The sequence below is a fragment of the Pseudomonas sp. 8Z genome (assembly GCF_902506535.1).
In the GTDB taxonomy this organism is placed as follows: domain Bacteria; phylum Pseudomonadota; class Gammaproteobacteria; order Pseudomonadales; family Pseudomonadaceae; genus Aquipseudomonas.
Genome location: NZ_LR733825.1, coordinates 114323 through 575695, shown reverse-complemented (window position 1 = coordinate 575695; position 461373 = coordinate 114323). Strand labels below are relative to the sequence as shown.

The 461373-nt window shown below is 60.6% G+C and carries 398 protein-coding genes, 7 tRNA genes, 3 rRNA genes and 16 pseudogenes (1 of these 424 running past the window's edge); 216 read left to right on the top strand and 208 right to left on the bottom strand.

Annotation, left to right across the window (positions count from 1 at the left end; translation table 11 throughout):
- Both AERO9A_RS06880 and AERO9A_RS06875 read right to left on the bottom strand, forming a co-directional pair.
- Window positions 1–682: the 5' end (the start) of an FAD-binding oxidoreductase gene (locus tag AERO9A_RS06880; protein ID WP_159971167.1), read on the bottom strand. The gene continues 725 nt to the left of window position 1, outside the view; the window shows 682 of its 1407 coding nt (coding positions 1–682); its start codon is at window positions 680–682; its stop codon lies off the left edge, out of view.
- Between the two features lie 175 nt (window positions 683–857).
- Window positions 858–1919: an ABC transporter substrate-binding protein gene (locus tag AERO9A_RS06875; RefSeq protein WP_306109800.1), complete on the bottom strand. Its 1062-nt coding sequence runs from the start codon at window positions 1917–1919 to the stop codon at window positions 858–860.
- A gap of 417 nt (window positions 1920–2336) precedes the next feature.
- Here AERO9A_RS06875 and AERO9A_RS06870 point away from each other — a divergent pair, with 417 nt between their 5' ends.
- On the top strand, window positions 2337–3995 hold the full coding sequence (locus AERO9A_RS06870) for a nitrite/sulfite reductase (protein WP_159971166.1): 1659 nt from the start codon (window positions 2337–2339) through the stop codon (window positions 3993–3995).
- Complete coding sequence (locus tag AERO9A_RS06865; protein WP_159971165.1) at window positions 3979–4476, top strand: DUF934 domain-containing protein; 498 nt, start codon at window positions 3979–3981, stop codon at window positions 4474–4476. The genes AERO9A_RS06870 and AERO9A_RS06865 overlap by 17 nt, the downstream gene beginning before the upstream one ends.
- Before the next feature lie 44 nt (window positions 4477–4520).
- On the opposite strand, the gene AERO9A_RS06860 is transcribed toward AERO9A_RS06865, so the two are convergent.
- Window positions 4521–5099, bottom strand: a complete 579-nt coding sequence (locus AERO9A_RS06860) for a TetR/AcrR family transcriptional regulator (RefSeq protein WP_159971164.1) — start codon at window positions 5097–5099, stop codon at window positions 4521–4523.
- Window positions 5100–5195: 96 nt separating this feature from the next.
- Here AERO9A_RS06860 and AERO9A_RS06855 point away from each other — a divergent pair, with 96 nt between their 5' ends.
- Window positions 5196–5633 carry a hotdog fold domain-containing protein gene (locus AERO9A_RS06855; protein ID WP_159971163.1) on the top strand — a complete coding sequence of 146 codons (438 nt, stop codon included), beginning with the start codon at window positions 5196–5198 and terminating at the stop codon, window positions 5631–5633.
- A gap of 38 nt (window positions 5634–5671) precedes the next feature.
- Here AERO9A_RS06855 and AERO9A_RS06850 read toward each other — a convergent pair whose 3' ends face one another.
- Both AERO9A_RS06850 and sohB read right to left on the bottom strand, forming a co-directional pair.
- A complete protein-coding gene (locus AERO9A_RS06850) occupies window positions 5672–6661 on the bottom strand; it encodes a YhdH/YhfP family quinone oxidoreductase (RefSeq protein WP_159971162.1) in 990 nt (329 codons plus the stop codon).
- A gap of 30 nt (window positions 6662–6691) precedes the next feature.
- Window positions 6692–7711, bottom strand: coding sequence for a protease SohB (sohB, locus tag AERO9A_RS06845; RefSeq protein ID WP_159971161.1), 1020 nt, complete (start codon window positions 7709–7711; stop codon window positions 6692–6694).
- Between the two features lie 228 nt (window positions 7712–7939).
- On the opposite strand from sohB, the gene AERO9A_RS06840 reads away from it, so the two are divergent.
- From AERO9A_RS06840 to AERO9A_RS06825, 4 genes are all read left to right on the top strand, one after another.
- Complete coding sequence (locus AERO9A_RS06840) at window positions 7940–8638, top strand: histidine phosphatase family protein (RefSeq protein WP_159971160.1); 699 nt, start codon at window positions 7940–7942, stop codon at window positions 8636–8638.
- A 55-nt stretch (window positions 8639–8693) separates the two neighbouring features.
- Window positions 8694–9005, top strand: coding sequence for an SCP2 sterol-binding domain-containing protein (locus tag AERO9A_RS06835; RefSeq protein WP_159971159.1), 312 nt, complete (start codon window positions 8694–8696; stop codon window positions 9003–9005).
- A gap of 220 nt (window positions 9006–9225) precedes the next feature.
- On the top strand, window positions 9226–10293 hold the full coding sequence (locus AERO9A_RS06830) for a phosphotransferase family protein (RefSeq protein ID WP_159971158.1): 1068 nt from the start codon (window positions 9226–9228) through the stop codon (window positions 10291–10293).
- Window positions 10294–10308: 15 nt separating this feature from the next.
- Window positions 10309–11076 carry an SDR family oxidoreductase gene (locus AERO9A_RS06825; RefSeq protein WP_159971157.1) on the top strand — a complete coding sequence of 256 codons (768 nt, stop codon included), beginning with the start codon at window positions 10309–10311 and terminating at the stop codon, window positions 11074–11076.
- Between the two features lie 129 nt (window positions 11077–11205).
- On the opposite strand, the gene AERO9A_RS06820 is transcribed toward AERO9A_RS06825, so the two are convergent.
- Window positions 11206–11853, bottom strand: coding sequence for a hypothetical protein (locus tag AERO9A_RS06820; protein WP_159971156.1), 648 nt, complete (start codon window positions 11851–11853; stop codon window positions 11206–11208).
- Window positions 11854–11953: 100 nt separating this feature from the next.
- Here AERO9A_RS06820 and AERO9A_RS06815 point away from each other — a divergent pair, with 100 nt between their 5' ends.
- Window positions 11954–12733: a TSUP family transporter gene (locus AERO9A_RS06815; protein ID WP_159971155.1), complete on the top strand. Its 780-nt coding sequence runs from the start codon at window positions 11954–11956 to the stop codon at window positions 12731–12733.
- A gap of 31 nt (window positions 12734–12764) precedes the next feature.
- Here the strand turns inward: AERO9A_RS06815 and nudC are convergent, their stop codons facing one another.
- The 7 genes from nudC to AERO9A_RS06780 form a co-directional block, all read right to left on the bottom strand.
- Complete coding sequence (gene nudC, locus AERO9A_RS06810) at window positions 12765–13589, bottom strand: NAD(+) diphosphatase (protein WP_159971154.1); 825 nt, start codon at window positions 13587–13589, stop codon at window positions 12765–12767.
- A 1-nt stretch (window position 13590) separates the two neighbouring features.
- The gene (locus tag AERO9A_RS06805; protein WP_159971645.1) at window positions 13591–15270 is read right to left on the bottom strand and encodes a ferrous iron transporter B; all 1680 of its coding nucleotides are present in this window, start codon (window positions 15268–15270) and stop codon (window positions 13591–13593) included.
- A gap of 46 nt (window positions 15271–15316) precedes the next feature.
- Entirely contained in the window at window positions 15317–16129 is an 813-nt protein-coding gene (locus AERO9A_RS06800) for a crotonase/enoyl-CoA hydratase family protein (protein ID WP_159971153.1), read from the bottom strand.
- Between the two features lie 200 nt (window positions 16130–16329).
- The gene (locus AERO9A_RS06795; RefSeq protein ID WP_159971644.1) at window positions 16330–18573 is read right to left on the bottom strand and encodes an Orn/Lys/Arg decarboxylase N-terminal domain-containing protein; all 2244 of its coding nucleotides are present in this window, start codon (window positions 18571–18573) and stop codon (window positions 16330–16332) included.
- Between the two features lie 200 nt (window positions 18574–18773).
- The gene (dnaQ, locus tag AERO9A_RS06790; protein ID WP_159971643.1) at window positions 18774–19505 is read right to left on the bottom strand and encodes a DNA polymerase III subunit epsilon; all 732 of its coding nucleotides are present in this window, start codon (window positions 19503–19505) and stop codon (window positions 18774–18776) included.
- 97 nt (window positions 19506–19602) lie between these two features.
- Window positions 19603–20052 carry a ribonuclease HI gene (gene rnhA / locus AERO9A_RS06785; RefSeq protein ID WP_159971152.1) on the bottom strand — a complete coding sequence of 150 codons (450 nt, stop codon included), beginning with the start codon at window positions 20050–20052 and terminating at the stop codon, window positions 19603–19605.
- A gap of 43 nt (window positions 20053–20095) precedes the next feature.
- Entirely contained in the window at window positions 20096–20854 is a 759-nt protein-coding gene (locus AERO9A_RS06780) for a class I SAM-dependent methyltransferase (RefSeq protein WP_159971151.1), read from the bottom strand.
- A 136-nt stretch (window positions 20855–20990) separates the two neighbouring features.
- Between AERO9A_RS06780 and gloB the strand changes: the two genes are divergently transcribed.
- Both gloB and AERO9A_RS06770 read left to right on the top strand, forming a co-directional pair.
- Window positions 20991–21764: a hydroxyacylglutathione hydrolase gene (gloB, locus tag AERO9A_RS06775; RefSeq protein WP_159971642.1), complete on the top strand. Its 774-nt coding sequence runs from the start codon at window positions 20991–20993 to the stop codon at window positions 21762–21764.
- 172 nt (window positions 21765–21936) lie between these two features.
- Window positions 21937–23520: a lytic transglycosylase domain-containing protein gene (locus AERO9A_RS06770; protein WP_159971150.1), complete on the top strand. Its 1584-nt coding sequence runs from the start codon at window positions 21937–21939 to the stop codon at window positions 23518–23520.
- 3 nt (window positions 23521–23523) lie between these two features.
- Here AERO9A_RS06770 and AERO9A_RS06765 read toward each other — a convergent pair whose 3' ends face one another.
- Entirely contained in the window at window positions 23524–24945 is a 1422-nt protein-coding gene (locus AERO9A_RS06765) for an HDOD domain-containing protein (protein ID WP_159971641.1), read from the bottom strand.
- A gap of 204 nt (window positions 24946–25149) precedes the next feature.
- Here AERO9A_RS06765 and AERO9A_RS06760 point away from each other — a divergent pair, with 204 nt between their 5' ends.
- Genes AERO9A_RS06760 through fabI form a run of 6 tightly spaced genes read left to right on the top strand, consistent with a single transcriptional unit; the run spans window position 25150 to window position 33668 of the window.
- Entirely contained in the window at window positions 25150–26979 is a 1830-nt protein-coding gene (locus AERO9A_RS06760; protein WP_159971149.1) for an extracellular solute-binding protein, read from the top strand.
- Window positions 26976–29132: an extracellular solute-binding protein gene (locus AERO9A_RS22440; protein WP_256665875.1), complete on the top strand. Its 2157-nt coding sequence runs from the start codon at window positions 26976–26978 to the stop codon at window positions 29130–29132. The genes AERO9A_RS06760 and AERO9A_RS22440 overlap by 4 nt, the downstream gene beginning before the upstream one ends.
- Before the next feature lies 1 nt (window position 29133).
- Entirely contained in the window at window positions 29134–30207 is a 1074-nt protein-coding gene (locus AERO9A_RS06745) for a microcin C ABC transporter permease YejB (protein ID WP_159971148.1), read from the top strand.
- A 3-nt stretch (window positions 30208–30210) separates the two neighbouring features.
- Window positions 30211–31230: an ABC transporter permease gene (locus AERO9A_RS06740; protein WP_159971147.1), complete on the top strand. Its 1020-nt coding sequence runs from the start codon at window positions 30211–30213 to the stop codon at window positions 31228–31230.
- A 1-nt stretch (window position 31231) separates the two neighbouring features.
- Window positions 31232–32845: an ABC transporter ATP-binding protein gene (locus AERO9A_RS06735; protein WP_159971146.1), complete on the top strand. Its 1614-nt coding sequence runs from the start codon at window positions 31232–31234 to the stop codon at window positions 32843–32845.
- A 28-nt stretch (window positions 32846–32873) separates the two neighbouring features.
- On the top strand, window positions 32874–33668 hold the full coding sequence (gene fabI, locus AERO9A_RS06730; RefSeq protein ID WP_159971145.1) for an enoyl-ACP reductase FabI: 795 nt from the start codon (window positions 32874–32876) through the stop codon (window positions 33666–33668).
- An 85-nt stretch (window positions 33669–33753) separates the two neighbouring features.
- Here fabI and AERO9A_RS06725 read toward each other — a convergent pair whose 3' ends face one another.
- The 9 genes from AERO9A_RS06725 to AERO9A_RS06685 form a co-directional block, all read right to left on the bottom strand.
- Complete coding sequence (locus AERO9A_RS06725; protein ID WP_159971144.1) at window positions 33754–35601, bottom strand: SurA N-terminal domain-containing protein; 1848 nt, start codon at window positions 35599–35601, stop codon at window positions 33754–33756.
- Window positions 35602–35794: 193 nt separating this feature from the next.
- Window positions 35795–36067, bottom strand: a complete 273-nt coding sequence (hupB, locus tag AERO9A_RS06720) for a nucleoid-associated protein HU-beta (RefSeq protein ID WP_010490206.1) — start codon at window positions 36065–36067, stop codon at window positions 35795–35797.
- A 134-nt stretch (window positions 36068–36201) separates the two neighbouring features.
- The gene (lon, locus tag AERO9A_RS06715) at window positions 36202–38598 is read right to left on the bottom strand and encodes an endopeptidase La (RefSeq protein WP_159971143.1); all 2397 of its coding nucleotides are present in this window, start codon (window positions 38596–38598) and stop codon (window positions 36202–36204) included.
- A 155-nt stretch (window positions 38599–38753) separates the two neighbouring features.
- Complete coding sequence (gene clpX / locus AERO9A_RS06710) at window positions 38754–40034, bottom strand: ATP-dependent Clp protease ATP-binding subunit ClpX (protein WP_159971142.1); 1281 nt, start codon at window positions 40032–40034, stop codon at window positions 38754–38756.
- A 107-nt stretch (window positions 40035–40141) separates the two neighbouring features.
- Window positions 40142–40783, bottom strand: a complete 642-nt coding sequence (gene clpP / locus AERO9A_RS06705) for an ATP-dependent Clp endopeptidase proteolytic subunit ClpP (RefSeq protein ID WP_159971141.1) — start codon at window positions 40781–40783, stop codon at window positions 40142–40144.
- 94 nt (window positions 40784–40877) lie between these two features.
- A complete protein-coding gene (gene tig / locus AERO9A_RS06700) occupies window positions 40878–42188 on the bottom strand; it encodes a trigger factor (protein ID WP_159971140.1) in 1311 nt (436 codons plus the stop codon).
- A gap of 125 nt (window positions 42189–42313) precedes the next feature.
- Window positions 42314–42398: transfer RNA gene (locus AERO9A_RS06695), tRNA-Leu, on the bottom strand.
- 55 nt (window positions 42399–42453) lie between these two features.
- Window positions 42454–42529 (bottom strand) — tRNA-His (locus AERO9A_RS06690).
- A 37-nt stretch (window positions 42530–42566) separates the two neighbouring features.
- Window positions 42567–42643 (bottom strand) — tRNA-Arg (locus AERO9A_RS06685).
- 268 nt (window positions 42644–42911) lie between these two features.
- Here AERO9A_RS06685 and folD point away from each other — a divergent pair.
- Complete coding sequence (gene folD / locus AERO9A_RS06680) at window positions 42912–43766, top strand: bifunctional methylenetetrahydrofolate dehydrogenase/methenyltetrahydrofolate cyclohydrolase FolD (RefSeq protein WP_159971139.1); 855 nt, start codon at window positions 42912–42914, stop codon at window positions 43764–43766.
- 83 nt (window positions 43767–43849) lie between these two features.
- On the opposite strand, the gene AERO9A_RS06675 is transcribed toward folD, so the two are convergent.
- The 6 genes from AERO9A_RS06675 to AERO9A_RS06650 are packed head-to-tail and all read right to left on the bottom strand — an operon-like array spanning window position 43850 to window position 49789.
- The gene (locus tag AERO9A_RS06675) at window positions 43850–45592 is read right to left on the bottom strand and encodes an ABC transporter substrate-binding protein (RefSeq protein ID WP_159971138.1); all 1743 of its coding nucleotides are present in this window, start codon (window positions 45590–45592) and stop codon (window positions 43850–43852) included.
- Between the two features lie 51 nt (window positions 45593–45643).
- Window positions 45644–45916, bottom strand: coding sequence for a DUF2160 domain-containing protein (locus AERO9A_RS06670; protein WP_159971137.1), 273 nt, complete (start codon window positions 45914–45916; stop codon window positions 45644–45646).
- Window positions 45917–45928: 12 nt separating this feature from the next.
- Window positions 45929–46729, bottom strand: a complete 801-nt coding sequence (locus tag AERO9A_RS06665; RefSeq protein ID WP_159971136.1) for a carbohydrate ABC transporter permease — start codon at window positions 46727–46729, stop codon at window positions 45929–45931.
- Window positions 46730–46737: 8 nt separating this feature from the next.
- Window positions 46738–47601: a carbohydrate ABC transporter permease gene (locus tag AERO9A_RS06660; RefSeq protein WP_159971135.1), complete on the bottom strand. Its 864-nt coding sequence runs from the start codon at window positions 47599–47601 to the stop codon at window positions 46738–46740.
- Window positions 47598–48695, bottom strand: a complete 1098-nt coding sequence (locus AERO9A_RS06655) for an ABC transporter ATP-binding protein (protein WP_159971134.1) — start codon at window positions 48693–48695, stop codon at window positions 47598–47600. The genes AERO9A_RS06660 and AERO9A_RS06655 overlap by 4 nt, the downstream gene beginning before the upstream one ends.
- Complete coding sequence (locus AERO9A_RS06650; RefSeq protein WP_159971133.1) at window positions 48695–49789, bottom strand: ABC transporter ATP-binding protein; 1095 nt, start codon at window positions 49787–49789, stop codon at window positions 48695–48697. The genes AERO9A_RS06655 and AERO9A_RS06650 overlap by 1 nt, the downstream gene beginning before the upstream one ends.
- 258 nt (window positions 49790–50047) lie before the next feature.
- On the opposite strand from AERO9A_RS06650, the gene AERO9A_RS06645 reads away from it, so the two are divergent.
- The 3 genes from AERO9A_RS06645 to AERO9A_RS06635 all read left to right on the top strand — a co-directional run bounded on the left by AERO9A_RS06645 (window position 50048) and on the right by AERO9A_RS06635 (window position 54802).
- A complete protein-coding gene (locus tag AERO9A_RS06645) occupies window positions 50048–51883 on the top strand; it encodes a sigma-54-dependent Fis family transcriptional regulator (RefSeq protein ID WP_159971132.1) in 1836 nt (611 codons plus the stop codon).
- A gap of 93 nt (window positions 51884–51976) precedes the next feature.
- Window positions 51977–53116 carry a class C beta-lactamase gene (ampC, locus tag AERO9A_RS06640; RefSeq protein WP_159971131.1) on the top strand — a complete coding sequence of 380 codons (1140 nt, stop codon included), beginning with the start codon at window positions 51977–51979 and terminating at the stop codon, window positions 53114–53116.
- 537 nt (window positions 53117–53653) lie between these two features.
- A complete protein-coding gene (locus tag AERO9A_RS06635) occupies window positions 53654–54802 on the top strand; it encodes a hypothetical protein (protein WP_159971130.1) in 1149 nt (382 codons plus the stop codon).
- Window positions 54803–55049: 247 nt separating this feature from the next.
- On the opposite strand, the gene cysS is transcribed toward AERO9A_RS06635, so the two are convergent.
- Together cysS and AERO9A_RS06625 are read right to left on the bottom strand one after the other, a co-directional pair.
- Window positions 55050–56435 carry a cysteine--tRNA ligase gene (cysS, locus tag AERO9A_RS06630; protein ID WP_159971129.1) on the bottom strand — a complete coding sequence of 462 codons (1386 nt, stop codon included), beginning with the start codon at window positions 56433–56435 and terminating at the stop codon, window positions 55050–55052.
- A complete protein-coding gene (locus AERO9A_RS06625) occupies window positions 56435–58099 on the bottom strand; it encodes a glutamine--tRNA ligase/YqeY domain fusion protein (RefSeq protein ID WP_159971128.1) in 1665 nt (554 codons plus the stop codon). Before AERO9A_RS06625 ends, cysS begins: the two co-directional genes overlap by 1 nt.
- 160 nt (window positions 58100–58259) lie before the next feature.
- Here AERO9A_RS06625 and AERO9A_RS06620 point away from each other — a divergent pair, with 160 nt between their 5' ends.
- Entirely contained in the window at window positions 58260–58757 is a 498-nt protein-coding gene (locus AERO9A_RS06620; protein WP_159971127.1) for a peptidylprolyl isomerase, read from the top strand.
- A 4-nt stretch (window positions 58758–58761) separates the two neighbouring features.
- On the top strand, window positions 58762–59490 hold the full coding sequence (gene lpxH, locus AERO9A_RS06615; RefSeq protein WP_159971126.1) for a UDP-2,3-diacylglucosamine diphosphatase: 729 nt from the start codon (window positions 58762–58764) through the stop codon (window positions 59488–59490).
- 153 nt (window positions 59491–59643) lie between these two features.
- Here the strand turns inward: lpxH and AERO9A_RS06610 are convergent, their stop codons facing one another.
- Window positions 59644–60297, bottom strand: a complete 654-nt coding sequence (locus tag AERO9A_RS06610) for a tRNA-(ms[2]io[6]A)-hydroxylase (protein WP_159971125.1) — start codon at window positions 60295–60297, stop codon at window positions 59644–59646.
- Between the two features lie 147 nt (window positions 60298–60444).
- On the opposite strand from AERO9A_RS06610, the gene AERO9A_RS06605 reads away from it, so the two are divergent.
- Window positions 60445–61308 carry a universal stress protein gene (locus tag AERO9A_RS06605; protein ID WP_159971124.1) on the top strand — a complete coding sequence of 288 codons (864 nt, stop codon included), beginning with the start codon at window positions 60445–60447 and terminating at the stop codon, window positions 61306–61308.
- Between the two features lie 30 nt (window positions 61309–61338).
- Here AERO9A_RS06605 and AERO9A_RS06600 read toward each other — a convergent pair whose 3' ends face one another.
- Window positions 61339–61815 (bottom strand): DUF1289 domain-containing protein, encoded by a 477-nt coding sequence (locus tag AERO9A_RS06600; protein ID WP_159971123.1) that lies wholly within the window; start codon window positions 61813–61815, stop codon window positions 61339–61341.
- 402 nt (window positions 61816–62217) lie between these two features.
- On the opposite strand from AERO9A_RS06600, the gene acnB reads away from it, so the two are divergent.
- From acnB to alaC, 4 genes are all read left to right on the top strand, one after another.
- Window positions 62218–64827, top strand: a complete 2610-nt coding sequence (gene acnB / locus AERO9A_RS06595) for a bifunctional aconitate hydratase 2/2-methylisocitrate dehydratase (protein ID WP_159971122.1) — start codon at window positions 62218–62220, stop codon at window positions 64825–64827.
- 247 nt (window positions 64828–65074) lie between these two features.
- Window positions 65075–66286 carry a CmpA/NrtA family ABC transporter substrate-binding protein gene (locus tag AERO9A_RS06590; protein ID WP_159971121.1) on the top strand — a complete coding sequence of 404 codons (1212 nt, stop codon included), beginning with the start codon at window positions 65075–65077 and terminating at the stop codon, window positions 66284–66286.
- Window positions 66287–66304: 18 nt separating this feature from the next.
- Window positions 66305–66883, top strand: a complete 579-nt coding sequence (locus tag AERO9A_RS06585) for an ANTAR domain-containing response regulator (protein ID WP_159971120.1) — start codon at window positions 66305–66307, stop codon at window positions 66881–66883.
- Window positions 66884–67012: 129 nt separating this feature from the next.
- The gene (gene alaC, locus AERO9A_RS06580) at window positions 67013–68242 is read left to right on the top strand and encodes an alanine transaminase (RefSeq protein ID WP_159971119.1); all 1230 of its coding nucleotides are present in this window, start codon (window positions 67013–67015) and stop codon (window positions 68240–68242) included.
- Between the two features lie 32 nt (window positions 68243–68274).
- Here the strand turns inward: alaC and AERO9A_RS06575 are convergent, their stop codons facing one another.
- Window positions 68275–68667 carry a hypothetical protein gene (locus AERO9A_RS06575; RefSeq protein WP_159971118.1) on the bottom strand — a complete coding sequence of 131 codons (393 nt, stop codon included), beginning with the start codon at window positions 68665–68667 and terminating at the stop codon, window positions 68275–68277.
- A 156-nt stretch (window positions 68668–68823) separates the two neighbouring features.
- Here AERO9A_RS06575 and AERO9A_RS06570 point away from each other — a divergent pair, with 156 nt between their 5' ends.
- The 12 genes from AERO9A_RS06570 (at window position 68824) to cobA (ending at window position 84141) form a co-directional block, all read left to right on the top strand.
- Window positions 68824–69138 (top strand): transcriptional regulator, encoded by a 315-nt coding sequence (locus tag AERO9A_RS06570; protein ID WP_159971117.1) that lies wholly within the window; start codon window positions 68824–68826, stop codon window positions 69136–69138.
- A gap of 305 nt (window positions 69139–69443) precedes the next feature.
- Window positions 69444–70808 (top strand): CmpA/NrtA family ABC transporter substrate-binding protein, encoded by a 1365-nt coding sequence (locus tag AERO9A_RS06565; RefSeq protein WP_159971116.1) that lies wholly within the window; start codon window positions 69444–69446, stop codon window positions 70806–70808.
- Between the two features lie 79 nt (window positions 70809–70887).
- On the top strand, window positions 70888–71880 hold the full coding sequence (locus tag AERO9A_RS06560) for an ABC transporter permease (RefSeq protein ID WP_159971115.1): 993 nt from the start codon (window positions 70888–70890) through the stop codon (window positions 71878–71880).
- Between the two features lie 14 nt (window positions 71881–71894).
- The gene (locus tag AERO9A_RS06555) at window positions 71895–72689 is read left to right on the top strand and encodes an ABC transporter ATP-binding protein (RefSeq protein ID WP_159971114.1); all 795 of its coding nucleotides are present in this window, start codon (window positions 71895–71897) and stop codon (window positions 72687–72689) included.
- Window positions 72690–72787: 98 nt separating this feature from the next.
- Window positions 72788–73480: a polysaccharide lyase family 7 protein gene (locus AERO9A_RS06550; RefSeq protein ID WP_159971113.1), complete on the top strand. Its 693-nt coding sequence runs from the start codon at window positions 72788–72790 to the stop codon at window positions 73478–73480.
- Window positions 73481–73529: 49 nt separating this feature from the next.
- Window positions 73530–73976 carry a thioesterase family protein gene (locus AERO9A_RS06545; RefSeq protein ID WP_159971112.1) on the top strand — a complete coding sequence of 149 codons (447 nt, stop codon included), beginning with the start codon at window positions 73530–73532 and terminating at the stop codon, window positions 73974–73976.
- A gap of 643 nt (window positions 73977–74619) precedes the next feature.
- Window positions 74620–75831, top strand: a complete 1212-nt coding sequence (locus AERO9A_RS06540; protein ID WP_159971111.1) for a NarK/NasA family nitrate transporter — start codon at window positions 74620–74622, stop codon at window positions 75829–75831.
- Complete coding sequence (locus AERO9A_RS06535; RefSeq protein WP_159971110.1) at window positions 75831–77501, top strand: bifunctional protein-serine/threonine kinase/phosphatase; 1671 nt, start codon at window positions 75831–75833, stop codon at window positions 77499–77501. Before AERO9A_RS06540 ends, AERO9A_RS06535 begins: the two co-directional genes overlap by 1 nt.
- 348 nt (window positions 77502–77849) lie before the next feature.
- Window positions 77850–80306, top strand: a complete 2457-nt coding sequence (gene nirB, locus AERO9A_RS06530) for a nitrite reductase large subunit NirB (protein WP_159971109.1) — start codon at window positions 77850–77852, stop codon at window positions 80304–80306.
- Window positions 80303–80611 carry a nitrite reductase small subunit NirD gene (gene nirD / locus AERO9A_RS06525; RefSeq protein WP_159971108.1) on the top strand — a complete coding sequence of 103 codons (309 nt, stop codon included), beginning with the start codon at window positions 80303–80305 and terminating at the stop codon, window positions 80609–80611. Before nirB ends, nirD begins: the two co-directional genes overlap by 4 nt.
- 69 nt (window positions 80612–80680) lie before the next feature.
- On the top strand, window positions 80681–83401 hold the full coding sequence (locus tag AERO9A_RS06520) for a nitrate reductase (RefSeq protein WP_159971107.1): 2721 nt from the start codon (window positions 80681–80683) through the stop codon (window positions 83399–83401).
- Window positions 83398–84141: a uroporphyrinogen-III C-methyltransferase gene (gene cobA, locus AERO9A_RS06515; protein WP_159971106.1), complete on the top strand. Its 744-nt coding sequence runs from the start codon at window positions 83398–83400 to the stop codon at window positions 84139–84141. The genes AERO9A_RS06520 and cobA overlap by 4 nt, the downstream gene beginning before the upstream one ends.
- Window positions 84142–84209: 68 nt before the next feature.
- On the opposite strand, the gene AERO9A_RS06510 is transcribed toward cobA, so the two are convergent.
- From AERO9A_RS06510 to ppsA, 8 genes are all read right to left on the bottom strand, one after another.
- A complete protein-coding gene (locus tag AERO9A_RS06510) occupies window positions 84210–85193 on the bottom strand; it encodes an OmpA family protein (RefSeq protein ID WP_159971105.1) in 984 nt (327 codons plus the stop codon).
- A 108-nt stretch (window positions 85194–85301) separates the two neighbouring features.
- Window positions 85302–85892 (bottom strand): RNA polymerase sigma factor SigX, encoded by a 591-nt coding sequence (gene sigX / locus AERO9A_RS06505; protein ID WP_159971104.1) that lies wholly within the window; start codon window positions 85890–85892, stop codon window positions 85302–85304.
- A gap of 82 nt (window positions 85893–85974) precedes the next feature.
- Window positions 85975–86799, bottom strand: a complete 825-nt coding sequence (locus AERO9A_RS06500; protein WP_159971103.1) for a mechanosensitive ion channel domain-containing protein — start codon at window positions 86797–86799, stop codon at window positions 85975–85977.
- Window position 86800: 1 nt separating this feature from the next.
- On the bottom strand, window positions 86801–87049 hold the full coding sequence (locus AERO9A_RS06495) for a CrfX protein (protein WP_178111107.1): 249 nt from the start codon (window positions 87047–87049) through the stop codon (window positions 86801–86803).
- 49 nt (window positions 87050–87098) lie between these two features.
- The gene (locus AERO9A_RS06490; RefSeq protein ID WP_159971101.1) at window positions 87099–88085 is read right to left on the bottom strand and encodes a zinc transporter ZntB; all 987 of its coding nucleotides are present in this window, start codon (window positions 88083–88085) and stop codon (window positions 87099–87101) included.
- Window positions 88086–88088: 3 nt separating this feature from the next.
- Window positions 88089–88577: a ribonuclease E activity regulator RraA gene (gene rraA, locus AERO9A_RS06485; RefSeq protein WP_159971100.1), complete on the bottom strand. Its 489-nt coding sequence runs from the start codon at window positions 88575–88577 to the stop codon at window positions 88089–88091.
- A gap of 159 nt (window positions 88578–88736) precedes the next feature.
- The gene (locus AERO9A_RS06480; RefSeq protein ID WP_159971099.1) at window positions 88737–89723 is read right to left on the bottom strand and encodes an alpha/beta fold hydrolase; all 987 of its coding nucleotides are present in this window, start codon (window positions 89721–89723) and stop codon (window positions 88737–88739) included.
- 124 nt (window positions 89724–89847) lie between these two features.
- A complete protein-coding gene (ppsA, locus tag AERO9A_RS06475) occupies window positions 89848–92220 on the bottom strand; it encodes a phosphoenolpyruvate synthase (RefSeq protein ID WP_159971098.1) in 2373 nt (790 codons plus the stop codon).
- Window positions 92221–92400: 180 nt separating this feature from the next.
- Here ppsA and AERO9A_RS06470 point away from each other — a divergent pair, with 180 nt between their 5' ends.
- Together AERO9A_RS06470 and AERO9A_RS06465 are read left to right on the top strand one after the other, a co-directional pair.
- Window positions 92401–93219, top strand: a complete 819-nt coding sequence (locus AERO9A_RS06470) for a pyruvate, water dikinase regulatory protein (RefSeq protein WP_159971097.1) — start codon at window positions 92401–92403, stop codon at window positions 93217–93219.
- A 17-nt stretch (window positions 93220–93236) separates the two neighbouring features.
- On the top strand, window positions 93237–93866 hold the full coding sequence (locus tag AERO9A_RS06465) for a LysE family translocator (protein WP_159971096.1): 630 nt from the start codon (window positions 93237–93239) through the stop codon (window positions 93864–93866).
- Window positions 93867–93871: 5 nt separating this feature from the next.
- On the opposite strand, the gene prpF is transcribed toward AERO9A_RS06465, so the two are convergent.
- From prpF to AERO9A_RS06420, 9 genes and pseudogenes are all read right to left on the bottom strand, one after another.
- Window positions 93872–95059: a 2-methylaconitate cis-trans isomerase PrpF gene (prpF, locus tag AERO9A_RS06460; RefSeq protein ID WP_159971095.1), complete on the bottom strand. Its 1188-nt coding sequence runs from the start codon at window positions 95057–95059 to the stop codon at window positions 93872–93874.
- A 201-nt stretch (window positions 95060–95260) separates the two neighbouring features.
- Entirely contained in the window at window positions 95261–97870 is a 2610-nt protein-coding gene (acnD, locus tag AERO9A_RS06455; RefSeq protein ID WP_178111116.1) for a Fe/S-dependent 2-methylisocitrate dehydratase AcnD, read from the bottom strand.
- A gap of 13 nt (window positions 97871–97883) precedes the next feature.
- Window positions 97884–99041, bottom strand: coding sequence for a 2-methylcitrate synthase (prpC, locus tag AERO9A_RS06450; protein WP_159971093.1), 1158 nt, complete (start codon window positions 99039–99041; stop codon window positions 97884–97886).
- Between the two features lie 166 nt (window positions 99042–99207).
- A 5S ribosomal RNA gene (gene rrf, locus AERO9A_RS06445) occupies window positions 99208–99323 on the bottom strand.
- Between the two features lie 148 nt (window positions 99324–99471).
- Window positions 99472–102365, bottom strand: a 23S ribosomal RNA gene (locus tag AERO9A_RS06440).
- A gap of 248 nt (window positions 102366–102613) precedes the next feature.
- Window positions 102614–102689: transfer RNA gene (locus tag AERO9A_RS06435), tRNA-Ala, on the bottom strand.
- 20 nt (window positions 102690–102709) lie between these two features.
- Window positions 102710–102786 (bottom strand) — tRNA-Ile (locus AERO9A_RS06430).
- An 88-nt stretch (window positions 102787–102874) separates the two neighbouring features.
- Window positions 102875–104411 (bottom strand): 16S ribosomal RNA (locus AERO9A_RS06425).
- The 16S, 23S and 5S rRNA genes sit together here with 2 tRNA genes alongside, the layout of an rRNA operon.
- A gap of 134 nt (window positions 104412–104545) precedes the next feature.
- Window positions 104546–105349: pseudogene (locus AERO9A_RS06420) on the bottom strand (IS110 family transposase); the annotation flags it as partial.
- Between the two features lie 179 nt (window positions 105350–105528).
- Between AERO9A_RS06420 and AERO9A_RS06415 the strand changes: the two are divergent.
- The 5 genes from AERO9A_RS06415 (at window position 105529) to leuA (ending at window position 111702) form a co-directional block, all read left to right on the top strand.
- Entirely contained in the window at window positions 105529–106332 is an 804-nt protein-coding gene (locus AERO9A_RS06415; protein ID WP_159971092.1) for a DUF4145 domain-containing protein, read from the top strand.
- 76 nt (window positions 106333–106408) lie between these two features.
- Entirely contained in the window at window positions 106409–106825 is a 417-nt protein-coding gene (locus AERO9A_RS06410) for a hypothetical protein (protein ID WP_159971091.1), read from the top strand.
- Between the two features lie 547 nt (window positions 106826–107372).
- Entirely contained in the window at window positions 107373–107678 is a 306-nt protein-coding gene (locus tag AERO9A_RS06405) for a HigA family addiction module antitoxin (protein WP_159971090.1), read from the top strand.
- Between the two features lie 378 nt (window positions 107679–108056).
- Window positions 108057–109742 carry a flagellinolysin gene (locus AERO9A_RS06400; protein ID WP_256665874.1) on the top strand — a complete coding sequence of 562 codons (1686 nt, stop codon included), beginning with the start codon at window positions 108057–108059 and terminating at the stop codon, window positions 109740–109742.
- 289 nt (window positions 109743–110031) lie between these two features.
- On the top strand, window positions 110032–111702 hold the full coding sequence (gene leuA / locus AERO9A_RS06395; RefSeq protein ID WP_159971088.1) for a 2-isopropylmalate synthase: 1671 nt from the start codon (window positions 110032–110034) through the stop codon (window positions 111700–111702).
- Between the two features lie 67 nt (window positions 111703–111769).
- Here leuA and AERO9A_RS06390 read toward each other — a convergent pair whose 3' ends face one another.
- Complete coding sequence (locus AERO9A_RS06390) at window positions 111770–113482, bottom strand: GEVED domain-containing protein (protein WP_159971087.1); 1713 nt, start codon at window positions 113480–113482, stop codon at window positions 111770–111772.
- Between the two features lie 435 nt (window positions 113483–113917).
- On the opposite strand from AERO9A_RS06390, the gene AERO9A_RS06385 reads away from it, so the two are divergent.
- Window positions 113918–114970, top strand: a complete 1053-nt coding sequence (locus AERO9A_RS06385) for an NAD(P)-dependent alcohol dehydrogenase (protein ID WP_159971086.1) — start codon at window positions 113918–113920, stop codon at window positions 114968–114970.
- Window positions 114971–115021: 51 nt separating this feature from the next.
- On the opposite strand, the gene AERO9A_RS06380 is transcribed toward AERO9A_RS06385, so the two are convergent.
- The 22 genes from AERO9A_RS06380 to trmJ form a co-directional block, all read right to left on the bottom strand.
- Window positions 115022–115483, bottom strand: a complete 462-nt coding sequence (locus tag AERO9A_RS06380) for a hypothetical protein (protein WP_159971085.1) — start codon at window positions 115481–115483, stop codon at window positions 115022–115024.
- A 20-nt stretch (window positions 115484–115503) separates the two neighbouring features.
- Entirely contained in the window at window positions 115504–116286 is a 783-nt protein-coding gene (locus AERO9A_RS06375; RefSeq protein ID WP_159971084.1) for an amidohydrolase, read from the bottom strand.
- Between the two features lie 73 nt (window positions 116287–116359).
- Window positions 116360–117508, bottom strand: coding sequence for a pyridoxal phosphate-dependent aminotransferase (locus tag AERO9A_RS06370; RefSeq protein WP_159971083.1), 1149 nt, complete (start codon window positions 117506–117508; stop codon window positions 116360–116362).
- 118 nt (window positions 117509–117626) lie between these two features.
- Complete coding sequence (gene der, locus AERO9A_RS06365; protein ID WP_159971082.1) at window positions 117627–119102, bottom strand: ribosome biogenesis GTPase Der; 1476 nt, start codon at window positions 119100–119102, stop codon at window positions 117627–117629.
- Window positions 119103–119202: 100 nt separating this feature from the next.
- Window positions 119203–120354, bottom strand: coding sequence for an outer membrane protein assembly factor BamB (bamB, locus tag AERO9A_RS06360; RefSeq protein WP_159971081.1), 1152 nt, complete (start codon window positions 120352–120354; stop codon window positions 119203–119205).
- Window positions 120347–120985 (bottom strand): tetratricopeptide repeat protein, encoded by a 639-nt coding sequence (locus AERO9A_RS06355; protein ID WP_159971080.1) that lies wholly within the window; start codon window positions 120983–120985, stop codon window positions 120347–120349. The genes bamB and AERO9A_RS06355 overlap by 8 nt, the downstream gene beginning before the upstream one ends.
- A gap of 32 nt (window positions 120986–121017) precedes the next feature.
- On the bottom strand, window positions 121018–122307 hold the full coding sequence (hisS, locus tag AERO9A_RS06350; protein ID WP_159971079.1) for a histidine--tRNA ligase: 1290 nt from the start codon (window positions 122305–122307) through the stop codon (window positions 121018–121020).
- A gap of 23 nt (window positions 122308–122330) precedes the next feature.
- Window positions 122331–123443, bottom strand: coding sequence for a flavodoxin-dependent (E)-4-hydroxy-3-methylbut-2-enyl-diphosphate synthase (gene ispG, locus AERO9A_RS06345; RefSeq protein ID WP_159971078.1), 1113 nt, complete (start codon window positions 123441–123443; stop codon window positions 122331–122333).
- Between the two features lie 3 nt (window positions 123444–123446).
- On the bottom strand, window positions 123447–124457 hold the full coding sequence (locus tag AERO9A_RS06340; RefSeq protein ID WP_159971077.1) for a RodZ family helix-turn-helix domain-containing protein: 1011 nt from the start codon (window positions 124455–124457) through the stop codon (window positions 123447–123449).
- Window positions 124454–125215 carry a type IV pilus biogenesis/stability protein PilW gene (gene pilW, locus AERO9A_RS06335; RefSeq protein WP_159971076.1) on the bottom strand — a complete coding sequence of 254 codons (762 nt, stop codon included), beginning with the start codon at window positions 125213–125215 and terminating at the stop codon, window positions 124454–124456. The genes AERO9A_RS06340 and pilW overlap by 4 nt, the downstream gene beginning before the upstream one ends.
- A gap of 14 nt (window positions 125216–125229) precedes the next feature.
- Window positions 125230–126372 (bottom strand): 23S rRNA (adenine(2503)-C(2))-methyltransferase RlmN, encoded by a 1143-nt coding sequence (gene rlmN / locus AERO9A_RS06330; protein WP_159971075.1) that lies wholly within the window; start codon window positions 126370–126372, stop codon window positions 125230–125232.
- 26 nt (window positions 126373–126398) lie between these two features.
- Window positions 126399–126830, bottom strand: a complete 432-nt coding sequence (gene ndk / locus AERO9A_RS06325) for a nucleoside-diphosphate kinase (RefSeq protein ID WP_072426064.1) — start codon at window positions 126828–126830, stop codon at window positions 126399–126401.
- A gap of 208 nt (window positions 126831–127038) precedes the next feature.
- Window positions 127039–127236 carry a Fe-S cluster assembly protein IscX gene (gene iscX, locus AERO9A_RS06320; protein WP_159971074.1) on the bottom strand — a complete coding sequence of 66 codons (198 nt, stop codon included), beginning with the start codon at window positions 127234–127236 and terminating at the stop codon, window positions 127039–127041.
- Window positions 127237–127253: 17 nt separating this feature from the next.
- Entirely contained in the window at window positions 127254–127595 is a 342-nt protein-coding gene (gene fdx / locus AERO9A_RS06315; RefSeq protein WP_159971073.1) for an ISC system 2Fe-2S type ferredoxin, read from the bottom strand.
- 5 nt (window positions 127596–127600) lie between these two features.
- Complete coding sequence (hscA, locus tag AERO9A_RS06310) at window positions 127601–129466, bottom strand: Fe-S protein assembly chaperone HscA (RefSeq protein ID WP_159971072.1); 1866 nt, start codon at window positions 129464–129466, stop codon at window positions 127601–127603.
- A 44-nt stretch (window positions 129467–129510) separates the two neighbouring features.
- Window positions 129511–130032: a co-chaperone HscB gene (gene hscB / locus AERO9A_RS06305; RefSeq protein ID WP_159971071.1), complete on the bottom strand. Its 522-nt coding sequence runs from the start codon at window positions 130030–130032 to the stop codon at window positions 129511–129513.
- Window positions 130033–130039: 7 nt separating this feature from the next.
- Window positions 130040–130363: an iron-sulfur cluster assembly protein IscA gene (iscA, locus tag AERO9A_RS06300; protein ID WP_159971070.1), complete on the bottom strand. Its 324-nt coding sequence runs from the start codon at window positions 130361–130363 to the stop codon at window positions 130040–130042.
- A 13-nt stretch (window positions 130364–130376) separates the two neighbouring features.
- The gene (iscU, locus tag AERO9A_RS06295) at window positions 130377–130763 is read right to left on the bottom strand and encodes a Fe-S cluster assembly scaffold IscU (RefSeq protein WP_159971069.1); all 387 of its coding nucleotides are present in this window, start codon (window positions 130761–130763) and stop codon (window positions 130377–130379) included.
- Window positions 130764–130836: 73 nt separating this feature from the next.
- Entirely contained in the window at window positions 130837–132051 is a 1215-nt protein-coding gene (locus tag AERO9A_RS06290; protein WP_159971068.1) for an IscS subfamily cysteine desulfurase, read from the bottom strand.
- A 29-nt stretch (window positions 132052–132080) separates the two neighbouring features.
- Window positions 132081–132572, bottom strand: coding sequence for a Fe-S cluster assembly transcriptional regulator IscR (iscR, locus tag AERO9A_RS06285; protein ID WP_159971067.1), 492 nt, complete (start codon window positions 132570–132572; stop codon window positions 132081–132083).
- 136 nt (window positions 132573–132708) lie between these two features.
- On the bottom strand, window positions 132709–133494 hold the full coding sequence (gene cysE / locus AERO9A_RS06280; RefSeq protein WP_159971066.1) for a serine O-acetyltransferase: 786 nt from the start codon (window positions 133492–133494) through the stop codon (window positions 132709–132711).
- Window positions 133487–134266, bottom strand: a complete 780-nt coding sequence (gene trmJ, locus AERO9A_RS06275; protein WP_178111106.1) for a tRNA (cytosine(32)/uridine(32)-2'-O)-methyltransferase TrmJ — start codon at window positions 134264–134266, stop codon at window positions 133487–133489. Before trmJ ends, cysE begins: the two co-directional genes overlap by 8 nt.
- Before the next feature lie 202 nt (window positions 134267–134468).
- Between trmJ and suhB the strand changes: the two genes are divergently transcribed.
- Window positions 134469–135284 carry an inositol-phosphate phosphatase gene (gene suhB / locus AERO9A_RS06270; RefSeq protein ID WP_159971065.1) on the top strand — a complete coding sequence of 272 codons (816 nt, stop codon included), beginning with the start codon at window positions 134469–134471 and terminating at the stop codon, window positions 135282–135284.
- A gap of 55 nt (window positions 135285–135339) precedes the next feature.
- On the opposite strand, the gene AERO9A_RS06265 is transcribed toward suhB, so the two are convergent.
- The 7 genes from AERO9A_RS06265 to AERO9A_RS06235 form a co-directional block, all read right to left on the bottom strand.
- Window positions 135340–135882 carry a glycine zipper 2TM domain-containing protein gene (locus AERO9A_RS06265; RefSeq protein WP_159971064.1) on the bottom strand — a complete coding sequence of 181 codons (543 nt, stop codon included), beginning with the start codon at window positions 135880–135882 and terminating at the stop codon, window positions 135340–135342.
- 146 nt (window positions 135883–136028) lie between these two features.
- Window positions 136029–136946 carry a protein translocase subunit SecF gene (gene secF / locus AERO9A_RS06260; RefSeq protein WP_159971063.1) on the bottom strand — a complete coding sequence of 306 codons (918 nt, stop codon included), beginning with the start codon at window positions 136944–136946 and terminating at the stop codon, window positions 136029–136031.
- A 9-nt stretch (window positions 136947–136955) separates the two neighbouring features.
- The gene (gene secD, locus AERO9A_RS06255; RefSeq protein WP_159971062.1) at window positions 136956–138824 is read right to left on the bottom strand and encodes a protein translocase subunit SecD; all 1869 of its coding nucleotides are present in this window, start codon (window positions 138822–138824) and stop codon (window positions 136956–136958) included.
- 68 nt (window positions 138825–138892) lie between these two features.
- The gene (gene yajC / locus AERO9A_RS06250) at window positions 138893–139225 is read right to left on the bottom strand and encodes a preprotein translocase subunit YajC (protein ID WP_159971061.1); all 333 of its coding nucleotides are present in this window, start codon (window positions 139223–139225) and stop codon (window positions 138893–138895) included.
- Between the two features lie 44 nt (window positions 139226–139269).
- Entirely contained in the window at window positions 139270–140385 is a 1116-nt protein-coding gene (gene tgt / locus AERO9A_RS06245) for a tRNA guanosine(34) transglycosylase Tgt (protein ID WP_159971639.1), read from the bottom strand.
- Window positions 140386–140405: 20 nt separating this feature from the next.
- The gene (queA, locus tag AERO9A_RS06240; RefSeq protein ID WP_159971060.1) at window positions 140406–141449 is read right to left on the bottom strand and encodes a tRNA preQ1(34) S-adenosylmethionine ribosyltransferase-isomerase QueA; all 1044 of its coding nucleotides are present in this window, start codon (window positions 141447–141449) and stop codon (window positions 140406–140408) included.
- A 37-nt stretch (window positions 141450–141486) separates the two neighbouring features.
- Window positions 141487–142278, bottom strand: a complete 792-nt coding sequence (locus AERO9A_RS06235) for an ABC transporter substrate-binding protein (RefSeq protein ID WP_256665873.1) — start codon at window positions 142276–142278, stop codon at window positions 141487–141489.
- A gap of 209 nt (window positions 142279–142487) precedes the next feature.
- Here AERO9A_RS06235 and AERO9A_RS06230 point away from each other — a divergent pair.
- A tRNA-Leu gene (locus AERO9A_RS06230) sits at window positions 142488–142572 on the top strand.
- Between the two features lie 106 nt (window positions 142573–142678).
- Here the strand turns inward: AERO9A_RS06230 and AERO9A_RS06225 are convergent.
- Window positions 142679–142831 (bottom strand): annotated as a pseudogene (locus AERO9A_RS06225) (aspartate aminotransferase family protein); the annotation flags it as partial.
- 71 nt (window positions 142832–142902) lie between these two features.
- Between AERO9A_RS06225 and AERO9A_RS06220 the strand changes: the two are divergent.
- From AERO9A_RS06220 to AERO9A_RS06210, 3 genes are all read left to right on the top strand, one after another.
- Complete coding sequence (locus AERO9A_RS06220; RefSeq protein ID WP_218580129.1) at window positions 142903–143172, top strand: FCD domain-containing protein; 270 nt, start codon at window positions 142903–142905, stop codon at window positions 143170–143172.
- Between the two features lie 273 nt (window positions 143173–143445).
- Window positions 143446–143658 (top strand): cold-shock protein, encoded by a 213-nt coding sequence (locus AERO9A_RS06215; RefSeq protein ID WP_159971059.1) that lies wholly within the window; start codon window positions 143446–143448, stop codon window positions 143656–143658.
- A gap of 99 nt (window positions 143659–143757) precedes the next feature.
- A complete protein-coding gene (locus tag AERO9A_RS06210; protein ID WP_159971058.1) occupies window positions 143758–144255 on the top strand; it encodes an RDD family protein in 498 nt (165 codons plus the stop codon).
- Between the two features lie 59 nt (window positions 144256–144314).
- Here AERO9A_RS06210 and lptG read toward each other — a convergent pair whose 3' ends face one another.
- Complete coding sequence (gene lptG, locus AERO9A_RS06205) at window positions 144315–145379, bottom strand: LPS export ABC transporter permease LptG (RefSeq protein ID WP_159971057.1); 1065 nt, start codon at window positions 145377–145379, stop codon at window positions 144315–144317.
- Window positions 145372–146490, bottom strand: coding sequence for an LPS export ABC transporter permease LptF (gene lptF / locus AERO9A_RS06200; RefSeq protein ID WP_159971056.1), 1119 nt, complete (start codon window positions 146488–146490; stop codon window positions 145372–145374). Before lptF ends, lptG begins: the two co-directional genes overlap by 8 nt.
- Before the next feature lie 143 nt (window positions 146491–146633).
- Here lptF and AERO9A_RS06195 point away from each other — a divergent pair, with 143 nt between their 5' ends.
- The 9 genes from AERO9A_RS06195 (at window position 146634) to rlmF (ending at window position 157638) form a co-directional block, all read left to right on the top strand.
- The gene (locus AERO9A_RS06195) at window positions 146634–148121 is read left to right on the top strand and encodes a leucyl aminopeptidase (protein WP_159971055.1); all 1488 of its coding nucleotides are present in this window, start codon (window positions 146634–146636) and stop codon (window positions 148119–148121) included.
- A 131-nt stretch (window positions 148122–148252) separates the two neighbouring features.
- Window positions 148253–148672 (top strand): DNA polymerase III subunit chi, encoded by a 420-nt coding sequence (locus AERO9A_RS06190; RefSeq protein ID WP_159971054.1) that lies wholly within the window; start codon window positions 148253–148255, stop codon window positions 148670–148672.
- Between the two features lie 60 nt (window positions 148673–148732).
- Window positions 148733–149194, top strand: coding sequence for a DNA polymerase III subunit chi (locus AERO9A_RS06185; RefSeq protein ID WP_159971053.1), 462 nt, complete (start codon window positions 148733–148735; stop codon window positions 149192–149194).
- A 177-nt stretch (window positions 149195–149371) separates the two neighbouring features.
- Window positions 149372–152203, top strand: coding sequence for a valine--tRNA ligase (locus tag AERO9A_RS06180; protein ID WP_159971052.1), 2832 nt, complete (start codon window positions 149372–149374; stop codon window positions 152201–152203).
- Window positions 152204–152383: 180 nt separating this feature from the next.
- Window positions 152384–153763 (top strand): sodium:proton antiporter NhaD, encoded by a 1380-nt coding sequence (gene nhaD, locus AERO9A_RS06175; protein ID WP_159971051.1) that lies wholly within the window; start codon window positions 152384–152386, stop codon window positions 153761–153763.
- Window positions 153764–153777: 14 nt separating this feature from the next.
- The gene (locus AERO9A_RS06170) at window positions 153778–154242 is read left to right on the top strand and encodes a hypothetical protein (protein WP_159971050.1); all 465 of its coding nucleotides are present in this window, start codon (window positions 153778–153780) and stop codon (window positions 154240–154242) included.
- Between the two features lie 52 nt (window positions 154243–154294).
- Complete coding sequence (locus AERO9A_RS06165) at window positions 154295–154591, top strand: helix-turn-helix domain-containing protein (protein ID WP_159971049.1); 297 nt, start codon at window positions 154295–154297, stop codon at window positions 154589–154591.
- 31 nt (window positions 154592–154622) lie between these two features.
- Window positions 154623–156449, top strand: a complete 1827-nt coding sequence (locus tag AERO9A_RS06160; protein ID WP_159971048.1) for an SLC13 family permease — start codon at window positions 154623–154625, stop codon at window positions 156447–156449.
- Between the two features lie 187 nt (window positions 156450–156636).
- Window positions 156637–157638: a 23S rRNA (adenine(1618)-N(6))-methyltransferase RlmF gene (gene rlmF / locus AERO9A_RS06155; protein WP_159971637.1), complete on the top strand. Its 1002-nt coding sequence runs from the start codon at window positions 156637–156639 to the stop codon at window positions 157636–157638.
- 31 nt (window positions 157639–157669) lie between these two features.
- On the opposite strand, the gene AERO9A_RS06150 is transcribed toward rlmF, so the two are convergent.
- The 3 genes from AERO9A_RS06150 to AERO9A_RS06140 all read right to left on the bottom strand — a co-directional run bounded on the left by AERO9A_RS06150 (window position 157670) and on the right by AERO9A_RS06140 (window position 162764).
- Window positions 157670–158212 (bottom strand): hydrolase, encoded by a 543-nt coding sequence (locus AERO9A_RS06150; protein WP_159971047.1) that lies wholly within the window; start codon window positions 158210–158212, stop codon window positions 157670–157672.
- A 2-nt stretch (window positions 158213–158214) separates the two neighbouring features.
- On the bottom strand, window positions 158215–161649 hold the full coding sequence (locus AERO9A_RS06145; protein ID WP_159971046.1) for an AAA family ATPase: 3435 nt from the start codon (window positions 161647–161649) through the stop codon (window positions 158215–158217).
- A 65-nt stretch (window positions 161650–161714) separates the two neighbouring features.
- Window positions 161715–162764: a diguanylate cyclase gene (locus AERO9A_RS06140; protein ID WP_159971045.1), complete on the bottom strand. Its 1050-nt coding sequence runs from the start codon at window positions 162762–162764 to the stop codon at window positions 161715–161717.
- A gap of 165 nt (window positions 162765–162929) precedes the next feature.
- Here AERO9A_RS06140 and AERO9A_RS06135 point away from each other — a divergent pair.
- The 3 genes and pseudogenes from AERO9A_RS06135 to AERO9A_RS06125 all read left to right on the top strand — a co-directional run.
- Window positions 162930–163203: pseudogene (locus tag AERO9A_RS06135) on the top strand (tyrosine-type recombinase/integrase); the annotation flags it as partial.
- 52 nt (window positions 163204–163255) lie between these two features.
- Window positions 163256–163498, top strand: a complete 243-nt coding sequence (locus tag AERO9A_RS06130; protein WP_017361254.1) for an Arc family DNA-binding protein — start codon at window positions 163256–163258, stop codon at window positions 163496–163498.
- Entirely contained in the window at window positions 163498–163917 is a 420-nt protein-coding gene (locus AERO9A_RS06125; RefSeq protein ID WP_159971044.1) for a type II toxin-antitoxin system VapC family toxin, read from the top strand. Before AERO9A_RS06130 ends, AERO9A_RS06125 begins: the two co-directional genes overlap by 1 nt.
- 83 nt (window positions 163918–164000) lie before the next feature.
- On the opposite strand, the gene AERO9A_RS06120 is transcribed toward AERO9A_RS06125, so the two are convergent.
- A tRNA-Met gene (locus AERO9A_RS06120) sits at window positions 164001–164077 on the bottom strand.
- Window positions 164078–164492: 415 nt separating this feature from the next.
- Here AERO9A_RS06120 and AERO9A_RS06115 point away from each other — a divergent pair.
- Window positions 164493–164939, top strand: coding sequence for a hypothetical protein (locus AERO9A_RS06115; protein WP_159971043.1), 447 nt, complete (start codon window positions 164493–164495; stop codon window positions 164937–164939).
- A gap of 71 nt (window positions 164940–165010) precedes the next feature.
- Here the strand turns inward: AERO9A_RS06115 and AERO9A_RS06110 are convergent, their stop codons facing one another.
- From AERO9A_RS06110 to AERO9A_RS06100, 3 genes are all read right to left on the bottom strand, one after another.
- Complete coding sequence (locus AERO9A_RS06110; RefSeq protein WP_159971042.1) at window positions 165011–165925, bottom strand: DMT family transporter; 915 nt, start codon at window positions 165923–165925, stop codon at window positions 165011–165013.
- A 132-nt stretch (window positions 165926–166057) separates the two neighbouring features.
- Complete coding sequence (gene sfsA / locus AERO9A_RS06105) at window positions 166058–166765, bottom strand: DNA/RNA nuclease SfsA (protein WP_159971041.1); 708 nt, start codon at window positions 166763–166765, stop codon at window positions 166058–166060.
- Complete coding sequence (locus tag AERO9A_RS06100) at window positions 166755–167933, bottom strand: pyridoxal phosphate-dependent aminotransferase (RefSeq protein ID WP_159971040.1); 1179 nt, start codon at window positions 167931–167933, stop codon at window positions 166755–166757. The genes sfsA and AERO9A_RS06100 overlap by 11 nt, the downstream gene beginning before the upstream one ends.
- A gap of 289 nt (window positions 167934–168222) precedes the next feature.
- On the opposite strand from AERO9A_RS06100, the gene dksA reads away from it, so the two are divergent.
- From dksA to AERO9A_RS06020, 16 genes are all read left to right on the top strand, one after another.
- Window positions 168223–168669, top strand: a complete 447-nt coding sequence (dksA, locus tag AERO9A_RS06095; protein ID WP_159971039.1) for an RNA polymerase-binding protein DksA — start codon at window positions 168223–168225, stop codon at window positions 168667–168669.
- Window positions 168670–168758: 89 nt separating this feature from the next.
- Window positions 168759–169643: a tRNA glutamyl-Q(34) synthetase GluQRS gene (gene gluQRS / locus AERO9A_RS06090; RefSeq protein ID WP_159971038.1), complete on the top strand. Its 885-nt coding sequence runs from the start codon at window positions 168759–168761 to the stop codon at window positions 169641–169643.
- Window positions 169644–169854: 211 nt separating this feature from the next.
- A complete protein-coding gene (locus AERO9A_RS06085) occupies window positions 169855–170031 on the top strand; it encodes a hypothetical protein (protein WP_159971037.1) in 177 nt (58 codons plus the stop codon).
- Window positions 170015–172969 carry a sensor histidine kinase gene (locus AERO9A_RS06080; protein WP_178111104.1) on the top strand — a complete coding sequence of 985 codons (2955 nt, stop codon included), beginning with the start codon at window positions 170015–170017 and terminating at the stop codon, window positions 172967–172969. Before AERO9A_RS06085 ends, AERO9A_RS06080 begins: the two co-directional genes overlap by 17 nt.
- A 58-nt stretch (window positions 172970–173027) precedes the next feature.
- On the top strand, window positions 173028–174461 hold the full coding sequence (locus tag AERO9A_RS06075) for a sigma-54 dependent transcriptional regulator (RefSeq protein ID WP_159971035.1): 1434 nt from the start codon (window positions 173028–173030) through the stop codon (window positions 174459–174461).
- 805 nt (window positions 174462–175266) lie between these two features.
- Window positions 175267–176673, top strand: a complete 1407-nt coding sequence (locus AERO9A_RS06070) for a polynucleotide adenylyltransferase PcnB (RefSeq protein WP_159971034.1) — start codon at window positions 175267–175269, stop codon at window positions 176671–176673.
- Window positions 176673–177158, top strand: a complete 486-nt coding sequence (gene folK, locus AERO9A_RS06065; RefSeq protein WP_159971033.1) for a 2-amino-4-hydroxy-6-hydroxymethyldihydropteridine diphosphokinase — start codon at window positions 176673–176675, stop codon at window positions 177156–177158. The genes AERO9A_RS06070 and folK overlap by 1 nt, the downstream gene beginning before the upstream one ends.
- Window positions 177159–177380: 222 nt before the next feature.
- A complete protein-coding gene (panB, locus tag AERO9A_RS06060; RefSeq protein ID WP_159971032.1) occupies window positions 177381–178181 on the top strand; it encodes a 3-methyl-2-oxobutanoate hydroxymethyltransferase in 801 nt (266 codons plus the stop codon).
- The gene (gene panC, locus AERO9A_RS06055) at window positions 178178–179035 is read left to right on the top strand and encodes a pantoate--beta-alanine ligase (RefSeq protein WP_159971031.1); all 858 of its coding nucleotides are present in this window, start codon (window positions 178178–178180) and stop codon (window positions 179033–179035) included. The genes panB and panC overlap by 4 nt, the downstream gene beginning before the upstream one ends.
- An 80-nt stretch (window positions 179036–179115) precedes the next feature.
- Window positions 179116–180780, top strand: a complete 1665-nt coding sequence (gene pgi / locus AERO9A_RS06050; protein ID WP_159971030.1) for a glucose-6-phosphate isomerase — start codon at window positions 179116–179118, stop codon at window positions 180778–180780.
- A gap of 114 nt (window positions 180781–180894) precedes the next feature.
- The gene (gene acs, locus AERO9A_RS06045) at window positions 180895–182832 is read left to right on the top strand and encodes an acetate--CoA ligase (protein WP_159971029.1); all 1938 of its coding nucleotides are present in this window, start codon (window positions 180895–180897) and stop codon (window positions 182830–182832) included.
- 70 nt (window positions 182833–182902) lie between these two features.
- Window positions 182903–183775 (top strand): oxygenase MpaB family protein, encoded by an 873-nt coding sequence (locus AERO9A_RS06040; protein ID WP_159971636.1) that lies wholly within the window; start codon window positions 182903–182905, stop codon window positions 183773–183775.
- Between the two features lie 83 nt (window positions 183776–183858).
- The gene (locus AERO9A_RS06035; protein ID WP_159971028.1) at window positions 183859–184875 is read left to right on the top strand and encodes a class I SAM-dependent rRNA methyltransferase; all 1017 of its coding nucleotides are present in this window, start codon (window positions 183859–183861) and stop codon (window positions 184873–184875) included.
- 84 nt (window positions 184876–184959) lie between these two features.
- Window positions 184960–187827, top strand: coding sequence for a DUF748 domain-containing protein (locus AERO9A_RS06030; protein WP_159971027.1), 2868 nt, complete (start codon window positions 184960–184962; stop codon window positions 187825–187827).
- Entirely contained in the window at window positions 187824–188132 is a 309-nt protein-coding gene (locus AERO9A_RS06025; protein ID WP_159971026.1) for a DUF2845 domain-containing protein, read from the top strand. Before AERO9A_RS06030 ends, AERO9A_RS06025 begins: the two co-directional genes overlap by 4 nt.
- A 12-nt stretch (window positions 188133–188144) precedes the next feature.
- The gene (locus AERO9A_RS06020; RefSeq protein ID WP_159971025.1) at window positions 188145–188447 is read left to right on the top strand and encodes a DUF2845 domain-containing protein; all 303 of its coding nucleotides are present in this window, start codon (window positions 188145–188147) and stop codon (window positions 188445–188447) included.
- 52 nt (window positions 188448–188499) lie between these two features.
- Here the strand turns inward: AERO9A_RS06020 and AERO9A_RS06015 are convergent, their stop codons facing one another.
- The 5 genes and pseudogenes from AERO9A_RS06015 to AERO9A_RS05995 form a co-directional block, all read right to left on the bottom strand.
- A complete protein-coding gene (locus AERO9A_RS06015) occupies window positions 188500–188697 on the bottom strand; it encodes a CsbD family protein (protein WP_159971024.1) in 198 nt (65 codons plus the stop codon).
- 45 nt (window positions 188698–188742) lie between these two features.
- Window positions 188743–189093 carry a BON domain-containing protein gene (locus AERO9A_RS06010; protein ID WP_159971023.1) on the bottom strand — a complete coding sequence of 117 codons (351 nt, stop codon included), beginning with the start codon at window positions 189091–189093 and terminating at the stop codon, window positions 188743–188745.
- A 672-nt stretch (window positions 189094–189765) separates the two neighbouring features.
- Window positions 189766–190170: pseudogene (locus tag AERO9A_RS06005) on the bottom strand (transposase); the annotation flags it as partial.
- A 45-nt stretch (window positions 190171–190215) separates the two neighbouring features.
- Complete coding sequence (locus AERO9A_RS06000) at window positions 190216–191472, bottom strand: MFS transporter (protein WP_159971022.1); 1257 nt, start codon at window positions 191470–191472, stop codon at window positions 190216–190218.
- A gap of 135 nt (window positions 191473–191607) precedes the next feature.
- Window positions 191608–192612, bottom strand: a complete 1005-nt coding sequence (locus AERO9A_RS05995; RefSeq protein ID WP_159971021.1) for an aldo/keto reductase — start codon at window positions 192610–192612, stop codon at window positions 191608–191610.
- Window positions 192613–193669: 1057 nt separating this feature from the next.
- Between AERO9A_RS05995 and AERO9A_RS05990 the strand changes: the two genes are divergently transcribed.
- From AERO9A_RS05990 to AERO9A_RS05980, 3 genes are all read left to right on the top strand, one after another.
- The gene (locus AERO9A_RS05990) at window positions 193670–194119 is read left to right on the top strand and encodes a MarR family winged helix-turn-helix transcriptional regulator (RefSeq protein ID WP_159971020.1); all 450 of its coding nucleotides are present in this window, start codon (window positions 193670–193672) and stop codon (window positions 194117–194119) included.
- 359 nt (window positions 194120–194478) lie between these two features.
- Window positions 194479–195459 (top strand): IS5 family transposase, encoded by a 981-nt coding sequence (locus AERO9A_RS05985; RefSeq protein ID WP_159971019.1) that lies wholly within the window; start codon window positions 194479–194481, stop codon window positions 195457–195459.
- Between the two features lie 751 nt (window positions 195460–196210).
- A complete protein-coding gene (locus AERO9A_RS05980) occupies window positions 196211–196744 on the top strand; it encodes a transposase (protein ID WP_159971018.1) in 534 nt (177 codons plus the stop codon).
- 185 nt (window positions 196745–196929) lie between these two features.
- On the opposite strand, the gene AERO9A_RS05975 is transcribed toward AERO9A_RS05980, so the two are convergent.
- Window positions 196930–198426 carry a CoA-acylating methylmalonate-semialdehyde dehydrogenase gene (locus AERO9A_RS05975; RefSeq protein ID WP_159971017.1) on the bottom strand — a complete coding sequence of 499 codons (1497 nt, stop codon included), beginning with the start codon at window positions 198424–198426 and terminating at the stop codon, window positions 196930–196932.
- 82 nt (window positions 198427–198508) lie between these two features.
- Entirely contained in the window at window positions 198509–199855 is a 1347-nt protein-coding gene (locus AERO9A_RS05970; protein WP_159971016.1) for an aspartate aminotransferase family protein, read from the bottom strand.
- Between the two features lie 188 nt (window positions 199856–200043).
- On the opposite strand from AERO9A_RS05970, the gene AERO9A_RS05965 reads away from it, so the two are divergent.
- The 12 genes and pseudogenes from AERO9A_RS05965 (at window position 200044) to AERO9A_RS05915 (ending at window position 211801) form a co-directional block, all read left to right on the top strand.
- Window positions 200044–200961 (top strand): LysR family transcriptional regulator, encoded by a 918-nt coding sequence (locus AERO9A_RS05965; RefSeq protein ID WP_159971015.1) that lies wholly within the window; start codon window positions 200044–200046, stop codon window positions 200959–200961.
- A 235-nt stretch (window positions 200962–201196) separates the two neighbouring features.
- Window positions 201197–202552 carry a uracil-xanthine permease family protein gene (locus tag AERO9A_RS05960; RefSeq protein ID WP_159971014.1) on the top strand — a complete coding sequence of 452 codons (1356 nt, stop codon included), beginning with the start codon at window positions 201197–201199 and terminating at the stop codon, window positions 202550–202552.
- A 156-nt stretch (window positions 202553–202708) separates the two neighbouring features.
- Window positions 202709–203854, top strand: a pseudogene (locus AERO9A_RS22730) (HAMP domain-containing protein); the annotation flags it as partial.
- Window positions 203846–204709 carry a methyl-accepting chemotaxis protein gene (locus tag AERO9A_RS22725; RefSeq protein ID WP_372239651.1) on the top strand — a complete coding sequence of 288 codons (864 nt, stop codon included), beginning with the start codon at window positions 203846–203848 and terminating at the stop codon, window positions 204707–204709. The pseudogene AERO9A_RS22730 and the gene AERO9A_RS22725, both read left to right, overlap by 9 nt.
- Before the next feature lie 151 nt (window positions 204710–204860).
- A complete protein-coding gene (locus tag AERO9A_RS05950) occupies window positions 204861–205526 on the top strand; it encodes a TetR/AcrR family transcriptional regulator (protein WP_159971013.1) in 666 nt (221 codons plus the stop codon).
- 55 nt (window positions 205527–205581) lie between these two features.
- A complete protein-coding gene (locus AERO9A_RS05945; protein WP_159971012.1) occupies window positions 205582–207465 on the top strand; it encodes a PhoX family phosphatase in 1884 nt (627 codons plus the stop codon).
- Between the two features lie 71 nt (window positions 207466–207536).
- Window positions 207537–208121, top strand: a complete 585-nt coding sequence (locus tag AERO9A_RS05940) for a YigZ family protein (RefSeq protein ID WP_159971011.1) — start codon at window positions 207537–207539, stop codon at window positions 208119–208121.
- Window positions 208118–208678: a DUF922 domain-containing protein gene (locus AERO9A_RS05935; RefSeq protein WP_159971010.1), complete on the top strand. Its 561-nt coding sequence runs from the start codon at window positions 208118–208120 to the stop codon at window positions 208676–208678. The genes AERO9A_RS05940 and AERO9A_RS05935 overlap by 4 nt, the downstream gene beginning before the upstream one ends.
- 44 nt (window positions 208679–208722) lie before the next feature.
- Window positions 208723–209406, top strand: a complete 684-nt coding sequence (locus tag AERO9A_RS05930) for an SDR family oxidoreductase (RefSeq protein WP_159971009.1) — start codon at window positions 208723–208725, stop codon at window positions 209404–209406.
- Between the two features lie 421 nt (window positions 209407–209827).
- Window positions 209828–210388, top strand: a complete 561-nt coding sequence (locus AERO9A_RS05925) for an MFS transporter permease (RefSeq protein WP_159971008.1) — start codon at window positions 209828–209830, stop codon at window positions 210386–210388.
- 274 nt (window positions 210389–210662) lie between these two features.
- On the top strand, window positions 210663–211451 hold the full coding sequence (locus tag AERO9A_RS05920; RefSeq protein ID WP_256665871.1) for an EcsC family protein: 789 nt from the start codon (window positions 210663–210665) through the stop codon (window positions 211449–211451).
- A 38-nt stretch (window positions 211452–211489) separates the two neighbouring features.
- On the top strand, window positions 211490–211801 hold the full coding sequence (locus AERO9A_RS05915; protein ID WP_159971007.1) for a hypothetical protein: 312 nt from the start codon (window positions 211490–211492) through the stop codon (window positions 211799–211801).
- A gap of 221 nt (window positions 211802–212022) precedes the next feature.
- Here AERO9A_RS05915 and AERO9A_RS05910 read toward each other — a convergent pair whose 3' ends face one another.
- The 7 genes from AERO9A_RS05910 to AERO9A_RS05880 all read right to left on the bottom strand — a co-directional run bounded on the left by AERO9A_RS05910 (window position 212023) and on the right by AERO9A_RS05880 (window position 217684).
- Window positions 212023–212760: an HNH endonuclease signature motif containing protein gene (locus tag AERO9A_RS05910; RefSeq protein ID WP_159971006.1), complete on the bottom strand. Its 738-nt coding sequence runs from the start codon at window positions 212758–212760 to the stop codon at window positions 212023–212025.
- 136 nt (window positions 212761–212896) lie between these two features.
- Window positions 212897–213166, bottom strand: a complete 270-nt coding sequence (locus tag AERO9A_RS05905) for a barstar family protein (RefSeq protein ID WP_159971005.1) — start codon at window positions 213164–213166, stop codon at window positions 212897–212899.
- A gap of 124 nt (window positions 213167–213290) precedes the next feature.
- Window positions 213291–213923, bottom strand: coding sequence for a LysE family translocator (locus AERO9A_RS05900; RefSeq protein ID WP_159971004.1), 633 nt, complete (start codon window positions 213921–213923; stop codon window positions 213291–213293).
- 102 nt (window positions 213924–214025) lie between these two features.
- On the bottom strand, window positions 214026–214388 hold the full coding sequence (locus tag AERO9A_RS05895; protein ID WP_159971003.1) for a hypothetical protein: 363 nt from the start codon (window positions 214386–214388) through the stop codon (window positions 214026–214028).
- 426 nt (window positions 214389–214814) lie between these two features.
- The gene (locus tag AERO9A_RS05890) at window positions 214815–216110 is read right to left on the bottom strand and encodes a TRAP transporter large permease (RefSeq protein ID WP_159971002.1); all 1296 of its coding nucleotides are present in this window, start codon (window positions 216108–216110) and stop codon (window positions 214815–214817) included.
- Entirely contained in the window at window positions 216100–216576 is a 477-nt protein-coding gene (locus tag AERO9A_RS05885; protein WP_159971001.1) for a TRAP transporter small permease, read from the bottom strand. Before AERO9A_RS05885 ends, AERO9A_RS05890 begins: the two co-directional genes overlap by 11 nt.
- A 106-nt stretch (window positions 216577–216682) precedes the next feature.
- Complete coding sequence (locus AERO9A_RS05880) at window positions 216683–217684, bottom strand: DctP family TRAP transporter solute-binding subunit (protein WP_159971000.1); 1002 nt, start codon at window positions 217682–217684, stop codon at window positions 216683–216685.
- A gap of 306 nt (window positions 217685–217990) precedes the next feature.
- Here AERO9A_RS05880 and AERO9A_RS05875 point away from each other — a divergent pair, with 306 nt between their 5' ends.
- Window positions 217991–218548: an NADPH-dependent FMN reductase gene (locus AERO9A_RS05875; RefSeq protein ID WP_159970999.1), complete on the top strand. Its 558-nt coding sequence runs from the start codon at window positions 217991–217993 to the stop codon at window positions 218546–218548.
- A 416-nt stretch (window positions 218549–218964) separates the two neighbouring features.
- Here the strand turns inward: AERO9A_RS05875 and hutC are convergent, their stop codons facing one another.
- The 15 genes from hutC to bioB form a co-directional block, all read right to left on the bottom strand.
- Window positions 218965–219672 (bottom strand): histidine utilization repressor, encoded by a 708-nt coding sequence (gene hutC / locus AERO9A_RS05870; RefSeq protein ID WP_159970998.1) that lies wholly within the window; start codon window positions 219670–219672, stop codon window positions 218965–218967.
- Between the two features lie 130 nt (window positions 219673–219802).
- On the bottom strand, window positions 219803–221338 hold the full coding sequence (gene hutH, locus AERO9A_RS05865) for a histidine ammonia-lyase (RefSeq protein WP_159970997.1): 1536 nt from the start codon (window positions 221336–221338) through the stop codon (window positions 219803–219805).
- 117 nt (window positions 221339–221455) lie between these two features.
- On the bottom strand, window positions 221456–223117 hold the full coding sequence (gene hutU, locus AERO9A_RS05860) for a urocanate hydratase (protein WP_159970996.1): 1662 nt from the start codon (window positions 223115–223117) through the stop codon (window positions 221456–221458).
- An 89-nt stretch (window positions 223118–223206) separates the two neighbouring features.
- Window positions 223207–224424 carry an imidazolonepropionase gene (gene hutI / locus AERO9A_RS05855; protein ID WP_159970995.1) on the bottom strand — a complete coding sequence of 406 codons (1218 nt, stop codon included), beginning with the start codon at window positions 224422–224424 and terminating at the stop codon, window positions 223207–223209.
- A gap of 321 nt (window positions 224425–224745) precedes the next feature.
- The gene (locus tag AERO9A_RS05850; protein WP_159970994.1) at window positions 224746–226524 is read right to left on the bottom strand and encodes an acyl-CoA dehydrogenase C-terminal domain-containing protein; all 1779 of its coding nucleotides are present in this window, start codon (window positions 226522–226524) and stop codon (window positions 224746–224748) included.
- Window positions 226525–226687: 163 nt separating this feature from the next.
- On the bottom strand, window positions 226688–228478 hold the full coding sequence (locus AERO9A_RS05845; RefSeq protein WP_159970993.1) for an acyl-CoA dehydrogenase C-terminal domain-containing protein: 1791 nt from the start codon (window positions 228476–228478) through the stop codon (window positions 226688–226690).
- Window positions 228479–228581: 103 nt separating this feature from the next.
- On the bottom strand, window positions 228582–229895 hold the full coding sequence (locus AERO9A_RS05840; protein WP_372239637.1) for a GGDEF domain-containing protein: 1314 nt from the start codon (window positions 229893–229895) through the stop codon (window positions 228582–228584).
- Window positions 229896–230008: 113 nt separating this feature from the next.
- Window positions 230009–231814: a phenylacyl-CoA dehydrogenase gene (locus tag AERO9A_RS05835; RefSeq protein ID WP_159970991.1), complete on the bottom strand. Its 1806-nt coding sequence runs from the start codon at window positions 231812–231814 to the stop codon at window positions 230009–230011.
- A 168-nt stretch (window positions 231815–231982) separates the two neighbouring features.
- Window positions 231983–232687, bottom strand: a complete 705-nt coding sequence (locus AERO9A_RS05830; protein WP_159970990.1) for a putative metalloprotease CJM1_0395 family protein — start codon at window positions 232685–232687, stop codon at window positions 231983–231985.
- 57 nt (window positions 232688–232744) lie between these two features.
- Entirely contained in the window at window positions 232745–233053 is a 309-nt protein-coding gene (locus AERO9A_RS05825) for a hypothetical protein (RefSeq protein WP_159970989.1), read from the bottom strand.
- 98 nt (window positions 233054–233151) lie between these two features.
- Entirely contained in the window at window positions 233152–233838 is a 687-nt protein-coding gene (gene bioD / locus AERO9A_RS05820; RefSeq protein WP_159970988.1) for a dethiobiotin synthase, read from the bottom strand.
- A gap of 24 nt (window positions 233839–233862) precedes the next feature.
- Window positions 233863–234669, bottom strand: coding sequence for a malonyl-ACP O-methyltransferase BioC (gene bioC, locus AERO9A_RS05815; RefSeq protein WP_159970987.1), 807 nt, complete (start codon window positions 234667–234669; stop codon window positions 233863–233865).
- Window positions 234662–235384 carry an alpha/beta fold hydrolase gene (locus AERO9A_RS05810; protein ID WP_159970986.1) on the bottom strand — a complete coding sequence of 241 codons (723 nt, stop codon included), beginning with the start codon at window positions 235382–235384 and terminating at the stop codon, window positions 234662–234664. Before AERO9A_RS05810 ends, bioC begins: the two co-directional genes overlap by 8 nt.
- Entirely contained in the window at window positions 235377–236546 is a 1170-nt protein-coding gene (gene bioF / locus AERO9A_RS05805; RefSeq protein WP_159970985.1) for an 8-amino-7-oxononanoate synthase, read from the bottom strand. Before bioF ends, AERO9A_RS05810 begins: the two co-directional genes overlap by 8 nt.
- Window positions 236547–236651: 105 nt before the next feature.
- Window positions 236652–237710: a biotin synthase BioB gene (bioB, locus tag AERO9A_RS05800; protein WP_159970984.1), complete on the bottom strand. Its 1059-nt coding sequence runs from the start codon at window positions 237708–237710 to the stop codon at window positions 236652–236654.
- Window positions 237711–237904: 194 nt separating this feature from the next.
- On the opposite strand from bioB, the gene AERO9A_RS05795 reads away from it, so the two are divergent.
- The 6 genes from AERO9A_RS05795 (at window position 237905) to rarD (ending at window position 243027) form a co-directional block, all read left to right on the top strand.
- A complete protein-coding gene (locus tag AERO9A_RS05795; protein WP_159970983.1) occupies window positions 237905–238198 on the top strand; it encodes a hypothetical protein in 294 nt (97 codons plus the stop codon).
- 201 nt (window positions 238199–238399) lie between these two features.
- On the top strand, window positions 238400–239137 hold the full coding sequence (locus AERO9A_RS05790) for a ComF family protein (RefSeq protein WP_159970982.1): 738 nt from the start codon (window positions 238400–238402) through the stop codon (window positions 239135–239137).
- Between the two features lie 63 nt (window positions 239138–239200).
- A complete protein-coding gene (locus AERO9A_RS05785) occupies window positions 239201–239965 on the top strand; it encodes a TOBE domain-containing protein (RefSeq protein WP_159970981.1) in 765 nt (254 codons plus the stop codon).
- A 111-nt stretch (window positions 239966–240076) separates the two neighbouring features.
- Window positions 240077–241051 carry a serine/threonine protein kinase gene (locus AERO9A_RS05780; RefSeq protein WP_159970980.1) on the top strand — a complete coding sequence of 325 codons (975 nt, stop codon included), beginning with the start codon at window positions 240077–240079 and terminating at the stop codon, window positions 241049–241051.
- 50 nt (window positions 241052–241101) lie between these two features.
- Window positions 241102–242064 (top strand): lysozyme inhibitor LprI family protein, encoded by a 963-nt coding sequence (locus tag AERO9A_RS05775; RefSeq protein WP_159970979.1) that lies wholly within the window; start codon window positions 241102–241104, stop codon window positions 242062–242064.
- Between the two features lie 69 nt (window positions 242065–242133).
- The gene (gene rarD / locus AERO9A_RS05770) at window positions 242134–243027 is read left to right on the top strand and encodes an EamA family transporter RarD (RefSeq protein WP_159970978.1); all 894 of its coding nucleotides are present in this window, start codon (window positions 242134–242136) and stop codon (window positions 243025–243027) included.
- A 231-nt stretch (window positions 243028–243258) separates the two neighbouring features.
- On the opposite strand, the gene AERO9A_RS05765 is transcribed toward rarD, so the two are convergent.
- Window positions 243259–243777 carry a glycine cleavage system protein R gene (locus AERO9A_RS05765; RefSeq protein WP_159970977.1) on the bottom strand — a complete coding sequence of 173 codons (519 nt, stop codon included), beginning with the start codon at window positions 243775–243777 and terminating at the stop codon, window positions 243259–243261.
- Window positions 243778–243803: 26 nt separating this feature from the next.
- Window positions 243804–244253, bottom strand: coding sequence for an N-acetyltransferase (locus AERO9A_RS05760; RefSeq protein WP_159970976.1), 450 nt, complete (start codon window positions 244251–244253; stop codon window positions 243804–243806).
- Between the two features lie 273 nt (window positions 244254–244526).
- On the opposite strand from AERO9A_RS05760, the gene AERO9A_RS05755 reads away from it, so the two are divergent.
- Entirely contained in the window at window positions 244527–246704 is a 2178-nt protein-coding gene (locus AERO9A_RS05755; protein ID WP_159970975.1) for a malate synthase G, read from the top strand.
- Window positions 246705–247568: 864 nt separating this feature from the next.
- On the opposite strand, the gene AERO9A_RS05750 is transcribed toward AERO9A_RS05755, so the two are convergent.
- Entirely contained in the window at window positions 247569–248684 is a 1116-nt protein-coding gene (locus AERO9A_RS05750; protein WP_159970974.1) for an acyltransferase, read from the bottom strand.
- Between the two features lie 801 nt (window positions 248685–249485).
- Window positions 249486–251549, bottom strand: a complete 2064-nt coding sequence (locus AERO9A_RS05745) for an LTA synthase family protein (RefSeq protein WP_159970972.1) — start codon at window positions 251547–251549, stop codon at window positions 249486–249488.
- A 212-nt stretch (window positions 251550–251761) separates the two neighbouring features.
- Here AERO9A_RS05745 and AERO9A_RS05740 point away from each other — a divergent pair, with 212 nt between their 5' ends.
- Window positions 251762–253693, top strand: a complete 1932-nt coding sequence (locus AERO9A_RS05740) for a DUF294 nucleotidyltransferase-like domain-containing protein (RefSeq protein ID WP_159970971.1) — start codon at window positions 251762–251764, stop codon at window positions 253691–253693.
- Window positions 253690–254397 (top strand): PolC-type DNA polymerase III, encoded by a 708-nt coding sequence (locus tag AERO9A_RS05735; protein ID WP_159970970.1) that lies wholly within the window; start codon window positions 253690–253692, stop codon window positions 254395–254397. The genes AERO9A_RS05740 and AERO9A_RS05735 overlap by 4 nt, the downstream gene beginning before the upstream one ends.
- A gap of 9 nt (window positions 254398–254406) precedes the next feature.
- Here AERO9A_RS05735 and yegQ read toward each other — a convergent pair whose 3' ends face one another.
- The 4 genes from yegQ to AERO9A_RS05715 form a co-directional block, all read right to left on the bottom strand.
- Window positions 254407–255732: a tRNA 5-hydroxyuridine modification protein YegQ gene (yegQ, locus tag AERO9A_RS05730; RefSeq protein ID WP_159970969.1), complete on the bottom strand. Its 1326-nt coding sequence runs from the start codon at window positions 255730–255732 to the stop codon at window positions 254407–254409.
- Window positions 255733–255872: 140 nt separating this feature from the next.
- On the bottom strand, window positions 255873–256379 hold the full coding sequence (locus AERO9A_RS05725) for a hypothetical protein (RefSeq protein WP_159970968.1): 507 nt from the start codon (window positions 256377–256379) through the stop codon (window positions 255873–255875).
- A gap of 91 nt (window positions 256380–256470) precedes the next feature.
- Complete coding sequence (locus AERO9A_RS05720) at window positions 256471–258240, bottom strand: sodium:solute symporter family protein (protein ID WP_159970967.1); 1770 nt, start codon at window positions 258238–258240, stop codon at window positions 256471–256473.
- A gap of 6 nt (window positions 258241–258246) precedes the next feature.
- The gene (locus AERO9A_RS05715; protein WP_159970966.1) at window positions 258247–258507 is read right to left on the bottom strand and encodes a DUF4212 domain-containing protein; all 261 of its coding nucleotides are present in this window, start codon (window positions 258505–258507) and stop codon (window positions 258247–258249) included.
- Window positions 258508–258751: 244 nt separating this feature from the next.
- Between AERO9A_RS05715 and AERO9A_RS05710 the strand changes: the two genes are divergently transcribed.
- Window positions 258752–260899 (top strand): TonB-dependent siderophore receptor, encoded by a 2148-nt coding sequence (locus AERO9A_RS05710; RefSeq protein WP_159970965.1) that lies wholly within the window; start codon window positions 258752–258754, stop codon window positions 260897–260899.
- 110 nt (window positions 260900–261009) lie between these two features.
- Here the strand turns inward: AERO9A_RS05710 and AERO9A_RS05705 are convergent, their stop codons facing one another.
- The 4 genes from AERO9A_RS05705 to AERO9A_RS05690 form a co-directional block, all read right to left on the bottom strand.
- Complete coding sequence (locus tag AERO9A_RS05705; protein ID WP_159970964.1) at window positions 261010–261786, bottom strand: hypothetical protein; 777 nt, start codon at window positions 261784–261786, stop codon at window positions 261010–261012.
- A 144-nt stretch (window positions 261787–261930) separates the two neighbouring features.
- Window positions 261931–262233: a hypothetical protein gene (locus AERO9A_RS05700; protein ID WP_159970963.1), complete on the bottom strand. Its 303-nt coding sequence runs from the start codon at window positions 262231–262233 to the stop codon at window positions 261931–261933.
- Window positions 262234–262281: 48 nt separating this feature from the next.
- Window positions 262282–263625: a cell envelope integrity protein CreD gene (creD, locus tag AERO9A_RS05695; protein WP_159970962.1), complete on the bottom strand. Its 1344-nt coding sequence runs from the start codon at window positions 263623–263625 to the stop codon at window positions 262282–262284.
- Window positions 263626–263803: 178 nt separating this feature from the next.
- Window positions 263804–264301, bottom strand: a complete 498-nt coding sequence (locus tag AERO9A_RS05690) for a phage infection protein (protein ID WP_159970961.1) — start codon at window positions 264299–264301, stop codon at window positions 263804–263806.
- A gap of 247 nt (window positions 264302–264548) precedes the next feature.
- Between AERO9A_RS05690 and AERO9A_RS05685 the strand changes: the two genes are divergently transcribed.
- The 3 genes from AERO9A_RS05685 (at window position 264549) to AERO9A_RS05675 (ending at window position 269492) form a co-directional block, all read left to right on the top strand.
- The gene (locus AERO9A_RS05685) at window positions 264549–266180 is read left to right on the top strand and encodes a VRR-NUC domain-containing protein (RefSeq protein ID WP_159970960.1); all 1632 of its coding nucleotides are present in this window, start codon (window positions 264549–264551) and stop codon (window positions 266178–266180) included.
- Entirely contained in the window at window positions 266177–268477 is a 2301-nt protein-coding gene (locus AERO9A_RS05680) for an ATP-dependent DNA helicase (protein WP_159970959.1), read from the top strand. Before AERO9A_RS05685 ends, AERO9A_RS05680 begins: the two co-directional genes overlap by 4 nt.
- A 316-nt stretch (window positions 268478–268793) precedes the next feature.
- Window positions 268794–269492: a hypothetical protein gene (locus AERO9A_RS05675; RefSeq protein ID WP_159970958.1), complete on the top strand. Its 699-nt coding sequence runs from the start codon at window positions 268794–268796 to the stop codon at window positions 269490–269492.
- Between the two features lie 217 nt (window positions 269493–269709).
- Here the strand turns inward: AERO9A_RS05675 and AERO9A_RS05670 are convergent, their stop codons facing one another.
- The 8 genes from AERO9A_RS05670 to AERO9A_RS05635 all read right to left on the bottom strand — a co-directional run bounded on the left by AERO9A_RS05670 (window position 269710) and on the right by AERO9A_RS05635 (window position 278725).
- Window positions 269710–270660: a DMT family transporter gene (locus AERO9A_RS05670; RefSeq protein WP_159970957.1), complete on the bottom strand. Its 951-nt coding sequence runs from the start codon at window positions 270658–270660 to the stop codon at window positions 269710–269712.
- Window positions 270661–270952: 292 nt separating this feature from the next.
- Window positions 270953–271411: a phage infection protein gene (locus AERO9A_RS05665; RefSeq protein ID WP_159970956.1), complete on the bottom strand. Its 459-nt coding sequence runs from the start codon at window positions 271409–271411 to the stop codon at window positions 270953–270955.
- Window positions 271412–271850: 439 nt separating this feature from the next.
- Window positions 271851–273272, bottom strand: a complete 1422-nt coding sequence (gene creC / locus AERO9A_RS05660) for a two-component system sensor histidine kinase CreC (protein WP_159970955.1) — start codon at window positions 273270–273272, stop codon at window positions 271851–271853.
- Window positions 273273–273275: 3 nt separating this feature from the next.
- Window positions 273276–273956: a two-component system response regulator CreB gene (gene creB, locus AERO9A_RS05655; protein WP_159970954.1), complete on the bottom strand. Its 681-nt coding sequence runs from the start codon at window positions 273954–273956 to the stop codon at window positions 273276–273278.
- 245 nt (window positions 273957–274201) lie between these two features.
- Complete coding sequence (locus tag AERO9A_RS05650; protein WP_159970953.1) at window positions 274202–274639, bottom strand: CBS domain-containing protein; 438 nt, start codon at window positions 274637–274639, stop codon at window positions 274202–274204.
- A gap of 55 nt (window positions 274640–274694) precedes the next feature.
- Window positions 274695–276725, bottom strand: a complete 2031-nt coding sequence (locus tag AERO9A_RS05645; protein ID WP_159970952.1) for a methyl-accepting chemotaxis protein — start codon at window positions 276723–276725, stop codon at window positions 274695–274697.
- A 165-nt stretch (window positions 276726–276890) separates the two neighbouring features.
- On the bottom strand, window positions 276891–277403 hold the full coding sequence (locus AERO9A_RS05640; protein WP_159970951.1) for an ATP-dependent zinc protease: 513 nt from the start codon (window positions 277401–277403) through the stop codon (window positions 276891–276893).
- 83 nt (window positions 277404–277486) lie between these two features.
- A complete protein-coding gene (locus AERO9A_RS05635; protein ID WP_159970950.1) occupies window positions 277487–278725 on the bottom strand; it encodes an HD-GYP domain-containing protein in 1239 nt (412 codons plus the stop codon).
- A 157-nt stretch (window positions 278726–278882) separates the two neighbouring features.
- Between AERO9A_RS05635 and AERO9A_RS05630 the strand changes: the two genes are divergently transcribed.
- From AERO9A_RS05630 to AERO9A_RS05600, 7 genes are all read left to right on the top strand, one after another.
- A complete protein-coding gene (locus AERO9A_RS05630) occupies window positions 278883–279776 on the top strand; it encodes an acyltransferase (protein WP_159970949.1) in 894 nt (297 codons plus the stop codon).
- Window positions 279777–279997: 221 nt separating this feature from the next.
- Entirely contained in the window at window positions 279998–280906 is a 909-nt protein-coding gene (locus tag AERO9A_RS05625) for a glutamate/aspartate ABC transporter substrate-binding protein (protein WP_159970948.1), read from the top strand.
- A gap of 217 nt (window positions 280907–281123) precedes the next feature.
- On the top strand, window positions 281124–281870 hold the full coding sequence (locus tag AERO9A_RS05620; protein WP_159970947.1) for an amino acid ABC transporter permease: 747 nt from the start codon (window positions 281124–281126) through the stop codon (window positions 281868–281870).
- The gene (locus AERO9A_RS05615) at window positions 281867–282535 is read left to right on the top strand and encodes an amino acid ABC transporter permease (protein ID WP_178111103.1); all 669 of its coding nucleotides are present in this window, start codon (window positions 281867–281869) and stop codon (window positions 282533–282535) included. Before AERO9A_RS05620 ends, AERO9A_RS05615 begins: the two co-directional genes overlap by 4 nt.
- The gene (locus AERO9A_RS05610) at window positions 282532–283266 is read left to right on the top strand and encodes an amino acid ABC transporter ATP-binding protein (RefSeq protein ID WP_159970946.1); all 735 of its coding nucleotides are present in this window, start codon (window positions 282532–282534) and stop codon (window positions 283264–283266) included. The genes AERO9A_RS05615 and AERO9A_RS05610 overlap by 4 nt, the downstream gene beginning before the upstream one ends.
- Window positions 283267–283376: 110 nt before the next feature.
- Window positions 283377–285242: an ATP-binding protein gene (locus AERO9A_RS05605; RefSeq protein ID WP_178111102.1), complete on the top strand. Its 1866-nt coding sequence runs from the start codon at window positions 283377–283379 to the stop codon at window positions 285240–285242.
- Window positions 285239–286558, top strand: coding sequence for a sigma-54 dependent transcriptional regulator (locus tag AERO9A_RS05600; protein ID WP_159970944.1), 1320 nt, complete (start codon window positions 285239–285241; stop codon window positions 286556–286558). Before AERO9A_RS05605 ends, AERO9A_RS05600 begins: the two co-directional genes overlap by 4 nt.
- Before the next feature lie 152 nt (window positions 286559–286710).
- On the opposite strand, the gene fdhA is transcribed toward AERO9A_RS05600, so the two are convergent.
- The 8 genes from fdhA to AERO9A_RS05560 all read right to left on the bottom strand — a co-directional run bounded on the left by fdhA (window position 286711) and on the right by AERO9A_RS05560 (window position 296984).
- On the bottom strand, window positions 286711–287910 hold the full coding sequence (fdhA, locus tag AERO9A_RS05595; protein WP_159970943.1) for a formaldehyde dehydrogenase, glutathione-independent: 1200 nt from the start codon (window positions 287908–287910) through the stop codon (window positions 286711–286713).
- Window positions 287911–288232: 322 nt separating this feature from the next.
- Window positions 288233–289096, bottom strand: a complete 864-nt coding sequence (purU, locus tag AERO9A_RS05590; RefSeq protein ID WP_159970942.1) for a formyltetrahydrofolate deformylase — start codon at window positions 289094–289096, stop codon at window positions 288233–288235.
- A gap of 123 nt (window positions 289097–289219) precedes the next feature.
- Window positions 289220–289849, bottom strand: a complete 630-nt coding sequence (locus AERO9A_RS05585) for a sarcosine oxidase subunit gamma (protein WP_159970941.1) — start codon at window positions 289847–289849, stop codon at window positions 289220–289222.
- A complete protein-coding gene (locus AERO9A_RS05580; protein ID WP_159970940.1) occupies window positions 289842–292865 on the bottom strand; it encodes a sarcosine oxidase subunit alpha in 3024 nt (1007 codons plus the stop codon). The genes AERO9A_RS05585 and AERO9A_RS05580 overlap by 8 nt, the downstream gene beginning before the upstream one ends.
- On the bottom strand, window positions 292862–293170 hold the full coding sequence (locus tag AERO9A_RS05575) for a sarcosine oxidase subunit delta (protein ID WP_159970939.1): 309 nt from the start codon (window positions 293168–293170) through the stop codon (window positions 292862–292864). The genes AERO9A_RS05580 and AERO9A_RS05575 overlap by 4 nt, the downstream gene beginning before the upstream one ends.
- Before the next feature lie 187 nt (window positions 293171–293357).
- Window positions 293358–294608 (bottom strand): sarcosine oxidase subunit beta family protein, encoded by a 1251-nt coding sequence (locus AERO9A_RS05570; RefSeq protein ID WP_159970938.1) that lies wholly within the window; start codon window positions 294606–294608, stop codon window positions 293358–293360.
- Window positions 294609–294740: 132 nt separating this feature from the next.
- The gene (gene glyA, locus AERO9A_RS05565) at window positions 294741–295994 is read right to left on the bottom strand and encodes a serine hydroxymethyltransferase (protein WP_159970937.1); all 1254 of its coding nucleotides are present in this window, start codon (window positions 295992–295994) and stop codon (window positions 294741–294743) included.
- Between the two features lie 690 nt (window positions 295995–296684).
- Window positions 296685–296984: a hypothetical protein gene (locus tag AERO9A_RS05560; RefSeq protein ID WP_159970936.1), complete on the bottom strand. Its 300-nt coding sequence runs from the start codon at window positions 296982–296984 to the stop codon at window positions 296685–296687.
- A 237-nt stretch (window positions 296985–297221) separates the two neighbouring features.
- On the opposite strand from AERO9A_RS05560, the gene AERO9A_RS05555 reads away from it, so the two are divergent.
- A complete protein-coding gene (locus AERO9A_RS05555; protein WP_159970935.1) occupies window positions 297222–298262 on the top strand; it encodes a low specificity L-threonine aldolase in 1041 nt (346 codons plus the stop codon).
- 66 nt (window positions 298263–298328) lie between these two features.
- Here the strand turns inward: AERO9A_RS05555 and AERO9A_RS05550 are convergent.
- Window positions 298329–298520 (bottom strand): annotated as a pseudogene (locus AERO9A_RS05550) (2Fe-2S iron-sulfur cluster-binding protein); the annotation flags it as partial.
- On the opposite strand from AERO9A_RS05550, the pseudogene AERO9A_RS22435 reads away from it, so the two are divergent.
- The 6 genes and pseudogenes from AERO9A_RS22435 to AERO9A_RS05520 form a co-directional block, all read left to right on the top strand.
- Window positions 298512–298727, top strand: a pseudogene (locus AERO9A_RS22435) (threonine aldolase); the annotation flags it as partial. The pseudogenes AERO9A_RS05550 and AERO9A_RS22435 overlap by 9 nt on opposite strands.
- A 298-nt stretch (window positions 298728–299025) precedes the next feature.
- Window positions 299026–300174 (top strand): PAAR domain-containing protein, encoded by a 1149-nt coding sequence (locus AERO9A_RS05540; protein WP_159970933.1) that lies wholly within the window; start codon window positions 299026–299028, stop codon window positions 300172–300174.
- 49 nt (window positions 300175–300223) lie between these two features.
- Window positions 300224–300685: a hypothetical protein gene (locus tag AERO9A_RS05535; protein ID WP_159970932.1), complete on the top strand. Its 462-nt coding sequence runs from the start codon at window positions 300224–300226 to the stop codon at window positions 300683–300685.
- A 389-nt stretch (window positions 300686–301074) separates the two neighbouring features.
- On the top strand, window positions 301075–301380 hold the full coding sequence (locus AERO9A_RS05530) for a hypothetical protein (protein ID WP_159970931.1): 306 nt from the start codon (window positions 301075–301077) through the stop codon (window positions 301378–301380).
- Between the two features lie 83 nt (window positions 301381–301463).
- Window positions 301464–302270 carry a hypothetical protein gene (locus tag AERO9A_RS05525; RefSeq protein WP_159970930.1) on the top strand — a complete coding sequence of 269 codons (807 nt, stop codon included), beginning with the start codon at window positions 301464–301466 and terminating at the stop codon, window positions 302268–302270.
- 85 nt (window positions 302271–302355) lie between these two features.
- Window positions 302356–303351: a DUF4917 family protein gene (locus AERO9A_RS05520; RefSeq protein ID WP_159970929.1), complete on the top strand. Its 996-nt coding sequence runs from the start codon at window positions 302356–302358 to the stop codon at window positions 303349–303351.
- A 255-nt stretch (window positions 303352–303606) separates the two neighbouring features.
- Here AERO9A_RS05520 and gbcB read toward each other — a convergent pair whose 3' ends face one another.
- The gene (gbcB, locus tag AERO9A_RS05515; protein WP_159970928.1) at window positions 303607–304713 is read right to left on the bottom strand and encodes a glycine-betaine demethylase subunit GbcB; all 1107 of its coding nucleotides are present in this window, start codon (window positions 304711–304713) and stop codon (window positions 303607–303609) included.
- A gap of 315 nt (window positions 304714–305028) precedes the next feature.
- On the opposite strand from gbcB, the gene gbcA reads away from it, so the two are divergent.
- The 11 genes and pseudogenes from gbcA to AERO9A_RS05465 all read left to right on the top strand — a co-directional run bounded on the left by gbcA (window position 305029) and on the right by AERO9A_RS05465 (window position 316782).
- Window positions 305029–306321, top strand: coding sequence for a glycine-betaine demethylase subunit GbcA (gene gbcA / locus AERO9A_RS05510; RefSeq protein ID WP_159970927.1), 1293 nt, complete (start codon window positions 305029–305031; stop codon window positions 306319–306321).
- Window positions 306322–306563: 242 nt separating this feature from the next.
- A pseudogene (locus AERO9A_RS22720) lies at window positions 306564–307352 on the top strand (HAMP domain-containing protein); the annotation flags it as partial.
- 336 nt (window positions 307353–307688) lie between these two features.
- Window positions 307689–308207: pseudogene (locus AERO9A_RS22715) on the top strand (methyl-accepting chemotaxis protein); the annotation flags it as partial.
- A gap of 310 nt (window positions 308208–308517) precedes the next feature.
- Window positions 308518–309531, top strand: coding sequence for a YafY family protein (locus AERO9A_RS05500; RefSeq protein ID WP_159970925.1), 1014 nt, complete (start codon window positions 308518–308520; stop codon window positions 309529–309531).
- A gap of 59 nt (window positions 309532–309590) precedes the next feature.
- Window positions 309591–309860, top strand: coding sequence for a hypothetical protein (locus tag AERO9A_RS05495; RefSeq protein WP_159970924.1), 270 nt, complete (start codon window positions 309591–309593; stop codon window positions 309858–309860).
- 126 nt (window positions 309861–309986) lie between these two features.
- A complete protein-coding gene (locus AERO9A_RS05490; RefSeq protein WP_159970923.1) occupies window positions 309987–311441 on the top strand; it encodes a DUF726 domain-containing protein in 1455 nt (484 codons plus the stop codon).
- A 175-nt stretch (window positions 311442–311616) separates the two neighbouring features.
- Window positions 311617–312486, top strand: coding sequence for a GTPase (locus tag AERO9A_RS05485; RefSeq protein ID WP_159970922.1), 870 nt, complete (start codon window positions 311617–311619; stop codon window positions 312484–312486).
- An 11-nt stretch (window positions 312487–312497) separates the two neighbouring features.
- Window positions 312498–313091 (top strand): hypothetical protein, encoded by a 594-nt coding sequence (locus AERO9A_RS05480; protein ID WP_159970921.1) that lies wholly within the window; start codon window positions 312498–312500, stop codon window positions 313089–313091.
- Window positions 313092–313098: 7 nt separating this feature from the next.
- The gene (locus tag AERO9A_RS05475; RefSeq protein WP_159970920.1) at window positions 313099–314862 is read left to right on the top strand and encodes a dynamin family protein; all 1764 of its coding nucleotides are present in this window, start codon (window positions 313099–313101) and stop codon (window positions 314860–314862) included.
- Entirely contained in the window at window positions 314859–316493 is a 1635-nt protein-coding gene (locus AERO9A_RS05470; RefSeq protein WP_159970919.1) for a GTPase, read from the top strand. The genes AERO9A_RS05475 and AERO9A_RS05470 overlap by 4 nt, the downstream gene beginning before the upstream one ends.
- Window positions 316486–316782: a YkgJ family cysteine cluster protein gene (locus AERO9A_RS05465; protein WP_159970918.1), complete on the top strand. Its 297-nt coding sequence runs from the start codon at window positions 316486–316488 to the stop codon at window positions 316780–316782. Before AERO9A_RS05470 ends, AERO9A_RS05465 begins: the two co-directional genes overlap by 8 nt.
- Before the next feature lie 13 nt (window positions 316783–316795).
- Here the strand turns inward: AERO9A_RS05465 and AERO9A_RS05460 are convergent, their stop codons facing one another.
- Complete coding sequence (locus AERO9A_RS05460) at window positions 316796–317449, bottom strand: HEPN domain-containing protein (RefSeq protein WP_159970917.1); 654 nt, start codon at window positions 317447–317449, stop codon at window positions 316796–316798.
- 380 nt (window positions 317450–317829) lie between these two features.
- Here AERO9A_RS05460 and AERO9A_RS22430 point away from each other — a divergent pair, with 380 nt between their 5' ends.
- Window positions 317830–317952: a hypothetical protein gene (locus tag AERO9A_RS22430; protein ID WP_256665869.1), complete on the top strand. Its 123-nt coding sequence runs from the start codon at window positions 317830–317832 to the stop codon at window positions 317950–317952.
- A gap of 164 nt (window positions 317953–318116) precedes the next feature.
- Here AERO9A_RS22430 and typA read toward each other — a convergent pair whose 3' ends face one another.
- Window positions 318117–319937 carry a translational GTPase TypA gene (gene typA, locus AERO9A_RS05455; RefSeq protein WP_159970916.1) on the bottom strand — a complete coding sequence of 607 codons (1821 nt, stop codon included), beginning with the start codon at window positions 319935–319937 and terminating at the stop codon, window positions 318117–318119.
- Window positions 319938–320099: 162 nt separating this feature from the next.
- Window positions 320100–321554, bottom strand: a complete 1455-nt coding sequence (gene thiI / locus AERO9A_RS05450; protein ID WP_159970915.1) for a tRNA uracil 4-sulfurtransferase ThiI — start codon at window positions 321552–321554, stop codon at window positions 320100–320102.
- 327 nt (window positions 321555–321881) lie between these two features.
- Here thiI and glnA point away from each other — a divergent pair, with 327 nt between their 5' ends.
- From glnA to ntrC, 5 genes are all read left to right on the top strand, one after another.
- On the top strand, window positions 321882–323288 hold the full coding sequence (gene glnA, locus AERO9A_RS05445) for a glutamate--ammonia ligase (RefSeq protein ID WP_159970914.1): 1407 nt from the start codon (window positions 321882–321884) through the stop codon (window positions 323286–323288).
- Between the two features lie 1020 nt (window positions 323289–324308).
- Window positions 324309–324860 (top strand): DUF4124 domain-containing protein, encoded by a 552-nt coding sequence (locus AERO9A_RS05440; protein ID WP_159970913.1) that lies wholly within the window; start codon window positions 324309–324311, stop codon window positions 324858–324860.
- An 8-nt stretch (window positions 324861–324868) separates the two neighbouring features.
- Entirely contained in the window at window positions 324869–325489 is a 621-nt protein-coding gene (locus tag AERO9A_RS05435; protein ID WP_372239636.1) for a DUF4124 domain-containing protein, read from the top strand.
- Window positions 325490–325673: 184 nt separating this feature from the next.
- A complete protein-coding gene (glnL, locus tag AERO9A_RS05430; protein WP_159970912.1) occupies window positions 325674–326762 on the top strand; it encodes a nitrogen regulation protein NR(II) in 1089 nt (362 codons plus the stop codon).
- Complete coding sequence (ntrC, locus tag AERO9A_RS05425; protein ID WP_159970911.1) at window positions 326759–328192, top strand: nitrogen regulation protein NR(I); 1434 nt, start codon at window positions 326759–326761, stop codon at window positions 328190–328192. The genes glnL and ntrC overlap by 4 nt, the downstream gene beginning before the upstream one ends.
- Window positions 328193–328306: 114 nt before the next feature.
- Here ntrC and AERO9A_RS05420 read toward each other — a convergent pair whose 3' ends face one another.
- A complete protein-coding gene (locus tag AERO9A_RS05420) occupies window positions 328307–328966 on the bottom strand; it encodes a DUF2076 domain-containing protein (protein WP_159970910.1) in 660 nt (219 codons plus the stop codon).
- Window positions 328967–329076: 110 nt separating this feature from the next.
- Complete coding sequence (locus tag AERO9A_RS05415; RefSeq protein ID WP_159970909.1) at window positions 329077–329475, bottom strand: TM2 domain-containing protein; 399 nt, start codon at window positions 329473–329475, stop codon at window positions 329077–329079.
- 140 nt (window positions 329476–329615) lie between these two features.
- Between AERO9A_RS05415 and AERO9A_RS05410 the strand changes: the two genes are divergently transcribed.
- Together AERO9A_RS05410 and AERO9A_RS05405 are read left to right on the top strand one after the other, a co-directional pair.
- Window positions 329616–330827, top strand: coding sequence for a putative DNA modification/repair radical SAM protein (locus tag AERO9A_RS05410; protein ID WP_159970908.1), 1212 nt, complete (start codon window positions 329616–329618; stop codon window positions 330825–330827).
- Complete coding sequence (locus tag AERO9A_RS05405) at window positions 330827–331714, top strand: TIGR03915 family putative DNA repair protein (protein ID WP_159970907.1); 888 nt, start codon at window positions 330827–330829, stop codon at window positions 331712–331714. Before AERO9A_RS05410 ends, AERO9A_RS05405 begins: the two co-directional genes overlap by 1 nt.
- Here the strand turns inward: AERO9A_RS05405 and AERO9A_RS05400 are convergent.
- On the bottom strand, window positions 331680–332825 hold the full coding sequence (locus AERO9A_RS05400) for a PilT/PilU family type 4a pilus ATPase (protein ID WP_159970906.1): 1146 nt from the start codon (window positions 332823–332825) through the stop codon (window positions 331680–331682). The two genes, AERO9A_RS05405 and AERO9A_RS05400, sit on opposite strands and share 35 nt — an antisense overlap.
- 76 nt (window positions 332826–332901) lie before the next feature.
- Window positions 332902–333936 (bottom strand): type IV pilus twitching motility protein PilT, encoded by a 1035-nt coding sequence (locus AERO9A_RS05395; protein ID WP_159970905.1) that lies wholly within the window; start codon window positions 333934–333936, stop codon window positions 332902–332904.
- Window positions 333937–334001: 65 nt separating this feature from the next.
- Here AERO9A_RS05395 and AERO9A_RS05390 point away from each other — a divergent pair, with 65 nt between their 5' ends.
- The 5 genes from AERO9A_RS05390 (at window position 334002) to AERO9A_RS05370 (ending at window position 338614) form a co-directional block, all read left to right on the top strand.
- A complete protein-coding gene (locus tag AERO9A_RS05390; protein ID WP_159970904.1) occupies window positions 334002–334697 on the top strand; it encodes a YggS family pyridoxal phosphate-dependent enzyme in 696 nt (231 codons plus the stop codon).
- 9 nt (window positions 334698–334706) lie between these two features.
- Window positions 334707–335525: a pyrroline-5-carboxylate reductase gene (gene proC, locus AERO9A_RS05385; RefSeq protein ID WP_159970903.1), complete on the top strand. Its 819-nt coding sequence runs from the start codon at window positions 334707–334709 to the stop codon at window positions 335523–335525.
- A 10-nt stretch (window positions 335526–335535) separates the two neighbouring features.
- Entirely contained in the window at window positions 335536–336129 is a 594-nt protein-coding gene (locus AERO9A_RS05380; RefSeq protein WP_159970902.1) for a YggT family protein, read from the top strand.
- A complete protein-coding gene (locus tag AERO9A_RS05375) occupies window positions 336130–336426 on the top strand; it encodes a DUF167 domain-containing protein (RefSeq protein WP_159970901.1) in 297 nt (98 codons plus the stop codon).
- Between the two features lie 220 nt (window positions 336427–336646).
- Window positions 336647–338614 carry a dynamin-like GTPase family protein gene (locus AERO9A_RS05370; RefSeq protein ID WP_159970900.1) on the top strand — a complete coding sequence of 656 codons (1968 nt, stop codon included), beginning with the start codon at window positions 336647–336649 and terminating at the stop codon, window positions 338612–338614.
- A gap of 66 nt (window positions 338615–338680) precedes the next feature.
- Here the strand turns inward: AERO9A_RS05370 and AERO9A_RS05365 are convergent, their stop codons facing one another.
- The 7 genes from AERO9A_RS05365 to AERO9A_RS05335 form a co-directional block, all read right to left on the bottom strand.
- Window positions 338681–339328 carry a tetratricopeptide repeat protein gene (locus AERO9A_RS05365; RefSeq protein WP_159970899.1) on the bottom strand — a complete coding sequence of 216 codons (648 nt, stop codon included), beginning with the start codon at window positions 339326–339328 and terminating at the stop codon, window positions 338681–338683.
- Between the two features lie 15 nt (window positions 339329–339343).
- Complete coding sequence (locus AERO9A_RS05360) at window positions 339344–340297, bottom strand: tetratricopeptide repeat protein (protein WP_159970898.1); 954 nt, start codon at window positions 340295–340297, stop codon at window positions 339344–339346.
- A gap of 473 nt (window positions 340298–340770) precedes the next feature.
- The gene (locus tag AERO9A_RS05355) at window positions 340771–341718 is read right to left on the bottom strand and encodes a tetratricopeptide repeat protein (RefSeq protein WP_159970897.1); all 948 of its coding nucleotides are present in this window, start codon (window positions 341716–341718) and stop codon (window positions 340771–340773) included.
- 13 nt (window positions 341719–341731) lie between these two features.
- Window positions 341732–342697 (bottom strand): tetratricopeptide repeat protein, encoded by a 966-nt coding sequence (locus AERO9A_RS05350; protein ID WP_218580128.1) that lies wholly within the window; start codon window positions 342695–342697, stop codon window positions 341732–341734.
- A 54-nt stretch (window positions 342698–342751) separates the two neighbouring features.
- Window positions 342752–345847 carry a hypothetical protein gene (locus AERO9A_RS05345; RefSeq protein ID WP_159970895.1) on the bottom strand — a complete coding sequence of 1032 codons (3096 nt, stop codon included), beginning with the start codon at window positions 345845–345847 and terminating at the stop codon, window positions 342752–342754.
- Window positions 345844–346692, bottom strand: coding sequence for a DUF4123 domain-containing protein (locus AERO9A_RS05340; RefSeq protein WP_159970894.1), 849 nt, complete (start codon window positions 346690–346692; stop codon window positions 345844–345846). Before AERO9A_RS05340 ends, AERO9A_RS05345 begins: the two co-directional genes overlap by 4 nt.
- Window positions 346677–348752, bottom strand: coding sequence for a type VI secretion system tip protein VgrG (locus AERO9A_RS05335; RefSeq protein WP_159970893.1), 2076 nt, complete (start codon window positions 348750–348752; stop codon window positions 346677–346679). Before AERO9A_RS05335 ends, AERO9A_RS05340 begins: the two co-directional genes overlap by 16 nt.
- Window positions 348753–349016: 264 nt before the next feature.
- Here AERO9A_RS05335 and AERO9A_RS05330 point away from each other — a divergent pair, with 264 nt between their 5' ends.
- The 7 genes from AERO9A_RS05330 (at window position 349017) to AERO9A_RS05300 (ending at window position 354489) form a co-directional block, all read left to right on the top strand.
- On the top strand, window positions 349017–350030 hold the full coding sequence (locus AERO9A_RS05330; RefSeq protein WP_159970892.1) for an NAD(P)-dependent alcohol dehydrogenase: 1014 nt from the start codon (window positions 349017–349019) through the stop codon (window positions 350028–350030).
- Window positions 350031–350132: 102 nt separating this feature from the next.
- Complete coding sequence (locus AERO9A_RS05325; protein WP_159970891.1) at window positions 350133–351272, top strand: homoserine O-acetyltransferase; 1140 nt, start codon at window positions 350133–350135, stop codon at window positions 351270–351272.
- Between the two features lie 2 nt (window positions 351273–351274).
- A complete protein-coding gene (metW, locus tag AERO9A_RS05320; protein WP_159970890.1) occupies window positions 351275–351895 on the top strand; it encodes a methionine biosynthesis protein MetW in 621 nt (206 codons plus the stop codon).
- A 14-nt stretch (window positions 351896–351909) separates the two neighbouring features.
- Window positions 351910–352326: a DUF4426 domain-containing protein gene (locus AERO9A_RS05315; protein WP_159970889.1), complete on the top strand. Its 417-nt coding sequence runs from the start codon at window positions 351910–351912 to the stop codon at window positions 352324–352326.
- A complete protein-coding gene (gene rdgB / locus AERO9A_RS05310; RefSeq protein ID WP_159970888.1) occupies window positions 352323–352919 on the top strand; it encodes an RdgB/HAM1 family non-canonical purine NTP pyrophosphatase in 597 nt (198 codons plus the stop codon). Before AERO9A_RS05315 ends, rdgB begins: the two co-directional genes overlap by 4 nt.
- Window positions 352916–354076 (top strand): radical SAM family heme chaperone HemW, encoded by a 1161-nt coding sequence (gene hemW, locus AERO9A_RS05305; protein ID WP_159970887.1) that lies wholly within the window; start codon window positions 352916–352918, stop codon window positions 354074–354076. The genes rdgB and hemW overlap by 4 nt, the downstream gene beginning before the upstream one ends.
- 89 nt (window positions 354077–354165) lie before the next feature.
- Complete coding sequence (locus AERO9A_RS05300; RefSeq protein WP_159970886.1) at window positions 354166–354489, top strand: DUF3392 domain-containing protein; 324 nt, start codon at window positions 354166–354168, stop codon at window positions 354487–354489.
- 55 nt (window positions 354490–354544) lie between these two features.
- Here AERO9A_RS05300 and AERO9A_RS05295 read toward each other — a convergent pair whose 3' ends face one another.
- The 5 genes from AERO9A_RS05295 to AERO9A_RS05275 form a co-directional block, all read right to left on the bottom strand.
- Window positions 354545–355888: a DUF1329 domain-containing protein gene (locus AERO9A_RS05295; protein ID WP_159970885.1), complete on the bottom strand. Its 1344-nt coding sequence runs from the start codon at window positions 355886–355888 to the stop codon at window positions 354545–354547.
- 167 nt (window positions 355889–356055) lie between these two features.
- On the bottom strand, window positions 356056–356772 hold the full coding sequence (gene trmB / locus AERO9A_RS05290; RefSeq protein ID WP_159970884.1) for a tRNA (guanosine(46)-N7)-methyltransferase TrmB: 717 nt from the start codon (window positions 356770–356772) through the stop codon (window positions 356056–356058).
- A gap of 67 nt (window positions 356773–356839) precedes the next feature.
- Window positions 356840–357634 carry a thiazole synthase gene (locus AERO9A_RS05285; protein ID WP_159970883.1) on the bottom strand — a complete coding sequence of 265 codons (795 nt, stop codon included), beginning with the start codon at window positions 357632–357634 and terminating at the stop codon, window positions 356840–356842.
- Window positions 357635–357710: 76 nt separating this feature from the next.
- The gene (thiS, locus tag AERO9A_RS05280; RefSeq protein ID WP_159970882.1) at window positions 357711–357911 is read right to left on the bottom strand and encodes a sulfur carrier protein ThiS; all 201 of its coding nucleotides are present in this window, start codon (window positions 357909–357911) and stop codon (window positions 357711–357713) included.
- Between the two features lie 103 nt (window positions 357912–358014).
- Window positions 358015–358386 carry a DUF423 domain-containing protein gene (locus tag AERO9A_RS05275; protein ID WP_159970881.1) on the bottom strand — a complete coding sequence of 124 codons (372 nt, stop codon included), beginning with the start codon at window positions 358384–358386 and terminating at the stop codon, window positions 358015–358017.
- Between the two features lie 148 nt (window positions 358387–358534).
- On the opposite strand from AERO9A_RS05275, the gene mtgA reads away from it, so the two are divergent.
- The gene (gene mtgA / locus AERO9A_RS05270) at window positions 358535–359263 is read left to right on the top strand and encodes a monofunctional biosynthetic peptidoglycan transglycosylase (protein WP_159970880.1); all 729 of its coding nucleotides are present in this window, start codon (window positions 358535–358537) and stop codon (window positions 359261–359263) included.
- A 58-nt stretch (window positions 359264–359321) separates the two neighbouring features.
- On the opposite strand, the gene rpoH is transcribed toward mtgA, so the two are convergent.
- From rpoH to ftsY, 4 genes are all read right to left on the bottom strand, one after another.
- Window positions 359322–360176 carry an RNA polymerase sigma factor RpoH gene (gene rpoH, locus AERO9A_RS05265; protein ID WP_159970879.1) on the bottom strand — a complete coding sequence of 285 codons (855 nt, stop codon included), beginning with the start codon at window positions 360174–360176 and terminating at the stop codon, window positions 359322–359324.
- A 143-nt stretch (window positions 360177–360319) separates the two neighbouring features.
- A complete protein-coding gene (ftsX, locus tag AERO9A_RS05260; RefSeq protein ID WP_159970878.1) occupies window positions 360320–361336 on the bottom strand; it encodes a permease-like cell division protein FtsX in 1017 nt (338 codons plus the stop codon).
- Window positions 361336–362004: a cell division ATP-binding protein FtsE gene (ftsE, locus tag AERO9A_RS05255; RefSeq protein WP_159970877.1), complete on the bottom strand. Its 669-nt coding sequence runs from the start codon at window positions 362002–362004 to the stop codon at window positions 361336–361338. The genes ftsX and ftsE overlap by 1 nt, the downstream gene beginning before the upstream one ends.
- Complete coding sequence (ftsY, locus tag AERO9A_RS05250) at window positions 362001–363347, bottom strand: signal recognition particle-docking protein FtsY (RefSeq protein WP_159970876.1); 1347 nt, start codon at window positions 363345–363347, stop codon at window positions 362001–362003. The genes ftsE and ftsY overlap by 4 nt, the downstream gene beginning before the upstream one ends.
- 142 nt (window positions 363348–363489) lie before the next feature.
- On the opposite strand from ftsY, the gene AERO9A_RS05245 reads away from it, so the two are divergent.
- From AERO9A_RS05245 to AERO9A_RS05230, 4 genes are all read left to right on the top strand, one after another.
- Window positions 363490–364863, top strand: a complete 1374-nt coding sequence (locus AERO9A_RS05245; RefSeq protein ID WP_159970875.1) for a pitrilysin family protein — start codon at window positions 363490–363492, stop codon at window positions 364861–364863.
- Window positions 364853–366313 (top strand): pitrilysin family protein, encoded by a 1461-nt coding sequence (locus tag AERO9A_RS05240; RefSeq protein WP_159970874.1) that lies wholly within the window; start codon window positions 364853–364855, stop codon window positions 366311–366313. The genes AERO9A_RS05245 and AERO9A_RS05240 overlap by 11 nt, the downstream gene beginning before the upstream one ends.
- Window positions 366313–366933, top strand: a complete 621-nt coding sequence (rsmD, locus tag AERO9A_RS05235) for a 16S rRNA (guanine(966)-N(2))-methyltransferase RsmD (RefSeq protein WP_159970873.1) — start codon at window positions 366313–366315, stop codon at window positions 366931–366933. Before AERO9A_RS05240 ends, rsmD begins: the two co-directional genes overlap by 1 nt.
- A gap of 138 nt (window positions 366934–367071) precedes the next feature.
- Complete coding sequence (locus AERO9A_RS05230; RefSeq protein WP_159970872.1) at window positions 367072–368055, top strand: hydrolase; 984 nt, start codon at window positions 367072–367074, stop codon at window positions 368053–368055.
- 1 nt (window position 368056) lies between these two features.
- On the opposite strand, the gene AERO9A_RS05225 is transcribed toward AERO9A_RS05230, so the two are convergent.
- A complete protein-coding gene (locus AERO9A_RS05225; protein ID WP_159970871.1) occupies window positions 368057–368563 on the bottom strand; it encodes an SgcJ/EcaC family oxidoreductase in 507 nt (168 codons plus the stop codon).
- A gap of 185 nt (window positions 368564–368748) precedes the next feature.
- Between AERO9A_RS05225 and AERO9A_RS05220 the strand changes: the two genes are divergently transcribed.
- Genes AERO9A_RS05220 through AERO9A_RS05205 form a run of 4 tightly spaced genes read left to right on the top strand, consistent with a single transcriptional unit; the run spans window position 368749 to window position 373398 of the window.
- A complete protein-coding gene (locus tag AERO9A_RS05220; RefSeq protein ID WP_159970870.1) occupies window positions 368749–369903 on the top strand; it encodes a sensor histidine kinase in 1155 nt (384 codons plus the stop codon).
- The gene (locus AERO9A_RS05215) at window positions 369900–370562 is read left to right on the top strand and encodes a response regulator transcription factor (RefSeq protein WP_159970869.1); all 663 of its coding nucleotides are present in this window, start codon (window positions 369900–369902) and stop codon (window positions 370560–370562) included. Before AERO9A_RS05220 ends, AERO9A_RS05215 begins: the two co-directional genes overlap by 4 nt.
- Window positions 370559–372916, top strand: a complete 2358-nt coding sequence (locus AERO9A_RS05210) for an ATP-binding protein (protein ID WP_159970868.1) — start codon at window positions 370559–370561, stop codon at window positions 372914–372916. The genes AERO9A_RS05215 and AERO9A_RS05210 overlap by 4 nt, the downstream gene beginning before the upstream one ends.
- 2 nt (window positions 372917–372918) lie before the next feature.
- On the top strand, window positions 372919–373398 hold the full coding sequence (locus AERO9A_RS05205) for a response regulator (protein ID WP_159970867.1): 480 nt from the start codon (window positions 372919–372921) through the stop codon (window positions 373396–373398).
- A 10-nt stretch (window positions 373399–373408) separates the two neighbouring features.
- Here AERO9A_RS05205 and AERO9A_RS05200 read toward each other — a convergent pair whose 3' ends face one another.
- A complete protein-coding gene (locus AERO9A_RS05200; RefSeq protein WP_159970866.1) occupies window positions 373409–374065 on the bottom strand; it encodes a TetR/AcrR family transcriptional regulator in 657 nt (218 codons plus the stop codon).
- A gap of 186 nt (window positions 374066–374251) precedes the next feature.
- Between AERO9A_RS05200 and AERO9A_RS05195 the strand changes: the two genes are divergently transcribed.
- From AERO9A_RS05195 to ggt, 6 genes are all read left to right on the top strand, one after another.
- Complete coding sequence (locus tag AERO9A_RS05195; RefSeq protein ID WP_159970865.1) at window positions 374252–375682, top strand: coniferyl aldehyde dehydrogenase; 1431 nt, start codon at window positions 374252–374254, stop codon at window positions 375680–375682.
- Window positions 375683–375724: 42 nt separating this feature from the next.
- Window positions 375725–376270, top strand: coding sequence for a twin-arginine translocation pathway signal protein (locus AERO9A_RS05190; RefSeq protein ID WP_159970864.1), 546 nt, complete (start codon window positions 375725–375727; stop codon window positions 376268–376270).
- A 181-nt stretch (window positions 376271–376451) separates the two neighbouring features.
- A complete protein-coding gene (locus tag AERO9A_RS05185; RefSeq protein ID WP_159970863.1) occupies window positions 376452–378050 on the top strand; it encodes a GMC family oxidoreductase in 1599 nt (532 codons plus the stop codon).
- 104 nt (window positions 378051–378154) lie between these two features.
- Window positions 378155–378637: a pantetheine-phosphate adenylyltransferase gene (gene coaD / locus AERO9A_RS05180; RefSeq protein ID WP_159970862.1), complete on the top strand. Its 483-nt coding sequence runs from the start codon at window positions 378155–378157 to the stop codon at window positions 378635–378637.
- Between the two features lie 199 nt (window positions 378638–378836).
- Window positions 378837–379088, top strand: a complete 252-nt coding sequence (locus AERO9A_RS05175) for a YfhL family 4Fe-4S dicluster ferredoxin (protein WP_159970861.1) — start codon at window positions 378837–378839, stop codon at window positions 379086–379088.
- Window positions 379089–379179: 91 nt separating this feature from the next.
- Window positions 379180–380838: a gamma-glutamyltransferase gene (gene ggt, locus AERO9A_RS05170; protein ID WP_159970860.1), complete on the top strand. Its 1659-nt coding sequence runs from the start codon at window positions 379180–379182 to the stop codon at window positions 380836–380838.
- A 54-nt stretch (window positions 380839–380892) separates the two neighbouring features.
- Here the strand turns inward: ggt and AERO9A_RS05165 are convergent, their stop codons facing one another.
- The 5 genes from AERO9A_RS05165 to AERO9A_RS05145 form a co-directional block, all read right to left on the bottom strand.
- Window positions 380893–382728 carry a Na/Pi cotransporter family protein gene (locus AERO9A_RS05165; RefSeq protein ID WP_159970859.1) on the bottom strand — a complete coding sequence of 612 codons (1836 nt, stop codon included), beginning with the start codon at window positions 382726–382728 and terminating at the stop codon, window positions 380893–380895.
- A 122-nt stretch (window positions 382729–382850) separates the two neighbouring features.
- Complete coding sequence (locus tag AERO9A_RS05160; RefSeq protein WP_159970858.1) at window positions 382851–383189, bottom strand: multidrug transporter; 339 nt, start codon at window positions 383187–383189, stop codon at window positions 382851–382853.
- Between the two features lie 75 nt (window positions 383190–383264).
- Window positions 383265–383843, bottom strand: a complete 579-nt coding sequence (locus tag AERO9A_RS05155; protein ID WP_159970857.1) for a lysophospholipid acyltransferase family protein — start codon at window positions 383841–383843, stop codon at window positions 383265–383267.
- Between the two features lie 102 nt (window positions 383844–383945).
- On the bottom strand, window positions 383946–384758 hold the full coding sequence (gene mutM / locus AERO9A_RS05150) for a bifunctional DNA-formamidopyrimidine glycosylase/DNA-(apurinic or apyrimidinic site) lyase (protein ID WP_159970856.1): 813 nt from the start codon (window positions 384756–384758) through the stop codon (window positions 383946–383948).
- A gap of 74 nt (window positions 384759–384832) precedes the next feature.
- Window positions 384833–385699, bottom strand: a complete 867-nt coding sequence (locus AERO9A_RS05145; RefSeq protein ID WP_159970855.1) for an HDOD domain-containing protein — start codon at window positions 385697–385699, stop codon at window positions 384833–384835.
- 144 nt (window positions 385700–385843) lie between these two features.
- On the opposite strand from AERO9A_RS05145, the gene AERO9A_RS05140 reads away from it, so the two are divergent.
- The 31 genes and pseudogenes from AERO9A_RS05140 (at window position 385844) to AERO9A_RS05005 (ending at window position 416677) form a co-directional block, all read left to right on the top strand.
- On the top strand, window positions 385844–387043 hold the full coding sequence (locus tag AERO9A_RS05140; protein WP_159970854.1) for a class I SAM-dependent rRNA methyltransferase: 1200 nt from the start codon (window positions 385844–385846) through the stop codon (window positions 387041–387043).
- A gap of 557 nt (window positions 387044–387600) precedes the next feature.
- Window positions 387601–388335, top strand: coding sequence for a sensor histidine kinase (locus AERO9A_RS05135; RefSeq protein ID WP_159970853.1), 735 nt, complete (start codon window positions 387601–387603; stop codon window positions 388333–388335).
- Window positions 388332–388970, top strand: a complete 639-nt coding sequence (locus AERO9A_RS05130) for a response regulator transcription factor (protein ID WP_159970852.1) — start codon at window positions 388332–388334, stop codon at window positions 388968–388970. Before AERO9A_RS05135 ends, AERO9A_RS05130 begins: the two co-directional genes overlap by 4 nt.
- A 316-nt stretch (window positions 388971–389286) precedes the next feature.
- Window positions 389287–390297 carry a methyl-accepting chemotaxis protein gene (locus AERO9A_RS05125; RefSeq protein WP_159971631.1) on the top strand — a complete coding sequence of 337 codons (1011 nt, stop codon included), beginning with the start codon at window positions 389287–389289 and terminating at the stop codon, window positions 390295–390297.
- 8 nt (window positions 390298–390305) lie between these two features.
- Window positions 390306–390674, top strand: a complete 369-nt coding sequence (locus tag AERO9A_RS05120) for a response regulator (protein ID WP_159970851.1) — start codon at window positions 390306–390308, stop codon at window positions 390672–390674.
- Window positions 390671–390991, top strand: coding sequence for a lipid asymmetry maintenance protein MlaB (locus tag AERO9A_RS05115; RefSeq protein WP_159970850.1), 321 nt, complete (start codon window positions 390671–390673; stop codon window positions 390989–390991). The genes AERO9A_RS05120 and AERO9A_RS05115 overlap by 4 nt, the downstream gene beginning before the upstream one ends.
- 6 nt (window positions 390992–390997) lie before the next feature.
- On the top strand, window positions 390998–393169 hold the full coding sequence (locus tag AERO9A_RS05110) for a chemotaxis protein CheA (protein ID WP_159970849.1): 2172 nt from the start codon (window positions 390998–391000) through the stop codon (window positions 393167–393169).
- A gap of 22 nt (window positions 393170–393191) precedes the next feature.
- Window positions 393192–393746, top strand: a complete 555-nt coding sequence (locus AERO9A_RS05105) for a chemotaxis protein CheW (RefSeq protein ID WP_159970848.1) — start codon at window positions 393192–393194, stop codon at window positions 393744–393746.
- 32 nt (window positions 393747–393778) lie between these two features.
- Complete coding sequence (locus AERO9A_RS05100; protein WP_159970847.1) at window positions 393779–395422, top strand: methyl-accepting chemotaxis protein; 1644 nt, start codon at window positions 393779–393781, stop codon at window positions 395420–395422.
- Window positions 395423–395425: 3 nt separating this feature from the next.
- On the top strand, window positions 395426–395923 hold the full coding sequence (locus AERO9A_RS05095; protein WP_159970846.1) for a chemotaxis protein CheW: 498 nt from the start codon (window positions 395426–395428) through the stop codon (window positions 395921–395923).
- The gene (locus AERO9A_RS05090) at window positions 395920–396738 is read left to right on the top strand and encodes a protein-glutamate O-methyltransferase CheR (RefSeq protein ID WP_159970845.1); all 819 of its coding nucleotides are present in this window, start codon (window positions 395920–395922) and stop codon (window positions 396736–396738) included. The genes AERO9A_RS05095 and AERO9A_RS05090 overlap by 4 nt, the downstream gene beginning before the upstream one ends.
- A complete protein-coding gene (locus tag AERO9A_RS05085; protein WP_159970844.1) occupies window positions 396731–397249 on the top strand; it encodes a chemotaxis protein CheD in 519 nt (172 codons plus the stop codon). The genes AERO9A_RS05090 and AERO9A_RS05085 overlap by 8 nt, the downstream gene beginning before the upstream one ends.
- A complete protein-coding gene (locus tag AERO9A_RS05080; protein WP_159970843.1) occupies window positions 397246–398310 on the top strand; it encodes a chemotaxis response regulator protein-glutamate methylesterase in 1065 nt (354 codons plus the stop codon). The genes AERO9A_RS05085 and AERO9A_RS05080 overlap by 4 nt, the downstream gene beginning before the upstream one ends.
- A 218-nt stretch (window positions 398311–398528) precedes the next feature.
- Window positions 398529–399698 (top strand): annotated as a pseudogene (locus AERO9A_RS22710) (HAMP domain-containing protein); the annotation flags it as partial.
- A 132-nt stretch (window positions 399699–399830) separates the two neighbouring features.
- Window positions 399831–400556, top strand: coding sequence for a methyl-accepting chemotaxis protein (locus AERO9A_RS22705; RefSeq protein ID WP_372239650.1), 726 nt, complete (start codon window positions 399831–399833; stop codon window positions 400554–400556).
- Window positions 400557–400645: 89 nt separating this feature from the next.
- Window positions 400646–402442: a PAS domain-containing protein gene (locus AERO9A_RS05070; protein ID WP_159970841.1), complete on the top strand. Its 1797-nt coding sequence runs from the start codon at window positions 400646–400648 to the stop codon at window positions 402440–402442.
- The gene (locus tag AERO9A_RS05065; RefSeq protein WP_159970840.1) at window positions 402439–403068 is read left to right on the top strand and encodes a response regulator transcription factor; all 630 of its coding nucleotides are present in this window, start codon (window positions 402439–402441) and stop codon (window positions 403066–403068) included. The genes AERO9A_RS05070 and AERO9A_RS05065 overlap by 4 nt, the downstream gene beginning before the upstream one ends.
- A 714-nt stretch (window positions 403069–403782) precedes the next feature.
- Window positions 403783–404361, top strand: a pseudogene (locus AERO9A_RS22700) (methyl-accepting chemotaxis protein); the annotation flags it as partial.
- Between the two features lie 10 nt (window positions 404362–404371).
- Window positions 404372–404740, top strand: coding sequence for a response regulator (locus tag AERO9A_RS05055; protein WP_159970838.1), 369 nt, complete (start codon window positions 404372–404374; stop codon window positions 404738–404740).
- Between the two features lie 15 nt (window positions 404741–404755).
- Entirely contained in the window at window positions 404756–405061 is a 306-nt protein-coding gene (locus AERO9A_RS05050; RefSeq protein WP_159970837.1) for a lipid asymmetry maintenance protein MlaB, read from the top strand.
- On the top strand, window positions 405061–407220 hold the full coding sequence (locus AERO9A_RS05045; RefSeq protein WP_159970836.1) for a chemotaxis protein CheA: 2160 nt from the start codon (window positions 405061–405063) through the stop codon (window positions 407218–407220). The genes AERO9A_RS05050 and AERO9A_RS05045 overlap by 1 nt, the downstream gene beginning before the upstream one ends.
- A pseudogene (locus AERO9A_RS22625) lies at window positions 407217–408515 on the top strand (methyl-accepting chemotaxis protein); the annotation flags it as partial. The gene AERO9A_RS05045 and the pseudogene AERO9A_RS22625, both read left to right, overlap by 4 nt.
- 63 nt (window positions 408516–408578) lie before the next feature.
- Window positions 408579–409301: pseudogene (locus AERO9A_RS22420) on the top strand (methyl-accepting chemotaxis protein); the annotation flags it as partial.
- 126 nt (window positions 409302–409427) lie between these two features.
- Window positions 409428–409970 (top strand): chemotaxis protein CheW, encoded by a 543-nt coding sequence (locus tag AERO9A_RS05035; RefSeq protein ID WP_159970834.1) that lies wholly within the window; start codon window positions 409428–409430, stop codon window positions 409968–409970.
- A complete protein-coding gene (locus AERO9A_RS05030; protein ID WP_159970833.1) occupies window positions 409967–411586 on the top strand; it encodes a methyl-accepting chemotaxis protein in 1620 nt (539 codons plus the stop codon). Before AERO9A_RS05035 ends, AERO9A_RS05030 begins: the two co-directional genes overlap by 4 nt.
- 58 nt (window positions 411587–411644) lie before the next feature.
- Window positions 411645–412217 carry a chemotaxis protein CheW gene (locus tag AERO9A_RS05025; RefSeq protein WP_159970832.1) on the top strand — a complete coding sequence of 191 codons (573 nt, stop codon included), beginning with the start codon at window positions 411645–411647 and terminating at the stop codon, window positions 412215–412217.
- Window positions 412218–412309: 92 nt separating this feature from the next.
- Window positions 412310–413398, top strand: a pseudogene (locus tag AERO9A_RS22695) (methyl-accepting chemotaxis protein); the annotation flags it as partial.
- A gap of 15 nt (window positions 413399–413413) precedes the next feature.
- A pseudogene (locus AERO9A_RS22690) lies at window positions 413414–414256 on the top strand (methyl-accepting chemotaxis protein); the annotation flags it as partial.
- Window positions 414257–414304: 48 nt separating this feature from the next.
- Window positions 414305–415114, top strand: coding sequence for a protein-glutamate O-methyltransferase CheR (locus tag AERO9A_RS05015; protein ID WP_159970830.1), 810 nt, complete (start codon window positions 414305–414307; stop codon window positions 415112–415114).
- The gene (locus AERO9A_RS05010) at window positions 415107–415616 is read left to right on the top strand and encodes a chemotaxis protein CheD (RefSeq protein WP_159970829.1); all 510 of its coding nucleotides are present in this window, start codon (window positions 415107–415109) and stop codon (window positions 415614–415616) included. The genes AERO9A_RS05015 and AERO9A_RS05010 overlap by 8 nt, the downstream gene beginning before the upstream one ends.
- Window positions 415613–416677, top strand: a complete 1065-nt coding sequence (locus tag AERO9A_RS05005) for a chemotaxis response regulator protein-glutamate methylesterase (RefSeq protein WP_159970828.1) — start codon at window positions 415613–415615, stop codon at window positions 416675–416677. Before AERO9A_RS05010 ends, AERO9A_RS05005 begins: the two co-directional genes overlap by 4 nt.
- 26 nt (window positions 416678–416703) lie before the next feature.
- On the opposite strand, the gene AERO9A_RS05000 is transcribed toward AERO9A_RS05005, so the two are convergent.
- Window positions 416704–416955, bottom strand: a complete 252-nt coding sequence (locus AERO9A_RS05000) for an ATP-binding protein (RefSeq protein WP_159970827.1) — start codon at window positions 416953–416955, stop codon at window positions 416704–416706.
- 156 nt (window positions 416956–417111) lie between these two features.
- Window positions 417112–418773 (bottom strand): DUF4153 domain-containing protein, encoded by a 1662-nt coding sequence (locus AERO9A_RS04995; RefSeq protein ID WP_159970826.1) that lies wholly within the window; start codon window positions 418771–418773, stop codon window positions 417112–417114.
- Window positions 418774–419066: 293 nt separating this feature from the next.
- Between AERO9A_RS04995 and ilvD the strand changes: the two genes are divergently transcribed.
- From ilvD to gloA, 3 genes are all read left to right on the top strand, one after another.
- Window positions 419067–420905 (top strand): dihydroxy-acid dehydratase, encoded by a 1839-nt coding sequence (ilvD, locus tag AERO9A_RS04990; RefSeq protein ID WP_159970825.1) that lies wholly within the window; start codon window positions 419067–419069, stop codon window positions 420903–420905.
- A gap of 109 nt (window positions 420906–421014) precedes the next feature.
- Entirely contained in the window at window positions 421015–421473 is a 459-nt protein-coding gene (locus tag AERO9A_RS04985; protein WP_159970824.1) for a metallophosphoesterase family protein, read from the top strand.
- Window positions 421474–421789: 316 nt separating this feature from the next.
- Window positions 421790–422317, top strand: a complete 528-nt coding sequence (gene gloA / locus AERO9A_RS04980; RefSeq protein ID WP_159970823.1) for a lactoylglutathione lyase — start codon at window positions 421790–421792, stop codon at window positions 422315–422317.
- Window positions 422318–422358: 41 nt separating this feature from the next.
- Here gloA and AERO9A_RS04975 read toward each other — a convergent pair whose 3' ends face one another.
- From AERO9A_RS04975 to AERO9A_RS04955, 5 genes are all read right to left on the bottom strand, one after another.
- Complete coding sequence (locus tag AERO9A_RS04975) at window positions 422359–423195, bottom strand: hypothetical protein (protein ID WP_256665865.1); 837 nt, start codon at window positions 423193–423195, stop codon at window positions 422359–422361.
- Window positions 423195–424862, bottom strand: a complete 1668-nt coding sequence (locus tag AERO9A_RS04970) for a hypothetical protein (RefSeq protein ID WP_159970822.1) — start codon at window positions 424860–424862, stop codon at window positions 423195–423197. Before AERO9A_RS04970 ends, AERO9A_RS04975 begins: the two co-directional genes overlap by 1 nt.
- A gap of 17 nt (window positions 424863–424879) precedes the next feature.
- Entirely contained in the window at window positions 424880–426205 is a 1326-nt protein-coding gene (locus tag AERO9A_RS04965) for an OmpA family protein (protein WP_159970821.1), read from the bottom strand.
- Between the two features lie 315 nt (window positions 426206–426520).
- Window positions 426521–427168, bottom strand: a complete 648-nt coding sequence (locus AERO9A_RS04960) for a YitT family protein (RefSeq protein WP_159970820.1) — start codon at window positions 427166–427168, stop codon at window positions 426521–426523.
- A 55-nt stretch (window positions 427169–427223) separates the two neighbouring features.
- Window positions 427224–427742, bottom strand: coding sequence for a dihydrofolate reductase (locus AERO9A_RS04955; protein WP_256665864.1), 519 nt, complete (start codon window positions 427740–427742; stop codon window positions 427224–427226).
- Between the two features lie 131 nt (window positions 427743–427873).
- Between AERO9A_RS04955 and AERO9A_RS04950 the strand changes: the two genes are divergently transcribed.
- The 3 genes from AERO9A_RS04950 to AERO9A_RS04940 all read left to right on the top strand — a co-directional run bounded on the left by AERO9A_RS04950 (window position 427874) and on the right by AERO9A_RS04940 (window position 431956).
- A complete protein-coding gene (locus tag AERO9A_RS04950; RefSeq protein WP_159970818.1) occupies window positions 427874–429013 on the top strand; it encodes a glycerophosphodiester phosphodiesterase in 1140 nt (379 codons plus the stop codon).
- Between the two features lie 60 nt (window positions 429014–429073).
- A complete protein-coding gene (locus AERO9A_RS04945) occupies window positions 429074–430465 on the top strand; it encodes a DUF2868 domain-containing protein (protein WP_159970817.1) in 1392 nt (463 codons plus the stop codon).
- Window positions 430466–430573: 108 nt separating this feature from the next.
- A complete protein-coding gene (locus tag AERO9A_RS04940) occupies window positions 430574–431956 on the top strand; it encodes a DUF3482 domain-containing protein (protein WP_159971629.1) in 1383 nt (460 codons plus the stop codon).
- Window positions 431957–432011: 55 nt separating this feature from the next.
- On the opposite strand, the pseudogene AERO9A_RS04935 reads toward AERO9A_RS04940, so the two are convergent.
- The 4 genes and pseudogenes from AERO9A_RS04935 to AERO9A_RS04920 all read right to left on the bottom strand — a co-directional run bounded on the left by AERO9A_RS04935 (window position 432012) and on the right by AERO9A_RS04920 (window position 435055).
- Window positions 432012–432539: pseudogene (locus AERO9A_RS04935) on the bottom strand (transposase).
- 128 nt (window positions 432540–432667) lie between these two features.
- Entirely contained in the window at window positions 432668–433462 is a 795-nt protein-coding gene (locus AERO9A_RS04930; protein ID WP_159970816.1) for a thymidylate synthase, read from the bottom strand.
- Window positions 433462–434262, bottom strand: a complete 801-nt coding sequence (gene lgt / locus AERO9A_RS04925; RefSeq protein ID WP_159970815.1) for a prolipoprotein diacylglyceryl transferase — start codon at window positions 434260–434262, stop codon at window positions 433462–433464. Before lgt ends, AERO9A_RS04930 begins: the two co-directional genes overlap by 1 nt.
- A gap of 10 nt (window positions 434263–434272) precedes the next feature.
- A complete protein-coding gene (locus tag AERO9A_RS04920) occupies window positions 434273–435055 on the bottom strand; it encodes a sulfite exporter TauE/SafE family protein (RefSeq protein WP_159970814.1) in 783 nt (260 codons plus the stop codon).
- 133 nt (window positions 435056–435188) lie between these two features.
- Between AERO9A_RS04920 and AERO9A_RS04915 the strand changes: the two genes are divergently transcribed.
- Window positions 435189–435932 carry an NRDE family protein gene (locus AERO9A_RS04915; RefSeq protein WP_159970813.1) on the top strand — a complete coding sequence of 248 codons (744 nt, stop codon included), beginning with the start codon at window positions 435189–435191 and terminating at the stop codon, window positions 435930–435932.
- Window positions 435933–436100: 168 nt separating this feature from the next.
- Here AERO9A_RS04915 and ptsP read toward each other — a convergent pair whose 3' ends face one another.
- Window positions 436101–438380 (bottom strand): phosphoenolpyruvate--protein phosphotransferase, encoded by a 2280-nt coding sequence (gene ptsP, locus AERO9A_RS04910; protein ID WP_159970812.1) that lies wholly within the window; start codon window positions 438378–438380, stop codon window positions 436101–436103.
- 20 nt (window positions 438381–438400) lie between these two features.
- Complete coding sequence (locus tag AERO9A_RS04905) at window positions 438401–438880, bottom strand: RNA pyrophosphohydrolase (protein WP_159970811.1); 480 nt, start codon at window positions 438878–438880, stop codon at window positions 438401–438403.
- 145 nt (window positions 438881–439025) lie between these two features.
- Here AERO9A_RS04905 and AERO9A_RS04900 point away from each other — a divergent pair, with 145 nt between their 5' ends.
- Complete coding sequence (locus AERO9A_RS04900) at window positions 439026–439679, top strand: HAD family phosphatase (protein WP_159970810.1); 654 nt, start codon at window positions 439026–439028, stop codon at window positions 439677–439679.
- 106 nt (window positions 439680–439785) lie between these two features.
- On the opposite strand, the gene AERO9A_RS04895 is transcribed toward AERO9A_RS04900, so the two are convergent.
- Window positions 439786–440226 carry a DUF2269 family protein gene (locus tag AERO9A_RS04895; protein ID WP_159970809.1) on the bottom strand — a complete coding sequence of 147 codons (441 nt, stop codon included), beginning with the start codon at window positions 440224–440226 and terminating at the stop codon, window positions 439786–439788.
- An 81-nt stretch (window positions 440227–440307) separates the two neighbouring features.
- Window positions 440308–441822, bottom strand: a complete 1515-nt coding sequence (ilvA, locus tag AERO9A_RS04890) for a threonine ammonia-lyase, biosynthetic (RefSeq protein ID WP_159970808.1) — start codon at window positions 441820–441822, stop codon at window positions 440308–440310.
- Window positions 441823–441980: 158 nt separating this feature from the next.
- On the opposite strand from ilvA, the gene rpiA reads away from it, so the two are divergent.
- On the top strand, window positions 441981–442652 hold the full coding sequence (rpiA, locus tag AERO9A_RS04885) for a ribose-5-phosphate isomerase RpiA (protein WP_159970807.1): 672 nt from the start codon (window positions 441981–441983) through the stop codon (window positions 442650–442652).
- 145 nt (window positions 442653–442797) lie between these two features.
- On the opposite strand, the gene AERO9A_RS04880 is transcribed toward rpiA, so the two are convergent.
- Entirely contained in the window at window positions 442798–443133 is a 336-nt protein-coding gene (locus AERO9A_RS04880; RefSeq protein ID WP_159970806.1) for a DUF3703 domain-containing protein, read from the bottom strand.
- A gap of 11 nt (window positions 443134–443144) precedes the next feature.
- Window positions 443145–445364, bottom strand: a complete 2220-nt coding sequence (locus AERO9A_RS04875) for a heavy metal translocating P-type ATPase (RefSeq protein WP_159970805.1) — start codon at window positions 445362–445364, stop codon at window positions 443145–443147.
- Window positions 445365–445442: 78 nt separating this feature from the next.
- Here AERO9A_RS04875 and cadR point away from each other — a divergent pair, with 78 nt between their 5' ends.
- A complete protein-coding gene (gene cadR, locus AERO9A_RS04870; protein ID WP_159970804.1) occupies window positions 445443–445895 on the top strand; it encodes a Cd(II)/Pb(II)-responsive transcriptional regulator in 453 nt (150 codons plus the stop codon).
- Between the two features lie 9 nt (window positions 445896–445904).
- Here the strand turns inward: cadR and AERO9A_RS04865 are convergent, their stop codons facing one another.
- The 5 genes from AERO9A_RS04865 to AERO9A_RS04845 all read right to left on the bottom strand — a co-directional run bounded on the left by AERO9A_RS04865 (window position 445905) and on the right by AERO9A_RS04845 (window position 450504).
- Window positions 445905–446819, bottom strand: coding sequence for an SdiA-regulated domain-containing protein (locus AERO9A_RS04865; RefSeq protein ID WP_159970803.1), 915 nt, complete (start codon window positions 446817–446819; stop codon window positions 445905–445907).
- Between the two features lie 67 nt (window positions 446820–446886).
- Window positions 446887–447234, bottom strand: a complete 348-nt coding sequence (locus AERO9A_RS04860) for a NirD/YgiW/YdeI family stress tolerance protein (RefSeq protein ID WP_159970802.1) — start codon at window positions 447232–447234, stop codon at window positions 446887–446889.
- 102 nt (window positions 447235–447336) lie between these two features.
- The gene (locus tag AERO9A_RS04855) at window positions 447337–448254 is read right to left on the bottom strand and encodes an SdiA-regulated domain-containing protein (protein WP_256665863.1); all 918 of its coding nucleotides are present in this window, start codon (window positions 448252–448254) and stop codon (window positions 447337–447339) included.
- Window positions 448255–448335: 81 nt separating this feature from the next.
- Window positions 448336–449001 carry a fumarylacetoacetate hydrolase family protein gene (locus AERO9A_RS04850; RefSeq protein WP_159970800.1) on the bottom strand — a complete coding sequence of 222 codons (666 nt, stop codon included), beginning with the start codon at window positions 448999–449001 and terminating at the stop codon, window positions 448336–448338.
- Window positions 449002–449112: 111 nt separating this feature from the next.
- Complete coding sequence (locus tag AERO9A_RS04845) at window positions 449113–450504, bottom strand: FAD-binding oxidoreductase (RefSeq protein WP_159970799.1); 1392 nt, start codon at window positions 450502–450504, stop codon at window positions 449113–449115.
- A 183-nt stretch (window positions 450505–450687) separates the two neighbouring features.
- On the opposite strand from AERO9A_RS04845, the gene serA reads away from it, so the two are divergent.
- Window positions 450688–451917: a phosphoglycerate dehydrogenase gene (gene serA, locus AERO9A_RS04840; protein ID WP_159970798.1), complete on the top strand. Its 1230-nt coding sequence runs from the start codon at window positions 450688–450690 to the stop codon at window positions 451915–451917.
- 77 nt (window positions 451918–451994) lie between these two features.
- On the opposite strand, the gene AERO9A_RS04835 is transcribed toward serA, so the two are convergent.
- Genes AERO9A_RS04835 through AERO9A_RS04825 form a run of 3 tightly spaced genes read right to left on the bottom strand, consistent with a single transcriptional unit; the run spans window position 451995 to window position 453602 of the window.
- Complete coding sequence (locus tag AERO9A_RS04835) at window positions 451995–452423, bottom strand: DUF4399 domain-containing protein (RefSeq protein WP_256665893.1); 429 nt, start codon at window positions 452421–452423, stop codon at window positions 451995–451997.
- A 45-nt stretch (window positions 452424–452468) separates the two neighbouring features.
- A complete protein-coding gene (locus AERO9A_RS04830; RefSeq protein WP_159970796.1) occupies window positions 452469–452981 on the bottom strand; it encodes a DUF523 domain-containing protein in 513 nt (170 codons plus the stop codon).
- Window positions 452982–452984: 3 nt separating this feature from the next.
- Window positions 452985–453602, bottom strand: coding sequence for a 2OG-Fe(II) oxygenase (locus tag AERO9A_RS04825; RefSeq protein WP_159970795.1), 618 nt, complete (start codon window positions 453600–453602; stop codon window positions 452985–452987).
- A 119-nt stretch (window positions 453603–453721) separates the two neighbouring features.
- Between AERO9A_RS04825 and AERO9A_RS04820 the strand changes: the two genes are divergently transcribed.
- Window positions 453722–454486, top strand: coding sequence for a hypothetical protein (locus tag AERO9A_RS04820; RefSeq protein ID WP_159970794.1), 765 nt, complete (start codon window positions 453722–453724; stop codon window positions 454484–454486).
- 121 nt (window positions 454487–454607) lie between these two features.
- Here AERO9A_RS04820 and AERO9A_RS04815 read toward each other — a convergent pair whose 3' ends face one another.
- The gene (locus AERO9A_RS04815) at window positions 454608–455549 is read right to left on the bottom strand and encodes an alpha/beta hydrolase (RefSeq protein ID WP_159970793.1); all 942 of its coding nucleotides are present in this window, start codon (window positions 455547–455549) and stop codon (window positions 454608–454610) included.
- 109 nt (window positions 455550–455658) lie between these two features.
- Between AERO9A_RS04815 and AERO9A_RS04810 the strand changes: the two genes are divergently transcribed.
- Window positions 455659–456234 carry a DUF6436 domain-containing protein gene (locus tag AERO9A_RS04810; RefSeq protein WP_159970792.1) on the top strand — a complete coding sequence of 192 codons (576 nt, stop codon included), beginning with the start codon at window positions 455659–455661 and terminating at the stop codon, window positions 456232–456234.
- Here AERO9A_RS04810 and AERO9A_RS04805 read toward each other — a convergent pair.
- Entirely contained in the window at window positions 456231–457247 is a 1017-nt protein-coding gene (locus tag AERO9A_RS04805) for an AraC family transcriptional regulator (RefSeq protein ID WP_159970791.1), read from the bottom strand. The two genes, AERO9A_RS04810 and AERO9A_RS04805, sit on opposite strands and share 4 nt — an antisense overlap.
- A gap of 125 nt (window positions 457248–457372) precedes the next feature.
- On the opposite strand from AERO9A_RS04805, the gene AERO9A_RS04800 reads away from it, so the two are divergent.
- Window positions 457373–459754: a penicillin acylase family protein gene (locus AERO9A_RS04800; protein WP_159970790.1), complete on the top strand. Its 2382-nt coding sequence runs from the start codon at window positions 457373–457375 to the stop codon at window positions 459752–459754.
- 593 nt (window positions 459755–460347) lie between these two features.
- Here AERO9A_RS04800 and AERO9A_RS04795 read toward each other — a convergent pair.
- Entirely contained in the window at window positions 460348–460791 is a 444-nt protein-coding gene (locus AERO9A_RS04795; RefSeq protein ID WP_159970789.1) for a hypothetical protein, read from the bottom strand.
- Here AERO9A_RS04795 and trmL point away from each other — a divergent pair.
- A complete protein-coding gene (trmL, locus tag AERO9A_RS04790) occupies window positions 460790–461254 on the top strand; it encodes a tRNA (uridine(34)/cytosine(34)/5-carboxymethylaminomethyluridine(34)-2'-O)-methyltransferase TrmL (protein ID WP_159970788.1) in 465 nt (154 codons plus the stop codon). The genes AERO9A_RS04795 and trmL overlap by 2 nt on opposite strands.
- Window positions 461255–461373: the final 119 nt, after the last annotated feature.

The following is a 461373-nucleotide window of genomic DNA, read 5'->3' as shown; positions in this document are numbered from 1 at the left end:
GAGCCTTCTCGGTACGCACCAAGCCTGGCTGCCAGTCAATCACCGGGCTGCGCTCATACAGTTCGACGCCCATACCTGCGACGCAGCGCGCCAAGCCACGCACCAATTTGGCTGGCTGAATGGTCGCGCAATGCGGGCTGTATAGCGCGCCGTTGGCATTGGCCACGTGCAGTTGCTCCGCCAGCTCGTTCGGCATCAGCCAGCGATAGTCTTCGTCACCCAGCCCCAGCGCTCTCAAGTGCGCAAGATATTCGCGCAGGCGCACTTCCTGCTCAGGGTAACGTGCAGCGCAATACAGCACGCCGCCTTTACGCAGGTCGCAGTCGATGCCTTCACGGGCGATGACCTCAGCCACCTCATCAGGAATGCCGTGCAGCAGCTCGAAGGATGCCTTGCGCTGAGCAGGCGAAAGGCCTGTCAGCAGACGATCCTCGCCGAGCAAGTTACCCATCAACCAACCACCGTTACGCCCGGAGGCGCCGAAACCGGCCGTCTCGCCCTCCAGAATCACGATACGCAATTGTGGCGCGTGGCGTTTGAGGTAATAGGCTGTCCACAGCCCGGTATAGCCGGCCCCAATAATCGCTACATCGGCCTGAATATCAGCCTGCAAGCTTGGCCTGGCTTGCAACGAATCATCGAGCAGATCCATCCACAAGCTGATGTTGCACCCAGTGTTCATCTACGCCTCCGCCATCGAACGATGACGCAAGGCTAGCAGTGACGATTGCTTGATGTCTTGCGACGCGCCCAACAGCAGAGCAACAAGCCCAAGGTCGGCAATCTAGTCGTGACAAGCTAAAGGGGATGATTTTCATGCCTTGGTTCGTGCTAACGCTGCTCTTGCCAGTAGCTGATCATTGCAGCAACGAATCGATGGAGCAGGCACCGGCCCCTGCGGGGTTGAGGGCGGCACTGAAACGAGTGAAATCGACATCGATTCGCCTACGTTGCAGATGCTGCGCAAGCGTGCGCGCCTGCTCCGCATCGATCAGCCGCAACAAACGAGCAATCTGATCCTTGCCGCCTCGCTCAGCAAAGTCCACATCATTGGCATGATCGTAGATCATCACCAAGGCACAACCACCGAGCAGAAAGTGCCCACTGGCCAACACATCGATACGCCCATCGATACGCGCCTGCAGCACGCGCGCAGAGTTATTCATGCTTGCGTAGCGAAGGCTGCGACCAAGCTCTTGTGCCGCTTGCATGACACCAAAAGTCATTTCGTCATTGGCAGACCAGATCCATTGCAAATCAGGGTAACGCGGTAACAATGCCCGAGATTGCTCATAGGCGCGCCGCTGTTGCCACTCACCATACAAGGCCTGTTCGAGGTGTACGTTAGGCGCATCAGCCAAGGCGCGGCGCAATCCATCAAGACGTAAGGTGGCTGATGGCGTCTGCTTGACGCCTGTGAACGCCAGCATCTGTACAGGCTTGCCATCGGCCTGCGCAACCAAGGCACGCGCCAACAGGTAACCGGCTTCCTCATCATTGGGAACCAGACTGCCAATCCAATTCGTATAACGCTCGCGACTACCACCTGTGCGCTTCTGCTGCTCAGGGCTGAGGGTGCTGTGCAAGGCAAACAAGCGTGTCCGCCCCCCTTCGAACGCACGCAAAATCTGCGGACCTACGAACTGTTCGTTAGTGAAAAGCAGGTAATCCGGGGGCGAGGTTGAACGGCTTATCTGGCGAGCCATTTGCTGCATACGCGTGATGTCGCGCTCGCCATATAACACTTCAAACTGCATGCCGAGCTGCTCAGCCGCTTCGCGCATGAAACGGCTGTAGTCGACCCAGAATGGCTCACTGCTATAGCCAGGGTTGATGAATACCACAGTGACAGGGTTACCTGCCGCTGTAGCCAAGGCAGCCCATAGCATGACGCTGAGGCCCAGCAACCACCTGATCACCGCAAGACACCCTCCCTGAGTGGACGCAGTATAAGCATAGCGACAGAAAAACACAGAACCGCAGACTCCAGATCAACCAAAACGACTAACGAGCACTGCCGAAAACGCGCCGTTAGGGACGAGAAAAATAGCCAGACATCCACCGCTCCATCGCCAAGCTCGACATCACCATGCTTGCTCATGCCTTTCCCTGCCTGTTTGCGTAAGCGGTTGATAGGAGTTAAGACCAGCCCTATTCATCGCTCAAGGCTCTACCGAGGAGGCATCAATCCTACTTATTACTAAATGATCAGCTTATATATTCAAACTTCACTTTTACGCATAAAGCTGAGCTGGTATCGTGCCCCGGCTCCGTGTTCATACGGGGTGCGCGGCCGTGCGCGCTGATTGGCAGTAGCCTGAAATACAGGACCCTTCATGTACGTATATGACCAGTACGATCAGAAGATCGTCGAGGATCGCGTCAAGCAGTTCCGCGATCAAACCCGTCGCTATCTCGCCGGTGAGCTGAGTGGCGAGGAGTTCCGCCCGCTGCGCCTGCAAAATGGCCTTTATATCCAGCGCTTCGCGCCGATGCTGCGCGTCGCTGTGCCCTACGGCCTGATGTCTTCGGCGCAGGTACGGATGATGGCCAAGATCGCCCGCGACTATGACAAGGGCTACGCCCATATCAGTACCCGGCAGAACGTGCAGTTCAACTGGCCGGAGCTGGAGGACGTGCCGGAAATTCTCGCCGAGCTGGCCACCGTGCAGATGCACGCCATCCAGACCAGCGGTAACTGCATCCGCAACACCACGACCGACCAATTCGCCGGCGTGGCCAAGGACGAGATCGTCGATCCGCGCCCCTGGTGCGAGATCATTCGTCAGTGGTCGACCTTCCACCCCGAGTTCAGCCACCTGCCGCGCAAGTTCAAGATCGCCGTCAACGGCTCTGTGAGCGACCGCGCCGCCATTGAAGTGCATGACATCGGCCTGGAAGCGGTGAAGAACGAAGCCGGTGAGCTGGGCTTCCGCGTTTCCGTCGGTGGCGGCCTGGGCCGTACCCCGATCGTCGGCAGCTTCATCAATGAGTTCCTGCCGTGGCAGCACCTGATCAGCTATCTCGACGCCATCCTGCGTGTGTACAACCGCTATGGCCGTCGCGACAACAAATACAAGGCGCGCATCAAGATTCTGGTCAAGGCGCTGACCCCTGAGGTGTTTGCCGAACGCGTCAACGCCGAGTGGGCACACCTCAAAGATGGCCCAATGACCCTGACCGAAGCCGAAGTGGCGCGCGTCGCCGCGCACTTCGTTGATCCGGCCTATCTGTCGCTGCAGGACGAAGACGCCCTGCTCGCTCAACATGACGCCGAACACCCTGGCTTCGCTCGCTGGCGCCAACGCAATACCTTCGCCCACAAGAAGCCTGGCTATGTCGCCGTGACCCTGTCGCTCAAGCCCACCGGTGTGGCGCCAGGCGACGTCACCGATAAGCAACTCGATACCATCGCTGAGTTGGCCGACCGCTACTCCTTCGGTGAAGTGCGCAACAGCCACAACCAGAACATCATCCTCGCCGACGTCGAGCAGCGTCAGTTGTTCACCCTCTGGGGCGAACTGCGTGAGCACGGTTTCGCCACGCCAAACGTGGGCCTGCTGACCGATATCATCTGCTGCCCAGGCGGCGACTTCTGCTCGCTGGCCAACGCCAAGTCGATCCCGGTAGCCGAAGCCATCCAGCGCCGCTTCGACGATCTCGACTACCTGTTCGATATCGGCAACCTCGACCTGAACATCTCCGGCTGCATGAACGCCTGCGGTCACCACCACGTCGGCCACATCGGCATTCTCGGCGTGGACAAGAAAGGCCAGGAGTTCTACCAGGTATCGCTCGGCGGCAGCGCCGGTCGTGATGCCAGCCTGGCACAGATCCTCGGCCCGTCCTTCGCCCAGGACGACATGCCGGACGTGGTCGACAAGATCATCAAGGTCTACGTCGAGCAACGCACCGAAGAAGAAAGCTTCCTCGATACCTATCGCCGCATCGGTATCGACCCGTTCAAGGAGCGCGTCTATGCAGCGAATCATTAAGAACGGCCAGGTGATCGACGAAACCTGGCACCTGCTGGCCAAGGACGTGACCCTGGACGCCATCCCCAACTGCGACGACGTCATCGTTCCGTTGGCACTGTGGATCGAGCACGGCCACGCCCTCAAGGCTCGCGATGGCGGCTTGGGCGTATGGCTGGAAGCAGGCGATGAAATCGAGGAAATCGCCGATGACCTGGCGCATTTCCAGGTGATCGCCCTGGAGTTCCCGGCCTTCACCGATGGCCGTCACTCCTCCACGGCTTACCTGCTGCGTACCCGCTACGGCTACAAAGGCGAAGTGCGCGCTATTGGCGATGTCTTGCGTGACCAATTATTCGCCCTCAAGCGTGTTGGCTTTGACGCCTTCGCCCTGCGTGCGGACAAGGATCCCATCGACGCCCTCAAGGCATTCGAGGATTACAGCGAGGTCTACCAGGCCTCTGCCGACCAGCCACTGCCGCTGTTCCGCCGCAGAGCCTGATCTGCCGCAGCATGAAGTAGCCCCGCATTGCGGGGCTATTTTTTTCAAGCGCTAACTGACTCCCAAGCGATTTGCGCCAGCAGGTCGCGGCATTCAGTCAATGCCGCCTGAGTACGCCCAGCCAGCCAATTACGGGCGAAATCATGGCTCGGGCCAATAACCACCGAGAAGAAACACTCGACCGGCATGGCCTTGAACGCACCCTGCCGCTGGTATTCGGCCAGCATCTGCAACATACGCTGCACGTGCAGACGATTAGCCTCGCGCAATGCATCACCCATTTCACCGGCCTCGACCCGGCCACGACTGTGCAAGATGAAACGCGCCCAATCCGGGTTAGCCACGACCCAATCGATATAGCCAGTCACTACCAGTTCAATACACGCCTTGGCACTGGCGGCATTGGTGAAACCAGCTTCTAGTTGCGCCGCATACTGAGCCGTACCTTCCAGATAAAGCGCAGCGATAATGCGCTCCTTGTTACCGAAATGGTGATAGAGGCTACCAATGCTGGCGCCCGAGCGATCACGGATCATCTCGATGGTGGTGGCATCCACCCCAAACTCGGTAAAACAGGCTAACGCAGCCTGGAGAATCTCGTCTTTACGAGAGCGACGAGCCATAAAGCCCCCAGCAAAATGGAAAACATTTCTAGAATAACTTTCTAGTTTACTTATACTGCCTAGGCGCCACTCCTCACTTATCACACAGGAGCACCTATGAGCCAGATGATGCAGATGTATGAACAGGTCGGCCCCGCCCAATTCAGCGCGATGATCGGCCAGCTAGCGCCCTACTTCGCCAGCATATCCCCACAATTCATCGAACTGCGCCCAGGTTACGCCGAAGTGACATTCCCCAAGCGTCGTGAAGTGCTCAACCACCTCGGCACCGTGCATGCCATTGCCCTGTGCAACGCCGCTGAACTGGCTGCCGGCACCATGACTGACGTATCAATTCCCACCGACTACCGCTGGATTCCTCGCGGCATGACAGTGGAGTACCTGGCCAAGGCCAAAGGCGATGTACGCGCCATAGCTGACGGCAGCGCTATTGATTGGACGCAAGAAGGAGACATCAAGGTGCCCGTGATGGCCTATGTGGGGGACACGGCTGTATTCAGAGCCGAAATCACCATGTATGTCAGCAAGAGCTGAAATGATGAGCCCCGCCTTATGGGCGGGGCCTCGCAGGATCAGTCCAGACGCACCACTACCCGCCCGACCATACCACCAGCCAGAATTTGCTCGATGGCGGTCGGCAGCGCCTCCAACGCGACTTCTTGAGCCAACGGCTCCAGATCCAGCTTCCATTGCAAAGACAGCTTGTCCCACATCGAGGCCTTGACCACCAACGGCAGCTCGACTGAGTCCACGCCCAGCAGATTGACGCCACGCAGAATGAAGGGCAGCACCGAAGCCTGGAAAGCGACCCCGGCCGTCAGACCACAGCAGGCCACGCTACCGCTGTGACGCAGTGACTTGACCACGTTGAAAAGGATATCGCCGCCCACCGTATCCACCGCAGCCGCCCAGCGCTCCTTGAGCAGTGGCCGCTCGACGCCCTGCTGCAACTCCTCGCGCGTAACGATCTCGTCGGCCCCCAAGGAGCGTAGGAAATCGGCCTGATCGGCCTTGCCAGTAGCTGCCGCGACGCGATAACCGAGCTTCTTCAGCAGCATCACGGCCACGCTACCAACACCACCGGTGGCGCCGGTGACCAGCACTAAGCCGTCCTGCGGTGCGACGCCAGCACGCTCCAGCTTGTCCACGCACAACGCCGCCGTCAGGCCTGCTGTACCCAGGAGCATGGCCTCACGCAGCGACAGCCCTTGCGGGCGCTTGATCGCCCAGGCCGCCGGCACACGGATGTACTGACCGAAACCACCGGCGGTATTCATGCCCAGGTCGTAGCCCGTGACGATCACCTCATCACCGACGGCGAACTCGCCAACACTCGACGCCTCGACCACGCCGCCGGCATCAATCCCAGGCGTGTGCGGATATTGCTTGGTGACACCACGATTGCCACTGGCCGACAACGCATCCTTGTAATTGAGCGAGGAGTAACGCACCCGAATCAGCAGCTCGCCATCGGCCAGATCGCTCAGCCGACGTTGCGTCACCTGACGCTGGAAGCTGCCATCAGCCGTTTCGCTGACCAGCAATGCCTTGAATTCACTCATTACCGCCTCCTCTCACAATGATTGCTCAACTTACCAGAAGCGCTGCTGATTCAGACGACTCAGCCAGGTCAGAACGAAGCGATCGAGTGCCACACTGGCAGCCAAGCCGACTCGCTCCTGCAAACTCTTCTTCTGGGCGAAATGCAAATGGAACAAATCGGCCTGCGCCGCGCGCTCAGCAAGGTATTGATCGCTGGTCTTGAGCTCGTCGACCAGCAGGCGCTCCTGCGCCGCCATCCCCAACCACACTTCGCCGGTGGCCACCGCGTCTATGTCCAACTGAGGGCGATAGCGGGCAACGAAACCTTTGAACAGTTCATGAGTGCTTTCCAGGTCTTCCTGGAATTTCTCCCGGCCCTTGTCGGTGTTCTCACCAAATACCGTCAGGGTGCGCTTGAATTCGCCGGCCGTCAGCACTTCGAAATCGATATCGTGCTTTTTCAGCAAGCGATGCACGTTGGGTAACTGCGCGACCACGCCGATAGAACCGAGAATGGCAAACGGTGCGGCGAGAATCTTTTGCCCGATGCAAGCCATCATATAACCACCACTGGCCGCCACCTTGTCTACACACACCGTCAAAGGCACACCGGCCTCACGGATACGCGCCAATTGCGAGGATGCCAGGCCATAGCTATGCACCATGCCGCCACCGCTTTCCAGGCGCAGCACCACTTCATCCTCAGCCTTGGCCATCGACAGCAGTGCTGTGACCTCATGGCGCAGGTTGTCGGTGGCCGAAGCTTTGATATCACCATCAAAATCCAGCACGAATACGCGCGGCTTACTAGCCGGCGTCTTCTTTTCCTGCTTGGCGGCCTTGGCCTCACTTTTACGCAAAGCCTTCAGTTCGTCTTTGCGCAACACCGAGTGCTCAAGATGCTCGCGCAGATCCTTGTAGAAATCATTGAGTTTCGCCACCTGCAAACGCCCACCTGTGGCGCGCCCCTTACCCCGCAAAGCAGCGATAAAGACCAATACCACAACGATGGCGACCACGACGGTCAAGGTTTTGGCCAGAAAGCTGGCATATTCGCTAAAAAACTCCACAGATCCCCCTTGGAAAACGGTTCAGCCAGGCGCACAGGTCAAAGACTGGCGACTTCTTGGCACCTGGACAAGCACTCAAGCATACCGAGGCAATCACTTATCGGCCATGATTTACAGGCGTGTGTAAGGCTCCCGGCCAATTCAAACAAACGTATGATTTTCCGTTGACAGTACCCTGCCTTCCTCATACCCTCGCGAAACTTTCAACGCGCCGAGAAGAAAACGGACGTGGGCAGCATCTACCTGATTCGACATGGCCAGGCTTCTTTCGGCGCAGACGATTACGACGTGCTGTCCCCCACCGGTATACGCCAGGCGCAAGTGCTCGGTGGGCACCTTGCCCAATTGGGCGTGCACATGGATCGCTGCATCAGCGGCAGCTTGCAGCGCCAACAGCACACTGCTCGCGCGGCACTGGAGCAACTGGATACCGCGCCCACCCTGGAAATCGACGATGCCTTCAATGAGTTCGACGCCGACGCGGTAATCCGCGCATTGGTGCCCGGCATCCTCGACCAAGAACCCGAAGCCCTGACAATCCTACGCAATGGCGCAAACAATCGCGCCGAGTTCCAGCGCCTGTTCGCCATGCTGATCGAGCGCTGGGTATCCGGCGAGCACGATGTTCCCGGCTTACAGAGCTGGCAGGCCTTCGTCAGTCAGGTCGAAGGCGGCCTGCTGCGTATCCTGGAGCGCGCGAGCAACAAGCAGAATATCGCCGTGTTCACGTCCGGCGGCACCATTACAGCCCTGCTGCGCCTGATCACCGACGTACCAGCCCACAAGGCATTCGAACTTAACTGGCAAATCGTCAACACCTCGCTCAGCCTGCTGAAGTTTCGCGGCCGCGAGGTGAGCCTGGCTTCCTTCAACAGTTATGTGCATTTGCAACTGCTGAAGGCGCCGGAGCTCATCACTTACCGATGAGCCCGGCCCAACACGGCCTCCGCGCCGCGCGAAAATACTGAAAAAGGATACGACCATGAGCGTTGCTGACATCGTCCAAACCATGCAATCGAAGTTCAACGCCAGCGCCGCTGCCGGCCTGGATCTGGTATTCCAGTTCAATATCGAAGATGGCGACAACTATGCGCTGATCGTCAAGGATGGCACCTGTGCCCTTGAGCAAGGCGATAACCCGGATGCCAACGTAACTCTGATCATGGACAGCGAAACGCTTAAAGGTATCGTCAGCGGCGAGACCGATGGCATGCAAGCGTTCATGGCCGGCAAACTGCGCGCCGAAGGTGACATGATGCTGGCTATGAAGCTGAGCGAGCTGTTCCCTGTCTGATTGCCAGGCAGATCGTAATACCTGAAAACCGGAGCCTTGAAACTCCGGTTTTTTTATACCTGCCCAACATAAGCAAAGCGGCTTCAAAATGACTGATCAGGCAGCTTGATCGAAGGGCAACACGCCCACCTATAACAGCCTGTATTGCTTGTGACGACTTGGGAGCAACATTAGATTAGAAAATTATCTGGGGCCCCCATCATAAATAGAAGGGATAGATATGGCGCTCACTGATCAATCAACCGCCATCCGCGAGGGCGAAGATCTCGACGCGGGTACTGTCGACGCTTACCTCAAGCTGCATATTCCCAGCCTCAATGGCAGCCCGCGCATCAGCCAGTTCCCAGGCGGCGCCTCAAACCTCACTTACCTGATCGAGTACCCGCAGCAAGAGTTCGTGCTGCGCCGTCCGCCTTTCGGTCACAAAGCCAAATCTGCCCATGACATGGGCCGCGAATACCGCATCCTCAACCAACTCAACGCAGGCTTCCCCTACTGCCCCAAAGCCTATGTGCATTGCACAGACGAATCGGTAATCGGCGCCGAGTTCTACGTCATGGAGCGAGTCAAGGGCATCATCCTGCGCGCCGATATGCCCAGCGAACTTGATTTCACGCCGCAGCAAACCACGGCGCTATGCAAAAGCTTCATCGACAAATTGGTCGATTTGCACAATGTCGACTACCAGGCCTGCGGCCTGAGCGATCTCGGCAAGCCAGAAGGCTATGTTGCACGCCAGATCAAGGGCTGGTGCGAGCGCTACGAAAAAGCCCTGACCCCGGACGCGCCAACCTGGGAACAAGTCAAAGCCTGGCTGCATGACAAGATGCCAGCCGACCACCCTAAACCTGGGATCGTGCACAACGACTACCGTTTCGACAACGTCATCCTCGATCCGAACGATCCCATGCAGATCATTGGCGTGCTCGATTGGGAAATGACCACCATCGGTGACCCATTGATGGATCTGGGTAACACCCTCGCCTACTGGATCGAGGCCGGTGATCCGCCCCCCGTGCAACTGATGCGACGCCAGCCAAGCAATGCCTCCGGCATGCTCACGCGCCAGCAGTTCGTCGACTACTACGCCGAACGGGCCGGTATCGAAATCAACAATTTCGACTTCTACTACACCTACGGCCTGTTTCGCCTGGCTGGCATCGTGCAGCAGATTTACTACCGCTTTTATCACCGCCAGACTCAGGACAAGCGCTTCGCCCAGTTCATTCACATGAACAAGCTGCTGGAGCACATGTGCCTGCAGGTCATTGGTAAATCCACTCTCTAACCTGGGGTAATCACAATGTCCAAGACCCAATTGTTCGACCTCGACGGCAAGATCGCCTTCGTCTCTGGCGCCAGCCGCGGCATCGGCGAGGCCATCGCCAAGCTACTGGCCCAGCAAGGCGCCCACGTGATTGTCTCCAGCCGCAAGATCGATGGCTGCCAGACCGTGGCCGACGCCATCATTGCTGACGGTGGTAAGGCCACTGCCATCGCCTGCCACATCGGTGAAATAGAGCAGATCCAGAGCGTCTTCGCGCAAATCCGCGAGCAGTTCGGCCGTCTCGACATTCTGGTCAACAACGCCGCTACCAACCCGCAGTTCTGCAACGTGCTGGACACCGACCTGAGCGCCTTCCAGAAGACCGTGGATGTGAACATTCGCGGCTACTACTTCATGTCCATCGAAGGCGGCAAGTTGATGAAGGAAAACGGCGGCGGCTCGATCATCAACGTCGCCTCAATCAATGGCGTCTCTCCGGGCGAGTTCCAGGGCATCTACTCGGTGACCAAGGCCGCCGTGATCAGCATGACCAAGGTATTCGCCAAGGAGTGCGCGCAGTTCGGCATTCGCTGCAACGCCCTGTTGCCGGGCCTGACCGACACCAAGTTCGCCTCGGCACTGACCAAAAATGACGCCATTCTCAACATGGCTCTGCAGCGCATTCCGCTCAAGCGCGTGGCTGATCCGAGCGAGATGGCTGGCACCGTGCTCTACCTGGCCAGCGACGCCTCCAGCTACACCACTGGCGTCGCTCTGAACGTGGACGGCGGCTTCCTCTCCTGAGGGCCGATGTCATGAACGACAAAGGCACCTAGTAGGTGCCTTTTTTGTAAGTGGGCGGAGCTCGTCTCTAGCCCATCCTGGTCAATGTGGGCTGAAGCCCACCCTACTCCCTCGCCATACGCCCTGCCGCTACCAATCCTTCAACGCTGCCTTGGCTGCCGAGTTCATCGGCTCGGCCAGAAGGCCAGTCGGAGTGAGGCTGACGCTGTATACCGCATCATCGGCAATCGGCAGATAGGTCACACGCAAGGCCTGCGGATCGAAGAGGAACAGGTCGCGCTGGTTCAGCCGCAGCCAGCGCCACAGGTCAATGCCATAAGCGCTTTCAGCCAATTGCACGCGCCCGCGCTGGGCCAGGGCCTGCTGTTCGATGGCGAGAAAGCGCCCCGACAAACGCTCCAGGCGATAGCCCGGCTCCAGACCGATCAAATTAGCCAGCCCCTTCCAGCGAATCAAACGCCCATCAAGCTGCCACAAGTCCCCCTCCAGAGTGACGATGCGCTCTCGACCACCCTCCAACAAGCTCACGCTGTAACGCTGCGGCCCATCAGCCTTGAAACTCAGGGTAACCAACGGCTTGCCCTCGGGCAGCCGCTCATAGCTATACAGGTCGTACGCCACCAGCCCGACCATAACCGCCACCCCCAGGAACGCCAGGCCAACGGTGCCACGCAACCACCCCAGAAACCAGCCGGTATTGAGCAGGATACGCAGAGCCACCAGCAGTACCAGCAGCGCCAGTAAAGCGATTGCCCAGGCCAAGCCGTTGTATTGCATCGTTCGCGTTCCTTCTCTGGTGAAATGCGGGCATTATGCGCAGCTCTTCTGCCAACGAACAGCCGAGAGTCTGCACACTCGCCAACAAGTCGACACTTTCATGCCCTTCGCGCTCGAACTCGCTATCGACCCCAGTACCCTGGCCATCCTCGCCCTCGTCGCGTTCATTGCCGGCTTCATTGACGCCATCGCTGGCGGCGGCGGCCTGCTGACCATCCCGGCACTACTTACCGCTGGCCTGCCACCACATCTGGTGCTGGGCACCAACAAGCTCTCTGCCACCTTTGGCTCTGGCACTGCGGCCTTCACCTTCTACCGACGTAAGCTCTTCGATCCCGGCCAATGGCGTAACGCCCTCCTGGCGACGCTGATCGGCGCTCTGCTGGGTGCGGTGATCGCTCACTGGGTCCCGGCAGCCTGGCTCAATCAGATGCTGCCCGCCGTGGTTTTCGCCTGCGGCCTGTACCTGCTGTTCGGCCCTACGCCGCAAGCCCCCAAAGAGCAGAACCTGCCCATCGCGCGCGGCCGACAGTGGCCACAAGGTTTGGCTCTGGGGCTCTACGATGGCATAGCAGGCCCAGGCACCGGAGCCTTCTGGACGGTCAGCAGCCTGCTGATGTACCCGCTTGACCTGGTACGCGCCAGCGGTGTGGCGCGCACCATGAATTTTGTCAGTAACGCAGCGGCACTGGCGGTGTTCATCGCCTTCGGCCAGGTAGCCTGGGTGCTCGGTCTGAGCATGGGCGCGGCATTGATGATCGGCGCCTTCCTCGGGGCACGCACTGCTATCAAGGGCGGCTCGAAATTCATTCGCCCGGTGTTCATTCTGGTGGTACTGGCATTGACTGCGCGCCTGGTCTGGCAACACTGGATCGGCTGATACAAGCCCCGGCGCAGCATCCGGGGCCCGCTTATTGCGGCAGACTCGGCTCAGGCAAGCCCAAACGGCGAGCCACGTAAAGATCGATCAGATGCCGGGCAATGGAGCGCGAAGCCGGCAACGGCGGCAACTCATCGACGCGGAACCAGCGGGCATCCTCGATCTCGTCCACCTGCATGACGATCTCGCCGCCTGCATATTCGGCATGGAAGCCCAGCATCAGCGAGTGCGGGAACGGCCAGCCCTGGCTGCCGATGTACTGCAGGTTGTGCACCTGCAGGCCCACCTCTTCGTGCACCTCACGCGCCACGCAGTGCTCGACCGACTCACCCGGCTCGACGAAGCCGGCCAGCGTGCTGTAGACGCCCGTGACGAAACGCGGGGAACGCGCCAGCAGGATTTCATCGCCACGGGTCACCAGCACGATCATGCTGGGGGACAAGCGCGGGTAGTGCTGCGACTCACAAGCATCACAACGCATCGCCCACTCCCCCGGCACTTGCCGCGTAGCTGCGCCGCAACTGCCGCAGAAACGGTGCTCGCGCTGCCAGGTGCCGATCTGCGCCGCATAGGCCAGCATGCGGAAAGTCTCGCTATCACCGTGCAACATGAATTGACGCAGACTCTGCCAACTGCAGCCTTCCAGCATGGTCGAGGACTCTACCTGCAGCAGGAAGACCGCATCCTTGCCGAAATAGCCGATGCCCTGCTCGCTAACGATGGGCAGATCCTGGCGTTTGATCCAGTCACGCGGGAACAGCACGCCATTACTGTCGGCAAGAAACTGCTGGCGGTCATACAGCAAAGCCCAGCCACCTGACTGAGTCGGATCGAGATAAGCGTGGCGCCAAGCCATCTCAGGCTGCCACCGGCATGCCAAGTGCCTTGATACTTTCCTCGGCCAGATCAAGCACACTCGGCTGTGTTTCGGGTCGCAGCACAGCACCGGCTTCGAGGTAATACTCCAGACTGCTGAGCGCATCGGCCAGAGTTTCCAACATCTGCTCGGAGGGCATCTGTCCGGCGTCAAGCATGCGTGTCTGAATGTAGTCAGCACAGGCGCCAACCAGCGCCGCAGCACGGCGCTGCTCAAGGAACCACAACCCGCCGCGCACTGCCTGCAGGCTAAATGGCACGTTGGCCAGGTGCATTTTGTCACCAGCGGATTCGAGGTAAGCGGTGATCGCCCGCTTCGCCAATGCCAATCCAGCCTGCGCCTCATCGACCACAACGATACGCGCCTCAACGAGCTGATGATGGGCAAAGGACTGCGCTTCATTACCAGGCTCGGCAGGGAGCGGCCTGCTATCGCGGCGCTCGCCACTTTCCAGGCTGGCAACCATGCCTTCCACGTAAAGAACGGCATCGGCCAGCGCGTGTAGCTGCTGGGGCTGCATCGGCGTACTTTCACTCCAGGCAGCGATCTGAGGTAGCTGGGAACTCAGTGCATTACCGGCAGAACTCAGGCCGACCATGCTCAAGGTCTTGCCCAGCTTACCCAGCAGCGCATGCAGGGTGCTAAAGGTTTCCTCGTGTTGGGAGCCACGCTCAAGCAGATCGAGCATATCCTTGACGCTGGCCAGCTCCTCACGAATTGCAGCCGAGAGCGAACGCATCACAGCCTGACCCGGCCCGGACAGGCGCTTGTATTCCTCTTCCAGCATGTGGTCGGTGAACGGCAATGGAGTAAGCCCGAACACCTCCCGCACAGCACTGGCATTGGCGCCTCGGCTATCGGCCAGGGCCACCAGATAAAGCAACTCTTTGAGCAGGCTACGCGGCGCCTCATAGTGAGGGTTGGCCACAATCAGCTTCAGCTCTCGATCAAGACGAGAAAGCAATTGCTTGCGCGACTTACGCGGCAGCAATTGGCCGTCAGCCTGAGATTCGATGGCCGCACTGCCAATCCAGCACATACGCCCGCTGGGCTCCTCGACAAACAGCTTGCTCAGCCGCTCCATCGCACGCGCCATAAGCTTCAGACTGCCCTGCGGGTTCTGCTCGCGGATAAAGCCGAGCAGGCCAACCTGATACATATGCCGCAAACGCTTCGCTTCGGCTTGCTTGGCAGCACCATCGAGCGGCATTGAAGGCGTATGTGGGCGGGCCTGATCGAGACGCACACTGAAGAAGAAGCTCTCGGGCAAAGGTTGCTGCGAACCCGCCTGACGCAAATCATTGATCGCGGGCAGCAGTAGTTCAGGCATCTCCTGGCGATGCGCGTCGACACTTTCAAGGTAACGGCGCAACACGTGCAGGGCATTGCTCAGTGCCGCCAACTGCACATCCCGCTCTTCGCTGGCGCCGGCCGGAATATCGGTGGCCTGGTCGAGCACTTCTTGAGCCAGCAGTTCAGCGCCAGCCAATTCAACCAGATTGAGCGTGCCACGCACCTGGTGCAGACTCTCCACAGCCTGCTGCAGAAGGCTGCCGTTATGCCGCTCGGCAATGAACTGTTCGAGGCTCTGCTCAGCCTCTTCCATGGTGACGAACAGCTCGTCGCGCACCAGATTCAAGGATGTAGCGCCACTTACCATACGCATGGCACCTCACGATTGACGATGGACAACGCTGGGTGAGCCATCAGTCAGCGAACTCCGGCTTTTGCTTGGTCATATGCGCAGCCATGGCCAGGCGCAGGTCTTCGGACTGCAGCATCGCGGCATTCCAGGTAGCGATGTATTCGAGACCATCGTCGACACGGTGATCACGCATGTAGCGAATCATCTCTTTGGTGCCACGAATGGCGATTGGCGACTTGGCGGCAATCTCACCAGCCAGTTGCATGACGCCCGCCAACAAGGCTTCGTGATCCGTATAAACACGGTTGACCAAGCCAATACGAGCAGCCTCCTCGCCGTCGATGGTGCGCCCAGTAAAAGCCAGCTCACGCATCATGCCGTCGCCGATGATGCGTGGCAGGCGCTGCAGCGTACCGACATCAGCCGCCATGCCCATGTCGACTTCTTTGATGGAAAACTGAGCATCAACGCTGGCGTAGCGCATGTCACATGCACTGATCAGATCAATAGCACCGCCCAGGCAGTAGCCCTGAATCGCTGCCAGAACTGGCTTGCGGCAATTGTCCACGGCGTTGATCGAGGCCTGCAATTCGAGGATTTTGCGCCGTAGCGCATCAGCATTACGCCCAACATCCTTGCCCAACTGCGCTCCGACCGACGCCAGCAGCATCAAATCGATACCCGAAGAAAAATGCTTACCCGCGCCGGAGAGCACCACGACACGTACGGCATCTGTCGCGTCGACCCACTGAAAAACCTCGATGATTTCACGCCAAAAATCGGCGTTCATCGCATTGACCTTTTCTGGGCGATTGATCTGCACATGGGCGATTTTGTCCGCCAGATCGACGCGGAAAGCTTGGTAGTCGGACATGGCAGTCATCCTCGGTCACAGGCTAGGCAAGGGGCTAATTATTCGGGTTCGATAACCGCGCAACTATAGCAAGCACGCAATAAATGTCGATGCTTGCCACTGTGACGCAGGGCACGCCTGAGAAGTTAAGAACTGCTTTGAGTATCGTGAATAAGGAGTTGATCTGTCAGGAATCTTTTCCATACAGGTCAAACGCAAACTTACTCGATCAGGCAGTCAACGCAGTATTGACCATCCTCCACCTGCAAGCCATGAACGTCCATGTCGAAGCCCGGAAAAGCCTGATCGAATGTGCGCGCAAAACGCAGGTAGTCAAGAATCGCGCGAGTCTGTTGCGTAAACCGCTCCCCCGGCATGATCAATGGGATACCTGGCGGATAAGGCACCAGCATCACCGCCGCAATCCGCCCTTCCAAAGCTTCGACCGGCACCGACTCCACTTCGCCGCGCACCAGACGGTCATAGGCATCCGCCGGTTTGATCGCCACTTCTGGCAAGGCCGTGTACATGCTCTTGAGGGCTCTGGCGGTGGCATTGTCGCGATAGCAACCATGCAAGGCCGCACACAAATCGCGCAGCCCCATTGCCTGATAACGCACGCCATCGGCCTGAACGATCGAAGGCAGCACCTGACTCAGCGGCAGGTTGGCATCGTAACTGCGTTTGAACTCCAAAAGCTCGGCCAACAGTGTGCTCCACTTGCCCTTGGTAATGCCCATGGAAAACAGTACGAGGAATGAATACAGGCCCGTCTTCTCCACTACCAGCCCGCGCTCCCAGAGAAACTTGCTGACTACCGCAGCAGGAATGCCCTCCTGCGCCAGACGCCCAGCCGCAGTGAGCCCAGGCATCACCAGAGTCACCTTGACCGGATCGAGCAGCACGTAATCCTCGGCCACCTCGCCGAAACCGTGCCAGTCGGCGTTGGGCTCGAGCAGCCAGTCTGCGGTTGCGACGCCTTCGCCACCCTCACTCAGACCCGGCTGCCAAATGCTGAACCACCAATCATTCTCCGCTAGGTTACGCCTGACGTTAGCCAGTGCCCGCCGGAAGCTCAGCGCTTCGTCGAAGGTTTCTTGAATCAGCGAACGCCCGGCAGGGCCCTCCATCATCGCCGACGCAACATCCAGCGAGGCGATGATGCCGTACTGTGGCGAAGTGGAAATGTGCATCATGAATGCTTCGTTGAAGCGGTCACGGTCAAGCTGACGACGCCCGCCATCCTGCACATGGATCATCGAGGCTTGACTGAAGGCCGCCAGCAGCTTGTGCGTCGAATGGGTGCTGAATACCAGCGGCGTCTGCTCGCCACCTTCGGTGCCCATGCCATAGCGCCCGGCATAGAATTCATGAAACGCCGCATAGGCGTACCAGGCCTCATCGAAGTGCAGCACCTCGACGCTGTCGCCCAGCGTATGCTTGATCAGCTCGGCGTTGTAGCACAGGCCGTCGTAGGTGGAGTTGGTCACCACCGCCAGTTTGACCTTGGGCGCGCGGCCACGCGCCAACGGGCTGGCGTCGATCTTGGCCTGGATCGACTCCTTGCTGAACTCGGTAAGCGGAATCGGCCCGATGATGCCCAACTCATTGCGCTCTGGCGTCAGGTACAGCGGGATGGCGCCAGTCATGATGATCGAATGCAGGATCGATTTATGGCAGTTGCGATCCACCAGCACCAGATCGTCACGGCCAACCATCGAATGCCAGACGATCTTGTTCGCCGTCGAGGTGCCGTTGATCACGAAAAAGGTGTGATCGGCGCCGAAATTGCGCGCCGCGCGGGCTTCGGCCTCGGCCAGCGGGCCGGTGTGATCGAGCAGCGAGCCCAGTTCCGGCACCGAGACGGACAAGTCCGAACGCAGCGTGTTCTCGCCGAAGAACTGGTGAAAGGCCTGGCCCACCGGGCTCTTACGATAGGCCACGCCGCCGCCGTGACCTGGCGTATGCCAGGAGTAGTTGGACTGCGCGGTGTGCTGCACCAGCGCCTTGAAAAACGGCGGCAGCAAGCCGTCGAGGTAATTGTGCGCAGCACGCGCGACCTGCCGCGCCAGGAAGGAAACCGTGTCCTCGTAGAGATAGAGGATGCCACGCAGGTTGTTCAAATCGGCCATGGCTTCGGCCGGTGCGTTCTCGATGGTGACCTGTTCACCAAGTGCGAAGATCGGCAGTTGTGGCGCTCTAACCCGCGCAACGCGAATCAGCTCGACCATATCCTGCAACAGGCGACTGTTCTCACCGGCGCCTTCGGCGGCGACCAGAATGCAGGCCAGACCATGATGGGTCGAGGCGACGATACGCCCCTCGGTAGAGCTGGCGGTAGGCAGAATGTTGAAGCCGTCCTGCTCCAGCTCACGGGCAATGGCCCGCACGCGATCACCGGCGACCGTATCGGCCTTGATGTCACGATGGACGATAAGGACGGGAAATTTAAGGTCTTTGTACATGGCGACATCCTGAGCGGTGACAGACATGGCCTGTCTATCGAGTCAGGTTAGAGGCTCCCCTCGACAGACGGACCCCCTGATACATCAGGCTGTACGAAAAGATCGCAAATAAGCAGCTACAGGCGGCAGGCGGGCTCATCTACCCCGAGGTACGGGCTAACGAGGCTCTGGCTTTTACCTGAAGCCTGCAGCTTGCAGCCTTACTGCTCTTCCAATTGCGCCCACAATGCCGGGCCACCTGAGGATTTTTCGATGACTGCCAGGCGTGCGGCATGCGCTGCAAGTTCATCGGGACTGGCACGAATTACACGGCTACGCGCGCGGTTTGGATCGAGCCTGCGAATCGGCGTCGCCTGCTGACGACCGCTGCCATCGCCCTCACCTTCTTCACCGGCCAACGACAGATTGGTCTGCCCACCCGTCATCGCCAAGTAGACGTCGGCCAGAATTTCCGAGTCGAGCAAAGCGCCGTGCAGTTCGCGGTTGGAGTTGTCGACGCCGTAACGCTTGCATAGGGCATCCAGGCTATTGCGCTGCCCCGGATGACGCTCACGCGCCATCATCAGGGTGTCGAGCACGTTGCAATAATCGTTAACGTCGGCACGGTCACTCTGCCCCAGCAAAGCAAACTCGTTATTGATAAAGCCAACGTCGAACGCCGCGTTATGGATGATCAATTGGGCGTCTTTGATGAATTCGTAGAATTCATCAGCAACATCGCGGAAACGCGGCTTGTCAGCGACGTATTCATTGGTGATGCCGTGAACGGCGATGGCCCCTTCATCGATCTCGCGATCCGGGTTCAGGTAGACATGGAAATGTCGCCCGGTCAGACGCCGACCGAGCAGCTCGACACAGCCAATCTCGATGATGCGGTGGCCGTCGGTGACTGGCATACCGGTGGTTTCGGTATCCAGCACGACCCGTCTGATGACGCCGTTTTCTGTACTCACGCTCACACTCTCTCTTGAAACTCGGGGGCCGCTGCAGGCGGCATGTTACCGCAGCCCGACACGCGCCCCCAATGACTCACTGCCCGCGCACTTCGTCGACACCGCGGTTGGCCAGTTGATCGGCACGTTCGTTACCAGGGTGGCCGGTATGACCGCGCACCCACTGCCAAGTCACCTGATGACGATTCACCTCTTCGTCCAACTTGCGCCACAGGTCGGCATTCTTCACGGGTTCCTTCGATGCGGTTTTCCAACCACGCTTCTTCCAGTTAGGCATCCATTCCTGGATACCTTTCATCACGTATTGCGAATCGGTGACCAGCTTCACCGTGCATGGTCGAGTCAAAGCGACCAGCCCGGCGATCGCCGCCATCAGCTCCATACGATTGTTGGTAGTACTGGGGTCACCCCCCCACAATTCCTTCTCCGCGCCCTTGTAAACCAGCAGCGCGCCCCAGCCTCCAGGGCCAGGGTTGCCCTTGCAGGCACCATCGGTATAGATCACGACTTGATCGGCTTCAGACATTCACAGGCTCTGTACGGTATTGACCAGCGAGGGCACGGCACGATCAGTTATCGACATCCCGACGACTGATCTTGGCTACCGGCAATGGCAGCAGCTTGCCCATGGGCTCGCGTCGCGTTTGTCGCAGAGGGCGCAAACCGACCACCAGCTTGCGCGCTACCAATAGGTAGACCCCGGCGCCTGGCAGTTGCCAGGCATCGCCCCAGCGCTCCAAGCGCCTCAGCCGCATCTGCCAGGCGAGCGACGCGAGCGGCGGACGATAGCACCCGAAGCGGCGTTTCTCCAACGCGAAGCCCAGCAAGGCCAACCAGTCCACCACCCGATTCGGCGCGATGCAACGCGCCTGCTTGAGGCCGTCCTTAGCAAACAAATGCCGTGCCCCCCAAGCGCTCCACGGATGAATGCCCACCACCAGCAAATGCCCACCAGGTCTGACGCTGCGCGCAGCTTCACGCAGCAGCCCATGAGGCGAAAGACTGAAATCCAGGCCGTGCTGCAGCACCACCACATCGGCAGCATGCTCACCCAGCGGCCAGGACTGCTCTTCACACACGATCTGCACACCCGGCATAGGCGGGCCAAGCCTTACGTTATGCTGGATCTGCCCGGCTTTTGGCGGCCCCTCCGCAGCGGGCCCATAACTGACCAGATAACCGCCGAAGAAACGCGCCAGCTCCTGTTCAAGCAGGCACCGTTCCTCTTCCAGAAGGAGCTGCCCCAGCGGCCCGGCTAACCAACCGCGAGCATCATCCATAAGCGTTAACCACTGTGGGTCGGCCTGGACCGATGGCTGATCGCTCATCGCGATTCCTCCCTTACGGGTAATTGCACGGATTGCCTGAACGCAGGCATTAGCGTCGGCATTGTCTTGCAGCCAGGGTTGCCCTCAGGAGCTGCTCTTATAAGATGAACCTTTATTGACGGCTTAGCGACCCATGATGATCCAGATTGATGCCCTGCCCGCCTTCAGCGACAACTACCTCTGGCTGTTACAGGATGCCAGCACTTGCCGCTGCACGGTGGTCGACCCCGGTGATGCGGCCCCGGTTCTAGCTTGGCTTCAGGCGCACCCTGGCTGGCAACTGAGCGATATTCTCGTCACCCACCACCACTTCGACCACGTAGGCGGCGTTGCTGAACTCAAGCAGGCCACCGGCGCGCGGGTGCACGGCCCGGCCATGGAAAAAATCCCCGAGCGGGACGTCGACCTGATAGGCGGCGAAACCATCAAGGTGCTCGATCAGGATTTTCAAGTGATTGCGGTTCCCGGCCACACCCTCGGCCATATCGCCTACTACCAGGCCGACCTGAGCTTGCTGTTCTGTGGCGATACATTGTTCGCCGCTGGCTGCGGCAGACTCTTTGAAGGCACACCACAGCAAATGCATGCATCCTTGCAGCGCCTGGCTGCCTTGCCAGACACGACGCGGGTGTACTGCACTCATGAGTACACCCTGAACAACCTGCGCTTCGCTTGCGCAGCCGAACCTGGCAATGAGCAGATCAAGGCACGCCTGCAACAGGTCAGCGAGTGGAGGGAAGCGGGTCAAATCAGCCTGCCATCGACCGTCGCACTGGAAAAGTCCAGCAACCCCTTCCTGCGCACGGACGTGCCTGAAGTGATAGCAACGCTTGAGCAAAATGACAGCAAGCGTTATGACGATGCGTTAAGCGTGTTTGCCGGGCTGCGCGCCTGGAAGGATCGTTTCTAAGCGCCCTGCCCGCGCGCAACAACCTCCGTACAGGCTTTTTGATGTCATTTGCCACAATTCGAAATAGAGTCTGACGGCGATGTAAGTCACAAAAGCCTGGCGAAAACTTGACCACCCCCGGCCCGATTCCTAGAATCGCCCGACCTTTTGTTCGGGAAAAGCCTCTCACCCAATGCCTTTTACTAAGCGCAAGCCATTGAATATTAAGGCATTGGCGCAGAGTGCGCGGCTATCTGCGCTACTCTGCTGTGCAGCCCTTGCAGGTTGCCAGAGCCTTCCGCCACCAACCAGCGGTGACCGCAGCGCTGCCCAGCGCGCAATCGGACTTGAGCGCGAGCCGCAATGGCTGAACACCGATGCCCGCACGCACGAATACCGCGATATATGGGAGCGGCTGCGTGATGGTTATAAGTTGCAGGATGAAATCGGCACCAACCCACGCATCGAGCGCCAACGTCTTTGGTTCGCCAGTAACCCGCAGCATGTCGACACCGTCAGTGAACGCGCAGCACCTTACATTCACTACATCGTCGAACGCCTGGCTGAGCGTGATATGCCAATGGAACTGGCTTTGCTCCCAGTCATCGAGAGTGCCTACGACCCGCAAGCCTACTCTCCCGCTCAAGCGGTGGGTCTGTGGCAGTTCATCCCATCTACTGGCCGCAACTACAACCTGCGCCAAACCAACTGGTATGACGGCAGACGTGATGTAACCGCCTCCACGCGGGCCGCGCTGGATTATCTAAGCCGTCTGCATGAGATGTTCAACGGCGACTGGCTGCTGGCACTGGCGGCTTACAACGCTGGCGAAGGTCGGGTCAGCCGCGCCATCGAACGTAACGAGAAGCTGGGCCTACCCAGCGATTACTGGAACCTCTCGCTGCCCAAGGAAACCGAAGAATACGTGCCCAAGCTGCTGGCGCTGTCTCAGGTCATCATGACACCTGAAGCCTATGGCGTAACCTTGGCCCCCATTGCCAACGAGCCCTACTTCGAACAAATCGCAATCAAGCAACACATGGATCTGTCGCGCCTGGCGCAACTGGCCAATCTCGACGAAAGCGAACTGCTGCAGCTAAATCCTGCCTACAAGCGCGGCATCACCCTAGACGGCCCACAGCATCTGCTGATTCCCACCGAAAAGGCCGAGATGTTCAACGCCAATCTGGCCATGATGAAGCCCCAGGATCTGGTCGACTGGCAAACTTATCAGGTGCGCGCCGGCGATAGCCTGCACAGCATTGCCAACCGCTACCATCTGAGCGTGGACATGCTGCGCGAAGTCAATCAGTTAGCCGGCAATCGACTCAGCATTGGTCAGGAACTGACCATTCCAGCCAAGCCAGGCGCTCAGCCGAGCGAGCCGCTTTATCAGCGTGCGCTCGCCCAGAGCACCGACAACCGCAGCAGCGCACGCACCTACAAGGTCAAACAAGGTGACAACCTTTGGCAGATTGCCCGTGACAACCAGGTTTCGGTGCAAGAGCTGCAGCGCTGGAACAAACTGCAGGGTCACGCGCTCACGGTTGGCCAAACCCTACGCATGGGGTCAGCTCCGGCACTGGCTAGCAGTAACGAAAAACGCACGAGCAACCCCAGTCGCGACAAAGCCACCTACTACCGCGTCAAAAAGGGCGACTCGCTCTACGTCATCGCCAAGCGTTTCAATATCGATACCAAAACTCTGCAGAGCTGGAATCGCCTGGAAAGCCATGCCCTGCAACCTGGCCAGATGCTGACGCTTTACCTTCCCTGAGATTCAGCGTCGGCTCAGCGCCCCCAGGCAACGCCCGGCCAGCAAGGTGAAGCGTTGAAACGCCACGAACTGCTCATGCCGCAGCGCTCGCCCTGAGACGCGGCAGTCACCATACAGCACGCCAACTTCCCGATTACCGGCCATCAGTGGGGCGATGAAGAACATGCCCGTACCGAGGCTCTGCCGAATGGGCAAGGTCACCAGCTCGTTGAGGCTGTAGGTAGCGGGCACCCCCATCCAGATAGCCTCGCGATGACGCAGTGCGTAACTGAAGATGTGTGGCTGCTCCGCCTGCACGGCCGGCAAGATGAACTCGCTCAGCCATTGCTCGGCCTGCTCACCAACAACGCGCTTGGCCTTGAAAAAACGCTGTTCATCGGCCAATACGGCAAGCATCACGCGCTCCAGACCAGCGCCACGGTGCAAACCTTTGAGCAAAGTTTCAAGGATGAGGCCAACATCACCACGCTGATTGGCCATTAACCCCAGATCCTGCAACGCCTGCTGCATCACCAGCAAATCTGGCTGCAACAGGCTCGCCTTGCGCATCTGCTGCTGCCCAAGAACCTGCTCGGGATCGGTACTGGGAATGAGCCGACACAACTTTCCGGCGCCGAATGTCGAAGCCACCTTGACCGCCTCATCGGCACTGGCCAGCACCTGCTGTAAGGCCTCTTCGGCCGTCAGCCCAACAAAAGGCGCAACCTTGGCCAGCACGTCTTCCATAGCGGGCGCCCCCCAACCCTGCAAAGCCGCTTCGCTGATTTTGACGCCCAACTGAACAGCCTTCAGCGCCGGATCGGCATGGCTGCTGCCGCCATGCGCAAGACTGACCAATTCACCAAGCCCCCAGTTTTTCGCCAACCCCTGAGTCAATTGCCTGAAACTGGTGCCCAGCACCTCGCGCACGACTTCGTCTTGCTCCACTCCCGGCGCCTCAAGTGCAAGCGTTAGCTCGTCGACCTGCCCCCCGCCGCAACTCCAGAAAGCCAGCTCACCAAGATGGTGAAGCAGCGCCGCGATAAACACCTCTTCGGCATGGCTACCGAGCACATAACTGCCCAAATTGCGCGCCTGCACGGCGGCATGGAACGAACGCGCCAGTAACTCCAGCAATTGCTGACGCGGCGCATAAGTCAGTAAGCCGTCAATCAGGCTTACCGACAGGCTGATCAGGCGCACGTTGTCAAAGCCAATCAGCACGATAGCCCGCGAGATGGTTCGAATGCTTTCTTGAGATGGGTTGTAATAAACACTGTTAGCAACGCGTAGCACCTTGGACGTGAGCGTCGCATCACGCAATAAGATGTCGGCAAGTTGCTGAACGGAGGCATCACTCTGCTGAGACAGGTGCTGCAAATCACGGACAACGGAAGTTAGCGCAGGTAGTTCGGCTTGGCTCAGACGGTCGATCCATGACTGCATACCATGAGTGCGTTCGACCAAGTTGGCATCCTCATCGTTTTTCTCAAGTGTATGCCAAAGTGCCGCTATCGCGAGTCTGCTTCAGGCATACACCGCTCATTGCTCTGTCAGCGGTCGCAAACGCCACTCTTTTTCCTGTCAGGACAAGCTGTTACTGTACCGAGCTAGAAGCCCAAAAGCCGCGAAGGATCGGATTTCCCCCCGATGCGTTTTCTCTCCCTACTGTTTCTCAGCGTGGTCTTGAGCCTTCCCGCCTATGCGGCCATCAGCGAAAGCCACGGCTATGCGCAGTTCGGTGCACTCAAATACCCGGCCAGTTTCACCCATTTCGACTGGGTCAACCCAGAAGCGCCGAAAGGCGGCACTCTGCGGGTCATGGCGTCCGGCACCTTCGACACGCTTAACCCCTACACGCTCAAAGGCAGCAGCCCTGTCTCCACTGCACACTTCCTGCAGTACGGGGTCAACGAGTTGAATGAGCCGTTAATGGTGGGTACCGGCTCTTATGATCCATCCGGCGACGAACCGGCATCGAGTTATGGATTGATCGCCAAGAGCGTCGAATACAGCGAGGATCGTAGCTGGGTCGTATTCAACTTGCGGCCCGAGGCCCGCTTTCATGATGGCAAGCCAATCACCGCTTATGACGTGGCGTTCTCCTACCGGCTGCTGCGCAGCGAGGGCCACCCGCAGTACCGCACCAACCTTCAGGAAGTCAAACGCGTCGACATCCTCAATCGCCACCGCATTCGTTTTGTCTTCAAACGCGTGGGCAATCCACTGCTAATCCTGCGTCTGGGCGAAATGCCAGTGCTGCCTCAGCACTATTGGAAAGGTCGCGATTTCAAAGCCACTACCTTCGAACCACCACTGGGCAGTGGCCCTTACCGTATCACTCAGGTGGTTCCAGGGCGCAGCCTGGTCTTCGAGCGAGTCAAAAACTGGTGGGGTAAAGATCTACCCGTCAATCGCGGCAAGTACAACTTTGACCGCGTCGAGGTGGAGTTCTACCGCGACAACAATGTGGCTTTCGAAGCATTCAAGGCCGGTGAATTTGATTTTTACATCGAAAACCAGGCCAAGAACTGGGCCAATGGTTACCGCTTCCCTGCCATCGCGCGTGGCGATGTGATTCGCGCCGAAATCCCACACCAAATACCGACACAAACCCAGGCATTGTTCATGAACACACGCCGCGCGCTGTTTAGCGACCGACGTGTACGTGAAGCGCTGGGTTTGATGTTCGACTTCCAATGGACCAACCGCGCACTGTTCAATAATTCCTACGTGCGGGCAGCCAGCTATTACCCCAATAGCGAATTTTCCGCGACCGGTAAGCCCGAAGGCGCCGAGTGGTTGCTGCTCTCACCGCATAGAGACGAGTTGCCAGCACAGCTATTTACCCAGGCGCCCACTCAACCGATGACCGATGGCCGCGGCATCCCGCGTGAAACCCTGCGCCGCGCACTCAGCTTGCTGGCAGAGGCCGGCTGGAAGCCTGTTGGCCAGGAACTACGCAACGCCCGCGGCGAACGCCTCGAATTCGAGATCATGCTGGTCAACCCCAGCCTCGAACGCATCCTCCAACCCTACACCGCCAACCTGGCCAGCATCGGCATCAACGCCAACCTGCGCACCGTCGACCGCGCCCAATACAAACAGCGCCTCGATCAGTACGACTACGACATGATCCTGCTGACCCTGCCACAAACCCTGAGCCCAGGCCTGGAGCAACGACTGTATTTCCACTCCAGCCAGGTTGATGTGCGCGGTGGCAAGAATTACGCAGGCGTCAACAACCCGGTGGTGGACGAAATGATCGACCGCCTGCTGTCTGCACAAACCCGCGACGAGCAGATCGCCGCCACCCGCACACTGGATCGCGTGCTGCTCTGGCAGTACTACAGCATCCCTAACTGGTACATCAATTATCACCGCCTGGCGTACCGCAACCGGTTCGCCTTCGTCACCACGCCGCCCTATACCCTGGGCCTGCGTACCTGGTGGCTGAAGCCCTCGGAGAACGCCCGATGACAAACCCGCTGCGCAGCTTCCTGCTTCACGGCAGCAGCCTTATTCTGCTCGGCCTGTCCAGCCTTGCCTTCGCCGCGCCTCAGCACGCCGTCACGCTGTACGACGAGGCCCCGAAGTATCCAGCCAACTTCAAGCACTTCGAATACGCCAACCCCGACGCCCCCAAAGGCGGCACCTTCCGCCAGGCCGGGTTCGGTGGTTTTGACAGCCTCAACCCCTTCATCAACAAAGGCGTGCCTGCCGACGACATCGGCCTGATCTATGACACATTGACCGTGCAGAGTCTGGATGAACCCTTCACCGCATATGGACTGATCGCCGACACGATCGAAAAAGCTCCCGACAACGCCTGGGTGCGCTTTCACCTGCGTAGCACAGCTCGTTTTCACGATGGCACGCCCATCACCGCCAAGGACGTGAAATTCAGCTTCGACACGTTGATGAAGAAAGGCACACCCATGTACCGCGGTTACTACGCCGACGTCGAACGGGTCGAAATCGAGTCTGCACGCAGCGTGCGCTTCATCTTCAAGCATGCAGGCAATCGAGAGTTACCTCTGATTCTTGGCCAATTGCCCGTTCTGCCAGAGCACTGGTGGAATGCCCTCGACGACAGCCAGGCCGAGCAGCAGCCACTGCTCGGTGATGAGCGCATCAGTGCCGCGATCCAACCTGAGGAAGAAGGTCATGCGATCATCGTGCGCCTGCAGGATGAGCCGCACCTGGAAGATGGCAAGCGGCTCGATCTGGACACACTACGTCGCAATCTGCAGGTCGCCATCGAGAGCGCTAGCCAGAGCAAATCCCCTCTGACGGCAATTACCGATATCGACGATGCAGACACGCACAGCCTGCGCTTGAAGCTGCGCCACCCTGCCAATGACTTGCTGATTGAAGCGCTGCGCCAGCTCCGCGTGCTGCCGCTCAAGCGCGACTTCAGCAAAGGCAACCTGGAAGTCCCTCTGGGCAGCGGCCCCTATAAGGTCAGTGACGTTCAGGCCGGGCGCAGCATCCGCTACGAGCGCGTTCCAGACTGGTGGGGCAAGGACCTACCAGTCAGCCGCGGTTTCTACAACTTCAACAGTATCCATATCGACTACTACCGCGATAACACGGTCGCGCTTGAGGCACTCAAAGCCGGACAGTTCGATTACTGGCTGGAAATGAGCGCAAAAAACTGGGCCAGTGCCTACAGCACCCCCGCTGTGGCCAACGGTCAGTTGATCAAGGAAGAAATACAGAACCACAACCCCACCGGCATGCAGGGCTTCATCTTCAACACACGCAAACCGATCTTTCAGGATCGCCGAGTACGTGAAGCGCTGGGTCTGCTATTTGACTTCGAATGGGCCAACAAGCGCTTGTTCAATGGTGCCTACACACGCACACGCAGCTACTTCGACAACTCCGAGCTGGCCTCCAGCGGCCTGCCGAGTGAGGCCGAACAGGCAATACTCGAACCGCTGCGTGGCAAAATCCCCGCCGAGGTGTTCAACGAGGAGTTTCGCGTGCCGCAAACCGACGGCAGCGGCATCATCCGCGAGCAACAGCGCCGCGCCTATCAACTCCTGCAGCAGGCCGGCTGGCGCATCGATGGCGACCGCATGCTTGATGCCAATGGTCAACCGGTAAGTTTCGAGTTTCTTCTGGCGCAGGCTGAGTTCGAGCGCGTACTGCTGCCCTTCAAACGCAACCTGGCTGATCTGGGGATCGATATGGTCATCCGCCGCGTTGACGTTTCGCAGTACATCAACCGCCTGCGCTCACGCGACTACGACATGATCGTTGGCGGCTTTGGCCAGTCCAACTCTCCGGGTAACGAGCAGCGCGAATATTGGCACTCCTCCAGCGCGGACAACCCTGGCAGCCGCAATTTCATTGGTCTGAAGGACGCAGCCGTGGATCAGTTAGTCGAGGGATTGATCAACGCTGATTCGCGGCAAAGCCTGATCGAGCATACCCGTGCCCTGGATCGCGTGCTGCTGTGGGGCTACTACGTGATTCCCAACTGGCATATCAAAACCTGGCGCGTGGCCTACTGGAACCGCTTCGAGCACCCGAAAGTGACGCCGCTCTACGATATCGGCCAAAACACCTGGTGGGTACGCCAAGACATACCCGCACAACCGGCCGACACGGAGGCGACGCAATAACATGTTGGCCTATATCCTGCGCCGTTTACTGCTGATCATCCCAACCCTATTCGGCATTCTGGTGATCAACTTCATCATCATCCAGGCGGCCCCTGGCGGCCCAGTGGAGCAGATGATCGCCAAACTTGAGGGTTTTGATGGCGCCACTAGCCGCATCGCCGGTGGCGGCGCCGAAGTCTCGGTGGCTGGCTCCGACTACCGTGGCGCGCAAGGCCTGGACCCGAAACTGATCGAGGAAATCAAGAAGATGTACGGCTTCGACAAATCGGCGCCGGAACGCTTCTGGATCATGCTCAACAACTACTTGCACCTGGATTTCGGCTCCAGTTTCTTCCGCGACGCCAAGGTCATCGACCTGATCATCGAGAAGATGCCGGTGTCCATCTCCCTGGGCCTGTGGAGCACCCTGATCATGTACCTGGTGTCGATCCCGTTGGGCATCGCCAAGGCCACCCGGCATGGCAGCGCTTTCGACGTCTGGACCAGTTCAGCCATCATCATCGGCTACGCCATCCCAGCCTTCCTCTTCGCCATCCTGCTGATCGTACTGTTCGCCGGCGGCAGCTATTGGGACTGGTTTCCGCTACGTGGGCTGACCTCCAACAACTTCGACGAGCTTAGCCTGGGCGGCAAGATTCTCGATTACCTCTGGCATCTGGTGTTGCCAGTGACAGCACTGGTGATTGGCAACTTCGCCACGCTGACCCTGCTGACCAAGAACAGCTTCCTCGACGAGATCGGTAAACAATACGTGACCACCGCACGCGCCAAGGGCCTGAACAACCGGCGCGTGCTCTACGGGCATGTGTTCCGTAACGCCATGCTGCTGATCATCGCCGGCTTCCCGGCAGCTTTTATCGGCATCTTCTTCACCGGTTCCCTGCTGATCGAAGTCATCTTTTCCCTCGACGGCCTGGGCCTGATGAGCTTTGAGGCGGCGATCAACCGCGACTACCCAGTGGTGTTCGGCACCCTGTTCATCTTCACCTTGCTAGGGCTGGTCGTGAAACTGATCGGTGATATCACTTACACCCTGGTCGATCCACGCATCGACTTCGAAAGCCGGGAGGGTTGAGATATGAAATTATCGCCGCTCAACCAGCGCCGCTTCGAGCGCTTTAAAGCCCACAAACGTGGCTGGTGGTCACTTTGGTTATTTCTGATCTTGTTCGTCTTCAGCCTCGGCGCTGAACTGATCGCCAATGACAAACCACTGGCGGTACGTTATGACGGGCAGTGGTACTTCCCGGTGCTCAAGCGCTACCCGGAGACAGTCTTCGGTGGCGAATTTCCCCTGCAGGCCAACTACAAAAGCCCCTACATCCAGGAGCTGATCGCGGCCAAAGAAGGCTGGATGATCTGGCCGCCGATTCCCTTCAGCTACTCAAGCATTAACTACGACCTGCAGGTTCCGGCACCCGCACCACCTTCGCCACAGAATTGGCTAGGCACCGATGATCAGGGGCGCGACGTCTTGGCACGCGTGATCTACGGGTTCCGCATCTCGGTGCTATTTGCTCTGACGCTAACGCTGGCCAGCTCGGTGATCGGCGTAATTGCCGGTGCCCTGCAGGGTTTCTACGGCGGCTGGGTAGACCTGATCGGCCAGCGCTTTCTGGAGATCTGGTCGGGCCTGCCAGTGCTTTATCTGCTGATCATCCTCGCCAGCTTCGTGCAGCCGAACTTCTGGTGGCTGCTGGGCATCATGCTGCTGTTTTCCTGGATGAGCCTGGTCGACGTAGTACGCGCCGAGTTCCTCCGTGGCCGCAATCTGGAGTACGTGCGCGCAGCCCGCGCGCTGGGCATGAGCAACGGCGCCATCATGTTCCGCCATATTCTGCCCAATGCCATGGTTTCGACCATGACCTTCATGCCCTTCATCCTCACCGGCGCCATCGGCACCCTCACTGCCCTGGATTTCCTCGGCTTTGGCCTACCGCCTGGCGCGCCGTCACTCGGCGAGTTAGTCGCTCAGGGCAAGAGCAATCTGCAGGCACCCTGGCTGGGCATCAGCGCCTTCGCTGTGCTGGCGATCATGCTGAGCCTGCTGGTGTTCATCGGCGAAGCTGCCCGCGATGCTTTCGATCCAAGGAAATGACATGAGCCAACCTGAAACCCTGCTGCAGGTTCGCGACCTGGCCGTCGAATTCGTAACCGGCGAGCACGCCCAACGGGTCGTGGAAAACGTCAGCTTTGAGATCCGCAAAGGCGAAACCCTGGCCCTGGTCGGCGAGAGCGGCTCGGGCAAATCGGTCACCGCGCACTCCATCCTGCGCCTGCTGCCCTACCCGCTCGCCCGTCACCCAGTCGGCAGCATCGACTATGCTGGCGAGGATCTGCTCAAACTGAGCGAGGGTCGCTTGCGTGGCATCCGTGGTAACCGCATTGCCATGGTATTCCAGGAGCCGATGACCTCGCTCAATCCGCTGCACAGCATCGAGAAGCAGATCAACGAGGTGCTGGCCCTGCACAAAGGGCTGCGCGGCAAGGCCGCCAGCGCACGCACGCTGGAGCTACTGGAACTGGTCGGCATCCCTGAACCGAAGAAACGCCTCAAGGCCTACCCGCATGAGCTTTCCGGCGGCCAACGCCAACGTGTAATGATCGCCATGGCGCTGGCCAACGAGCCGGAATTATTAATCGCTGACGAGCCGACCACTGCGCTGGACGTCACCGTGCAACTGAAAATCCTCGAGCTACTCAAGGATCTACAGGCCCGTCTGGGCATGTCGTTGCTGCTGATCAGCCACGATCTGAACCTGGTGCGAAGAATTGCGCATCGAGTATGTGTCATGCAGCGCGGTCGCATCGTCGAACAAGCGTCGTGTGAACAATTGTTCCAAGCTCCGCAGCATCCCTATACCCAGGAGCTGCTGGGTGCCGAGCCTAGCGGCGAGCCTGCAGCCAACCCAGCAGGTGAAACTATGCTGGCGGTCGATGATCTGCGTGTCTGGTTCCCGATCAAAAAGGGCCTGCTACGCAGAACCGTCGATCATGTGAAGGCTGTGGACGGCATCAACTTCACCCTACCCCAGGGTCAGACCCTGGGTATAGTCGGTGAGAGTGGTTCCGGTAAATCCACGCTGGGCATGGCAATCCTCAGGCTACTGAGTAGCCGCGGAGATATTCGTTTTCAGGGCCAGCAGTTGCAGGGGCTGTCGCAAAAAGAGGTGCGCCCTCTACGACGGCAGATGCAGGTAGTGTTTCAGGATCCGTTCGGTAGTCTTAGCCCACGCATGTCGGTGGCTCAGATCATCGGCGAAGGCCTGCGCATCCATGGCATCGGTACTGACGCGCAACAGGAACAAGCGATCATCGACGCACTTCTGGAGGTAGGGCTGGATCCGCAAACGCGGCACCGCTACCCCCATGAGTTTTCAGGCGGGCAACGGCAGCGGATTGCCATTGCTCGGGCACTGGTGTTGAAACCGGCGCTGATCCTACTGGACGAGCCCACTTCGGCGCTCGACCGCACGGTTCAACGCCAAGTGGTGGAACTGTTGCGCGGCTTACAAGCCAAGTACAACCTGACCTATCTGTTTATCAGCCATGACCTGGCGGTAGTCAGAGCGCTGAGTCACCAGTTGATGGTGGTCAAGCAGGGCCAGGTAGTCGAACACGGCTCGGCAGACGCGATTTTCAAATCACCACAGCACCCTTATACGCAGCAACTGCTGGAAGCTGCCTTTTTGGCTCCAGCAGTTGCTCACTGATCCTTGAAACAGGAAGAGGAATAGCACAATGGGTTTTCTAACCGGTAAGCGCGTACTCATCGTTGGCGTAGCCAGCAAACTGTCCATCGCCTCGGGCATCGCCGCAGCGATGCACCGCGAAGGTGCCGAGCTGGCCTTCACCTATCAGAACGAAAAGCTCAAGGGCCGCGTCGAAGAATTCGCTGCAGGCTGGGGCTCCAGCGCCGACCTGTGCTTCCCTTGCGATGTGGCCAACGACGAAGAAATCGCCGCTGTGTTCGAAGCGCTGAGCAAGAAGTGGGACGGCCTGGACTGCATCGTTCACTCGGTGGGTTTTGCTCCAGGTGATCAACTCAACGGCGATTTCACCGACGTCACCACCCGTGAAGGCTTCAAGATCGCTCACGACATCAGCGCCTACAGCTTCGTCGCCCTGGCCAAGGCAGGTCGCGAGATGATGAAAGGCCGCAACGGCAGCCTGCTCACCCTCTCCTACCTGGGTGCCGAGCGCACCATGCCCAACTACAACGTCATGGGTATGGCCAAGGCCAGCCTGGAAGCAGGCGTACGTTATCTGGCAGGCAGCCTTGGCCCGGAAGGCACTCGCGTCAACGCCATCTCCGCCGGTCCGATCCGCACCCTGGCCGCCAGCGGCATCGCCAGCTTCCGCAAGATGCTCGCCGCCAACGAGCGTCAGACCCCGCTGCGCCGCAACGTCACCATCGAAGAAGTCGGCAACGCCGGGGCCTTCCTCTGCTCCGACCTTGCCTCCGGCGTCAGCGGTGAAATCATGTACGTCGACGGCGGTTTCAACACCACCGCGATGGGCCCGATGGAAGAGTAATTTCTCCGAGCCAATAAAAAACCCGCACAAAGTGCGGGTTTTTTATTGTTTGCATCGACGCCTCGGGGAGACACCGCGCCTTCGATCAGAAGCGCTCGATGTCAGCCTTGGCCTGCAGCTCTTTGCGGTAAGCCGCGAAATCTTGCTGACCTTCACGCGACGCCAAGAAGTTGCGATACGTTGCCAAATCCTCAGCGCTCAGTGCCGCCTCAGGGACGCTGACGCCATCGAGACGCAGCACCACGTAATCACCATTGTTGAGCACGACACCGGCATAGGAAGGCGCATTCTTGGACTCCGGCTTAGGCATGCGGAACAGCGCCTGCAACACCTTGGGCTCAATGCCGTCCTGGCTGCGAGTGACAGCCTCTTGCACCGACCAGTCCTTGCTATCGCCCTTACCTGCTTTGGCCTCGGCAAGAAGACGCTCACCCTCGGCCTTGGCTTCAGCAGTCGCACGCTCCTGCTGCAAATGACCGCGAATACTTTCGGCAACCTGCTCCAGAGGCAATTGCTCAGGCTGGAGATGCTGCTTGGCGCGGACCACTACGACAGTGTTCGGATCAAGCTCAATGGTAGAGCTGTTATTACCGTCTTCCAGCACTTCCGGGCTGAAAGCAGCTTGCAGTACCTGGCGATTTGCCGTGATCCCACTGGCCCCACCCTCTCGACCAAACGGCTCGGTGACTTTGACCTGCAACCCCAAATCCTGGGCTGGCTGAGCCAGGTCCGAAGCTTCGAACGCTGCATCCTCAAGTTGCTTGCTCACCTCCACGAAGCGCTGCTCGACCTGCTGAGCCTTGTAATCACGAGCCAGTTTATCTTTGAGGCTATCAAAGCTAGGTACTTCGGGCGCTTGAACCCCTAAAAGCTTGATCAAGTGCCAGCCGAACTCACTGCGCACAGGCTCAGAGACCTGATCAGGCTTGAGCGCATACAGGGCCTGTTCGAAAGCTGGATCGTAGACACCAGGGCCTGCATAGCCAAGGTCACCACCATTAGCAGCAGAACCCGGATCCTGAGAAAACTCCTTGGCTAATGCCGCAAAGTCTTCACCAGCATCGACACGCGCCTTGATTTCTTCGATTTTCTTCTTCGCCGCGTCGTCATCGCCTTCTATCAGGATATGCGCTGCTTGGCGCTGCTCAGCGAGATTGGCAATTTCACTCTGATAGAGCGGCTGCAGTTCTTCATCGGTCACATTGACCGAATCAAAGAGGCTGTCCTTATCTAGCTGAACGTACTCCAGCACAACCTGCTCAGGACTCATGAAGTCAGCGGCATGCTCGTCATAGTAGGACTTCACATCCTCATCGCTAACCTTCATCGCAGCGCTATCAGCCTTGATCACGAGGCTAGCGAAATCGCGCGTCTGACGCTCCAGGTTGGCGAATGCACGCGCCTGATCTTCGGTTACGAAACTACTCGCGCCCAGCCCTGCACGCAGTTGCCCGATCAGCATTTCCTCTTCAAGCATCTCGCGGAATTGCAGGCGCGTATAGCCCATCTGGCGGATGACCTGATCGAAACGCGCAGGATCGAAACGCCCCTCGGTCTGGAACTCTGGTGTTTGCAAGATGACCTGATCCAGCGCCGGTTGCGAGAAGGCAAACCCAGCATCATGAGCCCCCTGCAGCAGCAGCTTACGATCGATCAGCCCCTTGAGCGAAGCCTCACGCAGCAGCCTCTCATCGAGTTGCGATGCATCGAAATCACGCCCCAATTGCTGCAAGAGTTGACGGCGCTGCATCTCAACCGCCTGCCCCAGCTCATTGAGCGTAATGGTGTCGCCGTTGACTTCCGCGGCGTTGTTACGGTTGCTGGCACCCGTAACAATGGCTTCAAAGCCAGTAAAGGCCATCAGCATCACGATGAGGCCGATAATGATTTTGGCAATCCAACCGCGTGAATTGTCCCTGATATTTTGCAGCATGCTTCCCCCAGAGCGACCGTACAAAATCACCAGCCGCGCAGTGTGGGTAATGTCCAGATATAAGAAAGGCGCATCCATGGATGCGCCTTCTCGTAACGTGCCGAAGTGATTGCTGGGGCGTCGACGACGCCCGGCTCCGCCTTCAGGCGATTACCTGACAAGTAGCCAGATAACGAGGCAAACCAGAAGACGCTTAGTTGACGGCGTCCTTCAGAGCTTTACCAGCTTTGAAACCCGGGATCTTGGCAGCAGCGATGCTGATTGGATTGCCGGTCTGCGGGTTACGGCCGGTGCGAGCAGCGCGCTCTTTTACAGCGAAGGTACCGAAACCAACCAGTACGACGGAGTCACCAGCCTTCAGAGCGCCAGTGACGGATTCAATCACTGCATCCAGCGCGCGGCCAGCAACAGCTTTCGGGATATCAGCAGATGCAGCGATAGCATCGATCAGTTCCGACTTGTTCACTCTAAGTCCCCTTATTTCTGTTGAGTTTGTTTCTGATTTTTAGTGTAAGCAAAGCGGGCGCTGGATGGCCTGCTGACACAATAAGAGCCGCTTTATAACAAGGGCTCAAAAATTGTGTCAAGGAAGCCACCCGACTAATGCGTGCTGATTCGCTCCTTGGAATCAGACTCGCGCTTGTCATCCGTTGCAACTATCTCGGGAGCCGCATCGGGCAAGGGCTCCGGCGCGTATTGCAGCGCAATTTGCAGGACCTCGTCAATCCATTTAACCGGTTTAATCTGCAGGTCTTGCTTAATATTTTCTGGGATTTCTTTCAGATCTCGCACATTTTCTTCGGGGATGATCACAGTTTTGATTCCCCCTCTGTGAGCGGCCAGAAGTTTCTCCTTGAGCCCCCCAATGGCCAGCACTTGACCACGCAGAGTGATCTCGCCCGTCATAGCAACATCAGCACGAACAGGAATCTGCGTTAGCGCAGATACCAAAGCCGTGCACAACCCGATACCTGCACTCGGACCATCCTTGGGTGTAGCACCTTCAGGCATATGGATGTGAACGTCGCGCTTCTCGTTGAAGTCTGCAGGGATACCTAAGCTCTTTGCACGACTACGCACGACCGTCATCGCCGCCGTCATCGACTCGGCCATGACATCACCCAGTGAGCCGGTCTTGATCAAATTGCCCTTACCAGGCACCACGGCTGTCTCGATCGTAAGCAGCTCACCACCAACCTGCGTCCAGGCCAGGCCTGTTACCTGACCGATCTGATCCTGCTGCTCAGCCAGCCCATAGCGATGCTTACGCACCCCCAGGAAGTGCTCAAGCGAGTCCGCTGTCACGATGACCTGGAAGCGCTTATCGCTGATGTGCTCTTTGACTGCTTTGCGGCACACCTTGGCGATTTGCCGCTCCAGACTACGCACGCCCGCCTCACGGGTGTAGTAACGAATGATGTCGCGAATCGCAGCCTCTTCAAACTCCAGCTCACCTTTCTTCAGCCCATTGGCCTTGATCTGCTTGGGAGCCAAATATTTGGTGGCGATGTTGACCTTTTCGTCCTCGGTGTAACCCGGCAGGCGGATAATTTCCATGCGATCTAGCAGCGGCCCAGGAATGTTCATCGAGTTGGCCGTGCAAAGGAACATCACATCCGAGAGGTCGTAATCGACCTCAAGGTAGTGGTCATTGAAGTTGTGATTCTGCTCTGGATCGAGCACTTCAAGCAGCGCAGAAGCAGGATCGCCGCGCATGTCTTGGCCCATCTTGTCGATCTCATCGAGCAAAAACAGCGGATTGCGCACGCCTACCTTGGTCATTTTCTGGATCAAACGACCAGGCATCGAACCAATGTAGGTACGGCGGTGGCCACGAATCTCCGCTTCGTCACGCACGCCGCCCAGCGCCATACGCACAAACTTGCGATTGGTTGCTGTAGCGATGGACTCGGCCAGCGAGGTTTTGCCCACACCAGGCGGGCCAACCAGACACAGCACCGGCCCCTTGAGCTTCTTCACGCGCTTCTGCACGGCGAGGTACTCAAGGATGCGCTCCTTAACCTCCTCCAAACCGTAATGGTCGGCATCAAGGATGCTCTCGGCGCGCCCCAGATCAAGGCGCACCTTGCTCTCTGCCTTCCACGGCACGTTCACCAACCAATCGATGTAGGAGCGCACCACAGTAGCCTCAGCCGACATCGGTGACATCTGCTTGAGCTTATTCAGCTCCGCATTGGCCTTGATCAGCGCCTCCTTGGACAAACCAGCGTTATCGATGCGCTTGCGCAATTCATCCAGCTCGTTGTGCCCCTCGTCGATGTCACCCAGCTCTTTCTGAATGGCCTTCATCTGCTCATTCAGGTAGTACTCACGCTGGCTGCGCTCCATCTGTTTCTTCACGCGACCACGGATACGCTTCTCGACCTGCAGCAAGTCGATCTCGGCGTCCAGAAGCGCCAGGACGTGCTCAACCCGTGCAGATAGGCCGGTAATTTCGAGAATTTCCTGCTTCTGTTCGATCTTCAAGGCCATGTGAGCAGCCATGGTATCGACCAAACGGCTGGGTTCGTCGATGCTGTTGAGCGAGGACAACACCTCCGCCGGCACCTTCTTGCCCAACTGCACGTATTGCTCGAACTGGCTCAGCAGGCTACGAGTAAAGACTTCTGACTCTCGTTCGGCAGTTTCACCCTCTTCGATTAGTTGCACCTCTGTACGACAGTGCTCCTCGACCTCGAAAATTCGTTCAATGGCACCACGCTGCTCACCCTCGACCAGCACCTTGACAGTGCCATCGGGCAACTTGAGTAACTGCAATACAGTGGCAACTGTGCCCACGCGATACAGATCCTGCTCGCTTGGATCGTCCACCGCCGGATTCTTCTGGGCCACCAGCAGAATCTGCTTGTCGCCCGTCATCGCTGCCTCAAGGGCCTCGATGGATTTCTCGCGCCCGACGAAAAGCGGGATGACCATGTGTGGATAAACCACTACATCGCGCAATGGCAGGAGAGGCAATTCGATGGTTGTCTTCATGATTTCGGCTCAGCGGCGGCCCTAAGGCCGTGAACAGGCGGGATTACCCTTGGCTTTAAAGATGGGGGTAGCTCCCACAAAAAACAAGCGCAATATCCAGAAAAGCGAAGGGGCCGTGAGGCCCCTTCTTTGCATCATATGACAGCAAACACCCTTTAAGCGTCTGGTGCCGCTTTGGCTTGCGGCTCGCTGTTTTCATAGATCAAAAGCGGCTTGGACGAGCCCTCAATAACACTCTCGTCGATTACCACTTTGCTCACATCCTGCTGGGATGGGATTTCATACATGGTATCGAGCAAAATGCCTTCGAGTATCGAACGCAAGCCCCGAGCGCCCGTTTTACGCTCCAACGCCTTCTGCGCAACGGACTTCAGCGCATCAGAGCGAAATTCCAGATCCACGCCTTCCATTTCGAACAGCTTGGCGTACTGCTTGGTGAGCGCATTCTTCGGTTCGGTAAGAATCTGCACCAGCGCAGCCTCATCCAGCTCTTCCAGCGTTGCGATTACCGGAAGACGCCCGACAAACTCGGGAATCAGGCCGAACTTGACCAGATCGTCAGGCTCAACTTCACGCAAGGATTCGCCGATCTTCTTGCCTTCCTGCTTGCTGCGTACTTCCGCACCAAAACCGATGCCGCCCTTGGTAGAGCGCGCCTGGATAACTTTCTCCAGGCCAGCAAACGCGCCACCACAGATAAACAGAATATTGCGCGTGTCTACCTGCAGAAACTCCTGCTGCGGATGCTTGCGCCCGCCCTGCGGCGGAACCGAGGCCACAGTGCCTTCGATCAGCTTGAGCAGCGCCTGCTGCACACCCTCGCCCGACACGTCACGAGTGATAGAAGGGTTATCAGATTTACGCGAGATCTTGTCGATTTCATCGATGTAGACAATGCCCATCTGGGCCTTCTCAACATCGTAATCGCACTTCTGCAACAGCTTCTGAATGATGTTCTCGACGTCCTCACCCACATAACCAGCTTCGGTCAGGGTGGTGGCGTCAGCGATAGTGAATGGGACGTTGAGCAGACGCGCAAGCGTTTCTGCCAGCAGCGTTTTACCCGAACCTGTCGGACCAATCAGCAGGATGTTGCTCTTGCCCAGCTCGACATCATCTTTCTTGTCGCGCTGATTCAGGCGCTTGTAGTGGTTATATACCGCCACCGATAGCACCTTCTTGGCACGCTCCTGACCGATCACATACTGATCCAGGATGCCACTGATCTCCTTGGGAGCAGGCAATTTGTGCGCACTACTCTCAGCCTGTGCCTCCTGCACCTCCTCACGGATGATGTCATTGCACAGGTCGACGCATTCGTCGCAGATGAAGACGGAAGGACCGGCGATCAACTTGCGCACTTCGTGCTGGCTCTTGCCGCAGAAGGAGCAATAAAGCAGTTTGCCGTTGTCCTCACCGTTACGGGTATCAGTCATTCGATCAATCCAATACGGTAGGCTTGAAACACAAGATGAAGGCAAATGCGGGCATTTTCAAGGGCGCAGGTTATGCCACTGAATAATGCCCGCATTCAGCGCCGCATCTAAACCGGCATTTGACGCTTCTCATGCACCGCATCGACCAAACCGTATTCCAGAGCACGCGACGCGCTCATGAAATTATCGCGATTGGTGTCGCGTTCGATGGTCTCCAGACTCTGCCCCGTGTGCTGGGCCAGCAGCTCGTTCAGGCGCTCACGGATGAAAAGGATTTCCTTGGCATGGATCTCGATATCAGAAGCCTGCCCCTGGAATCCGCCAAGCGGCTGGTGAATCATCACGCGCGAGTTCGGCAGGCAGAAACGCTTACCCTTAGCCCCCCCCGCCAGCAGGAAAGCCCCCATGCTGCACGCCTGACCGATACAGGTGGTGGACACATCAGCCTTGATGAACTGCATGGTGTCATAGATGGCCATGCCTGCAGTCACGGAGCCGCCCGGAGAGTTGATATAAAGGTGGATATCCTTGTCTGGGTTTTCTGCTTCCAGAAACAGCAACTGGGCACAGATCAGGTTGGCCATATAGTCTTCAACTTGGCCCACAAGGAAAATCACACGCTCCTTGAGCAGGCGCGAGTAGATGTCATAGGCACGCTCGCCACGAGCGGATTGCTCGACAACCATCGGCACCAAGCCGCCAGCAGCCTGGATTTCAGGCATGTTTTGCATAAAAGGATTACGGGACATGTCTTGCGCTCACTCCCAAATAGTCATGTCTCAAATACGCATAAGCCAGCACGAAGGCTGGCTTATGGTGGTGTACTCGAACGAGGTTACTAGATCACTCGGCTTGAGGAGCTTCCGCCGGCTTGACTGCATCTTCGTAGGAAACCGCTTTATCGGTCACGTTGGCCTTCTGCAGAACAGTATCTACAACTTGCTCTTCCAGTACAACCGAACGTACTTCGTTCATCTGCTGGTCGTTCTTGTAGTACCAGGCAACAACCTGCTCAGGCTCTTGATAAGCCGAGGCCATCTCTTCGATCAGCTCGCGCACGCGGGCTTCGTCAGGCTTCAGGTCGAACTGCTTGACCACCTCAGCGACGATCAGCCCCAGCACAACACGGCGCTTGGCTTGCTCTTCGAACAGTTCGGCTGGCAGTTGATCAGGCTTGATGTTGCCACCGAACTGCTGAACGGCCTGCACGCGCAGGCGGTTCACTTCATTGCCGATCAGCGCCTTCGGCACTTCGACCGGATTGGCAGCCAGCAGGCCGTCCATTACCTGATTCTTGACCTTGGACTTAATGGCTTGGCGCAGTTCGCGCTCCATGTTCTTGCGAACTTCGGCGCGGAAACCCTCCAGGCCGCCGTCTTTGATGCCGAACAGAGCGAAGAACTCGTCGTTCAACTCAGGCAGTTGCGGCGCGGAAACGCTGTTCACGGTAACGGTGAACTCCGCGGTTTTGCCAGCCAGGTCGAGGTTTTGGTAGTCCTCAGGGAAGACCGGATTGATCACGCGCTCTTCACCGGCGCTGGCGCCAACCAGAGCGTCTTCAAAGCCCGGAATCATGCGACCGGAGCCCAGCACCAACTGAGTACCAGTTGCGCTGCCACCTGCGAAAGCTTCACCGTCGATCTTACCAACGAAGTCGATGTTCAGTTGATCGCCATTCTCGGCAGCACGCTCAACACCTTCGAAGCGCGTGTTCTGCTTGCGCAGGATGTCCAGCATGTTGTCGACATCGCTATCGACCACTTCGGCCTGCAGGCGCTCGATGGCGATGCTGTCGAGACCAGTCACCTGAAACTCAGGAAATACCTCGAAAGTTGCGACATACTCCAGATCCTTGCCCTTCTCAAAGGACTTCGGCTCAACGGAGGGGGAGCCAGCCGGATTCAGCTTCTGCTCGACAACAGCCTCATAGAAGGTGGCCTGAATCAGGTCGCCCAGGGCTTCCTGACGAGCAGCATCTTCATAACGCTGACGAATTACGCTCATCGGCACTTTGCCGGGACGGAAGCCAGGAACCTTGGCACGACGGGCAGTCTGCTGCAGACGCTTGTTGACTTCGGTCTCGATACGTTCGACGGGTACGCCGACGGTCATACGACGCTCAAGAGCAGAAGTGCTTTCAACAGAAACTTGCATGGATATTCCTCGTTGCACAGACAAAAGCCGACTAGAACCGGCCCCGATTCAAGGCCAAGCATTCTAGAGGGTCAATTTGCAGAAGTCACCCTAGAAGCAGGCGGCAATCGGGGGGATTTGTAAGATGGTGCGGACGGAGAGACTCGAACTCTCACACCTTGCGGCGCCAGAACCTAAATCTGGTGTGTCTACCAATTTCACCACGTCCGCGTGGTTTGCAGCTTAAAACAAAAGCGCCAGGCTTTTGGCCTGGCGCTCTGGAATATGGGGTGGACGATGGGAATCGAACCCACGACACCAGGAGCCACAATCCTGTGCTCTACCAACTGAGCTACGCCCACCATATTGCATTGCTACTCAAATTGCCTGACCGCCAAATGGCGCACCCGGCAGGACTCGAACCTGCGACCATCCGCTTAGAAGGCGGATGCTCTATCCAGCTGAGCTACGGGCGCTTATCCATCCGCCAGAGCAGACTTAAAGCTTTCGACTCCAGCCTTGCCACAAGGGCTTGGCCTTTGCCGTCTCACCCAGCGAGTGGCTGTTCCTGAGAAGCGGGGCGAATGTTATAGACGCCCCCTCACCTCGTCAACATAAATTTTAAAAAAAGTTCAGCGATATAAAGGAGTTACGCGAAAACGACGGTAGGCGCCTTTGCCCCGTTGAGCACCCATGCGAGAATGCGCGTCCTTTTTTCATCCTTATTAATGGTTAACCAGCGTAATGACCGCACAACTGATCGACGGCAAGGCGATCGCCGCCAGCCTCCGCCAGCAGATTGCCCAACGTGTCGCCGAACGCCGCGAGCAAGGCCTTCGTGCGCCAGGCCTGGCCGTGATCCTGGTCGGTACCGATCCGGCCTCTCAGGTCTATGTGTCACACAAACGCAAGGACTGCGAAGAGGTCGGCTTTGTTTCCCGCGCCTACGATCTGCCGGCCGAGACCAGCCAGGCCGATCTGCTCGCACTGATCGACGAACTCAACGAAGACCCGACCATCGACGGCATCCTGGTGCAACTGCCGCTTCCTGAGCATCTCGACTCCTCCTTGTTGCTCGAACGCATTCGCCCAGACAAGGATGTGGATGGCTTCCACCCTTACAATATTGGCCGTCTGGCCCAGCGCATGCCACTGCTGCGCCCGTGCACCCCGAAAGGCATCATGACCCTACTGCAAAGCACTGGCGCCGATTTGTACGGCATGCATGCCGTTGTAGTAGGCGCCTCAAATATCGTCGGCCGCCCGATGGCCATGGAGTTGCTGCTGGCAGGCTGTACCGTGACGGTCACCCACCGTTTCACCAAGGACCTGGCAGGCCATGTCGGTCAAGCCGATATCGTCGTGGTCGCAGCAGGCAAGCCGGGCCTAGTCAAGGGCGAGTGGATCAAGGAAGGCGCCATCGTCATCGATGTCGGCATCAACCGCCAGGACGACGGCAAGCTTGTGGGTGATGTGGTTTATGACACAGCCTTGCCCCGCGCAGGGTGGATCACTCCGGTTCCGGGTGGCGTGGGCCCGATGACTCGCGCCGGGCTGCTGGAAAATACCCTGCACGCGGCCGAGCACCTGCATAAATAAGCGGTACGGTTGAATGAAAAACGGCACCCAAGGGTGCCGTTTTTTTCGCGGCTGAAGCCGCTCCTATAACACAGGCATCGGCCTCACTTGCGCGCCTGCTCCCAGGATTTGAGCAACTTATCGTAGGCGATGGTTTCACCCTTGGGTTTCTCGTTGGCCAGCTTGGGTTTCGGTGCGCCCGGCTGGTCGAACCAGTATTGCGGATCACGCGGCTCGTTCAACTTTGGCCCGCACTCACCCAGCACACCGGAACGCTCAAGACGTCCGAGCATGGTGTCCTGCGCGGCAGCCAGGCCATCAAGCGCCTGTTGCGGCGTCTTGTCGCCACTCGCGGCTTCGGCGATGAACTGCCACCAGAGCTGCGCCAGACGCGGATAGTCCGGCACGTTGGTGCCGGTCGGCGTCCACTGCACGCGCGCTGGGCTGCGGTAGAACTCCACCAGCCCGCCAAGCTTGGGCGCCACGTCGGTCATAGCCTGCGAGTTGATGTCCGACTCGCGAATGGGCGTCAAGCCGACCAGGGTTTTCTTCAGCGAGACGGTCTTGGAGGTGACGAACTGGGCGTAGAGCCAAGCGGCCAGGCGCTGCTTCTCCGGGGTGGACTTGAGGAAAGTCCAGGAGCCGGTGTCCTGGTAACCGAGCTTCATGCCCTCCTCCCAATACGGACCCTTGGGCGACGGCGCCATGCGCCACTTGGGCGTGCCGTCCTCATTGACCACCGGCAAGCCTGGCTTGGTCATGTCAGCGGTGAAGGCGGTGTACCAGAAGATCTGCTGGGCGATGGCGCCCTGCGCCGGCACCGGGCCGGCTTCGGAGAAGGTCATGCCCTGAGCTTCCGGCGGCGCGTACTGACGCATCCAGTCGACGTATTTCTGCGTGGCGAACACCGCCGCCGGGGCGTTGGTGGCACCGCCACGCGCGACAGTGGAACCCACCGGTCGGCAGCCGTCGACGCGAATGCCCCACTCGTCCACCGGCAGGCCATTGGGCAGGCCCTTGTCACCGCCGCCCGCCATGGAGAACCAGGCATCGGTGAAGCGCCAGCCCAGCGACGGATCCTTCTTGCCGTAGTCCATGTGGCCGTAGACGCGCTGACCGTCGATCTCCTTGACGTGCTTGGAGAAGAATTCGGCGATGTCCTCGTAGGCTGACCAGTTGACCGGCACGCCTAGCTCGTAACCGTAGATTTCCTTGAACTTGGCCTTGAGTTCCGGGCGCTCGAACCAGTCGGCGCGGAACCAGTAAAGGTTGGCGAACTGCTGGTCGGGCAGTTGATAGAGCTTGCCGTCCGGCCCAGTGGTGAAGGACGTACCGATGAAGTCAGGAAGATCCAGAGTCGGCGACGTGAAGTCCTTGGCCTCACCCTTGATCATGTCGCTGATGGCCACGGCCTTGCCATAGCGCGCATGAGTGCCGATCAGGTCGGAGTCGTTGACCCAGCCGTCATAGATGTTCTTGTCCGACTGCATCTGCGTCTGCAGTTTCTCGACCACATCGCCTTCCTGCAGCAAATCATGACGCAGCTTGATCCCGGTGATCTCGCTAAAGGCCTTGGCCAGCACCTTGGACTCGTACTCATGGGTTGTGATGGTTTCCGACACCACGCTGATGTCCATGCCGCGGAACGGCTCAGCAGCCTTGATGAACCATTTCAGCTCTTCGAGCTGCTGCTCGGGCGTCAGGGTCGAGGGGTTGAATTCATTAGCGATCCATTTCTTGGCGGCCTCTTCATAGGCATCCGCCCAGGCCGCACCGCTCAAACCGGACAACGCCAGCAGGGCAGCCAACGCCATGCTATGTCGGGTCTTGTTGTTATTGTCGAACATAGAGACCTCCATCTCAGGATTTGGGGAGAGGCAAACCGGTGGCAGCCCGGCTCAGCCCCAGCGCATGACTGCGCACAACCACACCAGCGATAGCACCGATGCGATCCACACGCTCCAGTCGGTCACGCCTATCAGCAGCAGGTGCAGATAAGCGCTACCGAGCAGACCGATAAACAGCCGATCACCCCGCGTGGTGGTAATCGGCAGAAAACCTTTGCGCTCGACGCACGGCCAGCGCAGCTCCACCAGCGTCATGCCGGCCAGCAGCACGGCAATACCGGCGAAGAACAGCGCGGTTGGTAGAGTCCAGGCCATCCAACTCATGACGAACCTCCTTTACACACGACCGAGGGCAAAGCCCTTGGCCACATGGTTGCGAACGAACCAGATCACCAGCATGCCGGGGATGATGGTCAGCACCCCAGCCGCAGCGAGCACGCCCCAGTCGATCCCCGAAGCGGACACAGTACGGGTCATCACCGCCGCGATGGGCTTGGCGTCCACGGATGTCAGGGTGCGCGCCAACAGCAGCTCAACCCAGGAGAACATGAAGCAGAAGAAGGCCGTGACGCCGATGCCGGAGCGGATCAGCGGCAGGAAGATCTTCACGAAGAATTTCGGGAAGCTGTAGCCATCGATATAGGCCGTCTCGTCGATTTCCTTCGGCACACTGGACATGAAGCCTTCGAGAATCCACACCGCCAGCGGCACGTTGAACAGGCAGTGCGCCAGCGCCACGGCGATATGGGTGTCGAACAGGCCGATGGATGAATAGAGCTGAAAGAACGGCAGCAGAAAAACCGCCGGCGGCGCCATGCGGTTGGTCAGCAACCAGAAGAACAGGTGCTTGTCACCGAGGAAGCGGTAGCGCGAGAAGGCATAGGCCGCCGGCAACGCCACGCTGAGCGAGATCAAGGTGTTGAGGCTGACGTAATACAGCGAATTGAGGTAGCCCTCGTACCAGCTACGGTCAGTGAAGATCACTCGGTAGTTGTCCAGAGTGAAGCTCTGTGGCCACAGACTAAGCCCACCAAGAATCTCTGTATTGGTCTTGAACGACATGTTCAGCAGCCAGTAGATCGGCAGCAGCATGAACAGGAAATAGATCAGCAGTGCCAGACGTTTGCGCAGCATCATGGTCGGCCTCAGCGGTTTTTATCGTCGTGGGTCATCGCGGTGTAGAACAGCCAGGACACCAGCAGGATGATCAGGAAGTACACCAGCGAAAACGCAGCCGCCGGGCCCAAATCGAACTGGCCGATAGCCATTTGCGTCAGGGTCTGGCTGAGGAAGGTGGTGGCGTTACCCGGCCCGCCGCCGGTGAGCACGAACGGCTCGGTGTAGATCATGAAGCTGTCCATGAAGCGCAGCATCACCGCGATCAACAGCACGCTTTTCAGCTTAGGTAGCTGGATATGGCGGAACACCGCCCAGTTCGACGCACGGTCGATGCGCGCCGCCTGGTAATAGACGTCGGGAATGGCGCGCAGCCCCGAGTAGCAGAGCAGCGCCACCAGCGACGTCCAGTGCCAGACGTCCATGACCAGCACCGTCACCCAAGCGTCCATGGTATTGGCCGCGTAGTTGTAGCTGATGCCCAGGCTGTTCAGCGCCCAGCCCATCAGGCCGATGTCGGCGCGCCCGAATATCTGCCAGATGGTGCCCACCACATTCCATGGGATCAGCAGCGGAATGGCCATCAGGATCAGGCACAACGAGGCCCAGCGTCCGCGCGTTGGCATGCACAGAGCGATGGCAATGCCCAAGGGAATCTCGATCAGCAGCACGCAGGCGGAGAAGATGAACTGGCGCAGCAACGAGTCATGCAGACGCGGATCCTGCAGCACCTGACGAAACCAGTCGACGCCAACGAAGTAGCGCGTGGCCGGGTCGAAAATGTCCTGCACTGAGTAGTTAACCACCGTCATCATCGGCACGATGGCGCTGAACGCCACCAGCAGGAACACCGGCAGCACCAGCCACCAGGCCTTGTTGTTCTGCACCTTCATGGCGCCACCTCCACCAGGTAGTCATCGGCGTAGAGCATCAGCCACTGCGCCGGAAAGCTCAGATACACCTGCTCGCGCGGCACTGGCTGGTCTTCCTGCAGGCGCGCCTTGAGCACTTGGCCATCGAGGTCGAAGGTAAGGATCTTGTAGGTGCCCAGATCCTCGACATGCAGCACCTGGCCACACAGCGCGTCTTCGTAGGCGCCATCCCAGATGTGCACGAACTCGGGGCGAATCCCCATCTTCAGGCGCTTGCCGCCCAGTTCGGCCAAGCGCTGGTTGAGTGCGTCCGGCAGCGGCAGCACGGTATCGGCGAAACGTACCCCACCCTCACAGCGCTGCACCTCGATCAGGTTCATCCCAGGGCTGCCGATGAAATAGCCGACGAAGGTGTGTCCGGGGCGCTCGAACAGCTCGCGCGGCGTACCGAACTGGACGATCTGCCCGCCGTACATCACCGCGATCTTGTCGGCGAAGGTGGAGGCCTCCAGTTGGTCGTGGGTGACGTAAACCATGGTGATGTTGAACTGCTCGTGGATCTGCTTGAGCTTGCGCCGCAGCTTCCACTTCAGGTGCGGGTCGATCACTGTCAGCGGTTCGTCGAAGAGGATCGCCGATACATCGTCACGCACCAGGCCACGGCCCATGGACACCTTCTGCTTCTCGTCGGCGGTGAGGTTACGCGCCTTCTTATGTAGCAACGGATGAAGTTCGAGCACCTCGGCGATCTCGTGCACCTTGCTCATCACCCGGGCCTCGTTCATGCCCTGGTTACGCAGCGGGAAGGCCAGGTTGTCGAACACCGTCATGGTGTCGTAGACCACCGGAAACTGGAAAACCTGGGCGATATTGCGCGCTTGCGGCGACAGCGTGTTGACCGCCTTGCCATCGAACTGCACCTCCCCCTGGGAGGGGCTGAGCAGGCCGGAGATGATATTGAGCAGGGTCGACTTGCCGCAGCCCGACGGCCCCAGCAGTGCATAGGCACCGCCCTGCTGCCAGACGTGGTTCATCTCGCGAATCGCATAATCCTGCGGCGCGTTCGGCGCAGCGCTGTAGCTGTGCGCTAGGTTGTGCAAACGAATCTCGGCCATCAGGCGGCCCTCCCCTGGCGGCGACTGGGCGCCTGCACTAACTGCCCATCGGCGGCGAAGACGAACAGCTTGTGGGTCGGGATATAAATGAGGATCGGCGTGTCCACCGCGTACTCATGTACCCCCGGCAGATGCAGCACCAGCACGAACTGCTCGTTGCGCACATGCAGGAAGGTTTCCGAACCGCTGATCTCGGCCAGCTCAACGGTCACCGCCAGCTCCAGATCATCGTCATTGGACGGCACCAAACCGATATGGCTGGGGCGCACGCCGAAACGGTACTCGCCCTCGGCGATGCCACGCAGATCGGGGTTGAGCGGAAAGTGCACGCAGTCAGCGAAGCTCACCTCGGAGCCGCTGATACGCCCCGGCATCAGGTTGATCGCAGGTTCCGAGAACAGCTCGGCAGCCAGCACCTGCTGCGGGCGATGGTAGACCTCGGCGGTCTTGCCGCTCTGCACCACCCGGCCCTCGTGCAAGATAGTGGTGGTGCCGCCCAGGGCCAGCGCCTCGTTGGGCTCGGTGGTGGCGTAGACGGCGATGGTGTGGCGCGCTTGGAACAGCTCGCGCATCTCCTGGCGCAGTTCCTCGCGCAGCTTGTAGTCGAGGTTGACCAGAGGCTCATCGAAGAGAATCAGCGAGGCATCCTTGACCAGCGCCCGCGCCATAGCCGTGCGCTGCTGCTGGCCACCGGAGAGTTCCAGCGGATAACGCGACAGCAACTTGTCGATGCGCAGCATGCGCGCCGTGGCCTCAACCTTCTCGACAATCTGCTCCTTAGCCACGCCAGCCTGGCGCAGCGGCGAGGCGATGTTCTCGAACACCGTCAGAGTCGGGTAGTTGATGAACTGCTGATAGACCATCGACACGTTGCGCTGGCGCACCGGGACGCCAGTGACATCCGCGCCATTCATCAGCACGCGGCCGCTGCTGGGCCGATCCAATCCGGCCATCAGGCGCATCAGGCTGGTCTTGCCGGCAAGGGTGCGACCGAGCAGAACATTGAAGGAGCCCGGTTCGAAACTCAGGCAGGCGTCGTCAATATGCACCTGGCCGTCGATAATACGGGTGACGTGTTCGAGCGTGAGCGACATGGCCTGTCCTTTTTCTTGTCGTGCCATTCGGTTACGAACACCTATAGCGACAAGCGTGCCAGGGCTTTATTTGCTTATCTATCTATCTGAAAAACAGAGAGAAAGACGCCTAAACACGAAAAAGCACGACTCTGCCACCGAACAATTTTGAACAGTCAGACATGAACAACTGAACACTTTGACTGTTGACTTTGAGCAGTTTTGAACAAAACTGGGCGAACGCGACGCAGATCGCGAAATTACAAGAAGAGATCGCACATGACAGAAGCGGCCCGCGCGCAAGCGCACGACAGCATCATCGAACAGTCCTGGTCGCGCTGCCGTGACTACGGCTTGACTCACCAGAGCCCACCCTGCTTCGACCCGCCCCCTGCCAGTGAACTCTCGGCGCTACTGGAAAGCCGCCAGACGCTGGTACAGACCACTCACCAGGAAGTGCTGCCCTATTACGGCACCATCCTGGCCAACTCCAACTGCCTGATCATGCTCACTGACGAACAGGGCCGGGTGTTACAGTCCTGGGGCGACCAACGCTTCATCGAACCGCGCCAGGCCGCTGGCTTCGTCGCGGGCGCCAGTTGGCTGGAGCGCTACACCGGCACCAATGCCATCGGCACCGCGCTCAGTTGCGGCCAGGCCGTGCATATCCAGCACGACGAGCACTTTCTCAAGGCCAATCGTTTCATGACCGGTTCGGCCTCGCCAATCTTCGACGAACAGCGGCGCATGATCGCCGTGCTCGACGTGTCCAGCGACAGCTACCTGCCGCCCGCGCACACCCTTGGCATGGTCAAGATGATGAGCCAGTCGGTGGAGAACCGGCTGATCCTCAAGCTGTTCGCTGAGCAGTACCACCTGCTCAGCTTCAATACCAGCTTGAACAACCTCGACAGCCCCTGGGCCGGGCTGGTGGTGTTCGACGAGCAAGGCCACGTGGTATCGGCCAACCGCCGCGCCGACAACCTGCTCGGACAACCGCTTACCTACTGCGCCATCGAGCAACTATTCGACGTACCGCTGCAACAACTGCTCAACCAGCCAGACGACCAGCCTTTCAGCCTACGCAGCAGCGGCCAATTTCGCTTCCACGCGCGGGTACGCCGCCCTACCCGGCCAGCACCCGTTCGACCTCGCGACTTCCGCCCGCCCGTCACAACCAATAGTGAGCAAGAGCCGCACCTGCACGCACTCAACCTGGGCGATGCGCGAGTGGACAAAGCCATTCGCCAGGCCGAGCGCCTGCTGGAGAAAGACATTCCGATTCTGGTACAGGGTGAAACCGGCGCCGGCAAGGAGGTCTTCGTCAAGGCTTTACACCGCTCCAGCTCACGCGCCAGCCAGGCCTTTATCGCGGTCAACTGCGCCGCCATTCCGGCAGAGTTGGTGGAATCGGAGCTGTTCGGCTACGAGAAAGGCGCCTTCACCGGCGCCAGCCACAAGGGCCATGTCGGCCTGATTCGCAAGGCGCACAAGGGCACGCTGTTTCTCGACGAAATCGGCGACATGCCGCTGCGCGTCCAGGCCCGATTGTTGCGCGTCCTGCAGGAACGCTGCGTGCAGCCGCTGGGCAGCAGCGAGTTGCACCCGGTGGACGTACGCCTGATCTCCGCCACCAACCGCCCGTTGCGCCAGGACATCGACAACGGCCAGTTTCGCGCCGACCTCTACTACCGCATCAGCGGCCTGAACCTGGAGCTGCCGCCGCTGCGCGAACGCACCGACAAGGCGGCCCTGTTCCAGAAACTCTGGGAACAGCACCGTGAACCCAGACAGTGGGCGGGGCTCAGTCGCGAGGTACTCGAACTGTTCCAGCGTCACCCCTGGCCGGGCAACCTGCGCCAGCTCAGCAGCGTGCTGCGCGTCGCGCTGGCCATGGCCGACGACCAGCCGATTCGCGCCGAACACCTGCCGGACGACTTCTTCACCGACCTGCCCAGCGCAGCGCCGCAGCCGTCACTGCCCGCGGCGGACAGCGACGATCTGGCCAGCCAATACCTGGCCTGTGGCGGCAACATTTCCTACCTGGCGCGCCACCTTGGCCTGAGCCGCAACACCCTGTACAAGCGCCTGCGTGAACAGGGCGTCAGAACCTGAACCTTTGTTCGAAGATCCGGCCCAAGCCATACATTTGCCACTGCAATGTCGCACTGAGCAGCTCGCACAATCCCGCCATGAAAGGAGGCCGCCATGCGCCGCCTGCACCGTCCACTGCTCACCTCTCTAGTATTGCTGGCCTGTAATCAGGCACTGGCATCGATGTCAGTGCACAAGCAGGTGGACGCCGTCGTACAGCCACTGATGCAGTCCTACGCCATCCCCGGCATGGCCATCGCCATCAGCCACAAGGGGCAGCAGCACTTTTTCGACTATGGCGTCGCCTCCCGCGAAAGCCGCCAGGCCGTGGATCGTCACACGCTGTTCGAATTGGGCTCAATCAGCAAACTGTTCACCGCCACCCTCGGCGCCTACGCGGAGGCGCGCGGCACGCTGAATCTCAGCGACAACGCCAGCCAGTACCTGCCAGCCTTGCAAGGCAGTGCGTTCGACCACATCACCTTGCTCGATCTCGCCACCTACACCGCTGGCGGGCTGCCGCTGCAGTTCCCAGATGAGGTGACGGGCCAACGCCAATTGCTCGATTACTACCGCAACTGGCAGGCCGTCTATCCGCCCGGCATGCAGCGCCTTTACTCCAACCCGAGTATCGGCTTGTTCGGCCATTTGGCGGCGGCCAGCCTGGCCGAACCGTTTCAGAAACTGCTGGAACAAGATTTACTGCCGCAACTCGGCATGCAGGAGAGCTACGTGCAGGTTCCAGAGCCCAGCATGAAGCGCTACGCCTGGGGCTATCGTGGCAACAAGCCGGTACGCGTCGGTGCTGGAGCCTTGGACGCCGAAGCTTATGGGGTTAAATCAAGCAGCGCTGACATGCTGCATTTCATCGAAGCCAACCTGCACCCGAACACGCTGAACGCAGCACTGCGCCAAGCCGTCAACTCGGCCCATCGCGGCTACTACCAGATCGGCGAGATGACTCAGGGCCTCGGTTGGGAACGCTACAGCTACCCCATCAGCCTGGAGAAACTACAAGCAGGCAACTCCTTCGAGATGGCACTACAGCCACACCGAGTGGAGCGTTTTACCGCCCCCAAACCCGCTGAAGGTGATCTGCTGCTGAACAAGACCGGCTCGACCAATGGCTTTGGCGCCTACATTATGCTGCTGCCTGCACGCGATACCGGCTTGGTGATCCTCGCCAACCGCAATTACCCCAATGCCGAACGCGTGCGCCTGGCTTTGCAGTTGCTGGACGCCATCGAACCATAAGACCCGGCCTGCCCCCCCCGTAGCCCGGATAAAATCCGGGGGCCATGGCGAGCGCCAACCATCCCCGGCTTGCATCCGAGCTACGCTCGCTGATAACCAAACCATTCGCACCGAGCATCTACCGGACGATTTCTTCCCCGACCTGCCAACCGATGCAACCACGCAACCGCTAGCCGAAGCTGACCCAACGACCTGACCAGCCAGTACCAGGCCTGCGGCGGCAATATCTCCTGCCTGGCCCGCCATCTTGGCCTGAGCCACAACCCCCTGCACAAACGCCTGCGCGAGCAGAGGCTGAAAATCGAATATAGCCATCATCCCGCGCGGGCTAAGCAGTGGCTTCAGCACTTGCGCCAGCTCGACAGGTGAGTCACGGAAAACCTGGAATCCCCTTCACGCAAGTAAGCATGACTGATTTTCAGGGTATCCCTGGAAAACAGACCAGCCGAATACAACTCACGCTCATGGCGCCTTGCAATCAGCCAGATCTCATCTAGCTTTCTCCCTGGAATAACCACGTACAGGGATGCCCAAGCGATGAAACGAAGACTCTCTAGGTACTGGATCTGCTCTGCGACTCTGTTAGCACTAGCTGGTTGCGTACAAGGCCTTCATCACAACGAAGGCGCGACACAGATAGCACACTCCCCCGATGGCAAACAAATTCGCAGCATATTCATTCCAGATTCGGGCAGAAACCCTCAAGCCAACGACCATCCCATCGAAAAGGGAGAAGCGTTCTCCATCAAGTTGATTTCGGCATACGTTTGCGATTTCCGCGAGAGTAGCGGTCCCAGAGACTGGTTTTCCAGAAGCAATACAGACGCCTCGCCTTGTGAAGGCGGCGATGGCAACACAAGCCTGCTAGGCGTCACCAATTACACAAGAGGAGAAATCGCCATCATCGTCAATGCGGGAGAGCGCAACGATGCAGTGGCAGGGCTGACATTCAACCCCGCAGACATACAACGCAATGGCCGAATTGTTTATTACAACGAAGACATTCGAGAGAGTGGCCAACTCATCAACGCATTGAATATTCCCGTCTATGGTCCGAAGACCTACGAAGGCGGGTCGTTTTTCATGGACTGGGCAATCCTCGAACTGGACAACGACGAAAGCGCCCAGAGCCGTCAACTGCTTCAGGAACTGGCCAAGATCGGCAGTGCAGCCTATGCTCCGGGCACTCCTGTACTCAATCTCTTGAATACTCTCGGAGGGGCGCTACTAGGCGCGAACGGCGATGACATTGAACTTCGCTACCAAGTTGAATTCGACCCGCCATACTCTGGAAAAACGAAGAAAGACAGCAAGACCATCCAAAAGCGCGTCACTGCCCATGCCCCCCTGCGAGAGGGGTACTACGTTATCGTTCGAGAAGAAAATCGTGACCAGCTTCCACCCTTTGAAAAACTTCGTGTCAGCCAGGGTAAATACAATCCTCTACTGGCAATAAAAGATGCGCCCAATCAGCCTTACCGGGTTTACAAGGATCGCTCTTGGCTACTCGTACGCGTTGCCCGTGAAGATCACGTTCAAGCATTAACTCAAGACGCCTCGGCCAAAGCAGCGCAGTTCCTGGAACAATTGAGTAAGGATAAAGAAGCCTCTGTTGAATATCTGAAAACCCTGCCACAGGCGATCGAAGAGGACAGAAACACGCAAGCCAAAGGCAACAAGCAATGAACTGCTTGCACATTCATCGACTGCGACCACACGCGTCGACGAGTTCACCGGAGAGCTGATTACCCTGCCGGAAGGCTGCCAATAAATTAGGGTGCGCTATACACACCACCGCCCCTCTATAGCCCAGATGAAATCCGGGAACCATGGGTTGCATCCAGGATACGCGTGAGCACAGCACACCCTACGCCGGGGGATACAGAAACGACAAAGGCCGCTGAAGAGCGGCCTTTGTCGTTGAGCTCCAGCCTTATTCGGCCAGGCGCCAGGTGGTGCCGCCCTTGCCGTCTTCCAACACCACGCCCATGGCGGTGATCTGGTCGCGGATGCGGTCGCTTTCTGCCCAGTTCTTGTCGGCGCGAGCCTGCAGACGCGCAGCGATCAGCGCCTCCACTTCGGCGGCATTGACCTTACCGGCAGCGCCAGCCTGGAGGAATGCCTCCGGCTCCAACTGCAGCACACCGAGCACGCCAGCCAGTTGCTTGAGCTGCGCCGCCAGACCGGCAGCGGCCTGTACGTCGGATTCGCGCAGACGGTTGACCTCACGAATCATCTCGAACAACACGGCGCAGGCTTCCGGCGAGTTGAAATCGTCGTCCATGGCCGCGCCGAAGCGCTCAGCGAAGGCCTCGCCACCGGCTGGCGCGGCTTCCGGCAAGCCTTTGAGGCCATTGTAGAAGCGCTCCAGAGCGCCCTTGGCTTCCTTGAGACTGTCTTCCGAGTAGTTGATCGGGCTGCGGTAATGGCTGGACACCAGCAGGTAGCGCACCACCTCCGGGTGATACTTCTCCAGTACCTCGCGGATGGTGAAGAAGTTGCCCAGGCTCTTGGACATTTTCTCGCCATCGACGCGCACCGCGCCGGCGTGCATCCAGGCATTGGCGTACTGCTTGCCAGTGGCTGCCTCGCTCTGCGCGATCTCGTTCTCGTGGTGCGGGAAAACCAGATCCGGGCCGCCGCCGTGAATGTCGAAAGTCTCGCCCAGGCAGCAGGTGGACATCACCGAGCACTCGATGTGCCAGCCCGGACGGCCCTTGCCCCACGGCGAGTCCCAGCTCGGCTCGCCCGGCTTGGCGCCTTTCCACAGCACGAAGTCCAGCGGGTCTTCCTTGACTTCGTCCACCTCGATGCGTGCGCCGATCTTCAGCTCATCGATCTTGCGCCGCGACAGCTTGCCGTAGGTTTCGAACTTAGTGACGCGGTAGTACACGTCACCGTTGCCCGGTGCGTAGGCGAAGCCCTTGTCGATCAGGGTCTGGATCATCTGGTGCATGCCGGCGATATGGCCGGTGGCGCGCGGCTCGATGTCCGGGCGCAGCACGGACAGACGCGCCTCGTCCTCATGCATCGCCGCGATCATGCGCTCGACCAGCGCTTCGAACGGCTCGCCGTTGTCATTGGCACGCTTGATGATCTTGTCGTCGATGTCGGTGATATTACGCACGTAGGTCACATCGTAGCCGCGCTGACGCAGCCAGCGGGTGACCACGTCGAACGCCACCATCACTCGGGCGTGACCGATATGGCAGAAGTCATAAACGGTCATGCCGCACACGTACATGCGTACGCTGTTGCCTTCTAGCGGCTTGAAAGGTTCTTTGACCTTGCTGAGCGTGTTGTAAATCGACAGTGCCATTACTGCCCCCAAGAATCGCGCAGGGTCACGGTACGGTTGAATACCGGCTTGCCAGGCTGGGAATCCCTGTCCAGGCAGAAGTAGCCTTCGCGCTCGAACTGAAAGCGATCCTCGGCAGCAGCCTGGGCCAGCGACGGCTCGGCGCGGCAGCCGGTGAGCACCACCAGCGATTCCGGGTTGATGTTGTCGAGGAAGCTGCCGCCCTCTTCGGCCTTCTCCGGGTTAGCGGACTTGAACAGGCGATCGTACAGACGCACTTCGCACTCGACGCTCTCGGCCGCAGGCACCCAATGGATCACGCCCTTGACCTTGCGCCCTTCCGGGTTCTTGCCCAGGGTGTTCTCGTCATAGCTGCAGCGCAGTTCAACGATATTGCCGTCAGCATCCTTGATCGCCTCGTCGGCGCGGATCACGTAGCTGCCTCGCAGGCGCACTTCGCCACCGGGGATCAGGCGCTTATAGCCGGCCGGCGGGACTTCCTCGAAATCACTGGCGTCGATGTAGATTTCGCGGGAGAACGGCAGCACGCGCACGCCCATGTCCTGTTTGGGATGGCGCGGCAGTTCGAGGTTCTCGACCTGACCTTCTGGATAGTTGGTGATGACCACTTTCAGCGGCTTGAGCACGCACATGGCGCGCGCAGCGTTGGCATCCAGATCGTCACGAATGGCGAACTCCAGCATGCCGATATCCACCAGACCACCGGCGCGGTTGACGCCGATCATGTCGCAGAAGGTGCGGATTGAGGCCGGGGTGTAACCACGGCGGCGGTAGCCGGACAGCGTCGACATGCGCGGGTCGTCCCAGCCATTGACATGCTTCTCGTCGACGAGCTGCTTGAGCTTGCGCTTGCTGGTGATGGTGTAGTTCAGGTTCAGGCGGGCGAACTCATACTGACGCGGCTGCGCTGGCACCGGCAGGTTGGCCAGGAACCATTCGTATAGCGGACGGTGATCCTCGAACTCCAGGGTGCAGATGGAGTGGGTCACGCCTTCGATGGCATCGGACTGACCATGGGTGAAGTCATAGCTCGGGTAGATGCACCATTTGTCGCCGGTCTGGTGGTGGTGAGCGTGGCGGATGCGGTAGAGGATCGGGTCGCGCAGGTTGATGTTCGGCGAGGCCATGTCGATCTTGGCGCGCAGCGAACGCGCGCCATCGGGGAACTCACCGGCCTTCATGCGGGCGAACAGGTCGAGGTTTTCCTCGACACTACGCTCGCGGAACGGGCTGTGCTTGCCCGGCTCGGTCAGGCTACCGCGGTATTCGCGCATTTCTTCGGCATTGAGGTCGCAGACGAAGGCCTTGCCTGCTTTGATCAGCTCGACAGCCCAGGCATGCAATTGGTCGAAATAGCTGGAGGCGTAACGCTCTTCGCCCGCCCACTTGAAGCCCAGCCATTCGACGTCAGCCTTGATCGCGTCGATGTATTCCTGGTCTTCCTTGGCCGGGTTGGTGTCGTCGAAACGCAGGTTGCACTGGCCGCCGAATTCTTCGGCCAGGCCGAAGTTCAGGCAGATGCTCTTGGCATGGCCGATGTGCAGGTAGCCGTTGGGCTCTGGCGGGAAGCGGGTCACGATCGTGGCGTGCTTGCCGCTGTCCAGGTCTGCCTGAACGATGGGACGCAGGAAGTTGGCAGCTTTTTCGACGGTAGGCTTGCTCATGGTGTCCTTAACAATACTGGCGCGGCGCAGGGTAGGCCGCTTCGGGCAAAGTCCGTATCATAACCAACCTGTCAAGCCCCTGACAGGGTGCATACCACCCTGACACGGGCTGTTTACCCACGAGCCACCCGCTCGAACCTGCCTCATCACGGATACGATCATGATCAAACTGCACACCAACCACGGCGTCATCACCCTGAACCTGTTCGCCGACAAGGCCCCGGAAACCGTGGCCAACTTCGAGCAATACGTGAAGGAAGGCCATTACGACGGCACCATCTTTCACCGCGTGATCGGCAACTTCATGATCCAGGGCGGCGGTTTCGAGCCGGGCATGAAGCAGAAGCCGACCCGCGCCCCGATCAAGAACGAAGCCAACAACGGCGTCGCCAACAAGGTCGGCACCATCGCCATGGCTCGTACCATGGAGCCGCATTCGGCCAGTGCGCAGTTCTTCATCAACGTCGCCGACAACAGCTTCCTCAACCACAGCGCACCGACCGTTCAGGGTTGGGGCTACGCGGTATTCGGTGAAGTGGTCGAAGGCATGGATGTGGTCGAGAAGATCAAAGGCGTTTCCACCACCATGAAAGCCGGCCACCAGGACGTTCCAGTGGAAGACGTGATCATCGAGAAGGCCGAAGTCGTAGCCGAGTAAGTCGATGATTCTGCTGATCTCTGATCTGCACCTCGAAGAGAAACGCCCGGATATCACCCGGGCGTTTCTGCTTTTTATCGCCACGCGCGCGCGCCAGGCCGAGGCGCTGTACATCCTCGGCGACTTCTTCGAAGTCTGGATCGGCGACGACGGCATGACGCCGTTCCAGCACGAGATCGCCCGCGCCCTGCGCGAGCTGAGCGATGCCGGTACGCACATTTACCTGATGCACGGCAATCGCGACTTTCTCATCGGCAAGCGCTTCTGCCGCGAGGCAGGTTGTACGCTGCTCAGCGATCCGCACAAAGTGCAGTTCAATGGCGAGCCGGTACTGCTGATGCACGGCGATAGCCTGTGCACCCTCGATGTCAGCTACATGAAGCTGCGCCGCTGGCTGCGCAATCCGCTGGTTTTGCTGATCCTGCGCAATCTGCCACTCACCACCCGACAGAAGCTAGCGCGCAAGCTGCGCAACGAAAGCCGTGCACAGACGCAAATGAAGGCCAGCGAAATCATCGATGTCACGCCCGAGGAAGTGATCCAAGTGATGGCTGCCCATGGCGTGCACACGCTGATCCATGGCCACACCCACCGCCCGGCAGTGCATGAGCTGGAGGTCGAAGGCCAATCGGCCAGGCGCATCGTGCTGGGCGACTGGGATCGCCAGGGCTGGGCACTGCAGATCGACGAAACGGGCTTCAACCAGGCGCCGTTCGAGCTGACGCCCGCCTGACCTAGACGCGGCGGGCTTCACCCGCCCTACTCAACTGCGCCTGTTTGTAGGGCGGGTGCAACCCGCCATTTCCCTCGCAGCGGTTTTCATCCGCCCTACCCGTCTATTGCAGCGCTTGGCGAATCTCGCCAATCTGGAGACCACACCGCAGCCTTATGCAGGTACTCCACTATGGAAACGGAACTGCTCATCCGGCGAGGTGATCAGCTCCCGCTCCACTGCACGCACCACCTCAATACGCGCATCCACGTCAGCGGCGTCACCATACAGATAGGCAAGCTTGAGATAGCCGCGATAGTGGCGTCCTTCGCTCTCCAACAATCCGGCGTAGAACTTGGCCAGTTCGGCGTCCAGGCGCGGCACCAGCGCAGCGAAGCGCTCGCACGAACGCGCCTCGATAAAGGCGCCGACCACCAGCACGTCCACCAGCCGCTCCACCTCGCCACCGCGCAACAAGGCCCGCAGACCGGCAGCGTAGCGCGAGGCCGAAACATGACGAATTTCGATACCTCGGCCACGAATGATCTTGCTCACCTGCTCGAAGTGCACCAATTCCTCACGAGCCAGGCGCGACATTCTCGCGGTCAATTCGGGCTTGGTCAGGTAACGCCCCATCAGGCTCAACGCTGTCTGCGCGGCCTTGTATTCCAGGTTGCGGTGGTCGAGCAGAAGGATCTCCTGCTGACGCAAAGCCTCCTCCAGCCAGGCGTCAGGCGTGGCGATACCGCCGAGAAACGCTAGGATTTCCTGCAGGATCGACACAGGCTCCTCAACTTTTGCTGGAACATGCTCGGCAATTGACATCATCAATAAAACGCTCTCGTGCTGGCGAGGTTAGATGGGGCGGGCCATTATACGAATGGTCAGCAAGACAGCCAGCACAGGTTGATACAGGTCAAAACGCCGCAGACCGCGACGCACCTATAGTGCGTCGTGCATTCTTAGGAGCCGACCATGCAAACGATTCGCCGCATCCTAGTAGTAGTGGAGCCACAACTCCCCGAAGGCCTCGCACTCACACGCGCCAAGCTGATCGCCGGCGTAACCCAGTCACATCTGCACCTACTGGTCTGCGATAAGAAAGGCGACCACAGCGCCTTGCTAGACGATCTGCGCAGCAGCCTGACCCTGGAGGGCTTCAGCGCAACCACGCAACAGGCCTGGGATGAGAATGTGCACCAGACCATCATCACCATCCAGCAGGCCGAAGGCTGTGGATTGGTGATCAAGCAGCACCTGCCGGACAACCCGCTGAAAAAAGCCATCCTCACCCCAGAAGACTGGAAGCTCCTGCGCTACTGCCCAGCACCGGTGCTGATGGTCAAGACCGATACTCCCTGGACTGGCGGCATCATTCTCGCCGCCGTCGACGTGGGCAATTCCGACCACGAGCACCGTACGCTGCACGCCAGCATCATCAGCCATGGCTACGACATCGCAGGCCTGGCCAAAGGCGATCTGCACGTGATTGCAGCACACCCCTCGCCGATGCTCTCCGCAGCCGACCCGACGTTCCAGCTACAGGAAACCATCGAGGCGCGTTACCGCGAGCAATGCAAGAACTTCCAGGCTCAGTACCACATCAGCGATGAACACCTGCATGTGGCGCAAGGCCCCGCCGATGTCCTGATTCCGCAGACGACCCATCAACTCAAGGCCGTAGTCACGGTAATCGGCACAGTGGCACGCACCGGGCTTTCCGGTGCACTGATCGGCAACACCGCCGAAGTGGTGCTCGATACGCTGGAAAGCGATGTGCTGGTGCTCAAGCCCGATGAGATCATCGCGCTGCTGGAGGAACGAGTAGCGCAACGCTGAAACCAGTAGGCGTCGCCTCTGCGCAGATGGCTAGACCCGCAGTTGCAATCCTTCGCGAAGAAATTTCGGCGCGATATAGCGCTCGTAATGCGCCTCTGACAGCAGGAAGAACTCGCGGTCGATGGCGTCGCGCAGCTCCGGCAGCGCCCAATCGCGAAACTCCGGCAACAACGCCATGCCGTAAGCCTCCAACTGATTGATCATCCGCGCGCCACGCGCGATCAATTGATACGCCCAGCAGTAAGGCGACTGCTGCGGCACGAAGCGAATCTGCCGCTGTTCGAGCTGGGCGCGCAGGCGAGCTTCATCGAACACCTCCAGCTTTGCCGTCATCACCTGCACCAGAAGCGCTTCGAGGCGTGACCAAACGGCACGTTTTTCCTCTTCGCCATAGCTGTTCCAGTTGATCACCTCGTGATGAAAGCGCTTGCAGCCGCGACACACGACATCGCCATACACGGTCGAACACAGACCTACACAGGGTGTCTTGATACGCTGATTAGACATGGCAAGGCAGCACGAAAAGCAAAACGGCCCAGCATCTTAGCCCTTTGTCTAATCCATATCACCCCTGACAGGGGCTGGACTTCAGCTTAACTTTATCTGCGCTTTCCAGTAGAATCGGCCCGCCTTTTATGGCGCCAATGTCCGTTGGAAGCTGTTTTCAAAGCGTCACGAGCACAGTCGATCCTGCAGGTACGATGGCGATGCGGCAGCCTGGAGTCCCCCCAGGCGCCTGCATCGACCAACATCGCAACCGTCCTGCCGGCGTAAAACTTTGAAAGCAGCTTCTGGAAGAAATTCGTGAAACCTCGGCTGCTCGGCCCATAAAGCCGAAAAGCGCCTGGTTAACGACTTTCTGGATCGCGTCCCGGACAACCCTTTGGGACCACTGATGAGGGTAATACTGTGCTTGAAGCCTATCGCAAACACGTAGAAGAGCGTGCCGCCCTGGGAATCGTTCCCCAGCCGCTGAACGCCGAACAAACCGCAGGCCTGGTCGAGCTGCTGAAGAACCCGCCGGCCGGCGAAGAAGAAATCCTCGTAGACCTGATCACCAACCGTGTTCCGCCGGGCGTCGACGAAGCCGCCTACGTCAAGGCCGGTTTCCTCTCCGCTGTCGCCAAGGGCGAAGCCTCCTCCCCACTGATCAGCAAGGCGCGCGCCGTCGAACTGCTGGGCACCATGCAGGGCGGCTACAACATCGCCACCATGGTCGAGCTGCTCGATGACACCGAACTGTCTGACGTAGCCGCCGAGCAACTCAAGCACACCCTGCTGATGTTCGACGCCTTCCACGACGTCGCCGAGAAAGCCAAGGCTGGCAATGCCAACGCCAAGGCCGTGATGCAGTCCTGGGCTGACGGTGAGTGGTTCAAAGCCCGTCCGGCCATCGCCGAGAAGTACACCCTGACCGTATTCAAGGTGCCTGGCGAAACCAACACCGACGACCTGTCCCCTGCCCCGGACGCCTGGTCGCGTCCCGACATCCCGCTGCATGCTCTGGCCATGCTGAAAATGGCCCGTGACGGCATCGAGCCCGAGCAGCCCGGTTCGGTCGGCCCGCTGAAGCAGATCGAAGAAGTCCGCGCCAAGGGCTTCCCGGTTGCCTACGTCGGTGACGTGGTCGGTACCGGTTCTTCCCGTAAGTCCGCCACCAACTCGGTGCTGTGGTTCTTCGGTGACGACATCCCCTACGTGCCGAACAAGCGCGCTGGCGGCTTCTGCTTCGGCACCAAGATCGCTCCGATCTTCTACAACACCATGGAAGATGCCGGCGCTCTGCCGATTGAGTTCGACTGCACCAACCTGGCCATGGGCGATGTCATCGACGTCTATCCGTACAAGGGCGAAGTCCGCCGTCATGGCAGCGATGAGTTGGTCACCAGCTTCGAACTGAAAACCGAAGTACTGCTTGACGAAGTCCGCGCTGGCGGCCGTATTCCGCTGATCATTGGTCGCGGTCTGACCGAGAAGGCGCGTGCCGAACTGGGTCTGGGTGCTAGCGATCTGTTCAAGAAGCCGGAAGCTCCGGCTGACAGCGGCAAGGGCTTCACCCTGGCGCAGAAGATGGTCGGTCGTGCTTGCGGCCTGGCCGAAGGCCAAGGCGTACGCCCGGGCACCTACTGCGAGCCGAAGATGACCACCGTGGGTTCGCAAGACACCACCGGCCCGATGACCCGCGACGAGCTGAAAGACCTGGCGTGCCTGGGCTTCTCCGCTGATCTGGTGATGCAGTCCTTCTGCCACACCGCTGCCTATCCGAAGCCGATCGACGTCACCACCCACCACACCCTGCCGGATTTCATCCGCACCCGTGGCGGCGTCTCCCTGCGTCCGGGCGACGGCATCATCCATAGCTGGCTGAACCGCATGCTGCTGCCGGACACCGTCGGCACCGGCGGCGACTCGCACACCCGCTTCCCGATCGGCATTTCCTTCCCAGCCGGTTCCGGCCTGGTCGCCTTCGCCGCTGCCACCGGCGTCATGCCGCTGGACATGCCGGAGTCGGTACTGGTGCGCTTCAAGGGCAAGCTGCAACCGGGCATCACCCTGCGTGACCTGGTGCATGCCATTCCTTACTACGCCATTCAGCAAGGTCTGCTGACTGTCGAGAAGAAAGGCAAGAAGAACATCTTCTCCGGCCGCATCCTGGAGATCGAAGGTCTCAACGAGCTGACCGTCGAGCAGGCTTTCGAGCTGTCCGACGCCTCCGCCGAGCGTTCCGCTGCCGGTTGCACCATCAAGCTGCCGGAAGAGTCGATCGCCGAGTACCTGAAGTCCAACATCACCCTGCTGCGCTGGATGATCAGCGAAGGCTACGGTGATCCGCGCACCCTGGAACGCCGCGCTCAGGCCATGGAAGCCTGGCTGGCCAAGCCGGACCTGCTGGCTGCTGACGCCGATGCCGAATACGCCGCCGTCATCGAGATTGATCTGGCCGACGTCAAGGAGCCGGTACTCTGCGCGCCGAACGACCCGGACGACGCCCGCCTGCTGTCCACCGTCGCTGGCGACAAGATCGACGAAGTGTTCATCGGTTCGTGCATGACCAACATCGGTCACTTCCGCGCTGCCGGTAAGCTGCTGGACAAGGTCAAAGGTGGCATTCCGACCCGTCTGTGGCTGGCTCCGCCAACCAAGATGGACGCTCACCAACTGACCGAAGAAGGCTACTACGGCATCTACGGCAAGGCCGGTGCGCGTATGGAAATGCCAGGCTGCTCGCTGTGCATGGGTAACCAGGCGCGCGTACAGACCGGTTCCACCGTGGTCTCCACCTCGACCCGTAACTTCCCGAACCGCCTGGGCGACGCCACCAACGTCTACCTGGCCTCGGCTGAGCTGGCCGCAGTGGCCTCGATTCTCGGCAAACTGCCGACCGTCGAGGAGTACCTGCAGTACGCCAAGGACATCGACAGCATGGCTGCCGACGTCTACCGCTACCTGAGCTTCGATCAGATCGCCGAGTTCCGCGAAGCCGCCGAAAACGCCAAGATCCCGGTCGTTCAGGCCTGATCTTCTAGCGTCACAAGAGCCCCGCCCCGTGCGGGGCTCTTCATTTCTGCCTGCCCCGTCCGTCCTCGACGCACTGGCATAGGCATTGCTTCGCTACAAGGTATACGCCCTTCCAACGGTGGAAGGTGCTTTCGACAATGGCGTCGTTCTGGAGCATACCTGTTCAACAGGTATGCTCCGGTGCGACGTTTTTTTATGGCTGCCGCTTGGCGAATAACCGGCGGTGACGAGCTTGTAAGGACACCCCATGAGCGAACTCGACACTCCACGCAGCGATGCTCGAACCTGGGCCCATGGCAGCGCCGCCCCGGAAAAGCGCGTGCTGAACATCGGTTTCATGGCCTTGAGCGATTCGGCATCTGTGGTGGTCGCCGCGACTCAAGGCTTTGCCGAAAAGCACGGTCTTAGCCTGCGCTTGCAGCGCCAGGCCTCCTGGGCTGCGTTGCGCGATCGCCTGATCAGTGGCGAACTGGATGCCGCTCACTGCCTCTACGGCTTGATCTATGGCGTACAGCTAGGCCTCGACGGCGCAATGCCGAGCAACATGGCGGTACTCATGGGGCTCAATCAAAATGGTCAGAGCATCAACCTGTCGCGCGCCCTACAGCAGGCAGGAGTGACCAACGGCGAAGCACTGGCGCAACGCGCGCACCAAAGCAGCGCACGCCTGAAATTTGCCCAGACCTTCCCCACCGGCACCCATGCCATGTGGCTCTACTATTGGCTGGCCAGCCAAGGCATTCACCCATTGCGCGACGTGGATAGCGTCGTGGTGCCGCCATCACAGATGATCGAGCACCTGAAAGCGCAGCGCATCGATGGTTTCTGTGTCGGCGAACCCTGGACCGCCAAAGCCGTAGAGGACGATCTCGGTTGCATGCTCACCACCACCCAGGCGATCTGGCCCGATCATCCAGAAAAGGTGCTTGGCAGCACCCGCGCCTTCGTCGAGCAGCACCCCAATACTGTGCGCGCACTGATCATGGCCGTACTGGAAGCTAGCCAATTCATCGATGCCAACGAAGAGAACCGACGCAGCACGGCGCAACTGCTCAGCGGCAGCGACTATGTCGATGCGCCGCTGTCCGCGATCCTGCCGCGATTTCTCGGCCACTATCAGGACGGCCTCGGTAACGCCTGGCAAGACGCCCACCGCCTGCGTTTTCACGGCGACGGCGCAGTCAACCTGCCCTACCTGTCCGACGCCATGTGGTTCATGACCCAGTTCCGCCGCTGGGGGCTGCTGCGTGATGACCCGGACTACCTCGGCATCGCCCAGCAAGTACAGCAACTGACACTCTACCGACAGGCCGCAGATGCACTGGGCATCGCCTGCCCCGAACCGATGCGCAGCAGCACGCTCAAGGACGGCCCACGCTGGGATGGCAGCGATCCGGCTGGCTACGCCCGCAGCTTCGCCCTGCATGCCATGGCCGATCAGCCGGCGCTCAGCGCCTGACTCGCAGGAGAGCCCACCATGCTGCGCATCCTGCTGATCAATGACACCCCGAAAAAAGTCGGCCGCCTCAAGCACGCCCTGATCGAGGCTGGCTTCGAGGTCATCGACGAGTCCGGGCTGACCATCGACTTACCCGCCCGCGTCGAAGCCGTGCGCCCCGACGTGGTCCTCATCGACACCGAATCCCCCGGCCGCGACGTCATGGAGCAGGTGGTGCTGGTCACGCGCGACCAACCCCGCCCCATCGTCATGTTCACCGACGAGCATGACCCCGGTGTGATGCGCCAGGCGATCAAGAGCGGCGTCAGCGCCTACATCGTCGAAGGTATCCATGCGCAACGCCTGCAGCCGATCCTCGACGTTGCAATGGCCCGCTTCGAAAGCGACCAGGCGCTGCGTGCCGAGCTGCAGGCGCGTGATGCACAGTTGGCCGAGCGCAAGCGCATCGAGCTGGCCAAGGGCCTGTTGATGAAGATGAAAAGTTGCGACGAAGAAGAGGCCTACACCCTCATGCGCCGCCAGGCCATGAGCCGCCAGCAGAAGCTGATTCAGGTGGCCGAGCAGGTCATCGCCATGCACGACATGCTTGGGGGCTGACTGTTACACCTGCGCAGCGCCTGACTGTACTGGACAGCCCTATTCATCGCGACGTATTGTCAGCGGCGGCCACAGCAGTGGCCAACGTCGCTCGGACGGTTCCGGGCGCTTACGTCTTTCGAGGAAATCATGGCTGACAATGCCAAGCGCCGCTTTGCGCGCATCGATCGTCTCCCCTCCTACGTTTTCAACATCACCGCTGAACTGAAGATGGCCGCGCGCCGTCGCGGTGAAGACATCATCGATTTCTCCATGGGCAACCCTGACGGTGCGACTCCGCCGCACATCGTCGAAAAGCTCGTACAGGTCGCTCAGCGTGAAGACACCCACGGCTACTCCACTTCTCGCGGTATTCCACGCCTGCGCCGCGCCATCTCGCGCTGGTACAAGGATCGCTACGAGGTGGAGATCGACCCGGAAAGCGAAGCCATCGTCACCATCGGCTCCAAGGAAGGCCTGGCGCACCTGATGCTGGCCACTCTGGATCACGGTGACACCGTACTGGTGCCCAATCCCAGTTATCCCATCCATATCTACGGCGCCGTGATCGCCGGTGCGCAGGTGCGTTCAGTGCCGCTGGTGCCGGGCGTGGATTTCTTCGCCGAGCTGGAACGCGCCATCCGCGAATCGATCCCCAAGCCGAAGATGATGATTCTCGGCTTCCCTTCCAACCCCACCGCACAGTGCGTGGAGCTGGACTTCTTCGAACGCGTGGTCGCCCTGGCTAAACAGTACGACGTGCTGGTGGTGCACGACCTCGCCTACGCCGACATCGTCTATGACGGCTGGAAAGCACCGTCGATCATGCAGGTGCCAGGCGCCAAGGACATCGCGGTGGAGTTCTTCACCCTGTCCAAGAGTTACAACATGGCTGGCTGGCGTATCGGCTTCATGGTCGGCAACCCGGAGCTGGTCAGCGCCCTGGCGCGAATCAAGAGCTACCACGATTACGGCACGTTCACTCCGCTACAGGTGGCGGCCATTGCCGCACTGGAAGGCGACCAGCAATGCGTGCGCGATATCGCCGAGCAATACCGCCAGCGCCGCAATTTACTGGTCAAGGGCCTGCACGAAATTGGCTGGATGGTCGAGAACCCCAAAGCCTCGATGTACATTTGGGCCAAGATTCCCGAGGCCTATGCTCACCTTGGCTCGCTGGAGTTCGCCAAGAAGCTGCTGGCCGAGGCCAAGGTCTGCGTATCGCCCGGCCTAGGCTTTGGCGACTACGGCGACGACCACGTGCGTTTTGCCTTGATCGAGAATCAGGATCGTACCCGTCAGGCGCTACGGGGCATCAAGGCCATGTTCCGCGCCGATGGCTTGCTGCCGACGAAAAAAACCAAAGCAGACAACGAATGAAACAAGGGCGCCGCACAGGCGCCCTCTTCATTTCAGCCGGAATAATCCAAAGCCGTCCAGTTGCGACTCAGGGCCTGCGACAACACGCAATGCGGGCTTTGCAATGCTTCATTGAACGCGACAGGCAGTAACGTCGTCTGCCCCTCAGCCTCACCATGGCGCTCGGTCAGCCATTGCAACTTGCCGCAGTTGGGCGTCTCGATCACATAGCTGGCGGCCACCGCCGAGTGATACCCCGGCAGATGAATCACATCCAGCACCCTGCCCGCTTCCTCGACTCGCCGCCCGTCGGAAACCAGCACAGCCCACGCCTGCTCACCTTCTATCACCAGGTACGCACCATTGGCCTGCGGCCTCTCCACCTGGGGTTGCGCACAACCACCGAGCAGGGCCAATAGCACAATCGTCATCAGCATCTGTTGCATTACCTCTCACTCCTTCATCAGGGCGCCGATTCATGAGTCGGCGGGTCGATGTCGCTGCAGTGACTCAACTATCACTCGATACTGTTTATTTGTACAGTATTTTTGCTGTAGGCTTGAAAGCACAGATCAATGGGCATGAGTTACAGGAGCATCAGCATGCTGGACGTATTGCAGATCAAACATCAGGTCAATCGCATGCCGTTGGAGAGGGTGCATCACATCATCGAGGAGCTGCAGCGTGAAGGCCTGGTCATGGAGGGGCGTACCCCTTTCAATCGCCTGCACTTCAATACCTGCTTCGCCGAGATCGAGGCTCTTCTGCAACGCGCGGGCTATCACCGGCAACTGGATGTGGTCGGCTATCAGGGCCTGGCCTATGCCCTCTTCGATCCGGCCCGCTGGGAGGCTGTCGAAGTGCTGCGCTGGCTGCGCGATTTCGTCGAAATGAAGCAGCAGCAACCGTGCCACTGACCCTATGCGCAGCGCTCCGAAATTGGCCACCGATCAGCCTGCTGCACGGTCTTTGGGCAATGCTACGCAGCAGCGGCCCTTTCTCCGAGTGCAACTTGATCGAGCTATATCCTTGAAAGATATAGAGATATCCATACGGCGTAGAGACCTGGCAAACGCCTTGCTAAGCAAACCTCAACCACGCTCCTGATCGCCAACGGCGGTGATTCGGACACACCGACAAAGACGTCAAAGGCTGCTCGTTGCCCACCGGCAACAGGCTGTCTGCGACGTCTTTTTTCGTTTCTGTCAGTCGAGGAATTGCCATGCTCCATCGTCTATCGCTGCATCACCGCCTGTCATTGCTGGGTCTTGCCCTCGGTCTACTGGCTACTTCGCCGCTGCACGCCGCCGAGCCGGAGAAAGTGGAGCTGAAACTGGGCTTCATCAAACTGACCGACATGGCGCCATTGGCCATCGCCTATGAGAAAGGCTACTTCGAGGATGAAGGGCTGTACGTCACCCTAGAGGCACAAGCCAACTGGAAGGTGCTGCTGGATCGAGTGATCGACGGCGAACTGGACGGTGCCCATATGCTCTCTGGCCAGCCGCTAGGCGCGACCATTGGTTTCGGCACCAAGGCCGATGTGGTGACTGCCTTCACCATGGATCTCAACGGCAATGCCATCACTGTCTCCAACGATGTCTGGAAAGCAATGAAACCGCATGTGCCCATGGCTGATGGCAAGCCCGTGCACCCGATCAAGGCCGATACCCTCAAACCGGTGATCGAGCAATACGCCGCGGCTGGCAAGCCCTTCAATATGGGCATGGTGTTCCCGGTCTCGACTCATAACTACGAGCTGCGTTACTGGCTGGCCGCTGGCGGCATCAACCCTGGCTACTATGCGCCGAGCAAAGGCGATATCACGGGGCAAATCGATGCTCAGGTACTGCTCTCGGTCACCCCGCCGCCACAGATGCCGGCAACTCTGGAGGCCGGCACCATCAGCGGCTACAGTGTCGGTGAACCGTGGAACCAGGCCGCCGTGTTCAAGGGCATCGGCGTCCCCGTGGTGGCCGATTACGCCATTCGCAAGAATATGTCCGAGAAGGTCTTCGGCGTTTCGCGCAGTTGGGCCGAAGCCAACCCGGAAACGCACAAGCGTCTGGTCAAGGCGCTGATCCGCGCCGGCAAGTGGCTCGATGCCGATGGCAACGCCAACCGCGCCGAAGCGGTGGAGATTCTCGCACGCCCGGAATACGTCGGCGCTGATGCCAAGGTCATTGCCAATTCGATGACCGGCACCTTCGAGTTCGAGAAAGGCGACAAGCGTGAAGTCCCCGACTTCAACGTGTTCTTCCGCTACCACGCCACCTACCCCTACTACTCCGATGCCATCTGGTATCTGACGCAGATGCGCCGCTGGGGGCAGATCGCCGAAGCCAAGCCGGACGACTGGTACGTGCAAACCGCCAAGCGCGTGTTCCTCCCGGACATCTACCGCCAGGCCGCCGCCGAGCTGATCGCCGAAGGCAAGGCCGAACCGAGCGACTTCCCACCTGCCGATGAGGACGGCTTCCGTAAGCCGCTGGCAGACACCATCGACGGTGTGGTCTACGACGGCCACAAGCCCAACGCCTACCTGCAGCAATTCAGCATTGGTCTGAAGGGCGACAGCACCCTCTGACAAAGGCTGGCACCACCGTCTGCCACACCACAATGGGCCGCGCCTGTCGCGGCCTCGCTAACGACCTGAGGACAGGACGATGAGCAACCCGAACATCGCCACGCCGATCCAGCAGACCCTCAAGACGGCGCGCCACAGCGTCTTGCTCAAGCGCCTGGTAAATGGCCTGATCCTGCCAGGGCTGGGCATTGCCCTGTTCCTGCTGTGCTGGCAGGGGCTGGCCAACCATGTACAGACCAGCCTCGGCCAGTTTCCCGGCCCCGTACAAGTTGCTGAGCAATTTGGTGGACTGATTGCGGCCCACCAGCGCGAACGAGACAAGGCTGCTGCCTTCTATCAGCGCCAGGAGGAACGCAACGCCAAGCTGTTGGCCGCCGACCCTGGCGCTACGGTGACTGTCCGCCCCTATACGGGCAAGCCGACCTTCATCCAGCAAATCTTCACCAGCCTCTACACCGTCGCGGCCGGCTTTCTCATCGCTTCGCTGCTGGCCATCCCACTGGGGATCGTCTGCGGTCTGAGCAAAACGCTGTACAGCGCATTGAATCCACTGATTCAGGTATTCAAGCCGGTGTCGCCACTGGCCTGGCTGCCACTGGTGACCATGCTGGTCAGCGCCCTGTACGTCAGTGACGATCCACTGTTCGCCAAGTCCTTCCTCACCTCGGCTTTCACCGTGGCGCTGTGCTGCCTGTGGCCCACCGTGATCAATACCACGGTGGGCGTGGCCAGCATCGACAAGGATCTCAACAACGTCAGCAAAGTGCTGCGTCTGTCACCACTGAGCCACGTGCGGCGCATTGTCGTGCCGGCGGCGCTGCCGATGATTTTCACCGGCCTGCGCCTGTCGCTGGCCACGGGCTGGATGGTGCTGATCGCCGCCGAAATGCTGGCGCAGAACCCAGGTCTGGGCAAATTCATCTGGGACGAGTTCCAGAACGGCAGCTCCAACTCCCTTGGCCGGATCATGGTGGCGGTGATCGTCATTGGCCTGATCGGCTTCATCCTCGACCGTCTGATGCTTGTGCTCCAGCGCCTGTTTAGCTGGGACAAGAACGCCGTACTGCGCTGATCAGGAGAATCATCATGAGCAATGCCTACCTCGAACTGACCAATGTTGGTATCGATTTCCCCACCGACAAGGGGCTGTTCTGCGCCTTGCAGAACGTCAATCTGAAATTGGCCAAGGGCGAGTTCGTCTCGCTGATCGGCCACTCCGGCTGCGGCAAATCCACGGTGCTGAACATCGTCGCCGGGCTCTATCAGGCCACGGCTGGGGGCATCATTCTCGACGGTCGCGAGGTCAACGAACCCGGCCCGGAGCGCGCCGTGGTGTTCCAGAACCACAGCCTGCTGCCCTGGCTGAGCTGTTACGAGAACGTCGAATTGGCGGTACGGCAGGTGTTTCGCAAACAGAAAACGCGCGCAGAAATGCGTGACTGGATCGAGCACAACCTGGCCCTGGTGCACATGACGCACGCGCGCGACAAACGCCCCGGAGAAATCTCCGGCGGCATGAAGCAGCGCATCGGCATTGCCCGCGCCCTGGCCATGCAGCCCAAGGTGCTGCTGATGGACGAGCCATTCGGCGCGCTCGACGCCCTCACCCGCGCTCACCTGCAGGACTCGTTGATGGAGATTCATGCCGAGCTGGGCAACACGGTCATCATGATCACCCATGATGTCGACGAAGCCGTGCTGCTCTCCGACCGTATCGTGATGATGAGCAACGGCCCGGCGGCAACCGTCGGAGAAATTCTCAAGGTCGAACTGGCACGCCCGCGCCAGCGCATGGAGCTGGCTCACGACAGCCGCTATCACGCTTACCGGGCTGCCGTACTGGAGTTTCTCTACCAACGCCAGCAGCGCCCGGCAGCCTGATCCATTGCCACCGTTTCGGCTTGTACAGCGTAGCGGTGGAACCAATCGCTTCGTTTGAACACGAACAGGAACCCCCAACGACCAGGCAGGCAACCCCCGTGCTAGACCTCTCCACCTGGAATTTGTCGATTCCAACCGACCCCGCGCCGACGGAAATCACCACTGCGCGTTTGAACAACGGCTATCAAAGCCAATATTTTCGCCGCAACGACGACGGCAGCGTCACCTTCTGGGTACCCGTGACGGGCTCCACCACAGAGGATGCACGCTACCCCCGTAGCGAATTGCGTGAGACGCAGAGCGATGGCGCGCTGGATAACTGGCTTTATGCGTCCGCCGACAACTATCTCAATGCCGTGCTCACGGTCAATCAATTGCCCAGCCGCAACAAGGTCGTAATAGGGCAAATCCATAGCACTGACGCCGCAGGTAGTCAGAACGACCCACTCGTCAAACTGCAGTATTACCGCAACAGCGCTGGTGTTGGTCGGCTGGAGGCCCTGCTGCGCCTGCACCCCGGAGACAGCAAGGTAAAGAACATCCTGATTGCCGAAGGTATCGACCTGAACGAGCGCTTCAGCTACGAACTGCGCCTGACATCGAGCGGTCGCCTGGGCATTCAGGTCGAGAGCGCCGACGGCGACAAAGGCTCGTACTACCGCCAACTGAGCAGCAGTTGGAGCAATGATCTGCTGTATTTCAAGGCCGGTGCTTACATTCAGGACAACAGCGGTTCGAGCAGCGAGGGAGGCCGCGTCACGTTTTATCACCTGAACACCTTGCACCGCTGAGCGTAGCGGCGACTTACAATCGCCGCTTTGCCACCGGATAAACCTAAACATGGCCCGTCTGACGCTGGATTTCCCCGAAGATCAATATTGCTACAGCACCCACCTCACCGTGCGCGTCACCGATATCAACGGCGCCAATCATCTGGGCAATGACTCGATGATCTCGATGATTTCCGAAGCACGTGCCCGCTTTCTCTTCGAGTTCGGCATCCACGAAACCGATGGCAACGGCACTGGCATCATCGTCACCGACCTGGCCACCACCTACCGCGCCGAGGCCCATGCCCGTGATCAGTTGCTGTTCGAAGTCGGGGTGATGGATTTCAACAAATACGGCGGCGACATCACCTTCCGCATTACCCGACCGGCCGACGGCACGCTGGTGGCCATGGCCAAGTCGGGATTCGTCTTCTTCGATTACCAGGCGTCGAAGGTGGTAGCGATGCCGCAGACCTTCAGCGCCAAGTTTCCCAAGGTCAACCGCATAACGGGCTGAGCGACTGTTTGGCGCGACAGTTGCTGCACACGCCTGACAGACCGTTGCAAAACGCAGGTAATTTTTCAACGGTTTGCAGAGCACATCCGCACAATGCCCCCGCCTGATAGGGCTGGGCTCTCTGGGAGTGACAACAATGCCAGCCATGCGCAAACGAGCTCAACGTGCCGCCCTGATCGCCAGCCTCTCAGCCTGGCCACTGCTTATCCTGCCCTTGCCTACGCATGCCACTGTCGCCTCTGCTGGCAGCGCAACGGTGCAAGCGCAGCGCTGAGCGCCCCAATGCGGGGCAGAAAATAACCCACCGATAACCTGAAACGCTACGAAACCAGCGCCAGCAGCAACCTCAGCTTCTGGCGCGGCTCTTGCTAAGTTCGCCTCAAGGTAGCCAACGGCGGCCACCTTTTGCATGACAACGACGTCGCCTCACCCAGCCTCAAAGCTTGTGGTGAAGCGGCGTTTTTTGTGCCTGCCCCAATGCTCGGGGCTGGCGTTAGCTTCGTGATACGAGCCATCGCCATTCGTTCGAACCTGCCGTGGCCTAGGCCACGAACTACGCTAAACACGTAGCTCCGCAGACACGGCCGCCGTTTCCACTCGCGCGTCCCTGTCCGCCGGGCTCATCAAGCTGACGAGGTGATCGATGAACACGAGTTTCTGGAAGGCCGGCCACGCCCCGACCCTGTTTGCTGCCTTTCTCTATTTCGACCTGAGTTTTATGGTCTGGTACCTGCTCGGCCCGCTTGCCGTACAGATTGCCACCGACCTGGCGCTGAACGCCCAGCAACGCGGCCTGATGGTAGCCACCCCGATTCTCGCTGGCGCGGTGCTGCGCCTGCTCATGGGTTTTCTCGCGGATCGACTTTCGCCAAAGACCGCTGGCCTGATCGGTCAGGTGGTGGTCATCACAGCCTTGTTCGGCGCCTGGCAAATCGGTATCGGCAGCTACGAACAGGCGTTGCTGCTGGGGCTGTTCCTCGGTTTCGCGGGGGCTTCCTTTGCCGTCGCCTTGCCGCTGGCGTCGCAGTGGTACCCCGCGCAGCATCAGGGTAAAGCCATGGGTATCGCCGGTGCCGGTAATTCCGGCACCGTGCTTGCCGCGCTGTTTGCGCCGGGCCTGGCGGCACTGTTCGGTTGGCAGAACGTCTTCGGTTGGGCCCTGGCACCGCTGCTGGTGACGCTGGTGCTCTTTGCCATGCTGGCACGCAACGCACCCAGCCGCCCCAAACCCAAAGCCTTCGCTGACTACCTCAAAGCCCTGGGTGATCGTGATAGCTGGTGGTTCATGTTCTTCTACAGCATCACCTTTGGCGGCTTCATCGGCCTGGCCAGCGCCCTGCCCGGCTACTTCAGCGACCAGTACCAGCTCAACCCGGTGACTGCCGGCTACTACACCGCGGCCTGCGTCTTCGCCGGCAGCCTGCTGCGCCCACTGGGCGGCGCGCTGGCCGACCGTATCGGTGGTATCCGCAGCTTGCTGGTGATGTACGCCATCGCCTCGTCGTGCATTGCCATCGTCGGCTTCAACCTGCCCAGTTCCAATGCGGCACTGGCCTTGTTCGTCGTCGCCATGCTTGGCTTGGGAGCCGGTAACGGCGCGGTGTTCCAACTGGTGCCGCAGCGTTTCAGCAAGGAAATTGGCGTCATGACCGGCCTGATTGGCATGGCCGGCGGCATTGGCGGTTTCTTGCTGGCAGCCGGCCTGGGCGCCATCAAGCAGCATACCGGCGGTTATCAGCTTGGCCTGTGGCTGTTCGCCAGCCTTGGCGTTTTGGCCTGGATCGGTCTGTATGGCGTCAAACAGCGCTGGCGCACCACCTGGGGCAGCGCCGCCATCACCGCCGCGCGGGTTTGATGAGTAGCCTGCAACTGGTCACCGGCGAAGCCAGCGCCAGTGGCCCACACTGTGACAACCAAGACGCTCTGCGTGTGGTCACGCCTGCTCCCGCACTGGCGGCCAGCAAAGGCTACCTCTGCGCACTGGCTGACGGCGTCAGTCAGTGCGCAGACGGTGCGCTCGCCTCGCGCGCAACGCTGCAGGCGCTGGCGCTGGACTACTACGCCACGCCGGAAACCTGGCCGGTGCAGCACAGCCTGGATCGTCTGCTACTGGCTCAAAACCGCTGGCTGCAAGCCAACGGCGGCGGCCAGCCGCTGCTGACCACGCTGACGGCGCTGGTACTGCGTGGGCGGCATTACTTTCTCGCCCATGTCGGCGACTGCCGCGCCTATCTGTGGCGCGACGGCCAGTTGTTGCGCCTAACCGAGGAGCATGTGTGGGAACAACCCGGCATGCAGCATGTGCTGACCCGCGCGCTCGGTTTGGATCAGCACGTGGTGGTGGACTACCGGGACGGCGAGCTGCAGCCGGGTGATGCCTTTCTGCTGCTTAGCGATGGCATCTGGGCCACACTCAGCGAGCAGATCCTGACACTCGCCCTGCAGAGTGAGGACGCGCCAGAGGCAATCTGCGCCAGCCTGGTCGAGGACGCCCACCGTGCAGGCAGCCAGGACAACGCCAGCGCGCTGCTGGTCAAAGTCGAACGACTGCCGGACGCCTCACTCGCCGATACCCTGGCGCAACTGGAGCACTGGCCGCTGCCGCCACCGCTGCGCGCCGGTCAGCACTTCGAAGGCTGGTATGTCGAAAGTCTGCTGCATGGCTCACGCCAATCACTCATGTACCGGGTGCGCGATGATGAGGGACGACCCTGGCTACTGAAGACCCTGCCGCCGCAACGCCACGAAGAAGCCGAAGCCGGCCCCGCCCTGCTGCAGGAAGAATGGTTTCTGCGTCGCGTCGCGGGGCCGCATTTCCCGCAACTGCATGCGCTGCCGCAGCGTCAGCACCTGTACTACGTGCAACGCGAGTATTCAGGGCAAACCCTGGCGGCGCACCTGCACAGCCAAGGGCCTATGCCACTGGCGGATTGGCGCCTGCTGGCAGCGGATCTGATCAAGGCCATTGGGTTGCTGCACCGGCGCAACATCCTGCACCGCGATATCAAGCTGGAAAACCTGCTGCTCGGCGATGACGGCGTGTTGCGCGTGCTGGACTTCGGCCTGGCCTATTGCCCCGGTTTGTCGAGCGAAGATGCTCACGGCGTACCTGGCACGCCCAGCTATATCGCCCCGGAGGCCTACGCTGGGGCGCCGCCGAGCATGGCCCAGGATCTCTACGCCACGGGCGTGACGCTATATCGGTTGCTGACCGGGCACTATCCACATGGAGAGGTGGAAGCCTTTCAGCGCCCGCGCTTCGGCCTTGCCGTCGCCGCCAGCCGCTATCGCCCGGATCTGCCCGCCTGGCTCGACGAAATCCTTGCGCGCGCCCTGGCCAACGACCCGGCGCAGCGCTTCGAAACCGCCGAGCAATGGCTGCTGGCCCTGGAGCAAGGCGAGCGCCTGTCGCTGTCCGTGCGCCCACGCCCGTTGCTCGAACGCGAGCCGCTACTGGTCTGGCGCAGCCTGGCACTCGTCTCACTGCTGCTGAACCTAGGCCTAGTGATTGCGCTATTGCTCTAGCCACCCAGGCCTGCCACGCACGCAGGAAACGCACCAGCGCGGCGCAAAAAGACTCAAAACAGTGCACGAAAAACCCAATAGCGCCTGCAGTCAGCCAGCGATCTCCTGAAGAAGCGGCGGCTCAGCAACTTGGCACAAGCGCTGCATCATGTTCAGCACAACCGATTAAAGCGCGCTGTCAACGAAGAGAGCGCACTGCCCGATAGTTCGGGATCTGGACAAAGGCGTCCTCGCTAGGCAACTGGCGGGACGCCTTTTTTGTTCCCGGTAGTTCCTGGCGGTAACCCTTTCTGGCTCGTCATTGCGACGGCCAGGTTTCCGTGATTTTTCCTCCAGGAGACAGCCGGCATGCAAAAACTCAAGCTGGTGATGATTGGCAACGGCATGGCGGGTGTACGCACCCTCGAAGAGCTGCTCAAGCTCGCTCCCGATCTTTACGACATCACCGTGTTCGGCGCCGAGCCGCACCCGAACTACAACCGCATCCTGCTCTCGCCCGTTCTGGCCGGCGAGCAAGCCTTCGAAGACATCATCCTCAACGACCTCAACTGGTACACGGACAACGGCATCAAGCTGCTGCTCGGCCGTACGGTGGTGAAGATCGACCGCAAGGCGCGCCGGGTGATCGCCGACGATGGCAGCGAAGCCGAATACGATCGTTTGCTTATCGCCACTGGCTCCACGCCGTTCATCCTGCCGGTGCCGGGCAAGGATCTGCACGGCGTCATCGGTTACCGCGACATCGCCGACACCCGCGTGATGATGGACACCGCCAAGACGCATAAGCACGCCGTGGTCATCGGCGGCGGCCTGCTCGGCCTGGAGGCGGCCAACGGTCTCAAGCTGCGCGGCATGGACGTCACCGTGGTACATATCGGTGACTGGCTGCTGGAGCGTCAGCTCGACCGCACCGCCGGTGAGCTGCTGCAGAAATCCCTGGAAGATCGCGGCCTGAAGTTCCTCCTGCCCAAGCACACCGCCGAACTGCTGGATAACGGCGATGGCCGCGTGTGTGCGGTGAAGTTCAAGGACGGCGAGGTGATCCCAGCCGATCTGGTGGTGATGGCCGCCGGTATCCGCCCCAATACCACCCTCGCGGAAAGCGCAGGCATCGCCTGCAATCGCGGCATTCTGGTCAACGACACCCTGCAAACCTTCGACCCACGCATCTACGCCATCGGCGAATGCGCCAGCCATCGCGGCATCGCCTACGGTCTGGTGGCGCCGTTGTTCGAGCAGGCCAAGGTTTGCGCCAATCACCTGGCTCAGCTTGGTTATTCGCGCTATCAGGGCTCGGTGACTTCGACCAAGCTCAAGGTCACCGGCATCGATCTATTCTCCGCCGGCGACTTCATGGGCTCGGACGATACCGAGTGCATCACCCTCTCCGACCCCATCGGCGGCGTGTACAAGAAGCTGGTGATCAAAGACGACGTGCTGGTCGGCGCCTGCCTGTACGGCGACACCGCCGACGGTGGTTGGTACTTCCGGCAGATCCGCGAGAAGCACCCCATCGGCGAAATCCGCGACCACCTGATGTTCGGCGAGGGCGTCATTGGCGATGTCGGCCATCAAGGGGCGGACAAGACCGCCAACATGCCCGACAGCATGGAAGTGTGCGGCTGCAACGGCGTGTGCAAGGGCACCATCGTCAAGGCCATTCAGGAGAACGGCCTGTTCTCCGTCGACGAGGTGAAAAAGCACACCAAGGCCGCCAGCTCCTGCGGTTCCTGCACCGGCCTGGTCGAGCAAATTTTGATCAGCACCGTCGGCGGCGCGGCAGACGTCAAACCCAAGAGCGAGAAAGCCATCTGCGGCTGCTCCGAGCTCAACCACGGGCAGATCCGTCAGGCCATCCGCGAGCAGCACCTGACCTCTATGGCGCAAACCATGGCCGCGCTCAACTGGAGCACACCCAACGGCTGCGCCACCTGCCGCCCGGCCTTGAACTACTACCTGATTTCCACCTGGCCGGGCGAAGCGCAGGACGACCCGCAATCACGCCTGATCAACGAGCGCGCCCACGCCAATATCCAGAAAGACGGCACCTATTCGGTGGTGCCGCGCATGTGGGGCGGCGTGACCAACGCCGCCGAACTGCGGCGCATCGCCGATGTCGCCGACAAATACCAGGTGCCGATGGTCAAGGTCACCGGCGGCCAACGCATCGACCTCTTGGGCATCAAGAAAGAAGACCTGCCAGCGGTGTGGAAGGAGCTGGACATGCCTTCGGGCCACGCCTACGGCAAATCCATCCGCACCGTGAAGACCTGCGTGGGCAGCGAGTTCTGCCGCTTCGGCACGCAAAACTCGACCCAGCTCGGTATCGATCTGGAGCACGACCTGTTCAACATGTGGTCGCCGCACAAGGTCAAGCTGGCGGTCTCCGGTTGCCCGCGCAACTGCGCCGAAGCCGGCATCAAGGACGTTGGCATCATCGGCGTGGATTCGGGCTTCGAGATGTACATAGGCGGCAATGGCGGGATCAAAACCGAAGTCGCCGAGTTCTTCGTCAAGGTCAAGACCGCCGAAGAAGTACGCGAATACAACGCTGCCTTCCTCCAGCTCTACCGCGAAGAAGCCTTCTACCTCGAACGCACCGTGCACTACCTGCACCGCGTTGGCATGGAGCGCATCAAAAAGGCGGTGATCGACGACGAGGCCAACCGCAAGGCCCTGGCTGCACGCCTGCACTATGCCCTGTCGCTCGAACAGGATCCGTGGAAGCAGCGCATCGAAACGCCGAGCCTTAAAAAGGAATTCGACACCATCAAGGTCGTGCAACTTGAGGAGGCCACCGTATGAACTGGCTGGACATCTGCGCTCTGGACGAAATCAACCCGCTGGGTTCGCGCATCGTCGCCGGCCCCAAAGGTGACATCGCCATCTTCCGCACCGGCGACGACGACGTGTTCGCTCTCGACGACCGCTGCCCGCACAAGGGCGGCCCGTTATCCCAAGGGCTGATCTACGGCAAGCGCGTCGCCTGCCCGCTGCACAACTGGCAGATCGAGCTCGATAGCGGCGCGGCCGTTGCCCCGGACGTGGGCTGCGCGCACCGCCATCAGGCGCGAGTGGAGAATGGCCGCGTGCTGCTGGCCTTAGCCTAACGCCATGTGGGAGGGCCTTTAGCCGCGACACCTCCCACTCTTTTCTCGTTTTCCGCAGGAACCACGAACATGGCCAGCCCCACGCAAATCACCGCTTCGACCTGCTGCTACTGCGGCGTCGGCTGTGGCGTGCTGATCGAACACGACGACGAGAAGATCCTCGGCGTCGCTGGCGATCCCAGCCACCCGGCCAACTTCGGCAAGCTCTGCAGTAAAGGCGCCACCCTGCACCTGACTGGCGACCTCGACGCCCGTGGCCTGCACCCCCAGTTGCGCCTAGGCAAAGGGCTGGCCCGATCACGCACAGACTGGGACAACGCCCTGGAGCACGCCGCTAACGTCTTCGCCGAGACCATCGGCGAGCATGGCCCGGACAGCGTCGCCTTCTACATCTCCGGCCAGTTGCTGAGCGAGGACTACTACGCCTTCAATAAACTGGCCCGCGCACTGGTCGGCACCAACAACATCGACTCCAACTCACGCTTGTGCATGTCCAGCGCGGTGGTCGGCTACAAACGCAGCCTCGGCGCCGACGCGCCGCCCTGCTCCTATGAAGACATCGAACTGAGCGATTGCCTGCTGATCGCCGGCTCCAACATGGCCTACGCCCACCCGGTGCTGTTTCGCCGCCTGGAGGAAGCCAAAGCGCGCCGCCCAGAGATGAAAGTGATCGTCGTCGATCCACGGCGCACCGACACTTGCGAATTGGCCGATCTGCACCTGGCGATCCTGCCTGGCACCGACGTCGCCCTGTTTCACGGCATCCTGCACCTGCTGCTGTGGGAAGGCTGGATCGACCGCGCCTATATCGACGCCCATACCGAAGGCTTCGATGCCCTGAAGAATCTGGTGCGCGACTACACCCCGGCTGCCGTCGCGGAAATCTGCGGTATCAGTCGCGACGCGCTGCAAACCTGCGCGCAGTGGATAGGCCAGGCACCGAGTTTTCTCTCGCTCTGGTGCATGGGCCTTAACCAGTCCAGCGCCGGTACGGCGAAAAACAGCGCCCTGATCAACCTGCACCTGGCCACCGGGCAGATCGGCAAGCCTGGCGCCGGCCCGTTCTCCCTCACCGGCCAACCCAACGCCATGGGCGGGCGTGAAACCGGTAGCCTGAGCAACCTGCTGCCCGGCCACCGCGAAGTCGGCAATGCCGCGCACCGCGCCGAAGTCGCCGCGTACTGGGGCATCGATGCCCTGCCAGCAACGCCGGGGCTGTCTGCCATCGAACTGTTCGACGCCATGCATGACGGGCGTATCAAAGCCGTCTGGATCGCCTGCACCAATCCGGCCCAATCGCTGCCGGATCAGAGCAAGGTGCACGAAGCCCTGGCCGCCTGCCCCTTCGTCGTGGTGCAGGAAGCCTTCTTCACCACCGAGACCTGCCACTACGCCGACCTACTGCTGCCTGCCGCCAGTTGGGGCGAAAAGGAAGGCACGGTGACCAACTCCGAGCGCCGCGTCAGCCATGTGCGCCGCGCCGTGCCAGCGCCCGCCGAGGCGCGCCCCGATTGGTCGATCACCTGCGACTTCGCCCAGCGCCTGGAAAAACGGCTACGCCCTGGCCTGCCCAGCCTGTTCGATTTTGCCGACAGCCAAGCGCTGTTCGAGCAATACAAACACCTGACCGCCCAGCGCGACCTCGACCTATCAGGGCTGAGCTACAGCCTGCTGGACGATCAGGGGCCGCAACAATGGCCCTTCCCGGCTGGCGCCCGCAGTGGCACTGCACGCCTTTACGCGGACGGGTGCTTTCCTACTGTCAGTGGTCGCGCGCAGTTTCTCGCTGAGCCCTATCGCGCAGCGAAGGAGCGCCGCGAAGCACGCTATTCGCTGACCCTAAACACCGGTCGCCTGCGCGACCAATGGCACGGCATGAGCCGCACCGGCACTGCCGCGCAGTTGTTCGGCCACGTCGAAGGGCCCGTGCTGGGCTTACATCCCGATGAACTGCGCCGTCGCCGCCTGGCCGACGGCGACCTGATCAAGCTACGCAGCCGCCGTGGCAGCCTGATCGTACCGGTACAGGCCGACGACAGCGTGCGCCCCGGCCAAGCCTGGCTGCCCATGCACTGGGGCAATCGTTTCCTGCGCGGCCTGGGCACCAATGTGCTGACCCAACCGGCCTTCGATACCCTGTCCAAACAACCGGAACTCAAGCACGCCGGCGTTGAAGTGGAGCGCGTCGAGCTGCCCTGGCAGTTCTTCGCCCTGGTCGAAGGCCAGGTGCAGATACGCTTCGAGGCGCTGCGCCCGCTATTCAACGACTTCGCCTACGCCAGCCTCACGCCTACAGGCCGCGAGCGCCCTGCACTGCTGATCCGCGCCGCCTGCGCCGTCGCACCAGAAGCACAACTGCTGGCCCGTATCGATCACTTGCTGGGCCTGGATTGCGGGCCGGTATTGGCCTACGACGACGCCCGCCGCGCCGTGGGCAAGCGTGTACGCATCGAGTCGGGGCGCATCGTCAGCATCCGTCTGGCCGGTGAAACCGCTGCCAGCCAATGGCTAAAAGGGTTATGGCAGAGCGGGCAGGCCGATGCCGAGCTGCGCCGCTGGCTGCTGGCCCCGCTGTCGGCAGCACCGGGCAAAGCGGCAAACACAACCAGCCGCACACTATGCAACTGCCTGAATGTCAGCGAAAACGCGATTCGTAACGGCATCAAGCAAGGCCTGAATCTTGACGGCCTCAAACAACATCTCAAATGCGGCACCAGTTGCGGCTCCTGCGTACCTGAGATCAAGCGGCTGCTGGTGCAAGAGCAGGCTGTGGAGGAAATATCGATATGAATGCAAAAGTCTGGCTGGTCGGCGCAGGCCCTGGCGACCCCGAACTGCTCACGCTCAAAGCCGTCAAGGCGCTCAAGCAGGCCGATGTGGTGATGATCGACGATCTGGTCAATCCTGCCGTGCTTGAGCACTGTCGCACCGCGCGCATCGTCTCGGTAGGTAAGCGCGGCGGCTGTCGCTCTACACCACAAGCGTTCATCCATCGCCTGATGCTGCGCTACGCACGCCAAGGCAAATGCGTGGTGCGCCTGAAAGGCGGAGACCCCTGCATCTTCGGGCGTGGCAGCGAAGAAGCCGACTGGCTCGGTGCACACGGCATAGAGGTGGAGCTGGTCAACGGCATCACCGCTGGTTTAGCAGGCGCCACAAGCTGCGGTATTCCATTGACCTTGCGTGGAGTCGCACGAGGGGTAACCCTGATCACTGCGCACACTCAGGACGACAGTTCACTGAACTGGCAGGCGTTGGCCCAGAGCGGCACGACGCTGGTGATCTATATGGGCGTAGCCAAACTGGCAGAAATCCAGGCTGGCCTGTTTGCTGGCGGCATGAGTGGCGAGATGCCGGTAGCGATGATCGAGAACGCCTCACTACCCACGCAGCGCGAATGTCGTAGCCGACTGGCCACGATGCAGGAGGATGCTGCCTGCTTCGCTCTGCAAAGCCCAGCCATCTTGGTGATAGGCGAAGTTGCCCGCCACGCCGTACAGGCTAGCCTGCTCCAGCTCTCTCACGGCTGACTCTTTGCGGGCGATAGAAAAAGAAAAACCCGGCCGAAGCCGGGTTTCTCTTTACTGCACCAGAGGCATTACTGCTGGATCTGGGCTTCTACTTCAGCTTCAACACGACGGTTGACAGCACGGCCAGCGTCGGTGGCGTTGTCGGCAACCGGGCGGCTCTCGCCGTAACCAGCAGCGTTCACGCGGCTGCCATCTACGCCATACTGGTTGACCAGTACATTACGCACGGCATTGGCACGACGCTCGGACAGCTTCTGGTTATAGGCGTCAGTACCGACGGAGTCAGTGTGGCCTTCAACGGTGGTAGTTGTCTGCGGATACTGGTTCATGAAGTCAGCCAGGTTTTTGATATCACCGTAGCTTTCTTCTTTGACGCTATCCTTGTTGAAGTCGAATTTGACGTCCAGTTCGACACGAACGGTTTCCATGGCCGGTTCAGCGGCAGGCTCAGGCATCGGCTCCGGAGCAGCAGCGACAGGAGCAGGAGCCGGGGCCGGCTTGCTGCCACCACCGAAGTTCAGACCAACACCCACGCCAGCTTGCCACTCGGTGTCACCCTGGTCGATGTTGTACAGAGCCTCAACGCCGGTACGGGCGTAGAAGTTCTCGGTGAAGTAGTACTTGGCGCCAGCGCCAGCGATGGCCAGAGTCGAGCTGTTGCGACCACCATCGTTGGCATCACCGATGCTCTGATGGCCGAAACCGGCAGACACATAAGGACGCAGACCCACACCCGGCTGACCGAAGTGGTAGATGGCCTTCAGGTCGGTCAGGTTACCCTTGATGTTCTTGCTGCCTGCAGAGCCTTCGCCGCGCAGATCGTGGTACTCGCCATAGGACAGCGCCAGCTCGACGTCGTCGGTCAGGTAGTAGCCAATGCTGCCGCCGAACAGGTTGCCTTCATCGTGAGCGAAGTCACGCTGAGAGTCGGCGAAATAGCGATTGACGAAACCCTCCACCTCGACTGCACCTTGGCCTTGTGCCAGCGCACCGAAGGAAGTTGCGGCAACGAGAGAGCCAATGACTACGCCCAAGGTGTTTTTTACTTTCATCCGTTAAATCCCCATCTTGATGGTTAATAAGTTGCCTAGTACGGCAGGTGGCAACTTGGCGGCGATATTATCAGGATTCGCCCTTCCCTTAGTGGTCGGAAAGCTGAACTAAGTTTCAGATGTTTCCGAAAAATTATCGCGCAATCGATCCAATGCTCGCTTGTAGCGCATTTTCGTGGCGCTCAAGCCCATGTGCATGATGTCGGCAATCTCTTGAAACTCGAGTTCTGCGACAAAACGTAGCACCAGAATCTCGCGATCAATCGGGTTGACGTGCACCAACCAACGATCCAGACCGCCACGCTCCTCTACTTTTGGAGCCTTTTCGTCGGACGCTTCTTCAAGCGGATCCAAACTTAATGCATCGATCAAGCGACGTTTTCTACGCTCTTTTCGATACTGCGTAATGCACTCGTTATAGGTGATGCTGTACAGCCAAGTTTTGAACTTGGACTTTCCCTCAAAGTTCTTCAGGCCATACAACACCTTGAGCATGACCTCCTGACAGACATCGTCGGCATCTCTTTCGTTCCCTAAATAACGGGCGCACACATTAAATAGCGTGCGCTGATAACGCCGCATCAGCTCTTCATAAGCACGGGTTATATGGAACAGCTCGTCGTGAGCGCGCGCCACCAGCTCTTCATCGGTGAGCTCGCGGGGGTCATAACGCGTAGGCAGGGTTTGAGCTTTGTTCAAAACAGGTCGGGCCGACGGACAGGACGAAAAGTGCCCAGCAGGTCATCCCGGCCGGGCAGCTACATAAAATACCAGATTGGCGTCAGCGGCTGTTCACGCGTTGCTCAAGCATCACTCGATTGGCCACTGAAACCAGCTCTCCAGAGTCGGTCAGTAGAATGGTTTTCACTGTACCGATCTCCTCGATCTGGCCTTCGACCTCACCGACGCTCACTTGTTGCCCGACCTGATACAACTCGCGCACATAGATGCCCGCCAGAATCTGGCTGGCGATTTCCCGACTGCCCAGACCAAGTGCCAGCGCAACCGCCAACCCCACGGAAATCAACACGATGGCAATGACATTGTTGAGTAGGTCGGTCTTGACCTCCAACTGGCCAATAGCCACGGAGATGCTGATGATGATGACCAGGCCCTGAGCCACTCGACCAAGCCCTTGCGCATACTCCAACCCGACACCATCCGCCGCGCCACGCACCAAGCTGCTGACTAGTTGCGCCAGAAGCACGCCCGCGAGCAATACCAACGCCGCACCAAATACCTTGGGCAGATACAAGGCCAGCACATCGAGGGTCGAGGAAATGCGCTGCAGGCCGAGCGACTCAGCCGCCGAGACCAGGAAAATCAGCAGCACGAACCAGTAAACGATCTTGCCGATCAGAGTCGAAACCGAAACCTGGATGCCCGCACGAGACAGCATCTTGGTCAGACCGGTACCGGTCATCAATCGATCAAGGCCGACCTTGTTCAGCAGCTTGGACAGTAAGGTGTCGAGCAGCTTGGCCACGACGAAACCCAGCAGCACCAGTACCAGAGCGACGAACAGATTGGGAATGAACCCCGCCACCTTGGTCCACAGGGCGGTCATGGCGGAAATCAGGCTTTGAGTCCAGGGGTCGAGTTCCATTTCAATCGGCCTTATCAGCAGAAGCGGAGGATGAGTTACGGCGCACCGGCGCCACGTGCGCCGAGCCATTATTCAAGGCGATCATGAGCGCCTGCAGCCAGTGGCCCAGCAGGCTGAACAGATCACCGGCGCCAACCTGACGATTGGCGGTTTTCAGCACCCGATGCAGGCAGGCGTCGTCATCGCGAGCGGATGGCGTCGCCTTGAGCAAATCGCGCAGGGATTCTTCGAATGGATCGTGCATGGGCACCTCACAGACTGTTTGTCCTAGACGCCAGAGCGCCAGAGCGGGTCACAGTTCACAACCAGCGCCAGCGGCGGTAGAGCAGCAATTGGACGACAGCCAGTAGCACCATCAGGCCACAGGCAACGAGAAATCCGGTGGGGTTATCCGCCCCTGGTATGCCGCCGACATTGATACCAAGCAGCCCCGTGATAAAGGTCAGGGGCAGGAACATCCCGGTAATGACGGTAAAGCGGTACATGATGCGGTTCATCCGCTCACTCATACGCTGGCTCTCGGCTTCCAGCACCAAGCTGACCCGCTCGCGCACCAGTTCCAGTTCTTCCAGATAACGTGTAAGACGGTTGTTCAGCTCATTCCAGTAGTCGTCATCATCCTCGACGAACCAGGGCTGACGATTGCGTGCAAGCTGTGCGTACAAATCTCGCTGTGGCGCCAGGAAGCGGCGCAGACTCGCCGCCCGTCGGCGCACCTGCAACATAAGGCTGTGGTCTGGACGATAACGCTCGTCGGCATCCAACCGGTCCTCTTCCTGGTCAAGCTGTTCGCTAAGCTCGGCGATCAGCTCGTCAACGCGGTTAGTCAGGTGTCTAGCCAGCTCCAGAAGCAGCTCGGACGCCGTACGCGGCCCCTTGCCGACCTGCAGGTCAGCAATCAGGGCATCAGTGGCCAGCAATGGACGCAAACGCAAGGAGATGACCCGCCGTGCGTCAGCGAAGATACGCACCGAGACCATGTCTTCAGGCTCGGCACCCGGATTACGGTTGATGCCTCGCAAGAACACCAGCAACTCGTTGTCTGGTAACGGCAACAAACGAGGCCGGGTGTTTTCCTCCAGCAACAGGTCGCAACTGAACTCATCTAACCCGCTGTTTTCACGCAACCAACGCTGCGCCTGTGGCTGGCTACGATCCCAATGCAGCCAAAGGCTTTCCTGTTCGCCGAGCTGGAGATCATCGAGACGTTGCCGATCAATACTCCGCGCACCACCAAGACCATCGAGGACAAAGGCATGCAGCAAAGCCGTGTTCTGCTCCACCATGGTTTATTCCGGCATGCTCAAGGCTTGCGGGGCAACGATGATGCCGTTGTTATCGGCATACACATAGTCGCCCGGCCTGAACGTCACACCACCAAAGGTCACTGCGACATTGAGATCGCCGATGCCACGTTTATCGGTTTTCATTGGATGACTGCCTATGGCCTGCACACCCAGATGGGTCTGAGCGATGACATCGACATCACGGATGCAGCCGTATACCACGATCCCTTCCCAACCATTTTTCGCCGCTTTCTCGGCCAGCATGTCGCCCAATAACGCACGACGCAGCGAACCACCGCCATCGACTACCAGCACTCTGCCCTGCCCAGGTTGATCGACCTGCTCCTTGACCAGGGAGTTGTCTTCATGACATTTGATGGTGACGATCTGTCCACCGAAGGAGTCTCGACCACCGTAGTTGGCGAACATCGGCTCGACCACTTGCACCAGTTCCGGGTAGGCATCGCATAGATCTGGGGTGATGTAGTGCATGACAAGACTCCTTTGAGCAGGGATGGCAGGCATCAGCGCGCACCAAGATGTAGCTGAGACAACGCTTGACGAACATTGTCTCGACAGATCGCCCGGAGAATGACCGTAGCGACTGCAGGCGTCACATCTTACCGAGAAGCCATGCCCGAAGAAACGCCGTCATACCCCGACTTCGCGCGAACTATCCAACTCCGGCGGCAACTGCAGATGCCTTAACCAATGCTCGACACAAGGCCAAACCTCTCGTTGCGCGTCCTTACTAACCAGCATCTCGACATGGCCAAAGTCACTGGAAAATCCACGCGCCTTGGCCAAAAGGAGAAAGGCTGTAGGCGCGGCACTGCATTGCTGCAACAGCTTGCGGCAGGCCCAGGCCGGATCCTGCTGATCACCTGCCGCGCTTACGGCCAGAATCGGCAAGCGCACCTGTGCCAGACCACCCCACCAGTCCTGCTCATGGTCACCAAAACGTCCAAACAGGCCCAGTCTGCGCAACGTCTCTCGGGCAATGCCAATGGGCTCGTCTTCCGGCCCACGTTTGAGCCGCCTGCCGGATAAGTAAGGAAACGCGCGTAACAATAGCCGCGCGCCCCACTCCACCGGCGGCAACTTGAGCGGCCAGTACAGTCGGCTGACTTGGCTGCCAAAAAGAGCGGCCGAGCAAACCCGCCGCCCATCCAAATATCCCGCACCGAGCGCTGCAGCCAGAGTTACCCCACCAAGGGAATGCCCCAACCAATGCGCCGCCTGCCCGGTCTGCTCATAGACAAATTCGGCAATGGCTGGCAGGTCATAACGCACGTACTGCGCCACAGTATTGTCCCGGTAGCGCTCATTGCGCGGTGACAGACCATGGCCACGCATCTCGGCGATCCAGACATCGAAACCGGCACGCGCCAGGTAGGCGCCTAAACCAATACCTCGGGGCGAGTACCAGAAACGCCGGTTGGAAAAGCTGCCATGCAGTAACACCACTGGCGTACCGCGTGTCGCCAGCTCGCTGGCCAGCCCCAATCGGGTCAGCGCCAGTTCAACGCTGGAGTCTGGACTGTTGTTGGGTTTGAGACGGTAAATATCTTCACTCAGATCTGCGCGCAACTCGGCGCTGATCAGTGCGACGGGGAAAAGCTCACTGCTGCTTTGCATGAATCGAACGACCGCACAGGCGACTTGCCATGAAAAAACCAAACTCGCAACGAGCTCTAAAGCCGTTACGCCAAGCACGAAAAAGGGCGGGTTAAACCCGCCCTTTTGTCACCAGCAGCAACGCTTAGGCAGATGTGCCTTCGGCCAGGAAGAACCAGGTATCGAGCACCGAATCAGGGTTCAGCGAGACGCTTTCGATCCCCTGCTCCATCAGCCACTTGGCCAGATCCGGGTGATCCGATGGGCCCTGGCCGCAAATGCCGATGTACTTGCCGGCCTTGTTACAAGCAGCGATGGCGTTGGCCAGCAGCTTCTTCACCGCTGGGTTACGCTCATCGAACAAGTGAGCGACGATGCCGGAGTCGCGATCCAGGCCCAAGGTTAACTGGGTCAGGTCGTTGGAACCGATGGAGAAGCCGTCGAAGAACTCAAGGAACTCATCAGCCAGCAGGGCGTTGGACGGCAACTCGCACATCATGATGACCTTTACGCCATCCTGACCACGGGCCAGGCCATTGCTGGCCAGCAGCTCGACCACTTGCGAGGCCTCACCCAGGGTACGCACGAAGGGCACCATGATTTCTACGTTGGTCAGGCCCATTTCGTTACGCACCTTCTTCAGCGCGCGGCATTCGAGCTCGAAGCAGTCGCGGAAGGAGTCGCTGATGTAGCGCGAAGCGCCACGGAAGCCGAGCATTGGGTTCTCTTCTTCCGGCTCGTACAGTTTGCCGCCGATCAAGTTGGCGTATTCGTTGGACTTGAAGTCCGACAGGCGCACGATGACCTTCTTCGGCCAGAAGGCAGCAGCCAGGGTACTGATGCCCTCAACCAGCTTCTCGACATAGAAATCGACTGGATCGCCGTAACCGGCGATACGCTTTTCGACGCTGTCCTTGATCTCCGTAGGCAGGCTGGCGAAGTTCAGCAACGCCTTCGGATGCACACCAATCATGCGGTTGATGATGAATTCCAGGCGAGCCAGACCCACACCTTCGTTCGGCAGTTGGGCGAAGTCAAAAGCACGATCCGGGTTACCGACGTTCATCATGATCTTGAACGGCAGCTCGGGCATGGCATCGACCGAGTTCTTGCGGATGTCGAAGCCCAGCTCGCCTTCGAAGATGAAGCCGGTATCGCCTTCGGCGCAGGACACGGTAACGCCCTGGCCATCCTTCAGCACGCTGGTGGCATTGCCGCAACCGACCACGGCCGGAATACCCAGCTCACGGGCGATGATCGCCGCGTGGCAGGTACGCCCGCCGCGGTTGGTGACGATGGCGCTGGCACGCTTCATCACCGGCTCCCAGTCCGGGTCGGTCATGTCGGAGACCAGCACATCGCCGGGCTGCACCTTATCCATCTCGGACACATCATGGATCACCCGCACCTTGCCGGCGCCAATGCGCTGGCCGATGGCGCGGCCTTCGACCAGAACGGTGCCTTTCTCTTTCAGCAGGTAGCGTTCCATCACGGTAGCGCTGGAGCGGCTCTTCACGGTTTCCGGGCGAGCCTGCACGATGTACAGCTTGCCGTCGTCACCGTCCTTGGCCCACTCGATATCCATTGGACGGCCATAGTGTTTCTCGATGATCAGCGCCTGCTTGGCCAGCTCACTGACCTCGGCATCGCTGATGCAGAAACGTGCACGCTCGGCGCGATCAACGTCGACGGTTTTGACCGAACGACCGGCTTTCGCCTCGTCGCCATAGATCATCTTGATCGCCTTGCTGCCTAGATTGCGCCGCAGGATCGCCGGACGACCAGCTTCCAGCGTGGTTTTATGCACGTAGAATTCGTCAGGGTTGACCGCGCCCTGCACCACGGTCTCGCCGAGGCCGTAGGCGCCGGTGATAAACACCACGTCACGGAAGCCAGACTCGGTGTCCAGGGTGAACATCACACCAGCGGTGCCGGTTTCCGAGCGCACCATGCGCTGCACGCCTGCGGACAGGGCAACCAGCTTGTGGTCAAAACCCTGGTGCACGCGGTAGGCAATGGCGCGGTCATTAAAAAGCGAGGCAAACACTTCCTTGGTCGCGCGAATCACGTTGTCTACGCCACGGATATTGAGGAAGGTTTCCTGTTGGCCGGCGAAGGATGCATCCGGCAGGTCTTCGGCGGTAGCGGAGGAACGCACCGCCACGGCCATATTGTCGTTGCCCGCACTCATGATGGCGAAGGCTTCGCGAATCTGCTTGTCCAGCTCGGCGGGAAACTCGGCGTCCATCACCCACTGGCGAATCTGCGCACCGGTCTTGGCCAGGGCGTTGACGTCATCGACATCCAGGCTATCCAGCGCTGCGTGAATTTGCGCGTTCAGGCCGCTCTGTTCGAGAAAATCGCGATAAGCCTGAGCCGTAGTGGCGAAACCGCCGGGCACCGAAACACCAGCACCGGCCAGGTTGCTGATCATCTCGCCGAGGGATGCGTTTTTGCCCCCCACATGCTCTACATCGTGGACGCCGAGCTTATCGAGGGAAACTACGTACTCTACCAAGGTGATCTCTCCACTAACGGTGTTGGAAAAGCTCAGTGGGCTGCGCAATGTCGGACGAGCAAATTCGTGCGATTGTGGCCTTGCCCTTGAATAAGTAACAATGCCGAAACCCAGTGGGCTCGGCGCAAAACGCGGCCTATCATAGCCAAGAATCGAACTCAGCTTAAGGCCTTTGGCACAATGAAACGAACCGCTTTCTTCATCTCCGATGGCACCGGCATCACGGCCGAAACCCTGGGTCAGAGCTTGCTCGCGCAGTTCGAGAATATTCAATTCACCAAACTCACGCGTCCTTATATCGACAGCGTCGATAAAGCGCGCGCCATGGTACAACAAATCGATGCCGCCGCTGAAAGGGACGGCGTGCGCCCGATCATCTTCGACACCATCGTCAACCGCGATATTCGTGCGATCCTCGATACTGCCAATGGTTTCATGATCGACATTTTCTCCACCTTTCTCTCACCACTGGAACAGGAGTTAAGCTCGCACTCCTCCTACTCCGTGGGCAAATCGCACTCCATCGGCCAGAACTCCAATTACATGGAGCGTATCGAGGCGGTCAACTTCGCTCTGGACAACGATGACGGCGCGCGCACCCACTATTACGACAAGGCCGATCTGATTCTGGTCGGCGTGTCGCGCTGCGGCAAAACGCCCACCTGCCTTTATATGGCTATGCAATATGGCATTCGCGCGGCCAACTACCCATTGACCGAAGACGACATGGAGCGCCTGCTGCTTCCTGAGTCACTGAAAAAATACCGCGACAAACTGTTCGGTCTGACCATCGACCCGGATCGCCTCACTGCCATCCGCCACGAACGCAAGCCCAACAGCCGCTACGCCAGCTACGCCCAGTGCGAGTTCGAAGTGCGTGAGGTGGAAGGCTTGTTCCGCCGCGAAAATATCGCCTTCATCAATTCCACGCATTTCTCGGTCGAGGAAATTTCGGCCAAGATCCTCGTCGAAAAAGGCGTCGAGCGTCGTCTCAAATAATCTTTCGCGAGCCCGCCATGACGCTCAACGATGCCTTGCTGTTCGCCCCGATCGCCCTCCTGATCGCCATTACCCCAGGGCCCAACAACTTCTGCGCGATGAACAACGGTATCCGCCATGGTGTGGCGACCGCCGTATTGGCGACCACGGGTCGAGTCATTGCGTTCGCCTTCTTCCTGCTCATTTCGGCGGTCGGCCTCGGCGCGATGCTGATGGCCTCCGAACAATTGTTCACCGCGATCAAATGGGTCGGTGCCGCCTACCTGCTCTATCTGGGTGTCAGTGCCTGGCGTAGCCGCGCCTTCGCCCTGGACGAACAGCAGGGCTTCGCACAACCCAGGCGCACTCTATGGCTGGCGACGCGCCAGGAGTTTCTCATTGGCATCAGCAACCCCAAGGCCATCCTGCTGTTCGCGGCGATTTTCCCGCAGTTCATCCGCCCGGATCAGCCGGCTGCCGAACAGTTTCTCTATCTGGGTACGACCTATCTGCTGGCGGAATACGCCGCTTCGCTGCTGTATGCACTGTTCGGCGTGCAGATTCGTCGCCTGATCCGTACCGCCCGCGGTGTGCGCAACCTCAATCGCACCACCGGCGCCTTCTTCGTCGGAGCCGGCGGCCTGTTGCTGGGCACCAGCCAGCACTGAGCAACTCAGAAGCTGTCGCCCGGCACCCGCACCCAGCCTTCCATCAGAATGCGCGCACTACGGCTCATCACGGCCTTGGTCACTGTCCACTGGCCATCGACCAGACGAGCCTGCGCACCGACCCGCAAGGTGCCGGACGGATGGCCGAAGCGCACCGCTTCACGCTCGCCGCCACCAGCGGCCAGATTGACCAACGTGCCCGGTATCGCCGCCGCAGTGCCGATGGCCACCGCGCAGGTGCCCATCATCGCGTGGTGCAGCTTGCCCATGGACAGCGCCCGCACCAGCAGGTCGACATCGCCAGCTTTTACATCCTTGCCGCTGGAGGTGCGGTAATCCTTGGACGGGCTGACGAAGGCGATCTTAGGCGTGTGCTGACGGGTCGCCGCCTCCTCGGCCGTCTTGATCAGGCCCATGCGCAACGCACCGGCAATACGGATCTGCTCGAAACGCGCCAGTTGCGCCGGATCACCATTGATGGCCTCGCGCAGCTCGGTGCCCTGGTAGCCGATGTCCTCGGCATTGACGAAGATCGTCGGGATACCGGCGGTGATCATGGTCGCCTTGAAGGTGCCGATACCCGGCACTTCGAGGTCATCGATCAGGTTGCCGGTCGGGAACATTGAGCCGCCCTCTTCGCCGTCGTCGGACGGGTCGAGGAACTCCAGCACGATCTCTGCCGCCGGAAAGGTCACGCCGTCCAGCTCGAAGTCGCCGGTTTCCTGCACCTGACCATTGCTGACCGGCACATGGGCGATGATGGTTTTCTGGATATTGGCCTGCCAGATGCGCACCACGCAGGTACCGTTCTGCGGGATCCGCGCAGGGTCCACGAGACCGGCATGGACGGCGAACGCCCCCGCTGCCGTGGACAGATTCCCGCAGTTGCCACTCCAGTCGACGAAGGCCTTGTCGATGGAGACCTGGCCATAGAGGTAATCGACATCATGCTCCGGCTGACTGCTGGCCGACAGGATCACGCATTTCGACGTGGACGAGGTCGCACCGCCCATACCATCGATATGCGCCGAATAGGGATCAGGACTGCCGATGACGCGCATGAATAACCGGTCACGCGCCTCGCCTGGCACCTGGCAGCGCTCGGGCAGATCCTGCAGGCGAAAGAACACGCCCTTGCTGGTACCGCCACGGATGTAGGTAGCGGGGATTTTCACTTGCGGCAGATGAACCATGAGTGCAGTCCTGAAAAATTGACCCGGATGCAATCCGGGGAGAATTGAATACCCTCATTCCCGGATTTCATCCGGGCTACGCGATTGCCTCCCCTCTCCCGCTTGCGGGAGAGGGGCCGGGGGATAGGGTCTATCAGACAACACCGAGCCGCCTGCACCACCCTCTCCCCAACCCTCTCCCATAAATAGGAGAGGGAGCTATCACGCCACCGTGCCTTCGAGGAAGTCCTTGGCGAAGCGCTGCAGCACACCACCGGCCTTGTACACGCTGACATCGGCAGCGGTATCCAGGCGGCAGGTCACCGGCACCTTGAGCACTTCACCGTTACGGCGATTGATCACCAGGGTCAGGTCGCAGCGCGGGGAAATGTCGCCCTCGATGTCATAGGTCTCGGTGCCATCCAGCCCCAGGGTCAGACGCGTGGTGCCCGGCTTGAACTCCACCGGCAGCACACCCATGCCCACCAGGTTGGTGCGGTGAATACGCTCGAAGCCTTCGGCGACGATCACCTCGACGCCCGCCAGTCGCACGCCCTTGGCCGCCCAGTCGCGGGAGCTGCCCTGGCCGTAGTCGGCACCGGCAATGATGATCAGGTTCTGCTTGCGGTTCATGTAGGTCTCGATCGCCTCCCACATGCGCAGCACCTTGCCCTCGGGCTCGACGCGAGCCAGCGAGCCCTTCCTCACCTGTCCGTCAACCACGACCATCTCGTTGACCAGTTGCGGGTTGGCAAAGGTGGCGCGCTGCGCAGTGAGGTGGTCGCCACGGTGGGTGGCGTAGGAGTTGAAGTCCTCCTCCGGCAGGCCCATTTTCGCCAGGTACTCGCCGGCCGCCGAGTCCGCTAGGATGGCATTGGACGGCGACAGGTGATCGGTGGTGATGTTGTCCGGCAGGATCGCCAGGGGCCGCATGCCCTTGAGCGTGCGCGCGCCAGCCAGCGCGCCTTCCCAGTACGGCGGACGACGGATATAGGTGCTCATCGGGCGCCAGTCGTACAGCGGACTTTCCGCCTCCTGCACGCTGCCCAGGTCGAACATCGGAATGTAAATCTGCTTGAACTGCTCGGGCTTCACCGAGGCAGCGACTATGGCGTCGATCTCCTCATCGCTGGGCCACAAGTCCTTCAGCGTGATCGGTTTGCCCTGGGCATCGGTGCCCAGCACATCCTGCTCAATATCGAAGCGCACGGTACCGGCGATGGCATAGGCCACCACCAGCGGCGGCGAAGCCAGGAAGGCCTGCTTGGCGTAGGGGTGAATACGACCGTCGAAGTTGCGGTTGCCCGAAAGCACAGCGGTGGCGTACAGGTCGCGGTCGATGATCTCCTTCTGGATTTTCGGATCGAGCGCACCAGACATGCCGTTACAGGTGGTGCAGGCGTAGGCGACGATGCCGAAGCCGAGCTTTTCCAGCTCCGGCAGCAGACCCGCCTCTTGCAGATACAACTTGGCGACCTTGGAGCCCGGCGCGAAGGAGGTCTTCACCCAGGGCTTGCGCACCAGGCCCAGGGTATTGGCCTTCTTCGCCACCAGGCCGGCAGCGATCACGTTGCGCGGGTTGGAGGTGTTGGTGCAACTGGTGATGGCGGCGATGATCACCGCGCCGTCCGGCATCAGACCTTCGGCTTCCTCGCCCTTGCCGCTCTGCAGCTTGGCTTCATCGGCAATGCCGCGCTCAGCCAAAGCCGAAGTCGGCAGGCGCCGATGCGGGTTGCTGGGACCTGCCATATTGCGCACCACGCTGCCTAGGTCGAAGCGCAGCACGCGCTCGTACTCGGCGGTTTTCAGCGCATCGCTCCACAGGCCAAGGGTCTTGGCGTAATTTTCCACCAGTGCCACCTGCTCCGGCTCGCGCCCGGTGAGCTTGAGGTAGTCGATGGTCTGGCCGTCGATATAGAACATCGAGGCGGTGGCGCCATATTCCGGGCACATGTTGGAAATCGTGGCGCGGTCGCCGATGGACAGGCTGTCTGCGCCTTCGCCGAAGAACTCGACGTAGGCCCCGACCACGCGCTCCCTGCGCAGAAACTCAGTCAACGCCAGGACGATATCGGTGGCGGTGATGCCGGGCTGACGCTTGCCGGTCAGTTCGACGCCGACGATATCCGGCAAACGCATCATCGACGGGTGGCCAAGCATCACCGTCTCGGCTTCCAGGCCGCCGACGCCAATGGCGATCACGCCCAGCGCATCGACGTGCGGGGTGTGCGAGTCGGTGCCCACGCAGGTATCGGGGAAGGCGATGCCGCCACGCGCCTGGATCACCGGGCTCATTTTCTCCAGGTTGATCTGGTGCATGATGCCGTTGCCGGCCGGGATCACGTCGACGTTCTTGAACGCGGTTTTCGTCCAGTCGATGAAGTGAAAGCGATCCTCGTTGCGGCGATCCTCGATGGCGCGATTCTTCTCGAAGGCGTCCGGGTCGAAGCCCGGCGCTTCCACGGCCAGCGAGTGGTCGACGATCAACTGGGTCGGCACCACCGGGTTGACCTTGGCCGGGTCCCCCCCCTTTTCGGCGATGGCGTCACGCAGGCCAGCCAGGTCGACCAGCGCAGTCTGCCCAAGGATGTCATGACAGACCACCCGCGCCGGGTACCAGGGAAAGTCCAGGTCGCGCTTGCGGTAGACCAGTTGTTCCAGCGAGGCGGTCAGATCCTGCGGGGCGCAGCGACGCACCAGTTGTTCGGCGAGCACGCGCGAGGTGTAGGGCAGCTTGTCCCAGGCACCGGCGTGAATCGCCTCGACCGCTTCACGGGTGTCGAAGTAATCCAGCACGGTACCGGGCAGGCGCTTGCGGTATTGGCTATTCACGGTGTCATTCATCTTATTTACGATCCTTGAGCGGCACGAACTTCAGGTCTTCGGGGCCTGTGTAGTTGGCGCTCGGGCGGATGATCTTGCCGTCGATGCGCTGCTCGATGACGTGAGCGGACCAACCTGCGGTGCGGGCGATGACGAACAGCGGGGTGAACATGGCGGTGGGCACGCCCATCATGTGGTAGCTCACGGCGCTGAACCAGTCGAGGTTGGGGAACATCTTCTTGATGTCCCACATGATGGTTTCCAGGCGCTCGGCGATGTCGAACATCTTGGTGTTGCCCTGCTCCACGGACAGCTCGCGGGCCACCTCCTTGATCACCTTGTTGCGCGGGTCGCTCACGGTGTAGACCGGGTGACCGAAACCGATCACCACTTCCTTGCGCCCTACTCGCTCGCGGATATCGGCCTCGGCCTCGTTCGGGCTGTCATAGCGCTTCTGCACCTCGAAGGCCACCTCGTTGGCGCCACCGTGTTTCGGCCCGCGCAGCGCGCCGATGGCGCCGGCGATGCAGGAGAACAAATCGGAGCCGGTGCCGGCGATCACTCGCGAGGTGAAGGTCGAAGCGTTGAATTCATGCTCGGCATACAGATTCAGCGAGGTGTGCATGGCGCGCACCCAGGACTCGCGCGGTTTCTCGCCATGCAGCAGATGCAGGAAGTGGCCGCCGATGGAGTCGTCGTCGGTGTCCACCTCGATGCGCTTGCCGTTGTGGCTGTAGTGATACCAGTACAGCAGCGCCGAGCCGAGGCAGGCCATCAGCTTGTCGGCAATGTCGCGGGCGCCGGGGTGGTTGTGGTCGTCCTTCTCCGGCGCCAGGCAGCCGAGTACGGACACGGCAGTACGCATCACGTCCATCGGGTGGGCGGACGGCGGCAGTTGCTCCAGCGCCGCTTTGACCCCAGCCGGCAGGCCGCGCAGGGCCTTGAGTTTGGCCTTGTAACCGGCCAGCTCGGCGACGTTGGGCAGCTTGCCGTGTACCAGCAGATGGGCGATTTCCTCGAACTCGCAGCGGTTGGCGAAGTCGAGCACGTCATAGCCACGGTAATGCAGATCGTTGCCGGTGCGGCCAACGGTGCACAACGCGGTGTTGCCGGCGGCGGTACCGCTCAGGGCGACGGATTTTTTCGGTTTGAAGCCAGGGGTGGTTTCGGTGGCACTCATGGTTATCTCCTCGACTCTTTTTGTTCTGCTGAGCTGTGCATAGTGCGTGTAGGGTGGGCCGGGCGACGATTCGCTTCAGCCCACCCTACACGCACTATGCACAGCTCAGCAGAACAAAAAGAGTCGAGGAGATAACCATGAGTGCGATCTGGGGTTTCGTATAGGAGCTTGACGATGACCTACTCTCACATGGTGAAGCACCACACTACCATCGGCGATGCGTCGTTTCACTACTGAGTTCGGGATGGGATCAGGTGGTTCCAACGCTCTATGGTCGTCAAGCAATTCGGTTGGGATCTCGCGGTTAGGCGCTATCCCTTGGATACGTGATAGAGGCTTGTAGCTCTCGCAAATTTTCGGCTTTCTGTCGACTTCACCATCGACACCCTCTGTCTCTGGCTTATGCCTTCGCAGATTGTTTGGGTGTTATATGGTCAAGCCTCACGGGCAATTAGTATGGGTTAGCTCAACGCCTCACAGCGCTTACACACCCCACCTATCAACGTCGTAGTCTTCGACGGCCCTTTAGGGGAATCAAGTTCCCAGTGAGATCTCATCTTGAGGCAAGTTTCCCGCTTAGATGCTTTCAGCGGTTATCTCTTCCGAACATAGCTACCCGGCAATGCCACTGGCGTGACAACCGGAACACCAGAGGTTCGTCCAACCCGGTCCTCTCGTACTAAGGTCAGCCCCTCTCAAATCTCAAACGTCCACGGCAGATAGGGACCGAACTGTCTCACGACGTTCTAAACCCAGCTCGCGTACCACTTTAAATGGCGAACAGCCATACCCTTGGGACCGGCTTCAGCCCCAGGATGTGATGAGCCGACATCGAGGTGCCAAACACCGCCGTCGATATGAACTCTTGGGCGGTATCAGCCTGTTATCCCCGGAGTACCTTTTATCCGTTGAGCGATGGCCCTTCCATACAGAACCACCGGATCACTAAGACCTACTTTCGTACCTGCTCGACGTGTCTGTCTCGCAGTCAAGCGCGCTTTTGCCTTTATACTCTACGACCGATTTCCGACCGGTCTGAGCGCACCTTCGTACTCCTCCGTTACTCTTTGGGAGGAGACCGCCCCAGTCAAACTACCCACCATACACTGTCCTCGATCCGGATAACGGACCAGAGTTAGAACCTCAAGGTTGCCAGGGTGGTATTTCAAGGATGGCTCCATGAGAACTGGCGTCCCCACTTCAAAGCCTCCCACCTATCCTACACAAGCAAGCTCAAAGTCCAGTGCAAAGCTATAGTAAAGGTTCACGGGGTCTTTCCGTCTAGCCGCGGATACACTGCATCTTCACAGCGATTTCAATTTCACTGAGTCTCGGGTGGAGACAGCGCCGCCATCGTTACGCCATTCGTGCAGGTCGGAACTTACCCGACAAGGAATTTCGCTACCTTAGGACCGTTATAGTTACGGCCGCCGTTTACCGGGGCTTCGATCAAGAGCTTCGCTTGCGCTAACCCCATCAATTAACCTTCCGGCACCGGGCAGGCGTCACACCCTATACGTCCACTTTCGTGTTTGCAGAGTGCTGTGTTTTTAATAAACAGTCGCAGCGGCCTGGTATCTTCGACCGGCATGAGCTTACGCAGTAAATGCTTCACCCTCACCGGCGCACCTTCTCCCGAAGTTACGGTGCCATTTTGCCTAGTTCCTTCACCCGAGTTCTCTCAAGCGCCTTGGTATTCTCTACCTAACCACCTGTGTCGGTTTGGGGTACGGTTCCTAGTTACCTGAAGCTTAGAAGCTTTTCCTGGAAGCATGGCATCAACCACTTCGCGTTCTAAAAGAACACTCGTCATCAGCTCTCGGCCTTGATCTCCCGGATTTACCTAAGAAATCAGCCTACCACCTTAAACACGGACAACCAACGCCGTGCTGGCCTAGCCTTCTCCGTCCCTCCATCGCAGTAACTAGAAGTACGGGAATATTAACCCGTTTCCCATCGACTACGCATTTCTGCCTCGCCTTAGGGGCCGACTAACCCTGCGTCGATTAACGTTGCGCAGGAAACCTTGGTCTTTCGGCGTGCGAGTTTTTCACTCGCATTGTCGTTACTCATGTCAGCATTCGCACTTCTGATACCTCCAGCAAGCTTCTCAACTCACCTTCACAGGCTTACAGAACGCTCCTCTACCGCTCACACCTAAGTGTGAACCCGTAGCTTCGGTGTATGGTTTGAGCCCCGTTACATCTTCCGCGCAGGCCGACTCGACTAGTGAGCTATTACGCTTTCTTTAAAGGGTGGCTGCTTCTAAGCCAACCTCCTAGCTGTCTAAGCCTTCCCACATCGTTTCCCACTTAACCATAACTTTGGGACCTTAGCTGACGGTCTGGGTTGTTTCCCTTTTCACGACGGACGTTAGCACCCGCCGTGTGTCTCCCGTGCTGACACTTGCTGGTATTCGGAGTTTGCATCGGTTTGGTAAGTCGGGATGACCCCCTAGCCGAAACAGTGCTCTACCCCCAGCAGTGATACACGAGGCGCTACCTAAATAGCTTTCGAGGAGAACCAGCTATCTCCGAGCTTGATTAGCCTTTCACTCCGATCCACAGGTCATCCGCTAACTTTTCAACGGTAGTCGGTTCGGTCCTCCAGTCAGTGTTACCTAACCTTCAACCTGCCCATGGATAGATCGCCCGGTTTCGGGTCTATACCCAGCGACTAAAGCGCCCTATTAAGACTCGCTTTCGCTACGCCTCCCCTATTCGGTTAAGCTCGCCACTGAATATAAGTCGCTGACCCATTATACAAAAGGTACGCAGTCACCCAACAAAGTAGGCTCCCACTGCTTGTACGCATACGGTTTCAGGTTCTATTTCACTCCCCTCTCCGGGGTTCTTTTCGCCTTTCCCTCACGGTACTGGTTCACTATCGGTCAGTCAGTAGTATTTAGCCTTGGAGGATGGTCCCCCCATGTTCAGACAAGGTTTCTCGTGCCCCGTCCTACTCGATTTCATTGATAAGAGCGTTTCGTGTACGGGGCTATCACCCACTACGGCGGCACTTTCCAGAGCCTTCCACTACACTCAAATCAACTTAAGGGCTAGTCCCCGTTCGCTCGCCACTACTTAGGGAATCTCGGTTGATTTCTTTTCCTCAGGGTACTTAGATGTTTCAGTTCCCCTGGTTCGCCTCTTGCACCTATGTATTCAGTGCAAGATACCCAGCTTATGCTGGGTGGGTTCCCCCATTCAGAGATCTCTGGATCACAGTCTGTTTGCCGACTCCCCAAAGCTTTTCGCAGGCTACCACGTCTTTCATCGCCTCTGACTGCCAAGGCATCCACCGTATGCGCTTCTTCACTTGACCATATAACCCCAAGCAATCTGGTTACTGTCTCAATCGTGAAGACGACATTCGCCGAAAATTTGCGTCTTGAGAACTACAAATTTTGCCTTGATTAACAATGTGCAGTGAAACACATCGTTAGTCACTTCTATCACATATCCAAATTTTTAAAGAACGATTAGTACCGGTCAAAAGACCAGAAATCAGCACTCGACAGGTCATTACCTGAAGCGCTCATTTCTGAACTCTCAATTACGATCAAGCTGTAATGGTGGAGCCAAGCGGGATCGAACCGCTGACCTCCTGCGTGCAAAGCAGGCGCTCTCCCAGCTGAGCTATGGCCCCGTAAGCATCTGCACCAAAATTGGTAGGTCTGGGCAGATTTGAACTGCCGACCTCACCCTTATCAGGGGTGCGCTCTAACCAACTGAGCTACAGACCTATAACAGGGTCGCCGCGTTACAGCATCGTCTTCTACAGTGAATCAAGCAATTCGTGTGGGAGCTTATGAGAAAGCTGAAGTCTTCGATTAAGGAGGTGATCCAGCCGCAGGTTCCCCTACGGCTACCTTGTTACGACTTCACCCCAGTCATGAATCACTCCGTGGTAACCGTCCCCCCGAAGGTTAGACTAGCTACTTCTGGAGCAACCCACTCCCATGGTGTGACGGGCGGTGTGTACAAGGCCCGGGAACGTATTCACCGTGACATTCTGATTCACGATTACTAGCGATTCCGACTTCACGCAGTCGAGTTGCAGACTGCGATCCGGACTACGATCGGTTTTATGGGATTAGCTCCACCTCGCGGCTTGGCAACCCTTTGTACCGACCATTGTAGCACGTGTGTAGCCCTGGCCGTAAGGGCCATGATGACTTGACGTCATCCCCACCTTCCTCCGGTTTGTCACCGGCAGTCTCCTTAGAGTGCCCACCATAACGTGCTGGTAACTAAGGACAAGGGTTGCGCTCGTTACGGGACTTAACCCAACATCTCACGACACGAGCTGACGACAGCCATGCAGCACCTGTGTCTGAGTTCCCGAAGGCACCAATCCATCTCTGGAAAGTTCTCAGCATGTCAAGGCCAGGTAAGGTTCTTCGCGTTGCTTCGAATTAAACCACATGCTCCACCGCTTGTGCGGGCCCCCGTCAATTCATTTGAGTTTTAACCTTGCGGCCGTACTCCCCAGGCGGTCAACTTAATGCGTTAGCTGCGCCACTAAGATCTCAAGGATCCCAACGGCTAGTTGACATCGTTTACGGCGTGGACTACCAGGGTATCTAATCCTGTTTGCTCCCCACGCTTTCGCACCTCAGTGTCAGTATCAGTCCAGGTAGTCGCCTTCGCCACTGGTGTTCCTTCCTATATCTACGCATTTCACCGCTACACAGGAAATTCCACTACCCTCTACCGTACTCTAGCTCGCCAGTTTTGGATGCAGTTCCCAGGTTGAGCCCGGGGCTTTCACATCCAACTTAACGAACCACCTACGCGCGCTTTACGCCCAGTAATTCCGATTAACGCTTGCACCCTTCGTATTACCGCGGCTGCTGGCACGAAGTTAGCCGGTGCTTATTCTGTTGGTAACGTCAAAATTGCAGAGTATTAATCTACAACCCTTCCTCCCAACTTAAAGTGCTTTACAATCCGAAGACCTTCTTCACACACGCGGCATGGCTGGATCAGGCTTTCGCCCATTGTCCAATATTCCCCACTGCTGCCTCCCGTAGGAGTCTGGACCGTGTCTCAGTTCCAGTGTGACTGATCATCCTCTCAGACCAGTTACGGATCGTCGCCTTGGTGAGCCATTACCTCACCAACTAGCTAATCCGACCTAGGCTCATCTGATAGCGCAAGGCCCGAAGGTCCCCTGCTTTCTCCCGTAGGACGTACGCGGTATTAGCGTTCCTTTCGGAACGTTATCCCCCACTACCAGGCAGATTCCTAGGCATTACTCACCCGTCCGCCGCTAAATCAGAGAGCAAGCTCTCTTCATCCGCTCGACTTGCATGTGTTAGGCCTGCCGCCAGCGTTCAATCTGAGCCATGATCAAACTCTTCAGTTCAATACTGCTTGGGTTTTGAGAAAACCCTAAACTTGGCTCAGCAATCGCAAATCTCTTTATTACTAAAGAGTTAACTCTCGAATTAACGAGTGTTGCTTTGTGATGCTGATAATCTTTCGACTCTCAGTCTTACAGACATTACCCTGTCGGCTGATATGGCCGAGTTTGCGGCTATTGCCACTGCTGAACTCACGCGGCGTCATACCCAGCCAGGCGCTGAGCTGGCGACCATTGGCAAAGCGTTCGGGCTTGCCGACGGCAGCAGTCAGGGCGCTGGCAGTCAGCAGACCAATGCCACTGACCTCATCCAGTTTGCGCACGATGTCATCGTCAGCATGCCAGCGCTTGAGCTGCTGCTCGCATTCGGCCATGCACTGCTCATACAGGTCGATCTCGGCCAGAACGATATGCAGCAGTCGGCTCAAGGTTGCGAGTTCAGGCTGATCAACCAGCTCACTGGCTGCCCGAATAAAGGCCGTGGTTGACGCTGGCGCTTCGATACCTGCTTCTCGGAGCATGCCGCGCAGCAGGTTGATGCGCTGGGTGCGGCTCTTCTTCCAGGTTTCCCGCAGCCCGTGCAATTGCTGGAGCTGTTGCTGATCACGGCTCTTTACTGGCACGGGATGAATGTCGGTGCAGCGCGCCGCTTCCAACATAGCGTCACAATCGTTGCGGTCGGTCTTGTTGCGCCGACGATAGGGCCGCACGTAGCGAGGATGCAGCAGCTTGACCTGATGACCCAGCGATTGCGCCAACCGCCCCCAGTAATGCGCCGTGCCACAGGCCTCCATCACCCACTCGACCGGCTCGGCTTGCTCCTGTATATATCGCCGGAACGCCTCTCGGTTCAGCCGCGTGCGCTGCACCACCTGGCCGAAGCGGACACTCTCGGCAACTTGGTAAACGGACTTGGCCAGATCAACGGCAATGCGCTTCATAACGACTCTCCCGCTCAGAAAACCTCGACACCTTGGTATAGAACTGTGGTGTGGGGAGAGTCCATTACAGCATTCAAGTCGTTCGCTTCGCTCACTCGGGACCGGCTAAAGCCGGCCCCTTAACCAAACGTTCGGCATCATTATCTCGACCTATTAGGTCGCACAGGAGCTTTGATTAAATGAACGGAAAATCGAGCCCGCCATCCATATCTGAAACGGCCTTTGAATGCCCCCATTGCGGGGCATATACCACTCAGCACTGGTATCAACTTGCGGCTGTACAGATGGACGAGGACCACCGTACTCCTATTATTCCCGCGACTGATCTGAGAGAACGGATTGAAAAGGACAAAGACTTAGAGCCGGACGTACGCGCCTCCGTTATTGAATGGGCGGAAAAGATGAACAGCGGGCTTGTCTTTTTCGAAAAGAACGATAAGGGCCGGTACGTCTATCGAGATGTCCACAATCTAAATATCAGCGAGTGCTTTAATTGCAACAAAGCTGCCGTGTGGGTTCATCAGTCCCTTGTGTTCCCACTGCAGCGCGAAGGCGCATCGCCAAACGCGGACCTGCCAATTGACATAGCAAGAGACTTCGAAGAGGCGCGAAGTATCTTTAACAGTTCTCCGCGTGGTGCTGCCGCACTGCTCAGGCTCTGTGTGCAAAAGCTATGTGCGTTCCTTGGGGAGAAGGGAAAGAACATTGATGACGATATTGCTAGTTTGGTCGCCAAGGGCCTGAATCCACTCGTACAGCAGTCGCTTGATGTTGTACGAGTCGTTGGCAACGAGGCGGTACACCCCGGATCACTTGATCTCCGTGATGATCGTGACACTGCATTGCAACTCTTCAATTTGGTGAACCTGATTGCCGAACAAATGATCACGCTCCCCAAGGCAATTCAGTCCATATACGAAAAATTGCCCGAAGGAAAGCGAACGGCAATTGAGCAGCGAAACGAGCGCGCGTTAAAACAATGATGCCGAACCCATCATTCCACCGGACCTTGCGCACAAAGCCGCGCAAGGCCGGTGAATTCAGACGTTAGGCAAGTGTATGGCAACTCACAAAAGATTAAATAGTGTTTCTCACAGCATTGCCCATCATGCGGTAAGTGGATTATCTTATCTTCATCCACATTTGCGGCGAACATGTAAACTCGATAAATTGAATTCAGTAACGGTAGAACTGCTAGAAGAAAATCCTTACCCAGAATGTCTTCAATCATGCAAGCCGCTTGAGTTGGCACTATTAGCTTTAAAAGAAAAATTGTCACAAATATTAATTTCAGAAGGTTACTCTTTAAGTGAGCTAACTTCTGCGAAACTCAGGTTTGAGTTTGAACCAAGTTTCAATGATGATTATTGCAGTAATTGTTGTGCTCAACTCACAGCAACATCAGGTAAATCCTATGAAGCTTTTGTTGGTTGGCTTGGCGGTAAAATAATTCCTGAAACCTCAGTGAAACTGTAAATGCCTAACAAATCGTATATGGACTCTCCCCACAAGTAGTGAGTAATAGCTTTTCGATCCTGTCGTCAGCGCGGTTGCATTCGTATATCCGGCCTGTTGTGGGCGCTCACGCCCTGGCCATTCTGTAGTTCGCGCAGCGGGGCTTCGCTGCCCGCCTCACGACGACCAACGCATGACTCGGGGCCAAGATGATTCGCCACTTCGTTCTCGTATCGGACTTGCACCGACTACCTCTTGCCAGTTTGTACTGGCGCACACAGATTTATTTATCGCTCTGTCAACCATGCTCAGATATGACGCTCTGGCGCAGATAATTGGATGATAGCGCTCGGCCGGTTCCAAAACCAACACACTCAGCGCTCAAGGCATCAGCCTGCTGGAATGGCAAGGCGACCTGTGGATCGCCCTGCGCGACATGCCGCGCTTCGCCCCACCGCCCACACCCGGCGAGCGCTCGTTGCGCACCCTGCTCAATCGCTGGTGGCGCTGATGGCTAGCCAACACGGGATAGATTGTCGTCGTCGATTACCACTGAGGAAGTGGCAACATGGCTATCAACGGCATGCACCCCGTTCACCCTGGCGAAGTGCTGCGCGAAGAGTTCCTTGAACCGCTGGGCATGACCCCAGCCGCACTGGCTCGCGCGCTGCATGTATCGGCGCCGATCATCAATGACATCATGCGGGAGCGGCGTGGCATCACCGCCGATACGGCGATTCAGCTAGGCCGCTACTTCGACACCTCAGCTCAATTCTGGATGAACTTGCAGACTGAGTATGCCTTGGCGACCACTTGCGCCGAGTCTGGCAAAGCCATCGAGCAGGCAATCGAGCAACTGCAGATAGCAAGCTGACCAATCCGCCGCAGAAAATAAATTCGTCCAATTCGTCCCCTTTCTCGCACGCCCCCTTTTACGAAGGGAATGCGTGGGCGCGCCGAAAAAGGGCAAATTTATCGATCCCTCTGCTGCCTATCCAAGCGCGCCATTGCAGCCATCCAGAAAATTGCCACCTGCGCCGCAGGCTCACTCATGAGGGGTCAGCCCGCTCTGCGCGTTGCCTGCGCACATCGCTCGCACTCACCGAGGCCTAATGCGGGGCCACGCAGGCGATATTCCCTGGCATGCGAACTGACCGTTCGTCGCCCTACGCGCTCAAGCTCTTCAGCCAGCCGTTCCACAGCCGACTATTAATGCGAGCAGGGTAATCGCCCGGCGGTTATTCATGGGCCGATGATGCTAACAGTCAACACCAACATCGCCTCGTCATTCACGCGTCGCCAACTGGAGAGCAACGGCAGCGGTCTCGATCTTGCGCTACAGCGTTTGTCTACAGGGCAGCGCATCAACAGCGCCAAGGACGATGCGGCAGGCCTGCAAATCTCCAACAGGCTCAACTCGCAAGTGCGTGGGCTGGGTGTGGCGATGCGTAATGCCAACGACGGTATTTCGCTGCTGCAGGTCGCAGAGGGCTCGCTACAAAGCGTGACCGATGCCTTGCAGCGCGTCCGCTCGCTTGGCCTACAGGCCATGAACGGCTCTAACGGTGTAGAAGAACGTCGCGCCCTCGATCAGGAAGCGCAGCAACTGCTGCAGGAAATAAACCGAGTCAACGAAACCACGACCTTTGCCGGGCGCAAAGTCTTCGATCAAGGGCAAAACTCGGCGCTGGGCGATCTAGACCAGCGCGCCGTGCTCAACTCCTTGAAGGGATTCTGGATCAGCGAGGGCGAGCAGCGTGTATTCGATGCCTTCGGCTTGCGTGCAGATGGCGCAGAGTTGGAAATCACCTTCAGCAACGACAGCAGTAGCCAGACGCTGGCCTCGGTGTCCTACACGGGCTCCGACAGCAATGGCCGGGTACTCAATCAGGTGCTCAACGTCAATATGGCCTATTTCGATGCCAGTTCTCTGCCTAATGGCGGGAGTTTCCCACAGTACACCGACCGGGTGATCGCACATGAGATGGCGCATGCAGTCATGGGGCGCACCATGAACTTCGCCTCCGGCCTGCCCTCGTGGTTTATCGAAGGCAGCGCGGAGGCGGTACAGGGCGCCGACGAACGCCTGGCCGCCGATACCGCCAACGGCACCAATACCACGGCCATCCTTGCCGCGTTCAATGCTGACGATGTTAGTGGTTCTGCGGGTTATTCCGGCGGCTATGCAGCCGTGCGTTATATGCACGCCAGCATCAAGGCCGAGGGCGGCAAGGGCATCAAGGACATCATGGGCTATATGCAAAGCAACCCCGGCAGCACTCTTGATCAGGCGTTGAGCAACGCCAGCAATGGTGCATTCACCGGGCTTGCGGACTTCCAGAGCAAATTCAATGCTGATGCGGCCAGTTTCGTCGCCGGTCTGGATCTGAGCAATGATGACACCGGCGCCATCGGCGGCCTGGATGCCGATGGCGGCCCGACCCTGAGCGCAGAAAACGTCTTGCCGAACCAGGGCACAGGGTTGCCAGGCTCGCAGGGCTTTCGTCTGGTAGAACCGGAGTTGTTCGATAACACCGCTGTTGGCGGCAGCACCCTGACTCAGCTCCAGATCGGCAGTGAAGCCTATGAAACCATTCAGATCGGCATGGGCTCGTTCAATACCGCCAGCATGGCTCTCAACCGCCTGAGCCTGCAGGATACGCCCGGCCTGGCCGTGATGGATGTCGACGACGCCCTGGCCTACATCGACCGCCAACGAGGGTACATGGGGGCGATACAAAATCGCCTGGAATCCACCATCAGTAACCTGCAAAACATTAGCGAAAATACCGCCGCCAGCCGCTCACGCATTCTCGACACCGATTTTGCCGCCGAAACGGCAAGCCTCACCTCACACCAGATCATCCAGCAGGCCGCCCAGAGCATCCTGGCTCAAGCCAACCAGCGCCCGCAGGCCGTACTCGATCTGCTGAACTAACCCCTGCGCAATCCAACCCACGCCTCGCACCAAGAGGCGCAATTAATCCCCTGCATTAAAGAAAACGCGAAATTTTCAGGCGTTTTTTTTACAGGCATTGCCATCATTCCCTACCGAACGTAGGGTTAGCAGCATGAACACTGCACATACCCTCATCTTGATGCGACAACATCGCTGCCTACGCCTGGTCAGCCCGCGACTGCGGGGCTGAATTTCTGCGGCCAGTCGGCCACCGTCAATCGCCCTATTTCGTTTCCCAGACCAGGCGTCTGGACCAAGGATTTACACCATGACCATGCTCAAAGACCCGTCGAAGAAATACCGCCCCTTTACTCAGATCCAGATTCCAGACCGCAGCTGGCCGGACAAAATCATCGATAAGGCGCCGATCTGGCTGTCCACCGACCTGCGCGACGGCAATCAGTCGCTGATCGAGCCGATGGACGCCGAGAAGAAGATGCGCTTCTTCAAGTGCCTGGTCGCCGTGGGCCTGAAGGAAATCGAAGTGGGCTTCCCGTCGGCCTCGCAGACTGACTTCGACTTCGTCCGTGAGCTGATCGAAGGTGGCCACATCCCTGACGACGTTACCATCCAGGTACTGACCCAGGCCCGTGATGATCTTATCGAGCGCACGTTCGAGTCGCTCAAAGGCGCCAAGAAGGCCATCGTTCACTACTACAACGCCTGCGCGCCGAGCTTCCGCAAGATCGTCTTCAACCAGGACAAGGCGGGCGTCAAAGCCATCGCCGTGGCCGCCGGCAGCACCATCAAGCGTCTGGCCGATGCAGCACCAGAGACCCAGTGGGGCTTCGAGTACTCGCCGGAAGTGTTCAGCAGCACTGAAATCGACTTCGCCGTCGAGGTGTGCAACGCGGTGATTGACGTGTTCCAGCCGACCCCGGCCAACCCGCTGATTCTCAACCTGCCGGCTACCATCGAGTGCGCCACGCCGAACAACTACGCCGACCAGATCGAGTGGTTCGGCCGCCACGTCGACCGTCGCGACAGCGTGCTGATCAGCGTGCACACCCACAACGACCGTGGCACCGGCGTCGCGGCCTCGGAGCTGGCGGTGATGGCCGGCGCTGATCGCGTCGAAGGCTGCCTGTTCGGTAACGGCGAGCGTACCGGCAACGTCTGCCTGGTGACCCTGGCGCTGAACCTCTACACCCAGGGTGTTGACCCGCAGCTCGACTTCTCCGACATCGACGCCGTGCGCAAGGTGGTCGAGGACTGCAACCAGCTTCCGGTACACCCACGCCACCCCTACGTTGGCGACCTGGTACACACTGCCTTCTCTGGCTCGCACCAGGATGCCATTCGCAAGGGCTTCGCTCAGCAGCAGGCCGATGCGCTGTGGGAGGTGCCGTACCTGCCAATCGACCCGGCCGATATTGGCCGTGACTACGAGGCGGTGATCCGCGTGAACAGCCAGTCAGGCAAGGGCGGCATCACCTTCCTGCTCGAACAGGAATACGGCATCAGCCTGCCGCGCCGCATGCAGATCGAGTTCAGCCAGGTGGTGCAGCGCGAAACCGACCGCCTCGGCCTGGAAATGACTGCCGCGCAGATCTACAAGCTGCTGGAAACCGAGTACCTGCAAACCACCACTCCCTATGCACTGAAAGGCCATCGCCTGCAGGAAGAGAATGGCACCAGCGCAGTGGATATCGAAGTCATCGAAGGGGCTGAAAAACACCACTGGCGCGGCATCGGCAAAGGCCCGCTGGAAGCCTTGGCCGCTAGCCTGCCGGTTGCGGTCGAGGTGATGGACTACAGCGAACACGCCATCGGCGCCGGGGCCAATGCCAAGGCGGCAGCCTACATCGAGCTGCGCGTCAACGGTGGTCGTGCCCTGCACGGTATCGGCATCGACGAGAACCTGACCACGGCGAGCTTCCGTGCCCTCTTCAGCGCCCTCAACCGTGCGCTGAGCCAAGCTGAGTCGCAGGCAGCCTGATAGCCGTAATAGATAAAAAGAACCCCGCCAATTGGCGGGGTTCTTTGTTTTTAAGGGATGTATCGGTTCAATAGCTCACGATCGGTGAAACCCGCTGGTAACGCCCGTCGATAAATGCCTTGAGCCATGAGCGATAACGCTTGCTGGCTGTGTAGCCATAGTAGCGATAGCTCAACTCATTGCTGGCATTGCGCTCCAGAACGATGCTGCCGTCCTGTTCGATCACCCAGGTCAGTGCGTTATGCGTGCCCTGAGTACGGGTTAGCGTCTGGTTGCTATTCACCGATAGCTGATAGAGCGGCAGGTAGTCCTCAGCACCACGGCCATAGCGCACCACGTTGGAAACACGCTGGTAGTAACCGTTCTCGAAGCGAATCAACCAGGCCCGGTAGCGCTTGGTTGAGTCGAAGCGTGTGTAGGTATACGCCTGCTCGTTCGCGGCATTGCGCTCCAACACTATGTTGCCATCTTCCTCGAACACCCAGGTCAAAGGCTCACTGAGATTGCCACTGCGGGTGACCTGGCGATTATCGTCGATGCTCAACTGGTAGAGATCGGTCAGGCCGGGCGAAAAATATTCGGAATCGGAAACCTGCACCGCTTCACCGCCAACAAGCTGCTCAAGCCAAACCTTGTACTGGTGACCTTGACGGAAGGGGTAGCGCAGTTCAGCAGCCCCGCCAGTGGGTTGGTGCAACACGTCCACGCCATCCTCGCGTATCACCCAACTCAAAGGCTTGTCGCTCGGGCCATCGTGCCTAAGCTGAAAGTCCGGCTCGACTTCTACATCGATATAACGAGAGGGAAAGCCTTCACGAAAGCTCAAGGCAACGGAAATCGCCTCGTTCTTGCCATTGATCTGGGTTTGCGCCCAAACCTGATAGCGCTCAGCGTAAATGAAGGCAAACTGCAGCGGCACACCTGCCTGGGCAGGTTGGCGTATCTCCTCGGCGCCCTCGCGGGCGATCACCCAATTGCCCTGGAAATCGGTCGACGAACGGATACTGCTCTGCACAGGATCACGGCTCAGCAGAACGCGATCCGTCACACCTGGCTGGTAGGCCACAGTGTTGGAGACGATCTTGTTGCCACCATCGATGTTGCTTTCCAACCAAACTCGGTAGTGGCTACCTGGCGTATTGTTCCAATATCGGTCACGCAGTTTGCTGGCAGCGTTGCTCGCAAGCACGCGAGTACCGTCTCGTTCGACTACCAAGGTCAGCTTGTCGCCCAGATCACCCGTGCGAGAAACCCAGAAATCAGGCTCCAGGGTCAGGCTATAAGGGAAGGCTGATGGTAGCGAGCCGTCCGGCAGTTTGACCTGATAATCCTCGGTTTCACCGTAACTGAAATTGCCGCAAGGCTGTGCAGCAGAGCCCCAGCGCATCTGTACCCGCATGCGCGTTGTGCCCGTAGCAGAAGCAGGCACGGAAATAGGTGAAGAAACAGTGCTACTGCCCTGCCCGCTCAGCACCTGCTCACTCGCTTCGAAACTACCGTTCTGATTGAAGTCGATCCAGGCGCCCCAGTTCTCGATGTACTGAGAGCCACTAAAACCTGGACGTAGCTCAAGACGATCCCCCTGCCCCGCTAGTTGAAAGAGTGGCTTAGCGGTGCCATCCAGGTAACCGCCATCGCTACCAGACGCCTGGATTACGCCATTGATGCTGACCCCAGCGATCCATTCGCTGCTACTGCTGCCCCGACTGTCGCAATAAGTGGCGGCCATCGCTTTCCCCATCATCAGGCAAGCGAGCAGCGCCATAAGTGTTTTATACATTGAGTTCGCTCCATGCGTTGGTTAGGCAGAGAGCGGCGGACACAACCTGTGTGCCTACTGCCTCGACGCGTCCCTGCGCCCTTCATGCTAGAGACAAAATCGGCGACCGTCAGAAATTATTCAACGCCTGCAAAAAACCTACACAGAGCTCCTATATCAGTCGTTACAGCGCTGATCGGCAGATGAGATGGCACAGAAAAAACGCTCAGAACCGCCAAGCCTTCGACATAGCAACGCCTGCAAAATCGCCAGCGATGAAGGAGCAACGCACGTAATTTTGCGCGGTATTCACGGTTATTTAACATCACAACGCCACCAATGACGCCATTGAATCAAACACTTATGGGCAGTGATGCGACAGGATCAAGCAATCAACTCGTCACGCTTATGCACTAGTCTGCTCCCTTGTTTGTTCGCCCCGTAAAGGAGAGCCTCATGAGTAGCACCCTCGCCTACGCCGCCCAGAATGCACAATCGCCATTGGCGCCACACGTCATCGAGCGACGCGCCGTTGGCCCGAACGATGTGGCTATCGACATTCTCTACTGCGGCGTGTGTCACTCGGATCTGCACACCGCACGCAACGAGTGGAAGAACACCCTGTACCCGTCGGTGCCCGGCCATGAGATCGTCGGACGAGTCAGCGCCGTCGGCAGCAACGTAAAGCAATTCAAGGTCGGCGATATTGCAGGCGTCGGCTGTATGGTCGACAGTTGCCAGCACTGCGCCTCGTGCGGCGAAAGCCTGGAGCAGTATTGCGAGAACGGTTTCACCGGCACCTATAACGGCCCGGTGTTTGGTGGCGAAAACACCTTCGGCGGCTACTCGCAGCATATTGTGGTCGATCAGCGTTTCGTTCTGCAGATCCGTCATAGCGCAGACCAACTGGCCGCTGTCGCCCCCTTGCTGTGCGCCGGCATTACCACCTACTCGCCGCTGCGCCAGTGGAAGGTCGGCCCAGGGCAGAAGGTCGGCATCGTCGGACTCGGCGGCCTTGGCCATATGGGCGTGAAGATCGCCGCCGCTATGGGTGCTCACGTGGTGCTGTTCACCACCTCGCCGAACAAGCGCGAAGACGCTCTGCGCCTCGGTGCCAGCGAAGTGGTGGTGTCGAAGAACGCCGAGGAGATGGCCGCGCATGCCATAAGCTTCGACTTCATTCTCAACACCGTGGCAGCGCCGCACGACCTCAACCCCTTCCTCAATCTGCTCAAGCGTGACGCCACCCTGTGCCTGGTCGGCGCACCAGACTCACCACACCCGGCAACGGATGTGTTCGGTTTGATCTTCAAGCGCCGCCGCATTGCCGGTTCGCTGATCGGCGGTATCGCCGAGACTCAGGAGATGCTCGATTTCTGCGCCCAGCACAACATCGTTTCGGATATCGAGATGATCGCCATGCAGGACATCAACCAAGCCTACGAGCGCATGCTGAAAAGCGACGTCAAATATCGCTTCGTCATCGATATGGCCAGCCTGCAGGCCTGACCGCTGCTTTAAAAATGCCAGCGCCGGACATCATGTCCGGCGCTGTGCGTTTCAAAAACCGAGAATCATCAGCATGGCGAACAGCAGCGCAACCGCCCCGATTAAAAAGAGAATGGCGACACCTGCCGCGCGCCAATTGGAAAGAAAGGCGCCCCCTGCCAGGTCATGGCGCAGGATTTCAGCCCCGCTCAGGTGCTTGGCCAGCATGACCATAGCGACCAGTTGGGCGATGGCAAATGGCATCGCGGGCACCTCTTCGGGCAACACGAAGCCCGACGCGATGGTCAGGACAAAAAGTGCCACGGCGACACCCCAGACCATCGCCACCTGATGCGCTTTGCCCAATAGCTGCAGGTTATGCGCAAGCATCCAGGCGCCCGCCAGCGGTGTCCCCAGGAAGGTGCCAACTCCAATGGCGGCAATGCGATAGAGCGGTTGCTGGCTGACACCTGCGTCAGCCTGTTGCAGTTCTGCCTGCGGGGTCTGGAAAGGGTTGTCTTGCTGTACGTCCATGTGGTGAAACTCCTGATCGTTCAGTTCATGGTGAAGGTATCCGCATCCAGGTGAGCCGGGAAGCGCTCGCGGTAAGCGCGCAGTGGTTCGCACGCTAGACGCTGGCGGAACACGCCATCGCCCGACTCCGCCAGCAGCAACGGCTCACCCTGGAAGTCCAGAACCTGAGAGTCGCCAGTGTAAACATGCCCCTTGCCATCTTCGCCGACACGGTTCACAGCGACGACATAGCACAGGTTCTCGATCGCTCGCGCGGGCAACAGACGATTCCAGTGCTGACGGCGCGCACCGGGCCAGTTGGCGGTATACAGCAGCAGATCGGTGCTCTCGGCATCGCGGCTCCAGACTGGGAAGCGCAGGTCGTAACAGATCAGCGGGCGCACGCGCCAGCCCTTTAGCTCCAGCACCACCTGCTCGTCACCGGCGCTGTAGTGCTTGTGCTCACCGGCCATGCGAAACAGATGGCGCTTGTCGTAATGCGCCAACGAACCGTCCGGGCGCGCCCAGAGCAGACGATTACGGTAACTGCCGTCTGCTGCCTGGATGATCAGGCTGCCGCAGATCACCGCGTCGATACGCTGCGCCTGCTCGCACAGCCAACCTGTGGTCGGGCCATCCTCGGGCTCGGCCAGTGCCGCCGACTCCATGGAAAAGCCGGTGCTGAACATCTCCGGCAGAATCACCAAATCGGCACCACGCGCCTGCTCCAGCAAGCCGTCGAAATGCTCACGGTTGGCCGCGGGGTCATGCCAGGCCAGGGTGGTCTGGATCAGCGCCAGTTGCAGATCGGGTTTGTTGCTCATTTGTGGGCCTCGCTCACCGTAGGGCGGGTGAAACCCGCCAACACCTCACAGACGGGTTACACCCGCCCTACTCTCACACCGCGCACAGCTTCTCGGCCGCCTGGCGTAGGGTGTCCTCACGCTTGGCAAAACAGAAACGCACCAGGCGCATACCCGCAGGTGCCGACTGGTAGAACACCGACACCGGGATCACCGCCACGCCGTGCTCACGGGTCAGCCACTCGGCCATGGCCACGTCGTCCAGATCCGGGCGAATCGCCGAGTAGTCAGCCAACTGGAAGTAGGTGCCCGGCGCGCGGGTGAAGGAAAAACGCGAGTCGGCCAGCAGGTCACAGAACAGGTCACGCTTGGCCTGATAGAAGGCAGGCAACTCCTCGACATGCTCCGGGTGCGCCGCCATGAAATCAGCCAGGGCGAATTGCAGCGGCGTCACGCCACAGAAGTTGACGTACTGGTGGATCTTGCGCAGCTCGGCGGTCAATGTCGGCGGCGCCACCACGTAGCCGGTCTTCCAGCCGGTGACGTGGTAGGTCTTGCCGAAGGAGCTGACCACAAAGGCGCGCTGATACAGCTCCTCGTGAGCCAGCACGCTGGCATGTTGTACGCCGTCGTAGATCAGGTGTTCGTAGACCTCGTCACTGATCACATGGATATCGTGCCCGCGAATCAGCTCGGCCAGCTTGTCCAGATCGGCGCGGCTCAGCAGTGCGCCGCTGGGATTGTGCGGCGAGTTGAGGAAGATCAGCCGGGTACGCGGGCCGATGGCATCGGCCAGGCGCTGCCAGTCCACGGCGAAATCTGGCAGTGCCAGCGGTACGTGCACGCAACGCCCGCCCGCCAGCTCCACCGATGGCTCGTAGCTGTCGTAGCAAGGATCCAGGACGATGGCCTCGTCGCCTGGATGAATCAGCGCCTGCACCGCACAGAAGATCGCCTCGGTGGCGCCGGGGGTGATGGTGATTTCACGGTCGGCATCGCGCTGCACGCCATAGCTGCGGGCGATCTTCGCCGCCACCTGCTGGCGCAGACCGGGCAAGCCGGTCATCGGCGAATACTGGTTGCGCCCTTCCATCACGTGGCGCGCAACCGCCTCGCGTAGCGCCTGCGGCCCATCGAAATCAGGGAAGCCCTGAGACAGATTGATCGCCCCAACCTCGGCAGCGAGCTGGGACATGCGGGTGAAGATGGTGGTGCCGACGTTGGGCAGCTTACTGGTGAGCATGGCGCGCTCCTGATCGCGGGTATGCAGAGAGCTGCAAGCTACAAGCTTCAAGCCGCAAGAAAAAGCCGGCCTGCACGCCTGGCACCTCTGCTTGCAGCTTGTGGCTTGCCGCTTAAAGCTACTTTTTCTTGTCCCTGCGCTTCTTCTCGGCCTTCTTGTGATGGCTCATCAGACGGCGCTTCTTGTTCACCTGGCGGTCGGTAAGGGTGTTCTTCTTGCCCTCGAAGGGGTTCTCACCGCCCTTGTACTCAATGCGGATCGGCGTACCGACCAGCTTGAGCACGCGGCGATAAGTGTTCTCCAGGTAACGGGTGTAAGCGCGCGGTACGGCGTCGACCTGGTTACCGTGAATCACGATCAACGGTGGGTTGGCGCCACCGAGGTGAGCGTAGCGCAGCTTGATGCGGCGACCGTTGACCAGAGGCGGTGCGTGGTCGCTGATGGCATCTTCGAGAATCTGCGTCAGGCGGCTGGTCGGCCAGCGGGTGATGGCCGATTTGAACGAGGCCTGCACCGACTTGTACAGGTGCCCGACACCGGTGCCATGCAAAGCGGAAATGAAGTGGATATCAGCGAAATCGACGAAGAACAGCCTACGCTCCAGCTCGGTCTTCACGTAGTCCTTCTGGCCCTGATCCATGCCGTCCCACTTGTTCAGGGCGATGACCAACGCGCGGCCACTTTCCAGCACGAAGCCGAGCAGGTTGAGGTCGTGATCGACCACCCCTTCACGCGCGTCCATGACGAATACCACGACGTTGGAGTCCTGAATGGCCTGCAGCGTCTTGACCACGGAAAACTTCTCAACGGCCTCGAAGATCTTGCCGCGGCGACGCACGCCGGCGGTGTCGATCAGGGTGTACTTCTCGTCGTCACGCTCGAAGGGGATGTAGATACTGTCGCGGGTGGTGCCGGCCTGGTCATAGACGATGACCCGCTCTTCACCGAGCATGCGGTTTACCAGCGTGGACTTGCCCACGTTCGGCCGGCCGATGATGGCCAGCTTGATGCCGTCCTTCTCGCTCGGGCCGGGGATGCGCGCGGCTTCCTGGCCTTCGAGCACTTCTTCCTCTTCGGCGCCCTCTTCCGGCTCGCCGGCATCCTTGGGGAAGCTACCGAGCACCACTTCGAGCATCTGGGTGATGCCACGGCCATGGGCACCGGCAATCGCCAGCGGCTCGCCAAGGCCCATTGGGCTAAATTCGGCGCGAGCCAGGTCGACGTCGAGGTTGTCGACCTTGTTCACCACCAAAAAGCTCTGCTTGTTACGGCGGCGCAGATGCTCACCGATCATCTGGTCGGAAGCGGTCATGCCGGCACGCGCGTCCACCAGAAACAGCACAGCATCGGCTTCTTCGATGGCCTGCAGCGACTGCTCGGCCATCTTCGCATCGATGCCTTCCTCGTCACCGGAGATACCGCCGGTGTCGATCACGATATAGGTGCGCCCCTGCCACTTGGCCTCGCCGTACTGGCGGTCGCGGGTCAGGCCGGAGAGATCGCCGACAATAGCGTCGCGACTGCGGGTCAGGCGGTTGAAGAGTGTGGATTTGCCGACGTTCGGCCGGCCCACAAGGGCAATTACGGGAACCATCAGGCTCTCCACTCGGTTGATTCAGAAAATGCAAAGGCCGCTGCAGGGGCAGCGGCCAGGATGGTGCGTGCTACCGAAGGGTATCCGGCAGCATAGCGTGTCATTTGATCTTGAGGGCCACCAGCTTGCCGCTGTTGCCGTAGACGTACAGCCAGTCACCAACCACCAGCGGTTGGGCGCGCAGGCCGTCACTGTCGATACGGGTACGACCGACAAAACGGCCATCGACCTGGCTCAGCAGATGCAAGTAACCTTCGAAGTCACCCACCGCAACGTAACTGGAGAACACCGCCGGAGCCGACAATTGACGACGCGCCAGCGATTCATTACTCCACAGCGCCGAAGAGCTGCGTTCGTCGATGGCCTCGACAGTACCGCTGGCCATGCTGACATAGACGTTACCGAAGCCCTGGGCAACGCCCACGGAGCTGGAAGCTTCACGCTGCCAAAGGATGCGACCGGATTCCAGATCCATCGCCGCCACACGACCCTGATAGCTCACCGCATAAACGGTGCCGCCAGACAGCAGCAGACCGCCATCGATATCGACCACCCGCTCCAACTCCGAACGCCCCTGTGGCACAGCTACACGCTGCTCCCACACAGGCAGGCCGCGCTGAGCATCGACCGCGATCACCTTTCCGCTGGACAGACCCGCGACCACCAGACGGTTGGTCACCAGCGGCCCGCCGGTGCCACGCAGGGTCAGTACAGCGGGCGTATTTTCAACGATCCAGCGCTGGTTACCGGTGCTGGCATCGAACGCAATCAGGCGGTCGTCCTGAGTTTGCACCACGACGATGTCACCGTTGCTAGCCGGCGCAGCCAGCACTTCACTGGTCACGTGCGAGCGCCACTGCTCTTCACCGTTGCTGGAATCAAGAGCAATCACCTCACCCTTGAGCGTACCCAGCAAGACCTGGCCGTAAGCAGCACCTACGGCGCCGGATACCGGAATGTCGAGTTTCTTGCGCCACAGCACGTCGCCACTAGTGCGATCCATGGCCATCACCAAACCTTCAACGTCGGCAGCGTAAATCACCTCGCCGTCGATGGCGGGCACCAGCATGTTGAAGGTTTCGCCCTGGCCATCGCCAACCGAACGGCTCCATTCGCTACGCAGCTCGACTTCTTCATCGAACTTGGTCAACTCGGCTGGTGGCAGTTCCTTCTTGCTATTGCTGCTGCAACCTACGACCAAAACGGCCAGGGCCAGCAGTGCGGCATTCTTCCAACGCATCACGTCAGGCATCCCCTTTGGCCAGGTCGTCCAGTTTCATCTGCAAACCGCCAACGGCGGCATCTTCGGCCAGAGCGTCCTTGGCCTTCTGGTAAGCAGCATGAGCGTCATCGCTACGCCCCAGTTGCACCAGCAGATCACCTTTGAGCTCTTCGCGGCTGGCCACGAACGCGTCATCGACCTTGGCATCGAGCAGCTTCAAGGCGGCATCGGCCTTGTCTTGCGCAGCCAGTACACGGGCCAGGCGCTGACGGGCCAGCTCACCCAGAGTGGCATCGGCTGGCTTATCGACCACGGCCTGCAGCTCGACTGCGGCGTCGTCCAGCTTGCCCGCCTCGACCGCGACCTTGGCCACGAACAGACGACCATATTGGGCGTAATGCGTGCCACCAAACTGGCTCTGCAGTTTCTCGCTCAGCTCGGCGACTTTGGCCGCATCGGGCTTGCCAGACGGATCCAGCGCAGTCTCCAGCAACTGTTGGTACAGCGTGGATGCACCTTGAGCCTGATTGCTCTGGTACTTGTGCCAGCCCTGCCAGCCGAGCACAGCAACCAGCGCCAACACGCCACCGGCGAGCAGAGGCTTGCCGTTGCGATCCCACCAGTCCTTTATTTGCGCGATCTGTTCGTCTTCGGTCTGCATGTCTAACCCCGTACTCCTAATCGAGAGCCTGCTCAGGCGTGCTGAAGGCAGGCAGCCAGATGCTCAGCCAGAGCATCCCAGGCAACGCTTTGTTGTTCACTGTCGTCGCGCAGCGGTTTGCAACCTACCACGCGGCTTGCCAATTCGTCGTCCCCCAGAATCAGCGCATAGCGTGCACCGCTCTTGTCGGCTTTCTTGAACTGGCTCTTGAAACTGCCACCGCCGGAGTTGAGCAACAGACGCAGCCCCGGCACCTCGTCACGCAGGCGCTCGGCCAGCGTCAATGCGGCCAGTTCTGCAGCCTCACCAAAGGCGCAGATGTACACATCGGCCGCTTGGTTGAGATCCGACGGCAGCAACTCGAGAGTTTCCAGCAGCAGCACCAGGCGCTCGACACCCATGGCGAAACCAACCCCCGGTGTCGCCTTACCGCCCAGCATGGAAACCAGGCCATCGTAACGACCACCGGCGCACACCGTACCCTGGGCACCGAGTTTGTCGGTGACCCACTCGAACACGGTGCGGTTGTAATAATCCAGGCCGCGCACCAGCTTGTGGTTGATCTGGTAAGCGATACCAGCAGCATCCAGACGCGCCTTGACGCCCTCGAAGTGCTGACGCGACTCCTCGTCGAGGTAATCGCCCAGGGTCGGTGCACCAACCAGCACGGCCTGAGTCGCCTCGTTCTTGCTGTCGAGGATACGCAGGGGGTTGGTGGTCATGCGGCGCTGGCTGTCTTCGTCGAGCTGATCGAAACGCTCCTGCAGATAAGCCACCAAGGCGTCGCGATAGGCTGCGCGCGCCTCGCTGGAACCCAAGCTGTTGAGTTGCAGGGTCACGGCGTCGGCCAGGCCGATTTTTTTCCACAGCCGCCAGGTGAGCACGATCAGCTCGGCATCGACGTCCGGGCCGGGCAAGTTGAAGGCTTCCACGCCAACCTGGTGGAACTGGCGGTAGCGACCCTTCTGCGGTTTCTCGTAGCGGAACATCGGGCCTGCGTACCACAGCTTCTGCACCTGACCACCACCGGCCAGACCATGCTCAAGCACAGCACGCACACAACCAGCGGTGCCTTCCGGGCGCAGAGTCAGAGACTCCTCGTTGCGGTCGCGGAAGGTGTACATCTCCTTGTCGACCACATCGGTGCCTTCGCCGATACCACGGGCGAACAGTTCGGTGTACTCGACGATGGGCAGGCGGATTTCCTTGTAGCCGTAGCCGTCGAGCAGGTTGACCAGGGTACTTTCCAGATAGCGCCAGGCAGGCGTCTGCTCCGGCAGAATGTCATTCATGCCACGAATGGCTTGTAGGGACTTGCTCACTAAGAATCCTTAAAGCGCAGCGATCAGCCGCGCACGATCACGGCAGCATCGGCGGCGGCCTTTTCGGCCGCCTTATCGCGGATGAGCTTCTCCAGCTCATCCACCAGGTTTTCGTTGGTCAGCTTCGAGGCGGGTTTGCCGTCGATGTAGACCAGATTGTTCGGGCTACCGCCGGTGAGGCCAATATGCGCCTCCTTGGCTTCGCCTGGGCCGTTGACCACACAACCGATCACGGCCACGTCCAGCGGCACCAGCAGGTCCTCGACGCGGGTTTCCAGCTCGTTCATGGTCTTGACCACATCGAAGTTCTGCCGCGAGCAGCTCGGGCAAGCGATGAAGTTGATACCGCGCGAACGCAGACGCAGAGACTTGAGGATATCGAAACCGACCTTGATCTCTTCCACCGGATCGGCGGCCAGGGAAATGCGGATGGTATCGCCAATGCCATCAGCCAGCAGCATGCCCAGGCCGACAGCGGATTTCACGGTGCCGGAACGCAGGCCTCCGGCCTCGGTGATACCCAGGTGCAGCGGCTGCTCGATCTGCTTGGCCAGCAGACGATAGGCTTCGACGGCCATGAACACGTCGGAGGCTTTCACACTGACCTTGAAGTCGGGGAAGTTCAGACGATCCAGGTGCTCGACATGGCGCAGCGCGGACTCGACCAGTGCTTCGGGAGTCGGCTCGCCGTATTTCTTCTGCAGATCTTTTTCCAGAGACCCCGCGTTGACCCCAATACGGATCGGGATGCCCTTGTCACGCGCCGCCTCGACCACCGCCTTGACGCGATCTTCGCGGCCAATATTGCCGGGATTGATGCGCAGGCAATCGACGCCCAACTCAGCCACACGCAGGGCAATCTGATAATCGAAGTGGATGTCGGCCACCAGCGGCACACGAACCTGCTGCTTGATCCGGCCAAAGGCCTCGGCAGCATCCATGTCCGGTACAGATACGCGCACGATATCAGCGCCGGCATCTTCCAGACGGCGGATCTGCGCCACAGTAGCGGCCACATCGTTGGTGTCGGTGTTGGTCATGCTCTGTACGGCAATCGGCGCATCACCGCCCACCGCTACCGAGCCAACCCAGATCTTGCGCGACACTCGGCGCTTGATCGGCGATTCGCAATGCATTCTTTACAACCCCAGTTTCAGGCGAGCGGTCTCGCCCGTCATGTGCGGCGCGACGTTGACGCTTTCGCCGTTGTAGGTCACCTGGGCACCTCGGGCAAAGCCCAGGCGCAGTTCCAGTGGTGGTTTGCCGCTCACTTCGAGCTGATCACCGCCTCGCTTGAGCCCGCTGAGCAGCACCTTGCCATCGGCATCGGTCACTTGAGTCCAACAATCGGCCGTGAACTGCACTTTCAACAGCCCCTGACCAGGCGCAGCGGCAACAGGCGCGGCGCTTTCGGCCTGAGCCGTGGCAACAGGTGCCTGTGGCTGAGCAGGAGCAGGAGCAGGAGCAGGAGCAGGAGCAGGAGCAGATTCTGCGCCCACACGCTCGGGCTCAGTGGCCGCAGGCGTTTGTACTGTCGGCTCGCTATCCGCTTCGCTGGCCTGCGCCTCTTTACCCTGCTCGTTTGGCAGCAGCAGTGGCGTAGCCGACTCATCGACTTGCGCATCGGCAACGGCCTGATCTTCGGGCTCAGCCAGCGAGTGAATCTCTGTCGTGCCATCAGCGGCCTCGACCTCGACATGCTCGATTCCCTGATCGAGCAGACGTAGAGCGGTATCGCTGCCCTTGTCCTGCCACCAGAAGAAACCACCACCGACCAGAGCCAGCAGCAGCAGGAAGCTGACCAGTCGCAGGATGCTCTGTGAGTAGCGAACGGGCTCTTCGATGCGCCCCAGTGCATGCACATTGCTGCCAGTTGCATCAGTGCCGGTGAACTGGTCGAACTCAAGTACCAGGCGATTCTGATCCAGTTCCAGCAGTTTGGCATAGGCGCGGATATAACCACGGGCAAAAGTAGTGCCCGGTAGTTTGTCGAATGCGCCGTCTTCGAGTTGCGACAGTCGTTGGGGTGTCAGATTTAGCTGGCTGGCCACCTCAGCAACGCTCCAGCCTTTCGCTTCCCGCGCCTGACGTAGAGTGTCGCCTGGATTGCCAGTCATTGGCTGGCTGATTTCGCTTTGCGCCGCTTTCATTGTTTCCCCGACAGGTATTGCTGGTATTCCTCGGACGCCGGATACAGACGTTTCAACTGCAGGCCCAGACTGGCAGCCTTGTCTCGATCCTCGAACACTCCGGCCAGACGTACACCAAGCAGCAGGCTGCGCGCGTTCTGCGGCGCTATTTCGCTGTAGGCATCGTAATAACTACGAGCGGGGACGTATTCGCGATCCTCATAGGAGAGCTGCGCCATCTCCAGCAACGCACGAGGTTGACGATTACTCAGGCGCAACGAGCGCTGAAAATACTCTTTGGCCTGCTCGCGCTGACCGAGTTGCAAAGCCGTAAGCCCGAGGTTCTCGAACACCCGCGAGCGCTCAGGATAAAGATTGTCTTCGGAAGCTTTGAGGTAATTCTCGTTGGCTTCCTTGTAACGCTTCTGCTCGAACAGGAAGCCACCATAGTTGTTGAGCAAGCGCGCATCTCCCGGTCGCTGCGACAGCGCCTTGCGATAATGCTCGTCGGCCAGTTTCGGCTCCATTTCCACCTGAAACGCCAAAGCCAGCGCAGCATGTGCATCGGCATTGGAAGAGTCGATATCTAGCGCACTTTTCAGCGGCACCTTGGCGCTTTGAGTATCACCCTGCTGAATGTAGGCAATACCCAGTTGCACGTATGCATCAACGGCTTCCTTGCGCCCCTTTTCGGTTTTCAGCGGACTCACATCGCCAGTGGTCACACAAGCGGAAAGCAGGCTGACCAGTAACAACACCAGGCTGGAGCGCAGGAGCATTGGCATCCTCTCTTCTAGCTTCGATTGACTGCAGCAGGCGCCGCATCACCGGCCAACTGGCGTACGGCGATGTAACGCTCACTGCGGCGGGTACGATCCATGACCTGGCCAACCAGTTGGCCACAGGCGGCATCGATGTCGTCACCACGGGTGGTGCGTACGGTGACATTGTGCCCAGCCTTGTGCAGCAGATCCTGGAAGCGACGAATAGCGTTATTGCTTGGCCGCTCGTAGCCCGAATGAGGGAAGGGATTAAACGGGATCAGGTTGATTTTGCAAGGCATGTCGGCCAGAAGTGCGACCATCTGCTCAGCATGCTCAGGTTGATCATTGACCCCCTTGAGCAGGGTGTACTCGACGGTCAGCACGCGTTTTTCGCCGAGCTTGGAGATGTAGCGCTTGCAAGCAGCGAGCAGCATCTCCAGCGGATACTTCTTGTTGATCGGCACCAACTGGTTGCGCAACTCGTCGTTAGGCGCGTGCAGCGACAGCGCCAGAGACACGTCGATCACTTCAGCCAGCTTGTCGATCATTGGCACCACGCCGGAGGTGGACAAGGTCACCTTGCGCTTGGAGATGCCGTAACCGAGGTCGTCCATCATGATCTGCATGGCGGAAACGACGTTGTCGAAGTTCAGCAGCGGCTCGCCCATGCCCATCATCACCACATTGGTAATGGCGCGATCGATCTTGGCCGGCACGGTGCCGAAGGATTTGTTGGCGATCCACACCTGGCCGATGATTTCGGCGCTGGTCAGGTCGCTGTTGAAGCCTTGCTTGCCGGTGGAGCAGAAACTGCAATCCAGGGCGCAACCGGCCTGCGACGACACACACAGGGTGCCGCGGCCGTTCTGCGGGATATACACGGTTTCCACGCAGCTACCCGACGCCACGCGCACTACCCACTTGCGCGTGCCATCGGCGGAAATATTTTCGCTGACCACTTCCGGGCCGCGAATCTCGGCAGAGGCCTCGAGCTTCTCGCGCAAGGCCTTGCCGACATTGGTCATGGCGGCGAAATCATCGACGCCAAAGTGGTGAATCCACTTCATTACCTGGCCGGCACGAAAGCGCTTCTCGCCTATGGACTCGAAGAACTGCTCCATTTCCGGCTGGGTCAGGCCCAGCAGGTTGATTTTGCCGGCGGTATTGGTCATGGCTTCACCCTCGCTTCATTCGCCGATCAGCGAATGCGCGCGCACAGCTCGGTAGCGGAGAAGAAGTAAGCAATCTCGCGAGCAGCGGACGCTTCGGAATCCGAACCGTGAACGGCGTTTTCGTCGATGGAAACAGCGAAGTCAGCACGGATGGTGCCGGCAGCAGCTTCTTTCGGGTTGGTGGCGCCCATCAGCTCACGGTTTTTCAGAACGGCGTCTTCGCCTTCCAGAACCTGAACGATAACCGGGCCGGAGGTCATGAAAGCGACTAGATCCTTGAAGAAGCCACGCTCGCTGTGCTCGGCGTAGAAACCAGCAGCCTCACGCTCGGACAGTTGCACCATTTTCGAAGCGACGACGCGCAGGCCGGCTTTTTCGAAACGAGTGGTGATTTCACCGATGACGTTCTTGGCGACGGCGTCAGGCTTGATGATGGAGAAAGTACGTTGAACAGCCATTGTGTAGCTCCAGAAAAACTTAGGGTTAAAGCGAAAAATTAAACCCGCGAATTATACGCGGGTTCTGAGACAGCAGCCACAGGCGCTAAGCCACAAGCTGCAAGTAAAACTACGGAGCAGCGATGCACTGCAGGTTTCAAGCAGCAAGAAGACGCGTAAACGCAGCGCGACGAGAACGCCCTTACGGCTTGAAAATTACCGTCAGCCGTTAGACCTCTTCGATCCAGGCAGCCTGAATGGCTTCGAGCACCTTCTCGCCGCCACGCTGCGGATCGTCGGAGAACTGCGGCAACTCCACGACCCAGCGGTGCAGATCGACGAAGTTTACATAGCGCGGATCAACCTCCGGCTTCTGCTCACTTAGCTCGATAGCGATATCCAACACATCGACCCATTTCAAACTCATGACGATGCTCTCCGGCGTCAATGCGGCGCTTCGGCCGCATGATTGAGCGAATACTTGGGAATTTCGACGGTCAGGTCTTGCTCGCCGACGATCGCCTGACACGCCAGGCGCGATTGCGCCTCCAGCCCCCAGGCCTTATCCAAGTAGTCCTCTTCCAACTCGTCGGCCTCGTTCAGCGAATCGAAACCTTCACGCACGATGCAGTGACAGGTGGTACAGGCACATACACCACCGCAGGCGCTTTCCATTTCGATATGGTGCTCATGCGCCAACTCGAGAATGGAGACACCGGGCTCAGCCTCGACCACCAAGCCTTCCGGGCAGAAGCGCTCGTGCGGCAGAAAAATCACCTGTGGCATGAACTTTATTCCTCGATCTCGTTAAGGCTGCGGCCTGCCAGGGCCGCCTTGACGCTAGCGTCCATCCGGCGCGCCGCAAAGGCATCGGTAATTTGACTCAGGCGCTTGACCTGCTGCTCGATGAGCTGCACGTCATCACCCGCCACCTGCTCACGCAACAAGTCCATCTGCGCTTCGATGGCCAGGCGCTCGTCGGCAGTCAGCAAGCTATCACCGTCGGCCTCCAGAGCAGCCTGCACAGCCTCGAGCAGACGTTCGGCATCGACTTGCTGCTCACGCAGAGCACGCGCCGCCTTGTCGCCACCAGCATTCTGGAAAGAGTCCTGCAACATGCGAGTGATCTCGCCATCGGTCAGGCCATATGACGGTTTGACCTGGATGCTGGCCTCGACGCCCGAAGCCAACTCACGCGCCGCCACACTGAGCAAGCCATCCGCATCAACCTGGAAGGTCACGCGAATCTTCGCCGCCCCAGCCACCATCGGCGGAATGCCTCGCAGCTCGAAACGCGCCAGCGAACGACAAGCACTGATCAACTCGCGCTCCCCTTGCAGGACATGGATCATCATGGCCGTCTGGCCGTCCTTGTAGGTGGTGAAATCCTGGGCACGCGCAACGGGTATGGTGGTATTGCGCGCAATCACCTTCTCCATCAGCCCACCCATGGTTTCCAGGCCGAGCGACAACGGAATCACATCCAACAGCAGCAGCGCCTCACCATCATCGCGCTTATTGCCTGCCAAGGTATCGGCCTGAATTGCAGCACCGATGGCAACCACCTGATCAGGGTCGATATTGGTCAACGGCTGGCGTCCGAACAGCTCCGCCACAGCCTGACGAACACGCGGCACACGCGTAGAACCACCGACCATGACAACCGCACCAACCTCTTCGAGCTCGACACCCGAATCACGCACAGCGCGACGACACACCTTGAGGCTGCGCGCCACCATAGGCTCGATCAAGGCATCGAAATCTTCGCGTGACAACGTGCCACGCCAGTCGCCGTAAGCAATTTCGACATGCTCTGCAGCCGTCAGCGCCTCTTTGGCCTGACATGCAGCCTGCAGCAAAGTGCGCTGCGCTGCCGGCGCTAGATCACTGGAGAGCCCAGCCTGAGCAATGATCCAATCCGCCACGACATGATCGAAGTCATCGCCACCCAGAGCACTGTCGCCGCCGGTTGCCAGCACCTCGAACACACCACCTGTCAGGCGCAGAATGGAAATATCGAACGTGCCGCCACCCAGATCGTAGATCGCCACCACGCCCTCGGCCTTCTGATCCAGACCGTAAGCGACAGCAGCAGCGGTCGGCTCATTGAGCAAACGCAGGACATTAAGCCCCGCGAGACGCGCAGCATCCTTAGTGGCTTGACGCTGAGCATCATCAAAGTAAGCCGGGACCGTAATTACCGCGCCGACCAGCTCACCACCCAGACTCTGCTCGGCACGCATGCGCAACACTTTGAGAATCTCAGCCGAAACCTCGACCGGGCTCTTGGCGCCCTGCACGGTTTCAATGAAAGGCATGTGCGACTCACCCACCGCAAAGCGGTAGGGCAACTGCTCGCCCAACTGCTGGACATCAGCCAGGCCACGCCCCATAAGGCGCTTGACCGACAGCACGGTATTGAAAGGGTCCTGCGCAGCGGCACGCTTGGCCGCCTCGCCAACCTCAACAGAGCCGTCCAAATAACGCACGGCAGACGGGAGAATCACCGCGCCCGCAGCATCAGCCAGCGGCTCGGCCAGGCCGCTGCGCACAGCAGCAACCAGAGAATTAGTGGTACCTAGGTCAATACCCACCGCCAGACGACGCTGATGGGGCTGCGGGCTCTGTCCTGGCTCGGCAATCTGCAATAAGGCCATGGTCGTTTTGAAATCATCTGACAGGCTGCCTACGCAACCCACGGTTAGTCGTCGAGGCGCTCTTCCAACTGGCGCACTTCATGAGACAGCTTGTCGAGGAACTGCATGCGCCGCATTAGGCGCTCAGCCTCATGCCGACGACCCTCGTCATCCCAACATTCGGCAAAACGCTCGCCCAGTTCATCCTGGGCGCTCTTGAGCCGACGCTTAAAGGGGATCACGCCATCGATATCCGCCTCATCCTGCAGCTCCTCAAGCTCCTCACGCCACTGCATCTGCTGCATGAGAAAATCTGGATCCTGCACCGTAACCTCCAGCGGCACATCACCGCCACGCAAGGTCAGCAGATAACGCGCCCTCTGAGAGGGACTCCTGAGCACCTGATAGGCTTCATTGAGGCTCGCCGAGCGCTCCAACGCCAGGCGCTGCTCGCGCTCTTCGGCGTCAGCGAATCGATCAGGATGCACCTGACGCGCCAGCTCACGATAGCGAACACCCAACTGATCAAGGTCTACACGAAAAGCCGGCTGCAGGTCGAACAACGCGAAATGACAGGGTTTACCCACGCAAACCTCAGACGTTGAAGCTTTCGCCGCAGCCGCATTCGCCACGCACGTTGGGGTTATTGAACTTGAAGCCTTCGTTCAAGCCTTCTTTGACGAAATCCAGCTCGGTTCCGTCGAGATAAGCCAAACTTTTCGGATCAATGATCACCTTAACGCCGTGATTCTCGAACACCTGATCCTCAGCCGCCAGCTCATCGACGAACTCAAGAACATAGGCCAGGCCAGAGCACCCCGTGGTACGCACACCAAGGCGAATGCCCTCACCCTTACCACGCCCTTCGATAGAGCGCTGAACGTGGCGGGCCGCTGCTTCAGTCATGGTGATAGCCATTCCGCACCTCGTGTTAAAGCAAGCCTTTCTTCTGCTTGTAGTCGCGCACAGCCGCCTTGATAGCGTCTTCGGCGAGCACCGAGCAGTGGATTTTCACTGGCGGCAGGGCCAGCTCTTCGGCGAGCTGGGTGTTCTTGATGCTCTCAGCCTCATCCAGAGTCTTACCCTTCATCCACTCGGTGGCCAGGGAGCTAGAGGCGATGGCCGAACCACAGCCATAGGTCTTGAATTTGGCGTCTTCGATAACACCACTTTCGTTGACCTTGATCTGCAGACGCATCACGTCACCACAAGCCGGCGCACCGACCATGCCAGTGCCGACATCCGGATCTTCCGCATTCATTTTGCCGACATTACGCGGATTTTCGTAATGATCGATGACCTTATCACTGTATGCCATGCTGAACTTCCTCTCTCATCAGGTGCCGCTCTTCAGGCAGACCGCCTAGCGAGCGATCCGCCCTGGCAGCTTTTTAGTGTGCTGCCCATTCCACGGTGGAAAGGTCGACACCTTCTTTGAACATATCCCACAGAGGCGACAACTCGCGCAGCTTGTCCACGGCCTCACGAACCTTGGCAGCGGCGTAGTCGACATCTTCCTCAGTGGTAAAACGGCCGAACGTGAAACGAATCGAACTGTGCGCCAACTCGTCGTTACGACCCAGCGCACGCAACACGTAGGACGGCTCCAGCGAGGCCGAGGTACAGGCGGAACCGGACGATACAGCCAGATCCTTGAGCGCCATGATCAGCGACTCGCCCTCGACGTAGTTGAAGCTCAGATTCAGGTTATGCGGTACACGTGCAGTCAGGCTGCCGTTAACGTACAACTCTTCCATGCTCTCGAGCTGGCGGTAGAAACGGTCGCGCAGCGCGACGATACGCTGATTCTCGGCAGCCATTTCCTCTTTAGCGATACGGAAGGCCTCACCCATACCAACGCACTGATGGGTGGCCAAAGTGCCGGAACGCATACCACGCTCGTGACCACCGCCATGAGTCTGCGCTTCCAGGCGTACGCGCGGCTTGCGGCGCACGTACAGCGCACCGACACCCTTCGGGCCATAGGTTTTGTGCGCGGAGAAGGACATAAGATCGACCTTCATCTTCTCCAGATCGATCTCAACCTTGCCGGTAGACTGCGCAGCATCGACATGCAGCAGCACACCACGAGAGCGAGTCAGCTCACCAATGGCAGCGATGTCGTTGATGGTGCCGATTTCGTTGTTGACGTGCATGAGCGACACCAGAACGGTGTCTTCACGCAGCGCAGCTTCGACCATGGCCGACGTGATCAGGCCGTCTTCGCCGGGTTCCAGATAAGTGACCTCGAAACCTTCACGCTCAAGCTGGCGAGTCGTATCCAGCACGGCTTTGTGCTCGATCTTCGAGGTGATGATGTGCTTGCCCTTACTGCTGTAGAAGTGCGCAACGCCCTTGATGGCCAAGTTGTCGGACTCGGTAGCACCGCTAGTCCAGACAATCTCACGCGGGTCAGCGTTGACCAGCTCGGCAACCTGGCGACGGGCATTCTCCACGGCTTCCTCAGCCTTCCAGCCAAAGACGTGAGAGCGCGAAGCCGGGTTACCGAAGTTGCCATCGACCAACAGGCAGTCGCTCATCTTCTGCGCCACGCGCGGATCAACCGGCGTGGTAGCGGAATAATCAAGATAGATCGGCAATTTCATTGGGTTTCTCCTATCAGGCAACGCCCTGCTCACTCGATGGCGGACGCTTCAATCTTATCCAGGCGCGCTGACGCACCCGTGCAGCGGCGCTGATCTTGGCGCGACGCGACTTCCTGCACCTCATGACGCGCGACCAGGTCGGCCAGGCTGATGCCACTGAGGAACTCATGAATCTGCTGACTGAGATCGCACCACAAATGATGCGTCAGACAGGTATCGCCGGAGTGACAATCACCCTGCCCCTGGCAGCGCGTGGCATCGACCGATTCATTGACAGCGTCAATCACCTGCGCGACCTGAATCCCACCCATATCGCGTGACAACTGATAGCCACCTCCCGGTCCACGCACACTAGAAACCAGATTGCCACGGCGCAATTTGGCGAATAGCTGCTCCAGATAAGACAGGGATATGCCTTGTCGCTCGGATATATCGGCGAGAGATACAGGACCGCGCTGCGCATGCAACGCCAGATCGAGCATGGCCGTAACTGCATAACGGCCTTTGGTAGTCAGTCGCATGGCTCTACCACGAGTTACTTGAATGCGGCGAAGTATGCGATTTCCGAGTATTTAAGTCAACTATAAGACCTATTGATTCACTCGGAATTGATCACGAACGGAGGCAGCATGATAGCAGAGGCCACCCCACCACGCATCACGCCGCAGGCTTGTCATCGACCGGCTGATCCTTGCAGACACCGGCAAAATCCTCGTCCCTCAACACTGGAAGATCCTTGGCGCAATAATCACTTCCCAGCCCCGTCAGCGCCTTGCACATACCCTCCAAACGCCCATCGACCGCATGCAGGTGATCAAGCAACTGGCCAATAGCACGCGCCACAGGATCAGGCATGTCCTGGCTAACACCGTACGCATCAAAGCCAATTTTCTCAGCCATAGCCTGACGCTTGGCCTCTTGCTCGTTATCGGACTTGACGATGATCTTGCCCGGAATCCCTACCGCAGTAGCACCAGCAGGAACCGCCTTAGTCACCACGGCATTCGAGCCAATCTTAGCCCCCGCACCCACCGTGAAAGGCCCCAGCACCTTGGCACCAGCGCCGACGACGACACCGTCCTCCAGAGTCGGATGGCGCTTACCTTTGTTCCAGCTAGTGCCCCCCAGAGTAACCCCCTGATAAAGCGTGACATCGTTGCCAATCTCAGCGGTCTCACCAATCACGATACCCATGCCATGATCGATGAAAAAACGCCGCCCGATCTTGGCGCCAGGGTGAATCTCGATCCCGGTCATCCAGCGCCCAAAGTTGGAGACAACCCGCGCCAGCCACTTCCAACCCGAACTCCACAGCACATGCGCAACCCGATGCAGCCAAACCGCATGCAATCCTGGATAGCAGGTCACCACCTCAAAGGCATTACGCGCCGCCGGATCTCGATGAAACACGCTCTGGATATCTTCTCGCATGCGCTCAAACATCTGTTTTTCCCCGCTTGTGGTGCTCGCCGCGCGCCGCCTTCTCGGTTTCGGTTAGGATGCCGCGCAGAATATTCATTTCCAACTTGCTCACATCACTGCGCCCATACAAGCGACGCAGACGACTCATCAGGTGCCGCGGCTTCTCCGGGTCGAGAAAGCCAATCGCAACCAGCGCGCGCTCCAGATGCACATAGTAGGACTCCAACTCGTCCGCCGTCGCCAACTGTGTATTGAGCATCGCCGTGGTTTCCAGCTTCGCCACTTTGGTCGGCAATTGCTGCACCGCCAACCAGGCCATACGCACTTCGTAACTCAGCACCTGCACCGCAGCCGCAAGATTGAGCGAACTGAAGTCAGGATTGGATGGAATGTGCACGTGATACTGACATCGCTGCAGCTCTTCGTTGGTCAGGCCGGCGTACTCACGACCGAACACCAGCGCCACTTCACCACCGGCCGCTGCCTGCTCGCAACTCACCACTCCGCATTCACGCGGATCAAGCATCGGCCAGGGAATACGACGATCCCGCGCACTGGTGCCAACCACCAATGTGCAGCCCACCAGAGCATCCTCGAGCGTCTCAACCACCTGCGCAGCATCGAGTATGTCGGTAGCTCCCGAGGCGCGGGCCACAGCATCACCACTGGGAAAATCTTCCGGCGCAACCAGCACCAGCCGCGATAGCCCCATATTCTTCATTGCCCGTGCAGCGCCGCCGATATTTCCCGGATGACTGGTGCCGACCAGCACAACACGAATTCTTTCCAGCACGGCCAAAACCATCCACACAAGCAAAAGGGGCAACGATCTTACCGAAGCCAAAGCTTCATTGTCATGCTGAACGGCCACCGCCCTTCACGCACACAACAACCCTGAACCAACTTCGGCATAGCAGGCTACAGGCGGCGCTTCATCGACCAAGGTTTTCTGCTAACATGATCGGCTTTCTTTAAAGCCCCAGGTGAACCGCCCCATGCAGCCCATGCTGAATATCGCCCTGCGCGCCGCCCGCAGCGCCGGTGAAATGATCTTTCGCTCGATCGAGCGCCTGGATGTCATCTCGGTCGACGAGAAGGATGCCAAGGATTACGTCACAGAAGTCGACAAGGCCGCCGAACTGATGATCGTCCAGGCCATCCGCAAGGCCTATCCAACCCACAGTTTCCTGGGCGAGGAAGGCGGCGCACTGGAAGGTAGCGGCGACGGCGCCGACTACCAATGGATCATCGACCCGCTGGATGGCACCACCAACTTCATCCGCGGCGTCCCCCACTTCGCCATCAGCATCGCCTGCAAATATCGCGGCCGCCTCGAACACGCCATCGTTCTCGACCCTGTGCGCCAGGAAGAATTTACCGCCAGCCGTGGCCGCGGCGCCGCCCTCAATGGCCGCCGCCTGCGCGTTAGCAACCGCAAGAGCCTGGAAGGCGCCCTGCTGGGCACCGGTTTTCCCTTCCGTGACGGCCAACTCGACCACCTGGAAAACTATCTGGGCATGTTCCGCAGCCTGACCGGGCAAACCGCCGGCATTCGCCGCGCAGGCGCCGCCAGCCTGGATCTGGCCTATGTTGCCGCCGGGCGTTTCGATGCCTTCTGGGAATTTGGCCTGTCCGAGTGGGACATGGCAGCAGGCGCCCTGCTGATTCAGGAAGCGGGCGGCCTGGTGAGCGATTTCACCGGCGGACACGAGTTCCTCGAAAAAGGCCAGATCGTCGCCGGCAACACCAAATGCTTCAAGGCCGTGCTCACGGCAATCCAGCCGCACCTGCCGCCATCAATGAAACGCTAAGCGCGACTCGCCCCAATAAAAAACGCCCCGAAGGGCGTTTTTTATTGCATCGAATTTACTGCGCCTGCTGCGCCATCACCAACTGGCCATTTTTGTCCACCGGAATCTGACCGCCCGGATCGCGGTCCATACGCACATTGCCGACGCTCTCACCCAACTGATACTTCACGTCATAACCAACCACTTTCTCGGTGGTATCGGTCACCGTATTGCAGCGAGTTTCGGTCGTGGTGTAGGTGTCACGTTGCTGCATACCTTCCTGAATCTTGTTGCCGGCATAGCCACCACCCACAACGCCAGCCACGGTAGCGATCTTCTTGCCGTTGCCGCCACCAATCTGATTACCCAGCAGGCCGCCAGCAATAGCGCCAATAGCCGTACCCGCAATCTGATGCTGGTCTTGCACCGGACGCTGACGCGTTACGGCTACATCCTTGCAAACCTCACGCGGCGTATTGATGGTTTCCTTGACCGGCGTAACCGCCAGCACCTGCGCATAAGATGGGCCGCGATCCACAAGGCTGTAAGTGGCAACCGCCCCACCCGCCGTTACACCAACAGCACCCAGTACGGCACCCGCCAACATCGACTTGTTCATGATCATTGTCTCCTAGCATGGCGTCTTGCGCCTTTCTCCCTGCCTAAGACAGCAAAAGGCCACGACAAGTTCGACTAGTCGTGGCCTTCATCATGTTTCACGAACTCGATCACAAAGTGCCACTTACGGGCACAGGATCAGGGCGATCAAGGCCGCCCGTCGTCGGCCTCAGCCTCGACTGCAGGCGGAATCAGATCCTCGACACTCAGCTTCGTCCACACCAGCACCACCGCACCAATGTAGACCGAAGAGTAAGTACCGACCACGACACCAATCAGCAGTGTTAGGGCAAAGCCCGCCAGCACATCACCACCGAAGAACAGTAGTGCCAGTAGCGCCAGGGCAGTAGAAAGCGAGGTCGCGATGGTACGCAGCAACGTCTGGGTAACCGAAATATCGATGTTCTCGATCAGCGATGCCTTGCGCAACATACGGAAGTTCTCGCGGATACGGTCATAGATGATGATGGTGTCGTTGAGCGAGTAACCGATCATCGCCAGCACCGCCGCCAGCACCGTCAGGTCGAACGGCACCTGAAAGAACGCCAGCACACCGAGAGTGATAATGACGTCATGCACCAGCGAGGCGATAGCGCCCAGACCGAACTTCCACTGGAAACGGAAAGCCAGGTACAGCAGCACACCACCGAGCGCCAGCAGCATGGCGATACCGCCTTTATCACGCAGCTCTTCACCAACCTGCGGGCCGACGAACTCTACGCGCTTGACCTCGAACTGGGCGACACCGTCAGCCTTGCGCAATGCAGCCGCAACCTGATTACCCAGATCCGGGGAGTCACCTGCCAAACGCACCAGCACGTCAGTACTGGCGCCGAAGTTCTGCACCACAGCATCGGTATAACCGGCCTGCACCAGTTCGGTCTTGATCTGATCGAGGTTGGCCGCCTGCTCATACTGCAGCTCGATGAGCGTGCCGCCAGTGAAATCCAGACCAAAGTTGAGGCCCTTGGCGAACAATGCGCCAAGACCGATCAGCGTGAGCACAACGGTCATGCCGAAGGCGATGTTGCGCACCGCCATGAAACGAATGGTTGACTTGATCATGGCTGCACCTCAGATCCACAGCTTCTTGATGTTACGGCCACCGAAGATCAGGTTGACCATGCCACGGGTGAACATGATGGCCGTGAACATCGAAGTGATGATGCCGATGGACATGGTGACAGCGAAGCCCTTAACCGGCCCGGTACCCATGGCGAACAGAATGCCGCCGACCAGCAGTGTGGTCAGGTTACTGTCGAGAATCGCCGAGAAAGCTCGGTCGAAACCTTCATGCAAAGCTCGCTGCACAGGCAGACCGTTGGCCAACTCTTCGCGTATGCGCGAGAAGATCAGCACGTTGGCGTCCACCGCCATACCCAGAGTCAGCACGATGCCGGCGATACCCGGCAAGGTCAGGGTCGCACCAATGGCCGACATCAGACCAACCAGCAACACCAGGTTGAACGCCAGAGCAACCGCCGCTAGTACACCGAAGAAACGGTAGATAGCCACGATGAACACCGCTACGAAGACCATTGCCCACTCGGTGGACGCAATACCCTTGGCAATGTTCTCAGCACCCAGGCTCGGGCCGATGGTGCGTTCTTCGGCGAAGTACATCGGCGCCGCCAGACCACCGGCGCGCAGCAGCAACGCCAGCTCGGAGGACTCGCCCTGACCATTGAGACCAGTAATGCGGAACTGACTGCCCAGCGCCGACTGAATGGTCGCCAGACTGATGATCTTCTTCTCTTCGACGAACGACGGTACGGCCACTTCCTGCTCGACACCGTCCACGGTCTGACGCACGTAACGCGTCACCGGTTTCTGCTCGATGAACACCACCGCCATGCTGCGCCCGACATTATTGCGAGTGGCACGGTTCATCAGGTCACCGCCATGGCCATCGAGGCGGATATTGACCTGCGGACGACCATTTTCATCGAAACTTGCCTGCGCATCGGTCACCTGATCACCCGTGATGATCAGTTCACGCTCAAGCTGAACGGGAGGTCGACCCGCCTCGCGGAACTCGAATGTCTCGGTCGATGCCCGAGAAGCATCGGCCGCGGCCTGCAAGCGAAACTCCAGGTTGGCCGTTTTGCCGAGAATACGCTTGGCCTCGGCAGTGTCCTGCACGCCCGGCAGCTCGACCACGATGCGGTTGGCGCCCTGACGCTGTACCAGAGGCTCGGCAACACCCAGCTCGTTGACGCGATTGCGTACGGTGGTCAGGTTCTGCTTGATCGAATATTCACGAATCTCGGCGACCTTCGCCTGAGTCAGAGCCAGTTGCAGCACCTGCTGACCACCGCGCTCGACGGTGCTCAGCTCGAAATCTTGGTAATCCTTGCGAATCAAGCTCTCAGCCTTGTCCAGCGCCTCGCTGTCGGCAAAGCCGAGCTGAATGCGGCCATTGCTTTCCGGCATACTGCGATAACGCACGCGCTCCTTGCGCAACAGGCTCTTGATCTCGCCTTCATAGACCTTGCGCCGAACATCCAGCGCCTTCTCCATGTCGACTTCCAGCAGGAAGTGCACACCACCGGAAAGGTCCAGCCCCAGCTTCATCGGGCTAGCGCCCAGATTGCGCAACCACTGCGGCGTGGTCTGCGCCAAGTTCAGGGCCACCACGTAGTCATCACCAAGTACACGGCGCACCACATCCTTGGCTGGCAGTTGATCATCCTGCTTGGTCAGACGAAGCAAGCCACCACGGCCGTTTTCACTGAGGCTCGCGGCCTTGACCTGAATGCCCGCATCCTGCAGCGCCTTACTGGCACGGTCGAGATCGGTCTGCTCGATAGTCAGCGCCGAGCTGGCACCACTGATCTGCACAGCCGGATCGTCCGGGTAAAGATTAGGAATGGAGTACACCAACCCCACCGCCAGGACGGCAGTGATCAGCAGGTACTTCCACAGAGGGTATTTATTGAGCATGAACGAGACGCCCGCCTAAGACGCGGGGCGCTAAAAGCGCCCCGTCGAGTGGAAAACTAAGAACCGGATCAGATGGCTTTCAGCGTGCCCTTGGGCAGCGTCGCGGCGATGGCTTGCTTCTGGAACTTCAGCTCGACGTTATCGGAGACCTCAACGACGACGAAGTCATCAGCAACCTTGGTGACCTTGCCGGCGATACCACCGTTGGTCACGACCTCGTCGCCTTTTTGCAGACCACCGAGCAGGTTTTTGTGCTCTTTGGCGCGCTTGGCCTGAGGACGCCAGATCATCAAATAGAAGATGACCAGGAAACCAACCAGGAACACCCACTCGAAACCAGTGCTGGCAGGGCCAACAGCCGCAGCGGTGTCAGCGTAGGCAGCGGGGATGAAAAAGCTCATGTAACACTCCTAATGGAAAAGGACTTCTTGGAATCGTAAAGGGATCAGTCCAGCGGCGGCACAGGCAGGCCACGCTTGGCATAGAAGGTTTCGACAAAGGCGGCCAATGTACCCTGTCCGATAGCCTCACGCAAACCAGCCATAACCCGCTGATAATGCCGCAAGTTATGGATGGTATTGAGCATGCTACCGAGCATTTCGCCGCATTTGTCCAGATGATGCAGATAAGCGCGAGAGAAGTTTGTGCAGGTGTAACAGTCGCAGGTCGGATCCAGCGGCGAGTCGTCGTGCTTGTGCACAGCGTTACGGATCTTCACCACGCCGGTATCGATAAACAGGTGGCCATTGCGCGCATTACGCGTCGGCATCACACAGTCGAACATATCCACGCCACGGCGTACGCCCTCGACCAAATCCTCCGGCTTGCCAACACCCATCAGGTAGCGCGGCTTGTCGGCTGGCATCTGTGGCGGCAGGAAGTCGAGCACGCGGATCATCTCTTCCTTCGGCTCGCCGACCGACAGCCCGCCAATGGCCAGGCCGTCGAAACCGATTTCGCACAGCCCTTCGAGCGAGCGCATACGCAACTCTTCATGCATGCCGCCCTGGACGATACCGAACAGCGCAGCCGTACTTTCGCCATGAGCAACCTTGGAGCGCTTGGCCCAACGTAGCGACAGCTCCATGGAGCGCTTGGCCACATCGAACTCAGCCGGATACGGCGTGCATTCATCGAAGATCATCACGATGTCCGAGCCCAGGTCACGCTGCACCTGCATTGACTCTTCCGGCCCCATGAATACCTTGGCGCCATCGACCGGCGAGGCGAAGTACACGCCCTCTTCCTTGATCTTGCGCATCGCCCCCAGGCTGAAGACCTGGAAACCACCGGAGTCGGTGAGGATCGGCCCCTTCCATTGCATGAAGTCATGCAGGTCGCCATGTTTCTTGATCACCTCCATGCCTGGGCGCAGCCACAGGTGGAAGGTATTGCCGAGAATGATCTGCGCGCCGATACCCTCGATGTCGCGCGGCAACATGCCCTTGACCGTGCCATAAGTACCCACTGGCATGAACGCCGGGGTTTCCACTACGCCTCGCGGGAAAGTCAGACGACCACGACGAGCCTTGCCGTCGGTAGCCAGCAATTCGAAGGACATGCGACAGGTGCGCGACATACTCAAGCCTCGGGCCCGCGTGCAGCGGGATTGCGGGTGATAAACATGGCATCACCGTAACTGAAAAAGCGGTAGCCCTGCGCCACAGCCTCGCGATAGGCCGCCATGGTTTCGGCATAACCGGCGAAAGCCGACACCAGCATCAGCAAGGTCGACTCCGGTAGATGGAAGTTGGTGACCAAGGCATCGACCACGTGGAAGGGCCTGCCGGGGTAGATAAAGATATCGGTATCACCACTAAAGGGCTTGAGCTCGCCATCGCGTGCCGCCGTCTCCAGCGAACGCACGCTGGTGGTGCCAACGGCGATCACACGCCCGCCCCGAGCACGACAGGCGCTAACGGCATCGACCACGTCCTGGTCGACCTCTAGCCACTCACTGTGCATGTGATGGTCTTCGATACGCTCGACGCGCACCGGCTGGAACGTCCCAGCCCCGACATGCAGGGTGACAAAGGCAGTTTCCACGCCCTTGGCGCGAATCGCTGCCAGCATCTCGTCATCGAAGTGCAAGCCCGCAGTAGGCGCCGCGACGGCCCCCGCTTTCTGCGCATACACCGTCTGGTAGCGCTCGCGATCAGCCTCGTCATCCGGGCGATCGATATACGGTGGCAGCGGCATATGGCCGACGCGCTCCAGCAGCGGCAGTACCGGCTCAGCGAAACGCAGCTCGAACAAGGCGTCATGGCGAGCCACCATTTCGGCCTCACCTCCGCCCTCGATCAGGATGCTCGAACCTGGTTTGGGCGACTTGCTGGCTCGTACATGCGCCAGCACTCGGTACTGATCGAGTACGCGCTCGACCAAAACTTCCAGGCGGCCACCAGATGCTTTCTGGCCAAACAGACGCGCCGGAATTACCCGCGTGTTGTTGAACACCATCAAATCGTCGGCGCGCAATTGCGCCAGCAGATCGGTGAACTGGCCATGACGCAACTCACCACTGGGGCCATCGAGCTGCAATAGGCGACTGGCACGGCGCTCAGCGAGCGGATGGCGGGCGATCAACGCCTCTGGAAGGTCGAAATGAAAGTCGGTAACACGCATGGATGGACGAGGGAGTGATTCTGCAGGGCGGCGAAGCTTACCGGATTTCGCCCTTGGCAGCCATGTGCGCCTGCTCCTCGAGATCCTGCGGCGACAGGTAGCGCGCAAGAATACGCGCCATGCTGCCATCTTTATGCAGGCTCGCGATTGCCCTGTTCAAGGCGCCCAACCATTGCGCTTGATCACGATGCAGGCGTATGCGCAATTCGGATTGGTTAATCAGCGGCCCCTCCTCAACCTGCCATTGCGGCATGTCGAACTGCGCCCGATGGCGACGCAGGTAACTCCACTCCAGGCGATCGACAATTCCCGCATCACTGCGTCCCTGCGCGACGTTATAGATCAGCGCCATGGTGTCCGCGACATCGCGGCGCTGGAAGTATTCACTGCCGACATAACCATAACCGCGAACCGTCGCAATCGATCGCCCTTGCAAGTCTTCGAGCCTGCTAAACGGGAAGGCTCTGCCTGGCGCAAACAACAACATTTCCTGAGCCTCCAGCACAGGTATCGACCAAAGCGATACCTCGGTCTGCCTCGGGGCGGAACGCCAAGCGCGACTCACACAGCACTCAATCTGCAGCCGCCCCTCGCGAAACAGCTTCTGCGCTCGCAAGGGCGGCAAAGGATGACTAGCTTCAAGCCTTACGGGTACACGCTCACGCAAGGCCAGCATGACATCCTGCAAAACACCTTCGACACGTCCGTCCTGAACAATCCAATAAGGCGCCCAGCTCTCATCAGTCACGGCATACGTGAGCGTATCGTCAGCCGCCATCAGTACGGACGGGCATAGCCCAAGCAGCACGCCATAAAGAGCACGCCACAAGCAACTGCTCACACGCCGCTGGCCAAACAGTCCGCACCATCTCATAAATGATCTCCGCATCGGCGCCGCATGACTCGCACCAGTCAAGCAAGAGCCTACTCCCCATGATTTCAACCTGTAGCAGCAGCGCAAAAAAATGTGCCGTGCAACACGATTCACAACATCGATTGACCAGTGCCAGGCGCATCCCTATACTGCGCCGCCAATGTGCCCCGGTGGCGGAATCGGTAGACGCGGCGGATTCAAAATCCGTTTTCGAAAGGAGTGGGAGTTCGAGTCTCCCCCGGGGCACCACAGATACAGTCAAGAACTACTACGATAGTTTCTGGCCACAAAAGAACCGGCATTTATGCCGGTTTTTTATTTTCAGCCATGAAGTCTTCGCCTCAGCAATAGTGAGTCAGACTTCACTCAAGGCCGCATCCAGGCACTCCAACAGCAAGTCGGCATGCTCGCGCTCGAACACCAGCAGCGGGCGTATCTTGAGAATATTCTCCAGCGGCCCGGCCGCACTGATCAGCACGCCCCGCTCGCGCATGGCATTGACAACGCGCCAGCCAGAGGCAGTTGTATGGGCTTGAAGCGAACATCCACGACAACCTCGCAGCCATCCACAGAGATGACTTGCCTTCAGCCCTGAAGCTCAGCCTGGCCGAGATTGCCGCAATGCCCTTGCTGCAAGGTTTTCTCAACAGCCTCTGGATGCGTACCGCCCCACTGATCGCCAAGACCTACGGCAGCGTCAATGAGCACATGGCTATCAAACATCACTGGGGAGTGCTGAGCGGGGATGGCGATGGCGCACGCCAAGCCATCTGCACAGATATTCTCGACGGCAACCAAACCATGCTCGAATTCATTGAGCGAAGCGAATCCAAAGCCTTAACGATCTGACTGCCCGTCTCGTAGAGCATGGCTTGCATGCGTTCAACAAAGCCTCCCTGTAAAGCCACTTGACAGCGCCATTTCAGGGGTTGGCAATTGCGCAAAAGTTAGCGTAGAGTGACCAAACTGTTTGCATGGGTCGCTGTGAATCGTGACTCAGGTGCGGCAGATCGTCAGATCCGCTACATCCCGCTCGACTTCTATTACTCCTTGCAACAGTCTCAGTCCTCTATGCAATTTCGCTTGAGGCTGTCATCAACTACTAGTTTCAAGGAAAAAGACATGTCGAATCGTCAAACCGGCACCGTCAAGTGGTTCAACGACGAGAAAGGCTTCGGCTTCATCACTCCCGAAAGCGGTCCGGATCTGTTCGTGCACTTCCGCGCTATCGAAGGCAATGGCTTCAAGAGCCTGAAAGAAGGCCAGAAGGTCAGCTTTGAAGCCGTGCAAGGCCAGAAAGGCATGCAGGCTGACAAGGTTCAGGTAGTCAGCTAAGACTTCCTTAGAAACCCCTGATGGCGACATCAGGGGTTTTTTATATCCCGCCCACAGTCGCGGTTAGAATGGCACGCAGTAACCTACAGCGAGCCCATCATGCCGAGACATCAGCTACGCCCTCAAGGCGACTTCCCTACTGCTGGCCCAATCCGCCGATTGGCCGCCCTCTTTTATGACGCCCTACTCTGCGTCGCCTTGATGATGGTCGTCACGCTCGTCTATCAACAGGGCATCCTGCGTCTGATCCATGGCAGCGAAAAGCTGATGAGCATGTCGCAACACGGTGCGCTCGACCACGACCCACTGCTGGCCAGCCTGGTATTGCTGAGTTTGTTCGGCTTCTTCGCCAAATTCTGGACGCACAACGGCCAGACACTCGGCATGCAAGCCTGGGGGCTACGCATCCAGAACGCCGACGGCACGGCCATCGACCTATGGCAGGCGCTGCTTCGCTTCGTGGTCGCCATCGGCTCCTGGCTGTTCGCCGGGCTGGGCTTCCTGTGGATGCTATGGGACAAAAAAAGCCGTACCTGGCATGACATTTACTCGGACAGTCGCATGGTCCAACTGCCGAAGAACGCGCACAAAAAATAACCACCACTCAGATGCAAAAAAGCCGGTTCACAGAACCGGATTTTTCATATCGGCAAACCTTAGCCAGCGCGCCGCAACAACCAGACACCCGCCAGCGCGCAAATACCGGCCGGCACCAGCACCGCCAGCAGCGGCGAAAAACCGAACACCAGGCTGGACGGCCCCAGAAGATCCTGGGCAATGCGGAATACGAAGCCCACCAGCACACCGGTGAACACGCGCTGCCCAAGGGTCACCGAGCGCAGCGGGCCGAAGATGAAGGAAATCGCCATCAACACCAGCGCTGCAGTGACCAATGGCTGCAATACCTTGCTCCAGAACGCCAGCCAGTAACGGGCATTGTTCAAGCCCTGATCCGCCAGGTAATGGATGTACTGCCACAGCCCGGTGACCGAGAGGGTCTCCGGCTCCATCACCACCGTTCCTAGCAACTGCGGATTGAGTTCGATATCCCAGCGCTCTTCATCCTGCTTGCTGACCTCGGAGTGGTCGGCGTACAGATGGGTAGTCTCCACATTGCGCAGCAACCAGTGCCCATCGTTGTACTCGGCACGCCGGGCAAAGCTGGCGGACTGCAGGCGGCGCTCGTCGTCGAAGCGATAACGGGTCACTCCGAGCAATACGCCATCGGCGCGCACGACGTTGATGTGCACGTACTCCTGCCCCTGGCGATGCCACATGCCGCGCTTGGAGCTTTGCGCCTCGGCACCGCCCTGAGCGATTGCGCGACTGGTCTGCGCCTGGCTCTCGCTCCAGGGCGCCACGTACTCGCCGATCAGAATGCCGACCAACAGCAAGGCCAGCATGGGCTTCATCACCGCCCAAACGATGCGCCCGATGGACACACCCGCCGCACGCATGATGGTCAACTCGCTGCTACTGGCCAGCGAGCCGAGGCCGATCAGACAGCCGATCAAGGCCGCCATCGGCAGCATGTCATAAGCCCGGCGCGGCGCGGTTAGCAACACATACCACAGTGCCTGAGCCAAGCCATAGTCGCCCTTGTTCAGGTCGCCCAATTCATCGATGAAGGCAAACAGCATCGCCAAACCGAGAATAATGCCCAACACCGCCAGAATGGCGATAAACACCTGCACACCGATGTAGCGATCCAACTTAGCCATGGGCCACCTCCGACACACGACGACTGGCCCACCACAAGCTCAAACGCTCCCAATAAAGCAACGCCAAACCGACCCCCAAAAAGACCACGTGAACCCACCACAACCCCAGCGCGGGCGGCAGCTTGCCCTTGTCGAGCGCGCCACGGGCGGCGATCAGCAAGCCCAGATAGGCCATATAGAGAAAGATCGCTGGCAGCAGTTTGAGAAAGCGGCCCTGCCGTGGATTGACCTTGGACAACGGCACGGCCAGCAGCGTGACCACGAAGACCAGCAGCGGCAGAGACAGGCGCCACTGCAGCTCGGCTTGCATCACAGGATCAGCACTGCCGAACAAATCGCGGGTCGGGATCGCCTCACGCTCGTTGGCCTCGATGGCCACCTCTGGCTTAGGCAGCAGTACGCCGTAAGTGTCGTAGCGAATCGCGCGGTAATCGGCCTGCCCCGGCTCACCGTCATAACGGTAGCCGTTTTCCAGAATCAGATAACGGCTGCCGTCCGGCCGAATTTCCTGGCGGCCGCTGTCAGCCACCAACACCGTGATACCACGCTGGGAACGGCCATCGGCGGCGAAGCGCTTCTCCGACATAAACACGCCACGCAACTCGCTGCGATCCTGCGACAGCTCCTGCGAATAGGTCACGCGCGAGCCATCGCGCAGCGACTGGAAGCGCCCAGGCACCAGAGTATCGAGTTCAGTCAGGGCATCCTGTTCACTCAGAATCCGCGCGACGCTAGCCACACCTTGCGGTGCCAGCCCCATGCTCAACCAGCCAACCAGCAAAGCCACGACCAGCGCCGGCGCCATGCTGTACACAGTCAAGCGCTGCTGGCTGACACCAGTGGCCGACAGCACGGTCATTTCGCTGTCGAGATACATGCGCCCATAGGCCAGCAGAAACCCGAGGAACAAGCCCAGCGGCAGAATCAATTGCAGGAAGCCGGGAATCCGGTAGCCCATGATCAAAAACAGCACGCTCGGATCGAGCACGCCCTGCGCCGCTTGGGCCAGATACTTGATGAAACGACCACTCATGATGATCACCAGCAGCACGGCACTCACCGCACTGAGGGTCACCAACACTTCACGGGACAGATAACGGAAGACGATCAAACCGGACGCTCCAGGGTTGTCAGGCTCAGGCGCGAACGCTCAAACTAGCCGCACCTACTTGCCGGCCCGCCACAGGGCAGGCCCTCGAAAAATGGCGGCCATTATCCGTCAAACCCGACTATTTGTCTTGGGGACAGCTCATTATGGAATTGCTCGTCAAAAGCACTCGCCCGGAAACCCTGAAAACCGCCACCCTGGTCGTCACGCTCGGCGAAGGCCGCAAACTCAGTGATACCGCCAAGGCTGTCGACCTGGCCAGCAATGGCGCACTAAGTGCCGTGCTCAAGCGTGGCGACATCGCCGGTAAGCCGGGCCAGACCCTGCTGCTGCACAGCCTGCCGGGCCTCAAGGCCGAACGCGTACTGCTGGTGGGCTGCGGAAAGGGCGATCTATCCGACCGCCAACTGCGCAAGCTGGTTGCCAGCGTGCACGGCGTGCTCAAGGGCCTGGGCGGCAGCGATGCCCTGCTCGCCCTCAGCGAGCTCAAGGTCAAGGGCCGCGATGCCTACGGCAAGACCCGCCTGATCGCCGAAACCCTGGCCGATGGCAGTTACCTGTTCGAACAGTTCAAGAGCAAGAAGAGCGATCCGCGTGCGCTGAAGAAAATCACCCTGGCCGTCGACAAAACCGAGCAGGCCGATGCCGAGCGCGCCCTGCAGCATGCTCTTGCCATCGCCAGTGGCGTGGCCTTCACCAAGGATCTGGGCAACCTGCCGCCGAACCTCTGCCACCCCAGCTACCTGGCCGAAGAGGCCAAGGCCCTGGGCAAGGCACACAAGAACCTCAAGGTAGAAATTCTCGACGAGAAAAAGCTCAAGGAGCTGGGGGCTGGCGCCTTCCTCGCCGTGGCCCAGGGCAGCGAGCAGCCGCCGCGGATGATCGTCATGCACTACCAGGGCGGCAAGAAGGATGAGAAACCCTTCGCTCTGGTGGGTAAAGGCATCACCTTCGACACCGGCGGCATCAGCATCAAGCCGGCCGCCGGCATGGACGAGATGAAGTACGACATGTGCGGCGCTGCCAGCGTGTTCGGCACCCTCAAGGCCGTGCTCGAACTGCAACTGCCGATCAACCTGGTGTGCCTGCTGGCCTGCGCCGAGAACATGCCCAGCGGTCGCGCCACTCGCCCAGGTGACATCGTCACCACCATGAGCGGGCAGACCGTGGAGATCCTCAACACCGACGCCGAAGGCCGCCTGGTGCTGTGCGACACCCTGACCTACGCCGAGCGTTTCAAGCCGCAGGCGGTCATCGATATCGCTACCCTCACCGGCGCCTGCATCGTCGCCCTGGGCAGCAATGTTTCCGGTTTGATGGGCAATAACGACGCGCTGATCAAGCAAATCCTCAAGGCAGGTGAAACAGCCGACGACCGCGCCTGGCAACTGCCGCTGTACGACGAATACCAGGAGCAGCTCGACAGCCCGTTCGCCGACATCGCCAACATCGGCGGGCCGAAGGCCGGCACTATTACCGCCGGTTGTTTCCTGTCGCGCTTTGCCAAGAACTTCCATTGGGCGCACCTGGATATCGCCGGCACCGCCTGGATCAGCGGCGGCAAGGACAAGGGCGGCACAGGCCGACCGGTACCGATGCTGACCCAGTATCTGCTCGATCGCGCCAAGGCCTAATGCTGCAACCGGGCCATGCCCCTGTAGGAGCGGCTTCAGCCGCGATAATTCGCGATGAATTCGCGATGAATTCGCGGATGAATCCACTCCTACAACATCCAGCCCATTACCTTCCAACCGTTGAAAACCGAATGCCCAGAATCGAGTTCTACGTTCTCTCCTCCAGCGATGCCGAAGGTCGTCTACGCGCGGCCTGTCAGTTAGCGCTCAAAGCCTGGAGCGCCGGCTTGCCGGTGTTCGTGCGCGGCAGCGACGAGGTGCAGTGCGGCGAACTCGACGAGATGCTCTGGCACTTCAAGGCCGAGCGTTTCGTGCCTCACGACCTGCACCGCGATGCACCGCTATCACCTGTGGTGCTGGGCGTCGATGAAGTGCCCAGTGCCGAGCAAGGCGTACTGATCAATCTCGGTAGCAGCCTGTCACCACATGTCGAACGCTTCTCCCGCATCATCGAAATCGTCAACCAGCAGCCCGAGCTGCTGAACGCCTGCCGCGAGAATTTCCGCGCGTATCGCCAGCGCGGGTATGATCCCAAACGCGTCGAACTTTAGTCCCTACCTGCGCTCACAACACAGGTCACCCCTGCCCTTTCCCTTGCTGCGCCGAATGTCATGGACACCCCCAAACCTCCGCAAAAACCCGCTCAACTGCTGCACGACCTGGAGTCGATTCGCGAACTGCTGGACGACAGCAACAGTGAACCACCGCTGCTGATCGACTCGCTCGACCCGGACAGCATTCCCGTGCTCTCGGATATCGTCAGCGCCCCACCTGGCCCGCTGCCGCCATTTAATGCCGCGCAGATCAACAAGCCAGCCGCGCAGCCGCAGCCGCAGCCGCAGCCGCAGCCGTCAACAAGCGTAGTGCCACCCGCAAGCCCGGTGCACGAACAGCTCGAGCCGCGTTTGCACGAAAGCGCCAGAGCTCTGCAGCAACTCAACGGTGAACTGCGCGCTGCCGCACAACTGATCCTGCAAGATGTGATCGACGACTTCGTCCCGCAGATCGAGGCCGAACTCAAGCGCCGCCTCGAAGCACGCCTGCCGCGCCTGCTGACTTCGCGCAAACCCTGATCCACACACGCTGTACAAGGCGGGCTCCACACACCCTACTGAGCTGATCAGCCTGCCTGCAGCTACGCCGTAAATGACAGGTTGCACCCGCCCTACAGCCGAGGCTTATGGCTTGGCACCGAGAAGCGGTATACTTGTCGGCTTTTCCGATCAGCCGTCACAAGGGTCCCGCCGCGCATGGACAAGACCTACCAGCCGCACGCCATCGAATCCAACTGGTACCAGAACTGGGAGCAGAACAACTACTTCGCCCCCCAAGGTAGCGGTGAGCCGTACACCATCATGATCCCGCCGCCGAATGTCACCGGCAGCCTGCACATGGGTCACGGTTTCAACAACGCCATCATGGATGCGCTGATCCGCTTCCGTCGCATGCAGGGTCGCAACACCCTGTGGCAACCGGGTACCGACCACGCCGGTATCGCCACGCAGATGGTGGTAGAGCGCCAGCTAGCCGCCGATGGCATTGGTCGTCACGACCTGGGCCGCGAGAAGTTCCTGGAGAAGGTCTGGGAGTGGAAGAACCAGTCTGGCGGCACCATCACCCGACAGATTCGCCGTTTGGGCAGCTCGGTGGACTGGTCGCGCGAGCGCTTCACCATGGACGACGGCTTGTCTGAAGCGGTCAAGGAAGCCTTCGTGCGTCTGCACAACGACGGCCTGATCTACCGTGGCAAGCGTCTGGTCAACTGGGACACCAAGTTCCACACCGCCATCTCCGACCTCGAAGTGGAAAGCCACGACGAGAAAGGCTCGCTGTGGAACCTGCGTTACCCGCTGGCCGACGGCAAGAAAACCGCCGAAGGCAATGACTACCTGATCGTCGCCACCACCCGCCCGGAAACCATGCTCGGCGACAGCGCCGTGGCCGTGCACCCGGAAGACGAGCGCTACAAGGCGCTGATCGGCAGCTACGTCGACCTGCCGCTGCTGGGCCGCCGCATCCCGATCATCGCCGACGATTACTGCGACCCGGAATTCGGTACCGGCTGCGTGAAGATCACCCCGGCGCACGACTTCAACGACTACGAAGTGGGCAAGCGCCACAACCTGCCGCTGATCAACATTTTCGACAAGAACGCCGCCGTGCTGACCACTGCCCAGGTGTTCAACCTCGACGGCAGCGTCAACGAGCAGATCGAAGCCAACATTCCGGCGCAGTTCGCTGGTCTGGATCGCTTCGAGGCGCGTAAGCAGATCGTCGCCGCCTTCGAGGCTGCCGGTCTGCTGGAGAAGATCGAAGACCACGCGCTGAAAGTGCCTAAGGGCGACCGCTCCGGCACCATCATCGAGCCGTGGCTGACCGACCAGTGGTACGTCTCCACCAAACCGCTGGCCGAAAAGGCCATCGCCGTGGTCGAGAGCGGTGAAATCCAGTTCGTGCCCAAGCAGTACGAGAACATGTACTTCAGTTGGATGCGCGACATTCAGGACTGGTGCATCAGCCGTCAGCTCTGGTGGGGCCACCGCATTCCGGCCTGGTACGACGAAGCCGGCAACGTCTACGTGGGTCGTGATGAAGCGGAAGTACGTGCCAAGCACAACCTCGGCGATGCCAACCTGCGCCAGGACGAAGACGTGCTCGACACCTGGTTCAGCTCCGGCCTGTGGACCTTCTCCACCCTCGGCTGGCCGCAGCAGACTGATTTTCTCAAGACGTTCCACCCCACCGACGTGCTGGTCACCGGCTTCGACATCATCTTCTTCTGGGTCGCCCGGATGATCATGCTGTCGACTCACCTGACCGGGCAGATTCCGTTCAAGACCGTCTACGTGCACGGTCTGGTGCGCGACGGCCAGGGGCAGAAGATGTCCAAGTCCAAGGGCAACGTGCTCGACCCGCTGGATATCGTCGACGGTATCACCCTCGACGAGCTGCTAGCCAAACGCACCAGCGGCATGATGCAGCCCAAGCTGGCCGAGAAGATCGCCAAGCAGACCAAGGCCGAGTTCCCCGAAGGCATCGCCAGCTACGGCACCGACGCCCTGCGCTTCACCTTCTGCTCGCTGGCCACCACCGGCCGCGACGTGAAGTTCGACATGGGCCGCGTCGAGGGTTACCGCAACTTCTGCAACAAGCTGTGGAACGCCGCCAACTTCGTCATCGAGAACACCGATGGCCAGGACACCGGCGTGAATGGCGAAGAAGTCGAGCTGTCCTCGGTGGATCGCTGGATCATCAGCCAACTGCAGCGCACCGAAGCCGAAGTCACCCGCCAACTCGACGCCTTCCGCTTCGACCTGGCCACCCAGGCGCTCTACGAGTTCGTCTGGGATCAGTACTGCGCCTGGTATCTGGAGTTGGTCAAGCCGGTGCTGTGGGATGAGAACGCGCCCATCGAGCGTCAGCGCGGCACCCGCCGCACCCTGGTGCGTGTGCTGGAAGTCATCCTGCGCCTGGCTCATCCGTTCATGCCGTTCATCACCGAAGAAATCTGGCAACGCATCAAGGGCCAGGCCGGTGTGCAGGGCGACACCCTGATGCTGCAACCCTGGCCGGTGGCCAATGAGGGCCGCATCGACGCTGCCGCCGAAGGCGATATCGAGTGGGTCAAGCAACTGATGCTCGGCGTACGGCAGATCCGTGGCGAAATGAAGATCTCCATGGCCAAGCGCATCGATATCATCGTCGCCAACGCTTCGGCGGAAGATCAACGCCGCCTGGCCGACTTCGAGCCGCTGCTGAACAAGCTGGCCAAGCTGGAATCGGTACGCGTGCTGAGTGCCGGTGAAGAAGCGCCGATGTCCGCCACCACTCTGGTCGGCGAGATGGAAGTGCTGGTGCCGATGGCTGGGCTGATCGACAAGGACGCCGAACTGGCGCGCCTGGACAAGGAAATCGCCCGCCTGGAAGGTGAAGTCAAACGCGTCGGTGGCAAGCTGAGCAACGAAGGTTTCGTTGCCAAGGCCCCGGCTGAAGTGCTGGAGAAGGAGCGCGCCAAACTGGCCGAGGCCGAGCAGGCCCTGGCCAAGATGGTCGAACAACGCGGCAAGATCGCGGCACTCTAAACGCCACATTTTCCCGCTGCACCTGACAAGGCCCGCGCCCCCTGGCGCGGGCCTTTTTATTGGGGCTACGATTGAGCCATCAGTTTGGCAATAAAAGCCTTCCCTTCTACAAGGTATTTCAGGCATCTTCCACCGCCTACCGACCTCAGCCCTCAGATAAGAAATAAAGGCGGATTGTTCATGTATGCGTTGATGGCAGCCGTATTCGTCCTCGGCTATTTGTGCATTGCCCTGGAACACCCACTGAAAATCGACAAAGCAGCCTCGGCCCTGCTCACTGCGGTGGTCGTCTGGACGCTGCTGGTGATGGGCGCCGACAGCATCCTGCCGATGCTCGGCTCAGGTACGGCTGGTTCAAGCGTCAACACCCATCATGCCATCGAGGAACTGCGCCACCATCTGGGCGAGATTTCCGAGATTCTGTTCTTCCTCATGGGCGCCATGACCATCGTTGAACTGATCGATGCACATGAGGGTTTCAAGGTCATCACCGACCGCATCCGCACGCAAAAGCGCGTGCACCTGTTGTGGCTGGTGGGCCTGATCACCTTCTTCCTGTCCTCGGCGCTGGATAACCTGGCCACCACCATCGTGATGATCTCGCTGCTGCGCAAGCTGATCGCCGACCAGCACGAACGCTGGTTCTACGCCGGTATCGTGGTGATCGCCGCCAACGCAGGCGGCGCCTGGTCGCCAATTGGCGACGTGACTACCACCATGCTGTGGATCGGTGGCCAGATCACTGCCAGCGGCATCGTGGCTCAGCTCTTTTTGCCCAGTTTGGTATGCCTGGTCGCGCCCTTGATCGTCATGAGCTTCATCCTGCGCGGCGAAGTCGAGTCGCCACGTATCAAAGAGAGCGACGAAAGCCGCCGCGACCCAACCACCCCTTTCGAGCGCAACCTGATCTTCGGCCTGGGCCTGGGCGCGCTGATCTTCGTGCCGATTTTCAAGACCATCACCCACCTGCCGCCTTATATGGGCATCCTCTTCGGCCTGAGCGTGCTGTGGGTGACAACCGAGATCATCCACCGCAGCAAGAACAGCGAAGAGAAAGACCCGCTCTCGGTGGTCGGCGTGCTGCGTCGCATCGACATCACCAGCGTGCTGTTCTTCCTCGGCATCCTGCTGGCGGTCTCCGCGCTATCGAGCGCCGGGCACCTGATTCAGGTCGCCACCCTGCTCAAGGACAGCCTTGGCAACGTCTACAGCATCGCCCTGTCCATCGGCATGCTCTCGGCGGTGGTGGACAACGTGCCGATGGTCGCTGGCGCGATGAAAATGTACCCACTGGTCACTCCCGAAGCCCTGGCCCTGGCCGCCAACAGCGGCGAACTGCCCTGGCTGAACAACTTTGTGGTCAACGGCAACTTCTGGGAAATGCTCGCCTACTGCGCCGGCACCGGCGGTAGCTGCCTGATCATCGGCTCGGCTGCTGGCGTGGCAGCCATGGGCATGGAGAAGATCAACTTCATCTGGTATCTCAAACGCATCAGCGGCCTGGCCCTGCTCGGCTACCTGGCCGGCGCCGCCACCTACATCGGCCTCGCCCAACTCTGAAAGGAGCGACACGGATGTCCAGCCCGATCCAACTGCAATTCGAATCCACCCTGCCCATCACGCCGGACACAGCCTGGCGCTGGATCACCGACGTCGACCTGCTGCGCGCGGAAATGCGCCCCTGGCTGCGCATGAGCTTCCCGCCCGGCGTCCGCTCCCTCGACGACCTCACCCTCGTACCGGGACGCCCGCTGTTCACCAGCCGCCTCTGGCTGCTCGGCTGCCTGCCCATGGGCCACTCTCACCTCACACTGGAATCCCTCGAACCCGGCCACGGTTTCGTCGAATGCTCCCCCATGACCGGCATGCGCCTGTGGCGCCACGAACGCACCCTGTATGCCGTCGAAGGCGGCGTGCGGCTCTGCGACCGGTTGATCTTTGAGCCCTACCTGGCCGCTACGCTGGTTCGCACCCTCACCCGTTTCTTCTTCAATCAACGCCACCGGGTACTCCGGCACCGAGCCACCGCCACGGATTAGCGCCCCAGCCCCTGGCTCGACGCCCCCTCGCCTGCCTCGACAAGGACCTGCCATGGAAATCAGCAAGACCCGCACCAGCTTCTACCGCCGCCTCTACGTCGCCTGGCTGATCGACAGCGGCGCAGCGACCAGCGTGCCGGCTCTGATGGAAGCCACCGGCATGCCCCGGCGCACAGCACAAGACACGCTCAGCGCGCTGGTCGAGCTGGATATCGACTGCCAGTTCGAGCAGGGCGCAGGTGAACGCAACAATGCTGGGCACTATCGCATCCGCGACTGGGGGCCGTTCGATAAGCGCTGGATCGCCGCCAACCTGCAGCAGATCAAGAACACACTCGGTTATCCCTGAGATAATCGCGCCCTAGCCAATAGGAAGCGCGATGAATCCTGATCTGCTCTGGGTGCTGGGCCTGCTGGCCGGCGCCGTCACCCTCTTCGTCATCGGCAAGCCACGCATGGACGTAGTTGCCCTGCTGGTGCTGGTCGCACTGCCACTGACCGGCGTGCTCGATCTACAGCAAACGCTGGCCGGTTTCAGCGACGCCAACGTCATCCTGATTGCCGCCCTGTTCATCATCGGTGACGGCCTGGTACGCACCGGTATCGCCTACCGCCTGGGCGACTGGTTGGTGGCCAAAGCCGGCAGCAGCGAAACGCGTCTGCTGATTCTGTTGATGCTGGCCGTGGCCGGTCTGGGTTCGGTGATGAGCTCCACCGGCGTGGTCGCCATCTTCATCCCCGTGGTGCTCGGCGTTGCCGCACGCCTACGCATTGCCCCGGCGCGACTGATGATGCCGCTGGCCTTCGCCGGGCTGATCAGCGGCATGCTCACCCTAGTGGCCACGCCGCCGAATCTGGTGGTGCATGCCGAACTGCGCCGCGCCGGGCTCGATGGTTTCAACTTCTTCGCCTTCACCCCCATCGGTTTGAGCATCCTGGCGCTCGGTGTTGGCTACATGCTGCTGGCACGACGCTGGCTGGTGCGCCGCGATGCCGCTAACGCCGAACCGCCACGCCTGACCCTGGCTGATCTGGCCGAGCGTTATCGCCTCAGCGAACGTGAACGGCGCCTACAGGTACGCGCCGATTCGCCACTGGCCAATCAGGTGCTCAACGAGTTGCAACTGCGCCGCGAGCATGGCATCAACGTCATCGCCATCGAGCGCCGCCAGCGCCTGCGCACCTTGCTGCTGATGGCCAGCGGCAATACCCAACTGGAGCCCAATGACGTGCTGCTGGTGGACATCGCCAGCCCCGCCATCGGTCTACTCGGCAGCTATCAAACGCTGGGGCTTGAGCCCATGCCGCTGCCGCACTCCTACTTCAGCCTGCACGCCCATGAGTTGGGCCTGGCCGAAGTGGCGCTGCCGCCGGAGTCGCAACTGCCGGGCAAGACCATTCAGGAGCTGGGCTTTCGCTCGCAGCACAAACTCAACGTGGTTGGTCTACGCCGCCAGGGCCAGGCGCTGGAGGGCGTGCTGGTGGACGAGAAACTCAAGTCCTCCGACACCCTGCTGGTAGCCGGTGCCTGGCGCGATATCCACCGTTTGCAGGGGCTTAGCCGCGATTTTCTGGTGCTCAGCCTGCCGGCGGAAGTCGCCGAGGTGGCACCCGCCGCACGCAAGGCGCCTTACGCCCTGCTCAGCCTGGCGGTGATGGTGGGGCTGATGGTCAGCGGCCTGATGCCCAACGTACAAGCTGCGCTGATTGCCTGCCTGCTGCTGGGCGCGTTCCGCTGTATCGACCTGGACAGCGCCTACCGCGCTATCCACTGGCCAACACTGATCCTGATTGTCGGCATGCTGCCCTTCGCCCAGGCACTGCAACAGACCGGCGGCGTCGAGCTGGCGGTACAGGGCCTGGTTGGCGGCCTGGGCAATGCGGGGCCACGGCTGATTCTCGCCTGCCTCTTCGCTCTCACGGCACTGATCGGCCTGTTTATCTCCAACACCGCCACGGCAGTGCTGATGGCCCCGGTAGCCATCGCCACCGCGCAGGCGCTGGGCGTCTCGCCGCTTCCCTTTGCCATGACCGTGGCCCTGGCCGCCTCGGCGGCATTCATGACGCCGATCTCCTCGCCAGTGAATACGCTGGTGCTTGGTCCCGGCCAGTATCGTTTTGGCGACTTCGTACGAGTTGGCGTGCCCTTCACCCTGCTGGTGATGATCGTCAGCGTGGCACTGGTGCCGCTGCTTTTTCCGCTCTGAGGGCCTTTGGCGGGTTACACCCGCTCTACAGCGGTTGATGCCACTGATCTTCCCGCTCGGAGGCCTTTTGGCGGGTTACACCCGCCCTACAACGGTTATGCCGCTGATTTTTCCGCTGTACTCCTCGCGCCTACAAAGCCCAGCCCGACTATGGGAAAATCCGGCGCCCGCCTACCAGATGATCGCCATGCCGCAACCACCTAAGCGCCCCCGCAAGCCATCTCCCGCTGCCGTGAAGACAACGCCGGCCAAAGGCGAGCTACACCCACGCAATCGCCACAAGGGGCGCTACGACTTTCCCGCGCTGATCAAGGTCAGCCCCGAACTGGGCGGCTTCGTCATCACCAATCCCTACGGCAAGCCGAGCATTGATTTCGCCAACCCGGCGGCGGTCAAAGTGTTCAATCGCGCCCTGCTGCGCCAGTACTACGGCATCGCGCACTGGGATATCCCCGAAGGCTACCTGTGCCCGCCGATTCCTGGGCGCGCCGATTACCTGCACAACCTCGCCGACCTGCTGGCCAGCGACAACAATGGGCAGATTCCCCATGGCGAGCACATCCGCGCGCTGGATATCGGCGTCGGCGCCAACTGCATCTATCCGCTGATCGGACATTGCGAATATCACTGGCGCTTTCTCGGTGCCGATATCACAGCCGCCGCTCTGAACTCGGCACGCGCCATCGTCGACGGTAACGCGCAACTGAGCGGCGCCATCGAGCTGCGCCAGCAAAGCAACGCCGAGCATATCTTTCTCGGCCTGCTCGATAGCGATGAGCGCTTCGACCTGACCCTGTGCAACCCGCCCTTCCATACCAGCGCCGCCGAAGCCAGCAGCGGTAGCACGCGCAAGTGGCGCAACCTCGGCAAGCTCGACCCGAAGCGCAAGCTGCCGCTGCTCAACTTCGGCGGTCAGGCCGCCGAACTCTGGTGCCCCGGCGGTGAAGCGGCCTTCCTCAAACGCATGGCCAGCGAAAGCGCGCAGGTGGCCGAGCAGATCCTGTGGTTCAGCAGCCTGGTGTCCAAGGGCAGTAACGTCGAACTGTTGCAAGCGTGGCTAGACAAGGCCGGCGCCATCGACGTGCGGATTCTCGGTATGTCCCAGGGGCAGAAGCAGAGCCGCCTGGTGGCCTGGACGTTCAAAGACGCCGCCCAGCGCAACACCTGGCGCCAGAATCACTGGCGCTAAGCCCGCCGAAAAAGGCTTGGGGCGCGATTGTTCAGCGGATAAAGCCCCGGCTAATCTCACGAAATATGTCGGTTCCGGCCTGCTCCAGCCATTCAAAGGCAACCATCTCACGCGAGACGATCACCGCACCGGCACGCGCCATACGCGCCAGGCCCAGCGCCTTGTCACGCGGGCGGCGCGAACCGACGGCCTCGTCCACCACGAACACCTCGCGCCCTGCGGCCAACAGGCCCATGACCGTCTGCAGCACGCAGACATGGGTTTCCGTGCCGCAGACCACGAACTGCTGGCGTTCGCCACCGGGCAAATCGAACACCCCGGCACCGGAGGTTGCCGAGAAATGAATCTTCTCGCGCAGCCCGTCCCCCGGCAGCAGCTCATGCAGGCTCGGTTCGGTGTAACCCAGCCCCTTGGGATACTGCTCGGTGGCGATCACCGGCACCTGCAGGCGCTGCGCCACCTGCACCAGCCAGGCGGCCTGCTCGACCACCGCCGCCCCGCCGTCGATGGCCGGCAACAGCCGCTCCTGCAGGTCGATCACCAAGAGAGTGGAATCCTTCACTCGCATCAGCATCGCTACGCTCCTTCCTTTAGCGCAAAACGCGCGTCGAGCCGGCTGTAGCCGAGGCCGACGCCCTTGTGTACCCGCAATTGCACGGGAATGCGTTCCTTCATCGCCTCGACGTGGCTGATCACGCCGATGGTCTTGCCGCTGGCGTTGAGGTTGTCCAGAGCGTCGAGCGCCACTTCCAGCGTCTCGCCGTCCAGCGTGCCGAAGCCTTCGTCGAGGAACAGAGAGTCGATGCTGGTCTTGTGGCTGACCAGATCCGACAGCGCCAGGGCCAAGGCCAGGCTGACCAGAAAGCTCTCGCCACCGGAAAGCGTGCGGCAATCGCGCGCCACGTCGGCCTGCCAGGTGTCGCGCACTTCCAGCTCAAGTTCACCACTGCTCTTGCGCGCCAACTGGTAGCGCCCGTGCAAGCGCATCAGTTGTCGGTTGGCCAGGTGGATCAGGTGATCGAGGGTCAGGCCCTGGGCGAACTTGCGGAACTTGGCGCCATCGGCCGATCCGATCAGGCCATTGAGCTGCTGCCACAGGTGCTGCTCGCTCTCCTGCGCAGCGATCTTGGCGAACAGCGCCTGCTGGCTGCTGCGCCGCGCCTCGTCGGCCTGCAATTGCGCGCGCAGCTCGCCCTGGCGCTCATTCAGCGCACGCACACGCTCCTGCAGCACCTGCATCTGCCTGGCCAGTTCAGCCAGGCTCAGGCTGGTCTGCGGCGCAGCCAATAAACGCTGCACCTCGGTCTGCGCCGCTGCCTGGAGCGTGGCGACCTGGGTATGTGTGCGCTCAAGCTCGGTCTTGAGCTGCTGCAGTCGCTGGCGTTCGTCATCGCTTAGCACAGCCACTTCGAACGCGGCCTGATCAGCGAAGGGGCTGCTCGCCAACGCCTGCTCCCAGGCCTGCTGGCACTCGAACAGACGCGCCCGCTGGCGCTGGTGCAAGGCGACCTGGGCCTGTTCGCTACCGGCCAGGCCATCGCGTTCACGCTGGGTGGCAGCCAGCCGCTCGGCCGCCTCGCGCAGTGCCTGCTGCGGGTCGGCTGCCGGTACGAGAGCCTCCAGGCTCAGCGCCCCCGTCCCCTGCCAACGCTGTTGCCAGTGCTCGGCCTGCGTTTGGGCTTCGTCCAGTTGTCTCTGACCCTCACGTGCGAGTTGTAACAACTGCTGTTCGCGAGCCTGCGCTTGCTGCCAGGCTTGCCAGGCGGTTTTCTGCTGCATCAACCAGCCTGCGCTGTCGGCGGGCAGCTCGCTGACGAAGCCTTGCAGACTGGCCAGTAGCGCTTGGGCCTGCTGCGCCTGCTCGTTGTGCAGATGACTCAGATGCGCCTGCTGCTCGGCCAGACGCGCCTGGAGGTTGTCCAGATCACGGCTGAGCAACGCCTGCTGCCGCTCGGCTTCGGCCTGTTCGCGCTCGGCTTTTTCGCGTTGTTCACGCAGGCGCTGCAATTCGCTTTGCTGCGCCTGTACGGCATCCTGACGCACTTGTAGTGCAGCCAGTTCCTGCTCGTGCTGCTGCAGCATGTGGCCCAGATCGGCGACGTTCTGCAGATGGATGTCATGCGCGTTTAGTTGCTGCTGCCACTGCTGATCCAACGGCAGCAAGTGCGCTTGGGCCTGAGCCTGTTGCGCCTGCACCTGCTCGATCTGCGTGGCCAGGCGGGTCAGCTCATCACGCAGATTGGCGCCCTGAGTCTCCAGCTCGCCCAACTCACTGCGGCACTGCGCCAGTGCCTGCTCGGTAGCGGAGACGTTTAGCGCCTGGTACTGGCTGATCGCCGGATGCTCGTGCGAGCCGCACAGCGGGCAGGCCTCACCTGGCTGCAAGCGGGCGCGATGGGCCTCCAGATCCTGAATGCGCTGTTCCTGCTCCAGCAGCTTTTCCTTGTCGCTGATCTGCTGCTTGAGCGCCTTGTAACGCTCGCGTAGGGCATTGATCTCGGTGTTCTTGTCTGCCTGCCGCCTCTGCAGATCGGCCAGACGCAGCGGCAATTCGGCCAGTTGGGTGCTCAGCGCCTCACGGCCCTGCGCCAGTTGCTGCAAGCGGTCGAACACTCGGCTGCGGGCTTGCAGGCGCAGCCAGTCCTGGTGCAAGCCCGCCTCTCCCGCCTCATCCAGCAAACGCTGCACGGCGTCATGCTGCTGCACCTCGGCATCATGCGCGTGCTGCACCTGCTGCTGCAGCGTTGCCAGGCGCACGCCCTGCTCGTCACGCTGGCGTTGCAACGTCGCCAGTTGTGCGGTGGATTCGCTCAAGCGCGTTTGCGCGACCTGCAGCGCTTGCTCAGCCTTGGCCTTCTGCGTGAAGCGCTCATCCCAGCCACTGAGCAGCTCGCCCAAGCGCGCCTGCTGGCTGCGCTCGCTCAACCAGGCTTGCATCTCGGCGTACTGATGCTGCACCTGCGTCAGAGCGGCCTGGCACTCGTCACGCCAATGCGCGGCATAGCGGCTGGCCTGCCACAGCGCCTGACGCTCACGCTCGGCGCAGGCCTGCATCTGCTCGCGTAGCGTGAGAAGCCCTTGTTCAGCCTGCTGGCAATCGTGCTGCGCCTGCTGCCAGGCCTGATGCAGTGGCAGCAGGCGTGCGGCAGGCTCACTGGCGGCCAGGCGCTGCAGGTCATCGGTCGCTGCGACCTGACGCTGTCGGGCCTGCTCCAGTCCTTGCTCTGCCTCGCCGACTTGTTGTTCGGCACGCAACAGCGCCTCCCGCCAGCGCTGCCCGGCCAACAGCGTCTGTTGTTCACTCAGCAGCGGAGCCTGCTCCTGCGCCAAACGCTCGGTTTCGGCCTGCAGCTCGGCACGCTGCGCCTCGTCCAGCAACTCCATGCCCTGAGCGCGGCTTTTCAGCAGGCCCAACGCCTGTTCGGCGGACTTGGTGCGCTCATAGACCTGCTGGGAAATCTGCCCGTAGACCTCGGTGCCAGTGAGTTGCTCCAGCAATGCGGCTCTCTCTTTGCTGTCAGCATCTAGAAACGCGGCAAAACCACCCTGGGCCAACAGCATGGATTTCGTGAAGCGGCCAAAGTCCAACCCTGTTAGTTCAACAGTTAAGTTCTCTTTCTCTTTAGTTTTGTCCGCCAGAATTTCGCCATCCGCGATACGCGCCAGCTCCACCTTGGGCGCCTGCAACGCGCCATCGATCTTGTCGCGCGCGCGGCGCTGGCTCCAGAAGGCGCGGTAGCCTTGCCCCTTCACCTCGAACTCGACCTCGGCCAGGCAGTCGGCAGTGTGCCGGGTCATCAGTTCATTACCGTTGGCCGACAGCGTGCTCATGCGCGGCGTACGGTGATACAGGGCCAGGCAGATGGCGTCGAGCAGCGTGGTCTTGCCCGCGCCGGTAGGCCCGGTAATGGCGAACAGACCGCTACCGGCAAAGGGCTCGGCGGCGAAGTCGATCTTCCATTCACCCTTGAGGGAATTAAGGTTCTTGAGGCGCAGGCTGAGGATTTTCATGCACAGGTCGTAAGCCGTTGAAGGCGCTCATTCTGGCATATCCTGGCGCAGGCGCAGCCTTGTTGTCAGAGCACTTCGATGCAATCACGGCCCTTGGCCTTCGCCTTGTACATGGCCTGATCAGCGCGCAGCAGCAGGTCTTGCAGGCTTTCTCCCGGACAATATTCGGCAATACCGACACTGGCGGTCTTGCGCTGCACCGTGTCGAAAATAAAACCATTGATACGCTGACGCAAAGCTCGTACGGCCAACTCTGCCTGGGGCGCGCCAATCTCCGGCAGCACGATGAGAAACTCCTCACCGCCCAGGCGCCCAACCTTATCCACAGAGCGCACGTTCTCGCGCAACAAAGCCGCGAACTGGCACAACACCACATCGCCCACGGCATGACCATGGGTGTCATTGACACTCTTGAAATGGTCAATATCAATCAGCGCCACAGAAAACCGCGTGCCATAACGATTGGCACGCTCCGCTTGCTCGGCGAGAAACCGCTCCGTGCACAAACGGTTCCACAACCCCGTCAAACCATCGAGATTGGCACTCAACTCCAGACGATCCTGGTGCAGAAACATCAGCTTATGCGCCCTTTCCAGGATAAAGGCACTGAGAAAGCCAAAGGAAAATGACGCCAACACCCAGATCAGATGCAGGCGCTGCGGCCCTGGCGCAAGCGAAGGCTCAAAAGTGACCAGCACAATCGCTGACAACGACATCAAAGACGCAACCATGGCGCGCTTGAGCGCCAATCCCGCGACGGAAAACGTCCAGATCAGGTTCAAGTAAATCTCTGGCGCGTAAACCGCAAAATTTGGCGTACCGAAGTTGAAGTAGAGATTGGCCAACACAGCCAAAACCGGCGCAACCGTCAGCAACCCCAACATCAACGCCTGTCGCTGCGGACGAAAACTCAGAAACGCGGTGAGCAGCAGCGCCCCCGGTACCAACAGCCCATGCACGATCAGACGTGCTAGCGACAAATCATCCGCAACACTCTGCTCGATGGCCGCATATATCAGGTAAAGCGCTGCGGTCAGAAAAGCGACATAGCGAATCTGCGCAATCTTCGCCAGCCGATACCACTGCTCGAAGGCCTGCAGAGTCTCCTGAGGCATCCCATGCAATGGGTCCAGCACAGGGAACAACCGACTCATCACGGCACTTTCGCTCCACGGCACACAAGCCATTGTTCATAGCATAGAACGCCTAACATTGCGGCCCACATACGCCGGGCAGAATGTCTCCAATCTTACATCGCCGATATGGCAAAGAAGTCCAGCAATGGTCGTCTGTTCATGCCTTGCCGGTCGGCATTGCGTTCTGCCTACATGTGTTGCGGATTCCATACGCCTGACCAGATAACCCACACCCTCCGGCACACCCTCGCTAGCCATTACATGATGGGCGGTGGTGACATCCTGGGCCTGCAGCGCATCCTCGGGCACTCGTCCATCGCCATGACCATGCGCTATGCACGCGCAGCCTGATCATTTGGAGCCGGAGCTTAGGCTCTCCGCTCTCAACCAAAACGGTCATGCATTGGTATTCGTGTAACTTGCGTGCATGTATGCTATCAATGATTGCACTGAACCCATGGGAGGTCACTATGGCTGCTATCACTATTCGAAACCTCGACGACGACTTGAAAGCCCAGCTGCGTATTGTCGCGGCTAGCCATGGTCGCTCGATGGAGGAAGAAGTCCGGTTCATCATTCGCCAGGCTCTGTCACGCCAAGAAAAGCGTGGGGGCCTAGGCAGTCGTATTCACTCCCGTTTTGCCGCTGTCGGTGGGGCTGACCTTGAGTTGCCAGAGCGCAAAACCAAAGCCCGTGCAGCGAGCTTCGATTAATGATCCTGCTCGATACCAACGTGCTGTCGGAACTCATGCGTGCCAAGCCTTCGGCCCAAGTTCTAGAGTGGGTTGACGCTCAGCCTGCCGGGAACCTGGTCATTAGCTCGATCACCGTTGCGGAAATTCTCTATGGCATTGCCAGAATGCCAGACGGGAAGCGCAAGCAAGGATTGCTCGATGTAACCTCGGTCATGTTTGATGAAGACTTCGCAGGCAATATTCTGCCGTTCGATGCAGATGCCGCTGTGTACTACGCAGGTATAGCAGCAGAAACTGAGGCTAAAGGGCGGGTGGTTGACATGGCCGATGCACAGATCGCTGCAATTGGTCGGCTACATGATGCCGTGATCGCAACTCGCAATATTCGCCACTTCGAAACGCTGGGCGTTGCTCTGGTAGACCCCTGGAGCAACTAGCCAGAATCAGCCGCTGTAGACAGGTGTAGTCACTACCCCAGAAACGAAAAAGGGGCTAGCTTGCGCTAACCCCTTGAAAAATATGGTGGCTACACCGGGACTTGAACCTGGGACATCAGCATTATGAATGCTGCGCTCTAACCGACTGAGCTATGTAGCCAACGTGGCGCGCATTTTCCGCATCTCACCCACGGCTGTCAACCCCACCTCATCGATAAATTTACGTTTTATCAAGCGGTTAGGTCGTAGCCTCTGGATCAGGTACTTCAGGCCATCCTGATGATTTTGCTCTGTGTCCGTCGCTGCATGGCAAGGTGACGATATCTGCACATATCCCTCCCCGCATAGCGCGCCGCCATACAGCCTGCAAATACTTGGAGTTGCGCACTGGTGCACTTGCCATCCCCGGCTCACCTATTCATTCTGCCTGCCTGTTTCGCGCCATGACACTATGGAACGCTGGCCTGGGGTCATTCGTGCTGCGGTGTTAAAGGCCCCTACCAGGGACTGGCCTCGCAATTGCTTGAATATGCTCACGACAACACCTGCCTTATCCCTCATTAAGGAATGATGCAATGAAGAAGCTCACTCTGCTTACCAGCATCACTCTGCTCGCAGCCTGCGCTGGTTTGGGCACGCAGCCTCCGGTGCCCGTGACATCGAAAGCCGTGCAGGCCTTCCGCGATATTTGCCTGAAGACAGCGCCGAGCTTCGCCGAGGCGCGTAGCGCGGCGCGTCAACATGGCATCAAGGATTTGACCGACATGGGCTTTGCCACCGTGGGCTTCAATGCCGACAAGAGCCTCGGGTTACAGGTCAAAGCCAGTCATGAGTGCGTCATCACCACCGACAGCCAACAAGACGAGAGCCTCACTCGGCAACTGCTCAGCGCTGCCGCCGAGAGCGCGGGCACTGAAGTGCCCCGTCATGCACCTGCGAAGCTGATAATCGCTGGACAGCCGTTCACGGTGATGCATGACCGCGAAGGCGGCGAAGCCTTCATGATGCTCAAGCCGGAGTGAGAGGGCGGATGACGCCTTTTTCGTCCACCCACTTCACGGGGGATCGCTGAAGCGTGATACCCGCCACGGCGCTAGGCATGCTTGCGTGGACGGGTGGCCAGCAGCAGGCCGACAAAGATCATCGCGGCACCAACCCAGTGATAGGACTGCAGGCTCTCCCCCAGCAGCACCCATCCCAGTAGCGCTGTAAAGACCGGCATAACGTAATTGGTCAGCGCCGCGCGCGCCGCGCCCACTACTTTGATGCCGTGGTTCCACGCCAGATAGGCCAGCAGCGAGGCAAACACGGCGGTATAGGCGATGGCCGAGAGATTGGCGGCGCTCAGCGCCAGGTGTGCACCCTGGCTCAGCTCGTAGAGGTAAAACGGCAGGATCAGCGGCACGCCCAGCAGGATGAACACGCCCAGCAGCGCCAGCGGTGGAATAGGCTGCAAATAGGCCGACCAGCGCCGCAGCAACAGCGAGTACAACGCCCAATCCACCACCGCCAGCAGCATGATCATGTCGCCATGGTTGAAAGACAGACTGGCCAGGCGACTCCACTGGCCCTGACCGATCAGCACCGCCAGGCCCAGCACGGCCACGGCCATGCCCCACCAGGCGCGCCGTGCGGGCCACTCATTGAGCAGCAGTCCGGCGCCGATGAAGGTCACCAGCGGCAAGCAGGTGTTAACCAGCGAAATATTGATCGCCACCGTGCTTTGCGCCGCGCTGTAGAGCAAGGAGTTGTATCCAGCGATGCCCAGGCCACCGAGCACCAGCAGGCGCCAACCGGCATGGCGCAATGCACTGCGATGACGCCATAGCGGCAACACGACAAAGGGCAATAGCAGAGTCAGGGCCAGGCACCAACGCCAGAACGACAAGGTGAAGGGGCCGATCTCACCGGCGAATGCCCGCGCCACCAGGGCGTTGCCGGACCAGCACAGGTTGGCCAACAGCAGGCCACCGAAGGCCAGCGGGCGGGAGTGATTGAGCGCCGTCATATATCAACTATCCACGACCGGGCGCGCGTGCTCATCGAATGGGCAGAACGGGACATTTATTAGGCAGCTTACGAATCGAACGATTTTGCACCATACGGAGGCATGTCGATATTGGCAAGCCGCTCGACGGCTTCAGAGCTGTACGTCCAAACGACGTGTCAGGGCGATGCCTGCCGAGCTCAACTCGGCGCCATAGGCCAACACCTCGACTCCCGCCGCTTTGGCTTCACGCAGCCCAGCGGCGTAGGCTGGGTCGATCTCCACAGCGGCGCGCACGGCGCGGATGCCAGAGAGGTTCACGCAATACAGTTGCACGGCACGCACGCCCGCCCGTGCAAGAGTCGCCAACTCGCGCAAGTGCTTACTGCCGCGCTGGGTCACGGCATCGGGGAAAGCCGCCACGTCACTGTCGTCAAAACCCAGCGTGACACTTTTGACCTCGACGAATACCGGCCCATCGGGGTAGTCCAGGCGAAAGTCGGCGCGGCTATTTTCCACTCCGTAGGGCACCTCGCGCTTGAGCGCGGTAAAGCCGACCAACTCAGCGATCAGCCCGGCACGCAGCGCCTCCTCCACCAGGGCATTGGCCCGCGCGGTGTTGATGCACGCCAGACGCCCTTGCGGCGTCTCGCTGATTTCCCAGCTACCCGGCAGCTTGCGTTTGGGATCATTGCTGCGGCTGAACCACACCCGACAGCCTTCGCTCATACAGTTGAGCATTGAGCCGGTGTTGGCGCAGTGAATGGTCATCTGCTCGCCGCTGGCCGTCTCGATATCGGCGAGAAAGCGCTTGTAGCGGCGTAGCAGGCGGCCTTCCTCCAGCGGCGGATCAAACTGCATCAGGGCGCCAACTCTTCAAACCACGCGCGATGCGCTCGACCGCCTGCTGCAGGCGGTCGACATTCTGCGTGTAGGCGAAGCGCACATGATGCCCCGCTTGATGACGACCGAAATCCAGACCTGGCGTGAAAGCCACATGCTCGGTTTCGATGAAGTGACGGCAGAAGGCGAAGGCGTCGCCGCCAAAGGCGCTGATGTCTGCATATAAATAGAAGGCGCCTTCCGGCTCAACGGCGATACCGAAACCCAGCTCACGCAATGCTGGCAGCAAGTAATCGCGACGACGCTGAAATTCATGGCGGCGCTCTTCGAGGATCGCCAGCGTGGCCGGTTCGAAGCAGGCCAGCGCCGCGTGCTGGGCCATGCTCGGCGCGCTGATGTAAAGGTTCTGCGCCAGTTTCTCCAGCTCCGGCACCGCCGCCTCGGGCGCCACCAGCCAGCCCAGGCGCCAGCCGGTCATGCCGAAATATTTGGAGAAACTATTAAGTACAAAGGCGTCATCATCCACCTCCAGCACACTCGGCGCGTCACAACCGTAAGTCAGGCCATGGTAGATCTCGTCCACTACCAGGTGGCCGCCACGCTGTTTGAGGCTGCTCGACAGCGCCGCCAACTCATCCTTGTGCAGCAGTGTGCCGGTGGGGTTGGCTGGCGAGGCAACCAGAGCACCCACGCTTTGTGCATCCCAATGCCGCTCGACCAGTTGAGGAGTGAGCTGGTAGCGCACGTCCGGGCCAACCGGCACCAATTGCGCGGCGCCTTCGACCAAGCGCAGGAAGTGGCGATTGCATGGGTAGCCAGGATCAGCCAGCAGCCAGTGCTTGCCTGGATCGACCAGCAGGCTGGCGGCCAGCAGCAGCGCACCTGAACCGCCCGGTGTGACGAGAATGCGCTGCGGATCAACGCTCAAGCGGTAACGCTCGGCGTAGAAGCCCGCGATGGCCTCGCGCAACTGCGGCAGACCGCGAGCGGCCGTATAGCGCGTGTGCCCGGCAGCCAGCGCGGCCTGGCCAGCGCGGATGATCGGCTCAGCGGTGGTGAAGTCTGGCTCGCCGATTTCCAGATGAATGACATCGTGACCGGCAGCCTGCAGTTCATTGGCACGCGCCAGCAAGGCCATCACATGAAAGGGTTCGATGGCGCGACTGCGCCCACTGTAGAGAGCCATGGGTCTGCCTGCACGGTTGCGAGCGGCGGATTCTAGCAGGGCACGCACATCACTCGGCAAGAAAGCAAAAGCCCATTTTCAGTGCGCTAACCACCATTGAATGGCGCAACTAAGCTGACAACGTGCCGACATGCAGGTTTCGTTCACAACCCGCCACGACGTAGACAACCGGGAGTAGCGCGCCCTGATTCGATCTGGTAAGTTCGCCCGCTTGCAGCCGCAGGGCCGACATTCGCTTGCTCATGGAATAACCTGCGTGATGGATTCGAGAGAGTGAGAGGCGTCATCCATGCCCACAAAAGACAAAGCACAAAGCTCCAGCCAGCTGATTCGTGGTTTCGAGCCCTATCAAGAAAAGAAGGGCGAGGAATACATGAGCGATCCGATGCGCGCTCACTTCACCAGCATCCTTAATAAATGGAAGCTGGAACTGATGCAGGAAGTCGACCGCACCGTACACCACATGCAGGACGAAGCTGCCAACTTCCCAGATCCGGCCGACCGCGCCAGCCAGGAAGAGGAATTCAGCCTGGAACTACGCGCCCGTGACCGCGAGCGTAAACTGATCAAGAAAATCGACGAAACCCTGCAGCTAATCGAAGACAACGATTACGGCTGGTGCGAGTCGTGCGGCGTGGAAATCGGCATCCGCCGTCTGGAAGCCCGCCCTACCGCAACGCTGTGCATCGATTGCAAGACGTTGGCGGAAATCAAAGAAAAACAGATCGGTTCCTGACTGATCAACGGGGCGCTCAGGCGCCCCGTTCTGTTTCTGCCCTCCCCGGTGAGAGAGGCTAAAGCTCCCACGCTGCCAACCACCTCACAATGAACACAGCTTATATCGGTCGCTTCGCCCCAACGCCCAGTGGCTACCTGCACTTTGGCTCACTGGTCGCAGCGCTCGCCTCCTACCTCGATGCCCGCGCTGCTGGCGGCCGCTGGCTGCTGCGCATGGAAGACCTCGACCCGCCACGGGAAATGCCCGGCGCGCAAGACGCCATCCTGCGCACCCTGGAAACCTACGGTTTCGAATGGGACGGCGAGCTGGTGCGCCAGAGCGAACGCCATGCCGAATACGCGGCGGTGATCGCCCGCCTGTTCGCCCAGGGCCTGGCCTATGCCTGCATCTGCTCACGCAAGCAGCTCGAAGGTTACGCGGGTATCTATCCGGGGTTCTGCCGTAACGCCTGCCACCCCGACCAGGACGCCGCCATCCGCCTGCGCGTGCCGGAACTGGACTATCACTTCATCGACCGCGTACAAGGCGAGTTTCGCCAGCATCTGGGCCGTGAGGTGGGCGACTTTGTGATTCGGCGTCGTGATGGCCTGTTTGCCTACCAACTCGCGGTGATCCTCGACGACGCCTGGCAAGGTGTTACCGATGTGGTACGCGGCGCCGACCTGCTGGACTCCACACCACGCCAGCTATACCTGCTGGAACTGCTCGGCCTGCCACAACCGCGTTACCTGCATGTACCACTGATCATCCAGCCGGACGGCCACAAGTTAGGCAAGAGCTACCGCTCGCCGCCCCTGCCCGCTGATCAGGCTGGACCACTACTGCTACGCGCTCTGCGCGCCCTCGGCCAGCGCCCCATAGCCGAGCTGTACGGTGCCGCGCCTGGCGAACTGCTGTCCTGGGGCATCAAGCACTGGGACGCCACACGCATCCCACGCAGTCGTACCCTGGCCGAAGCGCAACTGAAATAACCGCAGCCCAGATACAATCCGGGAACGAGGGTACAGGCTCGCTCCTACCAAGGGCCGTGCGCGCGGGTCGAGGCGTCGTTGAATCAACCGTCGGATGGATTTCCGGGATCGATGCTAAGGGCATAACCGATTTGCCACTCCCACCATCACGCCGGTGGCCGACAACACGCGGCTTCCTTTACCATCGGCTCATCTTCCGACGAGTGGCCTCATGTATATCTACCGACTGGTTCTGATCCTGGTGGTGGGGATCTACCTGTTCTCCCCAGCCATCATGGACTGGTGGATCGATCCTAACGACGCCTGGTATCGGCCTTATTTGCTGTGGCTGATCCTTATCGTCGTCACCTTCATCCTACAGAGCCAGCGTGATGCTGATGAGCTTTAGTCTGAGCGAAATGATCCTGATTAGCGCCGGCTATCTGCTGGCGTTATTTGGCGTGGCATGGGTCAGTGAACGCGGGCTGATTCCCAATCGAATAATTCGCCATCCACTGATCTACACCCTGTCGCTGGGCGTATACGCCAGTGCCTGGGCCTTCTATGGCACCGTGGGCCTGGCCTATCAATATGGCTACGGTTTTCTGGCCAGCTATCTGGGCGTATCCGGCGCGTTCCTACTAGCACCGGTCTTGCTCTATCCCATCCTGCGCATTACCCGCACCTACCAATTGTCGTCCCTGGCCGACCTGTTCGCCTTCCGCTTTCGCAGCACCTGGGCGGGGGCGCTAACCACGCTGTTCATGCTGATCGGCGTGTTGCCATTACTGGCCCTGCAGATGCAAGCAGTGGCTGACTCGGTGGGCATCCTTACCCGCGAGCCGCTGCAGGAAAAGATCGCCCTGAGCTACTGCGCGCTGATCATCCTATTCACCATCCTCTTCGGTGCACGCCATATCGCCACCCGTGAGAAGCACGAGGGCCTGGTATTCGCCATCGCCTTCGAGTCGCTGGTCAAGCTGGTCGCTATCAGTGCCATCGGCCTCTATGCGCTGTATGGCGTATTCGGTGGCCCACATGAGCTGGAGCACTGGCTGGTGCAGAACCAGGCGGCGCTGTTGACCCTGCACACGCCGCTGCAGGAAGGCCCATGGCGCACGCTGCTGCTGGTGTTCTTCGCCTCAGCCATCGTCATGCCGCACATGTATCACATGACCTTTACCGAGAATCTCAACCCGCGCGCCATGGTTAGCGCCAGTTGGGGCTTGCCGCTATTCCTGCTGCTAATGAGCCTGGCCGTACCGCTGATCCTCTGGGCCGGCCTGAAGCTAGGCGCCACCACCACCCCCGAGTACTTCACCCTCGGCCTGGGCATCGCAGCCAACAACCAGACGCTTGCCCTGCTCGCTTACGTCGGCGGGCTTTCAGCTTCCAGTGGCCTGATTATCGTCTCGACCCTGGCGTTGTCCGGTATGGCGCTCAATCATCTGGTGCTGCCGCTTTACCAGCCGCCGGCCGAAGGCAATATCTACCGCTGGCTGAAGTGGACGCGCCGCGCCCTGATCGCCGCCATCATCATGGCTGGCTACGGCTTCTACCTACTGCTCGGCGCACAGCAGGATCTGGCCAACCTGGGCATCGTCGCCTTCGTCGCCACCTTGCAGTTCCTGCCTGGCGTGCTCTCGGTGCTGTATTGGCAGACAGCCAACCGTCGCGGCTTCATTGCCGGCCTGCTGGCGGGTATCGGCGTCTGGGCAGTGACCATGCTGCTGCCGCTGCTGGGCAATCTGGAAGGCCTGTACCTGCCAGTGTTCGACGTCATCTACGTGCTCGACGATGCCAGTTGGCACCTGGCGGCCATCGCCTCGCTGGCCGCCAACGTACTGGTATTTACCCTGGTGTCACTGTTCACCGAAATCAGCCCCGAAGAGAAGAGTGCCGCTGAAGCCTGCGCAGTGGACAACGTGCGCCGCCCACAACGACGTGAGCTGGTAGCGGCAACTCCACAGGAGTTCGCCGCGCAACTGGCCAAGCCGCTGGGCGCCAAGACTGCCCAACGTGAGGTGGAACAAGCCCTGCGCGACCTGCACCTGCCATTCGATGAAGGCCGTCCCTACGCCCTACGCCGCCTGCGCGACCGGATCGAGGCCAACCTCTCCGGGCTGATGGGGCCGAGCGTGGCGCAGGATATCGTTGAAACCTTCCTGCCCTACAAGTCCGGCAGCGAAGGCTATGTCACCGAAGACATCCACTTCATCGAGAGTCGCCTGGAGGATTATCAGTCGCGCCTCACCGGCCTGGCTGCCGAGCTTGACGCGCTACGCCGCTTCCACCGGCAAACGCTGCAGGAACTGCCGATGGGGGTGTGCTCGCTGGCCAAGGATCAGGAGATCCTGATGTGGAACCGGGCCATGGAAGACCTCACCGACATCCCCGCCCTGCGCGTCGTGGGCTCACGCCTGAGCACCCTCGGCGAACCCTGGCAGAGCCTGCTGCAAGACTTCATCGAACGCCCGGATCAGCACCTGCACAAGCAGCACCTGGCACTCGACGGGCAAACACGCTGGCTGAACCTGCACAAGGCAACCATCGACGAGCCGCTGGCAACCGGTAACAGTGGCCTGGTGCTACTGGTCGAGGATCAGACCGACACACAAATGCTCGAAGACAAGCTGGTGCACTCCGAACGCCTGGCCTCCATCGGCCGACTGGCTGCCGGCGTGGCACACGAAATCGGCAACCCCATCACCGGTATCGCCTGCCTGGCGCAGAACCTGCGTGAAGAGCGCGAGCACGATGGAGAACTGACCGAGCTCAGTGGACAAATCCTCGAACAGACCAAACGCGTATCGCGCATCGTTCAGTCGCTGATGAGCTTCGCTCACTCCGGCAGCCACCAGCGCAGTGACGAACCCGTCTGCCTGGCAGACGTGGCGCAAGACGCCATCGGCCTGCTGTCGCTGAACAAACGCAACTTCGACATCCAGTTCTACAACCTGTGCGATCCGCAACACTGGGCCTGTGGCGACCCTCAGCGCCTGGCTCAGGTACTGATCAACCTTTTGTCCAACGCTCGTGATGCCTCGCCATCTGGCGGGGTGATCCGCGTGCGCAGCGAGGCCAGCGAACACACCGTCGATTTGATCGTCGAGGATGAAGGCAGCGGCATTCCCAAGGCCATCATCGACCGCCTGTTCGAGCCCTTCTTCACCACCAAGGATCCAGGCGAAGGAACCGGACTGGGGCTCGCGCTGGTCTATTCGATCGTGGAAGAGCATTATGGGCAAATAACAATCGACAGCCCGGCTGACATCGAGCGCCAACTCGGCACTCGTTTCAGGGTCACCCTGCCCAGGCATGTCGAGGCGACGTCCGTAGCGATGTAAACAGCGAGAGAAGGTGTTACCCCGCTAACACCTCCGTGACCGCCGAGAGAACGAATTGATGCCACATATTCTTATCGTCGAAGACGAAACCATTATCCGCTCTGCCTTACGCCGCCTGCTCGAACGCAATCAGTACCAGGTCAGCGAAGCTGGCTCGGTACAGGAAGCCCAGGATCGCTACAGCATTCCCGGCTTCGACCTGATCGTCAGCGATCTACGCCTACCCGGCGCCCCCGGTACTGAGTTGATCAAACTGGCCGAAGGCACCCCGGTGCTGATCATGACCAGCTACGCCAGCCTGCGCTCGGCAGTGGACTCGATGAAGATGGGCGCAGTGGACTACATCGCCAAACCCTTCGACCACGATGAAATGCTGCAAGCCGTGGCCCGCATCCTGCGCGACCGCCAGAGTGCCAAAAGCGCTCCGGTACCCACGGCCAATGCCAACTCACGCACAGCCAGCGCGGAGAAACCTGCCGAGAACGCCAACGGCGAAATCGGCATCATCGGCTCATGCAGCGCCATGCAGGATCTCTACAGCAAGATTCGCAAGGTCGCCCCTACCGACTCCAACGTCTTGGTACAGGGCGAGTCCGGCACCGGTAAGGAGCTGGTCGCACGCGCCCTGCACAACCTATCCAAGCGCGCCAAAGCCCCACTCATTTCGGTGAACTGTGCGGCCATCCCGGAAACCCTGATCGAGTCCGAACTGTTCGGCCACGAAAAAGGCGCCTTCACCGGCGCCAGCGCCAGCCGCGCCGGCCTGGTGGAAGCGGCAGACGGCGGCACGTTGTTCCTGGATGAGATTGGCGAACTGCCACTCGAAGCCCAGGCACGCCTGCTGCGCGTGCTACAGGAAGGCGAGATTCGCCGGGTTGGCTCGGTGCAATCGCAGAAGGTCGACGTACGCCTGATCGCCGCAACCCACCGCGACCTCAAAACACTGGCCAAGACCGGCCAGTTTCGTGAAGACCTCTACTACCGCCTGCATGTCATCGCACTCAAGCTGCCAGCACTGCGTGAGCGCGGTAGCGACGTCATCGAGATCGCCCAGGCCTTTCTCGTGCGCCAGTACACCCGCATGGGCCGCGAAACACTGCGCTTTGCTCATGATGCGGAACAAGCGATTCGACATTACTCCTGGCCAGGTAACGTGCGTGAGCTGGAGAACGCTATCGAGCGCGCAGTGATTCTCTGCGAAGGATCGGAGATTAGTGCTGACCTGTTAGGCATCGATATCGAGCTCGATGACCTTGAGGACGACGACTTCGACCTACCCAGCGCCGCCTCGGGCCAGAGCAATGCCAGCCATGAGCCGACCGAGGATCTGTCGTTGGAAGACTACTTCCAGCACTTCGTGCTCGAGCATCAGGATCACATGACCGAGACCGAACTGGCGCGCAAGCTGGGCATCAGCCGCAAATGCCTGTGGGAACGCCGTCAGCGCCTGGGGATTCCGCGCCGCAAGGCAGGTGTCGCTAGCGCCCCTTGACAACCCACAAGGTGACAATCTGCCATCACGCAAGTTCCCGCAGGTTGTTACCGACGCCATATCTCGTAACAAAAGCCGGGTCTAACGGTAACGAAGACCCGGCTTTTTTCTGCCCCGCCATCACCCCACAATAGCCACAAACCCTTGATTTATAAGGAATCACAAAAACTGGCACGGCATCTGCTTTATCTCTGGCACAACAACAATAACAAGCAATGCCCTACACAATAAGAACAAGACGTAACGACTCCAGAACAACAAAAACAACAAGGTACGGAGGCGCAGCTAACTGATTCTTTTGGAGAGGAGTTGCCGCTAGGGGTTAGCCCCTGCAGCCAGGCTGAGAATAATAAAACTGCCCTAAGGCAGCGCCTGAACTGGTTGGTACTGGCAACATCAGCGTCCAAAGAAATCCGTTTGCTATTGGCTCCCCACACTAGGGAGCACCCGGCAAGCCACGGCAAACCGGGAAGGGCCATACAACAAAAACAACAGGCCCTCAATAACAATAAAAAATGAGCACGCACCAACTTGGGGGGGAGCTTCGGCTCCCCCAGTAGCTTCCGGTTCCCGGATCCCCGCCTGCCGCTTTACACACTATCCCCGTCACAATGCTAGAATCCGCAGCAATCATGCGGCCATTGTGTCGCGTGCCGTCGAAAAGCCTTGCCGTTACAGGTAACACGAGACAGCAGCAGCCGAAAATGCGCCTGCGCACCCAACGCCTGCACATCGTGCTGTATACGCCGCACGCCCTTCGACAGCATGCTAGTCTGGCCGGTCACTACTCCAAACAGTGCATCCCATGCTGAAGAAGCTGTTCACGTCCTTTCGCTCTCCCTTGCGCCGCGCGCCGCATCCTCGCAGCACTCCCGAAGTGCTGAGCAGTCGCCAACACCCAATCAACCGTAATGAGATCAGTCGCCACGCCATCAGCGTGGTCGAGCGCTTGCAGCGGGCCGGTTACCAGGCGTATCTGGTCGGCGGTTGCGTACGCGATCTACTGCTGGATATCGAACCCAAGGATTTCGACGTGGCCACCAGTGCCACCCCCGAACAAGTGCGTGCGGAGTTCCGTAACGCACGGGTCATCGGTCGCCGCTTCAAGCTGGTTCATGTGCACTTCGGTCGCGAGATCATCGAGGTTGCTACCTTCCGCGCTAATCACCCACAGGGTGAGGAAGAAGAAAACAGCAACCTGGCCGCACGCAATGAAAGCGGTCGCATCCTGCGTGACAACGTCTATGGCACCCTGGAAGACGACGCCCAGCGCCGCGACTTCACCATCAATGCGCTGTACTACGACCCGACCCAGGAACACATCCTCGACTACGCCCGCGGCATGCATGACGTGCGCAACCGCCTGGTACGCCTGATTGGCGATCCCGAGCAGCGCTACCTGGAAGATCCGGTGCGGATGCTGCGCGCAGTACGCTTCGCCGCCAAGCTGGACTTCGACATCGAGAAACACAGCGCCGAGCCGATCCGCCGCCTGGCCCCCATGCTGCGCGACATTCCCTCGGCGCGCCTGTTCGATGAAGTGCTCAAGCTATTCCTCTCCGGGTATGCCGAATACACCTTCGATCTGCTGGTCGAATTCGACCTCTTCGCCCAGCTATTCCCAGCCAGCGGCGAAGCGCTCAAGCACAACCCGGAATTCACCGAGAAACTCATCCGTGAAGCGCTGATCAATACCGACGACCGCATTCATGACGGCAAGTCGGTCACCCCGGCATTCCTCTTTGCCGCTCTGCTCTGGCCAGCCTTGCCGACGCGCGTGCTACAACTGCAAAGCAGAGGTATGCCACCGATCCCGGCGATGCAGGAAGCCGCCCATGAGTTGATCACCGAACAATGCCAGCGCATCGCCGTACCCAAGCGCTTCACCATCCCGATCCGCGAGATCTGGGATATGCAGGAGCGCCTGCCACGGCGCAGCGGCAAGCGCGCCGATCTGCTGCTGGAAAACCCACGCTTCCGCGCCGGTTACGACTTCCTTCTGCTACGCGAACGCGCAGGTGAGAAGACCGAAGACCTCGGTGAATGGTGGACAGAATATCAGCACGCCAGTGACAGCCTGCGCCGCCAGATGATTCGCGACCTGGCTGGCAAGCCTGAGGCTGGCAGCGGCAACGCACCGCGCAAACGCCGCCGCAGCAGTGGCCAGCGCAAGCGTAAGGCTGAGGGCGAAAACGGCGGCAGCGGCGAGTGATGGAGCGCGTCTACATCGGCCTGGGCAGTAACCTCGACACACCGCGGCAACAGTTGCATAGCGCCTTGGAGGCCCTCGCCCAGCTACCGCAGAGCCATCTGGCCTGCCACTCATCGCTGTATGTCAGCGACCCGCTCGGCCCTGCCGACCAGCCGCGCTACGTCAACGCCGTAGCAGCGCTGGATACCGAGCTGCAGCCGTGGGCACTGCTCGATGCCCTGCAACGCATTGAGCAGGAGCAAGGTCGCGTGCGCAAAGCCGAGCGTTGGGGGCCGCGCACACTGGATCTGGATATCCTGCTGTTCGGCGAACGCCGCATCGACGACGAGCGCCTCACCGTGCCGCACTACCACATGCATGCCCGCCCCTTTGTACTCTACCCACTGGCCGAACTGGCTCCTGAGCTGGTGCTAGCGGATGGCCGCGCCCTGCGCGAGCTGCTCGCCGCCTGTCCCTTCACCGGACTGGAACGCCTGCCCGCGTAACTCGACAACCTTGCGCGGGCAAGCCGCTCAAGCACGAGCACGGCTCAGAGGCATTGACGGTAACGCCAGTAACAAGGCGGTAACACACGCAATTGACTTCATGCCCCCCCATCGGGACTATAGGCGTCCCGTCGCCTGGCGCCGGGTGCACCTTTATGCCAATCCAGGCCGGATTACGCCGGATAGAAGCCGTATACCAGGCCTGAGCGAGGATCCTTAGAAATGCCTGACGTTACCCTGACCACCTTGCAGAGCCTCAAGCACAACGGCGAGAAAATTGCCATGCTGACCTGCTACGACGCCACCTTTTCCCAGGCTGCCAGCCAAGCGGGTGTCGATGTGCTGCTGGTCGGCGATTCCCTTGGCATGGTGCTGCTAGGCCATGACAGCACCCTGCCGGTCAGCGTCGCGGACATGGCCTACCACACCGCGGCAGTCAAACGTGGCAATCAAGGCGCACTGATCATCTCTGACCTGCCTTTCATGGCCTATGCCACCACCGAGCAGGCGCTGGCTAATAGCGCTGCGTTAATGCAAGCCGGGGCGCATATGGTCAAGCTCGAAGGCGCCGCCTGGCTGGCCGAACCGATTCGCCTGCTGGCCGAACGAGGTGTGCCAGTGTGCGCGCACCTGGGTCTGACTCCGCAGGCAGTGAACATCCTCGGGGGTTACAAGGTACAAGGCCGCCAGGAAGCCCAGGCCCGGCAGATGCGTGCTGACGCCATGGCCCTCGAACAGGCCGGTGCAGCCATGCTGCTGCTCGAATGCGTGCCCAGTGAGCTGGCGGCCGAAATCAGCCAGGCGGTAAAGATTCCAGTCATTGGCATTGGCGCCGGAGCGGCTACTGATGGCCAAGTACTGGTACTGCACGACATGCTCGGCCTCTCCCTGTCGGGCCGCGCGCCGAAGTTCGTGCGCAACTTCATGGACGGCCAGCCCTCCATCGCCGATGCCCTGAACGCATATGTCAGGGCGGTAAAGGACGGTAGCTTCCCCGCCGCCGAACACGGTTTCTCCGCATGAACACGGTCAAGACCCTGCGCGAATTGCGCGCCGCCGTGGCTCAGGCACGCGCCGAAGGCAAACAAATCGGCTTCGTGCCGACCATGGGCAACCTGCATGACGGCCATGTCTCGCTGGTGGAGATCGCAGCCCAACGCGCTGACTTCGTGGTTGCCAGCATATTCGTCAACCCGCTGCAGTTCGGCGCGGGTGAAGATCTGGACAACTACCCGCGCACCCTCGCCGCCGATCAGGAAAAACTGCTCGCAGCAGGCTGCCATCTGCTGTTTCACCCCGACGTCAGCGAGATGTATCCACACGGCATGACCAGCCAGACGCGCGTGAGCGTACAGGGCGTCTCCGAGGGCCTGTGCGGCGCCAGTCGGCCTGGTCATTTCGAGGGTGTGGCGACTGTGGTAACCAAGCTGTTTCACATGGTCCAGCCCGATCTAGCCGTGTTCGGCGAGAAGGACTATCAACAGTTGGCGGTGATCCGCACCCTGGTGCGCGATCTGAACATACCCATCCAGATCATCGGCGCGCCGACCCAGCGCGCAGCAGATGGCCTGGCGTTGTCCTCGCGCAACGGCTACCTCGATGACACCCAGCGCGCCATCGCCCCGGCGCTCTATCGCGGCTTGCAGGGCATCGCTCAGGAACTGCAGCGTGGCGCCCGTGATTATCAGCGCCTGATCGATACCGCACAGAGCCAGCAGCGTGAGGCAGGTTTCAAACCGGATTACTTGGAAATCCGCAACGCCATCACCTTGCGCCCAGCGGCTATCGACGACCGTTACCTGGTGGTACTCACCGCCGCGCACCTGGGTAACACACGCCTGATCGATAATCTGGTGGTGGAACTGCCTGGCCAGTAGCAGCGTCTGAACACGGACGGTTACACTCTTGGGGCCCGGAACGATCCGGGCCTTTTTGCTTTTGCAGATCAGGAGCCCCGATGGCCTACTACCAGCAGCCTCACGACGTCACCACCCTGCCCGCCTGGCAGGCTCTGCGCCAACACCGCGAGGACATGGCCGGGTTCAGCATGCGTGAAGCCTTCGCCAGCGATCCCGAGCGGTTCCAGCGTTTCTCGCTGGACAGTTGTGGCCTGCTGCTGGACTACTCGAAGAACCTGATCAACGAACAAAGCCTGGAACTGCTGATCCAGCTTGCCGAACAAGCGCACCTGGGCGAATCGATCAAGGCGCTGTACAACGGCGAGCAGGTCAACGCCTCCGAGCAACGCGCTGCCCTGCACACCGCCCTGCGCAGCCCAATTGGCAGGCGCCTGGTGGTCGACGGCGCGGACATCATTCCGCAGGTGCACCGCGTGCTGCACCAGATGACCGAGCTGGTCAGCCGCGTGCACAGCGGCCTGTGGCGCGGTTACAGCGAGAAGCCGATCAAAGAAGTGGTGAACATCGGTATCGGTGGCTCCTTCCTCGGCCCGCAACTGGTGTCCGAAGCGCTGCGCCCCTTTACCCAGCGCGGCGTACGCTGCCACTACCTGGCCAATATCGACGGCAGCGAGTTCCGCGAGCTGACTGCCCGCCTGAACCCGGAAACCACCCTGTTCATCGTCTCCAGCAAGTCCTTCGGCACCCTGGAAACCCTGAAGAACACCCTGGCCGCGCGCGACTGGTACCTGGCCATGGGCGGCCCGGAAGAGGAACTGCACCGCCACTTCATCGCGGTGACCAGCAACCGCAAGGCGGCCATTGAGTTCGGTATCCGCGAAGAGAACATCTTCCCCATGTGGGACTGGGTCGGCGGGCGCTATTCGCTGTGGTCGGCCATCGGTCTGCCGATTGCCCTGGCCATCGGTGTGTCCAACTTCAAGGAACTGCTGGCCGGCGCCTATGCCATGGACGAGCACTTCACCCAGGCGCCGCTGAGCGAGAACATGCCAGTGCTGATGGCCCTGCTGGGCATCTGGTACAGCAACTTCTGGGGCGCACAGAGCCAGGCGATCCTGCCGTACGATCACTACCTGCGTAACTTCACCAAGCACCTGCAGCAGCTCGACATGGAGTCCAACGGCAAGAGCGTGCGCCAGGATGGCAGCGATCTGGACATCAGCACCGGGCCAATCATCTGGGGCGGCGTCGGCTGCAACGGCCAGCACGCCTACCACCAGTTGCTGCACCAGGGCCGCTTGCTGGTGCCGGCGGACTTCATCGTCCCGGTCAACAGCTACAACCCGCTGGCCGACCATCACCAGTGGCTGTTCGCCAACTGCCTGTCGCAAGCTCAAGCGCTGATGCAGGGCAAAACGCGCGAAGAGGCCGAAGCCGAACTGCGTGCCAAGGGCATGAATGAGGCCGAAGTGCAGCGTCTGGCACCGCACAAGGTCATCCCTGGCAACCGCCCGAGCAACATTCTGGTGATGAACCGTATCGCCCCATTCAACCTCGGCGCCCTGGTGGCGCTGTACGAGCACAAGGTGTTCGTGCAGAGCGCCATCTGGGGCATCAACGCCTTCGACCAATGGGGCGTGGAGCTGGGCAAGGAAATGGGCAAGGAGGTCTACCAGCGCCTCACCGGTAGCACCGACGACCCCGCCAGCGATGCCTCCACCCAGGGCCTGATCGCGCACTTCCGCTCGCAGCATCGCGGCTGACGCGATCTGTACCGCCATGGCATGAGACATGGCGGTACAGATCAGGCTTGAACCCACTACTCGCTGGGTGCACCCTTGTGATTGTTGCGGCCAAACAATTACAAGGAATCCGCCATGTTCGAGATCACCCGCCATCCTGTGCAAGATGCCGTGCGCCAGCGCGCGCACCTGGACAATGACGCTTACCTGCGCCTCTACCGGCAGTCCGTCGAGCAGCCCGAAACCTTCTGGGCCGAGCAGGCCAAGGCCTTTCTCGACTGGTTCAAACCTTGGGATCAGGTGCATAACAGCGATTTGAAACAGGGCCGCGCCGAGTGGTTCAAGGGTGGCCTGCTCAACGTCGCCTACAACTGCATCGACCGCCATCTGGAAAAACGCGGCGAACAGGTGGCCATCATCTGGGAAGGCGACAACCCGAGCGAATCCGCGCACATCACCTACAACAAGCTGCACCAGCAGGTCAGCCGTCTGGCCAATGTGCTGAAAAGCCGTGGCGTAAAGAAGGGCGACCGCGTGTGCATCTACATGCCGATGATCCCCGAGGCAGCCTACGCCATGCTCGCCTGCGCGCGCATCGGCGCCGTGCATTCGGTGGTATTCGGCGGTTTCTCCCCAGACGCCCTGCGTGACCGCATCCTCGATGCCGACTGCCGCGCGGTGATCACCGCCGACGAAGGCGTACGCGGCGGCAAGTGCATCCCACTGAAGGCCAACGTCGACAAGGCGCTGCTGAGTTGCCCGGACGTCTCCACCGTGCTGGTGGTCGAGCGCACCCAGGGCAATGTCGCCTGGGTCGAAGGCCGCGACCTCTGGTATCACCAGGCGCTCAAGGACGTCGACACCGACTGCCCGGCCGAGCCGATGGACGCCGAAGACCCGCTGTTCATCCTCTACACCTCCGGCAGCACCGGCAAACCCAAGGGCGTGCTGCACACCACCGGCGGCTACCTGCTCGGCGCGGCGATGACCCACAAGTACGTGTTCGACTACCACGAAGGCGACATCTACTGGTGCACCGCCGATGTCGGTTGGGTCACCGGGCACAGCTACATCGTCTACGGCCCGCTGGCCAACGCCGCCACCACCCTGATGTTCGAGGGCGTGCCGAACTACCCGGACGCCTCGCGCTTCTGGCAGGTGATCGACAAGCACCAGGTCAACACCTTCTACACCGCACCGACCGCCCTGCGCGCACTGATGCGTGAGGGTGAAGGCCCGGTCAAGGCCACCTCGCGTTCGAGCCTGCGTCTGCTTGGCACAGTAGGTGAGCCGATCAACCCGGAAGCCTGGGAATGGTACTTCCATGTGGTCGGTGACATGCGCTGCCCCATCGTCGACACTTGGTGGCAGACCGAAACCGGCTCCATCCTGATCACCCCGCTGCCCGGCGCCACCGACCTCAAACCCGGCTCGGCCACCCGCCCCTTCTTTGGCGTGCAACCGGTGCTGCTCGATGAACAGGGCAAGGAAATCATTGGGCCCGGCAGCGGCGTGCTGGCGATCAAGGCCAGTTGGCCGAGCCAGATCCGCAGCGTCTATGGCGACCACCAGCGCATGGTCGACACCTACTTCAAGCCCTACCCCGGCTACTACTTCACCGGCGACGGCGCGCGCCGCGACGAGGACGGTTACTACTGGATCACCGGTCGCGTGGATGACGTGATTAACGTCTCCGGTCACCGCATCGGCACCGCCGAAGTGGAGAGCGCCCTGGTGCTGCACGACGCCGTGGCCGAAGCCGCCGTGGTCGGCTACCCGCATGACGTCAAGGGCCAGGGCATCTACGCCTACGTCACCCTGATGAACGGCCAGGAGCCCTCCGACGAGCTGAAGAAAGATCTGCTGACCCTGGTTGGCAAGGAAATCGGCAGCTTCGCCAAACCGGAATTGATCCAGTGGGCACCGGGCCTGCCCAAGACCCGCTCGGGCAAGATCATGCGCCGCATCCTGCGCAAGATCGCCTGCAACGAGTTGGAGAACATGGGCGACACCTCGACCCTGGCCGACCCAAGCGTGGTTGACAGCCTGATTGGGCAGCGCCTCAACCGTTGAGCCTCACGCCCGGCCCGAAAGGGCCGGACGCATCTTGTCTTGCATCAGCCAAGCGCCGAAACTGCGCGCCATGGAAATCCTACGTCGTCAGATCGAAAAACAGGTGCACAGCCTCACCGGCGCCTCGCTGGGTGTGCTCGACCTCGACCAGCCGCGCGGTGATGCCGGCCTGTTCGGCCCCGAGTCGATGGTATGGGAGGTACACGCCGACTTCACCGCGATGATGGTCGGCGGCATCTCCGCCCTGCTCCTGCAGATGCTGCACCCGCTGGCACTGGCCGGGGTGTGGGATCACTCGACCTTTCGCCAGGACATGCTCGGCCGCCTGCGCCGCACCAGCCTGTTCATCGCCGGCACCAGCTATGGCGGCCTGCACGATGCCGAGCAATTGATCGACAAGGTGCGCCGCATCCACTTGAAGGTAGTCGGCCAGGCAGCGGATGGCCGCCCTTATGCCGCCAGCGACCCGGCGCTGCTGACCTGGGTGCATGTCTCCGAGGTCAGCCAGTTCCTCGCCGGTTACCTGCGCTACGTCGATGCGCAGTTGCCGCAAGCCGAACAGGATCGCTACTACCGCGAAGTGGCGCTGATCGCCGAACGCCTCGGCGCGCAGGACGTGCCCAAATCGACGCAGGCCATCGCCGACTACCTGCAGCATATGCGCTCGCAACTGCTGTGCGATGAGCGCACGCGCGAAGTGGTGCGCCTGCTGTATGACGCACCAATGCCCAGCATCCTCGCTAAGCCCTTCGGCGGTCTGATGATGCAGGCGGGCGTCGACCTGCTGCCGGACTGGGCCAGCGACCTGCTCGGCGAACACCAGGCCGCCTGGCGCCGTCCGCTGATCCGCGCCAGCGTACAGCGCACCGCCAATCTGCTGCGCTGGGCCGTGCGCAACAGCGCCGCGCAGCGCGCCCGGCGCCGCCTGCTGGCAGACACGTAGGGCGGGTGCAACCCGCCGCCACGCTCTCGATTGGCGGCTTTTCTTGCTAGACTGCCGCCCTTTCCTACCCCGAGATGCCGCGCATGCCCGCTCTTGATCAGGCGCTGCGCGCCGCCCTCGACGCCCGTGAAAACCTGCTCAGTGAACTGCACACGCAAGGCACCGACTGCTACCGCCTGTTCCATGGCACGCAGGAAGGCTCGCCTGGCCTGACCGTCGACCGCTACGGCCCGCAACTGCTGGTGCAGAGTTTCCATGAGCCGCTGGAGCACGACGCCCTGCTGGCGCTGACCAAGCAGATTCGGGAAAGACTCGGCCTGCCCCTGCTGCTGGTCTACAACGACCGCTCGAATAGCCATTCGCGCATCGACCGCAACCCCGAGCTGCATCAGGCCGAGGCGGCTGCCCTGGAGGATCTGATCGGCCAGGAGTGGGGGCTGAACTACCGGGTGCGTGGCCGCCATGCCGGGCAGGACCCGCTGCTGTTTCTCGACCTGCGCAACGCGCGTGGCTGGGTCAAGGCCAACGCGGCCGGCAAGACGGTGCTCAACCTGTTCGCCTATACCTGCGGTGTTGGCCTGTGCGCCGCAGCGGGTGATGCCCGCGAAGTGGTCAACCTGGACTTCGCCGAAGGCAACCTGGCGGTTGGCCGAGAAAACGCCGCGCTCAATTCCACGCTGCCGACCATGCAGTTCATCCAGAGCGACTACTTCCCGGCCATCCGCCAATTCGCCGACCTGCCGATCAGCAGCCGCCGCGGGCAGAAACTGCCCAGCTACCCGCGCTTGCAGCCGCGCCAGTTCGATCTGGTCTTCCTCGACCCACCGGCCTGGGCCAAGAGTGCCTTCGGCACCGTCGACCTGCTGCGCGACTACCAGAGCCTACTCAAGCCGGCCGTACTGGCCACGGCCGAGGATGGCACCCTGGTGTGCAGCAACAACCTGGCGAAGGTGGACATCGACGACTGGCGCACGCAGGTGCTGCGCTGCGCCGAGAAAATCGGGCGCCCAGTGCGCGACTGCCAGATGCTCGCACCGGCTGCCGACTTCCCCTCGCTCGATAGCAAACCGCCACTGAAAACGCTGATTCTGCGCTTCTGAGCACACATTACGGCATCTCTCAGGAACCGAGCGCGCATGCCATACTCCAAATCATCTCATCGCCTGGATAGATGACGCCTCGCCATGCCCAAAGGATTGCAGCGCGCCCTGAGCGCCCTACTAATTGCCGTATCGCTCTACAGCCTGATCGGCTTTCTGATTCTGCCGGGTATCGCCCTGCGTATCGCCAATCAGCAACTGGCCAATTACGCGACCGTGCCCGCGTCGCTGCAACGCCTGCAGTTCAACCCGTTCAGCCTGGAGCTGAATCTCTGGGGCCTGAATATCGGCGAGCAGGAGCAACAACCACTGGCCTTCCAGCACCTGTACGCCAATCTGCAAAGTGACAGCCTGTGGACAGGCGCCCTGCATCTGGCCGATCTCTCGCTGCAAGGCGCGCGCGCCGCCGTGCAGTTCGACAAAGCGGGCAACCTGAACCTCGCGCAACTGTTCAAGCTGCCCCCCACGGACGACAGCAAGCCAAACGACAGTAAGCCCTTCCCCTTGCGCATAGACAGCCTGAAACTGCTGGGAAACGCCCTGCACTATCAGGATCTGCGCCCCAGTGAGCCCGTGGAGTTCGCCTACGACACACTAGACCTGCGCCTGTACGACCTTAGTACCCTGGCTGGCGACAATACCAAGGTGAGCCTCACCGCCAACGGCCCCGATGGCGCTCGCGTCGAATTGATGGGGCAATTCGGTCTGTCCCCCACGATCACCTCCAACGGCTCTCTGCTCATCAGTGATGCTCGCCTGAAACCTTTCTGGCCCTATGTACGCGACGCCGTGCCCCTTGAGCTCAAAGATGGCTTGGTAACCCTGACCGGCAAATATCGTCTCGATCTCTCTAGCGCAACCGAACTGCAACTGAACGACTTCAGCGCCACCCTGGATTCCATCGCACTGGACGATGCACAAGGCAAACCGCTGCTGCGCGTGCCACGCCTGGCCATCGTCCAGACTCAACTCGACCTGGCCAAGCAACAGGTGCAGATCGGCGACGTACTCAGCCAGGGCATCGAAGCCTGGGCCACACGCGAGGCCGATGGCCAACTCGACTGGCAGAAATTATTCGCCAAACCCTCCGACACCAAGAACGACACCCCCGCCGCAAACCAGGAAACGAGCAAGCCCTGGCAAGTGCGAGTACAGGGCGTGCACCTGGGGGGGCGCGCCCATCTGGTCGACCGCGTCCCGCAGCAAGACGTCGCGCTGGAGCTGGGGCCGCTGACGCTGGACATCAACGACTTCGACAGCCAGGGCGACAAGCCCTTCACGCTAAAGCTGGACACCGGCATCGGCAAGCAGGGCAAACTACGGGCCAGTGGCCAGGTGCAGCTCAAGCCGACCAGCGCACAGCTCAAGGTCAGCAGCGAAGACATCGACCTGCGCGTGGCCCAGGCCTACCTCAGCCCCTTCATCCGCCTGGAACTGCGCAGCGGCTTGCTCGGCAGCGACCTCGACGTGCGCCTCGATGGCACCGAGCCCCTGGCGCTGCGCGTCAGCGGCAATGCCCGCGTCGACCAGTTGCACACCCTCGATACCCTTCGCGAACGCGACTTCGTGCGTTGGAAGCAGGTGCGCGTCAATGGCCTGGACTACCAGCACGGCGAGCACCTCAACATCGAGCGGATAGAGCTGGAGCAGCCCTACGCACGCTTCATGATCAACGAGGATCGCACCACCAACGTCAGCGAGTTGATCGTGCCGCAACCGCCCAGCGCCGAGAAAAGCAGCGGCAAACCGCTAGCAGTGCGTATCGGTGGCGTGCAGGTCAATCAAGGCTCGGCCAACTTCGCCGACCTCAGCCTGACGCCCAACTTCGCCACGGCCATCCAACAACTCAACGGCCAGATCGGCACACTCGACAACCAGAGCCCGCAGGCGGCCAGTGTCGACATCACCGGCAAGGTCGATCGTTATGCGCCAGTGAGCATCAAAGGTAAGCTGACGCCCTTCGATCCGCTCAACAGCCTGGATATCGCCACCCGTTTCCGCAATGTCGAGCTGACCACCATCACCCCCTACTCCGGCAAATTCGCCGGCTATCGCATCCGCAAGGGACGGCTGAACCTCGACCTGCACTACCGCATCGAGCGCGGCCTGCTCAACGCCGAAAACAAGGTTCTGGTAGAAAACCTGCAATTGGGCGAGAAGGTCGACAGCCCCGACGCCGTAGACCTGCCCATTCGCCTGGCAGTAGCGCTGCTCAAGGATACCCAGGGCCGCATCGCCATCGAGTTGCCGGTCAAGGGCGACTTGAACAACCCGCAGTTCAGCGTCATGCCCATCGTCTGGCAGACCCTACGCAACCTCGTGCTGCGCACCGCACAAGCGCCTTTCAAATTCGTCGCGGGCCTGGTCACCGGAGGCAGCGAAGAGGATCTGAGCAGCGTGCCCTTCGACGCGGGCTCCGACACGCTATCGGATGATGCCCGCCAAAACCTCGACACGCTGGCCAAGGCGCTGCAGGAACGCCCGACCCTACGCCTGGAAGTCGAAGGCCAGAGCGCCCAAGGTACCGACGGCCCATTGCTCGCCGAACAACGCCTGCAACGCGAATTTCGCGAAGCCTGGTACAAAGTGCTGCAACGCCGAGGTGATAAGGTGCCTGCAAGCCCGGACGAGCTAAGCGTAGGCGAGAGCGAGCAGGCAGCCTTGCTCGAAGGCATCTATCGCACACGTCTCAAACAGCAGCCCCCGGCTCAATGGACCGAACTCAGCGAAGAGCAACGCCTGCACAATATGCGTCAGGCCGTGCTCGGCTCCTGGGCACAGAGCAAGCTGCTGCTGCGCCAACTGGCCCAACAACGTGCTGCCGCGATCAAGGACTATCTGGTCGAGCGCGCCGGTATGAGCGATGAACGTGTCTACCTGATTGATGTCAATTTGACCAATCCCGAACCCGATGGCCGAGTCCTTTCCGCCCTGCATCTGGACAGTCAATGAGCACACCTCGCCACTCGATCAGCACCTGCCTCGGCCTGCTCGCTGCCCTCTTAGGCGGCGTGGCCCAAGCTGAAACACTGCGCTGCGGCAGCCAACTGGTCAGCGTTGGTGATCGCGCATTCGAGGTGGAGCGCAAATGCGGCGCCCCCATGTACCGCGACCCAATCGGTTACACCCTAGGCTCCTATGACCGCCGCGAATATGTTGTCGAAGAATGGGTCTACGGCCCGAGCAATGGCATGCTCAGCATCCTGCGCTTTGAGGGCAACCGCCTGGTTAGCATCGAGCGACGCCGCGAACATTGAGTAGAAAATGCCATGCGCCTGTTGAAATACCTGCCCTTGCTTCTCACCCTACCGCTGCTGGCCGAAGCCTCCTCCACCTATCGTTGCGGCAGTGCACTGGTCAGCAAGGATGCCCCTGTCGGCGAAGTGCAAAACAAATGCGGTGAGCCCGCCAGCCGCGACTTTCTCGGCTACAAGGAAGTACTCGACCGTTATGGATTTCGTAACGAGGTGGCCGTGGAGGAATGGATCTATGGCCCCAACAACGGCATGTACCACTTCCTGCGTTTCGAAGGCGGCCGCCTGAGCGATATCCGCAGCAAGCGTGGTAACTGATACGAAAAAGCCCCGCCAGAACGCACTGGCGGGGCTTTGTCGTATAAGAGGGTTACAGCTTGGAGCTGAAGTCACGTAACTCCTGCTGGGCCTTTTCCTTGCTCCAGCCATAGCGTTCCTGAAGCTTGCCAACCAAGTAATCGCTGTGTCCTTCGGCGACATTCAGATCATTGTCGGTCAGGTTCCCCCAGCGCTCCTTGATACGACCACTGAGCTGCTTCCACTTACCCTCGATGATGTCACTGTTCATGCTAGTCCTCCTGTGGGCCGGGCTTGCGCCCGACCGAAGCGCGGGTTATTCAACGGATTTCAGGCCATCACCGGCAACCGCCTTAACCCCCTCGACTTCCTTGGCCTTGGCCACAGCCAGATCACGCTCAGCGTCGGTGGCAACTACGCCAGACAGGGACACCACGCCTTGGTTAGTTTCAACCTTGATATCCAGCGCGCTCAGGTTCTTGTCCGCGATGAAACTCGATTTGACCTTGCTGGTGATCCAGGTGTCAGACACCGCCTGCTCAGCCTTGTCCACGGTGTCGTTAGCCGCGAGCATGGTCGGCTCGGCAAAAGCAGCCGAAGTCAGCGACAGGCTCAGAGCGGTGGCGGTCAGGGTAGCAACGGCGAAACGATTGATGGACTGTTTCATGGTTTGACTCCTGTACATTCCAGACAATCTGCAAGCCATCTCCAGGTTGCAGGTTCACTGTAACTATCGCAATGCCTGTGCCAGGTTTTTAAAACCAATAAAGTCTTTATAAATCAATTACTTGAATTTTATCGCCAGATAGGTCGATCTTGCATTTCGCCGATATACGCCCTTTCGCTCGGGCAGCCTGCACGATGCCAAAATGCCACTCCACGCTCTCGGAAACGGAAAGGTTATTCAAGGTTTAGGGAATGCTTGGTTGATACCGGACTGGCAAGTTTGGGTTATCTTTGGCTTGCGTTGGTGTTCTGGACGCCGCTTTGGATGTTTCAGATGTCCGGGTTTCGCCTCCTCGGGCGATTCACTTTTCTTTGAAATCGGATTGCCGCCCAGCGCAAAGAAAAGTAAGCAAAAGAAATCTATGGTCACCCCCGTTTTTGCAACGCTGATCAGCGATGGATGATTAGCTTGCCTAAATCTATCCGGCGTCTATATAGGGCATGCCCCGCGCCACGATGAGAGTCGCGCCTGGTGATCCTTATAAACGCAGCGGCTTCAAAAGCCGATTCTTTGCCAGGATCTTCACCAGGCCGGTGTGCCGTTCATGTCATCGGTCGTTCAGCATCGCAAAACCTGTAAGGGGTTTTCGTGTTGCACACAGTAAGGCCGGGATCAGGCGGCGGCAGTGCCTGGTCTCGCTTCAAACTGCGAATGATTAGCTGCAATTGCCCAGGCGATCCGGGCGAATTTGTTGGCCAGGGCGCAGGCCACGGTGTTCGCGTGACGCCGTTGAAGAAGCGAGCGTACCCAATCGGCTAAGGCGCCCTGCTGATACTCCAGGCGCTGCAAATAAACCTTGGCACACTGCACCAGCAAGCGGCGCAGATGCTTGTCACCGCGCTTGCTGATTCCCAGCAAATTGGCTCTGCCTCCCGTACTGTACTGGCGCGGCACCAGCCCCACTGAAGCGGCAAAATCACGACTACGGCCATACTGTTTGCCATCGCCCATTTCGGCGCACAGCAGACTGGCTGTAATTGTGCCTACACAGGGGATCGTCAGCAGGCGGCTGCCCAGACATTGTTCGGAGCGAGAAAGTGGTTTAACCCGCTTCGACAATGTTCACGATATTACCGGCAATGATTGTCTTGCAGGATGCGCTTCCCGAATTCTTAAATGGATCAGCGCGGCGGCCACAGCGAGGAAGATGTCTACATACCAAACCCAGTCGTAGCTACCTGTAGCCTGGAAGACTTGACCTCCGATGTAGGCCCCCATGAAACCTCCGACTTGGTGTGCAAGCATCAGAACGCCGAACAACATCGCCATGTTTGTTGGACCAAACATCTTTGCCACTAGGCCCGCCGTTGGAGGTACTGTAGCTAAGAAGGTGACTCCCATGACTGCTGCGAATATCAGCATCACTAGTGGGGTCTTTGGGGCTATCAGAAATAGGGCTACGGCTACGGCACGTATCGTGTAGACCAGAGAGAGCAATGACTTCATCCGCCATCGATTTACAGCCCAGCCCATTGCAAGGCTTCCGAATATGTTGAATAGACCGAGCATGGCAAGTGATCCACCTGCAATTGCCGGTGCCATACCACAGTGCTCCACTATGCCGGGTAGGTGAGTGGCCAGAAAAGCCACATGAAAACCGCAAACCAAGAATCCTATGCCCAGTAGGCAGTAGCTTGGAGTTGTTAATGCTTGCAGTAGTGCCTCACGTGCTGTGAGAGGCTTTTTACCTGAAGCAATTGCCTGGGCGGCAGCGATAGCTTTGGAGTTACCCTTTAGCACCCAGATGGCTGGCAATGCAAGTAGTGCGAATACACCCAACCATTGCATTGAAGCAGCCCAGCCCATAGTCGCAGTGAGGCCGATCGCTATGGGAGCCATCATGAACTGGCCGAACGAACCGCCTGCGTTGACGATACCGGTCGCCATTCCGCGTTTTTCTGATGAAACTAATCTGCTACTGGCTGCCATCAATACAGATGGGCCTGCCATTCCGGCGCCGCCGGCTGCCAAGACACCTACCGTAAATATCAAACCCAGGGTCGTGGTCATAAGCGGCGTTAGAAGCGTGCCGGTAACAATTAACAGCAAGCCCACGAAAATTACACGCCCTGTGCCAATACGATCAGCAATAGCACCAGCAAATGGCTGCGTCAGTCCCCACCATAGTTGACCGAAAGCAAACGCGAGACTTATCTTCGCGATGCCTAGACCAGTTGAGTTATTCAACGATGAAAGGTACACCCCCATCGTATTGCGCACTCCCATTGTCAGTGCGAATGTGCCCGCAGCGGCCAGCAATACTAGCCAGATCGCTTTAGGTGAGGTTCTTGAATAGTGGTGTGTACTGCTTACGCTCATCATAACTTCCAAACGACCTATTACGGCGGGAGCGCTTGGTACAGCGCTTCGGAATTTCAATACCTAGTTAAAAAGCCGGCCACTTAGGTGTGGCCGGTTGCTAGCACTATATGTCTATGGTCGCTGTGCCTGGCTTTAAGCCACGACCCGGAATGGCTTGGCAGACCAGGGTGTAGCTGTCCTTGCAGGCGTTGAAGGAGCCGTGCTGCTAACGGTGTCGAGGCGTTGAATTTGCTCGTGTGTCAATTCGACCGAGAGGGCCCCTAGGTTGTCGAGCAGTTGCTCTACTGATCGTGGCCCAATGATCGGCACTGACCCGTGTGTGCCTGACCATGCGATAGCAACTTGCCCTGGACTGACGCCTAGTTCGTTGGCAATGTCCATAACAGTGTCCAGCACCCGAGTACGCTGCTCACTGTTCTCTGGCTGGAATACGTTACCGCCGAAGCCCTCCGCGCGTCCTTTCTCACCTTTGCGGTATTTGCCTGTCAGCATACCTCCGCCCAGTGGTGACCAGGTCACGACCCCGAGTCCCAGTGCATGCGAAGCCGGGAATAGATCAGCTTCAGGTTCTCGGTGCACTAGGCTGTGCTCAAACTGCGCAGCCGCGATTGGTACCGCATTGCGAAACTCAGATAGAGTAACCGCGCGAGAAAGCCGCCAGGCTGGAAAGTTGGAGAGGCCTGCATAGATAATTTTACCTGCCCGTGCGAGATCCTCGAACCCTCGAACGATTTCTTCTGCGGGCGTAACATCATCTGGCCAATGAACCCAGTAGAGATCAATACGGTCTGTTTTAAGCCGCTTTAAACTTGCTTCTACCGAGGCCACCATCGCTTTACGGCTGTTGCCTGTTACAAGGCGATTCGCATCTGGCTGTACACCCCGGGCGTACTTGGTCGCCAGGACAAAATTCTCGCGACGCCCTTCTAATAGAGTGCCTAGCAGTTCCTCGGATTCTCCGAATTGGTAAACGTCTGCCCCGTCAATAAAATTCCCACCTGCTTCAGCATAATTATTGAAAATAGCCTTACTGACCTCGGGGTCTGCGCCATACCCCCAGCGAGTTCCGAAATTACCTGTGCCAAGTGCCAATTGAGAGACATTCAGGCCTGTTTTTCCAAAAGTTGTATATTTCATAGTTTCTCCGGATAGCACGTTGCGAAAATTTTTAGCAAAACCCTGACGGCGCCCTTGCTTACAGCATCAAAAACATAGACTCGATATATTCTAAGCATGGTGCTGCGATTAATTAGCCTCATGAAATAGTTAAATTGCATGCGCTATATATCGCTCGATTGAGTAATAATCGATATGAAGCGCTGAACCAGCGCCATAAGTATTAATGGCGTCTATAGATTTTTTTCACGCTACGAAGTATCACCAAGTGTGGCAATTCCATCGTTCTGTGTCGCCGTATATCTCTGTAGATGGTTACAGGCGCCAATAGGTGCTCGCCCCAGCAGATCGAGAGCGGCATCAAGCTGGTTCATTGATTCAGAGATATTAACGCGGCAACCAAATAGGACCTCTATGCCCTGTGGAGAAAAGCATATTTTTCATATGATTTATGACTTTACGGCTCAATCGCTACTTGCCCTGTTAGATTGCCGGGTTAATAGGTACTAAGTGATGGAAGGTCAGGCAAGCCGCGGTCACGTGTGCATATGGTTCGCCGTCTGGACCGAAGATCCGTCCCTTGGCAGTGGCCAATTTGTACCCTACACGGATTACTTTACCCTTCGCACGCACCATCGGCATGCGATCGCTAAGGGGCGCACCGTGTTTCAGTGTGGTGTAGCCCGGCCTGGCTGGCAGAGGGGAGTGCACCTCATAGCGTAACCGAGAGTCGAGCAAGGTAGCGAAACAACCACCATGTACGGTACCCCGCGAGTTATATTGCCCGCGCTGTGCCCGACCTTGGAGAATCGCAAAGCTTGGTGTCATGTGATTTGGAATAAAGTCGCGTGATGCTCTGATGGGCGCGAGAGGAAAATGGCCAGCGAAAATGGCTTCGAATACTTCCATATCAGACAGTCCTGCGATCTGATCTTGAGGTGTGGCGTCGACCTCCAGCACTAGAGAGCTAATAGGAGCTCCATCCGCTTGCCGTCGGGCGAAGACTTGGGCGACTTCCATAGGATTACCTACTTCACCAATAGTTGCATATGCAACACTTGCAGATACAATATACCGCATGCAGACCACTATCAAGCCCCAGGGCTGTACAAATCTGAAGCTTCGTCAGCTCAATCGTATGGTGACGCGTCACTACGATCGCTACGTTGCCGAATCCGGATTGAAGAACACTCAGTACGCCCTATTGTCACGGGTCGTCAGGCTTGGGCCTGTTCGGCCGAGTGACCTTGCCAAGCATATGCAGATGGATGCCTCGACCCTGACCCGCAATATGCAGCCGTTGGTTGGCCAAGGATGGTTGTCGATTGGAGCGGGCAGCGATGCTCGTAGTCGTCTTGTCGACGTGACAGAAGCGGGTCGCATAAAGCAGGCCGAAGGGCAGCGTGCATGGAAAGAGGCTCAGGAGGCACTCAATGACCTACTAGGCCTTGACTGCGTTGTTTCGCTACATCAATTGCTCGACGCATGCATTGCACGCCTTGATGACGATTCTGACCACCCTGTATAGGGTCAGTATGTGAGCTGTGTTAATCGCCCCGGCTTACGGGCAAGTCGCACCTGATCTAGCAAGAGCTGGGAACGGGCGATACCGCTAGGGCTTGCCCAGAGCGCGTGTTTTTCTCTGAAGCCCTCCTGCTTTGCCTTGACCGCTCTCTCGGCGTTCGAAGGAAAAAAGAACAGATATTTTCAAGCAGACCGCCCGCTATTGGCCGACTCCAGCCGGTTGATGACGGGCTCGAACCGGCCACAAACGAACAGTAGCTTCTGAGCGTTGAAGATAACTGGTTTTCTAAGCCGCTAAGGATGGTCTGAAAAAGACTTCCCGAATCTGTTGAAATACGCTGATCCCGCCAGCCGAGTTTTTCCATGAAGCAGATGACCTTCGCCGACGCCGAGTACGCAGGTAAGCGCAAGCAGACCCGCAAAGAATTGTTCCTGATCGAGATGGATCAGGTGGTGCCGTGGAAGGGGTTGCTTGCCTTGATCGAACCGCATTACCCGAAGGGTGACGGCGGCCGTCCAGCCTACCCGCTGATGGCGATGCTGCGTGTGCACCTGATGCAGAACTGGTTCGGCTACAGCGATCCTGCTATGGAAGAAGCGCTGTACGAGACGACCATCCTGCGTCAGTTCGCTGGGCTAAGCCTGGAGCGCATTCCCGACGAAACCACCATCCTCAACTTCCGTCGTTTGTTGGAGAAACATGAGCTGGCGGTCGGCATCCTTGGCGTGATCAATGGCTACCTGGGCGATCGTGGCCTGTCGCTGCGCCAAGGCACCATCGTCGATGCCACGTTGATCCATGCCCCCAGTTCGACGAAGAACAAGGACGGCAAGCGCGACCCGGAAATGCACCAGACCAAGAAGGGCAACCAGTATTACTTCGGCATGAAGGCTCACATTGGTGTCGATGAGGAATCGGGTCTGGTGCACAGCGTGGTCGGGACGGCAGCCAATGTTGCAGACGTTACTCAGGTCGACAAACTGCTGCACGGCCAAGAGAACATGGTTGCGGCCGATGCTGGGTACACCGGCGTCGAGAAGCGGCTTGAGCATGAAGGACGCGAAGTCATCTGGCAGATTGCGGCGCGCCGGAGCACGTACAAGAAGCTGGGCAAGAACAATCCGCTCTACAAAGCCAGACGCAAGATTGAGAAAGCCAAGGCCCAGGTGCGTGCCAAGGTTGAACACCCGTTCCGGGTGATCAAGCGGCAGTTCGGCTACATGAAGACGCGCTTCCGAGGTCTGGCGAAGAACACGGCTCATCTGATGACCTTGTTTGCCCTGTCGAACCTATGGATGACGCGCCGACATTTGCTGACTACCGCAGGAGAGGTACACCTGTAATGTGAGGAATGGCCGCTACGAGGTGCTCGTGACGGCCAAAAACGAAGCGCTGAGCGGACAACCTGACCGGTTTTGACTGGTCGGTGCGTTCAAAATCGGCAGAGGTCGAAGTCGGCCGGAAATGTCGGGCTATTTCAGACCATCCGTAGAGGGTTGAGCGGCATGGATGCCGCGACGACTACATGGATGTAGGAGGTAGAGCGACGCAGGATGCCAAAGCCGAGAGCCGCGATGGGCCAGGGATGGCCCTTCGTCGGGGGGCCGCCTAGGTCGGGCCCTCGGAGCGACGATGGAGTGAGGGAAGTCGAGCGCAGCATGACGGGGACGCCTAGTTCCGGATGGTGGGGCATAAACCTTTTGGTTCCTTTTGGCGGGGCCGGCCATCCGGCGTTTGCCAAAAGGAACTCGCCCGAGGGGGCGAAACAGAGAGGCCCAGTTAATGCCAGAGCGAGGCCGAAGTGCAGAGCCTGAAACGCCTGAGTGGCTGCCAACTCTTTCGCGGCTGAAGCCGCTCCCACAGGGTTATTTTCCGGCAGCCACCTGCCCTGCCCGTGACAACGGCTATGGATGTTTCGCCGTTTCAGCTTACGCCTCGCAAGCGGCATCGAGCAGTTCGGTGCAGAGCCTGAAACGCCTGAGCCCGTAGGATGGGTAGAGCTCCGCGAAACCCATCAACCCTTCCCCGGGTTTCGCTTCGCTCTACCCAGGCTACGCTCAAGGGCATTGAGCTGTCTGCAAAGGATTGCGCGCCATGGTGCTTTATCGTCGCGACAACACGCCCGGAGCTACGTGGTTTTTTACCGTCAATCTGGCGGATCGGCAGAGTCGTTTGTTGATTGATCGCTTCGATTTGCTACGTGCGAGCTTCGCGGATGTGATGCGTCGGCATCCCTGGGCGATCGATGCCATCGTCATTCTCCCTGAGCACTTGCATGCCATCTGTACGCTGCCGCCAGGTGATGCCGACTTCGCGCTGCGTTGGCGTCAGATCAAGAGCGGGTTTTCTCGCCAGCTTCCCTATGGTGAATCGATCTCCGCCAGCCGGCGCGGCAAAGGCGAGCGGGGAATCTGGCAACGACGTTATTGGGAGCATCGGATTCGCGATGAGCAAGACTTCGCCCGGCATGTCGATTACATCCATCACAATCCACGTAACCACGGCTATGTGGAACGTGTCATCGATTGGCCGTGGTCATCGTTTCATCGTTACGTGGCGGCAGGATTGTTGCCGACGGATTGGGCAGGTGGTGATGACGAGTGGCCGGGTGGAGAGCGAGGCGGTTGAGGTGGTTGGGTGAAACCGTAGGATGGGTAGAGCTCGGCGAAACCCATCGACCCTTTCCCGGGTTTCGCTGCGTTCTACCCAGGCTACGGGAATGCAACCCGTAGAGGGGTAGAGCTCGGCGAAGCCCGTCAACCGTTCCCTGGGTTTCGCTTCGCTCTACCCAGGCTACCGGAGAAAGTGCTCACTCAGCCATTGCTGGGGAAGGCGAACTGCGCCGCTTCGTGGCTCTTGCGCGCCGGCCAGCGTTGGGTGATGGCTTTCTTGCGGGTGTAGAAGCGCACGCCGTCCGGGCCGTAGGCGTGCAGGTCGCCGAACAGCGAGCGCTTCCAGCCGCCGAAGCTGTGGTAGCTCACCGGCACCGGCAGCGGCACGTTGACGCCGACCATGCCCACTTCGATCTCGTCGCAGAACAGGCGCGCGGCTTCACCGTCACGGGTAAAGATGCAGGTGCCGTTGCCGTACTCGTGATCGTTGATCAGTTGCATGGCCTGCTCCAGGCTGCCGACGCGGACGATGCACAGCACCGGGCCGAAGATTTCGTCGGTGTAGATGGTCATGTCCGGGGTCACCTGGTCGAACAGGGTGCCGCCGACGAAAAAGCCGTTTTCGTTACCCGGCACCACCAGATCGCGACCGTCGACCACCAGCTTGGCGCCCTGCGCCACGCCGGCATCGATGTAGCCCTTGACCTTGTCGCGCGCCGCGGCGGTGACCAGCGGGCCCATGTCCAGGCCGCAGGAAGTACCGGCACCGATCTTCAGCGCCTGGATCTGCGGGACGATCTTCTCCACCAGTGCATCGGCGATCTGGTCGCCCACGCACACGGCCACCGAGATGGCCATGCAGCGCTCGCCGCAGGAGCCGTAGGCCGCGCCCATCAGCGCGCTGACGGCATTGTCCAGGTCCGCGTCGGGCATCAGCACGGCGTGGTTCTTGGCGCCACCGAGGGCCTGCACGCGTTTGCCGCGCTTGGTGCCTTCGCTGTAGATGTATTCGGCAATCGGCGTCGAGCCGACGAAGCTCAGGGCCTTGACCTCGGGCGCTTCGATCAGGCCGTCGACCGCGTCCTTGTCGCCGTTGACCACGTTCAGCACGCCCTTGGGCAGACCGGCCTGGTTCAGCAGCTCGGCGATGAACAGGGTGGAACTGGGGTCTCGCTCGGAGGGTTTGAGGATGAAGCAGTTGCCGCAGACGATGGCCAGCGGGTACATCCACAGCGGCACCATGGCCGGGAAGTTGAACGGGGTGATGCCAGCCACCACACCAACCGGCTGCAGGTCGGTCCAGGCGTCGATGTTCGGGCCGACGTTGCGGCTGTACTCGCCCTTGAGAATTTCCGGGGCGGCGCAGGCAAATTCGACGTTCTCGATGCCGCGCTTGAGTTCGCCGATGGCGTCTTCGATGGTCTTGCCGTGCTCGGCGCTGATCAGCGCGGCGATTTCGTTCTCGTTCTGCTCCAGCAGTTGCTTGAAGCGGAACATGATCTGCGCGCGCTTTGCCGCCGGGGTGTTGCGCCAGGCCGGGAAGGCAGCCTTGGCGGCGTCGATGGCCAGTTGCAAGGTGGCGCGGTCGGCCAGGCCGACGGCGGCGGTGGAGTCGCCGGTGGACGGGTTGAATACCGGGGCGGTGCGGCCGGTGCCGGCAACGCGCTCGCCGTTGATCAGGTGCGGGATGTGGCTCATGGGAATCTCCAAAGTCAGGTGGGTGGGAGGGGCTTCAGCCACGACTGAGTGAGCGTCGCGGCTAAAGCCCCTCCCACAGGAATCAGTCGAGTGTGTTCAGCACGTCGCCAACGGCGTTGAACACGCGGTCGAGGTCTTCGATCTTGGCGTTGAAGGTTGGGCCGAACTGCAGGGTGTCGCCGCCGAAGCGCACGTAGAAGCCGGCCTTCCACAGGGCGATACCGGCCTCGTAAGGGCGGATCACCGCATCGCCGTCACGCGGGGCGATTTGCAGCGCACCGGCCAGGCCGCAGTTGCGGATGTCGACGACGTGCTTGGCGCCTTTGAGGCCATGCAAGGCGGCCTCGAACTTGGGCGCCAGTTCGGCGGCTTGCTGGATCAGGTTCTCGCGCTTGAGCAGTTCCAGCGTCGCCAGGCCGGCGGCGCAGGCGACCGGGTGCGCCGAATAGGTGTAGCCGTGAGTGAACTCGATCATGTGCTCCGGCGACGGCTGCTGCATGAAAGTGGTGTAGATCTCGCTGCTGGCGATTACCGCACCGAGCGGGATGGCGCCGTTGGTGATTTGCTTGGCGACGTTCATCAGATCCGGGGTGACGCCGAAGTACTCCGCGCCGCTCCACTTGCCCATGCGGCCAAAGCCGGTGATGACCTCATCGAAGATCAGCAGGATGTTGTGCTGCGTGCAGATTTCGCGCAGGCGCTGCAGGTAGCCCACCGGCGGCACGATGGCGCCCGCAGAGCCGGACATCGGTTCGACGATGACGGCGGCGATGTTGGAGGCGTCGTGCAGTTCGATCAGCTTGAGCAGTTCGTTGGCCAGTTCCACGCCGCCAGTTTCGGCCATGCCCTTGGTGAAGGCCAGATGCGGTTGCAGGGTGTGCGGCAGGTGGTCGGCATCCATGAACTGGCCGTACATCTTGCGGTTGCCGCCGATGCCGCCGAGCGAGGTGCCGGCGATGTTGACGCCGTGGTAACCACGGGCGCGGCCAATGAACTTGGTCTTGGCCGGCTGACCTTTCAGGCGCCAGTAGGCCTTGGCCATCTTCACCGCGGTGTCGGCACACTCGGAGCCGGAGCCGGTGAAGAAGACGTGGTTCAGCTCGCCCGGCATCAGGTCGGCGACTTCTTCGGCCAACTTGAACGACAGTGGGTGGCCGTGCTGAAAGCCCGGCGAGTAGTCGAGGGTGCCGAGTTGCTTGGCCACGGCCTCCTGAATTTCCTTGCGCGAGTGGCCGGCGCCGCAGGTCCATAGGCCGGACAGGCTGTCATAGACCTTGCGCCCGCTATCGTCGGTCAGCCAGTTGCCTTCGGCGGCCACGATCAAACGTGGGTCACGCTGGAAGGCGCGGTTGGCGGAGAACGGCATCCAGTGCGCATCCAGCTTGAGCTGGCTGGCCAGGGACGGGGTTGCGGTCTGCGGCATGTTCATCGGGGTGGCCTCGGCAGTGGCGGCGTGATCGGGGGCTTTGTGGGAGGGCTTTAGCCGCGAGAATCGACAGCCATCGCGGCTGAAGCCGCTCCTACGAGTAAGGGCATCAGTTGCCAGCAAAGGTGCCACGGGCATAGAGTCAGTAAAACAGCACTCTTCTTATCTTCAGTTCAAGGTTCACTAAACAAATGAGCAGCCGCCGTCCCGATCCGCTGGCCCAGGTCAGTGACTTTGAAATCCGCCTGCTCAAGCTGTTTCGCAGCGTAGTGGAGTGCGGCGGTTTTTCTGCTGCCGAGAGCGCGTTGGGTATCGGCCGCTCGGCCATCAGCCAGCAGATGAGCGATCTGGAGCAACGCCTCGGCCTGCGCCTGTGCCAGCGCGGCCGCGCCGGTTTCGCCCTGACCGAGGAAGGCCGCGAGGTTTACCAGAGCACCCTGCAACTGCTGGCGGCGCTGGAGAGCTTTCGCACCGAGGTCAACGGTCTGCACCAGCACCTGCGCGGTGAGCTGAACATCGGCCTGACCGATAATCTGGTGACAGTCCCGCATATGCGTATCACCCACGCCCTGGCCCGCCTCAAGGAGCAAGGGCCGGATGTGCGCGTCAATATCCGCATGACGCCGCCGTCAGAAGTGGAACAGGGCGTGCTCGATGGCCGCCTGCACATCGGCGTGGTGCCGCAGGTCGGCGCCCTCTCGGGTCTGGAATACCTGACGCTGTACGGCGAGCGCTCGCTGCTTTACTGCGCCGTCGGCCACCCGCTGTTTTATGTCGACGACCAGCAGCTTGCAGACGAAAGGCTCAACGCCCAGGAAGCCATCGCGCCGACCTTCCGCGTGCCGCCCGAGGTGCAGAGCCACTACCAGGCGCTGAACTGCACCGCCAGCGCCTCGGATCGCGAAGGCATGGCTTTTCTCATCCTCACCGGGCGCTATATCGGCTACCTGCCCGATCATTACGCCCAGGCCTGGGTGCAGCAGGGGCGTCTGCGCGCGCTCAAGCCCAGCGAGCGCTTTTACGACATCAACCTGGCAGCGGTTACGCGCAAGGGCCGTCGCGCCCATCTGGTGCTGGAGAGCTTTGTCGATGCACTGGCAGAGGCCTGACATTGCACTACCGCAGAGCGGTGCGAACCAATACAGTGCACAAGGCAAATCGATAAGGATATAGCGCACAAAAACTTCAAAAATCGTATCCAAAGCACTGCGCCGGTTTGTCTCATGGCGGCCACCGAAACTGATCAGATGGACAGCTTTTTGCATCCGCGCCGACAGCCGCTGCCAGCCTGGCAGCCCGACGCCAATCCTGGCCCGCCCCTGCAGCCCATCACGAGAATGCGCCATGAGCCCCGAACACCCCACCCATAGCGACCTGATCTACGGCCTGGATGACCGCCCTGCCCCGCTGCCGGCCTTTTTCGCCGCACTGCAGCATGTGCTGGCCTGCTTTGTCGGCATCGTCACGCCGACGCTGATCATCGGTGGCGTACTCGGCCTGCACGAGCAACTGCCCTATCTGATCAGCATGGGCTTGATGGTGTCGGGGGTCGGCACGCTGATCCAGGCTCGCCGACCGTTCGGCATCGGCGCCGGGATGATCTGCGTGCAGGGCACCAGCTTCGCCTTTCTCAGCGCCGTGCTGGCGGCGGGCATGCTGGTCAAGGCGCGCGGCGGCAGCGCGGATGAGATTCTGGCGATGATCTTCGGTGTGTGTTTCTTCGGCGCCTTTATCGAGATGGTGCTGAGCCGCTTCATCGGGCGCTTGCAGCGCATCGTCACGCCGCTGGTGACCGGCATCGTCATCACCATCATCGGTATCAGCCTGATCAAGGTCGGCATCACCGACCTCGGCGGCGGCGCCCAAGCGGAAAACTTCGGCGCACCGGCCAATCTGGCGCTGGGTGTGCTGGTGCTGGCCACCATCATCGCCCTCAACCGCCTGAGCAATCCCTGGCTACGCCTGTCGGCCATCATCATCGGCCTGCTGCTGGGCTCGCTGGTGGCCTGGCTGAGCGGCGTGCTGGTGCCCAAGGCGCTGCCGGAGCTGCCACTGATCAGCCTACCGATACCCTTTCGCTACGGTTTCGCCTTCGACTGGATGGCCTTCGTGCCGGTGGCGCTGATCTACCTGATCACCGCCATCGAAACCACCGGCGATCTGACCGCCAACTGCATGATCTCGCGCCAGCCGATCAACGGGCCGCAGTATCTGCAACGCATCAAGGGCGGCGTGTTCGGTGATGGCGTCAGCTCGCTGATCGCCGCCGTATTCAACACCTTCCCCAACACCACCTTCAGCCAGAACAACGGCGTGATTCAGCTCTCCGGCGTGGCCAGCCGCCACGTTGGCTACTACATCGGCGCGTTGCTGATCGTGCTCGGGCTGTTCCCCATGCTCGGCGCAGTGCTGCAGCAGATTCCCAAGCCGGTGCTCGGCGGCGCCACACTGGTGATGTTCGGCACGGTGGCCGCCGCCGGCATCCGCATCCTTGGCCAGGCGCCGATGGATCGACGCAGCCTGCTGATCATGGCCACCAGTTTCGGCATTGGCCTGGGTATTTCCAGCCAGCCGGAGCTGCTGAATCAGATGCCCAAATTGGTGCAGAACGTGTTCGGTTCCGCCATCACCAGCGGCGGCCTGACTGCCATCGTCTTGAACCTGCTGCTGCCACTGGAGCGCACCACGCCACCGGAATGACGATGACATTGCTGGTCAATTCACTGCCGCCGAATTAATGACGGCAAGCTTCTTGCTGGCAACTGGCCAGAGCGTCCGCCATGACGCTCGCCATCACTCAGACGGCGCCTGCTGTATTACTGGCGCCGCCATGATTTCCCAGGTTGTCGAGGGGCCATGATGTTTTTCTTCAAACCGGTTCTGGCGTTGATGAACCGCGCGCGCTATGCCCAGAAATTCCTGCTGATCTTCGCGATCTTCATGCTGCCGTACTGCTGGTTGTCGACCAGCAAATTGCTGGACGTGAATCACACGCTGCGAGCCTCGCAGCATGAACTGCAGGGCCTGCAAGCCCTGCAGCGCTACCTGCCGGTCTACCGCCAGGCGCTGGAAATGGCCGCCATGCAAGTCATCGGCTATGCACGCAACAAGGACGATGCCAAGCAAGCCATCGAGCGCCAGACCCAGGCTTACCAGCAGCAGAGCCAAAGCCTCGACGCTTGGCTGCAAAGCGGCACCTTCGCCGAGTTCGCCCTGGGCGACAGCGCCAAGGGCACCGCACCGGACAAGAAAATCTCCGTGCAAGGGCTGAGCGCGCAGATGATCGAGCATGATCGCTTCATCAAGGTGCTACAGAGCAACATTCATGAGATTGCCGCCATTTCGCGCCTGCGCCAGGACAGCGACCCGAGCATCTACCGCAACATCGACCTGCTACTGAACGAGCTGCTGCCGCTTTATCAGGCCCTGATGCAGACCCGCACCTATGCCAGCTACATGACCGCCTATGGCTTTCTCGAATCCTCGACGCGGCCAACCATCATCAACCAGCTCGGCAGCATCTCGCTGTATGGCGACAACGCGCAGGGCAAAGGCAACGCGCAGGCGCGCCAGTTGATGAGCGAGGCGGCCCTGGCGGCTGCCGAGCGCTACAAACGCGAGATCATCGAGCCATACACCAAAAGCGGCTACTTCGACCAACAGGCGACCGAGCAATGGCAGCAGCGCTACGACGCCTACGCCCCCCAGGTTGCCCAGCTCGATCAAGCCAGTGAATTGCTGCTCGGCGAAACCACCGCCCTGCTGCAAGCACGCGCCGACGCCAACCTGCGCGAGCTGCTGCTCTGGGCCGGCACCATGACCCTGGTGGTGGCGCTGCTGCTGTACCTGTTCATCGGTTTCTACCTGTCGGTACGCGGCGCCATTCGCGACCTGACCGATGGCACCCGGCGCATGGCAGACGGCGATCTGCGCCAGCAGGTCAGCACCGCCGCCCGCGACGAGCTGGGCGATCTGGCCAAGGACTTCAACGACATGCAGGCGCGTATGCGCCAGCTCATCACCGAGGTGGTGCGCTTCTCCGAAAGCACCCTGGGCAAGGCGCAGAATGTCGCCGAAAGCGCGTCCACCAGTCAGCGCAGCGTCGAGCGCCAGGCCAGCGAGCTGGAGCTGATCGCCACCTCGATGAGCGAGCTGGTGAGCAACGTGCAGGAAGTCAGCCAAAGCTCTCAGGTCACCGCCGACAAGGCCAACAATGCCGGTGAAAAGTGCCGCGAAGGCCGTGTGCAGGTCGACCACGCCGTGGCCCGGATCAACCAGTTGTTCACTGAAATGGACAACTCCATCGGCGCCATCACCTCGGTGGAGCAGGAAAGCCAGGAAATCGTCAAAGCCGTCGGCCTGATCAAGAGCGTCGCCGAGCAAACCAACCTGCTCGCGCTCAACGCCGCCATCGAGGCCGCGCGTGCCGGTGAGCAAGGCCGTGGCTTTGCCGTGGTCGCCGACGAGGTGCGCAGCCTGGCGATCCGCTCGCATGAGCTGACCGGCGAGATCGACCAAACCATTGGCCGCCTGCGCCAGCAGGTCGGCAATGCGGTCAAGACCATTCGCGGCAGCCACGAAAGTGCGGCGCAAAGCGTCGAGCAGGTGACCCTGACGGCGAACATCTTCGAATCCATTACCGGCAGCATGGATCAGATCATCGATCACAACATCCAGATCGCCTCAGCCGCCGAGCAGCAGGCAGCGGTGGTGCAAGGCGTGGAACAGAACACCCTGGAGATCAAGACCCTGAGCGAGAGCAACGCCCACGAGGCGCAGAGCACGGTGCACGTCAGCGACGAGCTGAGCGGCATGACCCGTGACCTGCACGGGCTGATCGCGGCGTTCAGAGTCTGACTCACTGGCGGGACTACGGCCGCGCCTGGTGTCTATCGCGAGGTAAAGCCGACAGGCCGCCGTATAGATTTCCTGCCATAACGCTTGTCACCCAAGAGACACTGGAGTATCAGTGCACTCGCTCCGCTCCACGATCAGTTCGGAAACGCCCATGACCTTCGAAGTCCATGCTCACACCGCCCACGAAAAACCCGCCGGTCGCATCCGCCAGAAGAACGAAGAGGCCATCATCAAGGCCGCCGAGGAAGAGTTCGCCCGGCACGGCTTCAAGGGCACCAGCATGAACACCATCGCGCAGAACGTCGGCCTGCCCAAGGCCAACCTGCACTACTACTTCAACAACAAGTTGGGGCTGTACCTGGCGGTGCTGAGCAACATCCTCGAACTGTGGGACAGCACCTTCAACAACCTGACCGTCGACGATGACCCAGCCGAAGCCATGGAGCGCTACATCCGCGCCAAGATGGAGTTCTCCCGCCGCCAGCCGAAGGCCTCGCGCATCTTCGCCATGGAAGTAATCAGCGGCGGCGAATGCCTGTCGCAATACTTCAACCAGAACTACCTGGACTGGTTCCGTGGCCGCGCGGCCGTGTTCGAAGCCTGGATCGCCGCCGGCAAGATGGACGCCGTCGACCCCATGCACCTGATCTTCCTGCTGTGGAGCAGCACCCAGCATTACGCCGACTTCGCCTCGCAGATCTGCCGCGTCAAACAGTGCTCGCGCCTGACCAAGCAGGACTTCGAGCAAGCCGCCGACCAACTGGTGCACATCATCCTCAAAGGCTGCGGCCTCACCCCTGCAACCAAGGCTTCATAAGGCCGTCACATTCGCCCACTAGGCTGCCCTCCACCTGTTGAGGAGAGCAGCCCTGATGGACAACAACCAAGAACTGACTGACCTAGAGCGCCTGGTACTGAGCCGGCGTCGTTTCATCGGCACCGGCGCCCTGGCCGGCGCAGCCTTGTTCCTTGCCGGCAGCCCGTTGGGCCGCAGCGCACTGGCCAATGCCATCAGCGCCAGCCCGCTGCTCGGCTTCGACAACATCGCCGCCAGCACCGCCGATACCATCACCCTGCCGCCAGGCTATCGCTTCGACGTGCTGATCAGTTGGGGCCAGCCGCTGCATGCCGACTCCACGCCCTATCGCGGCGATGGCAGCCATAACGCCAAAGAGCAGCTCGGCCAGTTCGGCGAAAACAACGACGGCATGAGCTTCTTCCCCTGGCCGGGCGACGCCAACCGCGCGCTCATGGCGATCAACAACGAATACTGCAACTACCAATACCTGCTGCAGCACGGCAAGCCGCCGCAGTCGCTGGAAGATGTGCGCAAGGCGCAGGCCGCCGTCGGCGTTACCGTCATCGAAGTCAAACGTGATGCTGGCGGCGCCTGGCAGTTCGTCCAGGGCTCGCGCTACAACCGCCGCGTGCACGCCAACCTGCCCATGGAAATCAGCGGCCCGGCGCGTGGCCATGAGCTGATGAAGACCAAAGCCGATCCGTCCGGCATCGAAGTGCTCGGCACCTTCCAGAACTGCTCCAGCGGCATGACGCCGTGGGGCACCTATCTGACCTGCGAAGAGAACTTCACCGACTGCTTCGGCAGCACCGATGCCAAGCTGGCCCTGAGCCCGGCGCTCAAGCGCTACAGCGTCAACCTCGAAGGCGCCAGCGACAACCACTGGCACCAGTACGACGAACGCTTCGACATCTCGCGCCACCCCAACGAGGTCAACCGCCACGGCTGGATCACCGAGATCGACCCGTTCGACCCGGACTCCAAGCCGATCAAGCGCACCGCGCTGGGCCGCTTCAAGCACGAGAACGCCGCCCTCACCGAAACCCGCGACGGTCGCGTGGTGGTGTACATGGGCGACGACGAGCGCGGCGAGTTCATCTACAAGTTCATCAGCCGTGACCGCCTCGACAAGAGCAACCCCAAAGCCAATCGCCACCTGCTCGACCATGGTGATCTGTACGTCGCGCACCTCGGCGGTCAAGCCCTGCAGCCGCGCGGCGAAGGCAAATGGATCAAGCTCAGCTTCGGCGAAAACGGCCTGACCCCCGAGCACGGCTTCAGCGACCACGGCGACGTGCTGATCCGCGCCCGCGCTGCCGGCACCCATGTGGGCGCCACGCGCATGGACCGCCCGGAGTGGATCGCCGTCAGCCCGAAAGATGGCCAGGTCTATTGCACCCTGACCAACAACGTCAAACGCGGCAACGAAGACCAGCCGGTGGACGGCGCCAACCCGCGCGCCAACAACGTCTACGGGCAAATCCTGCGCTGGCGTGAAGCCAGTGACGACGCAGGCGCCGAGCGCTTCACCTGGGATCTGTTCGTGGTCGCCGGCAACCCGGTGGTGCACCCCGGCACGCCCAACGCCGGCTCGGCCAACGTCAACGCCGACAACATGTTCAACAGCCCCGACGGCCTCGGCTTCGACAAGGATGGCCGCCTCTGGGTGCTCACCGATGGCAACTACGGCGACAGCGGCGATTACGCGGGCATGGGCAACAACCAGATGCTCTGCGCCGACCCGGTCAGCGGCGAGATGCGTCGCTTCCTGGTCGGCCCGCGCGGCTGCGAGATCACCGGCCTGGCCTTCAGCCCGGATCAACGCACGATGTTCGTCGGCGTGCAGCATCCGGGCGAAGACGGCAAGTCCAGCTTCCCCGACCACCGCGACGGCATGCGCCCGCGCTCCTCGGTGGTGATGATCCGCCGCGACGACGGTGGCGTGATCGGCGCCTGAAATCGCCCTGGGTAGAGCAACGCCCGCCAGGCTTATACTGGCGGGCGTTTTTTATTGCCCGGCCAACCAACATGCCCAGTACCCTGCTCGGCCCTTGCGAATACCGCGAGGAAATCCGCAAGAGCCGCTTCCTCGCCCTCGCCGCCCCGGTCGCCAGCGCCGCCGACGCGCAAGCCTTTATCGAGCGCCACAGCGACCTGGCCGCCTCGCACAACTGCTGGGCGTGGAAGGTGGGCAACCAGTACCGCTTCAACGACGACGGCGAACCCGGCGGCACCGCTGGCCGCCCCATCCTCGCCGCCATCGAAGGGCAAGACTGCGATCAGGTGGCGGTGCTGGTGATCCGCTGGTACGGCGGCATCCAGCTCGGCACCGGTGGCCTGGCCCGCGCCTACGGCGGCAGCGCAGCCAAATGCCTGCAAGCGGGCGAGCGGCGCGAACTGATCGTGCGCCAGGCCTTCACCTGTCATTTGCAGTTCGCCGAACTGGCGCTGTTCAAGGCACGCCTGAACGACTTCGACAGCCTGATCGAAGGCGAAGACTACGACGCCACCGGCGCCCGCCTGCACCTGGCCGTGGCCCCCGCCGAGCGCGCAGAGCTGGAACGCCTGCTGGGCGATATCAGCCGTGGCCGCGAACAGTTGCACAGCCTATGAAGCGCCTCAGCCTCGCTCTGCTGCTGGCCCTCCCCCTGCTCGCACAGGCAGAGGTGGAAGACCGTTTGCAGTACCGCTACTACGACGTGCAAATCAAGGCTGGGGACTCCCTGCGTGAGGCGGTCAACCAAGCCTCGACGATCCGCCAGGACGGCCAGACCTACCACGCCTACACCCGCTGGAACGTAACCTGGAACTACTGGTGGCAAGAAGAACGCGATGGCCGCTGCCGCCTGACACTGACCCGCACCCAACTGCTCACGCAGATGACCCTGCCACGCCTTGGCGGCGGTGACGCCGCACAACGCCAGCGCTTCGCCCAATACCTGCAAGCCCTGCGCGAACACGAACAAGGGCACTACCGCATCGGCCAGGCCGCCGCCGCCGAAATCGACGCGGCCCTGCTGGCAACGCCGGAATACCCCAGTTGCGCCGAGCTGCAACAACAGGCCAACCAGCGCGCCAACGCCGTGTTGCAACGGCATGCCGAACAGGAGCGCCAGTATGACCGCGACACCGGCCATGGCCGCAGCCAAGGCGCCTGGCTGAGCGACTAAGTGGGTTATGCTGGCGCGTCCTTTTCACCCTCATGGAGCCTGAAATGACTGCCTCCCGATCCATCCTGATCATCGGAGCCTCCCGCGGCCTCGGCCTTGGCCTGGCCAGTGAATTTACCGCCCAAGGCTGGGCCGTGACCGCCACCGTGCGCCGCGCCGCGCAGCAAGCCCCGCTGCAAGAACTCGGCGTGCGCGTGGAAGAGTTGGAAATGACCGCCCCGGCCAGCCTCGAACAACTGTCCAATCGCCTCGACGGGCAACGCTTCGACGTCATCTTCGTCAACGCCGGCGTCGCCGGGCCCGACCACCACAGCAACGCCCAGGCCACCGCCGAGGAAATGGGCCACCTGTTCCTCACCAACGCCGTCGCCCCGCTGCGCGTGGCCGAGCGCCTGCTGCCAAACCTGGCCGCCGAGCACGGACTGATCGTATTCATGAGCTCGATCCTCGGCAGCATCGAGACCGGCGCAGGCATGGGCATGCCGCTATACGGCGCCAGCAAGGCCGCCCTCAACCACCTCGTGCAATCTTTCGTGCGCGGCCAGGACAACCCCAAGCTCGGCGTGCTGCTGATGCACCCAGGCTGGGTACGCACCGACATGGGCGGCGCCAACGCCCCGCTGGATATCGACAGCAGTTGCAAGGGCATGGTCGAACAGGTCAGCGCCGCCGTCGGCCAAACTGGCTTGCGCTATCTGGATTACCAAGGCAATCCGCTGCCCTGGTAAGCGCCTGACCAGCAAAACCACTAGGCGATAGCTCCCACGCTCCGGCGTGGGAGCCATGCCGCAACGCGATCGGGCCTGATGCGCCAGAGCGCACAGCCAGAACACCCTGACATTCGTATACTGCTGCCCGCTACAGGGCGCCTCTAACAACGTCAGCGAGGCAGCCAGCGCAATACCGATGGCGGCCCCGCAAAAACAGGCGAAAAAAGCACTGGGCCCGCACTCGGGTTTACGCGTTGTAAATGAGCATTTTGATCGGACTCGCGCACGAGCCTGTTTTTAACGCAGCGATGGCAACGCACGACTGCATGGATGCAGGAGGTAGAGCGACGCAGGAAGCCAAAGCCGAGGTAGTTGTTAGAGGTGCCCTACAAACACTCGCCGGATGCGAGCCTCCCACCCGTCAATCGGAGCCAGGTCAATGGACAACCTGTATCAGCCCCCCAAAGCCGAACTGCTGGACGAACAATCCCCCTCCCGTAACGCCTTCTTCGTCACCTCAGAGAACAAACTCTACCTGCTGTATTTCTTCACCTTCGGCATTTACGCCATCTACTGGTTCTACAAACAGTGGGACAGCCAGCGCACCGCGATGCTGCCGAAACACATCATGCCGGCGGCGCGCTCGATCTTTCATATTTTCTACACCCACTCACTGTGCCGCCTGATCAGCGAGCACAAGCAGCGCCAAGGCCTGGGATCATGGGCTTACTCGGGCACGGCCTGGATTTATGTCGTGCTGGTATTCACCAGCAATGGCCTGTCACGCATGGAGGTGCAAAGCAGCGCTCTTGATCTGCTGCTATTAATCGGCTGCATCATGGCCCCGGCGGTACCCCTGGCACAGATCCAACAGCAAGCCAACCAAGCCAGCGTCGATGACAACGGCCAAAGCAATGCACGGATCAGCGGCCAAAACCTGCTGTTCATCATTCCGGGCGCATTGCTATGGATGGTTGTGCTGGTGGGGGTGTTTATTTAAACGCGGGCACTGCATACGTGCCGCAAGTGGTGGATAAGCTTCGCGTTATCCACCCTACGCCTGAAAGTTTAGAGTTTAACTGTAGGGTGGATGACGCTCTTTTCATCCACCGGTTTTGCGGTGGGTGTAAGGGCTGCTTGCTGGAGGTTTGCGCCACGCGGCAGCGTTACAAAGTCGTAGGATAGGTCGAGCAAAGCGAAACCCACCCTGACCATGCAACTTGGATCGCGCAGTGCGATGCCTAGGCGACTTGCCTGTTGCATGACAACGTAATATGGTTGCCGACAAGGAGTGGCACAGTGCCATCCAGCTAAATTTAGCCAAGGAACAGCTACCCCTCTCATCCTTCCCCATTAGACAGCCAGCGGCACTATGCACGCTAAGGTTCTCTACATTTCTTATTAAAAAATATAAGGACATATATATGAAAGAAAAAATAACAGAAAACAAAATCATGCAAGCCCTTGACTGGGCCTACGATAAAGCCGTGAACGGTGTGCCAGGACTTGACTCCGCTAGCGAACTTGCCAGTGACTACATGAAGCAAAATGGCTCACGCCGGGATCAGGCCAACTCGCTCATCAGGTGGCAGAACACAAAAGCAGGGACTTCCGGCTTTTTAACTGGACTAGGCGGCCTAATAACCATGCCCGTCATGATCCCCGCAAATATAACAAGCGTCATGTACGTCCAGATACGCATGATATCCGCAATAGCACACATGGGCGGACACAACCTCAATGACGACAGAGTCAAATCTTTGGTCTATGCATGCCTCACTGGCAATGCAGCAAAAGACATACTGAAAGATGTAGGAATTGTAGTGGGTAGAAAGCTTACGGAAAGCGCAATAAAAAACATCAGCGGTAAAACTATAACAGCCATAAACCAACGCGTTGGCTTCCGCCTTCTCACAAAATTCGGTGAAAAGGGCGTTATCAATCTAGGAAAGGCCGTGCCCCTTCTTGGTGGCATCGTAGGCGCCACGTTCGACTCGGTCGCCACTAACACTATTGGCAACATAGCTAGGGACACATTCATACTTGAAGTCGAACCAGCATAAATCCAACAGAACATCAGCCATCGACCGCCGAGCATTACATGGATAGAGCACTAGCAAAAAAGCTGATACTGCAGATAGGTTCAGAATACGGTTATCAGACGGAAGGAAAAGAGACGGACTCCTCCATTTACATATACTTTGATCGATCCAAGCATGGGATAGCCTTCAAAGTAAAAAATTCTAATCACCCGAGGGCTGCAGAAGAGGGCTGGCTTCAGGTTCATCATTTTGAGGGCGATCCAGAAGAATGGGGGCCAGCGCTCCACTCCATTAGAACCATGGGAGATGTTGTCGCCTTCTGCCAAACACTTATTACATTTAACCAAATAAAATCAAAACGCAAAGAGTAGTCAAAGCAAGCACCTCCAAAGCAAGAGCGACGTGATCAGTGGAGGCAGGGTCATAGATGATGATACCTCCTACGAATCAATGACTCCGCCCCTATTAATTCGGGCTACTCGCTGGATATTTGCGCCACGTGATAGCCTTACAGAATCGTAGGATGGGTAGAGCAAAGCGAAACCCATCAGCCAGTCCTGGGTTTCGCTTTGCTCTACCCAGGCTACTCGCTTTAAAACGACATACCAATCATGCAATTATCGGCAATACACGATGTAAATTCATTGCACCCACCATTTGGAAAATGCACTCGGAGAAAATCACCATTCGCTTCAAATCTCAGACCCGCAAGCACCATATCTAATCTCTCCACAATGATCTCTTTTGGAGGATTAACCTTCAACAGTAGATGAATTTTTCTTGCCTTTTCACGAATGGTGATTGAATTGGCTTTAACCTCAACGTCCCATGATCTTGTAGCCGCCTTCCATTCGTTATCTTCGATAGATAGCGTCACTTGACCATTAGAATCAGTAAAAAGGCCAGAAAACCTAAATGGTTCGCCGGGATATTCGGGTGGCTCGATACTGAACAAAGGATGCCCTGCCACCGCTATTGGAGTTGGGCAGTTCCGCAACAGTACACCGCCAAATTGCAGAGAGGGATGATCATCAACAATGTCGAAGAACTCTCTAGAATAGCCTTGCTGTAAGCACTTTGGATTTCGCATTGCTAATTTCACTCTTGCCTTTGACCACATACCTGTAGTGATCTTTGCGTGACATTGCGGGCACAAAAGCGCAATAGCGTCTGGATCGTGTTTGCGAGCATCCTTGAACTCTGGATCTACATGCTCATACTGAACTATACCTAGACCACAGATAACACAACCAAATCCACATTTTTGGCGCACAAGGCGCTTCACATCAGATGAGATATCTCTGCTAAGCCCAAATGCGTTATAGGTCAAAGTGGAGCCTCCAAATTCGCATAGCATCTAACGCCCCAATCAATTGCGCATTGCACCGTAACCAAAGCGTTTAAAAAATTTCAAACCGCAACTGCGAAGGTTGACTGCGTCAATTGCATTGGATTGTTATAGCGTTTTATTCCCATAACACTTTACATGCTATGGATGGTATTTCTGCATTTAAGTCATCGAAACATCGCCTTAACTGGCGATACGAATCGGGAAAAGCAATTTTAAATGCCTCAGTTCCCTTGAAGTGAATCTCCTCGGGCAGAACAACTAAACCTGTAATCGAGTCCCAAAACCCATCCCAGTTTTGTCCATAAAAATCGGGGAAGCCAAGTTTCTTCGCAAGGTGAATATGAAGCTGTTTTTCAGATTCAATAACATCTAATTCAATTTGCATAAGACCTCTTTAATATCGATGGACTCCAGAGCGCTATAACGCCCACATAAAAGGCCGACTGGAGCGCAGCGCAAGGAGGTCCAGCGGAACGTAGTGGAGCGATTTTGATGTGTTTGTTAGGCATTTATGATGCGAAAGATGAAGCCAACTTAACACCAAGAACACCCATTACAGTGCCAGCCATTCGATCAACCCATTTCTTGTAGGCAAGATACCCCTCTCGCCACTTTTTCGCTGACAAAGTGAGTGCGACGATGACATACCAACCAGCCTCAATAAAAAATACACACACCAAAACCGCTAGCATAAATTGAACAGAGACAGCGCTAGGCATTAAAGCAGCAAATACGCTTGCATAGACAATAGCTGTTTTTGGGTTGCTAACTTGAGTGGTGAAACCAAGGCCAAAGTATTTATGTCGATGATATTTTTCTGCAACATCGACAGGTGCCTTTTCAGGAAGGGAATGTGTTGCCCCTTGCCAGATACGGAAACCCAAATAAATCAGATAGACTCCACCAAGTATCTTTAACACGATATAAAGTACAGGAATCGCTGAAAAGAGAGCACTAAGCCCCAATAGGGCTGCAATAGCAAAAATTGTTGCGCCAATTCCCATTCCTAAGGCTGTGTTTAATCCCGCTCGTCGACCGTGAGCTATAGAAGTCTGAGCCACAATTAGGAAACTTGGGCCAGGGCTCATTGCGCCGATAGCAAGGGCGATGGCAATTCCAATCAGTGCTGTTAATTCATGCATCTCTGCACTCCTGTGATTTATGCCTAACGTTTGGTTAAGGGGCGGGCTTTAGCCCGTCCCAGTGAGCGCAGCGAACGGTTTGAACCAATTGTTATATGCGTATCACTGCGCTTCATTGATGTAAATTTTGTGCTCTGTGCCTTTGTTGTCAATGGCAAGCATGTATTTACTTTTACCTGCCGGCCAGACAAACGATAAAGAACATAGATTTTCCAGATTGACACTATGGGATGCACAATGTTTCTTTAGGTTGTCACCCCAATAACCAATTGATTTTTTTATTCTATCTGACTCAAGCTGAGCGGGCCTGAACTCCCTTGTAAGCCAGTTGATTTCAATGTCGTAGCCTTTCTTGTGAATTCTCCCAATTTCGTCGGCAACGAAATCATGGTCGACATAGTTCATTGAGCTTACAAAGCTGTGCCCAAAATTGTGAATTGCTGATTTTATGTTTTTGTACTTCATGTCTAGATCAGCATATAACGTTTGGTTAAGGGGCGGGCTTTAGCCCGTCCCAGCGAGCGATTTGAACCAGTTGTTATGTTTTCTTGCGCTATGCATCATTAAATACTTTAAATGCAATCAGGCGCCTATCTGCAGCATTAAACCTAAGGATGGTCTGAAATAGCCCGACATTTCCGGCCGACTTCGACCTCTGCCGATTTTGAACGCACCGACCAGTCAAAACCGGTCAGGTTGTCCGCTCAGCGCTTCGTTTTTGGCCGTCACGAGCACGTATGTATCTCCCGGTGCAACTCATGCACTCGACCGTGCAGCTTTCCCTCATATTCCCGCCACGTTATGCCGTCCACACCCGCCGCAGCATCCCGCTTGAGTGCATAAAAGCTCTCTACCAGTAGCCACGCCGTCAACCCGCGTGGCGCAATTCACCTACACCGCATAGCCCAGCACACGCGGCAGCCACAGGGCGATTTCGGGGAAGATCGCCACCAGAATCAGCGCGCTGAACATCACCACGACGAACAGCGCCGCCCAGCCGATGGTTTGCTCCAGGCGGATCTTGGCGACTTCTGCCGTGACCATCAGATTGATCGCCACCGGCGGGGTGAACTGGCCGATGGCAATGTTCATCGCCAGCAGGATGCCGAACCACACCGGGTTCCAGCCGAAATGCTGCATCACCGGAATCAGGATCGGCATAAGGATCAGGTAGATGGAGATGGCATCGAGCAGCATGCCGGCCAGCAGCACAGCGAGCATTACCAGCGCCAGCAGCACCCAGCCGTTGTCCGACAGCGAGATCAGCCATTCGGCCAGATGGCGGAAGGTGCCGAGCATCGTTCCCGCCCAGGCGAAGATGCCGGCCAGGGCGATGATCAGCATGACCACACCGGAGATCACCGCCGCCTCGCCGCACAGGCGCCAGAGGCTGCGCCAGTCCAGCTCACGGGTCAGCCACAGGCCTACCGCCACGCCGTAAGCCACGCCGACCACGGCAGCTTCGGTCGGTGTGAACAGGCCACTGCGCAGGCCGCCGAGGATCAGCACCGGGGCGAACAGCGCGGGCAGCGCTTGCTTGAAGCTCTCGCCGATGGCCGGGCGCTCGCCCTCTTCCGGGCTCTCCCACCCATAGCGGCGCGACAGCAGCCAGGCCGGTAGCAACAGCACCAGACCGGCAATGATGCCGGGGAACAAACCGGCGGCGAACAGCGCGCGCAGATCCACACCCGGCACCACGATGGAGTAGAGAATCAGCGCAATCGATGGCGGAATCAGAATCGCGGTCGAAGCCGACGCGGCAATCAGCGTGGCGGAGAACGGCTTGGGATAACCGGCCTTGGTCATGCTCGGCAGCATCACCATGGCCACGGCGGCGGCATCTGCCGGGCCGGAACCGCTCATGCCGCCCATGATCAGGCACACCAGCACCGCCACCAGAGCCAGGCCACCATGCCGTGGGCCGATCAGCGCCTGGGCGAAACGCACCAATCTCAGCGCCACACCGGCTTTCTCGAACACCAGGCCGGTGAGGATGAACAGCGGAATGGCGATCAGCGGGTACTTGGCCACGCCGTTGTAGGTGTTGGTGCCGAGCGTGGCGAGCATGTCCGGCGACAGACCGGCGATGATGCCGATGGCGCCAGACAGACCAAGGGCGAACGCCACCGGCACGCCGAGCGCCAGCAGCACGATAAAGCTGAGGATCAGCCACAGATCAGGGCTCATCGCTGATCCTCCCGCGCAGGCGATCGACGGTCATCTGGGTCAGGCGCACGAACACCAGCAGCGCCAGGATCGGCAGCCAGATCACGTACCACCAGTTGGGTAGGCCAAGGCCGGGCGATTCGGAATCCCACTGAAATTCCTCCCAGGCGAACTGCCCGCCGTACCAGCACACCAGCCCCAGCACCAGCACACCGGCCAGCCACTGCAGCAGGATCAGCGGCGTGCGCAGGCGCGGGAACATACGCTCCAGCAGGCCGATACGCATATGCCGGTTGCTGCGCATGGCCACCGAGGCACCGGCAAAGGTGAGGATGACCAGCAGGAACACCGAGATTTCCTCGGTGAAGGCGAAAGAAGCATCGGTGAAATAACGCACCACCACGTTGGCCAGGCTGATCAGGCTGATGATCACCAGGGCCAGGGTGGCGAGCACGCGCTCCAGCGGCGCGTCGACTTGCTTGCTCATAAGAACCTCAATAGCCGGGGCTATCCTCGCCCCGGCTAGGCAACACGATCGCGAATGAATGCGCTCCTACAACGTCCGGTTAGGAGCATCCATATGCCCTGACGAATCAGGGCTGGGCTACGGCCTTGCGCGCGGCGTCCATCAGGGCGTCGCCGATGCGCGGTGCCCACTTCTGCTGCACGCTGGCCGTGGCCTCGACGAATGCGGCGCGCTCGGCGTCGCTCAGTTCGATCACTTCCACGCCGCGCTCACGCACGTCGGCCAGGCGCTTGGCCTGCGCACCGCGCGACAGTTCGATCTCCCACTTGCCCGCGTCGATGGCAGCCTGACTGAGCAGCGCGCGATCTTCTTCGGGCAGGGACTTCCACACGCGCTGGTTGACGGCAAATACCAGCGGATCGGCCATGTAGTCCCACAGGGTCAGGTACTTCTGCCCCACCTGATCGGCACGCGCCACGTCGAACACCGACAGCGGGTTTTCCTGACCATCCACGGCGCCGGTGGTCAGCGCCGGTTTGGCGTCGGCCCAGCTCATTTGCGTGGGGTTGGCGCCGAGGGCGGTGAAGGTGTCCTGAAACAGCGGCGAGCCAACCACGCGAATCTTCAGGCCGACCAGATCGGCTGGGCTGCGCACCGGCTTGACCGAGTTGGACAATTGCCGAAAGCCGTTCTCGCCCCAGGCCAGCGGGACGATGCCGCGTTGCTCGATGGCAGCGAAGGCCAGCTTGCCCGCTTCCCCCTGGGTGATGGCGTCGAGGTCGGCGTCGTTCTTCATCAAAAATGGCAGGGAGAACAGGTTGAGTTCCGGCACCTGCGGCGACCAGTTGATGGTCGAGCCCACGGCCATGTCGATCAGCCCCGAGCGCATGGCGGAAAACTCCTTGGTCTGGTCACCGGCGACCAGTTGCGCGTTGGGGTACACGCGCAGGGTGATGCGCCCTTGCGAGCGTTCGTTGACCAGTTCGGCCCACTTTTGCGCGGCCTGGCCCCAGGGGAAGGCGTCCGAAAGGACGGTGGAGACGGAGTATTCACGCGCCTGCGCGGCGGCGCACAGGGCAGTCAGCGCAGCGCCAGCGGCGAGCGCGCAGAAGAGTCGCTTGAGTTTCATCGGGGGCGTCCTTGTGTGGATCTTGGTGTTGTCGTTGTGGCACCGGCGCGGCGGTGCGGATCCAGCGGCGAGCGGTTGGCTCGCCTGGCACGCCAGGTCGGCATGCGGGTGGGACACGGCAAGTGTCGGTGTCACGCCTGCCGGGCAAGCCTTGTGGGCGACCAGCAAACGCCAGTTGGCAAGCTGGCCGCCCAACTATTCCAGATGCGTGCGGCGAATACCATGGTCTGGATGCACGCCGCTCTCCCCCATCGGTCACAGAGGTCTATAGTAGCGGCCTACTTTCCACCCACCCAAGGATGACTCATGAGCAAAATTCACAACGTCGCCGTGCTGGTCGGTAGCCTGCGCAAGGCCTCCATCAACCGCAAACTGGCACTTGCGCTGGCCGAGCTGGCACCGGCCTCGCTGAACCTGGAAATCGTCGAGATCGGCGACCTGCCGCTATACAACGAAGACGCCGATGGTGACAGCGCACCGGCCAGCTATGCGCCATTCCGCGACAAGCTCAAGGCCGCCGACGCCGTGCTATTCATCACCCCGGAGTACAACCGCTCGATCCCCGGCGCCCTGAAAAACGCCATCGACGTCGGCTCGCGCCCTTACGGCCAGAGCGGTTTCAGCGGCAAACCCGGCGCACTATTGAGCAGCTCGCCGGGTGCCGTCGGCGGCTTCGGCGCCAACCATCACCTGCGTCAGTGCCTGGTATTCCTCGACGTCTACATGCTGCAGCAACCGGAAGCCTACCTCGGCGGCGCCGGCAACTTCTTCGATGAAAACGGCGTGCTCAGCGACAGCATCAAGCCGTTCCTGCAGAAGTTCATCGATGCTTACGCAGCCTGGGTCGCCAAGCACGTCGGCTAAGCCAACGCTCGGCACCGCTCAGCGCCAGAGCGGTGCCGATGGCGTGCGCCCTGCGGCGCAGCGCCTATGGAGCGAAACGCTGGATTGGTTCGAACGGCATATGACCGAGCGAGCAGCGGCCTGATGTTTTTCGCGCGCACAAAAAAGAAAACCCCGCGTTAGCGGGGTTCTGCAGACTGTGCCCTGACATCCTTGATCTGCTCACCGTCCTGGTGGCTGTCCTGTGTGTCCTTTTTCGTCGATGCGCTTCCTGCGCTGAATCCATGGACGGCAGAGTACGCCCGTCCGGCATGGCTCGAAAGCGGCGATCATCGCGACAACTTGTAAGCAATGGCTTACATCGCGCCGAACCACGACGCCTTCACCTTTGCAGCATGACGCAGTGCTCACAACGCGCTAGCACGGAGATAAACAGGCTATCGGCGTTTGTGCAGAGAACGCAGTTTGTAGCGCTCACCGGGATGGATCAGACGCGCGTAACTGATCAGGTGATCATCGGACCAAGTGCGCCGAATCACGCTCAGGCAGGCCATGCTCGGGTCGATCTGCAGGTGTGCAGCAGTATCGCCATCCACCAGCACCGCCTCGACCACATGCTCGACATCCGACATCGGGCAGCTCGCCACCAGCACTTCGTTGGGCGTCTGCTGGCTGAAGTCAGTCTGCAGGTAATCCGGCACCCAACGCGGGTTGACGAAGCGATCCTCCAACTGGATCGGCAGATCGTCCTGCAGGTGCACCAGCACGCTGTGGAACACCTCGGTGCCCAGACGCACGCCCAGGCGCAGGGCGACCTCGTCGTCGGCAGCGATGGCTTCGCAGCGCAGCACACGGTTGGCGTAGGCGTGGCCGCGCCCGCGTACTTCGCTGGCGATGTTCATGACCTCATGCAGCGGCGATTCGGCCTTGCGGTCGGTGACGAAGGTGCCCAAGCCAGCCTGGCGCACCAGATAGCCCTTCTGCACCAGATTCTGGATCGCCTTGTTGGCGGTCATGCGGCTGACGGAGAAATCACGTGCGAGCTGTTCTTCCGGCGGGATCTGGTGATGAACCGGAAACGCACCGTTCTGAATGCGCTCCAGCAAAAATGCCTCGATGGCTTTGTAGCGCGGGGTGCTGCTCACGAAAACTCCTTGGAAAAACCGGCTGCGCGGATGATAGCGTCCACCGCTGCAACTGGCAGTAGAAGCGTAGCCCGGATGCAATCCGGGGGCGCGCAACGGCAGCCCCAGGATCGTATCCAGGCGACGTCGATCAGCCGACCGAAGGCAGCATCCCAGCGGGCAGCAGCGGCGTCAGCACGCGCTCGGCGAGCAGTGCGTTGGCGTCGGCGATGTCCGGGGCGAAGAAGCGATCCTCGACGTAGTACGGCACCTTGGCGCGCAGTGTCTGACGCGCCTGCTCCAGCGCTGGGGTACTTTTCAGCCCTTCGCGGAAGTCCAGGCCCTGGCAGGCGCCGAGCCACTCCACGGCGAGCACCCCACGGGTGTTCTCGGCCATGTCCCACAGGCGTTTGCCGGCGTTGGGCGCCATCGATACGTGGTCTTCCTGGTTGGCCGAGGTGGGCAGGCTGTCGACGCTGTGCGGATGAGCCAGGGCCTTGTTGTCGCTGGCCAGCGCCGCCGCCGTGACCTGGGCGATCATGAAGCCGGAATTAACGCCGCCATTGGCCACCAAAAACGGCGGCAGTTGCGACATGTGCTTGTCCATCATCAGCGAAATCCGCCGTTCGGACAGCGAGCCGATCTCGGCGATGGCCAGGGCGATGTTGTCGGCGGCCATGGCGACAGGTTCTGCATGGAAGTTGCCCCCGGAAATCACCTCACCTTCGGCGGCGAATACCAGTGGGTTGTCCGATACCGCGTTGGCCTCGACGCCGAGCACTTCGGCGGCCTGACGCAGTTGGGTCAGGCAGGCGCCCATGACCTGCGGCTGGCAGCGCAGGGAATACGGATCCTGCACCTTGTCGCAGGCGGCGTGTGAGCGGCCGATCTCGCTGCTGTCGCCGAGCAGGTGACGGAAGGCGGCTGCCGCGTCGATCTGCCCGCGCTGACCACGCGCGGCATGGATGCGTGCATCGAAGGGCGAGCGCGAACCGAGCAGCGCCTCGACGCTGAGCGCACCACAGACGCTGGCGGCGGCGTACAGGTCTTCACCTTCGAACAGGCCGCGCAGCGCGTAGGCGGTGGACACCTGGGTGCCGTTGAGCAGGGCCAGGCCCTCCTTGGCCGCCAGGGTCATGGGTTGCAGACCGGCGATGGCCAGTGCCTCAGTGGCCGGCAGCCATTGGCCCTTATGCCGCGCCTGGCTTTCGCCGAGCAGCACCAGCGACATATGCGCCAGCGGCGCCAGGTCGCCGGAGGCGCCGACCGAGCCTTTCAGCGGAATGTGCGGGTAGACCTCGGCATTGACCAGGGCGATCAGCGCCTCGATTACTTGCCGACGGATACCGGAGAAGCCGCGCGCCAGGCTGTTGATCTTCAGCAGCATGATCAGCCGCACCATGGCATCGCTCAGCGGCTCGCCGATACCGGCAGCGTGCGACAGCACCAACGAGCGTTGCAGTTTTTCCAGGTCATGGCTGGCGATACGGGTCGAGGCCAGCAGGCCAAACCCGGTGTTGATGCCGTAGGCGGTGCGGCCCTCGGCGATGATCTGGTTGACGCAGGCGACGCTGGCGTCGATGGCCGCATGGGCGCTGGCGTCCAGGGTTAGGTGCACGGGGGCCTGGTAGGCGGCGCGCAGGTCGGCCAGGGTTAGCTGGCCGGGTTTCAGGTTCAGGGTGGTCATGTTCTGTTCTTCCACGGAGTGAGTTCGCGCCTGGCGAGCCAGAGCCGAATAATGGCTGAAGTCGCGATACGTGCAGTGATTGAAGCGCCGCCCCATCGGGTCGGCGTCGAACTTGTCTTAACCGATCATCGGCAGGTTCAACCCCTGCTCGCGGGCGCAATCAATGGCGATCTGGTAACCGGCATCGGCGTGACGCATCACCCCGGTGCCGGGGTCGTTGGTCAGCACGCGGGCGATACGCGCGGCGGCTTCGTCGGTGCCATCACAGACGATGACCATGCCTGAGTGTTGGGAGAAGCCCATGCCCACGCCGCCACCATGGTGCAGCGACACCCAGGTGGCGCCGCTGGCGGTGTTGAGCAGGGCGTTGAGCAGCGGCCAGTCGGACACGGCATCGGAGCCATCCTGCATCGCTTCGGTCTCGCGGTTGGGGCTGGACACCGAGCCGCTGTCGAGGTGGTCGCGGCCGATGACGATGGGCGCACTCAATTCGCCCGAGCGCACCATTTCGTTGAACGCCAGACCGAGCTTGGCGCGCTGGCCCAGGCCGACCCAGCAGATACGCGCGGGCAGGCCCTGGAAGGCGATACGCTCGCGGGCCATGTCCAGCCAGCGGTGCAAATGGGCGTCGTCCGCGATCAGCTCCTTGACCTTGGCGTCGGTCTTGTAGATGTCCTCGGGGTTGCCAGACAGCGCCGCCCAGCGGAACGGGCCGATGCCACGGCAGAACAGCGGGCGAATATATGCGGGCACGAAGCCGGGGAAGTCGAAGGCGTTGGCCACGCCCTCTTCTTTCGCCATCTGGCGGATGTTGTTGCCGTAGTCGAAGGTCGGCACGCCCATCTTCTGGAAGTCGAGCATGGCCTGCACATGCACGGCCATGGACTGTTTGGCGGCCTTGACCACTGCTTGCGGATCGGTGGCGGCGCGATCTTTGTATTCGGCCCAGCTCCAGCCAATTGGCAGGTAGCCGTTGAGTGGGTCGTGAGCGCTGGTCTGGTCGGTGACCATGTCCGGGCGCACGCCACGACGTACCAGCTCCGGCAGAATCTCAGCGACATTGCCCAGCAGGGCGACGGAGATGGCCTTGCCTTCTGCGGTGTACTTGGCGATGCGCGCCAGGGCGTCGTCCAGATCGGTGGCCTGCTCATCGACGTAGCGGCTGCGCAGGCGGAAATCGATGCTGCTCTGCTGGCATTCAATGTTCAGCGAGCAGGCGCCAGCCAGGGTGGCAGCCAGCGGCTGGGCGCCGCCCATGCCGCCTAGGCCTGCGGTGAGCACCCAGCGGCCCTTGAGGTTGCCCGCGTAGTGCTGGCGACCGGCCTCGACGAAGGTTTCATAGGTGCCCTGGACGATGCCCTGGCTGCCAATGTAGATCCAGCTACCGGCGGTCATCTGGCCGTACATGGCCAGGCCCTTGGCATCCAGTTCGTTGAAGTGCTCCCAACTCGCCCAGTGCGGCACCAGGTTGGAGTTGGCGATCAGCACGCGCGGCGCGTTGCTATGGGTCTTGAACACGCCGACCGGCTTGCCGGACTGCACCAGCAGGGTCTCGTCGTCATTGAGCTTGGTCAGGCTCTCGACGATCTTGTCATAGCACTCCCAGTTGCGCGCGGCGCGGCCGATGCCGCCGTACACCACCAGCTCCTTGGGGTTCTCGGCCACGTCCGGGTCGAGGTTGTTCATCAGCATGCGCAGCGGCGCTTCGGTCAGCCAGCTCTTGGCGGTCAGCGTATTGCCGCGCGGGGCGCGGATTTCGGTGTCGCGGAACTTGGTCATGTTGCGGGCTCCTGTGGGAACGGGTCGAGGTGGGCGGTCAGAGCCAGCCCAGAAGTTGTGCGAGGCAGGCCAGAGGGATGACGCGAGACTCAGCGCACATGGCTGATGATTCCGCCGAAGACGCGCTGACGCAGGCGCCCGGCCTGCACCGCGTAGGCCAGCTCAGCCGGTTGCTGGATGTCCCACAGGCACAAATCGGCGGGAGCGCCGACGGCAATGCGGCCCAGCTCGGGCAAGCCAAGGGCACGGGCGCCATGGGCGGTCATACCGGCCAGGGCTTCACGCGGGGTCAGGCGAAACAACGTGCAGGCCAGATTGGCCATCAGCGTCGGCATACAGATCGGCGAAGTGCCGGGGTTGGCGTCGCTGGCCACAGCCATCGGCACGCCGTATTGGCGCAGCAACTCGATAGGCGGTAATTGGGTTTCGCGCAGCACATGGAAGGCGCCTGGCAACAGCACAGCCACGCTGCCCGCCTCAGCCATGGCGCGAACACCGGCTTCGTCCAGGTATTCGATATGGTCGGCCGACAGCGCGCCGTAACGCGCGGCCAAGGCGCTGCCACCCAGGTTGGACAACTGTTCGGCATGGGCCTTGATTGCCAGGCCATTGGCCTGGGCGGCCTGATAAACGCGCTCGCACTGCGCCGGGGAAAAGGCGATGCCTTCGCAGAACACATCCACCGCATCGGCCAGCCTCTCGGCTGCCGCTGCCGGGATCATTTCGTCGCAGACCAGGCTCACGTAGTCATCGCTGCGCCCGGCGTATTCAGGCGGCAAAGCATGGGCGCCCAGCAGCGTAGTTCGCACGCGCACGGGGCGCAGCTCGCCCAGGCGGCGGGCCACGCGCAGCATCTTCAGCTCAGCCTCGACGCTCAGACCATAACCAGACTTGATCTCCACCGTGGTCACGCCATCGGCCAGCAGCGCATCGAGGCGCGGCAGACTGGCGGCGATCAGTTCATCTTCGCTGGCAGCACGGGTAGCCCGCACGCTGCTGAGGATACCGCCACCGGCACGGGCAATTTGCTCGTAACTCACACCTTCCAGGCGCTGCTCGAACTCAGCGGCGCGATTACCGGCATAGACCAGATGGGTATGGCAGTCGACCAGCCCCGGCGTCAGCACACCGCCGCGCCCGGCCTCGATGGCGCCCTGAGCCAACGCCTCATCGAAGGTACGCGACGGCCACAGGCCGACAATGCGCCCCCCTTCGACCAGCACGCTCATTACCTCGTCTAGCTGCGCCAGGCCATCGAAGACCTGCACATCGCGCCAGAGCTGTTTCGAGGTGGATTGCATCGGCATGGGACTCTCCCGGCTCAATTTGTATATACATTATGAGTGAAGCGGATGGACGTCAAGCGACATCTATCTGGATCGTCACTCTCGGATAAACCATGCATCACAGGAAATTCCTCAGCGCCTGCTATGGAGAGGGCATCTCAGGCGACGAAGGACTAGAACACAATGTATATACATTAAGAAGGCATCAGCCCACGGCCAGCCTCCCTACCTGTCGACAGGAACACCGACCCTGAATATAGAAAGATCAACGCCTTGTAGAGGGAATGCAAAGAAACATAAACCCCGGCGCGAAGGCCGGGGTTGGGGACACAGCGACAGCGCTCAGAACTGCGCAGCATCCAGCAGATAAAGCGACTCGCTACCGGCTTTGACCGATGCACTCAGCGAATGAATGCGCGGCAGCAGGCGGGCGAAGTAGAAACGCGCGGTGCCTAGCTTGCTGGCATAGAACTCATCCTGCCCTTCCTTGCCCTGCGCCGCACGCGCCATCAGTGCCCACATATAGGCATAGGCGGTGTAGCCGAAGGCCTGCAGGTACTCGACCGAAGCGGCGCCGATTTCGTTGGGATTGCCCTTGGCGCTATCAAGCACCCAGGCCGTCAAGCCATCGAGGCTTTCCACGGCAGCCGCCAGCGGCTGAGTGAACTCACTCAGCGAGGCATCAGCCGAGGCGACGAAAGCTTTGATCTCGTCGGCGAAGTGTTTGTAGTAGCTGCCACCACTGCCAACGATCTTGCGCCCCATCAAATCCAGCGACTGGATGCCGTTGGTACCTTCGTAGATCTGGGTGATACGGCAGTCGCGCACCAACTGCTCTTGGCCCCACTCGCGGATGAAACCGTGGCCGCCGAAAATCTGCTGGCCGTGCACGGTGGTTTCCAGCGCCATGTCGGTAAGGAAGGCCTTGGCCACCGGCGTCAGCAGTGCCACCAGTTCCTCGGCACGCTGCGCGGTGGCTTTGTCTTCGCTGTACTTGGCGGTATCGAGCTGCATCGCAACGTAGCTGGAGAAGGCGCGCCCCCCCTCGTTCAACGCCTTCATGGTCAGCAGCATGCGGCGCACATCCGGGTGCACGATGATCGGGTCGGCGGCTTTGTCCTTGGCCACTGGGCCGGTCGGCGCACGGCTCTGGATGCGCTCGCGGGCGTACTCGATGGCGTTCTGGTAGCTGCGCTCACCAAGTGACAAGCCCTGGATGCCAACGCCCAGGCGCTCGTAATTCATCATGGTGAACATCGCCGCCAGGCCCTTGTTGACCTCACCGATCAGGTAGCCGGTGGCGCCATCGAAGTTCATCACGCAGGTGGCCGAAGCCTTGATGCCCATTTTGTGCTCGATGGAGCCGCAGCCCAAGGCGTTCTTCTCGCCCAGCGAGCCGTCGGCATTGACCATGACCTTCGGCACCAGAAACAGCGAGATACCCTTGGGCCCTGCAGGCGCGTCGGGCAGTTTGGCCAGCACCAAGTGAATGATGTTCTCGGTCAGATCGTGTTCGCCGCCAGTAATGAAGATCTTGGTGCCACTGATCTTGTAACTGCCATCGGCCTGCGGCTCGGCCTTGGTGCGGATGATGCCTAAGTCAGTGCCGGCGTGCGGCTCAGTCAGGCACATGGAGCCAGCCCAGACGCCGGTATACATATTCGGCAGGTACTGCGCCTTCAAGTCTTCACTGGCGTGATTGAGGATCGACAGGCAGGCGCCAGAGGTCAGCATCGGGTACAGCCCAAAGGACAGGCTGGCCGAGTTGACCATTTCCTCGACCTGGGCGCCGATCACCTTGGGCATGCCCATACCGCCGAACTCCGGCGCGCCACCGACACCAACCCAGCCACCTTCGGCGTAGGTGCGGTAAGCCTCGGGGAAACCGGCTGGGGTTTTCACCACGCCGTTATCCCAGGAGCAGCCTTCTTCATCACCGCTGCGGTTCAGCGGCGCGATGCTGCCTGCGGTGACCTTGCCAGCCTCTTCCAGAATGGCGTTGGCGGTTTCTTCATCCACCACGTCGGCCAGGGCCGGCAACTCGGCCCAGAGCTTGGATACTTCGAAGACTTCATTGAGCACGAAGCGCATGTCGCGCAGGGGGGCTTTGTAATCGGCCATGACACATCCTCGGGGAAACGTACTGACGATAGGTCACCGAGTTTAGACCAACAACATTTCAGACACATAGGGTCGTGTTGTGACCAGTAATTCACACGAAGTCTGTAGGCGCCTGAAAAGCAAAGGCCCGCCAAATGACGGGCCTAACAAGCATGACCGCCGGTCAGAAGGCGAAGCAATCCTCCGCCAGTTGCATGGTGCTGGCACTGCCTGCACCGATAGCCAGGCGATGCGCCTCGGTGCGCGGCAGGATGCGCTGGAAGTAGAACGCGCAGGTAACCAGCTTGGCCTGATGGAAGCCATCGTCCTCGCCCGCCGTCACTTTCTCCTGAGCGACGACGGCCATACGCAGCCAGAAGTAAGCCAGCGTCACGTAGCCCGAGTACATCAGGTAATCGACGGATGCCGCACCGACTTCGTCCGGGTTTTGCATCGCAGCCATGCCGATCTGCTGGGTCAACTCGCCCCACTGCCTGTTCAACATCGCCAGTTGCGCCACCTGCGCGGCCAGTTGCGGATGCGCCGCTTGCGCTTCGCAGAACTTGTGCACCAGGCGGGTGAAGGCCATCAGCAGCTTGCCCTGACTGCCCAGCACCTTGCGCCCGAGCAGATCAAGCGCCTGAATGCCGTTGGTGCCCTCATAGATCGGCGCGATTCGGCAATCACGCACCAGTTGCTCCATGCCCCACTCCCGAATGTAACCATGCCCGCCGAACACCTGCATGCCATGGTTGGTGACCTCCAGCCCGGTTTCGGTCATAAAGGCCTTGCAGATCGGCGTGAGGAAGGCCAGCAGGTTCTCGGCGTCCTGGCGCGCTTCGGCCGTCTCGGCGTGGTGGGCGACATCAATCAGTTGCGCGGTGAAGTAGGCCAGCGCGCGATTACCTTCGTTGAAAGCCTTCATGGTCAGCAGCATGCGCCGTACATCCGGGTGCACGATGATCGGGTCAGCGGCTTTATCCGGCGCTTTCGGGCCAGTTAGCGAACGCATCTGCAGGCGTTCACGGGCATAGCGCAGCGCACCCTGATAGCTGGCTTCGCCCAGGCAGAGGCCCTGCATGCCGGTGCCCAGGCGTGCGTGGTTCATCATGGTGAACATACAGGCCAAGCCCTTGTTGGCTTCACCGATCAGGTAGCCGGTGGCGCCATCGAAATTGATCACACAGGTGGCCGATGCCTTGATGCCCATTTTGTGCTCGATGGAGCCGCAGCTCACTGCATTACGCGCCCCAACGCCCTCTCCCTGCGGCAGGAACTTGGGCACGATGAACAAGGAAATGCCCTTGGTACCGGCAGGCGCGTCGGGCAGTTTGGCCAGCACCAGATGCACGATGTTCTCGCTCATGTCGTGCTCACCGGCAGAAATAAAGATCTTCGTCCCGCTGAGCGCGTAGCTGCCATCGGCCTGCGGCACGGCGCGGGTCTTGATGATACCCAGATCAGTGCCACAGTGCGGCTCGGTCAGGCACATGGTGCCCGTCCAGCGACCTTCGGTAAGGCGAGTGAGGTAGGTCTGCTTCTGTTCTTCGCTGCCGTGGGTGTGGATCGCCGACATGGCGCCGTGAGTCAGCCCCGGATACATGGCCCAGGACTGGTTGGCCGAGGCGACCATTTCGCTGACGATCAGCCCGAGCGATTCGGGCAGCCCTTGACCACCGTAAAGCGGGTCGGCAGCCAACCCCATCCAGCCACCTTCGGCGTATTGAGCGAAGGCCTCCTTGAAGCCCTTGGGCGTGGTGACCACGCCGCCGTCGAAGTGACAGCCCTCTTCATCACCGCTGCGATTGAGCGGAGCCAGTACCTGTTCGCAGAACTTGGCGCCCTCCTCCAGAATCGCCGCCACCATATCGGGGCTCGCATCACTGGCGCCGAGAGCCTCGTAGTGAGCGGGGAAGGCAAACACATCATCAATCAGAAAGCGCATGTCGCGCAGCGGGGCCTTGTACTCGGGCATGGTCGTTCTCCGTTCGCTAGCGGTCAGGTTGCCCCACGCTACCGCTGCGAACGAACAGGCAACAATGATCGTTGGCCGCCTGAATGCGCCGCCATAAGTCGGCTCAGTCGCTGGCGACCTTCACCGCGCCCCGGCGGAGCCCCGCGCTGCGGATACAGTTGCGCCCGGCGGCTTTGGCGCTGTAGAGCGCCTTATCCGCAAGCTTGATGACCTCCTGCGGGCTGCGCTGCTCAGCCTGGCGCTGGGCCACGCCCATGCTCACGGTCACCGACACCTCGTTTGCGCCCCTGCCCCCGCGCCGCTGCTTACCCTCACGGTCATCCTGCGGGCGGCTCTGTTTGTCACGCAATTGCATATGGTAGTGCTCGATAGCCAAGCGCACCGCCTCCATATGCGGCAGGCAATGCTCCAGGCTCTTGCCTGGGAATAACAGAGTGAACTCCTCGCCACCATAGCGATAGGCCTTGCCGCCACCTCCAACCTTGCGCAACTGGCTGGCCACCAGGCGCAGCACCTGATCGCCAACATCATGGCCGTGGGTGTCGTTGAATTTCTTGAAATGGTCGACATCGACCATGGCAATCACGTAGTCGCGCCCCAGCCGCTGCAGGCGCTCGTTCAAGGCGCGCCTGCCAGGCAGCCCGGTGAGCTCGTCACGAAAAGCCATCTGATAAGCCTCGTGCGCCACGGCAGCAACCAGCATGAGCATCACCATGCTGCTCATCACCTGCAGAGCATTGGCCAGGATAAACACCTGCGGCAGCATCCAGAAAAGGCCGGCCAACCCGACCAATTGCGCGGCATGTAAAGGGCGCGGACGGCGTAGGTACTGCACCAGTAAAGCAACGAAGGCGAGCAAAAAAATCAGATAGACCAACTGCGCGAGCGTCATCCAAGCACCGTGCAACGACGGCCAGTGAATCTGCGCCAGCCATTCGGCAATACCTTGTGGGTAGCGACGCGCCAAGCTCGAAGCCACCGCACTGACCGCCAGCAGCACCAGGGCACGGGCGAAGAGATCCTGCGCCAGGTGCGAACGCTCTTCCCAGCAGCCATAGAGTGCGTAGAGCAAGGGCAGCAACAGGCAGATCAGATGGAAGACCAGCGCGGCATCTTCGCGCACTTGGCCGCTATCGCGGAAATGATCGACCTGGATATCCAACAGAAAGTAGCCGACATAAAGCACCAACAGCAGGAACACTTCACGCTGACGGCCATAGGTCAGGCAAAACGCGCCCCCCAGCAGCAACAACAGAGTCGGCAGTACATTGAACAGCGAGACGAAGAACTCGCTCAGTGCCGGCAGACGTGCAGCCACGACACCACCGAACAGAAACGGCAGCGATGAAAGGAAGTGACTGAGCCGCAGGCTGGCCAGGCGTTTCACAGCAGTATCCTGAGCAAAAGGTGAAGGCATTCTGCCTGCTTGGTCACAATAAAACAGCAACCGCTCTCCACATTCACTTCAATGACACCGCCAAATACGACGACGCCGCCCATAAGGGCGGCGTCGCGGTCAACCTGAGGGGCTTAGAAGCCCAGAGCGAAATGCTCCTCGTCCATCTCCATCAGGTTGTTGGCGCCCGACAGCATGGATTCGACATGCGTGCGGGTACGCGGCAGGATGCGCGCGAAGTAGAAGCGAGCGGTCTGCAACTTGGCCTTGTAGAACGCGGCATCGCCTTCACCGGCGGCCAGCTTCTCGGCAGCCAGGCGCGCCATGTCAGCCCAGAAGTAGGCCAGGCAGGCGTAGCCGGAGTACATCAGGTAATCCACCGAAGCGGCACCGACTTCCTCACGGTCCTTCATCGCCGCCATGCCGATCTTCATGGTGACGTCGCCCCACTCCTTGTTCAGCTTGGCCAGCGGCTCGACGAACTCTTTAACCGCGTCGTTGCCTTCGTTGGCCTGGCAGAACTTGTGCACGATCTTGGTGAAGTTCTTCAGCGCGCCACCCTGAGTCATCAGCACCTTGCGGCCCAGCAGGTCGAGCGCCTGAACGCCGGTGGTGCCTTCGTACATCATGGAGATGCGGCAATCACGCAGGTTCTGCTCCATGCCCCACTCGCTGATGAAGCCGTGACCACCGTAGATCTGCATGCCGTGGGAGGCGGACTCGAAGCCCACTTCAGTCATGAAGGCCTTGGCGATCGGCGTCAGGAACGCCAGCAGTTCGTCGGCAGCCTTCTTCTGCTCTTCATCCTGGCTGTACTTGACGATGTCCACCTGCTTGGCGGTGAAGTAAACCATGGCGCGGTTACCTTCGGCGAAGGCCTTCATGGTCAGCAGCATGCGGCGTACGTCAGGGTGCACGATGATCGGGTCAGCGGCTTTGTCCGGCGCTTTCGGGCCAGTCAGCGAACGCATCTGCAGACGCTCACGGGCGTACTTGATGCCCCCCTGGAAACCGACTTCGGCATGGGCCAGGCCTTGCAGCGCGGTACCCAGGCGAGCGGTGTTCATGAAGGTGAACATGCAGTTCAGGCCTTTGTTGGCCGGGCCGATCAGGTAACCGGTCGCACCGTCGAAGTTCATCACACAGGTGGCATTACCGTGAATGCCCATCTTGTGCTCGATGGAGCCACAGGACACGGCGTTGCGCTCGCCTACACCACCGTCGGCATTGGGCAGGAACTTCGGCACGATGAACAGGGAGATACCCTTGGTGCCAGCCGGAGCATCGGGCAGGCGGGCCAGAACGATATGGACGATGTTATCGGCCATGTCGTGCTCACCTGCGGAAATGAAAATCTTGGTGCCGCTGACTTTGTAACTGCCGTCGGCCTGCGGTTCCGCCTTGGTGCGTAGCATGCCCAGGTCGGTGCCGCAATGCGGTTCGGTCAGGCACATGGTGCCGGTCCACTCGCCGGACACCAGCTTGGTCAGGTAGGTGTGCTTCTGCTCGTCGGTGCCGTGCTCGCTCAGCGTGTTCATCGCACCGTGAGACAGGCCCGGATACATACCCCAGGACCAGTTGGCCGAGCCGACCATCTCACTGATAGCCAGGCCGAGGGATTCCGGCAGACCTTGACCGCCGTGATCGACGTCATGCGCCAGGCTCGGCCAGCCGCCTTCGACGAACTGCTGATAAGCCTCTTTGAAGCCGGTCGGCGTCTTCACGCCCGACTCGCTCCAGGTGCAGCCTTCGGTATCCCCCACACGGTTCAGCGGTGCCAGCACCTGCTCACAGAACTTGGCGCCTTCTTCGAGGATGGCGTCAACCATATCCGGGGTGGCGTCCTGACAACCTGGCAGGCTCTGGTAGTGAGCTTCATAGCCCAGCAGCTCGTCACGAACGAAACGAATGTCACGCAAGGGGGCCTTGTAGTCAGGCATAGCGAATAACCTCTGCGGTGGTGTCCTAAGTTGTCAGGTAACCGCACATGCGGTCTGTGCGGGCTCGATCCCGGCGGCCTGGTCACGGAGTCAGGAGCAGGCGATCAAACAGGCGTTTGAAACATACGTTTACGCCTATTCCTTGTCAAGCACCGACCAGCCGCACGTTCATGCGACCTGGTCGATAAGCGAGACAGGCTCCTGCAAATCACCCATTCGGCGGTATAGATCAAGATTAGGAGGGGGCGCGGCAGCCTGCTGGGCAGTGCTGTCAGCTCCTGATTGATCGGTCTCATCAGTTGCTGCCGACTCTTGGCTGCCTTGCTCATCGGCACGCACCTGCGCCAACTCAGCTCTGGCCTGCGCCGCTTGCGCCTGAGCCATCGCAGCCACGCTCAGGTCTTGCGCTGAAGGCTCGGCAGGCGCCAGGGCCGCGCGTCGGACGATTTCCATTTTCTGCAGCGTTGCCTCGGGATCACCCGGTATTGCACTGGCGTCGATTCCCACCTCTCCAGACACCGCATAACGCTGCCCATCGGGGCCGCGTTCGAAGCGATAAGTCGGTGAACCGGCATGCTGCCCACCCACGGCAGCGTGCGCTTGCTCGTGAGTCCGCACCTCACGGTCACGCTGAGCCAAATCAGAAATTTCGAGCGCTTCCTGGCGTAACTCCTGCTCGCTCTTGTCACTTGAAGACCGTTCGCCCTGCTCCTTGCGTGCAGAGGTCGAGGCATCGCGTGGCGCCTGCTGAGCCGGGCTAGCCGGAGCAAGGTCAGAGCGGATCAGATCAGGAGAAACGTCGGCAGAGAGAGGGCGGGCCGATGTAGAGACCGGAGTGGGAAGGACATAGGACGTGCCGGAACCGATCTGCATGCTGTGTCGCCTCCGCGCAAGAAGGCGTGGCCAAGCCGAGGCGCTAGGCCCTCGGCATTAGGCGCGGGTATCGATCAGAGTGCCCAAAACCTCGTCGGCGGTGTCGACGACACGGGCATTGGCACGGACTTCATTTTCACCGACACGTAGAGCAACCAGGCTTTCGGTGAGATCAGGACTATTGGCATCCGCATTTTGCGGCGTCGGGTTGACCTGATTTTGCGCAGTATTCAGGTTGCTCTGGTTGGTTTGCTGAGCCTGAGGCAGGCCGCTACCGGCAATATCAAAAGCGGCCTGATCGACACGCCGTTGCCCGGACTGGATGCCGCTCAGGCCTGAACTGAATGCACTGGGAGAGATTTGCATGTAACCGCCCTCTCGGGTTTAAAAGCCACTGCTGTCTATTGAAGCAGAAGCTGCCTAAAAAATGTACAGGCAAATCGCTATGCTCGGGTTACCGCTTATTACGATGCGAGCAAAGCATTGAGATCAAGGTAATCGGCGACCAGGGCAGGCGTGGCCTGTGCCAACCGTGGCACACGCCCCAAACAGGGTGCCGCCAAGCGCTCGGCGAGCGTGGCGAGGTTGTCATCAAGCCGCGAGGTCTGCGGATCGACCACGTTGGCGACCCAACCGGCCAGGCGCAATCCATCTCGGGCAATGGCTTCAGCAGTGAGCACGGCGTGGTTGATGCAGCCCAGACGCACCCCCACCACCAGAATCACCGGTAAATCCAGCGCCACGGGCAGGTCAGACAGCGTTTGCTGCCCACTCAGCGGCACGCGCCAGCCGCCTGCGCCTTCGACCAACGTAAAATCCGCCCGACGCGCCAAAACCGCACCGACGGCGGCCTGCAAGCAGGCCACGTCCAGCACTACACCCGCCTCACGCGCCGCCAGATGCGGGGCAATGGCCGGGGCGAAAGCCAGCGGATTGACCTCCTCATAGCGCAGCGCCAGTGAGCACTGACCAAGCAAAGCCAAGGCATCGTCATTGCGCACCCCCTCGCTCGTCAGGATGCAACCGGAGGCCACCGGCTTGGCCGCCGCCGTGCTCAACCCGGCGCGCCGTGCGGCGTGCAGCAGCGCGGCAGCGATGGTGGTCTTGCCGACTTCGGTATCAGTGCCCGTCACGAAATAGGCGTGAGGCATGTAAAGGTTCTCCTGGGGGGCGGTTCAGTGAGGCTTGCGCAATACGCCGTAAACCACCTGATAGGTGACCGGCAAGCCGTCTGCATCGCGATAACGCTCATAGGCCGCCAGCAGTGCGGCAATCCGCGCGCGGCTGGTCAGGCCATCGGGACGGCCAGGGTTGAGGTTGTGTGCGCCAATGTCCTTGAGCGAACGCGTCAGGCTGCGCAGATCAGGAAAGTGCAGCACCTGCGCCTCACGCTGCAGGCTCAGCACGCGCAGATCGCTGGCGGCGCACAGACGCTGGTAATCCTCGAAGTGACGAAAGCGATTGACGTGGACGAAGCCGTCGACCGTCTGCCAACTGTCGCGCAACTCCTGCAGCGTACCGACGCACAAGCTGGAAAACCCCAGCACACCGCCCGGCCTCAACACCCGCTGCGCCTCAGCCAGTACCCGCGCAAAGTCGCCACACCATTGCAGCGCCAGGCTGGAAAACAGCAAGTCGACGCAAGCGGCCTGCAGGGGCAACGCTTCGGCATCACCGGCGATGAAGTGCACCGCGCCGCCCAGCGAGCGCGCGTGTTGCAACATGCCTTCTGCGATATCCACAGCCAGCCCTTGACCATCAGCGAAACGCTCGCCAAGCAGACGGGTGAAATGCCCCGTGCCGCTGCCCAGATCAACCCAGCGCTGTGGCGCCAGTGCAGGCGGCAAGCGCATCAACAGTTGTGTGCCGACACGACGCTGCAACTCGGCCACGGCGTCGTAGCTGGCAGCCGCGCGGGAAAAGGATGCCGCGACCTGGCGTTTGTCAGGCAGGCCCGCGCACGACGCGTGCACCTCAGTCATGGCCAGCCCTGTGCATAAAATCGAGCATTGCGGCTGCCAGAGCGTGCGCCTGTTCGACCACCAGCGCATGGCTGCACGCTTGCACGACCTGAACCTCGCCACGCGCTAATAACCCGCGCAGTCCGTCGGCGGCTGCAGCAGGCACCAGCGCATCCTGCTCGGCCAGCAGGTGCAGTTGCGGCCCGGTATAAGTCGACAGTGCCTGGCGATTGTCCAACGCGGCCAATAATCGCAACCCCGCCAGGAGTTGCGCGGGCTCAGCCGCGAGCGGGTGCGCCTGTAACTGACGTGACAGCCCGCGCGTATCCTTCGCGCCCTGCGCACAGAGCATGGCAAAGCGCTTGCGCGTGGCATCGGGCTGTTGTTCACAGCTCTGATAGAACGCTTCGAACGTGACAGGCGACATCGCGCTCGGCCAATCGGGGCGGGCCACAAAGCAGGCATTACTGGCTAGGCTGATCAAGCCCCGACACTGCTCCCCTCGGCGCGCCGCCAAGGCGGTGGCGAGCATGCCACCGAGCGACCATCCGGCCAGCCAGCAATCGGTAGGCAAACGCACATCCAGCTCATCGAGCCAATCGCTGAGTGCACCGGAGGCCAGCCTTGGTAATACCGGCGTGTGCACCTGCACGGCGCCCCCCAGGGTTTCTGCCAAGGCTTGCAGCACGACACCATCGAGGCCCCAGCCGGGCAACAGGATCAGCCGCTCAACCATCGCCACGTACCTGGGGCCAGCAATCGGCGAGGGCATGGAGTAACTGTTCGAGTTGCGCATCGCTGTGCGCGGCGGACAGGGTCACGCGCAGGCGCGCACTGCCAGCCGGCACAGTCGGCGGACGGATGGCGCCAACCAGCAGGCCGCGCTCGCGCAAAAGTGCGGACAATTTCAGCGCGCGGGCGCTGTCGCCAATCAGAATCGGCTGAATCGGCGTGAAGCTGTCCATCAGGCTCAGGCCGATCTCGTCGGCGCCAGCGCGAAAACGCGCGACCAGCCGCGCCAGATGCTCGCGGCGCCAGCCTTCGCTGCGCAACAATTCCAGGCTTTTCAGAGTGGCGCAGGCCACTGCCGGGGGCTGACTGGTGGTGTAGATGTAGGGGCGGGCGAACTGAATCAGGGTTTCGATCAATTCATCACTGCCTGCGACAAAGGCACCGGCAGTGCCGAAGCCCTTACCTAGCGTGCCAACCAATACCTGCACAGCGTCCAGGCCCAGGCCGAAATGCTCGACGATGCCGCCGCCGTTGGCGCCCAGCGTGCCGAAACCATGGGCATCGTCGACCATCACCCAGGCTTTGCGCTTGCGCGCCTCGGTGCACAGGGTCGGCAGGTCGGCAACGTCACCGTCCATACTGAACACGCCGTCGGTGACCACTAGACAATCGCCCTGCGACTTGTCCAGACGCTTGCCGAGGCTGTCGCCATCGTTGTGCAAGTAACGCGAGAAGCGTGCGCCACTGAGCAACCCGGCATCCAGCAGCGAAGCGTGGTTAAGACGATCCTGCAGCACGCTGTCGCCCTGCCCGACCAGCGCCGTGACCGCCGCCAGATTGGCCATGTAACCAGTGGAAAACAGCAGCGCACGCGGGCGCCCGGTGAACGCGGCGAGGGCTTCTTCCAGTTCGTGGTGCGGCGTACTGTGGCCGACCACCAGGTGCGAGGCGCCACCGCCGACGCCCCATTTTTCCGCGCCCTGCTGCATGGCACGGATCACTTCGGGGTGATTGGCCAAGCCGAGGTAGTCGTTGGAGCAGAAATTCACCAGCATCTGCCCGTCGACCTGCACCTGCGGGCCCTGCGGCGCCTGCAGCAGCGGACGCTGGCGATAGAGACTGGCGGCACGGCGCTCGGCCAGACGGGAAGCAAGATCGAAAGACATCGACGGCACCGGGAAACGGTGGATAAGCGCAAGCGGGTTATCCAGCCTACGCCTCACATCGAGCGGCGTAGGCTGGATGACGCTTCATCCATCCACCAAGGGATATCAAGCCGAAGCGGCGTTATAGAACAGCTTGGAATCGCGCTGCTCGACCAGCGCCTGCTCGATGGCCGCCTGATGCACCTCGTCGGCGTGTTCTTCGCGCTCTTCCGGCTTGATGCCGAGACGCTTGAACAGGGCCATGTCCTTGTCCGCCTGCGGGTTAGCGGTGGTCAGCAGCTTCTCGCCATAGAAGATCGAGTTGGCGCCGGCCATAAAGGCCAGGGCCTGCATCTGCTCGTTCATCGCCTCACGGCCAGCGGACAGGCGCACGTGGGATTTCGGCATCATGATGCGCGCCACCGCCAGAGTGCGGATGAAGTCGAACGGGTCGACGTCCTTTTCCTCGGCCAGCGGCGTGCCCTTGACCTTGACCAGCATGTTGATCGGCACCGACTCCGGGTGCTCGGGCAGGTTGGCCAGTTGGATCAGCAGCCCGGCGCGGTCGTCCACCGACTCGCCCATGCCGAGGATGCCGCCGGAGCAGATCTTCATGCCTGCCTCACGCACGTATGCCAGCGTTTGCAAGCGCTCGCTGTAGGTGCGGGTGGTGATGATGTTGCCGTAGAACTCCGGCGAGGTGTCGAGGTTGTGGTTGTAGTAGTCCAGCCCGGCCTCGGCCAGCGCCTGGGTCTGCTCCTGATCGAGGCGACCGAGGGTCATGCAGGTTTCCAGGCCGAGTTTCTTCACGCCTTTGACCATCTCCAGCACGTAGGGCATGTCCTTGGCCGATGGGTGCTTCCACGCCGCGCCCATACAGAAGCGCGTCGAGCCGATGGCCTTGGCCTCGGCGGCGGCCTCCAGCACCTTCTGCACCTCCATCAGCTTTTCCTTGTCCAGGCCGGTGTTGTAGTGGCCGGACTGCGGGCAATACTTGCAGTCTTCCGGGCAGGCGCCGGTCTTGATCGACAGCAGTGTCGAGACCTGCACGCGGTTCGGGTCGAAGTGCTGGCGGTGGATGGTCTGCGCCTGGAACAGCAGGTCGTTGAACGGCTGCTCGAACAGGGCACGCACCTCGGCGAGCGTCCAATCGTGGCGTGAGGAAACAGCGGAGGTTGTGCTCATGGAGAAGTCCTTCGACGCTTGGCGGCATCTGTCATGGGGCCCAGGCGGGCATTCAGGCTTTGGCCATCATAGAAACCCTTGGAACGCTGTCAACCTTAAAAAAGACACAGGTTTACGTTAGATCATTATTTAACCAATAGAACTTCCGAGATGGCATAAGGCCCAATGCACATCGTTCACACAGGATTTGCGACATGCGGGTAGAAGGTTTCTTCGAGGGGCTCGGCCATGCGCTGGGGCAAATGATCCGATTTATCGTCGATCTGCTTTCCGGGGCACTGGGCGCCGTGGCGGATGCAGTGGACGATTTTCTCCATGGACTAGCGAACGCCATCGGTATGGACAGCTCGATCTTCAGCATCATCCTGCTGATCATCGGCCTGCTGTTTCTCTACAACGGCGTGCGTGCACTGCTGCGCCGCTCCATCTTCGGCGGGGTGATATGGCTGCTGCTGGGGCTGGTGGTGATGGGCTGGCTGATCCGCTGACACGCGGCTAGGCTGAGGGCTTAGAGCCTGTTCACGATCTCGCGAGCTAGAGCCAGGCAAGGCGAAACCAGGCGAAAAAGCGCAGTTTACGAATTGTAAATGAGCATTTTGACTGGGCTCGCACGCGAGGCTGGTTTCAACGCAGCATGGCCGACGCGCAGCAGATCGTGAATAGGTTCGTAGACTCAAGGACGAGCAAGCATGGCCCTGCTGCAATCATTCCTCCTACGACGCCCCGCCTGGCTGACACTACGCCGCCAGTGCCAGTTGTGCGACGAAACCACCGACCATCCGCGTCATGACATCTGCACCGCCTGCGAGGCCGAGCTGCCCTGGCTCGGCGCCCACTGCCTGGTCTGCGCACTACCGCTGCCCGCACAGGGGATGGTCTGCGGCGCCTGCCAGAAGAAGCCACCGGCCTTCACCCGCGTCGAAGCACCCTGGCGCTATGCCTTTCCGGTCGACAGCCTGATCACCCGCTTCAAACATCAGGCGCAGTGGCCTTACGGTCGTCTGCTCGGCGAACTGCTGGCCGAACACCTGCAGCATGCCTATGACGAAGGCCTGCCGCGCCCACAGGCGCTGCTCGCCGTACCCCTGGCACAGCGGCGCGAACGCCAGCGCGGCTTCAACCAGGCGCGCATGCTCGCCGACTGGCTAAGCCGCGCCCTGCACATTCCTGCGCCCGACACCTGGCTGACGCGCACGCTAGACACCCCCGCCCAGCAAGGCCTGGACGCCGCCACGCGCAAACGCAACCTGCGCCAGGCCTTCGTCGTCAGTGCGCCGGAACAGGTCAAGGGGCAGCACCTGGCGCTGATCGACGACGTGCTGACCACCGGCGCCACCGCCAATATCCTCGCCCACCTGCTGCTGCGGGCGGGCGCGGCTCGGGTCGACGTCTACTGCCTGGCACGCACGCCGCCACCGGGAGGCTGACGCGCTCGGACTGCAGCGATTGGTTATGCTTGTGCTCCCAGCCAACCACCCAAGCACCACGCTATGTCCCAGCTCGACCCGATCGCCCAGATGCTCAGCCGCCGCCCGCAACGCCTGGCGCTGCTGGAGCAGATCGCCACCCAGGGCTCGATCACCCGCGCCGCCAAGGCCGCCGGGCTGAGCTATAAGGCCGCCTGGGACGCCATCGACGAGCTGAACAACCTGGCCGAGCAACCGCTGGTCAGCCGCAGTGTTGGCGGCAAGGGCGGTGGCGGCGCCAGCCTGACCCCGACCGGCACCCGCCTGCTCGCCCTGCACCAACGCGTGCAAGCCCTGCAGGCGCAGTTGCTGCAAGCCGCTGAGGATGATGCCGACCTGCAATTGCTGGGGCGCCTGATGTTGCGCACCAGCGCACGCAATCAGCTCGCGGGGCGCGTCTGCGCCATCACCGCTCAGGGCCACAACGACCTGATCACCCTCGAACTGCCTGGCGGCGCACGCCTGCAAGCGCAGATCACCCGCGACAGCACCGAGCGCCTGCAACTGACTATCGGCAGCAGCGTGGTGGCGCTGATAAAGGCCGGTTGGTTGGAGCTGCACCCAGCTTCGTCAGCCAGAACCGATCTCGATAACTGCCTGACCGGGCTGATCGAACAAATTCTGCCGGCCAGCGACGGCCCCTGCGAAGTCCGCATCGCCCTGCCAAACGGCCAGACGCTGTGCGCGTTGGCAGACGCCGCCCATCTGCAGCGCCTGGCACTGGACGCTGGCACCCCCGTCAGCGCACAGTTCGCCGCCAGCCAGGTTCTGCTCGGCACGCAACTGTAGGGCGGGTGCAACCCGCCAATAGCTGCAGGTGATTTCGGCGGCGGGTTGCACCCGCCCTACGGCAAGATCATTCGCCGGGTACACTGTGCGCCCAGCCATACGGAGCCACTCATGAGCCATCCCTTTTCCACCCTCACCCCGGACCTTGTCCTCGACGCCGTGGAGAGCCTGGGCTACCTCAGCGACGCCCGCGTGCTGGCACTCAACAGCTACGAGAACCGCGTCTATCAGGTGGGCATCGAGGGGGAAACGCCGCTGATCGCCAAGTTCTACCGCCCCGACCGCTGGAGCGATGCAGCGATCCGCGAGGAGCATGCCTTCAGCTTGGAGCTGGCCGAGCAGGAAGTGCCGGTGGTGGCCCCCCTGGCGCGCGATGGCGAAACGCTGTTCGAACATGGCAGCTTCCGCTTCGCCCTGTTTCCCCGTCGCGGCGGTCGCGCGCCCGAGCCGGGCAACCTCGACCAGCTCTATCGCCTCGGCCAGCTACTCGGCCGCCTGCATGCAGTGGGCGCCAGCCGACCCTTCGCCCATCGCGAACAGTTGGCGGTGGATAACTTCGGTCACGCCGCACTGGCCGCCCTGCTCGACGGCGGCTTCGTGCCGCGCAGCCTGCTGCCGGCCTATGAATCGGTCGCGCGCGACCTGCTCGCCCGCCTCGATGAATTGTTCGCCCGCGTGCGCTACCAGCCGATCCGCCTGCACGGCGACTGCCACCCCGGCAACCTGCTGTGCCGCGACGACGCCTTCCATATCGTCGACCTCGACGACTGCCGCATGGGCCCGGCGGTGCAGGATCTGTGGATGATGCTGGCCGGCGAGCGCCACGAACGCCTCGGCCAAATCGCCGAACTGGTGGACGGCTATCAAGAGTTTCACGACTTCGCCGCCCGCGAACTGCCGCTGATCGAAGGCCTGCGCGCCCTGCGCCTGATGCACCACAGCGCCTGGATCGCCAAACGCTGGGACGACCCGGCCTTCCCCTTGGCCTTCCCTTGGTTTGCCGGTGAGCGCTACTGGGGCGACCAGATTCTCGCCCTGCGCGAACAGATGGCGGCGCTGGATGAGGAACCCTTGCGGCTGTTTTGAGCCGGAGCGCAAAATTGTCGCCCCTCCACGCGCCTGACAAGGATTAGTGCATGGCCCACCGTTTTCTGATCCCCCTCGCCTGCCTGCTGCCGATGTTCGCCGAAGCCGCCAGCTTCGACTGCGCAAAGGCCAGCCATCCCATCGAACATGCAATCTGCGCAGATGCCCAACTGTCGGCCCTCGACGAACGCCTTGCCAGTACCTTCCGGCGTATCCGTCAGTTCAGCGCCAGCGGCGACAGCAGCCTGCTGGAGGAACAACGCGCCTGGCTACGCGATACCCGCCAGCAATGCGCGGCGGGCGACGTAGCAGGCTGCGTACGGCAGCGTTATGAGTGGCGTCTGCAGGAGCTATCGGAGCAGCCCAGTGAGGCCAAGGCTTTCGAGACGCAAGATTTTCTGCACTTGGACAACGCGTCCACCACCTATGACTTCCGCCTGGCACTGGACGAACCCTGTGACGAGCAATACTGCGAAAGCAGTGGCAAGCTCGCGATCCTCGCCAAGGGCAGCTCCAAGCCCCTGCAAGTCATCACCCTGCCCGGCATCTATATTGCCCGCGATGAAAGAGGCCAACCGTTGGTCAACTCGGCACGCCTTTACGACTACCAAGGCGTGATCAACGTTGATGACTTCAATTTCGACGGACACGAAGACTTCGCAGTGCAGAACGGCAACCATGGTTCTTACGGCGGGCCAAGCTACGACGTGTTCCTCTACGACAGCAAGCAGCAGGCATTTCGTCATTCACAGGCGATGACCAGGCTGATCGCCTCGACCTTGGGTTTCTTCGACGTCGATGCACAGGCACAACGCCTGCAAACCTTGGCCAAGAGCGGTTGCTGCTGGCACCGCACCAGCCGCTATCGGGTAGAAGGCAATACACCCGTCGAAGTGTGGCGCAGCACTGACGGCGCATCGCTGCACATGAGCGGGTACGTTCGTGAAGTCGAGGAGCTACGTAACGGCAAATGGCACCTGCTCAAGCGTGTGCAACTCAAGGACTACGAGTAGAGCATCCGGACAAGTGCCTGCACGCGCACTAGAATGGCGCACTCAAATCTGCCCCTCCAAGGACACCCCATGACCGCCGCCAACCCGCAACGCGGGTATCTGCTCGGACTGACCGCCTACATCATCTGGGGCCTGTTCCCCATCTACTTCAAAGCCATCCAGGCCATCCCGGCGCTGGAGATCATCGTCCACCGCGCGCTCTGGTCGGCGCTGTTCGGCGCCGCGCTGCTGATGGTGTGGAAGCACCCAGGCTGGTGGCGCGAGCTGCGTAACAACCCCAAGCGTCTGCTGGTGCTGGCTGGCTGCGGCCTGCTGATCGCCTGCAACTGGCTGGTGTACGTGTGGGCGGTAAACAACGAACGCATGCTTGAGGCCAGCCTGGGGTATTACATCAATCCGCTGGTCAACGTGCTGTTGGGCCTGTTGATCCTCGGCGAGCGCCTGCGCCGTCTGCAATGGTTGGCGGTAGCTCTGGCGGCATTGGGCGTGGCGCAGCAGGTGTGGCAGGTGGGCAGCCTGCCCTGGGTCTCGCTGGTGCTGGCGCTGACCTTCGGTTTCTATGGGCTGATCCGCAAGCAGGCACCGGTTGCCGCCCTGCCCGGCCTGGTGGTGGAAACCTGGCTGCTGCTGCCAGTCGCGCTTGCCTGGCTGGCGCTGCACCCTGCGGCGATGAGCAACCAGGCCGAGTTCTGGAGCAGTTGGCAGTGGCTGCTGCTGGCCGCAGCCGGGCCGATCACCCTGGTGCCGCTGGTGTGCTTCAATGCGGCGGCGCGCCATCTGCCCTACACCACCCTGGGTTTTCTACAATACATCGCGCCGACGCTGGTGATGCTACAAGCACTCTTGCTCTTCGGTGAGCATTTCGACCCGGCCAAGCTGATGGCCTTTACCTGTATCTGGGCGGGCCTTGCAGTCTACAGCCTGGATATCTGGCTGAGTCTGCGCAAACGCAAGGCGGCCTGACCCGCTCACCCTGAGCAGAAAACACTCAGCTCCCGGCCAACCGCGCCATCTCTGGCGCGGCGCACTCTGCTCCCGGCTTATCCACAGATCCATCCCCGGCATTTGTGCACAAGCCATTGATCCTGTTGGTTTTTTAGTCAACCAATGAAAAGCCCCGGCGCACTAGGACTGGCACCAGGGCTCCCCAGTTTATCCACAGGCTGATCCACCCTTGCCGTGGATATCCGCTCGTCAGTCGTCCTGGCGCAGATTGAGTTCGACCATCAGATCATCGGCCAGGGTTTCCAGATGTGCCTGCAACTGCTCCAGCGAGAGCGTCTCGGGCACGGCCAGCAGCGCTTCGGCGGTAAATAGCAACTCGCCGCTCATCGGTGCCGGCGCCACTTCGGTCAGCAGGCTCTCCAGATTGACGCCCTGCTCGGCCAGCACGCGGGTGATGTCGCGCACGATGCCGGGGCGATCATTACCCACCAGCTCCAAGCGAATGGCGCTGTAGCGCCCCGCCGGTTCGCTACCGCTAGCCGCCAGTTGCACGCGAATACCCTGACTGCCGAGCGCTTGCAGCGCCTGGATCAGCCCGGCATGAGCCTCGGCAGCCACCTCGACGCGCAGAATGCCGGCAAACTGCCCGGCCATACGCGCCATACGGCTCTCCAGCCAGTTGCCACCGTGCGCCGCGATGCAGGCGGCAATGCGCTCGACCAGGCCGGGTTGATCCTCGGCTATCACTGTCAGTACCAAATGATCCATGCGTGACCTCACTCGATGCGAAAGACTCAGCCGCTTAGCGGCAGCCAGTAGGTGAAGAACTGCTCATCACGAATGTACCCCAAACGCTCGTAAAGGCGCTGGCCTGCCAGGTTGGTTCTTGCCGTTTCCAGTTGCAGGCCACAGGCGCCAGACGCCTCGGCATGGGTGCGAGCGGCATTCATCAACGCCTCACCAACGCCGCAGCGGCGCGCCGCCTCATCGACATACAAATCGCTCAGCAGCCAAGCTGGTGCCAACGCCAGGGACGACTGCAAGGGATAGAGCTGGACGAAACCCTGCGCATGCCCCAGCGCATCACGGGCGATCAATAGCTGCGAGTCGCCCTGCTGCAACCGCGCAGCGAGAAAGCGCTGGATTTGCACAGCAGGGCGTGGCACTTCGTAGAAGCATAAATAGGCCGCGAACAACCGGGTAAGATCGGCGAGATCAGCGGCAACAGCAGCGGTTACTGGCATAGTGCGCCCCCAAAAGTTCGATGTAGCAGTATAGGCAGCACGCCGCAACGCCTACATGACTCATACAAGCCACTTACAGATATGGGACAATAAATTCATTTTATGTATACAAGATGCAATATCGTGACCGCGAAAAAGCTTTTGGTCGCGAACTGACGCAGACCCCGTGCATTCCCCCGAAATCATGATGTAGTATCCCGCGCCACGGACTACAAGACGGCCAGGCCGTCTCCGATGCGGCTATCGAGTAAAGCTCAGAGAGTGAGGCAAGTGATGACTGAACGCGTTCAAGTCGGTGGCCTGCAGGTCGCCAAAGCCCTGTACGACTTCGTGAACAACGAAGCCATCCCCGGTACCGGCATCGCTGCCGATAAATTCTGGGCCGGCGCTGCCGCCGTAATCGCCGAGCTGGCGCCGAAGAACCGTGCCCTGCTGACCAAGCGCGACGAGTTGCAGGCACAGATCGACGCCTGGCACCAGGCGCGCAAGGGCCAGGCGCATGACGCCGCGGCCTACAAAGCCTTCCTGCAGGAAATCGGCTACCTGCTGCCTGAGCCTGCCGACTTCCAGGCCGTCACCAGCAATGTCGACGAAGAAATCGCCCGTCTGGCCGGCCCGCAGTTGGTGGTGCCGGTAATGAATGCACGCTTCGCTCTCAACGCCTCCAACGCCCGCTGGGGCTCGCTGTACGACGCCCTCTACGGCACCGACGTGATCAGTGAGGCAGACGGCGCCGAGAAAGGTAAGGGCTACAACAAGGTACGTGGCGACAAGGTCATCGCCTTCGCCCGTGCCTTCCTCGACGAAGCCGCACCACTGGCCGCAGGCTCGCATATCGATGCCACCGGCTATCGCATCGAAGGTGGCAAGCTGGTCGTGACGCTCAAAAGTGGCAGCCACAGCGGCCTGCGCGACAACGCGCAATTGGTTGGCTTCCAGGGTGAGGCCAGCGCGCCGATCGCCGTACTGCTCAAGCACAACGGCCTGCACTTCGAAATCCAGATCGACGCCAGCAGCCCCATCGGCAGCACCGATGCTGCCGGTGTGAAAGACGTGCTGATGGAAGCGGCACTGACCACCATCATGGACTGCGAGGATTCCGTGGCTGCCGTCGATGCCGACGACAAGGTGGTGGTCTATCGCAACTGGCTGGGCCTGATGAAGGGCGACCTGGCCGAGGAAGTGTCCAAGGGTGGCAGTACCTTCACCCGCACCATGAACCCGGATCGCGTCTACACCCAGCCGGACGGCACCGAACTGACCCTGCATGGCCGCAGCCTGCTGTTCATCCGTAACGTCGGCCACCTGATGACCAACCCGGCCATCCTCGATGCCGAGGGCAATGAGATTCCCGAGGGCATCCAGGACGCGCTGTTCACCAGCCTGATCGCGATTCACAACCTGGGTGGCAACACCACACGCAAGAACACCCGCACCGGCAGCGTCTACATCGTCAAACCGAAGATGCACGGCCCGGAAGAAGTCGCCTTCACCAGCGAGATCTTCACCCGTGTTGAAGAGGTGCTGGGCCTGCCGCGCAACACCCTGAAGGTCGGCATCATGGACGAGGAGCGCCGCACCACGGTCAACCTCAAGGCTTGCATCCAGGCGGCCAGCGAGCGCGTGGTGTTCATCAACACGGGCTTCCTCGACCGCACCGGAGACGAGATTCACACCTCCATGGAAGCCGGCGCGGTGGTGCGCAAGGCCGCCATGAAGAGCGAAACCTGGATCGGTGCCTACGAGAACAACAATGTTGACGTCGGCCTGGCCACCGGCCTGCAGGGCCGCGCACAGATCGGCAAGGGCATGTGGGCCATGCCGGATCTGATGGCCGCCATGCTCGAACAAAAGATCGCCCACCCGCTGTCCGGCGCCAACACTGCCTGGGTACCGTCGCCGACCGCCGCCACCCTGCACGCGCTGCACTACCACAAGGTCGACGTATTCGCCCGCCAGGCCGAACTGGCCAAGCGCACCCCGGCCTCGGTTGACGACATCCTGACCATCCCGCTGGCCAAGGACACCAACTGGAGCCAGGACGAGATCCGCAACGAGCTGGACAACAACGCGCAAGGCATCCTCGGCTACGTGGTGCGCTGGATCGACCAGGGCGTCGGCTGCTCAAAGGTGCCGGACATCAACGACATCGGCCTGATGGAAGACCGCGCCACCCTGCGTATTTCCAGCCAGTTGCTGGCCAACTGGCTGCGCCACGGCATCGTCACCGAAGCGCAGGTGGTGGAAAGCCTCAAGCGTATGGCGCCGGTGGTCGACCGCCAGAACGCTGCTGACCCGGCGTACCGCCCGATGGCGCCGGACTTCGACAACAATGTCGCCTTCCAGGCCGCGCTGGAGCTGGTGATCGAGGGCACCAAGCAGCCCAACGGCTACACCGAGCCGGTGCTGCATCGTCGTCGTCGCGAGTTCAAGGCCAAGAACGGGCTGTAAGCCACCAACGAAAAGCCGCCTCATCGAGGCGGTTTTTTTATGGGTGGGGGATCATTGTGAGTGGTGGTGCTGGCGTTGGTATGGCCCGGCGGACTGTCCGCTGGCGCTATGAGCGGTCAGCGCCCCGACCAGCCCTGCGCCTGATTTTGGTACCGGACTTGTTCAGGCGTCAGTTCCGAATTGCCGCGTTCTTGTTGATGTCTTTGGTTTCGCCTTCCCAGGCGAGTCACTTTGCGGGCAAAGTAACCAAACCCTCCGCCCGTTCATCCGGCCCTGGCTACGCCAGGGTTCGCTACTCGCTTTGCTCGCCCTTCGAGCCAGCCTTCGGCTGTTACTTCGCTTCGCTACGTTTCACTCCATCGTCGCTCCAGAGGCCCGCCACGGTGGGCCATCCCTGGCCCATCGTGGCTCTCTCAACCTCTTCCACGACGATTCCGTTCGCCCTCCTGGGCGGGCTCTGCACGCGCCTGAACCCGAGGTACCCCAGAAGCAGCACGGAGTGGTTGTACATGAGGTCAGCCGGGCGGACTCAGGAGCGCCAGCGAACAGTTCGCCGGGCAAGGCCCAGTTCGGCACCACAACCTACTCCCAGTGCTCCCAACGGCGTGCTGCTTCGCGAGTAAGCCCTACGCGAATGAAACTATTGGTTTAACTCGACGACCCAGTCGCGACTTCACAGCTAACGAAACACGCCGCGCTTGCTCGGAATAACTGTACGTTCAGGCACGCTAACGCCCCCTTCAGGAGGCCTGAAATTCCGGCCGCCTACACCGACGACAAGTGGTGGTCACGAGTTTGATTGCGGACTCCTACGGGTGACTGCAACTTAATTGCCATTGGCCTGCGACTGTTGGATTGACTTTTTCATTTTCGGAAAAGCACTCTATTCAGACTTGCGGTAACGCCTCTGAGGGCGTTCTTGTCTTCTGCAAAGCGCGCGATCAGTTTGGCTGCCGCAATTGAAAGGACGATGGTTATGGCAGAGATGGCCAGCGATCTTGTTAGTGACCCGTAGATGTATAGCTGTGATACCCCAAGAATGAACAGCATGATTGGGAAATGTATTACGTACAGCGTGTACGAATAGCTTGCATGGCCATGGAACCATGTGGGAAATCGGGTCGCGCCCCCCATTATCATGGCTAGATAGCACGCGAACCATAGGCCCGAAGACAGGCGAAAATAGTTAAGCGGATCACTCCATACGTGCTTGGGAGGTGAGCCCGGTAGCCACACCCAAACGACAGTCACCGCCATGAGTCCTGTCATGAGGATGAATAGTCGGCTGAACAAACGGTTGCTCATCGCTGGCTTGCTCTGATGAATGAAGGCAAGCGCAAAGCCTGTAAACCACACGGGTGCGAGGATGTAAAAAAGCGAGACTTTGCGAGTTATGAATAAGGTAAGCACCAACAGAGCGACCGCAAGCCATTTACGAGTGGGCCAGATCGCCAGCGCCCCAGCCAAAACGTAGTACCAAGCTTCGTAAGACAAGCTCCAAAGCGGGCCGTTGACAGTAGGCGTATTGGTTTTGAAGCCGTTGAGGAATGCCAGGGCACCAAACAGTTCTTTGGCGACTACCGAGTACTCGGAACGCACGAACGTGACACCTGGAATAGACAATAGAGAATGGGTTCCCGATGGAAAAAACAGTGGTGCTACAGCAGCGATCAGAACCATCAGTGCCAACGCCGCGATAAGCGGAGGGTACAGTCTAAGTGCTCGATCTCGACCATACTGCGCGATATCAAAAGCGCCGTTCTTGGCTGAGTTGTTGTAGACCGATTTCCCGATGAGGAAGCCGCTCAGAACAAAAAAGACCATCACCGAAAGCTGAGTGAAGTAACCAACGACGGTCGAGCCCTTCTGGAGCGTAGGCAGCAGTAACGTCTGGTTTGTATGACCGAACAGCACGATGAGGGCAGAAAGAGCCCGGATGGAGTCAAGCTGACGGGACTGGTCTCGCGTGATGCGTACCACTGGGAGCATCCTCTGCCCATTATTGAAGTGCGCAATAGTCGCATTTTGCCGTCACCCTTGCACCCTTTGGCCCATACATGGTTGGCCTTGGGCGCCACCTCAAATTTATTTCAACGATCAAGACTGGCGGCCACACCAGCCCGCAGGCTGTTTTGTGGAGTTTTGTCGGATATTTCGCCATCAGCACACGACAGGATTCCCGCAAAAGCACGCCAAATAACGTGCGTCGCTACAGTTCACTCGCAGACCACAGCGGTTCGCTGCTGCTCTTGCCAAAGCACTCCCGGCCACACCTGAGTTACCGCAGGTTCAGGTGCGTGCAGAGCCGACCCAGGAGGGCGAATGGAGTCGTCGAGGAAGAGGTCGAGCGACACAGATGTCGCGACGACTGCATGGATGCAGGAGGTAGAGCGACGCAGGATGCCAAAGCCGATAGCCGCGATGGGCCATCGTGGCGGGCCTCTGGAACGGCGATGGAGTGAAACGTAGCGAAGCGAAGTAACAGCCGAAGGCTGGCCCGAAGGGCGAGCAAAACGAGTAGCGAACCCTGGCGAAGCCAGGGCCGGATGAACGGGCGGAAGGTTTTGGTTACTTTTGCCTTCAAAAGTGACTTGTAAGTTGTTCCGCACCTGCTCCAGACCGCCAGTGACTTGACGCTGCACACGGTTGCTCGCTTGGGAAGGCGAAACCCAAGACATCAACAAAAACGCGGCAATCCGGAACTGACCCCCGAACAACCAAACTTGCCAATCCGGTATCAGAGAGACTCCGAAGAATCTCCCTGATACCCAAAACCAGCCCTCAGCGGTTACCCGGTACCTGCTTCGGGTGAGCCCCCGTGGTGTTGTTGATCAGGCTGTCGGTAGCCGTCTGCTCGAATGCCGAGAGCGTGTGCTCCATCTCGCTACGCAGTTGCGGTTCATCGACCACCTTGCCACCGGCATCACGGCCCAGCCAGTAACGGTACAGATGTGCCTCGCGATCACGCGGTTTGACCAGGATGTGCTCGCCACTGACCAATGCCACGGTCGGATCGCTGCCCGACGGTTTGATCACCGCCACACCAGCATCGTCTTGCGGCAGGCTCAGCAGGTCACGCCCCCAGCACTGCTGCTGCGTCGGCTCACCCAGGCGGCCCATGATGGTCGGCACCACGTCGATCTGGCTGCCGACTATGTCGCGGCTGCTGCCGAAGGTTTCCTGCACGCCAGGGCCGATCAGCAGCAACGGTATGCTGAAGCGCGACAGATCCATCTCGGTGATCTGCTCGTCGTTGCCGAAGCCGTGGTCACCCAGAATCACGAATAGGGTGTCCTTGAAGTACGGTTCCTGGCGCGCCTTGGCGAAGAACTGGCCCAGTGCCCAATCGGCGTAACGCATGGCGGTCAGGTGTTCGTCCAGCGAGCCGTGGCCGGTGACGCGCTCGACCGGCAGGTTTTCCGGCAGGGCGTACGGCGTGTGGTTGGACAGGGTTTGCAGCAGCGCATAGAAGGGCTTGCCCTGCTTGTCGAGGCTGGCCAGTTCGGTGGCCGCGCGGCCGAACATGTCCTGGTCGGATACGCCCCAGGTCGGGTCGATGAACACCGGATCGACAAAGTCCTCACGGCCAACGAAGTTGCGCATGCCCTGGTTGCCGAAGAAGCCCGACTGGTTGTCCCAGGCGAAGCTGCCGTTGTAGACGTAGACGTCGTCATAGCCACGCACGCTGAGCTGCTGCGGCAGCCCAGAGAACTGGTGGCCGCCCTCGGGCATCCGCATCAGGTACTCGAACCCCGGTAGGTTGGGGAAGCAGGCCATGGTAGCGAACATGCCCTGGTGGGTATGGGTGCCATTGGAGAAGACGTGCTGGAACAGCAGGCCCTCCTTGGCCAGGGCGTCGAAGTTCGGCGTGATGCCGTCGGTATTGCCCATGGCGCCGATATAGCGACCGGCCATGCTCTCCATGAGGATCACTACCACGTTGCGCACCTGCGGCAGGCGGCCCTCGGCGGGTGGTGTGGTGACGCGTCTGATCGCTGCCAGGTCGGCATCGATCAGACGATCATTCGGCGTCAGCAGCAGCTTGCGCGTCGTCTGTAGCGCCTCGGCTTCAGGCAGGCTCGCCTTCCAGCGGTTGTCGCCCTGGTCGGAGAAGAAGTAGCTGGCGGCGCTTACCAAGGTCAGAGTGCCGTTGAGACCGAGGTGGTTGGCGAACATCGACTCGGTGGTGTAGGCATCGCCCCAGCGCAGCGGCGGGCCGGAGCGCAAGGTGCCACGCGCCGACACCACACTGACCAGCAGGAGCATCACGAACACCGCCGTGCGTGCCGGCCAGCGCGGTGCTGGTGCGTGGCTGCGTGCCCGCGTGGCTCGCTCGATGCGGCGGAACAGCCAGGCCAGCAGCACCGTGGCCAATGCCCAGGCCAGCAACAGGCGCAGCACCGGAAAACCATTCCAGATCATGCTCGACACCGTGCCGAGATCTTCCTGCATGTACTGGAACACCAGGCTGTTCAGACGCTGGTGGAACTCGCGATAGAAGTTCAGCTCCGCCACCGCCAGGAACAGGCACAGGCTGGTGGCAACTGTCAGCCAGGCCACATGCAGGCGGCGTGCGGCCATGGCACGCACGCTGAAGATCGACAGCGTCAGCGGCAGGCACAGGTAGACGATCAGGCGCAGGTCGAAGCGCGCACCATTGGCGAAGGCTTCGAGGAAGGTCGCGGTCGGCGTCGTGCCGATCAGTGCGTGGTTGTAGGCCAACAGGCCAAGGCGGGCCAACGCGAAGAGCGCCAGCATGCACAACGCGCTGCACAGGAGAAAACCCAGATGACTGCCAATACTGACCGGCACCGTTGGGCGGACGGTGGATGCGGGTGACGGCATGGAGCGACCTTAGTGTGGAGGAGAGATACGCTGGTAAGGCACTCTGCGTAAGTACGCCACCAACAACAAAGGCCAGAGTCTGCTACTGCGCACGTCAAAATTTCGTCAAAGGCCAAGAACTATCCTTGCGCGAAACACTGCGACTTAGGTGCGATGGGCAAGCCGCCAAGGCGCAGGCACAATGCGGACAAACAAAAGCATGAGACCGCGCCATGAGCAAAGCGGACACGTTCGCCCAGGCGGGCAGAACAGCGGTATTACAGAACATCCACGGCACCATGGAGTTCCTGCAGAAGTTTCCGCCGTTCAACCAGATGGACACTGCCCACCTGGCCTATCTGGTGGAACACTGCCAGTTGCGCTTCTACGCCGAGGGCGATTCGATCATCAAACCCAGCGATGGGGTGATCGAACACTTCTACATCGTCAAACAGGGCCGCGTGCACGGCGAGCGCCCGCACTCGGCGCGGCGCGGCACGGAAACCACCTTCGAGATCACCGCTGGCGAGTGCTTCCCGCTGGCGGCGCTGATCGGCGAGCGCGCCACGCGCACCGAGCATCTGGCCGCCGAAGATACCTTCTGCCTGCTGCTGGCCAAGCACGCCTTCGTCAAACTCTTCGCCATTTCCAACCCGCTGCGCGACTTCGCCCTGCGCGGCGTCAGCAGCCTGCTCGACCAGGTCAACCAGCAGGTGCAACTGCGCGCCGTGGAAACCCTCGGCGCGCAGTATTCGCTGGACACTCGCCTGGCCGAGCTGGCCATCCGTCAGCCCATCGGCTGCGCGCCAGACACCCCCGTGCGCGATGCCGTGCGACTGATGCACGAGCAGCATGTCGGCAGCATCGTGATCCTCGATCCGCAGCGCCGCCCGCAGGGTATCTTCACCCTGCGCGATCTGCGCCGGGTGGTGGCCGATGGCATCGATTTGGCGCAACCGATCAGCGCGCTGATGACCACAGCGCCCTTCCACCTGCCGCCAGATGCCAGCGCCTTCGACGCCGCCATCGCCATGACCGAGCGGCACATCGCTCACGTTTGCCTGGTGGACAACGGGCAGCTCTGCGGTGTGATTTCCGAGCGCGACCTGTTCAGCCTGCAGCGGGTCGATCTGGTGCATCTGGCGCGCACCATCCGCCATGCCGGCAAAATCGAGACATTGGCCGGGCTGCGCAGCGACATCCGCCTGCTGGTCGACCGCATGCTCGCCCACGGCGCCAGCTCGACGCAGATCACCCACATCATCACCCTGCTCAACGACCACACCGTATGCCGGGTCATCGAGTTGACCCTCGAAGAAATGGGCGACCCTGGCGTGCCCTTCACCTGGCTGTGCTTCGGCAGCGAAGGCCGCCGCGAGCAGACCCTGCACACCGACCAGGACAACGGCATCCTCTTCGAGGCCAGCGATGCCGCCGAGGCTGCGGCCATTCGCGGACGCCTGCTGCCGCTGGCAGCCGAGATCAACCAGCGTCTGGCGCAGTGCGGCTTTACCCTGTGCAAGGGCAACATCATGGCGGGCAACCCGGAGCTATGCCTGTCGCGTCAGGAATGGTCGCGGCGCTTCGCCCGCTTCATCAGCGAAGCCACGCCGGAAAACCTCTTGGGCTCGTCGATCTACTTCGATCTGCGTAGCGTCTGGGGCCCCACCGAGGGCTGCGAGCAACTGCGCAGCGAGTTGCTCGAACGCATCGCCAGCAACAGCCTGTTCCAACGCATGCTGGCCGAGAACGCCCTACGTCAGCGCCCACCTATCGGGCGATTCCGCGATTTCGTGGTGGCCCGCTCGGGCGCCGACAAGGACACCCTCGACCTCAAGGTGCAAGGCCTGACGCCCTTCGTCGACGGCGCGCGCCTGCTGGCGCTGGCCAATGGTATCGGTGCCGTCGGCACCCTGGAGCGCCTGCGCGCTCTGGTTGCCAAGGACGTCATCGGCGCACTCGACGGCGCAGCCTATGAGGAGGCCTATCACTTCATCCAGCAGACACGCATGCAGCAGCACCAGTTGCAGGCACGCGATGAACTGCCCTACTCCAACCGCCTCGATCCCGACAGCCTCAACCTGTTGGATCGACGCATCCTGCGCGAGTCCTTCCGGCAGGCCCAACGCCTGCAGGGCAGCCTGGCCACGAGGTATCAGCTATGACTAAGTTCACCTGGTTCAGTGGCCGTGGCCCGGCGCTGACACAGACGCAACTGGAGCGCCGCCAGGCTCTGGAGGCACCTGCCGCACTCGATGAACGCCCGCTGCATCAGCAACGCTTCGTCGTGCTCGATCTGGAAACCACCGGTCTGAACCTGCGCCGCGATCTGGTGCTGGCCATCGGCGCAGTGGTGATCGACAACGGCGCCATCGACTTCGCCGAGCAGTTCGAATGTACCCTGTGCCGACCCAATCATCAGGCCAGCGTCAGCACGCTGATTCACGGCATCGCCCCCAGCGAAGTGGCGCGCGGTGTAGACCCGGCGCAGGCACTGCTGGAGTTCATGGAGTTTGTCGGCGACAGCCCGCTGCTGGCCTTTCACGCCGGCTTCGACCAGCGCATGCTGGCCCGCGCGCTCAAGCAGAGCCTGGACTATCGCCTGCAACATCACTTTTTCGACGTCGCCGAAATCGCGCCGCTGCTGTGCCCCGATGCCCCGTCACGGCCTCGCGGGCTGGACGAGTGGATCAGCGACTTCGGTTTGCAGGTGCAGCAGCGCCACCACGCCAGCGCCGATGCCTTGGTCACTGCCGAGCTGGCCCTGATGCTGTTCAGCAAGGCGCGCCGCCAGGGCATCGACAGCCTCGTCGAACTGGAGCGCCAGCTCACCAGCCGTCGTCGCCGACAGCAGGCCCTGTCACTCTGACGCTTCGTGCTACTGCCCGGCGTGCGGCGGCAGATCACGCAGCAGCAAGGCATGGCTGAGGTCGACACCTGGCGCGACTGGTAGGAACACCCGATGGCCGTCGCCCGGCGCCACCGCAATACGCTCACCCAAGCGGTTTTCCAGGTGCTCCAAAGTGAAATGCAGGTTGCCTTGCGGGGTCATCAGCTCGATGCCGTCGCCCACCTCGAAGCGATTTTTCACCAGCACCTCGGCCAGGTCGCCCCGGCGCTCGCCGGTCAGCTCGCCGACGAATTGCTGCCGTTCGCTGCGCGAGCTGCCGTGCTGGTAGTTCTGATATTCGTCATGTACGTGACGGCGCAGGAAGCCCTCGGTGTAGCCGCGATTGGCCAGTGATTCGAGGTCGTGCATCAGGCTGGGGTCGAAAGGCCGCCCAGCCACGGCGTCGTCGATGGCGCGGCGATAGGCCTGGGCCGTGCGCGCGCAGTAGAAATGGCTCTTGGTGCGTCCCTCGATCTTCAGCGATTGCACGCCCATGGCCACCAGCCGTGGCACATGCTGCAGTGCGCGTAGATCCTTGGAGTTCATGATGTAGGTGCCGTGCTCGTCTTCGAAGGCGGCCATCTGCTCGCCCGGACGACTCGCCTCTTCCAGCAGGAACGCCTGGGTAGTCGGCGCGCCCGCGCCCAGGGTCGGCTCGACCAGACGCACGATATCGCCGGTCTCGTTCTCGCCAGCGGGCGTGGCCTGATACTGCCAGCGGCAGGCATTGGTGCAGGTGCCCTGGTTAGGGTCGCGACGGTTGATATAGCCCGACAACAGGCAGCGCCCGGAATAGGCCATGCACAGCGCGCCGTGGACGAACACCTCCAACTCCATTTTCGGCACGGCTTGGCGGATCTCGTCGATCTCTTCCAGCGCCAGCTCGCGGGAGAGGATGACCCGGCTCAGGCCCTGACGTCGCCAGAACTCGACGCTGGCCCAGTTGACCGCGTTGGCCTGCACGGAAAGGTGAATCGGCATGTGTGGGAAGTGCTCACGCACCAATATGATCAGGCCGGGGTCGGACATGATCAGCGCATCCGGCGCCATGTCGATCACCGGCTGCAGATCCTTGAGGAAGGTCTTGAGCTTGGCGTTGTGCGGGGCGATGTTGACCACCACGTAGAACTGCTTGCCCTGGGCATGGGCCTCGGCGATACCCAAAGCCAGGTTGGCGTGGTCGAACTCGTTGTTGCGCACCCTCAGGCTGTAACGCGGCTGCCCGGCGTAGACCGCATCGGCGCCGTAGGCGAAGGCATAGCGCATGTTCTTGAGGCTGCCGGCGGGCGACAGCAGTTCAGGGCGAAACGACATGGAGCACCTGCTTGCAAGGCAAAGCCGACGATTCTAAGCAGGCGGCCTGCGGCGCTCATTGATCTGCGTCTATGTAAAAGCGAAGCCCCGGCATGCCGGGGCTTCGTGGTGCAACTGGCGGGTAGTTTTCCAGTCGCTGGCTAGCTGCAGACGCGCTGGAACAGCACACCACCCTTGTCGATACGCTTGAGCTGCTCCAGCACCGGTTTTTGCTGCGCATCCAGAGGCAGCAGTTCGCCTGTCTGGCAGTTGAGCAGATGCGCCTGATTCGAGACATGATCGATGTGCTGCTTCTCGAAGCGATAGAGCATGAACTCGGCCACCGGCGCATCGCCCACTTCACGCCGTACCACGCTCTTGCTGTCGAGCACGGTGAAGGCCGTGGTGATTGGCATGAAGTAGCTCCAGGGGCGCCAGAACACATGCCCGGCCTCGCTGGCCACGACTACCGATTCGGGCGGCTGGCGCTCGATCTGGTGCTCGAACCAGGAATACTCGTACACCACCTGGTAGCCCAGCATGCCCAGGCCCCCGAACAGCGGCACCAGCCAGCGCGGCAGACGATTACCGGTGAGTTTGCGCAACAACAGGGCCACACCGGCAGCGCCGAGCCCCGCTACCACGATGGCGAGCAAAGTCCACAACATATGACTGTTCCTGAAAGACGACGAGCCTCCACTGGAGGCCCGCGTACTGAAGCCCTGGCCACCGGCAGGTGGCGTCAGGCCGGGATTATGCTCAGTGGCTCAGCGCGGCACCAGCACCTTTGGGAGTACGGACGCTTTCCACCAGATCCTGGATTTCCTGCGGCGGTTCGGCAGTGACACTCGACACGCCGTAAGCCACGGCGAAGTTGATCAGCGCACCGACGGTACCGAAGGAAGCCGGGGAAATCCCCATGAACCACTGATCCGGCGTGTTCGGCAGGCTGTTGGTGCCCGGAATGAAGAACCAGCCCAGGTAGGTGAAGATGTACACCAGCGTCACCACCAGACCGACCACCATGCCGCAGATCGCACCCTTGTCGTTCATGCGCTTGGAGAAAATCCCCATCATCAGCACCGGGAACAGGGTCGCAGCCGCGATACCAAAGGCCAACGCCACCACCTGCGCGGCGAACCCTGGTGGATTGAGGCCCAGATAGGTGGCCAGCAGAATCGCACACGCCATCGATATCCGCGCCGCGATCATCTCGTTCTTCTCGCTGATCTTCGGATTGATCAAGGTCTTGATCAGGTCATGACTGATCGCCGAAGAAATCGCCAGCAACAAGCCCGCCGCCGTAGACAGTGCCGCAGCAATGGCGCCCGCGGCGATCAGCCCCACCACCCATGCAGGCAGGTTGGCGATCTCCGGGTTGGCCAGCACCAGGATGTCGTTGTTGACGGTCAGCTCGTTACCCTTCCAGCCACGCGATTCAGCGGTGGCGGTGAAGGCCGGCGCAGCATCGTTGTACATCTGGATACGACCATCGGCATTTTTATCTTCCCACTTGATCAGGCCGGTCTGTTCCCAGTTCTTGACCCACTGCGGGCGCTCGGCATACGCCAAAGCCGGGGCGCTGGCGCCTTCCGGGTAGATGGTGGTCACCAGGTTCAGACGCGCCATGGAGGCCACGGCCGGCGCAGTAAGATAAAGCAGCGCAATGAAGATCAGCGTCCAGCCTGCAGACCAGCGCGCATCGGCCACTTTCGGCACGGTGAAGAAGCGGATGATGACGTGCGGCAGACCAGCCGTACCGATCATCAGCGACATGGTGAACAGCACCATGTTGAGCTTGTTGTCGACATCCGCGGTGTAGGCCGCGAAGCCCAGCTCACGCACCACTTCATCGAGTTTCTGCAGCAACGGCACGCCCGACTCGACGTGGTCACCGAACAGGCCAAGCGGCGGGATCGGGTTACCGGTCAGTTGCAAGGAGATGAAGATGGCCGGGATGGTGTAAGCCACGATCAGCACCACGTACTGAGCGACCTGGGTGTAGGTGATGCCCTTCATGCCGCCGAATACGGCGTAGGCGAACACCACGGCTGCAGCGATCCAGATACCGGTGGAGTTGCTCACCTCGAGGAAGCGCGAGAAGGCCACACCGGCACCGGCCATCTGGCCGATCACGTAGGTCACGGAGATGATCACCAGGCAGATCACCGCAGTCAGGCGCGCGCCACGACTGTAGAAGCGATCACCGATGAAATCCGGCACGGTGAACTTGCCGAACTTGCGCAGGTACGGCGCCAGCAGCATCGCCAGCAGCACGTAGCCGCCAGTCCAGCCCATGAGGAAAGTGGAGTTGGCATAACCGCCAGCGGCGATCAGGCCAGCCATGGAAATGAAGGAGGCTGCGGACATCCAGTCAGCGGCAGTCGCCATGCCGTTGGTGACCGGATGCACACCACCGCCAGCGACGTAGAACTCTTTGGTCGAGCCGGCACGCGCCCAGATGGCGATGCCGATGTAGAGCGCGAAGGACGCGCCTACGAACAACATGTTGATGACGAATTGGCTCATGACCACTTACTCCTCGACGCCGAATTCTTTATCGAGTTTGTTCAGTCTCCACGCGTAGTGAAAAATGAGCCCGATGAAGAAGAGGATGGAGCCCTGCTGGGCGAACCAGAAGCCAAGATCCGCACCGCCGACCATGATGCCCGAGAGCATGGGTCGCAGGATCATGGCGAATCCGTATGAGACAAGTGCCCATACAATCAGGCTCAAGGTGATCAGGCGCACGTTCGCTTTCCAGTACGCTGTCGCGTTTGCTTTATCAGAAGTCATAGCTGCCTCCGGTTATTGTTATTCTGATGCACCATCAAGCTAGCAGCAGGTCGGCGAAAGTCGACAGCTAGACATTGGTATTAGCCCCTCAATACAAAAACCGCCAAGCCCCAGCCTCCTTGACCTGCACCTATGCTGACCGACAGGAACGAAAAGATAGGTGAGCACGAACAAATACAATTGATAATAGTTCGCCATAACACTACCATGCCGGCCGCTTTCCCCCTGCCCCAAGGATCTATGAATGCGCCGCCTGGCCGTCCCGCTCTTGGCTCTACCTGCCATTACCTGCTTCCCTGCTCATGCCTCTGCGATCGAAGAGAGTGCCCCGCTCGCACTGGAGGCGCTGCAGATCAATGCTTCCGCTGAGCGCGCCGACGGCCCTGTGGTCGGCTACCGCGCCACCCGCTCAGCCAGCGCCACACGTACCGACACCTCGATTCACGAAATTCCGCAGTCGATCAGCGTGGTGCCCGCCGAGGTCGTTCAGGACATCGGCGCGGTGCGTCTGGAAGATGCCCTCGACTACGCAGGCGGCGTGGAGCGCGGCAACAACTTCGGCGGCCAGGGCCTGACCGAATTTCTGATTCGCGGCTTCAACAGCCAGGAGTTCTACCGCAACGGCTTCGCCGTCAACCGTGGTTACCCGAACATGCCCGACGCCAGCACTATCGAGCGCATCGAAGTGCTGCGCGGCCCAGCGGCCATGCTCTACGGCCGTAGCGACCCTGGCGGCACCTTCAACATCGTCAGCAAGCAGCCGCAGGCCGAACGCCGCACCGTACTCGGCAGCCAGATCAACAGCGAAGGCCTGCGCCGCGGCACACTCGACACCACCGGCGCACTGGATGAACAGGCCGCCTTCACCTATCGCCTCAATCTGGTGACCGAAGGCGGCGACAGCTTCCGCGACGACGTCGAGAGCGAGCGCTACAACGTCGCCCCGGTGCTGCGCTGGCAGCTCAACGACGCCACCTCCGTCACCCTAGAAGGCGACTACCTGCACAACCGCCACCCGCTCGACCGAGGTGTGACGCGCTACGCCAACCAGCAAGGCAAGCTGCCGCGTGACCGTTTCCTCGGTGAAGAAGCCGCCGGTAAGCTGACCAACGCCAATGCCAGCACCCAACTGCGCATCGAGCACCTGCTCGACGACAACTGGACCCTGCGCGGCGGCGTGCAGTACCTCGACGGCGAGCTGTCCGGCGGTGCCGTGGAAAACAACAGCAACAGCTACCGTGGCGGTCTGACCGCTGGCGCCAGCAGCGTCGGGCGCAATTACAGCGAGCGCTGGCTGAACTGGAACGACGTCAACGCCCAGGCCAATGCCGAAGGCCACTTCGACACCGCAGGTCTGGCCCACACCCTGCTGGTTGGCGTGGAGTACGACAAGTTCAACTACAACTCGTTGATCCGTCGCTCGGATGACGGTAGCGCCTACCCCATCGACCTGTACAACCCGGTACATGGCCAACCGCTGCCAGCACTGACCCGCACCACCACGCACGACGCCGAAACGCTGGAGTCCTACGCCTTCTATCTGCAGGATCAGATCGCCCTGACCGAACGCCTCAAGGCGCAAGTCGGCGCGCGTATCGAGCGCTTCGAGCAGAGCTACGAAAACAAACTCAGCACCAGCGGCGACTGGGATCAGGCGCACAACGCCGTCACCCCGCGCTTCGGCCTGATCTACGACCTGACCGACGAACTGGCGGTGTTCGCCAACACCTCGCGCTCGTTCAAACCCAACCGGGGTGCCGACCGCCAGAACGGCGCCTTCGACCCGGAAGAAGGTGTCGCCCACGAAGTCGGTATCAAGTACGACATGCTCGACCGCGATCTCAGTCTGACCGCAGCGATGTTCCACATCGTCAAGGAAAACGTGCTGACCAACGACCCAAGCAACACGGGATCGGAGTCCTTCCAGATCGCGGCTGGCGAAGTGCGCAGCCGTGGTTTCGACATCAACCTGGCAGGCAACATCACCCCGCAGTGGCGGGTAATCGGTGGCTATGCCTACGTCGATGCCGAAGTTACCGAAAGCACCAGCGCGACCATGCCGGTAGGCTCGCGCCTGGCCAACGTGCCACGGCACAGCTTCAACCTGCTCGATACCTACGAGTTCGCTGGCGGTACGCTCGACGGCCTGGGCGTAGGCATAGGCCTGAAATACGTCAGCCAGCGCCAAGGTCAGACCAGCAACGACACCTTCGACATGGACGGCTACAGCGTGGTCGACCTGCTGGCCTACTACCCGCTGACCGAAAACGTGCGCCTGAACCTCAACCTGAACAACGTGTTCGACAAGCACTACGAAGAGCGCGCCTGGAACATCTGGTCGTACCCCGGCGAGCCGCGCACGCTGCAAGCGGGGATTTCGGTCAGTCTGTAAGCACTAGCACCAGGTGAGCGCGGTTCACCTGGCTTGCCACCTCGTAGCCCGGATGCAATCCGGGGATGACCTGTTGCGCCGTTCCCGGATTGCATCCGGGCTACGTGCTTTCAGAGCGGGTCAGAGGCCAGCTCGATCGGCAGCAGGTAGCGCTCCTCATCGTATTCGATGGGCAACTGGTAGCGATGGGTGCTTTCCTCGACGGTCTGGCATTGGTCATCGACCAGGGCCATGCGCCGTTCGACGCGGGTATCCTTGAGCTGCAGGTCGCGATAGCCCTGGTTACCGACCCGCTCGGTAATGATGACCACACCCTCAGTTTTGCTGAACACTCCAGCGCAGTTGGTATCCCACTCGCCCCAGACCTTTCTAACCGGTAACTCGCTCAACAATGGTCGTAATTGCTGAGCGTCCAGTTGGTAAAGGTTGAGCTGGGTTTCATAGAAAGGGTTGGGCCGGGAACTGCCACTGCGCGATATCCGCACACCGAAAGCGATATCATCCTTGCGCAGCCGATAAGGCGCAGTGTCGAACGCCATGTCCTCGACGTAAATCGCATCCCAATCCAACTTATTGGGCTCGACCAAACGCGCCACGAAGCGCTGTTTAGCGTTATCCAGCACCAGCACTTCCAGATCCGTCTCACCATAACCCTCGTACTCTGCGCGTACCAACGGCAGCGCGATCAAGGTCAGTTCAGGCCGCGCCGGCCATACCTTGCAGATGCCTCGTTCGGCATCCACCCGGTAGTGCCCACGTTCATCCTTCAGCACGTGGCCCGGATGGGCCATTTCGATCCAGGTCGGCAGTTGCTGCCGGCAATCATCGGCCTGCGCCAGGCTCGCCAGCAGCAGCCCGCCAAAAGCGGTGAGTAGTCTCTTGTTCATCCTTGAAGCACTCCCGTTCAATGTGCCGCGAGTCTACGCGGCCACCCACCCACTGCCCATGACGGGCATCGCGAAACAGCCAGGCAATCCGCCTTGCCAGCAGATGTCCGGCACGCGCCTCCTCACGCAAACCGATATACCCGCTCATGCCCGATACCACAGGCGCATGAAGCCGAGCGCCAGCAGCAGGCCGACCTGGCCCAGCGCCGCGCACATCGCCAGGAACGAACGCAGCGACGGGTTGTTCACTGCATCGTGAACGCCGGTCAGTTCATTCCAGAACCCTTCCGGCAACACCGTCAGACTCAGGCTGGCCAGCGGCTTGCCGGTCAGCAGCAGGCCGTCAATCAGGTTGAACCAGCCGAAGAACATCAGGCCAATCAGAATCACCACCGCCACAACCAGACCAAGGCCCAGGCAGGCGGAAAACTGCAATAACAGACGCATGGAATCACCTCCAGAGAAGAGGCGCGGCACGCGCCGCGCCGATTGGATTCAGGCTTGCGGGGCAATACGGCCAACGCCGTACCAATCCAGCTTGCGAGTCAGCACCATCACGCTGCCGAGCACGCCGAACACCAGCAGCGAGCCCATCAGCAGGGCGTAGTCTTCGGCGCTGAGCAGGCCGAAGAGCATCGCGTACAGCGCCGCCAGCAAGGCGCCAAAGCCCAAGCCGCGCTGCCAACTATGCAGCACGAAGCTGACGTAGAAGCCGATCAGGCCGACGCAGGCAGTTGCCGACAGGCCATAGGCCAGGGCAAACGGCAGATGCTCGGAGAGCGACAAGAGCAACAGGTAGAACAGCGCCAGCGACAGGCCGACCAGGGCGTACTGCACCGGGTGCACAGCCAGGCGCTTGAGCACTTCGAAGAGGAAGAAGGTGGCGAAGGTCAGGGCGATGAACAGCAGCGCATATTTGATCGCGCGGTCGGTCTTCAGATACTGGTCGACCGGGTCGACGAAACTCACCCCGAAGCTGCGCTGAAACAGGCCTATGCACTGGCTCTGGGCCTCGCAACCACGCAGCGTCTCTTCAAGGTTGGTGGCGAAGAAGCTGGTTTGCCATTCGGCGCTGAAACCTTCGGCCGTGATCTCGCGGCGGCTCGGCAAGTATTCACCAACGAAGCTCGGATGCGGCCAGTCGGACTTCAGGCTAACGCGGCTGTCACGGCCCACCGGCACCACCGCGAGCTGCTCGGTGCCTTGCAGTTTGAGGTCGAAGGCAAAGTCGAGCACCTGCCCGCCCTGGCTGTCCAGCGCTGGCAGCGCTGCGTGCACACCATCACCGAAACGGCTGTCGTGAGTACCGGGCGCGAAGCTCAGGGTCTGACCGTTGAGACGCAGTTTGAGGTCGTTGTTGATGCCTCGGATATCACTGATCCCGACGGCAAGAAAAGGCGTCTCGAAGCGATAGAAGCCCAGATCGTCGCCCAGGCCAAAACGCGCCGGCACTCGGAACTGCCCGCTGATCTGGCTATCGCTACGGTAAAGGCGTGCCTCGTAGATGCCCCGGGCGCGCAGCTCGGTACTGATCTGGCCGTCAAGCGCGAAACGCTCCGGCAGGAAGTAGAGCTGACCACGCTGCTGACGCTCTTCGGCGTAACGCTCGCCGGTATTCTCGCGCGTCTTCCAGACATGGGTGGTTTTGATATAGGGCACGACCAGAATCGGCCCGGTGATCTGCTGGCGATAGCTGGAGCTGCGGGCGATGTCCTGCAGCACCTGATAGCGCAGACCTTGGCGCTCGTCGACCAGGCCATCGATCATCAACAGGGGAATCATCAGCAGCAAAATCAGCAAGGCGATAGCGCCCAGCTTGAAGCCCAGGGTACGGCTCATGGTACGGCTCTCCGTCGCGAGTGAAGGTACGGCAGAGTCTGGGCAGTGGCGGTGGGCGAGGTATGGAGAAAGCGTGGGGATTGTGTGGAGACTGTATGAACGAAAAAGGGCGCCGATTCAGGGCGCCCTTTTTAACTGCAGTGCGACATAAGACTGCTCCCGCCTGTGGGTAAGCGGATCAGCTAATGCGATTCACACCCACACGGTCGGCGCCATCTGCGGCTACACGGTTGCCACCAACGCGGTCGGCACCGTCTTCGGCTACACGATTGCCACCAACGCGGTCTGCACCGTCTTCGGCTACACGATTGCCACCAACGCGGTCTGCACCATCTTCGGCTACACGATTGCCACCAACGCGGTCTGCACCATCTTCGGCTACACGATTGCCACCAACGCGATCGGCACCATCTTCGGCTACACGATTGCCACCAACGCGGTCTGCACCGTCTTCGGCTACGCGGTTGCCACCAACGCGGTCGGCACCGTCTTCGGCTACACGATTGCCACCAACGCGGTCGGCACCATCAGCAGCAACACGGTTAGCACCAACGCGATCGGCACCGTCTTCGGCGACGACAGGGGCAATGGATTGTTCGGTAGAGACCTGTGGCAGGGCGAAAGCACTGGCGGACAGAGTGGCAATAACGAGGCTGGCGAGGATTTGCTTTTTCATGGTCATTCTCCGAAAGAGGGGGTAAGTAACTGGCTACGGGGCCTATGTTACGCACGCCCCAAAACGGCAAAAGGCACATCTCGGGATAGTGACAATCAATACTATCGATACCTAAAAAGTCCTTATTTATTAGCCATATAGAGACAAGTTCCGAAAAAACTAGGAATTCAGCAGCTCATCACCGTCCAGCCACGCAGCCGCTCGGCGGCGCTGGCATCTGTATAAAAAGCCAGTAACATTGCCCACCATGCTCACCCTCGACGCCCCCGAACTCTATTACCTGGCCAACTTCCGCAAGGCCCTCGCCTGGCTCGACGCCCATCACCGCGACCTGATGGATGAAGCCGAGCACACCTTTATCGATACGTTTGTTCAGCTACCGCTTGCCACCCAGGCGCTGCTGGTGCGCCTGGTGATGCGCAAGGGCGTGCACTTTCGCGTCAGCAAACTGCGCTACGCCGAGATCGGCGATATCCCGACCGCTGCCGCGCCCTTGCTGGAACTGGGCTGGCTGATCGACTGCGCCGCACTGAGCTTCGACGAACTCGGCGCGCTGCTGCTCAAGGACGAACTGGCCGCGCATTTCGCGGGCGACCTGCCAGGCGGCAACCTGAAGAAGAGCGAAGCGCTCGACCACCTGCGCGAGCTGTTTACCGAGCCGCGCAGCCTGGCCGACTGGTGCCCGAATCTGCACGAGTGCCTGCTGAGCCTGGCCATCGGCCCGCTATGCGACCGCCTGCGCCTGATGTTCTTCGGCAACCTGGCGCAGGACTGGTCGGAATTCGTCCTCGCAGACCTGGGGATCTTCCGTTACGAGCAGGTGCCGATCACCCCCGGCTCACGCGGTTTCCGCCATCGCCAGGACGTGGATGACTACCTGCACCTGCGCGCCTGCCGCGAGGCCTTCGAGGCCGGCATGGCGGTCACCGAGGTGCTGCAGCAGCTCGGCGATTTCTGCAGCGACAGCGCGCATATCGGCGAACGCCACCAGCGCCTGCTGCTGCAACTGGCGCAACATCTGGAGCGCGCTGGAGAGTTGGACTCGGCCCTGGCGCTGTACCGCGACACCCGCGCGGTGGGCTCGCGGCAGCGGCAGATCCGCGTGCTGGAGCGCCTGGGTCAGGATGGCGAAGCGCTGACACTCGCCGAACAAGTGATCGCGGCGCCACACAACGCCGAAGAGTCGCAACTGGCCGAAAGAGCACGCACGCGCCTGCGCAAACGCCTCGGCCTGCCGCCTGCGGCCAAGGCGGCGAAGCTGATAGAAGATCGCCTCGACCTGCGCCTGCCGCGAGCCGCCAGCGTCGAGCTGGCCGTGGCCATGCACCTGGCCGAACCGGATGCGCCCGTGCATTACGTGGAGAACACGCTGATCTGCGGGCTGTTCGGCCTGCTCTGCTGGGAGGCGATCTTCGCCCCGCTGCCCGGCGCCTTCTTCCATCCCTTCCACACCGGCCCGGTGGATCTGCACCGCGCCGATTTCCATGCCCGTCGCGCTCCACTGTTCGCCGCCTGCCTGGCGCGCCTGGAGGATGGCAGCTACCTCGACACCATGCGCCGCACCCACGCCGAGAAATTCGGCACCCAGTCGCCCTTCGTGTTCTGGGAGCTGCTCGACGCCGATCGCCTGGAACAGGCCCTGACCTGCCTGCCGCCCGCGCACCTCGCCGCCTGGTTCCGCCGCCTGCTGGCCGATATTCGCGAGAACCGCGCTGGCATGCCCGACCTGATCCAGTTCTGGCCCAGTGAGGCGCGCTACCGGATGATCGAAGTGAAAGGCCCCGGCGACCGCCTGCAGGATAACCAGAAACGCTGGCTGGCGTTCTGTGCCGAGCACGGTATGCCGGTCAGCGTCTGCTACGTGGAGTGGAGCGATTGAACCTGCGCGTCGCCGTGCGCGAGCTGTGCGAGTTCACCGCCAAGGAAGGTGATCTCGACCTGCGCTTCACCCCCTCGCCCACCGCGCAGGAAGGCATGGCCGGGCACGCCACGGTGGTGGCCCGGCGCGGCCCGGATTACGTGTGCGAGCTGCCGCTGATCGGCCAGTTCGAGGGGCTGACGGTCAGCGGCCGCGCCGATGGTTTCGACCCCGAGTTTCGCCTGCTGGAAGAGATCAAGACCCATCGCGGCGACATCTCGCGCATCCCCGCCAATCACCGCCTGCTGCACTGGGCGCAGGTGAAGATCTACGGCTGGCTGTTGTGTCAGGAGTTGGGCTTCGAGGAACTGGACTTGGCGGTGGTGTACTTCAACGTCATCACCCAGCAGGAAACGGTATTCCGCGAACGCCACAGCGCCGCATCGCTGGGCGAGTTCTTCGCCCTGCACTGCCGCCGCTATATCGAATGGGCGCGGCAGGAACAGGCGCATCAGCAAGCACGCAATCAGGCATTGGAAGCGCTGCAGTTCCCCTACGGTGAATTTCGCCATGGCCAGCGGCAACTGGCCGAAGCCGTATACCGCGCCGCGCGCGACGGCCATTACCTGCTGGCGCAGGCCACCACCGGCATCGGCAAAACCCTCGGCACCCTGTTCCCGCAACTCAAGGCCATGCCTGGGCAGCAGCTCGACCGCCTGTTCTTCCTCAGTGCCAAGACGCCAGGCCGGCGCCTGGCACTGGATGCCCTGCAACGCCTGCGCGAACCGGATACACCGCTGCGCGTGCTGGAACACGTCGCCCGCGACAAGGCCTGCGAACACCCGAGCAAAGCCTGCCATGGCGACTCCTGCCCACTGGCCAAGGGTTTCTATGACCGCCTGCCGGCAGCCCGCAGCGCGGCACTCAAGGAACGCTGGCTGGATCAGCAAGCCGTGCGCAACATCGCCATCGCCCACGGCGTATGCCCCTACTACCTGAGCCAGGAACTGTGCCGCTGGAGCGACGTGGTGGTGTGCGACTACAACTACTACTTCGACCTCGGCGCCCTGCTGCACAGCCTGACGGTGATCAACCAGTGGCGCGTCTGCCTGCTGGTGGACGAGGCGCACAACCTGGTGGAACGCGGGCGCGGCATGTACAGCGCCGAGCTGGATCAGGCGCGCTTCAAGGCCATGTGCCGCGACGCACCGAAGCGCCTGAGGAGCGTGCTGGAACGCGTCGACCGCCACTGGGACCAGCTGCACCGTGAACAGCAGGTCCCCTACCAGGTCTATCCGCTGGCGCCGGACCTGCTGCTCGCCGCGCTGGGCAAGGCGGTCAGCGCCATCACCGACCTGCTCACCGACCAGCCCGAAGGCAATGGCGGCGAGCTGCTCAGCTTTTATATGGACGCCATGCTGTTCTGCCGCCTGGCGGAAAGCTTCGGCCCGCACTCGCTGTTCGACATCAACCGAGATGAAGTCGGTAATGGGCGCAGCTATTCCACCCTGTGCATCCGCAATATCCTGCCGGCGCCCTTCCTCGGCCCACGCTTCGAGGATGCCCACAGCGCCACACTGTTCTCCGCCACCCTCAGCCCCAGCCACTACTACCTCGACCTGCTCGGCCTGCCGGAAGAGACCCAGTGCCTGGACGTCGCCTCGCCGTTCAGCGCCGAGCAACTGCACGTGCAGGTGGTGCGCAACCTGTCCACCCGCTACCAGCACCGCGACGCCTCGCTGGCGCCGATCTGCCAATTGATGGCGCGCCAATACGCCGAACGCCCCGGCAACTACCTGGCCTTCTTCAGCAGCTACCAGTATCTGGAACAGGTGCTACAGGAACTGCGCCGCGACCACCCGCAGATTCCGATATGGACGCAGTCACGACAGATGGACGAAGCGGCGCGCCAGGGCTTTATCGAACGCTTCCAGATCGGCGGGCGCGGCATCGGCTTCGCCGTGCTCGGCGGCGTATTCGGCGAAGGCGTCGACCTACCCGGCGAACGCCTGATCGGCGCCTTCGTCGCCACCCTCGGCCTGGCCCAGCTCAACCCGATCAACGAAGAAATCCGCCAGCGCATGGACACCCTGTTCGGCAATGGCTACGACTACACCTACCTCTACCCCGGCTTGCAAAAAGTCGTGCAAGCCGCTGGCCGGGTGATCCGCACCCCCGAAGACCAAGGCGTGCTCTACCTGATCGACGACCGCTTCGCCCGCCCGGAAGTCCGCCGCTTGCTGCCGAGCTGGTGGCAGGTGGAGCTGCTGCGCTTGCCGCTCAAAACTCCCACCCCCGAGCCGCAACCCGACCTGTAGGAGCGGCTGGGCGGCATTCCGTTTTATCCGCGATCATTGCGGCTCAAGGATCGTAGAGCCGTAGCCTGGGTAGAGCGAAGTCATACGGAGAAGATCAGGAGCGTCAGCACGCCACGACTGAATACGACTTGCCAGCGGTTATCCGACATGGTGTATAACCTGCCAAACATCCCACCGACTCGCTGCTGCCTGCAAGATAGAGAAGGACTTCGATAATGGCCAGGAAGATTATCCACCAAAAATCCCTGCGGGTTATGCACCATTTGGCGTCTATTTATAGTTAGCTATTTCCTCGACAACACTATGGAATCGATAAATGGGTAAATCTGGAAGACCGCCAAAAGTAGATCATTTAAAAAAATCCTTTATAAAAGACATAGATTCGGCACGAAGCCTCGTTACAAAAATAAAAAGTGTTGCCGCCATTAATCCAAATTCACGCACGCCACGAATCCATGTAAAACATGCGCAAAGGGTAGTAGAACTTGCATTCATGGGGGTAGTTGCTAGCTGGGAAGATTTCTTAGAGCAGGTATTAGTTCGTTACCTTGCCGGGGCTAAAACTGACTCAGGCTATCAGCCGATTCTCCGAATGGGTGCCACATCAGGTATCACTCACTCATACGAAGTCATAATGGGTGATCCTAAGTTTAATCCATACAAAAACTATATAGGCTTTGGCTCACCTAACGACGTCATAGATGCAGCGAAGCTATTTCTTGATCATGGACAACCCTTCCAAAACGTAATGCACCCCAAAATTGAGCTCCTGAAAAACGCCGTAATAATACGCAACAGAACAGCGCATTCATCTGATAAATGCATAAGCGACTTTGTGGGGACAGCAAAGAAAATGCTTATGCAAGCCAAACTAAGACAAAGCTACAGACCGGCCGATCTTTTGGAAGCCAAGGCTGAAAGGGGATTTGGAGGTTCGGTAAAAGATAGAGAAATTACATATTTTGAAGCATTTATGGAAATGTACGAGAATCTTGCAAAGGGTATTGTGCCGTAACAGCAAGTAGCCCGGACAACCACTCCCAACGGGGGATGAAAAAAGCGTCATCCACCCTACGGTAAATCGTGGCGTAGGGTGGACAACGCGAAGCTTGTCCACGATTTCTGGGTAGAGCACAGCGAAACCCTGGAGCACTTAAATCACGGGTTTCGCAGCGCTCGATCTTTCCTACGCGCTAGATATCGAACACTTCGGTAAAGTGCGCCAACAACCATCAGTGCGTATAGGCTCGGCTCTTTTTCAGCGCTATTAGAACCCCAACAATCAACAGCACCATACCCAATATGGTCGTAATATCGGGAAACTCATCGCGCCATATAAACAGATAGGCCATCGCGGCCAATGTTTCCAGCACGATCAATTGACCAACCAATGCAGTTGGGAGGCGCCGGCTGGCTTCATTCCAGCAAACGGTAGCCAACCAGGAAGAAAATACAGCCATAACGACCATGACAAGAATGAAATAGCCGGGCTCCGGCCCAAATGGCATTTCAAAGTCACCATCCTGGATGGCTAAAAATGACCATAGGCAAAGGAGGCTGATAATAGCCATAGGCAGCGTAACGATGCCCTGCGCAGTGGCCCAGGTTCTTGCACTGCAGCTAGAATTTTCCCTAAGCCAATCTGCATTGCGCAATGGATACCACGTCCAGCATGCTACAGCCGCTATGGCCAGTAATACGCCAAGGCCATAACTCCATTGATCAAAGCTTTCAAGCCTCAACCTGCCTTCCAGTTCAGCTTGGTTTACGCATATTACCCCTATGATAATCATTGCTGTAGAAGGCAATAGTTTCATCCAAGGCAATCTAGCTGCATGCACAGTCCGCTGTAAATTGGCAGACACAGCAATAACTACAGGTAACGTACCTATAATCATAGTGGTCAAAGCTCCACCTGTGCGCTGGATGGAGCTTGCCAGGCAGAAGTAATAGATGAAATTCCCGACAGCCGATAACAGTGCAGCCACTAGCCAATCTTTGCGTGAGAGTTTCAGTAAAGCGGCACGATCAAACCAAGCCAAAGGCAGCGCAATGAGCCCATACGCCAGATAACGCCCGATGGAAATAAGCATTGCCGGATAATCCGGCAACAGCAATGGCCCGACGAATACCAGCCCCCACATCATCCCTGCAACCAACGCACAAATAGCGCCCATCCACATATATATTCTCAATGCAGAAAAATAACTGCCACGACATTACCATATGCAACATTCGCTGCCAGATGAACAATTCATGGGTGCAATATTAAATATATTCAACAGCACACAGCCCAGACAGCGACATCCAACGGTGGATTAAAAAGCAAGTAGCCTGGATAGAGCGCAGCGAAATCCGAGAACCCACAAGCGATGGGTTTCGCTGCGCTCTACCCATCCTACATTTTGCCTTCCCGCCAAAACGACGAAGGCGCCCAAACGGGCGCCTTCAGTCGGAGCGGGTATTACCGGGTGATCAGGCGGTGCGGTTAACACCAACACGATCTGCACCATCTGCAGCTACGCGATTCGCACCGACACGATCAGCACCGCCTTCAGCGACACGATTGGCACCCACGCGATCTGCACCATCTTCGGCTACACGATTAGCTCCGACGCGGTCTGCACCACCTTCAGCTACGCGATTCACGCCGACACGGTCAGCACCACCTTCAGCTACACGGTTGGCACCCACGCGATCTGCACCATCTTCAGCTACACGATTAGCACCGACGCGATCTGCACCATCTTCGGCTACACGATTAGTACCGACACGATCTGAACCGTCTTCAGCGACACGGTTGGCACCAACATGGTCAGCACCGTCTTCAGCGACGACGGGGGTAGCGGTGGATTGAGCGGTCACCTGCGGCAAAGCGAATGCGCTGGTGGACAGGGCGGCGATAACAAGGCTGGCGAGGATTTGCTTTTTCATGATCAGGCTCCTGGATGAGGCTGGTAAGTGGCTACGGAACCTATGCTACTCGCATTAAATCGATTAAAAAGCGCAAATAAATAAACAAAACAATCAAATTTATCGATATATAAAGCAATACCCAAGCACTCACTTCGCCTGCCTGGACGACTGGGTTCTGTACCAAGGATGAATTTTGAGGTTGCTTGAGAACTTCATGGCTGAAACGGAATGCCGTCCACCCGCTCCCAAGATGACCGCTCGGACTGTGGGAGGCGCTTCAGCGGCGAGTCGCGGCTAAAGCCCCTCCCACAAGGCATCACATAGCCTGGGTAGAGCACAGCGAAATCCGGAAACTCACAGATGATGGGTTTAGCTGCGCACTACCTACGCAGCTAAACAGGCCAGAAGCTTCGCGGCTAAAGCCGCTCCTACAAAAGGCAGATACGCGCAGCGCAATCTAGGCGGGCAAGACCAGGCGTACTTCCACCCCGCCTTCGACATTGCCGATATGCAGTTCCCCACCATGCAGCTCGGCTACTTCCTGCACGAAGTTCAGGCCCAGTCCGGTGCTCTTGCGGCCGCCGTTGGGGCGCGGGAGGGAGTAGAAGCGTTCGGTCAAACGCGCCAGGGCGTAGTCGGGAATGGCTTCGCCCTGGTTGAACAGGCGCAGGACGATGCGCTCGCCCTGGCTTTCGGCGGCGATGCGGATAAGTCCGCCGGGCGGGGTGAAGTCGAGGGCGTTATCCAGCAGGTTGGCCAGGGCCTGGCGCAGCAAGAAACGCTCGCCGCGCAGGTTCAGCCCGGTCGGCAGCGTCTGTTCGATCTGCAGATTGGCGGCGGTGATACGCGCCTGCTGCGCTTGTAGCAGTTCGTCCACCAGTGGCGCCAGCGGCACCGCCACGCGTTCTTCCAGGCCCTGGCGTTGTTCCACCTGGGCCAGGTGCAGCAGGCGTTCGATCAGGTTCTGCAGGCGCGCGCTTTCCTGCTGGATATTGGCCACGAAACGCTGGCGTTGCTCGGTGGGCATGTCGCTGTCGAGCAGCTCGGCGGCGCCGCGAATAGCCGCCAGCGGGCTTTTCAGCTCGTGGGTCAGGGTGTGCACGTAGCGTTCGACGTAGGCCTTGCCTTCCAGCTCGGTACGCATACGCTCGACCGCCTGCGCCAGTTGCCCCAGCTCGCCGCCGCGCACCCTGGGTGGCTCGGCGCGTTGGCCCTCGCTGACCGTCTGGGCGTAGCGGGTGAGCTTGCCCAGCGCGGCGCTGAGCCACCAGGACAGCACCGCGCCAATCAACAAACCGAGGCCGATCAGCCCGGCGCCGAGCCAGCTCAGGCGATTCTGCGAGCGCTCGATATAGGGCTGCAGGGTGCGGTTGGGCTTGGCCACCGAGACCACGCCGATGATCCGCTCACCGTCCCTGATCGGCGCGGCCACGTACATCACCGAGGAATCCGGGTCGTTCGGGTCTTCACGGGTCGAGCGCGCACCATACTGGCCGCGCAGGGTCAGCAGCACGTCGTTCCAGCGCGAGTAGTCCTGGCCGATGGCTTGGCCGGTGGAGTCGAGCAGGACGATGCCCTTGGCGTCAGTGACGTAGATGCGGTGATTGACCTCGGCCTTGGTTACACCCCAGATGGTCGCCTGTGGCTGACGCCGACCATAGGCTTCCAGCGCCTCATTCAGGCGGCCCTGGCCAAGCGTCCCGGCCTTGACCTGATCACGCAGGATCTCGGCCAGCAAGTTGGCGGTGTCGACCAGGGTTTCCTCGGTGCTCTGGCGCACGCCGGGGCGAATCTCGTCCATCACTGTGCTGAGCACGAACCAGCCAGACAAGCCGACAAAGAGGAAGTAGACGAGGAAGATGCGTACGCCCAGCGGCATGAGTCAACTCTCCGGCTCGTAGCTATAACCGAGGCCGCGATGGGTCTGGATCGGCTCTTCGCTCGGGGCGATGGTGCGCAACTTGGCACGCACGCTCTTGATATGGCTGTCGATATTGCGCTCGTAGCCGGCTTCGCTGGCCACGCCGAGGGCATCGAGCAATTGCTCACGGGAATAGACCCGGCGTGGCTGGCCGAGCAAGGTGCGCAACAGGCGAAACTCGTGGCGGGTCAGGCTCAGCGCCTGGCCGTGGTAGTGGATGCGAAAGGCGGCATCGTCGATCTGGAAGAGGCTCGGTGCTGTGGCCTCTGCAGTATCACGGGGCAGCACACGCCGCAGAATGACCTTGACCCGCGCCGCCACCTCGCGCGGGCTGAAGGGTTTGACCACGTAGTCGTCGGCGCCGATTTCCAGGCCCACCACACGGTCGATCTCCTCGCTGCGGGCGGTGAGGAAAATCACCGGCACCTCGGAGAAACGGCGCAGGCGCTTGCACACTTCGAAGCCGCTGATATCGGGCAGGCCGACATCGAGAATGGCCAGGTCGAAGGTGCCGTTCTCCAGCAATGTTAGCGCTTCGCCACCGAGGCTCGACCAGTGCGTGACGAAGCCTTCGGCCTGCAGGGCATAGACCAGCGTATCGGCGATTGCGGCTTCGTCTTCGACTATGAGTATCTGCGGCATGGGGCGTCCTGCACCTGGAGGCGACGGCAGGAGACTGCCGAGGGCGAGATCAGGCGTCAAGCAGGCAATGGAACGTAGGCCGGGTGAAACCCGCCGAGCGCCGTTGGCGGGTTGCACCCGCCCTACGGGGGCGACCGAGGCGGAGCTGCTAAAGGCGGGATCAGGCGTCAGGCAGGCAATGGGCGTAGGGCGGGTGAAACCCGCCGGGCGCCGTTGGCGGGTTGCACCCGCCCTACGGGGGCTGATCAGTGTTCGCCGCGAATGTACTGTTCCAGTTGGCGGATCAGGTCGGCCTGTTCGGCGATGGTTTCCTTGACCAGGTCACCGATGGACAGCAGGCCGATCAGTTCTCCCTCGGCCAGTACCGGCAGGTGGCGCAGACGGCGTTCGGTCATCAGTTCCATGCAGTGTTGCAGGCTGTCACGCGGGCCGACGGTGATGACGTCGCGGGTCATGATTTCACTGATTTTGGCGTTGAGCATGGAGCGCTCGGCCAGGGCTACTTTGCGCACATAGTCGCGCTCGCTGACGATCCCCACCAGGCGCCCGCCAGACATCACCACCAGGGCGCCGATGCCCTTCTCCGCCATGGTGCGCAAGCCGTCGAGCAACGAATCATCAGCATCGAGGCTATGGAGAAACGCGTTGGATTTGCTGCGAAGAATTTCGGCGACCGTTTTCATACCTGGGCTCCCGGTGGTTTAGCTGTTATTTAGCAGACTTCGACCACCGGGTCACTCAATCCAGGCGGAAACGCCCGGTGTTCTGCGCCAATCCTTCACTGCCACGCTGCAAATCCTGTGCGGCATCACTGACCGCCTGGGCACCCTCAAGCAGTTGGCCTGCGGCCTGATCGACCTGCTGGATGTTGCCGCTGACCTCATCGGCGGTGGCCGCTTGCTGCTCGGCTGCCGTGGCGATCTGCGCCAAACGGTCGCTGACACGCTGCACCGAGTCGACGATGTTCTGCAACTCGTCGCCCATGGCCAATACGCTGCCGATGTCGCCGTCAGCCTGGTTGCAGGCATCCTCCATCAGGCTGACGGATTGGCCGACCACGCGCTGCAGGTTGTCGACGGTCTGGGCGATTTCCTGGGTCGACTCCTGGGTGCGTTTGGACAGCGAACGCACTTCGTCGGCCACCACGGCGAAGCCGCGCCCGGCCTCACCTGCGCGGGCCGCTTCGATGGCGGCATTGAGCGCCAGTAGGTTGGTCTGCTCGGCGATGCCTTTGATCACATCGACCACACGGTTGATCTGCTGAGTCTGTTCACGCAACTGCTGCAACGCGGTGGCGCTGTCGCCCAGACGAGCACTGAGCTGACGCATGCTGGCACTGGTGCGCTCGCTGCGCCGGTTGCTGCTAAGCGCCACTTCACGCGTTTGCTGGGCCTCCATCGCCGCCTCCTCGCAGCTTTGCGCCACGCTCTGTGCGGTGGCGGCCATCTGCGTGGCGGCGGTGGCGATGTAGCTCATTTGCGCTTGCTGCTGCTCGACGGCACCAAGCGACTCATGCGCCTGGGCACCAAGCTGGTGAACCGTGCTATCGAGCTGGCGACTTTCATGATTGACGCCCTGCAGCGAATCGCGCATCTGCCCGACGGCGGCATTGAGCGCCTGGGCGATGGCGGCCAGATCATCACGGCCATCGACTTTCATCTGCACACGCAAGTCGCCATCACGCAGCCCTTGCGCGCCCTCGATGATGGTTCGCGTGCCCTGACGAATAGAGGCATTGAGACACAAGAGCACGTACAGCGCGAGCAGGGTCAGCAGGCTGAAGGCGCCGATCACTTCGATCATCTGTGCCAATGCCTTATTGCGATAACCGCCCAAGCTGGTAAAGAACTGCTGGTACAGCGCCTGCTGCAAGGTTTGGAACTGCGCCTCCTGGGCCATTTCGAGCTGTACGAATTGCTCGGGCGTGAGCGCCATGGGGCTGGCCTCGAACATATCGCGGTCAATCTGCGCGAGGAAATCATCCAAACCCTTGAGCGCAGCCGCAAAAGGCTCGTTCAATTGGCGCATGGCCTTTGGCGCCTCGCGCGAAAGGGTGGTTTGCGCCTTGATCAGTTGTGCGCGCTGCTCGTCGAGGTTGTGCCGCAAGTCGCGGATCAGAACGCGGCTCTGCAGGGTGAAATGCTGTGCGACCACCGCGCCATGGCCTTGGGCCGCAAAGGCGCTTAGCTGCTCGAACAGACGCGGCATGACGTAAGTGATCTGCTCCATCATCAGATAGGTGTCGAGGCGCGGATCGAGAATCAGCGAGCTGTCGGTCGCCACCTGCTCACGCAGTGCGGTGAGGTAGAGCAAGGCTTTTTGGTAGCGGTCCATGGAATCGGGCAGCGGTTGGCGCTTCATCGCATCGGCACGCAGACCATCGCGCTCGCCCTGTAGCGCTTGGAACTGCTGGCGCGCCTGCTCGCTGATCAGGCTGCTCTGCAGCGGCTCGGCAGCCGCTTGCAGCGCCTTGTCGAGTTCACCTTCGCGCTGCCGCAACAGGCCTTCGGCTTCTTTATCATTGCCCTTCCAGCGCGCCAGCAAGGTACGCTGAGCAATCAACTCCTGCTGCACCTGAGCCATAAGCTGCAGCGCCTGGGCACCCTCAAGCTCATGATCGATGTACTGCAGGCGCTCCAGATAATCGCTACTGATGACCCACAGGGCATAACCCAGAGGCAGTGCGAACAATAGAAACACCAACTGAAATTTTCGCGCAAAACTGAAACGCTGGAACAGCCGTACACCCGGCTTGAGTACTCCCGTCATCACGACACCTCAGCAAACTGTTGGGCCTAGCGGCCTGGCGGTCATTTGCACAATGCAAAAAACAGGCCCACAAATGCCATTCAAGGTGTTGAAGGGATGACGGGGCGCTCAGCGCGAGTGTACCGGCCATTTACCATCAGGCTTTTCCGAAATGCGACAATTTGCTCAGCATTGCGGACGGTCGCGCGTGTAGCGCTCTGAAGGGTCAACCGCTGCGCCGAACTCACGCATGGCGCTGGCCCCAATCAGCAGCGGGTAACTGAAGGTGCGGCGGTCAGTCAGATTGACTTCGATATTGCGCGTCTCACCACCGAGGCAGACCGGCATTTCGATCACCGGGCGCTGGGAGTAGGCCACTTCCTGCGAGCCAGGCTCACTCGCCTCTTCGGCGCGCTTCTTGATCTCGGCAATACGCACCAGCGGGTGCTCGTAGAGGGTTTCCTGGGCGCCATCGACCGCCAGACGGAAGCGCACCCAGTCCTCACCATCACGCTGAAACGGCTCGATATCCGTGGCCGAGAGTGAGGCGGTCATGGCGCCGGTGTCCATCTTGGCCTTGAGGGTCTTGCCCAAGGCAGGCAGGGTGACCAACTCGTAACGGCCATAGAGGTCGATGGGTTCGTCGGCCATGGTCGGCAGGCTGACAGCAGCGGCCAGCAGAAGCAGGGCGTATTTCAAGGATCGGTCCTCTCTTTTGAATTGACCGTCTCTCGGACTGTGCCTCGCTCGCCATGTTCCGACACAAGCGTTACAACATGCTGCTAACGCCCACGACCGCCAAGTTCCATGCCAGTCCACAGCTCATCGAGCCGCTCGAACCCCCACTCCTGCGCCGACTCGCGACCAACGATACGGTCCTGGTCGGTGATCTTGCTCAGATCCACCACCGCTTGAGGCAAAGGCAGATTCGATTTGGCCGAGAAGAACACCTTGACCTTGGGCGCCAGCAACGCCTTGGGATTTTGCTCCATGACCACCGCCAGACGCCCGCTCTGCAGGCGCACCAAAGCGCCAACGGGGTAGATGCCGACTGTTTTCACGAAGGCCTGGAACACCTGTTCATCGAAATGCCCCTTCCATTCGGCCATCTTGCGGATCGACTCAGCGGGGTCCCAGCCCTGTTTATAAGGCCGATTGGAGGTGACGGCGTCATACACGTCACAGACTGCGCCCATCTTCGCCAACAGGCTGATCTGCTCGCCCTGCAGACGATGCGGATAACCGCTGCCGTCGACCTTTTCGTGGTGGTGCAAGCACACATCCAGCACCAGAGCGCTGACCTGCTTGCTGGCGATAAGGATGCTGCTGCCCTCCTCCGGGTGCTTGCGCACCTGGGCGAACTCGCTGTCGGTCAGCTTGCCCGGCTTGTCTAGCAGCGCCTGCGGCACCGCCATCTTGCCGATGTCATGCAGCAGGCCGGCCAGCCCCGCCTCACGCACGGCAACCTCGGGCAGGCCCAACTGACGCGCCAGGGCAATCATCAGCGCGCACACCGCTACCGAGTGCATATAGGTGTATTCGTCGCCGTGCTTGAGCCGCGCCAGGCTGATCAGGGCCTGGGGATGACGCATGACCGACTGGGAGATTTCCTCGACCAACGCTTCGGCCTGCTCGAACTGCAGTGCCTGGCCCATGCGCGCATCGCTGAACATCTGCACCACCGCCTGCTTGGAGCGCGCGCAAAGCTTGACCGCCTGCTCCAGCTCCTGCTCCATCGACAGACGCTTGACCACCGGCGGCGCCACAGCCGCCATCAGCCGCGCCTGTGCCTCGCACTCAGCCTCGGCGCTCGTTGCCGAGGGCACGCCTGCGGCGACATCCGCGCCTTTGCCAACATCTATCCACAATTCAGTGATGGCGCTGTCGCGAATTCGCGCCAGATCCTTGTCAGATTCGAGAAGAAACTTGGATTTCCAGAAAGGATGATCCATCCACGAACCACAAAACTCCTGAATAAACATGCCGATACGCAGATCAGCTACGGCGATCCTTTTTAGCATTGGCCCTTACCAGCAAAGAAAAGAAAGCGTCCATATGCGCAGATGATCCTGCGCTTTGAGTGTAACCGCCGACTGGCAATAAGCCACTTATCTCAACTTTTGAGCCCCGCGCCAACCTTGCATAAGATTGCCGCTCACCGCCTGCCATGGAGTCGATATGCGCCCTCTGCTGACCGGCCTTGCCAACATTACCCTGCTACTCGCCAACACCCTGATCCTGATTGGCCCGCTCTTGCTGTGCGCCCTCGCCAAGCTCGTGCTGCCGGGCCAAGCGCCGCGCGATACCTGCTCGCGCGCGGTGATGTGGGTCGCCGAGTTCTGGGCCGAGAACTGCAAACGCATCTTTGCCTTGCTCACCCCCACTCACTGGGACATCCGCGGTAACGCCGATCTGCGTGGCGATCGCTCGTATCTGCTGATCAGCAACCACCAGTCCTGGGTCGACATCCCCGCGCTGGTGCAGGCGTTCAACCGCAAGACGCCCTACTTCAAGTTCTTCCTCAAACAGGAATTGATCTGGGTACCGTTTCTCGGCCTGGCCTTCTGGGCGCTCGACTACCCCTTTATGAAGCGCTATTCCAAAGCCTATCTGCAGAAGAACCCACATATGAAAGGCAAGGATCTGGAGATCACCAAGGCCGCCTGCGAGAAGTTCAAGCGTCTGCCGGTCACCGTGGTCAATTACCTGGAAGGCACCCGCTTCACCCCCGTCAAACAGGCCCAGCAGCAGTCACCTTATCGTTATCTGCTCAAGCCCAAGGCAGGCGGCGTGGCCTTCGTTCTCGCCGCGCTGGGCGAGCAGATCGACGCCGTACTGGACGTCACCCTGGTCTATCCCGGCAAGCGCGTTCCGGGCTTCTGGGATTTGCTCAGCGGCCAGGTCGGAAAAGTGCTCATCGACATCCGCACGCTGCCCCTCGACCCCGCGTTGTGCCAGGGAGATTACGAGAACGATCCCGCCTTTCGTCTGCGCATGCAGGATTGGGTATCGGCTCTATGGCAAGAAAAAGATCAGCGCATCGCCCAATTGCGAGAGGAACACGCCGCCTGAGACGTCTCGCTGTTCGGATTTCCGAATGAGTAGCGCTCACGCAGTCGGCAAGGCGAACGCCCAGCCCCCAAGGCGCCCTCGTCATCGCGACGACAAGCCCTATTTTTCAGCCATTGCCGCGTAATCAGGCGTCCTCGACAGGCCTGGCATGCAACCTGCTCTAGTGATGGCGGTATGTGTAACCCCGCGCCATCACAACAACAACGTCGAGGAACCCATTGATGCGTACCTTCCACCGCGTACTGAGCCTGGCCATTGCCGCCGCCGTCCTGTCCACCCCGGCCATGGCCGAGGAGCTGACCGGCACTCTGAAGAAGATCAAAGAAACCGGCACCATCACCCTGGGCCATCGCGACTCGTCCATCCCCTTCTCCTATTTCGGCGATGCCTCCGGCCAACCGGTCGGCTACTCCCATGACCTGCAACTGAAAGTGGTCGATGCGCTGAAGCAGGAACTGGGTATGCCGGACCTGAAGGTGCGCTACAACCTGGTCACCTCGCAGACCCGTATCCCGCTGGTGCAGAACGGCACCGTCGATCTGGAATGCGGCTCCACCACCAACAACGTCGAACGTCAGCAGCAAGTGGCATTCTCGGTGGGCATCTTCGAGGTGGGCACCCGCCTGCTGACCAAGAAGACCAGCGGCGTCAACGATTTCACTGATCTCAAGGGCAAGAACGTGGTGACCACCGCCGGCACTACCTCCGAGCGCCTGATCAAGGCAATGAACGCCGAGAAACAGATGGGCATGAACGTGATTTCCGCCAAGGATCACGGCGAATCCTTCCTGATGCTCGAATCCAACCGCGCCGTGGCCTTCATGATGGACGACGCCCTGCTGGCCGGTGAAATGGCCAAGGCCAAGAAGCCGGACGACTGGCACGTGGTCGGCACGCCGCAGTCTTTCGAGATTTACGGCTGCATGCTGCGCAAGGGTGATGAGGGCTTCAAGCAGGTGGTCGACAAGGCCATCAGCGCCACCTTCGCCTCTGGCGAGATCAATACCCTCTACAACAAGTGGTTCGAGCAGCCTGTTCCGCCGAAGGGCCTGAACATGAACTTCCCCATGAGCGACGAGCTGAAAAAGCTGATCGCCAATCCCACCGACAAATCTGCAGAACAGATCTGACGGTATACCTGCGTTAGCTTCACAAGAGCTAGCACAGCACCGTAGGGCGGGTGAAGCCCGCAACCCGATCGTCCACAACGATTCTGGCGGGTTGCACCCGCCCTACGGTTCTTTCTCCTGAGCGATAAGGGGCACAGCCGCTACCCGCGGCTGGGGCATGCTGCCGCGTGCTCGGCCCCTTTCAACCCAAGCTTTAGCCACACGGGGGTCACCCGCAATGAATTACAACTGGGACTGGGGTATCTACTTCAAGTCCACCGGCATCGGCAGCGAAATCTATCTGGACTGGTTCATCACCGGCCTGGGCTGGACCATCGCCATCGCCCTGGTCGGCTGGCTGATCGCCCTGGCGCTGGGCTCGCTGCTGGGCGTTATGCGTACCGTGCCGAACCGCCTGATTTCCGGGATCGCCACCGCCTACGTGGAAATCTTCCGCAACGTGCCACTGCTGGTGCAGCTCTTCCTCTGGTACTTCCTGGTGCCGGATCTGCTGCCCGAGCCGCTGGAGCTGTGGTTCAAGCAGGATCTCAACCCGGCTACCTCGGCCTATCTGTCGGTGGTGGTGTGCCTTGGCCTGTTCACCGCGGCGCGAGTGTGCGAGCAGGTGCGTACCGGCATCCAAGCACTGCCCAAGGGCCAGACCGCTGCGGCCTACGCCATGGGTTTTCGCCTGCCGCAGATCTACGCCAACGTGCTACTGCCACAGGCGTTTCGCATCATCATTCCGCCGCTGACCAGCGAGTTCCTCAACATCTTCAAGAACTCCTCGGTGGCATCCTTGATCGGCCTCATGGAACTGCTGGCGCAGACCAAGCAGACCGCCGAGTTCAGCGCCAACCTGTTCGAGGCCTTCACCCTGGCCACGCTGATCTATTTCACCCTGAACATGAGCCTCATGATGATCATGCGCGTGATCGAGAAGAAGGTTGCGGTACCAGGCCTGATTTCCGTAGGGGGTAAATGATGGACTTTTCCCCGATTATTCCGGCCCTGCCAGGAATGTGGAGCGGCATGCTGATGACCCTGCAACTGATGGTGCTGGGCGTGCTCGGTGGCGTTGCCCTGGGCACGCTGCTGGCGCTGATGCGCTTGTCGCACAACAAGCTGCTGGCCAACTTCGCTGCCACTTACGTCAACTACTTCCGCTCGATCCCGCTGCTGCTGGTGATTACCTGGTTCTACTTCGCGGTGCCGTTCATCCTGCGCTGGATCACCGGCGAAGACACCCCGGTGGGGGCGTTCAGCTCGTGCCTGGTGGCCTTCGTGATGTTTGAGGCGGCGTACTTCTGCGAGATCGTCCGCGCCGGTATACAGGCCATCCCCAAGGGCCAGATGGGCGCAGCGTCGGCCCTGGGCATGAGCTACGGGCAATGCATGCGCCTGATCATCCTGCCGCAGGCCTTCCGCAAGATGACCCCGCTGCTGCTGCAACAGAGCATCATCCTCTTTCAGGACACCTCGCTGGTGTACACCGTGGGCCTGATGGACTTCCTCAACGCCGCTCGCTCGCGTGGCGATATCATCGGCCAGCCCCATGAGTTTCTGATCTTCGCCGGCCTGGTCTACTTCACTGTCAGCTTCGCCGCTTCGCAACTGGTCAAGCGTCTGCAAAAAAGGTTAGCCGTATGATTTCCATTAAAAACGTCAACAAGTGGTACGGGGACTTCCAGGTGCTGACCGAGTGCAGCACCAAGGTGAACAAGGGCGAAGTGGTGGTGGTATGCGGGCCATCGGGCTCGGGCAAGTCCACCCTGATCAAGTGCGTCAACGCGCTGGAGCCTTTCCAGCAGGGCGACATCAACGTCGATGGCACCTCCATCGCCGACAAGAAGACCAACCTGCCCAAGCTGCGCTCGCGCGTCGGCATGGTGTTCCAGCACTTCGAGCTGTTCCCGCACCTGACCATCACCGAAAACCTGACCATCGCGCAGATCAAGGTGCTTGGCCGCAGCAAGGAAGACGCCACCAAGAAAGGCCTGGCCCTGCTTGACCGCGTCGGCCTGTCGGCGCACGCACACAAGCATCCGGGGCAGCTCTCCGGCGGCCAGCAGCAGCGTGTGGCCATCGCCCGCGCCCTAGCGATGGATCCGGTGGTGATGCTGTTCGACGAGCCGACTTCGGCCCTCGACCCGGAGATGGTCAACGAGGTGCTCGATGTCATGGTGCAGTTGGCCAACGAGGGCATGACCATGATGTGCGTGACCCATGAGATGGGCTTCGCACGCAAGGTGGCCGACCGGGTGATCTTCATGGACCGTGGGCAGATCGTCGAGGACTGCGCCAAGGAGGAGTTCTTCGGCGATATCAACGCCCGCTCGGAACGCGCGCAGCAGTTCCTGGCGAAGATTCTCCAGCACTAAGGCACGCCCAGGACAATCGCCGGGTACAACACTGCACCCGGCGATTGAGCACCTGCAATCGATGGGCAGGCCTACGACTACCCCATCCTATCCAGCCGCAAAGGACTGTGATGCAATATCTCACCGCCAGTCCTCATGCCGACCTGATCGTGAAAACGCGCCTGCTTCGTCACTTCTCGCTGGTCTGCCTGCTCCTGATCCTGGTGCTGGGCAGCGGCTACGCGGCCTATCTGCTCAGTGACCGCAGCGGCATTCAGACGCTGGCCGAAAATGGCGAACGGCAACTCGAACTCAATGCCCGCGCAGTAGAAAGCGAGATCACCAAATACACCTACCTGCCCAGCCTGCTGGAGCTCGAAGGCAACGTCTCACGCCTGCTGCAATTCCCCACGGCTTACCGCCGCCATCACGTCAATCTGTACCTGGCCGGGCTGAACCAGCGCAGCGGCAGCCTCGCCATCTACGTGCTCGATCTGGACGGGCGAGTCATCGCCACCAGCAACTGGGATCGCGCCGACAGCTACCTGGGTGAAGACCTGTCGTTTCGCGCCTACTACCAAGACGCCGTGCAAGGCAAAGCCGGACGCTTCTACGGCATCGGCAGCACCACAGGCGAGGCCGGCTACTACCTCTCCCACGGGCTACGCGAAAACGGCAAGATCATTGGCGTGGCGGTGGTCAAGGTACGCCTCGATACCCTGGAAGAGCGTTGGCAGCGCGCCCATCTGGAGGCGTACGTCAGTGATGAGAACGGCATCATCATCCTCTCCAGCACCCCGGCACGCCGCCTCAAGGCGGTACAGACACTCGACGACGCCACCCGCGAGCGCCTGGCGCGCAGCCTGCAATATCACTGGGCGGCGCTGGAAGAGCTGCAGTTCGCCGAACGGCACGCAATAGGGCCCGGTCTGGAACAAGTCAGCTTCAAAAGCGCAGGCAGCATGACGCGCTACTTACTGCAAACCCGCCCGCTGGTCGACACGCCCTGGCACCTGACCCTGCTCAGCCCATTGCAGGAGCAGCGCAGTGCCGCCCTGCTCAACGCCCTGCTAGCCGCTGCTGCCTGCGCCTTGCTGGCCTTTCTGCTGATCGCCTGGAACGAGCGACGCAAGGTCATCGCCACGCGCCTGGCCGCCCGTGAGGCGCTGCAAGCCGTGAATGACGAGCTGGAGCGCAAGATCGTCGAGCGCACCGCCGACCTGCAGGCTAGCAACGAACGCCTGCAGGCCGAAGTGAGCGAGCGCCAGCAGGCCGAAAACACCCTGCGCCTGGCTCAGGACGAACTGGTGCAGGCCGGCAAACTGGCGGTCATCGGGCAGATGTCCACCAGCATCGCCCACGAACTCAATCAACCGCTGGCCGCCCTGCGCACCCTGTCGGCCAATGCCGTGCGCTTCCTGCAACGCGGTGCGCTGGATGTCGCCAGCAGCAACCTGCAGAACATCGCCGAACTGGTCGACCGCATGGGCAAAATCACCGCCAGCCTGCGCGCCTTCGCCCGGCGCAGCGGCGATCAGGGCGAAGCCTCGCTGCAACAGGCGGTCGATGCCGCCCTACTGCTGTTGCACCCACGCCTGCAGCGCACGCGCGTGCACATCCACCACCACTTCAGCGAGACGCGCCTGGCCATCGAGCAGATTCGTCTGGAACAAATTCTGGTCAACCTGATCAGCAATGCCCTCGACGCCCTGCAACCACAAACCGACCGGCACATCTGGCTCAGTGGCAGCGCCGAGGCCGAACAGTATCAGCTAGACGTACGCGATAACGGCCCCGGTATCGCCCCGGAAACCCGCGTGCACCTGTTCGAACCCTTCTTCACCACCAAGCCCGGCGAACAGGGCCTGGGCCTCGGCCTGACCCTCTCGGCCAGCCTCGCCGCCGCTGCTGGCGGCAGCCTCACCGTGCGCCACCCGGATGAAGGCGGCACCGCCTTCGTCCTCAGCCTGCCCTATCCACGAGAGCCGCAACCATGAGCGACAGCCTCACCGTCCTGATCGTCGAAGACGACCCCCATGTGCTGCTCGGCTGCCAGCAGGCACTGGCCCTGGAAGATATCCCTAGCATCGGCGTCAGCAGTGCCGAGGAGGCACTGAACCAGATCGACGCCGACTTCGCCGGCATCGTCGTCAGCGACATTCGCCTGCCCGGCATCGACGGCCTGGAACTGCACAAGCGCCTCAAGCAGCGCGACCCGCGCCTGCCGGTGGTGCTGATCACCGGCCACGGCGACATCGGCATGGCCGTTGGTGCAATGCGTGACGGCGCCTACGACTTCATGGAAAAACCCTTCTCCCCCGAGCGCCTGGTAGACGTCGCCCGCCGCGCCTTAGAGCAACGCAGCCTGGCCCGTGAAGTCAGCGCCCTACGCCGCCAATTGGCCGGGCGCCAAGCGCTGGAGCAACGCATCATCGGACGCTCGCCCGCCATGCAACAGTTGCGCGAGCTGATCGCCAATGTCGCCGACACCAACGCCAACGTACTGATCGAAGGTGAAACCGGCACCGGCAAGGAACTGATCGCCCGCAGCCTGCATGACTTCAGCAAGCGCCAGCACAAACAGTTCGTCGCGCTGAACTGCGGCGGCCTGCCGGAAAGCCTGTTCGAGAGCGAAATTTTCGGCCACGAGGCCCACGCCTTCACCGGCGCCGGTAAACGCCGCATCGGCAAAATCGAGCACGCCAATGGCGGCAGCCTGTTCCTCGACGAAATCGAGAGCATGCCGATCAACCTGCAAATCAAACTGCTGCGCGTGCTACAGGAGCACAGCCTGGAGCGCCTCGGCTCGAACCAATCAGTCGCCGTCGACTGCCGGGTGATCGCCGCGACCAAGGCCGACCTGGCCGAGCTGGGCAAACGTAGCGAGTTTCGCAGCGACCTGTATTACCGCCTCAACGTAGTGACCCTGGAGCTGCCACCGCTGCGTGAGCGCCGCGAGGACATCGCCCTGTTGTTCGAACATTTTCTGCAACTGGCGGCGCTGCGCTTCGACCGCGCCGTGCCGGAGTTGGATCGCAAAACCCTGGCCGCACTGATGGCCCACGACTGGCCCGGCAACGTGCGCGAACTGCGCAACGTCGCCGAGCGTTTTGCTCTGGGCCTGCCAGTGTTCAAGAAAAGCGGCCTGACCGATGGCGCCGGGCCAGGCTTCAACGAAGCCGTGGAAGCCTTCGAACGCAACCTCCTGGCCGACGCCCTAGAGCGCCACGACGGCAACCTGAGCCAAGCCGCCCAGGCACTGGGCCTGGCCAAGACCACGCTATTCGACAAGGTGAAGAAGTACGGCTTGTAGGCCGCGAAATGCGCTCATTACCGATCCCGCCCGCCGCATCAACCTGGCAAAGGCAAAGGGAGCCCGAAGGCTCCCAAAGAAAGGCGCGGACCAATGCGCCTAGGCCGTGAAACCTACCACTACCAGCCCCGGAGGCAGCCGGGGCATGGCAATTACGCGGCGCTGAAGGTCTTGTGCGGGTCGATGACGAATTTCTTCGGCACGCCTGCGTCGAACTCGCCGTAACCGCGCGGCGCGTCGTCCAGGCTGATCACCTCTACACCGACGATGTCGGCGATGTTCAGGCGATCCCACATGATGGCTTGCATCAGCGCACGGTTGTACTTCATCACTGGCGTCTGGCCGGTGTGGAAGCTGTGCGACTTGGCCCAACCGAGGCCAAAGCGAATGCTCAGGCTGCCGATCTTGGCGGCGGCATCCACCGCGCCCGGATCTTCGGTGACATACAGGCCGGGAATACCGATTTTGCCGGCCACGCGGGTGATCTGCATGAGCGAGTTGAGCACAGTGGCCGGCGCCTCGTGCTTGGCGCCTTCGTGGCCATGACCACGGGCCTCGAAGCCCACGCAGTCGATGGCGCAGTCGACTTCCGGCTCGCCCAGCAATGCTGCGACCTGCTCGTGCAGCGGGGTGTCCAGCGACAGGTCGGCGATCTCGAAGCCCTGAGCCTTGGCATGGGCCAGACGCGCCGGGTTGAGGTCACCGACGATGACCACGGCAGCGCCGAGCAGGCGCGCCGAAGCTGCAGCGGCCAGACCGACCGGGCCGGCACCTGCGACGTAAACGGTGCTGCCTGGGCCGACGCCAGCGGTAACGGCGCCGTGGTAGCCAGTCGGCAGAATGTCGGACAGGCAGGTCAGGTCACGAATTTTCTCCATGGCCTTGTCGCGATCCGGCAGTTTAAGCAGGTTGAAGTCGGCGTAAGGCACCAGCACGTATTCGGCCTGGCCGCCGGTCCAGTCGCCCATGTCGACGTAGCCGTAGGCACCGCCGGCACGCGCCGGGTTGACGGTCAGGCACACGCCAGTGTGCTGTTCCTTGCAGGAACGGCAACGACCGCAGGCGACGTTGAAGGGAACGGAAACCAGATCACCGATCTGCAGACGCTCGACGTCGCGGCCCTTTTCGACCACCTCGCCGGTGATCTCATGGCCCAGCACCAGGCCGACCTGCGCGGTGGTACGACCACGCACCATGTGCTGGTCGGAGCCACAGATGTTGGTGGAAACAACTTTCAGGATGACCCCGTGCTCGATCTTCTTGCCGCGCGGATCCTGCATTTTCGGGTAGTCGATTTTCTGCACTTCGACCTTGCCCGCTCCGAGATAAACCACACCACGATTACCAGACATGCGTAACTCTCCTTCTTTTTGTGGATACAAGACGCGGTCAATAACCGCGCGGCCTTGTACTGGAGCCTCTTGCGTCTGTTGCCGAAACCGCCGGTAAAACCTGACAGGGCGGGTTCCGTAATTAGGGTGGACAGGGCGGCATGTCCGCTTCAGCCCACCGAGTTCTTCGTTGCGACTGGTGGGCTAAAGCGGACATGCCGCCCGGCCCACCCTACAAATGGCACCGCTACTGTAGTTACCGTAGGGTGGGCTTCAGCCCACCGAAAAAATGTGTGAGCTGAAGCGGATCGCAGCCCGGCCCGCCCGATAGACAGTCACGTGATCAGGCGTTGAGCACCACCGTGCGGTTGGCGTTGAGAAATACGCGGCGATCAATGTGGTAACCCACCGCCCGCGCCAGGGTCAAGCATTCGATGTCACGGCCCTTGGCGATCAGGTCTTCTGGGTAATGGGCGTGATCCACCGCCTCCACGCCCTGGGTGATGATCGGCCCTTCGTCGAGGTCGTTGTTGATGTAATGCGCCGTGGCGCCAACCAGCTTGACGCCCTTCTGATAGGCCTGGTGATACGGCTTGGCGCCCTTGAAGCCAGGCAGCAGCGAGTGGTGAATATTGATCGCCCAGCCGTCGAGCTTCTTGCACAACTCCGGCGACAGCACCTGCATGTAGCGGGCGAGCACCACCAGTTCGGCGCCAGTGTCTTCTATCACCTTGAGTACCTGGCGCTCCTGAGCCGGTTTATCCGCCGGGTCGAGGGGGAAATGGTGGTAGGGAATACCATGCCAGCGTGCCAGCGGTTCGAGATCCGGGTGGTTGGACACCACCGCCACCACGTCCATGGCCAGTTGACCGATACGCTGGCGATAGAGCAGGTCGTTCAGGCAGTGGTCAGCCTTGGACACCATCAGCACCACCTTGGCCCGATAGCCCGGCGGGGTCAGCTCGACCTGCATGCCGAATGGCGCCAGGCGCTCGGCTACACCCGCGCGAAAGGCGGCTTCATCAAAGCCTTCCGGTTGGCGAAACTCGACGCGAATGAAGAACCGCGAGGACAAGCGATCATCGAAGCTGTGGTGCTCGGTGACGTAGCAGCGCTGCTCGAACAGAAAGCGCGTCACCGCATCCACGGTGCCGAGCACGCTCGGGCAGTGGGCGGTGAGAATCCAGGTGTCGGGGGTGCGGCTCATGCTCGGGCCCTTGGTGGCATTCGTGGGAGGGGCTTTAGCCTCGGCGTAGGGTGGATGACGCCTCACCCATCCACCATTGCGGCGTCATGGTGGACGAAAAAAGCGTCGTCCACCCTACGTGCATCAGGCCTCGACGGCGAAGCCGTACTCAGCGCTGGCATCCTGCAGCCACAACCAGAAGTAGTCGGAGAAGCTGCGGCGGATCACCAGTTCCCAGGTGTCCTCGCCGGTGTGACGAATCACCAGTTGCGACTTGGCGAACACGGTGCCCACCGCCTTGCCCACCGGGAAGTTGCTCGGGTGCACATCGTAGCTGCTGGATTTCATCAGCATCTCGCGCACCTTCGGCCCGGATAGTTCCAGCAAAGTCTGCCCGCCGCTGACGTTGACCACCGAGAAGTGCTGGCCATCGAGCGCCGCACGCAGTTTGCGCTCGACCTCGAACTCACTGCCGCCGGGCACGATCAGCAGCCACTCATCAGGGCCGAGCCATTGCAGCGAAGTGTCGCCGTCAGCCACCAGAGTCAGTGCCGAGGGTAGCTCCATGCCCAGGGCGTTGTGCACGCCACCGGCGAAAGCGGCGTCCTTGGCCTCCCCACGAATCACCAGATGCCCGCGCAGCTTCTTCTCGCGCAGAGTGATGCCGGCGTTCTTGCGGCCCTTACCGACCAGCTCGTGCAGACCGGCATGGTGCAGTGGCGACTGTCCGGCGATATCGGCGGGACGTTGTTGGTAGACGTTGACATTAGACATTCTGGCGATCCCCTTTCGGGTCATAGAACACGGAGCTACAGATTTCGGCTTCGATTACGCTGCCGTCGGCCAGCGGCGCGAACACACGCTCACCCATACGCTTGAGGCCGCCTTTGACCACCGCCATGGCGAAGCTGTAGCCCATGGCCGCACTCATGTAGCTGGAGGTGACGTGGCCGACCATCTGCATCGGGATGGACTGTTTCGGGTCGAACACCAGTTGCGCACCTTCCGGCAGCACCTGGTTCGGGTCGATGGGCTTGAGGCCAACCAACTGCTTGCGGTCTTCACGCAGGCAGTCGGCGCGGTTCATACCGCGCTTGCCGATCCAGGAGAACGGCTTGGTGCGACCAACGCACCAGCCCATGTTGAGATCATCCGGGGTCACCGAGGCGTCGGTGTCCTGGCCAACGATGATGAAGCCCTTCTCGGCGCGCAGCACGTGCATGGTCTCGGTGCCGTAGGGGGTCAAGTCGAATTCCTTGCCCGCTTCGATGATCTGCTCCCACACGCCCAGGGCGTAGTCGGCCTGCACGTTCACCTCGTAACTCAGCTCGCCGGTGAAGGAGATACGGAACACCCGCGCCGGCACGCCGCCGACCAGGCCTTCCTTCCAGCTCATGAACGGGAAGGCGTCCTTGTCCAGATCGATGTCGGTGACCTTGGCCAGCAACTTGCGGCTATTGGGGCCAGACAGGGTCATGGTGGCCCAGTGGTCAGTGACCGAGGTGAAGTACACCTTCAACTCAGGCCATTCGGTCTGGTGGTAGATCTCCAGCCACTCCATCACGCGCGCCGCGCCGCCGGTGGTGGTGGTCATGACGAAATGGTTGTCGGCCAGACAGGCGGTGACGCCGTCGTCGAAGACCATGCCGTCCTCTTTACACATCAGGCCGTATCGCGCCTTGCCCACGTCCAGCTTGGTCCAGGCGTTGGTGTAGACACGGTTGAGGAACTCGCGCGCGTCCGGGCCCTGAATGTCGATCTTGCCCAGGGTGGAGGCATCGAGAATGCCCACACTATTGCGCACGGCCAGGCATTCACGAGCCACGGCGGCATGCAGATCCTCGCCATTTTTCGGGAAGTACCAGGGGCGCTTCCACTGGCCGACGTCTTCGAACTCAGCACCGTTTTTCACGTGCCAGGCCTGCATCGCGGTGTAACGCTTGGCGTCGAACAGAGCGCCACAGTGACGCCCGGCTACGGCGCCGAAGGTCACCGGTGTGTAGTTCGGACGGAACATGGTGGTGCCCATCTGCGGGATGCTGATGCCCATGGAGCGTGCAGCGATGGCCAGGCCGTTGATATTGCCCAGCTTGCCCTGATCGGTACCGAAACCCAGTGCGGTATAGCGTTTGACGTGCTCGACCGACTCGAAACCCTCGCGGGTGGCCAGCTCGATGCCCGCCGCGGTGACGTCGTTCTGCTGATCAACGAACTGCTTGGGCGCACGCGAGGTGCTCTTGTCGTGCGGCACCTGGAACAGCGCCAGCATCGGCTCTTCGTGTAGCGTCTCGACCTGCGGCAGGCTGCCGCTGACCGCCTGGTAGCCAGCCTCAGCAGCCGCCTTGGCACCGGCCTCGAAGCCATTGGCGAGCACGTCGCCAAGGGCGAACACGCCGTTCACCGCACCGGCGTCGATACGTTGCTGAATGCCGTTGCCCGGCCCCGGCACGAAACCGAGGATGTCTTCACGCCACTCCGGGCGACCGCCCAGGTGCGAAGCCAGGTGCACCACGGGGCTGTAACCGCCGGAGCTGACGATCAGATCGCAGTCCAGCACTTCGCCGGGGCTGGTGACTTTGTGTGCCTTGACGTCGATGGCGCAGATCCGCGCACCGGTGACGCGCTTGCTGCCGCGCGCTTCGACCACCGCGCTACCGGTAAGGATACGCACGCCACGCGCACGCACGTCCTCAACCCAGGCACCGCGAGGGTTGCTGCGCGCATCGGCAACGGCCACCACCTGGCGTCCGGCATCGAGCCAGTCGAGCACCACGCGATAGGCGTAATCGTTGTTGGTCGACAGCACCAGGCTCTGGCCTGGCGCCACACCGTAGCGGCGCACGTAGGTCGACACCGCGCCGGCCAGCATGTTGCCGGGCACGTCGTTGTTGGCGTACACCAGCGGCCGCTCATGGGCGCCGCTGGCCAGTACCACACGCTTGGCACGCACACGGTGCATACGCTGGCGTGCCTGGCCCATCGGCGCGACTTCGCCGAGATGGTCGGTCAGCCGCTGATGGATGGTGAGGAAATTGTGGTCGTGGTAGCCATTGACCGTGGCGCGCGGCAGCAGGGTCACTTCCGGCAGCGCATTCAATTCGGCGATGACCTGCGCCACCCACTCGGCAGCGGGCTTACCGTCGAGGGTTTCGCGAGTGTCGAGCAGGCTGCCGCCGAACTCTTCCTGTTCATCGGCGAGGATTACCCGCGCACCGCTGCGCCCGGCGGCCAATGCGGCAGCCAGGCCAGCCGGGCCGGCACCGACGATCAGCACGTCGCAGTGCTGGTTCATCAGGTCATAAATGTCCGGGTCAACCTCAGTCGGCGAACGGCCCAGACCTGCGGCCTTGCGGATGTACTTCTCGTAGGTCATCCACAGGTTCTGCGGATACATGAAGGTCTTGTAGTAGAAGCCGGGCGGCATCATGCCGCCGCCGACCTTGCCGAGAATCCCCATCAGGTCGGTGTTGACGCTCGGCCAACCGTTGGTGCTACTGGCCACCAGGCCGCTGTACAGCGCCTGCTGGGTGGCACGCACGTTGGGAATCTGCGCCGCTTCGCTGGAGCCGATCTGCAGCACGGCATTAGGCTCTTCGGCACCGGCGGCGACGATGCCGCGCGGACGCGAATACTTGAAGCTGCGACCGACGATGTCGACGCCGTTGGCCAGCAGTGCAGCCGCCAGGCTGTCACCGGCGAAGCCTTGATAGCTCTGGCCGTTGAAGGTGAAGCTCAGCGGCTGGCTGCGGTCGATGCGACCACCTTTGGCAAGACGATTGACCTGGCTCATGCCGTTACTCCTGCGGTGGCACCCGCGGCAGTGACCGAGGGCTGCTCGCCAACCTTGTAGGTTTCGAGAATCTCGTAGGTCACGGTGTGGCGGGTGACGTTGAAATACTTGCGGCAACCGGCCGCGTGCACCCACAGCTCATGGTGGATACCGCGCGGGTTATCGCGGAAGAACATGTACTCGCCCCACTCGGCATCGCTGCAGGCTTCGGGGTCGAGTGGGCGGGCAATATGCGCCTGGCCCTTGGCATGGAACTCCTCTTCGGAGCGCAGTTCGCCACAGTAGGGGCAGAAGATGTGCAGCATGGTGGCCTCCTGAAACGCTTCCCCGCTCGCAGATGCCAACGGGGTTTATCTTGTCTCCCCTCTCCCACTTGTGGGAGAGGGGTCGGGGGAGAGGGCATTCGGCGTGAACCGCAACGCCCTCTCCCGCCCTTCGGGCACCCTCTCCCGTAAGCGGGAGAGGGCCATCAGCTTTGCGCTACGCGCGCTTTTAGTGAGCCACGGCAGCAGCGCCGTGCTCGTCGATCAGTGCGCCGGTGTGGAAACGGTCGATGGAGAACGGCTTGGCCAGCGGGTGCATTTCACCCTTGGCCAGGCTGGCGGCGAACACGTGGCCCGAGCCCGGCGTGGCCTTGAAGCCGCCAGTACCCCAACCGCAGTTGAAAAACAGGTTGTCCACCGGCGTCTTGGAGATGATCGGGCAGGCATCCGGGCAGGTGTCGACGATGCCGCCCCACTGGCGGTTCATGCGTACCCGCGAGAGCACCGGGAACATTTCGACGATGGCTTGCAGGGTGTGCTCAATGGTCGGATAGGAGCCGCGCTGACCATAGCCGTTGTAGCCATCGATACCGGCGCCGATGACCAGGTCCCCCTTGTCCGACTGGCTGATGTAGCCGTGTACGGCGTTGGACATGATCACGCTGTCGATAATCGGCTTGATCGGCTCGGAGACCAGCGCCTGCAGTGGGTGCGACTCCAGCGGCAGGCGGAAGCCAGCCAGCCCAGCCATGTAACCGGAGTTACCGGCAGTGACCACGCCGACACGCTTGGCGCCGATAAAGCCCTTGGTGGTTTCCACACCAATCACCGCACCGTTCTGCTTGCGAAAGCCGATGACCTCGGTGTTCTGGATCAGATCAACACCCAGGGCATCGGCGGCACGCGCGTAGCCCCAGGCCACGGCATCGTGACGGGCAACGCCACCGCGACGTTGCACGGTGGAGCCCATGATCGGGTAGCGGGTGTTCTTGCTGCAGTCGAGGTAGGGAATCTCCGCCTCGACCTGCTTGGCATCGAGCAACTCGCCATCCACGCCGTTGAGGCGGTTAGCGCTGACGCGGCGCTCGGCGTCACGCATGTCCTGCAGGGTGTGGCAGAGGTTGTAGACGCCACGCTGGGAGAACATGACGTTGTAGTTGATGTCCTGCGACAACCCTTCCCACAACTTCATCGCGTGCTCGTAGAGCTGCGCAGACTCGTCCCACAGATAGTTGGAACGCACGATGGTGGTGTTGCGCGCGGTGTTACCACCGCCGAGCCAGCCCTTTTCCACCACGGCGACGTTCTTCACGCCAAATTCCTTGGCCAGATAATAGGCCGTAGCCAGGCCATGGCCGCCACCGCCGACGATGACCACGTCGTATACCGGCTTGGGCGTCGGGTTGCGCCACATGCGCTGCCAGTTCTCATGGTGGCTAAACGAGTGCTTGAACAGGCCGAAGCCGGAATAACGTTGCATGGGCATGCTCCAGTTTTTACTCCCCTCTCCCGCTTGCGGGAGAGGGGCGGGGAGAGGGTCACGTGGTGTGGATCGCGCCTCATCGATCCACCAATAAGCGGTGGAAGGACACAGCACCTTCCACCCTATGAATTACCGATAGACCGGGTAATCCGCGCACAGCCCGGCCACCAGCTTGGCCACCTGCGCCTCGACATCGGCATCGCCGAGGTGATCAAGGATGTCGCAGATCCAACCGGCCAGGCTCTGACACTGGGCGACCTTGAAACCACGAGTGGTCACCGCCGGGGTGCCAATACGGATGCCCGAGGTGACGAACGGCGACTGCGGGTCGTTCGGCACGGCGTTCTTGTTCACGGTGATACCGGCGCGACCGAGGGCGGCATCAGCCTCCTTACCGGTCAGGCCCTGCTTGATCAGGCTGAGCAGGAACAGGTGGTTGTCGGTGCCGCCGGAAACGACCTCGTAACCCCGCTCGACGAACACGGCAGCCATGGCCTGAGCGTTATCGATCACCTGCTGCTGATAAGCCTTGAAGCTCGGCTCCATGGCCTCCTTGAAGCACACGGCCTTGGCGGCAATCACGTGCATCAGCGGGCCGCCCTGGGCACCAGGGAATACGGCGGAGTTGAGTTTCTTCTCGATTTCTTCGTTGGCCTTGGCCAGGATCAGGCCGCCACGCGGGCCGCGCAGGGTCTTGTGCGTGGTGGTGGTGACCACATCGGCGAACGGAATCGGGTTCGGGTACAGACCGGCAGCGACCAGGCCAGCGACGTGGGCCATGTCGACGAACAGCAGCGCACCAACCTTATCAGCGATGGCACGAAAACGCGGGAAGTCGAGGGTTTTCGAGTAAGCCGAGAAACCCGCGACAATCATCTTAGGCTTGTGCTCGACGGCCAGACGCTCAACTTCGTCGTAATCGATCAGGCCAGTAGCGGTGTCCAGGCCGTATTGCACGGCGTTGTACAGCTTGCCCGAGGACGAGACCTTGGCACCGTGAGTCAGGTGGCCACCGTGAGCCAGGCTCATGCCAAGAATGGTGTCACCGGCGTTGAGCAGCGCCAGGTAAACCGCTGCGTTGGCCGAAGAACCGGAGTGCGGCTGGACGTTGGCGAAGTCAGCGCCGAACAGCTCTTTGGCTCGATCAATGGCAAGCTGCTCGACCTTGTCGACGTACTCGCAACCGCCGTAATAGCGCTTGCCCGGATAGCCTTCGGCGTACTTGTTGGTCAGACCGCTGCCCTGCGCTTGCATGACGCGCTGGCTGCAATAGTTCTCCGAGGCGATCAGCTCGATGTGCTCTTCCTGACGGCGTTCTTCTTGATTGATCGCCGCGAGCAACGCGTCGTCGTAACCCTGAATCTGATCCTGCTTGCTGAACATCTCGACTCTCCTGCGACGCCTGCTGGCGGCGATCTTGGACGGGTGGGCAGAAGCGCCCTGTGCAGCGATGGTAGGGCCGCACCTGCCCCATCAAATGCCTGCCAACGCCGCAAGAGCATTCGTTTGCGACATGCCGGTGTCGCAAACAGGCGCCTCGCAATCGCCCCGCCAAACCATACACAAAACAGGTGGATCAAACTGTGGATAAAGCCTGGACAGACGCCCCTAGGCCGCGACAGCCGGGCGCTACCGAGCCACGCTCACTTCTTGAGCAATATCAGTCAGTTAGCAACTTAGAGAATGCACAGAAACAGTGGAACAGGCTGTGGAAAACCTGTAGTCACCTGCCTGCAGCCATTGCCGCCTGAGGCTCATAGCGGATTGCGCACCCCGCATACAGCGAGAGGCAATGGGCGACTTATCCACCTGCGACAGACGCGGCGGAGGTCACGAGCATGGGGATATACACAGAAGATGTGGATGAAACTGTGCATAGGCTGTTCGGCGCGCGCGCCAGGCCAGGGTATACGGGCGCTCCCGATAAACGACTAAAAAACGAACAGGATCAATCAGATAGCGATTGCTTGTGCACAAATATCGTGGACTTTCCTGTGCACGGCCTGTGGATACATGGCGCAAGGCCAGAGCCAGCGAGACTCCGGCACGAACGCCTGCGATTCACTCAGGCCATCACGGCTTGAGCTCACCACTGCAGGAGCTGGACGCCTTCACCAGACGCTGCTGCAACGCCTGATCAGGCGGCGACTGACGACTCATGGCCTGCAGCTCGTCAGCACTGAACTCCTGGCTGACGCGCGTAACCGCACACTCGCAATAGGCACGCAGTTGCGGCTCTTCATAGCCTGCCGGGGCGCCTGCGATGCACTGCTGAACGAAGTCAGTCTTGGCCTTGTCCGACCACTCGGCAGCAGAAACAGGCAATGCCAAAGCCAGCGGCAAGGCAGCGGCGAGCAGGTGACGATAGGTCATGGGAAACTCCTTCATCTAATGACAGATGGCGAACCGAATGCCGCCCTCCCAAGGTGGGAGCCCGCCCAAAGGCGTCGAGTTCCCTCGCTAAGCCGAACGGTCGGTCAGGTTTTGCCCTGGCAGTACGCATCGACGCAATAACTCGTCGCCGCCACGCAGGCCAAACAAGGCTGGCCCGGAGTACAGTCATGATTTTGCCGACGCCTTTATCGACGGCAACCGAGAAGGAACATATCCATGCCCGAAAATGCCCAGCAATTTGCCAGCGACAACTACTCCGGCATCTGCCCCGAAGCCTGGGCGGCCATGGCCGAGGCCAACCAAGGCCATCAACGTGCCTATGGCGATGATGAGTGGACTGCGCGCGCCGCCGACCACTTCCGCCGCCTGTTCGAAACCGACTGCGAAGTGTTCTTCGCCTTCAACGGCACCGCCGCCAACTCCCTGGCCCTGGCCTCGCTGTGCCAGAGCTACCACAGCGTGATCTGCTCGGAAACAGCCCACGTCGAAACCGACGAATGCGGCGCGCCGGAGTTCTTCTCCAACGGCTCAAAACTGCTGCCAGCCAAGACCGAGAACGGCAAGCTGACCCCACAAGCGATCAGCGAAGTCGCGCGCAAACGCCAGGACATCCACTACCCGAAACCACGCGTAGTCACCCTCACCCAGGCCACCGAAGTCGGCACGGTTTACCGCCCGCAAGAAGTGCGCGCCATCAGCGCAACCTGCAAGGAGCTCGGCCTGCATCTGCATATGGACGGTGCACGCTTCTCCAACGCCTGCGCCTTCCTCGGCTGCAGCCCCGCCGATCTGACCTGGAAAGCCGGCGTCGACGTACTGTGCTTCGGCGGCACCAAGAATGGCATGGCCGTGGGCGAAGCCATCGTCTTTTTCAACAAGGCACTGGCCGAAGATTTCGACTACCGCTGCAAACAGGCCGGTCAGTTGGCCTCGAAGATGCGCTATCTGTCTGCGCCCTGGGTCGGCATTCTGCAGGATGACGCCTGGCTCAAATACGCCAAACACGCCAACCGCTGCGCGCAACTACTGGCCAACCTGGTCGAAGATGTACCCGGCGTCAGCCTGATGTTCCCGGTCGAGGCCAATGGCGTGTTCCTGCAACTCTCGGAGCCAGCCATCGCCGCCCTCACCGCCCGCGGCTGGCGCTTCTACACCTTCATCGGTGCTGGCGGCGCACGCTTCATGTGCTCATGGGATACCGACGAAGCCCGCGTACGCCAGCTCGCCGCCGATATCCGCGAAGTGATGTGCGCCTAAAAACGACAGAAGCCCCGAGAGAGGGGCTTCTGACTAAGTAGCCCGGATGCAATCCGGGGAGGTCGATCAATAATCGATCGCCACGTCGCCTTTCGGCACGCTGCAGCACGACAGAATGTAGCCCTCAGCGACGTCCTCGTCGGTAATACCGCCGTTGTGCTCCATCTCCACCTCGCCGGCGGTCTTCATCACCTTGCAGGTGCCGCAGATGCCCATGCCGCAGGCTTTGGGAATGTGCAGGCCGAGCTTGGCGGCGGCGCCAATTCCCTAGCCCAAGCATCGCTGCGCCAGAACTATCACAGCGTGATCTGCTCTGAAACAGCCAAGATCAGCGCGCCAGAAATCATCTCCAACAGCCCCAAGCTGCTGGTCAAGACCAAGAACGACAAGCTGACACCACAAGCGATCCGCCTTGCTGTCATCAATCGCCAGGACATCCATGCCTCGAAACCGCGCGTGGTCACACACCCAGCCCACCGGAATCGGCACCACGCGCGCCCAACTCCGGAGTCCATTATGATGAGCAACCATGGCAGGGGTACCGTACGCCCGCCCCAGATAACTCTCCCAAACGCAGCCCAGATACAGGGCAAGAAGCTTGAAGCCGAAATATCGCCCAGACATCCTAAACCACGACTAGGTGAAACACGTCATGGAATGTAGACGGCTATTCCGGACAGAATTCACCACGTTCGATACACCAAGTAAACAGACAACTGGCACCAACCAGACATGCCTGATCTCATTGCAAGGAAGCCAATACATGTCCAAGCCCGCAGCTCGCCAAAGCGATCAAGATGCCTGCCCAGTCCCGGGGCACGCCGTCAATCCTACCGTTACCGGCTCCCCTGACGTTCTAATCAACGGTCTGCCAACTCTGCGCGTAAGCGATAGCAGTGCTTGCGGCGACACAGTTGCCGAAGGTATGAGCACCATTCTGGTCAATGGATTACCCATCGCTTTTCTAGGCAGTTCGACCAGCCACGGCGGCACGATTATTACGGGATCAGGAAATGTACTGGTTGGTAATCAGCACGCCCCTGCTCCCTTCACGCCTCCTTTATCCTTGCCTGGTGCCTATAGCTGTCAGTTGCAACTCTCTGCATCTAACGGCCAACCCTATTCGTGCCTACCTTACAGAGTGGCTCTGGAAGATGGTTCGATTCAAAAAGGGATTACCGATACATCTGGCACGACCCAAACAATCCGAACACGCACGCAAATGGCCATAGCCAGTGTGCATCTGCTGCCACCAGAACTTACCACTACCTGCTGCGGTCGGCATGCCACGAAACAATCGAGTGGAATGTCGATCCCTCTAAATGGCGTGCAAACTGCAGCGAATACAGGCACGAAAGCAGCGCCCATCTCAGTGCGTAAAAACGACAATTCCCGGACGCTCACCAACGGCGAGCTGGCTATGGCACAAAGCCTATTCAAAGACTCGGTTGACTACGCCAGGATCAAGATTCACAGCGAGGAATATCTACCTTTCGGGTTACAGCCAGACAATACTGCGATGACGCCGAATGGAGAGATGTATTTCAACCCGGACTACTACAAGGACGACTTCTCCCTCCTACCTAATGACCAACACTGGTTCATGCACGAGATGGTACATGTCTGGCAGTACCAACTGGGGTATTGGGTAAAGTTACATGGACTATTACTGCACCCTGGCACACTATGGGGACTTCTAGGTGACCCCTATCAATACGAACTGAAACCAGGTGATAAACTGCAAGACTTCAATATGGAACAGCAGGGCGACATTATCGCCGATTATTATTGCTGGTCGACCGGCAACTCGACGAGAAGCGCCAGCAGTCGCCGAGTTACCAGCATCGATATTTACAAGAGCGCACTTGGCGATTTCCTGAGTAATCCAAATGACCGCAAACTGCTACCGTAGGGTTTTACTGCCAATATTGGTCTTGGGCTTTCTGTGTGACGGGCAAGCCATGTCTCGACACCATGATGGTGAGGCGCGCGTATGGATACGCAATGGCACGTTATGTATAGGAGCAGGCGAAACCTATGAAGTATCTGGCTTCTTTTCCCGCAAGGCTCACATCGATCAAAATCAGGTCGAGCTGTATGCGATTCAAGTCAATCGTCCGTCTACTCAAGTCTGGGAAGCTAGTACACCTCCCGGAACCCTGAGTTCTAACTTGCAACTACAATCGGACACCTGTATTGAATACGGGCAACCTATTGCTTCTTATGAAAATCAGGTACCTCCTCAAAAGCTCAAGCCAGATATTTACGAAGTACTTCTACAAGCAGGTGACCAGAAGAATCGAAGGGCGTGGTTCTACAAACGCTTCTGTCTAATCGGTGAGGCTGACAACTGGTCAGTCAGAGATGCTGTTCGAATAGAGAACACGCATGAGTGGCGCTGCAAGCTCTTACCTACGCCCTAACCCCCCTAAAGCCAATGTCATTAGCTTAAGAAATTTCCCTATAAATATCATACAATTAGCGCTCCATTCAGTGCATGGGAGAAGCCCTTTTGACCACTCATTCCACACCCTTTGACACCGGCCACCAAGCCCTGGCTTGAAAATTGTACAAAAAACAACCTGTCCGTTCGATTGCCATGGCCGACTCCACGGCTGTGTTTTTGCACAGTCGCAATGGTAGAGCAAAAAGAGGAAGTCAAGCGAATAGGTTGGCCGGTCAGTGTCGGCACGATAAGGCATTGATTTAAATAGATTTTTTTGTGATGGGAATGGCGATGATGCGGAGTTAGATGGAAGGTTCTAGTATCGCTTTAGTACCGCCTTCCATCTAATCACTGTTAGAGGTGGCTATGCCCGACTGCACGAGCAAAATCAAAAAAGCGCTGGCAGAGGTGCTGACTAAGTCCGAGGAGAACGGTGATCTTGTCATTGCCACAGCTATCATCAATGACATTACCGAACCAATGGCTGAAGCGGTCAAAACTGCATACGCGGGTATATTCACAACTCAAGAGTTGGCAGCGCTGAGTAACTTAGTCTTTCAAGCAACTTCTGACGAAACATTTTACGACTGGGAAATGCCAACACTGGTTGGTTACACGCGTGAAGAGATGCAGGCGCTAGGTGCAAAGCTTCGCGAACTAGCAATCCTCTAACAAGTGGTTCAAATCGTTCGCTTCGCTCACTGGGACGGGCTAAAGCCCGCCCCTTAACCAAACGTTAAGTTGCAAGGAGAGTAATGCAGTTTCCATTCGAACTTACAAGAGCAACAAACTCAGTATCCGACGATCTTTCTGAGTTGCCTCAGCATTCAGAATATATAGCCTGTTTCGGCAAGTGCAAAAGCCTCGCAGAACTTGATAAGTTCACTAATCTAAGATTTCTTTGGATTTCAGGAGTCAATGAAAAGCAAGCGCAGATCCTACCAACGCTAGAGTCAGTCGAAACATTGGTGGTTCATGACTTAAGAACTGAGACACTTTCGTTGCTAAAGTGCTTTCCCAACCTAGAAACATTAATGATTTGGGGCAACACAAAAACCTCCAAACTAACTGAACTAGCTTACTTGAAAAAACTAAAAATCCTAGGCCTTGAGCACTTTCCTAAAATAGCAAAAATAGATGAGATTTCGCTACTTAAAAACTTAAAGATGCTTTGCCTTACAGGCAGTGTAGATGCCGCACTGAACATAGACACACTTGAGCCACTGGCAGAGTTACAAGATTTAGAGCTATTGCACATTACGAATTTAAAGGTCTCTGACGAAAGCCTTAGTTTTGTTAAAAAACTAAGGAGCCTTAAAGAACTGCAGATATCTAATCAGTTTCCAACTGCTGAGTATGCATCTCTAAAGTCAAAGCGTCCTGATATTCATTGCACACATTTTGTTCCGTACATCTTAGGTAGCTTAGAGTGCAGCAAGTGTGGTGCGGGGCAGGCAATGGTCATTGGCAAGCGAAAGCCATTTGTTTGCCCTGAGTGCCACCCTGAGAGGCTAAAAAAATACAAACGTGAATTCGAGGCTTTGGTGGCTAATGCAACTTAACAAGTCAATCAACTTCGCGCCTACGGCGCCGGACGCGCTAAAGCGCGCCGGTTATTGAGGCGTTAGGGGCAAAAAAGTTTACTCAATGACAGATTTCAATAAGGAACTCAAAGAGTGCGATGGTGAAAAATCCATTATCCTCGGAAATGGTTTTGGTATTTCATATGACATTGCGGCAGGTGAAGACAATTTCAACTGGAGCACATTGTTAGACTTATGCGATATCGAAGAAGGTAGTAGAATTCATAGCTTGTTATCGGAGTGTTATTACGATTTTGAGTTAGCGCATCAGAAAATCAATAACGCCATCGAAGTCATCAAGTTGTACGAACCAGAAAGTACGCTTGCTCAGGAACTAGAGAAGCAAATCCAACTCTTGAGAGAGCAATTGGTAATAGCTGTTTCAAATTCGCACCCCTCAGCCTTAACAACAAATTGCAATCCCCCTGAGGCTGAAAAGCGGAAAAAACGCATAGAAAAGTGTCGAGGTTTCCTATCCAATTTTCAAAATGTATTTTCTTTAAACTATGACCTACTGCTGTACTGGGTAAGGTGCTTTGAAAATATCTATTTGGGCGGTGATTCATTCGACAAGCTTGACGAAGAATTAGTTTTTGTCCCCGATGAAGACGCCAATTTCTTTTTTCCTCACGGCGCATTATTTTTGTATCGAGATGGCGTAGGGGCGACAAAATCAAGAAGCTCAAAAGACAATCCAATTCTGGCTCGTCTAGAGAACAACATCAGGAATGGAATTTTTCCAATGTGCATTTCTGAGGGTACAGGCGCACAGAAACTGGAAGCCATAAAAAACAATTATTATCTGCATTTTTCTTATAATCGTATAAAAGAATGCAAAGGCAGCATTTTTACATTTGGCTGTTCATTCCTGGACTCCAAGGATGATCATATAATCCAAGCGATGCTATTAAGCCCGGCAGAGAAAATAATTGTCGGTGAATTCAATCCAAGCAAAAAGAACTACCATCGATTAGAGTTAGCATTTGAGCATTGCCAAGCTCAATTGAAGACTAAAAAAGAAATCATAATTTCAGATACTAATGGTGTAGAAGTCTGGTAACGCCCCTAACAATCGTATATGGACTCTCCCCACAAGTAGTGAGCAATAGCTTTTCTAAGCTGTCGTCAGCGCGGTTGCATTCGTATATCCGGCCTGTTGTGGGCTTTTCGCCCTGGCCATTCTGTAGTTCACGCAGCGGGGTTCAAGCGATCACGGGAATCAGCATTGTTATCGGCCTTGTTCCGCTGCAGGACTCGCCAGTTCCGACAGTTTCGCTATTCACCACAACCACAAGAAAACCATCACTTGGAGAGCTCAATAGTCGATCGCCACATCTCCTTTCGGCACGCTGCAGCACGACAGAATGTAGCCCTCAGCGACGTCCTCGTCGGTAATACCGCCGTTGTGCTCCATCTCCACCTCGCCGGCGGTCTTCATCACCTTGCAGGTGCCGCAGATGCCCATGCCGCAAGCTTTGGGAATGTGCAGGCCGAGCTTGGCGGCGGCGGCGTGAACGGTTTCCCCTGGCGCGACACGAATGCTCTTGCCGGTGCTGATGAACTCCACCTGATTGAGCTCGCCCACCGGCACTTCGGGAGCATCGGCGGCTTCGGCGGCCAGCTCCTTGACCTCGGCCCGAATCTCCGGCGGCGTTGGGCCGAAGGCCTCCTCGTGGTAGCGGCTCATGTCGTAGCCAGAGGCCTCAAGCAGACGCTTGACCGCACTCATGTAAGGCGTCGGGCCGCAGCAGAAGATTTCACGCTCAAGGAAGTCCGGTGCCATCAGTTCCAGCATGGGCTTGTTCAGGTAACCGCGATAGCCAGCCCAGGCCTCGCCCAGACCGTGTTTCTCGCAGATCACGTGCACGCTGAAGTTGCTGATGCGCGCGGCCATATGTTCCAGCTCACGCTGGTAGATGATGTCCTTGGGCGAACGCGCGCTGTGCACGAAGACCATGTCGACGTTGGCGTTGGTGTCATAAAACCAGCGCGCCATCGACATCACCGGAGTGATGCCGACACCGCCGGACAGATAAAGCACCTTGTCGGACGGGAAATCGATGGCGTTGAACAGCCCGACCGGGCCGTGCACCGGCACCTCGTCGCCTTCCTTGAGGTTGTCGTGCAGCCAGTTCGATACCTTGCCGCCCGGCACGCGCTTGATGGTGATGGAGAAGCTGTAAGGCACCGAGGGCGAACTGGAGATGGTGTAGGAACGCATGATCGGCTGGCCGTCGATCTCCAGTTCCAGGGTGACAAACTGCCCCGGCTTGAAGAAAAACAGCACCGGTTGATCAGCCATAAAGCAGAAGGTGCGAACATCCCAGGTTTCCTGAATCACCTTGACGCAACGCACCAGGTGACGGCCATTGGTCCAGGTCTGAGTGGTAACCGGGTTAAGGAAGGCATTGGTGGTAGTCATGAACAGCTCTCCACGCGGCCGGATATCGGCCAATATGCGGCGGATTGTGCGAAAGGCCGCCGCCGATCATTTATCTACTAGCGACATCCACATACTTATCGCGACCTGCCCTATAACACGTGGCCTAGCGCGTCGGAAACGAATCCGGCCATGTCGCCCATAGATAAGGTTTCGCCTTTGCCCGGCTCCACACTCCGCCTCATCAAGCATGCATGCCCATCGCAGGCTGCAGCGTTCGACAAACACCTTGCGGCACTTACCGTATCAGCCACTTTTACCGGCCTTCGCGACGCGCAGGCTAATGAGGAACCATCCATGGACTGCACCCAAAACCTGAGCCTGGGCGACCCGCTGGAGCCCGTCCGCAAGGCCACCGCGCAAATGCTGCACGAGCGTGACCACAGCTTCTCGCTGCCGCAGCCGTTCTACAACGACGAGCGCCTGTTCCAAGTCGACATGCAGGAGATCTTCCATAAGGAGTGGCTGATCGCCGGTATGACCAGCGAGATCCCGACCAAGGGCAACTTCCTCACCGTACAAATCGGCGACAACCCGATCATTGTCATCCGTGGCGCCGAAGGTCAGATCCATGCCTTCCACAACGTCTGCCGCCATCGCGGTTCGCGCCTGTGCGTCTCCGACAAGGGCAAGGTCGCCAAGCTGGTTTGCCCGTACCACCAGTGGACTTATGAACTGGATGGTCGCCTGCTGTTCGCCGGCACCGAAATGGGCGAAGGCTTCAAGCTCTCCGATTACAACCTCAAGCCGGTCAACTGCAAGACCGCTGGCGGCTTCATCTTCATCAGTCTGGCGGAAAACCCACCAGCCATCGACGAGTTCCTGAGCACCCTGGCTCACTACATGGAACCGTACGACATGGAGAACACCAAGGTCGCGGTGCAGAGCGTCATGCGCGAGCAGGCCAACTGGAAACTGGTGATCGAGAACAACCGCGAGTGCTACCACTGCAACGGCTCGCACCCGGAGTTGCTCAACACCCTGCTGGAATGGGATGACGTCACCGACCCGCGCGCCAGCCAGGCATTCAAGGATCAGGTCGCCGAGTGCACCACCCGCTGGGACAAGGACAACATCCCCTACGCACACGCCAGCTTCGGCCTGCGTAACCGCATCGTGCGTATGCCGCTGCTCAAGGGCACCGTGTCCATGACCATGGACGGCAAGCAAGGCAGCAAGAAGCTGATGGGCCGCATCACCGACCCGGACCTGGGCTCCATGCGTATCCTGCACCTGCCGCACTCGTGGAACCACTGCATGGGTGACCACCTGATCAACTTCACCGTATGGCCGATCAGCGCCCAGGAGTCGGTCGTCATCACCAAATGGCTGGTACACAAAGACGCGGTCGAAGGCGTCGACTACGACGTCGCTCGCCTACGCGAAGTCTGGGATGCCACCAACGACCAGGATCGTCGCCTGGGCGAGGAAAACCAGCGCGGCATCAACTCCACCGCCTACCAGCCTGGCCCGTACTCCAAAACCTACGAGTTCGGCGTGATCAACTTCCTCGACTGGTACAGCGAGCGCATGCTCAACAACCTCGACGACACCCCAGCGCAAACCCTGCGCCAGGTGGCGGGCGAGTGATGAGCCTCAGCCTGCTCCTGCTCATTGGCCTGACGCTATATGGCGTGCTGGCCTGCAGGCCCAGCGCAGGCTGAAAACAGCACCATACCCCGGCGCACAACGCCGGGGTTGTTGTCTGCGGCCCACAAAAATTTAATGCTCAGACATGGCCATTAGCCACACCAGTTGTGGCACATTAGCCGGACAACACTACCCGGCGCCGCAATGGCAGCCGGATACCCTCACGGCTGGAATCTCCACTCATGTCCTCGTTCCGCTCCATCGGCCTGCAGACCAAGATTCTGCTGGCCTTCACCCTCGTCAACCTCATCAGCATCGCGGCCTTCATTGGCTATGCCCAGTACGCCAAAGCACACGACATCCGCGAGCAGGTCGATAACCGCCTACGCGCTGCGGCCCATGCCGTACCCCGCCTGCTCGGCAACGATTACCTGGAGCGCTCACGCACTACCGACGGCCTGCGCGAAGGCGAGTACATGGCGCAACTGAGCAGCATGGGTGGATTCGTTCAAGACGTTGACCTCAAGTTCGCCTACACCCTGCTGGTCGATGCATCCGGTCGCTCGTTCTATCTGTCCGATGCAGCCAGCGCCCAGGAAATCGCCGAAGGCAGCTACGGCAATCACCTGGAAGAGTACAGCGACGCCAGCCCCGCCGTGGCACAGGCCGCCCGCACCGGCCAAGCCCAGTTCGACGAATACACCGACAGCTACGGCAACTTCCGCTCGATTTTCCTGCCCATGCGTACCGCCAGCGGCCAACCCTACGTCGTCGGCGTCGACGTCACCCTCAGCAGCCTCGACCAAGCCATCCACGACAGCCTGTACAGCCTGCTGCTGATCGGCGCGGTGACACTGGTTATCGGCCTGCTGCTGTCCTGGCTGGCCACACAGATGCTCGTACGCGCCATTCGCCAGCTCACCGGCCAGCTCAACCAGATCGCGCAAAACCGTGACCTCTCACGCCCGCTGGCGGTAACCAGCAACGACGAACTGGGGCAAATGGGCACGCGCCTGTCCAGCCTGCTGCAGGACCTGCGGCAGACACTTTCCGGCGCATTGGGCATGGCCGACAGCAACCAACAACTGGCGGAGAAATTCCTGCGCCGCGCCGATGACATCACCCAGCAACTGCAACAGGCCGCACAGCAATTGGCCGACGTCGACCAGCACGGCCACTCCATCCAACATGCCGCTGGTGAATCGTCCAACCACGCCGGCGCCGTGCGCAGCAACCTGGAACGCACCAGCAGCGAACTCAGCCGCGCCCACCAGGAGCTGCAACACCTGATCACCGACGTGCACAGCAGCACCCACTCCAACATCGAGCTGGCAGGTGACCTCGACCGCCTCAGCCAAGAAGCGCAGCAGATCGGCCAAGTGCTGCAAATGATTGCCGGCATCTCCGAACAGACCAACCTACTGGCCCTCAACGCCGCCATCGAAGCCGCTCGCGCCGGTGAAGCCGGTCGCGGCTTCGCCGTAGTAGCCGACGAAGTGCGCAAGCTGGCCAGCCAGACCCAGAGCGTACTGACCGACGCCCACACAGTAATCGACCAGGTTACCGGCGCCATCCGCCAAATCGCCCAGCGCATGGGCAGCACCGCCGAACACTCACGCGTCCTGGCTGGCAACGCCGACGAAGCCCTGGACGCGCTCGACGCCCTAGTACGACAGATGGACGAAGTGCACCTCAACGTCGAGCAGACCCTGGCCAGCAGCGCGCATATCCAGCACGCCGTAGCCGACATGTCCGGTCGCCTTGGACAAATGCGCAACGCCTTCGAACACACCCGCCTGGATGTCGACGCAATCAACGACTCCGCCGCCGAACTCGGCGACACCGCACGCGCACTGAGAAGCGGGCTGGGTGTGTTCCGTACCTGATCGACCTGCTCTTGTGGGAGCGGCTTCAGCCGCGATTTTTCACACCGCCCGCTCCCACAGAGCACCAGCCGCCACTTATTGCGACGGCCGTGCATCATGATCCTCTCTCCCGCCTGGCGCTCGAAAGACCAAGAAAGAGCACGCTATCAACACGCGACACAAATTGTCGCCCAGCAGTTGCAGACTCACGGAACACACATAGCTGATCCATGCACAAGCAACTAGCACATCGCCACTATTAGCGATTAAACTGCCGACAGCATGACGCCGGTTCCCCGGCGAAAGGATCAATTAAACAAGGTTGTTGGTCATGCCCGAAGCAAAAGACACGCTGCTGCGGCTGTTCAGCCTGCTGCGCCTGATACCTGAACACCCCCGCTACAGCACCGCCCCGACGCTGCACGAGAAACTCCGTGATCGCGGCTTCTCCGTCGACCTGCGCACCGTGCAGCGCGACCTGCAACGACTCTCTGGGCCGTTCTCGCTAATCGACGAAGAAGAAGGCGGGCGCAAGCAATGGAGCCACGCCAAGAACGCCCCGCTGGATCTACGCGACATGGAGCCAGCCACCGCCCTGGCGCTCTACCTCGCCGAAGGCCACCTGAAAAACCTGCTGCCACAAAGCGTGCTCGACCTGCTCGGGCCGCAATTCAACAAAGCGCGTAACTACCTGGGCGAACTAGAGCAAAACCATCTCGGCCATTGGGCGCGTAGCGTGCGGGCACTGCCCAACGGCAAGGCACTGCTACCGGCTGACATCGACAAGAGCGTCTGGCAACAAACCTCCGCCGCCCTGCTGGAACGCAAACAACTGCGCATCCACTACCTAAGCCGCAGCAAGGGCGAAGCGAAACAGTTGCTGCTCCACCCGGCCGGGCTGATCTCGCGCCACTCCATCAGCTACCTGATCGCCAGCGTCGACGGCTACGACGACCTACGCCAATTCGCCCTGCACCGCATCCAGCAGGCCGAATACCTGAACACCCCGAGCCGCGCGCGCCCTGACTTCGAGGTTGATGCCTACATCCGCCAACAACTCAACAGTGAAGCCCCCATCCAGCAAGTGCAGTTGGTTGCGGATGTTTCTCCACAAATCGCCTGGCTACTTAACGAAACCCCACTGAGCCCGGAACAAAGCCTGGAGGCATTACCCGACAGCGACTGGCAACGCCTGCAGGCTGTGGTTCCAGATGATCAGGAGACGCTGTGGTGGGTGTTTGGGCTGGGGGAGAACGTGCGGGTGTGGGAGCCGCAGGAGTGGGTCGATGCGATCAAGGCAAGAACGGCCCTCACTACCACGCTTTATCAGCAGCACCTCATCTGACCGGAAACAGCCTCATTCAAGCCACACACAGTTTCACCAAGGACAGCAAACGCTAAACCATGGGAATTATCGTCGGCATCATTGTTTTTCTGATCGTACTAGGGCTGGTCTCAAGCGTTATCGAGCGCGGCGCCAGATCACGGTTACTCCGCCCCTATATCGGCCTATTAATGATCTCTGGCCTGATCGCCTGCCTTGGACTTGCCCTGGGAGTTATATCTGGTGACCTTGAGAACATTGCTCTGAGCATCGCCAAGATCATTGCCGTGTTGACCTGCGTAGCTCTGTGCCTGCAGTTAATCATCGTTATCGGCAAACGCTGGCTTTGAAGAGGGCAGCGAGCTACTCATGAGTAACCGGCTCAACTTTCATATCCTGCCAGGCCCTCGTGACGACCTGACCGAGACGAACATTGTCGCCTCAATGGATCGCGCAACTGCACGGAGCTCTCGCGCTTGAAACCTCAACACTTCAGTTTCACCACTCAATCCGTCAATGGCACTACCACGACCGCTAATGTCTTCATTCACGGCTATTCCGCAGGCCACAATTTCAGCGACCGCGCACTCCTTATCAGCCAGATCCCACAGGCCCTGAACACAGACATCAACCTCCTGGCTTTTTGGGAGTCCAGCCACTTCGGTTCATTCGGCAAGCTGTCGCGCAATGTCATCTACGGCGCTTCACGCTTGCACCCAGCCGCAACGGTTGCGGCGTTCGCCGGGGATCGGGCCGTGCATTTCGCGATGGCGCGCAAGCGCGCAAACGTCGCTGGTGAAGCCCTTCTCGAAGAGTTAGGTGAATACCTGCTAGAACACTACCCCTACGTCACCCATGTAAACCTTGTCGGTCACTCTCTGGGGGGGCGAGTGGTAATCAGCGCGCTACGCAAACTGGTTCAGAACCACGATGCGTGTGATCTCATCATCAATGACGTGCTGTTGATGGCTGCGGCGGTGGAAGTGTCAGCTCACGAAGCGCAGGCATTGAACGACACAGCAGAACGTGTGATTAACGCTTACTCAAAGTCAGACGCCGTGTTACTGCTCAATGCCGATGAAAAGTGCATGGGGCGGCATGAAGTGGCACCTTTCGATAACGTCGAAATGATCAAGTTCGGCCACCTGGATTACTGGCCGAAACTGCATGATGTGCTCGTGCGTACGCAATTTGCTGGCTTTAACGGCCAACAACTCGGCCAGCCCCAACAACAAGACTCCACGAGCTACGACGTCTTACTGCATGGCCTACTCCAAAGAGCCCCCAAAGATGTACTAGCCCAAGGCATCAAACATCTCAAAACCAGTAGTTGGACGAAAATCGACGAGAAACAGCCGCTGCACTCGTTCATCCAAGAAATACAGCATCTGGGTGGCAACTGCATGGTCAACTTCGTGCGAGGCCGGGGCATAACCTACGCCATGTTGCTGGACATGCTGGTCGAGCACTTCGGCCTGTGTAATGAGCGACAAAAGTGCGGTGCCGTCGTAGAGCTAGAGGCATTACTGATTAGACAAGTGTTCGACAACGCATTCCCGGAAGGCCACGCCTTTAGCTTCTCGCCCATTAACGCAGTCAAGGCCATGCCTTCAAACACCTATTTCAGCCACGTAGACGCACTGGCCGAGCGCTTGACACTGGCCTCATACGTCAAGGCTCCGCTCCCCTCAACAGAGGTAGAAACCTCAAAAACAATGGCCGCCAGCGGTGAGATGTTCAATGTCACACAACTGGCAAGCTGGAACATGCTGCCGACATTACCTGGCCTGTTGGGCAAGCGCATCAACGGCCGCTGGATGACCAACTTTAAGACGGCATTGAAACCTGGCTACTCGGCCTTGATACCAACAGTGGCAGTGGTCTTTTTTGCGCGAGTGCATTGGGGTAACGAGCGAGGCTTCAAGCAATGATGCTTGCATTGGCACAGCGATGCTTGCACCGGAGATAGATACCTCGAGTGCCGCCCCCTAAATAAGGCCCTACGAGAAGTCAAACAGCACTTTGTAATAACCATATGCAACAGCCGAAACCTTGCAGTGGGCAGATGCACTGCAACAACAGTCATGCGACAGGAGACGCTGATTAATGGATCAAACCACGCAACTTAATGCACTGGAGGCAGAGTGCGAACTGTTTGCCAGTCAGTGCAAAGACGCCTCCCCCGTCAAGCCCCGTATTGCCGCCTGGGGCCTAGTCAAGGCAGGAAAAAGCTCTCTACTGAACATGCTGAGCGGCCACGCCAGTGAAGAGCATTTCCTCACTGGCGATGTACGCATCACTCGCATGAACCAAACGCTGGAGCTGGATGACTACGTGCTAGTGGATACTCCTGGCCTCGGCTACGACAAGGACGATACCCAACAGGCAGAACAAGGCCTCGATACCGCCGATGTCGTGCTGTTCGTCCATGCACCACCCGGTGAACTGGATCAAGAAGAAGTCTCCCTGCTCGACCAGTTGCGTAATGCTTATGGCCAGGACGTCGGCGAGCGTGTGGTACTGGTCATCAGCCAGCTAGACAAACTACAAGACGCCGATCTAGCGACCGTGCAGGGCACAATAGAACGGCAGGCGCTCATTCATTTGGGCACAGCCCCCGAGTGCTTCGTCATTTCCAACACCCGCTTCAAAAGCGGCGTCGAAAAAAACAAGCAAGGGCTCTGCGAGAAGAGCGGTATTCCGCAGTTGGCGCTGCATCTGAAAGCACTTTCAAACAATCTTACCCACTCGCTGGTGAACGCGCGAAAACAGCGCCAGGCAAGACGCACCCAGGCGCTCTGCGAGCGTATCGACGCAGCGATAGCACAAGAGATCAAGTTGATAGCGCAGATTACCGAACCGTATGTGGTCAAGGCCGAAGCCTTCATCGAGCAACTCGATGGTGCTCGCCGAACCTTCAAGACCCATACAACCGACATGCAAAACGCCCGCACTAAACTCGATAGCCTCAAGTAAGGAGACTTGCCATGCCTCTACCCTGGTTGATCGGCGCTGCGGCAGTCGCCGCCGTCACCGCCATTGCCAAAGCAGTCAGTGATGACAGCCCTTCGTCTTCGAGCAGCACCACGCGCGACGACAACAGCCAACGACTCCAGCAAGAGCAGGAAGCCAAAGTTCAGCGCGAACAAGAAAAACTCAAGACACGTATCAAGTCATTTGAGCAAGAGCGGCGCGAGCAACTCAAAGCAAACCTCAGGGGTGCGGCCTCGACACTGGCCGCTCCGCCGGACAAACACAACCCCGCCTCAGAAGATATAAGCAAGATGACCCAGTTGACGCTTGCAGGGGTCACAGGCGATCAACTCGAACAACTCATGCGCAGTACAGCGTCGTCAAAATCAAACTATGGCAAGACAATCAAAGCCATTCTCCAAGCCTCTACAACCCTGGAAGGCTCACAAATCGTGAAACTCATGCAAGGCGTGAACTTGCTGGAGTCCATCACCGCACCTGCCGAGGCATCTGCCAGTGACCTGGCAGCACTCGCCCAGATGCAGGCAGCCCAGGAGCGCATCGAGCGCCTGCAGCAATTGAAGCGTCAACTTCTCCTTCAAGGGTAATCGATCAATGAGCACTGTTACTCGCGATGAGTTGATGCAGGTCTTCGAACAGTTACAAGACCAGTTTTCCAGCAAAAAACACGACCTCGCTCAGGCCCAGCAGCGTTTCGACACACTGCGTTCGGGCTTTGTACAAAGGGTGAGCAAGCAGGCCGAAAGCATGGCCAGCACAATCAGCGCCAAGAACCCGCTCAAAGACGGTGCCACACAAATGGCATCGCGCCTGGGAAATTACTTCCGCGTCTGGGAAGAACGCGCCGATGCGCGTGCGAAGGGTGCCGCGTTTCGTGAAAACTTCAACGATTCCCTGCTGGTGTTCGTATACGGCAAGGTCAAATCTGGCAAAAGCTCACTAGGCAACTACGTCGCATGGGGGCACAGCGAGCCCTCCTCCCAACTGAAAGACCAGGCACAACTGAAACCTGCTTACTTCTCCCATGCTCGCACCGATGTCGCCAGCGGCGACAAGGAAGGTGAGGCATACAACTCCAGGCAATTCAGGGTCGGGGCCACTGAGGCCACCAGTTCGATCCAAGGTTTCAAACTGCCCGGTTTCACTTGGGTCGACTCGCCTGGGTTGCATTCGACCAATGCGGCCAATGGCGATTTGGCACGCCAGTATGTCGACCAGGCCGACCTCATTCTCTACACCATGAACTCGCAAGCCCCAGGCCGCCAATCCGACATGAGCGAGGTCGGCAGCCTACTGGATGGCAAGCGCTCGCTGATGATCCTGCTGACCGGTAGCGATATCACTGAAGAAGACGAGGACGACGATGGGCAACTCGTCACCGAAGTATTAATGAAGCCCAAGGCAACGCAGCAACGGCAAATCCAGGAAGTCACCAACAACCTGGTGGCAATGCAACGGGATGCTGCCGAACACGTCCGCATTCTGCCGATCTCGACGCGCTTCGCCGAACGTCATCCCTCGCACTTGCAGGACAGTGGCGTAGGTACCTTGTTCCAAACCCTCAAGACACTTTCGCAAGGCGAAGGCCTCAATCTCAAGTTGACCACGCCACTAAACAACCTGCGCAAGGCTGTAGGGGAAACCTGCGACGACCTGACCCTTATCAAGGAACTGACCGAGACGTTCGAGCAGCAGATCCAAACACAGAACCAGGCAGTCGAACGCGAGCTTCGCAAGCTAGCCCAGAAGGGCGTTACCGAGATGCGCAGCTTCGTAAACCAACTGTTCAATAACCCCAGCCCAGCCGATCTACAGCCACAGCTACGCGAGCAACTCACCAAATTGCTTAGCCAACTGACTGGCGAGGCCATCAAGAGCATTGGTGAAAGCCAGCAAAATGCGTTGCAACGCGCCTTCGACACGAGCCGCCTCGGCGCTATTCCCGAATACCAGGAAGTCACGGTCGAGAAGGAATACATCAGCGGCACGCGCAGCAGCACCAAAACTGCCTGGGGCACCGGCGGGGCGTTGTTAGGTGGAGCCATCGGCTTTCTCATCGGTGGCCCCGCCGGGGCCGCAGCCGGGGCGTCGCTGGGCGGGGCCGCAAGCATGATCGGTCGCAGCGCAGAGGCGGTTTTCGCTAAACACAGCGTGGTCATTGGCGACAACCAAGAAGAACAACGTCAGGCAGCCATTGAGCACTACGCCAATGCCTTTCCAGCCTACCTGAACGAGCAAGTGCAGGGCATCTACGCCCCCCTGCAAGACTCCATGCTCGAATACTGCCAAGTCCTGAACATCGAAATGGAGCGCCTGCGTCAGGCACTCAATACCCTTGAAACGAGCACCGCACAATGAACCAACCTGGCCCAATGACAAAACTGCTGGCTCTCTACGACGAGGTAGATGGCCTGTGTGAAACCTACAACCCGAATGCTGTCGCCAGCATTCGCGAACTGAGCAGGGCCAAGAAGGCCCAAGTCGGCGCAAGCATCATGGTGTACGGCGTCTACAACGCAGGTAAAAGCACGCTGATCAACGCCCTACTCGGCCAAGAGATGGCTGCCGTGGCAGACGTGCCGGAGACCGCGCGCGTGCAGGGCTACCGCTGGGGTGACTTCGAAGTGCTCGACACGCCGGGTATAGACGCCCCCCTTGAGCATGAGGCCATCACACGTGAGCAGCTAATCCAGTCCGATGTGGTGGTTTTCGTGGTCAATCCACTGGGCGTGGTAGAGGAGGAAAAAACCCTCGATGTGCTGCTGGAGCTGGTACTTGCCGGCAAAATGATCTTTCTGGTGCTCAACTGCAAAAACCGCTTCGACCCCATCGACCTTGCACGCATCAAAGACGAGCTGCGCGAACGTATTCAGCAAAAAGCGGGCAACCAGCAAGTGCTTGCGCATATCCCGATTGTCGAGGTCAACGCCCGCTCCGCACTGAAGGCAAAGCTTGAGAACAAGCAGAACCTGCTTAACAGCTCGGGCTTCCCGAAATTTGAAAGCGATCTGGCGGGCTTCTTCGCGTCGGTGGAGCAAAAGGAAATCGTCGCGCGGGTCGCCACCGAATTACGCAAGTTTCTCGATGCAACAGTTGCCGAGCTGGATAAACAGCAGGATCAAAGCTCGCTCAAGCGCCTGGATCGCTTTTACAGCGAGATCGCCCGCCGCGAAATCGATATTCGCCAGGGCTTGAAATCGCTGATCGACGCCAAGGCCGCCTACATTGGTAAAAGTACTATCACCGCCTTGAACCAGAACATCGAAGTTGCTCAAGATAGGGTCGAGCAGTTGATTGATCAAGCCAACCAGCAGATCTGTAGTGAACTTGAAGACGCACTCACACGCCTTGCTCTAGATGCCGCCGAGATGCTCGACGATGTCATTCGGGAGGTCCAAGTACAACGTCAGGCCTACAGTGCTAATGCCGCACCAGATCTGAATGCGCCGGAAGCTAAAGCGGGGCAGTTGCCCGAGTCGCAGGGTATCGACCTCACGCTGCTTGAGTCAGGTGTCCGTCAGGCAAGCGGCATGCTCAAGGCCGAACACGTCGTCAGCGTACTGAAGCTTGGTAAAGAATGGCTGCCAACACTGTTCAAAGGTGTTGGCCCAGTCACCATGGGCAAGGTTGCCGAGCAGATTGTCGGCAAGGTCATCCCGGTGCTCAGTATTGCCTTTCAAGTGGGCAGTGCATTGTATTCAGCGTTCGCTGGCGACCCTGAGCAACAGCGCCTGAACGAACAAATTAAGCAGGAAGCCCAGGAGCGCGAACGCCGCGACCAAGCTATTCGCGCGTTCGCCGATGAGACCGCCTGGGAATTCTCGCAGTCGCTGAATGCCATGGTCGATACACACCTAAAGACCAGCTTCGCTGAGATCAAGGACAAACTGCAGAGCCTGCGCGGCAGCCTTGACCAAGATCAGCGCCACCTCAGCGAGGATCGTGAGAGATTGGTTCAGTGCCAGGCAGCCATGGGCGAATATGCCTGAAACCCGCCAGGCCTTTAGCTGCAACCGCTGCATGGAATGCTGTCGGCGTGTGCATCTGCTTCCTGAAACCGCCGCGATGGATCGCGGCGATGGCGTGTGTCGGCACCTAGACGAAGACAACCCTGGGTGCCGCATCTATGACGAACGGCCGGACGCTTGCCGGGTCGATAAACAGTACGAACTGCGTTATCACCAAACAATGACCTGGGACGCGTTCATCCAAGCGAATCAAGACGGATGCCGACAACTGCAAATCATTGCCAGCGATGCACTAGCCAAACAAGTCTAACGACTAGGCTCAGTCACCTCCCCTCCACCACCGGATAACAAGCATCCCCCCACAAGGTATCCGCACTATCCATCATCAACTCGATGATCAGCGGCACGAGCTTGCTCAGCAGGCTCGTGCAGTCGCGTAGCTGGTTGCGGTTTACCGAGCCGTTCCAGGTGGCGCCGCCATGGATAAGCTGGTTGCGCAAGGTGTACAGGCGGTTGAACAACACGCCGAGCAATGCCGGTGTGTTGCCACTGGCCAGCGCCTGCTGGGCCGCGCGTTTGCCACTGGCGAAGCGGTTCTTCCAGGTAACTTCGTCGATCTTGCCGCTTTGGTGCTCCCAGAAGCTCTGGAACACGTAGGGGTTATCCAGCAGTACGCGGATGCTGCCGGAGAACTCCTGCCAGACCAGATCGTCGATGCGCTTGGCCTTGTCCAGCGTGCAGAGCTTCTGCAAGAAGGCCTTGAAGGTTTCCTGCTCGGAGAGTCGTTGCTGGTCGTCGATTTCGGTGGCGTAGGCCGCGTTGAAGGCGATCCACAGGAAGATAAAGCGGCCATCAAGGTCGTCAGCCTGTTCGGCCCTATCGAGCCAGCTCAGGGCGCGATGGATGCGCAGACGCAGGTTAGAGTGTTGAGCGTCACGCTCCTGCCGATGGCGCTGCTTGAGTTCCTGATACGACATACCGCCTCCTTTGAATGATAGCCAAACGATATCAAAGGAAGCTGATGGACTTGCACTGATTTAATCAGGCAAACACCACGACACCATTTGTCGCGCACCTGCCGCAGAGTACTCCCACATCGAGTAAGGGAGATCTCGTTAATGCCAATACCACCCCAGCCGCGCACCTTTCTTTGTAATGTTTGCGATTGGCACGGCACCACGATTCCGCTGAGCGATTGCCTGGTGATGGGAGTCGACTGGTATAGCCATTGCCCCAAATGCAGCAACGAAACGCTGGAATGCCGTGCGGCCACTCGCACCGAGATCATGAGGACTCGCCTCAATGATTTTCTGCAGCGCCGCCACGATTAGCCGCCTCGACAGACAGGAGTAACAGCATGCTGAAAAATATCCTCGCCACCATTGGCCTGGCCGTCGTCGCCAAAGCGGCCTATGAGCATTACTGCGAGTATCGCGAACTGAAGCGCGCAAAGGAGGAACGCGAGGACGGGGCGACATAATCCATAGGCCGGCTGCAAAGGCTTCGCGAGCAGAGCTCGCTCCTACAAGTGACACCGGTGTACACGACCCATCGAAGGTACCCAAATAGTAAAAAACCCCGCCAGATCGCTCTGGCGGGGCTTTTTTTCACTTGCAGCTTAAAGCCTGAGGCTTACCGCCGCTCTTAGACCTTGGCGCGTTCGAAGCGCTTGCGGTCGTTCTCGTTCAGGTACTTCTTACGCAGGCGGATCGACTTCGGCGTCACTTCCACCAGCTCGTCGTCGGCGATGAATTCCAGCGCCTGCTCGAGGGTGAACTTGATCGGCGGAACCAGGGCGATGACTTCGTCTTTGCCCGAGGCACGCATGTTGTCGAGTTTCTTGCCCTTGGTGGGGTTGATCACCAGGTCGTTGTCACGGCTGTTGATGCCGGCTAGCTGACCTTCGTAGATGTCCTGGCCCGGCTCGAGGAACAGCTTGCCGCGCGCCTGCAGGGTTTCCAGCGAGTAGGTCAGCGCGGTGCCGGTGGCCATGGAGACCAGTACGCCGTTCTGACGGTTGGACACTTCACCAGCCTTGATCGCGCCGTAGTGGCTGAAGGTCGAGGTCAGGATGCCGCTGCCCGAGGTCAGAGTCAGGAAGTTGTTACGGAAGCCGATCAGGCCGCGCGCCGGGATGGTGTATTCCAGGCGGATACGGCCCTTGCCATCGGGAACCATGTTGGTCAGATCGCCTTTACGCAGGCCCATCTGCTCCATCACCGAACCCTGATGCTGTTCTTCGATGTCGATGGTGACGTTCTCGTACGGCTCCTGCTTCTCGCCGGCTTCGTTCTCGATGATCACCACTTCCGGGCGGCCTACGGCCAGCTCGAAGCCTTCGCGACGCATGGTTTCGATCAGTACCGACAGGTGCAGCTCACCACGACCGGAAACCTTGAACTTCTCCGGGGTCTCGCCCGGCTCGACGCGCAAGGCGACGTTGTGCAGCAGTTCTTTTTCCAGACGGTCCTTGATGTTGCGGCTGGTGACGAACTTGCCTTCTTTACCGGCGAACGGCGAGTCGTTGACCTGGAAGGTCATGCTCACGGTCGGCTGGTCGACGGTCAAAGGCGGCAGGGCCTCGACGTTGTTCTGGTCGCACAGGGTGTCGGAGATGTACAGCTCGTCCATACCCGATACGCAGACGATGTCACCGGCTTGGGCTTCTTGTACTTCGACGCGCTGCAGACCGGAGTGACCCATGATCTTCAGGATACGGCCGTTGCGCTTCTTGCCGTCGGCGCCAATGGCGGTGACCGGGCTGTTGGCCTTGATGGTGCCACGGGCGATACGGCCGATGCCGATTACGCCGAGGAAGCTGTTGTAGTCCAACTGGGAAATTTGCATCTGGAACGGGCCAGAAGCGTCAACAACCGGTGCCGGTACGTGGTCGACGATGGCCTGGAACAGGGCGTCCATGTTGTCGTCCATCTTCTCGTGATCCATGCCGGCGATGCCGTTCAGGGCCGAGGCGTAGACGATCGGGAAGTCCAGTTGCTCGTCGGTGGCGCCGAGGTTGTCGAACAGGTCGAAGATCTGGTCGATGACCCAGTCAGGACGCGCGCCCGGACGGTCGATCTTGTTGACCACGACGATCGGACGCAGGCCGGCCTTGAACGCCTTCTGGGTCACGAAGCGGGTTTGCGGCATCGGGCCGTCCTGGGCGTCGACTACCAGCAGCACGGAGTCGACCATGCTCATCACGCGCTCCACTTCACCGCCGAAGTCGGCGTGTCCGGGGGTGTCGACGATGTTGATGTTGTAGTCGCCCCATTTCAGCGCAGTGTTCTTGGCCAAAATGGTAATGCCGCGCTCTTTCTCCTGGTCGTTGGAGTCCATGACGCGCTCGTTTTCCGCTTCTTTACGGTCGAGGGTGCCGGACAGACGCAGCAGTTTGTCGACGAGGGTGGTTTTGCCATGGTCGACGTGGGCGATGATGGCGATGTTGCGCAGTTTTTCGATCACAGTTGTGGTCTCGTAGAGTGGGCCGGGCCGCGAGGCCCAACGCGAAAAATCAGGATTGGAAGTTACAGGCAGGTCGTTACAAAAATAGGCCGACGCCTTGTTCAGTGCCGAGCGCTGTCGGGAGGGCGATGGCGGATGCTGCCGCCATTGAGCCCCGGCGTTCTATGCCGGACGATAAACGCGCACATTGGCGTGCCCCTCGCTCAGCAGGTGATGGGCGTGCAGACGACTCATCACACCCTTGTCGCAATACAGCAGGTACTGGCGGTTCTCATCCAGTTCCTTGAATTTGTTGTTCAGCGCGTAGAACGGCAGCGCCTGCACTTCGATGCCGGGGATCTCCAGCGGCTCGTCCTCGGCAGCATCGGGGTGGCGAATGTCGATGACGATTTGCCCGGCCAGCGCTGCGCTGACTTCTTCGACCTTGATGTCCTTGCCCAGCTCGTCGATCACCCGGTCAATCGGCAACTGCGTGGCACGCTCTAGGGCGCGCTCAAGCACCGCCATGTCGAACTGCGTTTCTTCCCTCTCGATGCGGTAACCGCGCGCACGAGTGGTCGGGTTGACCGAAATCACACCGCAGTATTCGGGCATGTTCTTGGCGAACTCGGCGGTGCCGATCTGCGTGGCGGTGTCGATGATGTCTTGCTTGTGGCTAGCGATCAGCGGACGCATGACCAGCATGTCGGTGGCCGAATCGATGACTGCGAGGTTGGTCAGGGTCTGGCTCGATACCTGGCTGATCGCTTCGCCGGTCACCAGCGCTTCGATCTGCAGTTTCTCGGCGATACGGGTGGCGGCGCGCAGCATCATGCGCTTGAGAATAACGCCCATCTGGCTATTGTCGACCTTGCCGAGAATCTCGCCGACCACTTCCTCGAACGGCACACTGATGAACAGCACGCGCTGCGAGCGGCCGAACTTCTGCCAAATATAGTGCGCTACCTCCATCACGCCCAATTCGTGGGCACGACCACCAAGATTGAAGAAGCAGAAGTGGCTGACCAGGCCGCGACGCATCATCTGATAAGCCGCCACGGTAGAGTCGAAGCCGCCGCTCATCAGCACCAGGGTCTGTTCCAGCGAGCCCAACGGGTAGCCGCCAAGGCCTTCGTGACGGTTATGCACCACGAAGAGGCGCTGGTCGCGAATTTCCATACGCACTTCAACGTCCGGCGTCTTCAGATCGATGCCTGCAGCACCGCACTCACGACGCAGGCGCGAGCCGACATGGCGCTCGACATCGATGGAGCTAAACGCATGCTTGCCGCCGCGTTTGCAGCGCACGGCGAAGATCTTGCCCGGCAACTGCTCGGCGTAATGGCGCTTGCAGTGCTCGGTGATGTCGTCCAGATCACCCAACGGGTATTCGTTGACTTCGAGGAACAAACCGATGCCCGGTGTGTTGCGCAGGCGCTCGGTCATTTCTTCGAGCAGGCGCGGATCGTCGAGGTCAGTCTCGACCTCCAGGTTGTCCCAGACACCGGTAACCCGCAGCGCAGGGTCGAGGTCGCGCAGCACGGCGCGAATGTTCTTCCCCAACTGGCGAATGAACTGCTTGCGCACCGGGCGGCTCTTGATGGTGATTTCTGGGAAAACTTTAACGATCAGCTTCATGAAATAGCGCCCGAACAGGCAGCGGAAAAACAGGGGCGCGGATTATAGCGGAAATTGTTCAAGCTTTGACCAAAAATACTGCCAAACAACCTTAATGCACCATAAGAGTGCTCTTCGATATTTCAATGGATCAATCTGGTGCAAAACAATACACAAAGAATGCGCGCAGACCGCGCAACGCCTGACTTTCCGGGGCTCCGTCCATTACAGGGCACTGGCATGCAATTTGCTCCCTTGTGAGGCAGGTCGCCCTGACGGACTATCCCGCCGGGCTTCACCGCATATTCGAGGCTCATCGATAAGAGCCTTTTCCATCTGGAGGAAAACATGTCTAAGGCTGTTCAACTGATCAAAGAACACGACGTGAAGTGGGTTGACCTGCGCTTCACCGACACCAAGGGCAAGCAGCAGCACGTGACCATGCCGGCCCGTGACGCCCTGGACGAAGATTTCTTCGAGCACGGCAAAATGTTCGACGGTTCCTCCATCCATGGCTGGAAAGGCATCGAAGCTTCCGACATGATCCTGTCGCCGGTTGATGAAACCGCCGTTCTGGATCCGTTCACCGAAGAGCCGACCCTGATCATCGTCTGCGACATCATCGAACCGAGCACCATGCAAGGCTATGATCGCGACCCGCGCTCCATCGCCAAGCGCGCCGAGGAATACCTGAAGTCCACCGGTATCGGCGACACCGTATTCGTCGGCCCGGAGCCTGAGTTCTTCATCTTCGACCAAGTTAAGTTCAAGTCCGACATCTCCGGCTCCATGTTCAAGATCTACTCCGAACAAGGCTCCTGGATGACCGACGGCGACATCGAAGGCGGCAACAAAGGCCACCGCCCAGCCGTCAAAGGTGGTTACTTCCCGGTTCCGCCGGTCGATCACGACCACGAAATTCGTACCGCCATGTGCAACGCCCTGGAAGAAATGGGCCTGGTCGTCGAAGTTCACCACCACGAAGTGGCCACTGCCGGTCAGAACGAAATCGGCGTGAAGTTCAACACCCTGGTCAACAAGGCTGACGAAGTTCAGACCCTGAAGTACTGCGTGCACAACGTAGCCGATGCCTATGGCAAAACCGCTACCTTCATGCCGAAGCCGCTGTACGGCGACAACGGCTCGGGCATGCACGTACACATGTCGATCTCCAAAGACGGCAAGAACACCTTCGCAGGCGAAGGCTATGCCGGTCTGTCCGAGACCGCTCTGTACTTCATCGGCGGCATCATCAAGCACGGTAAGGCCCTGAACGGCTTCACCAACCCGTCGACCAACTCCTACAAGCGTCTGGTTCCGGGCTTCGAAGCGCCGGTCATGCTGGCCTACTCGGCTCGCAACCGTTCCGCCTCGATCCGTATTCCGTACGTTTCCAGCCCGAAAGCCCGTCGTATCGAAGCGCGCTTCCCGGATCCGGCTGCCAACCCGTACCTGGCCTTCGCAGCTCTGCTGATGGCCGGCCTGGACGGCATCCAGAACAAGATCCACCCCGGCGATGCCGCTGACAAGAACCTGTACGACCTGCCGCCGGAAGAAGGCAAGCTGATCCCGCAGGTTTGCGGCAGCCTGAAAGAAGCCCTGGAAGAGTTGGACAAGGGCCGTGCGTTCCTGACCAAGGGCGGCGTGTTCTCCGACGACTTTATCGATGCCTACATCGAGCTGAAGTCCGAAGAAGAAATCAAAGTCCGTACCTTCGTACACCCGCTGGAATACGACCTGTACTACAGCGTCTAAGCCAGTCTGCGCCGCCTCGTGCGGCGCACTCGAAAGCCCCGCCCGGCTCTGCCTAGCGGGGCTTTTTTATTATGTGCGGGGGGCGTTTGCTTGAGACCGGACTGGCAAGTTTGCGTGAGCGTGCCTTGGTTTTTGGTGTAAAGCTGTTTATCGCGCTCCGCTGATGGTTCCCGTTTCGCCTCCCGGCGACCTTCTTTTGTCAAACGCCACAAAAGAAGGCAAAAGGTCTTGGCCCTGACATCCGAGCTAGGCGCCCCCGTCCTGCTTCGCCGGGGTTTCGTTACTCGCTTCGCTCGCCCTTCAGGCCAGCCTTCGGCTGTTACTTCGCTTCGCTACGTTTCGCCCCATCGTTGCTCCGAGGGTCGGCGTACATGGGCCGTCCCTGGCCCATTTCGCGGGGCCGCCATCGGTATCTCGTCGCATCCCTGCGGCTCACCACTCTACGCAACGATTCCACTCACCCTCCTGAAGGGGCCATTCGCGCGCCTGAAACTATGGGTTTGATTCGACGACCACAGCGGTTTGCTATTGCTCTTACCAGAGCACTCCCTGCTACACCTGAGTTACCGCAGGTTCAGGCGCGTGCAGAGCCCGCCCAGGAGGGCGAACGGAATCGTCGTGGAAGAGGTCGAGCGACAGGATGTCGCGAGAGCCACGGAGGGCCATGGATGGCCCATCGTGGCGGGCCTCTGGAACGGCGATGGAGTGAGCGAACCCTCGCGCAGCGAGGGCCGGATGAACGGGCGGAGGGTTTGGTTACTTTGCCCGCAAAGTAACTCGCCTGGGAAGGCGAAACCAAAGACATCAACAAGAACGCGGCGATTCAGAACTGAAATCAAAACAACCAACACACAAACTTGCCAGTCCAGTATCGACCAATCACTCCCCCGAGAATGCGAAGAACCCTTCTGATGAAAGCCCCTGGTTTTGCAGGCAAAGCTCACAGCCAAAGCGCCCCACGCTTGCCAGGAAGCACAGGCAGTGCAAGGCTTAGCGCATCGCCCGAGGAAGGATCGGCCCATGCGCCCATTACTCGTCTGTCTGCTGCTCGCCTTGGCCCTGCCGGCCAGCGCGCAGATCTACAAATACACCGATGCCAAAGGCAATACGGTCTTCACCAATCAACCACCGGACGGCACCGCCGCCGAAAGCGTCGAGCTACCCACGACCAATACCGTTGAGATGAAGACACCGAATCCACCGCCAGCAATGCCATCGAGCGAGCAAAAAGCCCAGGCGCGCTACAGCGTTTTACGCCTGCGTGGCCTGCCTGATGAGGCAGCGATGCGTGCCAACAACGGCACATTTAGTGTCAGCGTCGACATCCAGCCCGGCCTGCAACCCGGCCATCGTCTACGCCTGATCCTCGACGGCCAACCCTACGGTCAGGCGAGCACCACGCCGAACCTGCAACTGAACGACATCGCCCGTGGTGAGCACAACCTGGCGGTGGCCGTGCTGGACGGCGAGCAAATCATCCAGCAAAGCATGACCGAGACCTTCACCGTGCAGCGCATCAGCCTCAATAGCCCTGCCCGCGCCCCGGCCGCTGCGCCCAAACCAGGCCCCTGAAAAAACCGATGACGATACGAACGCTTCTGCTGGGCCTGCTGCTACTGATCCAGAGCGCTCAAGCGCAGGTTTATACCTATATCGATGCCGAGGGTAACCGCGTCTTCACCGACAGCCCCCGTAGCAGCGCTGCAGAACGTGTGAGCATTACCCCTGCCAACACAGCGCAGCCGATCCCGCCCCAACCCAGTGCAAAGCCCACACCACCTGCAGTCACCAAGCAGGTGGTGCACTATCAGATGCTGCGCGTGCTGGTGCCAGAACCGGATGCCTCCATTCATAACACCTCAGGCGACATGATCGTCACGCTAACCAGCGAACCCGGCCTGCTACCTGAACACAGCTACCGCCTGTTACTCGACGGCGAGCCGCAGGGCGAGCCCAGCCGCAGCCCAGTCTTTGCGCTACAGAGCGTGGATCGTGGCACGCACCAACTGGTCGGCGAGATCATTGATGCCGCAGGCCTGATCGTCGAGCGAACGCCCGCACAGCCGTTCCACATGCATCGAATGTCGCTCGCGCAGAAGCGCAAAATCAAACCCTGCCAGAAGGACGACTACGGCGTTCGCCCCGAATGCCCACTGAAAGACAAACCCGAAGAAGAAAGCAGCATCCTCCCCTTCCTTTAGAGTTGCACTAAATCAGTGCACACACTCGCACCAAACCGTAATCTGTCACCGTTTTGGGTCGCAATCCTCACCTTGCTGCCCTCTGACTCCGCCCAAAACCCGACCTGTCTCACGAAAAATGCGTCTTTTCGGGGCTTTGGTTTGCTTCTTGCATTTTCCTGCCCATTGCCGGAAAGCACTGCCTATGACCATCAATGACGCGTTGCACCGACTGTTACTCGACAACCTGACCACCGCCACGCTGCTGCTCAATAGCCAACTGTGCCTTGAGTACATGAACCCGGCGGCAGAGATGCTACTGGCCGTTAGCGGCCAGCGCAGCCATGGCCAGTTCATCAGCGAGCTGTTCACCGAATCGCCCGAGGCATTGTCGTCCCTGCGCCAGGCGGTGGAGCAGGCGCACCCATTCAATAAGCGTGAAGCAGTACTTACTTCGGTCACCGGCCAGACCCTGACCGTGGATTACGCTGTCACGCCCTTGTTCAGCAAAGGTGAAACCCTGCTGCTGCTGGAAGTGCATCCGCGTGATCGCCTGCTACGCATCACCAAGGAAGAAGCGCAGCTATCCAAGCAGGAAACCACCAAACTGCTGGTACGCGGCCTGGCCCATGAAATCAAGAACCCGCTTGGCGGCATTCGTGGCGCAGCACAACTGCTCGCGCGTGAGCTGCCCAGCGAGGATCTCAAGGACTACACCAACGTCATCATCGAAGAGGCCGACCGCCTGCGTAACCTGGTCGACCGCATGCTCGGCTCGAACAAGCTGCCGTCACTGGCGATGACCAACGTGCACGAAGTGCTCGAACGCGTCGCCAACCTGATCGAAGCGGAAAGCCAAGGTGGTATCACACTGGTGCGCGACTACGATCCGAGCATCCCTGATGTGCTGATCGATCGTGAGCAGATGATCCAGGCCATGCTCAATATCGTGCGCAACGCCATGCAAGCTATCGCCGGGCAGAAGCACGACATGGGCCTGGGCCGCATCAGCCTGCGCACCCGTACTCTGCGCCAGTTCACCATTGGCCACACGCGCCATCGCCTGGTGGTCAAGGTCGAGATCATCGACAACGGCCCTGGTATCCCTCCAGAGCTACAGGAAACCATCTTCTATCCTATGGTCAGTGGCCGTGCCGACGGCACCGGCCTGGGCCTGGCCATCACCCAGAACATCATCAGCCAGCACCAGGGCCTGATCGAATGCGAGAGCCATCCTGGCCACACCGTGTTCTCGATCTTCCTGCCACTGGAACAAGGAGCCACCACAGCATGAGCCGCAGCGAAACCGTCTGGATTGTCGACGACGATCGTTCCATCCGCTGGGTACTGGAAAAAGCCCTGCAACAAGAAGGCATGACCATTCAGAGCTTCGACAGCGCCGACGGTGTACTGGCTCGTCTGACCCGCCAGCAGCCGGACGTGATCATCTCTGACATTCGCATGCCCGGCTCCAGCGGCCTCGATCTGCTGGCACGCATACGCGAGCTGTATCCGCGCCTGCCGGTGATTATCATGACCGCGCATTCGGATCTGGACAGCGCCGTAGCCAGCTACCAGGGCGGCGCCTTCGAGTACCTGCCCAAGCCGTTCGACGTCGACGAAGCGGTATCGCTGGTCAAGCGCGCCTTCCAGCATGCGCAAGAGCAACAGAGCCTGGCCGCCCCCGCCGCGCAGGCACGCACCCCGGAGATCATCGGCGAAGCACCGGCGATGCAGGAGGTATTCCGCGCCATCGGCCGCCTCAGTCACTCCAATATCACCGTACTGATCAACGGCGAATCGGGCACCGGTAAAGAGCTGGTCGCCCACGCCCTGCACCGCCACAGTCCGCGTGCAGCCGCGCCATTCATTGCCTTGAACATGGCGGCTATCCCCAAGGATCTGATGGAGTCCGAGCTGTTCGGCCACGAGAAAGGCGCCTTCACCGGCGCGGCCAACCAGCGTCGTGGGCGCTTCGAGCAGGCCGATGGCGGCACCTTGTTCCTCGACGAAATTGGCGATATGCCGGCCGACACCCAAACCCGTCTGCTGCGCGTACTGGCCGATGGCGAGTTCTACCGCGTCGGCGGTCATACGCCGGTCAAGGTGGACGTGCGTATCATCGCCGCCACCCACCAGAATCTGGAAACCCTGGTGCAGGCTGGCAAGTTCCGTGAGGACTTGTTCCACCGCCTCAACGTCATCCGCATCCACATCCCACGCCTGGCCGACCGCCGCGAGGATATCCCCACGCTGGCCAATCACTTCCTCGCCCGCGCCGCGCAGGAACTGGCGGTCGAGCCCAAGCTGCTCAAGAGCGAAACCGAGGATTACCTCAAGCACCTGCCCTGGCCGGGCAACGTGCGCCAGTTGGAAAACACCTGCCGCTGGATCACCGTCATGGCTTCGGGCCGTGAGGTGCATGTCGACGACCTGCCGCCGGAACTGCTGACCCAGCCGCAGGACGCCGCCCCAGTAACCAACTGGGAGCAGGCCCTGCGCCTGTGGGCCGACCAGGCCCTGGCCCGTGGCCAGTCCAACCTGCTCGATGTCGCCGTGCCGGCCTTCGAACGCATCATGATCGAGACCGCACTCAAGCACACCGCTGGCCGCCGCCGCGATGCCGCTCTGCTGCTGGGTTGGGGCCGCAACACCCTGACGCGCAAGATCAAGGAGCTGGGCATGAAGGTCGACGGCGGGGATGACGAGGATAGCGACGACTGAGTCGTCAGGCGGATGACCGCAGCCACGACGCTGCAGTCATCCGCACCGCAACAGACCGCAGAACAACCACCAGCGTTGCCATTATCGCTTCGCCTGCAGCCTCTCAACGCTCAATTAACTGAAGAAACTGTCGCCGCCGTCATCGCCGCCATCGAAGAAATCCGCGCTGTCGAAGTGACCGCCATCGGCGAAAGCATCATCAGACGTGCCAGCGTCAAAGCTGGTGGGTTCCAGAGGCTGCGGGGCTTCGACCACCTCGACGATTTCCGCCGGGCTACCGTGCTGAAACAAGCCTCCGAGCATTTCAGCCATCATCATGCCGCCTGCCACACCTGCCGCCGTCTGCAAGGCGCCACGCATGAAACCACCGCCCTGCCCAGGTAAAGCGGCAGATTGCGCCAGACGCGGATCAGAACCAGGCGCTGCCTGGGAAAAACGCGTCTGCCCCCATCCTGCCGGGGGCGCGCTGTGCGGCGCTGGCGCCTCACGCGATCCCCCGCCAAACAACCCGGAAAGAAAGCCACCGCTACTGGGGCGCTGCGCCTGCATCTCAGCCAGTTGCGCTTCCAGCTCCTTGACCCGCTGATCCTGGCGCTTGAGCGCAGCTTCCTGAATCAGGATGGTCTGCGCCATGTAATAAGGCGCTGCTGGCTGACGCGCAACATGCTCGGCGATGCAAGCATCGGCCTCGGCATCACGGGCGGCACTCTGCTGCTGCGCATCACGCAAACGCGAGAACAGACCATCGATCAGGGTTCGCTCTTCGGAATTCATAAGGGCCTCGACTGAACTATGCGATGACACGTCCATGCAGAAATTCCCTGACAGGCAAACGCCTCACTCAGAGGCGTTTGAACAAGACGCCAGCATGCAGTTCCCGCCACTCAAGCACGCCGAGCGTTGTGCACGGAAATCTGCGAGTTGAGCGTCCAGAAGTCGTAGAGCACACCGACCAGGAACAGGCCGCCAGTCAGCAGGTAGATGATCCCGGTGATCCACTTGCCCTGATACATGCGGTGCACGCCGAACACGCCGAGAAAAGTCAGCAGAATCCAGGCCAGGTTGTAATCGGTCTCGCCAGCGTTAAAGCGCAGATCCGCCTCACGGTCCATCGCCGGAATCAGAAACAGGTCGATGATCCAGCCGATGAAGAACAAGCCCAAGGTGAAGAACCAGATGGTGCCGGTCACCGGCTTGCCGTAGTAAAAACGGTGCGAACCAAGGAAGCCGAATATCCAGAGCAGATAGCCGATTACCTTGCTGTGGGTGTCCTGTCGGTGCATGACAAACTCCTTGTGCAATGTATAACTTCAGACGCTCAGGCCCTGACGAAGGTTTCATCTGCGTCAACGACAGCATGAACGACTTGATCCTTGCATCATCGCCATATACTGTACAAAAAAACAGTATCGATATCCGCACCATGCAATTGATCGAGAAGCTCACCATCCTCGCCGACGCCGCCAAGTACGACGCCTCCTGCGCCAGCAGCGGCGCGCCCAAACGCAGTTCCAAGGGCCAGGATGGCATAGGCTCGACCAACGGCATGGGCATCTGCCACAGCTACACGCCGGACGGGCGCTGCGTGGCGTTGCTGAAGATCCTGCTGACCAACTTCTGCCTGTACGACTGCCAATACTGCATCAACCGCCGCTCCAGCGACGTGCCACGGGCGCGCTTCACCCCCGAGGAAGTGGTGACGCTGACCCTCGACTTCTACAAGCGCAACTGCGTCAGCGGGCTGTTCCTCAGCTCCGGCATCATCCGCTCGGCGGACTACACCATGGAGCAACTCAACCGCGTCGCCAAGCTGCTGCGCGAAGAGCATCAGTTCCGTGGCTACATCCACCTCAAGACCATCCCCGACGCCGCACCCGAGCTGATTGCCGAGGCTGGCCGCTATGCCGACCGCCTCAGCGTCAATATCGAACTCCCCACCGAGACCAGCCTGGTGCGCCTCGCACCGGAAAAGAACGTCGCCAGCATCCACCAGGCCATGCAGCACATTCACCTGGGTGAGCGCGAGGCCAAGGAAGAACGCCGCGCACCGCGCTTCGCCCCGGCCGGGCAAAGCACGCAAATGATCGTCGGCGCCGATGCCACCGACGACAGCACCATCCTGCACAACGCGCAGAGCCTGTATCAGGACTACCGCCTGCGCCGCGTCTACTACTCGGCGTTCAGCCCGATTCCGCAGAGCCCGAAGACGGTGCCGTTCGAGGCACCGCCGCTGCTGCGCGAGCATCGCCTGTATCAGGCGGACTTTCTCATGCGCGGCTACGGTTTCAGCGCCACCGAACTACTCGCCAGCCCCGGTAACCTGGCGCTGGACATCGACCCCAAGCTGGCCTGGGCGCTGGCCAATCGCGAACAGTTTCCGGTGGATCTGAACCGTGCCGACGAATCACTGATCGCCCGCGTACCCGGCATCGGCGTGCTCAGCGCACGGCGCCTGGGTGCGCTGCGGCGCGAACGACGCATCCGCTTCGAGGATCTGACGCGCCTGCGCTGTGTACTGGAAAAGGCCAAGCCGTTCATCGTCACCCAGGACTACCGGCCACCGCGCGCCGAACACGAATCCATGGTGCTGCGCCAGCAACTGCGCGACACCCCGGCACAGATGGCATTGTGGTGATGCACAGCCTGCGTTTCGACGGCACGTTCGCCACCTGGCGCCAGGCCGCGCGCCGCGCACTGCTGCAGAACCTGGCGCCACACCAATTGCAGTGGCTGGACGAAGAAGCCGCGCCCGGCCTATTTGATGAAACGGCCGAGCGAGCGCCGGAACCAAGTGGCCGCCTGCGCGTGTCCCCCGAACTGCTGGAGCTGCTGGAGAGCGCCGCGCAATACCGTGGCGAGGAACGCTGGAGCCTGCTCTACCGCGTGCTTTGGCGCTTCGTGCAGGGCGAACGCAGTGCCGTGCTAGCAGGCGACCCGGATGGCAGCGAGCTGCAGCGTCGGCTCAAGGCGGTGCGCCGCGAAGCGCATCATCTGCATGCCTTCGTGCGCTTCCAGCCATGCAAGGCACAAGGCGCACCGGACTTCGTCGCCTGGTTCGAGCCGGCGCACGACATCCTTGCCTCGGCCAGCGGCCACTTCGCCGAACGCCTGGGCAAGCACAGTTGGCTGATCGCCACACCGCGTGATGGCGTGTTCTGGGATGGCCAGCACCTGCGCCACGAACGCCGCTGCCCGAGGCAGTGGCAAGACTGGGCGCAACAACCCGAGGATGATGGCCAGGCGCTGTGGCGTGCTTACTACGGCAGCACCTTCAACCCGGCACGACTGAACCGCACGGCGATGCAGCAGCATCTGCCTCTGCGCTTCTGGAAGCACCTGCCGGAAGGGTCGCTGATTCCGCAATTGATGAGCGAGGCGCGCGCCGGGGCGCAACGCGATGGTCAGGCATTGGTGCTGGCCGGCAGAAAGGGCAAACGCATTGCCCAAATGAACGAAGGGGACGCCTCGCGTCCCCCGTCTGGCAACGTCAGCGAAAGCGACGCCCCGGATCTTCCTCACTGATTTCCAGCGACAAGCCCTGAGCCATACTGGTCAGGTGATCGCCGTCAGTTTCCGAACCGAGCTTGATCATCAGACGCAGATCGTTGGCCGAGTCAGCATAGAGCAGCGCATCCTCATAGGTGATTTCACCCTGGGTGTAGAGGTTGTACAGCGCCTGGTCGAAGGTCTGCATGCCCTGCTCGGTCGAACGCTTCATCAAACCCTTGAGCTCGTGCACCTCGCCCTTGCGGATCAGGTCGGCAGCCAGCGGGGTGTTGATCAGCACCTCGATCACCGCGCGACGCCCCTTGCCATCCGGGGTCGGCACCAGTTGCTGGGCGACGATGGCCTTGAGGTTGAGCGACAGATCCATCCAGACCTGATTGTGTCGATCCGGCGGGAAGAAGTTGATGATCCGATCCAGCGCCTGGTTGGCGTTGTTGGCGTGCAGGGTGGCCAGGCACAGGTGGCCGGTTTCGGCGAAGGCCACGGCATGGTCCATGGTCTCGCGCGAACGCACCTCGCCAATAAGGATCACGTCGGGCGCCTGGCGCAGGGTGTTCTTCAGCGCCACCTCGAAGGACTCGGTGTCCAAACCGACTTCGCGCTGGGTGACGATGCAGCTCTGGTGCTGATGGATGTATTCGATCGGGTCTTCGATGGAGATGATATGACCGCTGCTGTTCTTGTTGCGGTAGCCAATCATCGCCGCCAGCGAGGTGGATTTACCGGTGCCGGTGGCGCCGACGAACAACACCAGGCCGCGCTTGGTCAGCGCCAGCTTCTTCAGCACTTCCGGCAACTTGAGTTCATCGAGGGTGGGAATGTTGGTCTCGATGCGGCGCAGCACCATGCCCACCAGGTTGCGCTGGTAGAAGGCACTGACGCGGAAACGGCCGATGCCGCGCGCGCTGATGGCGAAGTTGCACTCGTGATTTTCGGCGAAGTCGCGGCGCTGCGCGTCGTTCATCACGCCCAGTACGGTTTCGCGGGTCTGCTCCGGCGACATGGGGTTCTTGGTCACGGGCATGATCTTGCCGTTGACCTTCATCGAAGGCGGTACGCCCGCCGTGATGAACAGGTCTGAACCGCCCTTTTCTACCATCAGGCGCAACAGTTTTTCGAATTCCATCGTCGCTCTCGCAGGTGCTTACGCAGTATCGCTCGGTCAGCATGAGGCGAGCATCAAGCACCCGCCGCGCCGAGGGTCAGAAATTTTCCGGGGTTTTAGACTTCTCGCGCGCGCTGTCGCGGCTGACCACCCCCTTGGCTACCAGGTTTTTCAGGCAGGCGTCGAGGGTCTGCATGCCCAGCGCACCACCGGTCTGGATCGCCGAATACATCTGCGCCACCTTGTCCTCGCGGATCAGGTTACGGATGGCTGGCGTGCCGATCATGATTTCGTGGGCCGCGACGCGACCACCGCCGACCTTCTTTAGCAAAGTCTGCGAGATCACCGCTTGCAGCGATTCGGAAAGCATCGAGCGCACCATCGACTTTTCCTCGGCCGGGAACACGTCGACCACACGGTCGATGGTCTTGGCTGCGGAGGTGGTGTGCAGGGTGCCGAATACCAAGTGACCGGTTTCCGCCGCGGTCAGCGCCAGGCGGATGGTTTCCAGGTCACGCATCTCGCCAACCAGGATGATGTCCGGGTCTTCCCGCAGTGCCGAACGCAGCGCTTCGGAGAAGCCGTGGGTGTCGCGGTGTACTTCGCGCTGATTGACCAGGCACTTCTTCGACTCGTGAACGAATTCAATCGGGTCTTCGATGGTGAGGATGTGGTGATATTTGTTGCTGTTGAGGTAATCGAGCATCGCCGCCAGGGTGGTCGACTTGCCCGAGCCGGTCGGACCGGTGACCAGCACCAGGCCGCGCGGCACATCGGTGATCTTGCGGAACACCTCGCCCATGCCGAGATCCTCCATGGTCAGCACCTTGGAGGGAATGGTACGAAATACCGCACCAGCGCCACGATTCTGATTGAACGCGTTGACCCGGAAACGCGCGACGCCCGGCACTTCGAAGGAGAAGTCGGTTTCGAGGAATTCCTCGTAATCCTTGCGCTGCTTGTCGTTCATGATGTCGTAGATCAGCGCGTGCACCTGCTTGTGATCCAACGGCGGCAGGTTGATGCGGCGCACGTCGCCGTCGACACGAATCATCGGCGGCAGGCCGGCCGAGAGGTGCAAATCCGACGCGCCTTGCTTGGCGCTGAAGGCAAGCAGCTCGGTAATATCCATGGGACTCCCCAATTGCAGGCAAGCAGGTAGAATGCCGCGAACGCTTAAAGGCCGGGCCGCAAGTAATGTCCACGATAGCAGAGAATATTGCAAAGGTCGGAGCGCGCATCCGTGAGGCGGCGCAAGCATCGCAGCGCGATCCGCTACAAATTGGCCTGCTCGCCGTGAGCAAGACCAAACCCGCCGAGGCCGTCCGCGAGGCGCATGCCGCCGGAATCCGCGACTTCGGCGAGAACTACCTGCAGGAAGCGCTGGAAAAACAGACCACGCTGAGCGATCTGCCCTTGATCTGGCACTTCATCGGCCCCATTCAGTCGAACAAGACCCGGCCCATCGCCGAGCATTTCGACTGGGTACATTCGGTGGATCGCCTGAAAATCGCACAACGCCTGTCCGATCAGCGCCCGGCTCATCTACCGCCGCTGAATATCTGCCTGCAGGTCAATGTTAGCGGCGAGGACAGCAAGTCCGGCTGCAGCCCCACCGAACTGGCGGAGTTGGCACGCACCGTAACAGCGCTGCCGAACCTGCGCCTGCGCGGACTGATGGCAATTCCCGAACCCACCGACGACATCGCCGCACAACACGCGGCCTTCGCCCGTTTGCGCCAGCTACGTGATGATCTGGCGCTCGACCTCGATACCCTGTCCATGGGCATGAGCCATGACCTGGAAGCCGCCATCGCCGAAGGCGCCACCTGGGTCCGCATCGGCACCGCCCTGTTCGGTGCCCGTGATTACGGCCAGCCCGCCCATCCATAAGGAAGCCCTATGAACCATCCGATCATTGCCTTCGTCGGCGCCGGCAACATGGCAGCCAGCCTAATTGGCGGCATGCGCGCACAAGGCGTGCCCGCCGATGCCATCCGCGCCAGCGAGCCGGGCGCTGAGCAACGTGGCCGCCTGCAGCAGCAACATGGCATCGCCCTGTTCAGCGATAACGCCGAAGCTATCACGGGTGCCGACCTGATCGTGCTGGCGGTCAAGCCGCAGGTGATGAAAGCGGTTTGCCTGGATCTGGCGCCGCACCTCACCGCCAATCAGGTCATCGTCTCCATTGCCGCCGGCATCAGTTGCGCCAGCCTGGAGCAGTGGCTGGGCGAGCGCGCCGTGGTGCGCTGCATGCCCAACACCCCGGCGCTGCTGCGCCAGGGCGTTTCCGGCCTGTTCGCCAATCCACGCGTCAGCCCCGAGCAAAAGGCCCAGGCCGAGCAGGTGCTGAGCGCTGTCGGCCTGGCCCTGTGGCTGGACGACGAAGCCCAACTGGACGCCGTGACTGCCGTATCCGGCAGCGGCCCGGCCTATTTCTTCCTGCTGATCGAAGCCATGACCGCCGCCGGGGAAAAACTCGGCCTGCCGCGCGAAACGGCGGCACAACTGAGCATCCAGACCGCACTGGGCGCCGCGCGCATGGCCAGCGAGAGCGACGTAGACGCCGCCGAACTGCGCCGACGCGTAACCTCGCCGAACGGAACCACCGAAGCGGCGATCAAAGCCTTCCAAGCCGGCGGTTTCGAAGCCCTGGTCGAGCAGGCGCTCAACGCGGCCGCCAATCGCTCAGCCGAACTCGCCGAACAACTGGGTCAATAAGGAAGCACATATGTCCGGACTCATCGAAGCCCTCATCTACATCATCCAGACGCTCGGCAGCCTCTACCTTCTGATCGTGCTGCTGCGCTTCATCCTGCAACTGGTGCGCGCCGACTTTTACAACCCGCTCAGCCAGTTCGTGGTCAAGGCCACCAAACCGCTGCTGACCCCACTGCGGCGCATCATTCCAGGCTTCGCCGGGCTCGACCTGGCCTCGCTGACCCTCGCCATCCTGGTGCAACTGCTGCTGATGGTGGTGACGTTGACCCTGATGGGCTACAACGTCGGCGGCTTCATCCTGCAGCTTCTGGTGTGGTCGGTGATTGGCGTTACCTCGCTGTTTCTCAAGGTGTTCTTCTTCGCCATGATCATCAGCGTGATCCTCTCCTGGGTCGCTCCGGGCAGCTACAACCCCGGCGCGCAACTGGTCAACCAGATCTGCGAACCGCTGCTGGCGCCCTTCCGCCGTCTGCTGCCAAACCTGGGCGGCCTGGATATCTCGCCGATCTTCGCCTTCATCGCCATCAACCTGGCGGATCGCTTCATCATTGGCGGGCTGGCGGCTTACACCGGCATGCCACCAATGCTCAGCCCCTTCCTCTGAGTGGCGAGCTACTTTCGCTGGGACGGCGACGATCTGATCCTCGACTGCCACCTGCAGCCCAAAGCGAGCAAGGATGAGTTCGCCGGGCTGCACGGTGAGCGGCTGAAAATCCGCCTCACCGCACCGCCAGTCGACGGCAAGGCCAATGCCCACTTGCAGGCATTCCTGGCCAAGGCCTTCGGCGTAGCCAAAAGCCAGATCACGCTGGAAAGCGGCGAGCTGAACCGACAGAAACGCCTGCGCATTCGAGCACCGCAGCAGCTTCCTCCCCTAGACGGGCTGCAGCGCCCAAACTGACAGCCCAAGCGACCGCTCACACCCCATACCTGACCATAAAGCGGACGGCGAATCGCGCCAATTGACGCGCCTCGCAACGCCCGCATAATGCTCTACGCGCCAATCAAAACGCGTACATCCACGACAATGGCAGGTGAAAGGGCAATACAGCTCCAGCCACCCACACCCATGCCATCACCCCAATCCTTATGCGGCAAGCATGTCCGAAAGGAGATTCAGGATGAGCATGGAACGTCTCAGTCAGCAGGTCGATGCCTATGTCACCTGGAAGCGTGAGCTGATTCGCGAGATCACCCGTTACCGCAGTTGGCTGGAGCACAACCGCCTCAACTCAGATGCCGTAGCCGCCAAGCTCGAACGCGCGCTCAAGCTCTTGCGCATCGACCACATCACCCTGGCCTTCGTCGGCGAGTTCTCGCGCGGCAAGACCGAGCTGATCAACAGCCTGTTCTTCTCCGAATACGGCCAACGCATGCTGCCCTCGCATGCCGGGCGCACCACCATGTGCCCGACCGAGCTGTTCTTCGACCCACGCTCCGAGCACGCCTACATCCGCCTGCTGCCCATCGAAACACGCAGCACCTCAGCCAGCGTCGCCCAGTTCAAGCGCATTCCACGGCATTGGGTGAATATCCCGCTGGATACCAGCGATACCAACAACATGACCCAGGCCTTCGCTCAGGTAGCCAAAACCAAAGTCATGCCCGTAGAGCAGGCCATTCAGCTCGGCTTCGACCCTGACATGCTGGAAAGCACCGGCAAGCGTGGTCAGGTGCTGGTGCCCGCCTGGCGCCACGCCATGGTCAACTTCGACCACCCGCTGCTGCGCCAGGGCCTGCGCATCCTAGATACGCCGGGCCTCAATGCCCTCGGCAGCGAGCCCGAACTGACCCTGTCGATGCTGCCCAATGCCCAGGCGATCATCTTCCTGCTGGCTGCTGACACCGGCGTTACAGCCAGCGACATGGACATCTGGCAGCAGCACGTCCGCCAGCTCGACGAAGACGCGCAGAGCAACCTGTTCGCCGTGCTCAACAAGATCGATGTGCTCTGGGACGACCTGGCAGGCGACGCCTTCGTGCACGACGCCATCGCTCAGATCCAGAGCAATACCGCCAAACAGCTTGGACTGAATCAGGACGATGTTCTGCCACTATCGGCCAAGCAGGCACTACTCGCCAAAGTACGTGGCGACGAGGCCTTATTGGCCCGCAGCCAAATGGCCGCACTGGAAAACCTGCTGTGCGAACGTATCGTCACGCAAAAAGAGCGCTTGCTCGAAGAACAGGTGGTGCGTCAGGTACTCGCCCTGCTCAACAACAGCCAGCACGTACTGGGCCTGCGCCTGCAGAAAGTCAGCGAACAGCTCGCCCTGCTCGGCAACCACCAACAAGACAACGGCCAGTTACTACTCGACCTGACCGCCAAAACCAAGGAAGACCACAGCCTGCACCACAAACGCCTGCTCGGTCTGAAAACCAACCAGCGCCTGCTGCAGCGCCAGGGTCAGTTACTGCGTCACAGCGTGCGCGCCGAACGCCTACAAGAACACCTGGAGAAGGTACGCCGTAACCTCACCGGCAGTTGGACGACGCTGGGCATCAACCAGGCTATCGTGCAGTTCTTTCAAGCCGTCGAGCAGGACTTACACAACCTGCAGCATGAAGCCGACATGGCCAACAAAATGGTCGCGGCCATCTACCAACGGCATAACGAAGAAAACCCACTTAACGGCGTAGACGCTCCGCAGTTCCAGCTCAAACGCTACTGGCGCGAACTGCGCCAATTGCAGAGCAAAGGCGATCAATTCCGCCTGCATTTGAAAAACCTGCTCACCGAACAACGCAGCCTCACCCGCCGTTTCTTCGCCACCCTGGCCCAGGAAACCATCGGCCTACACCAGCGCGTGCGCCAGGATGCCGAGCACTGGGCCGCAGACGCCCTGATGCCGCTGATGCAAAACACCCTGGAACACAAACAGATGCTGGAAAGCCACATGCTTCGCCTCAAGGCCCTGGCCCAAGAAACCCAGCAAAGCCGCAAGCGCAGCGAACAGCTCGCGCGCTACAAGGAAGAACTGGAGCAACAGCTAGCCCAGGCGGCCGACATGCTGCGCGTACTGCGCCGCCCGGCGCCGGTACAGCGCCAAGGCAAGGTGGTTAGCTTGCCGGTGGCGGCGCGGGGGTAAGAGTGTTGGGGTGAGAGGTATTGCTGTTGCTGCAGCGTGCCTCGTTCTAGATCACTGGCTTGCTAGTCAGGAGAAGTGATGCACGCTAGCTCTACTTCGCCCGCCCCGCATCATTGCATTCGCTTGACCATTTTCTGCTGCTGCCCTATACCATTTCTCCACTGCCTCCTGACGGGCACTTGACGAAAAAAACCAGCCTTTTCCGTTTTTGTAGTAGTTGGCAAGTTGGTATTGTCCTACAGGCGATCCTGCTTCCGCAGCCTTCTTCAGCCAATCTGCATCGCCGGTAACGGCGTACATTTGGCTCATGGCTTGCAAATCACCCTTTTTTGTCCGCTCAAGTCCTTCTTTATAGGCACGCTGCCGCCAGTAATCCTGATCTTGGGAGCATGTTTCTAAAGTGCCGCACAGGTCGCGCTTGCTAGCCAGCCGCAACATGGCGTGGATATCTCCCTGTTCAGCAGCAGCTTGATACCACTTCTGTGCTTCAGCAGTCATATAGCGTTTGGATAAACGTAACGCCTCTCCCAAATAATATTGGGCTTCGCGGTCACCTGCTTCAGCGGCTTCACGCAAGAATGGCTGAGAGTCTATCCAGGAGCCCTGTTTATAAATCGCTAAGCCATGATCGCGAGCTGCTTGCTGTTGCGGAGAGAGCCCTGCATTTACCACACCGACGAACATACAGAAGATTAAGGCCAGAACTCGTGACAACGTGCCTCACCCCCCCTAAAACCCAAAACGTGGATCGAAATACGAAATAGCTGGATGTGCCTTCTTCCATTCTTCCGCATAAGCCTTTGCTTTAGCAATTTGATCCGCAGACATCGTAGGCTCTATAGCCTTAAGCAGATCGCGCTCATAGTCATGTCCTTCATGCCTTACCTCAGCAACCAGCGATAACAATGCATATCCCTTAACCTTGTCTAGGGGAAAATCCAGCTGATTGGGCATATGAACAAGGTTAGCTCCATAAGTGCTAACCGCATCCACCTCTCCTACTTCAGCAGCCTTTCTCAACCACTCACGAGCGCTTTCAAAATCACCTTGGGTGACAGACATCCCAAAGACTTTCATCATCGAAAGCGCATGACCATTTTCTGCCGCTGCCCTATACCATTTTTCCACTGCATCCTGACGGGCACCTGGCGAAAAAAACCAGCCCTTTCCGTTTTTGTAGTAGTTGGCAAGTTGGTATTGCCCTACAGGCGATCCCGCTTCCGCTGCCTTCTTCAGCCAATCTGCATCGCCAGTAACGGCGTACATTTGGCTCATGGCTTGCAAATCACCCTTTTTTGTCCGCTCAAGCCCTTCTTGATAGGCACGCTGTCGCCAGTAATCCTGATCTTGGGAGCATGTGTCTAAAGTGCCGCACAGGTCGCGCTTGCTGGCCAACCGCAACATGGCGTGGATATCCCCCTGCTCGGCTGCTGCTTCATACCATCTCTGCGCATCGGGAGTCATAAAGCGCTTGGATAAGCGTAGTGCCTCTCCTAAGTAATACTGTGCTTCACGGTCTCCGGCCTCAGCTGCCTTAAGCAAGAGTGGTTGCGAATCATACCAATCACGTTGTTTATACAAAGAAATCCCTTTGTCCCTAGCCTTCATCAATTCGGAACTTAACTCAGCACTAGCGCTCCCCGCACATAGAAACAGCCCACAAATCATAAGCACACGCAACATCACGCTCATCCTCTTTCTTTAGCAGCATGCACCCCGGTAGGTACATAAGTCGTGCTGGCATTAGAGTATCGATAATCAACGCTGCAGTTATCATTTTTATGCATACCTAGCTTCGCAACGTGCTCATTAAAACGCCTACGAGTTGTTGCGCTTTCAAGAGTATAAGACCCCATACTTTCATCCATAAATTCTCGCAACCTCAACAACCCTTCGCAGAGCGCCTGACCAAGATTATTTATCGAGTTGAGCCCACTCAACTTCATCTCGGGCGAGCGCCCCTAGCACTATCACTGAGCTTGGCTAGGTATTTCTTTACTGTCCCTGTACTGAGGCATGCATGTAGCCCATGCAAACTTGACACTCTGTTATTGCACTAAATTTATTTGGTCTAGATCAGCAAAACTCAATCCATCAAAAAATAGTACACAAAAAACCAGCAGAACGAACAGCAAAAACTCTAACCGCCTCTCAAATTAGAAACCGAACCTCGGGTCAAAAAATGAAAGAGGTGGATGAGTCCGCTTCCATTCTTCCGCATACGCTCTAGCTTGCTCAAGCTGCGCCGAAGTCATCTTTGGTGCAATTTTATTTAGTACATCCTGATCGTAGTGGCTAGTTGGCGAACCCAAATTAACAACCAACCAAACTAATGCATAACCTTTTATGCGATCTAAAGGGTAACCAATATCAGATATATGGGCCAATTTGGCTCCATAGGTACTGACGGCATCTACTAGCCCGGCCTCTGCTGCCATTTTTAGCCATTTACGTGCTGCCTCGAAATCCCCTTTAGCGATAGATATTTCATAAGACCGCATCATTGCATTCGCTTGACCATTTTCTGCTGCTGCCCTATACCATTTCTCCACTGCCTCCTGACGGGCACTTGGCGAGAAAAACCAGCCCTTTCCGTTTTTGTAGTAGTTGGCAAGTTGGTATTGCCCTATAGGCGATCCTGCTTCCGCAGCCTTCTTCAGCCAATCTGCATCGCCAGTAACGGCGTACATTTGGCTCATGGCTTGCAAATCACCCTTTTTTGTCCGCTCAAGGCCTTCTTTATAGGCACGCTGCCGCCAGTAATCCGGATCTTGGGAGCATGTTTCTAAAGTGCCGCACAGGTCGCGCTTGCTGGCCAGCCGCAACATGGCGTGGATATCCCCCTGTTCTGCAGCAGCTTGATACCACTTCTGCGCTTCAGCAGTCATATAGCGTTTGGATAAACGTAACGCCTCCCCCAAATAATATTGGGCTTCGCGGTCACCTGCTTCGGCGGCTTCACGCAAGAATGGCTGAGAGTCTATCCAGGAGCCCTGCTTATATATAGCTAAGCCATGATCGCGAGCTGCTTGCTGTTGCGGAGAGAGCCCAGCATTTACCACACCGACGAATGTACAGAAAATTAAGGTCAGAACTCGCGACAACGTGCCACGCTCCCTAAAACCCAAAACGTGGATCGAAGTACGAAATAGCTGGATGTGTCTTCTTCCATTCTTCCGCATAAGCTTTTGCTTTAGAAATTTGATCCGCAGACATCGTAGGTTCTATTGCTTTTAGCAGTCCACGCTCAAAATCATCCCCTTCATGTCGTATCTCAGCAACCAATGATAAAAATGCATAACCTCTAACTTTATCTAGCGGGAACCCCATCTGATCGGGCATATGTACAAGGTTAGCTCCATAGGTACTAACTGCATCGACCTCTCCCTTTTCAGCAGCTTTTACCAACCATTTACGGGCGTTTTCAAAGTCGCCTCTAGTGGCCGACATTCCAAAACACTCCATCATCGCAAGCGCATGACCATTTTCTGCTGCTGCTCCATACCACTTTTCCACTTCACGTTCACGAGCACCTGGTAAGAAAAACCAGTCATTTCCGTTTTTGTAATAGTTAGCAAGTTGATATTGCCCTACCAGCGATCCCGCTTCCGCCGCCTTCTTCAACCAATCCGGATCGCCGGTAACGGCGTACATCTGACTCATGGCTTGCAAGTCACCTTTTTCGGCTCGCTCAAGCCCTTCTTTATAGGCACGCTGCCGCCAGTAATCTTGATCCTGGGAACATGCCTCTAGCGTGCCACACAAGTCGCGCTTACTGGCCAGCCGCAACATGGCGTGAAGATCCCCCTGCTCTGCTGCAGCCTCATACCACCTCTGAGCCTCAGAACTCATGAAGAATTTGGCATGACGTAATGCCTCACCTAGATAATATTGTGCCTCGCGATCTCCGGCTTCTGCGGCAATCTTCAAATAAGGAGTCGCACTTATTTGCTTTCTCTGCTGATAAAGAACAAGCCCTTTACTCTTTGCTTCCTGTACTGCCGGGCTTAAATCAGCATTTACACCCCCTGCAAACAAAAAAAACCATAACACAACGATCGTTCGAATAGACACAATCAACACCTCTGACTCTTATACGCAGTTAATTTTTCCAACCAAGAATACAAAACCATTGCGCTAGCTTCGATAACCAACCTTGCAGATATGATTTACGTGCATACCAAGCCTAGCAATGCGCTCATTAAACTGCTTTCGATCTAGATTATGCCGTGGAACATAAGACCCCGTATTGGCGTCCATGAAATCCATTAATCTGAAGAGCCCTTTGCAAAATGCAGCCTCCGGATTTTCATCTGTTTTTTTACCATTCGGATTCATACGCGTTATCGCTTCTTCATATTGGCGCTGTGCGTTGTTAGGTATCTTCTCACTAAAGACGCCTCGCGCTGAGTCATGCATCCAGCTAATACATAGTTCAATAGCCTGTTGTTGCATCAAGCGAATTCGAACCGGATTAATACTTTCATCCGTCCCGTCAGGATTCAGCGTGCGAGGAGGTTCGGTAAGACTTAATAGTAGCGGCCCTATTGCCTCCGGCGGCAACCCCTCAAACCACTTCTTGAAATCAGTCCGCCGCTCGCTGGTGGTCAGTGTATAAGCAATATATCCACCGTTCCCGCGGCCAGTCAGTTGGCTATACAGTGCATTGATATCATCGATACTGCGCGCAGCAAAAAACGCCACATCACCCAGGGTGGTCAGGCAGATATAAGACAGCTTGCTGAGGTAATTGAAGGCCTCTGGTGTAATCCAGTCGAGCTGGCGGTAGTTGCTGTTGACCAGCGCCTGGCGAAACAGACCGAGCCAGTCGGCAAGGCTTTCGTAGTCGATGGCGAAGGAGAGCCCGCCTTTAGCCCCCGCCCCCCAGAACAGCGAAGCCTTGGCCGAGAAGATCAGCCGGCCGTTAACCAGCCCCAGACGGAAGTCGGCTTCACCGCTTAAGCCCACTCCACCGTTAACCTCTGCCTGCAACTTGGCTAGGGCACGCCAGCCCTTCTTTGGCTGCTCGCCCGGTAGTGGCGGTGGCATCAACACACCCGCAGGCGGGTTCCAGTACAAAGCGCCACTAATACGGCAGCCGGCCTGAGCGCCCGCGAACAACTTGAGCTCGGCGACAGAGCCTTCACGCTGGCCAAAATCGACCCCTGATATACCTAACCGACCGTCCTCGCTGCTTAACTCCAGATCGCGGGCCAGGCTCAGACTAGCGCCAGCAAAGCCCCATGCCTTCACATTGCAGGAAATAAAGTAACGCCCAAGATCGATCGTCTGGATTGGCCGCTCGCAATTGCCATTGTCGACGCGGTAATGCAGCAGCATGGGGCGAGCCTTGGCGGGCTCGGGAATTTTCCAGTCGATCAGATCCACTTCGCCACGCCAGGAGGTATAACTCAATTCCAGCTTTGCGCTAGCTAAGGCGAGCTTGCCCCCCTTGCCTGCGCTGACGCTAAGCTCTGGTGCAGCCTCCACTTTGGCTTTGAGATCGGGGTTATACCATTGGGTGACCATCCGTAAGTATTGGGCCTGGTAGTTACTGTCGAACAACATGATCTTGCGGATCAGCGATTCATCGAACAGCATCTGTCGCACACCCTCGGCCCAAAGCTCACGGCTGGCCGGGCTCTGTAGGCTCTTAACCTGATAGCCACGCTCAATTTCCAGCCAGACGAAGAACGACTCCGGATGAAAGTACCCCTCCTCATTGAACCAACGTTTCTCGGGACTTACTTCAATAGCCCCTTGTTCTTTAAGGTAGAGGCTGAATTGCTCGTCTTTACTCGGCTGATCGAGTGCCGCCAGTTTGCTGGTCTTACTGGCCTTTTTCCAAGTCTTCTTATCAAAAGGGTTGAACGGCAGGTCGTTCAAACTGATATGAGATAGCGTTTTACCTAAAGACGACAGCGAAAATTCGCGCAGAGGGATGTCGTCCTTGGCCAGGCTATCGAGCGGTTTGATGGCATAGTCCTCTGCCTCCCACACCAGAATACGATAGGGTTTCAAGCGAGCCAGGTTAGCCTCGGCCTGCTTGCGAAGATCCATCATCAGCAGATTGACGTCGCTAGCTTTTTGCATTTCCTCGGCGAACAATGTGTCCGGTGGTGCGGCGTAGCCGGCAGTCGCGCTCTTGAAGCGGATAAACTTAGCCCTGATCTGAGCACGTAGCGTATCCAAACTTTGACGCGCCACGATGTACTTATCGAACGCCTCTATACCCACTTTGGGATCGCCGCTGCACAGAGCGAACTCAGGCACAGCGACCCCCAAGTTAGCCAGCTCGATGATCAAATCCATGTAGGGTTTGAGCTCGTAATCGTATAGCCGGTTGTACTGGGCGATATATATCTGCACATCGCTGCAGTAGGCATCATTTTTGTCTTGGCAAGTGGCTATTGCCTTGCGATAGGCGTTGAGTACTTGCCACAGTGGTTGGTAAGTTCCAGTTTCACCTGCGCCCAGTCCATCGTAAACCTCATGGTGTTCTTCTCGGCGCCCAGCCAAGGCCCAGTAACGATCCAAGGCCTCCTTGATCGCGCGCTCTCGCGGGCTGTAGATGCGATCCGCCTGCACATACAGGCCCTCTTTTTGCGCGGCAGTGAGCCCACGTTTGCGCAGCTCTGCCAGTTCACGCTGTTTAACACGCTGCTCATCGCCCAGAGCCTGCCATTCCCGTTCACGACGCTGGTAGTCGGCATACTCCGGTGAGTAGGAGTCGTTTCTTTTACCGCTGTGCATGTCATTCAACGCACGCAGCTTGGCAGCTTGAGCATTTTGATAGTTCTCATCGCTGAACTGCTCGCTATCTTGCTCAATCTGCCGCTCTAGTGCGTCTACTTCGCTGACTAACTGCTCGTAGCGAGCCTTATCAGTTGCGTTGAGGAACGCCTTGGCCTCAGCAGGTATGAATGGTTTATATAGACCGCGCCCATCTAACTCAGCCTGACGGGCGGCCTTGTCTTCGATACTCGCCACCGAGCGCAATTTTTCTGCACACTCTTGCAGGGCCTCCGCAACGCTTACCGGCAGCAGCCAGAACTTGTGCTGGCCGGTCACGTAAACCATGTCGGCGAATTCCTTCTGACCACAGTGTGGTTTGTCGTCACTGGGGCAGAAGGCGCTGGTCTCCACTGCCTTGGGCGGTTCATCGCCGGGCAGGACGACAGGTGCTCGGCTAGTGATTGGCGCTGCAGCGGTGGAAGTGGACGTTCCTGTCATATTGTCATTCCTTCGAGGCGTTGCACTTTTTGGTAACTGGGCAGGCTGCTATTCAGCACGGTCATGACTTCTCCCTGCTGAGGCAGTGGCATGCGATCAAGCAGGGACAGCAGGCGCTGTAGGTGCCGCCCGTCCTGAATGCCATGACTGACCAACAGGCGTAGGTTGTCGATGACCAGAGAAAGGCTCCCATACGACAGCCTGTACGGCATCGCCTCACATTGCGAACAGAGCCAGTAATACCAGCGCAGATCGTCGTGCGTAGCGATCGCTTCGGCACTCACCACCAGGGGGTGGGGGGCAGTCGGTATAGCTGTGGAGTCGGCTGAGTTTTCCCAGGACAGCCAGGCCGCCTCGCTATCCGGCTCGGCCGGTGTCCAGACTCGCAGCCAAGGGCCAAACAGATTCGCCTGAAGGCTACTGGAGGTAGTCAGCGCCAGAGCACTCCAGAACAATGGGTCATAGAAGCGGGACAAGACGTCTCCGGCGCTTGAGCTACGCATACGCAGCAGACACTGAGCATGCTTGAAGGCCGCCTCCTCCGTTGTCGTAATTTCCAGTGCGATACCGGCCCGCTCGCTTACGCAGAGCGTTCCGGCTAGGTCGGCGGCCTCACTGCCAGCCTCAACCTTGATCCAGAGCGGACTGCATTCAACTAGGCCAGCAAAATCCGTCCCTAGGAATAAACTGCGAGCCTCCATCTGCCCACCTAGGCCATACAACTGCTGAGCAGTATTAGGCTGGAGCACAGTATCGATCAAAAAATAGAGATCTTTGCCGCCTGGCATCTCCGGCAAACACGCCAAACGTGGCAACGCAATGAAGTTTTTTAGCCACGCAGACATGGACAGTCCTCCCGACTACAAATGCCGTTGGCCTGCTTGCCACAAACTGGCACCATCGCGCTTCTGCGCAGGCTTTGGAGAACAAAAACATTAGGCAACACGGCTTGTAGTAAAGCGCCCGCCTTATCCTGATCCGCCGCCCACGGAATAACCGGCCCCAGTATCTTCAACCCCGAGCCACTACCCGGCGCCCCGCCCGTGTTCATCTTGATGGTCGCGCCGCTGATGGTTACGCCGCTGGGATCGAGTTTGACGAAGCTGCCGCCGCCAACTGCGGTGAGTTCCATGCCCGCGTCGATGACGACTTTGCTACCGGCGTTGTAGTGAATCTCGTTGCCGGCCTCGATAAACAGGCCTGTGCCGATTTTGTTGTGCTGGGTGGTGGCGACGGTGAGGTGGTCGTTGGCGCGTACTTCCACTTTGCGGTCGAGGTCGGTGGTGCGGTGTTCTTCGGCTTTGAATTGGCTGTAGGTGTTGGCCTCGACGGTGTCGTGGCGTTCATTGCCGATGCGGATTTTCTGGTCGTGTTCGATGTTTTCGTCCCAGTCACGCTGGGCGTGGATGTAGATTTGCTCGGCGCCTTTGCGGTCTTCGATGCGAAATTCGTTGTAGCCTCCACCGCCTGGGCTGCTGAGGGTTTTGAACACGCTGCGGGTCTTGTTCGCGGGCAGCTCATAAGGCACGACGTGTTCGGCGTGGTACAGGCAGCCGGTGATAAGCGGCTGGTCGGGGTCGCCTTCAAGGAAGGTGACCAGCACTTCCATGCCGACACGCGGGATGGCCACGCCGCCGTAGGCATCGCCCGCCCAGTTGGAGGCCACGCGTAGCCAGCAACTGGTGGTGTCGTTGCCTTGGCCGTCGCGATCCCAATGAAACTGCACTTTCACCCGCCCATACTGGTCGCAGTGGATCTCTTCACCCGCCGGGCCGGTGACTACAGCAGTCTGGCTGCCGAGCACCTTGGGTTTGGGATGCTCCAGCGCGGGGCGGTAGGGAATGTCCCAGGGCGTGGCGGTAAAGCGGTTGCGGTAGCCTTGTTGAAAGCCGTCACCCGATTTGGTGTTGCTGGTGACCGACTCTTCGAGCACCTGCGGTTGCTTGCCTTCGTGGATCACTTCATCGAGCAGCCAGAGGTCGTTCCATTGCTGGCGCGGGTGCCCTGCCAGGGCGAGGAAGTGGCCGCTGCACAGGTAGGCATCACTTTGCCCTTCAGCCAGTTCGTAGTCGCTGCGCAGGCGTTCCAGGCTGCGTTTGGCCAGGTGCTTGCCACGGTTGCGGTCGGTGAAGCGACCTGGGTAGTCGTAGACTTCCAGCGCCGGGGTGAACTCGCTGCTGTAGCCCGCTTCCATCTGCAGTTTGGGTTGTTCGAAGTCGTAGTCGCGCCAGGTGACCTGCGTGGTGCGGGTTTCCAGGCGTACACCGAAGGCGCGTACCACTTCGTGGCTGGCCGCCAGGCCGCTGCCTTGCTGGTAGTTGAGCGGGGCGAGCTTGGGGAAGACGCTGGAGTCGTCGCCAAAGACCACGACGTGGCCGTCTTCGCTGTGCTGGAAGTGGAAGCTGATGCCCTCCTCTTCGCACAGGCGCTGGATAAAGCGCAGGTCGCTCTCGTCGTACTGGGTGCAGTAGATACGCTCGGGGTAGACGTAGGGGCCGAACTGCATGCGGTAGTCGGTGCCGTCGAGCAGGCCGTGTTCTTCGAGCACGGCGGCGATGATCTGCGGCGCGGTCATGTGCTGGAAGATGCGCTGGTCGAAGCTGTGGCCGAGGTAGGCCAGGGTTGGGCGCAAGTCGATGCGGTAGCGGGTCAGGCGTTTACCGGAGTCACCTTGCTCGACGCCGTAGATGATGCCGTGCACGCCTTTGCCGCTGGGGCCGAAGGCGAGGTAGGCGGGTTGGTTGATCAGCTCATGCAGATCGAGATTGGCGCGTGGGCTAACCAGATCGATCTCGAAGCAATAGGGCTTGTTGAGCATCTCCCGACCGAGGAACGACAGCACCTGCAGGTCGCTGTCGACGGCGGGGATGGTCAGGGTGATGTGCGCCTGGTTGGCATCCAGCATGCTGAGTTCTCCATCCATGAGTAGGGCAATGTCGGAGAGTGCCGGACGCTGGATGACGGTTCAATGCTGGCAGGGCAATAGCATGACCGTCATCACGGAAAGCGTTGCGCGCCAAGCAGAGCAATGGCCGCGCCCTCCGTCCGAACCTCTCCCAAGTCTATTGGTCTGGGTTAGACAGGCATCGCGCGAGAAGTTTAAGGTGCCCGATGATATTCCCGCCGCTTTGCTAGCAGAGTGGCCAGATAGCTGACAGGAGAGCGCACGATGAAAGCCATGACCCTCAGCAAGCCCGGTGGTTTCGGGCAGATCGCCCTCAGCGAAGTGGCCGATCCTGGCCAACCTGGGCCGGGAGAAATTCGCGTCGCGATCAAGGCCAGTTCGCTGAATTATCACGACCTACTGGTGGCCAGCGGCGCGGCGCCGACCGAGGATGGCCGTATCCTGATGTCCGATGGTGCTGGCGTGGTCGAGGCCGTCGGCGCCGATGTCAGCGAGTTTGCCGTGGGCGACTCGGTGGTTTCGACCTTCTTTCCCAACTGGCTGGCCGGTCAGCCCTTCGCCGGGGTAGGCCACTTCGGCCACACCCCAGGTGACGGCGTGCAGGGCATGGCCGCCGAGTACGTGGTACGCCCAGCCGCCGCTTTTACCAAAGCACCACAAGGCTGGAGCCATGTTGAAAGCGCCACCATTACCACCGCCGCGCTGACCGCCTGGCGCGCGCTGGTGGTCGACGGCCAGCTCAAGGCCGGTGCCACCGTGCTGACCCTGGGCACCGGCGGCGTTTCCATTGCGGCCCTGCAACTGGCCAAGGCCATGGGCGCGCGGGTGATCGTCACCTCATCCTCGGACGAAAAACTGCAACGTGCCAAGGCGCTCGGCGCCGATGCACTGATCAACTACAAGAGCACCCCGAACTGGGCCGAGCAGGTCAAGGCGCTGACCGGCGGCGAAGGCGTCGAGCATGTCATTGAGCTGGGCGGCCCTGGTACGTTGGCACAATCGATCGACGCGGTGAAAGTCGGCGGGCATATCGCCCTGATTGGCGTACTGACTGGCCTGCAAGGCGACATACCGACCGCCACCCTGATGCGCAAACAAGCCCGCCTGCAGGGCCTGATCGTCGCCAGCCGCACGGATCAGCAGCAGTTCGTCCGCGCCCTGGAGCAAACCGGCATCCGCCCGGTGATTGATCGCACCTTCGCCTTCAGCGAACTGGCCAGCGCCTTCGAGCATCAGAAAAACGGCCAGCATTTCGGCAAGATCTGCCTGCAATGGTGAAGACCGCCATGAGACGCTGACGCCCCGCCCGCATGCTTGCTTGCCGCTGCGGGCGGTGCTCTTTAGACTGGCGCCCTTCCCCGCTTCGTTAGCCGCCTTTCCATGCCCACTGCCTTTCCCGAAGATTCCGTCGGCCTGGTCAGCCCCCAGGTATTCAAGTTCAGCGAGCCACTGCCTCTGGCCTGTGGACGCAGCTTGAGCGAGTACGAGTTGGTCGTCGAGACCTATGGCGAGTTGAACGCCAACCGCTCCAATGCCGTACTGATCTGCCATGCGCTGTCTGGCCATCATCACGCTGCCGGCTACCACAGCCCGGACGACCGCAAACCCGGCTGGTGGGATAGCTGCATCGGCCCCGGTAAACCCATCGACACACGCAAGTTCTTCGTCGTCAGCCTCAACAACCTCGGTGGCTGCAACGGCTCCACCGGCCCTGGCAGTGCCAACCCGGCCACCGGCAAGCCTTACGGCGCCGACTTCCCGGTGATGACGGTGGAAGACTGGGTCAACAGTCAGGCGCGCCTGGCCGACCAACTCGGCATACAGCAATGGGCAGCAGTGATTGGTGGCAGCCTCGGTGGCATGCAGGCGCTGCAATGGACCATCAGCTACCCCGAGCGCGTGCGCCATTGCCTGGCGATCGCCTCGGCGCCCAAGCTGTCGGCGCAGAACATTGCCTTCAACGAAGTCGCACGCCAGGCGATTCTCACCGACCCGGAATTTCACGGTGGGCACTTCATCGAGCAGGGCGTGGTGCCCAAGCGCGGCCTGATGCTGGCGCGCATGGTCGGCCACATCACCTACCTCTCCGATGACGCCATGGGCGAGAAATTCGGTCGCGGCCTGAAGAGCGAGAAGCTCAACTACGACTTCCACAGCGTCGAGTTCCAGGTGGAAAGCTACCTGCGCTATCAGGGCGAGGAGTTTTCCGGGCGTTTCGACGCCAACACCTACCTGCTGATGACCAAAGCGCTGGACTACTTCGACCCGGCCGCCGCCAATGACGGCAACCTGGCGCAAACGCTGGCCGTGGCCAAGGCCGACTTCTGCCTGATGTCCTTCACCACCGACTGGCGCTTCTCCCCGGCTCGCTCGCGGGAAATCGTCGACGCCCTGACGGCGGCGAAGAAGAACGTCTGCTACTTGGAGATCGACGCCCCGCAGGGCCATGACGCCTTCCTCATGCCGATACCGCGTTACCTGCAGGCGTTCGGCAGCTACATGAAACGGATCGAGGTGTAAGCATGCGAGCGGATCTGGACATCATCCAGGAATGGATCGCCCCAGGCAGCCGTGTGCTCGACCTGGGCTGCGGCGACGGCGAACTGCTCGCCTGGCTGCGCGACAACAAACAGGTTGCAGGCTACGGCCTGGAAATCGACCCGGACAAGATCGCCCTGTGCATCGAGCGCGGCGTCAACGTCATCGAACAGAACCTCGATCTGGGCCTGGGCAACTTCGCCAGCGACAGCTTCGACGTGGTGGTCATGACGCAGTCGCTGCAAGCCCTGCACTACCCGGATAAAGTGCTGGCCGAGATGCTGCGTGTCGGCAAGACCTGCATCATCACCTTCCCCAACTTCGGCCACTGGCGCTGCCGCTGGTACCTGACGACAAAAGGTCGCATGCCGGTTTCGGACTTTTTGCCCTACACCTGGTACAACACGCCGAACATCCACTTCTGCACCTTCGAAGACTTCGAGCGCCTGTGCCATGCTCAAGGTGCCCGCGTGGAAGAACGCCTGGCGGTGGACCGCGACCACCGCCACGGCCTCGCCAGCCGTATCTGGCCCAACCTGCTGGGCGAAATCGGCATCTACCGCATCAGTGCGGCAGGCTTGGCCGACCACCCCGTCGCGGTCTGAACGAGGACTCCATCATGCGCCGCATCATTCCCTTGCTCATTGCCCTGTGCGTGGCCCTGCCGGCGGCTGCCGAGCGCAAGCAAAGCTTCGGCGATCTCGATGTGCACTACAGCGTGTTCAACTCCAGCTTCCTGCAGCCGGACATCGCCGCCGCCAGCGGGCTCACCCGCAGCAAGACCCAGGGCGTGGTCAACGTCGCCGTGCTCAAGGCTGGCAAGGCCAGCACCGCGCAGGTCAGCGGCCAGGTGAAAAACCTGCTAGGCCAGGACACGCCACTGACCTTTCGCCAGATCAGCGAGAGCGGCGCCATTTATTACGTGGCGCAGTTCCCGTTCAGCAACCGCGAAGTCATGACCTTCACCCTCGACGTACGCCAGGGTGAGGAGTCGCACCGCATCACCTTCAACCAAGAAATCTTCCCGGACGAATGATGCCCTTCACCGAATTGGTACTGGCCAGCCACAACGCCGGCAAACTCAAAGAACTGCAAGCCATGCTCGGCGACGCCGTGCGCGTGCGCTCGATCGGCGAATTTAGCCAGGTGGAGCCGGAAGAAACCGGCCTGTCGTTCGTCGAAAACGCCATTCTCAAGGCACGCAACGCCGCGCGAATTTCCGGCCTGCCGGCACTGGCCGACGACTCAGGCCTGGCGGTGGACGCCCTCGGTGGCGCCCCTGGCATCTATTCAGCGCGCTATGCCGATGGCCAGGGCGATGCGGCCAACAATGCCAAGCTGCTCACGGCCCTCAAAGACGTGCCGGATGCCGAGCGCGGCGCGCAGTTCGTCTGCGCCCTGGCCCTCGTACGCCACGCCGACGATCCACTGCCGATCCTCTGCGAAGGCCTGTGGCACGGCAGCATCCTGCATGAGGCGCGCGGCGAACACGGCTTCGGCTACGACCCGCTGTTCTGGGTAGCGGAAACCAACTGTTCCAGCGCCGAACTGCCCGCCGAGCAGAAGAACCGCCTCAGCCACCGCGCCCGCGCCATGGCCTTGCTCAAGCAGCGTTTGGGGCTGACATGAGCGATACCGCTGGCGGGTGCTTCCTGCTCCCGCCCCTCGCGCTCTATATCCACATTCCGTGGTGCGTGCGCAAATGCCCCTATTGCGACTTCAACTCCCACGCTGCCGGGCCGACGCTGCCGGAAGAGGAGTACATCGACGCGCTGCTGGCTGATCTCGACATCGACCTACAGCATGTCCATGGGCGGCCACTGACCTCGATTTTCTTCGGCGGCGGCACGCCGAGCTTGTTCTCCGATCGCACCTTGGGCCGTTTGCTCGAAGGCGTCGAACGGCGCATCGCTTTCGCGCCGGATATCGAGATCACCCTGGAAGCCAACCCCGGCACCTTCGAGCAGGCCAAGTTCAAGGGTTACCGCAGCCTCGGCATCAATCGTTTGTCGATTGGTGTGCAGAGTTTTCAGGAGGCCAAGCTCAAGGCCCTGGGGCGCATCCACAACGGTGACGAGGCCATTCGCGCCGCCGATATGGCCCGCGCCGCCGGCTTCGACAACTTCAACCTCGACCTGATGCACGGCCTGCCCGAGCAGAGCATCGAGGACGCCCTGTACGACCTGCGCACCGCTATCGCTCAGGCACCGACACACCTGTCCTGGTATCAGTTGACCATGGAGCCGAACACGGTGTTCTGGAGCCAGCCGCCGCAATTGCCCGAGGACGATCTGCTCTGGGACATCCAGGAAGTCGGCCAGGCGCTGCTCGCCGCCGAGGGCTATGCGCAGTACGAGGTGTCCGCCTACGCTCAGCCAGGCAAACAGGCGCGGCACAACCTCAATTACTGGACGTTCGGTGATTTTCTCGGCATCGGCGCCGGCGCCCACGCCAAACTGAGTACGCCGGATGGGCGCATCCTGCGCACCTGGAAGACGCGCCTGCCCAAGGACTACCTCGACCCAAGCAAGGCTTATCAGGCCGGCGAGCGCCTACTCGACACCGACGAACTGCCCTTCGAGTTTTTGATGAACGTACTGCGCCTAACCGACGGCGCGCCCGCTGAACTGTTTGCCCAGCGTACCGGCCTGCCGCTTGCGCAACTCGATAGCGCACGACGCGAAGGGGAGCGCCTGGGATTGCTGCAAATCGGCGACACAAGCCTAGTCGCCACGGCCAAAGGCCAGCTATTTCTCAACGATCTGCTGCAACTGTTCCTGGCCTAGTTCACCCACAGCGCGAGAGTAATCCGGTAGGCTAACGCGCCTGATTCGCGCGGCCATCGCTTACGCCGCGCCGCACTCAAGGAGTCTGAATGGATCTGCTACTGGACCTGATCGTCACCCTTTCGCGCTGGAGCCGCAGCCACCTCAGCGATATCTCTCTGGCCATCATGGCCACGCTGCTGGTGCTATTCGGCCCGGCCATCAATGCCTGGGTACAACGCACCATCGGTAACCTCAATTTCGTTCTGCGTACCCTGTTGTTCGTGATTTTCTGCGCTGTCGGCTACGGCCTGGCCATGATCTTTCTCACGCCCTGGCTGGCCAAGGGCCTGGCGTACTTCAACAATTTCACCTTGGCCCCGGTGCTGATCCTGATTTTCGCAGTCATCGGCATTCTCGCGGATCGCAATTAGCGCAGCCCATCTGATCGAGGCCGGAGCGCGCCCCGGCCCGATGCCACACCGAACCTCAATTACCTTCGCGGCGCAGCGCCTGTGGGGTGAAATCGCGCGGCGTCAGCTTGGCCCTGAAGTTGTACATCGGCTCGTTGTTGTCCAGACCATCGACGAAATAGCGGCCCCCCTTGAAGTCGTAGATGGTTTCCAGGGTGGAGCCGAACATCGGCACATCGTAGTAACTGATCGGATGCGCCTCCTGCAGGCCGCTCAGTTCGCCATCCTGGTCGTACAGATCGACCGCGAGGATCTGCCAACTGTCTTCGTCCAGATAGAAGCGCCGTTTGCCATAAGGGTGTTTGAAGCCCTTGCGCAGCGATGCCTCCACAACCCACACACGGTGCAGCTCATAGCGCAGCAGTTCGGGGTTGACGTGTTTGTTCTGCAGGATGCGGTCATAGGCGATGCCTTGCTGGTGGACGGCATAGCTGTTGTAAGGCACGAGCATTTCGCGCTTGCCCAATAGCTGCCACTCGTAACGATCCGGCGCACCGTTGTAGGAGTCGACCTGATCGGCAGTGGCCATGCCGTTGGTATCCGGTTGCAAACTGTCATAGGCGAGCATCGGCAGGCGGCGCACGCGGCGCTCGCCACTGTTGAAGCGCCAGGCCTTACGGATCGCCAGCACCTGATCGAGAGTTTCCTGCACCACCAAGGCTGAACCTGCAAGCCGCGCCGGGGCGACCACTCGGTACTTGTAATAAAACAGGGTGTTGCCCAGATCCTTCGGCGTCACGCCCTCGCGTCCGTAGAGGAAATACACCTCACGCTCCAGCTTGAGTAGGTTGTAGCTGCCATTGGCAAGCACCGCCGCCTGGTTGGTCACCATGCTGATCTGCTCACCGCGATAACGCATGACGTGGTTCCAGATGGCTTCCTGGCCACTCTGCGGTATGGGGAAGGGAATCCCGGAGGCCACGCCCTGCACGCCATTGCCACCGGAGATCAGTTCGGCATTGAGCGCATTGAAGCGCGTCGCGTCGTAGATACGCTGCGGTGCAGCGGCGCTGCGCCGAGTGGGAAATACGCGCAGGTAGAAATCCGGGTTCTGCTCCAGCAAGGCCGTCATGCCCGGCGACAGCAAAGCGGCGTATTGCGCCAGATTCTGACTGTCGACACGGTAGAGCGGCTGATCGGCGGCGAAAGGATCCGGGTGATGCATACCCGGCTGGTAGCCTGCCGGGGGCTTGGCCACTCCGCCCGTCCAGGCCGGGATGGTGCCGGCAGCATTACCAGCCATCTCACCGCCTAGCGGCGTCAAATCACGACCAAGACGTTCGGACTGATCCGCGTCGACCTTGGCCTGAACCTGCAGCGCCAGGGCGCTCAACAGCAGGAGGGAAACCGTTCTCAACACAATGCTCTCCTCGCCGCGCCTGCAACACTCGCGCGACTATCTGTGCTCGCCCTTGGGGCGAGCTTTATTGTTGTGTAGTGCGGTGAGGTTCCATCCTGGCTGTCGGGTGGGCCCGATCTAGTCTGAAACGCTGCTTGCCCGCACGATCAGGCGTCGTGCGGAAGTCATCATGCCTGGCGTTGGAACTTCAGATCCCAGACACCATGCCCGAGGCGTTCGCCACGGCGCTCGAACTTGGTCACTGGGCGCTCGTCGGGGCGTGGTACATAGGTGCCATCAGCCGCCAAATTGCGGTAGCCCGGTGCGGCGTTCATCACCTCAAGCATGTGTTCAGCGTAGTTCTCCCAGTCGGTGGCCATGTGCAACACGCCACCGATCTTCAGCTTGCTGCGCACGAGCTCGGCGAAGGCCGGTTGGACGATGCGCCGCTTGTGATGGCGCGCCTTGTGCCAGGGGTCGGGGAAGAACAGCAAGACGCGATCGAGGCTGGCGTCGGCCACACAGTCGCGCAGCACTTCCAGCGCGTCGCAGCTATAGACGCGCAGGTTGCTCAGATTCTGCGTAATCGCGCCGTTGAGCAGTGCGCCCACGCCAGGTTTGTGCACCTCGACGCCAATAAAGTCCTGCTCGGGCGCGGCGACAGCCATCTCCAAAGTGGAATGGCCCATGCCGAAACCGATCTCGAAGGTGCGCGGCGCGCTGCGGCCAAACACCTGATCGAAGTCGCGCAGGCCGTCGGCCAGCTCCAGGCCGAACAACGGCCAGCCCTTGTCCAGGCCGCGTTGCTGGCCTTCGGTCATGCGCCCGGCGCGCATCACGAAGCTCTTGATGGTACGGCGCTGGCGACCGTCTTCGGTCAGTTCCGGCTGTTGGGTATCGGTCATGCTGTGCTCTTGTCGATTGCTTGGCGATATGGCGAGCCGACACAGCAGCCCGCAGCAAATCGCATCGTTATTTGATCAAGCCATCCAGCGGCGAGGACGCGCTGGCATAGAGTTTCTTCGGCATACGGCCGGCGAGGTAGGCCAGACGCCCGGCCTCGACCGCATGCTTCATCGCGCGGGCCATGAGGATCGGATCCTGCGCATGGGCGATGGCACTGTTGAGCAGCACCGCCTCGCAGCCCAGCTCCATGGCGATGGTGGCATCGGAGGCAGTGCCCACGCCGGCATCGACCAGCACCGGCACCTTCGCCTCTTCGAGGATGATGCGCAGGTTGTACGGGTTGCAGATGCCCAGACCCGAGCCGATCAGGCCGGCTAGCGGCATCACCGCGATGCAGCCAATCTCGGCCAGTTGGCGGGCGATAATCGGGTCGTCGCTGGTGTACACCATCACATCGAAGCCGTCCTTGACCAGAATCTCGGCGGCCTTGATGGTTTCGATCACGTTGGGGAACAGAGTCTTCTGATCCGCCAGCACTTCCAGCTTGATCAGGTTATGCCCATCGAGCAGCTCACGCGCCAGGCGGCAGGTACGCACAGCCTCGACCGCGTCAAAGCAACCGGCGGTGTTGGGCAGGATGGTGTACTTGTCCGGGCTGATCACATCGAGCAGGTTCGGCTCGCCAGGGTTCTGCCCGATGTTGGTACGGCGCACCGCCACGGTGACGATCTCGGCACCCGACGCGGCGATGGCGTCACGGGTTTCGTCCATATCCTTGTACTTGCCGGTGCCGACCAGCAGGCGCGACTCAAAGGTGCGACCGGCCAGGGTAAAAGGCTTGTCGTTGCGAACTTGGCTCATGGGTACTCCTCGGATCATGGGGCGCGGCTCTCGGCTCGCCACCCCGTCGCGGTCATGAAACGGTGCCGCTGGCTGCTCAACCGCCGCCGATAGCGTGCACCACCTCTACGCGGTCGCCTTCGGCGAGGCGGGTGGTGGCGTGCTGGCTGCGCGGAACGATGTCCAGATTGAGTTCGACCGCCACACGACGCCCAGCCAGATCGAGGCGCACCAGCAGGTCTGCGACGCTTTGCTCGTCGGGCAGATCCAGGGGTTCACCGTTCAACTGAATACGCATAACGGGTCGGTCACAACTAGAGAGAGGGGGCGGCATTCTAGCCCGAGAGCCGCCCACGACCAAGGCCAAAAGGCGCCGCTGGTCATCATCCTTGAGGCCTGAATCAGGCCAACTTCCAGGCCGTCAGCCCCAGGCACAGCCAACCGACGAGAAAGGCGAGACCACCGAAAGGGGTGATGATGCCCAGCTTGCTGATACCGCTAAGCGTCAGCAGATAAAGGCTGCCGGAGAACAGCAGGATGCCAATGGCGAAGGCTGCACCCGCGATATTTACCAGACGCCCCGGCATATGCAGCGCCAGCAGACCGACCCCGAACAGGGCCAGCGCATGGATCAACTGGTAGTGCGTGCCGGTCTGGAAGATCGCCAGATACTCCGGTGTCAGACGACTCTTGAGCCCGTGTGCCGCGAAGGCGCCGAGAGCGACGCCAGTGAAACCGGACAAGGCGGACAGCAGCAGCCATAAACGAGCCATACAACCTCCAAGAGCAGGAAAAGATGCCGCGCAGTGTACCTGCTGTCACGTCAGGGCAAGTGAGCAGCATTGTCACACCGGCCTCAAGCAGCGAAGAAATTCGCACTTCACCTCCGCCCTTAGCCGACCATCTGGTTTAATAGCCGCCATGTTTCGTTCCCTGACCCGCCGCCTCCTCAAACTGCTGCTCTGGTTCATGCTGGCCAGCGCCGCGCTGGTGCTCGTCCTGCGCTGGGTGCCGCCACCCGGCACGGCGCTGATGATCGAACGCAAGATCGAAGCCTGGCATGACGGCAAGAGCCTGGAACTCAAGCGTCAATGGCGCCCGTGGAACGAGCTGCCGGATGACCTGAAGATGGCGGTGATCGCCGGTGAGGATCAGAAGTTCGCCGAGCACTGGGGCTTCGACATCGGCGCCATCCAGGCAGCGCTGGTGCACAACCAGAACGGCGGCTCGCTGCGCGGCGCCAGCACGCTCAGCCAGCAGGTGGCGAAAAACCTGTTCCTCTGGTCGGGCCGTAGCTGGCTGCGCAAGGGCCTTGAGGCCTGGTTCACCGCGCTGATCGAGCTGTTGTGGTCGAAGGAGCGAATCCTTGAGGTCTATCTCAATAGCGTGGAATGGGGCGACGGCATCTTCGGCGCCGAGGCCGCCGCGCGCTATCACTTCGGCGTCGGTGCGCCCTATCTGAACAATCGCCAAGCCAGCCAACTGGCCGCCGTGCTGCCCAACCCGCTGCGCTGGAGCGCAGGCCGCCCGAATGGCTACATCGCCCGCAAGGCAAGTTGGATTCGCCAGCAAATGCGCCAACTGGGCGGCCGCCACTACCTCGATCAGCTAGAGTCACGCCGCCCAGACGGCTGGCCGCGCTGGCTCTAAGCGCAATACTCAGGCATAAAAAAGCCGCACCAGGGTGCGGCTTTTTCGTTCGCGAGGCTCAGGCGGCAATCGAGCCCTTGAGCTTGTTCATCGCGTTCTTCTCAAGCTGGCGGATGCGCTCGGCCGAGACGTTGTACTTGGCGGCCAGGTCATGCAGGGTCGCCTTCTCCTCGGCCAGCCAGCGCTGGTAGAGGATGTCGCGGCTGCGCTCGTCCAGGCTTTCCAGCGCTTCGTGCAGGTTGCTGCTGGAGCTGTCGCTCCAATCAGCATCTTCGAGCTGACGGGCCGGATCGTAACGATGGTCTTCCAGATAATGCGCGGGCGACTGGAAGGCGCTGTCGTCATCGGCATCGGCAGCCGGATCGAAGGCCATATCCTGACCGGTCAGGCGGCTCTCCATCTCACGCACTTCGTGCGGCTCGACGCCCAGGCTTTCGGCCACGGCCTCGACTTCTTCGTTGTTCAGCCAAGCCAGACGCTTCTTCTGGCTACGCAGGTTGAAGAACAGTTTGCGTTGCGCCTTGGTGGTGGCCACCTTGACGATGCGCCAGTTCTTCAGGATGAACTCGTGGATTTCTGCGCGAATCCAGTGCACGGCGAAGGACACCAGACGCACACCCATTTCCGGATTGAAGCGCTTGACCGCTTTCATCAGGCCGACGTTGCCTTCCTGAATGAGGTCAGCCTGAGCCAAGCCATAACCGGAGTAGCTACGGGCGATATGCACCACGAAACGCAGGTGGGCCAGCACCATTTGCCGGGCGGCCTCAAGATCCTGCTTGTAGTAGAGACTTTCGGCCAGTTCACGCTCCTGCTCGGGCGTCAGCAGCGGGATGCTGTTAACGGCATGCACGTAAGCTTCCAGGTTGGCGCCTGGAACCAGAGCATGAACAGGTTGCAAGGAAGTGGACATTCGAATCCTCCGAATCACGAAACGCATGCAGTGTAGCACTGCACTATCTGATGAAAAGCCTGGGGATAGGTTCCTTTACAGATAGCCAATATCAACCAAAACAATAACTTGTCAGCTTGCGTTCAACCTTGTTTGGCAAGGTCTCAACGCGGCGCCAACTCGTTGAGATGACGCGCCACCGCCAGCCAGGCGCCAATATAGCCCAGCAGCACGGCCCCCAGTAGCAAGGAAAAACCGTCGGACGAAGGTACGCCACTTAAAGCGAAATCGCTACCGTACAAACCGGCCAAACGTACTACAGCATCGTTCAGCCAATCCAGCCCGAAGGCCAGCAGCAGCCAGGCGAAGATGCCCGCGCCAAAACCATAGAGCGCGCCCATATAAAGGAAAGGGCGACGCACGTAGCCGTCGGTGCCACCGACCAGCTTGATCACCTCGATCTCAGCGCGGCGGTTCTCGATATGCAGGCGAATGGTGTTACCGATCACCAGCAGCAACGCCAGAATCAGCAGCACACTGAGGCCGAAGACGAAGCGATCACCCAGTTTGAGGATGGCGGTCAGACGCTCGACCCAGACCAAATCGAGTTGCGCCTGCTCCACCTTGGGCAGTTCGGCTAGGCGCTGGCGCAGCGCTTCCAACTTGGCCTTGTCGACCTCCTTGGGTGTCACCAACACCACGCCGGGCAGCGGGTTGTCCGGCAATTCCTTGAGTGCCCGCCCCAGGCCAGAAAGTTGCTGAAACTCGTCCAGTGCCTGCTCACGGCTGATCCATTCGGCGTCAGCGACATCATCCATTGCCTTGATCTGCTCACGCAGGGCCTGGCCCTCACGATCACCGGCGGACATGTCGAGGAACAGGGAAATCTGCGCCGCGCGCTGCCAGGAGCCGCCAAGCTTCTCGACGTTATCGAGCAGCAGCGACAGGCCCATCGGCAAGCTCAAGGCCACGGCCATCACCCAGCATGTGAAGAAGCTGCCAATGGGCTGGCGCGCTAAGCGCCGCAGGCTGTCGACCAGGCTGGCGCGGTGGCTTTCCAGCCAGGCGTGGAACAGCGTGCGAAAGTCCGGCTCGTCCGCCGGGCGGTCGGCGACCTTGTTGCGCGGCGCCGCGCCGACACGCTCGGCCGGCTGCGGTGGTGGCATCTTCGATGCGCTCATCAGGCGGCCTCCCCATCGCCGATCAGGCGGCCACGTTGCAGGGTGAGCATGCGCTGGCGCATACGTGCGATCAGTGCCAGGTCGTGGCTGGCGATCAGCACCGTGGTGCCCAATTGGTTGATGTCCTCGAACACGCCCATGATTTCAGCGGCCAGACGTGGATCGAGGTTACCGGTGGGCTCATCCGCCAGCAGCAGTGCTGGGCGATGGACGATGGCGCGGGCGATGCCGACGCGCTGCTGCTGCCCGGTGGACAGATCGCCAGGCGCCTGCGCGGCCTTGTCCGACAAGGTCACGCGCTCCAGCGCGGCGCCAACGCGCTTGGCAATTTCCGGCTTGGAGAGGCCGAGAATCTGCAGCGGCAGAGCGACGTTATCGAACACCGTGCGGTCGAACAGCAACTGGTGGTTCTGGAACACCACACCGATCTGCCGACGCAGGAAGGGAATCTGCGCGTTGGTAATGCTCGACAAGTCATGCCCGGCCAGCAACAGCTTGCCGCTGGTGGGGCGCTCCATCGCCAGCAACAGGCGCAGCAAGGTGCTCTTGCCGGCGCCGGAGTGACCGGTGACGAAGAGAAATTCGCCCGGGCGAACGCGGAAGGTCAGCTCGTGCAGCCCGACATGGCCATTGGGGTAACGCTTGGCGACCTGCTCGAATCGGATCATCCGCGCTCACGCTCCTCGAAGAGTGCCTGGACGAACGCCTGCGCCTCGAACGGGCGCAGATCGTCGATACCTTCACCCACGCCGATATAGCGAATCGGCAGGCCGAACTGTTTGGCCAGGGCGAAGATGACGCCACCCTTGGCCGTGCCGTCGAGCTTGGTCAGCGCCAGGCCGGTGAGGTTCACCGTCTGATTGAACTGTTTGGCCTGGTTGATGGCGTTCTGTCCGGTGCCAGCGTCGAGCACCAGCAGCACTTCGTGCGGCGCGGTCTCGTCGAGTTTGCCGATCACCCGGCGCACCTTCTTCAGCTCTTCCATCAGGTTGTCTTTGGTGTGCAAACGCCCGGCGGTATCGGCGATCAGCACATCGACGCCGCGCGACTTGGCGGCCTGTACCGCATCGAAGATCACCGAGGCCGAGTCGGCGCCAGTGTGCTGAGCGATGACTGCGATGTTGTTGCGCTCGCCCCAGACCTGTAATTGCTCCACGGCTGCAGCGCGGAAGGTATCGCCGGCGGCGAGCATGACCTTCTTGCCATCGAGTTGCAGTTTCTTGGCTAGCTTGCCGATGGTGGTGGTCTTGCCCACACCGTTCACACCGACGACAAGGATCACGTAGGGCTGCTTGGCGCTGTCGATCACCAGCGGTTGCTCGACCGGCTTGAGCAGCGTGACCAACTCTTCCTGCAGGGCCTTGTACAGCGCGCCGCTGTCGGCCAACTCCTTGCGCGCCACGCGCTTGGTCAGGTTGCCGATGATCGCAGTGGTCGCCTCGACACCGACATCAGCCGTCAGCAGACGGGTTTCCAGATCATCGAGCAGGTCGTCGTCGATGGCCTTCTTGCCGAGGAACAGACTGGCCATGCCTTCGCCAAGACTGGCGCTGGTCTTGGACAAACCCTGCTTGAGGCGGGCGAAGAAGCTCGGTTTTTCCTGTGTAGCCGACGCAATAGCCGGGGCAGATGTCGGCGCAGCGACCACAGCCGACGGCACAACTACAGGCGCGGTGGCGGTAACTGGCGGCTCACTGGTAACCGGGGCAACAGGCGCGGGTTCTGGCGCGGCAGGTGCAAGTTCCGGCGCCGACGTGGCGGCTACGGTTTCGACCACAACCGGCTCAGGCTCAGACTCAGGCGCGCTGACAGAGGCTGGCTCGGCGGCCGACAAGCTTTGCTCGACCGCTGGCGGCGGCTCGCTGGGCGGCACGGGCTGAGCCGTCTCGACGGCGGTTTCAGCGGGTTTCTTACGCCACCAACCAAACAGGGATTTCTTTTCTTCGGTCACAGGCGGATTCTGCGCGCCAGCCTCGGCTGGCGACTTCTTGTCGTCTTTGGAACCAAACATGGGTCGCTGCATCTCAGGGGAGCGGAACGCCAAGCGGCTGAAAAGCCTTGCCGTGCCGCCCCGGAAAAGGATGGGGTATCCTAGCACCTCTTCGCCCGTCGGCGGTACGACCGCCCAGGCTATCCGACAGGTCAGACTCTTGATGAATGCTACTGCCCGCCGTTCGCTCGGCCTGCTGTTCAGCGTACTCTGCGTTCCGCTGACAGCCCTCGCCTCCACTGCTCAACCCACCCACGAATTTACTCTAGACAACGGCCTGAAGGTCATCGTTCGCGAGGATCATCGTGCCCCGGTGGTGGTCTCCCAGCTCTGGTACAAGGTCGGTTCCAGCTACGAGACGCCGGGTTCTACCGGCCTGTCCCACGCTTTGGAACACATGATGTTCAAAGGCAGCGCCAAGCTCGGCCCAGGTGAAGCCTCAGAAGTACTGCGCGAACTGGGCGCCGAGGAAAACGCCTTCACCAGTGACGACTACACCGCCTACTACCAAGTGCTGGCCAGCGACCGCCTGCCGGTTGCCCTGGAGCTGGAAGCCGACCGTCTGGCCAGCCTGCAACTGCCGAGCAACGAGTTCGACAAGGAAATCGAGGTCATCAAGGAGGAGCGCCGCCTGCGTACCGACGACCGCCCCTCGTCCAAGGCCTTCGAGCGCTTCAAGGCCATGGCCTACCCGGCCAGCGGCTACAGCATTCCCACCATCGGCTGGATGGCTGATCTTGAGCGTATGCACATCGACGAACTACGCGCCTGGTACAAGAAGTGGTATGCCCCCAACAACGCCACGCTGGTGGTGGTCGGCGATGTCAGCGCCGACGAGGTCAAAGCCCTGGCTCAGCGCTATTTCGGTGCCATCGAGCGCCGCGAGGTGCCCAAAGCCAAGTTGCCGCTGGAGCTGGCCGAGCCGGGCGAGCGACGCATGACGCTGTACCTCAAGACCCAACTGCCCAACCTGGTCATGGGGTTCAATGTGCCCGGACTGGCCACCGCGAAAACACCGCGTCAGGTCTACGCATTGCGCCTGGCTGCCGCACTGCTCGATGGCGGCTACAGCGCGCGCCTGCCAACCCGCCTGGAGCGCGGTGAAGAGCTGGTTGCCGGTGCCAGCACCTGGTACAACGCGTTCACCCGTGGCGATAGCCTGTTCATCCTCTCGGCTACGCCCAATACGCAGAAAGGCAAAACTCTGGCACAAGCCGAAGCGGGCCTGTGGCGTGAACTGGAAGAACTGAAGCGAACCCCGCCGTCGGATGCCGAACTGGCGCGGGTGCGCGCCCAGGTCATCGCCGGCCTGGTGTTCGAGCGCGACTCGATCACCAGCCAGGCCACCAGCATCGGCCAACTGGAAACCGTCGGCCTGTCGTGGAAGCTGTCCGACCAGGAGCTGAGCGAACTGCAGGCCGTCACCCCTGCCGATATCCAACAAGCCGCCCGCACCTTTTTCGTCCGCGACCGTTTGAGCGTCGCCCATGTTCTGCCTGAAGCGTCCCGTAACGAGGAGTCCCGTCATGAAGACTGAGCACCGCCGCCTGGGCCTGCTCGGCCTGGCCCTGTCCACCGCCCTGACGCTCAGTGCCTGCAGCCACGTTGCCAACCAAGCGGCAACCGGTGAAGGCGCCAAATTGCAATCGCTGGCCGAACTCGATGATCAGGCGCCCAGCCGCCGCACTCTGGACATTCAGACCTGGCATACCGAGCAAGGCGCCAAGGTGCTGTTCGTCGAGGCCCATGAACTGCCGATGTTCGACCTGCGCCTGACCTTCGCCGCCGGCAGCAGCCAGGATGGCGGCGTACCGGGCCTGGCAGCGCTGACCAACGCCATGCTCAACGAAGGCGTACCGGGCAAGGACGTCGGTGCCATCGCCGCGGGTTTCGAAGGCCTCGGCGCCGAATTTGGCAACGGTGCCTACCGCGACATGGCCGTGGCCAGCCTGCGTAGCCTCAGTGCGACTGAGCAGCGCGAACCCGCGCTGAATCTGTTCGCCGACGTACTGGGCAAGCCCACCTTCCCGGCCGACTCGCTGGCGCGGATCAAGAACCAACTGCTTGCCGGTTTCGAATACCAGAAGCAGAACCCCGGCAAGCTGGCCAGCCTGGAGTTGTTCGAACGACTCTACGGCCAGCACCCGTACGCTCACTCCAGCGACGGTACAGCGAAGTCGATCCCAGCCATCACCCGCCAACAACTGCAGGCCTTCCACGCCCGTGCCTATGCCGCTGGCAACACGGTGATCGCGCTGGTCGGTGATCTGACGCGCGCCGAAGCCGAGGCCATCGCCAGCCAGGTATCAGCCGCCCTGCCGCAAGGCCCGGCGCTGGCCAAGATCGCCCAGCCGCAAACGCCCAAGCCCGGCACCAGCCATATCGAGTACCCATCCAACCAGACCCACCTGCTGCTCGCCCAGCTCGGCATCGACCGCCGCGACCCGGACTACGCCGCGCTGTACCTGGGCAACCAGATTTTCGGTGGCGGTGGTTTCGGCACACGCCTGATGAGCGAGGTGCGCGAGAAGCGCGGCCTGACCTACGGCGTCTATTCCGGTTTCAGCACCATGCAGGCGCGCGGCCCCTTCATGATCAACCTGCAGACCCGCGCCGAGCTCAGCGAAGGCACCCTGGTGCTGGTCAAAAAGCTGCTCGCCGACTACCTGCGTGACGGCCCCACCCAGCAGGAGCTGGAAAACGCCAAGCGCGAACTGGCCGGCAGCTTCCCGCTGTCCACCGCGAGCAACGCCGATATCGTCGGACAACTGGCGTCGATGGGGTTCTATGACCTGCCGCTGAGCTACCTCGATGACTTTATGAGCGATGTGCAGAACCTGACCACCGAGCAAGTGAAGGCGGCGATGGCCAAGCACCTCGACCCCGACGCGCTGGTGGTGGTCACCGCCGGCCCGACGGTGCCGCAAAAAGAGTTGCCGCCGCCTACCGAGCGTCCGACCGAACTGCCCAGCACGGTGCCGCACTGATGCGTGGTCGCACACCGCACAAACCCGCCGTGGGCAAGGCTCACGGCGGCCAGGGCCAGTTGCGCATCATCGGCGGCGAGTGGCGTTCGCGGCGCTTCGCCTTCCCCGACGGGCCGGGCCTGCGCCCGACCCCGGACCGGGTGCGCGAGACGCTGTTCAACTGGCTGGCGCCCTATGTCGAAGGCGCCCACGTGCTCGACCCCTTCGCTGGCAGCGGCGCGCTGCTGCTCGAAGCGCTGTCACGTGGTGCTGCCAGCGGCCTGGCCTGTGACCTCAACCCGGCCTCGGTCAACGCCCTGCGTGAGCACCTGACGACGCTGCAATGCAGCAACGGCGAGATCCAGTTAGGCGATGCCCTGCAACTGCTGACCCGCCCGGCACCACGGCGCTTCGATATCGTCCTGCTCGACCCGCCGTTCCATAAGGATCTGCTGCAAAGCGCCTGCAACCTGCTCGAAGCGCAAGGCTGGCTGGCCGACGACGCCTGGGTCTATACCGAAAGCGAAACAGCGCCCTCGACCCTGGGCCTGCCCGGTAACTGGCGCCTGCACCGCGAGAAACACACCGGCCAGGTGCATTACGCGCTGTGGCAGAAAAGCGTACCCCCGCCACCCGCGTAGCCTGGATGAAATCCAGGACCACCATTCCCGGATTGCATCCGGGCTACGACCTGTTCGCCGCTGAAGCGCCTCCCACAAGGCCGCGACACCGTCCGTAGGGCGGGTGCAACCCGCCACCCAGAGAGACCGAGCGACCCAATGACGCATCCCTTCAAACCCGCCTGGTGGCTCCCCAGCCCGCACCTGCAGACACTGTGGAACCCCTTATGCCGCAAACCGCCGCCGCTCGATCGGCAGCGCGAACGGCTGTGGCTGGATGATGGCGACTTTCTCGATCTCGACTGGCACGGCCCGCACGATGCCCAGGCGCCGCTGGTGCTGGTGCTGCACGGCCTGACCGGCAGCTCCCATTCACTCTACGTGCTCGGTCTGCAACAAGCGCTGGCCACACGCGGCTGGGCCAGCGTGGCGCTGAACTGGCGGGGCTGTTCCGGTGAGCCCAATCTGCTGCCGCGCGGTTATCACTCCGGTGCCAGCGAGGATCTGGCATCGGCGGTCGCGCATCTACGCGCGCAACGGCCAATGGCGCCGCTGTACGCCGTGGGTTATTCGCTGGGCGGCAACGTGCTGCTCAAATACCTGGGGGAAAACGGCGCGCAAAGCCAACTGCAAGGCGCCGTGGCGGTGTCGGTGCCGTTTCGTCTGGATCAGTGCGCCGACCGCATCGGCCTGGGCTTCTCGCGGGTCTACCAGGCGCACTTCATGCGCGAGATGGTCGCCTACGTGCACAACAAGCAGCGCTTGTTCGCCGAGAGCGGCCAGGGCGAGCGTCTGTCGGTACTGGAGCGTCTCGGCCCGCTGGACGGCATGCGTACGTTCTGGGATTTCGACGGACGCATCACCGCACCGCTGCACGGCTTCGCCGATGCCCATGACTACTACCGGCGCGCCTCCAGCCGCTACTACCTGGGCGCGATCCGTACCCCTACGCTGATCATCCAGGCCGAAGACGACCCGTTCATCTTCCGTCACAGCCTGCCCGAGCCGCACGAGCTGGCACCCGGCACCACCTTCGAACTGCACACCCAAGGCGGCCATGTCGGCTTCGTCGAAGGCAGTCTGCGCCGCCCAGGCTATTACCTAGAGCGGCGTATTCCACAATGGTTGGGCAACCTCACTTAAATCACGGGGTGGCGACTTTCTCTGGCATTGCCGAGGAGTGGTGCTGAAGAATCTTCCACTGACCATCGACCTTCTCGTAAACGAAGGTGTAACGCGCCTGCACATTACGCACCGTACCGCCCTGATTCAGAGCGAAGGTATATACCCCCGAGTCGACGGCCGTGTCCGAGCTGAGCTGACGAATCTCACGGTAGTTGATGGTGCCGACCGGCTTGGCCTGCAGGAAATGATCGAAATAGTCTTTGATCGCCTCATGGCCTACACGAACGCGATTCGATACCGTGGGCAGCAGCACCGCATCATCGGCGTACAGGGCGGTGACCTTGGCCGAATCCCCCGTCTGCAGGGCCGCGTTCCAGCGTTCGAACAGACTGGCGATTTCCTGATCCTGGGCGCTACTCGGCGCAGCCGCCACTCCCGTGTAGACATAAGGCGCTTCGGCGGCATAAGCCTGCGGCAGGGCCAGGGCGAACAGCAGGGCACAGGTACTGAGCAAAGGTTTCAACATGGTCGAGTCTCCGGCAATTGAAAAGAGGTGCCGTGAGGCGACACCTTGGTGCTTAGCATGCGATCAACCCTGCGCCGCAACATCGGCCAGGTGGGGTAAGTGGCCTATGCCAAGTGGCAGATGCCAAGAGACGTTCGAGCCATTAGCCTGCGCCGTCGCATGAGGCGCATTTCGTGGAGGCGTAGATGCAGCAAACCCCACCCGACAGCGTGCTGGCCCTGCGCGCCGACTACCGCCAAGCGCAAAGCCGCGCCGCACGCCTACGCCTTTTGGTGGAAAGCGGTCGCCTGCTCAATACGCTGCCAGCCGCAGAAAGTGGCGCCCTGGCGCTGCAACGGGCCTGTAGCTTCTGCGCCATGGATGGCGGCGTGCTGCTACAAGGCACGACACTGTGCGCAGGCTTCGGCCCCAGCGCCTTGCAAGAACAGCTCGCCACCCTGTCCTGGCAAGACGCCGCGCACGTGCTCGAAGCGCCCCTGCAACAGGTGCCACTGGCGTTGTGCCTGCCCTTGTATGCAACCTCCGGCGAGCCATTCGGCGCCATGCTGCTGGGCAACGCCAGCGTCATGCCCCACCCCGATGCCGAAGACCTCGAAGCCCTGCAACTGCTCGCCACCCTGCTGGCCGCCCACCTGCAGAACAGCCAACTGCTGAAGGCCCTCAGCGTGCGCGAACGCACCATGTCAGAGCTGGTACACCGGCAGATGACCGCCCAGGAAGACGAGCGCGCACGCGTGGCCTATGACCTGCACGACGGCCTGGCACAAACCCTGGCCGGCCTGCACCAACGCCTGCAGGGCTTCGCCCAGCACCGCGACCTCAACGCCGAATTGCACACCGCACTGGCGCCCATCCTGCAACTGGCCCAACGCAGCATGGGCGAAACACGCCAGGCCATCAGCGGGCTGCGCCCTACCCTGCTCGATGACTTCGGCCTGGCCCCTGCGCTCGACCGCGAGCTGGATCGTCTGCGCAGCCAGGGGCGCAGGGTGCAATGGCGACACCGCGACACACAGCGCCTGCGCCCGGCGGTAGAAATCGCCCTGTTTCGCATCGGCCAGGAAGCCATCAACAACATCTGCAAGCACACCACCAGCGGCGCGGTCAGCCTGGATCTGAGCCTCGACGGCGAGACTGCGCAACTGTGCGTAGAGGATCGCGGCCCTGGCTTCATCATCAGCGCCCAAGCGGCATCTCGCGAAGGCGGCATCGGCCTGGTGGCCATGCGCGAACGCTGCCTGCTACTGGACGGTCAATTCACCTGTCACAGCCAACCTGGCCAGGGCACGCGCCTGTGCGCCAGCATTCCACGGGCACTGCCCACTGAGGAGCCCGTATGAACGAACCCATCCGCTTGCTGCTCGCCGATGACCATGAGGTAACCCGCGCCGGTTTCGCCGCCATGCTCGCCGACTGCCCCGAGTTCAGCATCGTTGGCCAGGCCGAGGACGGACAGCAGGCGCTGGAGCTGTGCGAACGCCTGAACCCACATATCGCCATCCTCGACATTCGCATGCCGGTGCTCAACGGGCTGGTCACTGCACGCCTGCTGAACGAGCGCCTGCCGGCAATCAAGGTGCTGCTGTTCACCATGTACGACAGCCCCGACCATCTGGAGGCGGCGATCAGCGCCGGCGCCGTCGGCTACCTGCTCAAAGATGCCAGCCGCCAGGAGGTGATCGACGGCCTGCGCCAAGTGGCAGCCGGGCAGAACGCGCTCAATGGCAAGGTCAGCGCGCAATTGCTACGCCGCGTGGTCGAACGCAGCCAGAGCGGCATGGCCAGCAGCACGCTCACCCCACGCGAGCGCCAGGTGCTCGGGCTGATCGCAGGCGGCTTCACCAACCGTGAGATAGGCGAAAAGCTTGGCATCACCACCGGCACCGCCAAGGCGCATGTCGAGCGAGTCATCGGCAAACTGGGCGTTAGCGATCGCACTCAGGCCGCCGTGCAGGGCATGGCCCTGGGCCTGGTGGCACCCACGGAGCACAAGGCGTGAAAAGCCTGACCACACGCTGGACTGACAGGCCGCTGCGCAGCAAGAGCTTGGTGATCATCGCCTTGCCGCTGGCGATTCTGCTGATCTCGCTGGTGCTGGTTTACACCACCGAGCGGCAGACCTCACGGGTCGAGGACGATGTGCGCCGAGCGTTGCGCGTGCAGGGCGATGTGCAAGCCGTGCACAGCCTGCTGGCCGAAGCAGCCGCCAGTGTGCGCGGCTACCTGCTGACCCGCCGTGACGACTTCCTGCCGTCCTATACCAGCGCCGTGGAGCGTATCGACAGCGCCCTGCGCCGCCTCGACAAGGACATCCGCGATCCGCAAATGCGTGCCAACCTGCAACGCCTGCGCCCACTTATCGTCATCAAGCTGCAAGGGCTGGAAGAGCTCAAACACCTGGCCAGTGGTGACGATCGCGCGGCCATGACCTCGATTCTGGTCGACAACAAACACGTGCTCGACGAGTTGCGTGAGGTCATCCGACAGATGCTCGAACGCGAGCAGACCCTGCTCGACGAGCGCAACGCAGAAGCCAGCGCCGTGCGCTCCCGCATGCTCCTGGCCACGGCCCTGGCCGCTACCTTCGGCGTGCTGGGTGCCCTGCTCGCGGTGATGCTGCTGTCTACCGGCATCGTCCACCGGGTGCAGCAGGTCGAACGCAATGCGCGGCGCCTGGCCCTGGGCCAACCGCTGATTCCGCATGTACCCGCCGCCGATGAAATCGGCCAACTCGCCAGCAGCCTGGAAGAAGCCGGGCAACTCCTGGCCGAGCGTGAGCGAGCCCTGCGCGACAACGAGGAGCGCCTGCGCCTGATCATCGACGGGGTCAAGGAATACGGGATTTTCGGCCTCGATCCCAACGGCCACGTCACCTCCTGGAACACTGGCGCCGAACGGATCAAGGGCTACAGCGAAACGGACATCCTGGGCCGCCACTTCTCCCTCTTCTACCCGCCCCAGGCACGCGAAACGGCGCCCTACAAGGCGCTGCAGGTGGCCACCCGCGAGGGGCGCTACGAGGAAGAGGCCTGGCGCCAGCGCCGCGATGGTTCGCTGTTCTGGGCCAACGTGGTGATAACCGCTCAGCGCGATGCCAGCGGCACCTTGCGCGGATTCTCCAAGATCACCCGCGACATCACCGACCGCCGCAACGCCGAAATCGCCCTGCGTACCGCGCGCGAAGAAGCGGAAAACGCCAGCCGTGCGAAAAGCGAGTTTCTCTCACGCATGAGCCACGAGTTGCGCACCCCACTGAACTCCATTCTCGGCTTCGCCCAACTGCTGGAGATGGATCAGGTCACCCCGGCACAGCAGGCGCAGATCCGCCATATCCTGCGTGCCGGGCGGCATCTGCTGGGGCTGATCAACGAAGTGCTGGACATCGCCCGCATCGAGTCAGGGCGTCTGGCGCTAAGCCCAGAACCCCTGGCGCTATGGCCGCTGTTGCAGGAAGTCAGCCTGCTGTTGTCACCACAGGCCGACAGCGCGGGCATCAGCCTGCACCTACCACCAGCCGTCCCTGCGGCGCTCAGCGTGCAAGCCGACCGCCAGCGTCTGGTGCAGGTGCTGCTCAACCTGCTGTCCAACGCAATCAAGTACAACCACCGTGGCGGTTATGTGCAGATACAGGTACAGCCCCAGGCCGATGCCGTCACGCTGAGCGTCATCGACAACGGCCAGGGTATCGCGTCCGAAGATTTGCAGCGTCTGTTCACTCCTTTCGAACGCCTGGGCGCCGCCAGCAGCGAAGTCGAGGGCACCGGCCTAGGCCTGGCCTTGAGCAAGAGCCTGCTGGAACAGATGGATGGCAGCCTCAGCCTGCACAGCACTCCCGGCCAGGGCAGCACATTCAGCCTGACGCTGCCTCGCGCACAGGCCGAAGAAGCCCAACCCTCTGCAGCGCAGGCGCCTGCCAGGCTGGCGGCCAACACGCTCGCGGCCCCAGAGCAGACACTGCGCGTACTGTGCATCGAAGACAATCTATCGAGCCTGGCGCTGATCGAAACCCTGCTGGCGCGCTGGCCGACCGTCCAGGTCATTTCCGCCATGCAAGGGCAACTGGGCCTGGATCTAGCCTGGCAGCACCGCCCGGAAGTGATTCTGCTGGATCTCGACCTGCCCGACCTCTCCGGCCAGGAGGTGCTCAAACGCCTGCGCCTGAACCCCAGCACCCGCACCACCCCGGTTCTGCTGATCACTGCCGACGTCAGCGCCAGCACCCAGCGCGACCTGCTGCAAGTCGGAGCGACCGCCGTGCTCAGCAAACCCTTGCACGTTCCGACCTTTCTCAGCACCTTACGTCAGCATCTGGATGCGGCCAAACCCGCACCGACACCTTCACTCGGAGCCTGAGCATGGCCGACCAAGATCCTGCCGACGACTTTCGCATTCTGGTAATCGACGATCAGCCCGCCAACCTGGAGTTGGTCGAACAACTCTTGGCGCGCGAAGGCCTGCATAACGTGCTCACCTGCACCGACCCGCACCAGGCGCTGGCCCTGTTCAGCAGCTTCGAGCCGGATCTGGTGATTCTGGATCTGCACATGCCCGGCCTGGACGGCTTTGCCGTACTCGAACAACTGCAGCGGCGTATTCCTGCCGACGACTACCTGCCAATTCTGGTGCTCACCGCCGATGCCACCCGCGAAGCTCGGCTCAGGGCGCTGGCCCTCGGTGCGCGTGACTTCATCAGCAAACCACTGGACGCCATCGAGACCCTGCTACGGGTATGGAACCTGCTGGAAACCCGCGCGCTCTATCGCCAGTTACGCCGCCTGAGCCCTGACCAACACCCCCTGCCAGCTAGGCCCGTAAGGCTGGGTCGACAGGCTTGATAGCAACCTTTCACAGCACCTGAGCCAGCGGCACATGCAAGCGCTCGTACAGCGCCTCGACCGCCTCACGGGCTGACGGCGCGATGTACCCGCCCTCCAGCGCCAGTAGCTGGTAGATCCCCCGACGCAGCATGTCCTGGCTGAGATTGTCCGGGCTGGCACCGGCGGTGCAGAGAAAACGCACCCAGGAGGTCATGATGATCCAGGCGTTGAGCGTCAGCGCCTCGATTTGCGTCGGCGTCATCAGCAAGATGCCGGCCTCGACGAAGCCCTGATAAATCGACTGCGCCCCTGCCAGGCAGCGCCGGGCGAAAGCGCGATAGCGCTCGGCCAGTTCGGCGTCGGCTTCGAGCAGGTGCTCCAGATCACGATGAAGGAAGCGGTAGTGCCACATCGCCGCCAGCAGCGCCTCCAGATAGAAAGTCTTGTCCTGCACGGTCAGGGCGCGGCCCTCGGGCAGCCGCAGAAAGCTGTCGACATGCGCTTCGTACTGCGCGAACAGCTCGCCGATGATCACCTGCTTGTTGCGAAAGTGGTAATACAGATTGCCTGGTGAAATCCCCAGGTGCGCGGCGATATGGTTGGTGGTGACGTTGCGCTCGCCCTGGCTGTTGAACAGCGCCAGGCTCTCGGCAACGATGCGGTCGCGGGTCTTGGGTGGCGCCATGACGCAGCTCGGCCTCAACTTCAAAAGTGACAAAGGTACAGGCGCAGCCGCACGGACGTTACCCCTGCGAGCTTGCCAGACGCCTGCTCGGGCAGGCGCGTGCTATCTGGTTTGACAGATTAGAGTAATTACTCTAAAAATCCAGCACCACCCGCAAGCAGCCTGCTGCAACATCGAGGAACCCCCATGGTCGCCGACATTGCCCATTTGCAGCACAGCCAACAGCAGATCAACGCGCTGCACGACACCTTGGCCTTGCAGCGCGCCGCCTTTGCCGCCAATCCGATGCCATCGGCCGAGCAGCGCCTACAGTGGCTCAAAGCACTCAGCGAGCTGCTGAACCAGCAGCAAGACGCCCTGGTCGCTGCGATCAGCGCAGACTTCAGCAATCGCAGCGCCGATGAAACACTGCTCGCCGAGTTGATGCCGAGTCTGCATGGCATCCATTACGCGAGCAAACGCCTCAAGAAGTGGATGAAACCCTCGCGGCGCCGGGTCGGCTTGGCCTTCATGCCGGCGTCGGCCAAGGTCATCTACCAGCCGTTGGGCGTGGTCGGCATCATCGTGCCGTGGAACTACCCGCTGTTTCTCGCCATCGGCCCGCTGACCGGCGCACTGGCCGCCGGCAACCGGGTGATGATCAAGATGAGCGAGTCCACCCCGGCCACCTCGCAACTGGTCAAGGATCTGCTGGCGCGCATCTTCCCCGAGGATCTGGTCAGCGTGGTGCTCGGCGAGGCGGAAGTCGGCATGGCTTTCTCCAAGCTGCCACTCGACCACCTGCTGTTCACCGGTGCCACCAACATCGGCAAACACGTCATGCGCGCCGCCGCCGAGAACCTGACCCCGGTAACCCTGGAGCTGGGAGGCAAGTCACCGGCCATCATTAGCGCCGACGTGCCGCTGGCGGACGCTGCCGAGCGCATCGCCTTCGGCAAGACGCTCAATGCCGGGCAAACCTGCGTGGCGCCGGACTACGTGCTGGTGCCGCGCAACCGCGTCGAGGGCTTTGTCAGCGCCTATCGCGAAGCGGTGCAGCGCTTCTACCCGACGCTTGCGGACAACCCGGACTACACCGCGATCATCAACGAACGCCAACTGGCACGCCTCAATGGCTACCTGCAGGACGCCCAGGCCAAGGGCGCGCGCGTCGTCGCGCTGCATCCCGAAGCCCAGGGCCGACGTCTGCCGCAAAGCCTGGTGCTGGACGTCAATGACGATATGACGCTGATGCAGGAAGAAATTTTCGGCCCGCTGCTGCCGGTGGTGCCCTACGAGCGCCTGGAAGACGCCTTCGCCTACATCAACGCACGACCACGCCCACTGGCGCTGTATTACTTCGGCTATGACAAGCGCGAGCAACAGCGCGTACTGCACGAGACCCACTCCGGCGGCGTATGCCTGAACGACACCCTGCTGCACGTGGCCCAGGACGACATGCCGTTCGGCGGCGTTGGCCCTTCCGGCATGGGCCATTACCACGGTCACGAAGGCTTCCTGACCTTCAGCAAGGCCAAGGGCGTGTTCATCAAACAGCGTTTCAACGTCGCGCGGCTGATCTACCCGCCCTATGGCAAGGCGCTGCAGAAGTTGGTCTACAGGTTATTCGTCCGCTGACCCGCGCGGGCCTGGCCCGCTCTACGCCTGGTGATAACAACAATGAACGACACCACCCTCGACACCCAACACCTGTCGCGCCGCCACCTGCTCAAGGTCGGCCTACTGGGCACCGCACTGCTCAGCACAGCCGGGCTGACCGCCACCCTCAGCGGCTATGCAGAGGCTGCACCAGCCCAGGGCTATCTGCTGCTACGCCGCAATGATCTGCCATTTCTGCGCGCGCTGATCCCGGTCATCCTGGCCGACGCCGTCAGCGCCGAGCAGATGGTGCAGGCGCTCGACGCAACCCTACACAGCCTCGACAGCAGCCTGGCGCACCTGTCGCCGGAAATTGCGCAACGCATCATGCAACTGTTCGATCTGCTGGCCATGCCCATCAGTCGCGGCCCGCTGACCGGTGTGTGGGGCGACTGGAGCAACGCCAGTGCCGCAGAGGTCGGCAACTTTTTGCACCGCTGGCAAGACAGCCGCCTGGATATGCTGCGCATGGGCCACGCCGCGCTGCTGAAGCTGGTGCTGATGGCCTGGTATGCGCGCCCCGAAGCCTGGGCCCTGTGCGGCTACCCCGGCCCGCCAGCCGTATAGCGACTCGCTTCAGCCCACCAACAGCGGCTGACCTTGGTGGGCTGAAGCCGCCCCTACAACCGAATCTCACACGGGATATGGGCTGTTTGTGTAGGAGCGGATTCATCCGCGATCAGGGCGAGCGCCAAGCTCGTGACTACAGACGGCCCGACGACAAGAGACGACAAGAAGAGAAGGTGAAATGCCTGTACCCGATCTGTTCAAACAAGGCCTGGCCAGGGGGTGGAAAACCCATGACGGCTCACGCCTGGAAAACGACCTGACCCTGGAAGCCGACGTCGCCATCGTCGGAAGCGGCGCAGGCGGCGGTACCACGGCAGAGATTCTCAGCGCCGCCGGTTACAAAGTGCTGCTGATCGAGGAAGGCCCGCTCAAGACCAGCGACGACTTCAAGATGCAGGAAAGCGCAGCCTACTCGGCGCTCTATCAGGAAGGTGGTGGCCGGGTGAGCAAGGATGGCGCCATCGCCATTCTGCAAGGCCGCGCCGTTGGCGGCACCACCCTGGTCAACTGGACCAGCAGCTTCCGCACGCCGCCACAGACGCTGGCGCACTGGGCCGACGCACATAACGTGCACGGCCACGACGCCGAATCGATGGCGCCCTGGTTCGAGAAAATGGAGCAACGCCTGGGCGTGGCCCCCTGGATGGTGCCGGCCAATGCCAACAACGAGGTGATCGCCAAAGGCTGCGACAAGCTCGGCTATCACTGGGCGGTGATCCCTCGCAACGTGCGTGGCTGCTGGAATCTCGGCTACTGCGGCATGGGCTGCCCGACCAACGCCAAGCAATCGATGCTGGTCACCACCATCCCCAGCACCCTGGACGCAGGTGGCGAGTTGCTCTACCTGGCCCGCGCCGACAAATTGCTGATCGAAGGCGACCAGGTCATCGGCCTCGACTGCCTGGGCATGGACGCGCGCAGCGTGGCCCCCAACGGCAAGCGTATTCGCGTCAAGGCCCGGCATTACGTGCTGGCCGGTGGCGGCATCAATACCCCCGGCATCCTGCTGCGTTCCAGCGCCCCCGACCCGCACAAGCGCGTCGGCCGCCGCACTTACCTGCATCTGGTGAACTTCTGCGCCGCGCAGTTCGAGCAAGCCATCAACCCCTTCTACGGCGCTCCACAATCGCTGTATTGCGACCACTTTCAGTGGGATGACGGCGTGACCGGACGGCTCTCCTACAAACTGGAAGTACCGCCGCTGCACCCTGGCCTGAGCGCCACCCTGCTCGGTGATTTCGGCCAGGCAAATGCCCAGCGCATGGCGCAATTGCCGCATACCCACATGATGCTCGCCCTGCTGCGCGACGGTTTTCACCCTGACAGCGCCGAGGGCCGCGTGGAACTGCGCAGTGACGGCAGCCCGGTACTCGACTACCCCATGACCGACTACACCTGGGATGGCGTGCGCCGGGCGTTTCTGAGCATGGCCGAAGTGCAGTTCGCCGCTGGCGCCAAGGCAGTGATGCCGATTCACAGCGACGCCCGCTTCGTCAGCACCTGGCGCGCAGCACAGGCCATGATCGACAACCTCGACCTGGCGCTACACCGCACACGCCTGGGTAGCGCACACGTCATGGGTGGCTGCGCCATGGGTGAAGATCCACGGCAGGCCGTGGTCGACAGCCTCGGTCGCCACCACCAGCTCGGCAACCTATCGATCCACGACGGTTCACTATTTCCCACCAGCATCGGCGCCAACCCGCAGTTGTCGATCTATGCGCTGACAGCGAAACTCGCCACGCACCTGATCGAACGACTGAGAAGCCCGAGTTAGAGCCGTAAACACGAATCTTAAAGATACAGCCCATCCCCACAGCTTGGCCGCCGGGGTGGGCTGCGCTACCATCCGACTCCTTTTCGACCCGCCAGGATGTCCCGATGAATCGAGTGTTATACCCCGGCACCTTCGACCCCATCACCAAAGGCCATGGTGATCTGGTCGAGCGCGCTGCACGTTTGTTCGATCACGTGATCATCGCCGTCGCCGCCAGCCCCAAGAAAAACCCGCTGTTCCCGCTGGAACAACGCGTCGAGCTAGCCCGTGAGGTCACCAAGCACCTGCCCAACGTCGAAGTGGTGGGTTTCTCCACGCTGCTGGCGCATTTCGCCAAGGAACAGGGCGCCAATGTCTTTCTACGTGGCCTGCGCGCGGTGTCGGACTTCGAGTACGAATTTCAACTGGCCAACATGAACCGCCAGTTGGCACCCGATGTGGAAAGCCTGTTCCTTACTCCGTCGGAAAAATACTCCTTCATCTCCTCCACCCTGGTGCGCGAGATCGCAGCGCTGGGCGGCGATATCAGCAAATTCGTCCACCCAGCCGTAGCCGACGCTCTCACCACGCGGTTTCGCAAGGCCTGAATGACGCCGTGGGAGGCGCTTTAGCGGCGACTGTCGTGGCTCCGCCTACATGGAGCCTGCGCCCAAAGTGCCCCACACACCTACAGGCGAGCCCTGCCCGACAAGCACGGGCGCATGACACACAGCGCAGCAATCCGGCACAATTGCCCCCATTGTTGCCTGCCAGTGTCCCGGCCCCGCCTGGACAGGAGTTGCTTTCATGTCCCTGATCATCACCGACGACTGCATCAACTGCGACGTCTGCGAACCCGAGTGCCCGAACGGCGCCATCTCGCAAGGCGAGGAGATCTACGTCATCGACCCCAACCTGTGCACCGAATGCGTTGGCCACTACGACGAGCCGCAGTGCCAGCAAGTGTGCCCGGTTGACTGCATCCCGCTCGACGCGAACAACGTCGAAAGCCGCGACGAGCTGATGCACAAATACCGCATCATCACCGGCAAGGCCTGACCCGGCACAGCACGATACAGGCAGCGGCTGCGCCCAAGGGCGCAGCAAGGCTGCTAAGCTGGACGCCCCTTCATCGCCTCCGGTAGATCGCATGCTGCGCAAACTCCTGCTATCGACCCTGCTGCTCGGCGCCAGCCTGCTGGCCCAGGCCGCGCCCAATCAAGCCGCCGTCGCCACCGCCCATCCCGCAGCGACCGCTGCTGCTGAAAAGATCCTCGCCGCCGGTGGCAACGCCTTCGATGCCGCCGTCGCCGCCAGCGCAGCCCTGGCGGTGGTCGAGCCCTATGGCTCAGGCCTCGGTGGCGGCGGTTTCTTCCTGCTACGCACGACGGGCGACACGCCTCGCTATGACTTTATCGACGCCCGCGAACGCGCCCCGCTGCAAGCCAAACCAGATATGTACGCCCGCGACGGCCAGGTGCAACGTGAGCTGTCGCTCAATGGCGCCCTCGCTGCCGCCATCCCCGGCTTACCGGCAGCCCTGGTGGAACTGGCTGAACACCACGGCCGCCTGCCACTGAAAACCAGCCTGGCGCCTGCCATTGCCTTGGCCCGCGAAGGTTTCGCCATCGACCGCGTGTACCGCGAGCGCGCCACCTGGCGCCTGGCCGCGCTGCGCGATGATCCGGAAAGTGCGCGCCTGTTCCTCAACCAGGGAGAAGTCCCCGCCGAAGGTTATCTGTTGCGCCAGCCGGAACTGGCCACCACCCTGCAGGCGCTGGCTGACCATGGGCGCGCCGGCTTTTACTACGGCGCCCAGGCCGAACGCCTGGTCGACGGCGTGCGCCGCGCCGGCGGGATCTGGACGATGGACGATCTGCGCGGCTATCACGTGGTCAGCCGTGCGCCTCTGCGCTTCACCCTGGAAGATGGTCACGAATTGATCAGTGCCCCGCCGCCATCGGCCGGTGGCGTAGCCCTGGCGCAAAGCCTGGGCATCCTCGAACAACTGCCCTGGCGAGATGCCGAGCCTGTGCAACGCGTGCATTACGTGGTCGAAGCCTTGCGCCGCGCCTACCGTGACCGCGCACTGTTGGGCGATCCCGATTTCATCAAGAACCCGCTGCAGGACATGCTCTCGCCCGGCCACCTGGCCGTGCTGGCAGGCAGCATCGACCCGCAGCAAGCCACACCCAGCTCCAGCCTGCCACCGGCCGGCACCTGGCACGAAGGCGATCACACCACCCACTTCGCCGTGCTCGACAGCGAAGGCAACGCGGTGGCCGCCACCCTGTCGGTCAACCTGCCGTTCGGCGCCGCCTTCACCGTGCCCGGCACCGGCGTGCTGCTCAACGACGAGATGGACGACTTCGCAGCGGACGTCAACGGTGCCAACGCCTACGGTCTGGCAGGCAGCCAGGCCAATGTCATCGCCGGCGGCAAACGCCCACTGTCGTCGATGAGCCCGAGCTTTCTCGAAAGCACCGACGAGTTCGCCGCCTTCGGCACGCCTGGGGGCAGTCGCATTCCGAGCATGGTGCTGCTGTCGATGCTGCAATACCTCGACGGCCAGCCCGTCGAAAGCTGGCCAGCCGTGGCGCGCTACCATCACCAGTTCCTGCCCGACATGATCGAGCATGAGCCGGATACCTTCAGCCCTGAGCAGATTGCCGAGCTGCAAAAGCGTGGTTATCAGCTCAAGCGCCTGGATAGGCAGTACGGCAATCAGCAGGTGCTGCTGTGGGACAAGGCCAGCGGCGAGGTGCAGGCCGCCAGCGATCCGCGCGGCATCGGCACGGCAACGCCGTAACCCCGATGCAATCCGGGGAAATGCCCAGCCCCAAAGTCCCGGATTGCACCCTGCCTACGAGGGCCTGATCAGTCTCTCGTCTTCATCTCCAAAGCGGCGCAACTCGCGGAACAGCGCCTGCTCATCACCCAGCATCAGCACATTGCGCAGGCTCTGAAAGATGCGGCTGACATAGCCCACATCGTTCATCAGCGAGCTGGTCTGCAAACCATCCAGGCGGCCATTGCGCACCTCGGCGAACAGACGCTGGCGGAACTTCGCATCGAAGTTCGCCGCCTGCTCATCGAGCCAGGCCAGGCGCGAACGCCAGGTCTGCTCCGGTAGATCGGCACGGGCCAGGTCACGCAGCTCATGGAGCATCGACAGCAGATGGCGGCGCAATTCGACATAGGCGCTGCGCGCGGCTGAATCGGGTTCATCGAGGTAATGGCCAAGATTCTTCTGCAGGTGCTTGGCGTCCTTCACCGCATCCACCAGTTGCAGCGCCGCCAGTTGGCAACTGACCCAAAACTGCTGGTGCGCTTCATCCATCGGCAGCTCCATGCGCCCCATGAAGCTCAGCAGATCGCCATAAACACCCTTGATATGAAACTGGTACAGGTGCTCCGCATCGAAGCCGCCCTGCGCGGGTTTGTCGTGCAGCAGGCGATCATCCGCCCGCGCACGCGCCAACTGATCCACCGGCAGGTAGAGGGCATGGCAGATCACCTCCAGGCTCAGGCGGCCAAGGTGCCCCAGCTCCTGCACCACCGCGACGGAGGCCGACTCCACCGAATCCAACGCGCGATCATTGAGGTAGCGCGCACGGGTACGCTTCGGCTCACTGGCTAGCACCGGCGCAAGCTCGGTAATCAGCACCTGCGGCTCGACCCGCTCCGGTAGCCATTGAATCAGCTTCTGCGCCAATTGCCGTTGCAACGGCCAGAACAGCATTACCCCCATGGCATTGAACAAGGTATGGAACATAGCCAACTGCATCAGGCTGTTATCCCCCAGCCCAAATGGTGCGGCCAGAGCATGCACCAGCCAGGTCATGGGTTCGAGCAGAACGAACGCCAAGACCCCGGTTACCAGGTTGAAGACCACATGCGCCAGCGCCAGGCGCTGGCCGCTGCGGTTACCGCCCAAGGAGCCAACGAACGCCGTGGTGACACTACTGCCGACGTTCGAGCCGATGGCAATGGCCAGGCTCTGAGCAAGCTCCAACTGCCCGGCGGCCAGCGCCGCCAGGGTCAGCATCAGAGTGGCATGGCTGGACTGCAGCACCACAGTGATGGCCATGCCAATACCGATGAACAGCAACGCGCCGAGGATGCCGTCGGCATGCAGTTGGGTCATGTCCAAACCGTCGCCGAAGCTGGCGAAACCTTCCTTGATCTGATCGATACCAAGAAAGATGAAGGCGATACCCAGCACGATCCGCCCGGCCGCCTTGCTCCGTGAGCCGAAAAAACCAGCCAGCACACCGAACACCAACAGCGGCAGCGCCAACGGGCTGAGGCTGAGGTTCTGCCCGGCCATGGCCAGCAACCAGATGCCACTGGTGGCGCCGAGATTGGCACCGAAGAGGATGGCGATACCGCCCGCCAACTGGATCAAACCCGCACTGATAAAGGCGATGGTCAGCAAGGACACCAGCGTACTGGACTGCAGCAACAAGGTACCGCCAACGCCGAACAGCAAGCTCTTGAACGCAGTGGCGGTGCTGCGTCCGAGAATCTGCTCAAGCTTGCTGCCGGCCAACTGCCGCAGCCCCTCTTCGAGGCACTGCATGCCGAACAGGAATATCGCTAGACCGGCGCAGAGCTGCAACCATCCGCGACTGAACCAGAAAGAGGCAATCAGCCCCACCACAACCAGGGCCAGCATGACACCGCGCAGGTATTTCATGATCACCGTTTCATCCTTTTAGCGGTGTACAGAGAGGGCGTTTGATCTCCCAGCAACGGCCCTCAAACGCAAACGGCCCCTCGCCTATGAAGGCGAGAGGCCGCATGATCGATCCGTGTGAATCAGTCTTGCTTGTAGCCGCTGCTGGTGCAACCCAGGCAGCGTACGAAGGCTTCACGCCCAGGCTCGACCACCATGGCTTGAGCGGCCTCACCGACATTACCGCCCAGTGCGGTGAACGGCAGGCTGACGATAAAACCGACGGTGCCAATGGCGGTGGCGGTAATCAGTAATGGCCGGGCAAATACCAAATCACCGAGCATGGCATAACCCTTGGGCGCCTCGACGGTGTAGAGCGGATCGCCACTGGCATTCTGCTGCACCACTTCCGCCTGGATCGGCAGTGCCAGCAAGCCAGAGGTCAAAGCCAGGACAGCAGCGGTTGAGCGGAACGCTTTCATGAATCGATCCTTAGGTTAGTCGCAACGGTGCCAGTAACTATAACAGCGCCTTGGCAATTGTCAGCGTGATCGCCGTCAATCGCCGTGAAAAGCGCACTCCGGTTTTTTCGCCTCGAACGGACGGAAAAAAGCCAACATGGCGGCCAGATCGGCCTGCTCATCACCGGTGGGATAAAAGGTTGGGCCAATCACCACACGACGATTGCGATAATCCACGGCGCCCATCACGATCGGCACGCCCGCGCCACGTGCGATGTGGTAGAAGCCCATCTTCCAGCGCTCCACCTTCTTGCGCGTACCTTCGGGCGAGAGCACCAAAATGAACTCCCGGTTCTCGCGAAACGCCTGAACGGCCTGTTCCACGGTGTTGCGCTGGCGATCACGGCGAATGGCAATGCCGCCCCAGGCCCGCATCAGACCACCGAATGGCCAGCGGAAGATACTGTGCTTGCCGAACCAGCGCGCATTCAGACGCAGCACGAACTTCAGCGCAATGAAAATCACGAAGTCCCAGTTGGAGGTGTGGTGAGCGCCGATGGCGACGAACTTATCGAGTTTGGGAAACTCACCCTCGATCCGCCAGCCCATGAGTTTCAACACGCTACGCCCCAGCCATTCGGCCAGCGGGTTAGGCGGCAAGTAATTACCGGACATTTAATACCTTCGGTTTCTTGTTTTATGCCGTAAGGCGGGTGCAACCCGCCATTGGCCTTTGGCGGGTTGCACCCGCCCTACGGTTCGCCCGCCAACAGTTTTTCAGCGCTGACATTTGGGGCAGTAAACACTTGCCCGCTGGCCCAGCTTGACCTCGCGCAACGTGCTGCCACAGACCTTGCAGAACTCACCGCCACGCCCGTAAGCGAACAGCTCCTGTTGGAAGTAGCCGGGCTGACCATCGCCGCCGACGAAGTCTCGCAGCGTGGTACCACCACGCTCGATGGCATGGGCCAGGATGCGCTTGATCTCCTCCGCCAGGCGCAGGTAACGCGCCCGCGAAATCGAGCCTGCCTCACGACGCGGATCGATCCCCGCCGCGAACAGCGCCTCGGTGGCGTAGATATTGCCCACCCCGACCACCACGGCGTTATCCATGATGAAGGGCTTAACCGCCATACTGCGCGCGCGCGATAGCTGGAACAGTCGCTCACCGTCGAACGATCCGCCCAACGGTTCAGGGCCAAGTTTGCTGAGTAGCTCATGGCGCAGCGGATCGTCACTCCACAGCAGCGCGCCAAACCGGCGTGGGTCGGTGTAGCGCAGTGCCAGACCGGACTCCAGCTCGATGTCCACATGCTCGTGCTTGGCCGCCGCCAGGCCACACTCGACCAGGCGCAAACTGCCGGACATGCCCAGGTGGCTGATCAGGCTGCCCACCTCGGCCTTGATCAGCAGGTACTTGGCACGGCGTTCCACGCGCTCGATACGCTGCCCGGACAGGCGCACATCCAGATCTTCAGGGATCGGCCAGCGCAAACGGCGTTCGCGCACGATCACGCGGCTCACGCGCTGCCCTTCAAGATAGGGCGCGATACCGCGACGAGTGGTTTCGACTTCGGGTAATTCAGGCATGCGGGCAGGACTGTGAAACGACGGTGCGCAACCTTAGCAGGATTGCCGGTGAGCGATAAGCCGGGCTGCGGCGGTTACATGACCGCCAGATCGCGAATGCTCTCACGCAGGTTCTCGAAGTCATACTCTGACAGCCCCACGTACTCCAGAATCAGCGACGAGATATACGGCCATTTCATATCAGTGCTTTGCCCGCCAATGACGCGGTAGGTCTCGCAGATGTATTCGGCCATTTTGAGAATGGCCAGCAGCGTCTTGAGCCGGGCATCACGCCCGGACTCATCCCTGAAGATGGTCAGGGCGTTGTGATGATTCGCGATCACCTCGCAAATGTGCTCCGGCAAGCGCCAGGAGCGCGCCGTGAAATAGCCCACCACGGCATGGTTGGTATTGAGAATCTGGTTCTCGGTATCGACCACGCGGCACTCATCACTGGCACGGGCATACGCCTCTTCGAGCACCTGCATGTAATCCGGGAAGCGCTTGAGCATCAGGGGCACGCCGCAGTCATGAAACAGCCCCAGGCTGTAAGCTTCATCGGGCGAGTCATAGCCCAGCCGCTTGGCCAGCGTCAGACAGGTCATGGCCACATCCTGAGCACTGTCCCAGAAACGGTTCAGGGTAATGATCGCCTCATCGCTCAACTCACCCTTGATCGACTGTGCGTTGATCAGGTTGATCACCGTATTGCAGCCCAACAGGTTCACCGCCTGCTGGATGGAAACGATGCGATTGGCCAGGCCGAAGTGCGGCGAGTTGACGATTTTCAGCAACGCGCCGGACAGCCCTGGGTCCTGACTGATCAGCTTGGCGATAGCCTTCAAATCAGGATCAGGCATGTACTGCTCCATCTGCAGATCGACCATGATCTGAGGCTGCGGCGGTACGCTGATGCCCTGCAGAATCTGCTGAATCTGCTCGGACGTGAGTTCGTAGGTCATGGAAAAAGATCGGGCGCAATGAAGTGAGATTTATCGCACAGTTTAGACAATGCTGACGCTCTATCGCATGTAACTTTTTACCCCAACGACGGCTGACACGAGCGGCTATAATCCCGCTCTTTTTACCCGCCGGAGCACCACGCCATGTCTTCCCTGCCCAGCCTGCGCCTGAAAGCCAACGCCGACCGACGCCTGCGCGCCGGTCACCTGTGGGTCTACAGCAACGAGATCGATGTTACCGCTACGCCTTTGCACGGTTTTGCCGTCGGCGATCAAGCCATCCTCGAAGCCGCTGGCGGCAAGCCGCTGGGCATCGTCGCCATGAGCCCGAACAACCTGATCTGCGCCCGCCTGCTGTCGCGCGATCTCAAGCATGAGCTGGACAAGTCGCTGCTGGTGCACCGCCTCAACGTCTGCCTGTCGCTGCGCGAGCGTCTGTTCACTCAGCCCTGCTATCGCCTGGTGTATGGCGACTCCGACCTGCTGCCAGGTCTGGTGGTCGACCGTTTCTTCGACATCCTCGTGGTGCAACTGGCCTCGGCCACCATGGAGCGGCACAAGGATGATGTACTGGCCGCGCTGATCCAGGTGCTCAAGCCCAGCGGCATCCTGCTCAAGAACGACTCCAGCGCCCGCGATGCCGAAGGCCTGGAACGCTACGTGGAAACCGCCTACGGCCAGGTGCCGGAGTGGGTCGCCCTGGAAGAGAACGGCGTGAAGTTCGAGGCGCCGGTGATCGAAGGGCAGAAAACCGGCTGGTTCTATGACCACCGCATGAACCGGGCGCGCCTGGCGCCCTATGTACAGGGCAAGCGTGTGCTCGACCTGTTCAGCTACATCGGCGGCTGGGGCGTGCAGGCGGCGGCCTTCGGCGCCAGCGAGGTGTTCTGCGTCGATGCCTCGGCCTTCGCCCTCGACGGCGTCGAGCGCAACGCCGCGCTCAACGGCCTGGCCGAGAAGGTCACCTGCGTCGAGGGCGACGCCTTTGCCGCCCTGCGTGAACTCAAGGCGGCCGAGGAGCGCTTCGACGTGGTCATCGCCGACCCACCCGCTTTCATCAAACGCAAGAAGGACATCAAGAACGGTGAAGCGGCCTACCGTCGCCTCAACGAGATGGCCATGCGTATGCTCAACAAAGACGGCATCCTGGTCAGCGCCAGTTGCTCGATGCACCTGGCCGAGGACAGCCTGCACCAGATTCTGCTGCAAAGCGCCCGTCACCTGGACCGCAACATCCAGCTACTGGAGCGCGGGGCACAAGGCCCGGATCACCCGGAACACATGGCCATCCCGGAAACACGCTACATCAAAAGCCTGACCGTTCGTCTGTTACCGAACAGTTAACCCAGAGGCACCCTGTCGAGCACGCTCGACAGGTGCCGTAACGCGCCAACAGCGAGCTACAAGCGCTACAGGCGTCCGAGACAAGCGCCAACCCGTCGCAAACACCCTTGCACATACGCTCACTTACCCGCGCAAAACCGCCTCCCCCCCTGTAGACACAGGGGGTATGGACGATATGCTAAGTCCTCCTCTCAACCGAGCCAGCATCATGACCACAGCCGCCCGAAGGGGGATTGGGTGCCTGATCGTCAAGGTACTCGCTCCCCCCGCCAATGCAGCGCACACGACAGCCACTCGACAGCGTTGCGGCAATAACGACGACTCGCCGCGACGCATTTGACGCTACGTCAGTACCTAGCGTCGAAACCGCTGAGCGAAATCTTGCAGGCCTCTGCTCTAAGAGACCGGCCACGATCAAGAGTCATCTGCTGCCCAGCACAAGTCGAGATGCCGCGTTTAGCACCTGCTGTGAATAGCCCTGGGAGAGCTTTACACCCTTTACGCCTTGCAGCGGCCAGTCCACAAGATCAGCCGCCCCAAAAAAGAGAAGAGCCAACATGAATACTGCAACGACGCTCTCAACCACACTTGCACCCTCTCACCACCAACATCACGAGGATGAAGCCTGTCCTAATTGCCAACCCCATATTGCTAGAGCTCGTGCACTTGCACGCCTTAAAGAACGCAAGCGCATCGCCCGCGAACTGCACGACGAGCTAGGCCAACAACTGACGGCTCTGTTACAGGGGCTAGGCGTGCTGCGCATTCACCTGGATCGCGAACGCCCAGCACTACTCAAGCAGCTCGAACGCCTCTGCTCCATCACACGGGGTGCAATCGATAGCGTTCGCGACATACCCAACGGGGCGCCCCCTCGGCACGCACAGGACTTGCACAACGCACTCGAAGCACTCGTCGAAGACTTTCGCCAACTAGCGGCCATCGACTGCCGTTACCATGCTCCCCCGCAGGGTATCGATCTGGATAAGGAGCGCGCAGCCCACCTGTATCGCATCGTGCAGGAGTCGCTGACCAACACCCTGCGCCACGCCAATGCCAGCCGCGCACAAGTCACCCTGGCCCAGCGCGAGAACGATTACATCCTGGAGATATTCGACGACGGTCAGGGTTTCGCCTTGAACGACATCCTGCCCGACTCCAATGGCCTCTCAGGCATGCGTGAGCGCGGACGCCAACTCGGCGGCCCGGTCATCGTGTTCAGCCACCCAGGACAGGGCACCATTATCCAAGCCATCTTTCCCATCAGAGTAAATGCCAAGGAAAGCACATGATCAATCTGATGCTCGTCGACGACCACACCATCATGCGTGAAGGGTTGAAGCACATTTTCGAACTCGACAAGGACATCGTCATCAAGGGCGAGGCCGCCAGCGGCTCACAGGCGTTGGAATGCCTGCGCTCATTGCAAGTGGACATGCTGCTGCTGGATATCAACATGCCCGGCCTCAGTGGCGAAGCGCTGGTAGAACGCATCGTGCACCAGCATCCGTGCTTGCCCATCCTGATATTGAGCATGCACAACGACGCCCAAGTGGCCATGCGTGTGCTGCGCTCAGGCGCAGCAGGTTATCTGACCAAGACCCAGTCCCCCGAAACCTTGATCGCGGCGGTGAAAAAGGTCGGCGCCGGTGGGCGCTACATCGATCCAGACCTGCTCGAACAGATTGCCCTGAGCAGCCTCAAACGACAGAGCAACCGCGGCCTCGACAGCCTGACCAACCGGGAGTTCCAGATCATGCGCCTGCTGGCGGACGGGCTGAGCGTCAATCAGATCGCTGAGCAATTGATGATCAGCAATAAAACCGTCAGCACGCATAAGATTAATCTGATGGAAAAAATGGCCTTTTCCAATAATGCCGAACTGATCAAGTACGCCGCAGGCATCCAAGAGCCTTATACGCACTAAGGATATTCTGAGCGATTCAAAGGCGCTTTACGCATGCTAAATCCAGCTTAGCCCGATGCCCCAGGCGTGATGGCTAATGCATGCTGCGAGCGGTCGATGGAACACGCATTGAGTCCTTTAGGGGGCCTCTCGCCGACCCCGTTCCGCGGCCATTAGAGCCCATCTGTCGCGGAGCCCAAACGTGCGCGATCACGCCTCTACAACTGCCCCTTTGCTGATACTGCTCTGCGGCCTGACCTCGACCCTTACCGTCGGGCTAGGCTGGTTCGCTCTGACGCCTGCGTTGCTCGCCCTGCTGCTCGCAGGCGCAGCGTTCATGCTGCTCAGCAAACGCACCGCCGCACCCGCACAGGCCGTGCTCGACGAACACGTCGGCAGTGCAGCGCAACCAGCCCATGATCTGGAAGCACTGTGCGAGAAAACCCTGCCCGTCTGGACACAGCAGATCGAAGCAGCACGCACGCACAGTGAAGAAGCCATCAGCTTACTCAGCGAACGCTTCGCCAATCTCGCTGTGCGTATCCAGCAAAGCCTTGGCAATGGCCCCGAGCGCGAGGCCGGCAACCGCCTGGTCGCCCTGCTTTCCACCAGCCAGCACGAACTCGACATGATCATCATGGCCCTGCGTGAAGCGCTGGCCAGCAAAGAGTCACTGCTCAAGGAAGTGATGCAGCTCTCAAGCTTCACCGACCAGCTTCAGGCCATGGCGCAAGAAGTTGCAGATATCGCCAAGCAAACCAATCTGCTGGCGCTCAATGCTGCCATCGAGGCCGCCCGAGCGGGCGAAAGCGGCCGTGGCTTCGCCGTGGTCGCCGATGAGGTGCGCAAGCTCTCGTCGCTATCGGGCGAGACCGGCCAACGCATCGGCGAAACCGTGAATATCGTCAACAGCGCCATTCACAAGACGCTGAGCATTTCCCAGGAATACGCCAATACCGACGCGCAGACCCTGAACAACGCCAGCGAAGTCATCAACGGCGTGATTACCCGCTTCCATCACAGCGCCAGCGGCATCGTCAGCCATAACGAAGCTATGCGCAGCCAGAGCGAGAGCGTCGCTCAGGACATCGCCGAGGTGCTGGTCGCCCTGCAGTTTCAGGATCGCATCAGCCAGATGCTCGGCCATGTGCGCGGTGACCTGGACAAACTGCACCTGCACATAGACGAACGCCAACGCCAGCGCGCCGCGGGCGAGGCACCAGCAGAGCTGGACAGCGAACACTGGCTACGAGAGCTGGCGCAGACCTACACCATGCCCGAGCAGTACGACATTCACCGAGGCGACGCGCCCGGCAAACGCAACGATTCTGAAATCACTTTCTTCTGAGGTTACCCATGGGCAAGACCGTACTCATCGTCGACGACTCGGCATCCATTCGCCAGGTGGTGAGCATCACGCTCAAAGGTGCCGGCTACGACGTAATCGAGGGATGCGACGGCAAGGATGCCCTGAAAAAACTCGATGGCCGCAAGGTGCACCTGATCATCAGCGACGTGAACATGCCCAACATGGACGGCATCACCTTCGTCAAAAACGTCAAGCAATTGCCGGCCTACAAGTTCACCCCAGTGATCATGCTCACCACCGAGGCAGGCGAAGCGAAGAAGGAAGAAGGCCGCGCTGCAGGCGCTAAGGCCTGGGTGGTCAAGCCCTTCCAGCCGGCCCAGATGCTCACGGCAGTCTCCAAGCTGATCCTGCCATGAGCCAAGCGCCTGGCGAGAACCTCTATCGCATCCTGCCACTGGAAGGCGGCCTGACCATTTACAGCGTCAGCGAGAACATGAGCCTGCTGATGCGCGCGCTGGCCCCCAGTGCAGAAGTGGAACTCGACCTCTCGGCGCTCGACGAAATCGACTGCGCCGGCCTGCAACTGCTGGTGCTGACCAAGCAGGAAGCCGAACGCCAGGGCTGCCAGCTGCGACTGAGTCATCACAGTCCGGCCGTCATAGATGCCTTCGAACTCTCTGGCCTGGCGTCCTTCTTCGGCGACCCCATCCTGATCAAACCCAGCGGCGAGTGACACGGCATGGATATGGACGAAGTACTCAAGATATTCATCGCCGAGAGCCGGGAACTGCTCGAACAGATGGAGGAAGCCCTGCTGGTGCTGGAAAGCGCCCCGGATGACGCTGATACCATCAATGCGATCTTTCGTGCGGCCCACACCATCAAGGGCTCGGCCGGCCTCTTCGGCCTCGACTTGATCGTCGGCTTCACCCATATTGCCGAAAGCGTGCTGGATCGGATTCGCAATGCCGAACTGCGCTTCGACGGCACCCTGACCGCTCTGTTTCTGCAGGTGGGCGACCACCTGGGCCTCCTGATCGACCTGCTCGATGAAGGCCAGACACTCGACCAGCTCGACCCTGCCCTGCTCGAACAGAACCATCAACTGGGCGACCAGCTCAGTCTCTATATGGACGCGCCGCAGAACACGAGCAACCTGCCGTCCAGCAATGGGCTGGTCGAGCGCAGCAGTGGCGGCGGCGTCAGCGCCGACCATTGGCACCTCTCGCTGCGTTTCGGCCCGGACACGCTGCGCAATGGCATGGATCCGCTGTCGCTGCTGCGCTACCTCAACACCTTCGGACGCATCGTCAGCATCGTACCGCTGCTCGACCGCGTACCGCCGGCCGCCGAGATGGATCCGGAAACCTGCTACCTGGGCTTCGAAGTCGCCTTCTCCAGCGAGGCGGACAAGGCCACCATCGAAGGGGCTTTCGAGTTCGTCCGCGAGGACAGCCTGATCCGCATCCTGCCGCCCAACAGCAAATCCGAGGAATACCTGGAGCTGATCCGCACCTTGCCGGAAGAGGACATGCGCCTCGGCGAAATCCTCATGCGCTGCGGCACCCTGACCGCTGCCGAACTGCAGGAGGTGCTGCACACCCAGGTGCAAGGCCAGCAACAGGCTGAAGCGCGCCCCATCGGCCAGGTGCTGATGGAAGAGAGCCTGGTGCAGCCGCCGGTGATCGCCGCCGCCCTGCAGAAGCAGCAACAGGTCAAGGAAAACCGCAGCAACGAAGGCAACCTGATTCGCGTCGATGCCGGCAAGCTCGACCAACTGATCAACCTGGTCGGCGAACTGATCATCGCTGGCGCCGGGGCGCGCATGACCGCTCAGCAATGCGGCCATGCCGAAATGCTGGAATCCACCGAACTGCTCTCACGCCTGGTCGAGGAAGTCCGCGACAGCGCCCTGACCCTGCGCATGGTGCAGATCGGCGCTACCTTCAACCGCTTCCAGCGCGTGGTACGCGACGTCTCCAAGGAGCTGGGCAAGGACATCGCCCTGTCCATCAGCGGCGGCGAGACCGAACTAGACAAGACAGTCGTCGAGCGCATCACCGACCCGCTCACGCACCTGGTGCGCAATGCCATGGATCACGGCATCGAGTCGCAGGCCATGCGCCAGGCGCGGGGCAAGCCAGCACAGGGCAACGTGCGCCTTAACGCCTACCACGATGCCGGCAGCATCGTTCTGGAAGTCGCCGACGATGGCGGCGGTCTCGATCCGCAGCGCATCCTGGCCAAGGCCCGCGAACGCGGCCTGATCAGCGAAGGGCAGACGCTGACCGAGAAGGAAACCTTCAACCTGATCTTCGAGCCGGGCTTCTCCACCGCCGAGCAGGTCAGCAACCTCTCCGGTCGCGGCGTCGGCATGGACGTGGTCAAGCGCAACATCACGGCCCTGCGCGGCAGCATCGACCTGGACAGTACACTCGGCGAAGGCACCTGCGTACGCATTCGCCTGCCGCTGACCCTGGCCATCATTGATGGCTTCCTGGTCGGCGTCGGCCAGGCCGGTTACGTGATTCCGCTGGATCTGGTCGAGGAATGCATCGAGCTAGAGGTCAGTGCCCGCCATGATCGCGGCCACATCTCGCTACGCGGCGAAGTGCTGCCGTTCATCCGCCTGCGCGAGTTGTTCGACGAAGCCGGACAGCCGCCCAGGCGTGAGAACGTCGTCGTGGTCAGCTACGCCGGGCAGCGTGTCGGCCTGGTGGTCGACCATCTGATGGGCGAGTTCCAGACCGTGATCAAGCCGCTGGGCAAGTTGTTCGAAACCTGCCGTGGCGTTGGGGGCTTCACCATTCTGGGCAGCGGCGCCGTGGCGCTGATTCTCGATATCCCCAGTCTGCTCACCGACCTGTCCAGTTCCACGACGAATGCGGCTCCGCTCACCAGCGAAGCCTGAAATCAGCCAATGAGCGCACATCATGAGTCTTCCTGATAATCCGGCGAGTTCGCCGCAGCACCCGGTGGCAATGCTCCCGCCCTCAGGTGCGGTGGTTGACGAGCAAGACGCCTCGCGCCAGTACCTGACCTTCGAACTCAACGCCCGACGCTATGCCCTCGACGGCCTGAGCGTGCGCGAGATCATCGAATACCCGCAGCTTACCCGTGTGCCCATGGCAGCCTCGTGCATCCATGGCGTGATCAACCTGCGCGGCGCCGTGGTGCCGGTGATCGACCTGGGCCTGCGCTTCGGCCAGGGCCCAAGCCGCATCGACAAGCGCAGCTGCATCATCATCGTCGAAGTGGTGGCCGAAGAGGACGCCCAGGTACTGGGCATCATCGTCGACGCCGTCAGCGAAGTGCTGGAGGTCGCCGCCGCGCAGATCCGCCCGGCGCCCGCGTTCGGCAACCCCATCCGCAGCGACTTCATTCACGGCATGGTGCGCCAGGGTGACGACTTCATCGTCCTTCTGACCATCGAAAACACCCTGGCGGTCGCCGAAATTGCGGCTTCCGGCAACAAAGCACGCACCTGAGCAACCGACCAGGTCATATGGAGAAAGTAACCATGTTCAAGAATATGAAAGTGGCGACCAAGCTGGGGCTGGGCTTTGGCATGGTCGTGCTCCTGCTGATAATGGCGACGCTGCTGGGGATCATACGCATGAGTGCGATCAATGATTCCAGCACCTTCATCGTCGAGGATCGCTACGCCAAGGTGCTATTGGCTCAAAGCATCAAGGACGAGACCCTCAATCAAGCTCGTTTCATCCGCGATATCTTGCTGGTTGACGATAGCGCCTCTGACGAGAAGAACCGTGAGTTGATCAGTGCAAGCCGCCAACGCCGTGCGGATGCCACCGAAGAACTCGGGCGCATGATCAATACGCCGGAAGGGCGCGAGCTGTTGGCTAAGGTCAATACGGCACGAGATGCCTTAGGCAAACGCTACGATGAAATTTTCACCATGCTCGATGATCAGCAGCGCGCACAAAGCTATCTGTATGAGCAGTTGATTCCCACCAACAACGAATTGCTCGCAACTGCAGATAGCATACTCAAGTTCCAGGCTGGGCTGATGGATAAGAGTGCAGACGAAGCCACGGCCCTCTACGAAGAGTCTCGTTTGCAGCTGATGATCATCGGCGGCGTGGCAGTCCTTATTTCCGTTCTCCTGGCCTGGCTGATCACCCGCAGCCTGGTACGCCAGCTCGGCGGCGAGCCGGGCTATGCCGCAGAGGTGGTGTCGCGCATCGCCGAAGGCGACCTGCGTGTGCAGATCAATACCCGCCCAGGCGACACCACCAGCATGCTGGCCGCCATCCACGGCATGTCGCAGCGCCTGGCGCAGATCATCTCCGAAGTGCGCAGCAACGCCGACGCGCTGACCAGTGCCTCGGAAGAAATCTCCGCGACCGCGCAGAGCATGAGCCAGGCAGCCTCCGAGCAGGCGGCCTCGGTGGAGGAAACCAGCGCCTCGATGGAGCAGATGTCCGCCTCCATCGCGCAGAACACCGAGAACGCGCGCATCACCGACGGCATGGCGAGCAAAGCCAGCGGCGAAGCCAGCGAGGGTGGCCAGGCGGTCAAGGAAACCGTACGCGCCATGAAAACCATCGCCGACAAGATCGGCATCGTCGATGACATCGCCTACCAGACCAACCTGCTGGCCCTCAACGCTGCCATCGAAGCCGCGCGTGCTGGTGAGCACGGCAAAGGCTTCGCCGTAGTTGCCGCCGAGGTGCGCAAGCTGGCCGAACGCAGCCAGGTCGCCGCCCAGGAAATCGGCGAGGTGGCCAAGTCCAGTGTGCAACTGGCCGAACGCGCCGGCAGCCTGCTCGATGAGATCGTGCCGTCTATCGCCAAGACCTCGGATCTAGTACAGGAGATCGCCGCCGCCTCCGAAGAGCAAAGCTCCGGCGTCGGCCAGATCAGCAGCGCCATGAATCAGCTCAACGAAATCACTCAGCAGAACGCATCGTCTTCCGAAGAGCTGGCCGCCACCGCCGAAGAAATGAGCGGCCAGGCCGAGCAACTGCAACAGTTGATGGACTTTTTCAAACTCGACAGCAGCACCGCTGCGCGCACGGCGCAACGTCCCGCCCAAGCGCAACGCCGCAACAAGCCACCACGGGCTACGCCGCTCGATGACGACGCCTCCACCTTGATGGCCGGCGGCCTGCCAGCAGGCTACGTGCGCTTTCAGGAGTAGTCGATGACTGCCGACACCGACCGTATTGCCGGCCAGTACCTGACCTTCGCCCTGGCCCAGGAGCTGTTCGCCGTCGATATCCATGCCGTACGCGAGATCATCGAGTACGGTCACCTGACCAGCGTGCCGATGATGCCGCCGAGCATCCTCGGCGTGATCAACCTGCGCGGCGCCGTGGTGCCGGTCATCGACCTGGGGCTGCGCTTCGGCGGCCACGCGACGGTCATCGGTTCGCGCACCTGCATCGTCATTCTGGAGATCGCCACGGACGAGGGCATGCGCGTGATCGGCATGGTGGTCGATGCGGTCAGCGAAGTGCTGGAACTGAGCGCCGACCAGATCGAGCCCGCCCCGCGCTTCGGCAATCGTATCCGCGCCGACTTCATTCGCGGCATGGGCAAGGTGAACGAGCGTCTGGTGGTGTTACTCAACGTGGGCCGCGTCCTGTCCGATGACGAGATCAGCCTGCTGGATCAGGCCGCCACCCAGGACCAAGCATGAGCAGCACCTCCATCGCGCTCAGTGATCGCGAGTTCGCCCAGTTTCGCCAATTGCTCTACAACATCACCGGCATCAGCCTGTCCGATGCGAAGAAGCCGCTGGTGGCAGGGCGCCTGGGCAAGCGCTTGTACGCATACGAACTCGATAGCTACAGCGAGTACTTGCGGCATATCAGCCAAAGCCCAGCAGAGCTGCAAACCTGTGTCGACCTGCTGACCACCAACGAAACCTACTTCTTCCGCGAGCCCAAGCATTTCGACTTCCTGCGCGAGCGCCTGAGCCAACCGGGCCTGATCCCCAGTGGTCGCCCTCTGCGCATCTGGAGCGGCGCCTGCTCCAGCGGTGAGGAGCCTTACAGCATCGCGCTGTTATTGGCCGATGTTCTCGGCGATAGGCCCTGGGAAATTCTTGCCTCGGATATCAGCCAACGGGTGCTTGAACGGGCCCGCACCGGCGTCTATCGCTTGGAGGACAGCCAAGACATCCCCCGGCAGATGCGTATAAGCCATTGTTTTCGCGGCGTGGATGGCAACGCAGGCAACATGCTGATATGCCCAACGATTCGTCGGCGTATCCGCTTCGAGCAAATCAACCTGAACAACGCACTGCCGGAAACCGGTCAGTTCGACGTGATCTTCCTGCGTAACGTGATGATCTACTTTAATAGTGAAACCAAGCGTCACGTCGTGAAACGCCTGCTGAGTCGCCTGCGGCCTGGCGGTTACTTTCTGATCAGCCATTCGGAGAGCCTCAACGGCATCGACGACACGCTCAACATCGTCAAGCCGTCGATCTACCGCAAACCCGATGCCTAGACCTGCTGTACCTCACGAGGTTTACCTGCGTCCCGGTGATCTGCACTTCACCGGCGCCAACACGCGCATCCGTACCCTGCTGGGCTCGTGTGTTTCCCTGGTATTCTGGCACCCGCGCCGACGCCTGGGCGGTATGTGCCATTACATGCTGCCCACCCGTGGCCAGCCCACGGCCAAGCTGGACGGGCGTTACGGCGACGAGGCCATGCTCCTGCTGCTCGAAGCGATCCACGCTCACGGCACCCACGCCAGCGAATACCATCTGCGCATCTTCGGCGGCGGCAACATGTTCCCCAGTGTCAACGGCCGCAACAAGCGGCATATCGGTCAGCAGAATATCGACATGGCCTACAAGCTTCTCGCCATGCACGGTTTGAGGAGCCATGGCGAACACGTCGGCGGAACCGGCCATCGGCACCTGATCTTCGACATCAGCAGCGGCCAGCTAGCTCTCAAGTTATCCCCCAACGGATCCAGCAGTGGCGCCCCCACTGGAGTGTTACCTACATGAAACCCATCAAAGTCATGATCGTCGACGACTCCGCAGTCGTGCGTCAGGTGCTGAGCTCGGTACTGGGGGCCGACCCGGCCATCGAAGTGCTGGGCACGGCTGCCGACCCATTGTTCGCCCTGAACAAAATGGAGCGCGAATGGCCCGACGTAATCGTGCTGGATGTGGAGATGCCACGCATGGATGGCATCACCTTTCTCAAGAAGCTCATGGCCGAGCGGCCGACACCCGTGGTGATCTGCTCGACCCTCACCGAAAAAGGCGCCAGCACCACCATGCAGGCACTGGCGGCGGGCGCCGTGAGCATCGTCACCAAGCCGCAGATGAACCTGCGCAAGTTCATCGTCAATGCCAGCGATGACCTGCTCGGTGCCGTCAAGGCTGCCGCCCAGGCCAAACTTCGCCAGATCAAGGACAAACCTGTAGCCGCAGCCAAGCACAGCGCCGATGCGCTGCTGCCACCTGTCAGCCCAACGGCCATGGCCCGCACCACCGAGCGTATCGTTGCCATCGGTACCTCCACCGGCGGCACCCAGGCACTGGAGTACGTGCTCACCGCATTGCCACGCGTGTGCCCCGGTATCGTCATCGTCCAGCACATGCCCGAGCGTTTCACCGCCGCCTTCGCCGAGCGCCTCAATAGCCTGTGCCAGATCGAAGTGCTAGAGGCTCGGCATGGCGACCGGGTCATCCCTGGCCGCGCCCTGATCGCGCCCGGCGGGCGCCATATGCTGCTCAAACGCAGCGGCGCACAGTACATGGTCGAAGTGGTCGACGGCCCCCCCGTAAGCCGCCACAAGCCCTCGGTCGATGTGCTGTTTCGCTCCACCGCACGCGCGGCGGGAACCAACGCCACCGGCATCATCATGACCGGCATGGGAGACGACGGCGCTCGCGGCCTGCGCGAAATGCACGAAGTAGGCGCGGTTACCTTCGGCCAGGACGAAGCCAGTTGCGTGGTTTACGGCATGCCCAAGGAGGCCATGAAACTGGGTGCAGTCAGCCGGGAAATCCCCTTGCAGCAGATACCGGCCCACATCCTTCGCAACGAGCGGCCTTGAGCGCTATCGGATCCCAAACGCGGCCTGACACAACGCATCAACACGCAGCCCAGCGCTCACCTGCTGACGTCAAAATATTGCCCAGACTTGCTCTAGGGCGCACGTTCCACAGCATTTCCTTATTTTTCGGAGGTTATTTAGCGCGCTCGCATTCCCTTATCTAGACTCCTGATTACTGCATTGCCATCAACCAGAGGTCTTTGGACAAGGAGTCGCGAATGCGCCTTCAATCGATACGAGTACAGATGATTCTGCCAATAGCCCTGCTGGCGCTGATTCTGGTGAGTTTGTTGCTGTTGATGCTGCTGATGAGCAAGATTCAGCAAGATGCCATGCGCAAGCAGGCAGAAAACTACTTCGATGCAGTCGCGTTGGTGCTCAATGCAGATCGCGATATCTACCAAGCCGCAATCGCTCAGGAACACCTGATCAGTCGTACAGGCAGCATCAGCGATAACAACAAAGACTTTGCCGATAACGCCCAGCAGGTCAAAGACCGCTTCAATGGTTTTCGCCAATTACTCGCTGACGAGCCCACGGTCATCGCGCCATTCAGCGACTTCGAAGCGCTCTACACACAATGGCTGGAGGCCAGTAATAGCCTCAATGGCAAATTCCAGAGCGCAGACACTGTCATCAGCCCTCAGCACGATGAAAAATTCCAGGCCATGCGCTCACTGCTCGACGCAGCCGGGGAACAACTGCGCCAGCACACCCAACAGCGCAAGAACGACGCACAAAACGACACCGACCTGCAGCAATACGTCGAGGCGCTCTCGGTCATCCTCAACGCTGACCGCGACCTTTATCAGGCTCTCCTGGCCCTACAAAGAATCAGCGGTGGCAATGGCAGCATCGCCGATAACCGCCAGGCTTTCGAAGAAAATACCCGCCAAGCCCTGCAGCGCTTTCATGACTTTCGCAGCTACCTGATCCGCGAACCGGAACTGACCAAGCCGTACGAGGGCTTCGATGCGCTCTTTCAAGAATGGATGCGCAGCAGTCAGGCCCTCATCAGTGCGTCAGAAAACACCAACCGCACGCTGATCCCGCAAGAAAAAGCCAAGGTGGACGAATACTTCAGTGCCGTACGTGAGGTACTGGACAAGGCCGGCGAGGCCATTTCAGATCATGCCCGCAACCAGAAGGAGGCCGTCAAGGAGCGGATCGCCCACTACGAGAAAATCGCCATGTTCACCATCGGCATCGCCTTTCTCATCGCGCTGGCCGTGGGTTACTACATACCGCTGAAGATCACACAGGACGTCCAGCACATCGCCCGCCGCATTCGCGAGATAGCCGATGGCGACGGCGATCTGACCCAACGTATCGACTCCAACTCAGGCAATGAACTGGGTGACCTGGCCAAGGAATTCGACAGTTTCGTCGAACACCTGCGGAAGATCATCGGCGTCATCAAACACCAGTCCAATGCGTTGGGTGACACCACAGGTCAGCTCAATACCGTATCCGAGCAGGCCGGGCGTATCAGCGAGGGACTGGTCAATGCCTCTGACTCCATGGTCAGTGCGGCGACCGAAATGAACGTCTCCAACCAACAGATGGCCGAATTGGCCAAGGTAACCGCACACGAAGCCAGCCATTCGAGCCAGATGACCGATCAAGGCGCCAATGCCGTGACCTTGTCCAACCGAGCCATCGAGCAACTGGTCAGTGATATCGAGCTGGCGCTCAATCGCTCAGCCGACCTCGAAAAAAGCTCAGCCGCCATCACCTCGGTGCTGGAGGTGATTCGCACGATCGCCGAACAAACCAACCTGCTGGCCCTCAATGCCGCCATCGAGGCCGCCCGCGCCGGTGAGCAAGGCCGTGGGTTTGCTGTGGTCGCCGATGAGGTTCGCACCCTGGCAACCCGCACGCAGGACAGCACGCGGGAGATCGAAACCATGATCGAGCGCCTCAAGGTAAGCGTTGCCGAATCGACCACAGCGATCCAGAACAGCCGCCGCAATGCGGACAACACCGTGCAGAACATCAACCAGATGATCAGCATTTTCGACACCCTGCGCAGCTCATTCGGCAAGGTACAGGAAATGGCCAGCCAGACTGCCTTGGCGACCGACGAGCAAGCCAAGGTCTCCCACCACATCAGTGAGAACCTCACCATGCTGCGCGAACAAAGCGACAGCGTGCGTGCCATGTCCGGCCAGGTCAAAAGCCAGTCACAGCAGATATCCACCCTGTATCAGGCGCTCAATAAGCAGGTGGATAGCTTCAAGGTCTGACACCGAGCGCCTGCCGGTTACGCGCCCCGGCAAGCGTGCCGTAAACCCTCCACGCTCACAAGGGCAACCATCAAGGAAGGCTTGAAACGATGCACACGACAGATGCCCTGCTTGAACCCATCTGGCAGTCGGCACCCGTTGGCCTGGGGCTGCTGGATCTGAACGGTTGCCTGCAGCGGGCCAACCCCGCCCTGCTACGGATGATTGGCGCGCCGTTAACCGTTCCCGCACCACAGCCCCTGACACACTGGCTGCACCCGCAGGATCGCGATGCCCTGACCCACGCCCTGGCGCGTGCCGGCAGTCAGCAAGCCGACATCCCATGTGGCGAGCTACGTCTGCGCAACGCGCAAGACACCTACCAGTGGTTGAGAACCAGTGTTTCCGGAGTGTCCGCAGGCGGAGCCGAGATCGACCGATTCCTGATTCGCCTCAGCCCACCACGCTCAACCCAGGAACGTGCCGAACTCACTTACCTGCTCAGTTTCGCACTCGACTACACCGCCGACGGCGCCCTGCTGCTCGATGACGCCCTGAATATCCGCTACCTCAACGAAGCGGCCTGCAGCCTGCTCGGCCAGGCGCAGCGTTACCTGCAAGGCCAGAGCATCGGCCAGGCCTTGCTCCCCCTGGCGCACTACAGCGATGAACAGTTGCAGGAGCTGGTGCAGAACCAGCGCGCACTGCAACTGCAATTGAACAACCCCCTGGACGGCAGCCACCGCTATGTCTCGGTGAAGTTCACCCGTTTCCACTATGACCGGCGCGGCTACAGCCTGGCCTTGCTGCATGATCTCACCGAACAACAGCGCCTGACCGAAATCCTCCAACAGAACGAACGCCAGTTCCGCACCCTGATCGAAAACACTCACGACGCCATCGGTCGCGTCACCCCCGACTTCCGCCTGCTGTATGCCAACCCGGCACTGGAAGCCTTGTGCCAACTGCCACTACGAGAGGCCAAGGGCCGCTCCGCGCGCGATGCTTTTGGCAACAACTCGCAAGTCGACATCATGGCCGACATGGTGCGCGAGGTCGCGCAAAGCGGTACGGCCGTGGAAGAAGAACTGATCCACGGCATCGACGGCCCCAGCGAGCAACAGCTCCACTACCTGGTGCAACTGGTTCCCGAGTACAGCGCCAATGGCGAGATCGTCAGCGTTCTATCGCTGGGGCGCGACATCACCAGCATCCGTAAGGCAGAAAAGCGGCTGGCCGACAGCAACCAGCAGTTACGCGAACTGACCAGCCGCCGTGAATCGGCCAGGGAAGAAGAGCGCAAGCTGATCGCCCAGGAAATCCATGACGAACTCGGCCAGCACCTGACAGCCCTGCGTATGGGCATTTCCATGCTGCATCTGCAATTCGGCCCCCAGGCACCCGGTCTGGATGACGCAGCCAACAAACTGATGGGCTTGTGCGACCGCACCATACAGGTGGTACGTTCCATCGCCACCAGCCTGCGCCCTGCGGTTCTCAACATGGGGCTCTACCCGGCGCTGGAGTGGCTGGTCGAAGAGTTTCGCCAACACACGCGGATCGCCTGTGAACTCACCACCTACAGTGAAGAGCCAGCCTTGTCCGACGCCCAGGCCACCACCGCCTTCCGCATCGTTCAGGAAGCGTTGAACAACGTCGCCCGCCACTCCGGCGCCACACGCACGCTGGTGAGCCTCGACCGCATCGACGACGGCTACCGCCTGGATATCACCGACAACGGTTGTGGCTTCGACCCCAGCCAGGCCAACAGGCGCTCACTGGGCCTTGCCGGTATGCGAGAACGCGGCCTGAGCCTGGGCGGTGAAGTGGTCATTTTCAGTCATCCCGGTCAAGGCACCACCGTCCAGGCAACCCTGCCCGTCCAGTCAACTCAGGAGAGCTCATGACGCGAATCATGATCGCGGATGATCACACCCTCATGCGCAACGGTCTCAAGCAACTGATCGAATTCGACAGTCGCCTGCAAGTCGTGGCAGAAGCCGAAAACGGCGGTCAGGTGCTGGAAAGTCTGCGCAATGTCGACATCGACCTTGTCCTGCTGGACATGAGCATGCCCGGCATCAGTGGCGAGGATCTGATCGCCCGCATTCACAGCCACTACAGCAAACTGCCCATTCTGGTGCTGAGCATGCACAACGAGCCGCAGATCGCCCAGCGCGCACTGCGCGCAGGTGCCCACGGCTATTTGACCAAGGATCACAACGCCGAAACCCTGCTCGCCGCCATCAACAAAGTCGCTGGCGGTGGCCGCTATCTGGATCCGCGCATCGCCGAGCAACTGGCCTTCGCTAAGGCAGAACCCCGTGGCAGCGGCCTGGAAAGCCTCTCGGATCGAGAGTTCCAGATCCTGCGTCTGCTGGCCGACGGCCTGAGCGTCAATCAGATCGCCGAGCGCCTGGCCATCAGCAACAAAACCGTCAGCACCCACAAAACCCGCCTGATGGAAAAGATGGGCTTCAATTGCAATGCCGACATCATCCGCTTCGCCATGACGGAACAATTGGCACGGTAGGAAAAGCCCTACAAAAAAAAGGAGTGTCCCTACGCCATCATCGGGATACACCGATGCTCCAGCCCCGCACCACCGATCATTCTGTCAACCAACACTGAGAGCCTACCCCCCGGCTTCGTTGCTCGATGGAGTGTGAACGTGACCGCTCAAACCACGCCCCCATGGATGCCCTGGCTTGCCGCTGCATTGGTCAGCAGCGCTAGTTTGGTTCTCGTCTGGCTGACCCTCCAACTCCCCAGCACCTACTGGCTGGCGGCAGCACTGCTACCAGGTGCGCTGCTGCTGGCCAACATGCGCAGCCTGGCCAGCAAGCAGGCAACTGCACTTGAACAGGCTTACCAGGCAGGCTTCAGCGCTGGCCAGGCAGAAGAAGCCGTGCACCACGTCGACGGGCTGGCAGACCTCTGCCGCAGCATCTCCCCCGTCTGGTCGCAACAGATAGAAGCGGCCCGTCAGCACACGCAGACCGCCATCGAATCGCTGAGCGAGCGTTTCACCGAACTGGCCATGCGGATCAATGCCGTGGTCAGCACGGGCAACCAGAGCGACGAACAATCGCTGCTCAATCTGCTCGCCAGCAGCGAGCACGAGTTAGAAGTGATCATCAGCCAACTGCGCGAAGCCCTGAGCAGCAAAGAAGCCCTGCTGGCCGAGGTGATCAACCTCAGCGGCTATACCACGCAACTGCGCACCATGGCCAAGGAAGTCGGTGACGTCGCCAAGCAGACCAACTTGCTGGCACTCAATGCCGCCATCGAAGCCGCGCGGGCCGGCGAAGCCGGGCGCGGTTTCGCCGTCGTCGCCGATGAAGTGCGCAAGCTCTCCACCCTCTCCGAAGCCACCGGCAAACGCATCGACGAAACCATTGAAACCGTCAGCTCGGCCATCGAGCGCACCTTGCAGGTATCCAACGAGCACGCCGACCGCGATGCCAACACCCTACAAGGGGCCAGCCAGATCATCCGCCGAATTACCGAGGATCTGCGCAACAGCGCCACCCACCTGGTTGAACACGGCGCGGCACTCCAGCAAGAAAACCAGGCGGTCGGCGCGGAAATTTCCGAAGTACTGGTAGCCCTGCAATTCCAGGATCGGGTCAGCCAGATGCTCGGCCACATGCGCGACGACATCGAGCGCCTGGCGGAGCACCTGAGCGAGCCCTGCGAGCGGGTCGACGCCCGCACCTGGCTATCGGAGCTGGCCCACACCTACACCATGCCTGAGCAGCACGACATCCATCACGGTCGCAGCGGTGCTGCCGCTGAAAGCACTTCCGACATTACTTTCTTCTGAGGACATGCCCATGACCAAGACCATTCTTATCGTCGACGACTCGGCCTCCATTCGCCAGGTCGTCGGCATGACCCTGAAAAGCGCCGGCTATGAGGTCATCGAAGGTGTCGACGGCAAAGATGCCCTGACCAAGCTCGACGGGCGCAAGGTGCACCTGATCATCAGCGACGTGAACATGCCGAACATGGATGGCATCACCTTCCTGAAAAACGTCAAGCAGATGGCCAACTACAAGTTCACCCCCGTGATCATGCTCACCACCGAAGCCGGCGACGCCAAGAAAAGCGAAGGCCAGGCCGCAGGCGCCAAGGCCTGGGTGGTCAAGCCGTTTCAACCGGCGCAGATGCTCACCGCCGTTTCCAAACTGATTCTGCCCTGATTCGCGAGGTGCTCCATGCAAGCGACCGACGCCCCCGATGACACCCGCCATCTGCAGCTCGAAGGTGCCCTGAGCATCTACACCGCAGCCGACACCAAGCTACGCCTGTGTGCCGCCCTGCAAGGCGCCATCCGCCTGCAGATCGGCCTCTCTGCGGTCGACGAATTCGACTGCGCGGGCCTGCAATTGCTGCTGGCCACCCGCGAACAGGCTCGCCGTCAGGACATCGACCTGCAGTTCAACGCCGGCAGCGCGGCCGTGATGGAGCTGCTCACCCTGAGCGCAATCGATGACCTGCTGGCAACCGAGGAGGTGCACTGATGAACCTCGACAGTGTCATCGGCACCTTCATCGCCGAAAGCCAGGAACTGCTGCAGCAGATGGAAGACGCCCTGCTGCAGATTGAACAGGCGCCAGACGACCAAGAGCTGATCAATGCCATTTTCCGCGCAGCCCATACCATCAAGGGCTCGTCCGGCTTGTTCGGTTTCGACAACATCGTCGCCTTCACCCACGTAGCGGAAAGCGTGCTCGACCGCATCCGTAGCGGCGAACTGCGTTTCGATGCCGAACTGATTGCCCTGATGCTCAAGGTGGGTGACCACCTGGCCGGACTGATCCGCCACCTGGCCAGTGGTGCAGACCTGGCAGAGCTGCCCGACAGCGTAAACGCCCACGGCCAGGAATTGGTCGCCGCACTCAGCCGCTACCTGCAACCAAACACCGCCACCACGGCTGCCACCACAAGCGCCGCCACGCCCAGCGCCCCACTCAGCGCCAGCAGCGACGGCCTTGCCAACTGGTACCTGTCATTGCGCTTCGGCCCTGACACGCTGCGCAACGGCATGGATCCGCTGGCCTTCGTCCGCTACCTGAGCACCCTCGGCCAGATTCTGCACATCGAAGTCGTACAGGATCACCTGCCCAATCTCGACGAGATGGATGCCGAAACCTGCTACCTGGGCCTGGAGCTGAGCTTTGCCAGTGACGCCCAAGCCAGCGCCATCGAAGGCGCCTTCGAGTTCGTCCGCGAAGACGGCAGCCTCCACATCCTGCCACCCGGTGCGCCACTCTCAGCCCTGCGCGAGGTACTGGAGGCCCGCGCCAACGAAGGCGCCCTACAAGTTGAACGCCTGGTGCGTTGCACAAAGGTTGATGCCGCAGCACTGGTGCCAGAAGCGAGCACCAGCGTTGCAACATCGGCGACGCAACAGGCGACCACTCCCACGCCCGACGCCAGCGATAACCGCGCCGTGGCGACCAAGGAAACACCTCGCGCCAACGCTGACACCAACTTGATCCGCGTCGATGCCGCCAAGCTCGATCAACTGATCAATCTCGTCGGCGAGCTGATCATCGCGGGCGCCAACACCCGCATGCTGGCTCAACGCAGCGGCCTGCTGGATATGTGCGAGTCCGCCGAAACCCTCTCGCGTCTGGTCGAAGAAGTGCGCGATAGCGCCCTGACCCTGCGCATGGTGCAAATCGGCGCCACCTTCAACCGCTTCCAGCGCGTGGTGCGCGACGTGTCCAAGGAGCTGGGCAAGGACATCGTCCTGCAGATCAGCGGCGGTGACACCGAACTGGACAAGACAGTGGTGGAGAAGATCGGCGATCCGCTCACCCACCTGGTGCGCAACTCCATGGACCACGGCATCGAGCCTGCCGATGTCCGCCTGGCAGCAGGCAAGTCGCTGCAAGGTGTGGTGCGCCTCAATGCCTACCACGAGGCAGGCGGCATCGTCATCGAAGTGTCCGACGACGGCGGCGGCCTCAACCCGCAGAAAATCCTCGCCAAAGCCACTCAGCGCGGCCTGATCGCCGAAGGCCAGCAGCTCAGCGACAAAGAAATTTTCAACCTGATTTTCGAACCCGGTTTCTCCACCGCCGAGCAGATCAGCAACCTCTCCGGCCGCGGCGTCGGCATGGATGTGGTCAAGCGCAACATCACCGCCCTGCGCGGCAGCGTCGAGCTGGACAGCACCCTCGGCACAGGCACCTGCGTACGCATCCGCCTACCACTGACGCTGGCCATCATCGATGGCTTTCTCATCGGTGTCGGCCAGTCCTGCTACGTGGTGCCGCTGGATATGGTCGAGGAATGCATCGAGCTACCGAGCGAGCAACTGGCCGGGCAACAGCACCTCGACCTGCGCGGCGACGTGCTGCCTTTCATCCGTCTGCGGCAGATGTTCGACGACCAGAGCACACCGCCACGCCGTGAAAACGTGGTGGTGGTCAGCTATGCAGGCGTACGTGCCGGGCTGGTGGTCGACCAGTTGCTCGGCGAGTTTCAGACCGTCATCAAACCGCTGGGCAAGGTGTTCTGCCAGGTTCCCGCGCTCAGCGGCTTCACCATCCTCGGCAGCGGCGCTGTGGCCCTGATCCTCGATATTCCGGGCCTGCTGGCCCAAGTCACGCAAAACGGCAGCATGCGTGCTGCCACTCAATCCAGCCCACTCAGGAGCACCGTGCAATGAGCCTAAGCATTCGCATTGCGGCACTCTCGGCAACCGCCATCATCGCACTACTGGCCCTGACCATTGACCTCAATAGCAGCGCCAGCCTGTCTATCGCCATCCTGGCCTGCCTGGCCGTGGCCATTCAGGGCCTACTGCTGCAACGCCTCTTGAGTCAGTACCTGGGCAGCGACCCAATGGCCTCGTTCGCGCTCGCCGCACGTCTGGCCCAAGCCGATGGCCATGGCGTCCCAACCTCCGCCACCTTGCATCAACACCTGCAACGAATCGACGGCCAACTGGGCGGGCTCGCCCAGGAGCTGCGTCGAGTCAGCGACGAACATGCCCGTGGCGACATCGATGCCGTCCTCGACACGCGCCTGCCAGGCCGCTACGGCGACATGGCGCAAGGCATCAATGCCCTGGTGGCCAGCCATATCGAGGTGAAGAAAAAAGCCATGGCCTGCGTACGCTCGATTGCCGAAGGCGACCTGCGTGCACCGCTGGAGCCATTCCCCGGCAAGAAGGCCTTCATCAACGACACCATCGAAACCCTGCGCCGCAACCTCACGGGTTTGATGAGTGAAATGCGCCATATGTCCGACGAGCACGACAAGGGCGATATCGACGTGGTCATCGATGCCAGCCGCTTCCAGGGCGCGTATACCGAAATCGCCCTAGGCATCAATGCCATGGTGGCCGGCCATATCAGCGTGAAGAAAAAGGCCATGGCCTGCGTCAAATCCATCAGCGAGGGCGATCTCAAAGCGCCGTTGGAGCAATTCCCCGGCAAGAAAGCCTTTATCAACCAGACCATCGAGACCTTGCGCAGCAACCTCACCGGCCTGATGGACGAAATGCGCCATATGTCCGAAGAGCACGACAAAGGCGATATCGACGTGGTCATCGATGCCAGCCGCTTCCAGGGCGCGTATACCGAAATCGCCCTAGGCATCAATGCCATGGTGGCCGGCCATATCAGCGTGAAGAAAAAGGCCATGGCCTGCATCAAGGCCTTCGGCGAGGGTGATCTCAAGGCATCGCTGGAGCAGTTCCCCGGCAAGAAAGCCTTTATCAACGACACCATCGAGACCTTGCGCGGCAACATTCAGGCGCTGACCGAAGACACCCAGATGCTCAGCCAGGCCGCCACCGAGGGGCGGCTCGATACACGCGCCGACGCCCAGCGCCATAAAGGTGACTTCCGCCGCATCGTCGAAGGCATCAACAGCACGCTGGAGGCCATCATCATCCCCCTCAGCGAAGGCATGAGCGTGATCGCCGGGCTGGCCGAAGGCGACCTGACCCGCAACATGAGCGGCGAGTACCAAGGGCATTTGCACGAGCTGCAACAGTCGCTCAACACCACCGTCAGCAAGCTGGGCGAGATCATCGGCCAGGTGCACCAGTCCACCAGCTCGCTGAGCAGCGCCGCCGAGGAGATTTCCGCCACGGCGCAAAGCCTTAGCCATGCGGCATCCAGCCAGGCCGCTTCGGTCGAGCAAACCAGCGCCGCCATGGAGCAGATGTCCGCCTCCATCGCACAGAACACAGAGAACGCACGCATCACCGATGGCATGGCCGGCAAAGCCTCCACCGAAGCCAGCGAGGGCGGCCAGGCCGTGCGCGATACCGTGGCGGCGATGAAAACCATCGCCGACAAAATCGGCATCGTCGACGACATCGCCTACCAGACCAACCTGCTGGCCCTCAACGCCGCCATCGAGGCTGCCCGTGCCGGTGAGCACGGCAAAGGCTTCGCCGTGGTCGCCGCCGAAGTACGCAAGTTGGCCGAACGCAGCCAGGTCGCCGCGCTGGAAATCAGCGAAGTGGCCAAAAGCAGCGTCTCTCTGGCCGAACGCGCCGGCACCCTGCTCGACCACATGCTGCCCTCGATCGCCAAGACCTCCGACCTGGTGCAGGAAATCTCCGCCGCCTCCGAAGAGCAGAGCACCGGGGTCAAACAAATCAGCGCCACCATGGGCCAGCTCAGCGATATCACCCAGCAAAACGCCGCTGCCGCCGAAGAGCTGGCCGCCACCTCAGAGGAAATGACCAGCCAATCGGTGAACCTGCAAAACCTGATGCAGTTCTTCCAATTGGCCGTACGCAACAGCGCGACCAATACCCCGGCGCGCACAACAGCACCGGCCACCCGCCTGGTGCCGCGTAGCGTCACCACGGATGACACGCAAGAGAGCGGATTCATCCGCTTCAGGGGTTAAGCCATGTCCATCGACCTTGAACTGCTCAGCAACGAAGGCCTGCAACGCCAGTACCTGACATTCCGCGTTGGCGAAGAGCTGTATGGCGTGGCCACCCGCTACGTGCGCGAAATTCTGGAGTTCGACCAGATCACCCTGGTGCCGATGATGCCAAGCCTGGTACGCGGGGTGATCAATCTGCGCGGCGCTGTCGTGCCGATCATCGACCTGGCCGAGCGCTTCGGCCATGGGCGCACCCGCCTCGGCGCCCGCACCTGCATCGTCATCGTGGAAATCCTCGACGAAGAGGAAACCCATCTGATGGGGGCACTGGTCGACGCGGTCAACGCCGTGCTGGAGATCGAGCCAAACGCCATCCGCCAAGCGCCGGCGTTTGGCAGCCGCATTCGCGCTGAATTTATCGAGGACATGGCTCGCATCGACGAACACTTCCTCACCCTGTTGCGTATGGAGCAAGTGCTGTCGATCGCGCAGATCGCCGCCATGGCTGGCCAATCTAATGACCTCCAATCCGATTTGCGCGAACGCGCTGGAGCCGGCAAATGACTATCAGCAAAAAAATGATCCTACTGGTTCTCTCAGCCTTGCTCGGCATCATCGTGCTGGCCGGCGTTGGCCAATACCAACTCAAATCCGTATTCGCCTCGGCCAACTATGGCAACGAAAACACCGTTCCCAGCCTCCTCGCCTTGCGGGCGATGGAGAGTAATTCCAAAGACCTGATCCGGCAGATGTACAAACACATCCTGACCACGGATGGCGCCGGCATGCGAATCATCGAAGAGGACATCCGCAGGACTGAGCAAAGCCTCCAAGACGCCACGGAGGAATATCGCAAGCTGCTCTCCAATGACGAGGATCAGCAATTGCTGGACAAGGTGCTGGCGACGCTGGCGCGCTTCAAGGAAGTGCAAACTGCCGTCATGAAACTCTCCGCCGAAAACCAGACCGAAGCGGCGGCCAAGATGATTCTGGATAACTCAGCCATCACTGATGACGTAGCCAAAGCCTTCGAAGCGCACGTGGACTTCAACGAGAAGCTTGGCGACCAGGCCACCGTCGAGGCCAATAACCAGTTGCAGAACGCCACCCTGACCTCCATCGGTGTGTCCGGTGTCACCCTGGTGCTGATCGCGCTGGTCGGTCTGTTCATCACCCGCAATCTGCTGCGCCAACTCGGTGGGGAACCCGCCTATGCCGCCGAAATGGTGTCGCGCATCGCCGCAGGCGATCTGACAGCCAGGGTCGAGACCAAAGCGGGCGATACAACCAGCATGCTGGCCGCGATCAAAGGCATGGTGGAGAAGCTCGCCCAGATCATCGGCGAAGTGCGCAGCAACGCCGATTCACTGTCCAGCGCCTCCGAGCAGATTTCCGCGACGGCGCAAAGCATGAGCCAAGGCGCCTCCGAGCAAGCCGCTTCGGTCGAGCAGACCAGCGCCTCCATGGAGCAGATGTCCGCCTCCATCGCGCAGAACACCGAGAACGCCAAGGTCACCGATGGCATGGCCGGTAAAGCCGCGCGTGAAGCTGACGAAGGTGGCAAGGCCGTCAAGGACACCGTGGCCGCGATGAAAACCATCGCCGACAAAATCGGCATCGTCGACGACATCGCCTACCAAACCAATCTGCTGGCCCTCAACGCCGCCATCGAAGCTGCACGTGCCGGCGAGCACGGCAAAGGCTTCGCCGTGGTCGCCGCCGAAGTGCGCAAACTGGCTGAGCGCAGCCAGATCGCCGCGCAGGAAATCAGCGAAGTGGCCAAGAACAGCGTCTCCTTGGCCGAGCGCGCCGGCACCTTGCTCGATCAGATGGTGCCATCGATCACTAAAACCTCTGACCTGGTGCAAGAGATCGCCGCCGCCTCAGAAGAGCAAAGCAGCGGTGTTGGCCAGATCAATACCGCCATGAATCAGCTCAGTGAAATCACTCAGCAGTCGGCCTCCTCCTCCGAAGAGTTGGCCGCTACCGCCGAGGAAATGAGCGGCCAAGCCGAGCAACTGCAGCAGTTGATGGACTTCTTCAAGATCGACAATGCAGCCACTCCAACGCGCCAGACCCGCCAGCAAGCGGCACGCCGTCCGCGCAGCAGTAACGACGATGCCGACGAGCTACCCAGCCTGCAGCCGACGCCCAAGGGTTTCATCCGTTTCCAACACTGATCACGCACACGCCCTCACCGGCGCAGCCGGGCACCAGGAGGTGCCCCAGGAGTGACTCATGACACGCATCACGCCAACCACTGCTGCAGACACCACTCAGCAGTACCTGACCTTCACCCTCGGCGAGGAGCTGTTTGCCGTCGGCACCCGCAGCGTGCGCGAAATCATCGAGTACGGCCGCCTCACCCCGGTGCCCATGATGCCGCCGAGCATCCTTGGGGTAATCAACCTACGCGGCGGCGTGGTGCCGATCATGGATTTGCGCCAGCGCTTCGGCCAGGGCTCAACCCAGGTTGGACGGCGCTCATGCATCGTGATTCTGGAAGTGCAGAACGAGGGCATTGATCGAGTCATCGGCATCCTCGTCGAGGCCGTCAATGCGGTGGTGGAAATCCCCCCTCAGGATATCGAGCCGCCGCCCAATTTCGGCAGCCACATTCCCACGGCCTTTCTTATCGGCATGGGCAAGCTCGACAGCCGCCTAGTCGTGCTGCTCGACATCGGCCGCGTGCTTTCGCTCGACGATCTGCGCCTGCTTGCCAGTGCAGGAGATCAGCCAACCGACGCCCTGGGCTCAACGCCACATCCCCCACACCTGTTCGACGAGCTGTACAGCCGACTGACCCAATGACTCTCGATGACTCACAAGCATCACCACCGATTCCCACCTAGCTGCAGTGCCAACGCTAGTCAGGAATCCAGCCCGAGAAGGAGCACCACGCCATGAATCTGAACATTCGCCTCGCTGCACTGAGCGCAACCGCCACCCTAGCGTTTTTCCTTCTGGCATCGGATCTGGCGAGCAATGCGACTATTGCAATCGCCATTGTCGCAGCCGTCGTCGTCGGTATTCAGGCCCTATTGCTGCAGCGCACGCTGACTCAACAACTGGGTAATGAACCCACAGCCTTGCTCAGCCTGGCCGAACAACTGGCCCGTGGTGACGCCAACCGGCTGACCCAGCAACCGGCACTGCCCGGCTCGCTACAGGAGCGTCTGCAACAGATCAGCGAGCAGGTGCACGGGCTGCATCAAAACCTTGCCCATGTCAGCGACGAACACGCTCGTGGTGACATCGACGTGATCCTCGACACGCAGCGCCCCGGCCTCTATGGCGACCTGGGCAAAGGCATCAACGCACTGGTGGCCAGCCATATCGAAGTGAAGAAAAAGGCCATGACCTGCGTGCGCTCGATCGCCGAAGGCGACCTCAAGGCACCGCTGGAAAAACTCCCCGGCAAGAAGGCCTTTATCAACGACACCATCGAGACCCTACGCGGCAACCTCACCGGCTTGATGGATGAGATGCGCCATATGTCCAACGAGCACGACAAGGGCGATATCGATGTGGTCATCGATGCCGCGCGTTTTAGCGGCAGCTACGCCGAGATCGCTCACGGCATCAACGCCATGGTGGCCGGCCATATTGCCGTGAAGAAAAAAGCCATCGCCTGCGTACAAGAGCTGGGCGCCGGTAACCTCGAAGCCCACCTGGACACCTTCCCAGGCAAAAAGGTGTTCATCAACGAAACCATTGAGCAACTGCGCGCCAACATGATCGCGCTGATCGAAGACACCAGCATGCTCAGCGAATCGGCCATGCACGGCAAACTCGATGTGCGCGCCGACGCCAGCCGCCACAAAGGCTACTACCGCAACATCGTCAACGGGTTCAACGGCACTCTGGAAGCCATCATCACCCCGCTCAATGAAGCCATGGCGGTGATCAAGGCACTGGCCGAAGGCGACCTGACCCGCAGCATGAGCGGCCAGTACAAAGGGCATCTGCACGAGCTGCAGCAATCGCTCAACACCACGGTCAGCAAGCTGGGCGAGATCATCGGCCAGGTGCACCAGTCCACCAGCTCCCTGAGCAGCGCCGCCGAGGAGATTTCCGCCACGGCGCAAAGCCTCAGCCATGCGGCATCCAGCCAGGCCGCTTCGGTCGAGCAAACCAGCGCCGCCATGGAAGAAATGTCCTCCTCCATCGCGCAGAACACCGAGAACGCCAAAATCACCGATGGCATGGCCGGCAAAGCCGCCAGCGAAGCCAGCGAGGGCGGTCAGGCAGTCAAAGAAACCGTACGCGCAATGAAAACCATCGCCGACAAAATCGGCATCGTCGACGACATCGCCTACCAGACCAACCTGCTGGCCCTCAACGCCGCCATCGAAGCCGCCCGTGCCGGTGAGCACGGCAAAGGTTTCGCCGTGGTCGCCGCCGAGGTGCGCAAGCTGGCCGAACGTAGCCAGGTTGCTGCCCAGGAAATCGGCGAGGTAGCCAAGTCCAGCGTGCAACTGGCCGAACGCGCCGGCACCCTGCTCGACCACATGCTGCCCTCGATCGCCAAGACCTCCGACCTGGTGCAGGAAATCTCCGCCGCCTCCGAAGAGCAAAGCACTGGGGTCAACCAGATCAGTGCAGCCATGAGCCAACTCAACGACATCACTCAGCAAAACGCCGCCGCCTCCGAGGAACTGGCCGCCACAGCCGAAGAAATGACCGGCCAATCGGTCAACCTGCAAAACCTGATGCAGTTCTTCCGCCTCGCCAGCCCCAGCAGCAGCCCGTTGATTTCGCGGCCTGTCAGCGTGCCCACGCAGATAACACACAGCACGTTGACCAAGCACGATGAGCAAGAGAGCGGGTTCTCCCGTTTCGGGATGTAAGCATGCCAGTGGGTCTGCCGCGCCCCCGTCTGAGATCTGGAGTCAAGCATGAGCGCCACCAGTCTGAACAATCGCGAGTTTCAGCAGTTTCGCGACATGATCTACGAGATTGCTGGTATCGCCATGGGCGAAGCCAAGCGTCAACTGATCGCCGGTCGGCTGAGCAAACGCGTGCGCCACTATGAAATGGACAGTTTTTCCGACTATTTCCAGTTGTTACTCAAGGATAAGGCCGAGTTACAGATAGCCGTCGACCTGCTGACCACGAACGAAACCTACTTCTTCCGCGAGCCCAAGCACTTCGACTTTCTGCGCGAACGCCTGCGTGATGACTTGCGCGGCGGCACGCAGCCTCTGCGCATCTGGAGCGCGGCCTGCTCCAGCGGCGAAGAGCCCTATACCCTGGCCTTGCTCCTGGCAGAAAGCCTGGGCACCCGACAATGGGAGATCCTTGCCTCGGATATCAGTACACGCATCCTCGACAAGGCCCGCGCCGGGATCTATCCCCTGGAGGACGCCGCCAACATCCCGCAGGAACTGCTGCACCGTCACTGCCTGCAAGGAACCGGGCAGAACACCGGTATGTTCACTCTGGAGCAAAACCTCAAAAAGCGAATCAACTTCCGCCAGATCAACCTCAACGGTACGCTGCCGGATGTCGGGATGTTCGACGTGATATTCCTGCGCAACGTGATGATCTATTTCGACCAACCCACCAAACGCCAAGTCGTGCAGCGCCTATGTGCACACCTGCGCCGCGGCGGTTACTTCTTCGTCAGCCACTCGGAAAGCCTCAACGGTATCAGCGACGAGCTGCAAGCCATACGTCCCTCGATCTACCGGAAACCCCATGCATAAACCCAATGGTGTCATCGAGGTTTTTCTGCAACCGGGGGATCTGTACTTCGGTGACCGTTACACGCGTATTCGCACATTGCTGGGCTCGTGCGTGTCTCTGGTGCTGTGGCACAAACACGAGTTGCTCGGTGGCATGTGCCACTACATGCTGCCGACCCGCAAGCACTGCGATGGAAAGTTCGATGGTCGTTACGCAGATGAAGCCTTGCACCTATTGATCAAGGAAATTCGCAACAGCGGCACACAAGCCAAGGACTACCGCATCAGCCTGTTCGGCGGTGGCAACATGTTCGGTAACCGAGCACAACAGCATGTCGGCCAGCAAAACGTCCACGCTGGCCTGACGCTGCTTGAAGCGCACGGCTTGCACTGCCACGCCAGGCATGCAGGCGGCGACGGCTATCGCAATCTGATTTTTGACGTATGGAGCGGGCATGTATCGCTACGCTGCCCCTCCCAACAACAAATCGCTACACGCCGCTATGAGGCGCAACCATCATGAAAAGCATCAAGGTGATGATCGTCGACGACTCCGCTGTCGTTCGCCAGGTGTTGAGTGGCAGCCTGTCCGAGCATCCGGGCATCGAGGTGATCGGTACGGCTGCCGACCCCCTGTTCGCCATGGACAAGATGCAACGCGAATGGCCGGACGTGATCGTCCTCGACGTGGAGATGCCGCGCATGGACGGCATCTCCTTCCTGAAAAAACTGATGGCCGAGCGCCCAACGCCCGTGGTGATCTGCTCGACCCTTACTGAAAAAGGCGCCGCCACCACCATGGAAGCCATGGCCGCAGGCGCCGTGGCTATCGTCACCAAACCCCAGGGCGGCCTGCGTCAGTTCCTACTGGAGGCCACCGAAGAATTGGTCAATGCCATTCGAGCCGCCTCCCAAGCCCGCCTCAAACGCCTGGCACCGGCAGCCAACACGCCAGCGCCCAAACTCAATGCCGATGTCATCCTGCCGGCCAGCAACGCCAGCGCCATGACCCGCACCACCGAACGCATCATTGCCATCGGTACCTCCACCGGCGGCACCCAGGCGCTGGAGTACATTCTCACCGCATTGCCGCGCGTGTGCCCTGGCATCGTCATCGTTCAGCACATGCCTGAACGCTTCACTGCCGCCTTCGCCGAGCGCCTCAATGGCCTGTGCCAAATCGAAGTCCGCGAAGCCAAGCACGGCGACCGGGTCATCCCTGGTCGCGCTCTGATCGCGCCCGGTGGACGCCATATGCTGCTCAAACGCAGCGGCGCGCAGTACATGGTCGAAGTGGTCGACGGCCCCCCTGTGAGCCGCCACAAACCCTCGGTCGATGTGCTGTTTCGCTCCACCGCCCGCGCGGCGGGGGCCAACGCCACCGGCATCATCATGACCGGCATGGGCGACGACGGCGCCCGCGGCCTGCGCGAAATGCACGAGGCCGGCGCCTTCACCCTCGGCCAGGACGAAGCCAGTTGCGTGGTCTACGGCATGCCCAAGGAAGCGATGAAAGTCGGCGCGGTCAGTCGGGAAATACCGCTGGAGCAGATCGCCAGTTATATCCTGCGCAGCGGCGGCTGAAACGCTCGCGGCGCATAGCCAGACCGTTAAACAGTGCCCGCCGAGCTATACGCTGGCGGGCGCCCCGCGATGGTGGCCGTCAACAGCGTGTGGCCAGGCCGCGATTCAATCCTCAACTGCCCACCCATACGCTCGATGCGTGCGCGCATGCTGCTCATGCCGATGCCTGCGCTCGCAGCCAGCACTTCGTCCACGTCGAAGCCCCGCCCGTTGTCGCTGACCCACAGAGTGAAATGAACCACGACCAGGCGCGCGCCTGGTCTACGACAGCGCACCACGCCGCCTCTCCAGCAAAGGTTTTGGCGCCAAATGGACAGGCCGCGCCTGGAGCATCAACGCCCTGGCTGGCTGGAAGATGAGCCATCACCCCGCGCAGGACGATAGCGAACAACGCCCACGCATCTGGGGCCAGATCGCTTATCGCTTCTGACGCCTCAACGCGGGCTCTCTGTCGGCTGCAACGATTTATCACCCAGCACCAAACGCCTGTAACGCGGTGCCTCTAGCTGATAATTGCCCTGACGCAGACGCTCCAACACTTGCGCGGAATCCTCGCGCAGGTGATGCACGGTCTGCACACGCCACTCCCCCTCGGCATCTCTGACGATAAAGGCGAGCCTGGCCTGCGGGCCCGTGGCATCGAGCCAGAGAACCTGCCGCTGCTCCGTATCGCTGCTGGTATCCAAACGCATATCCAGCGCCATCAAGTAGCAACCCGGTTGGCGGCAAACACTCCTGGTCACATAGAACTGCAGTAGCTCGTCGGTATTCGGCAGCTCAGCGCCTAACCACTGGGCAGTAGCGGGCAGTAACTCGGTTTCTTTGTCAGCGATCCACTCTGCCAGCGGTTGCGGTAAGTCTGCGGTTTGCCGCAGACGCTCGTAATAACGCTTGCCCACCTCACCATAACGAAACTGCAGGGCGTGCAGTGCCGACCTATCGGCGTTGCCAGCCAGCAGGCGCTGATACTGGTTCGCCGCCGTCAGCTCCAGCGGGTTGAGCACGGGTGTTTGCAACAAAATCAGCAAAACAGCCGTCGCCCATGCAATGGGCGGATTGCTTATGGACAGGCTTGCCAGCCAGGGCGACTGGCGCAATGCGGCAAACGCCAGAGCCAGCGCGTGCAGCGCACAAACGGCAGCGGCGACCACGGCAAACACCCGCGAGGGCGTAAGGCCGTATTGCCCAATGCGCAGCCACAGCGCGTACCCAGCCAAAAGCGCGAGCACAGGCGCGAGCAACAGACTCAATCCGATCAGCGCACGCAACGACCGGGCGTAAGGCGCCTCACGCGTACCGTCCTGCACAACGCCATTGATCAGCAGCAAATGGATCAACAGCAAACTCAGCAGAATTGGCGTAGCACTGCGGGTCTGCCATAACGGCTCAAGGCCGCTGAACAGGACGCCGCCGAGAAACAGCAACACGATCAGCGTGCTCAGCGGCAGCAACAAATGGCAGGCGCCCAGCAGCAGCGTGCGCAACGCCTCGATCACCTGCACACGCTCCAGCCCCAGACGCAGGCCAAGCGCAAACACCATGGGCGTGCTCAGACAAACGAATGGCTGCGAGAACAACAGCCACTTTAGAAAACCGACACCCAACATTCCGAGTAGCGCCGTACTGAGCCAAATCAGCAACCAGAACGCGCCAACCAGCAGGCCGCCAAGTAACAGCACAAACGCGTTGTTCCAAGCATGCGCGAACAACGCCTGGTAATCGAAACCCCAGCCCCGCCGACTCGGCCAAGCCTGAACGAAGGGACAGAGGATATACAGCAGCAGCGCCAGCGATAGATAAGTAGAAAAGCCCAGGCCATAGGGCGTCTCTATGCGCAAAGGGCCGCTGAACTGCCAGGCAAACCAGCCAACCAGCGCAGCGAATAGCAGCGTACAGAGCAACACCGGCAGCCAGGTGCGCGCCTGTCGCAAACGCCCCCACAGCAACTGACACAACAGACCGCCAACGAGCGTCGCCGTCACCAGCGCATACAACGCCACGCGCACCCAATGCGCCTCTGGCAGGTTCCACAGTTGCAAACAGGCCAGCCCCTGAATCAGGGCAAGCAGCAGATAGGGCAGTACCGACCTTGGCATATTGAGCATCATCCTGATAGGGAGGGGTGACTTATACCCACAGCCGCTCGCGATGGAAAGGCGCAGGCCGTCGCCCAGCGACTCTGCGCCTTTCCCCCGTAGCGTAGAGCGGCGTAGAATCGGCGCATTTCTCGCCAACCATCCTTCGGCGGGCTTGTGGGCTCAGGCCGCACGCACGTGACCCGTTGCCTGCGCGGCACCGCCGACTCGACGGCCACCTGCCGTTACATCTCGGCCAATGCTCCCACGTAACGCACATATCCAGAGACCTGATTCAGCCGCAGGAAACCGTCATGCCTGACTACCGCTCGAAGACCTCCACCCACGGCCGCAACATGGCCGGCGCCCGCGCCCTGTGGCGCGCCACCGGGATGAAGGACGAAGACTTCAAGAAACCGATCATCGCCATCGCCAACTCCTTCACCCAGTTCGTGCCCGGCCACGTGCACCTGAAGGATCTCGGCCAACTGGTCGCCCGCGAGATCGAGAAAGCTGGCGGCGTTGCCAAGGAATTCAACACCATCGCGGTCGATGACGGCATCGCCATGGGCCACGACGGCATGCTCTATTCCCTGCCGAGCCGCGAAATCATCGCCGACTCCGTGGAATACATGGTCAACGCCCACTGCGCCGACGCCATCGTCTGCATCAGCAACTGCGACAAGATCACCCCCGGCATGCTGATGGCCGCCCTGCGCCTGAACATCCCGGTGGTGTTCGTTTCCGGCGGGCCGATGGAAGCCGGCAAGACCAAGCTGGCCAGCCACGGTCTGGATCTGGTCGACGCCATGGTGGTCGCCGCTGACGACTCCTGCTCCGATGAGAAGGTCGCCGAATACGAGCGCAGCGCCTGCCCGACCTGCGGTTCGTGCTCCGGCATGTTCACCGCCAACTCGATGAACTGCCTGACCGAGGCCCTGGGCCTGTCGCTGCCGGGCAACGGCTCGACCCTGGCCACCCACAGCGACCGCGAGCAACTGTTCCTGCGCGCCGGGCGTCTGGCCGTCGAGCTGTGCCAGCGCTACTACGGCGAAGGCGATGACTCGGTACTGCCGCGCAACGTCGCCAACTTCAAGGCCTTCGAGAACGCCATGACCCTCGACATCGCCATGGGCGGTTCGACCAACACCATCCTGCACCTGCTGGCTGCCGCCCAGGAAGCCGAGATCCCGTTCGACCTGCGCGACATCGATCGCCTGTCGCGCCAGGTGCCGCAACTGTGCAAAGTGGCGCCGAACATCCAGAAGTACCACATGGAAGACGTGCACCGCGCCGGCGGCATCTTCTCCATCCTCGGCGAGCTGGCCCGTGGTGGCCTGCTGCACACCGACGTGCCGACCGTGCACAGCCCGAGCATGGCGGACGCCATCGCCCAGTGGGACATCACCCAGACCCAGGACGAAGCGGTTCACCACTTCTTCAAGGCAGGCCCGGCCGGCATCCCGACGCAGACCGCGTTCAGCCAGAGCACCCGCTGGGACAGCCTGGACGACGACCGTGAAAACGGCTGCATCCGCTCGGTCGAGCACGCCTACTCCAAGGAAGGCGGCCTGGCCGTGCTGTACGGCAACATCGCCCTGGATGGCTGCGTGGTGAAAACTGCCGGCGTCGACGAGTCGATCCACGTCTTCGAAGGCAACGCGAAGATCTTCGAAAGCCAGGACAGCGCCGTCAAAGGCATCCTCGCCGACGAAGTGAAGCCGGGCGACATCGTCATCATCCGCTACGAAGGCCCGAAAGGCGGCCCCGGCATGCAGGAAATGCTCTACCCCACCAGCTACCTGAAATCCAAGGGCCTGGGCAAACAGTGCGCCCTGCTCACCGACGGCCGCTTCTCCGGCGGCACCAGCGGCCTGTCCATCGGCCACGCCTCGCCGGAAGCTGCCGCTGGCGGCGCCATCGGCCTGGTGCAGGACGGCGACAAAGTGCTGATCGACATTCCCAACCGCAGCATCAACCTGCTGGTGTCCGATGACGAACTGGCCGCCCGCCGCGTCGAGCAGGACAAGAAAGGCTGGAAGCCAGTCGCCCCGCGCGCACGCAAGGTGTCCACCGCGCTAAAAGCCTACGCCCTGCTGGCTACCAGCGCCGACAAAGGCGCGGTACGCGATAAGAGCATGCTCGAAGGCTGATTGCTCAGTGCCGCAGTAACGAAAAGCCCGGCCATGCTTGCCGGGCTTTTTCTTGCCCGTAGGCTTTACCGGCAGCAAGCTGGCACCTGACTCATCACGGGAGGCACTCATGCGTATCGGCCTGATCGCCGACACCCACAACCTGCTGCGCCCCGAGGCGCTGGCGGCGTTACAGGGCGTCGATCATCTGATCCATGCTGGTGATATCGGCGGGCCACATATCCTGGCCGAGCTGGAGCGTATCGCGCCGTTGTCGGTGGTGCGTGGCAACAACGACCAGGACGCCTGGGCCGACGCCATCCCCGAGCGCCTGACGCTGACGTTTGGCGGCGTCACGTTGCATGTGCTGCATGATCTCAAGCAACTGGATATCGACCCGGCTGAGCAAGGCATCGACGTGGTGATCGCCGGGCACTCGCACAAGCCGCTGTACGAAGAGAGCAACGGCGCGCTCTACCTCAACCCCGGCAGCGCCGGGCCACGGCGCTTCAAGCTGCCCATCGGCGTGGGCCTCCTGCATATCGAGGATGGCCGGGCACGGGCCGAGCTGATCACGCTGCAGGTCTGAAAACCGGTAGGGTGGACGACGCTTCACCCGTCCACCGCCGAGCCCCAAGTGGTGGACAAAAACAGCGTTGTCCACCCTACGCGCTGGAATTGAAATGGTGGGCTGAAGCGGATCGCCGCCCGGCCCACCCGTTCAATCGTGCAGGGCTGTAGGGTGGGCTGCAGCCCACCAATCAAAGCACCACGCCAGCAGGGCAGATGAGAGAGCCCCATCCACCCTGCGATGACACTCGGCCTTGAAAAACGCCATGGGCGAAGCCATCTAGGCAGATACGGCCTTTCAGCGCCGACCCCATTCACGCCTGATGGAGACCCCCATGACCCTCGATGAACTCAACACCCTGCCCGGCGTGACCGCCAAGCCCGACGTCGCCACTGCCGACTTCGTCTACAACCACACCATGATCCGCGTGAAGGATCTGACCAAATCCCTGGATTTCTACACCCGCGTGCTGGGCTTCACCCTGCTGGAGAAGAAGGACTTCCCCGACGCCGAGTTCAGCCTGTACTTCCTCGCGCTGATCAATGACAAATCGCAGATCCCCACCGACCCGGCAGCCCGTCACCAGTGGCGCAAGTCCATCCCCGGCGTGCTGGAGCTGACCTACAACTACGGCACCGAGAAGGACCCGGAGTTTGCCTACCACAGCGGCAACAGCGACCCGCGCGGCTTCGGCCACCTGTGCGTGGCGGTGCCGGACATCAAGGCCGCCTGCCAGCGTTTCGAAGACCTCGGCGTGGACTTCCAGAAGCGCCTGAGCGACGGCCGCATGCGTGACATCGCCTTCATCAAGGACCCGGACGGTTACTGGGTAGAGATCATCCAGTTCACTGCCGTGAACTGATCGCGCTGCGAATGCGCCCTGTTGCAGGGCGCATCTTCACCTCAGCGCAGGTCGATAGTCAGTTGCGGCGCGCCGAACGCCGCCAGCGAACCATTGGACGCCTGCAGGTAATCGCCCCAGAACTGCTCAAGCCGCTGCAAGGTGCCGGCGGATCGATAGGCACCCTTGGCATCGCCAGCCACCAAACCGGCGCCATGCACATAGACACGGGCCCCGGCAAAGTCGGCCAGCAGATTTTTTTGCTGCACCTTGTTCAGCTCGGCCCCCGGATCGATGTCACGAATCCGGTTGTTTTTGTAGAAACTGCTGAAGTCGCTGTTTTCCAGCATGTCGGACACCAGCAGCACCACCCGCTCGCGCTGCGGGCGCTCGGCAAAATCCCCGGTGATGCTGCGCAGGCTGCCAAAAATCTCACTGCGCGCAATGTCCACACCCGGCTTGCCGAATGCGGCGACAAAGTGCTGACCGAAGGTCTTCTGGAAGAACGCGGCCTGCTGCTGCAGGCACTTGTCGAGCTGTTTAAGGCTCTGACTGCCCAGGCTGTTACGCACCTTGCCTTGCAACGGGCTGTCCAGTTGCCCGGCAAACAGCAGCTTCATGTAGTGATCCTGCAAGAACGCGGAAAACTGGTAGAGCCGCACACTGTCGCCGGGGCGCACATAACGCATGGCGCTGTCCCAGGCAGCACGCTGCAAGGCCTGCGGCATGGGCACGGTTTCGTCGATGATGACCACCAGCTCACGCCCAGACGGCGCAGGCTGGTGCTGGGTCAACTGCGCATACGGGTAGCAGGCCGGAATGTCGTTACGCTCTTGCCCATGAACCAGCGGCAATACCAACATCCCCAGCAGCGGCACAGCCCGCAGGAGGCGACGCATCAAACGCCTGCCTTGGCGCGCTTGATCGCCACCTGAACCTTCTGTTTGCTCAGCAACACCAGAGGGTCCACACCCAGCTCAGCGGCGATGCTGTTCAGCTCGCTTTCGGAATACTGGGTCAGATCGCCCAGGCTGGCGATCAGATTGGCTTGCTGCTCGGCATCCACTGGCTCAGCGGCAACCTCAGCGACCTCGGCAACCGGGGCCGCAGCCGGGGCGACAGCCGCAGCAGGGGCCGCAACGGCAGGCGGCTCAGCGCCAGCCAGAATCGCTTCACGCTCACGCTTGAGCGCCACTTCGCGGCGCAACTTGTCCAGCTCGGCCTGTTCGGCACGCTGGCTTTCCTGCAGGCGCTTGCTCTCATTCTCCGCCTGGCTGCGCGCGCGCGCCTGCTCGGCTTCGCGCACGTACAGGGCAAAGCTGCGACGGCTGCCACGGTCGGTGCTGGCGCCCAGCGCATGGCGATGCTCGATGCGCTCCTGCAGGCTGCTTAGCTGCGCCTCGGCATCACGGGCAACCTGCTCGCGCTTGAGTTCATGATGCGCGGCAAACTCGCCAGCGCTGCTGAAACCGGTGATATAGCCTGACGCCTCCTTCGATTGCGTCCCCGCAAAGGAGCGGAATACGCCAATCAGCACACCGATGATCTGCACACCGACAAAAATCACCGAGAGGATGATGAAGGTCAGCTTGTAAGCGAAGATGCGGTCGCCCGCCACTTCGCTGGCCGCACGATCATCAGCCTGTTGGCCATCGGCGGCAGCCTCTTCGGGCAGTTCGAACGGCGAGTTGCCGGCGGCGCTAAACGGCGAGGCACTGTCCTGGCTGAATGGCGAAGCATTGACCTGCTGCGTCTCCATCTCGTTGATCGTCGAGGAGCGGATCAGGTAGGCACCCACGGCAAAAATGCTGATCAGGCAGATGGCGATGATGGTCTTCCACCAGGTCGGCGTAACCATGGCGTTGTGCTGCACACGGTTGACGATGTGCAGGTATTTGGGCTGGCCATCGTCGAGGTAGGTGGCATCGAGATCGATACGGCTGTCGGATTGCAGCTTTTGCGCGTCGTTGTCGCGCTTGGCCTGCATGTGCCAGAGACGCGCCTTGCTGATCAGCCCATTCTTGTGGATTTCTGCGCCCATCAGATGGGTCGCCGGAACCAGAATGGTGCCGATCAGCAGAGAAATGACGATTGCCGAGAACTCAGCCTGGTTGGCGGAAATGTTCGTCGCGATAAACGGCGACAGCACCAGAGCGAAGATGAAAGCTTCCAGAATCACCAGAAAGATACTGGCGACCCACAGCACCATGCCGGTGGGCTTGCGGCCGCGCTCTTCGACCTTGTTCAGGTAGTTGGCGCACTTGTCATAGAAGGCCGCATCCTTGTTCACCCGCTCGTAGAAGCGGAAGTACTTGGTGCACAGCTCACGCTCGGTCTTGTACCAGGTGGTGGCACTGCCTTCTTCACGATCCTCGACCTGGGCGCGGCGCGCAGCACGGGCCACGAAGCCGAACAACGGAAAGGAGCAGGCGACGTTGAGCAGGAAATACTTGACCTCGTTCCACCAGTTCATGATCACGATGACCAGGGCCATCAGCCCCAGCAGCGGCCAGACGATGTAGCGATAGGCCGACAAGGCTGTCGATAGTGTTTCGAAGAGTTCCATCTAGCTTATTCCCCGGTTCAACCACGCACAGGCGTGTAAGTCGCGGCGAAATCTTCGCCGCCATTGTCGTAATACAGTTTGCCGTCGACGCTCTTGTCACCGGCCTTGCGCAAGACCACGTCAACGCAGGACATGGGCGTTTGCTTGCCGGGCTCGATGAACACGCGATAGAGAATGGCGTCCTCGCCCTCGTAGACGTTGGCCGACGCGGCCAGTGTGTGATTCGCCTTGCCATGGTTGCGCTCGTAATCCTCGGTCACGTAAACCTTGGGCTCACGTACCAACGTGGCGTCATCACGCAAAACCGCGACCGGCGAAAGCGTAACCAGATGGCCATTGACCAACCCGGCCCAGGCGCGGCCATTCATGCCGGGGAGGTAATCGCGCGTCGCGTGCTCCTCCAGCGGTTTGCCGGTCGCCAGGCTCTTGACCTCACCACTCAGGCGCGGGCTGTCCTGCAGGCAACTGCTCATCGGCATGTTCGCGGCGTACGCCGAGGAAATCAGGCTGAAACCTGCTTTCTTCGGCGTCATGCTCTTGGCCAAATTCCAGCTTGTCTGACTGGCAGGCTGACCGCCGAAGTCGACCAGTGCAGTAGAAACATTGGCTGGACTGCTCTTCTTCACGGGCACGTTTGGTGCCTGCGCTGGCGCACTGCGCGTGGCGACCTTGGCTGTCGCGGTGCCGTGCTCCAGGTACTTGGGATTGTTGCGCTCAGCGCGAACACGCTGGGCCAGCAACTGGGTGTCATTGAGTTCGACGATCTCGACCCGGCGGTTCTTGCCACGTAGCAATGGGTCGGCGTTGTCGGCAACCGGGCGCGAAGCACCCGCACCCTGGAAGTACATACGCTCGGCAGCAATACCCTGCTCAGCGAGAATGCTCGCCACAGCACGCGCACGCTGCTCGGAGAGTTCCTGATTGAACGCCGCTGGGCCAGTGGAATCGGTGTGCCCAACCACCAAAATGGCCGTCGTGCTGCGCTCGCCCGGCGCACCGGCAAAGGCACTGGCCAACTTGCGCACCTGGCGTTCGCCATCGACCGACAGCTTCGCACTGCCCACCGGGAACATGCCCTGATCTTCGACCTGGGCGACGATACCGGCCTCCTGCGGCGCGGCACTTGGCGTCGCCCCTTCGACCCGAAGGGTCTCCAGTTGCATCTGCAGGTTTTCTTCGCGAGCCAGTTTTTCGAGGCGATCCAGCTTGTTCTTGTACAACAGCGCCAAACCACAGCCAGCCGCCGCGCCAATCACAGCGCCGCCGATAATGGCTTCGGTGTTGCCCTTGGTTGCAGCACCCGCGGCAGCGCCGACGACAAAGCCAGCAAGGCCACCCGCCATACAGTTAATGCTCTTTGAGTGCTCGCTGGAGAACTTCTCCACGGATGCACAACCCGAGACGAGCATGCTGATGGTCAGAGCAAGAGAGGTGACACGCAGAACGCGTGCGGACGGAAGCAAAAGCGAGGACAAGAAACAAACTCCCTGAGCATGACGAAACTTCAGGGAATCCACAGGCTAGGCGTTCATCCTTGAAGCATCGAGGCGGGTAATCATTTACCCGGTTGGCAGGGAATTTGAACACACCAATAATGGCAATACAATGTCACAATAAATTCTGTATCGCCTGCCGCTCAAGCCTTCGAGCGCTACACCTCAACTCACCCCCACATAACGATCCGTGCGGTGATTGATCGCCAGCACCAAATTCAACACCAAGGCACCGAGCACCGACAGCAGCACCTTGTCCGGCGCCACGATGAATACCGCGGCCAATACAATGCAGCCGTCGATCCCCATTTGCACCCAACCCGCACGCAGGCCAAAGCGCTCCTGCACAAACAACGCCAGGATGTTCACCCCGCCCAGGCTGGCACGATGGCGGAACAGCATAAGCAAGCCCAGCCCCATCGCCGCGCCACCGAACAAGGTGGCGTAGAGGCTACTCAAGTGAGCGAAGGTGACCCAGTGTGGCGTCGCCTCGGCCAGCAGCGAAACCAACAGCACCGCGCAACCGGTGCGCAGGGTGAAGCCCCAGCCCAGGCGCCAGATACCCAGCAGGTAGAACGGCAGGTTGATCAGACAGAACAGCAATCCGAACGGCCAGCCGCCCAGGTAATTGGCAAGAAAGGCGATGCCCACGGTGCCACCGGTGATCAGCCCGGCATGGGCATAAAAAGCGATGCCCAGCGCCACCAGCGCCGTGCCGAACAACAGGGCGAGCGCGTCTTCCCACAACGGGTGACGGACGAAGATGGCGGCGACCGCACTGCGCGGCACGTCCTCGGTAGGTTGCTCAGTCATGGCGAAATCTGTATCGGCGCGTACAAAAGCAGAAGTGGTCGACACATCGCTCGACTTATGAGCGGCGCCGCTCCCACACCTCAAACACATACAAAGGCGTCTCTGCGCTGGCCGCATGTTCGACGCTGGAGGCCAAACGCCAATGCACTTCGCTGATCTCGGGGAAGAAGGCATCACCTTCGGGTTCGAGGCCAACACGGGTGAGGTATAGCCGATCTGCGCGCTCAAGCCCCAGCTCGTAAAGCTGCGCGCCGCCTATCAGCATCAGTTCTTCAGCATTTTGCTCAAAGGCCCAGGCACGTGCCCGCTCGATGGCGGCCTCAAGGCTGGCGAACACCTCTGCGCCGTCCAGGCTCAAGCCCGGCTGGCGGCTGACAACGATATTCAGCCGCCCCGGCAGCGCACGCCCCAGCGAATCCCAGGTTTTGCGCCCCATGATGATGGGCTTGCCCAAGGTCATGGCCTTGAAGTGTTTGAGATCCGCTGGCAAGTGCCAGGGGAGTTGGTTATCACGGCCAATCACGCGGTTCTGCGCGAGGGCGGCGATCAGGGCAAGGGGGAGTGTCTTGTTCATGGCGGCGAGCATAGCAGAGCGCCCCGATGACGAGCAGCTCACACGCCCGGCAACCGATCATCGATTTGTCGCAGATTCGTCATCCTCGATGAGGCAGGCTTGGCGCTTCCATAGCGCAAGGAGATGCCACGATGTTATCCAACCTGCTACGCACCAGCCTGCTCTGTGCCGGACTGTTGGGCGCCGCTCTGTCGGCGCAGGCCGATACCATACAAAGCGCCATCGACTGGGCCCAGCAACAGCCCAGCGCCAAGCCGAGCCAGACCAAGGACGCCAAAGCGCCACTGGTGATTGCCCATCGCGGCGCCAGCGGCTATGTGCCCGAACACACACTGGCCGCCTACGCCCTGGCCGTGCTGCAAGGCGCCGACTACATCGAACCGGATCTGGTGATGACCCGCGACGGCCAGTTGGTGGCCCGCCATGACAACGAGCTGGGGCTGACCACCGACGTGGCGCAGCATCACGAGTTCGCCGACCGCAAGCGCACCCAGACGGTCGACGGCGTCAGCCTGGAAGGCTGGTTCAGCGAGGACTTCACCCTGGCCGAACTGAAAACCCTGCGCGCCATCGAGCGCATCCCACAGGTACGCCCGGCCAACCAGCGCTTTGACGGCCAGTTCGAAATCCCCACCCTGCAGGAAATCATCGACCTGGTGAAAAGCCTGCAACTCAGCCAGCAGCGCGTCATCGGCCTGTACCCGGAAACCAAGCACCCCACTCACTTCCAACACCTCGGCCTGGCGATCGAAGCGCCGCTGCTGGCGGTGCTCAAGCGCAATGGTTACGACAGCGCTCAGGCGCCGGTGTATATCCAGTCCTTCGAAGTGGAAAACCTCAAGACGCTGAGCCGCCTGACCTCCATCCGCCTGATCCAACTGCTCTGGACGGACGGTCAGCCCTACGACCAGCAAGCACTTGGCACTGACCTGAGCTACGCGCAAATGATCACCCCCAAGGGTTTGCAGGCCATCGCCCGCTACGCCAGCGGTATCGGCCCGGAGAAAAGCATGATCATCCCGCGTGACGCCGCCGGTAACCTCACCACCCCCACCCATCTGGTGCGCGACGCCCATGCCGCCAAGCTCAAGGTGCATCCCTACACCTTCCGCGCCGAGAACGCCTTTCTACCCAACAACCTGCGTAGCGGCGACGTGCAGAGCGAGCGCGGCGATATCGACGCCGAACTGCGCGCCTTCCTCGCCACCGGCATCGACGGCCTGTTCATCGACCAACCGGACATCGCCGTACGTCTGCGCGAGACGCGCTGATTCGCCTCCGTACGGATCAGGGGTTATCCTCAGCCCCTGATCCGTACGACGAGACGCCGCGTGACTGACGCCTCCTCCCCTACGCCCCTGCAACGCCTCTGGCTCAGCGAAACCATTCGCCTGCGCGAAGAGCACGCCGGGCCGCTCGACGACGCCGAAGCCAATCGCCTGGCCCGCACCGCTGGCGGCGAGCTGGCCGAGCGCATCCAACTGCGCGCCGTGCATCTGGCACGCCGTGACGGCCAATGGCAGGCGCTGCTGCACTGGTTGCAGGGCGCCCGCCTGGCCGCGCTGCTGCTGGTACTCCTAGCGCTACTCAGCGGCGTTGGCCTGGGCATGACAGCGCTCGGCGACGGCCGCCAGCCGGTCAATGTGTTCTGGGCGCTGGGCAGCCTGCTCGGGCTCAACCTGCTGATGCTGACAGGCTGGCTGATTGGCCTGCTGTTGACCCGCGACAGCCCCGGCACACTCGGGCGCCTGTGGCTGTGGCTCAGCGAGAAACTGGCGCGCGACGCCAGTGCGGCACAACTGGCCCCGGCCCTGCTGCTGATGCTGCAACGCCGACGCCTGAACCGCTGGGCCCTGGGCCTGTTGGTCAACGGCCTATGGACGCTGGCCATGCTCACCGCACTCGGCACCCTACTGTTGCTACTCGCCACCCGCCGCTACGGCTTCGTCTGGGAAACCACCATCCTCGGCGGCGATACCTTCATCGCCCTGACCCAGGCCATCGGCGCCCTGCCCGCGCTGCTCGGTTTCAGCCTGCCAGACATCGACATCATTCGCGCCAGCGGCGATGCCGCCATCGCCAGCGAAACCGCCCGACAAAGCTGGGCCGGCTGGCTGATTGGCGTGCTGCTGATCTACGGCTTGCTGCCACGCCTGCTGCTGACGCTGCTATGCCTGTGGCGCTGGCAGGCCGGCAAGCGCGCGTTGCGCCTGGATCTCGACCTGCCCGGCTATGGCCTGTTACGCCAACGTCTGCAACCGGACAGCGAGCGCCTGGGCGTTTGCGACGTTGCCCCCGCGACCCTACACCAGCCGCAAAGCGGTAGCAGCGTCCAGCCCGCCAGCGGCGCCCTACTGCTCGGCCTGGAGCTGGACGACCGCCGCACCTGGCCGCCAACACGGCTGCCCAAAGGCGTCGCCGATGCCGGGGTGATCGACAGCCGCGAACAACGCCGCCAATTGCTCGAACAACTCACCCGCTTCCCCCCTGAGCGCCTGGCCATCGCCTGCGACCCGCTGCGCTCGCCGGATCGCGGCACCCTGGCGCTGCTCGGCGAACTGGCGCGCTGCGCCGCCGCCACGCGCATCTGGCTGCTGCCCCCCGCCCCCGGAGAAAGCCTGGACAGCGCCCGCCTGGCCGACTGGCACCAGGCACTCGCGAGCCTAGGGCTGACGCATCGCGACACGGCGCCATTGAGCTGGCTGGAGAGCGGACATGACTGACTACGCACGCCGTAGGGTGGATGACGCTTTACCCATCCACCGATTGCGCGGATGGATGAAAACAGCGTCATCCACCCTACGGTTTCCTGCAATGCCGAGGCCAGCGCCATGACCTCGCCACTGAAACTCGCCCTGGTCGGCCACACCAACGTCGGCAAGACCTCGCTGCTGCGCACCCTGACCCGCGATATCGACTTCGGCGAGGTGTCGCCACGCGCCAGCACCACCCGCCATGTCGAGGGCGCGCGCCTGTCGGTGGACGGCCAGGCGCTGCTGGAGCTGTACGACACCCCCGGACTGGAAGACGCCATCGCCCTGCTCGACTACCTGGAACGCCTCGACCGCCCCGGCGAGCGCCTGGACGGCCCGGCGCGCCTGACGCGTTTTCTCGGAGGCAGCGAGGCCCGCCAACGCTACGAACAGGAAGCCAAGGTACTGCGCCAGCTCATGGCATCCGATGCCGGACTCTACGTGATCGACGTGCGCGAGCCGGTGCTGGCCAAGTACCGCGACGAACTGGCAGTGCTGAATATGTGCGGCCGTCCGTTGTTGCCGGTGCTCAACTTCGTCGCCAGCAACAACCACCGTGAACCTGAATGGCGTGAAGCGCTGGCCCGTCTTGGCCTGCACGCCCTGGTGGCGTTCGACAGCGTGGCACCGCCAGAGGATGGCGAGCGCCGCCTTTACGAAAGCCTGGCCCTGCTGCTGGAGCGCGCACGCCCGCAGTTGCAGAGGCTGATCGAGGATCACGAAGCGCAACGCCAGATCCGCCGCCAGACTGGTCAGCGGCTGATTGCCGAACTGCTGATCGACTGCGCCGCCTGCCGCCGCAGCGTCGCTGCTCAGCCGCTGCTGGAGCAGACCGCCGTGAGCGAGCTCCGTGACGCCATTCGACAACGCGAGCAGCGCTGCGTCGAAGCCCTGTTGCGCCTGTACGCCTTCCGCAGCAGCGATGCCAAGGCGGCTGATCTGCCGCTACTCGATGGCCGCTGGGGCGACGACCTGTTCAACCCGCAAACCCTGAAACAGCTCGGCATCAAGGTCGGCGGTGGCATGGCCGCCGGTGCCGCCACCGGTGTCGGCGTCGACTTGCTGGTCGGCGGCCTGACCATGGGCGCCGCCGCCGCATTGGGCGCGGTGATCGGCGGCAGCGCGCAGACCCTGCGCAACTACGGGCAACGGCTGAAAGGCAAGCTGCAGGGCCAGCGCGAGCTGACCGTCGACGACGCCGTTCTGCGCCTGCTGGCCCTACGCCAACAACAACTGCTAGCCGCCCTGGATAAGCGCGGCCACGCCGCCATGGACGCCATCGCCCTCAGCGCCCCGCAGGAAACCCTGTGGCGCCAGGGCAAACTACCCGCTCCGCTCAACGCGGCCCGCGCCTACCCACAGTGGTCCTCACTGAATCCCGGCGCACGCCTGGAAGGGGCCGAGCGCGCGGAACAAGTGGAGCGCCTGCGCGACGACCTCTCCGTGCAGTCGGTGGGCTAAAGCCCAGGGCGGCACACCTGTAGGGTAGGCTTCAGCCCACCACATCGGCGCTCCACTACTCCCCGAACTCGCCATCGCCATCACCCCGTCCACCCCAATCTGCCGACAGAAGCCCGAGCGCGACATAACGATGGAAACTGGAATAAGGCCAGTCACCAACCTGATTCACCAGGCCATGCTTGACTGGATTGAAATGGATGTAATCAACATGCCGTGCAAGGTCATCCTCATCACGGATACGGTGCTCCCAGAAGCGCCTCTGCCAGATGCCCTTCTCACGCTTTCTGGATTTGCTGGCGCTGACGTTGGGCCTGGCGGGTAGTACCCGAGAAAACTGGCTTTTGATCAATGCCCAACGCTGGGAATAGTTCTGATCATCCTCGGGCAGCTCTCATATCGCATGCAGATGATCGGGCAGGACGCAGATGGCGATGGTCTTGAGCGGCATGCGCTTGCTGGCCTCGACATAGACCTGGCGCAGCAGCGCAATTTCCTCAACCAGTAAACGCGAACGACGATCCGCGAGGGTGACCGTAAAGAAGTAGGTGGCACCGGGAATCCGTTCGCGGCGGTAGTTGGGCATGGGCAATCCTTTGCCTGTTGGGTGTCGGTGAAGGGGCCGGCTGCATGGTGAATCGGTGGGCTGAAGCCCACCCTACACCCTAGCCGGTAGGGTGGGCTTTCGCCCACCAGAGCCCACCCACAACCATCTCAGACCGCCACCGGCGCCTTGATATGCGGGTGCGCTTCGTAGCCCACCAGCTCGAAGTCCTCGAATTTGAAGGCCAGCAGATCCTTCACCTCCGGGTTGAGCTGCATGGTTGGCAGCGGCAGCGGCTCACGGGTGAGCTGCAGATCGGTCTGTTCGATGTGGTTGGCGTACAGGTGGCAGTCGCCGCCTGTCCAGATGAACTCGCCCGGTTGCAGATCGCAGACCTGCGCCACCATCAACGTCAGCAGCGCGTAGCTGGCGATGTTGAAGGGCACGCCGAGGAAGATGTCCGCCGAACGCTGGTACAGCTGGCAGCTCAGCTTGCCGTCGGCGACGTAGAACTGGAACAGCGCGTGACACGGCGGCAGCGCCATCTGATCGACCAGTGCCGGGTTCCACGCCGAAACGATCAGGCGGCGCGAATCCGGGTTCTTTCTGATCATCTCGACCAGCTTGGCGATCTGGTCGATGGACTCGCCATTGGGCGTCGGCCAACTGCGCCACTGGTAGCCATACACCGGGCCGAGATCGCCGTTCTCGTCGGCCCACTCGTCCCAGATGCTGACGCCGTTGTCCTTGAGGTACTTGATGTTGGTGTCACCCTGCAGGAACCACAGCAGCTCGTGGATGATTGAGCGCAGGTGGCACTTCTTGGTGGTGACGAGGGGGAAACCATCGGCCAGGTCGAAGCGCATCTGGTAGCCGAACACGCTGTAGGTGCCGGTGCCGGTGCGGTCTTCCTTGAAGGTGCCGTGCTCACGCACGTGGCGCATCAGGTCGAGGTACTGTTTCATCAGGCGACTCCCTGCACGCTCTGGCGCTTGTAGGCGTAGGCGATCAGGCCGATGCCGCCGAGCACCATCGGCACGCAGAGGATCTGCCCCATAGTCAGCCAGCCCCAGGCCAGGTAGCCGAGCTGGGCATCCGGCACGCGGACGAATTCGACGATGAAGCGGAACACCCCGTAGCAGGCGGCGAACATGCCGGACACGGCCATGGTCGGACGCGGCTTGCGCGAGTAGAACCAGAGGATGACAAACAGCGCCACGCCCTCCAGGGCGAACTGGTAGAGCTGCGACGGGTGGCGCGGCAACTGCTGCGGATCGGTGGGGAAGATCATCGCCCAGGACACGTCAGTGGCCTTGCCCCACAGCTCGGCGTTGATGAAGTTGCCGATACGCCCGGCGCCCAGGCCGATTGGCACCAGCGGCGCGATGAAATCCATCAGCTCGAAGAAGCTCTTGCCGTTGCGTTTGCCGAACCACAGGGTCGCCAGCATCACGCCGATCAGGCCGCCGTGGAAGGACATGCCGCCCTCCCAGATGCGCAAGATCTTCGCCGGTTCGGCGATATACGCGGGCAGATCGTAGAACAACACGTAGCCCAGGCGCCCACCGAGGATCACCCCCATGGCCACCCAGAACACCAGGTCGGACAGCTTGTCCTTGGTCCAGGTCGGGTCGAAGCGATTGAGCCGACGCGAAGCCAGCAGCCAGGCACCCCCGATACCGACCAGATACATCAGGCCATACCAGTGGATTTTCAGCGGGCCGAGGGCGAGAGCCACCGGGTCGATCTGCGGATAAGGCAGCATCTGGAACTCCTTAAACGAGGAAACTCAAACCCACGCTGAACAACAGCAGGGCGAACAGGCGCTTGAGCAACAGCGGCGACAGGCGATGAGCCAGGCGCGCACCAAAACGGGCGAAGAACATACTGGTCAGCGCAATGCCCAACAGCGCCGGCAGGTAGACGAAACCAATACTCCATGACGGCAACAACGGATTGCCCCACCCCGTCCAGATGAAGCTCAAGGCACCGGCCACGGCGATTGGCAAGCCACAGGCCGACGAGGTCGCCACCGCCTGCTGCACCGGCACGCTGCGCCAGACCAGAAAGGGCACTGTCAGCGAACCGCCGCCGATACCGAAGATCGCCGAGGCCCAACCGATCACCCCACCCGCAACAGCCAATCCGGGCTTGCCTGGGACATCGAGGCTGGCACGAGGTTTCAGGTTCAGCAGCAACTGCGTCGCCACCAGCAGCGCGAACATCCCGATGATTTTCTGCAACCACTCGCCATGGATCGCCGCCGCCGTCAGCGCACCGAGCACGCTACCGAGCAGGATGCCAAGAGTCAGCCAGCGAAACAGCGGCCAGCGCACCGCACCCTGGCGGTGATGTTCAAGCATGGAATTGATCGAAGTGAAGACAATGGTGGCCAATGAAGTGCCCACGGCCAGGTGCGTGAGAATCTCTGCCGACATGCCCTGCGAAGCGAAACTGAAGACCAGCACCGGCACGATGATCAGCCCGCCGCCCACACCGAACAGCCCGGCCAGCACACCAGCAGCCGCGCCCAGCAGCAGGTAGAGCAGCAGTTCCATCGGTATCCCCAAAAAACAAAGCGGCATGGTAGCGGAAATACCCACGAAACGGCAGGCGCCAGGTGTCGGACACCTGAACCGGATGCACTTTGTGCTAGGGTCTGCCGGGATCAACGCTCACAAGGATCTGCCCATGTGCCTGATCGTCTTTGCCTGGCGCCCCGAGCATCCCCAGGTTCTGCGCCTGGCTGCCAACCGCGACGAGTTTCATACCCGCCCGAGTGCCGCGCTGAGCGAGTGGCACGATGCACCCGGCGTATTCGCCGGACGCGACCTGGAGGCTGGCGGTACCTGGCTGGGCATCACCGAAAGCGGACGCTTCGCGGCCCTGACCAACATCCGTGCCCCACAGCAGAAGCCCGGCCTTCGTTCGCGCGGTGAACTAACCGCCGACTATCTGCTGGGTCAGCTCTCGCCCATGGCCTACCTCGAACAGGTCATGGCGCACGCCGCCGATTACGCCGGCTTCAATCTGCTGCTGGGCGATGCGACTCAGCTCTGGCACTTCAATTCCCAGGAGGGCCAGGCGCGCCGTTTGCAGCCGGGTGTCTACGGCCTGTGCAACGCCAACCTGGATACGCCCTGGCCCAAGCTGCTGCGCGCGCGCCAGGCGCTGCAAGAGGCTCCAGATGCCGATGACGAAATGTTGCTGTGGGTGATGGCCGATACAGCGCGACCAGACGACTACCTGCTGCCGAACACCGGCGTCGGCCTGGACATCGAACGTCTGCTGTCGAGCGTTTTCATCGCCAGTGCAGACTACGGCACGCGCGCCAGTACGGTGCTGAACCTTGGCCGGGATGGACGCTGGAGTGTCATCGAGCGCAGCTTCGGCCCGCATGGCGCCCTTCTGGGCGAGGTGGCCTTGCAGAAGTAGCCCAAGCTTATGGCCCGATCTCGGTCGAACGGCCAGCAGCGGAGTGAGCCTTGAAGTAGGAGCGAGCGCTGCTCGCGAAGCTTCTGCTGTTTGTCATGGTTCGCGAGCACAGCTCGCTCCTACATGAAGCCTCTGCGCCTGGGGCTCTCCAAACGAGAGCCCGCGCCTTCAGGCCTGGATATTCGAGGCCGGGTTGATCACCCGGCCCAAGCCGAGGTTGCGCAGCGCCAGGTGCAGGGTGCTGTAGATCAGGTGCGGGCTGTCCATACGCATCACCTGGCCCAGCAGCTCCTTGGCCTTGCTCTGGGTGATTTGGCGCAGCAGCCATTTCACCTTGGGCAGGTTGGTGGCGTTCATCGATAGCGAGTCAAAACCCATGGCCAGCAACAACACGGCTGCTGCCGGATCACCGGCCATCTCGCCGCAGATACTCACCGGCTTGCCTTCCAGATGGGCGTCATGCACCACCTTCTGCAAGGCCTGCAGTACCGCCGGGTGGAGGAAGTCGTAGAGATCGGCCACGCGTGGGTTGTTGCGGTCGACCGCCAGCAGGTACTGAGTCAGATCGTTGGAGCCGACCGAGAGAAAGTCCACCTGGCGGGCCAGTTCGCGGGTCTGATACACCGCCGCCGGGATTTCGACCATCATGCCAATCGGCGGCAGCGGCACGTCAGTGCCCTCGTCACGCACCTCGCCCCAGGCGCGGTGGATCAGGTGCAGGGATTCTTCCAATTCCTGAGTGCCGGAAATCATCGGCAACAGGATGCGCAGGTTGTTCAGACCCTCGCTGGCCTTGAGCATGGCGCGGGTCTGCACCAGGAAGATTTCCGGGTGGTCAAGGGTGACGCGGATGCCGCGCCAGCCGAGGAAGGGGTTTTCTTCCTTGATCGGGAAGTAAGACAGTGCCTTGTCACCGCCGATATCCAAGGTACGCATGGTCACCGGCAGCGGATGGAAGGCCTGCAATTGCTCGCGGTAGGTGGCGAGCTGTTCCTTCTCGCTGGGGAAGCGCTCATTGATCATGAACGGCACTTCGGTGCGGTACAGACCCACGCCTTCGGCGCCACGCTGCTGGGCACGCGCCACGTCGGCGAGCAGACCGGTGTTGACCCACAGCGGCATGCGATGGCCGTCGAGGGTCTCGCAGGGCAACGCGCGCAGGGCGTCGAGACCTTCGGTGAGCTGACGCTCTTCCTCGACCACATCGGCGTACTGCTTGCTCAGCAGCTCGCTGGGGTTGGTGAAAACTTCGCCGTGGTAACCGTCGACGATCAGCTTGATGCCGTCGATCTTCGAGTACGGCAGGTCAACCACACCCATCACCGTGGGAATGCCCATGGCACGAGCGAAGATGGCCACGTGGGAGTTACCCGAGCCAGTCACCGAAATCAGGCCGACCAGCTTGCCTTCCGGCACCTCGCCAAGCATCGCAGGCGACAACTCTTCGCTGACCAGAATGGTGTTGTCCGGGTAGACCAGCGAAGTCTTGCGTTCTTCCTGCAAGTAGGCGAGCAGACGCCTGCCCAGATCGCGCACGTCGCTGGCGCGCTCACGCAGGTAGGCATCATCCATCAGCTCGAAGCGTTTGACGTGGTCGAGTACCACCTGGCGCAGTGCGCCCTGTGCCCACTGGCCGGTACGGATGACCGTACGCACCTCGTTACCCAGAGCGGCATCGTCGAGCATCATCAGGTAGACGTCGAACAGCGCGCGTTCTTCCTTACGCAGTTGCGTGGCGAGCTTTTCGGACAGCTCCTGCATGTCCTCGCGCACCCAGCCCAGCGCCTTGTCGAACAGGGCCAGCTCCGCGTCGATGTCATCGACATTGCGATCCGGCACCACGTTCAGATCGGCCGGAGGCAGCACCACCACGGCAGTACCGACCGCAGCTCCCGGCGCACCCGGCACACCGACGAACTTGGCCTCCTGCACGCCTTTGCCCTGGCGCCCCAGGCCGCGAATCGAGCCGGTGGCCTCGGCATGCGCGATCACGCCGGCGAGCTGCGCGCTCATGGTCACCAAGAAGGCTTCTTCACCTTCGTCGAACTGGCGGCGCTCCTTTTGCTGCACCACCAGAACGCCCATCACACGGCGATGGTGGATGATCGGTGCACCGAGGAAGGAGGCATAGCGCTCCTCGCCAGTCTCAGCGAAGTAGCGATAGCGGGGGTGACTGGCAGCGTCTTCGAGATTCAGCGGTTCCTCACGGCTACCGACCAGGCCGACCAGGCCCTCGCTGGGCGCCATGCTGACCTTACCGATGGAGCGTTTGTTGAGGCCTTCGGTGGCCATCAGCACAAAGCGGCTGGACTCTGGGTCGAGCAGATAGACCGAGCAGACCTGGCTGCCCATGGCCTCCTTGACCCGCTGCACGATGATCGACAACGCCGCCTTGAGATCCTTGGCGGCGTTCACTTCCTGGACGATTTTGCGCAGCGTGTTGAGCATGCTCGGTCAAAATCCCGTAATCAGTCGCGCACACTAAGGCGCGGTGCAAGTTCCTTGAGGGCTCGGCGGTAGACCTCACGTTTGAAGGTGACCACCTGCCCCAGCGGATACCAATAACTAACCCAGCGCCAGCCGTCGAACTCCGGCTTGCCGGTCAGATCCATGCGTACGCGGTCTTCGGAGCCTGTCAGGCGCAACAGAAACCACTTCTGCTTCTGCCCGATGCACAACGGCTGGCTGTGGGTACGCACCAGACGCTGAGGCAGGCGGTAACGCAGCCAGCCACGGGTACAGGCGAGGATCTTAACGTCCCGCTCTTCCAGGCCGACTTCTTCATTCAGTTCACGGTACAAGGCTTCTTCCGGCGACTCCCGGTCATTGATACCACCCTGCGGGAATTGCCAGGCGTCCTGATTGATACGGCGTGCCCAGAGTACCTGACCGACATCGTTGGTCAGGATGATGCCGACATTCGGGCGGAAACCATCGGAATCAATCACGGCAAGCAACCTCATAGACGCAAGTTCCAGCATTGTTCCACAAAGCCGACGCCAGCAGCAACGCGGGTTTGTGGGCAGTGGGAAAGCCCTGTCAAAGCGGCTATTCTGGCGCGCTCTACTCCCTTTGCAGAACAGGTACAGAACCGTGCGCTTGGCCCTTTTCGACCTCGACAACACCCTGCTGGCTGGCGACAGCGACCATAGCTGGGGCGAATTCGTCTGCCAGCGCGGCCTGGTCAACGCGGCCGAATACCTGGCGCGCAATGATGCCTTCTATGCCGACTACTGCGCCGGCAAGCTGGATGTGGTGGCCTACCAGAATTTCAGCCAGGCCATTCTCGGCCGCCGTGATATGGCGCAACTGGCGCAATGGCACCGCGAGTTCATGGCCGAAGTCATCGAGCCAATCATCCTGGCCAAGGGTGAAGCGCTGCTAGCCGAGCACCGCGCCGCCGGTGACAAGCTGGTGATCATCACCGCCACCAACCGCTTCGTCACCGCCCCCATCGCCGAACGCCTCGGCGTGGAGACGCTGATCGCCACCGAATGCGGCATGCAGGACGGTCGCTACACCGGGCAGATCAGCGGCACGCCGTGCTACCAGGGCGGCAAGGTAACCCGCTTGAATGAATGGCTGGCCGAGACGGGGCACACTCTCGACGGTGCCTACTTCTATAGCGACTCACGCAACGACCTGCCGCTGCTGGAGGCGGTGGCCAACCCAGTGGCAGTCGACCCGGACGACGTGCTGCGCGCCACAGCCATCGAGCGCGGCTGGCCGGTGATGTCGCTGCGCTGAAGATCGGGGTGACGTAGGAGCGGCGCCAGCCGCGAAGCCTGCCGCCCAGCCGCTCCCACATCAAGCAGCAAGCCTGCTGTAAATCTGGGAAGCACCTCGATCAAGGTCAGGCTGGCTTGGCGCCCATCAGTGCCATGATCGCGAGCAGCAGCACGACAATCAGCCCGGCATAAATCAGGCACATGCGCTTGAGCGCTAGCGGCGCAGGCGTATCGCCCAACGCGCGCCAGGTTGCCAGGCGACCAGCCAGCAGCAGGCCGAGCAGCAGCATCACGCCATACAGAATGCTGCCCAGCAGCAGCCAGATCTGCCCCAGCGGCCAGCCGGCGGTATCCACCAGCCAGTAACCGCTGAGCGGCAGACTCAGCGCCAGCACGGTGAAGGTCGGCAAGCTGAACAGCAGGGTCACGCGCAGCTTGCGCGCCAGCACAGCGGCATCACCGCTGCGCTGGGCCTTGAACAGCATGAAGCCATGGGCGATCAGGCCAAGCAGCAACAACACGCCCGGAGCGCCATGAAGAATACGAACCAGCAGATAGTGTTCCATCGTGGTTTCCTGGTTAGGTAGGGCGGGTGCAACCCGCCAACGCGCTCTGGCGGGTTGCACCCGCCCTACGGTTCGAAAGTATCAGCCCAGAAACAGGCGATAAGCCGGATTTTCGCTCTCGTCCCAGTACGGATAACCGATGGCGTCCAGCGCCGCTGGCACCAAATGGCGTTCCTCTTCCGGCACCTGCAGCGCGGCCAGCACGCGGCCGTCGGCGGCGCCGTGGTTGCGGTAGTGGAACATCGAGATATTCCAGCGCCCGCCGAGTTTCTGCAGGAAGTTGAACAGCGCCCCCGGTCGCTCGGGAAACTCGAAGCGCAGCACCATCTCGTCACCCACGCCAGCCGCGTGGCCACCGACCATATGGCGGATATGCAGCTTGGCCAGCTCGTTGTCGGTCAGATCCAGCACCGGGAAGCCCTGCGCACGCAGGCCTTCGACCAGCGCGGCACGCGGGTCGTTCTCCGGGTGAGTCTGCACACCGACGAAGATGTGTGCTTCGCGCCCGGTGTGATAGCGGTAGTTGAACTCGGTGATCTGGCGCTTGCCCAGTGCCTCGCAGAAGGCCTTGAAGCTGCCCGGCTGCTCGGGGATGGTCACGGCGATGATCGCCTCGCGCTTCTCGCCCAGCTCAGCCCGCTCGGCCACATGGCGCAGGCGATCGAAATTGACGTTGGCGCCGGAATCAACGCCCAACAGCACCTCACCTTTGACGCCTCCACGCTCGACGTATTTCTTGATCCCGGCCACAGCCAGCGCACCGGCAGGCTCGGTGATAGAGCGGGTGTCGTCGTAAATGTCCTTGATCGCCGCACAGATTTCATCGGTGCTGACGGTGATGACCTCGTCGACGTGATGCTTGCAGATATCGAAGGTGTGCTGGCCGATCTGCGCCACCGCCACGCCATCGGCAAACAACCCGACGGTCGGCAGCACCACGCGCTCGCCCGCCGCCAGCGCCTGCTGCAGGCAGTTGGAGTCGTCCGGCTCAACGCCGATCACCTTGATCTCCGGGCGCAGGTATTTGACGTAGGCAGCGATACCGGCGATCAAGCCGCCGCCACCGACCGGCACGAAAATGGCGTCGATGCGCCCCTGATGCTGGCGCAGCACCTCCATGGCCACGGTGCCCTGGCCGGCGATCACCAGCGGATCATCGTAGGGGTGGATATAGGTGTAGCCCTTTTCTTCCACCAGTTTCAGCGAATGAGCCAGCGCCTCGGGGAAAGCATCACCGTGCAACACAGCCTTGCCCCCACGCGAGCGCACACCCTGCACCTTGAGCTCCGGCGTGGTACGCGGCATGACGATGGTGGCCTTGACGCCCAGATGCTTGGCGGCCAGGGCCAGGCCCTGCGCATGGTTGCCAGCCGAAGCGGTGACCACGCCGCGCGCCAACTCTTCGGCAGACAGTTGCGCCAGCTTGTTATAGGCACCACGAATCTTGAACGAGTACACCGGCTGCAGATCCTCGCGCTTGAGCAGAATCTGGTTGCCCAGTCGCTCACTGAGCTGACGGGCGGGTTGCAGCGGGGTTTCCACCGCGACGTCGTAGACGCGCGAGGTGAGGATCTTCTTCACGTACTGTTCGAGCATGGCGATTTCGCAGGCATTCGGGCTTTGAGGGGACTGCCGAGTCTACCCCAGCGCCGCGCCGCTCGACCATATAAAGCACGTGGGTTTTGCCCCGTAAACACGCCACTTGCGGCTATAATTCGCGCCTTGTCCCCTACCCTCCCAGGCATTCCTTCGCGATGAACCAGGATCAGTTGAAACAGGCTGTGGCCCAAGCCGCCGTCGACCACATTCTCCCGCGCCTCGACAGCAAGAGCATCGTCGGTGTCGGCACCGGCTCTACCGCCAACTTCTTCATCGACGCACTGGCTCAGCACAAGATGGAGTTCGACGGCGCCGTGGCCAGTTCCGAAGCCACCGCCGCACGCCTGAAGGGCCATGGCATCCCGGTGTACGACCTCAACGCCGTCAGCGACCTGGAGTTTTACGTCGACGGCGCCGACGAGAGCGACGAACACCTGAACCTGATCAAAGGCGGCGGCGCCGCGCTGACCCGCGAGAAGATCGTCGCCGCCGTGGCCAAGACCTTCATCTGCATCGCCGACGCCAGCAAGCTGGTGCCGGTGCTGGGCGAATTCCCGCTGCCGGTGGAAGTGATTCCCATGGCGCGCAGCCATGTCGCCCGTGAGCTGGTGAAACTGGGCGGCGACCCCGTGTACCGTGAAGGCGTGCTGACCGACAACGGCAACATCATCCTCGACGTGCACAACATGTCGATCACCGATCCGGTCAAGCTGGAGGCGGACATAAACGCCATCGTCGGCGTGGTCACCAACGGCCTGTTCGCCGCCCGCCCGGCGGATCTGCTGCTGCTCGGTACTGCTGAAGGCGTGAAAGAGCTCAAGCGCTGAATCCGTGGGAGGCGCTTCAGCGACGATTGTCGCGGCTGAAGCCCCTCCCACAGAGTTTCTTTGTGCCACTCCCCTGATTGCCGAATGCAACCAGCGCTCCTGCGATTCGCCACACGCACTGGAAACGGCAGGCGTGCTTGCCCCCCTATTCCAGTAGGCGGCGCAGCTCCTCACTCATCGGCATGGGTTGAAAAGCGCTGACCCGCGCCCGCCCGGTGTTGCCGATAGGCACCCAGATGCGCGAGAACAACAGCGCCGCCAGAATGCGCGGCATTTGCCCCAGCACCTCACGCACATCCCCTTGTTGCCAGCCGACCTGCAGCATCAGCCAGTGCGAGCGCGCATGCAGCCACGGGCGACGCTGAGTGAGGATGTGCGCACGCTCCAGCCAAAACAGCGCTTCGTCGCTACGGCGGGCACGCAGTCCGTATTGCGCCTGAACGAAAGCTTCATCGATGGCAACTTGCAGTTTCATGTTCATATCGCCCGCCTTCACTTACGCAACAAGCGCAACCCGTTGAACACCACCATCAGGCTCACGCCCATATCGGCGAATACCGCCATCCACATGGTCGCCTCGCCCATCAAGGTCAAGGCCAGGAAGATCGCCTTGATACCCAGTGCCAGCACGATGTTCTGCACCAGAATCGCGTGAGTCTGCCTCGACAGGCGGACGAAAGCCGGGATCTTGCGCAGATCATCGTCCATCAACGCAACATCTGCCGTCTCGATGGCGGTGTCGGTACCGGCTGCGCCCATGGCGAAGCCGATCTCGGCCTTGGCCAGTGCCGGGGCGTCGTTGATGCCATCGCCAACCATGCCCACCACCTTGCCGCGCGCTTGGCTCGCCTCGACCCAGGCCAGCTTGTCAGCCGGCAGCAAATCGCCGCGCGCTTCATCGACGCCAACCTGTTCAGCGATAGCCGCCGCTGTGTGGACGTTGTCACCGGTGAGCATGCAGGTACGCACGCCCAGTTGGTGCAACTCGTCGATTGCCTCGCGGCTGGTCTGGCGTACGGTGTCGGCCACGGCGAAGAGCATCAGCGCGCGCGCTTCATCGCACAGCACCACCACGCTCTTGCCCTGCCGCTCCAGTGTCTCCAGGCGCTCTTCCAGTTGCGCCGAGCAGAGCCCAAGATCCTCGACCAGACGGTGGTTGCCGATATACAGCAGCCTACCGTCGACCCGCCCCTTGCTGCCGCGCCCAGGTAGCGCCTCGAAGTCTGCCACTTCATGCAAGACCTGCCCTTGTTCTTCGGCATGCCGTGCCAAGGCTTTGGAAACCGGATGGTCGGAACGCGCGGCCAGGCTCGCAGCCCAGATGGCATGCACGGGCTCAGGCGTTTCCAGCAGGTGGAGGCTGTCGGTTTGCACCGGCTTGCCATGAGTCAGGGTGCCAGTCTTGTCCAGCGCGAGTAGGGCAAGATGACGACCATTCTCCAAATAGACGCCGCCCTTGATCAGTATGCCCTTGCGCGCGGCGGCTGCCAGGCCGCTGACAATGGTGACCGGCGTAGAGATCACCAATGCGCAGGGGCAGGCCACCACCAGCAGCACCAGGGCGCGATAGATCCAGTCGAACCAGGCGCCGTCACTAAACAGCGGCGGCAGCACCGCGACAGCCAAGGCGAAGGCGAACACCGCCGGGGTGTAGATGCGCGAGAATTGGTCGACGAAGCGTTGGGTCGGCGCGCGCGAGCCCTGCGCCTCTTCCACCGCATGGATGATGCGCGCCAACGTGGTATCACGCGCCGCCGCGGTGACGCGAAACTCCAGCGAGCCGGCTTCGTTGATGGTGCCGGCGAAGACCGAATCACCCACGCGCTTTTCCACCGGCAGGCTTTCCCCGGTGATGGGCGCCTGGTTGACGGTCGAGCTGCCGCCGACCACCTCACCGTCGAGGCTGATACGCTCACCGGGGCGCACACGCACCAAGGCGCCCAGGCCGATGGCCTGCACGTCGACCTCCTGCCAGTCACCATTGGCCTGCTTGACCGTCGCGCGAGGCGGCGCCAGATCCATCAGCCCGCGAATGGCATTGCGCGCGCGATCCAGTGAACGTGCTTCGATCAGCTCGGCGATTGTGAACAGCACCATCACCATCGCCGCCTCTGGCCACTGGCCGATCAGCACCGCGCCGGTCACGGCAATGCTCATCAGCGCATTGATATTGAGGTTGCGGTTTTTCAGGGCGATCCAGCCCTTCTTGTAGGTGTTCAGCCCGCACAGACCGATGGCAGCAACGGCCAGGACAGCGACCAACCACTGCGGCCCGAGCGCGGCGAAATGCACCAGTTCCGAAGCGGTTGCCAGCACACCAGCCAACGCCAGCGGCCACCAGGCTTTTTTCTCAGGAGCGGCAACCGGCTGCGGTGCGCCACTCTCATCCTCGACCTGCGGGGTAAAACCCAGGCCGCGAATGGCAGGCAGCACCTGATCCAGCACGCCTGGGTCATGGCTGACGGTGAGCACGCGCTGCAGCAGATTGAACTGCAGGCCCGCCACGCCAGGCAAACGGCCCAGGGCATCACGAATCAGCCGCTCCTCCGTCGGGCAGTCCATCTGCTCGATGCGAATACGGGTGTTCACTGCACCATCGAGCGGCTCATCGACTGCAGGCGCAGCGGGGCCGTGATCATGCCCGGCGTACTCATTGGCGTGCTCGTGGCGAGTGGGGGAATGTTCGTGCGAGTGATCGCAGCAGCGGCTCATGGCTACTCTCCGTCTGATACCTGTTGCCGAGTACACACCCTGTAGCCACTATAGGGTCAAGCATCTGGAGGTAATCTCATGAAAATCGGCGAATTGGCAAAGAAGGCTGGCTGCCAGGTAGAGACGGTGCGCTACTACGAGCGCGAAGGACTGCTACCCGCGCCCGCACGCACTGAAGGTAACTACCGCCTGTACGGCAACGAACACCTGGAACGCTTGGTATTCATCCGCAATTGCCGAACGCTGGACATGACCCTGGAAGAAATTCAGCGTCTGCTGACGCTACGCGACCTGCCCAATGAAAGCTGCGCCGGGATCAATAGCCTGGTGGACGAACATATCGAACATGTGGAGGCGCGTATCAACAGCTTGCAGGCTCTGCGCGATCAGCTCAGCGAACTGCGTGATCGCTGCAACGGCCCACAAGAAGCAGAGGACTGCGGCATCCTGCGTCAGCTCAACGTCAGCGGCGGCGTGCAGCCGTTACCGGACGACGGCCACACCCATGTCGGCAAGAGCCATTCGCACTGACGTCCAGCGTCACTCTGGCTTGCGAAAGACGTAGAACAGATTCGGCTCACTGATCAGGTACAAATTACCGACATCATCGCTCGCCACGCCTTCGGCCTGCGGCACGCTGCGTGTGAGGCCATGCCGCCCGAACAGCAAGGACAAGGTGCTGATCGGCTCACCCTCTGCATCCAATTCGATCACCAGACGCGACTCATCCGACAGCGCCAGCAAGTGCCCGCTAGCCGCGTCGAAATGCAGGCTCGACAGATCGCGCACAAACAGGCGCGCATCACGCTGAGGGTCGGTGTTGACCTGCATGGACAGCGGCTTGCTCTGATCGACATGCGGGAATCCCAGCACCTCGAATATACGCACCGGGTCACGCTCCTTGGCCACCAGCAGACGGTGGTTGGCAGCATCATAGGCCAGCCCTTCGAACCCCTTGTTGCCATTGCGACCGATACCCAGCGAGAGCATCTGGAAATCAGCGGCATCGATCTCGCGGGTGTGCTCATCGATAAGCACCTTAACCAGCCGCTGCTCGCGCTCGTCGGCGATCACGTATGTGCCGGGGGCCACGTACTCAATCGCTTCGGGATCGCCAAAGCCTTTCAGTTCGATCACCCGTTTGAGGTCACCTTCTAGGCTCAGCTCGATCACCTTGGCCGGCTTGTTGGTGACGCTAAACAGGCTGCGTCGATCCGGGTCGTAGGTCAGCGCCGACACATCGCTGATATCACCGATTTCCTTGGCCTCGATGGCCACGCGATAGTCGCCCAACCATAACGATCGCTCACGCCACTGCTCGCCATGCTGCCACTGCTCAACGGCAAACCAGGCGCGCTCGAACAAGCGGTATCGCTGGGCGAATGCCACAGCGGCGACTAGCAACACAATGCCGAGCAGATAGAGCCAAGGACGGATGGACAACAGGCGGCGCATAAACTCTCTCACGAAAAAGCCCGCCACAGTTGGACTGTGGCGGGCAGATGAAATAGGAACACAGTAATTAGTTGATCAGTTCGACGCGGTCGACATCGATCTCGTGGCCGTTGAAGTCCTTGTCGACCTCACCGGTCAGGCGCACCTTGGCGGTTTCCGAGACTTGCTGTGCAGGCCAGTCTTCGTCATCGATTTCCACCCGGATGGTGCCGCTGGAATCTTTGAATTCGTACAGCTCATCCTGCAAACGCTTGACGATCTGGCCTTCGAGCACCACATGAGTATCGTCGGCAGACTGCAGCGCAGCGGCAACGCTAGTGACCTGAGGCGTAGCGCCTGGGCCGGTGTAGTTGCTGGCAAAAGCGGCAGTGCTGAGCAGCGGCAGGAACATCAGAGCGAAAGCGGTACGTTTCATGGTATGAACCTCGTTGTTCGTAAGTGACGGGGTCAGATTAGTGCCGCTAGCTGAAGCCAGACTGAATCGCCGCTTAAGCCAAGCTGAACGCGCCAAAGCGGCTCAACTGGGATCAGCAGCCGATTTGTGGAAGCGATAGAACAGGTTGGGCTCGGAGACTATATAGATGTCGCCATTCTCATCCATGGCCACCCCCTCGGCCTGTTCGATACCACGGTGCAGACCATTGAAGCCCCCACTGAGACTCAGGAAGCTGATCGGCTGCCCGGCGCGATCAAGCTCCAGCAGCAAGCGCGACTCATCGGACAGCAACAACAGATGCCCCGTACGCTCATCGACGCTGAGCGAAGAAATGTCGCGCAGCCCCAGGTTACCCGCGACCAACGGCTGCAACGCACCGACCTGTCCGTTCCGGGCAGGGAACGGCAGGCTGAACAAGCCCAGCGGCCCACGCTCCTTACTAAGTAGCAGGCTGTGGCTACGCGAGTCCCAGCCCAGCCCCTCGAACCCCTTATTCCCGGCATCGGCAAAGCCCAGATCGATGCCCGGCAAGTGCCTGGCATCCAGCTCCACAGTCTTGCTATCAAGGGTGAAGGATGTGAGCAGATGCCTGCGTTCGTCGACGATGGCCATACGTCCGTTGTCCATCATTTCCACACCTTCAGGGTTGGAGAAACCCTTGAGCTGAATGCGGCGCAGGATCTCGCCATCACGCGACAGCTCAACCAGCAGTGGATGCTTACCCGTCACGGTGAACAAGGTGCCGGTTTGCTGGTTGTAAGTCAGCCCCGAGGTTTCATCCTCGTCCAGCCCTGCCAGGGCCTTGGCCTGCACCACCGCGCGATAACCGGGCAGCCAGATGCTGGCGAGGCGTGCAGCCAGCGGCGTATCACCCTCCTGCCACCAGAGCAGAGCGCGATCATCCCAATGCTGGGTTTGCACCAGCACAGCAGCAGTGAGCAATGCACAACCAAGAAGCCAGTTGCGCGGGCGGTTCAGACAAGAGCGGAGAAAAAGCATCGGCGACGGCTCGGCTGCACGGTGGCAATGCGACATCCGCTGTCGATGGGAGTTCCGCCACCCGTGGGCGGCGGTTATGGCTTACAGCACGCGGCTGGTGAAGCGACTGTGACCAACCAGTTCCAGCTCCAACTCGTCGCCTTTGTTCAGCGCACCCACGCCGACCGGTGTGCCGGTAAGGATCACGTCGCCCGGCTGCAGGGAGAAATGTCCGGCCATGGCCTGGATCATCGGCACGATAGGGTTGAGCATGTCACGGCTGTTGCCGTCCTGGCGGGTTTCGCCATTGATCACCAAGCGAATGCCAATGTCGGCCAGATCCTCGATAGCATCGCCCGGCACGAAGGGCGCCAGCACGCAGGCACCGTCGAAGCTCTTGGCGATTTCCCAGGGGTAGCCCTTTTCCTTGAGCTTGGCCTGCACATCGCGCAGGGTCAGATCCAGCGCCGGGGCGAAACCGCTGATGGCATCGCGCACTTCCTCGGCATCGGGCTTTTTCGACAGCGGCTTGCCGATCAGCACGGCGATTTCCGCCTCGTAATGTACCGAACCGCGATCATCGGGAATGCTGAAACCGCCCTCGACCGGCACCACGCAGGAGCCGGGCTTGATGAACAGCAGCGGCTCGGTGGGCACCGGGTTGTTCAGTTCCTTGGCGTGCTCGGCGTAATTACGGCCGATGCAAACGACCTTGCCGAGCGGAAAGTGGACGGTGGTGCCGTCGACATACTGATGCTGATAGCTCATTGGGAACTCCTGTAGGGTGCCTTGGGTGTCTGATCGCCGGTGCTCGCGGCAGGTAGGGCGGGCACAATCCGCCAACCGGCGCTGGCGGGTTGTACCCGCCCTACACAGGCTTCAGGCGAAAATCTTGCCCGGGTTCATAATGCCGTTGGGATCGAATACCGCCTTGATCGCTTTCATATAGGCAATCTCGGCCGCCGAGCGACTGTATTGCAGATAATCACGCTTGGTCATACCGACGCCATGTTCGGCACTGATCGAGCCGTTGTACTTCTCGACGATCTCGAACACCCACTTGTTGACCACCGCACACCTGGCGAAAAAGTCCTCCTTGGCCAGGTTCTCGGGTTTAAGGATGTTCAGGTGCAGGTTGCCATCACCAATGTGGCCGTACCAGAGCACGTCGAAATCCGGGTAGTTGGCCGAGACGATGTCGTCAATGTCCTTTAGAAAAGCGGGCACCTGACCGACAGTGACGGAGATGTCGTTCTTGTATGGCGTGAAGTGGCTGATGGTTTCGGAGATGTACTCGCGCAGCTTCCACAAATTTTGCAATTGCTGCTGGCTCTGGCTCATCACGCCATCGAGCACCCAACCCTGCTCAACGCAATGCTCGAAGGTGGCCAAGGCTTCGTTGGCCACGTCCTCGTTCAGTGCTTCGAACTCAAGCAACGCATAGAACGGCGTGCGGCTCTCGAACGGTGCCGGTACATCACCGCGGGCAAGAAGCTTGTCCAGGCACTTATCGGAGAAGAACTCGAAAGCGGTCAGATCGAGCTTGCCCTGGAAGGCGTGCAGCACCGGCATGATCGAGTCGAAATCTGGCGTACCGAGCACCATCGCGGTGAGGTTCTTCGGCGCTCGCTCCAGGCGCATGGTGGCCTCAACAACGAAGCCCAGCGTGCCCTCCGCGCCGATGAACAATTGGCGCAGGTCGTAGCCAGTGGCGTTCTTGATCAGGTCACGGTTCAGCTCCAGCAGCTCGCCGGCACCCGTGACCACCTTCAGACCGGCCACCCAGTTACGGGTCATACCGTAGCGAATCACCTTGATCCCGCCGGCATTGGTGCCGATGTTACCGCCAATCTGGCTGGAGCCGCTGGAGGCGAAATCCACCGGGTAGTACAGGCCCTTTTCTTCGGCGAACAGTTGCAGTTGCTTGGTCACCACGCCCGGCTGGCAGACCACGGTACGGTCGTATTCGTTGAAGCTGACGATGCGGTTCATGTAATCGAACGACACCACCACTTCGCCATTGGCTGCTACCGCCGCCGCAGACAGGCCGGTACGACCGCCCGACGGCACCAGGGCGATCTTGTGCTGATTGGCCCACCGCACGATGGCCTGCACCTGCTCGGCAGTCTTGGGCAAGACAATCGCCGACGGCGCGGGAGCGAACTGCTTGGTCCAGTCCTTGCCGTAGGTTTCCAGGGAATCGGCATCGGTCAGTACCTTGCCGGACTCGACCAGGGCCTTCAGTTCTTCGAGCTGTACGTGGGTGATCATCGTCAGGAACTCGCAAAGGATTCATGGTCGCCCTGAGAACCATTCAGGTCGCAACCGAGCATTGAAAAAGGCGAACATGCTAGCATACGCCCCCCGTGAATCGAGCCATGCAGCGATCTGCGGGCACTGGCTGAGTTTCTCGGCCCCTCCATGACATCATCACGTGGGACAACAGGTACTCCGATGAGCAAGACCTCTCTCGAAAAGAGCAAGATCAAGTTCCTTCTTCTCGAAGGCGTGCACCAGAACGCCGTCGACACACTGAAGGCCGCCGGTTACACCAACATCGAGTACCTCAAGACCGCCCTCTCGGGTGAGGAGCTGAAGGCGAAAATCGCCGACGCGCACTTCATCGGCATCCGCTCACGCACGCAACTGACCGCAGACGTTTTCGATTGCGCGAAGAAACTGGTCGCCGTCGGCTGCTTCTGCATCGGCACCAACCAGGTCGATCTGGACGCTGCCCGCGAGCGCGGCATCGCCGTGTTCAACGCCCCCTATTCCAACACCCGCTCGGTGGCCGAACTGGTGCTGGCCGAAGCCATCCTGCTGCTGCGCGGCATCCCCGAGAAGAACGCCTCCTGCCACCGTGGTGGCTGGATCAAGTCGGCGGCCAACTCCTTCGAGATCCGTGGCAAGAAACTCGGCATCGTCGGCTACGGCTCCATCGGCACCCAACTCTCGGTACTGGCCGAAGCACTGGGCATGCAGGTGTTCTTCTACGACACCGTGACCAAGCTGCCGCTGGGTAACGCCACGCAAATCGGCAGCCTGCACGAGTTGCTGGGCATGGCCGACATCGTCTCGCTGCACGTACCGGAGCTGCCGTCCACCCAGTGGATGATCGGTGAGAAGGAAATCCGCGCCATGAAGCAGGGCGCCATCCTGATCAACGCTGCTCGCGGCACCGTGGTCGAACTGGATCACCTGGCCCAGGCGATCAAGGACGAGCACCTGATCGGCGCCGCCATCGACGTGTTCCCGGTCGAACCCAAGTCCAACGACGATATCTTCGAAAGCCCGCTGCGCGGCCTGGATCGCGTGATCCTGACCCCGCACATCGGTGGTTCCACCGCCGAAGCCCAGGCCAACATCGGCCTGGAAGTGGCCGAGAAGCTGGTCAAGTACAGCGACAACGGCACCTCGGTGTCCTCGGTCAACTTCCCCGAAGTGGCCCTGCCAGCCCATGCTGGCAAGCACCGTCTGCTGCACATCCACGAGAACGTGCCGGGCGTGATGAGCGAGATCAACAAGGTGTTCGCCGACAACGGCATCAACATCTCCGGCCAGTTCCTGCAGACCAACGACAAGGTCGGCTACGTGGTGATCGACGTCGACGCCGAGTACTCGGATCTGGCGCTGGAGAAACTGCAGCAGGTCAACGGCACCATCCGTAGCCGCGTGCTGTTCTAAGCACCAAGCGGATATGCAAAGGGCGACCCTCGGGTCGCCCTTTTTCGTCTGGATGGGTGTGAATCCGCGCTACAGGATCACTTCACCGTCACGCTGATCTTCTCCGACATCACCGGCGGATCCAGCGGCACGTGGTTCTTGTCGCCCACCAGCAACTGCAAGGTGTGCTTGCCCGGTGGCAGGGTCAGCTCGGTTTCGGTCTGGCCCTTGCCGAAGTGGCGGATGGCGTCGGTCATCGGCAAAGGCGCATTCATCGCGGGCGGCGAATCGACGTCGATCAGCAGGTGATGGTGCCCGGTAGCCGGCGCATCGACCCCCGCCGGCGCCACCCCCATACCTTTGAGGCCGAACTTGACGGTGAATGTTTGACCGACCGTCGCGCCATCGGCAGGCTCGATGAAGTACACCTTGGCCCCTTCCGGCGCGGGCGTGCGCGGCATATCGGCCCAGGCAGTGGCGCTGGCACCGAGCAACAAGGCAACAGCAAGGGAAAAGGTATTGAGCATTCGGTTCATCAACGCATCCTCACTCAAGGCAGAGTGCGGTGGACTCTAGACGGCGCCAGGCGTTCCCATTTCGCGCTCCAGCACTTGCAGAGCATGCTGTGCTTCGTCGAGTTGCTGCTCGTTGAACACCTTGACGCCTGCACGGCGCAACAATGCCGCAGTCACGCCCTCGCCCGCGACACGCACACCGCTGAAGCTACCGTCGTAGTTTTCCAGATTGCCGCAGGACGGGCTGCGCGCCTTGAGCAGCGCCAAACGGATACCGTGCGCCTGCACCAGCGCCAGTGCTCGCTCGGCACCGTCGAGAAAGGCCGCAGTGACGTCGTTGCCCTCAACGGTCAACACCGGCAGCCGACCATCCAACACCTGCGCACCCTGCCCACCGGCAATTTCGGCAGGCGGACGAGGCGTCGGCAGACCACCGGCCACTTCGGGGCATAAGGCAATCACCCGTCCCTCGTGCAACCACTGCTGCAGCAGGTCATAAGGGCCATGGGCGCCACCGTCGTAGCGCACGCGATCACCCAGCAGACAGCGGCTGACAAGAATCTTCTGCATGGCTCAGAGCGGGCTATCGCCGCGACGGCGGAACCAACCGGTCAGCGACAAGCGCTCACGCGTGGCGGCCAACACTTCATGAGGCACCTCGGCGGACATGAACAGTGCCAACGTGCCCGCCTGCGGCAGCACGTCATGCTCACCACCATCGGGCAAGTACATGCGCAGCGCTCCACCTTGCTCGGGCAGCCAATCCTCGTTGAGGTAGATCACAGCCGACACGGTGCGTCGGTCGTCATCGCGGAAACGGTCGAAATGCCGCTGGTAAAAAGCCCCCGGCGCATAGCAGGCGAAATGGCACTCGAAGTCTTCCAGCCCCAGATAGAAGGACTGGTTGAGCGCCTGGCGCAGCTCATCCATCAGCACCAGATAGCGGTCGCAAGCCTCGCTCTGACCGGGCTCAACCCACTGAATACGGTCACCGCGAATGCCTTCCTGCACCTGCTGAGCCTCGCCCCGGCCGACAGCCGCAGCATAAAGGTCGCCGTTTTGCACACGGCGGTGGCACTCGGCGGCCAGTTCGCGGGTCAGACCCTGAGGGGCGAACAGCTCCTGCTGCGACCACCCTTGGCTGGCAAGGTCGTCGATGAGGGCTGCGAAAGATACGGGAAAGTCGGTCATGTCGGCGATTCTATCAGCGCCCAGCGAACTGCTCGACAAGCCATTGCCAGCCACCGAAAATAGCCAGCCGCCAGCTCTCGTCATGAGCAATGGTCAGGCGGTTTGCCAAGGAGTTTGCGATGCGTGTTCTGTTTGCCCTGTTGCTCTGTATGGCCCTGCCGGCCATGGCCGACGAGCACCTTCGCCTGTATCAGGCTGCGGGCTGGCCACAGCAGCGCGAACACTTCAATCAGGCGCTCGACGCCGCTCAGTTGCGCTATCGCAGCACGCTACCGCCTGCCGTCTACCAGGCGCTGGTGGACAACAGCAATCAGCGCTTCGCCGCCGCCGCTATCGACCGCCGCGCCCAGCACAATTTGCGCATGGAGCTGGCCAATCCGCAGCCAGCGCTGGCCTTCTTTCAGTCCGCCTTGGGGCGCAAAATCGTCGCCGCCGAGGTGCTGGCCACCCGCAGCGATCAGCTCGCACGCTACGCCAACGGCCTACCCCGTACCGAAGCCGATGCCACACGCCGCCTGCTGATTCGTCACCTAGCCCAGGCGCTGCCTGCCAAGCAAGCAGGCGCCGAGGTCAGTCTGGCCCTGGCTGGCGTGGCAGCCGACAGCCTCAGCCAGATGATTCCCGGTCTGCTCGGCGGCGGCCAGGCGCAAAGCCTGCTCAATGGCCAGCGCGAGCGCCTGATGGCACAGATCGAGCAGGATCTGGATAACACCCTGTTGCACGTTTACCGCGAGCTTTCCGACCCGGAGCTGGAGCAGTTCGTCGAGTTCGCCCAATCAGCCGATGGCCAGGCCTATTACAAGGCGGCCTTGTCATCGCTGCGCGCGGGCCTGGCTGTGGGCATGAGCAGCAGCGAGCTGGAGCCGCCGCCGCAGGGTATCTGAAGGCCCGAAGTCACTGGGCGGCACTCAGAAACGAGCACATTGAGAGCGAGCGCAGGTGCGCCAGCGAACAACCTGGCACCCGGCACTCATGCCCATCGCGGATAAATCCGCTCACTCAGCCCTACGCCAAACGCTCACTAAGAAAGTCGAAGTAGCGTCGACGCAGTGCTTCGTCCTCGTTAGCCAGATGATGCCGCGCCTCCGGCAGGCGCAGGATGCTTGGCTGACGAAACTTGTCCTGCAGCACCTCAAGGTTGTGCTGCCAGTCCACCGTCATGTCCTGCTCACCCTGCACGATCAGCGGGCTGTGCGCGCTACGTGTGGCCCTTTCTATACGCGGCACCCAGCGCTTCAGCGCGCCGACCCAGGCGGTCGGCAGACTGCGCGGCTGCAGCGGGTCGAGGTTGTGGACGAAATGGATAAAGGCGGCATCACTGGAGTTCTCGCTGAAACGACGCGGGATCTCACGCACGAAAGGGCTGAGCATGCAGTAACTGAACTTCGACCAGGCCCACGAACGCGGGCGCACCAGCGGTGCCAGCAGAATGCTCTGGCCAAGCTCCGGGCGCGCCCCATCGCTCAGCAGATAATCCAGCAGGATTGCCCCGCCGGTGCTCTGCCCACACAGGTGCCAGGGCTGCGGCAGTTCTAGCTCGGCGGCCTGTTCGAACAGAGCAAGCAGCACCTGCTGATACTCGGCGAAGTCACCGATGCTGGCTCGCGGCCCACTGGACAGCCCGTGCCCCGGTAGGTCGCAGGCCAGCACGGCGAAGTTCAAACCCAGCGCCCAGTCGATCACATGTCGATACAGCCCCATGTGGTCGTAGTAGCCGTGCATCAGCAGCAAGGTGCCGCGCGGCTCGGCTGGCGCCCAGATTTGTACGGCGAGCTGATATCCGGCAGCGCTGAAACTACCCAAACGGCAGTCCAGGCCAGCGTGGCGCGTCGCCAGGTCGAGCCCATAGAAGCTGCGGTAGGCCTGCACGGCGGGTAGATCGAGACGGGCTGCGGCCAAGGGTCGCAGCAGTGGGCGCAGTTGCTCGGGCTGGAAGGGCTCTGACATGGACTTTCCGACGTGGACTACAGGAAACGACGAGGATTAACGAAGCGCCGATATTCTGCTGCCAGGCGCGGCATGGCAAGCTAATCACCCATTCGCCAAGCCTGCCCCCATGCCACGCCCATCACGCACCACCTGGATCGCCCTACTGCTGACCGCCCTCTGCGCGGTGGCTTTATTCGTGGCCTATCGCTGGTTCGAAGCCCGCTACCTACGCACCTTCGACGAGCGCGCCGCCGTGTTCTCCGGCGTGGAACTGCGCCTGCCCGATGAGCTGGCCGGGCCGGGGCCGATCCGTCTGGTGCATTTCTGGGATCCGGCCTGCCCGTGCAATGTCGGCAATCAACAGCACCTCGCCGAACTGATCGCCGCTTACTCGCCCATGGGCGTGGCCTTCTATGCCGTGCAACGCTCGGGCAGCAAAGGCAGCCTGTCGGCTGAGCTCGGTGCGTTGCAAACCCTCGAAACGCTCCCTGGCAGCGACTCCATACCCGCCAGCCCAGCCGTGGCGATCTGGGATCGGCAAGGTCACCTCGCCTACTTCGGCCCGTACAGCGAAGGGTTGGTGTGCAACTCGAGCAACAGTTTCATCGAGCCGATCCTCGAAGCCCTGGCCGCAGAGCGCCGCGTGAATGCCAGCAATACCCTGGCCGTCGGCTGTTTCTGCGACTGGCAACGCCAGGATTAACCCCGCCCACGCGGCGTACCGCCTTGCCAACGTCGAAACGCACGGTAGAAGGGCGACAGCTCAGCGAAGCCGCAGGCACGGGCCACTTCGCGCACTGCCTTGCCCTGCTCCAGCAGGCGCAGCGCCTTGAGCCGACGCACCTCATCATGCAAGGCGCGAAAGCTGCTGCCCTGCTCGCTCAGCGCACGTTGCAACGCCGAGTAGGACAGCCCAAGCGCTGCTGCACAGTGGCGCAAATCACAACTCACCAGACCAAGATTGAGCTCCAGCCAGTAGCGCACACGCACCAGTAACTGGTTCTCCACCAGCTCGTCCAGTTGCCGCTGCGCTTCCTCGCCCAACACCTCGAACAAGCGCGCATTGGCACTGCGCAATGGCCTGGACAACGCTGCACGCGGCAAGATCAGTGCATCGTGCGTCTGGCCGAAAGACGGCGTGACACCCAGCAGCCGGCGATGCTCATGCAAATGGCGTGGCGCCGGGTGGCGAAACTCGACCCCCCACAAGGGCAGCGCAACCGGACAAGCCGCCGCCAGCATCTTGTACAGCAGCAAGGCAAGGCACTCCATCTGCTGGCGCAATGAACCGAACCCCCGGTAGTTCAGATCGATTACCAAGCGCACCTGGTCGTCGCCCTCCTCCAATCGCGCGACGAAGCCGCCGGAGAGGATGTGCTGATAGCGCACGAAGGCCTGCAACCCCTGGCGCAAGTCACGGGCCGCCAGCAGCAGGTAGCCGACCACATCCATAGGCCTGGGCTGCATGGCTTCGGCCAGGTGCAAACCGATGTCGGCATCGCCACTGATATCGGCGATGGCCTGCCAGAACCGTGGAGCGTTGTCGTGATCCTCGCGCGCATCGAGCAGCGGCGAAGCCAGGGGGACACCAGCATAGGCCCGCCGGTAGCTGTCGGTAGGGTCAAGACTCAACGCCGCCAGGGCTTCGTAGAGCAGGCGACGCAAGGTCGCGGAGTGCGTCAGAGCGACGAATGCGGAGCGTTCGGCATCAGGCATGACAAGTTCCAGGGCAGAATTGACCATAGACTTTCAATACTGCAGCCCTTGGTCAATGCCAGCGCCCGGGTAACTGCGCAGAATGCCGACCTGCTGCCACTCATAAGAACAAGGATTGACGCTCGATGAAACGCACCCTGACCACCCTCGCCCTGATCGCTGCCGCGACCGCCGCAGGCGCAGGCTGGTATCTGCACGGCAAGCAACCGCAACGCGACGGCGAGCTGACTCTGGCGGGCCTGCAGGCACCGGTAACGGTGCGCTACGACGAGCGTGGCGTGCCGCACCTCAAAGCCCAGAATCAGGATGATCTCTACCGCGCCCTGGGTTTCGTCCATGCGCAGGATCGGCTGTTCCAGATGGAACTGCTGCGGCGCCTGGCTCGCGGCGAGTTGGCCCAGGTGCTGGGCGAGAAGCTGCTGCCCACCGACCGCCTGTTCCGCACCCTGGAAATTGGCCGCCACGCCGACGCACGCGCCGCACAACTGGATGCCAGCAGCCCCTCCGTACGCGCACTGCAAAGCTATCTGGACGGCATCAATCAGTACCAGGCCAGTCGACCACTGCCGATGGAGTTCGATCTGCTGGGCATCAAGCCGCGCCCCTTCACCGTCGCCGACACCCTCAGCGTGGCCGGCTACATGGCCTACAGCTTCGCGGCCGCACTGCGCACCGAGCCCTTGATGACTCATGTGCGTGATGCCCTCGGCGCTGATTACCTCAAACTCTTCGACCTCAACTGGCACCCCGAAGGCGTACTCGCAGACACAGCTTTAAGCAGCGGCGACTGGCAGGATCTCGCCGCCCTCGCTCAGCTCAGTGACGCAGCGCTGGCCGATAACGGCCTGCCACAGTTCGAAGGCAGTAATGCCTGGGCCGTCTCCGGCAGCCGCACCGCCAGCGGCAAACCGCTATTGGCGGGCGATCCACATATCCGTTTCTCACTGCCAGCGGTTTGGTACGAAGCCCACCTGCAAGCGCCCGGCTACGAGCTGTACGGCTACCACCACGCGCTGATCCCCAGTGCCATGCTCGGTCACAACCGTGACTTCGCCTGGAGCCTGACCATGTTCCAGAACGATGACCTCGACCTGATCGCCGAGCGCGTCAACCCGGATAACCCCAACCAGATCTGGTACCAGGGCCGCTGGGTCGATCTTGAGCAGCGCACGGAAAGCATCCAGGTCAAAGGCGCTGCAGCGGTCACCATCACCCTGCGCCGCTCGCCACACGGCCCGATCATCAACGATGCCCTGGGGCAGAACAGCGGCACGACGCCGATCGCCATGTGGTGGGCCTTCCTGGAAACCGACAACCCGATCCTCGATGCTTTCTACCAACTCAACCGCGCCGACACATTGGACAAAGCCCGCGCCGCCGCAGCGAAGATCGAGGCACCCGGCCTCAACGTGGTCTGGGCCAACGCCGCTGGCGATATCGGTTGGTGGGCATCGGCCAAGCTGCCGCTACGCCCGGCTGGGGTCAACCCCACCTTCATCCTCGATGGCACCAGCAGCGAAGCGGAAAAACTCGGCTATCGCCCCTTCACCGATAACCCGCAGGAAGAAAACCCGGCACGCGGCTACATCGTCTCGGCCAACTACCAACCGGTGCCAGCCAGCGGTATCGAAATTCCTGGCTACTACAATCTGCCGGATCGCGGTCGGCGCCTGAACCAACGCCTGAGCGACGCCACGGTGAAATGGGATCAACACAATAGCCAGGCCCTGCAACTGGATACCGGCACCGACTATCCCAAGCGCGTGTTGGCGCCGATCCTCGGAGAACTGCGCGAGGCTGCTCAAGGCGCACAGGAACAGGCGCTGGTGCAGAGCCTAGCCGACTGGAATGGCGAGCATCCGCTGGATTCGGTAGCCGCCACCGTCTTCAACCAGTTGCTCTACCAATTGGCGCACGAGGCCATGGCCGACGAACTGGGCGATGCCTTCTTCGACAGCTTGCTGCAAAGCCGCGTACTCGATGTTGCATTGCCACGCCTGACCGCCGACGCGCAATCGCCCTGGTGGCAGCGCAAAGGCAGCAGCACTACGCAGACTCGCGCGCAAATCGTTGCCGACGCCTGGCGTGCCAGCCTGACGCACCTCACCGAGCAACTCGGCGCGGATCCACAGACCTGGCAATGGGGGCGCGCGCACACCCTGACCCACTCCCATCCACTGGGCATCCAGCAACCTTTGGCCTGGCTGCTCAATGTCGGTCCCTTCGCTGCGCCAGGCAGCCACGAGGTGCCGGACAACCTCTCGCACAAGATCGGCCCGGCACCCTGGCAGGTAATCTACGGCCCTTCGACGCGCCGCCTGATCGACCTGGCCGATGCCAGTACGGCACTCGGCAGCAACCCCGTCGGCCAGAGCGGCGTTCCCTTCGACGCACACTACGCCGACCAGGCAGCAGGCCATGTGCTGGGGGTCTACAGGCCGCAACACCTGAGCGAAGCAGATATCGCCGCCAGCACCCAAGGCGCCCTGCGCTTGCTGCCCCACTGAAGCCCGCTGAGCAGCATGGTGCACCCAAGGTGCATCACGCTGCTCTCTGGTGCACGCAATGCCCCACGCGCCAGTCAGTACGTCCCCAATAGCCCGCGAAACAAGGCCTTGAGGCTCAATCAGAAAAGTTGGCATACGACCTGCATTAACCAAAGTAACTCCAGTTTCGGGGGCCTTGGTACAGGCAGGCCGGGGAATCCCCTTCTTTATTCGATGTAACACGTGCCGCAGCACGCTCGACGAGCGCGGCGCATCTGTTTCGGGGATCTTGGTACAGGCAGGCCGGGAATCCCTTCTTTATTCGGCGCAACACCGCGTCATATGCACCGCAGCACGCTCGACGAGCGCAGTGCATCTGTTTCGGGGATCTTGGTACAGGCAGGCCGGGAATCCCTTCTTTATTCGGCGCAACACCGCGTCATATGCACCGCAGCACGCTCGACGAGCGCAGTGCATCTGTTTCGGGGATCTTGGTACAGGCAGGCTGGGAATCCCTTCTTTATTCGGCGCAACACATGCGTCGCAGCACGCTTGATGAGTGCAGTGCATCTGTTTCGGGGACCTTGGTACAGGCAGGCCGGGGACTCCCCTCTTTATTCAGGACGCAACGCCAGTTGCACACGCCAACGCCCATCCACCTCGCTACCGCGCCAGTCCCCATGCAGCGCGCGAGGCGACACCAGCACCAGCAGCAGATCCCGCCCGTCACGCTCAATGCGCCAGTTCACCAATCCCAGCGACAACTCCAGGCGCCCATCGCGCACACGGCCATAGGCATCCTCGAAGCGGTAACGCAACGCGCCATCAAAGGGCTCGGCGAGGGCCTGCGGCTCACGGTTGAACCATAACTGCAACCCTTGCTCCCAGGAATGAGCATCTTCGATGCGCAAGCGCGGAGGATCGAACACTCGCCCGATCATCATGCCGACGAGAAAGGCAATAAGCATCACAGCCGCCATGAAACGCCAGCGCAAACGCGGTCGTGGATCCTCCGGCGGAGTAGAATGGCGCTCGTCCCAGTGCTCGGAGTGCTGCATGTTCCACGTCATCCTCTTTCAACCAGAAATCCCACCCAATACCGGCAACATTATCAGGCTGTGCGCCAACAGCGGCTGCCAGTTGCACCTGATCGAGCCTCTGGGGTTCGAGTTGGACGACAAACGACTGCGTCGGGCCGGGCTGGATTATCACGAATACGCCACGCTCAAGCGTCATAGCGACCTGCAAAGCTGCCTCGACAGCCTGGGTCAGCCACGCCTGTTCGCCTTCACCACCAAGGGCTCGCAGCCATTCCACGAGGTTGCTTACCAGCCTGGCGATGCTTTCCTGTTCGGCCCGGAGAGTCGTGGTCTGCCGGAGGAGGTGCGTAACGCCCTACCGCCGGAGCAGCGCGTGCGCCTGCCGATGCGCGCCGGTTGCCGCAGCCTGAACCTGTCCAACACAGTGGCGGTGACCGTTTACGAGGCCTGGCGGCAGAACGGGTTCGCCGACGCGGATTGAGGCGGTAGGTGGACTGGTACGGCTCTCCGCGGAGCTTCAGGGAAGGCAGCTCTGACACCGGGTTGGCTAGTTTGTGTGAGCGTGCTTTGGTTTTTGGTGTAAAGCTGTTTATCGCGCTC

What these genes read in the sequence shown, in the direction of transcription:
- AERO9A_RS06870 (WP_159971166.1), top strand. Translation starts at nt 2,337, where the DNA reads ATGTACGTATATGACCAGTACGATCAGAAGATCGTCGAGGATCGCGTC.
- AERO9A_RS06865 (WP_159971165.1), top strand. Translation starts at nt 3,979, where the DNA reads ATGCAGCGAATCATTAAGAACGGCCAGGTGATCGACGAAACCTGGCAC.
- AERO9A_RS06860 (WP_159971164.1), bottom strand. Translation starts at nt 5,099, where the DNA reads ATGGCTCGTCGCTCTCGTAAAGACGAGATTCTCCAGGCTGCGTTAGCC.
- AERO9A_RS06855 (WP_159971163.1), top strand. Translation starts at nt 5,196, where the DNA reads ATGAGCCAGATGATGCAGATGTATGAACAGGTCGGCCCCGCCCAATTC.
- AERO9A_RS06850 (WP_159971162.1), bottom strand. Translation starts at nt 6,661, where the DNA reads ATGAGTGAATTCAAGGCATTGCTGGTCAGCGAAACGGCTGATGGCAGC.
- AERO9A_RS06835 (WP_159971159.1), top strand. Translation starts at nt 8,694, where the DNA reads ATGAGCGTTGCTGACATCGTCCAAACCATGCAATCGAAGTTCAACGCC.
- AERO9A_RS06830 (WP_159971158.1), top strand. Translation starts at nt 9,226, where the DNA reads ATGGCGCTCACTGATCAATCAACCGCCATCCGCGAGGGCGAAGATCTC.
- AERO9A_RS06825 (WP_159971157.1), top strand. Translation starts at nt 10,309, where the DNA reads ATGTCCAAGACCCAATTGTTCGACCTCGACGGCAAGATCGCCTTCGTC.
- AERO9A_RS06820 (WP_159971156.1), bottom strand. Translation starts at nt 11,853, where the DNA reads ATGCAATACAACGGCTTGGCCTGGGCAATCGCTTTACTGGCGCTGCTG.
- AERO9A_RS06815 (WP_159971155.1), top strand. Translation starts at nt 11,954, where the DNA reads ATGCCCTTCGCGCTCGAACTCGCTATCGACCCCAGTACCCTGGCCATC.
- nudC (WP_159971154.1), bottom strand. Translation starts at nt 13,589, where the DNA reads ATGGCTTGGCGCCACGCTTATCTCGATCCGACTCAGTCAGGTGGCTGG.
- AERO9A_RS06805 (WP_159971645.1), bottom strand. Translation starts at nt 15,270, where the DNA reads ATGGTAAGTGGCGCTACATCCTTGAATCTGGTGCGCGACGAGCTGTTC.
- AERO9A_RS06800 (WP_159971153.1), bottom strand. Translation starts at nt 16,129, where the DNA reads ATGTCCGACTACCAAGCTTTCCGCGTCGATCTGGCGGACAAAATCGCC.
- AERO9A_RS06795 (WP_159971644.1), bottom strand. Translation starts at nt 18,573, where the DNA reads ATGTACAAAGACCTTAAATTTCCCGTCCTTATCGTCCATCGTGACATC.
- rnhA (WP_159971152.1), bottom strand. Translation starts at nt 20,052, where the DNA reads ATGTCTGAAGCCGATCAAGTCGTGATCTATACCGATGGTGCCTGCAAG.
- AERO9A_RS06780 (WP_159971151.1), bottom strand. Translation starts at nt 20,854, where the DNA reads ATGAGCGATCAGCCATCGGTCCAGGCCGACCCACAGTGGTTAACGCTT.
- gloB (WP_159971642.1), top strand. Translation starts at nt 20,991, where the DNA reads ATGATCCAGATTGATGCCCTGCCCGCCTTCAGCGACAACTACCTCTGG.
- AERO9A_RS06770 (WP_159971150.1), top strand. Translation starts at nt 21,937, where the DNA reads ATGCCTTTTACTAAGCGCAAGCCATTGAATATTAAGGCATTGGCGCAG.
- AERO9A_RS06765 (WP_159971641.1), bottom strand. Translation starts at nt 24,945, where the DNA reads ATGCAGTCATGGATCGACCGTCTGAGCCAAGCCGAACTACCTGCGCTA.
- AERO9A_RS06760 (WP_159971149.1), top strand. Translation starts at nt 25,150, where the DNA reads ATGCGTTTTCTCTCCCTACTGTTTCTCAGCGTGGTCTTGAGCCTTCCC.
- AERO9A_RS22440 (WP_256665875.1), top strand. Translation starts at nt 26,976, where the DNA reads ATGACAAACCCGCTGCGCAGCTTCCTGCTTCACGGCAGCAGCCTTATT.
- AERO9A_RS06745 (WP_159971148.1), top strand. Translation starts at nt 29,134, where the DNA reads ATGTTGGCCTATATCCTGCGCCGTTTACTGCTGATCATCCCAACCCTA.
- AERO9A_RS06740 (WP_159971147.1), top strand. Translation starts at nt 30,211, where the DNA reads ATGAAATTATCGCCGCTCAACCAGCGCCGCTTCGAGCGCTTTAAAGCC.
- AERO9A_RS06735 (WP_159971146.1), top strand. Translation starts at nt 31,232, where the DNA reads ATGAGCCAACCTGAAACCCTGCTGCAGGTTCGCGACCTGGCCGTCGAA.
- fabI (WP_159971145.1), top strand. Translation starts at nt 32,874, where the DNA reads ATGGGTTTTCTAACCGGTAAGCGCGTACTCATCGTTGGCGTAGCCAGC.
- AERO9A_RS06725 (WP_159971144.1), bottom strand. Translation starts at nt 35,601, where the DNA reads ATGCTGCAAAATATCAGGGACAATTCACGCGGTTGGATTGCCAAAATC.
- lon (WP_159971143.1), bottom strand. Translation starts at nt 38,598, where the DNA reads ATGAAGACAACCATCGAATTGCCTCTCCTGCCATTGCGCGATGTAGTG.
- clpX (WP_159971142.1), bottom strand. Translation starts at nt 40,034, where the DNA reads ATGACTGATACCCGTAACGGTGAGGACAACGGCAAACTGCTTTATTGC.
- clpP (WP_159971141.1), bottom strand. Translation starts at nt 40,783, where the DNA reads ATGTCCCGTAATCCTTTTATGCAAAACATGCCTGAAATCCAGGCTGCT.
- tig (WP_159971140.1), bottom strand. Translation starts at nt 42,188, where the DNA reads ATGCAAGTTTCTGTTGAAAGCACTTCTGCTCTTGAGCGTCGTATGACC.
- folD (WP_159971139.1), top strand. Translation starts at nt 42,912, where the DNA reads ATGACCGCACAACTGATCGACGGCAAGGCGATCGCCGCCAGCCTCCGC.
- AERO9A_RS06675 (WP_159971138.1), bottom strand. Translation starts at nt 45,592, where the DNA reads ATGTTCGACAATAACAACAAGACCCGACATAGCATGGCGTTGGCTGCC.
- AERO9A_RS06670 (WP_159971137.1), bottom strand. Translation starts at nt 45,916, where the DNA reads ATGAGTTGGATGGCCTGGACTCTACCAACCGCGCTGTTCTTCGCCGGT.
- AERO9A_RS06665 (WP_159971136.1), bottom strand. Translation starts at nt 46,729, where the DNA reads ATGATGCTGCGCAAACGTCTGGCACTGCTGATCTATTTCCTGTTCATG.
- AERO9A_RS06660 (WP_159971135.1), bottom strand. Translation starts at nt 47,601, where the DNA reads ATGAAGGTGCAGAACAACAAGGCCTGGTGGCTGGTGCTGCCGGTGTTC.
- AERO9A_RS06655 (WP_159971134.1), bottom strand. Translation starts at nt 48,695, where the DNA reads ATGGCCGAGATTCGTTTGCACAACCTAGCGCACAGCTACAGCGCTGCG.
- AERO9A_RS06650 (WP_159971133.1), bottom strand. Translation starts at nt 49,789, where the DNA reads ATGTCGCTCACGCTCGAACACGTCACCCGTATTATCGACGGCCAGGTG.
- AERO9A_RS06645 (WP_159971132.1), top strand. Translation starts at nt 50,048, where the DNA reads ATGACAGAAGCGGCCCGCGCGCAAGCGCACGACAGCATCATCGAACAG.
- ampC (WP_159971131.1), top strand. Translation starts at nt 51,977, where the DNA reads ATGCGCCGCCTGCACCGTCCACTGCTCACCTCTCTAGTATTGCTGGCC.
- AERO9A_RS06635 (WP_159971130.1), top strand. Translation starts at nt 53,654, where the DNA reads ATGAAACGAAGACTCTCTAGGTACTGGATCTGCTCTGCGACTCTGTTA.
- cysS (WP_159971129.1), bottom strand. Translation starts at nt 56,435, where the DNA reads ATGGCACTGTCGATTTACAACACGCTCAGCAAGGTCAAAGAACCTTTC.
- AERO9A_RS06625 (WP_159971128.1), bottom strand. Translation starts at nt 58,099, where the DNA reads ATGAGCAAGCCTACCGTCGAAAAAGCTGCCAACTTCCTGCGTCCCATC.
- AERO9A_RS06620 (WP_159971127.1), top strand. Translation starts at nt 58,260, where the DNA reads ATGATCAAACTGCACACCAACCACGGCGTCATCACCCTGAACCTGTTC.
- lpxH (WP_159971126.1), top strand. Translation starts at nt 58,762, where the DNA reads ATGATTCTGCTGATCTCTGATCTGCACCTCGAAGAGAAACGCCCGGAT.
- AERO9A_RS06610 (WP_159971125.1), bottom strand. Translation starts at nt 60,297, where the DNA reads ATGATGTCAATTGCCGAGCATGTTCCAGCAAAAGTTGAGGAGCCTGTG.
- AERO9A_RS06605 (WP_159971124.1), top strand. Translation starts at nt 60,445, where the DNA reads ATGCAAACGATTCGCCGCATCCTAGTAGTAGTGGAGCCACAACTCCCC.
- AERO9A_RS06600 (WP_159971123.1), bottom strand. Translation starts at nt 61,815, where the DNA reads ATGTCTAATCAGCGTATCAAGACACCCTGTGTAGGTCTGTGTTCGACC.
- AERO9A_RS06590 (WP_159971121.1), top strand. Translation starts at nt 65,075, where the DNA reads ATGAGCGAACTCGACACTCCACGCAGCGATGCTCGAACCTGGGCCCAT.
- AERO9A_RS06585 (WP_159971120.1), top strand. Translation starts at nt 66,305, where the DNA reads ATGCTGCGCATCCTGCTGATCAATGACACCCCGAAAAAAGTCGGCCGC.
- alaC (WP_159971119.1), top strand. Translation starts at nt 67,013, where the DNA reads ATGGCTGACAATGCCAAGCGCCGCTTTGCGCGCATCGATCGTCTCCCC.
- AERO9A_RS06575 (WP_159971118.1), bottom strand. Translation starts at nt 68,667, where the DNA reads ATGCAACAGATGCTGATGACGATTGTGCTATTGGCCCTGCTCGGTGGT.
- AERO9A_RS06570 (WP_159971117.1), top strand. Translation starts at nt 68,824, where the DNA reads ATGCTGGACGTATTGCAGATCAAACATCAGGTCAATCGCATGCCGTTG.
- AERO9A_RS06565 (WP_159971116.1), top strand. Translation starts at nt 69,444, where the DNA reads ATGCTCCATCGTCTATCGCTGCATCACCGCCTGTCATTGCTGGGTCTT.
- AERO9A_RS06560 (WP_159971115.1), top strand. Translation starts at nt 70,888, where the DNA reads ATGAGCAACCCGAACATCGCCACGCCGATCCAGCAGACCCTCAAGACG.
- AERO9A_RS06555 (WP_159971114.1), top strand. Translation starts at nt 71,895, where the DNA reads ATGAGCAATGCCTACCTCGAACTGACCAATGTTGGTATCGATTTCCCC.
- AERO9A_RS06545 (WP_159971112.1), top strand. Translation starts at nt 73,530, where the DNA reads ATGGCCCGTCTGACGCTGGATTTCCCCGAAGATCAATATTGCTACAGC.
- AERO9A_RS06540 (WP_159971111.1), top strand. Translation starts at nt 74,620, where the DNA reads ATGAACACGAGTTTCTGGAAGGCCGGCCACGCCCCGACCCTGTTTGCT.
- AERO9A_RS06535 (WP_159971110.1), top strand. Translation starts at nt 75,831, where the DNA reads ATGAGTAGCCTGCAACTGGTCACCGGCGAAGCCAGCGCCAGTGGCCCA.
- nirB (WP_159971109.1), top strand. Translation starts at nt 77,850, where the DNA reads ATGCAAAAACTCAAGCTGGTGATGATTGGCAACGGCATGGCGGGTGTA.
- nirD (WP_159971108.1), top strand. Translation starts at nt 80,303, where the DNA reads ATGAACTGGCTGGACATCTGCGCTCTGGACGAAATCAACCCGCTGGGT.
- AERO9A_RS06520 (WP_159971107.1), top strand. Translation starts at nt 80,681, where the DNA reads ATGGCCAGCCCCACGCAAATCACCGCTTCGACCTGCTGCTACTGCGGC.
- cobA (WP_159971106.1), top strand. Translation starts at nt 83,398, where the DNA reads ATGAATGCAAAAGTCTGGCTGGTCGGCGCAGGCCCTGGCGACCCCGAA.
- AERO9A_RS06510 (WP_159971105.1), bottom strand. Translation starts at nt 85,193, where the DNA reads ATGAAAGTAAAAAACACCTTGGGCGTAGTCATTGGCTCTCTCGTTGCC.
- AERO9A_RS06500 (WP_159971103.1), bottom strand. Translation starts at nt 86,799, where the DNA reads ATGGAACTCGACCCCTGGACTCAAAGCCTGATTTCCGCCATGACCGCC.
- AERO9A_RS06490 (WP_159971101.1), bottom strand. Translation starts at nt 88,085, where the DNA reads ATGGTGGAGCAGAACACGGCTTTGCTGCATGCCTTTGTCCTCGATGGT.
- rraA (WP_159971100.1), bottom strand. Translation starts at nt 88,577, where the DNA reads ATGCACTACATCACCCCAGATCTATGCGATGCCTACCCGGAACTGGTG.
- AERO9A_RS06480 (WP_159971099.1), bottom strand. Translation starts at nt 89,723, where the DNA reads ATGCAAAGCAGCAGTGAGCTTTTCCCCGTCGCACTGATCAGCGCCGAG.
- AERO9A_RS06470 (WP_159971097.1), top strand. Translation starts at nt 92,401, where the DNA reads ATGAAACGAACCGCTTTCTTCATCTCCGATGGCACCGGCATCACGGCC.
- AERO9A_RS06465 (WP_159971096.1), top strand. Translation starts at nt 93,237, where the DNA reads ATGACGCTCAACGATGCCTTGCTGTTCGCCCCGATCGCCCTCCTGATC.
- prpF (WP_159971095.1), bottom strand. Translation starts at nt 95,059, where the DNA reads ATGGTTCATCTGCCGCAAGTGAAAATCCCCGCTACCTACATCCGTGGC.
- prpC (WP_159971093.1), bottom strand. Translation starts at nt 99,041, where the DNA reads ATGAGTGCCACCGAAACCACCCCTGGCTTCAAACCGAAAAAATCCGTC.
- AERO9A_RS06415 (WP_159971092.1), top strand. Translation starts at nt 105,529, where the DNA reads ATGAACGGAAAATCGAGCCCGCCATCCATATCTGAAACGGCCTTTGAA.
- AERO9A_RS06410 (WP_159971091.1), top strand. Translation starts at nt 106,409, where the DNA reads ATGGCAACTCACAAAAGATTAAATAGTGTTTCTCACAGCATTGCCCAT.
- AERO9A_RS06405 (WP_159971090.1), top strand. Translation starts at nt 107,373, where the DNA reads ATGGCTATCAACGGCATGCACCCCGTTCACCCTGGCGAAGTGCTGCGC.
- AERO9A_RS06400 (WP_256665874.1), top strand. Translation starts at nt 108,057, where the DNA reads ATGATGCTAACAGTCAACACCAACATCGCCTCGTCATTCACGCGTCGC.
- leuA (WP_159971088.1), top strand. Translation starts at nt 110,032, where the DNA reads ATGACCATGCTCAAAGACCCGTCGAAGAAATACCGCCCCTTTACTCAG.
- AERO9A_RS06390 (WP_159971087.1), bottom strand. Translation starts at nt 113,482, where the DNA reads ATGTATAAAACACTTATGGCGCTGCTCGCTTGCCTGATGATGGGGAAA.
- AERO9A_RS06385 (WP_159971086.1), top strand. Translation starts at nt 113,918, where the DNA reads ATGAGTAGCACCCTCGCCTACGCCGCCCAGAATGCACAATCGCCATTG.
- AERO9A_RS06380 (WP_159971085.1), bottom strand. Translation starts at nt 115,483, where the DNA reads ATGGACGTACAGCAAGACAACCCTTTCCAGACCCCGCAGGCAGAACTG.
- AERO9A_RS06375 (WP_159971084.1), bottom strand. Translation starts at nt 116,286, where the DNA reads ATGAGCAACAAACCCGATCTGCAACTGGCGCTGATCCAGACCACCCTG.
- AERO9A_RS06370 (WP_159971083.1), bottom strand. Translation starts at nt 117,508, where the DNA reads ATGCTCACCAGTAAGCTGCCCAACGTCGGCACCACCATCTTCACCCGC.
- der (WP_159971082.1), bottom strand. Translation starts at nt 119,102, where the DNA reads ATGGTTCCCGTAATTGCCCTTGTGGGCCGGCCGAACGTCGGCAAATCC.
- bamB (WP_159971081.1), bottom strand. Translation starts at nt 120,354, where the DNA reads ATGCCTGACGTGATGCGTTGGAAGAATGCCGCACTGCTGGCCCTGGCC.
- AERO9A_RS06355 (WP_159971080.1), bottom strand. Translation starts at nt 120,985, where the DNA reads ATGCAGACCGAAGACGAACAGATCGCGCAAATAAAGGACTGGTGGGAT.
- ispG (WP_159971078.1), bottom strand. Translation starts at nt 123,443, where the DNA reads ATGCATTGCGAATCGCCGATCAAGCGCCGAGTGTCGCGCAAGATCTGG.
- AERO9A_RS06340 (WP_159971077.1), bottom strand. Translation starts at nt 124,457, where the DNA reads ATGAAAGCGGCGCAAAGCGAAATCAGCCAGCCAATGACTGGCAATCCA.
- pilW (WP_159971076.1), bottom strand. Translation starts at nt 125,215, where the DNA reads ATGCTCCTGCGCTCCAGCCTGGTGTTGTTACTGGTCAGCCTGCTTTCC.
- rlmN (WP_159971075.1), bottom strand. Translation starts at nt 126,372, where the DNA reads ATGACCAATACCGCCGGCAAAATCAACCTGCTGGGCCTGACCCAGCCG.
- ndk (WP_072426064.1), bottom strand. Translation starts at nt 126,830, where the DNA reads ATGGCTGTTCAACGTACTTTCTCCATCATCAAGCCTGACGCCGTCGCC.
- iscX (WP_159971074.1), bottom strand. Translation starts at nt 127,236, where the DNA reads ATGAGTTTGAAATGGGTCGATGTGTTGGATATCGCTATCGAGCTAAGT.
- fdx (WP_159971073.1), bottom strand. Translation starts at nt 127,595, where the DNA reads ATGCCACAGGTGATTTTTCTGCCGCACGAGCGCTTCTGCCCGGAAGGC.
- hscA (WP_159971072.1), bottom strand. Translation starts at nt 129,466, where the DNA reads ATGGCCTTATTGCAGATTGCCGAGCCAGGACAGAGCCCGCAGCCCCAT.
- iscA (WP_159971070.1), bottom strand. Translation starts at nt 130,363, where the DNA reads ATGGCTATCACCATGACTGAAGCAGCGGCCCGCCACGTTCAGCGCTCT.
- iscU (WP_159971069.1), bottom strand. Translation starts at nt 130,763, where the DNA reads ATGGCATACAGTGATAAGGTCATCGATCATTACGAAAATCCGCGTAAT.
- AERO9A_RS06290 (WP_159971068.1), bottom strand. Translation starts at nt 132,051, where the DNA reads ATGAAATTGCCGATCTATCTTGATTATTCCGCTACCACGCCGGTTGAT.
- iscR (WP_159971067.1), bottom strand. Translation starts at nt 132,572, where the DNA reads ATGCGACTGACTACCAAAGGCCGTTATGCAGTTACGGCCATGCTCGAT.
- cysE (WP_159971066.1), bottom strand. Translation starts at nt 133,494, where the DNA reads ATGTTTGAGCGCATGCGAGAAGATATCCAGAGCGTGTTTCATCGAGAT.
- suhB (WP_159971065.1), top strand. Translation starts at nt 134,469, where the DNA reads ATGCAGCCCATGCTGAATATCGCCCTGCGCGCCGCCCGCAGCGCCGGT.
- AERO9A_RS06265 (WP_159971064.1), bottom strand. Translation starts at nt 135,882, where the DNA reads ATGAACAAGTCGATGTTGGCGGGTGCCGTACTGGGTGCTGTTGGTGTA.
- secF (WP_159971063.1), bottom strand. Translation starts at nt 136,946, where the DNA reads ATGATCAAGTCAACCATTCGTTTCATGGCGGTGCGCAACATCGCCTTC.
- secD (WP_159971062.1), bottom strand. Translation starts at nt 138,824, where the DNA reads ATGCTCAATAAATACCCTCTGTGGAAGTACCTGCTGATCACTGCCGTC.
- yajC (WP_159971061.1), bottom strand. Translation starts at nt 139,225, where the DNA reads ATGAGCTTTTTCATCCCCGCTGCCTACGCTGACACCGCTGCGGCTGTT.
- tgt (WP_159971639.1), bottom strand. Translation starts at nt 140,385, where the DNA reads ATGTCCTTCGAATTGCTGGCTACCGACGGCAAGGCTCGTCGTGGTCGT.
- queA (WP_159971060.1), bottom strand. Translation starts at nt 141,449, where the DNA reads ATGCGTGTTACCGACTTTCATTTCGACCTTCCAGAGGCGTTGATCGCC.
- AERO9A_RS06215 (WP_159971059.1), top strand. Translation starts at nt 143,446, where the DNA reads ATGTCGAATCGTCAAACCGGCACCGTCAAGTGGTTCAACGACGAGAAA.
- AERO9A_RS06210 (WP_159971058.1), top strand. Translation starts at nt 143,758, where the DNA reads ATGCCGAGACATCAGCTACGCCCTCAAGGCGACTTCCCTACTGCTGGC.
- lptG (WP_159971057.1), bottom strand. Translation starts at nt 145,379, where the DNA reads ATGGCTAAGTTGGATCGCTACATCGGTGTGCAGGTGTTTATCGCCATT.
- AERO9A_RS06195 (WP_159971055.1), top strand. Translation starts at nt 146,634, where the DNA reads ATGGAATTGCTCGTCAAAAGCACTCGCCCGGAAACCCTGAAAACCGCC.
- AERO9A_RS06190 (WP_159971054.1), top strand. Translation starts at nt 148,253, where the DNA reads ATGCCCAGAATCGAGTTCTACGTTCTCTCCTCCAGCGATGCCGAAGGT.
- AERO9A_RS06185 (WP_159971053.1), top strand. Translation starts at nt 148,733, where the DNA reads ATGGACACCCCCAAACCTCCGCAAAAACCCGCTCAACTGCTGCACGAC.
- AERO9A_RS06180 (WP_159971052.1), top strand. Translation starts at nt 149,372, where the DNA reads ATGGACAAGACCTACCAGCCGCACGCCATCGAATCCAACTGGTACCAG.
- nhaD (WP_159971051.1), top strand. Translation starts at nt 152,384, where the DNA reads ATGTATGCGTTGATGGCAGCCGTATTCGTCCTCGGCTATTTGTGCATT.
- AERO9A_RS06170 (WP_159971050.1), top strand. Translation starts at nt 153,778, where the DNA reads ATGTCCAGCCCGATCCAACTGCAATTCGAATCCACCCTGCCCATCACG.
- AERO9A_RS06165 (WP_159971049.1), top strand. Translation starts at nt 154,295, where the DNA reads ATGGAAATCAGCAAGACCCGCACCAGCTTCTACCGCCGCCTCTACGTC.
- AERO9A_RS06160 (WP_159971048.1), top strand. Translation starts at nt 154,623, where the DNA reads ATGAATCCTGATCTGCTCTGGGTGCTGGGCCTGCTGGCCGGCGCCGTC.
- rlmF (WP_159971637.1), top strand. Translation starts at nt 156,637, where the DNA reads ATGCCGCAACCACCTAAGCGCCCCCGCAAGCCATCTCCCGCTGCCGTG.
- AERO9A_RS06150 (WP_159971047.1), bottom strand. Translation starts at nt 158,212, where the DNA reads ATGCTGATGCGAGTGAAGGATTCCACTCTCTTGGTGATCGACCTGCAG.
- AERO9A_RS06145 (WP_159971046.1), bottom strand. Translation starts at nt 161,649, where the DNA reads ATGAAAATCCTCAGCCTGCGCCTCAAGAACCTTAATTCCCTCAAGGGT.
- AERO9A_RS06140 (WP_159971045.1), bottom strand. Translation starts at nt 162,764, where the DNA reads ATGCCTCAGGAGACTCTGCAGGCCTTCGAGCAGTGGTATCGGCTGGCG.
- AERO9A_RS06130 (WP_017361254.1), top strand. Translation starts at nt 163,256, where the DNA reads ATGGCTGCTATCACTATTCGAAACCTCGACGACGACTTGAAAGCCCAG.
- AERO9A_RS06125 (WP_159971044.1), top strand. Translation starts at nt 163,498, where the DNA reads ATGATCCTGCTCGATACCAACGTGCTGTCGGAACTCATGCGTGCCAAG.
- AERO9A_RS06115 (WP_159971043.1), top strand. Translation starts at nt 164,493, where the DNA reads ATGAAGAAGCTCACTCTGCTTACCAGCATCACTCTGCTCGCAGCCTGC.
- AERO9A_RS06110 (WP_159971042.1), bottom strand. Translation starts at nt 165,925, where the DNA reads ATGACGGCGCTCAATCACTCCCGCCCGCTGGCCTTCGGTGGCCTGCTG.
- sfsA (WP_159971041.1), bottom strand. Translation starts at nt 166,765, where the DNA reads ATGCAGTTTGATCCGCCGCTGGAGGAAGGCCGCCTGCTACGCCGCTAC.
- AERO9A_RS06100 (WP_159971040.1), bottom strand. Translation starts at nt 167,933, where the DNA reads ATGGCTCTCTACAGTGGGCGCAGTCGCGCCATCGAACCCTTTCATGTG.
- dksA (WP_159971039.1), top strand. Translation starts at nt 168,223, where the DNA reads ATGCCCACAAAAGACAAAGCACAAAGCTCCAGCCAGCTGATTCGTGGT.
- gluQRS (WP_159971038.1), top strand. Translation starts at nt 168,759, where the DNA reads ATGAACACAGCTTATATCGGTCGCTTCGCCCCAACGCCCAGTGGCTAC.
- AERO9A_RS06085 (WP_159971037.1), top strand. Translation starts at nt 169,855, where the DNA reads ATGTATATCTACCGACTGGTTCTGATCCTGGTGGTGGGGATCTACCTG.
- AERO9A_RS06080 (WP_178111104.1), top strand. Translation starts at nt 170,015, where the DNA reads ATGCTGATGAGCTTTAGTCTGAGCGAAATGATCCTGATTAGCGCCGGC.
- AERO9A_RS06075 (WP_159971035.1), top strand. Translation starts at nt 173,028, where the DNA reads ATGCCACATATTCTTATCGTCGAAGACGAAACCATTATCCGCTCTGCC.
- AERO9A_RS06070 (WP_159971034.1), top strand. Translation starts at nt 175,267, where the DNA reads ATGCTGAAGAAGCTGTTCACGTCCTTTCGCTCTCCCTTGCGCCGCGCG.
- folK (WP_159971033.1), top strand. Translation starts at nt 176,673, where the DNA reads ATGGAGCGCGTCTACATCGGCCTGGGCAGTAACCTCGACACACCGCGG.
- panB (WP_159971032.1), top strand. Translation starts at nt 177,381, where the DNA reads ATGCCTGACGTTACCCTGACCACCTTGCAGAGCCTCAAGCACAACGGC.
- panC (WP_159971031.1), top strand. Translation starts at nt 178,178, where the DNA reads ATGAACACGGTCAAGACCCTGCGCGAATTGCGCGCCGCCGTGGCTCAG.
- pgi (WP_159971030.1), top strand. Translation starts at nt 179,116, where the DNA reads ATGGCCTACTACCAGCAGCCTCACGACGTCACCACCCTGCCCGCCTGG.
- acs (WP_159971029.1), top strand. Translation starts at nt 180,895, where the DNA reads ATGTTCGAGATCACCCGCCATCCTGTGCAAGATGCCGTGCGCCAGCGC.
- AERO9A_RS06040 (WP_159971636.1), top strand. Translation starts at nt 182,903, where the DNA reads ATGGAAATCCTACGTCGTCAGATCGAAAAACAGGTGCACAGCCTCACC.
- AERO9A_RS06035 (WP_159971028.1), top strand. Translation starts at nt 183,859, where the DNA reads ATGCCCGCTCTTGATCAGGCGCTGCGCGCCGCCCTCGACGCCCGTGAA.
- AERO9A_RS06030 (WP_159971027.1), top strand. Translation starts at nt 184,960, where the DNA reads ATGCCCAAAGGATTGCAGCGCGCCCTGAGCGCCCTACTAATTGCCGTA.
- AERO9A_RS06025 (WP_159971026.1), top strand. Translation starts at nt 187,824, where the DNA reads ATGAGCACACCTCGCCACTCGATCAGCACCTGCCTCGGCCTGCTCGCT.
- AERO9A_RS06020 (WP_159971025.1), top strand. Translation starts at nt 188,145, where the DNA reads ATGCGCCTGTTGAAATACCTGCCCTTGCTTCTCACCCTACCGCTGCTG.
- AERO9A_RS06015 (WP_159971024.1), bottom strand. Translation starts at nt 188,697, where the DNA reads ATGAACAGTGACATCATCGAGGGTAAGTGGAAGCAGCTCAGTGGTCGT.
- AERO9A_RS06010 (WP_159971023.1), bottom strand. Translation starts at nt 189,093, where the DNA reads ATGAAACAGTCCATCAATCGTTTCGCCGTTGCTACCCTGACCGCCACC.
- AERO9A_RS06000 (WP_159971022.1), bottom strand. Translation starts at nt 191,472, where the DNA reads ATGAGCGTAAGCAGTACACACCACTATTCAAGAACCTCACCTAAAGCG.
- AERO9A_RS05995 (WP_159971021.1), bottom strand. Translation starts at nt 192,612, where the DNA reads ATGAAATATACAACTTTTGGAAAAACAGGCCTGAATGTCTCTCAATTG.
- AERO9A_RS05990 (WP_159971020.1), top strand. Translation starts at nt 193,670, where the DNA reads ATGCAGACCACTATCAAGCCCCAGGGCTGTACAAATCTGAAGCTTCGT.
- AERO9A_RS05985 (WP_159971019.1), top strand. Translation starts at nt 194,479, where the DNA reads ATGAAGCAGATGACCTTCGCCGACGCCGAGTACGCAGGTAAGCGCAAG.
- AERO9A_RS05980 (WP_159971018.1), top strand. Translation starts at nt 196,211, where the DNA reads ATGGTGCTTTATCGTCGCGACAACACGCCCGGAGCTACGTGGTTTTTT.
- AERO9A_RS05975 (WP_159971017.1), bottom strand. Translation starts at nt 198,426, where the DNA reads ATGAGCCACATCCCGCACCTGATCAACGGCGAGCGCGTTGCCGGCACC.
- AERO9A_RS05970 (WP_159971016.1), bottom strand. Translation starts at nt 199,855, where the DNA reads ATGAACATGCCGCAGACCGCAACCCCGTCCCTGGCCAGCCAGCTCAAG.
- AERO9A_RS05965 (WP_159971015.1), top strand. Translation starts at nt 200,044, where the DNA reads ATGAGCAGCCGCCGTCCCGATCCGCTGGCCCAGGTCAGTGACTTTGAA.
- AERO9A_RS05960 (WP_159971014.1), top strand. Translation starts at nt 201,197, where the DNA reads ATGAGCCCCGAACACCCCACCCATAGCGACCTGATCTACGGCCTGGAT.
- AERO9A_RS22725 (WP_372239651.1), top strand. Translation starts at nt 203,846, where the DNA reads ATGCAGGCGCGTATGCGCCAGCTCATCACCGAGGTGGTGCGCTTCTCC.
- AERO9A_RS05950 (WP_159971013.1), top strand. Translation starts at nt 204,861, where the DNA reads ATGACCTTCGAAGTCCATGCTCACACCGCCCACGAAAAACCCGCCGGT.
- AERO9A_RS05945 (WP_159971012.1), top strand. Translation starts at nt 205,582, where the DNA reads ATGGACAACAACCAAGAACTGACTGACCTAGAGCGCCTGGTACTGAGC.
- AERO9A_RS05940 (WP_159971011.1), top strand. Translation starts at nt 207,537, where the DNA reads ATGCCCAGTACCCTGCTCGGCCCTTGCGAATACCGCGAGGAAATCCGC.
- AERO9A_RS05935 (WP_159971010.1), top strand. Translation starts at nt 208,118, where the DNA reads ATGAAGCGCCTCAGCCTCGCTCTGCTGCTGGCCCTCCCCCTGCTCGCA.
- AERO9A_RS05930 (WP_159971009.1), top strand. Translation starts at nt 208,723, where the DNA reads ATGACTGCCTCCCGATCCATCCTGATCATCGGAGCCTCCCGCGGCCTC.
- AERO9A_RS05925 (WP_159971008.1), top strand. Translation starts at nt 209,828, where the DNA reads ATGGACAACCTGTATCAGCCCCCCAAAGCCGAACTGCTGGACGAACAA.
- AERO9A_RS05920 (WP_256665871.1), top strand. Translation starts at nt 210,663, where the DNA reads ATGGTTGCCGACAAGGAGTGGCACAGTGCCATCCAGCTAAATTTAGCC.
- AERO9A_RS05915 (WP_159971007.1), top strand. Translation starts at nt 211,490, where the DNA reads ATGGATAGAGCACTAGCAAAAAAGCTGATACTGCAGATAGGTTCAGAA.
- AERO9A_RS05905 (WP_159971005.1), bottom strand. Translation starts at nt 213,166, where the DNA reads ATGCAAATTGAATTAGATGTTATTGAATCTGAAAAACAGCTTCATATT.
- AERO9A_RS05900 (WP_159971004.1), bottom strand. Translation starts at nt 213,923, where the DNA reads ATGCATGAATTAACAGCACTGATTGGAATTGCCATCGCCCTTGCTATC.
- AERO9A_RS05895 (WP_159971003.1), bottom strand. Translation starts at nt 214,388, where the DNA reads ATGAAGTACAAAAACATAAAATCAGCAATTCACAATTTTGGGCACAGC.
- AERO9A_RS05890 (WP_159971002.1), bottom strand. Translation starts at nt 216,110, where the DNA reads ATGAGCCCTGATCTGTGGCTGATCCTCAGCTTTATCGTGCTGCTGGCG.
- AERO9A_RS05885 (WP_159971001.1), bottom strand. Translation starts at nt 216,576, where the DNA reads ATGAGCAAGCAAGTCGACGCGCCGCTGGAGCGCGTGCTCGCCACCCTG.
- AERO9A_RS05880 (WP_159971000.1), bottom strand. Translation starts at nt 217,684, where the DNA reads ATGAAACTCAAGCGACTCTTCTGCGCGCTCGCCGCTGGCGCTGCGCTG.
- AERO9A_RS05875 (WP_159970999.1), top strand. Translation starts at nt 217,991, where the DNA reads ATGAGCAAAATTCACAACGTCGCCGTGCTGGTCGGTAGCCTGCGCAAG.
- hutH (WP_159970997.1), bottom strand. Translation starts at nt 221,338, where the DNA reads ATGACCACCCTGAACCTGAAACCCGGCCAGCTAACCCTGGCCGACCTG.
- hutU (WP_159970996.1), bottom strand. Translation starts at nt 223,117, where the DNA reads ATGACCAAGTTCCGCGACACCGAAATCCGCGCCCCGCGCGGCAATACG.
- hutI (WP_159970995.1), bottom strand. Translation starts at nt 224,424, where the DNA reads ATGCCGATGCAATCCACCTCGAAACAGCTCTGGCGCGATGTGCAGGTC.
- AERO9A_RS05850 (WP_159970994.1), bottom strand. Translation starts at nt 226,524, where the DNA reads ATGGCCGATTACAAAGCCCCCCTGCGCGACATGCGCTTCGTGCTCAAT.
- AERO9A_RS05845 (WP_159970993.1), bottom strand. Translation starts at nt 228,478, where the DNA reads ATGCCCGAGTACAAGGCCCCGCTGCGCGACATGCGCTTTCTGATTGAT.
- AERO9A_RS05840 (WP_372239637.1), bottom strand. Translation starts at nt 229,895, where the DNA reads ATGCCTTCACCTTTTGCTCAGGATACTGCTGTGAAACGCCTGGCCAGC.
- AERO9A_RS05835 (WP_159970991.1), bottom strand. Translation starts at nt 231,814, where the DNA reads ATGCCTGACTACAAGGCCCCCTTGCGTGACATTCGTTTCGTTCGTGAC.
- AERO9A_RS05830 (WP_159970990.1), bottom strand. Translation starts at nt 232,687, where the DNA reads ATGCAGATCGGTTCCGGCACGTCCTATGTCCTTCCCACTCCGGTCTCT.
- AERO9A_RS05825 (WP_159970989.1), bottom strand. Translation starts at nt 233,053, where the DNA reads ATGCAAATCTCTCCCAGTGCATTCAGTTCAGGCCTGAGCGGCATCCAG.
- bioD (WP_159970988.1), bottom strand. Translation starts at nt 233,838, where the DNA reads ATGCCTCACGCCTATTTCGTGACGGGCACTGATACCGAAGTCGGCAAG.
- bioC (WP_159970987.1), bottom strand. Translation starts at nt 234,669, where the DNA reads ATGACTGAGGTGCACGCGTCGTGCGCGGGCCTGCCTGACAAACGCCAG.
- AERO9A_RS05810 (WP_159970986.1), bottom strand. Translation starts at nt 235,384, where the DNA reads ATGGTTGAGCGGCTGATCCTGTTGCCCGGCTGGGGCCTCGATGGTGTC.
- bioF (WP_159970985.1), bottom strand. Translation starts at nt 236,546, where the DNA reads ATGTCTTTCGATCTTGCTTCCCGTCTGGCCGAGCGCCGTGCCGCCAGT.
- bioB (WP_159970984.1), bottom strand. Translation starts at nt 237,710, where the DNA reads ATGAGCACAACCTCCGCTGTTTCCTCACGCCACGATTGGACGCTCGCC.
- AERO9A_RS05795 (WP_159970983.1), top strand. Translation starts at nt 237,905, where the DNA reads ATGCGGGTAGAAGGTTTCTTCGAGGGGCTCGGCCATGCGCTGGGGCAA.
- AERO9A_RS05790 (WP_159970982.1), top strand. Translation starts at nt 238,400, where the DNA reads ATGGCCCTGCTGCAATCATTCCTCCTACGACGCCCCGCCTGGCTGACA.
- AERO9A_RS05785 (WP_159970981.1), top strand. Translation starts at nt 239,201, where the DNA reads ATGTCCCAGCTCGACCCGATCGCCCAGATGCTCAGCCGCCGCCCGCAA.
- AERO9A_RS05780 (WP_159970980.1), top strand. Translation starts at nt 240,077, where the DNA reads ATGAGCCATCCCTTTTCCACCCTCACCCCGGACCTTGTCCTCGACGCC.
- AERO9A_RS05775 (WP_159970979.1), top strand. Translation starts at nt 241,102, where the DNA reads ATGGCCCACCGTTTTCTGATCCCCCTCGCCTGCCTGCTGCCGATGTTC.
- rarD (WP_159970978.1), top strand. Translation starts at nt 242,134, where the DNA reads ATGACCGCCGCCAACCCGCAACGCGGGTATCTGCTCGGACTGACCGCC.
- AERO9A_RS05765 (WP_159970977.1), bottom strand. Translation starts at nt 243,777, where the DNA reads ATGGATCATTTGGTACTGACAGTGATAGCCGAGGATCAACCCGGCCTG.
- AERO9A_RS05760 (WP_159970976.1), bottom strand. Translation starts at nt 244,253, where the DNA reads ATGCCAGTAACCGCTGCTGTTGCCGCTGATCTCGCCGATCTTACCCGG.
- AERO9A_RS05755 (WP_159970975.1), top strand. Translation starts at nt 244,527, where the DNA reads ATGACTGAACGCGTTCAAGTCGGTGGCCTGCAGGTCGCCAAAGCCCTG.
- AERO9A_RS05745 (WP_159970972.1), bottom strand. Translation starts at nt 251,549, where the DNA reads ATGCCGTCACCCGCATCCACCGTCCGCCCAACGGTGCCGGTCAGTATT.
- AERO9A_RS05740 (WP_159970971.1), top strand. Translation starts at nt 251,762, where the DNA reads ATGAGCAAAGCGGACACGTTCGCCCAGGCGGGCAGAACAGCGGTATTA.
- AERO9A_RS05735 (WP_159970970.1), top strand. Translation starts at nt 253,690, where the DNA reads ATGACTAAGTTCACCTGGTTCAGTGGCCGTGGCCCGGCGCTGACACAG.
- yegQ (WP_159970969.1), bottom strand. Translation starts at nt 255,732, where the DNA reads ATGTCGTTTCGCCCTGAACTGCTGTCGCCCGCCGGCAGCCTCAAGAAC.
- AERO9A_RS05725 (WP_159970968.1), bottom strand. Translation starts at nt 256,379, where the DNA reads ATGTTGTGGACTTTGCTCGCCATCGTGGTAGCGGGGCTCGGCGCTGCC.
- AERO9A_RS05720 (WP_159970967.1), bottom strand. Translation starts at nt 258,240, where the DNA reads ATGAGCCAATTCGTCATCAACATGTTGTTCGTAGGCGCGTCCTTCGCG.
- AERO9A_RS05715 (WP_159970966.1), bottom strand. Translation starts at nt 258,507, where the DNA reads ATGACTTCTGATAAAGCAAACGCGACAGCGTACTGGAAAGCGAACGTG.
- AERO9A_RS05710 (WP_159970965.1), top strand. Translation starts at nt 258,752, where the DNA reads ATGCGCCGCCTGGCCGTCCCGCTCTTGGCTCTACCTGCCATTACCTGC.
- AERO9A_RS05705 (WP_159970964.1), bottom strand. Translation starts at nt 261,786, where the DNA reads ATGAACAAGAGACTACTCACCGCTTTTGGCGGGCTGCTGCTGGCGAGC.
- AERO9A_RS05700 (WP_159970963.1), bottom strand. Translation starts at nt 262,233, where the DNA reads ATGCGTCTGTTATTGCAGTTTTCCGCCTGCCTGGGCCTTGGTCTGGTT.
- creD (WP_159970962.1), bottom strand. Translation starts at nt 263,625, where the DNA reads ATGAGCCGTACCCTGGGCTTCAAGCTGGGCGCTATCGCCTTGCTGATT.
- AERO9A_RS05690 (WP_159970961.1), bottom strand. Translation starts at nt 264,301, where the DNA reads ATGAAAAAGCAAATCCTCGCCAGCCTCGTTATTGCCACTCTGTCCGCC.
- AERO9A_RS05685 (WP_159970960.1), top strand. Translation starts at nt 264,549, where the DNA reads ATGCTCACCCTCGACGCCCCCGAACTCTATTACCTGGCCAACTTCCGC.
- AERO9A_RS05675 (WP_159970958.1), top strand. Translation starts at nt 268,794, where the DNA reads ATGGGTAAATCTGGAAGACCGCCAAAAGTAGATCATTTAAAAAAATCC.
- AERO9A_RS05670 (WP_159970957.1), bottom strand. Translation starts at nt 270,660, where the DNA reads ATGTGGATGGGCGCTATTTGTGCGTTGGTTGCAGGGATGATGTGGGGG.
- AERO9A_RS05665 (WP_159970956.1), bottom strand. Translation starts at nt 271,411, where the DNA reads ATGAAAAAGCAAATCCTCGCCAGCCTTGTTATCGCCGCCCTGTCCACC.
- creC (WP_159970955.1), bottom strand. Translation starts at nt 273,272, where the DNA reads ATGCCGCTGGGCGTACGCATCTTCCTCGTCTACTTCCTCTTTGTCGGC.
- creB (WP_159970954.1), bottom strand. Translation starts at nt 273,956, where the DNA reads ATGCCGCAGATACTCATAGTCGAAGACGAAGCCGCAATCGCCGATACG.
- AERO9A_RS05650 (WP_159970953.1), bottom strand. Translation starts at nt 274,639, where the DNA reads ATGAAAACGGTCGCCGAAATTCTTCGCAGCAAATCCAACGCGTTTCTC.
- AERO9A_RS05645 (WP_159970952.1), bottom strand. Translation starts at nt 276,725, where the DNA reads ATGACGGGAGTACTCAAGCCGGGTGTACGGCTGTTCCAGCGTTTCAGT.
- AERO9A_RS05635 (WP_159970950.1), bottom strand. Translation starts at nt 278,725, where the DNA reads ATGCTAAAAAGGATCGCCGTAGCTGATCTGCGTATCGGCATGTTTATT.
- AERO9A_RS05630 (WP_159970949.1), top strand. Translation starts at nt 278,883, where the DNA reads ATGCGCCCTCTGCTGACCGGCCTTGCCAACATTACCCTGCTACTCGCC.
- AERO9A_RS05625 (WP_159970948.1), top strand. Translation starts at nt 279,998, where the DNA reads ATGCGTACCTTCCACCGCGTACTGAGCCTGGCCATTGCCGCCGCCGTC.
- AERO9A_RS05620 (WP_159970947.1), top strand. Translation starts at nt 281,124, where the DNA reads ATGAATTACAACTGGGACTGGGGTATCTACTTCAAGTCCACCGGCATC.
- AERO9A_RS05615 (WP_178111103.1), top strand. Translation starts at nt 281,867, where the DNA reads ATGATGGACTTTTCCCCGATTATTCCGGCCCTGCCAGGAATGTGGAGC.
- AERO9A_RS05610 (WP_159970946.1), top strand. Translation starts at nt 282,532, where the DNA reads ATGATTTCCATTAAAAACGTCAACAAGTGGTACGGGGACTTCCAGGTG.
- AERO9A_RS05605 (WP_178111102.1), top strand. Translation starts at nt 283,377, where the DNA reads ATGCAATATCTCACCGCCAGTCCTCATGCCGACCTGATCGTGAAAACG.
- AERO9A_RS05600 (WP_159970944.1), top strand. Translation starts at nt 285,239, where the DNA reads ATGAGCGACAGCCTCACCGTCCTGATCGTCGAAGACGACCCCCATGTG.
- fdhA (WP_159970943.1), bottom strand. Translation starts at nt 287,910, where the DNA reads ATGTCTGGTAATCGTGGTGTGGTTTATCTCGGAGCGGGCAAGGTCGAA.
- purU (WP_159970942.1), bottom strand. Translation starts at nt 289,096, where the DNA reads ATGAGCCGCACCCCCGACACCTGGATTCTCACCGCCCACTGCCCGAGC.
- AERO9A_RS05585 (WP_159970941.1), bottom strand. Translation starts at nt 289,849, where the DNA reads ATGTCTAATGTCAACGTCTACCAACAACGTCCCGCCGATATCGCCGGA.
- AERO9A_RS05580 (WP_159970940.1), bottom strand. Translation starts at nt 292,865, where the DNA reads ATGAGCCAGGTCAATCGTCTTGCCAAAGGTGGTCGCATCGACCGCAGC.
- AERO9A_RS05575 (WP_159970939.1), bottom strand. Translation starts at nt 293,170, where the DNA reads ATGCTGCACATCTTCTGCCCCTACTGTGGCGAACTGCGCTCCGAAGAG.
- AERO9A_RS05570 (WP_159970938.1), bottom strand. Translation starts at nt 294,608, where the DNA reads ATGCAACGTTATTCCGGCTTCGGCCTGTTCAAGCACTCGTTTAGCCAC.
- glyA (WP_159970937.1), bottom strand. Translation starts at nt 295,994, where the DNA reads ATGTTCAGCAAGCAGGATCAGATTCAGGGTTACGACGACGCGTTGCTC.
- AERO9A_RS05560 (WP_159970936.1), bottom strand. Translation starts at nt 296,984, where the DNA reads ATGACCTATCGTCACCTGCTCGCCGCTGCCTTGCCGCTGGCTTTGGCA.
- AERO9A_RS05555 (WP_159970935.1), top strand. Translation starts at nt 297,222, where the DNA reads ATGCCCGAAAATGCCCAGCAATTTGCCAGCGACAACTACTCCGGCATC.
- AERO9A_RS05540 (WP_159970933.1), top strand. Translation starts at nt 299,026, where the DNA reads ATGTCCAAGCCCGCAGCTCGCCAAAGCGATCAAGATGCCTGCCCAGTC.
- AERO9A_RS05535 (WP_159970932.1), top strand. Translation starts at nt 300,224, where the DNA reads ATGTCTCGACACCATGATGGTGAGGCGCGCGTATGGATACGCAATGGC.
- AERO9A_RS05530 (WP_159970931.1), top strand. Translation starts at nt 301,075, where the DNA reads ATGCCCGACTGCACGAGCAAAATCAAAAAAGCGCTGGCAGAGGTGCTG.
- AERO9A_RS05525 (WP_159970930.1), top strand. Translation starts at nt 301,464, where the DNA reads ATGCAGTTTCCATTCGAACTTACAAGAGCAACAAACTCAGTATCCGAC.
- AERO9A_RS05520 (WP_159970929.1), top strand. Translation starts at nt 302,356, where the DNA reads ATGACAGATTTCAATAAGGAACTCAAAGAGTGCGATGGTGAAAAATCC.
- gbcB (WP_159970928.1), bottom strand. Translation starts at nt 304,713, where the DNA reads ATGACTACCACCAATGCCTTCCTTAACCCGGTTACCACTCAGACCTGG.
- gbcA (WP_159970927.1), top strand. Translation starts at nt 305,029, where the DNA reads ATGGACTGCACCCAAAACCTGAGCCTGGGCGACCCGCTGGAGCCCGTC.
- AERO9A_RS05500 (WP_159970925.1), top strand. Translation starts at nt 308,518, where the DNA reads ATGCCCGAAGCAAAAGACACGCTGCTGCGGCTGTTCAGCCTGCTGCGC.
- AERO9A_RS05495 (WP_159970924.1), top strand. Translation starts at nt 309,591, where the DNA reads ATGGGAATTATCGTCGGCATCATTGTTTTTCTGATCGTACTAGGGCTG.
- AERO9A_RS05485 (WP_159970922.1), top strand. Translation starts at nt 311,617, where the DNA reads ATGGATCAAACCACGCAACTTAATGCACTGGAGGCAGAGTGCGAACTG.
- AERO9A_RS05480 (WP_159970921.1), top strand. Translation starts at nt 312,498, where the DNA reads ATGCCTCTACCCTGGTTGATCGGCGCTGCGGCAGTCGCCGCCGTCACC.
- AERO9A_RS05475 (WP_159970920.1), top strand. Translation starts at nt 313,099, where the DNA reads ATGAGCACTGTTACTCGCGATGAGTTGATGCAGGTCTTCGAACAGTTA.
- AERO9A_RS05470 (WP_159970919.1), top strand. Translation starts at nt 314,859, where the DNA reads ATGAACCAACCTGGCCCAATGACAAAACTGCTGGCTCTCTACGACGAG.
- AERO9A_RS05465 (WP_159970918.1), top strand. Translation starts at nt 316,486, where the DNA reads ATGCCTGAAACCCGCCAGGCCTTTAGCTGCAACCGCTGCATGGAATGC.
- AERO9A_RS05460 (WP_159970917.1), bottom strand. Translation starts at nt 317,449, where the DNA reads ATGTCGTATCAGGAACTCAAGCAGCGCCATCGGCAGGAGCGTGACGCT.
- AERO9A_RS22430 (WP_256665869.1), top strand. Translation starts at nt 317,830, where the DNA reads ATGCTGAAAAATATCCTCGCCACCATTGGCCTGGCCGTCGTCGCCAAA.
- thiI (WP_159970915.1), bottom strand. Translation starts at nt 321,554, where the DNA reads ATGAAGCTGATCGTTAAAGTTTTCCCAGAAATCACCATCAAGAGCCGC.
- glnA (WP_159970914.1), top strand. Translation starts at nt 321,882, where the DNA reads ATGTCTAAGGCTGTTCAACTGATCAAAGAACACGACGTGAAGTGGGTT.
- AERO9A_RS05440 (WP_159970913.1), top strand. Translation starts at nt 324,309, where the DNA reads ATGCGCCCATTACTCGTCTGTCTGCTGCTCGCCTTGGCCCTGCCGGCC.
- AERO9A_RS05435 (WP_372239636.1), top strand. Translation starts at nt 324,869, where the DNA reads ATGACGATACGAACGCTTCTGCTGGGCCTGCTGCTACTGATCCAGAGC.
- glnL (WP_159970912.1), top strand. Translation starts at nt 325,674, where the DNA reads ATGACCATCAATGACGCGTTGCACCGACTGTTACTCGACAACCTGACC.
- ntrC (WP_159970911.1), top strand. Translation starts at nt 326,759, where the DNA reads ATGAGCCGCAGCGAAACCGTCTGGATTGTCGACGACGATCGTTCCATC.
- AERO9A_RS05420 (WP_159970910.1), bottom strand. Translation starts at nt 328,966, where the DNA reads ATGAATTCCGAAGAGCGAACCCTGATCGATGGTCTGTTCTCGCGTTTG.
- AERO9A_RS05415 (WP_159970909.1), bottom strand. Translation starts at nt 329,475, where the DNA reads ATGCACCGACAGGACACCCACAGCAAGGTAATCGGCTATCTGCTCTGG.
- AERO9A_RS05410 (WP_159970908.1), top strand. Translation starts at nt 329,616, where the DNA reads ATGCAATTGATCGAGAAGCTCACCATCCTCGCCGACGCCGCCAAGTAC.
- AERO9A_RS05405 (WP_159970907.1), top strand. Translation starts at nt 330,827, where the DNA reads ATGCACAGCCTGCGTTTCGACGGCACGTTCGCCACCTGGCGCCAGGCC.
- AERO9A_RS05400 (WP_159970906.1), bottom strand. Translation starts at nt 332,825, where the DNA reads ATGGAATTCGAAAAACTGTTGCGCCTGATGGTAGAAAAGGGCGGTTCA.
- AERO9A_RS05395 (WP_159970905.1), bottom strand. Translation starts at nt 333,936, where the DNA reads ATGGATATTACCGAGCTGCTTGCCTTCAGCGCCAAGCAAGGCGCGTCG.
- AERO9A_RS05390 (WP_159970904.1), top strand. Translation starts at nt 334,002, where the DNA reads ATGTCCACGATAGCAGAGAATATTGCAAAGGTCGGAGCGCGCATCCGT.
- proC (WP_159970903.1), top strand. Translation starts at nt 334,707, where the DNA reads ATGAACCATCCGATCATTGCCTTCGTCGGCGCCGGCAACATGGCAGCC.
- AERO9A_RS05380 (WP_159970902.1), top strand. Translation starts at nt 335,536, where the DNA reads ATGTCCGGACTCATCGAAGCCCTCATCTACATCATCCAGACGCTCGGC.
- AERO9A_RS05370 (WP_159970900.1), top strand. Translation starts at nt 336,647, where the DNA reads ATGAGCATGGAACGTCTCAGTCAGCAGGTCGATGCCTATGTCACCTGG.
- AERO9A_RS05360 (WP_159970898.1), bottom strand. Translation starts at nt 340,297, where the DNA reads ATGTTGCGTGTGCTTATGATTTGTGGGCTGTTTCTATGTGCGGGGAGC.
- AERO9A_RS05345 (WP_159970895.1), bottom strand. Translation starts at nt 345,847, where the DNA reads ATGACAGGAACGTCCACTTCCACCGCTGCAGCGCCAATCACTAGCCGA.
- AERO9A_RS05340 (WP_159970894.1), bottom strand. Translation starts at nt 346,692, where the DNA reads ATGTCTGCGTGGCTAAAAAACTTCATTGCGTTGCCACGTTTGGCGTGT.
- AERO9A_RS05335 (WP_159970893.1), bottom strand. Translation starts at nt 348,752, where the DNA reads ATGCTGGATGCCAACCAGGCGCACATCACCCTGACCATCCCCGCCGTC.
- AERO9A_RS05330 (WP_159970892.1), top strand. Translation starts at nt 349,017, where the DNA reads ATGAAAGCCATGACCCTCAGCAAGCCCGGTGGTTTCGGGCAGATCGCC.
- AERO9A_RS05325 (WP_159970891.1), top strand. Translation starts at nt 350,133, where the DNA reads ATGCCCACTGCCTTTCCCGAAGATTCCGTCGGCCTGGTCAGCCCCCAG.
- metW (WP_159970890.1), top strand. Translation starts at nt 351,275, where the DNA reads ATGCGAGCGGATCTGGACATCATCCAGGAATGGATCGCCCCAGGCAGC.
- AERO9A_RS05315 (WP_159970889.1), top strand. Translation starts at nt 351,910, where the DNA reads ATGCGCCGCATCATTCCCTTGCTCATTGCCCTGTGCGTGGCCCTGCCG.
- rdgB (WP_159970888.1), top strand. Translation starts at nt 352,323, where the DNA reads ATGATGCCCTTCACCGAATTGGTACTGGCCAGCCACAACGCCGGCAAA.
- hemW (WP_159970887.1), top strand. Translation starts at nt 352,916, where the DNA reads ATGAGCGATACCGCTGGCGGGTGCTTCCTGCTCCCGCCCCTCGCGCTC.
- AERO9A_RS05300 (WP_159970886.1), top strand. Translation starts at nt 354,166, where the DNA reads ATGGATCTGCTACTGGACCTGATCGTCACCCTTTCGCGCTGGAGCCGC.
- trmB (WP_159970884.1), bottom strand. Translation starts at nt 356,772, where the DNA reads ATGACCGATACCCAACAGCCGGAACTGACCGAAGACGGTCGCCAGCGC.
- AERO9A_RS05285 (WP_159970883.1), bottom strand. Translation starts at nt 357,634, where the DNA reads ATGAGCCAAGTTCGCAACGACAAGCCTTTTACCCTGGCCGGTCGCACC.
- thiS (WP_159970882.1), bottom strand. Translation starts at nt 357,911, where the DNA reads ATGCGTATTCAGTTGAACGGTGAACCCCTGGATCTGCCCGACGAGCAA.
- AERO9A_RS05275 (WP_159970881.1), bottom strand. Translation starts at nt 358,386, where the DNA reads ATGGCTCGTTTATGGCTGCTGCTGTCCGCCTTGTCCGGTTTCACTGGC.
- mtgA (WP_159970880.1), top strand. Translation starts at nt 358,535, where the DNA reads ATGTTTCGTTCCCTGACCCGCCGCCTCCTCAAACTGCTGCTCTGGTTC.
- rpoH (WP_159970879.1), bottom strand. Translation starts at nt 360,176, where the DNA reads ATGTCCACTTCCTTGCAACCTGTTCATGCTCTGGTTCCAGGCGCCAAC.
- ftsX (WP_159970878.1), bottom strand. Translation starts at nt 361,336, where the DNA reads ATGAGCGCATCGAAGATGCCACCACCGCAGCCGGCCGAGCGTGTCGGC.
- ftsE (WP_159970877.1), bottom strand. Translation starts at nt 362,004, where the DNA reads ATGATCCGATTCGAGCAGGTCGCCAAGCGTTACCCCAATGGCCATGTC.
- ftsY (WP_159970876.1), bottom strand. Translation starts at nt 363,347, where the DNA reads ATGTTTGGTTCCAAAGACGACAAGAAGTCGCCAGCCGAGGCTGGCGCG.
- AERO9A_RS05245 (WP_159970875.1), top strand. Translation starts at nt 363,490, where the DNA reads ATGAATGCTACTGCCCGCCGTTCGCTCGGCCTGCTGTTCAGCGTACTC.
- AERO9A_RS05240 (WP_159970874.1), top strand. Translation starts at nt 364,853, where the DNA reads ATGAAGACTGAGCACCGCCGCCTGGGCCTGCTCGGCCTGGCCCTGTCC.
- rsmD (WP_159970873.1), top strand. Translation starts at nt 366,313, where the DNA reads ATGCGTGGTCGCACACCGCACAAACCCGCCGTGGGCAAGGCTCACGGC.
- AERO9A_RS05230 (WP_159970872.1), top strand. Translation starts at nt 367,072, where the DNA reads ATGACGCATCCCTTCAAACCCGCCTGGTGGCTCCCCAGCCCGCACCTG.
- AERO9A_RS05225 (WP_159970871.1), bottom strand. Translation starts at nt 368,563, where the DNA reads ATGTTGAAACCTTTGCTCAGTACCTGTGCCCTGCTGTTCGCCCTGGCC.
- AERO9A_RS05220 (WP_159970870.1), top strand. Translation starts at nt 368,749, where the DNA reads ATGCAGCAAACCCCACCCGACAGCGTGCTGGCCCTGCGCGCCGACTAC.
- AERO9A_RS05215 (WP_159970869.1), top strand. Translation starts at nt 369,900, where the DNA reads ATGAACGAACCCATCCGCTTGCTGCTCGCCGATGACCATGAGGTAACC.
- AERO9A_RS05205 (WP_159970867.1), top strand. Translation starts at nt 372,919, where the DNA reads ATGGCCGACCAAGATCCTGCCGACGACTTTCGCATTCTGGTAATCGAC.
- AERO9A_RS05200 (WP_159970866.1), bottom strand. Translation starts at nt 374,065, where the DNA reads ATGGCGCCACCCAAGACCCGCGACCGCATCGTTGCCGAGAGCCTGGCG.
- AERO9A_RS05195 (WP_159970865.1), top strand. Translation starts at nt 374,252, where the DNA reads ATGGTCGCCGACATTGCCCATTTGCAGCACAGCCAACAGCAGATCAAC.
- AERO9A_RS05190 (WP_159970864.1), top strand. Translation starts at nt 375,725, where the DNA reads ATGAACGACACCACCCTCGACACCCAACACCTGTCGCGCCGCCACCTG.
- AERO9A_RS05185 (WP_159970863.1), top strand. Translation starts at nt 376,452, where the DNA reads ATGCCTGTACCCGATCTGTTCAAACAAGGCCTGGCCAGGGGGTGGAAA.
- coaD (WP_159970862.1), top strand. Translation starts at nt 378,155, where the DNA reads ATGAATCGAGTGTTATACCCCGGCACCTTCGACCCCATCACCAAAGGC.
- AERO9A_RS05175 (WP_159970861.1), top strand. Translation starts at nt 378,837, where the DNA reads ATGTCCCTGATCATCACCGACGACTGCATCAACTGCGACGTCTGCGAA.
- ggt (WP_159970860.1), top strand. Translation starts at nt 379,180, where the DNA reads ATGCTGCGCAAACTCCTGCTATCGACCCTGCTGCTCGGCGCCAGCCTG.
- AERO9A_RS05165 (WP_159970859.1), bottom strand. Translation starts at nt 382,728, where the DNA reads ATGAAATACCTGCGCGGTGTCATGCTGGCCCTGGTTGTGGTGGGGCTG.
- AERO9A_RS05160 (WP_159970858.1), bottom strand. Translation starts at nt 383,189, where the DNA reads ATGAAAGCGTTCCGCTCAACCGCTGCTGTCCTGGCTTTGACCTCTGGC.
- AERO9A_RS05155 (WP_159970857.1), bottom strand. Translation starts at nt 383,843, where the DNA reads ATGTCCGGTAATTACTTGCCGCCTAACCCGCTGGCCGAATGGCTGGGG.
- mutM (WP_159970856.1), bottom strand. Translation starts at nt 384,758, where the DNA reads ATGCCTGAATTACCCGAAGTCGAAACCACTCGTCGCGGTATCGCGCCC.
- AERO9A_RS05145 (WP_159970855.1), bottom strand. Translation starts at nt 385,699, where the DNA reads ATGACCTACGAACTCACGTCCGAGCAGATTCAGCAGATTCTGCAGGGC.
- AERO9A_RS05140 (WP_159970854.1), top strand. Translation starts at nt 385,844, where the DNA reads ATGTCTTCCCTGCCCAGCCTGCGCCTGAAAGCCAACGCCGACCGACGC.
- AERO9A_RS05135 (WP_159970853.1), top strand. Translation starts at nt 387,601, where the DNA reads ATGAATACTGCAACGACGCTCTCAACCACACTTGCACCCTCTCACCAC.
- AERO9A_RS05130 (WP_159970852.1), top strand. Translation starts at nt 388,332, where the DNA reads ATGATCAATCTGATGCTCGTCGACGACCACACCATCATGCGTGAAGGG.
- AERO9A_RS05125 (WP_159971631.1), top strand. Translation starts at nt 389,287, where the DNA reads ATGCTGCTCAGCAAACGCACCGCCGCACCCGCACAGGCCGTGCTCGAC.
- AERO9A_RS05120 (WP_159970851.1), top strand. Translation starts at nt 390,306, where the DNA reads ATGGGCAAGACCGTACTCATCGTCGACGACTCGGCATCCATTCGCCAG.
- AERO9A_RS05115 (WP_159970850.1), top strand. Translation starts at nt 390,671, where the DNA reads ATGAGCCAAGCGCCTGGCGAGAACCTCTATCGCATCCTGCCACTGGAA.
- AERO9A_RS05110 (WP_159970849.1), top strand. Translation starts at nt 390,998, where the DNA reads ATGGATATGGACGAAGTACTCAAGATATTCATCGCCGAGAGCCGGGAA.
- AERO9A_RS05105 (WP_159970848.1), top strand. Translation starts at nt 393,192, where the DNA reads ATGAGTCTTCCTGATAATCCGGCGAGTTCGCCGCAGCACCCGGTGGCA.
- AERO9A_RS05100 (WP_159970847.1), top strand. Translation starts at nt 393,779, where the DNA reads ATGTTCAAGAATATGAAAGTGGCGACCAAGCTGGGGCTGGGCTTTGGC.
- AERO9A_RS05095 (WP_159970846.1), top strand. Translation starts at nt 395,426, where the DNA reads ATGACTGCCGACACCGACCGTATTGCCGGCCAGTACCTGACCTTCGCC.
- AERO9A_RS05090 (WP_159970845.1), top strand. Translation starts at nt 395,920, where the DNA reads ATGAGCAGCACCTCCATCGCGCTCAGTGATCGCGAGTTCGCCCAGTTT.
- AERO9A_RS05085 (WP_159970844.1), top strand. Translation starts at nt 396,731, where the DNA reads ATGCCTAGACCTGCTGTACCTCACGAGGTTTACCTGCGTCCCGGTGAT.
- AERO9A_RS05080 (WP_159970843.1), top strand. Translation starts at nt 397,246, where the DNA reads ATGAAACCCATCAAAGTCATGATCGTCGACGACTCCGCAGTCGTGCGT.
- AERO9A_RS22705 (WP_372239650.1), top strand. Translation starts at nt 399,831, where the DNA reads ATGGTCAGTGCGGCGACCGAAATGAACGTCTCCAACCAACAGATGGCC.
- AERO9A_RS05070 (WP_159970841.1), top strand. Translation starts at nt 400,646, where the DNA reads ATGCACACGACAGATGCCCTGCTTGAACCCATCTGGCAGTCGGCACCC.
- AERO9A_RS05065 (WP_159970840.1), top strand. Translation starts at nt 402,439, where the DNA reads ATGACGCGAATCATGATCGCGGATGATCACACCCTCATGCGCAACGGT.
- AERO9A_RS05055 (WP_159970838.1), top strand. Translation starts at nt 404,372, where the DNA reads ATGACCAAGACCATTCTTATCGTCGACGACTCGGCCTCCATTCGCCAG.
- AERO9A_RS05050 (WP_159970837.1), top strand. Translation starts at nt 404,756, where the DNA reads ATGCAAGCGACCGACGCCCCCGATGACACCCGCCATCTGCAGCTCGAA.
- AERO9A_RS05045 (WP_159970836.1), top strand. Translation starts at nt 405,061, where the DNA reads ATGAACCTCGACAGTGTCATCGGCACCTTCATCGCCGAAAGCCAGGAA.
- AERO9A_RS05035 (WP_159970834.1), top strand. Translation starts at nt 409,428, where the DNA reads ATGTCCATCGACCTTGAACTGCTCAGCAACGAAGGCCTGCAACGCCAG.
- AERO9A_RS05030 (WP_159970833.1), top strand. Translation starts at nt 409,967, where the DNA reads ATGACTATCAGCAAAAAAATGATCCTACTGGTTCTCTCAGCCTTGCTC.
- AERO9A_RS05025 (WP_159970832.1), top strand. Translation starts at nt 411,645, where the DNA reads ATGACACGCATCACGCCAACCACTGCTGCAGACACCACTCAGCAGTAC.
- AERO9A_RS05015 (WP_159970830.1), top strand. Translation starts at nt 414,305, where the DNA reads ATGAGCGCCACCAGTCTGAACAATCGCGAGTTTCAGCAGTTTCGCGAC.
- AERO9A_RS05010 (WP_159970829.1), top strand. Translation starts at nt 415,107, where the DNA reads ATGCATAAACCCAATGGTGTCATCGAGGTTTTTCTGCAACCGGGGGAT.
- AERO9A_RS05005 (WP_159970828.1), top strand. Translation starts at nt 415,613, where the DNA reads ATGAAAAGCATCAAGGTGATGATCGTCGACGACTCCGCTGTCGTTCGC.
- AERO9A_RS04995 (WP_159970826.1), bottom strand. Translation starts at nt 418,773, where the DNA reads ATGCCAAGGTCGGTACTGCCCTATCTGCTGCTTGCCCTGATTCAGGGG.
- ilvD (WP_159970825.1), top strand. Translation starts at nt 419,067, where the DNA reads ATGCCTGACTACCGCTCGAAGACCTCCACCCACGGCCGCAACATGGCC.
- AERO9A_RS04985 (WP_159970824.1), top strand. Translation starts at nt 421,015, where the DNA reads ATGCGTATCGGCCTGATCGCCGACACCCACAACCTGCTGCGCCCCGAG.
- gloA (WP_159970823.1), top strand. Translation starts at nt 421,790, where the DNA reads ATGACCCTCGATGAACTCAACACCCTGCCCGGCGTGACCGCCAAGCCC.
- AERO9A_RS04975 (WP_256665865.1), bottom strand. Translation starts at nt 423,195, where the DNA reads ATGCGTCGCCTCCTGCGGGCTGTGCCGCTGCTGGGGATGTTGGTATTG.
- AERO9A_RS04970 (WP_159970822.1), bottom strand. Translation starts at nt 424,862, where the DNA reads ATGGAACTCTTCGAAACACTATCGACAGCCTTGTCGGCCTATCGCTAC.
- AERO9A_RS04965 (WP_159970821.1), bottom strand. Translation starts at nt 426,205, where the DNA reads ATGGCGGGTGGCCTTGCTGGCTTTGTCGTCGGCGCTGCCGCGGGTGCT.
- AERO9A_RS04960 (WP_159970820.1), bottom strand. Translation starts at nt 427,168, where the DNA reads ATGACTGAGCAACCTACCGAGGACGTGCCGCGCAGTGCGGTCGCCGCC.
- AERO9A_RS04955 (WP_256665864.1), bottom strand. Translation starts at nt 427,742, where the DNA reads ATGAACAAGACACTCCCCCTTGCCCTGATCGCCGCCCTCGCGCAGAAC.
- AERO9A_RS04950 (WP_159970818.1), top strand. Translation starts at nt 427,874, where the DNA reads ATGTTATCCAACCTGCTACGCACCAGCCTGCTCTGTGCCGGACTGTTG.
- AERO9A_RS04940 (WP_159971629.1), top strand. Translation starts at nt 430,574, where the DNA reads ATGACCTCGCCACTGAAACTCGCCCTGGTCGGCCACACCAACGTCGGC.
- AERO9A_RS04930 (WP_159970816.1), bottom strand. Translation starts at nt 433,462, where the DNA reads ATGAAACAGTACCTCGACCTGATGCGCCACGTGCGTGAGCACGGCACC.
- lgt (WP_159970815.1), bottom strand. Translation starts at nt 434,262, where the DNA reads ATGCTGCCTTATCCGCAGATCGACCCGGTGGCTCTCGCCCTCGGCCCG.
- AERO9A_RS04920 (WP_159970814.1), bottom strand. Translation starts at nt 435,055, where the DNA reads ATGGAACTGCTGCTCTACCTGCTGCTGGGCGCGGCTGCTGGTGTGCTG.
- AERO9A_RS04915 (WP_159970813.1), top strand. Translation starts at nt 435,189, where the DNA reads ATGTGCCTGATCGTCTTTGCCTGGCGCCCCGAGCATCCCCAGGTTCTG.
- ptsP (WP_159970812.1), bottom strand. Translation starts at nt 438,380, where the DNA reads ATGCTCAACACGCTGCGCAAAATCGTCCAGGAAGTGAACGCCGCCAAG.
- AERO9A_RS04895 (WP_159970809.1), bottom strand. Translation starts at nt 440,226, where the DNA reads ATGGAACACTATCTGCTGGTTCGTATTCTTCATGGCGCTCCGGGCGTG.
- ilvA (WP_159970808.1), bottom strand. Translation starts at nt 441,822, where the DNA reads ATGCTCGAACAGTACGTGAAGAAGATCCTCACCTCGCGCGTCTACGAC.
- rpiA (WP_159970807.1), top strand. Translation starts at nt 441,981, where the DNA reads ATGAACCAGGATCAGTTGAAACAGGCTGTGGCCCAAGCCGCCGTCGAC.
- AERO9A_RS04880 (WP_159970806.1), bottom strand. Translation starts at nt 443,133, where the DNA reads ATGAACATGAAACTGCAAGTTGCCATCGATGAAGCTTTCGTTCAGGCG.
- AERO9A_RS04875 (WP_159970805.1), bottom strand. Translation starts at nt 445,364, where the DNA reads ATGAGCCGCTGCTGCGATCACTCGCACGAACATTCCCCCACTCGCCAC.
- cadR (WP_159970804.1), top strand. Translation starts at nt 445,443, where the DNA reads ATGAAAATCGGCGAATTGGCAAAGAAGGCTGGCTGCCAGGTAGAGACG.
- AERO9A_RS04865 (WP_159970803.1), bottom strand. Translation starts at nt 446,819, where the DNA reads ATGCGCCGCCTGTTGTCCATCCGTCCTTGGCTCTATCTGCTCGGCATT.
- AERO9A_RS04860 (WP_159970802.1), bottom strand. Translation starts at nt 447,234, where the DNA reads ATGAAACGTACCGCTTTCGCTCTGATGTTCCTGCCGCTGCTCAGCACT.
- AERO9A_RS04855 (WP_256665863.1), bottom strand. Translation starts at nt 448,254, where the DNA reads ATGCTTTTTCTCCGCTCTTGTCTGAACCGCCCGCGCAACTGGCTTCTT.
- AERO9A_RS04850 (WP_159970800.1), bottom strand. Translation starts at nt 449,001, where the DNA reads ATGAGCTATCAGCATCAGTATGTCGACGGCACCACCGTCCACTTTCCG.
- AERO9A_RS04845 (WP_159970799.1), bottom strand. Translation starts at nt 450,504, where the DNA reads ATGATCACCCACGTACAGCTCGAAGAACTGAAGGCCCTGGTCGAGTCC.
- serA (WP_159970798.1), top strand. Translation starts at nt 450,688, where the DNA reads ATGAGCAAGACCTCTCTCGAAAAGAGCAAGATCAAGTTCCTTCTTCTC.
- AERO9A_RS04835 (WP_256665893.1), bottom strand. Translation starts at nt 452,423, where the DNA reads ATGCTCAATACCTTTTCCCTTGCTGTTGCCTTGTTGCTCGGTGCCAGC.
- AERO9A_RS04830 (WP_159970796.1), bottom strand. Translation starts at nt 452,981, where the DNA reads ATGCAGAAGATTCTTGTCAGCCGCTGTCTGCTGGGTGATCGCGTGCGC.
- AERO9A_RS04825 (WP_159970795.1), bottom strand. Translation starts at nt 453,602, where the DNA reads ATGACCGACTTTCCCGTATCTTTCGCAGCCCTCATCGACGACCTTGCC.
- AERO9A_RS04820 (WP_159970794.1), top strand. Translation starts at nt 453,722, where the DNA reads ATGCGTGTTCTGTTTGCCCTGTTGCTCTGTATGGCCCTGCCGGCCATG.
- AERO9A_RS04815 (WP_159970793.1), bottom strand. Translation starts at nt 455,549, where the DNA reads ATGTCAGAGCCCTTCCAGCCCGAGCAACTGCGCCCACTGCTGCGACCC.
- AERO9A_RS04810 (WP_159970792.1), top strand. Translation starts at nt 455,659, where the DNA reads ATGCCACGCCCATCACGCACCACCTGGATCGCCCTACTGCTGACCGCC.
- AERO9A_RS04805 (WP_159970791.1), bottom strand. Translation starts at nt 457,247, where the DNA reads ATGCCTGATGCCGAACGCTCCGCATTCGTCGCTCTGACGCACTCCGCG.
- AERO9A_RS04800 (WP_159970790.1), top strand. Translation starts at nt 457,373, where the DNA reads ATGAAACGCACCCTGACCACCCTCGCCCTGATCGCTGCCGCGACCGCC.
- trmL (WP_159970788.1), top strand. Translation starts at nt 460,790, where the DNA reads ATGTTCCACGTCATCCTCTTTCAACCAGAAATCCCACCCAATACCGGC.
- AERO9A_RS04795 (WP_159970789.1), bottom strand. Translation starts at nt 460,791, where the DNA reads ATGCAGCACTCCGAGCACTGGGACGAGCGCCATTCTACTCCGCCGGAG.